Source organism: Mycobacterium venezuelense (assembly GCF_054919535.1).
Window position 1 is genome coordinate 57,672 of the sequence record NZ_JBONDW010000003.1, and the last position, 374,415, is coordinate 432,086.

Consider the following 374,415-nt stretch of genomic DNA (forward strand, 5'->3'; position numbering starts at 1 on the left):
GCAGGGATTTACCCGCGTACACCACCTCACACCCGCGCAACGCCTCGCGGTAGCGCTGGGCGCGGCTGCGGAAGTCGGCCTCGTCGAGCACGTAGGCGGGGGTGCGGAACTCGTCGGCGATGTCGGTCAGCGCCACCCGCCCGACCGTGACCCGGCCCTGCGCGTCGACCCCGGTGGTGAGTGGCCAGATCGACGGATCGAGGCGTGGGGTGGCGGCGTACCGCAGCGACGGCAGGATGTCCAGCAATGTCATGACTTCACGGTGGACCGTGCTGGTGAGACGGGTGCGGGGCTTGACGGTCTCTTAACGTCACCGGGCCGAATCCTGACGAACCGGCGCCGCCTAGGATGGAGAAATCATGACCGCACCGGGGCACACCCATGTCCAGACCCCGATCGCGGGTCTCGTCGAGTTGGCATTGTCCGATCCGTCCCTGCAGGACGTCATTCGTCGTGCCGCCGGCCGGCCCGCCGATCTGGCGTTGGTCGGGCCGGCAAGCGCACGCGTGCTGGTGGCGGCCGCACTGGCCCAGAACGGTCCGCTTCTCGTGGTCGCAGCCACCGGCCGGGAGGCCGACGATCTGACCTCGGAGCTGCGCGGGGTGTTCGGCGACGCGGCCGCGCTGTTCCCGTCGTGGGAGACGCTGCCGCACGAACGGCTGTCGCCGGGCGTGGAGACGGTGGGCGCGCGGTTGTTACTGCTGCGCCGGCTCGCCCATCCCGACGACGCGACGCTCGGCCCGCCACTGCGGGTCGTGGTGACGACGGCGCGCTCGCTGCTTCAGCCGATGTCACCCGACATGGTCAACGTCGAACCGGTGCAGCTGTCCGTTGGGCTGGAAGCCGATTTCGACGACGTCGTCGCGCGGCTCGTCCACCTGGCCTACACGCGTGTCGACATGGTGGGCAAACGCGGCGAGTTTGCGGTCCGCGGCGGCATCCTCGATGTGTTCCCGCCCACCGCCGAGCATCCGGTGCGTGTCGAGTTCTGGGGCGACGAGGTTTCGGAGATGCGGATGTTCTCGATCGCCGACCAGCGGTCGATCCCGGAGATTCCCGTCGAAACCGTGGTCGCGGTGCCGTGCCGTGAGCTGCTGATGACTGCTGACGTGCGGGAGCGGGCCGCCGCGCTGGCCCAAGAGCACCCGACCCACGAGAACAGCGTGCCTGGCAGCGTGCCCGACATGCTGGCCAAGCTCGCCGAAGGCATCCCGGTGGACGGCATGGAAGCGCTGCTGCCGCTTCTGCATCCGGTCGAGCCGACGACGCTGACGCACCATCTGCCCGACGGCGCCCCGGTTTTGGTGTGCGATCCGGAGAAGGTGCGCACGCGCGCGGCCGATCTGATCAAGACGGGCCGGGAATTCCTTGAGGCGTCGTGGTCGACGGCCGCGGTCGGCGGCGATGCCCCGATCGACATCGAGGCGCTCGGCGCGTCGGGATTCGTGCCGTTCAGCGAGGCACGCGACGGCGCCCGCAAGGCCGGTCACCCGTGGTGGACGCTGTCACAGTTGTCGGACGAGTCCGCCACCGAACTCGACCTGCGCCCGGCGCCGTCGGCCCGCAGTCAACAGAGTCTCGAAGAGATCTTCGCGATGCTGCGGGCACACGTCGCGACCGGCGGGTACGCCGCGATCGTCACGCCGGGCACCGGCACCGCGCACCGCGTAGTCGAGCAGCTCGCCGAATCCGACACCGCGGCAACGATGTTGGAGCCCGGCACGGCGCCGAAGGCCGGCGTCGTCGGCGTGCTCAAGGGTCCGCTGCACGACGGCGTGATCCTGCCGGGCGCCAATCTGGTGATCATCACCGAGACCGATCTCACCGGTAACCGCGTGACGGCCTCGGAGGGCAAAAAGCTTGCCGCCAAACGGCGCAACGTTGTCGACCCGCTCGCACTGACCGCCGGTGACCTGGTGGTGCACGATCAGCACGGCATCGGCAAGTTCGTCGAAATGACCGAGCGGGTCGTCGGCGGGGCGCGGCGCGAGTACCTGGTGCTCGAGTACGCCTCATCGAAGCGGGGCGGCGGATCGGACCGACTGTACGTGCCGATGGATTCGCTCGACCAGCTGTCACGCTACGTCGGCGGTGAAGCGCCGTCGTTGTCCAAGCTCGGCGGCAGCGACTGGGCCAACACCAAAACCAAAGCGCGCCGGGCGGTTCGGGAGATCGCCAGCGAGCTCGTCGCGTTGTATGCCAAACGCCAGTCCGCACCCGGGCATGCGTTCGGGCCGGACACGCCGTGGCAGGCCGAGATGGAGGACGCGTTCGGGTTCACCGAGACCATGGACCAGCTGACCGCGATCACCGAGGTCAAGGCCGACATGGAGAAGCCGGTGCCGATGGACCGCGTGATCTGCGGTGACGTGGGCTACGGCAAGACCGAGATCGCGGTGCGTGCCGCGTTCAAGGCCGTGCAGGACGGCAAGCAGGTCGCGGTGCTGGTGCCGACGACGCTGCTGGCCGATCAGCACCTGCAGACGTTCACCGCGCGCATGGCCGGGTTCCCGGTCACCGTCAAGGGTTTGTCCCGGTTCACCGATCCGATGGAATCCCGCGCCGTGCTGGAAGGCATGAAGGACGGCTCGGTCGACGTCGTCATCGGCACCCACCGGCTGCTGCAGACCGGGGTCATGTGGAAAGACTTGGGCCTCATCATCGTTGACGAGGAACAGCGGTTCGGCGTCGAGCACAAAGAGCACATCAAGTCGATGCGGACCCACGTCGACGTGCTGACGATGAGCGCGACCCCGATCCCGCGAACCCTGGAGATGAGCCTGGCCGGCATCCGCGAGATGTCGACGATCCTCACTCCGCCCGAGGAGCGGTACCCGGTGCTGACCTACGTCGGCCCGCACGACGACAAGCAGGTGGCCGCCGCGCTGCGCCGCGAGTTGCTGCGAGACGGGCAGGCGTTCTACATCCACAACCGGGTGCGCTCGATCGACCAGGCCGCGGCGCGCGTGCGTCAGCTCGTTCCGGAGGCCCGCGTTGTCGTCGCACACGGACAGATGAACGAGGAAACCCTCGAGAAGACCGTCGAGGGCTTCTGGAATCGCGAATACGACATTCTCGTGTGCACCACGATCGTCGAGACCGGCCTGGACATTTCCAACGCCAACACACTGATCGTCGAGCGGGCCGACACGTTCGGGCTGTCGCAACTGCACCAGTTGCGGGGCCGCGTCGGCCGTAGCCGCGAGCGCGGTTACGCCTACTTCCTGTATCCGCCCGAGGTCCCGCTGACCGAGACGGCATATGACCGGCTGGCGACGATCGCGCAGAACAACGAGCTGGGTGCAGGCATGGCCGTTGCCATGAAAGACCTGGAGATCCGCGGAGCGGGCAACGTGCTCGGTGTCGAGCAGTCCGGTCACGTCGCCGGTGTCGGCTTCGATCTGTACGTGCGGCTGGTCGGCGAGGCGGTCGAGGCGTACCGGGCCGCCGCCGACGGGAAAACCGTTGCCACGCCACAGGAGCCGAAAGAAGTGCGGGTCGATCTGCCGGTCGACGCGCACCTGCCGCCTGACTACATCGGCAGTGACCGGCTGCGGCTGGAGGGCTACCGGCGGCTCGCCGCGGCTTCCGATGAGGATGCCGTGCGTGCCGTCGTGGAGGAACTCGTCGACCGCTACGGCCCACTGCCCGAGCCGGCGCAGCGCCTCGTCGCGGTCGCGCTGCTGCGCCTGCTGTGCCGCGAGTACGGCATCACCGAGATCGGCGCGGTGTCGGCGTCGACCGTGCGGCTGTCGCCCATGGTGTTACCGGATTCCGCGCAGTTGCGGCTCAAGCGCATGTACCCGGGCGGGCATTACCGCGCCACCACGTCGACGGTGCAGGTGCCGCTGCCCCGCGCGGGTGACGGCGTCGGCGCGCCCCGCATCCGCGATCTTGAGCTTGTGCAGTGGGTGGCCGGGTTGGTGCTCGTCCTCAACGGCCAGACGGAGGGCAGTGTCGACTTGACCGCGAAATTCAATTTCTCGGGCTGATTGCCTGGTAAGCGCGCATTTTTGGCGCGTGACGCGCTCGAATTGCCGAAACGCTGATAACGCATCCGGGGTGGGGATCCGACATACACCACGGGGGGTCAAGGTGTTGCGTTGCCGTTGTGTAGATACGGCAAGATCGTCAGCCATAGGGCGGTCATGCAATTTCCTAAACCGAACATCACGCGATTGCCACCGAATGGTGAGTTATCGCATGACGCAAGGCGAAGGAGCGACCATGAACATCAAGAAGCTCGCAGTTACCACGACGACGGCCGGTGCACTGGGACTCGGCGCGCTCGGCCTGGGCACAGGTCTCGCGCAGGCCGAACCGAATGTGCCTGCGCCACCTCCGATTCCGAGTCCGACCGTGCCGGGTGTGAACGTGCCTGACGTGGACGTCCCCGACGTGAATTTGCCGGACGTGAACGTCCCGGACGTCGATCTGCCCGACGTCGAAGTGCCGACCGTGCAATTTCCTGAGGTGGACAACTTCTTCGGGCTGCCGAACGGGCACATCCCGCCCGGTCAGCTGATGAATTCGCCGTCCATCAACGGTGTTGAGAATCCGTTCTACGGAATTCCTCCCGGCGAACTGCAGAAGCTGCCCACGGTGAACGGAATCGAGAACCCGTTCTTCGATGAGACGCCGGGTCACTGGGTGATCCCGGACGATCCGTTCCCGCCGGAGTCCTGAGTCACGCGTATGTGACATGATGGCCGCCTTGCCTTCGGGCAGGGCGGCCATCCCGTGTGACCAGGCGCATCCAGGTCCGGCAACGTGTTGGTATAACCGAGATCAGCGGTGTCGTCGAAATGCGTGAGGGGGTGTGCCCGATGACCGTCGTATTGGTCGACCCTCGCCGCCCGTCACTCATCCCTGTGAACGCGATCGATCTGCTCACCGGTGATGTGCAGTACACCGAGGAGATGCCGGTCAAGGTGCCGTGGTCGCTGCCTGCGGCGCGCCCCGCCTATGACGGTGACGACGCGCCCGTGCTGCTGTCGTCCGACCCCGAGCATCCAGCGGTGAAGGCCCGCCTCGCCGCGGGCGAGCGGCTCATCGCGGCCCCCGAGGCGCAGCCCGGCGAGCGGATCGTCGATGCGGTGGCGATGATGGACAAGCTGCGCACCTCCGGGCCGTGGGAGAGCGAACAGACCCACGACTCGCTGCGCCGCTACCTCCTCGAGGAAACCTACGAGCTGTTCGACGCCGTTCGCGGCGGCAACGCCGACGAGCTCCGCGAGGAACTCGGCGACGTGCTGCTGCAGGTGCTGTTCCACGCCCGCATCGCCGAGGATGCGCCACATCATCCGTTCAACATCGATGACGTCGCCGACGCGCTCGTGCGCAAGCTCGGCAACCGCGTGCCTGCAGTCCTTGCCGGCGAATCCATTTCGCTCGATGAGCAACTCGCGCAGTGGGAAGAACGCAAGGCCCAGGAGCGGTCGGTGAAGTCCCGGACGTCCTGCATGGACGACGTGCCCACCGGGCAACCGGCACTGGCATTGGCGCAGAAGGTGATTGCCCGCGTCAGGCAGGCCGGCCTGCCCGCCGATCTGATTCCCGCGTCCCTGACATCGGTCACGGTGTCAGGTGATACCGACGCCGAAAACGAGCTCCGCACAGCGGTATTGGAGTTCATGGACACCGTGCGACTGGTGGAATCCGACGTCGCCGCCGGCCGCCGCGGCGTGGACGTCCCCGAGGAACTCGACGTGACCCCATTGGGCACGATCACCGCGGACGAGTGGCGTACCTACTGGCCGGCCGGGGATTTCGCCGCGGTAGAACCGGAACCCGAAGTCGACGAAACCGCCGATGTCGACGAGGAACCCGCGCCCGACGAAGCGCCGGCCGAGGAGCCCACGCCGGACGAGGAATCCGAGCCCGACGAAGCGCAGACCGAATCCGAGGGTCCCGCACAACCGGACCGCGCCGACGACTGAGCCCGACGTTCGCGCCGCTCTGGGTCGGGTGCCGTGCTGCCCGCCTATTAGCGACAATGTCGCGGAATTCGCCACCTGCGCCGCATATGCCTCTGGTGTCTCAGAGGCCGGATCACATGGCTCCCCCCAGCACCATCCACCACGTCGGTCGCACGTTTTCGGCTGCCCGCATTACAGCGACAATGTCGCTGGCGGTCGGATTACCACTCGAAATCGCCTGATATCTCGGAACCCATTCGAGCTTGACGTTCCGCGTTTGTAGCGTCATGGCGGTCCCCGGGCGGCGGTTTCAAGCCTTGAATGCAACAGCTGATGGTTCGGGCGGTCTCGAGAGTAGTTCGTCGAGGGCTTCGGCCGGGGTTTTCCAGCTCAGCGTCTTGCGTGGCCGGGTATTGAGTTGGGCTGCCACATAGTCGAGGTAGTCGGCCGGGAACACTGATAGGTCGGTGCCTTTAGCAAAGTATTGGCGTAACAAGCCGTTGGTGTTTTCGTTGGTTCCGCGCTGCCAAGGTGAATGCGGATCGCAAAAGTAGATGTCCAGCTCGGTCGCCTTGGCGATGGCAACGTGGTTGGCCATCTCCTTGCCCTGATCCCAGGTCAGCGTTTTACGCAGAATCGACGGCAGCGCAGCAATTTTCGCCACGATCGCCTCCTGCACCGCGGCCGCGTCGTGGCCGTGCGGCAGGTACAGCAGCATCGTGAAGCGGGTCATGCGCTCCACGAAGGTGCCGATCGCGGTGTTGTTCAGCTCACCCATGAGCAGGTCGCCCTCCCAGTGCCCGGGCACCGCGCGGTCGTTGATCGTGGGTGGGCGCTCACTGATGTTGACCATGTCGGGAATCCGACCCCGGCGCTCATCGGCACGCCGTTGTGGCTTGCGCAGTGCCCGCCCGGTGCGCAGACAGGTATGTATCTCGCGGCGCAGGTTACCTTTGGATTGCACGTAAATGGCCTGGTAGATGGTTTCGTGCGACACCCGCATCTCCGGCTCGTCGGGGAAATCCAGCCGCAGGCGGTTGGAGATCTGCTGGGGACTGTGCCTGTCGTCCAACCGATTCTGCACCTCATCGTGCAACCGTTCATTGGTCGCCAGCTTGCCCGGCTTGGGCCGGCGAGCCCGCTCAGTGGCGTGCGACTGAGCCAGGTCGGCCCGATACTTCGGTTTGGTTGTCGGCCCGCCGTGCCACGGGGCGCCGAACCGATACCGTGCCCGATAACGACCACGGCACCACGCATTCCGATCGATCTCGCGCATGATCGTTGTCGGATGGCGATCCAACCGTCGCGCCATCTCGCGGATCGACTCTTGCCTGGCTACGCCGTCTTGGATCTCATTGCGCTCTTCAACAGTGAGCCGGGGCCGCGAACGCGCAGCCGACTCGTCGGGGAATTTCGGTCTCACCCCACCAGCATCAGCAAACCAACGCCTACCGCTGGTTTCCGACGCGCCGACGGCCACCCCGGCCTCACTGGGGGTCATTCCCCGCTGGATGTGATCCCAGAACTGACGACCAACACAGGCCAACCCACACGGACGACGTGCACGCATCAACAACTCCTCAGCTAGAAGCTGTTGCATCCACCCCCAGAACTCAAGGGCCGATTCTCCGCCATAGCGCTTCACGCGCGGGCCGGGGCTTCACGCCGTCGCTTGATGCGGCAACTACGGAGCGGCCCAACAGCGACTATGTCGCTCGTAGGTGGGCACGCTGAATTCCGTTGCGCGAGTGGCCTTTGCGACTCAAGTGCCCGAAGGCGTTCGCGGCGAGGTAGCTACGGGACCAGTGGGCCTCGTGAGGCGATTTGCGCGACTTTGTCGCTAATAGGCGGGCACAACCCCACCGTGGGGACAGCGGCGGCTGAGGCAGGCGAACAGCGCTGGCGCATGCGAACAGCGCTCAGGCGAACAGCGTCGAACCCCAGAAGCCCGACGTGTCGCCCTCTTTCAGCCCGGGCGGGCAGGCGAACACCGCGGTGCCGGTGTGCGTGATGTACTCGTTCATGGCGTCCTTGCGGGACATCTCGCCGAGCATCGGGATGAACTGTTTTTCGGGGCTGCGTACGAACGCGATGAAGAACAAGCCCGCGTCGAGATGTCCGAAACCGTCTGTGCCGTCGGTGAAGTTGTAGCCGCGGCGCAGGATCTCGATGCCGCCGAGATTCTGCGGTGAGACGAGCCGTACGTGGGCATCGACATCGATCAACGGCGTGCCCTTGTCGTCGGCCAGGTCGAGATCGAGTTCCTCGAATTCTTCCTGCAGGCCATTGGGTGCGCCGCTGCCCTTCTGGCGGCCGATCACCCGCTCCTGCTCGAGCAATGTGGTGCGGTCCCAGTTCTCGATGCGCATGCGGATACGCCGCGTCATGAGGTACGTGCCGCCGGTCAGCCAGGCCGGGCCGTCACCGTCGGCGACCCAGACGTGCTTGTCGAGCAGGTCGGTTTGGTCGGCCTTGATGTTGTTGGTTCCGTCCTTGAAGCCGAACAGGTTTCGCGGTGTGGCCTGATCGCGTGTGGTGGACGACGTGCGGCCGAACCCGAGTTGCGAATACCGCACCGCGACCGTCCCGAACCCGACGCGGGCCAGATTGCGGATCGCGTGCACGGCAACCTGCGGATCGTTGGCGCACGCCTGCACGCAGATGTCGCCGCCGGATTTGGCCGGATCCATCGTCTCGTTGGGGAACTTCGGCAGCGCGGCCAACTCGGCGGGTCTCTGATCGGCGATGCCGAAGCGGTCTATGCCGTCCTTGACGAAAAACGTTGGCCCGAAGCCGATCGTCAGGGTCAACTGCGACGCGGGCAGACCGAGGGCTTCGCCCGTGTCGGACGGTGGCGCGTAGGGGTTGCCGTCGACTGCTCCGCCCGGCTCGGTCTCCTCGCCGCGCGTCATCCGCTCGGCCATCTCCGTCCACTGCTGCAGCAGCGCGATGACATCCTCGCGGTTGTCGGTCGTGACGTCGAATGCGCAGAAGTGCATCCGGTCCTGCGCTTCGGTGATGATGCCGGCCTGCCGCTCACCGCGGAACGGCACCGGGCCCTGAAGCTGGCCGTGTGGCGAGCTGGCCGCCGCCGAAGCGCGGCCGGCCAGCGCACCCGCGCTGGCCGCACCGACTACCGCTGCGGTTACCCCCGCCGCGCCGAACAGCTTGCGTCGTGAAATGCCCGACGGCGGTTGGGGTTCCTGCTCGTTGACGGGCTCACTGTGGGGCGATGACACCTTGCACCTGGCTAACCTCTTTGCTCAGCGCGTCGATCGCGCGCGAGAGCTCCTGACGTTGTGGTTCGGTCACCTTGTCGTAGGAGACAAAACCATCGCCCTCACGATACTTCTCCAGCAGGGCTTCGACCTCGGCAAAGCGCTGATCGACGCGTTTGCCCAGATCCGGGTTGCGCTCGTCGAGGATCGGGCGCACCGACGCCACGGCGGTCTGCGAGCCCTCGACGTTGGCCTTGAAGTCCCACAGGTCGGTGTGGCTGAAGATATCTTCCTCGCCGCTGATCTTGCTGATCGCGATCTCGTCGAGCAGGCCTTGCGCGCCGCCGGCGATCTGGGTGGAGTCGATGCTCCAGTCCGGCGCCTTCACTCCGGCGTCGAGTTCTTTCACGTCGGCCACGAGCTGGTCGGCGATCGCGTTGGTGTCGGGCTGCAGACCCGAAACCCACAGGTCCTTCTCCAGTCGGTGGAATCCAGTCCACTTCTGGCCGGGCTCGAGGTCGGCCTCGCGGAGGTCGATGCGCGGGTCCAGGTCGTTGGGGAAGGACTCGGCGACCGGCTCGATGCGCTCGTAGTACGTGCGCGACGTCGGGAACAGCGACTTGGCCTTCGGGATGTCCTTGGCCTTGATCGCGGCGACGAACTCCTCGACCGCAGGAACCAGCGCGTCGGTCTGGCTGTTCACGTACCGCTTGTAGCTGTCGGCGGCCTCCTTGAACTTGCCCTCGGTGTCGACCTGCACGGCTTCACCGCTGACCACGAAGTCGCCGCGGATGCCCTCGCCGACCATTCCGGGGCGGCATGAGGTCTGGTAGGTGCCGGGCTGGGTCAACTGCACGATGAGCTGACGCTTGAGTCCGGGGGAGATGTTCTCCACCTCGCCCATGACGCGCTCGCCCTCGCCGTAGACGTAGAACTCGGTGACCTTGGTGCCGTTGTTGGTGACGACGAAGGTGCTCGGCCCGGTCACGGCCTCGGTGCCCGACAGCTTGCATTCGGTGTCGGATGCGTCGACCGTGATCTGTGCGGGTTTGTCACCGCCGCCGTCGCCACTTGGCGCGGATTCCTTGGCCTGGCAGCCGGCCAGGGAGAAACCGGCAAGGACAGCGGCAGTTGCCGCGACTCCAGACTTCACAGCGGGGGCGATCTTCACTTGGGCGACCTTTCGGAGGAGGTGGAGGACTCCGGGTCGACACTCGGCTCGGAGGATGCGGGAACGTCTGCTGCGGAGCGGGCGGGCTTGAGGAACAGCGCGAGCACGATGACGATGTAGGCCAACCACGCGGCGAACTGCAGCACCGTCGGCGTCGGGTCGATGTTGAAGATGCCCTGGATGATCTCGCCGTACCAGGCCGACCAGTCGAATGCGCCGCTCATGTCGAAGGCCACTGCGCCGAGGCCGGGGATCCAGCCGACGGTCTGCAGCGCCTTGATCCCGTAGGCGAGGATCCCGGCCGCCACGACGATCAGGAACACGCCGGTGTATTTGAAGAACTTGGCCAGGTTGATGCGGACGGCGCCGGCGTACATGCCGTAGGCGATCGCAGCGGCGATCAGCACGCCGATGATGAGGCCTGTCAGCGGCCAAAGCGTCTCAGCCTCGGCATAGCCCACCATGAACAGCGCCGTCTCGACGCCTTCGCGGCCGACCGCGAGGAACGCAAGCAGCGCGACGGCGGGCCCGCCGGTCTGCAATGCCCGCGACATCTCACTGCGTAGCTCGCCCGACATCGAGGCGGCGGCCTTCTTCATCCACAGCACCATCGTGGTGACGATGACGACCGCGAGTAGTGACGCGATGCCTGCGATGGCCTCGGCGCCGAGGCCGCTGATCGTGTTCTCACCGAACTGGATCACCAGGAACACCGAGACGGTCACAGCAATCGCACAGCCAACTCCCAGCCAGACCCATTTCAGCGCGTCCCTGCGGTCGGATTTGACGAGAAACGCCACCAGGATCGACACAACGATCGCGGCTTCCAGGCCCTCCCGCAGGCCGATCAAACCGCTGCCGAACAGCTGCGATGTGACGTTGGACGCGGCCAGAGTGCTGGTCGGAACGTCCGCGATGGCAGTCATCAAAGCGTCCTCGCTGACCGGGGTGAAAACACCTAAATAAGACTAGCCTTGGCTTGCCATAGCAAGGCGTGGCTCACCTTAGCAGGGGGCGGTCAACGTTCGGTCGAGTTCGCGCCGGGGCTGTCGGTCACCGAGCCGCGCCCCGCGCATGGGACGATGGGCCACGAGTAGAGCAGGTTGAGGGAGTCCGGTGTCGCCAGTTCGTTGGCTGCGGGCTGTCGCGGTGATTGCAGCGACAGCACTGCTGTTGGCTTCCAGCTGTTCGTGGCAGCTCGGCACCCCCATTCCGGAGGGTGTGCCGCCGCCCGCCGGCGATCCGGTTCCCCAGATCGACACCTACGCCAAGGGCAGGCCCGCCGATGCGCTCCGCGAGTGGGCTGCCGAACGGGCGCCCGCGCTGGGCATGCCCGTCAACGCCCTCGAGGCCTACGCCTACGCCGCCAGGGTCGCCGAGGTGGAGAACCCGAACTGCAACCTCAAATGGACCACGCTGGCCGGCATCGGCATGGTGGAGAGCCATCACGGCACCTACCGCGGCGCGATGGTCGCCCCGAACGGTGACGTCAGCCCGCCCATTCGCGGTGTACAGCTGGACGGGACCGCGGGGAACCTGCGGATCGCCGACACCGACGGCGGCCGGCTCGACGGGGACGACGAACTCGACCGTGCGATGGGGCCCATGCAGTTCATCCCCGAGACTTGGGGTCACTTCGGCGTCGACGCCAACAACGACGGGAAGGTCAGTCCCGACAATTTCGACGACGCCGCACTCTCGGCGGCCGGTCTGCTGTGTTGGAACGGCAAGGACTTGTCCAACCCGAGGGGCTGGATGAGGGCACTCAAGGCCTACAACAATTCCGAGCAGTACGCGCGTGCGGTGCGGGACTGGGCGACCGCATACGCGTCCGGTCACCCCCTCTGACACGACTCCAGCTACGGCAGGCTCTAGGCTCATGCGGTAGCGCCAAGCACGCCATGGACTCGATCAAGGACGCAATAAGGAGAAGCCAGTGCCCATCATCGAGCAGGTTGGAGCCCGCGAGATTCTCGATTCCCGCGGCAACCCGACGGTCGAGGTCGAGGTGGCCCTGACCGACGGAACGTTTGCCAGGGCGGCGGTGCCCTCCGGCGCGTCGACCGGTGAGCACGAGGCAGTCGAGCTGCGCGACGGCGGAGCCCGCTACGGCGGCAAGGGCGTGGAGAAGGCCGTCGAGGCCGTGCTCGACGAGATCGCCCCCGCGGTCATCGGGCTCGGCGCCGACGATCAGCGCCTGGTCGATCAGGCACTGCTCGACCTCGACGGCACGCCGGACAAGTCCCGGCTGGGTGCGAACGCGATCCTCGGTGTTTCGCTTGCGGTTTCGAAGGCCGCCGCGGAATCGGCCGGGCTGCCGCTGTTCCGCTACCTCGGCGGGCCGAACGCACACATCCTGCCGGTGCCGATGATGAACATCCTCAACGGCGGCGCCCACGCCGACACCGGGGTGGACGTGCAGGAGTTCATGGTCGCTCCGATCGGTGCGCCGTCGTTCAAGGAAGCGCTGCGCTGGGGCGCCGAGGTCTATCACTCCCTCAAGGCGGTGCTCAAGAAGCAGGGTCTGGCCACGGGCCTCGGCGACGAGGGCGGTTTCGCACCCGACGTCGCGGGCACCAAGGCCGCGCTCGACCTGATCTCGTCGGCCATCGAGGCCACCGGCTTCAAGCTGGGCTCGGATGTGGCGCTCGCGCTGGACGTGGCGGCCACCGAGTTCTACACCGAGGGTTCGGGTTACGCGTTCGAGAAGGAGACCCGCACCGCCGGGCAGATGGCCGAGTTCTACGCCGGTCTGCTCGAGTCCTACCCGCTGGTGTCGATCGAGGATCCGCTGACGGAGGACGATTGGGACGGCTGGGTCGCGCTGACATCCGCGATCGGTGACCGCATCCAGCTCGTGGGCGACGATCTGTTCGTCACCAACCCCGAACGTCTGGAAGACGGCATCGAGCGCGGCGCGGCCAACGCGCTGCTGGTGAAGGTCAACCAGATCGGCACACTCACCGAAACGCTGGATGCCGTGGCGCTGGCCCACAACAGCGGTTACCGCACCATGATGAGCCACCGCAGCGGTGAGACCGAGGACACCACGATCGCCGATCTCGCGGTTGCGGTCGGCAGCGGTCAGATCAAGACCGGTGCCCCGGCCCGCAGCGAGCGGGTGGCCAAGTACAACCAGCTGCTCCGTATCGAGGAAACCCTCGGTGACGCCGCCCGCTACGCGGGCGATCTGGCGTTCCCGCGGCTCGAAGCCAAGTAGCCGAGCACACCATGATGCGGACCTGACCGGGTTGGCCTGACCACGATGCCCGATCCGAAGCGACGATCCCCGGCCTCCCGACCTGGAGGGCCGGGGAAGTCGGGCAAGTCGAATCGGCCGCGACCCGCGCAGGCCCGGCGCCGGGCGACCGACAACCGGCCTGCGCAGATCGAGCAGGCGCCCGACCCTGCGGTCACCAAAGCGATTGCGGTACAAGCACAACAGCAGGCCGAGCTGCAGTCCGAACAGCGGTTCGGCTCGGCGGCCCGGCGCGCTGCCATCCTGGCGGCCGTGGTGTGTGTGCTGACGCTGACCATCGCGGGTCCGGTCCGCACGTACTTCGCACAACGGACCGAGATGAAACAGCTCAAGGCCAGCGAGGAGCAATTGCGAGCGCAGATCGCCGAACTCGAACAGCAGAAGGTCAAACTGGCCGATCCGGTGTACATCGCCGCCCAGGCGCGCGAGCGGCTCGGCTTCGTCATGCCGGGCGATACCCCCTACCAGGTTCAGCTACCGCCAACCGCCGTCGTGCCCGACGAGCCCGGTGTCCCGGGTGCGCCCGGCTCAACGGTGCCCGCCGGGCAGCCTTGGTACACCTCGTTGTGGCACACGATCGCCGATCAGCCGCACGGGGTGACCGCCGTCCCACCGGCCCCGCCCGCTCCGCCGTCGACCCCTCCCGCTCCCGGTGGTTGATCCCGCCGACATCGACGCTGTCGCACGGCAATTGGGCCGTGAGCCGCGCGGTGTCCTCGAAATCGCCTACCGCTGCCCGAACGGCGAGCCCGGTGTCGTCAAGACCGCGCCAAAACTGCCGGACGGTACGCCGTTTCCCACGCTGTACTACCTCACGCATCCGGTGCTCACCGCCGCCGCCAGCCGGCTCGAATCGTCGGGCATGATGCGCGACATGACCCAACGGCTGCAGGAGGATCCGGAACTGGCCGCGGCCTACCGGGCCGCACACGAGTCGTATCTGGCCGAGCGCGACGCGATCGAGCCGCTCGGCACGACGTTCACCGGCGGCGGCATGCCCGACCGGGTCAAGTGCTTGCATGTGCTGATGGCGCACTCGCTGGCCAAGGGCCCTGGCGTCAACCCGCTGGGCGACGAGGCTTTGGCCGTGCTCGCCGTCGAACCTGCCATGGCCGGGATACTGGATCGGAGTACGTGGGCATGAATCGGGTCGGAGCAATTGATTGTGGCACCAACTCGATTCGCCTGCTGATCGCCGACGCCGCGGAGGGCCGACTGCACGACGTTCATCGCGAGATGCGTATCGTGCGGCTCGGTCAGGGTGTCGATGCGACGGGTGAGTTCGCGCCGGAGGCGTTGGCGCGCACGGAATCCGCGCTGGCCGACTATGCCGCACTGATGACCAAGCATTCGGTGTCGGCGGTGCGGATGGTCGCCACCTCGGCCGCGCGCGACGCCGGCAACCGCGACGAGTTCTTCGCGATGACCGCGCGCCAGTTGGGCACGGTCGTGCCGGGCAGTGTCGCCGAGGTGATCACCGGAACCGAGGAGGCCGAGCTGTCGTTCCGCGGCGCGGTCGGCGAACTCGATCCCGCGGCAGCCCCTTTCGTCGTCGTCGACTTGGGTGGTGGCTCAACCGAGCTGGTGTTGGGACGCGAGTCGGTGCAGGCCAGCTTCTCCGCCGACATCGGTTGTGTGCGGCTGACCGAGCGGTGCCTGCACAGCGATCCGCCCGCTGCTGCCGAGGTGGAGGCCGCCCGCGTCGTGGTGCGTGACGGGCTGGCTGACGCGCTGCGGGCGGTTCCCGTCGACGGTGCCCACACGTGGGTGGGTGTGGCGGGCACGATGACGACGCTGTCCGCGCTGGCGCAGGGCATGACCGAATACGATGCCGAGGCTATTCATCTGTCGCGCATCGGTTTCGATGACCTGCTGCGGGTGTGCGACGAGCTCATCGGTATGACGAAGGCGCAGCGCCTGGCGCTCGGGCCCATGCACGAGGGGCGGGCCGATGTCATCGGGGGCGGTGCGATCATCGTCGAGGAGCTCGCGGCCGTGCTGCGTGACCGGGCCGGCATCGACGAGCTCGTGGTCAGCGAGCACGACATCCTCGACGGCATCGCACTGTCTATCGCACAGCGCTGACGCGTCCGCCCGCCAGCAGGCGCCTCAGCATGGCCGGTTGCAGCATGGCAGTCGGTGGGTCGACCAATTGCAATGTGCGGATGAATGTTTCGGCGAGCTCGATGTCGGTGGCGAGGGCTGCCCACACTCGTTCCATGCCACGGTTGAGTAGCCGCCTGGGTTTCGTCCGCCAGTCATCGGTCGGCGTGAAATTGAAATCGGTGAACCGGTTCGACCACCAGATCGGCGCGAGTTTCTTGGCGGCCGTGCGGAAGTAACGCGTGCCGAGGTCGGTGGTGTCGGCCGTCGACAAGCACTGCCGCAGAGCCACGGCCTGCAACGCGGCTGACGTCATGCCCTGGCCGTACACGGGGTTGAAACTACATACGGCATCACCGATCACGAGAAGCCCGTGCGGCAGTCGGTTTAGATTGTCGTAGCGGCGCCACACACTCACGGGGTAGTGCTGAGCGGTCACGGCGCCGAGCGGTTCGGCGGCCCGCAGCGCCGAACTGAACTGCGGCGGCAGTAGTTCGGTTGCGGCGTCGAGCACACTCGGTAGATCGGTGGGCAGTTTGTGCCCAGCGACCCCGATCAGGGTGAGGATCGCCGTGCCGTCCTCGTACGCCAACACGCCGGCGCCGCGGCGTTTTTCGACGAGATCGTTGACCGCGGCGACCTTCTCGGTGAGCGCGCCGGAAGGCATCCGGAAGAACTGACTCGAGTAGCTGAGACCGACCGGGTACTTCCGCTCGCGTGGACGCTCGTAACCCCGCGCTTCTAGAAAAGCGGGAGTGCGGGCCGCACGGCCGGTCGCGTCGACCACGAGATCGGCCTCCAGCGTCCGTTCCGCACCCGTCTCACGGTCGGCCACCCGGGCGGCGCTGATGCGACCGGACGGATCCAGGACCGGTTCGACCACATCGTGACCGTCCAGGATCGTGACGTTGCCGATCGCCCAAACGCGCCGCCTGACGTGTGTCTCCAACAAGGGCCTGCTCGCCAGCACGATCATGACGTCGTCGGATCGGGTGAAGCGCCCCGATCGGCAGGCCACGTGCTCACCGACCCGCAGGTAGAACTGCGCGGGGTCGTCGATGCCGTCCATGACATGCGCACCGGCGGCGGCGAGTTCGTCGAACAAGCCGGGAAACAGGTCGGCCAGGTGGTGGGACCCGCCACTCAACATCATCTGCAGATGTCGCCCGTGAGCGACTCCGCGACGCTGGATTGCCTTGTCAGACAAGACATCGCGTTCGACCACGGTGACGGATTCGTAGAAATCGGACAACACCCGGGCCGCGAGCAATCCGGCCATGCTGGCGCCGCAGACGACGGCGTTCTTACGGAGTTGGTGCACTTTCAGTCCCTCCCTGGCTGACTGACTGACCACCCCGTTCGGTCAGCCTGACATCGGGTGGGCAGCGGCGTCCACCAACGAAGGGTCACGAAATCATGAGAAGACCTGACCCGACAGAAAAGCGAACGGCCGGAGGCGGTTTCCCACCCCCGGCCGTTGCCGTACTGCTCGGTGCTATGCCGCCGGGCCGTGGTTGCTGGCCGGGGCAGTGGCGGGCGCAGGCGGGACCGGGACAACCGTCGTCGTCGGCTGCACGCCGGCCGGGACGAGCGCCGGGTCGGCCGGGGCCGGCGGAACGGCCTCGACACCGGCCGGAACCGGTGCGACCTCGGCGGGCGGAACGGCGGTGGCGGCGTTGCCCGCACCCGCAGGCACGGCCGCGGGTGCCGGTGTGCCTTCGGCGACGGGTGTGCCGTGCGCGACGGGGGTCGGCTCGGCGCCGGCCGGAGCCGGTGCGGCCTCGGTGCCCGCCGGGGTTGCGGCGGTGGCAGCAGGCAGGTCCGTCGCGCGGGTTCCCGCGCCGGCCGGGACGGCCTCGGTGCCTGCCGGGACCGGGGTGGCCTCAGCGGCGGCAGGTGCCGGGGTGGCTTCGGCGGCATCAGCTTCGGCAGCCTCGGCAGGAGCCGCGGTCGCCGGGGTCGCGGCCGAGGTGGCCGGCCGGCTGCCGCTCTGAGCGGGTGCGGGTGCCGGTGCGGCCGGCTTGTCCCACGCCAGCAGATCGCGGCCGCCCGCGTTGTAGACCACGGAGGTCGGCTGCGCGCCGGTCACGTCGAAGTAGATCTTGCCGCTGGTCTTCTGGCCCTGCGCGATCGTGGCCGGGTTGACGCCCTGCGGCGTGGCGACCTGGAACAGCGCGCGGTAGTTCTCGCCGCCGGCGCCGCGGAGGTTGAAGTTGGAGACGATCGGGGTCACCGAACCCTGGATGGCCTCATCGGTTGCGGTGACCTCCCACAGGGTGCCGCGCACGTCGTAAGGAATGGTGTCGGTGCTGGGCTTGAGGTCGGTGACCGTCCAGCCCTGGATCACGTTTCCGTTGTCCAACTTCGCCTGGCTGCCCAGTGTGGCGGTGGTGACGGCGCTGGCGTCACCGAGCGCGACGGGCGCGCTGGCGAGGATTCCGGCTGCGGCGATTGCGGCCGCGGCCAGGGCGGTTCTGGCATTCGCGATCTTCAAGGCATTCACTCCTGAGTAATCCGATAGACGGCAGGCCCCCGACAGTGGGGTTGCCCACTTCATTAGCGAAGTTAGCAGTATTAGAGGAACCTGTGGAACAGGTGTGGGCAGATTGTGGTGACATCACCCGGGAGAAACGTCACGGAACAGGCTATTGAGGCAGGTAGCTGACGACGATCCCAGCGATGGCGATCACCGCGATCACGCCCAGGTACCCGATCACGAGCCGAGTATCTCGCAACGCGCATTTGCTGTGCAGAAGGCCGGCCCGCCGGGCGCGGACGTAGCCGGCCAGCCCCAGCCCGGCGAAGGCCGCCACCGCCCACGGACCTAACAGCCACGCCAAAAGGGCGACGGTGGCGTACACGCACAGCCGCAGCGGATCGTATGGCTCGCCGGCCTGCTGGCTCATGAAGTCTCGATGAGTGGTAATAGCGGCAATTCGGTGCCGACCCTCAGCGACAGCCGCTGGCGGCCGAGTGCGGGCCACGCCTGTACCGCGCAGAACGGCGCGCACTGGTCTTGAGACGAGCGGGTCCCGACGTGCACACAGCACTGCACCAGACGTTCCTCGATCATCGTCGACATATCCATGAACGGTTTGACGGTCAGCCGCACGACCCGTTCGCCGAGCAGCTTTCGGATCTTGCGACGGCGCCCCGGCAGTGCCGACGACGCCAGCGTCAGCAGCGTGGACATGCCGAGGTCGCAGTTCTCGCAGATGTCACGCCAGACGTCGCCGATCTGCGGATGCGACAGCGACGACTGTTCCGACAACAGGCCCAGTAAGGACTCCTGCACGGCGAGCCGTAGTTGGCGGGGAATCTCGGTGTCGGCAATCCGGTTCGCGACCAATCCCAGCTTGTCCTTCAGACTCTCGGCGCCGATCAAGGAGACCAGGGAGCGCCACTGGTCGCTGTCGTCGCGCACGAGATAGCCCACCGAACAGCAGTGCGGATGTGAGCAGGGCAGTGCGGTGAGGTCACGCCAGGTGACCGCGCCGTTGGTCTGTGGCCCGAGCCGTTTGAGCACACCGGTGTGAGTCAGGCGCTCGAGCGGATCGATGTGCCCGGAACGGCCTGAGCCGAACTGCGGTTGGATCGTCAGCCCGCCGACGTAGGGCGTGTCCAGCGCCAGCTGGATCATCGCGCCTATCTCGTCGTCGTTGACGCCCAACGCCGTGGTCATCACCAGCGTCGTGAAGATCTCGCGCTCGGAAAGACGCTGCAATGCTTGGCTTTTCAATCTGCCCAGATCGCCGCCGCGATGATGGCGATGCGCCTCGGCGGACAGCCCGTCGTACTGCAGGTATACCTCGACGCGTTCGCGGTGCGTCGTCAGCAGGTCGAGCAGTGCGTCGTCGGTCGCGATGCGGAGGCCGTTGGTGTTGACGAGGATTCGGGTGAGCGGGCGCGTCACCAGTTCGGCGAGCAGGTCGGCGAGTGCCGGATGCAGCGTCGGTTCACCGCCGCTGAGCATTAGCACGTCGAGGCGGCCGTTCTCGCGGGCCAGCCGCTGGTCGACGTTGGCCAGGATATCGGCGACCGGCACGACATCGCGCAAGTCGGGCGAGCTGTCGGTGAAACATGTGGGGCAGCGCAGATTACAGGTCTCGGCGATGTCTTCCAACAGGATGCACGTGTGCTGGGTCTGCATCTCGGGCAGCCCCCGCAGATACGCCGACGGGATCGGGTCGAAATTGCCCGCGACATCGGGCGTGTGAGCTTTGGTCGGTGCGGTCCATTCCTCGAGATACGACAGGATTACGGGATCCTCGTCGTAAAGCGTGCGGACCAACCCGTGGGCGGGGCAGCCGCGTTCGAGCCAGATACGACCGTCGCGCTCGATCAGCATGCCGCTCAGCCGCGCGACTTCGGCGAGGGGCCGTTCGGGAGCTTCGTCATGGCAGCGTGGGCAGAACGCGGTGACGTACCGGTGCAGCCGGTCACCGCGCAGCCCCATCCCGGCGGTCATATCGTGTACAGCTCGGGATTGACGCCAGTGCAGAATCCGGCGGTGAACAGTGAGACCAGGGCCCAGCCGACCATCAGGCCGATGCCGAGTCCTTTGGCGTACCGGCTGTTCTGACGAAGCAGGACGATGCCGCCACCGAACGCGATGACCGCCAACAACACCGCTGCGGCTCCCAACACGACGTTCGGGTTGCCGCCTTGGCTGTCATAGGAGCCCGCGGCGAAAAAGGCCATGAAGCCCAGTATCAGGTTGATGGTGGCGTACACGATCGGGCCGATGAACACCATGCCGATCGAGATCCGGGACTGAGGTGGCGGCGGCGCCCCATACGGATAACCCGGTGGTGGCGGCCCGTAGCCCGGGGGAGGGCCGGGTGGCGGGTAGCTCTGCGGCGGCGGTGGGGGCGGAGTGCTGTACTGGTAGGCGGGTGGAATATCCTGCGGCGGAACGCCTTGCGGGTGATCACCCGCGTTCTCGTCGGGTGGGGGCCCGGGCGGGGTCCCCGGCGGTGGTGTCGTCATACCGGCACTTCCTGGTTGCGGGCTGCTGGGCGATAGTAACCGTGCCGGTGGCCGTACCACAGGCGAAAACCGATGATCAGCAAAGACGGCAGTAAAAACCATTGCGGGCGAGTCAGATCCAGCCATACCGTCTCGTTGGCGCGGACGAATTCGACCAGGAAGCGGAACGCGGCATAGCCGGCGATATAGATGACGAAGAGCTCGCCGGGATGGCTGATGCGGTTGCGCAGCCAGAGCAGGATGGCGAATGCGGTGAGCTGGAAGGCGATTTCGTAGAGGAACGAGGGATGCATCGCCTGCCCGGCAAGGCAGCCCGGGCATTCCGGCGTGGTGGCCGGGGCGTGGATGCCCCACGGCAGGGTCGTGGGCCGGCCGGGCGCTTCGGTGAGATGGCAACCGATGCGGCCGACCGCCATGCCGAGTGCGACGGCGGGGGCGAACAGGTCACCGGTCTTTCCGCGGTAGCCGCCGAGCCGCTTGGCGACGAGCACCCCCACGTAGGCGCCGAGTAGCCCACCGAGAATGCTGCGTGAGCCGAATTGCCAGGCCTGCGCCAGGCTCGGGTTCGCACTGAAATCGAGGTGCTGCGCCCATCCGGACAGTCGCATCCCGATCGCCCCGCCGACGAGCGCACCGGCGACGGCCACGACCGATTGCTCGTTGACCGCACCGCGCCTGCGGGCTTCGGCGATGAACACCAGCATCGCCGCCAACACTCCGAGGGCGACGAACAGCCCGTGCACCGGGACGGTCACCGGACCGACCTGCCACACGGGTTCCATTTGCCGAACTTAGCGCCCGGCCGGCTCAATCGGCCAGCGACAGACCGGCGGCCACGGCGAATCCGAGCACCGCCGCCAGTCCCGCGTTCTCGCGGGCTTTCTCCGTCGCCTCGGGGATCATCGATCCGACCAACATGACCAGCAGCGCGCCCGCCGCGAATCCGTTGATACCGCCCTGCAATGCGGCTCCCGCGACCTTCTGCAGCTGATATCCGCCGACGGTGGCCAATGCGCACACGGCCGCGATCGCGGCCCAACCCCCGAGAATTCGCGGAATCGAGTGCCCCGCGGACTTCATGTCACTGGCCGATCCGATCGACTCCGGCAGGTTCGACACGAAGATCGCCACCACCAGGGCGAGGCTAACGCCCGCGCCGCCGGCGATACCGATGCCGAGCACCGCCTGTTCGGGTATGCCGTCGAGCAGCGCGCCGAGGAGCAGTGGGAGACCGGCGGTTTGGGTTCCGTTCGACGCGCCCATGCGGTCGACGGCGGTGTCGGCGACATAGAAGACGATTGCGCCTATCGCGAGGCCGAGTGCCACTGACAGTGCGCCGCTGACCCGAAAACCCTCTTCGGCCAACTCAAAAGAGATACTGGAGATCAGTGCTCCGGCACCGAAGCCGAGAACGAGGCCGACGAATCGCCGGTTCCAATCGCGGATTACGCCGGCGATCGCGCCGATGATCAAGGACGATGCGGCGACCAAGCCCCAGAGCAGCGCGGTGAGCACAGTTCGGAGCATACGGTCCGCAACGCAAACGAGCCCGATCGATCACGGCGATCGATGGGCTCGACTGGTCAGAGCTGAAGTGGGGTGGTGACCTGCCGCGGGTGGCCGGTGCGGCAGGTCACCTACGGCGTCAGCGCCGGACGTTGCAGTTCGGGGGGTTTCCGCAGTGGTGGCCGCCGTCGCAGGCATTGCAGCGACAGGTGCAGTTTCCCTTGGTTGCGATGCGCATCGTTGTTCACTCCTTACTCGCCCGGTCTTACCGGTGGTGACCGGTAGCAAACGCCCGGGCACGGGCGGATATCAACATATAACGACTTCACAATAGTTCGGGTCACCCCGAAAATAAAGGAATTCAGCGATCGTCCGAGCGTCGGCGCGCCCGCGGCGGCAGTGGTATGGCCCGTTGGTGAACAGCGTGTGAAACTCTTTGGCGGCAGCGACTTCTGGCATTACGCCGTGGTGTCGCGGGCCCCCAGTCGCAAGTGTTCGATGTGGTAGATGGCCTCGTCGAGAAGCTGGGCGACGTGGTTGTCGTAAAGCCGGTAGACGATATTGCGGCCCGATCGGTCACCCGAAACCAGCCCCAAAGCCCGCAATAGGCGCAGCTGATTCGATACCGCGGGCTGCTCCATGCCGACGGCTGCCGACAATTCGGTCACCGAGCAGGGTGATTCACGCAGCCGCGTGAGGATCAGCAACCGATTGGGAGAGGCGAGTGCCTGCAGGGTCTCGGCAACCTTCGCGGCCGATGCGGCATCGAGGGATGCGGCGGGCGTAGCACGCCCCTCGACTCCGTGTCCCATGTGCTCCATTCAAGCACGCGACGCAAGTACCCGTTGATACATTTCAATCTCTACATGTATAAAGGTGTGCGTTGTTGCATCTGATGGGAGACGGTTGATGACCACCACACTGGCCAATGCGCCGGCCCCCAGCCGTTCGTCGGCATCGGCTTCGGCTTCGGCGGGCTGGTTGTGGTCGGTGTCCTCGGTGCGATGGGCGGCCGGAGCCCTCGGACTGTTCCTCGCCGGGTTGGTGGCCCAGCTCGCCGGTGCGCCCGAACCGGTGTGGTGGGCCTTGTATCTGGCGTGCTACGCCACCGGTGGCTGGGAACCCGCGTGGGCCGGTATCCAGGCGTTGAAAGACCGGACACTCGACGTCGACCTGCTCATGATCGTCGCGGCCGTCGGTGCGGCCTCGATCGGGCAGGTCTTCGACGGAGCGCTGTTGATCGTGATCTTCGCGACGTCGGGCGCGCTGGAGGACGTGGCGACCACCCGCACCGAACGCTCGGTGCGCGGGCTGCTCGACCTCGCGCCCGACAGCGCGACGACCGTCGACGACGACGGCACCGAGCGCGCGGTCGCGGCCGACGAACTGCGGCCCGGTGACCACATCGTGATCAGGCCGGGCGAGCGGATTTCCGCCGATGGAACCGTCGTCGACGGCTCCTCGGAAGTCGACCAATCCTCGATCACCGGTGAGCCGATGCCTGCCGTCAAACAGCCCGGCGACGAGGTGTTCGCCGGCACGCTCAACGGCTCGGGAGCCCTGCGCGTCGTGGTCACGCGCGACCCGTCACAGACCGTCGTCGCGCGCATCGTGGCCATGGTCGCCGAGGCGTCCGCAACGAAGGCCAAGACGCAGCTGTTCATCGAGAAGATCGAGCAGCGTTATTCGATGCTCGTGGTCGTCGCCACACTCGCACTGTTCGTCGTGCCGCTGACGCTCGGCGAGGATCTGCGCTCAACCCTGTTGCGCGCCATGACGTTCATGATCGTGGCGTCGCCGTGCGCGGTGGTGCTCGCGACCATGCCGCCGCTGTTGTCCGCGATCGCCAACGCCAGCCGCCACGGCGTGCTGGTCAAATCCGCGGTGGCGATGGAGCGGCTGGCCGACACCGGCGTCGTCGCACTCGACAAGACCGGGACGTTGACGGCCGGTACGCCGCAGGTGTCGCGCGCCGTGACGTTCGACGGGTCCGATGTCGTGCAAACAGCAGCCGCAGCAGAACAATTCAGCGAGCACCCGTTGGGCCGGGCCATCGTCGCCGAGGCCAGAACCCGCGGCATCACCATCCCGGTCGCGACAGACTTCACGGCACTGCCGGGTCGCGGCGTCCGCGCCGTGGTGGGCGGACAGACCGTCGAAGTGCTCAGCCCCGCCGCCTATGACGGCGAGTTCGTCGCGGTGCGTGAGATCGAGGACGCGGGCGGCACCGCGGTGGTGGTCACGGTCGGCGGGGTGGCGGTCGGCGTGCTGGGCCTCGCCGACCGGGTGCGGCCCGACGCCGCTGCCGCGGTCTCGCGGCTACGTACGCTGACCGAGCGTGCGCCCGTGCTGCTGACGGGGGACAACGAGCGGGCGGCCCGGCGGCTGGGGCAGCAGGTCGGGATCGACGATGTGCACGCCGAACTGCTACCCGATCACAAAGTCGATGCGGTGCAACGGCTTGAGGCCGACGGTATGCGGGTGCTGGTGGTCGGTGACGGCGTCAACGACGCACCCGCCATGGCCGCCGCGCACACGTCGATGGCAATGGGTGCCTCCGGCGCCGACCTGACCGTGGAGACCGCCGACGTCGTGACCATCCGCGACGAACTCGGCACCGTTCCGACCGTGATCGCCCTGGCCCGCCGGGCACGCCGCATGGTGATCGCCAACCTGGTGATCGCGGCCACGGCCATCACGGTGCTCGTGGCTTGGGACCTGTTCGGGCACTTGCCGTTACCGCTCGGCGTGGCCGGGCACGAAGGATCGACGATCCTGGTCGCGCTCAACGGGCTGCGCCTGCTGGGCAACCGGGCTTGGCGCCGCGCCTCCCGTTGATACCGCGAACAGACACAGAATCCGCACCTGCTGAGCGCGACTCTGCGTCTGATCGCGGGAAACTCAGCCGCGCAGGACGTCCTTGAGCGCCTCGAGCACCGCCGGATCCTCGATCGTGGACGGCACCGGCTCGTCGCGACCGTCGGCGATACCGCGCATGGTCTTTCGCAGAATCTTGCCCGACCGTGTCTTCGGCAGCGCCGCCACCACATCGACGGCCTTGAAAACGGCTACCGCGCCGATGTTCTCGCGCACCGACTCGACGAGTTCGTCGCTCAACCCCTCCGCCGAAGCCCCGGACTTGAGCACCACGAAACCACGCGGCACCTGACCCTTGATCTCGTCGGCGACGCCGATCACCGCGCATTCGGCCACCGCCGGATGCTCGGCGAGCACGGCCTCGATCGAGCCCGTCGAAAGCCGGTGCCCGGCCACGTTGATGACGTCGTCGGTGCGGCCCATCACGAACAGATACCCGTCGGAGTCGAGGTAGCCGCCGTCACCGGTGAGGTAATAGCCGGGGAACGCCGACAGATATGACGAGACATAGCGCTTGTCGTCGCCCCACAGCGTCGGCAGGGTGCCCGGCGGGAGCGGCAGCTTGATGCAGATGGCGCCTTCCTCGTCGGCGTCACACAGCGAACCGTCGGGTCGCAGGATCTGCACGTCGTAGCCGGGCATCGGCACGGTCGCCGACCCCGGCTTGACCGGCATCGGTTCCACGCCCATCGGGTCGGCGGCGATCGCCCAGCCGGTCTCGGTCTGCCACCAGTGGTCGATCACCGGGATGCCCAGCTTGTCGGCGGCCCAGTGGTAGGTGTCGGGATCGAGCCGCTCGCCGGCCTGGAACAGGTACTTGAGCGCCGACAGGTCGTACTTACCGATGTGGGTGCCCTCGGGATCCTCCTTCTTGATGGCGCGGATCGCGGTGGGCGCGGTGAACAGAACCTTGACCTTGTGCTCGGCGGCGACCCGCCAGAACGCCCCGGCATCGGGTGTGCCGATCGGTTTGCCTTCGTAGAGAACGGTTGTCGCGCCAAGCATGAGCGGCGCGTACACGATGTAGGAATGCCCGACGACCCAGCCGACGTCGGAGGCGGCCCAGTACACATCACCGGGCTGCACGTCGTAGATGTGGCGCATGCTCCACAGCAGCGCCACGGCGTGGCCGCCGTTGTCGCGGACGATGCCCTTGGGCTTGCCCGTGGTGCCTGACGTGTACAGCACGTAGAGCGGGTCGGTCGCCGCGACCGGTACCGGGTCGACGGGCTCGGCCCCGGCCACCAGTTCGCGCCAGTCGTGGTCCCGCCCTTCGACGAGGTCGCACGGTCGCTGCTCGCGCTGCAGGATCACGCAGGCCTGCGGCTTGTGCTCAGCGCGGTCGAGTGCGGCGTCGAGCATGGGCTTGTATTCGACGATCCGGGTCGGTTCGACGCCGCAGGACGCGCTCACCACGACCGTCGGCCGCGCGTCGTCGATGCGGGCGGCCAGTTCGTGCGCGGCGAACCCGCCGAACACCACGGAGTGCACCGCGCCGAGCCGGGCACAGGCCAGCATCGCGATGACTGCCTCCGGGATCATCGGCATGTAGATCACGACCAGGTCGCCCTTGCCGACACCGAGCTCGCGCAGTGCGCCGGCGAACTGCGCGGTGGCGTCGCGCAGTTCGCGGTAGGAGTAGGTGCGCTGGGTCCCGGTGACGGGGGAGTCGTAGATGAGCGCGGCCCGGTCGCCGCGCTCTGGCACATGCCGGTCGAGCGCGTTGGCACAGGTGTTGAGCTCGGCGTCGGGGAACCAGCGGTAGAACGGCGGGTTCGTGTCGTCCAGGATTCGTTCTGGGCTCGTGGTCCAGTCGACCGCCTTCGCGGCGTCGGCCCAGAACGTGGTCGGGTCGTTGATGCTTGCGTCGAACAAGGCACGGTAGAGGTCGCGATTGCCGGACATACCGCAAACCGTAATCCGCGTCACATGCAACGTTGGTGCAACCCCGCAAAACGCTGCGCAACGTTTGAGGCGGGCGGGTCCGGGTAGCCAGCGGGCATGGTGCAGACACGACCGCTCGCGATGGTGACCGGGGCATCGAGTGGCATCGGATTCGAACTGGCGAAGCTGCTCGCCGACGACGGCTACGACCTCGTCGTCGCGGCCGACGATGCCGCCATCGAGGCGAGCGCCGACAAGCTCGGAGCAGGCGACAGCAGCGTGCGAGCCGTTCAGGTCGACCTGCGTAATCCCGAAGATGTGCAGCGCCTCTACTTCGCCGCGACCGACGACGGGCGGTCCCTGGACGTGGCAGTGCTCAATGCCGGTATCGGACGGGCCGGCCCGTTCGTCGAGGGAGATCTTGATTCCGACCTGTCGATAGTCGATCTCAATGTCCGTTCGACGGTGCACCTGGCCAAGTTGGTGTTGCGCGACATGGCGGCGCGGGGATCGGGGAAGGTGTTGTTCACATCGTCGATCGCGGCCACGATGCCGGGCTCGCTGCAAACGGTCTACAACGCGTCCAAGTCCTTCGTCCAGTCATTCTCCGAAGCCCTCTACGACGAGATGCGCGACACCGGCATCACGGTCACCTCGCTGATGCCCGGGCCGACGGAGACGAGTTTCTTCCGGCGGGGCAACATGCTCGACACCGTTGTCGGCCGCATGCCGAAAGATGACCCGGCCGAAGTCGCCAAGCAAGGCTACGAGGCGTTGCTGAGCGGGCAGCGCAAGGTAGTCGCGGAATCGGTGATGACCAAGGCCATGGGCCTGGCCAACCGTGTGCTGCCGGACTCGGTCAAGGCAGTCGCGAGTCGCGTGATTTCCCTTCCCGTGGACCGAATCCGGAACTGAAAGGGGCCATCGAGCATGGAGTCAACACCGGCGGCGGTCGACAGTTCGTTGACTGTCAAACGCGACACCACGGCAACCCGGCAGCAGGTGTGGGACGTCATCGCGAACGGGTGGACGTACTCGCAGTGGGTCGTCGGCAACACCCGCATGCGCGCCGTCGACCCCAACTGGCCGGCCCCGGGCAGCAAGATCCACCACACGATCGGCATCTGGCCCGTGGTGCTCAACGACGAGACGGAAGTCGAGTCGTGTGTCCCCGGCGAGGAGTTGGTACTGCGCGCGAAGGGCCGCCCGTTCGGCGGCGCGCGAATCGCGTTGCGGCTCTACGATACCGAAACCGGCTCGCGCGTCGAGATGGCGGAGGTGCCGATCGGCGGACCGCTCGACTGGGTGCCGCGACGGCTCGCGCTGCTTCTGGCCTACCCCCGCAACCGCGAATGCACGGAGCGGTTGGTGGCACTCGCCGAACGCCGGGCTGAGCCTGAATGAGCCGCGACAGCGCAGACGCGGTGGTGATCGGCGCGGGCCACAACGGCCTGGTCGCCGCGGCGATGCTCGCCGACGCGGGCTGGGATGTCCAGGTGCTGGAGGCACAGTCGGAGCCCGGTGGCGCGGTCAAGAGCGCCGAACTCTTTCCCGGTTACGTCAGTGATCTGTACAGCGCGTTCTATCCGTTGTCGGTCGCCTCGCCCGCGTTGAAGGCGTTGCGGCTCGAAGACCATGGCCTGCGGTGGTCGCATGCCCCCGCCGTGGTCGGACACCCGCGCTCGCCGGGCGACGAGGACGCCGCGGTGATCTATCGCGAGATCGACCGCACCGCAGCGGAACTGGATCACCACCACGGTGGCGACGGTGAGCGCTGGATCGCGCTGTTCGAGCAGTGGCAGCGCGTCAAGGGGGCGCTCATCTCGGCGTTGTTCGCCCCGTTCCCGCCGGTGCGGGGCCTGGTGCAGTTGCTGCGCGCGCTCGGCACCGCCGACGCGCTCAAGCTGGCCCACCTCCTGCTGCTGCCGGCGGGTGTGATGGCCGAGCAGTTGTTCGACAGCGATGCGGCCCGATTGTTGTTGCTGGGCAACGCGATGCACGCCGATGTGCCGATCGACGCACCGGGCAGCGGCGTCATGGGATACCTCCTCATCATGATGGCCCAGGACGGTGGCTGGCCGGTCCCGGTCGGTGGCGCCGGACAGTTGACGGCGGCCCTGGTGAACCGGGCCCGCTCGGCCGGCGCCCGCATCGACTGCGGGCGAAACGTGGACGGAATCGAGGTTCGGGGTGGCCGTGCGGTCGCGGTGCGGACGACTGACGGGCAGACCGTGCGCGTGCGCCGGGCCGTGATCGCCGATACGTCGGCGCCGCGCCTGTTTCGCGACCTGCTCCCGGCGGACGCCGTGCCCGACGCGATGGTGCGCGACATGAGCCGGTTCGTCTGGGACACACCGGTGTTGAAGGTCAACTACGCGCTCGACGCACCGATACCGTGGCGATCGAAGAATCTGAACGACGTCGGCACCGTGCACGTCGGTGCCGACCACAACGGCCTGATCCGGTGGATGGCCGACCTCAACACCGCGACGCTGCCCGAGAAACCCTTCATGTTGTTCGGCCAGATGACCACGGCCGATCCGAGCCGTTCGCCGGCCGGCACCGAAAGTGCTTGGGCCTATACGCATCTACCACGCGGGGTTTCCGATGACGCATCCGCGGACCGCGTGGCGGACAGGGTCGACGACGTGCTCGAGGAGTACGCGCCGGGCTTCGGTCAGCACGTCGTCGGCAAGACGATTCAACGGCCGTCGGACTTGGAGGCCGGTGACGCGAACCTGCACAGCGGTGCGGTCAACGGCGGGACATCTCAGCTCTTCCAGCAGTTGATCTTTCGGCCCGCCCCCGGCTTCGGGCGCGCCGAAACGCCAGTCGACAACGTCTATCTCGGCAGCGCGGGCGCCATCCCCGGCGGCGGCGTGCACGGCGTGTGCGGCCGCAATGCCGCAAGGGCCGCGCTGGCCGGCGCAGGCGCACTCGGCTGGCCGCGGCGACGGCTCAATCGAGCCGTGCTGTCGCTGATGACGCGATGAGCGACCGACACTCGCTGGAATCCGTTGCCGCCGAAGTCTTTGGCTGGGAGGCGTTGCGGCCCGAGCAGGTCAAGGCGATGTCGGCCATCCTGGACAACCGCGATGTGCTAGCCGTCATGCCCACCGGAGCCGGTAAGTCGGCGATCTACCAGGTGCCCGCGGTGCTGATGTCCGGGCCGGTGCTCGTGATATCGCCGCTTATCGCACTGCAGCACGATCAGATCGCGCAACTGGAACGCGCCGACGCACCGCGTGCGGTCGCGATCAACTCCCGCCAGAAAGCGACTGCGCTCAAACAAGCGTGGGCCGCAGTCGAGCAAGGCGAAGCCCGTTACGTGTTCCTGGGGCCCGAGCAGCTGGTCAAAGACGACGTACTGGGCAGACTGGCCGCCGCAGGCCCGGCACTGGTCGTCGTCGACGAGGCGCACTGTATCTCGGCGTGGGGCCACGAGTTTCGTCCGACGTATCTCCGCGTCCGCGACGCGATCGAGCGTCTGGGCCGGCCGCCGGTCGCGGCGCTGACGGCGACCGCGTCGGCGGTCGTGCGCCGCGAGATCGTCGAGTTGCTCGGACTGAGTGAGCCGGTCGTCATCGCCGGTGGCTTCGATCGGCCGAACATCGCCTTGGAGGTGCGCCACCACACCGAGGACACGGCCAAGCGCGAGGCCGTCGTCGACGCGGTCGAAGGATTGGAGCGTCCGGGGCTGCTGTATTGCGCCACGCGCAAGGACACCGCGTTCTACGCCGACCAGTTACGGCGACGCGGCGTCGCCGCCGTCGAATACCATGCGGGCCTCGGCTCGGCCGATCGCGATGACGTCCACAATCGCTTCCTCGCCGACGAGGTCGACGTGGTGGTGGCGACCTCGGCGTTCGGCATGGGAATCGACAAGCCGAATGTCCGGTTCGTCGTGCACGCCTCGATTCCGGATTCGGTTGACGCTTATTACCAGCAGGTCGGCCGCGCGGGCCGCGACGACGAGCCGGCGCGTGCGGTGTTGTTCTACCGTGCCGAAGATCTCTCGTTGGGTGCATTCTTCGCCACCCGGCACGTCGACGAGGATCTGCTTCGTCAGGTGTACTCGGCCCTGCGCGGGCGTAAGCCCAAGCGGCTCAAGGATGTTCGAAACGAACTCGAGGTGAGGGGTAAAACGTTGACGGCGTCCATCAACCTTTTGGAGCAGGCCGGCGCCGTCGTATCGGAACGGTCGGGATTCTCGGGCACCGGCCTCGCGGAGGACGAGGCAGTGCGTAAGGCCGTCGAGATGGCCGAGATCGGCGAACGCGTCGACCGCACCCGCGTGGAGATGATGCGGTCATACGCCGAGACCCCGGACTGCCGTCGCCAGTTCCTGTTGGCGTACTTCGGCGATTACCTGCCCGAGCCCTGCGGCAACTGCGATCGTTGCCGGGACGGTGGCACTCCGCCGACGTCGGAGGAACCGGCGATCGCGGTGGGCACGCACGTCGAGCACCGGGACTGGGGACCCGGTGTCGTGCTGCAGGGCGACGCGGACCGGATCACCGCGCTGTTCGACTACTACGGTTACCGCGTGCTGTCGGTCGACGCGGTCGGCGACGTGCTGATCGTCCGCTATCCGTCGAGCGAGTAGACGCCCGGCGCCAAGTTCGCCTGTTCGGCGAACACCTGTATCGCCACGAGCATTTGCCAGTGCAGGCGTTGCAGGCGGGCGGCGAGTTCGGGGCTGGGTTCGAAGACCGCGGGCCCCTCCACGGGTGGTGGCGGCAGGACGTCGAGGACGCGGGCCATGTCGACCTCGATGAACGTGAAGTCGCCGTATGGTCGCTTCGGGTCCGCCGCGGCCGCCGGATATTCGCCGACCGCGAGACGGTCTTCGCAGTCGTACTCCGAAGGCCAGCGGATGTCGATGGCACGCAGCAGCCGTAGATGATCGTCGCCGATCGCGACCTTGCCGTCGGCGTCGAGGCCGAGGTCGGCATCGGTCACGTCGGGGTAGCCGCGCAGCGCGCGGCGCACGTCGCTCGGGTTGACATTGCCGAGCGCGTATCTGCCGGGCGCGAGTTCGCCGTGTTTCAACACGCGGGCCAGCACGTAGAACATCTCGACGTGCCGGCACGCGAGTTCGTGCGCATCGTCAGAGCCGAAAACCTCGCTGAGTTGCGCAAGCAGATCCGTTCGCCCGTACGGCCGTTTCGGGTCGAGCATCGGCGCACCGCGTTCGGCGCCGTCCCAGCCGAACCGCATCTGCCGCAGCACACTGATGTGTTTGCTCGTGATCTCGAACGATCCGTCGCCGAACCAGGCACCGTCGGCCAGTGCACATGTCGATTCCGGGTCCCGCCAGATCCCGGCGACCGGCTCGGGAAGCGGGTCTGCCGTCGGCTCGTCCCGGTCGTCCAGTTTGCGCAACATCATGTCGCGCGCGGCGGTGTCGAGGGCATCGCCGTGGTCGGCGCCTGCACTTCGTGACCGGCGGTAGGCGCCGGCAAAGCCGACCATGAACTTGACGTGTTCGAACATCGTCCGACTCCCTGATCTCCGCGAGCAGTGGCCAACGTACCCGAAGGGCCTGCCGTTTCGGGACATCCACCACTGCTCGTCGCAGAGAATTCACTCTTGGAATCGGTAACCCATACCGGCCTCGGTCAGCAGGTGAACCGGGTGTGACGGGTCGTCTTCGAGTTTGCGGCGCAGCTGCGCGAGATACACCCGCAAATAGTGGGTCTCTTTGGCATAGGCCGGGCCCCACACCTCGCGCAGCAGCTCCTCGCGGCCGACCAGTTTCCCGCGGTTGCGCACGAGCATCTCCAGCATTCCCCACTCCGTCGGGGTGAGGTGTACCTCGGCGTTGTTCTTGGTGACCTTCTTGGCAGCGAGATCGACTGTGAACGACGAGGTTTCGATCACCGGCTGATCGGTTTCGGTCACCGTCGCCCGGCGTACCGCGGCGCGGAGCCTGGCCAGAAACTCGTCCATACCAAAGGGTTTGGTCACGTAGTCGTCGGCACCCGCGTCGAGCGCCTCGACCTTGTCGGAGGAATCCGTACGCGCCGAGAGCACGATCACCGGGGCCGAAAGCCAGCCGCGCAGCCCCGCGAGCACGTCGATACCCGACATGTCGGGCAGCCCGAGGTCGAGCACGATGACGTCGGGGCGGTGGTCGGCCGCACTGCGCAATGCCTCGGCCCCGGTGGCCGCCGTCCTGACCTCATAGCCACGCACCGACAGGTTGATGCGCAGGGCCCGCAGGATCTGCGGCTCGTCGTCGATCACCAGAACTCTGGTCTTGACCGTCATGCCGGTGCCGCCAAGTCGATTTCGACGGTGAGTCCGCCGCCCGGGGTGTCGGTGGCCGAGATCGTGCCACCCATCGCCTCGACGAAACCCTTGGCCACCGAAAGGCCCAGCCCGACACCGCTGCTCGTGTCGTGGTCGCCGAGCCGCTGAAACGGCGCGAACAATGCTTCCTCAGTACCCCGCGGGACACCTGGTCCCTCGTCGATCACCGCGATCAGGATGCGGTTGCCGACGCGTCCCGCAGTCACCCGCACGGGCCCGTCGACGGCGTAGCGCAACGCGTTGTCGATCAGGTTGGCCAGCACCCGCTCCAGCAGGCCACCGTCGGCCATGGCCACCGAGTCACCCACCTCGACCTTGACCCGGTCCAAACCCTCGCGGCCGAAGCCCGTGGCGCCCCTACTGATTCCCAGCAGTGCCCGCTGCACGGTCTCCTCGAGGTACACCGCGCGCAACTCCGGTCGCACGACTCCGGCGGCCAGCCGCGACGAGTCGAGCAGGTTGCCGACCAGTGCGGTCAGCGCGTCGACCGACTCCTCGATCGTGGCAAGGAGTTCGGCGGTGTCCTCGGGGGAGAAGTCGACGTCGTCGCTGCGCAGGCTCGACACCGCGGCCTTGGCCGCGGCGAGCGGCGTGCGTAGATCGTGGCTGACGGCAGAGAGTAGTGAGCGGCGCAGTTCGTCGGCCTTGGCGATCGCGTTGGCCTTGCCGGCTTCTTCGGTGAGTTCCCGTTGCCGGACAAGCCCGGCCGCCTGTTTGGCCACCGCGGTCAACACGCGGCGGTCTCGTGCGGACAACTTGCGCCCGGCCATCAGCAGCCAGAACTCGTTGTCACCGGCCTCGATGGCGGTATCGGCGGTGTCGACCTGTACACACGGATCCTGGCCCACACAGCTGACGATGGCGGGGCGGCCGTCGTTCTCGCGCAGCAGGCTCACCGCCCGCTGGCTGTACGTCTCACGCACCCGTTCGAGCAGGGCCGCCACGTCGGCTCCCCGCAGCACCGACCCGGCGAACAGCGCCAGCAGTTCGGCCTCCTGCGAGGCCCGCCGGGCTTCTCGGGCGCGTTTGGCCGCGCCGTCCACCAGGGCGGCGACGGCCACCGCCACGGCAAGCAGCACGACGATCGTGAGCGCGCTGTCGGGGTCGGAGATCGTAAATGTGTGTCTGGGGTTGATCAGGAAGTAGTTGAGCAGCAGCCCGGACAGCACCGCCGACAGCGCGGCGGGCGCGACACCGCCGAGCAGTGCGACGACGAGCACGCCGACGAAGAACAGCGCGCTTTCACCGCCGACGCCGAGCAGCGGGTCGAGCAGCGCGACCGTCAGAACGCAGATCGCCGACGGAACCACCAGGGCGGCAAGCCAGGACGCGACGTGCCGTTGCCGGGGCGTGGTCGATGACCACCGGAAGCCGCGCTTGGCGGCCTCGTGGGTCACCATGTGGACGTCGATCTTCTCGGACTGCTGCACGACCGTCGAGCCGATGCCCTCGTCGAAGATCCGTGCCCACCGTGAGCGCCGCGAGGTGCCCAGCACCAGCTGCGTCGCGTTCATGTCACGCGCGAAATCCAGCAGCGCGGTGGGCACATCGTCGCCGACGACGGTGTGCAGCGTCGCGCCCAGGCTCGTCGCCAGTTCGCGGACCCGGCCCATCTGCGGTGCCGACACACCCGACAGCCCATCGCCGCGTACGACATGCACCACCATGAGCTCGGCACTGGATTTCGAGGCGATGCGGGATGCCCTGCGCACCAAGGTTTCCGACTCCGGTCCACCGGTGACCGCGACGACCACGCGTTCGCGCGCCTCCCACGTGTCGGTGATCTTGTTGTCGGCGCGGTACTTGGCCAGCGCGGCGTCGACCTGGTCGGCCAGCCACAACAGCGCCAATTCCCGCAGCGCGGTGAGGTTTCCGCGGCGGAAGTAGTTGGACAGCGCGGCGTCGATCCGCTCGGGCGCATACACGTTGCCGTGGGACAACCTGCGCCGCAGAGCTTCCGGCGTGATGTCGACGAGCTCGATCTGGTCGGCGGCCCGCACCACCTCGTCGGGCACCTTCTCCTGTTGCTCGATGCCGGTGATGCCGGTGACGACGTCGTTGAGGCTTTCCAGGTGCTGCACGTTCACCGTGGAAATCACGGTGATACCGGCGTCGAGGAGTTCCTCGATGTCCTGCCAGCGCTTGGCGTTCTTGCTGCCGGGCGTGTTGGTGTGGGCGAGCTCGTCGACCAGCACGACCTGTGGCTTGCGGGCCAGCACGGCGGGCACGTCGAGCTCGGGGAAGCGGCCGCCCCGGTACTCGATGTAGCGCGGCGGGATGACCTCGATGCCGTCGAGCAGTTCGGCGGTTTTCCTGCGTCCGTGTGTCTCGACCACCGCGGCCACCAGATCGGTTCCGCGTTCCAGGCGACGATGGGCCTCCCCGAGCATCGCGTACGTCTTGCCGACGCCGGGAGCTGCGCCCAGATAGATGCGCAGCTCCCCGCGTTTTGTGGCCGGCGCCGACGTACTCACCAGCCCATCATCCACCTGCGGACAAAGCGTCGAGCGCGATGTTCAGTTCCAGCACGTTGACGCGGGGCTCGCCGAGGAACCCGAGCGTGCGGCCGTCGGTGTGCTGCGCGACCAGTTGGCGGACCTGCTCGGGCGCCAGGCCGCGGGCCTCGGCGACCCGGTTGACCTGCAGATCGGCGTAGGCGGGCGAGATGTGCGGATCGAGTCCGCTGCCACTGGCGGTGACGGCGTCGGCAGGCACCTGCGCATCGGCACTGCCGTGGATCGGCACGATCTGGCCGGCGCTGGAATCCTCGCCGGGTTGTGCGCATTCCACCCGCACGCCCTCGTAGGTGTTGAGGAACGGCGTCTTCGTCGTATCGCACGGCTCGTTGACGCTGACCACGCGGGTCGGGTGGATCACGTTTCCGCGGGAGTCCCGCGGGCCGATCACCGAGAGCACCGCGCCGACACCGTCTCCCGTGCAGAACGGGCGGGCTCCGCTGACCCCGTCGAGTTCCCCGACGGCCTGGCTCCGCTGGCACACCAGCGTCAGCAGGCTCGGCTTGTCCGGTTGGTCGACGATGCTCTCGGGGCCCAGGTTGCTTGCGCTCGTCGCCATCGGGTCGTATCCGTCCCCGGCCGCGGACGGGCGGCTCTGGAAGTACTGCGGCAGGGGATTGCCGTCGGCGTCGGTGAACAGCTGGCCGATCAGGTTGCTGCCCATAGGCTTTCCGTCGGCTTCGATGATCGATCCGTCGGCCTTGTGGTTGAGGCCCGGCAGTTGCGCGACCAGCCAGATGAACACCGGATAGGCGATACCGAGGATCACGGTGAGCACGAGCAGTGCGCGTAGCGCGGCTGCATGCTGGCGGACCAAATTGGTGAATTGCATGTCAGGACATCCCGGGAAGAAGTTGGATAACCAGGTCGATCAGTTTGATGCCGATGAACGGCGCGATGATGCCGCCGAGGCCGTAGAGGTAGAGGTTGCGGCTCAACAGCTTTGACGCGCTGCTCGGGGTGTAGCGGACGCCCTTGAGCGCCAGGGGGATCAGCGCCACGATCACGATCGCGTTGAAGATCACCGCCGACAGGATCGCCGACTGCGGGCTGTGCAGCCGCATGATGTTCAGCAGATCCAGGCCCGGGAACAGGCCGACGAACAGCGCCGGGATGATCGCGAAGTACTTCGCGATGTCGTTGGCGATCGAGAATGTCGTCAACGCGCCCCGCGTGATGAGCAACTGCTTTCCGATCTCGACGATCTCGATCAGCTTGGTGGGGTCGGAGTCGAGATCGACCATGTTGCCGGCCTCTTTGGCCGCCGAGGTACCGGTGTTCATCGCGACGCCCACGTCGGCCTGGGCGAGTGCGGGCGCGTCGTTGGTGCCGTCGCCGGTCATCGCGACGAGTCGGCCACCGGCCTGCTCCTCTTTGATGAGTGCCAGCTTGTCCTCCGGCGTGGCCTCGGCCAGGAAGTCGTCGACCCCGGCCTCGTCCGCGATAGCCTTGGCGGTCAACGGATTGTCACCGGTGATCATCACGGTGCGGATGCCCATGCGGCGCATCTCGTCGAACCGCTCCCGCATGCCCTGCTTGACGACGTCTTTGAGATGGATGACGCCGAGCACTTCGGCCTTGTCGGTCACCTGGCCGACGACCAGGGGTGTGCCGCCTGCCGCCGAGATGCCGTCGACGATGTTGCCCAGTTCGGCAGGCACGACCCCGCCCTCGCAGCGCACCCAGTCCGCGACCGCGCTCGCCGCGCCCTTGCGCAGCTTGTGCCCGTCCAGGTCCACACCCGACATGCGGGTGGTGGCGCTGAACTCGATCCACGTGGCCGTGGCGAGCTCACCGGGCGTGCGGGCGCGCAGCCCGTACTCCTGCTTCGCGAACACCACAATCGAACGGCCCTCGGGGGTTTCGTCGGCCAGGCTCGACAGCTGTGCGGCGTCGGCGAGCTGCTCGGCCGACACCCCGGTCAGCGGGACGAACGCCGCGGCCTGCCGGTTTCCGAGCGTGATCGTGCCGGTCTTGTCGAGCAGCAGGGTGTTCACATCGCCTGCCGCCTCGACCGCACGGCCCGACATGGCCAGCACATTGCGCTGCACGAGCCGGTCCATCCCGGCGATGCCGATCGCCGACAGCAGCGCGCCGATCGTCGTCGGGATCAGACAGACCAGCAACGCCACCATCACGATGCCGCTCACGCCATTTGCGGTGAGCGCGAGGCTGTCCGGCACACCCGGGTTGTTGGCCTTGGAGTAGATCGCCAACGGCTGCAGGGTCGCGACGGCGAACACGAAGATGATCGTCAGCGCCGACAACAAGATGTTGAGCGCGATCTCGTTCGGCGTCTTCTGCCGGTTGGCGCCTTCGACGAGGGCGATCATCCGGTCGATGAAACTCTCGCCGGGCTTCTGCGTGATCTTGACGACGATGCGGTCGGACAGCACCGTGGTGCCGCCGGTGACGGCCGAGCGGTCACCACCAGATTCCCGGATGACGGGTGCGGATTCGCCGGTGATGGCCGATTCGTCCACCGAGGCAATGCCTTCCACGACGTCACCGTCACCAGGGATCGTCTGGCCGGCCTCGACCACGACGATGTCGCCCTGCCGGAGTTGCGGCGCCGGGATGGATTCCTCGGCTCCGGAGTCGCTCAGCCGGCGGGCCATGGTGTCGGCCTTGGTCTTTCGCAGCGTCTCGGCCTGCGCCTTGCCGCGGCCCTCGGCAACGGCCTCGGCCAGATTCGCGAAAATCACCGTCAACCAGAGCCATACGACGATCAGCCAGCCGAACCACGTCGGGTCGACGATCGCGAGGATCGTGGACCAGACCGCGCCGATCTCCACGATGAACATCACCGGGTTGCGCCACAGCGTGCGCGGATCGAGCTTGCGCAGCGCGTCGGGCAGTGAGCGCCACAGCATGGTCGGGTCGAGCAGGCCGCCTTGCACGGACTTGGCGGGCTTGGGTTTGCCTGGCGTGTGGGTCACTTGGCCCTTGTTTGTCACGCCAGAGTGGCTCTCGGGCCCGGCAGCCACTCCAGCGTGACGCTCGAGGGGCACGGAGGTGCGGGGGTTGGACATGTCAGTGGATTCCTTCGGCGAGGGGCCCGAGTGCCAGCATCGGCAGGAAGGTCAGGGCCACCAGGATGAGAGTGACGCCCACGACCATCCCGACGAACTGCGGTCGATGGGTGGGCAGGGTGCCGATCGATGCGGGGGTGGTGCCCTGGCTGGCCAGCGATCCGGCCAGTGCCAGCACCAGGATGATGGGCAGGAAGCGGCCGAACACCATCGCCAGACCCAGTGCGGTGTTGTACCACTCGGTGTTGACGCTGATGCCCGCGAACGCCGAGCCGTTGTTGTTGGCCGCGGAGGTGAACGCGTACAGCACTTCCGACAGGCCGTGCGGCCCGGTGTTGAGCATGCCGGCCCGTTGACCGGGCATGGCCATGGCGACCGCGGTCCCGGTCAACACGATCAACGGCGTGACCAGGAAATAGCTTGCCGCAAGCTTGATTTCGCGCGGCGTGATCTTCTTGCCGAGGTATTCCGGGGTGCGCCCGACCATGAGGCCCGCGACGAAGACCGTGATGATCGCGAGGATCAACATGCCGTACAGGCCCGAGCCGACACCGCCCGGTGCGACTTCGCCGAGCTGCATGTTGAACATCGTCATCAGCCCGCCCAGGCTCGTGTACGAGTCGTGGAACGAGTTGACCGCACCCGTCGACGTCAGCGTCGTCGACGCCGCGAACACCGCCGAATCGGCCACCCCGAAGCGCTGCTCGACGCCTTCCATGGCCGCGCCGACGGCGGTCGGAACGGTGCCGTGATGCTGCAACTGGAACAGCATGGTCAGGCTGATGCTCGCGGTCGCGATCACGCCCATGACCGCGGCGATCGCGAACCCCTGCTTCGTGCTGTTGACCATGCGGCCGAACGTGCGGGGCAGCGAGAAGGGGATGAGCAGGATCAGGAAGATCTCGAACCAGTTGGTCCACGTCGTCGGGTTCTCGAACGGATGCGCGGAGTTGACGTTGAAGAAGCCGCCGCCGTTGGTGCCGAGTTCCTTGATTACCTCCTGGCTCGCGACCGGGCCGCCAGGGATGGTCTGCTGGGCGCCGTTGAGCGTGGTGATCACCTGGTCATGCAGCGCGAAGTTCTGGATGACGCCGCCGGCGATCAGCACGAGCGCGCCGACGATCGAGATGGGTAGCAGGATGCGGAGGATGCCGCGCACCAGGTCCACCCAGAAATTGCCGAGCTCACCGGTGTGCCGGCGCGCGAAACCGCGCACCAATGCGATGGCGACGGCCATGCCGACCGCGGCCGAGACGAAGTTCTGCACGGCGAGCCCGGCCATCTGCACCAGATGGCCCTGGGTGGACTCACCGGAGTAGGCCTGCCAGTTGGTGTTGGTGACGAAGCTGACGGCGGTGTTCCACGCGAGCGCCGGGGTCATCGGGGTGCCGGGATCGTTGAGGTGCAGTGGAAGCCGGCCCTGGATCAGCTGGAAGAAGAACAGGAACAGCAGGCTCACGGCGGAGAAGGCGAGCACGCTGCGGGCATACGAGCCCCAGGTCTGCTCGGACTTCGGGTCGGCGCCGATGGCCCGGTAGACGAATCGTTCTGCCCGCGAATCTTTTTGGCCGGTGTAGACGCGGTACATGTAGTCGCCCAGCGGCACGTGGACCAGTGCTATGGCCACGACGAGCGACGCGAGGAACACGATCCCCGCGGTAGTGGTAGTCACTAGAACCTCTCGGGAAACAGCAGTGCGGCGAAGATGAATACGGCGATGAGAATCGCGAGAATCAAGCCGACGACATTTTCGATCACTGGCGCTCGACCAGCCTCTGCACCAGGCCGAGCAGCGCGAAGATCGCCACCGTCAGCGCTGTGTAGATGAGTACAGACATCTTGTCTCCACGTTTACGGGCCTCCGGATTTCGGCGGCCTGAACCAGGATCTGCCCAGTTCAGAAGCGTGAACTGCGTCTTGACGGTTTCCTTACGGCTGCGCAGCAGTCCTTAACGGTCCTCGAGCGGGGAGATGGCGGTGTGTCTGTTTTATGCCTACCTGCTAAGTTCCGGCCATGGCGATCGTTGCGGTCTTGGCCTTCGACAATGCGCTCGGATTCGAGGTCATGCTTCCGGGTTTCGTGTTCGGCGCGGCCAACTCGGTCAGCGGAGCCGATCACTACGACATCCGCGTCGTGACGATCGGCGGTTCCAGCGTCATCGCTCCGATGCACGGTGCGGTGCGACTGGAGACGGATTGGGATCTCGACGCCGTGGCCGGCGCCGACACGGTCGTCGTGCCCGGCCAAGTCGGCTTCTTCAGTGAACCGGCCGACCCCGTCCGCGACGCGCTACAGGCGGCCGCGGCCCGTGGCGCACGGATGGCTTCGATCTGCGTGGGCGCGTTCACCCTCGCCGCGACCGGACTGCTCGACGGGCAGCGGGCGACGACGCACTGGGAATACGCCGCCGAACTGGCGCGCCGGTACCCGTTTGTCGAGGTCGACGCTTCGGTGCTGTTCATCGACAACGGCGCGGTGCTCACGTCGGCCGGGGCGTCGGCCGGGCTCGATCTGTGCCTGCACATGGTTCGCCGGGATCTCGGTGCCACGGTGGCCGCCGATACCGCACGGCGGATCGTGATGCCGCCGCAACGGGACGGCGGGCAGGCGCAGTTCATCGCTCACACCGATCCGCAGAGCCCCGACACGCTGCAACCGGTTCTCGACTGGATGCAAGCCAACCTGCACCGCCCGCTCACCCTCGACGACATTGCCGCGCACGGGGCGATCAGTGTGCGCAGCTTGACTCGCCGCTTTCGCGCGGAGATCGGCACCACGCCCTTACAGTGGCTGCTGCGCGCCCGGGTGCATCGCGCACAGCAGTTGCTCGAGACCACCGACCTGTCAATCGACCGAATCGCCGAGGAGGCCGGCTTCGGCGCCGCGACGACGCTGCGCTACCACTTCGCGCGCCTGACGCATACGTCTCCTCTGGCCTACCGCAACAGTTTTCACCATGCCGGTGCCGCCAGGGCCGGCTGAGTACCGCGCCAGATAGCGCGGCCGACGTCGTGGCCAGATTTTCTCACTTGTTGGCCATCTGGCCGCTGGGGCGGCCGCTACTTCCGGGCACACACTGGGTGCGCACATTCCGGAAGGAGCACTATGACAGTTCAAGAAATCGACCGGACCCAGTTCGGCCTACCCACCACGGAGCTTGCCGTCGCGGCGGACGCGTTGGTCGCCGAGGTGTCGCCAACGCTGGTCTACAACCACTGCGTGCGCGCCTATCTTTATGCGCGGGAGCTGGCCGCTGTCAACGGTTTTCGCGCCGACGCCGACTACGACGACGAACTGCTCTACCTCAGCTGCATGCTGCACGATCTGGGGGCGGTCGACTATGCCAACGGCAACCAGCGTTTTGAGCTTGACGGAGCCGACGCCGCTGCGGAATTCCTCAAGGGCAAAGGTATGGACGAGGCACGAGTGCAGACGGTGTGGAACGCGGTCGCGCTGCACACCAGCGACGGCATCGCACCTCGTTTCGGGATTGTCGAGGGCCTCATGCAAATGGGCACCGGAGCCGACATCGTCGGACTGAAGCGCGAATTGCTGCCGGACGGTTTCGCGGATCGGGTGCATGCGGTGTGGCCGCGCCACAATCTCGGGTACGTGTTCGGGGAAATGCTCGCCAAGCAGGTGAACGACAACCCGGAAAAAGGTAGCTGGTTCACGTTTCCCGGACAGCTCTGCCAGCTGTATTACCCGAAGCATGCACCGACCACGTGGTTCGACGCCGTCGAGAACGCCGGCTGGAACGATCGCCCGGTGACAATCGGCTCCGTTCGCGCCGCGGCCGCGCAACCGGACGAGCTGGCGTCACTGTTCATGCAGTACTTCAATGCGGGTGATCTCGACGCGGTGATGTCGCTGTATGAGCCTGCCGCACTGTTTTTTCCGAGTCGCGGGGCCGCACGCTCCGGCACGGCGGCGATCGAGGATTCGCTCAGCGCGATGATCAATTCCGGAGCGAAGATCGAACTGCGGAGCCGTCGCGTGCATGTGGTGGGAGATCTCGCGCTGATCTCCAACGACGCCACGGTCTCGGGTGTGGGCGGCGCCTCCACTTCCACTTCGACCGAGGTTGCCCGGCGCGGCAGCGGCGGGTCCTGGCGGTACGTGATCGATGACCCCTACTTTTCGCTGTGACGACGGTGGTCTTCGATAAGTGCTCGTGAATCGGCGCGCGGTGCTGCGGGCAGGTGCCGGATTCAGCGCTGCCACCGCCGCGGGATTCTTGGCCGGTCCGAATGCACCTGCGTCGGGCCCGCCCACAGAGGCGCCGTGGCGGGTACAGATTCTGGCCTTCGACGGTGTGGACGACATGGACATCTTCGCGCCGTTGGAGGTCTTCGGCTACGCCACGCATTTCGACCCGCGCGCCGAGGTCGAACTGGTGACAGGTGCCGATCCGGGTGCAGTTGTGCTCATGTCCGGCACCACAATTGAAGTCCGGTCCGGGTGGTCTCCGGAGCGTGCCGATGTGCTGGTGGTCCCCGGTGGTGGCTACGGCCGACCGCCGGGTTCACCCGGCGTCCCGAGCGAGATCGCGCGCGGACACCTACCTCGGCTGTTGGGCGCGGCACGACGCCCAGGCCTCACCGTGACGTCGGTGTGCGTCGGCGCGATGTTGCTCTCGGCGGCCGGGATCACCCGAAACCGGCCATGCACAACACATCACCGGCTGCTCGAGCAGCTCGAGCGGGAGGGCGGCATCATCACCAAGGCGCGGATCGTGGACGACGGCGATCTGGTCACGTCCGGCGGCGTGACCTCTGGGCTGGACCTGGCGTTATGGCTCATACAGCGGCAGCTGAGCGCTGATGTCGCCATCGCGGTCGAGGAGGTTCTGGAGTACGAGCGGCGCGGGACGGTGTGGCGGAGGACGAGCTAAGCAGATCGTCAAGGTCCACACAGGGCGCGTCAAGAGTTCGTCAGGACACTGGCCGGTATGGCCCGTCTCGTGGACGGTCGAGTTGTGACATTCTCGGCGACATTCCTGTCCAAGCGTTCCGTCTCGTCCCGGCCCGCGGATCCCCCGCAGGACCGGGAAACCTTGCGGCGCTGTGCGGTCAGTCGCCGGTCGCTCGGCATGGTGGAGTTGGTGTTGCCCGCCATGGCGCTGCGCAATGCGGTGGTGGCGCGGTGGGCGAGGGATCACAGTGTGGCGGTTGATGTTCGGGATGGCCGAGAACTCGCGGTGGCCGTCGGGGCAGGCATTCATCCGATCCGCATGACCGCACACGGCGCCGGTCTGACCGCCGACGAGCTCGTGATCTGCGCCGCCAACCTCGGGGTCGGTCGCGTCGTCGTCAACGGGCCAGCTCAGGTCGATGTGCTGGCAGCGACCGGCCGGCGTGGGCACCGGGTGCTCGTGAGCATGGGTCGCGGCGGCTTGGCTGCATCGGTGGCGGACTGCCGTCGGTTCGAACTCGTGGGTTTGTACAGCGAGATCGGGCCGGACGAGCACCATTTCGTGAGCTACTCCGCGGCGATCGGGGACATGCTTTTGGAGATGACCCAGATCCGTCGTACTCACGGTGTTGTGCTGACGCGCATCGCGCTCGGCGGGTGTGGCCTGACCTTCGGGGCGGGCCCCGGCGATCTGTCCGAGGTGGCGAACGCGATCGACGAAACGCTCGACGACGCTTGCGCCACACTGCGTTTCCCGCGGCCGGTGGTTGTCGTCTCGGCTCAGCCGACCGCTTCCTGATCCGTCGAACGTGGGCTTGTGTGCGAAGTTCTCGACGAAACTCGCACACAAGCTCACACTCGCGGTAGCGCCAGGTTGGCGACGAGGCGTGCTTTCTGGTTTGGGGAGTCGCCGGGCAGGATGCGGGGCTCGGTGAGGCTATAGTGCTTGCCCCGGTGCACCACGCCGGCCGAGCCCGCCGCCTGCACATTGCGCACCCAGTCCGACTGCGTGCCGTAATTCAGCACCACTGAGACGGTGCCGTCGCCGACGAACGCCATGACCGGCGTGCGGAACGATCTACCCGACTTACGGCCGGTGTGCTCGATGACCGCCATGTACGGCAGACGCGGTGCCCACATTCGCTGCAGCGGGTTCGTCACGTACTTGTTGAACCGTGCGATCAACCGCATCAGGCGTGGGCCGAGGAGCGATGCGATCCGTTCGGCAACGACAGCAATGGAATTCGCGATGGTGCTCGGCATTGTCATTCCCCCCGATTCCTCACCATTCAAACAGGCATTCGCGCGACGCGCACTAGGGTGGTCGTATGTCAGAAGGCGGATTCCCCGGCCCTGAGGCTTCAGCGACGGCCTACGACTATTTGGATCTCAACCGCGCGGTCGCGATGTACCGCTACTTCTATCGTTCGGTGTCGGGAGCCGCGATCTTCGACGGCACCGCCGCGGTGGGCGTCCGGCCCAACCACGCGTTCGGCTACATGGAAACCCTCCCGCACCATGTCGGCTATACGCTGAACTCCGACACTCCGTACGGCGCGTTGCTGCTGGACCTACACGCCGGTCCGATGGTCATCGAGCTACCGCCCGGGCCCTTCATCGGCGCCGCACTCGATCTCCACCAACGCTGGATCTTCGACATGGGCTTGCCGGGGCCCGACGGCGGCCGCGGTGGCAAACACCTGCTGTTGCCCCCGGGCTACCAAGGCGCTGTCCCGGCGGATCATCAAGTGGGGCAGTCTGATTCATTTCGCGTCATCGGAGCGCTGCGCTCACTGCCCGAGCGCGGTGACGTCAAGACGGCCATGGGGCGAATCCGCGAAGTGAAGGTGTACCCGTTGGACGCCGGACCGGACTGGACGCCGCCCGCGTGGTTCGACATGACCGAGATGCCGCAGGACACCACACCGCACGTCTACGAGCAGACGATGAAGTTCTGGGAAGTGCTCCATCGCGTCGTCGACTCCGAGCCGGCGCTGGCCGACAGCCGTCCGCACTACGGCGACCTGGCTGCCCTCGGCATCGCCAAGGGCGTGGCATTCGCGCCCGATGCCCGGATGACGGCGATCTTCGAGCAGGCCGCCCAGATCGGGTTCGCGCAGATGCGGGCGGAGGGGTTTGCCGACCGGCGGCCCGAGCGGATCGTGTGGCCGGATCGGCTGTGGGAATGGGTCAGTCTGCGGTTCGAGAACGGCACGTTCGACACGGACGACTACCGCGACACCTACGCGCTCGACAAGTGGTTCTTCCAGGCCATCGCCACCTCACCGGCGATGTTCCGCCGCGATCCGGGTGCGGGCTCGCTGTACTGGCTGGGCCTGCGCGACGGCTCCGGCGCCTACCTGGACGGTTCGAACAGCTACCGGCTGACAGTGCCGCTCCCGGTCCCGGCCCACCTGTTCTGGTCGGTGACCGTCTACGACGCCGAGACCCGCAGCCAAGTCCAGACCGACCAGGCCAACGCCGCGCTCCGGTCGCTGTTCGAGCTGAAAGACCTGACCGGCGACACCGTCGACCTGTACTTCGGCCCGACCGCCCCCGCCGAACATGCCGACCGGTGGATTCAGACGATTCCGGGGCGGGGCTGGTTCGCCTACTTCCGCATATACGGCCCCGACAAGCCGGCCTTCGACGGGACCTGGAAGCCCGCCGACTTCAGTCTGATCGACTGACTGTGGCTGGGTCGCTCGGCTCAGGCCGAACGCGATTCCATCAGGACCGACGTCATGAAATAAGGTCTCATCCGAGACAGCCCCCATAGCCCAATTGGCAGAGGCAGCGGACTTAAAATCCTCTGAATTGGACGTTTGTCGTGTTTGACGCAGACGGTAGCGGTTGAAGATATTGCCCGGAACTGCGAGTTTGGAGTTGGCAGCGTTGGTGAGTGCCGAGGTGAAACGGAACCACTGCGGTATGTACTGCGGTATCTAGCCTTCGGTCGTCAGGCTTCGTGCCGCGCACAGTGAACCCCTCCGACCCCTGACACTGGGTGCAGCGCCCGGCGAGCGGATCGAAGTGTCTCGATAGAACCTGCTGAGACTGCCGGGCGGCGCGCCGGGAGGTCTGTTGATTTGGAGCGGTCGCCGGCTTCGTGGGCCTTTAGCGGCCGTTGCGTGATTGGTGCAGCCGCAGGCTGTCGCTGACTCCCAGGATTTTGATTGTCTTTCTGGCGCGCGACAACGCCACGTACAGATCGTTGATGCTGGCATGCTCATTGACGTTCGCGATGATGACGTGATCGTATTCCAGCCCCTTCACCAAGAGGGTGCGGGAGATGATGCGCCTTCGTTCGCGTCTCCCAGCGTGCCTGAGCACTTCACGGACCTTCGCAAGCTCTTCGAGCAGCACCCCGGGGTCATCTCCGTGAGCTATGGCTCCACGGATCGATGCCTGAATGTCGTACCACGCTTCGTGTGAATGCAGTCGTAGCACTGGTGATGTGGGAACGACGCTCATTGCAGCCGCCAGAGTCCCTAGCGTTGGGTTCGATACGATCGAATCGAAGGCGCGGATAGCAGGTTCGGCGCCGGCTCTACCGCCAGCACCGCCCTTGAGCAAATCGCCCCCGGACTTCCCGTTCGCGTAGCGTTTGCGCAGGGTCTGTGTGTCGAGGACGCCGTGGTTGCAGTGGCATGATTTGGTCAGATCGAATAGCCAGAGCGGGTAATCGATTGGGCTCATCGTCGCTAGGTTTTCTAGGCGCTGCGCCATGTACTTCCCGGCCATTTCCTCCATCACGGTAAATATCCCTCGAAGGTCTCCTGCGATCGTTCGCGCAGTGTTGGCGCGGGGAGCGATGATGAGCACGGTCTCGTTCTCGGGGCGGGTCGCCAAGGCTGCTTCCGTAACGCCCGTGGGGTCGTCAGAGATGTTCTGAAACGTCACACCCTCCGGTAGAGCAACGTTGGTCCACCTCACAACGTGGCCGGGGACCATGCGTGGACGAATCTCCAACAACCAGTTGCCAAGCGCCTCGTTGTGGCCGGACCATCTGTGGGGCTTGATCGTCGTAGGGTGTGATGGGAATTGTGTCTGTACGGTCGGCCAGTCGGCGAGCCGTTCATTGAAGCCGAAGATGGCCTGCAATGGGTCGCCAAGTACTCCGGCTGCTGGGATAGCTGCACGAAGAGCCAATACGAACGCGTGCTGCGTCTCGCTGCAGTCCTGATACTCGTCTACCAGCAGATGAGTGAACGATGCACGCAGCACTGCATGGATGTGTCTGCTCTGTGCGACTTTGATGGCTGCGCTGACGTAATACTGGGCCTGGGCTGGGACCATCAATTTGGGGACCCGCAGGCCACCCAACTGAGGGTAGGCCCGTGCGAGGCGGAACGCGAAGGAGGCGATGGTCGAGACCTGCACTCCCTTGGTGATGCCGAATCTCTTGAGGCGTGCATTGATGGCATGCACGCCTGCGTTGGTGTGGGTTAACACTAAAGCGCGACCGCCACAATCAATGATGTGCTTGGTTGTCGCAGCCAACAGATGGGTCTTCCCAGCGCCTGCCGGCATTTCGACGGAGGCTGGCAGACTCATCGCGAATGATGCTGCATCCGTCGCCAATTCAGTTGATACCTCTTCAGGCATGGGCAGGTCCGGATACGGCACCTGGGTGGGTACCTGGCTGCCTCTCCCGTGTCTCCGACTGTGCATGGTCGTCATCGAGGGGTTGGGTGAGCGCCTCACCGGCGAGCGACTCTGCGTAGATCGCAGCGCGGAGTTGGTCGATTGTTGCCTTGAACTTGCCCGTCTGCAAAGGAGGGGTTTCAAGGATGAAGGTGCCTAGGCGTTGGCCCTTGTCGACGCGCTTGAACCAGCTTTTGGACTTCGACACTAGAGCGATCGCTGACCGGCAGGCGTCCAGGTCGATGCCTGCGGCTGTCCAGGTGTTTATATCCAGAAGCTCGACACCTTGAGGTGTAACGGAGTTGACAACGGCGTACGTGCGCAGGTTGTCGCTAAACGACTGCTTCGCGGCATCTGCGTCCTCGGCGACCTCGAGTGCCGCAGCGATGTAGCCGTTGAGGCCCGTCTCATCGAGTTGCGCGCAGACGGCTGATTCGATGCACGCGCCGTCGGGCCACTGCACCACCACTCCGCCGAGTGTTTGCACGTCAGACACTAACGCGTTCGCGTTTGAATCGTCGCTATCGATGAACAGCACGACTTCATATCCGACACTGAGGAATTCCTTCGCCCACTTGCATGAACCGGTTCCGCCGTTGCCCTCCAACGCCACGACCCCTAGGGCGGCCGAGGGGACGGCCTGTTCCAGGCGGTCGTCCCACTTCTGCAGGAGTCGGAGTACGACCCCGTACTCGGTCTTGCCTTCATTGATCACGATCCGCCGTGACAGAAACGCTTCAGGGCTGGTCTTGAGCAACGGCCGCAAACTGGGGGGATCGCCAAGTGATCGAACGTAAGTGGTCCCAGCCGCTGTCGCGCGAACCATCGCCAGGTCGTCCGGTTCGAGATGGCGCAACGCGGTCGGCGAGTGGGTGGTGATGAAGACCTGCGAAAACGCGTCTTTGTCTTTTAAATAAGAAAGTAGATGAACCAGGCGGTGTGGTTCTAGGCCGTATTCCACCTCGTCGACCAGCAGAGTGGCGGAGCCTCCGTTGGCGAGTTGTTGGGTCGCAGCACCCGTTAGCCGGCGGGTACCCAGTCCGAAATTGGTGAGTGGTACGTCCCCCTCGAACAGAGCTAGGTTGCCACGCGTATTGGACAGCGATACATCAAGGCCAGGCTTCAAATCATCGAACCTGGCGGTCCCGATGGTGTGCACTGCTTCCTGTACCTCACGTGCAAGAACTTTAAGGTCATCTGTGACGGCAGCCGAGGCTGCGTCCCGCGCAGCCCGGTTTGCAGCAGTCAAGGTCGCCTTGGTGTTGCCGCGCTTAGAAGTGAGCTTCCCCAGCGACGATGACGACGACCAACGAAGGTGCGCGTCGATACGGTCGTCGATGCGGTACGCAGTTATCCGAGCGCGTTGCGCCGAGCGCACCGGATGCGGATCATCCTCTTGGACGTCTGGCCCGCCCAATGGCGGACGGTAGGACTGCCACACTGGCTCAAGATCAGCCTCGACGAGCAGTTCCACGATCACGCACCGTTCGGACTCGCTGGTCGGGTCGTGCGACCACTCACCCGCGTCGTCGATCCCAGAAAGGAAGGTGCCAAAAGTGTCCATCGTGATGAGCTGGTCTGGCAGATCGGCCACCGCCACCCGGATCCGAATGGGCTCATCGACCTTCGCGCCGTAGAAGTCCGTGTCGACGAACGTCATACCCGCCCGGTCGTGAAGTGTTCGCTCGATAGCCGTCAGGAGCGTCGTCTTGGTTGAGTCGCCGGGGCCAATGAGAGCGAGGAAACTACGCTCTTTAGGTAGTCGCCACGACGCAAACTTGATACCGCGGAAATTTTGAATATCGACGCGTCGAATTCTCATGCGCGACCCCTCCACCCCTTGGACCGAGTCCAAACTAATCGCTTCGGCAAACGGGTTGCGCTATACAGAAGCAAGACACGCCGCATGAGACGGGAAACGATACGGCTCGACCGGCGGTTTTGAGACGGGATGGGGCGCCCCGATAATGTCTCGCATCTCTAGAAATGAGACAGCGGGCGTTGCGGATGGTAGGTGAATCCACGTCAAACTAGACGAGTGAGTTTTCAAGACGATCCGGTCGAATACGAGCGCCGACTAAGGGCGAAACTGCAGTCAGACATCCATTCGCAGCACCTTGGGCGTTCGCCGGTTTGTACCAAGTCACTCATGCGATGATCCAGCACTCGGTGCTGGACAAGTTCGAGAGTTCTACTGCCCCGAACTGCGTTCTGGGGTGACGGTCGCGACTCAAGAACAGCAGCGGTACGAGCAGCAAGTGTTGTCGCTGGCGCCAAAGAGGAAGTTTCGAGCGTCACTGCTCTGGCTTGTTCAAAGCGACGCCATCACAAAAATCAGGCCGACCGCCTTGACCACATCTACGCGCACCGACACTCGCTCACCCACGAACTCGTCAAGTACCTGATCGATCCGGACCTCGATCCTGACGTCGAGTTGTTTGTCGACGCGATAGCCACGCTGAAGCGCTGCATCGCTTTTGGATCAACATAGAACTCAGCGTGGGGGCTCTTCCTCGCCGATGGGTCGCACGTCGAAGTCGACGATATCGATGCCGAGGAAGCCATTCCTGCGTCGTTGATGGCGTTGCAGCAGTGCATAGACGCCTACCTCGACGGTCGGCCATCGACCGGCCCAGCCGACTCCACAACGCAAGATCACCACCCCGAATGACACTCGCGATCCTCGCGCGCATACACCGCTGGTTGAGGCTGCGAGCTTCTGTTTGCAGAGGCGCCGTGACGCTCCTCCTGGCAGATCCCGGCGTGGACCCATCCCCCGCGCGAACCGGCGGCCGGGCTGTCCGTAGGCGGTGTAAGTGATCTGTTGTCGAGCAGCTCCCGCGGCTCTCACTTCTTTTCGTCCGTCGAAAAGAGACTTCGAGTACCGGCGCAGGGGTCGTATTCATTCGGGGTGAATACGCCTTCACGCTGGTCGGCATGTAGCGCCGGGTATTGCTCTGTTCGCTTTTCACCTCTCCTGGACCAGCACGTGAGGTGCGTCCTTAATGCCTCCTGGGTTGGTCTGACCGGGTCGCGGGTTTGTTGCTTTGGTGGGCCACCAGCTGGCTTCGCGTAGGAGTGTGGCGATGGCGGGCACGGTGAGGGTGCGCACGAGGAAGGTGTCGAGCAGCAGCCCGAAGCCGATGATGAGGCCGGCTTGGATCATGATGGCGACTGAGCCGACCATGAGGCCGAACATGCTGGCGGCGAATATGAGGCCAGCGGAGGTGATGACGGCTCCGGTGTTTGCCACGGTGCGCAGGACGCCGACGCGGATGTTGGTTCCGGATTCTTCGCGGAGCCGTGAGACGAGCAGCATGTTGTAGTCGGCGCCGACGGCGACGAGGATGATGAACGCCAGCAGCGGTACGGGCCAGGCGATTTCGTGGCCCAGTCCCCATTGGAAGACTACGACGCCGATGCCGAGTGATGCGAGGTAGTTGAGCACGACGGTGCCTAGTAGGTAGAGCGGTGCTAGGAGTGCGCGCAGTAGTAGGACCAGGATGACGCCGACGATGATGATGGTGGCGATGGCTAGTTGTGCGAAGTCGGCCCAGAGGAGTCGTTGGATATCGGAGTTGACGGCGGGGAAGCCGGCTACGGACACGGTGGCGTCGGCGAGTGACGTGTTGGGTCGTGCGGTGTTGGCGGTGTCGGTGATGCGGCTGGCGAGGTCCATGGCTTCAACGCTGTATGGGTCGTGGCTGCTTTCGATCATGAACCGCGCTGTTTTGCCGTCCGGTGAGAGGAATTGTTCGGCGACGTCGGTGAATTGCCGGTTCTCGAATGCGTTGGCGGGCAGGTAGAAACCGCTCGAGGAGTCGGAGTCGGCCGCTGCGCGCGAGGAGTTCTGTAGTTGGGTGGCGATCTGGCTCATGCCGGACAGCATTTCGATGTTGCTGTCGGCGAGGGTGCGGACGCCGGTGGCGAGTGCTTGGGCGCCGGAGGCCAGCTGTCCGATTCCGTCCTGCAATCGGCGGAGATTTGTGGTCAGGTCGGCGGGGTCACCCAGGGCTCCGAATGCCTTGTCCAGTGAGGCGACTGCGTTCTGGACGTTGGCGAGGGTGCCACCAACGGTGGCATTGGTGGCGGGATCGTAGCGGTCCCCGAGGTCGGCGATTTGGTTGAAGAATCCGTTGTCGCGCAGAGTGACCAGGATCTGGACCTGGTTGCGGATTTGGGCGCATTGTGGGGTGGTGGCGCACCAGGGTGAGGTGTTGAGGGCGCCGACGAGTGGGTCGAGTTGAGTGATTGCGTTTTGGGCTTGGTTGGCCAGCGGTCGTAGTCCTGGGCCGGATTGGATGGCTTGGTCGACGGCGGGGGCAGTGGCGGAAAGTTGTTGCAGCAGCGGCCGGAATTGGTTGACCTGAGTTCCTGCGGATTGGGCTTGGGTGAGGATTCCGGCTAGTGGTGTGAAGGCGGTGCGCACGGTGCTGTCGAGTTGGGCGAGGCCGTCGGCGAGCTGGTCGGCGCCGTCGGTGAGTTTGGTGAGGTCGTCCTTGCGGGAGTTGCCCTCGGCGACGGCGCCGGCCATTTTGTCGCCGATCTGGCCGTTCTGCCAGGCCAGTTCTGCTTGGTCGAGGCGCTCTCCGGTGGGGCGGGTGACTCCGGAAACCTTGGTGACGCCGGGGATCTGGGAGACGCGGGAGGCCATCTCGTCAAGATCGGCCAGTCCTTTGCCGGTCCGCATGTCGGTCGGATTTTCCACGACGAGGAATTCGCTGATGACGACGTCTTTGCGGAAGTGGCGGTCCAGCAGGTGGTAGCCCAGGTTGCTGGCCGTGGTGTCTGGTTGGCCCTTGCGGTCGTCGTAGCTGATTTTGATGGTTGCTGCCGCTGCCGACAGGGCGAGCAAGATGACCAGGCTGACGATGAGTAGTGGCACGGGACGGCGGACCACGGCGACGGCGACGCTGTTCCAGTAGCGGCGGGTGCGATCGGGTTTGGGTTCACCGATGCCGCGTTTGGCGGCTAGCGACAGCACCGGTGGCAGCAGGGTTACGGTGGCCAGAAATCCGAACAGTACGGCGATGGCACACGCGGGGCCAAGGGCGGCGAAGACGCTGAGCCGCGCGAAGACCATGGCCAGGAACGCGAGTGCGACGGTGGCGGCGGAGGCGAGGATGACGCGCCCGATGCTGGCGGTGGCGTGGATGACGGCCTGATCGGCGGGTACTTGGGCGCGGCGCTGTTCGTGGTATCGGCTGATCAGAAATACGGTGTAGTCGGTTCCCGCGCCGAGCAGGATCGCAGTCATGAAGGCGACGGTGAACTGGGAGACGGGCATGCCCATCTCGCCGAGGGCGGACAGCACGCCGCGCCCGACTGCCAGGCTCAACCCGATTACTAGCAGCGGTAACAGCGCGGTGAACACCGACCGGTAGACGATCAGCAGGATCAGGGCGATCACGCCCGCGGTAGCGATTGAGATCAGCAGCAGGTCGTGCTCGGCGGATGCGATCATGTCGCTGAAGGTTGCCGGTGGTCCCGTCACTTGCACAGTCGTGGTCGAGCCGGTGAAGACCTCGGCGGCGATGTTGCGCACCGCGTTTACCGATTCGGCGGCCGTGGGGTCTCCGAGGGTGCCGGTGACACCTACGGGCAGGTACCAAGCTTTGCGGTCGGCGCTGACTGCCTGGGCTTCGGTAATCGGATCGGACAGTAGGTCCTGCACCAGCAGGACGTGGTTGCCTTCGCCCTGCAACCGGCGCACGAGTTCGCCGTAGCGCTGCCGTGCAGTCGGAGTCAAGCCATTGGGGTCTTCCATGGCGACGAACACCATGGTTTTTGAGCCTTCTTCGCCGAAAGCGGCGCTCATGCGGTCAACCGTCTGCAAGGACGGCGCATCGCGAGGGATGAGGTCCACCGACTGTTGGCGCACCACGGTTTCTAGCTGGGGGAACAGCAACGCGAGGACGACCGCGGCGCCTAGCCATACCCCGATGACCAGCGCTTTGTGTCGGAGGGTGAATCGGGCTAGCGCTGCCAACCGTTCGCTGTACTCGCGGGTTTCGGCCGGGTTGGGGGATCCGTTGTCCCGCTGGCCACGGCGCGTGGCCTGGCCTGGGGAATCTGCAGTGCCGTCGGTCACTGGGCCTCCACTAGTAGCGAATCGTAGCGATACTATCGGTATCGCTACGCTACCGCATGTAGTGCAAGTGGTGGCGGGGCCGTCGTCGCCAGGCCGCGCAAAGCGCGCGGCTGGCGAAGGGGCCGGCGACCGCTATCGAGTCGGGACCGGGCCGACGGTCGCAGTGGGCAGAGGAATGATCGAACACTCAGTGGGTTTCTGGAAGCCAGGGCTGACGCTGTAAGTCGACGACACTGGCCTTGGATGCCGTTCAGGGTCTTGCTGTTGCTGTTCTCGGACGTTGGTCGTCGGGCGCACGCACGGCCACATCGCGTAGCGGGGCCGCTAGCTCTAGGTTTGCGCTTCGGTTGTGGCCGACTGGCCCGTGTTCTGCAGCAGCACGTAATTGCCTAGGCTGCCCAGGAAACCTGCGCAGTGCTGAACGAGTTCATCTGTGGTGAATTCCAGTTCTCCGTCGAGTCGGCGGCGCAAGACTTCGAATAGCCCTCCCACGCCCAAGGTCGAAGCCAAATGGGCAACCCCCACGGCAGAGTCGGCGATGTCGAGGTGAAGTCTGGCTTCGCGCAAGACAAGGTCGGTGAAACCTGCCATTAGTTCGCTGCGTAGCTCTCGGAGCAGCGGCTCGGTTGCAGATTCCACGAACAGGATCCGACCCAGCCGCGGGTCGTTGTCGATCATGCCGACCAGCCTGCGGATTGGCGCGTACGCCAATACCTCCGGTGGCTCGCCGGCATCGGGGATCGCGTCGACTATCACCTCCTGGAAGGTGGCATAGAGCTGCTGGTAGACAGCCCGCAGGAGTGCGTCTCGGTCGGAGAAGTGCTGGTAGAAGTACCGTGACGTGACACCCGATTCAGCGCAGACGGCAGTCACAGTGGCGGCGGCAACGCCGCGCGTGCCGATCAACTCCGTTGCGGCCTCGATGAGACGGGTGCGCCGGTTCCGGTGACGCTCCTCGGCGGACATTCCGCTATACACCCGCGCCGAAACCACGTGGATAGCTTGCCATCTAATTCTGACAAGGCTTAGAGTCAGATTGACAGCGCGTCCTTGGCGAATGGGAGAACAACATGAGCGACGATTCGTCCACACGGCCCACCGCACGGGTCGTCCCGAAGCCCCGCCGTGTTCGATTCGATATGCCTGCTGGGACCAGTCGGCAGCACTTCGTTGATGGCGACTTGGTGATGAGCCACTTTGTGTCCACCTTGTCGGCCACGTTCCCCGAAGGCGAAGACTTCTTTATCCGGTCAGTCCGCGAGTACCGGGACCACATCAGCGACGCTGACCTCAAGGAGGCGGTCAAGGGGTTTATCGCACAAGAGGCCACCCACCGACACCAGCATCGGCTGCTCAACGATCGGCTTCAAGCAATGGGCTATCCCACCGAGGGGATCGATCGGCATGTCAAGAAGCTGGTTGGCCGACTTGAGAAGCGTTTTTCTCCCAAGATGCGCCTGGCTGTGACGGCCGCCCTCGAGCACTACACGGCGACATTCGCCGAGATCATTCTCACCAGCGACGAAGCTCAAGAACTGATCGGCGACACCGAAGTGCGGCCTATTCTGCTCTGGCACGCACTGGAAGAATGCGAGCATAAGGCCGTTGCTTTCGATGTCTACGAGACGGTCGGTGGAAGCGAACGCACCAGGGTCTGGGGGATGCGGATCGCCAGCCTCCTCTTGTTCAGCGAGTTGGTCATCCAGACCACCCGCTCTCTGGCTGGTGACCGTTCCGCCTACAACCCGGTGCGCTTGCTGCGCAGCCTTCGAGCCTTCCGTCATAACCCGCTATTCAGCCCAGCAGCAATTGCGCGCTTTCGCTCCTACACCCGCGCCGGATTTCATCCCGACGACTGGGACAGCGCAGAAATCCTCGAACGCTGGACCAAGGAACTCTTCGACGCCGATGGTGGCCAGCAAGTGCGTAGTGGCGTCTAGCTCGACCAGAGCCCGGCACAGTTCAAAGTCGGCCTTAACCGAAGAACACTTCATGGGCTCCGCTTCGCGCGCTGTGAAGTCAAGATCGGTTCTGACTACTGGCCGATCGATGGTGCTCGACCAACGTCGCGACCTACAGGAGGTTCCGGCCGAGGAACTCGGTGACGGCGCAGCCGAAGGCGTCGTTGTCGTCGCCGGCGATCATGTGTCCGGTGCCGGATACGTCGACGGTCTCGGCGTGGGGAACCAGTTGCTTGAACTCGTCGACGGTGGCTTGGGAGACCACGTCGGACAAGAGGCCCCTTACGAGAAGTGTTGGGGCATTGACCCGTCGGGCTCCGTCGATCAGCAGGTGGCTGATTGCGTCGAATTGCTCCGTTCCCGTGGTCGATTCGTCGCGGAGAAAGTCGAAGTTGGAGTGAATGAATGCCGGGTCCCACCGCCAGATCCAGCGGCCGTCGTGACGCTGCCGTAGCACCTTGCGCAGGCCGTCGACGTTGGCCGGGCGCGAGCGATGGGGGTTGTACGCGGCGATCACCTCTGCGGCGTCAGAGAGGGTGCTAAAGCCATCGGGATGTGCGGCCATGAACGTCACCACGCGACGGGCGCCCTGGAATTCAAGTCGCGGGGTGACGTCGACCAGGACGACCGCCGCCCACGACGCCCCGGATGTCAACAGATGCGTGCCGAGCACGGTCATGCCCCCAAGGGATGCACCTACGACCGCAGGGGCGGTATAGGCGCTGAAGTGCTCGCGCACGGCGAGAAGATCGGTCGCGAGTCGCTCGATGTCGTACCTGCCGGCTGGGTCCCAGTCGCTGTCGCCGTGACCGCGGGTGTCGTAGGCGACGACTGTGTATCCGCATGCGTGGAGGCGACGCGCTGAAGTGCTCCACGCGTGCCGGTTCTGGCCGCCGCCGTGCAGGAGCAGCACGACGGGACGGGCGTCATCGTGGCCGTAGCAGTCCGCAGCCAGGGCGATCCCGTCCTGGGTTCGGACCCGATGCTGCACGGCGGAGGTCATGACACCTTCCTGGCGAGATCGTCGTCCGCCCGAAGCGTGGGCCCGGCAGCAAGCGCCTTCATAGTGCGTTGCCCGCGGCGTTCACGATCGTGACCGTGCCCTGGGCTACGCAGACGGCTTTGTCGCCGTTGCTAATGTCGATGCGCGCCACTCCACTGCGCTTGCCCAGTGACACGATGTCGGTGACGGCGACACACACCCCGCTGGACACGGGTCGCAGCAGGTTCAGCTTGAATTCGGTGGTGGCGACCCATGATCCGGCCGGAATGACGGGGTAGAACACGACTCCGAGACAGTGGTCGACCATCGCCGATAGACATCCGCCGTGCAGGGTGCCGAAGGGTGTGAGCAGTTCGGCGCGGGTTTCCATCTCTGCCACCAGCCGACCCGCGGCGAGTTCGGTGTGCCGAAAGCTCAGAAACGTCGACAGCCCACCGGCTGTGTTCGCCGATCTGAGCAGCTGGTCGGCGATCTGCTCATCGAAGTGCGCGAATGTCACTGCCACCACCATGCCCCTTTCTCCTGTCCGGTCATGGGTCGATCACCGTTCGAGCCCGCGAATCGTTTGAGCATGTCGCCGAATGCGCCGACGTCGCCGTGCGCGGCGGAGTGCTCGACCTCGACGGCGACGAACCTGGCCGTCGCGGTGAAGCGCGCGACGCGTCGTCGAAGAGTGGCACGAGCTAGATCGGCGTGGTCCAAGTGATGGGCAGCGATGTGTAGCCGCGGATCGGTCCGGACCGCAGCCGCCGCGCCGATTCAAGATCGACCTCCCAGTCAGGCACCTTGTCCAACAACGCATCCAGAGCGATGCGGGCCTCCATCCGCGCCAGCGCCGCACCCAGACAGAAGTGGATGCCGCGACCGAAGGCGACCTGGTGCTCACTGGTGCGCTCGATGTCGAACACGTCCGGATCGGGGAAGGCACGCTCGTCGCGGTTGGCCGACCCGAACAACAGCAGCACCTTCTCACCTTGACGCATCGTCGTGTCGTGCAGTATGACGTCGCGGGTCAGGGTTCGTGAAAGTCCCTGTGCCGGTGAGTCGTAGCGCAGCAACTCCTCAACTGCCGGCCCCAACAGTGTTCGATCGGCGACCAGGCGTCGGCGGGTCTGCCGATGCTGGGCCAGCACGACCGCGGAGTTCCCCAGCAGATTGGTGGTGGTCTCGTAACCCGCGACGAGCAGCAGCGCGCAGAAGCCGAGGACTTCCTCGTCGGTCAGTCCGATCCCGTCGACTGTGGCGTTCGCCAACGCCGACATCATGTCCTCGCGGGGGGTTTGGCGGCGGTCGGCGAGGAAGTCGGTGAAGTAGGCGTAGATCGCGGCGGCGGCGGTCAGTGCGTCGGTGGTTTGTCCGTGGTTGACGTCGACCTGGACCAGTTGGCTCGACCACAATCGGAACTGATCACGATCGGTGGCGGGAACGCCCAGCAGATCGGCGATCACCGCAGCGGGCAGGATCGCGGCGAAGTCGGTCACGAAGTCCGCCGAACCAGAGCCCTCGTCGAGGCGCTCGAACAACTCCGCGGCCATCTGTGTGATGGCGCCCTGCAGCCCGGCCACCCGCCGGGGAGTGAACGCCCGGCTCACCAGGGCACGCAACTGGTCGTGGCGCGGAGGGTCCATCACGATCATCATCGGCAGGAACGAGCCGATGAAGTCCGATCCCGGCGGGGTGGGGAAGATGCCGTCCACCGAGGAGTACGTGCCGTGATCCAGTGCTGCGGCCTGGACGTCGGCGTGCCGGCTCAACACCCAGGTATGGGATTCCTCGGCGCGGTACACCGGAGCCGTGTCACGCAACGACCGATACGTCGGATAGGGGTCGTTGAGAATCGAGGCGTCGAACGGGTCGTAACGAATTTGCACCGAGACCACCAAGACCTCCGACCACCAAAGTAACGACGGTTTAGACTCGCAGTCTAAACCGGCCGAACGGGACAGGGGGGCAATGCGCAAGATTCCACGTCAGATCTCTGACCGGCTTCCCGCCGCGGCGGACTTGTTCGCCGAGAAGGGGCTCAACGACTCCAAGATCGAAGACGTCGCCGCGGTGACCGGTGTGCCGAAAGCGACGCTGTACTACTACTTCGCCGGTAAAGAGGACATCCTTGCTTTCCTGCTCGAAGACCTCCTCAAGGACATCTTCGATGCTGTGACCGCGATCGTGCACACCGGCGGCACCGGTGCCGAACGCCTCGAACTCGTGATCCGCGCACAACTGCGGGCAATGGCGCAGCGGCCAGCGGTATGCCGTGCACTCATCGGCGAATTGGGACGAGCGGCCCGCATGCCGGCTATCGCCGAGATGATCAATACCGCCTACCAACAACCCGTCGAAACCCTGCTCATCGAAGGGGCCCGCGACGGATCCCTCGTCGCTCAGCCCGATGCGCGATCGACGTCGATTGCGCTGTTCGGCGCGGTCACCATCAATGCACTCATGTACCTGGTCACCGATAACCACCTCGACGAGACGGTGGTCGCCAGCACCCTCAGCGCCGTCATGTTCGACGGGCTGCGCCCGCGCACAGGAGACCAGTCATGAGCACCTACGGCCTGTCGGTTCTCGGCGCGGATCTGAAGTCACTGGCCCAGACCGCCCAGGCCGCTGATGCGGCCGGGTTCGACGCCGTATGGGCCTCGGAGTTCTATTCTCGGTCCGGATCGATCTCCATGGCCGCGATGGCCAACAGCACCCAGAACTGTCGGATCGGTTCCTCCATTCTCTACGGCGTCGGCCGAAGCCCCCTGGTGCTGGCCACCGAGGCGCGCGACCTCGACGAACTCTCCAACGGACGACTGGTACTCGGCATCGGCAACGGCACCAAACGGATGATGGGCGACTGGCACGGCGTGCCCGACACCTCCGCACCCGCCCTGCGGATGGAAGAACTCGTGATGCTGCTGCGCCGGATATGGAACCTGCATGAAGGCCCGATCCATCACGAGGGCCGTTTCTACAGAATGAATCTCACCCCGACCGGCGACGTGGGACCCTCCAGCAGGCCGATCCCGATCGTCACTGCCGGTGTCCGGCCCCGGATGTGCGAGGCGGCCGGGCGGGTGGCCGACGGCCTAGCCGGACATCCGCTGTTCACAACCACCTACGTCGAAGAGGTCGTCCGGCCCGCTATCGCCAGGGGCGCCGCGCACACCGGCCGCGACCCCAATGACGTGGAAATCATTTCCATGGTGATGTGCGCCATCCACGACGACGCCGAGGTCGCCAGGCGCGAACTGGCGCAGCAGATTGCGTTCTACTCCTCGGTCAAATCCTACGAGACGGTACTCGATGTGAACGGCTTCGCCAGCGAAGGCCGAGCCATCCGGCAAGCATTCGCCCAGCGCGATTTCCCGGCGATGTTCGCCGCTGTGTCCGAGGAGATGATCGACGCCATGGGTGTCGCCGGGACGGCGCACGAGGTCCGTGAACAATTGAGACGGTACAACGGCGTCCTCGACCACATCATGCTGTATTCACCATCGGTCGGCATCACTGCCGAACGCGTGCAACAAAACCTCGACAGCATCATCCGGGAATGCTCGCCCGCCTCGATGTCGCCAGGGCGGTCCTGTCCACGTTCAACCTGATCCACGTATTGCCGCCCAAGTCGACCCGTCGCAGTGTCCGCGGCCGGATTAGTGGGTCTGCCGCGCCGACCCCGCCGATGATTGCCTGACGCTGTTGACGATGTTGGCGTCGTCGGTGTCGGGGAGGTCATGGCGGACCACGCGTACCCGTCCTTGAGGTAGACAGGCCATGTAGCCGTGGCGCATGCCATAGAGCTCCCACGCTGTCTGTTCAGCGTCGGGATCGACATCGATGCGATGTCCGCGCGAGAAGCTCAGGTGTAGCCCTCCATCGTCGCTGGACCAGGCCTGGGTGCACAGTGCGCCGGCGAGGTTCAGCAGCGGGCGTTCGTGGGTCGCGATCCTGAGGGGGTCAATACGCACCGCCTCGATGGGGTAGGTGCCGACGGCAGGAAGCGTCAATAGTAGGGGGCAGGAGATGACGATTTCGTTGTAATCATCGAAATCCAGAACCAGGCCGCCGTGCAGCGAGAGGCGTTGTACGACAAGGTTTTCGATCCATTGGGTGTACATGGCAGTCTCTTTTCGACGCATCGTTGAGCCGTATCCCCAAAGAGTACGCCAAGTATCGCTGCGATACCAGCAGTATCGTTACCGGTAGACGGCTGGCCTAGCAGCGCTGGTCACGACGCGCCTGGTGGCTCGGTCAATGCGGTCGCGGGTGTCGGCGGCTGTCGCGCGGTGGCCGCTGAAGGCCACGAGGTTGGCCAGCCAGATGTCGGAGATGATCCCAGCCACGTGCAGATCGGTAGGAGTGGGCTCGCCGCCCCTGAGCGTGCGGGCCAGCAGGATCTGGATCTCATCGGCCGCGCGGTCGAGTTCCGCGGCGGCGCGGGTATCTGCGACTGCGAAGGCCCGTGTCATGGCCGTCGTCAGCCATGGGTCGCGCTGCCAGCGGTCATGCAGATGTGCGGTGAGCCGTTCGAGCCGTTCCAGCGGTGTGCCCTCACCACTCGCCCAGTCCCCGGCCGAGTCGAGTCGACGGAACTCGCGCGTCAGCGCTGCCACCAGCAAGTGGGTTTTCGCCGGGAAATAGCGGTAAAGCGTGCCGACGGCGATGCCGACCCGCTCGGCAACTGTCCGCATCTGAACCGCCTCGTAACCACCCGCCGCGGCCACGACCAAAGCTGCATCAAGAATGGTCTCCCGGCGCCGTGCGGACGCGCGTGAACGCGACGCGTTAGCGGCTCGCTTCTCTGCAGCGACCGAGTTCGCTTCCGAAGGCGGGGTTTTCCCGTGGCTGCGCGCCTGAGGGACAGTCATGACGGCTCCGGGTCGAGGCCGCCGCGGCGCGAGAACTGCTCCAGAAGATCGCCGAAAGCGCTGACATCGCCGTGTGCGGCGAAGTGCTCAGGGCTGACGACAATGAACACTGCACTGGCGGTGAAGCGGGCGATCCCACCCTCACCCGTGCCTGTCGCCGTGACATGCAGCGCCCGCCCTTCACGAGAGACGATGTGGGCAGTAATCCGGTGGGTCTGATGCAGCGGCACCGGCCGCAAATATTCGACCGTCAGGGTGCGGGTCACCGCCGGGGTTCCGGCGATCCACAACGTGAAGCCCAGGACGTCATCACATGCCGCGGCCACTGCCCCGCCATGGGCCAGGCCCGGGGCCCCGATATGGCGCTCATCGAACGTCACATCGGTGTACACCGCGTCGCCGCTACGATGCACCACCAACCGCAGTCCGTGGGGGTTGTCCGGGCCGCAACCCATGCATGTCGTGGTGTGCGAGGGCAGCCGCTCGGGCGGCAACAGGCTTTCGGGCACCGTCACCCTCCAATACGATCGGTTTCGCTGCGCTACCGTTAGTACCACACTGCTAGACTGCCGTGACAGCATCGCGTGAAGATCGACCGCCGAGGTGAACGAGTGAGCGACAGTCAGGCAGTGCCCGTCCCTGACGACGACGTGGACCCTCGGCTCATCCGGTCACGCACCCGGCTGCTGGATGCTGCGGCAACGCTACTGAGCACCGGTGGGGTGGAAGCGGTCACTATCGATGCCGTCACCAAAGCATCCAAAGTGGCCCGAACCACGCTGTACCGCCACTTCCACAGTTCGTCGCATTTACTGGCAGCCACGTTCGAACGCCTACTTCCACAAGTGACCACTCCGGCACCGACCAGCGGACCCCTCCGTGAGCAGCTGATCGAATTGCTCAGCCGCCAAGCCGCCCTTTTCAACGACGCACCGCTGCATGTCACGACACTCGCGTGGCTCTCATTGGGGCCCACCGGCTCCAATGCCCAAGCGGAAGACCGCCACACATCCGGGGCGCTACGGACCCGAGTTGTCGATCAATATCGTCAACCATTTGACGCCGTACTCACCAGCCCAAAAGCTCAAGCCGAACTCAACGACTTCGACCAGGAACTGGCGCTTTGCCAACTCGTCGGACCACTCGCCTTCGCCCGAATGACCGGGCTTCGCACTATCACTCACAATGACTGCGCGAACATCGTCGATGACTTTCTCGCCGCCCACCGCAACACCGACAGCGACGCCATAAAATCGAACATCGCCACCAAGAAGACGGGCCGCCCGGCGCGCTCAGCTCGCTAGGCACAACGAAATCACAATGTCGAGCCGGCTGGTCTTCGGGCCCTTTTCGCCTCTCGCAAATCGCGTCGGTGATGGCATCGAAGGACCATTCGTCGCCATCATCGGCGAGGCCGTACGCTGGTTTCCGTTCCACAGCGAGGTGCGGAGACTCGCAGCAGGGTAGTGAGCTACCCGAAGTGCAGGTCACCCGCGGTTCGGCGTCTCAGACGCTTGAGGGCGCGCAACTGCTTGAACCCGTTTCTCGATTGCTTGACTTGTGGCGAGGAGGATTGACAAAGAACAACTTTGACGAGAGCAGGCGAATCGTGGCCTCGGCGGCATGGAGTGGTTACGACATCGCTGTTGCGAGTTAGCTCCGCCTTCGATGCGGCATTGATCTGCCGCGTTCGGTGACGTAATCGGTCCAGTCGCGGGCGGCGAGTTTGGCCCAGGCGGCTGCGTTCTTGGTGGTGATCGCGAGCAGTTCGGCCAGCACGGGTGCGGGCATGTCGCTGGCGAGCTGGAAGAGGGCGGCTTTGCGATGTTCGTAGGGTTTCACCCCGACCGCGACGAGCTGGGTGCGGATGTTCTCGGTGGACAGGTGGGTGCCGGGAAGTCGGCCGGGGAACAGCCAGCCCGTATGGGATGGGGTGTAGCGGCTTTCGCATTGCTGCTCCAGATGCTCGCGGATGAGGTCGTCGAGTAGGGGAGGCATTTGGATGGGGATGGCGGCGAAGACGACATGCACGGCGTGATCGTCGGAGATCGAGATTTGGCTTGATCGCAGGGCGACGATGCGCGAAAGAGGTTGGGCGAACAACAATGTGAGCAGTCCCGCGATGCGGGTTTTGCGGCGGATTGTGTCGTCGTGCAGCAGCCGCCCGACGGCGGCCCACCGCTGGGAATCCGAGACGGTTACCGAGGGAGGTGACCGTGGCGGATCGGTGACCCTCAGTGTGGTGTTGATGCGGGATTGGCGTAGCCAGACGAGGAAGGCGTACTCGGCAGTGAGCGGCCTCCGGTGGAGCGCCTGGTAGCGCTCCAGCATCTCCTGTGTCGCTGTCGCCGGAGTGGCGTCGTGGGTGTGCAGAAACGCCATGAACTGAATCGCCACGCGGACGCGACGACGGCAGGCATCGGTCATCGATCTCGTCAGCCGGTTCTCGTGGGAGGCCTTGCGCATCTGGCGCAGTACATGCCAATGCGCGAATCGGCGAACGATGGCGGCGTCTTCGGCCGGAAGCTCGGCTACAACGTCCTCGATCCAGGGCAGCATCCGTTCGACGCGGATGTCGATCGGGCCCAGAACGCCGACCGCGACCAGGAGGCTGCGCAAGTAATCGTGGGCTCGGTCCGAGGGAAGATCGCTGAAGGTGTCGTGGCTGATTTCACGCGTTCCGCAGGCCATGTCGCGAAGGAGCTGCGGGCCGGTACCGGGCTTCTTTCGCAGCCACCAGAGCACCGTCTGTGGGCGGTCGGCGTTGATCAGTTCGTCGAACACGGGCCGTAGTCGGTGATGAATCGTGCCGCTGATCGGGTCGGTGAGCAGCTCGGTGAGGCGCTCGCGTAGGAAGCAGCGGGCGCATCGGTAGAACCCGTAGGGGTGTTCTTCGCGGCCGCATTCGCTGCAGGTGAAGATCGATGCGACACCGGCGCAGGAGGCGCACACGATGGCATCGTCGAGCTGCCACGCCAGTGGCCGCACGGTCTCACACCGCGGGCATTTCTCGGGGTGATAGTGCCGTCTGCGACGGCATGCGACACAGATGCGACGCCCGTGCGTCAGTGGGGTTAGCCGGATGGTGCTTGCACACTCCCAGCAGGCCCGCTGAGTCACTGGTTGTCGTGGGGGCGGCGGATGGTGGCGCGGATGGGTCGCAGGTCGCCGATGCCGGGTCCGCTGTCGTTGACCGCGGGCGCCTCACGGACTTGTTCGGCGACGAGCTCGAGCAGGTCGTTGGGCGTGCACGACAAGATGTCGCAGAGGGCGGCGAGCAGGTCGAGATTGATGCGCTGCGGGGGCTTGGTCGCGATCCGGTGCACCATCTGTCGGGAGATCTCCACGCCACGCTCGTGCAGCGGTGCGACAAGGTCGGTGGTGGCGAACATTCCGTTCTGGGCCATCAGCTGACGCAGGTTCCACCGCAGCACGGTCCTAGTGCTCATCTCCGCCTTCACCTGTCGTCGTGGATGATCCGTAGACGCGGCGCAGCGCCGCCTGCAGTGTTTTGGTCTTGAAGTCGTCGGACACCGAGGTATAGATCGCGGTGGTCGAGGCATACGAGTGCCCCACCTGTTCGGTGACGAACCGCTCCGGATAACCGAACTCGATCAGATGGGTGACATAGGAGTGCCGCAGGCAGTGCAAGGTGAGCTCGGCAGGCAGTCCCGCTTGCACCCGTGCGACGGCGAATCGCCTATCCATGGTCTTGGTCGCCACGCGCCGTCGACGCTCGGTCAGCCAGAGCTCTTGACGGTTCCCGGGGCTGAGGAGTGGGCGGCCGTGGTCGACCCATTGGCGCAGTCCGTCGATCACCCAGTCGAACTCCGGAACGGCGAGCACGGTGCGACGCCTGGGAGAGCTGCCGCGACGTGATTTGGCGTAGCGAACGTGGACGGCGCCGAACGTGCCCCAGGCCGGCATCCGCGAGTTCGGACGCAGGTCGGCGAGATCGAGATAGCACAGCTCGCGGCGGCGTAAACCGAAGGCGTAGGCCGTCTTGATCATCTGTGCGTCGCGCAGCGCCGCGAACGCGCCTTTGTTCCTGGACCGAGCGAGAACATCGACGCGATCATCGAGGAAATCGAACAATGTTTCCAGTTCGTCGTAGGTGAACGGGCGACGCGCGGGCTTGCCCTCGTAGTCGACCAGATGCGCGGCGGTGTTGTAGTCGTGACAGACCTGCGATGGGATCCGTCCGAACCTGTTCTCGCATTGCGCGATCCAACCGTAGCGGCTATCGAGTAGGTAGTCGCAGAACATCCGCAACGACATGTGATAGCCGCGAATGGTCGACGGTGCTTTGCGTTCCGGGCCCGACATCAAAGCGGCCGTGAAGTCTTCGACATCGCCGGCAGTCCAGTCCCACGGAGGCGCCCCGGCGAACTCTGCGAACCGCCGCACCAACGCCAGCCGCGGCTCGATCGTGGCCTCAGCAGCGAGTAGCCGAGACGCCTGTTGACGACCCCACCCAGACAGCATCGCTTCGAAGACTGCGCTGGCCTCGTCCAGGTGAACCACGCCCGAGGCAAGAACCAAGTGCGCCGACCCCGGAACGCTCACAAGAGAACCTCCATCTATCGTCAACTTAGAGTTGTCAATGACAACCGCAAGTTACCACACCTGCGAGCGAAATCCGTCTACCAGGAGGAACACGAAAGTGGTTCAATGAAGCGCATCCGGCGCTGGTCCCATGCGCCAGATATACGCGTCAACTTCAGGTTGATTCGCGACCTTCTGGACCTGAGTGCAAGAGGTGTGTGGTCTGCGGTGGGGCGACGGAAGGGGGTCATGGGGCAGGGAGCTGAGTGGGCGGTGCTCGGTGGTGAGTGACGCGGGCTGTGGGCGCGGTGGAAGTGAGTGGCGGTAGACGGATGCGGTGAAGGCGAAAAAATTGGTGAGAGGCGAATGTGGCTGCGGTGGTGGTCCGCTGCCGGTGGACCTTCTACTGTCGGCGACTATGACAGCAGCAACGTCCAAGGTGGAAGCCCGGCGCCGGGCACGCGAAGCGACCCGACGCGCCAACGAGGAACGCGCCGCGCGGGATAAGGCGAACATCGATGACGCCGCGGACTTTCTCGTCGCAGTCGGCAAGGTCGCCGAAGTTGAAACGTGGCAGAAGGAGCGCCTGGCCCAGCTGCGCGCGCAGGTCGACGCAGAAGCGGCCAAGCGGGTGGCCGGCCATCGGGCCAAGGCCGGCGCGGCGGTCGCACGTATGCAGGGCCGTGGTGAGACGCTGACGACCATCGCCGCACGGACCGACGTCGGAATCGGGATCGTCCGCACCATGGCACGGCATGCTCCGAAATGCGAGAAGCGGACTGCCGGGAATGGTTCGCATGCACTAGGTCTGGAGGCATTGTCCGGCCCGACCGCTCAGGGGGTTGACCCCCACGCTGACCAGCCTCCGGCGGACGCAGCCTCGGCGTGACGCACTGCGCAACGGTGCAACGAGGCCGGTGGTGCACGACGATGTGCACGGCCGAGGTGCGTGGGTCGGCGGGTGCGTGGGCCATCATGGAGGTGCGCCGTTACGCCGGTCGGCCGCTGACGCACACGCCGGTCGCGCCCCTGGTGCTGCGAACCGGCCTGTGCGTCCGACTACACCAGGTCTGCCCAGCGCGGTGGGGAGCGCTCGACGTGGCAGGGGCTGCGCAGCGATAAAGGGAACACCCGGGAGCAGGGTGACGGCACCGGTGGAGCGGGCCGCGGTGGCCGCGCTGAATGTCAGTGCCGGCGGATAGGTTCAACGGCCATGCGAAGCGCGGGACAGCTTGTTGTTGATCAGCGTGTGCACGCTGCCGAGATCACGCGCTTTCACAGCCATGTCGTCTGCGGCCCAACGGCTTCGGATTGCAACATCTGGACCGGCGCGATCGGCGCCGATGGCTACGGTCAGCTCTACCTGACCCGCGAGCGTTCAGGATTGTGCGTTCGCCCGCACCGCTACGCGTTGGCGATCGTGTCCGGTGTGGTGGCCGCTGGGGTGCTCGGGCTCCACGAATGCGACAACCGGTGTGCGTCAAGATCTCGGCGGCAACAGAACCCCATCAGCACGTCGGTCCGGCCCGCAGGGTGACAACATGGAGCGGATGGCGCGGATGCGTCGCGGCGGCGGCCGATATGCGTTGCGACGCCTCGACGGTCGCGGCAGTCGACGGGAACGGTCGGCGACGCTGCGTGAGGCGATGCGCCATGGTGGGGACGCGGCTGTGGTGCAGGCGGCGCTGCTCGGTGATCAGGCCACGCTGTGGTGACATACGTCAGGTCCCCCTGGAGCCGGTGCGCGTGGGAGCGGGTGCGGCGAGCTGGATGGTCTGGCGCGCGGTGTCGCAGTGCCGAGCTGGAAGGGCTGAAAGGGTGTGCGGCGGTGGTGTTGCGCGCGGGCGCTTAGCCGCGCTGCACGAGTACCGCGTCGCGTGACGTCGCACCGCGTTGGCGTCGAACCACACGAGCAGAGCAGAAACTCGGGCGGTGCGGGCCCAGCAGATGCGGTGCCGCCCGATCGTTTCGCCGTGCCGTGGCCGTTGAGATCGACGCGCGGCGTGTTGCTCAAGCGCGCAAGCTTGAAGATGACTGACCGACGCGGCGAGCAGAAAGCCTGAGGTAAGCAAGAGTGGCCTTGCCGCGCTGCACGGTGCCGGCGAGGAGGTCGGGGTGCGATCGCATTGTTCTGCGCGCTGGTAGCACCTGCCGCCGTGTCCTCCTCATCGCCCTGTATCGGGTGTCACGCCGTGCTATTGGGATGCGGAGCGGTTCGCTTCATGTGGCGTGGACACAGGCCACGGATTTCAGGGCCTGTTCCGGCCACAGTGGATGGACCGGTTGGTTCGCAAGACCCGGCTGGACAGCGGCTGCCTGGCCTCGTAACCTAACCGTGACCTACGTATCTAGTACGTACTTGCTTACTTTGCCGAAGGTTTTCGCTGTTGTGACTTCATCTGTGCTTGCGGTCCTGCCGCGCGCGTTGGGTAGACGGCTCGTCTGCATTTTGGTGGCTTTCGGCGTTTTTGCTGCGCTCTTGGCAACCGATGTGCGCGCTGATCCGGCGGCTGATGCCCTTGCCGAACTGACTGAATTGTCGCGTCTGGCGGAGCAGACCACAGAGCAGATTCACACGGCGCAGATCGACCTTGACGAGAAGCTCGCAGCGCAGCAGGTTGCGGAGACGGGGGCGGGTTCGGATCGCATGGCCGCGGATGCAGCGGCGGCCGAGCTGGTGAGGTATCAGGCTGCTGTCGACAGGTTGGCCGCGGCTGCCTACATGGGTGGGCGCTCGGATACCTTGGCGGCGGCGTTGACGGCGACGTCTCCTCAGCATTTGATCGATCAGCTGGCAGTCCAGAAGACGGTTGCGTCGGAGCTGACTGTGCAGATGGCTGCGTTCCGGTCGGCCAGTGCGCGGGCCGCGGCAACTGCGGAGCGGTCTGCGAAGTCGGCAGCCCAAGCACGGAGTGCGGCCGATGAGGCGGCGGCAGTGCGGACCGACCTGGAGGCCAAACAGCGTCGGATGGCGGAGCAGATTGCTGCTGTGCAGGCCCGCTACGACGCTTTGACGCCTGATCAGCGAGCGATTCTGGCTGACCCTGGCCCCGCGCCGCCTCCTTTGCCATTGACTCCGCCGGTGAGCGATCCGAGCATCGTTGCTATGCCGAGCCCGGCGGGCGGGGCCTCCTCGGGGAACGGTGTTGCGGTGGTCCAGGCGGCGCTGACACGGGTGGGGTCGCCTTATTCGTGGGGAGCCACCGGTCCGGATGCGTTCGACTGCTCTGGGCTGATTAAGTGGGCGTTTCTGCAGAACGGCAAGTCGTTGCCTCGTTCGAGTCAGGCGCTTGCGCAGGGCGGGCAGCCGGTGGCGCTTTCAGACGTTCAGCCCGGCGACATCGTGACCTTCTATGCTGACGTGTCTCACGCGGGGATTTACATCGGCGACGGGTTGATGGTGCACGCGTCGACGTACGGAACGCCGGTGAAAGTGGCGCCGATCTCGTCGGCACCGATTCACAACGTGCGGCGGTACTAGGCCGCCGCCGCGGCGCTGCATCAATCGTTGAAGAAACGGCTGGTGATTTCCGTCCACTCGCGGATCTCGTCGATGGTGTGAGCGACGTGCAGCGTCGAGTCGGGGATCAGCTCAGCGAGGCGCTCGGCGGTGGAGATGGGATGCAAGGGGTCGGTGTCCCAGGCCAGCACCAAAGTGGGCTGGCGAATGGAGGTCAGCCGATTGGGGTCGGGTAGATCGGAGGAGCCGACTCCGCGCAGCGCGGCGGAGACCACATCGTCGTCGACGCCGGGTTCGAATTTGCCGTGCCGGTAGTTGGCGAAGATCGGCAGTGGGGGAGCTTCGGCCCATTGTTGTCGCCAAGCGGTTGTCCCAATGGAGTCGATGAGGTCGGCGGTGTCGAAGTACCACTGGCGCAGTTGATCGGGCCCTGTTTCCCAGGCGACGGGAGGGATCACCAGTGCCAGCCGCCTGAATCGGCGAGGAGCGTTGAGGGCGGCGTGCAGTGCTGCAGCGGCTCCGAGCGAGGATCCGGCGAAATCGATGGGTTCATCGAGGCCGGCCGCGTCCAGGACGCGCAGGAGATCGTTGGCTGCCTGCTCGAAGCGATAGTCCTCGGGTTCTGGTCGGCCCCGTGATGCGCCGTGTCCGCGTTGGTCGTAGGTGATCAGACGGCGGCCCTCGGCGATAGTGTCGATGTCGAAGATGCCCAGGCCGCGCACGATCTGCCGGCTCATGAGCACGCCGTGCCCATAGCCGACTGGCACCGTGTTGGGTGGGCCGCTGAGCTGGTAGGCGATGGTGGCGCCATCGGTGATGAGAAGGTGGTCATCCGGCATTGCGGCTCCTCAGATGCGTTGGTGCGGTATTGCGTGGGGTTTCGGGCCAGCCGTCTATTCGACAGCGGTGAGGACGTTGACGGTCGCGCCGTTGTCGGTGGAGGTGTAGATGGCGGTATCAGTGGCGATGTAGACCTGACCGTTGCCCGCGGCGAGCAGGGCCTGGGGTTTGTTGTTGAGCGAGTGGCCCGGCTGCCAGGTCTGCCCGTCGTCGGCGCTGGTGTACAGCCGTCCTTCGAGGTCGGCGCCGAGCAGGGGACCGCGGTCGGGCCAGCTGATGAACAGCAGTGCCGGCGCACCGGTGACTGCGCTGAACGTCCTCGCCCCGTCGGTGCTTCGGAGCAGCCCTTGGCGTGCTGTCGCGAGAATCTCATCCGGGGCACCCGGTGATACTGCGAGGTCGACGGCGGCGGGCACTTCTGCGCGCTGCTGCCAGGACCGCTGGTCAAAACTAACCATCACGGTGCCGGATTGGCTGTCGTGACCGTAGACCCGTCCGTGGCGGTATTTGAGCGCGTGGAAGTCGGCGCTACCGTGCAACGACAGAGGTTCCCAGGACTGGCCGGCGTCGCTGCTTTTGATCAGGCCGAGGTGCGGGGGCTGTTGACGATCGGCGGGGTCGGGGTGGCCGCTAGCCAGGAATTCGTCGGGGCCGGCGACGGTGAAGCCCATGAAGTCCTGCGAGAGCTCACCAACTCGTTGGGGCGCCTGATCTTGCTCAACGGTGTAGAGGCCGTAATGAGTTGCGACGTAGAGCTTGTCGTCAGATGGGTTGATGCCGAGGCCGTGGATGTGCACCATGCCCGGCGCGACGGCGGGTGGCGGGCTTTCAGGGGCGTTCGACGAACAGGCCGCGGCCAGAGCCCCGGTCAGGGCGATGGCGAAAAGGTTGCGGATCAGCACACGGACACCTTCCGGTCACGAGATCTACGTAGTTCAATAGTAGGTGGGCAGTGCGTGGCTACTGCGTGAGGTGGCTGCGCCTCGGGTGGCGCCGACCGCGGGTGACAGACCGGGGGAGGTGTCTTCATCAAATCTTCATCGGATCACGAACCGACCCATACTCGGATTGCTAAGGCTGGGGTGCGGCGGCGCAAGGCTTGCCGTGTGGACGCATGGTGTCACGAAGATGTTCGAGGAAGGATGTGCGATGCAGCACAAGCGTTTTGGATTCGGGCTTGCGACGCTTGCGGCGTCGGCCCTGTTTGTCAGCGGCTGTTCGAATGCAACGAACGAGTCTCAGTCATCGGCGTCGAGCACCACCTCGGCAGCAGCGTCGGCGTCGGCTTCGCCCAGTGCTGCGAGCAGTGACGCTGCCCATAACGATGCTGATGTGACGTTCGCGCAGGGCATGATCCCTCATCATCAGCAGGCGATCGAGATGAGCGACGTGCTGCTCGGCAAGCAGGGAGTTGATCCTGAAGTAGTGTCACTCGCCAACGAGATCAAGAACGCTCAGGGTCCTGAGATCGAACAGATGCAGGGCTGGCTGCGGGACTGGGGAGTGTCCTCGTCGACAACGGCCCCCAGCACCGCCGCAATGCCCGGTCATGACATGCCTGGCCATCAAATGCCCAGCGGAGACATGGGTGATATGCCGGGTATGAGCGGCGGCGGTATGGGCATGATGTCGGAAGCCGATATGGCTGCACTGCAGAACGCGCAGGGCGCTGAGGCTAGCCGACTCTTCTTGACCCAGATGATCGAGCATCACAAGGGCGCGATCATGATGGCGCAGCAGGAAGTTGACAACGGCCAGTTCCCGGCGGCAGTCGAGATGGCGCGCAACATCGTGTCTTCTCAGCAAGCGGAGATCGACACGATGCAGGGAATGTTGGACAAGTAGCGCGGAGGGGCACTCGTCAGCGACGCGCTGAGTCAGCCGTCGCAGGGTGGTGCTGGCTGCGTATCGGGGTGATGGGCAGGGCGATGGTGAATGTTGCGCCGGCGCCGGGTCCAGCACTGGCTACCGAGATGGATCCGCCGTGGGCTTCGATGAGCGCTTTGGCGATGGCGAGCCCTATACCGGCGCCGCCATGCTCGCGGTCGCGGGCGGTGTCTGCCCGGTAGAACCGTTCGAACACTCGGGTGACGTGCTCGGCGGCGATCCCTTCTCCGGTGTCGGCGACGATGATTCTTATCTGGTCGCCGTCACGAAGACAGTGAAGGTGTACCGACCCGCCGGGCGGTGTGTGCCGTAGCGCATTCTCCAGCAGGTTCCCCAACACTTGAGACAGTCGTTGTTCGTCGGCCCAAAGCGGCGGTAGCGGTTGCGGGAGGTGTACGCGCAGTCCGACCCCCTTGGTGTCATAGCGTTCTTGTGCTGCTGCGACGCACTGGCGGGTTAGGCGGTTCACGTCGAGGGAGGCGTAGGACATAGACATCGCACTTTCCTCGGCCTTCGCCAGCGCGGCGACGTCATCGGAGAATCGCACCAGCCGACGGGTTTGGTCGCGCAGCATGGCTGCTGTCTGGGGTGTCAAGGAGCGCACGCCGTCTTCGAGTGCCTCGATGTAGGCCTCGAGTACTGCCACGGGTGTGCGGATCTCGTGCGCGAGGTCTCCGAACAGTTGCTGGCGTGTCGAATCGACGGCTTGAAGCCGGGAGGCCATTTGGTTGAATGCGGTTGCGAGGGCGTCGAAGTCATCGCCGAGGCGCGGCGGTGACACGCGGATGTCGTAGTTCCCTTCAGCGACATCGGTGGCCGCGGCGGCGACTTCGGTGATGGACCGTTGGAGGCGTCGACTGACGTAGAAGCTGACCACGAGGGCGGCCAGTGCTGACACCGCTAGGGCGCCTCCGATGGAGATCACCGTTGCGTAGCCGTAGGCCTCTTCGGCGTGGACTTCTTCCAGGGAGTCCATCGGGACACCGGCACGGTGGAGGTGTTCGCGGAACAGCGGTGGGCCGACCACGGCAGCGACCACCGCGGTCGTCGCCGCTCCGGCCGCCAGCACGATGGCTTGGGCCGCCAGGAGTCGCAGGCCGATACCGGGACGGCTCGGCCGTCGACGCCGGCGAGGGGTCGACGTAGGTGGGAGAGTCACTGTCCGGTTCCCATCCGGTATCCGACACCTCGAACCGTGGCGATGTAGCGGGGGCGTGCGGCGTCGTCGCCGAGTTTGCGTCGTAAGTGTCCGATGTGGACGTCGACGAGGTGTTCGTTGCCGACCCAGGGTTCGTCGCGGATTATTTCGAGAAGTTGTCGGCGGCTCAGTACGATTCCTGGCCGCGCGGACAGGGCTTCGAGAATGTCGAATTCGGTGCGGGTCAACAGGATTAGTTCATCGTCGATATGTACCTCGCGGGCGGCGACGTTGATGCTCAGTGCGCCGAAGCGGCGCGGCGGGGCTGTCTCTCGCTCGGCGGGTGCGGTGGCTGTTTGCAGGATGCGGGGTCGCCGCAGCATGGCGCGGATGCGCGCGACCAGCTCGCGGGGACTGAAGGGTTTAGTGATGTAGTCGTCGGCGCCGACGGTGAGGCCGAGCACGGTATCCAGTTCGGTGTCACGGGCGGTGAGCATGACGACGTAGGCGTCGGAGAAGGTCCGCAATTGCCGGCAGACCTCGAGTCCGTCGATGCCGGGTAGACCGAGGTCAAGGATGACGACATCGGGATCCAGGTCGCGTGCGACGGCGATTGCGTCGACACCGTTACCGGCGACGACGGCTTCGAACTGCTCGCGTTCGAGATAACTGGCCACTACTTCGGCCAGGGGGAGTTCGTCGTCGACGACCAGCGCGCGGTATCCCTTCGCGCTCTCAGGCGCGCCCAGGTGGTGGTGCTGCATGTCCATATGGTGCCTGCTGGTGCGCCCGTAACCAGGTATGGCTGACCGGGCGGCTCGATCTTCAGCAGATCTTCACACGACTCATACCGTTTTCCTCCTGCGGTGGGGTGAGGCTCACTGCGGAGGAGGGCCTGACATGCGTTGGCTGATGGACGTGTGCCCGAACAGTCTCGGGTGGCAAGCGTGGCTGATCCTGTGTGCCGTGGTCGTGGTGCTGTGGGCGGCTGCGATCGCCGGCGCGACGGCGCTATTTAACGCCTCTCGCTGGCCGCGTCGTTCGGGGCGGTCTGACGTGCCTGAGGAGGCCGATTCGCAGCGGCCGCACCGCGGCGCACTGACCGGTACACCTGCGCGGCATCGCGGCGATGTCAATATTCGATCAAGCGGGTGACGTAGGGCGTCATGCCGGAGGTGCGTACGGGCGAGATCTTGACGACCGACCCGGTGTAGGGGGCTTCGATCATCATGCCGTCGCCCAGATACATCGCTTCGTGCTGGCTGGCGTTGGGGCCGTAAAAGATGAGGTCACCGCGTCGCATCTGTGACGAGGGGATCTTGCGGCCTGCGTTGTATTGCGATCCGGAGTAGTGGTCGAGTTTGATGCCGACGCCGGCGAAGGCATACAGCATCAGGCCCGAACAGTCGAAACCCACGGTGTTGGCGCCCTGGTCGATGCCTCGTGACGGGCCGTTGGCGTTGCCGCCGCCCCAGGAGTAGGGCACGCCCAGTTGTGACATGGCGCGGCGAATCACGAATTCTGAGGCCTGGCGGCCGTAGAGGCGGGGGATGCGTCCGTTGGTGATGCCGGGATCTGCGGCGGCGGTGACTGGAGACAGAATGCCGAGTTTGGTGAGGAACTTGCGGCCCATGTCGGCCGTCAGCTGAGCCGAGGTCGCCATGATCTTGAGGACGGCATTGATGATGGCCACCGGGTCGCCGGCCACGTTAGCGCTGGGCACCATCGGCAGCGTGGTGTCCCACAGGCCCCCCTTGGTGGCGCCCCCCGGCGACGTGGTGCCGCGGTCCCAGGGAGCGCCGGATGCCGGCCCAGTGCCCGGTTGCGCGGCACTGGGCGCGGCAGCCGTCGCCGCCACCGGTCGGGCGGCTTCCAGTCGAGCTTGAGCGGAGTCGCGTTCGGTAGCGAGCCGTTCGACCTCGCGTTGCTGTGCGGTAAACGTCTGCTGGGCGTCCCGGAGTGCGGCTACCGCGTCGTCTTGCCGGCGTTGGGCGTCCGCGGCGGCGCTCTCGGCGCGCGCCCGCGCCGCCGTCGCAGCAGAAAGCTTGTTGGCCTGATCGGTCTGCCGACGCAGGAGGTCGTCGTGGACCCGCTGAAAGCTGATGGTGAGGGTCTGCTGGGTCGAGGCCCCGGCCAGGATCTCCTCGGGACTTCGTGCCAGCGGCAACGCACCCGACGGCCCGTTCATATAGGTCGACGCGGCGAAGCGGTCAAAGCGCTGTTGTGCGGCCTCGATTGCGTGTTGGCTGTCGGTAAGGGCTTGGTCGCTGGCAACAACGTCGCGTCGGGCCTGCGCGAGGGTGTCGCGAGCGGCCGCGACCTCGACCAGGGCACGGTTTACGCCCTCTTGCTTGATCTGGATGTCGCTACCGACGTCGGCCATCCGCTGGTTCGCGTCGGCGACCGCCGCAACCAATGAGGGAACGTCGTCGCGGTCGGGGCTGCCGTCATGCCCGGCAACAGCGGTACCCGGGGCGCTGAGCACCAGTGCCGGCATTAATGCGCAGAGACTCAGAAAAGAAGTGAGGCGCCGCATCGAATCTCCTCAGCTGGGGTGAGCGTGGTCGAGCCGCGCACCTAAGCCGAACGGCACCCGCGGCATTCCTACTACCGAGCTAAGTACGTAGCACAATAGTACGTAGACGGAACGTACATCACTTTGGTATCAGGAGGAACGTCTGTCACAGTCTCAGGTCGGTTACAAGTGTGCGCCACGGGCGCTAGTTTCACGCGCCGCGGCCGGTAGTGCAGATGCTCGCCCTATGCGGTCCAGGTGAGGCGTATCGCGGCTTTTTCCAGCTCGGCGGCTACATTGGGGGCTGAAGAGCTCGTGGCGCGAGGAGGCCAGCTCGTCGCGGAGAGCGGGAGAGGCGCAAATGGAACAGCGAGGATTCGGCGACCTCGAAGCGGTGGTCATGGATTACGTGTGGGATTACGCCGAGCCTGTCACGGTGCGTGAGGTTTTCGACGAGATCTCTCAACGGCGCCAGATCGCCTACACCACCGTGATGTCGACGATGGACAACCTTTACCGCAAGCGCTGGTTGCAACGTCAGCGCGACGGGAAAGCGTACGTGTATCAGGCGTCCATGAGCCGCGAGGAGCGTTCCGCGCGTTTGATGAAGGCCGCGTTCGACGCCGGCGGGGATACCGATGCGGTGCTGGCCTTCTTTGTCGAGCAGATGAACGCCGATCAGTCCGCTCAATTGAAGGCGGCTCTGCGCAAGGGACGTCGGTGATGACCGCCGCGCTGTGGCTGCTCCTCTATGGCAGCGCGCTGGCCTGGTGGGCGCCACCGGTCCTGAGGCGGATGACCGGTCACGGCATCAGCCCCCATATGGGAGTGGCCGCCTGGCTGGCCACCGTCGCCGCGACGTTGGCGGCGTGGCTCGTCGCGCTGATCATGGTCATCGGCGCAACGACGGACAGTATTCGTACGGGCGCGGTCGTGACACTGTGCCTGGAGCTGTTTGGCTTCTCCGAGCACACACCCATGGCCGGACGAATCGGTTCTGTTGTTCTCATCGCGGTAGGAACCCTGACGTCAGGGTTCGTCGTAATGCGGATCGGTCGCTGCTTGTCGCGGCTGCGGGCGCGAAGTCACGAGCACGCGCGGGCCGCGCGGATCATCGGCCGACCCACCGACCATCCCAACGTGGTGGTCGTGGAGGCCGACCGGCCTGCTGCCTACTGCGTGGTCGGACGCCCGAACGCCATCATCGTCACCTCCGCGGCGATGAAGTCGTTGAACCGATCACAGCTCAAAGCGGTTCTGGCGCATGAAAACGCGCACATCTCCGGGCGCCACCACCACATCCTCATGGCGCTCCGCGCTTTGGGGGGCACACTGCCGCGGCTTCCGCTTTTCGCGACGGCCCCTCATCGTGTGGGTGAACTGCTGGAGATGTGCGCTGACGACACCGCCGTGCGCCGCGTCGGCACGCATCCGCTGTTGGCTGGATTATCTGCTCTGGCTGGAGAACACCCGCCTGCACGGGAAGGCCTCGCCGCGGCGGGAACAGCGGTCATCGCGCGAGCGCAGCGCCTGGTCACCCCGACACGCCGGCACGTGCGATGGCGCCACCGCATCTGCCTGACAGCCGCGATCACCGCCATGCTCGCCACACCCGCTCTCATTCAGGTGCTCTGCCACCACTAGCGCCTCAACGCCGGCCGCACGCTCAATAGGTGAAGCCAATGCGCGGAGGCCAGCCAGCAAAGTCACACGGCTCGGCGTATGGGCCGATAAAGCGCAAATTATCTACGTAGTAAAACCGTAGATGATCTGCGGTGCAGGCAGCGTAACGATCTGTTGTATCTCCTTCGCGGAACCTCCAAAAAGGCGTTTTCGCACGGGCATCGGGCGAAGTCGGTCGTGCGACGGAACGGTCGGTTGGCTCGGCGCAACGGCGGTCGCGCTCTGATCACAACCCGGCATCGGCTCAGGGGCCGAGCCGGAATTCGCCGATCCGCTGCTACAGTCGGCAACATCGTGAAGTACTTCGACGCGAACTCTGGGCAACGCCGCCGCGCCATCGTCGCGGCGTTGATCGCGTTCTGGACCGTCATCGTCGGAGCCGAGTGGGCACTGCCCGGCGTGAATGCGGCACCTGCACACGGACCGCACACACTGGCCGCCAGTGCGGTCGGCGCGCCGCTGTCTGTCGAGCTCGACCACCCCCACGTCTCCCAACCCGACGCCGAGTGCACGCCCGACACCCTGGCCGAAGCGATCCTGCCGCGGGGAACGGTCTCCCTGATCGCGCTCGCGTTAGGCCTCGTCGTGGCTGTGCTTCCGCTGCTGTGGTGCCAGGCGGCGAAGGCGCCTGTCCGCGGTCCACCACGGAACGCCCGCGCCCTGCGCACCGGCCGCGACGTGCTCGCCCATCTGTGTATCGCGCGCCGCTGATCGGCTAGCGTCAGGCCCCGTCGTCTTCGACGGTGGCCGGTGACCGCTCCCTGCCGTCAGTCGCCGCGCTTCGTCGCGGCCTCACAGAAGCGACATTCATCGATGAATCCTGCCCTGCCAATCCGCCATGCACGCACTTCCCACACCCGATCGGCGCAGCCACAACGCGGCCGCAACGAGCGGCCGGCCACCATGGTCGGCCAGACCCCTGTCTTGAGAATCGGCGCACCGTTCACGTCAGAAGAGCGGGGCTTTTGGGCCAAACTCGAAGGCTTTAACCCGGGAGGAATGAAAGACCGACCCGCGCTACACATGGTCGAACGCGCCCGCTCCCGCGGGGCACTTACCCCCGGCGCCCGCATCGTCGAGTCCACTAGCGGGACACTGGGATTGGGTCTCGCACTAGCCGGAACGGTCTATGGGCACCCCGTCACCTTGGTCACCGACCCTGGGATGGAGCCGATCATTCAGAATATGCTCGCCGCATTCGGCGCCGACATCGAATTGGTCACTGAACCGCACCCACAGGGAGGGTGGCAGCAGGCTCGCCGTGACCGCGTGCAGAAGATCTTGGCCACCGACCCGCGCGCCTGGCATCCCGATCAATACAGCAACCCCGATAACGTCGAGGCCTACCGCGGGCTCGCGTTGGAACTGAACGAACAACTCGGCGCCGTTGATGTCCTGGTGTGCTCGGTGGGCACCGGAGGCCACTCGGCCGGCGTCGCACGCGTCCTTCGTGAATTTAACCCGCAGCTGCGGCTGATCGGCGTCGACACGGTGGGCTCGACGATCTTCGGCCAGCCCGCGGCTTCTCGGCTCATGCGAGGCCTGGGATCGAGCATCTATCCCGGGAACGTCGACTACCAAGCGTTCAACGAAGTGCATTGGGTTGCCCCCGCGGAGTCGGTGTGGGCATGCCGCACCCTGGCGGCCACCCACTACGCCAGTGGCGGCTGGAGCGTCGGTGCGGTCGCCCTGGTTGCAGGCTGGGTCGCACGCAATAGCCCTGCCGGAGCCACGGTCGCAGCGATCTTCCCGGACGGTCCGCAACGCTACTTCGACACCATCTATAACGACGACTACTGCCGCGCCCACGGCCTGCTCGACGCAGCGCTCCCACGGCATCCCGCCACCATTGGGGACCCGATGACCCAGACAGTCACGGCGTGGACGCGATGCACCACCGTTGTCGACCCCACCGAGGTGCAGCCACGATGACCCTGCTGTCAGCCTTCCGCAGCTTTGGTTGGCCGAGTCGGATGCTGATGATCAACCAATTCGGCATCAACCTGGGCTTTTACATGCTCATGCCTTACCTGGCCGGCTACCTCGCCGGCCCGTTGGGGCTGGCCGCGTGGGCCATCGGCCTGGTGCTGGGTGTACGTAACTTCTCCCAGCAAGGCATGTTTCTCATCGGCGGCACTCTGGCAGACCGGCTGGGCTACAAACCGCTCATCGTCTGCGGATGTGTCCTCCGGACAGCAGGATTCGGCCTGCTCGTCTTCGCTGAATCGCTGCCGGCGGTTCTGATCGCCTCGGCAGCAACCGGCTTCGCCGGCGCCCTGTTCAATCCTGCGGTGCGGGCCTATCTGGCGGCCGACGCGGGCCCACGGCGCGTGGAAGCCTTCGCGGTGTTCAACGTGTTCTATCAGGCGGGCATTCTGGCCGGACCCCTTGTCGGGCTGGCCTTGATGTTCGTCGATTTCCGAATGACAGCTGCCGCCGCAGCGGTCGTGTTCGCAGCGCTGACCGTGGCCCAACTCTTTGCATTGCCCCACCGCGCCGCGGGGACACCTGATGAGAAGACATCGGTGCTGCAGGACTGGCGGACAGTAGCGGCCAACCGCTCCTTTCTGCTCTTCGCGGCGGCCATGATCGGGTCGTATGTTTTGTCATTCCAGGTCTATCTGGCATTGCCGCTTCAGGCGCGAGACCTGTTTCCGCGCAACGATTCCGTTGTCACCGCCATGATCTTCGTGGTCTCGGGTCTGGTTGCCGTCCTCGGCCAGATGCGGATCACACGATGGTTCGCCCACCGCTGGGGCGCCGGCCGCTCCCTGGTGATCGGCATGCTGATCCTCGCGGCGTCGTTTTTGCCGCTGATCGTGCTGCCTGATGACACCAGGGCAGGCAGAGTCGCCGCCGCGACCGCGCTACTCGTCGCCACGGCGGTGCTGGCGGTCGGGTCGGCGGCCGTTTTCCCGTTCGAGATGGACACCGTCGTCTCGTTGGCCAACAACCGTCTCATCGGAACGCACTACGGCTTCTACAACACCATCGTCGGAGTCGGCATTCTTGTCGGCAATCTGGCCACCGGCTCGCTGATGCAGGCCGCCCGAGATCTCGGGCAACCCTGGCTGCTGTGGGTTCTGCTGTCGGCAATCGGGCTGGCCTCCGCCGCGGCCTTGTTCCGGCTGGACCGACGGGGCCGACTTCAACCCGAACAGCTGACATCCTCTGGCGCGCAAACCCCCCGCTGAACACCCGAGACGCGAACATGTCCGACACCCCATATCGCCATCTACGTAGTAGCTACGTAGATGGCGATATGCTGGTTCCAGCATCCGCGCGGACACCTTCACGCCGTGAATGGCCCACGCTGGCAAGGAGACTGCCACGACCATCGAGCCGCACCCCGCTTCGGGCAGCGTTGCCTCTCCGGCGATAGCTGCTGGGCGCATTCGCGTTCTGCTGGTTGAACCTCGGCGCATCTACGCCGACGTGTTGGCCGGCACCCTGCGCGCCGAAGAGTTCGCCGTCGACGTCGCACGCTCAGATGCTGCAGCGTTCACCGCGGTGCGCGACGATGACCCCGACGTGGTGGTGGTGTGCCTGGGATCATCCGCGCACGGCGCCGTCGTCCTTGACCGTGTTCGCCAGGCCGCCCGTTGCGGCGTCGTCGCGCTCGCCGACACAGAGATGGCGCCACTGATATCGAGCGTCGGAGTGGTTCCCATCGGCTCCCGCGACAGACTCAGCACGCGAATACGGCAGACACTGAGGCATTTTCATCAACGCAGCGAGGACGGCGGCGACCAGCGACGCCACGTCGACGATCTGGTGATCGACGTGGGTATCCGGCGGGTCTATCAGCGCGGCAACGTCATATCGCTGACTCGAACGGAATTCGCGATCCTTCGGGTTTTGTCCGATGATCCAGGGGAGCCCGTGACGTGCCGACGACTTCAGGAAGTCCTCTGGGGGGCAACGCAGCCCGGCGGGCGGTCGGCACTGGGCGTGCACATCGGCAATCTTCGTCGCAAGCTCGGTGACGCCCCGTCTTGTCCGCGCTATGTCCGGACGGTCCGCGGCATCGGCTACTGTCTGGCCGGCTGAACCGTTACCCGGTGCGGACCAGGCTTTTGGTGGGAGGAAGCTGTTGGCGGAAGCGTTCGGGGTCAGGTCTCGATAATCCGTATGACGTACGGTGTCATCCCGGCGGTACGCACCGGTGAAATCTTGATGGGAACGCCGGTTTGTTGCGCTTCGATCATTTTTCCGCCGCCCAGGTAGATCGCTTCGTGTTGGCTTCCGCCGGGCCCCCAGAACAGGAGGTCACCGCGTTTAGCTTGCGCGGGAGGTACCTTGCGGCCAGCGTTGTACTGGTCGCCGGACCATCGCGGCAACAGTACTCCGACGCCGGCGAAGGCGAATCGTGTCAGTCCTGAGCAGTCGAAACCGACGGTGCCTGCGCCTTGGTCGACACCGCGACTAGGGCCCGTGAGGCTGCCCCCTCCCCAGGAGTAGGGAACGCCGATCTGCGTTCCTGCCCTGCGGATAACGTATTCGATCGCCTGGGCACCGTAGAGACGGTTGCCGCGGACGCTCGTTTGGGGGCTTGCCGCGGGACTGACGAGTCCGAGACTGCTCAGGAAGCTACGCCCCAAGTCCATCGCAGTCTGGGTGGCAACGGCCGTCGCCTGCAAGGACGCGTTGGCGATGGCAACCGGATCGCCGGGCGCTCCCGCACTCGGGATCTTGGGCAGGAGTGGATCCCACGGACCGCCTGTCGGCTCGGCGGAGGCTGCTGGCGTGCACGCCAAAAGTACCGTCGCGACGACGGCAACGATCACCCCAGTCAGGCGAAAGCCGACCGCAGATACGCGGCCTTCCTCCGGGCGGACGCATCGGGCCATCGGTTCCATATGGCGTTCTTTCTTTCGGCTGTCGGAGCGCCGGTGATTGGTTTCGCCAAGAAAGGCGAAGCCGAGCGTTCCGTACTGTGCAGCAACGATGTACGTAGCGAATACGTAGATCAGCCTAACTCACATATGCCTCATCAGTAACACCAGCAACAGAATTACAATGCTGGAATTTCGGCGGCTGAAATTGCTAATGGTGTTTTGCGAATGGGTGTTTGAAAGTGTCGATCGTCGATGGCGGGACTACGAAATAATCGGTGGTCCGGACAAGTGAAAACGCCTTTACCTGAGGACGGCAAACCAAAGGTGCCGTAGCGGAAAGGGCTGCGCTACCTGTCCTGCGTGGGCCCCGCGGCGCGCGATGCTTGGGTGACGCTCGGCAGTTCGCAACCCGGTTCGGTGATGCGAAACGTCCTGTCGACACGCGTAACTGGTGCCACGAGGTGACTGGGAGGCGGCGGTTGTGAGTCTCCGCTTCTGATCTGAGTTTCAGAGGTTGGCGTTGCCGGCTTTCCACTGATCCCAAGGGATGTTCCAGTCACCTAAACCGTCTGTCCCCGACAGCGTGGGGCCGGTGGTGTTGATGACCTCAACGATGTCGCCGCGTCGGGTGTTGTCGTAGAACCAACGGGCGTTGGCCGGATTGACGTTAAGGCATCCGTGGCTGACATTGGCGATGCCTTGGCTGCCCACCGACCACGGTGCAGAGTGCACGTAGATCCCGCTGTAGGACATCTGGGTCGCCCACTCCACCTCGGTGCGGTATCCGTCAGGAGAGTTGACCGGAACTCCGTAGGTGGACGAATCCATCACCAGAAACGAGTAGCGATCTCCGATGATGTAGGCGCCGTTATCGGTCGGGGTCTTGGCTTTGCCCATGGAGATGGGCATGGTCTTGACGATCTGACCATTGCGCCGCACAGTCATCGTTTTGGTGGCGTCATCGGCGGTGGCGATGACCTCATCACCAATGGTGAACCGGGTAGTGACGTCATCCTGACCGAACAGCCCGTCACCGAAGTTGACGCCGTAGGCGTTGACCGCCACCTCTACTTTTGTTCCCGGTTTCCAGTATTCAGCTGGGCGCCAACGTACTTCGCGATTGTTGAGCCAGTAGAAGGCTCCCTCGACCGGGGGGTTGGTGGTCACGTCGATCGCTTGCTGCGCCGTAATCCGGTCGGTGATGTTTTCATCGAAGCGGATCGCGATGGGTTGGCCCACGCCAACCGTTTCCCCGTCGTTGGGCAGGACGTAGGGCATCGTTAAGTTGTCGGGCGAGTGGGTTTCGAAGGTCGCTGTCGTAGTGGTCGCGCCGCCCAGTCCAAGGGCCTGGGCATGCAGGGTGTACTGCTTGTTGTAGCCCAGCGGCTCGGCAGACGACCAGGACACGCCATCGGGGCTGAGCTGTCCGTCGACGAGTTCGCCGGCTTCGTTGGTCAACGAGACTTGGCCGAGAACGCCGTCACCGGCGGACACGGTAACGGGGGAGTCCACCGCGACACCGATCGCTCCGTCGGTCACCGACGCCTGCAATTTGGGGACTAGCAGGTCGGCGAACGGGGTGCCTTTATCAGTGATGACCTCGGGCTGGGGCGCGGCGGCCGGCGACGAGCTGCAAGCGGCCGCGATCAGCAGCACCGCCATCGCCAGGACGGCCGTCCGCAGCCACTGCGCCGTGGCTCGAAACATGGGTAGGCGGCCTGTCTGCGGCATGTATGAGATTCTCCGAATCGGTTTGTTGTGACCGGCTAACGGGCTGAGCACCGCGGTGTGCGCGCCGCACCGGCCGGACGCGGGCGACGGTGGACCGTTCACGACGTGAAGTCTTCTCGTCAGTCGTTTGGCTTTCCTAGTCCTTCTATGAAGATTCGATAAAGCCCGACTGGGTGAGCTTCACCGGCTTGGTCGATGGCACGTCTTCGCGCTCGTGGGGCGCCAGGGCGCGCAGTCGTCCCAAGCAGTAAGCGTCCGATCGTAGCGACGGAGCGGTCTTTTGGTTCGCCGTGAACACTGCGCGGGCTCTTCGGTCAGCCGTGTCTACGTCTGGATGCTGGCTACGGGCAGGCCACAGCCGATGAGGGCGAGGAGATTGGGGACCATGAGCGCTAGGGGTGAGGCAAGCCACCAGCCGCGCGGAGAAGATGGGTTTGCGCACCCACCCAAGCAGGCGCGCGGTGACCAGTGCAGCGTGTTCCGGGGAGGCAGCACCAGCCAACGATCGATGCCAAACGCTATCATCGCTTGTGGCGAACGATAGTCCTGGCGGCGATGCCGCTGCCGCGTCGCGCTGGGGCGGGGCGGCGCTGCTGCGGCCGGGGGTGTTGGCCTTCACCGGATCGATCGGCCCCACTGATATCCACGCGCATCACGCCGTTCAGATCATCAACGCGACTACGGCCTTGACTGTGCTCGACGAGCACGGCTACCGGCATCGGGGCACGAAGGTCGTCGTGCCCGCCGACGCACCACACCGGATCGAGGTCGGCGCCCAGGAGGGCACGGTGGTGTTCCTGGAGCCGGAATCCGCGCCGGGACACGCCGCACACTCCCGTGCCGTGCGGTCCGGGTGGACCGTCACCCCGGTGCTGAGTTCGACCCGTCGACGGGCGCTGGCCGCGGTGGTGGACGAGCTGATCGCGCACCTGGCGCCCGCCACCGCCGACAATGCGATCGCGGTACAGCATCCCGCCGTCAGCGAGGCGTTGAGGCTGCTGCCTGACCTGGTGGCTGCAGGACCGGTCAGCGGCACGGAACTCGCGGGTTTGGTTCACCTTTCGGCGAGCCGATTGACGCATTTGTTCACCGAGCAGGTCGGCATACCGCTGCGGCGTTATGTGTTGTGGTCGCGTTTGCGGGCAGCGATCGTCCGGGTTCAGGCCGGGGATGATCTGACCGGCGCGGCGCACGGGGCGGGGTTCGCCGATAGCGCTCACCTGACCCGTACCACCCGCGAAATGTTCGGCCTGCCGCCCTCGGTGCTCAGCCGGCACGTGTCCTGGGATCTCGACAGCGGGTAGCCGAATCATTCAAGCCTCATCACGGTGGTGGCCGCGACGATCGAGGGCATGGGTACGACTTCTTCTCCGACATCGACGAGGGTGATCACTGCGGTCCAGGCGGTGGCCCGCTACGGCTACGTCCCGTTCCTGCTGATCGGCCTCAACGGCGCGGGCATCGCCGTGGCCGCCGCCGGCGCCCCGAAGTACTGGCTGCTGATCATTCTGGCGGCCGCGATCGCGACGGCGTTCCTGGTGGAGCGGATCATCCCGTATGACCCGCAGTGGAACCACGACCGCGCCGATACCACCCGCGACCGCATCCACGTCGCGGTCAACGAAACCCTGATCCTGGCCAGCGTCGCCGCCATCCCGCTGCTGGCCGCGATCGTCCCCGCGCCCCAGTTGTGGCCGCACAGCTGGTCATTCGTCGCACAAGTCCTCGCCGCGATCCTGGTCGCCGATTTCGGCATTACCGTGGTGCATTTGGCCAGCCACAAAATCGGGTTGCTGTGGCGCTTCCACGCGGTGCACCACAGCATCACCCGCTTCTACGGCCTCAACGGCCTGATGAAACACCCCCTGCACCAAACCGTCGAGATGGCCGCCGGGGTGGCACCGCTCATCTTGATCGGGCTGCCCGTCGACGTGGCCTCAGCGCTGGCCCTGGCGGTGGCGATACAGCTGCTGCTGCAGCACTCCAACGCCGACTACCGCATCGGCCCCGCCAAATACGTCCTGGCCCTCAACGAAGGACACCGCTTCCACCACCTCAAATGGGCCGGCATCGGTGACGTCAACTTCGGGCTGTTCACCCTGGTGTGGGACCACCTGATGCGTACCTTCTCGTATGACCCCGCCCGCCGCTTCGACTCCACCCAGCTCGGCATGGCCGCCAAACCCGACTATCCCACCGGATACCTTGCCCAACTGCTCTACCCGTTCACCGGTTCCGGCGGCTGCCACCTCGGATCGGCCCAATCTGACCCCCACCGTGGTTCGGCAAGCAGCACTAGAGGATCGGTGACGTAAGTGGACTTGGGAGGTCAGGCGAGTGCCAAGAAGAGTTTCTCGAGTTCGGCTTCGGTCATCGGCTTGGCGCTCTCGCCGCTGTCAGCGGTGATGCATTCGCGCAGGCCGGTCGCGACGATCTTGAATCCGGCCCGGTCGAGGGCCCGCGAGACGGCGGCGAGTTGGGTAACCACGTCTTTGCAGTCGCGTCCCTGTTCGATCATCGAAATCACGCCGGCGAGCTGTCCTTGAGCGCGCCGCAGCCGATTTAGTACTGCGGCGATGCTGTCTTCGTCGCCCACCATTGTGGATTCCTTTCCTGCGGTTTCACCGAGTTCAACAGTACCCGCGGGGGTATGCTTCCCGCGCGCTTACAGCGGTCACCGCGCCGCAGCCGGCTTCATGTGAGCGCGGATGGTCCGACGCAGCGGGCAGTACCTGGTGCAGCTGCAGGTGACATAGACGGCTGCGCCGATGATGGTCAGGCCTAACGACGCGGCACCGACCACAGGGGTTGTCTCCTGCGCGAGGATCACCGCTGCCATCAGCAAGACGAACCAGCCGAACAGCTTGCGCAGCGCTTCGGGGTCGACCCTGCCGGTTAGCCGTCCGCCGATCAGACCGCCCACCACTGCGGCGGCCGTGACCATCGCTGTCAGGCTCCAGTCGATCTGTACGCCGGTCAGGTGTCCGGCTACACCGGCCAACGATTGCATCGCGATCACCACTAACGAGGTACCGACCGCGGCGGGCATCGGAAGTCCGGCCAGCAGGACCAGCGCAGGTCCCAGCAGGAAGCCGCCACCCGCGCCGACGAGTCCGCTCAACGCACCGCCGACGCCACCGAGCACGGCCACCTTGACCACCTGCACCTGCCGGGCCTCGTCGCCGGAAGTTGTCTTGCGATCGCGCAGCATCGCGATCCCGGAGGCGATCATGATCACTGCGAAGGTGACTAGCAGCACCGTTTCGGGGATGACGCCGGCCAGTAGGCCGCCGCAGAAAGCCCCGGCCATGGCCGCTGCGCCGAATGGTAGAGCGACGCGCCACCGCACGCGCCCGGCACGCATATGAGTGACGACGCCGACCATGCTGCTGACGGCGACGACCAGAAGCGAACTTGCGATCGCCTCCTTGACGTCCAGTCCTGCGACGTAGGTCAGCAGCGGGACGCTCAGGATCGAGCCACCCCCGCCCATTAGTCCCAGCGAGACTCCCACGACTACAGCCAGGACGACGGTCAGGGCCGTCATGTCGGCGACCTCGCAGCGAAACCGCACATCGCAGTGTTCGACACCGTCATGTCGTCCTCCCAGTTGACGTCGTAGCCGCCCCCTTGCCGTGCGATACCACCGGGGGTATGTTGGTACTCATATTACACATACCCCTCCGGGTATACGCAACCTCGGAAAAAAATACCCCCCTGGGGTTTCGTTGCTTAATGTGTGAGGGTCCCGAGTTGAGGCAGAAGAGCCCCAACGTAGAGAAGGAAAGACGATGATTCTGGAGCAGTACTACATCGAGTGCCTGTCGCACGCGTCGTACCTGATTGGCGACGAAACCACCGGGCGCGCAGTGGTTGTCGACCCGCGCCGCGACATCACCGAATACCTCGTCGACGCCGCCAAGCACGGATTGACGATCGAAGGCGTCATTAACACCCACTTTCACGCGGACTTCGTCTCGGGCCACCTGGAGCTGGTGGAGGCCACCGGCGGGTGGATCGGCTTCGGCGCGGCCGCCCACACCGACTACCCGATCCGCCGGTTGTCTGACGGGCAGCACCTCTCGCTCGGCGAGGTCGATCTGGAGATCCTCTCGACCCCGGGGCACACCTGGGAATCGATCAGCGTCCTGGTGCGTGAACGTTCCGGCGTCGAGCCCGTCGCGGTGCTGACCGGCGACGCATTGTTCATCGGCGATGTGGGCCGTCCGGACCTGGCCAATCTGGGTGACGGCTCGACTGCCGACCTAGCTCGGGCGATGTATTACAGCATCCACCACAAGCTGCTGGCGCTGCCCGACAACATCACGGTGATGCCCGCCCATGGCGCGGGTTCGTCGTGCGGAAAAAACCTCTCGGCCGAGCTGACCTCGACGATCGGCGAGCAACGCCGCACCAACCCGTCGGTGCAGCCGATGACCGAGGCCGATTTCGTCGAGCTGATCACCCACGGCCAGCCCGCGGCACCCGCGTACTTCTCAATGGACGCGGCGATGAACAAGCGGGTTCACCCACTGCTGGATCAGCACCGCAGGATTCCCCCAGTGACCGCGGCTCAGCTACGGGCCGGTCTGCAGGCCGGCGTTCGGGTGGTGGATGCCCGGTCGGTTGATGACTTCGCGGCCGGCCATCTCCGCGGATCGGTTAACGTCGGCTTCGACGGCCGCTTCGCAGAAACCGGCGGCATGGTCGCTGAGGTGGGCGCAAACATTGCGCTGATCACCTATCCCGGTGACGAGCAGACCGCGGCCATGCGGCTGGCCCGCATCGGCTCGGACAACGTGATCGGCTATCTCACCGTCGGCACTGACGGTGCCTTCCCGGTTGAGCTGACCGATCTCGTTCTACCGGCGCCACGGGTCAGCGTCGCTGAGCTCGACCGGCTGCGAGCCGAGTATGCGGTCACCGTGATCGACATCCGCAATCCCGGCGAACGCGACGTCGGCACGATTCCCGGCGCGGTGCACATCCCATTGGCCCAGCTGCGCACCCAGTGCGCAGAAATCCCTGCGGGCAAGCCGATCGTGGTGCATTGCGCAGGCGGCTGGCGCTCCAGCGTGGCCGCCTCAATGATGCGGGCCGACGGATTCGCCAACGTTAGTGATCTGATCGGCGGTTACACCGCATGGAAGCAGGCTCAGGACGCTGTGTGAAAGCCAGCAGCGCCGATTCGATTTGAGACTCGCCCCGCTGGTGAGCCCGATCTCTCAGTCCTGAGTGATTCCGTGCGGGTGGCGAGTGCTGATTGTTTTAGCCTACGCGTATTGCGTTGGTGCGGCGGCGAATCGTTGAGCACACTGCGGTGAGCAGAACCACCAGTCATGACCGGCGTGACGCAGAGAGCTGGCCGCCGTGGCAGGGTCGACGCGCACCCGGCACACCGGGTCGGTGGGATAGCGGGCCGCCGCCAGGCCCACCGCGTAGACCTCTATCGGTGTCGCAATGTTGCGAAGTTGCTTGACTCCTAATGGCTCCAGCGAGAGGCCGCGCTGCGCGTAGGCCCGGCGAACTTTTTCGGAGACCACAGCCTGCCCGGCTCCGGCCAGCGCTGTGAGACGCGCCGCCACATTCACGCCGTGCCCGAAGTAGTCGGTGTCGCGCTGGACCGCACTGCCGTGGTGAATGCCGGCCCGCAGCGCAAGAAATCCGTCCTCCTCGGCGGCGCGGTCAGCGAGTCGCAGGATGGTCGCCACCATCGGCTCGGTCTCGCTGGCTCGTAGCATGACCGCATCACCCATCGTCTTGACGATGGTGACGCTCGGTCCGAGCGACTCGCGGGCCACGGCAAGCAGACGGCCCGCCAGACTGGCGGCTTGTTCATCCCCGCACATTTCCGTCAGGACACTGAATCCGGACAGGTCAACGAACGCGAACGTCGCTTGAACACTGTCACATTCGGTCATTTTGATCGTCCTCTCATTGGCGGCGACGTTGGTCTGTGGGGCCGCAGGTCCGCGATCCCGGCGCGGCGACTTACGCCGCGGATTCGCCCGTTTTGCCCCATCAGTTAGCTTCAGTGTTGGTGTTCGGGTTGTAGGCGTCCGAGCCCGGGCAGAAAGCGACCCACGCGGGAGGCGTAGTCGGTGTAGGCCACGCCGTGGACCCGGCGCAGGTAGGGCTCTTCGGCCAAGCGCACCTGTGCTTGTATGCCGATCACAGAGGCCATTAGGCCGGCGATCGCCACCGCGTTGGGCACCATGAGCGCCAAGCCGAGGAACGCGACAGTTGCGGCGGCGAAGATCGGATTGCGAACAACTCGGAAGGCGCCGGTGGTGACCAGAGTCGTGCGTTCTGCCTCGCCGATCCCGGTCCGCCAGGACGCGCCCATCGCCAATTGAGCGGCGAAACCCAAGAGCATGCCCAGCACCGCTGCCGCGACACCGACCGCGCGCAGCACCGAATAATCCAGGAATGCCAGCGGCGACATACCGGCTAGGTCGGCGACGGGTGCGGCGACGCCCACTGTCAGCCAGCCGAGGTCGGTTCCGGCCAGCGCCCACCACTCCAGTGATCCATCCGGGCGCAAGGTGCGCCGCGTGCCGATCTCGCCGGTGCGGCGCCGCTGAATGACCGCACGCAAGGCGCCCATCACCAGCATCATGGCGGCGAACAGCGCCAGCCCAGCAACTGCCATCACCGCTCAACCCCCGATGGGAACCGGCTTGGCCGCAACGCCGAGCAGGTAGTCACCCTGGACTCGGGTGAGCGATCCCAGCACCACCAGGCCGTAGTGGGCCAGTTCATCGAGGAACTGTTCGGCGCTGAATCGGTCGCCGGTGGGGTGATCGAACAGCCGCCGGTAGGTGGAGCGCGCCAGCGCGTGGGAGGTGGCTTCCTCGAAGTAGAACCGACCGCCCGGTGTCAGAACCCTGCCGACTTCGGTGATCGCTTCACGCCAGTCCGGGATATGGTGCACGATCCCGAAGTCGAAGACCGCGCCGTAGCTGTCGTCGTCGACATCCAGTGCGGTGCGCAAGTCGGTCGCGCTGCCCTGGGCCAGCCGAACCCGATCCCCGTAGCGGGCCAGGCGCCGGGCGGCGCGGCCGATCATCACCGGGTCCAGATCCACCGCGTCCACGGTGGCCGCCCCGAACCGTTCCAAGATCAGCTGCGAGCCGTACCCGGACCCACACCCGATCTCCAATACTCGTGTGCCGGGCAACAGGCGGCCGCCAATCCGCAACAGCGCCGGCACCTCATAGACGCGTTGCAGCCAGCGCCGCGGCGGCGAATTCACCAGCCAGGTCTCGGCTCGGTTCATCAACACTGCGCATACCACCTTTCTTGGTCGACAACGGCGTTGAGGTATTCCGTCGCTTGGTTCGCTGACTGCATTGTCTGAGCGCTTTGGTGGCCCGAGGTTGTGCCGTCCCGACCCCCCAAGTAAACGCCTGACAGCGCTATCACCATGATTTGACGATTAATGGTGTCGAAACGCTATCATCGCTCTATGGCGATGACAACGGGGAGATCCTCAATGCAGCCGTCCGCGGACCTCACACCGGCGGTAGCGCTGTTTCACAGCCTGTCCGACCCGACACGACTTGCGATTCTGGAGCGACTCGCTGAAGGCGAAGCGCGCGTGGTCGACCTGACCGGCTTGCTGGGGGCGGCGCAGTCCACCGTGTCGGCGCATTTGGCGTGCCTACGCGAGTGCGGCCTGGTGACCGGCCGTCCCGAAGGCCGTCAGGTGTTCTACTCGCTGACTCGACCAGAGCTGATGGATCTGATGACCGCGGCCGAGACGTTGTTGGCTGCCACCGGCAACCAGGTGGCGCTGTGCCCGACCTACGGGACCCGCGGCCGCACCGACGCGACGACGGATGCGCAGGAGACCCGCCGATGAGCGATGCATGCGGCTGCGGCAACGAAGAACCCCGCGGCGCCAACGAGCAGGACCGCGTGCCCGAGCGGCTCTGGCAGATCAAAGAGCTGCAGTTCGCCGCCCTCTCGGGAGTGTTGCTGCTGGCAGCGGTGACCGCCGGGTTCCTCGACGCCGCCGAGCCGGTAGTCCTGGCGCTGGAAGCGGTGGCGCTGCTGGCCGGCGCCTACACCTTTGTGCCGTCCACCCTGAAGCGTCTGGGGAAGGGAAAAATCGGGGTGGGCACGCTGATGACCATCGCCGCGGTGGGTGCGGTGATCCTCGGCGAGGTCGGTGAGGCCGCCATGCTGGCCTTCCTGTTCTCCATCAGCGAGGGACTGGAGGAGTACTCGCTGGCCCGCACGCGCCGCGGACTGCGCGCGCTATTGTCGCTGGTCCCCGACGAGGCGACCGTGCTGCGTGACGGCGCGGAAAAGACCGTCGCGCCGTCGGATTTGCAGATCGGTGACCGGATGCTGGTCAAGCCCGGTGAGCGTGTCGCGACCGACGGCATCATCCGCCACGGCCGCACCGCGCTGGATGTCTCGGCCATCACGGGCGAGTCAGTTCCCGTGGAGGTCGGGCCCGGTGATGAGGTGTTCGCCGGGTCGATCAACGGCACCGGGGCACTCGAGGTGGAGGTCAGCACCACCGCCGAGGACAACTCACTGGCCCGCATCGTGCGCATCGTGGAGGCCGAGCAGTCCCGCAAGGGCGCCTCCCAACGCCTGGCCGATCGCATCGCCAAACCCCTGGTGCCCGGGATCATGATCGTCGCGGCGCTGATCGCGGGGATCGGCAGCCTGCTCGGGGACTCGGGCACCTGGATCGAGCGGGCCCTGGTGGTGCTGGTCGCCGCCTCACCGTGCGCCCTGGCGATCTCGGTACCTGTCACCGTCGTGGCCGCCGTCGGCGCCGCCAGCAAGCTCGGTGCGCTGGTCAAGGGCGGTGCGGCACTGGAAGGGCTGGGCAAGATCCGCGGCGTCGCCCTGGACAAGACCGGCACACTCACCGCGAACCGGCCCGCCGTGATCGATGTGGCCACCACCGGCGGCGCCACCCGCGCCCAGGTGCTGGATGTGGCGGCCGCCTTGGAAGCGCGCAGCGAGCACCCGCTGGCCGCGGCGATCCTCGCCGCCGTCGATGACGTCATCCCGGCCACCGACGTCGAGGCCGTCACCGGTGCCGGGCTCACCGGACGCCGCGACGGGCACACACTTCGCTTGGGTCGCCCCGGCTGGCTGGACCCCGGCGCGCTCGCCGGTGAGGTCGCCCGCATGCAGCGGACCGGGGCCACCGCGGTCCTCGTCGAAGACGACGGCGAAGTGATCGGCGCCATCGCCGTGCGCGACGAGCTGCGGCATGAGGCCGCCGAGGTGGTCGCTCGGTTGCGCCGCGACGGCTATCACGTGGCGATGCTGACCGGCGACAACCAGGCCACCGCCGCGGCGCTGGCCCGTGATGTCGGGATCGAGGACGTGCACGCCGAGCTGCGCCCCGAGGACAAAGCGCGGCTGATCGAACAGCTCCGGGCTCAGCGCCCCACTGCGATGGTCGGTGATGGTGTCAACGACGCTCCCGCGCTGGCCACCGCCGACGTGGGGATTGCGATGGGCGCGATGGGCACCGACGTGGCCATCGAAACCGCCGACGTGGCGTTGATGGGTGAAGACCTGCGCCACCTGCCGCAGACATTCAGCCATGCCCGGCGGGCGCGGCGGATCATGCTGCAAAACGTCGGCCTGTCTCTGGGCCTGATCATCGTGTTGATGCCGCTGGCCTTGTTCGGGGTGCTCGGGCTGGCCGCCGTGGTGCTGGTCCACGAACTTGCCGAGATCGTGGTCATCGCCAACGGTGTGCGGGCCGGACGCAGCACACCGCTGGCCGCCGCGCCGGCCGATCCGGCAGCCAGCCCCACTCGCGCGGCCCCGGTCGGCGCGCCGTCGTGACCGCCGGCCACACCGGCGTGGTGACTTATGGGCGGGTAAACGACACCGCAGACACGGGGGCAGGCGCATGATCGTGTCGTCTGTTCTGTCCGCCATCGGCCTGTTCATCGTCACCAACATCGACGACATCATCGTGCTCTCGCTGTTCTTCGCCCGCGGCGCGGGACAACGCGGCACCACGGCCCGGATCACCGCAGGCCAATACCTCGGATTTGCGGGGATTCTGGGCGCGGCGGTGCTGGTGACACTGGGCGCCGGAGCGTTCCTTCCCCCAGAGGTCATCCCGTACTTCGGGCTCATACCTCTGGCCCTGGGACTGTGGGCGGCCTGGGAAGCCTGGCGTGGCAACGATGACGATGACGACGACGCCAAGTTGGCCGGCAAGAACGTCGGTGTCTTAACCGTCGCAGCAGTCACCTTCGCCAACGGCGGGGACAACATCGGGGTCTACGTTCCGGTCTTCTTGAGCGTGGGACCTGCGGCCGTGGTGGCCTACTGCATCGTCTTCCTCGCCCTCGTCGCGGTACTCGTCCTCGCCGCCCGATTCGTCGCCACCCGCCGCCCGATCGCCGAAGTCCTCGAACGCTGGGAACACGTCCTGTTCCCGATCGTCTTGGTCGGCCTGGGCATCTTCATCCTGGTCAGCGGCCTCGCCTTTGAAAACTAGGCAGCTAGGAACACCGGCGGTGCAATCGGCGACAACGTGGTCATCGAAAGGAATTTTCGTGCCGAGCCTCAGGGGATGTATCGCCGTCGTGGCAGCCGTTGTCGTCGCCGCAGCCTCGGTCACCGGCTGCACCACCGGCGAGGATGCCGTGGCCCAAGGCGGCACCTTCGACTTCGTCTCTCCCGGCGGCCAAACCGCGATTTTCTACGACCCACCCTCGACACGGGGCACGATCGGCGATCTCAGCGGACCTGATCTGTTCACCGACGAGCCGATCCAGCTGTCCGATTTCACCGGCAAGGTCGTCGTAATCAACGTGTGGGGCTCCTGGTGTGCGCCCTGCCGCACCGAAACACCGGAACTGGAAACGGTGTACACCGAGTACCGCGATCGGGGCGTGCAATTCCTCGGCATCGACGTCCGCGACAACCGGGACACCGCGCGCGATTTCGTCACCGACCGCAACGTGCAATATCCCTCCATCTTCGACCCCTCACTGCGCAGCCTGATCACCCTGGGACGTAACTATCCGACCAGCGTGGTGCCCACCACGATGGTCCTGGACCGCCAGCACAGGGTCGCGGCGGTGTACCTGATGGCACTACTGGCCGAAGATTTACGGCCGCTACTCGATCGGCTCACCACCGAACCCTGACACCTCACGAAGACAGCAGCTTTGCCTGCCCGGTCGCCGTGGCGGTGTTCACCTGCTGGTGACGGCTGCGGCAAAAGATCGTCGGGAATGGGCATCGGCGTCATCAGCCCTGCCGTGACGCGGCCGGTGTTGCCGACGGGAAAGCCGGTGGCATCGCCGCCAGCCGGAGTACTCGCCACGAGGCGGTGCTCACGATCGCTAGTGGGCGTGATTGCTGCGTTCCCAGCAAGGACGCCCCGGGGGCACGGTCCGCTACTGGCAACGAACTCCGCGATAGATCGACATCACCGCTCGACTAATACCGATCTGCAGCGACGAGGTTACTTGCGCGCGCTATCGACGCCCTGACTTATTGCGATTACAAGAGAATCGCGATCAACAATGGGACCGACGTTATGTGCTGATACCCCCCAGGGGTAGCTTGGGGTTGTACCCGCGCGGGTAACCCCTCGACTGGAAAGGGCGAACGCATGAAGGCGCAAGAGAGATTCCGGCGGCTTCTAATAAGTTCAACCACGCGGTCGATCGTCAAGTGCATCGCTCGATGCACGTTTATTAAGGTCATCGGCGGGCGCCAACCTATCAAGGCCGATAAGAGAGTGTCCTGCTGCGGCTGATGGGCTCCGGGCCAGTCGCGCCACCTCGGTTCTCCCTTATGGGCTATGCCATTAGTGCCGATCGCTTTCAGCGTCTGGGTCAGACGCGGCGGCAAGAAACCCTCTGATCGTTGGGCCGAAAGCGTGTGCCATGTCCTCAGCGTCGAGGAATTGGCGGGACATCGAAACTTCGGCCAGTACCCCTCGTGGAAGGACGTCGGCGACGCTGTGTGCCAAGCACTCGGGGTGACGGGTGTCGTCGCCGGCGATGACGAGTGTCGGAGTGTCGATGCGCCGGAGGTCATCGAGCGTTGCAAAGGCGCGGTCATGGCCGATTGCCGCTGCGGCCGCCGCACTGTTGGCGTCAGTGCGCGGAATAGCCTCAGCGACCAGGTTGGCGATCAGCGGCTGAAGATCAGGAATGAACAATTCCCAGGCGGCCTGCAGACCGCGGGAACGGGCACGCTCGGCGAAACGATCCATCAGATCGGTGTCTGCGGCTTTGTCCGCATCGTCCTCTATCGCTTCAGCACTGATGACCACCGCCGACCGGGCGATACGGGGGTGCTGGAGGCACGTCCGCAAAACGATAGTGCCGCCCAGTCCGGCGCCGACAAGGTGGGCGCGGGTGTCATCGAGCGCGTGCATGATCGCAATGACGTCGCTGACGTACTGATCCCATCGGTGCAACGTCGGGTCGGGACAACGCGATGCTCCGTACCCTCGAATGTCAGGCAACGCAACGCGATACCGGCCAGCGAGCCGGTCAGCAAGCGGTCGCATGCTGTAGTGATCCGGACCCCCACCATGAAGCATGATGATCAGTTCGCCGCGGCCGACGACCTCCCCCATGAGGGGCCAGCCATCATCTCCGACGTGTAACGCGCGCACCACCAACTGATTCCTCCGTCGTTCCGGGATAGCGCTACGCGCGTCGACACCACACCAGCGACCCCGGAAAGTAGTCCTTGAAGCATACCCCCAAGGGGTATATGCTCTTTACATATACCCGGTAGGGGTATCGACACCCGTCGAGGATAAGGAGATCGGTGATGAGCACGAGCACATACGCCGTCGCAGGGATGACTTGCGGACATTGCGAGCTCTCGGTGCGCGAAGAGGTCAGCGAGGTCGCCGGAGTTGAAGACGTCGAAGTTAGCGCCAAGACCGGCATCCTGATCGTGACGTCGAGCCGTCCCGTCGACGACGCGCAGATCCTCAACGCCGTCGACGAGGCCGGCTACTCGGCGGTGCGTGTCGCATGAACGCCGCGGGGCGATTGACAGCGTTTGGTGCCGGACTGGCAGTGGCGTTCACGGCTGCATACGTCACCGCCGCAGCGGTCGTCCCTGATACCGCGGCGACATCTCCCCAGACCCAAACTTCCGATGCTGCAGCGGATCACAGTGCGCCGCTGACCGAGCAGGCGTCGCCAGTCGTTCCCTTCGCCGATCCGCCGGGGTTGTCGTTGGCCGAACGCGGATATGTCCTGAGCCCGGTGCGGTCCCCCAGCGCACCCGACGATCGTGGAACGTTGAGCTTCACCATCGTCGACCCGGGCGGCACGCCGCTGCTGGACTACGCGACCGTGCACGACAAGCAGCTGCACCTCATCGTGGTCCGTTCCGACGGCCAGCACTTCGCCCATGTACACCCAAGGCTGGACGTGGCCACCGGCACGTGGTCAACGCCGTGGACGTGGAACGCCGCCGGCACCTACCGCGTGTTCGCCGACTTCCAACCCGCAGGGGCGGGCAGCGCCAAACTCACCCTCACCCGAACCGTGCAGGTGGCCGGCGCGTTCGTCCCGGCGGTGGCGAGTGCCACACGCACCGTGGATGAAATCGCCGGATACACCGTGAAACTGGACGGTGCACTCACCGCGGGCGTCTCCCACGAACTCACCGCGACAGTCACGCGCGACGGCCGGCCGGTGATGACCTTGCAGCCCTACCTGGGGGCTTACGGCCATCTCGTCGCCTTGCGTGAGGGAGACCTGGCGTATCTACATGTGCACCCTGAGGGGGCCGAGCCGGTACCGGGCGGCACCGGTGGGCCTGCGGTGTCGTTCGCGGCGACCGCACCCACTGCCGGGCGCTACCTGCTCTACCTCGACTTCAAAGTCCAGGACACCGTGCACACCGCCAGCTTCGTCGTCGACGCCGCACCCGGTGGCACCAACGAGCCCGCGCCAGAGCCGTCGCGTGACGCCGGCCATGCCGGCGGGCACTGAGCTATCCCGTCCGAATCAGAAACTGAAAGGCAGTGGCTTCATGACGACATCGACACCGGTGTCTGGCCCGAGTGTGGAACTCCGCATCGGGGGAATGACCTGCGCCTCCTGCGCCAACCGCATCGAGCGCAAGCTCAACAAGCTCGACGGCGTGGCCGCGACAGTCAATTACGCGACGGAAAAGGCCACCGTCACGGTGCCTGACGGATACGATCCGGCCCTGCTGATCGCCGAGGTGGAGAAGACGGGCTACACCGCCGCGCTCCCGACACCGCGCACGCCGATGCCCTCCGACGCATCCGGTGACACCCCGCACGCCGTGGACACCGCCGACCCCGAACTGGCGTCGCTGCGGCACCGCCTGAGGGCCTCGGCCGTCCTGACCGTGCCGGTCGTCGCGATGGCGATGATCCCGGCGCTGCAGTTCACGTACTGGCAGTGGGCGTCGCTCACGCTGGCTGCCCCCGTCGTCGTGTGGGCAGCATGGCCATTCCATCGGGCCGCCTGGGCCAACCTGCGACACGGCACCGCGACCATGGATACGCTCATTTCACTGGGCACCGTGTCGGCGTTCCTGTGGTCGCTGTATGCGCTGTTTCTGGGCAGTGCCGGCACGCCGGGTATGAAGCATCCCTTCGCGTTCACCCTGGCGCCGTCGCATGGCGCCGCCAACATCTACCTCGAAGTCGCCGCCGGCGTAACCACGTTCATCCTGGCCGGACGCTACTTCGAGAAGCGGTCCAAACGGCAGGCCGGAGCGGCACTACGAGCCCTGCTCGACCTAGGCGCCAAAGACGTATCCGTCCTGCGCGGCGGGACGGAAACCAAGATCGCCATCGAAGAACTCGTGGTTGGCGACGAGTTCGTCGTGCGCCCGGGGGAGAAGATCGCCACCGACGGCGTGGTGGTGTCCGGTTCCTCGGCTGTCGACGCCTCGATGCTGACCGGCGAAGCGGTACCCGTGGAAGTCGCTGCCGGCGACACCGTGGTCGGTGCCACCGTCAACGCCGGCGGTCGGCTGGTGGTGCAGGCCACTCGCGTCGGCTCGGACACCCAGCTCGCGCAGATGGCCCAGCTGGTCGAACGCGCCCAGACCGGCAAGGCCGAAGTGCAACGCCTGGCCGATCGCATTTCCGGCGTCTTCGTACCGATCGTCATCGCTATCGCCGTGATCACCCTCGGCGCCTGGCTGGGCGCGGGATTCTCAGTCGCCGCCGCGTTCACCGCAGCGGTCGCGGTCCTCGTCATCGCCTGCCCCTGCGCCCTCGGGCTGGCCACGCCCACCGCCCTGCTGGTGGGCACCGGTCGCGGCGCACAAATCGGCGTGCTGATCAAAGGTCCCGAGGTGCTCGAATCCACCCGCAAGGTTGACACCGTGGTGCTGGATAAGACCGGAACCGTCACCACCGGCAAAATGACGCTGGTCGATGTCATTACAGCGCCGGAAACCGAACGCGCGGAGCTGCTTCGACTGGCCGGCGCCCTGGAGAACGCCTCCGAGCACCCCATCGCCCAAGCCGTCGCCGCCGCGGCGGCCGAGGAACTCCAGGCCTTGCCCGTTCCGGAGGACTTCGCGAATGTCGAAGGTAAAGGCGTCCACGGCATCGTGGATGGACACGCCGTCATCGTTGGGCGCGAATCACTGCTGTCCGACTGGGCGCAACACCTCAGCCCGGATCTGTCCCACGCCAAGGCCCGCGCGCAAGCCCAGGGAAAGACCGTGGTAGCGGTCGGGTGGGACGGGCAGGCGCGCGGTGTACTCGTCATCGCTGACACCGTGAAATCGACGAGCGCACAGGCAATCTCGCAGATGCGTGACATTGGGCTGACCCCCGTGTTGCTCACCGGCGACAACGAAGCCGTCGCTCGACAGATCGCCGCCGAAGTCGGCATCGACGACGTCATCGCCGAAGTCATGCCCGAAGGCAAGGTTGACGTCATCGCACGCCTCCAAGCCGAAGGCAAGACGGTCGCCATGGTCGGCGACGGAGTCAACGACGCGCCCGCCCTCGCCCAAGCCGACCTCGGTCTGGCGATGGGCACCGGCACCGACGTCGCCATCGAGGCCTCCGACATCACCCTGGTGCGCGGTGATCTGCGCAGCGCCGTTGACGCGATCAGGCTGTCCCGCGAAACACTGTCGACGATCAAAACCAACCTGTTCTGGGCGTTCGCCTACAACGTCGCAGCGATCCCCGTCGCAGCACTGGGCATGCTCAATCCGATGCTGGCCGGAGCCGCAATGGCATTCTCCAGCGTCTTCGTGGTGGGCAACAGCCTGCGCCTGCGCCGCTTCAAAACCACTTCCGCCGACACCACCAGTTAAATCACCGCCACCTGTGAGGAGAACCAATGTCCGAGAATCAGAACCGCACGTCAGCCTGCTGCTGCAGCGGCGCAGCCGACAAAATCGATACCTCAGCCATCGACCCTACGGCGAGGAACCTGCTTGACCTCGGATCGCAGAACGAGACCACCTGCCCCGTGATGCCCGGCACGCCGGTGAACAAGACGATCGCCGAAGCAGCGGGACTATTCCGTGACTATCGCGGTCGGCGTTACTGGTTCTGCTGCAAGGGATGCGGACCACGCTTCGACCGCGACCCCGACAAGTATGCCTCCGCCGCATGACCGCGACCCTCGTCGCGCACTCCTCGCCGGGCACCCAAAGTTAGTCACCACCACGCACAAGGAAAGCGTCATGACCCACGCCGACAACACCAGGCACTGCCCCTCAACAGGCACCACCCACCACGGCTACATCACCGATAAAGACAAATACCTCAAGCGGTTGAAGCGCATCGAAGGCCAAGCCCGCGGCATCAGCAGAATGATCGAAGAGGAGCGGTACTGCATCGACATCCTGACCCAAACAGACGCGCTCACCAAAGCCCTCCAAGGCGTCGCGCTGGCACTGCTTGACGACCATCTTCGCCACTGCGTCCGTGACGCCGCCGCCACCGGCGGACCGGCCGCTGACGCCAAACTCACAGAAGCCTCTGAAGCCATCGCCCGCTTGGTGCGTTCCTAACACCCACATCATCAATGCGCGTCGACTGAAACGCGAAGTCCCCTAAGGAAAGAACATGACAAACCGCGATGACCACGGCGTAGCAACATCCCACCCTGGCGGGCACGCCCACCACCAATTCCCCAGCGCACACCCTGACACCCACCCACACGGCGAACACCACGGCCATGACAATCACACCGGCCACACTGGCCATAGCGGCCACGGCGGTGACCACGTGGCCCAATTCCGCAAGCTCTTCTGGATCAACCTGATCATCGCCATACCGGTCGTCGCGTTCTCAACCATGTTCGCGATGCTGCTCGGTTACGACGTCCCCGACTTCCCCGGCGCACGCTGGATCGCGCCCCTGCTCGGGACAGTGATGTACGTCGTCGGTGGCCGCCCCTTCCTCACCGGTGCGCTGAACGAGATCCGTTCCCGCAAACCAGGAATGATGCTCCTGATCGGACTGGCGATCACCGTCGCCTTTTTCGCGTCCTGGGGCGCGAGCTTGGGCCTGCTCCACCACGAGCTGGAATTCTGGTGGGAACTCGCCCTTCTCATCGTCATCATGCTGCTCGGCCACTGGGTAGAAATGCGCTCGCTGGCCCAGACCACCTCAGCGCTGGACTCACTGGCCGCACTACTTCCCGACGAAGCCGAGAAGATCGACGGCGACCGCACCGTCACCGTCTCGCCGACCGACCTGCACGTCGGCGATGTCGTTGTAGTCCGACCCGGCGGCAGCATCCCTGCCGACGGCAAGATCGTCGACGGACGCGCCGACATGGACGAGTCCATGGTGACCGGCGAATCCCGGCCCGTTACCCGCGGCGTTGGGGATCCCGTCACAGCCGGCACCGTCGCCACCGATTCCGGGCTTCGGGTCCAGATCACCGCCACCGGCGACGACACCGCCCTAGCAGGCATCCAACGCCTAGTCACCGAAGCACAGAATTCGTCCTCGCGTGCCCAGCGCCTTGCCGACAAGGCCGCCGGCTGGCTGTTCTGGTTCGCCCTGATCACCGCCGCGATCACCGCGGCGGCATGGACAATCGTCGGCAACCCCGATGCCTCGGTGGTACGAGCGATCACCGTGCTGGTCATCGCCTGCCCTCATGCGCTGGGCCTGGCGATACCACTGGTCGTGTCCATCGCCACCGAACGCGCCGCCAGAGGCGGCGTCTTGATCAAAGACCGGCTGGCCCTGGAAGGTATGCGCACTGTCGACGCCGTGCTGTTCGACAAGACCGGCACCCTGACGAAAGGCGAACCCACCGTCACCGCCGTCGAGGCGACCGGAGACGACGACGGCGACACCGTGCTCGCGCTCGCCGCCGCCGCCGAGACCGACAGTGAACACCCCCTGGCGCGGGCCATCGTGAAAGCCGCCGAGGATAGGGGATTAACCGTGCCGCGCGCCAGCGGCTTCTCGTCCTCTCCTGCCGTCGGTGTGACTGCGACGGTCGACGGGCACGAAATCCGAGTGGGCGGCCCCCGACTTCTCGAAGAAGTCGGCGCCCAGGAGGTCCCCGCGGCCACCGCGTGGCGCGGCGAAGGCGCCATCATTCTGCACGTCATCCGCGACGGAGAGGTGCTCGGCGGCCTGCGCTTGGCCGACGAGATCCGCCCCGAATCCCGCGAAGCCGTCGATGCGCTGCACAAGCTTGGCGTGCAAGTCGTCATGATCACCGGCGACGCCGAAGCCGTCGCCAATAGTGTCGGCCACGAACTGGGCATCGACCGGGTGTTCGCGGGGGTGCGCCCCGAAGACAAGGCGTCGAAAGTTGCTGCCCTGCAACACGAGGGCAAAAAGGTTGCCATGGTCGGCGATGGAGTCAACGATGCCCCCGCCTTGGCGCAGGCCGACGTCGGCATCGCCATCGGTGCCGGCACTGACGTCGCCATCGCTTCCGCCGGTGTCATCCTGGCCAGTTCCGACCCCCGCTCGGTGCTGTCGGTCATCGAGCTGTCCCGCGCCAGCTACCGCAAGATGAAACAGAATCTCTGGTGGGGCGCCGGGTACAACCTCATCTCTGTGCCCCTGGCTGCTGGTGTGCTGGCACCCATCGGCATCGTGCTGCCCATGTCGGTCGGCGCCATCCTCATGTCACTGTCAACGATCGTCGTAGCGCTCAACGCGCAACTTCTGCGCCGCCTCGATTTGGCGCCCGAGGCGAGCACCCGTGCCGTTCTCAACCGTTAGGGGACGGCCCACCATGTGGAGCATCCGGCGACCATGGGAAGTTCGAATCGCCGCTCCCCACCATGTGGAGCTTCGCACGAAGAAAGCAAATGCAGTCGCCGGTCGAATTCTCAATTATCCGTCGACCGCCGGTACCTTCGGATGCGCCGTAGACGGCGTGTAGCTGAGCGACAAGCCACCCAATCGGAGCCGGGGAAGCGGAGGAAGGAGCACCAGTGACCGACCTCGCCACTGTCGAAAATTCGATTCGACGACGGTCGTTCGGCACCCTGTCGACGCTCGATAGCAGCGGCAACCCCCACGCGACGGCCGTCACGTACGCAGCGGCCGGTGAAGGCACAAACCTGACGTTGTACATCACGACCCGGACTACGAACGTCAAGGTGGGAAACATCCGACGACGCCCACAGGTAGCCTTCGTCATTCCCGTGCCGCACCGCTTTCTCCCCATGATGCCGCCGGCAGCTGTCCAGTTTGCGGGGTCGGCCGAAATACTGAACCACGAAAACGCTGACGCGCGAGGGGCATTCCACGCGGGCTGGTTCCTCCGTCGCATTCTCGCCGCCGAGGAGCGCATCGTCTCTCAGCGTGCTGAGCTGTGCTTCATCGCGGTCCGGCCGAGGCGATGGTTATCCACCTACGGCATCGGAATGTCGGCCCTCGACATCGTGCGTCATCCGGGCGACGCCATCGGGCGGGCAGACCTGACGGGCGGAAACTAGCCGTCAGGCCGTGAATTGGCCACCCAGGCGTAGGTCAATGCACATGGTCGTGGTCTTGGTGGTCGTCTAGCGGCGTCGCCGTTGGAAGCGGCTCGCTGATGGGCACGGGCGTAGACTGCTCAGGCGCGCCGCCAGAGCCAGCGCCGGGCGCAGGAGCTTCGGCTGGGCGCACGGCAGGCGGGGGAGACGTCGGCTCCGGATCGTGGCTGTGATAGTCGTCGACGTGTTCTGCACCGGTTCCGTGATCATCGGAGGCGGGCTCCCCAGCGGGCGCTGCAGGGGATGGTTCAGGATGGCTGTGATGGTCGTCAGTCTGCTCTGCACCAGGTCCGTGGTGATGAGCCCCTGCTTCAGCGCCGGCTGGGGCGTGGTGGCCGTGCCGTAGACCAGAGGCAGCGCCCACTGTGGACGCCAACGTGACGATCCCAATCGCGCCCAGGAGCACCATGGCACTGCCGAAGGCGGGCACCGATTCTCCTTGAAGGCCGCGGTGCCAGACCCAGCCAGCGCCCATGACGACATAGATCTGAAGCAGCAACGCGCATAGATCCGCGGCTTGGATCAGTTCGGCTTGACCGGCGTGGGGCCCAAGCGGCGCTCCCGCGGTTCTCGACACGGACCAAAGCGCAATAACGGCAAGGTTGACCATGATGCCGAGAGCTAGCACCGGGGTGGTGGTACGGGTGAGTACTAGCCGCGCCCACAACAGTTGGAACAGCGCGATGCCAGCGAAAAACAGGCCCGCTGGCATCCATTCCTGCCAGTGCGTGGGAACGACGGCGAAATGGATGACAGAAGCGCCTAGTGAGGCGAGCGCGGCAAGCCGAGCCGCTAACCGGCTGTCGGTCTTCTTCGCTGTCCTAGGCGCCACCGAACCAGGATGACAGCGCCACCCTCGACACTGGCGGCATGAGGCCACATCTCAATACGAACGAGATTCATTCGTCATCAACTACTGCCGTCCTACGTAGATGGCTCGATGCGACCCTTCGTCTGCGCGTCTCAACCACCGCCGTTCGGCGATAACCAACACCGGCTTCTCTTGAGACCTCGCCGATGCGGCAGTAGCGCACGTCGCTGTTCGCGTCCGGAAACGGCTCAGAGTGTCGCCGGGACTACGCGTGTCACCGTGTCCTGGTGCGCAGTCGTATTTGCAGTTGTTGACGAACGTCCTGGTGGATATCAGCACGAATGGTTGGGGCAACTTCAAGTGTCGCCGCCAGTCCGTAGCGAATTGGTGCCGCCAGGCGTCCTACGTCGACGCGACAGTCGACGTTGATCTCCAGCGCATCGCTGGCAGTGAACACGACGGCCCGCTGACCTTCAAGAATCTCGTGTTGAACCGTACCGTTGCGGGACACGCGCGCTTCAGCTTCCAGGCGCTCGACTCCCAGTGGCTGACGCGGCGGCTCGAAAGATAAACGGGCCATACGATGTCGGCGCGTCGCTGTGTTGACCGGGGAAAGCCAGGCCAGGGTTATCGTCAGCCGTCGCCAGTCGGTCGTCGCAGCCAGGCTGGCCGGCAGAGGCAGTGCAAATGTCTGGCGTTGGTCGGCTGTGATGGACCCGGCGCCGAGGAGGAGAACTCTGTTGGTCGCGGCTGTGACGATCCGTTCGGCGTCGATGGCGCCGTAGCCAAGTAGCTGAGAGATGTCACGACGGTTGAGATCGGCGCCGCCGCCTATGGTGCGGGTCAGCCCCTCGCGCATGGCGCCCCAGGATGCGGCGTGAACAAGCAAAGCCTTGGCAAGCACAGGATGGTATTCGGCGGTGGCGAACGGTGGTTCGCCGTCGGCGGACTGTAGGGCTTCAAGCACATCGAAGATGTGGTCGGCGGTGCGCGTCGCGAGGGCGGTGGCATTGCTGGTTCCGTGCAGATAGGCCGTTCCGTTGAGCGCGCCGCCGTGTCCGGGTGCGGCGACGCGCATACCGGGGCCGGTGATCGTTGTTTCCGCCGGATACAAGGTCGTGGTTCCTTCGGCCGAAGTCGGACGCTGGTGCAGACTTCGACCGCCGGGCAGCAGTATTTCCGGTTTTACCGAGTTGCGGTGGCCGAAACCCACGGGACTGTAGAGCGCGGGCATTCCCGCGTCGGCGGTGTCGAGCACCGTGTCGCTGGTTGGGGTGGTCGCGGCGTCTGCATGCAGGGCTCCCACGGAGATGACGTTCACTGCCTCAGCGGGGGAGAGGAGTCGTCGACGGCGCGCCTGCGCGTACATGGCGGTGCCCACCGCGCGCCGTAGTTCGGATACATCGAGCAGCGCTGCTGCGGGGATGTCGGCGTCAATGGGATGGTTGCCCGCGCTGACCAGGATGAGCACGTTGTACGTGTGGGCGAGCCAGTCCAACAATTTCGCTAGGGGGCTGATACGGCGCACGAACATCTGGATGGGGTCGCCGATGGAAAAGTTGACGATTCTCACGCTGGGAGCCGCAGGATCGTGTTGGCCGTGTCGCTCGAACAGGCGTCGAAAGGCTTCGTGGATGAGGTCGACTAATAGCCGGTCCCTCAGCACGGTTTCGCCTTGGCCACTGAATGGGTGTGGCTGCATGATCGGCCGCACGTACACGCGGCGCTGTGTTGGTCTGCCGGGAGCGTTGAGGTCGCCGTGGCAAATCAGCGACGCCATGGCGGTGCCGTGCTGCATCTGTGATGCGGTATAGGACGCAGCGATCTGGTCAGGATCGTCGATGATCAGTCGTTCGGAGAGGGCGATGTGACCGGCCATCGGCAGGCCATCGAGCAGGGCGATCCGTGGACGTCGGTCGGTGGGCTTCACCGAAAACACTTCGGGTTCAACAGGTTCGTCGGAGGGCGCTGCTGACGGAATGGTCATCGGCCGTGCCGGGGACACATACATGATGGTGTCGGTAGTCAACAGTGCGATCGCGTCGGGCCCGCGATCAAGGACCGCTTCGACCTGACTGTAGGGGATATCAGCGAGAATGGCGTGATAGCCGATGCCGGTGAGTGTCGATTGAGTGATGACTTGGCCGCCGGCTGCGGTGATGAGTTCCCGTACAGTCGTTTCGGCAACCGCCCGGCGGGCGGCATCGCGGCGGAACCACAGCTCGACTTCGACGCGGGCCGTGGTGGCTGACTGTCCCACGACGGCGACGTCTTCGCGCCAGCGCTCCAGCAGACCAGTCTCACGGACCCGATCTTGGGGTCCCCAGCGCCTCACCTCGCGCAACAGCGAAAAGACATCGCGTAAGGGAGCTAACCCGAAAGGCATTGCTGCATCGCGGTTCTCCTGCCATCGCGCGAAGAGGGTGAGGAGCTCAACGACGGCCTGGCTGTTCGACATCACAACATAGAGACTGTCGGTCACGGCATCGTCGCTCGGTTCGCCATCGCGTACGGCGTGGAAGTCGTCGTCGGCGGCGAACTCGTCGCCATCAACTTCGAGGAGGAACTCCAGGCCGGGCACACGGCCTGCGGCTCGCGCGAACTCGGCTACGGGCGCGGCGAGGTCGAAGACCACCACAAGCTCGGGATCGGCTTCACTGGTGTCACCGTCCACGTCGACGCGCCCAGCCTGCAAAGCCTCTTGGAGAGCGGCGAACTGTGGTGCTAGCCGCTGCCCTTGCCGGGCCGGTTCCGGTCCGGCGATGCGAGTCCCAGGAAAGCGGGGCGCGCCGGTAGGTATAGGCCCGGTCACCGGGGCGCCGAACGACAGCGGTGGACGCGGAGAGGTCACATCTCCCTCATGGCGTTGCGCTGCTTGAGCCGTTCGCGCACCACATCCTCGACACGGCCATCGGGTAGCGACAACACATAGCGCCGCATGACATCCAGCGCGAACTCCTCAATGTCGGCGTAGCTGGCGCCGGCAAGCTTGTCGGCGAGGGTGCGCGGCGCCATACCGAGGTTCCCGCCGAGCCGCATACGCAGCTGCTCGAGAAAAGCCGTGGCCTGTATGCGCGACGGGGGAGGCAGCGTTAACCGCACCTGAAAGCGGCGCCATGCCGCGCGGTCGAGCAGTTCGCCATGGTTGGTCGCGCAGACGGCGACGACGTGGGAGGGCAAGCGATCGATCTGTAGGAGCAACGTCGAAACGACGCGCTTGATTTCGCCGGTTTCGTGCGCGTCGGAGCGCTCCTTTGCGATGGTGTCGAACTCGTCGAAAAAGAGCACGCAGCGCCGAGTCCTTGCGAACTCGAAAACGTGATCGATTCGACTCGTTGTCTCTCCAAGAAAGCTAGATACAACTCCCTCGTAACGCACGGCGTAGAACGGCACCATCAACTCTGCTGCCAACGCTTCAGCAAGCGAGGTTTTACCGTTACCAGGCGGACCTTCCAAAAGGATGCGGTTACGCGGTTCCAGGCCGTGGCTGCGGAGAAGCTCGCTACGGTGATGCTCCTCGATGGTCTCGGTCACCGCCGCCGTGACGGCCGGCGCCAGATGCACCTCTGACAATCGCCGCTTAGGCACAATTTCGGTGACCAGATCAGCGACCTGGCGGGCGGTGTCATCACGGGCGAGCAGGCTGCGAGCACCGGCAGTGGTGATCAATTCAGACAGACGATCAGCCACAAGATGGTGCTGATTATTGCGCTCCTCGGCGATGATCGCCTCCACCAGCATGCGAAAGCGGGCGACGTCGCCACGCTGCTGCGCCTCGACCAGATCAATCACCAGGTCAGACCTCGCCATGGCCCCCTCCTTGCACAATGCCGCTCGCTCGATCATTGCAGATGCGCTCACCACCGCGGGTGCAGCGCCGCACAATGTCGTGCCCCCTAGCAGCGCCAACAGCCTCCAGATAGCTGTCCGAGGATTCCTTGCCCGCTCGGCCACCGGCCGCGCGCTGGCTGGCCCGCAAGCTGCCCGCAGGTGTCTCTGGAGGCGCAGTGGTGTGCCGCTAGCGATCGTCGGCGCCGGTTGCTAGCTGACTGGTGTGGACGCGACACCCGTTCCAATCGGCGGGATGATCATCGAGTCTTAGAGTGCGGCGACTGGTGCGGGGTCGGTCCGGCGTCGAAGGCGGCGATGTCCAGGGAAGGCCGGTTACTGTCAGCCCAACCGGAAACAAGTCCTTGACCGGAGGTATCGACGTGGCAGTGCGAGGCGAGCGATTCCTGGCAGCAGCGCTGGCAGCAGCGGGAAGGCGGCGATTCCGGAACCGGATCGCCGGGCAAGCCGCCCGCTACTGGTCTGCGCCCACAGGATCGGCCTGGGAAGCGAACTCACACTGGCGCAACGGAATCGGCGATCAAGCCTGGCTAGAGGTTGGTGACGACCACTGGAAGATCTATGAAACCTTCGCCCGAGCCCTTAATTCGCTCAGCCCGAACACGGTGATGGAGTGGGGCGCCGGCGGCGGGGCCAACGCCGTGGCTTTCGCCACCCATGCGCAGCGCTTCATCGCCGCCGACATCTCCCAAGAAAACCTCGACGAATGCGTCCGACAAGTCCGCGCAACGTGCACGACACCCGTCGAGACACGGCGCATCGACCTCGCCTGCCCCGAACAAGCCACCGTCGGATTGGCGGGCAGCTGCGATGTCTTCCTGTGTCTATACGTGATCGAGCTAACGACGGGCGCGAACGCGGTACGGGCCATCCTTAAAATCGCCCGCACCGTGTTGGCCCCCGGAGGCATGGCGCTGGTCCAAATCAAGTACCACACCAGCGATCGTCGGACCCGCGGCTTCGCCGGGATAGCCTACGACCGAAACCTCGCATCGACCACCACCTTCACCATCGAAGGGTTTTGGAACCTGGCGGCAGAGTGCGGCCTCACCCCACGGTTAATCACCTTGGTGCCGGAAAACCGTCTCGACAGCCGCTACGCCTACTACGCCCTCACAAATCCAGCCGCCGTGCAACCCGCGCCGCCTGACGAGCACCTGCTCGACGTCAAGTACACAGAGTTCGCCGCCACGTTCAACGCTGACGTCGCCGACGCAGAGAGGCGCGCGGCGCGCGGCAACTACATAAGCCGCCGTGAGGGCGAAACAACCGTCGACGACTGACGGTTAATCGGCTTGCCGCTGACTGGTGTATTAACCGACTCTCCCTGCGTAGACGGCGCGGTGGCATCGTAGGCAGTTCGGAGATTCCGAGCAGCCAGCCCTAGTTGCTCGCGAATGTGGCTGTGGTGGTGGACGATAGCGCGCGGCCCGTCCTACGTTTGCGTCTATGAGCGGAAGTGAGAAGTTGCGGGCGCGCAAGCGTGCGGTGGAAGCGCAGCGCAGGGCGAACGAGAAACGCGCGAACCTTGAACGTGCCAACGTAGACGATGCCGCCTCGGTTCGTGTGCTGCTCCAGCGGCTGCGCGCCGTTGACGCTTGGGAGAGTGTGCGCCTCGATCAAGTGAATGAAAACGTGCGCATGGACGCAGCCCGCAAGCGTGTGAGTCACTTCGTCAACCTGCAAACGGTTACCGGGCGGATGAGGGACCGCGGTCAGACGATCGCGTCGATCGCTACTCTTGCGGAGGTCGAGGTTCGCGACCTCCAAAATGTCCTTCGCAGAGCGCGTGCTGACGAGGGCGGCGCGCAGCGTGCAACGGAGTCTCGAAACGCCGCGGCTCTAAGCGCAAACGGCGCAAGTTTGGTGAGCCATAGCGCAGTTGGCGTTGACCATCATCAACCGATCGCAGCGGACAACTACCCGACATCCGATCCGAATCGGTGCGTCCGTTGCGATGCGGTCATGCTGGATCCCGAAGTCACTTCCCGGCGAGGGCGTCCGCGTCGCTATTGCTCTGACACGTGCCGCAGAGACGCCTCGGCGGCGCGTACAGCAGCACAGCGGCACGGAGAACCGATTCGCATCGTCGAGGTTCCTCGTGCTGCCGTCCGAAGTGCATCGAGTACACAGCAACACGGCGCCACCGCTCCGGTAATTCGTTCCGCATGCGACGCGGTAGAATTCGCGCTCCAAAACGCGGATGCCATGAAGATACTATTGTCGAGTGTGGCTGAGCGGGCACGGCGTAAAGAGCTGGACCGCAGCACATTTGAGGCCGCCCGAGAACTCGCCAAAGTGGTCTATCCAAATAGGGGTTAACGCCGCATACCCTGGCTCGGCGCTACCCCGTCAGATGCGAAGCATGTCGTGTTCCGCCTTCACTTGATGAGGCATGGCTGGCCATGCAAACAGGCGCCGGCGTCAATCCCAGCGTGACTGATCCTGACATATGAGAGTTCGGTTGGAATCAAACGTTTTGGACATGACGCGGCTGCCAGTGTCCTGTTTGCGTGAAATTGCAGATCAGCCTACTGAACTGGGATTATCCGCTGAACAAATGTGTGCTCAACTGTGGCGAACTGTCTGTGCGAAGCGGTACTTTATGAGTCATGGAGCGTCTAGATCTGCAGCCGGCGCCCGCATGGGGCGGAATTGCGGCAGCTGCCGTGGCCGGTTCAGACGCCGCGTCTGTTGAACCGGCCGGTCCAATCGCTAGCGGCAGACTGTCCATCATCGACGCCGCAGCCGGCCTCGCAGACTTCACTTCTGTCGCTGCCCAGCAGGGTCACGCGGCGGGGCTTCTTCTGCGTGTTGAAGCGTTGAGCACTGCAGCGGCCGCAGCAGTTAATTCCCTTGTTGTCGTTGATGAACTGAACGCGACACAGCTTCAATCCGTGGTGGAGTGACTGTGAGCAAGCTGGCGTTCTACCTCGCGGTCGTTAGCACCGTCGTTGCCATCATGTCACTCGCTGTGAGTCTCAATATCTTCCCACGTGGGCAGACTGAACACGCGATAAGGCCGTCGACCTCGTCCACGTCTGCTGCGGAGCCCTCAGAAAAGCACGACGCAGCAATTGAGGCGTGTGTTGGCCTGAGGAACTTCAAGAGCGGTGTTGGGATTGCGCGTGGCGCCTTCATCGATCGCGTCGACCGGGCCAATGACTGGGAATCATCACAAAGCCTGGGGGTGCAGGGCTACTACTTCGGCGCGGTGGGTGCGGAGTTGAACTATATGGCCACCCGGCTAGGTCCAGGCGTACCACGAGAAATTGTTGATGCGCTCGCTGGTGTCCGGCGGTCGATCGTGGCTGTGGTCGACGCAGATTTGCGCCGTGAACCCGCCTCCGTTTCCAACGACATGGTTGATCAGTACTCGAGTGCCCTGCGGGCCGCTGAAAGTGCCTGCGAAGCAACGGGGGTCGGCTAATGGCCGCTTCACCACCCGCTCGTAGCTATTCACGCTTCATCGTGGCGCCCGATGTATGGCCGGTCACCCGCGAGCAATCTGAAGGGCGGGCTGCTGCTCAACGTCGTCTGGCGATGGCGACTGCGGCTGCAGTAGATGCTCATCGGATCGCCTTGCACGGCTTGCAGGTTGTCGGTGTGGCGCAGTCAAATGGCTTCGAAGCAATGCACGCTGCCTACAGGCGTATTCAGGTTCGGGCCGACGATAAGGCCGACGCGGATATGGCTGCCGCTGATCTGATGCAGAGTGTTGCGGCGATCCAGATGAGTGCTGAGCTGATGATTGACACGATTGATGCTGAGGCACATCAACAACTGGTACACGTGCCGAGCAGAAGTCCCACCGCTATCAACATCATTACCAGTGCTGCCGCGCGGGCGCGAGGAATCGCAGTAGGGGCCGCCGATGAGATCCGCGCTTTAACTGTGCAATTCGTCCAGGGGTTTACGCCTCTGCCGGAGGGACCCCCGAATGGCGATCCGTTTAGTACCGGCGATGACGATCGGTCGACCGATAAGCGATCCGACGAATCGCCTGAGCGTCCACCCGAGGCAGCAGTGGAGACCGGTGATACGCAGCCCCGTCTTTCGGTGCCAGACCCGTCTGATGCCGAATCCAGGTCTGGTAACACTGCGCCGCGAGTCAGCACCGGGCCTACCCCTGGTCCTTCATCGCTGTCACCGCACCCCCCGGCGCAGAGCGCCAGTCCTGCGTCCGTAGCCGCGGTTGGTGACATCGGAAGCAGTGGGGTAGGCCTCGCCGGACCAGGACGTTCCTCATCCATAGGCTCGTTGGCCGCGTTCGGAAGTTCGGCATCGCCGCTACCGGGAGCGGGCACTGGAGGAATGTCGCAGTCGGGTTTGGTACGACCGGCAGTATCTGCATCGCCGTCTCCTGCTGTCGCGCTGCAAGGGGTCATGCCTGCAAGTGGTCCTGCGCCGCTGTCATCGGTCACCGGCGCTCAGACGACTAGCTTTCCTGCTGTCATAGCCACTGCGACGCCGGCGCAGCCGACGGCATCTCCGAGTGGAATCTGGCATTCGTTAATAGGAGCGACCACGGGTGCCGTGCCAGCGTCTATTGCCGGGCCACAGGTAGTGTCGAGTACTAATCCCTATCCAGCGGTTTCAGCACCCTTGCTGCCCCCGGGGCCGCTGGGTCCGCCGCCTTCAGTTCCGGCCGCAATTCCACCGGCCGCCGGTGCTGTCCCATTGATTGGCGGCGCTCACACCTCAATGGCGCCTGCCGCCGCATCGGTCGCGACGGCAGCGTTGACAACTCCCGCCGCGACGCTGCCGTCCCGGGTAGCGGCCGCGGCGGCCCGGGACTTGGAACGGCGGCGCAACGAGTCGAGCGATCTACAGACGGTTAAATGGTTGGCGTGGGAACTGTTGTACGCCACCGAATCCTGCCGAACCTTCGCACTGTGGGCCGTCGGCCTGATGTATTCAGCGGCTGGCGATCGGCATGTTGTGGCGCTGACACATCACGGTGCGGGTTACGTCCCCGCGGGGATTGTGGTCCCTAAGGGCGTGCGGATGCTCTGGTCTGACCAAGCTATTGGAGAGGGCTTTCGTAGCCGATGGATCGGAAATCTCGATCCGGCTGCGACACTGATCGCCTTCGCAGAAGTCAAGGCCGCGGAGCCGGCTGGCTGGCGCTTAGCCGCTGCAGCGACCACCTGGTCTGACGTAACAGCGCTCATGACTGCCGCGCAACGCTGGGGCACTGAGTGGGCCACCTGCTCCGGTATGTCCATGCCCGCCTCAATCGGAAAACGGGACGCTATCGCCAACGCGAATACTCCGCACCGATTGGAGCGGGAGTACCCCGACCTTTTCGAACGAGTATCGCAACTTCGTGCCAGAGGGCTTACCCAGCGAGCCGCCAAACTGGTCACGGAAGCAATCGTTTCCGACGCGCGCCTTGCGATCGTCGCCGACGGTGGCCCCCGAATTCCGCCGAACTTCGACTCGGTATGGCCGGCTGCAGCAGACGGCAGAGTAGATGCTTCGGACCGCGCCCGTTTCGCCGAAGCGGTTCAGCAGCAATGGTTCAGCATTGGAATGGTGCAGCCGGGTTGGGAAGATGAACGCACTGACACCGTCTGTGCAGAGTACAGGGGGCAATGGCTTATTTGCCGGGCGCTTGAGGTGGTCCTGGGGTGGCTAGCTGACGACAACTGCGGGGCAATGCAGGCGGACCTGCCGCTGGAAGACATGATCTACGCCGCAGCACATGCCTACCTCGACAGTCGGGGAACCGGCTGGATCACTGCAATTTTCGACGCTGCAGGCGGTTCATCCTGATAATGGATTCGCTGCCTCATGAGGTAAATGGTGAAGCTTGGCGCGCCGAGCTCGCGCGGCAGCATACGTATCTGGCGAACGTTGTCGATCAAGCATGTGCCTGGACGCGCGAGTTCCACGTTCAAACTGAGGTTGAGCTGTGCGGCAACTACACCTCAATAAAGAGTTATCCCCTGCTGGACTACGCCAACAGGCTGAGACAGCTCAGCTCAGCACTAAAAAGAGTGTGCGCAATTGCTTCGCTACAGCCTCCGCCGCCGACCTGGGACCGCACGACCCTGCATGCGCCCCCGGCTATAGCGGTGCCCGGGCGAGACCCAGATTGGCGACGGGCCGATTACTCGGAAGGCGGTCGGTACCTGCTGATGCTTCAGCCCACTTCGCCACACGGATACCCGGCTACCGCTCGGGAACAGTGGAGCGCTGCCCTTCGCCTTGCGAGCCCAAGCGTCATCGAACGCGAAATCGGTGTGCCGCAACTAGTTGCGTACGGTTGGATGGCTCGATCGGAGTTCGACAAAGCATATCGGGTGGTGCACAGAGCGTTTCTCGACAGTGCGGCCGCCACGTTTGGTCGTGCGTGGGCTGCCGGATCTTCCGAGGATGGAACTCGTTCAATGACCGTGCTGGTGAGTTGGATGAAGGCACTGACCGACCATGGGTGCTCCTTGGGTGATTGTGATTCCGTGCTTCGCGACATCGAGGTCGTAGACCCGCAAGCTGTCGCGGATTGCAGAGCAGTCCAGGAAGTTTGGTGCCCTCCCACGCCCTGACCTGCTCCGCCGGCTGATACTAGGCCGACGCAAATGCGAGAGTGGCGCCTGCGGCAGTCTTTGGCCTCACGGTGCTTCACTGCTCTCGGGCATGTAACCGGTGACCTCATACTCTTGGACCAATCGTGAAGATCATTGCAATGCAGGACCTCCTAGAGAACTTCGACGAAGTGCTCTTGAGCGTCGAAGTAGGGAATTCATTCGAAATCCGGGCGGAGGATGGTCACGCCATCGCCCTGCTGCTGCCGATTCAGGATGAGCTCTAGGACCCAGCCGACCCACCGAGGCGAGCTGCCACTCGTCGACGCTTCGCCGGCGTTGACGCATCATCGAACCGGATGAAACGGTATGCGATCAACTATCTGGGCACCTGATTCCCTGCACCACAGCGCACGGTCACGACGCTGCCGCCGTGCGACCCTCGCCAGCCTTCGCGTCGGCATTCAAAGCTTTCTGCTGACTCCGGTCGAAGTTCGCGTTCTCGCTGGTCTGTGTAAGCGAGAGACGCGAGGGTTGCGAGGCTCGCTGAGCCACAACATCTTTGTACGGCGGATAGATTGTCCACAGCAGTACGTTCCTGCGGTTGCGCGCGCCATCATCTTCGATCACCCATCCGAGGTTGCGTAGAGCGGGTGCGTGCCTACGCAGCAGCCCAGAAACGTCGCGACCGTTCTTCGGCCAGTCCCTCGGTCGTTGCCAGTCGTCGTTGACCGGTGTGAGCAGCATCAGCAAATCACTGCCGGATTGACCAACAGCAGGTTCTAATGTCCGCGAGCGAAGCTGTTCGATAAACGGGTCGACGGACAAACTGTCCTCAGACAACTGATTGGCGCGCGACATGTACCGGCGTACGCCATTAGTCGACAAGATCTCGTCCACGGCCGCCAGCGTGCGACAGAAGTCCGCCATCCTGGGCGAGTCCTCAACTTTGATGGTCTCCAACCGATGGTGAACGGAGGCAGCCAAGTCAAGTAGTCCGCCAAAAATACCTGGTAGAGCTGTTTCCCACCGCTGTCGCATCTCGGCCTCTGACTGTCGCATTCTGGGGTCGATGCGTCGCAGCTCGACTATCGCTAGCCGCTCTGCCAGATCGGGTCGGATGGCGCCGACGTCGATTCCGTTAATAATCACGCATCGACGAAACTTGATGACAGCCAGATCGGCATCGGTGTATAGAGACCGTTTCACCATGGCGTCGCCTGTCGCAGCGCGGCATAACGAGTCCGACAGCCACGGCGGGATGGCCGACAGGTTGTCCAGAGCAACGACCCACGATCCAGACGCGGCAACCGCCCATGAGTCCGCGTCCCGCGGCGCCTGACGAAAGGGGGCGGGCGAAGGATCGATGAGTTCGACCAAGCTCCGTGTCGATGTCGTTTTAGCGCTACCTTGCTCGCCAAACAGGGCTAGTACCGGATGCGGGACGTCGCACTGAACCAAAGCAGCTACTAGGAACGCGAGAAGAACTGGGCGGTCCTCAACGGCGACATTGACGAACTCCCAGAGCTTCGTCACATCCCCGCGGGAGCTTGGTGCCGGCATCGCCCCCGTCAGCTTCGTATTTCGGAGGAACCGCACCGGCGCAGTGGGAGCCATCGACCACCTTCCGTCGCAGACTTTGATTACTTGACCGTTTGGATCTCCGGTGTCGATGTAGATCGTTCCGTGGTGGTCGGCAACGCGTAGGTTCAACTTGTCGGGTGCCTGCGTGGCCGCCAGACCTTCCAAAATCAGTGTGGCGTCGGTAAGTGCTTGGCCCCCGGCGACCGCACCGGTCTCGGTGAAGTAGCGAGCGGCGAGATCTGCCCGTAGGCCAGCCCTCCCACCACGCAGGAGTATCGCGAGGTGGGGTCGACTGCGTTCGGCGCCAAATGGTTCGCCGTCCTTGGAGACTCCGAGAACATAGCGTTCCCGGGCCATATCGACTAAGCGTGCCGCGACTGACTTCTTGTCCCCTTCCCCCCTGCCGCTCAAGGGGTTTCCTGCCCGTGGTGCTGTCGCTTATGGGCATGCTGCGCTAGTCTCATGAGGAACTTCCGTGTGGCGTGATCGGGTGGTTCGAACGAAGGCCTCGGCTAGTCCCCGAGGTCTTTTTCGTGCGCAGGCACTAAGCGGCGTCGCCGCCTCCGCGGCGGGTTGCGCTCTCTCGCTCCGATATCCAGCGCAATACCTCGGCCCTCCGATAAACGACTCGGCGTCCCAAGGTGAAACTCGCCGGCCCAATATTCGAATGCCGCCAGTACCTCAGCGTTCCCATCGGAACTCCAGTAATGTCCGAAACTTCCTTCGCTCCCAGCAAATCCATCAAATTCCTCCTCAGCTATGGTCGGTTCGCCTGAGCCAACAGTGACTGGTTACATGACGGTCTGTCCACGACCACAGCCACATTCGCTTGAAGAAGAGTTTTTCAACGTCTCGGGGGTCGTGACGTCTTCGGCGGGCTCATAGTCCGGCCTCCAGACAACGAAGCGGATGGGGGGAGCGGAGTACTGCGGTACTTTCAGCGTATGACGACTCGAAACGAGCGAGCGGGAATTGACGACCGCTGGCACAAACGAGTCAAGGCGCCGGACGGCGCGATGCGCACTGAGCGGTCTGCGGTATATGGCAAGGTGTCGCGATGGCGTGTCAGGTGGGTTGACGCCAGTGGAGCCGAGCGCACCAAGAGTTTCCAGCGTAAGCCGGATGCGCAGGCCTACCTAAATGGGCTGACCGCCGATGTGCAGCGCGGCGAGTATGTCGATCCGCGGAAGAGTGCGGAGACTTTCGGATCGGTGGCCGAGCAGTGGTTCGCCACCAAACAGCACCGCAAGCCGAAAACCGTTGCCGGATATCGCTCGTTGCTCGACACTGTGGTGCTGCCGAAGTGGGAAAGTGTTCAGCTGAAAAGGATTGACTATGAATCATATTCAACGTGGCTAGGGGCGCTGTCAGTCAACGGCGGGCAACGCGGAACCGGCCTGTCGGCAAGTCGGATCACCCAAGCTCATCAGCTGGTAGGCGCTGTCCTGAAGTACGCCCAACGGACTGGCAAGGTGGCGAAGAACGTCGCGTTCGAGATCAAGCGGGACGAAGATCTTCCCGAGCAAGGCGAGCGTGAGCGGCGCTATCTGACCCATGCCGAGCTCCTAATGCTGGCGAAGGCTGCTGATCGGTTCGAGACGCTGACGCTCGTTCTCGGGTACTGCGGACTGAGGTTCGGCGAAGCCGTTGCGTTGCGCCGCCGGCATGTGGGGGATCGGATGCTGACGGTGCGCTCGTCCGCAACAGCCGTCACCGGTAAGGGCATCGTGGAGTCAACGACTAAGACGAAGCGGGATCGTCACGTGCCTGTGCCCGAACCGGTTTGGAAAAAGCTCAAGGCCGAGCTGCCCGCCGACCCCAACGCGCTGGTCTTTCCCAGCCGAAAGGGCGGGTTCCTTCCACTCGGCGAATACCGCTGGGCGTTCGACAACGCGTGTGCTGATATCGGCATCGACGGGCTGGTACCGCACGGGCTGAGACATACCACGGCGTCACTGGCGATCAGTGCAGGCGCTAACGTCAAGGTCGTGCAGAGACTGCTTGGGCACGCGACCGCCGCGATGACGCTCGACCGCTACGGCCATCTTCTCAATGACGATTTGAGCGGTGTGGCGGACGCCCTGGGGAAGGCTATCGATAGAACTGCGGTATCACTGCGGTATTCAGAGCATCGTGACGGGGCGGAAAGGGCCTAAATTACGCGCTGAGCTGCAAGGCCCCCATAGCCCAATTGGCAGAGGCAGCGGACTTAAAATCCGCAAAGTGTCGGTTCGAGTCCGACTGGGGGCACCTCTGACCAGGCAATATGTTGACATCATGTTCTCTCGTCACCGAATCTTGTCACGGTTTGTCACAACTCGCGCGAAACTCAGCGCAGCCGACTCCAACGCCTCCGGCTGAGAGTGCACGTAGGTGTTCATCGTGAACGCCGTCGAGGCGTGTCCCAACCAGGCGGAGATCACCGCGACCGGCACGCCGTCGAGCAGGTGCATCAAGGTGCCACAGGTGTGCCGGGCATCATGCAGGCGGATGTGCCGCACACTCGCGGCTTTCAGCATCTTGCCCCACCGCCAGGTCAGCAGGTTCGGGGTCAATGGGGCGCCTGACTCGTCGACCATCACATAGCCACTCGCCTGGTATGCCTCGCCAAGCCGCAGTCGGTCCTGCGCCTGGGTGGCCTTGGCCGTTCGGAACGTCGCGGCCAGGTGCTCGGGGAGTGGGAGTGTGCGGCGGCTGGCCTTGCTCTTGGGGGTGCCTTCAGTGATGGTGCCCGCGAAGGCGACCCGATTGCGCGCGACGGAGACGGTGTTGGCCTCCAAATCGACGTCGGCCCACCGGAGCCCAGCGATCTCGCCGCGGCGGAAACCCGCAAGCGCGAGCTGCCAGGCGATCGCGTAGCGGTCGGACTTGATGTGCTCGAGGACCTTTTCGACCTCGGTGGCCGTGAATGTGTCCGGTTGCTTGGGGTCGCTGGCGATTCGGTCGACCAGCTCGGCGACGTTGCGCGCCACCCTGCCTTGTTTGACCTGGTCCTGCAGAACGGCGGTCAGTAGGCCGAGCATGTAGTTCACCGAGCGCGGAGACCACGGCTTGCGATTAGCCGACTCGGTGCGGCCGCGGCCTTTGCCGGACGGGCGGGACACGTGGCCGGCGCGGAGCGCAGTGACGAGATCATCGACTTGGCGTTTGGTGAGTTTCTGCACTTCGATATCGCCAAGTTCCGATATCACTGGGCCGAGGCTCACGCGGTGGCCGTGCAACGTGGACGGTTTCAGTCCATGCTTCGACGCCAGCCAGTCGTCACACGCCTGCGCCACGGTGGTGGATGTTGGGTGGACATAGGTGCCTTGTGCGACCTGGCCGCGGATATCGTCGAGTGCGTCGCGGGCCTCCTTCTCGGTGGCGTACCGCTTGCGGAATTGCTTGCGCTTGCCGTCGACGATTCCCACGTCGACGGTGAGCTGGTAGCGGACGACGGGCCGGCCGCCGCGGCGTGACGCCAGTTCGACGCGCTTGATCTGCGGCGGTAGTTGCCGACGTTCAGCCATCAGCATGTCCTCTCGTTCGCAGTCGCCGTAGCCGATTCACAGTGACTGGGTCGTAGGCCAACGCCGCCTCAGTCTCCACCAAGCGATTGAGCCGCTGGTAATACCGCACCGGGTTGACCGCGATGCGCTCGACTATCGCAGATTCTTTGCCGCCCTGCGTGGCCCACCACTCACGCTCGAGGTCCAGCATCGTGCGGTCCTGCTCGGTCAGGGAATCCATAGCCACTCGTCTCCGAATTCGTGCTCAAGCTCAGCAGTTTCGATCGGATCCAAGGTTGAGAGTCGCACTTGGACGGTGTGCCGATCGACCCAAAGTTCATCCGCGAGCTCAGCGGCGTCGCGCGAAACGCGTAGCGCTCTCGACAGGTCGTGGAGCGGTATGAGCTTGCGGGCTGCGAGCTCATCGACTTGCCGTTCCTCACGTGCTCGAAGGGGTGGTGGTGGGACGCCGCGCGAGACGTGCAGCAGCTCGTGTGTGAGGGTCGATCGCCGTTCGGCCTGGGTAAGGGTCTTGCACAGCCAGATCGTGTCGCCCTTGAGCAAACCGCGTATCCCGCGGGGGAGTTTGTGCTTGCAAACGATGTTGATGTGCGGGTACCGCTCGGCAGCGGTTCTCCACGGATGCCACATGCCGCAGAAGGTAGATGGTTGCACCGACAAATACCGGTGCTGACCTCGAATAACAAGATTGTGATTCGGGCTTCGCGGCGCGTCTACGCGCGTGCGACCGGGTTTGGGATGGGCGTGCTACCTGAAGCGTTGACTGCTCAGCTACTTCTTTCGCCTGGGTAACTATTGCGCCGCGGGAAAGGCGCGAAATGAAAACAAATATTGTGGGGCCATTGCACTGGAATCCGCTCGAATGCTGAGGTGAGCGGCGTGAACCGACTTTACTTCGGCGACAATCTCGAGGTGCTCGATGAGCACGTTGACGACGAATCCGTGGATCTTGTCTACCTCGATCCGCCGTTCAATTCAAACCGGAACTACTCGGTGATCTTCGGTCGTAACCGCACAGATGATGAGTCGGCGGCGCAAATTCAGGCATTTGAAGATACGTGGCGATGGACCCATACCACGGATGTCCTCATCGGCGACTTGTCGACTACTGCTCCGCAGCGAGTCGCTGATGCGCTGTCGGCGTACTACACGCTGCTCGGTGAAAGCGAAGCCCTCGCTTACCTGGTGAATATGACGCCGCGGCTACTGCAGTTGCATCGAGTGCTCAAGCCAACCGGTTCGCTGTTCCTACATTGCGATCCCACAATGAGCCATTATCTGAAGGTACTTCTCGACGCGATATTCGATGCCCACAACTTCCGCAACGAGGTCATCTGGAAGCGTACGAGCGCTCACAGCGATACGAAGCAGGGGAGGCAAGCGTTCGGAAGCATTCATGATGTTCTTCTGTTCTACGGCAAAGGTAGGTCGGTGACCTGGAATGCCTACCACACTGCGTACGCGCCTGAATATCTCAAAGGAGAGTATCGCCACATCGCTGCAGACGGGCGTCTCTACAAAGAGGGAGATGTCACCGCTGCTAAACCGGGCGGAGACACCCAGTACCTGTGGCCGGTTAAGCGGGAGGATGGGGGTCCGTGGGTGGCGGATCTCGACGATGAGTATTTGGATCCGAAGCCCGGCTGGGAGTATCAACAAGTTCCGCCGTATAGCGGGCGCTACTGGGGCTACTCAAAGCAGAATATGCGTGAATTCGCGGCTCAGGGACGGCTCGCGCATCGGTCGACGGGTGCGCCGCGACTCATGCTGTTCGCCGACGAGATGCCGGGTATTGGTCCGCAAGATGTCTGGACGGATATCAGCCCGATCGGTGCGAAAGCGGCTGAGAGGTTGGGCTATCCGACTCAGAAGCCATTGGCTTTGATGGAGCGCATCATCTCGGTTGCGTCGAATGTGGGCGACGTAGTGCTCGATCCGTTCTGTGGGTGCGGTACCACAGTCGATGCGGCACAACGCTTGGGCCGCAAGTGGATTGGCATCGACGTAACCCATCTCGCGATCGATGTCATCACGAAGAGGCTGCTGCACACTTACGGCAGTACGGTGTTCGACTCAATCACCCGTGCTGGCAGTCTTCCGAAGGACATCGGAGGTGCTCGGGCACTGTTCGATCACTCACCGCTTGAGTTCGAGCGGTGGGCAGTGTCGATGGTCAATGCCGAACCGAATCAAAAACAGGTGGGCGACAAAGGCGTTGATGGTGTGGCGCGTTTCCCGCTCGGCGGCAAGGGGCAGATCGGAAAGCTCGTCGTGTCGGTGAAGGGTGGTAAAACGATCAATCCGGCCATGGTTCGGGAGCTCTCGGGGGCGATCGAGGCGCGCAAGGCTCAGATGGGTGTTCTTATCACGCTCGCTCCGGCAACAAAGGGTGTCACTGACGCTGTAAACCACGGAGGCGTCTTTACCCACCCGGCGAATGGGCAAAAATACCCACGGCTGCAACACATCACCGTCGCCGACCTCTTGGCCAAGAAGCGCCCCGAGGTGCCACCGACGTTCCTGCCTTACATCGCCGCGCAGAAGCACACGGTCACGTTGGAGCAGTCCACTCTCTTTGCCACCGCCTGAGTCGTGCGCTTACTGCTCGGCCGGAAGCGCTGCGTTTCCGGACCGCAGCAGGTGGATGATCAGCGACTGTATGCCCTCGTCGACGGCAATTTGGGTCGCATACTCATCGACTCTGTCCGCTGCCCTGGTGAGCAGGCTGAGCAACGCTTTGATGTACGCGACCTTGGCCGGCGGTTCTTTCTTTGACCCCAAAGCTCGGTGGAGTTTGTCGGCTTCTTTGGTGAAGTCCAATACCGGATCAAGATTGGCAAGGTCGGCGAGCACTTGCCGCGCACGGGTTGGGAAGTCCAGCAGCTCGGCGGGCAGTTCGTCGGATTCTTTGTAGCCTTCCGAGGCGGCGTCGACTAGCTCGATCGGCGGCGGTGGTGGGTTGTCATTCCAATTGACGGGGCGATTCGCAGTTGGGTGTGCGCTCAGCTGATGGGGTGCTTTGGATGACAGCGCTCGAACCGGGGCAGGTTCGGATGATCTGCCTGATTCCATCAACACGGCCCTCGCATTGTTCAGGCGGGATGCAAGTTCACCGAGTTGATGTTGGGCGTCGGCCAGTTTGTTGCGCATGTCCTGCTCAGTTGAGCTGAGACCGTCGATGAACAACGCCACTGCTTCGGCGAACTGTGCGGTAGTTCCGAATATGGGGAGCGTCGAATCGATTTGTTCTCTGGTTGCGTGGATATCGACGTCCTGTATCGCCTGTGTCAGGCGAGTGGTCGTGTAGACGAAGTCTCTGACCGCCGCCAGCAACGAATCTACGAAGATCGCGCGCAAGGGCAGGTTCTGCCGAACGACCGCGGCGATGTCGACGCAAGACTTGTTGACGCCGCCCATTGCAGCCGAGTAGGCCGCGAAGAGGTATATGGGAATCTCAGCTGGGATCGAATCTGGGAGGTCGTTCACATCGCGCTGCAGGCCTTCGGACACCCAGGCGACGTCGATTGGCCCGGCTACGTCCTGCGCTTCGTGGCCTTTCGTTGATGCGTCTGATTTCGATGCAGCTTCCACGGTGTTGGCATGGTGAACTCCCTTCATTTCTTCGATGGCGTCCTGCATGTACGGGATCGCGTTGCTTGCGGCGTACAGCGTGTCGATCGCGTTCACGCGGCCAGCGCTGCTGGTGTCGTGGACCAGCGTGTTCCGAGTGATGTTCACCGATGTGGCTACCACGCGTAAGAACTCGGAGGCCCTAATGATTGGCGCGGACTCCCGTGTGCGGCTGACGGTGTCGACGAAGTCGTCCATCACTCCACGGCCGAGGTGAGCTGCCGGTGGTGGTTGAGAGGCGGACTGGTTGGTGGTGTGGAGCTCGGTCGGCTCGCCGCCTGCCAGAACGGTGTTGGCGCTTCCGGGTGCCCAGCCGAGGCCGATTTCGAGCTTTTCGAGTGTCTTCTGAACGCTCCGTGTTGGGCGCCAGCGTCCCTGCTCGATCTTGCTGATGGTCTCGTCGGACGGTCCGCCGTTGGCGGCGATGTCCGCTTGTGCTCGTGGGCCACGAGCTGCGCGGACGAAGCGTCCTAAACGTTCCCAGTCCAGGTGCGTTGTCATGCGGCCAACAATGCCTGAAAACTTTGGCAAACAATAGCCCAGCTTGGCAAACATTCGAGCAGCGCTCCTATCAGGCGAGTTGATGACACGGATGTCATTCCGCATGTAGGCCAATGTTTTCCCGATCAAATCCTTGTTTAGCCCCGATGTTTGCATTAACGTTGGCCACATGCCCAACCGAACTCCAAATCAATCCGGTAGGTATGCCAATCAGAGGCCAAAGATGTCACGGCCGGTTGTGACAACCGCCACCCTGAGGAAGGCCAAGGGACTCACGCTCCAGGCTGTCTGCGACCACATGCGTGCGGAGCACGGCATCCAGACCGACCGCGGGACCATCTCCGCGATCGAGAACGGCCACCGCGGTGCAAGCGCACGGATGCTGGCCGCTTATGCCGATGCCCTGGGGATTCCGACGACCGACATCGACACGCAGTACGAGCCCCGGCGTCGGGGCGAGACCGACAGTGAGGTGGCCTGATGTCCGCCGAGCTTGTCCCCATCGCGGTGCCACGCACCGACCGCCAGATCATGGCGACGTTGGTCAACGGCACACCGATGGTGTCGCTGCGTCACGCCTGCGAGTCGATCAGTGTCGACTACTCGGGCCAGTTGCAGAAGCTCAAGGGAAAGTCCTGGGCAACCGTGGAGATCATCTCCACGGTTGCTGATGACGGCAAAAGCCGCGAGATGGCAATGATTGACCGCCGCACCTTCACGATGTGGCTGGCCACTATCGACACCAACCGCGTATCCGCGGCGGCCCGTCCTGTCATCGAAGCCTTCCAGGCGGAGGCCGCCGACGCGCTCGACGCCTACTTCAACGAGGGCGGCGCGATCAATCCGCGCGCCACCGAGGATCAGCTCGACCGACTTGCTCGCCAGGCGCAGTCGCAGGCGGCGGTGCTGCAGGCGCTCAAGGGCATCGTCGACCCGAAGCACCTTGAGGCTAAGGGCCGGGTGGTCCTGGCGCGAGCGCTCGGTGAGACACCTGAGATCGCAGCCGCCGACGTCCCGTTGTACGTGTCGGACTACCTCAAAGAAAAGGGACTGTCTCGCACGCTGATCGAGGCGAAGCAGAAGGGCTTTGGGGTCCGCCTGAAGGCGCTCTACATCACCAAGTTCGACCGAGAGCCGGAGAAGCATTTTCAACAGTTGGGCAACGGCACCACACGCCCCGTGAACGCCTACACCGAGGCCGACCGTCCGCTGTTCGACTCGGTCTGGGCGCGGCACTACGCCAACGTCGTCGCTGAGTCCGCTCTCTTCGCGATCCCGGGCGGTGCGTCATGACCGTGACCGAGAAGCTGCTGATGACTATCCCGGAGACGGCGGAGGTGCTGCGGGTCCATGTCGCGACGGTGTACCGGCTGTTTGACCGGGGTGAATTGCGTTGGGTGAAGGTCGGTTCGCGCCGACTGGTGACGCGCGCCGAGGTGGATCGGTTCATCGCTGCGCATGAGCAGGGAGCGGCCTGATGGGCGATGTTCTTCTGCTACTGGGCGTTCTGGCGCTGGTGTTGGTTGCTGGTGCGCGGCTGATTGTGGGTGGTCGTGGTGAGTGATGTTGCCGAGATCGCAACGGATGCGAAGGCGTCTGCGCGGGGGCTCGCCCGGTTGATCGACCGCGCCTATCACGCTGTCGCGGAGGATGATCGCGCCGCGATCGAGAATCTTGCGGGCATGCTGCGGCACGTGTCAGCGGCGAATGTCGCGATGGCTACCGAGATTCAGCGTTACGCCGCTGATGCTGAGCGGTTGCGCGACGAGCGCGACGAGCAGGTGGTGTGTGTCCAGGAGTTGAAGGCTGAGATCGCGGAACTGACGGCCGAGCTGCAAGAGCTGCGCGCGGCGGCTGGCCCGACCGAGGTTGTGCTGGCGGATGGTTCGACGGCGGTGCTGTCATGATCAGGCTGGCTGGGTTGCTGCGTGGCGCAGCGGATTTCGTTGACGCGCTCGGCCAGGCGCTCGATGAGCAGCGCAGTGGCTTCTCGGAGCGCGAGGCGGGCGATTTCCTCGACGCCAGCGGCCTGACCGACCCGCAGGTGCCCGAGGACGACGATGACGTGGAGTCCGCGGTCATTACCGGTATGTCGTTGAAGCTGCACCGAATCCGCGAACTGGCCAATAGCTGGCACTCACCGGGCTCCGATCGCCTTGGGCATCAAATCATGGAGACCGCGGCCAACCAACTGCTGAACATCCTCAACGAGGGCATCAACTTCTGGACGCCACCGGAGTCTGAGGCCGATGACGTTGTCGATGCCGAGGTGCATTGCGAGGGCTGCAAGTGCCCGACGATCTGCGGTTGCGGGCGTGAGATATACGGCGAACCTGAGAGTCCCGACGGGCCGACGTACTGGTTTCACCGCGACGACGACTCGCCGATCACCCTGCAGTGTGCCCGAATTCCGCTGGCTGAGCCGACCGCCGAAGAGTTGGCCGAATTGGCTGCCCAAGGTCACATGCACGTCATTCCTGACCCGCGCGAGGTCTCGCATGAGGACCTGGCCGCGCACATCACCGGTATCCAACTCAGCTGCCTGCGTCGCGGCATGACGGTCGACACCACTTACGACGAAATCGCCAGCGACCTGCTGGCCGACTACCGCATCACCAAAAAGTAAGGCCCCGCTGCGTCACCAGCAGGGCCTCTCGACACCGGAACAAACACGAGGAAAGGAAATTCCAGTGCCAGCATTGAACGATACCGCCATACAAGGGTTGGTTGCACACACGAACCGAGAGCCGTTCGGCAACAGCGGCCATCTGGGGGTCACGCTCTACGCACACGACGTCGTCGATGTGTACGCGGCGAGGTCCGACGACGGCAAGATCAGCGTCCACATCGGCGGCGGGGGTGGGTCGTCGTCGATGGTGTTCCCGCCGGAGCAGTGGGATCTGATCTTCGACCACGTCAACGCTGTGCGTGATCAGCAGGTGCAGCCGTGAGGGCCGTGACAGTGCGTCGCATGTTGGGTGCGATGGCCGCAGGTGCGGTCCTGATGGGCACTGGCATCGCGTACGCCGACCACGCGAAGGCCTCACCGGGCCTCGGTTGCGAGACGATCGCCGCGCCCGGGCTGCTGAATTGGGGGCAGAAGCGCACCATCTGCGATACCCCGCGCAACGCTGACGGTAGCTGGTGGCGGTCTCGGAAGTACTGGACTCCAGCTCATTACGTGCCAGTGTCGTGCTACCGCTGGTCCTGCACGGGTGGCTACTACGTGGGTGACACGGTTTCGCGGTACGAGGAGTACCCCGTCAACGACCGCAATGTGCTCGCTGATGAGCCGGGTTGGCTGCCAACCGGATCGGTGGTGATCCGGTGAGTTTCAACGACTCACGCGTGACGCGGGCCATTTCGCTGCTGCTGACGGGCGAGCCTCGCTTGGTCGATGAGGCATGCGAACTGATGGAAGAGCTGTGTGACGAGCTGCCGGCGCCGCCGAGGCCTCGGTTGGTGTGGTGCCCGGCCGACGTCCGCGCGACTGCGCAGGACGCCGCAGCTCACTCGACTGAGCGTGGTGTTGAGGTGGTCGGCTGATGCGGCACAACGAGATTCGCCTGAGTGACTGGGCGTGGGTGCCGGTGTTGATCGCGGCGGCGATCCTGCTGCCCGGCCTGGCCGCGATGGGGGTGATCGGATGATGCGGCGGGGCCGTCACCGTGCGAACCGGTTCTCGCGGCGGGTGGCTGACATTCAGGCTGAGCTGGCGCGCGAGCGGTGGGCACCGGTGCTCGAGTGGGCGGATCGCCGGTATCGAGGTGCCAAGTGAGCTTTGCGCCGCGTGTGTTCCTGTGCCCCGTCTGCTGGCGCGATGTCAGGCCGACGATCCACGCCCGCATCCCACAGCATTTCGATTCCATTCGGGCTGACATCTGCCCGGGGTCCGGTGAGCCGTACCGGATCACGTTGGAGAGACGGCCCGAGTTCGAGGGAGTGGCGTCGTGACGCCGGCCCTTTGGAAACGCCAACACCCCGTCACCCAACCCCGAATTGAGTCCGAGGTATCCCGATGACTAAAAGGGTCAAGTTGCTCGCCGCGCTGATCGTCGTGTGGATCGCATGGTTCGCCTTCTTGGCGGCGCTCATCGTTGTCGACGGATTTCCGTTGTGGCTGACGATCGTTCACTGGTTGTACTGCGCACTAACGGGCATCGCGACCGGGCTCTATATCGCCAGCGTTACGAAGGCGAAGCGGAGGCGGTCCGGCGATGTATGACCACGAGATCACCGAGTGGCGGCGCGCGGTCAACGACATGAGCGAGGCCGAACGCGACCAGGCCGGCGATTCGCACCGCGCCGCGATCGGTTTGGTCGGCGACCGGTCCGACGCGATCGACGAAATGCGGTGGGGCCGATGAGCGTCGCACCGTTCTGGGCTGAGCACGCCGAGCTGGCCGGCGACTACCGCGATCGCGACGAGTGGCTTGAGTTGCGGCGCACCGGCATCGGGTCGTCGGACTGCTCAGCTGTTCTCGGTATGGGCAAGTACGGATCACCGTTCTCGGTGTGGGCCGACAAGACCGGCAGGTCACGCCCCGAGGATGAGACCGAGGCGATGATGTGGGGCACCTTGCTGGAGCCCGTGATCCGCGGCGAGCTGGCCCGCCGCTTGGGTGTCGAGATCGTCGAATGCCCGACGCTGCGGTCGCTGGCCCGGCCGTGGCAGCTCTACAACCCCGACGGGCTGATCCTGTCTCAGAACGCGTTGGTGGAGATCAAGAACGCCTCCGCGTGGCTCGCTTCTGATTGGGCCGATGGGGAAGTGCCCGACCACGCTGAACTGCAGGTGCAGCACGGTATGGCGGTGACCGGCGCTGATGGCGCCTACGTCGCGGGCCTGGTCGGTGGGAATCGGATGCGCTACGAGTACGTGCCGCGTGACGACGAGCTGATCGAGACGATCAACGCCGCCGAGCAGCACCTTTGGGACACCTACATCGTGCCGGACCTGGCGCCGCCGATCGACGGATCGGACGCGACGGCCGAGGCGATCGCCGCGCGCTGGCCACGCCGATACGACGTCGTCGAGGTGGCCACCGACATGCCGGCTGTCGAGACCGCGATGGCCGCGTACCGCGCTGCGCTCGACGCTGAGAAGGCCGCGAAGAACAACAAGGCCACCGCGGTCAACCAACTGACCGACCTGCTGCGGGGCGCGGACGCGATCACCGACGCCGCCGGAAACAAGTTGGTGGCGCTCAAGCGTGGCCAGTTCCGCGAGAAGGCGTTCCGCGACGAGCAGGACGACGCCGGCTGGCTGCACAAGGTCGAGGTGATCGACCGTGACCGGCTCAAGGTCGAGGCGCCCGAGTTGTACCGCCGCTATCAGGCGGCATCCATCTATTTACCGAAGGGGAAGTGATCAGCGTGGGTAGGGATTTGGCGCAGCGCGCTCAGAAGTCTGTGCAGCGGCAAGGCGAGGGTGAGTCGTTCAACTCGCAGTTGGCGAAGATGGAGGCGCAGTTTCAGCGCGCCATGCCGAAGGGCGGCGAGGCGGTGCAGCTGATCCGTGACGTGATGACGTGTGTGTCGCGGACACCGAAGTTGGCTGAGGCTGCGAGGACTCCTGGCGGGTCGTTGTCGATCATCGGGTCGGCGATGACGTGTGCCCAGTTGGGTTTGCGGCCTGGCGTCGGCGCTTTGGGGCATGCGTGGATTCTGCCGTTCTGGGACAACAAGAGTCGTGAGCAGCGTGCGCAGTTGATCATCGGCTACAAGGGTTACATCGATCTCGGTCAGAGATCGGATCGGATCGGCTCGCTGCACTCGCGAACGGTGTATGCCAATGATCAGTTCGACATCAAGTACGGGCTCGGCGAGGACGAGTTCGAGCACACCCCGTATTTCATGCTGGGGCATGACGAGCCCGGTGAGGCGCGACTGTTTTACGCCGTTGGGCGTCTAGCCAATGGCGGTACGGCGCTGGCGGATCCGATGACTCTGAAGCAGATGCAGGATCACCGCGACAAGTTCGCGATGGCGAAGAACCGTGAGGGTGAGGTTGTCGGGCCGTGGCGGGATCACTTCGAGAGCATGGCCAGGAAGACCATGTTGCTGCGGCTGATGGCGTTGATGCCGAAGTCGACGGAGATTCAGCGGGCCATGGAGAACGACGGCAGCGTGCGAATGGACCTTTCGCCGGGCGCGATCGACACTCCCGACCACATCGACGGTGAGGTGATCGGCGAGCCGGTCGACGAGGTCGTGAACGAGCAGGCTGAGCGCGAAACGGTCGTTGTCAATTCTCCCGCTGAGCCGGTGCCTGACGTGCAGATGGCGAGCAGGGATCAGCTCGACCGTCTGGCAGTGATTCAGAAGGCTGAGAAGTACACCGACGCTGACTGGTTCGCGTTCCTGGCGGAGGCGGCTGGTGTGAAGGCGAAGCGCGCCGCGGATCTGACGTTCGAGGAGGCTGCCCGCGCGATCGCAGTGTTTGACGGGCCGGACCAGTGAAGATGACGGCCCGAGTGGCAGGCAAAACCCTGGTGCTCGACGACCTTCGTCGACTGTTTCGTGAAACCGGCGGTTGGGATGGCCAGTGCGCCGTCGAGGTCGACAAGTACGCCGATGGCAGTCGCTACATCGCGGTCATCGAGACCGACGACGAGCGCCTCCCCGTGGATGCGACGGAGCGTGCGCAGTGACCCGCACACCCAGCGAGCACTACGCCGCGGCTGATCAGTTGCTGGCCGATCTGGAGCAGGTGAAGGCCGACCAGTTCACCACGCCCTATGTGCAGGCGAAGGTGGCGCGCGCCCAGATCCACGCCGCCCTCGCTCAATCTCCGTGGTGGCCCGAACTATTCGATGCGCCGGCGCCGCCGACCTGTCAGGGCGACGAGCCCTGGACTAACCCGTGGACCGAGGAACCGGTCAACGGGCGCAAGAAACGCGGGCCGCTGCAACGCATCGCATCGCAGTTCATCGAAACCCGCAGTGCCACAGGCGACCTCCTGTAATCACCCATCCTCGGAAGGAACCAACCACCCATGAAGATTCGCAAGCAGGCGTTGATCGACGCCATCGACAGCGCGATCAGCGACCACCAGGCGGCGACCGAGCGATACGCATCGGCCTTGGAGTACCGCCGCAGGCAGCTCGCTGACGAATGGTCAGCTGAGGCGCTCAGCCAGTGGCGAGCCCTGCGCGATCACCTCACCAAGGCCATCAAGTCCGGCAACACCGACCTGTTCACCGAGACAGCGATCCGCAACGCGTCCGTGGGCAACTCGACCGGCAGCCTGCCGTACTACTACCCGAGCTACGCCAAGCAACTCGAGCACGATTCGTACATCGTCGTAGATGGCACACGCGTCGATAAGCCGCGTGGCGTCGACGTGACCCGCCTGCAAGCGCTGAAGGCGGCACTCAACGCGATCATCGAGGACGAGCTGTCCGATACCCAGCTGTCCCGCATGGGGTTCTCCACGCCGGGCTGGATCTTCACCGCGGCCGTGGCGAACAGCGGAGGTGCCAAATGAGCATCACGGTCGCGACCACGAAGCTGATCGACATCCTGACCGACGCGTTGCAGACCGCCAGCAACAGCTTGGGCGGAGTGCATCTCACCACGACGCGGGCGCCGTGGCGTGACGAGCCCAGCGACGTTGACCTGCTGGCCGCGACGTCGACCAACAAGTGGGTGTTGGGCCACACCTGGATTCCGTGCGATGGACGGATCGACCCGATGGTGTGGCCATGCGAATCGGTGGTGTCCGTCCTGGCGCTGATCAAGCAGTGGAAGAAAATCAAGGGCGACCAGCACACCGTCGACATCAGCCTCACGCTCGCTGATCCGCCGGAGGACGCCAAGGACGACGAGCACCCCGGCTGGACCGTCACGCTCGCCGAGACGCCGGCACTGTTCGACTCGGACAACGAGTTTCAGTTCCACGCGCATCACGAGTCGAAGTTCCCGATCAGCATCGTGCACCGGCTCCGCACCAACACGTTCGTCACGAAGGACGACTATGCCGAGGTGCCGCTGACGCTCTGGTCGGCTGGCGTGTTGGCGCCGCTGGTGGCGGTGGCGAAGCGGCGCAGCATGCAGATACAGATGTTCCGATCGCCGACGCGGCTGCTGCAGATCGTGCAGATCGGTGACACGTGGATCGGGATCGCGATGCCGGGCACGCCGATGCCGGGTGAGTCTACCGACGGCCCGTCCATCGAGCCGGTGCTGGGCGACGAGGACATCAGCACAGCGGTATCGGACCTGCTGCGCAATGGGTCCGGCTTGTTCACGACGCAGGACACCAAGGCGAAGGCCTCGGGTCAGCAGCTCGCGATCGACGACCGGGAGCAGCTGCGTCATGCCGTCGAGTTGGTGGTCTCAACGGGTTTCGCGTCGGGCTCGATGCTCCAACGCAAGCTCAATGTCGGTTTCGCCAAGGCCACCGAGTTGCTCGACACCATGCACGAGTTCGGCATCGTCGGGCCGGCTGAGGGCAGCAGGGCGCGTGACGTGTTCTTCAAGCCGACCGATCTGGCTGGCGCGCTCGCGGCGCTCGACGGCGAGAAAGCAGCGGAGGAGTGACGGCGCGGCTGGGGGAGAGGCCCGAGACCACCGAGGCTGACGCCGAGCGGGTTTCGGAGCTTCTGGCTGCGCTGAGCGTCCGGGGTGGTGAGCGTTCCTACACGCTCACCATCCCGGGTGTGCCGTGGTCGAAGTCGCGTCCCCGGTTCACCCGAAAGGGTAGGGCTTTTCCCGACCCGAAAGACGTAGAGGCGGAGAAGCGCACCGGCACGTTTCTCGGTGCCACGGTTCGGCGGCCGTTCACCGGCAACGTCGGCCTGGCTTGCGTGTTCTACCGGCCGACGCGGCGCCGCATCGATGCCGACAACCTGCTCAAGCATGTGTGCGATTCCGCCAACGGTGTGCTGTGGATTGACGATTCGCAGTGCACCGCCATCGCCGGTGTCATCGACCTCGACCGCGAGGACCCGCGCACGGTGGTGGCGATCGCGCCGCATGAGAGCGGCATGGTGCGGGACCTCTCCCCGTCGAAGCGGCCGGTCGATGAGGGGCTGTTCTCATGCTGAGCTGGTCTGACCACCCGGACATGATCGGGACGCTGTGCGCGGTTGGCGCGAAGGGCGAGTACAGCCTGCAGCGCGTCGGGCCCGAGTGGATTTTGCAGGGCCGCGGTCACGACGGGCTCACGATGCTGGCGATCCCGCCGGCCGGTAAGCCGTTCGCGTCGCTGGATTCGGCGCAGACCTGGGCGGGGGAGCTGGACCGGGTGCGCGCCGTCGAGTCGCAGGCGAGTGGGTGCTGACCCATGGCCCACGTCTCGCTTCGATCGCTGGCCGTCGCGGTGACTGCCGCCTGCCTGGTGGCTGGCTGCGCTGACCCGATGACCACCGGCACCGTCACAGGCGGTGACTACCAGCCGCCCGCCACGATCATGATTCCAGTCACGAATTGTGCTGGTAACCCGCCGGTTTGCACAGTGACCATGATTCCCCAGTTCGTTCCCGAGCACTGGGTTCTCAACCTCGATGACGGCAGCCGGAAGGGCGCGGTCGAGGTGTCCGAACAGATTTACAGCCGCTGCCTGATCGGTGAGCGGTACCCGCTCTGCGGCCAAGACGGAGTAGGAGATACGCGCGCATGAACGCTACTGACGACGGTGTCGAGCCGATCGGCGAGAACCCGGATGTCCCGGCCCGCTACGACGCCGGCATGACCGCCACGCTGGCGGCGATCGATCGCGGCGCGGTGCTCGGCATCCTGTCGGCCGCGGACACGGTGCTGGCCACGAAGCAGCTCGCCGAAAGGCAAGGCCAGGCGCTCAGCGCCATCCGGGCGCGGGCCGTCGAGTGGCGTGACGACGACCGGAACGTGGCGCAGCTCCGCGCTGCCGGCCGGATCATCGTTCAACTGATCGACGAGGCGGGCGCGTAGATGAGCACTACGAGCATTCAGCCGTCGACGTGGCAGTGGTTCCGTCGTCTGCTGTCTGGGCAGCCGCACCAGGTGATCGGAGGCCTCGATGACCCGTATCTGCTGCGGTGGTATGTGATCCCGCGTAATCCGCTGTTCAACGTCTACCTGCACCAGTTCCTGAGGTCCGACGACGACCGGGCGTTGCACGACCATCCGTGGTGGTTTGTCTCGCTGATCCTGCGGGGTCACTACGACGAGGTGACTGAACGGGGCACGAACCGGCGCCGCGCCGGATCGATCGCGTTCCGTCCTGCGGAGTGGCGGCACCGCGTGGCCCTGATCCACGAGTTGGTCCTGCATCAGCGGTCTGGACGCATGCTTCCAGCCGCCGAACCCACGCCGTGCTGGACGTTGATCGTCACCGGCCGCCGCGTCCGCACGTGGGGCTTCTGGTGCAAACAGCAGCCACAGCAACCAATCGACATCGACTTACGGGCTGCCGGCGTCCGCATCGCCGCCCCAGACCGGCTCATCCCGTGGGATGAGTTCGGCGACGCCGGTTGTGGGGAGGCGTGATGGAGGTCGGCGACCTGTTCACTCACACCGCGATTGAGACCCGGCCGTGCGTCCACTGTGGCGTCCCGGCCGTCGAGCTCGACGACCGGACGATGCATTTCGAAGTAGCCGACACCGGGGCCAAGACCGCATGGGCGGAGTGCTTCACGGTTGTGCGTGGACGGCGGAAGTACTCCGGCACGACGGCGGAGATCGCCGCGTGACCGCCCGCATCCTCGCCGTGTTCGGCCCCGACGTGCGCTACCACCTGGTGCTGCTGCACTGCTGGCAGCTCGCGCTGGCCTGCTACTGGCTCGGCGGTGCGTGGTGAGCCTCGTTCGATACCGGTCGAAGAACCACCGCCAGCAGATCGCCGCCCGGGCCGGCGCGGACGAGGCCGTTGATGACCGGGCGACAACTCCGGTCGACTTCGCGCGGTTCGATGCTGCGTTGGGCCCGTTCACGATCGACGTCGCGGCGGCCGCCCACAACACGAAGTGTGCGCGGTACTTCACGTTCGCCGACGACGGCCTGGCCCAGCCGTGGGCGGGGGAGCGGGTGTGGTGCAACCCGCCGTACTCGCGGATCGGCTTGTGGGTCGAGAAAGCCTGGCGCGAGCACGAATCCACCGACGGCATCGCGATGCTGCTGCCCGCCAACCGGACGGAGCAGGGTTGGTGGCAGCACATGGTGGAGCCGTACCGCGATCGCGCCGGATCGCCGCTCGCCGTGGTGTTCCTGCCCGGCCGGATGCGGTTCATCGCCTCCACCGCGGCCCGGGCCGGCGCGACCCGCACCGGCCCAAACGAGCGGCCTCCGTTCGGCTGCTGCCTACTCACCTGGGACCTCGACAACGCACCTTTGCGCACACCCGACCAGCCATCCATGTTCGAGCACCTCGAGGACCAGCCATGAGAGCTCTGACCGTCCGCCAGCCATGGGCTTGGCAGATCATCAACCAGCGCAAGAACATCGAGAACCGGACACGCAACATCGCCGGCAAGTACCGCGGACCCGTCGCGATCCACGCCGCCCTGAAGCCCGACATGGAAGCGCTCGCGCGGTTGCCACGGCGAGCACCCGAGTGGGTCACCACACCGCGGGTTTTCGACTACGGCGTGATCCTCGGCGTCGTCGACCTGGTCGACGTGCACCAGTCGGCACCGTCCTGCTGCGGGAGTGACTGGGGAGAGCTGATCTGGGGCGGGTACCACCTCGTGCTGGCCAACCCGCGGCCCATCTCCGACAACCCCGTCGCCAACCCCGGCATCCCATGCCGCGGCGCACTCGGCCTCTGGACACCACCCGCCGACATCGTCAAGCAGCTCCAGGAGATCGTCCATGCCTGACCTCACCCCGGCTGAACGGCACGCCATCACCGACGCCCGACTACTGCTCGAGTCGTACGGCTACGTCGTGCTGCGCGAGAAGTCCTACCGGCAAGCGCAGGAGCGGCAGCGCGTCGCCGAGGCGCTGCGACGGGCGGCCGAGGATGACGCTCGGAGCGCTCGGCGCTGGGCGCAGGAGACGCTGCACAACGAGATTCGCGACCTCTACGCCCGGTGCACATTCCTCTACGGCGCGGCCATCGCCCGGGGTGCGACTGCTGACGAGCTCAGGGGCGCATGGACGCCGGTCGGGATCTACTGCAAGCACCACGGATTCGACTGCCCGGAGCCGGCCAATGGTTGAGCCGATCAACTACGACGCGACACCGTGCGGCCTGTGCGACTGCCAGGGCGTCCAGCATCGCGAGCCCGAGAAAGGCGGCCCGTGCGAGGCATTCGATGGATGGGGCGACCCGTGCGGTTGCCCAGGTTTCGAACTACCAGCAGACGACGAGGAGACCAACCCCTATGAGTGAGAACACATGGAATCGGCCTGCGGACATCCTCGATGCCCGCAACGCGATGCTCGCGGCCGAAGCGAACCGTGACTACGAGACTGCCGCGCTCGCCGCAATCACGCTGTCGGACCTCACATCTGGGCGGAACGCCGCCGACGCCGAATCGTTCGAGCGGCAGGCCGCTGTGTACGCCAGTCTGCACCAGGCCCAGACGGCACTGTTCATCGCCGAGAACCGGCAACCCATCAACCCGGTGGCCTACTGATGGACATCTACATCGTGCTCGACGGCCAGCGTGTGGTGGGTGCGTCGACGAGATTGCAGGGCGCCGAAGTGATCCGGGCCAGAGCAGCGCGGCAGAAGGCCCTCGACCTGGTGCCCGAACATGCGCCGACACCGGAGCGGCTCCAGGCATACAACCGCACAGAACGCCACGCCTACGACCGCATGACCATCGCCAACACTGAACTCGAGGACGACGATGACTGATCAGCTCGGCCTGTTCGCTGGTACGAGCAGCGCGGTAATCAGCGAATGTGGCCGGTTCCGTTACGAACTCCGGCGCGTATGGGATCCCGTGGGGCCGCTGCTCGAGTTCATCATGCTCAACCCGTCAAAAGCGGACGCCAGCATCAATGATCCGACGATCCGCCGGTGCATCGCATTCGCGAAGGCCTGGGGTTACGGCGGCATCGTGGTCCACAACCTCTACGCCTACCGCGCGACTGATCCAACCGAATTGGTCAACGTCGACGACCCGATCGGGCCGGAGAACCGCGACTACCTGGCATGCACCGACGCCGACTGCACGATCGTCGCGTGGGGCGCACATCCCGCCGCGGTCGGATGGTGGAGCGGATACCCGTTCGCATGGCAGCGCACCGTCATTCAACGCCCAGCCCTGTTCTGCCTCGGCACCAACGCCAACGGCTCACCGAAACACCCGCTGTACGTGCCTGCCGACCGCACACCGATCCGATGGGAACAGCCATGAATGACCTGGCCCGCATCGCCGAAATCGTGCACGAGCACAGAGCAGTCGTCATCCAGGATTACTCCGGAGATCTGGTTATCGAGTGCGGTTGCGGCTGGTTCTACACGCCCGAACATCATGCCGAGCACGTGGCGAACGTTCTCGACGCAGCGTTGCATCCCCGCATCGAGACCGTGGAACAGCTCGATGCTCTGCCGGAGGGCGCTGTGGTTCGCTCCGACGACGACGGCGGGGTGTACGTGAAGGACCACCGCTATACCTTGCCGAACGAACCCTGGTGGCCAGCGGGATACGACGTCGAATGCGGAAGCGCGCAAATCCCGCTCGCTGCCCGCGTGCTCTACACGCCGGAGGCCGACCGGTGACCAACCCCGACGCTCCCGAATCCAAAGCTCAGCAAGCTGCCAGCGCCATCGCCGACCACGTCGGCAAACTGTGGATGGCCGCCCACCAGGACGGCATACGCAACGGCATGGAAGCCGCGGCCATGCTCGCCGGCGAAACGGCCAAGAAGATCGCCGACGACTACGCCCTCGACGCCACCGTGCGCGCCGTCAGCGTCCACTGCCTCAACGAGTTTCGGGACATGCTGCGGTTCGCGGCCCTGCAACTGCCCGAACCGGAGGCGCCCACGCTGGGAGGCTGCGGCGATGAGTCGTAGCCGTCCCCGCCGGTCGAAAGCTCGCCGGTGCGCCGACCGCACGTCGGCGAGGGGTAAGCGCTGCCCCACGCCGACGAAGCTCGCGTTCTCCAGCCGCGAGCACGCCGAATCCACGCTCCGCTACTGGAATTACGACCAGGCACCCTACCGGCCTGAACGCGCATACGTCTGCGACTGCGGATCCTGGCACCTCACATCACGACCGGGGCAGTCATGAGCGACCCGAAGATCCGGTTGCTGTTCACACGGGCCGAGCTGATCGCGATGAAACGCTGCCCCGAATGCGGCTGGCACCCTGCCACGCAAGGGCACCACCCCGAGTGTCCCACGTGGGATGACGGCGACGGCAACACTGCACTCACTACGCGTACACACACGAGACCATGAGCGACAACGAGGAACAATGCGGGCGCCGACCTCGCTGGGCCACCAAAACCGAAGCCGCCCAACACCTCGGTGTCCACCCCAACACGATCGCCCGCTGGGCCGACGAAGGCCGCATCAGACGCCACCGCTTCGGACCCAGGCTGATCCGGTTCGACCTCAACGAGATCGACGCGATGGGAAACGCTACCGCAGTCAGGCGACCGTGAAGTGGGACGACGGAACCCAATTCACGTAATCGGCGAGCCAATACGCCACGGCGTCACCTGGCTCTCCGACGAACTCATCCGGGCAGGCGCACACGACGACGCGCTAGGCTCCGACGGGCTCGTTGTCATGGCGTTCCTGCTCTCCTGGGCCAGTTCCCCTGACACGTCGAAACGCGCCTGGGAGACCTCCGCCGCGCACCTGTCCGAGCAATTCGGGTGGGGCCTCAACCGCGAACGCGCCTCACGAGCCCTCGACCGCGCCGTCAAGGATCACCGGCTCATCATCCGCCGCTACGTCCGCGACGGCGAACTGGTGGCCCGACGCTGCTCGTACCTCGTCTGTTCGGGCGGCCGACGCTTCACCGACGAGGAGCTATTCCACTGGTCCGCGCCGATCCAACTGCCCCCGAAAACCGCGCCTCAAGACCGCGCCAACATGCACGGAAACCGTGCAACATGAGATCGCTTGTCATGCACGGAAACCGTGCAACATGCAGCGCCCAGTGTGACGCCCATCATGCACGTTTTTTTGTGCAACATCAGCCGCCCGGAACTTGCACGACTTCCGTGCAACATCAGGCCCCGCAACATGCACGGATTTGGTGCAACACAGGACAACCCACCTACAGGACAACCAAACCCGTCATGCACATACGTGCAAGACGGACCAATCCACCTACCGCAACTTCACAACGACAACCGATGACCTACCGGACCACCGACGCAACCACAGACCGCGCGCGCGATTGAGAGAACGGAGCAACGCCATGCGAGATCCCGAAGACGTCTGGCAGGACGAACGCCAAGCCGACGGTCCCAGCCCCGCAGAACTCTGGGAAGCCCAACAAACCCGCCAAGCCCGAGCCAACCGCGCCCAGGCAATCCATGACTGCCAGCTCTGCGACCCCGACGGCTACCGCGGAACCCTCGTCTGCGACCACCAAGACCACACCCAAGCCGCCCACCGCGGAATCGCCGCCATACGCACCCAAATGGGCTGGCAGCCACCAACACCCCAACCACACCCCGAAAAACGCCCACAAGCGACACCAGACCCCCAAAACCACACCTGAAACTCACCCCAACACCCCCAGAAACGCCACACCTGAAACAAACCAGCTCAAAACCCACCAGCACCCCACCACCAGAAAATCCCCACCATGCCCCCAGTCATGAACCGCCAAGCCAGCCAAGAACGCTGCCGACGCGGCTGGGAACTGCGCCGCCGAGGCCGCACCTGGCAAGAAGTCGCCGACGAACTCGGCTTCAAATCGCGGCAGAACGCACTCAAGGCCGTCAACAAATGGCTGGAGAAGAACCCGCCCGACGACCTGGAGACCATGCGCCGCGCGACCGGAGACACGCTCATCGCTACGACGCACAAGCTGGCCGACGCCCTCGACGACGCGATCGATGCCGGCAAGCACCGCGACGCCGCCGAGCTCGGCAAGGTCGTCCTCGACGGCCTGGACAAGTACGCGAAGCTCACCGGCCAGCACGTCGCCGTCCCGCAGGTGGTCGACGTGAACGTGACGCAGACCGTGGTGGAGATGATCACCGACACCCGCGCCAAGCTGCAGGCCGCGATCGACGCCGAGATCGTGCCCCTGCCCGACCAACAGGAGATCGAAGCGTGACGACAGCAGAGCAGCTCGCCGCCGCGAAAAAGGCCGCCAAGAAGGCCGGTGTCGACGCGGCGATGACGCTGGCCGAGGACATCGCGACCGGCCGGCTCGACCCGGCCGCGCTCGACGCCGCTGCGGCCGCCGAGGCCCGGGCGCTGTTCGGCCGCGTGGAGGGCCCGGGCGATCCGCTGTGGGAGCTGCACGTCGACGTGGCGCGTCAGGTGCTCGCGGTGGGTGGCGGCATCCCAGCGAACGAGCTGGCTGAGTGGGCGGCCGTGTACCGGCTGGCCGAGGGTGTCGAGACGGAGCGGGAGCCGTCGTGGATTGAGCGTGCCCTGGCCGAGGGGGATGACGAGCCCGAAGTGTAACGGTTGCCAAACGTTTTGTTACACCCCGAATTCGGCGGCATTTGCCCTTGTCGGAGTGTAACGCAACCATGTAAAGTTGAGATATGAGCAGAGAGACCGCCGAGGCTCAGCGGGAAGCCGCCCGCCGCGACTACGCAGCGCGACGCGGCGCCAGTATCCGCAAGGCGCTCGCGGAGCCGGCCGAAGAGTTCCGGGCCCGGTTCGCTGCCCGTGTCGCCGAGCTGAACGAGAACCCCGAGTGGCGGATCCTCACCTGGCTTGCCGTCGAGCAGGACTACCTGCAGGGCCGCGCCGACGCCGAGGTGGAGCGGGCAGCGTGAGCGGACGACTGGTTGGCTACGCGCGTGTCTCCACGTCCAGGCAGACCACCGAGCAACAAGTGGCAGCGCTCCAGTCGGCCGGCTGCGATCCGATCTTCACCGAGAAGATGAGCGGCAAACGCAACGACCGACCACAGCTCGCGGCCGCGTTGGCTGAACTCGATGAAGGCGACACGTTGGTGGTGTGGAAGCTCGACCGGCTCGGCCGCGATGCCCTGCAGATGCTGCACACGATCTGCGAGCTGAACGCCAGAGGTGTCGTGCTGCGCTCACTCACCGACGGGCTGGACTCGTCGACCAGCTCCGGGCGAATGACCATGACGATCCTGTGCGCTATAGCCGAATACGAGGTTGAACTGAAAGCTGAGCGCGCCGAGGCGAAGCGCCGGCTGATCCGCCAGCGAGGCGGCAACCTCGGTGGGGCCAAGCCGAAGTTCGATGCCGAGCAGGCCGAGACTATCCGCCGGGCGCACGCCAACGGTGAGACCGTCGCTGCACTCGCCCGCGTGCACCGCGTGTCCCGACCAACCATCTACCGAATCCTGGACGGTGAGCGATGAACCTCGACTTGGTGCTCTACAGGTTCTTCGACGAAGACGGCGGGTTGCTCTACATCGGCAAGACGGTTCAGGCGTGGGAGAGGTTCTCGCAGCATCGCCGAGGGTCTGCGTTCTTCGCCGAGGCTGCGACGATCACACTCCAGCGCGGCTTCGCTACAGAGCTGCAGCTCGCTGAGGCGGAGGTTGCTGCTATCCGGACTGAGGAACCGAGGTTCAACGCGGTTCGGATGCGTGGTCAGCGGCCGCCCGCGTCGCGGTTGGAATCGCCGGTGAGCGCGAGGGCTGCTGAACTGCGTGAGCAGCTCGGCCTCGTGCAGGACGCCGACGGCCGCTGGTACCAACCCGAGCCGCTACGCAGTTCTGCGACCAGTCGGCGGCCGCGCACGAACCATCCAGCCAGATAGGGTGATTGACATGGGCGTTCCGACACACGTGATGGTGTTTTCCAGCGGCAGCGCATCGGAGAAGGACGGTGGCTCAAGCCGCCTTCAGTTCGTCAGCCCGCTACGCCGTTTGAACGGCGCTGAGCGCTGGTTCCTGCTGTTCTACCCGCTTCCGGCCGGGAAGGGCTACCAGGACGTCCGCAACGAGGCCACCGAGCAGTACATCCAGGCCGCCGGAAGCGCCGAAGCCATGGCTCTAGAGATTCGCAAACCTGGCGGTGAGCAGTGGGGCGCCGACTGGGTCCGCTACGTCATCGGACATCAACACGACGGAACCCCGCCGCTTGACGTGGCGATCGAGTTGCCCAAGGCCACCCAGATGGTCAGCCGCCCCGAGGTATTCGAGGCCGAGGAGGCGGGCGACATTTTCTTCGCGTACTACAAGACCGGCGACATCCCACCGGGCTACGTGCTACGTCCAGTGGAGGGCTACACGGCCGGCGGCGACCTCATCGACTTGCGGGGCGCCGCCGCGCAACGTTAGGCGGTGCTGCTCGGGTCGACCCTGCCTTCCCGCCGCATCTGTTCGAGGATTGCCTGGCCTGCCACTCGCAGCCCGGGATCGTCGCTGTTGATCATTTCTTGAGGGGTCAATTGCGTGCCCCACCCCGGGTAGTTGGGAGCGTTCGTGGGCGCGGGGCTCACGGGCACGGTGCCCTCGGCGTGCACGCCACCGAAATCTCCGGCACCGGAATCGGTGAGTGCGGGCGGCAGGGCCGGGCCGGGAACTTTCGCCTCGGCGCCGCCACCTGTGTCGGCGCCGCCGGATTCGGTGGGTTCGTCTGACTCGGCAGGCGCGTCGTCCCATCCCTCGGGCGGGTGAGCCAAGTCGGTACCCACGATTCTGACTTCGCGTCCGTCGACGACGGCCGTCGCGGGTCTCTCCGGTGAGACGGCCCCGTCGAATCGCTTCTGGTCAGGCGTCCGATCCACGCCCTCGTGGGTCTTGGCCTCGATGCCGATGTACTCGTCGGGGTTGTCGGTGGGCTCGAGGGCGTCGTAGTAGCGGCCTTGGGGCTTGCCGGTCTTGCGGTTATTCACATCTGGATGGGTCGCCTTTACCTGTCTGCGATCGAGTGTGATGCCGGTTTCTTCCTCGCGTTTGTCGAGTGCTGCCTTTTCCGCGGCCTTGCCGTCGACGGAGTTGTCGTCGCGGTAGGTGCCGTCCCTGTTCCGGTTGGGGTAGTCCGGGTGTTGGGATTTCGGTCCATCGTCGGCCGGCGTATCGGGGTCTCCGGTTTCGCTGTCCGCGTCGGGATCGTCTGCGTCTCCGGTCTCGGTGTCCTCGCCAGTGTCGGTCTCGGGCGCCGGATCCTCGGTCTCGTTGTCCACGAACTGGACGGTGCCGTCACGCCCGTCGCCCTCGCCGTCGAAGCGGATCCCTTCGAGCTCGGCGGCTTTCGTCTGCAGCCGCTCCCCGACGAGGGTGTCGGCCTGGACCAGGCGTTCGGCGTACCAGCGAATGTCCTCGGCGTGTTCGGTGGCGGCGGTTTGGCGCGCGGCTATGGAGTCGCGGTCGACTGTGCGGGTGTCGGTCACCGTGAGGTCTTCGCCGACCTTGAACCCGTCGTTTTCGGCCGCGGTGATCGCGTCGAGCGCCTCACGCTTGGCGGCCCGTACGTCGTGGCTGCCATTCTCGGCGATGTTGGCGGCCTCGTCTTGAACGGAGGTCTGACGGCGTACTACCGCGGTGTCGGCCGTCACCCGATTCAGCGCCGCGTCCTTGGCGTCGCCTTCCCACGTCGTGCCGCCTGGGGCGATGATGCTCTGGCGGTGCTCGTCGAATAGCGCGACGGACTGCGTGCCCATGCTCCGCAGCTGCGTGGCTGCGTCGTCGAGGTGTTGGGTTGGCCACTCTTCGATCTCCGACCGGCTGGGCAGCGCGTTGGCCAGGCCGGGAGCGGCAGGGCTCACACGCTCACCGTGGTGATGGCGTCGGCGCCGTCGGAGTCGATGGTGTCGTAGCTGGCACCGCTCACGGTGAGGTCGCTGGCCTGGCCGCTGATCCGGCCGGATTGACGGCCGCGGACGGACTGGGCGGCGGCCATGATTGCGGCGACGCCGGCGTGGCTCGGTGTCGTGCCGGGCACGCCTTCGACGCTGCTGGTGGACAGCTCGGCGGCGGCGGCGTCGCTGCTGGCCGCGGCGGCGCGTAGGCCGCTGGCTTCTACTTCGAGTTCGTTTGCCATGCCAATCCCCCAACTGGCCAACTTCCTGGTGGTGAGCGTACCTCAGCGTTGCTGGGGGCGTCGCCGCTCATTTGTCACCTGTGCCCTGAGCTCATATCTTGCGGGATACGCCGGTCGTGAGTGATTCGCCCCACGGTATGAGGCGTTCCTCGATGAGCTGCGCGCTGTGGACGTTGTTCGACGAATGGACGGACAACCGGTGATGGTTGTTCCGATCAGACGCGGTCGTGTTTCAGCCGTTGGCAGAGCAGGCAGCCCGTGGCGTTGTCAGGACTGCGATGCGCCCCAACTGCTTCTATTCAGGCCAAACAGGTAGGGGGTAGTTGACCCAGCGCAGCGCCGGAGGGTGGCGTCAACTGACGTCCCCTGGTGGTCCGGGGCCTTGTTTGTTGAAGGTGATTCCCAGCAGCGCTGGCCATGCAAGACCGATCTGCCACGCCAGTTGGTGAGACGTGATCAGGGTGTCACCTTGTGACCACGCTAGGACACCGCCGAGGAAGGCGCTGCCAACGACGCCGACCCAGAAAGTGAAGGTCTTGAAGCGTCTCGGCGTCTTGTACTTCCCAGCGAATTGGCGCTGCAGGATCAACGCGACGTTGGCCACGACCTGTGTCGTCAGGCCCCCCACCGCGCCCCATAGGAAAACGGATGCCGTGCCCTCGACCCCGAACACCGCTAGAAGTCGTCGTCCATCGCTGAGAAGCCCAGGATGGCCTTGAGTCGCCCTAGCCGCTCCTGCCTTGTTGGCCCTTTTTTGGTGAGGCGGTACCAGTCTGGGTAACGCTTTTCTTGTCCAAGGGGCCGCCGCACGCGGCTTTCACCTAACTGGTTGAGTTCTTGTTGCACAGCTTCTCTTGTGACGCCAAGCTCGTCAGCGAGGGAGACAACGGTACGAAAATCAGTTGTCGACGCGTCGAGCGCTTTCAAAATGCGCCCTGATAGATCGGGGTCGGCAACATCCAACGGTTCGTTCCGCGGGAAGTGACGACGAAGTAGTTCCGCAACGCGAGAGGAATCAGACTCCGACACTTTCAGTACGTCGAGGCGCGCAGCCATCACTTGTGCGAGCGCCGCCGCTGCGCTTTTCGTCGGCGCGATGGCACGAATGTCAGCCGTAACCTGGCCTCGTCCCCAGCCGAAGATGCCCCGCCGTGAACCGATAACCCAGTAAGCGCCGCTGGGATCATCAAAATGCAGTTTGTCAAAATGCAGTTTGTCGTCGGGCCAAGCCGCAACCGTCACAGGCTCTTCGGGCGCGGGCGGATCTTCCATGACGGCGTCTGCAACACCACGGCGGTCGTCAGCAGGCCAGCACTTCATGCTCATTCGTCGTCCTCCAGTGGCTGCAGGACGACAACGCTAGCTGTTTCGACCAGGCTCTGCGAGGCTTTATCTTTCTTCAAGGCTCTCTCTATCTGCGCTTTGAGTTTCTCGAGGTCATGGACATCGAGAGCAAAGTGGGACTCGTGGCGCTCACCGTCGCCTGCGGTGTAAGTAAAGCGGAGCGTGTGGTTGACAATCGCTGCGCGGATACCTGGGTTTTCCTCGTCGTCATCAAACACTGGCCGAATATCCGAGAGGATGCGAGTGTCAGTTACGATGCGTTCGTATTCATTTCGCAGCGTCAGAGCCTTGGCATATCGCTGGATGGTGGCATTGTTCAGTAAGGCCGTAATCCCCATGCCGGCGTCTTCTACACCGAACGAATTCGTCAGTACTTCCACCAAGGCGTCGCTTGAGATACGGAACCGACGCCCTGCAGCCATGAGCGACATAAGGGAAGTAAAGGCCGTGCGGCCATCAACGTCGTGTTTCCCGAGGAGATCTGCGACGCTATTGAAGGAACCATCAGACGCGTCGATGGCCGTCGACAGCTCTTTGCCATCAGCGGTCCCGAGCTTCAGCAGCCCAACCAGAGCATCACGATCTCCGTCAGGAATCCGAAGGCTTGGCAGAGCGCTCACCACCTCTCAGACGACGCATTATCAATGCCAGAGGCTTCAGGCTACGCACATGGTAGGTGAGGCTGCCACCTGGCTAGCTGGGGTTTTACGGTGATCGTCGGTGATTCGGCCTACGGATGGAGCGTAACTCACAAAAGGCTAGGCCAGGGGATTTCCTCACTATTCACACCAGTCACTTCGGTGTGAGAGATAACTGCTGTTCCTCTGCACCTCCAGCGGCCATCGGTACGCCAGCTCTCTGAGCTGTGCTCAGGTTGTCGGAGTTTTCGTGCGGGTTGTGCGGGTTTGTCGTTACGGTTTCGTCGCCGTCAAATCGGCGGTGACCATTGGAGAGGGGAAAATTATGGCGAGCACAGCTGAGGCGGAGGAAGCGGCCAAGGTTGCACTGTTGGAGTCGATCAAGGCGTCGGCGGAGGGCACGAGAGTCGCGTCGTACTTGAAGGATTTGGCGTTCGCGTACGCGTTGACGGTTGGCGCGAAGTGGGGCCAGTTGCCAGGCGGCGGCATTGACGTGGACGTTTCGAATTAGGTCCAGCCGAGAGGGGGCAGGCCGGTTGTGGCCTGCCCCCTCTCGCGTTGGTGTCAGCCATTCGCGCCGACCGGGTGGCGTTCGAAGTACTCGACGAGCGCTTTACGGACCAGTTCGGACTCGTTGCGTTCGGCTCCGACCTTGACGCGGCGTTTCATTTCGCCGCGGATCGGGTCGGGCAGCCGGACGGGCAGTGCGGGGGTTTTGCCTGTGCTGTCAGCGTCTTTGGCAGGTCGGCCCATGCGGAGTGCGGCGGGTCCGGGTTCGATGCGGATGGCTTCGTCGGCGCGGGGTGGTTCGTCGGTGTAGCTGCGGGCCATTTCTTCGTAGTCGGCTGCCGTGGGCCGGCGCTTGGCGGTCATGGTGTGTCTCCTGTCTGGTGGGCTGGGTGTCGGGGGTTACCGGCGGGGGCCGATGTAGCGGCGCTGGGGCGCGAAGTCGGGGGTGAGGTAGACCTCGAGGTTGTACTCAGCGACGACGACCGGGCGGAGCATCATCGCGTGGAAGACGGTGGCGACAGCAGGGTCGATGAGGTCGGCGATCACCTCCAGATGCGGTTCGTTGTCGGCCGGGCGTCCGATGTGCAGGACGGGCGCGGTGGCGATGTCGGTGCGGCGGGGGGTGAGGATGACGCGGGCGGAGGGGTAGGTGAGGACGGTGCGGATCTCGGTGTCGGTGATGCTGTGCCAGGTGGCCGGGGGGAGGATGTCGATCCGCACGTCTTAAGTGTAATACACATACTGCGAAAAGTGCAATACACATTTTCGACGGTACTCCGCTCAGTCTTGGAGTGCATCCCAGGCTGACAACCTCGCCGCCATGTCGGCCGCGATCCAGACGCTCACCGCCATCAGGCATGTGCGGGCAATGCGCGCCAAGCGTCGGCCGGGCTCACCCGCAGAGCTGGCGCGGCTGCTGGACCCGAAGTTCCGTGTGACGCCGACGATTCGGCTGCTGTCCGATATCGCGGTCCGATCGGTGACTCAGCCAGATGAGCGTGATGCGGTGTCGACGCCGCCGCGGACAGGTAAGTCGCGCCTGCTGGCGATCTGGACGTCGGTGTGGGCGTTGATGGAGAACCCAGACCTCGAGATTGTGATCGTGTCCTACAGCGACGAGCTCGCGCAGGCGCATTCGCGTGAGGTCCGCAAGATCATCAACGAGCACTCCGAGTTCCTCGGCTACCGGCTCGCTCGGGACAAGACGGCGGTGGGTCAGTGGCGCGTGGAGGGCCACGAGGGTGGCCTGCTTGCGACGGGCATCAACTCCGGTGTGACGGGCTTCGGTGCCGATCTGATGGTCATCGATGACCCGGTGAAGGATGCGGCGGAGGCGGATTCGAAGGCGCATCGCAAGCGCGTCCTGAACGAATTCCAGGGCACGCTGTCTACGCGTGTTCATCCGGGCGGTTCGATCCTGCTGGTGATGACGCGTTGGCATGAGGAGGATCTGGCCGGCGCGCTGCTGAAATTGGAGCCGGAACGGTGGCGGCGCACCAACATTCCCGCCGTGTCCGATCCGAAGATCCCGGACGCGTTGAGACGGCCGCCGGGTGTGGCGATGATCTCGGCGTTGGGTTTCACGGCCGAGCATTTCGCTGCATTGCGCCGGACCGTTGGTGAGCGCGTGTGGTTCGCCCTATATTGCGGGGAGCCGAAGTCCCCGGCGGGCGGCCTGGTCAAGCAGAAGTGGTTGGACGATTGGCGATTGCCGGTCGCACCTGCGCGGCCGGTGTTCACGGTGGTCGCGGTCGACCCGTCGGACTCGGGTGAGGGCGACTCGTGTGGTCTGGTGGCGACGTCGCTGACCGCCAACGGGGTGACGGCCATGATCGCGGACCGGTCAGCGCCGATGACGTCGGACGAATGGGCACGCGAGTCGGTGAAGCTGGCGATCGCGGTCGGGGCCAGTCAGATCACCGTGGAGGGGTTCGCGGCGAGGGAAACCTACACGCGGGTGGTCAAGGATGCGATTACTAGGGCGGTCGAGCGCGGCGACCTGAACCGAGATCTCACTGTGACGGCGTGGCCGCCGAAGGGCCGCCCGCGGGTGGGTGATGCGGTCGCGCGGTCGGCCGCGCTGCTGCAGGCGCTCGAGGTCGGCAACTGCCGCCTGGCCGGGCACTTCCCGGATTTCGAGGCCCGGGCGATCGCGTGGCAGGCGGGCCAGCATCAACCGGACTCGTTGGCGGCGTTGGTGATCGGACACGATGAGTGTGCGCACTCGGCCGGGCTGGAGTGGGATTTGGCCTCACCCGTCGACGTGCCGCAACAGCCGCAGGGCGGTTCAGTGACGTCGATGGAGTGGTGGCGGCAGCAGGCCGGCTGACAGTGACCCTACGTGCGGCGCGACGACATCCCGTCCATGGGCCGCGGGTCGCGCGGAGATGGGTGACTGGCCACTGTTATCTCGTGGCCTCGACGTGTTCAGCGATGCGGTTGACAGTTTCGACCTGTTGGTTCGTGACCTTGCCGAGAGTGTCCAGGCCACCGTTCAACAGGTGCGTGCTGTTGGCGATCAACATTTGCGTGTAGGCGATCGAGACGAGCGCCTGTGCTGAGGCATAGGCAATCTGGTCTGCCGGTTTAAGGCCAGTGGCGTCGACACCGGCCAAAATGCCGTTAGCCAGCGCGGCCTTCTCACTTGCTTTGTCATAGAGATGCTCAGTCATAGATTCCAACCTAATTCCGGTTCGGATGCTGTCAGCGCACAAATTTCGTCGAGAAGGCGATCCGCAGCGGCGGTGGACCGCACGGGTGCACGGTCAGCAGCACACGCGACCCGATAGGTGGCCAGGACGCGCAACTCGGCGTCGATGTCCTCGATGTCCCTCACACGATGTTTTGACGCGGCTCGGATCGAATCGGTTCCCTGTATTCAGGATTCTGAGTTCGCAGGTTTCGTGACCAGGATCACCTGCACCGTAACGGTTTAGCTGACTGTTAGCTGGGCTGCTATCAAGATGCGCCGGTTGTGCTTACGGTGTGGCTCGTGAGGTTGCTGCCGGTCGACTGGGTATCAGTTGGCTTCGCTGTGACCATGGCGACCGTGCTCGTGTTCGCGATCGCGACCGGGTGGCACCCGTGACGGCTCCGCAGCGGTGGGAACCCGACGACCAAATGGTGGCCGCCGTGCTGTCAATGCCGAAAGCCTCCCGCAAGATGACCGAGCTGTCTGACCCGGATCGGGCGTGGCTCGTCGCCGGGCTCACGCTGGCCGGCATGACGGCCGAGGATATCGCGGAGCGGACGAGTTGTTCTCGGCGGCTGGTGATGTCGATCCGCGCCGAGGACATGACGCAGGTGTGCAAGGTCGCGCAGAAGCAGACGGGGGAGATCGGCGACGAGCTCCGCGCTGAACGGTGCCAGCACGCGGTGACGCGCCGCGAACTCTCCGACGCGAGAGCCGAAACTGAGCGGCTGCGTGCGCAACTCGATCAGCTCGTCGACGCGCACATGGCCGGCACGCTGACGTTGTTCCGGTGCGGGCATCCGCGAGTTCGGTACAACATCTACGAGCACGGCGGGAAGTCGTATTGCCGTCAGTGCCGCACAGATCGGCAGGCTGTTCGACGCGCGAACCGGTCGCTGACCTGCGCTGCTGTCAACAATTGACTTCAATTGCGGGCGGGATCGGTTTCACCCCTTGGTCATAGCGTCCGCGGTCATGAACCATAGCCTCGGATTGACCGTTCTGATCCTCGTCGTCTACGTGCTCGCCGTCGCGCGATTGACTCGCCTCATCAACTACGACACCGTGCTGGATCCGTTGCGGCTGTGGATCGCTCGGCGCGCCGAGACGGCGCGGACGGCGGCCGAAGAGGCGGAGCTGAACAGTCAGCCGACGCAGTCGGCCATCTACTTGCGGGCGATGGCCCGGTGGAACTCGCTGGCGGAGTTCTTGGAATGCCCATGGTGTGTGGGCTGGTGGGTCGCGCTGGCCGGTGCGGTGCCGGTCGTTTATGTGCTCGGTTGGTCGTGGTGGGCGCTCGTGCCGGTCGCGCTCGCAGCGTCGTATCTCGTCGGGTTGGCCGCCCCGCTGTCGGCGGACGAGATGGAGATTGAGCAGGGGTAAACACCCAGCTTGGCTACCGTCCCCGTCGTGGCAGCTCCCGGATTGCGCGTCGTCAGGCGGCGTAAAGGCTCAGCGTTGGTCGCTTCCGCCGCGCCGCGCGCATTGACTGCGGCCAGCGCGCCCGTCAATGATCCGGCGCAGATCTTTCGTGCCGGTTCGAGCATGACGGGTCGGCGTGACAACTGGCAGGACGAAGCGTGGAAGCATTTCCGCTGCGTCGGGGAGCTGCGTTACTACGTCGGCTGGCGGGCAAGTTCGTGCTCACGTGCCCGGTTGGTGGCGTCGGAGATCGATCCCGATACCGGGGAGCCGACTGGCGGCATCGCCGAAGACAACGCGGAGGGTCTGCGGTTCGCTGAGATCGTCCGCAAGATCGCAGGCGGGCCGCTTGGGCAGGCGGAGCTGATTGGCCGCACCACCGAGGCTCTGACCGTGCCAGGTGAGCTGTGGATCGCGATCCTGATGCGCAAGGAAGGCCGCGGGGTTCGTGAGCGCGTGGTGGAAAAGTGGTATGCCGTCACCCGCAAACAGATCGAGATGGGCACCCGATCCAACAGCGTCGTGATCAAGCTGCCAGACGGGTCCAAGCACACGTTCGACGCGGGCGCCGGGGACAGCATGTTCCGCGTGTGGAACCCGGATGCGGAGGATGCGGCCGAGCCCGATTCGCCTGTGCGGGCGTGCCTGGATCCGTTGCGTGAAATCGTCCGGACGACCAAGAAGATTGCCAACGCGGACAATTCACGTCTGCTGAACAACGGCATCCTGTTCGTTCCGTCGGAGGCTTCGCTGCCTGATTCGCAGGCCCCTACGTCAGCGGACAAGCCCGGGCCGGCCGTGCCGCAGCCGCAACGCAGGGTCGCGACCAAGCTGCAGGACATGATCGTTCAGGTCGGACAGGAGGCCGCTAAGAACGAAAACAGCATGGCGGCATTGGTCCCGATCGTCGCGGCCGCACCGGGTGAGCACCTGGCGAAGATCAGCCACCTGGAGTTCGGTAAGGACGTCACCAAGGTAGCGATCGAGACCCGCAACGACGCGATCGCGCGCCTGGCGATGGGACTGGATATGTCGCCGGAGCGACTGCTCGGGCTCAGCACCGGCAACCACTGGTCGGCAAGGACGATCAGCGATGAGGACGTGCAGCTGCACGTCGTTCCGGTGCTCAAGAAGATCTGCCAGGCGTTCTACGACAGCGCGTTACGCAACGTGCTCGAGGACGAGGGTATTGACCCCGACAAGTACACCCTGTGGTTCGACGTCAGCGATCTGACCGCCGATCCCGATCTGACCGATGAAGCCAAGGATGCACATGAGAAGGGCGGTCTCACGACCGAAGGGTTGGTGCGGATCTATGGGCTGCCTGACGATTCGATGTACGACCTGACGACGTTCGAGGGCTATCAGCAGTTGGCTCGCGACAAACTGGCGAAGGCTGAGCCAGCGGTCGCCGCGCAGTTGCTGCGCGAGTGGATGCCGCTGTTGGATCCGTCGATTCAGGCGCTCGAGTTCCCGGAGCCGACGCAGGCGTTGCCGCCAGGCCAGGACCAAGACGACGACGAGTCGAGTGCTGACGAGGATGAACCTGATACTGAGGATGATGAGCCTTCTGGCCAGCATGCTGGTCGTGGCGGCATCGAACTTGCGGTGGTGGATCTGCTGGTCGGCCGCGCGCTGGAGTTGGCCGGCAAGCGGCGCCGCACCCGGTCCGACGTAGATCGGTTGCGGCATGTTCCGATTCACCAGACACACCGCTATATGGGCCCAGTCGACGAGGGCGAGGTGTCGCGACTCATCAAGGGTTGGGATGAGGTTTTCAACGACGAGTTCGCCGCACAGCACGGCGTCGATCCGGAGCGGGTTCGCGCCGCTGTGAAGCGCCGCGTGCAGCGCGAGTTGACCGCCCAGGTTGTCGATGGGCAGGTGATCTGAGTGTTCTGGCCGGGCCGCGGCGAATCACTCGACCGCACAATCCAAGCCGAAGCGGCGATCAGTGACTTGTACGCCGAGACTCTGCGCCGCTGGGCGCCCGACGCTCAGGCAGCGGTTCTGCCGGCGCTCACCGCGGCGGCGTTGCCGCCAGACCCGGCTGCGATGACGCAGGCGCAGAGAGTGTGGGACCAGCACGCCGAAGAGATCATCGTCGCGGGCCTCGCGATTCTCTGGGCTGCGGCCGTGTACGAGGTCGCGTCGGACCTCGGCGGCGGTGTGATCGACACTGTCACACCCGATCTCGATTCCGTGGTGCTGGGGATCGTGCTGGCGTCGCTGGCGCTGACGCGTGACGAGGTCGCCGCGGCGGTCGGATACGTCGACGCCACACCGGCGTTGGCGGCGGCCCGCGACGATTTCCTGGCCGCGAAGCGCGAAACCATCGCCACAACCCCGACGCTGGTGCGCGCCAAGGTTGAAGCCGCTCTCAACGAGCCGACACTGACCATGTCGGTGACACCGGAGGACCGGCCCGAAGTGTTGCGCGCCCGGGCCGCGGAAGTGATGCAACCAGCATCGCCGGAGATGCGCGACGTCGCCCGCAACGAGGGCTACCAGGCGGCCGAGGTGATGAACCACGCGGTGATCGCGGCCGCGCAACTGTCGGAGGACGCCGACGAACTGGAGAAAACGTGGATCTGCACGATCGACGGGAAGACCCGGCCGACGCATTGGGCGGCTGATGGTCAGCGGGTTCCGCTCAACGGGCACTTCACCGTTGGCGGTGAGCAGTTGTTTGTGCCGGGTGACCGGTCTGCGTCGGCGGCGGAGTGGAAGAACTGCCGGTGCCGCGTTGGCGTGCTGGCGCGCGATGAGGACCTGCCGGACGAGGTGGACCGGCACACCGAACGGCTGAACGGCCGCGACAGCGTGGCGATCAACCGCAACGGGCGCACCCAGGCAGAGGAAATTGAGCGGCGAGAAGAGGCGGGCAATGTGCGGGCCCGTGACACCGACGACGGAATTGGACGTGTGGCGTCCGGCGGCTGGGCCGCACCGAGTGATCAGGAGATGAGCATGGCTGGCGAAGACACCGAGGTTGAGACGTTCCTGACGTTCAGCGGTTACATCGGCAAGTTGGGTGTGTCGACGTCGGACCGGCGAATACTGGCCGCCGACATTGACCTCACGATGCGGGAGTTCCCGCACCCGATGGCGTGGCAGAAGCAGGCGGTGGGTGGGCACTACGACAGCTACACCGTCGGCGTCGTCGAGGAAGCGAAGATCGACGGCGACCGGGTGTGGGCGTCCGGGTATTTCCTGAATTCGCCGGAGGCTGAGGAAGCGGCCGACCAGGTGAAGCATCAGGTTTCGGCGCCGAGCTTGGACCTGGCCGCGGCCGAGTACATCTTCACCGACGAAAACGGCAAGGAAATCGAGGGCGACCTGTTCGACTGGTGGGAGGAAAACGGCGAGCCGTACACCTATTTCACCGCGGCAGAGGTCACGGGGTTCACGCTGGTGCAAACCCCCGCGTTCGATGGCATCGACATCACGCTGGGGGAGCGCGAAACTCGCGATCTCGCAGTGGTCGCGTCCGTCGTCGCCAGTGTCGACGGGCCGCGCGTCAAGACGTACGATCCGGCGCTGTTCGAGGATCCGAAGCTGACTCGGCCCACCGCGCCGACGATGAACAACGACACCGGCCGCATCTACGGACACCTCGCCGAATGGGGGCAACCGTACCGCGGCGGGAACGGTGAGCTGACCCCGCGTAACCGCAACGGCTATGCGAACTTCCACACCAGCCAAGTTCAGCTCGACAACGGCAAGCAACTGTCCGTCGGCCGGCTCACCGTTGAGGGCGGCCACGCCCCGACGACGCGCGGGGTGACGATGGCGACGGCCCGCGCTCACTACGACAACGTGTGCACCGCGTTTGGACTGGTACGCGTCGGCGAGGACCAGTTCGGCATTTGGTTCTCCGGTGTGCCGGCGCCGGGTGTGGATCCCGAGGTGTTTCAGATGGGCATGACGGCGCCACTGTCGGGTGACTGGCGCGACGAGGGCCGCGGCTTGGACATGATCGCTGCGCACGCAGTGAACACGCCGGGCTTCCCGATCTACTCCGCGGTTACCGGGCCGGCCGGTCAGGACATTGCTCTGGTCGCCAGCCTCGGGCCGTCGCGAAAGTCGAAGACGACCGGCGGTGGGTTCACCCTCGATCGGGAGTCACTCAAGACGCTGCTGACCGAGGTCGTCGAGACCGTGGACCGGCGTCGCGCCGACCAGCACGCCGCGCTCGCGCATCAGACGCGCGCCGACGCAGCGTTCGCGCGCGCCCGTGACGCCGTTGGTGATCCGCCGCCGCAGCCGACTCCGGGCGAGCGGATCGAACAACTGCTGGAGCGTGCCTGATGGCGTGCTCGTGCCGAGGCGCTAAGCGTGCGGGGGACACGACGTCGGGCGGGGCGACGATTAAGGGGTTCCGCTACACCGCGCCGGACAAGACGGTGCAGGTGTTCGACAGCCTGTTGAAGGCGAAGGAAGCGCAGCGCCGCAACGGCGGCGGCACCATCAAGCAGCTCATCAACGGCGTATAAGCCGAACCAAGCAGGCCCCCGGTTGCACGCCGGGGGCCGCTTCACGTCTACGGGTGTGCACGCCATGTCTCTACGTTCTGCGGCCAGAGAGTTCCTGCTGGCTGCGGGCCGGGGAGCGATCGGACAACAGGACACACAACGCATCCGAGACAGGAGCAACTGCAGTGAAATTCAAGCTGCCCGATCCGCTGCCCGCCACCGTCGCCGAACTCGACGAGCTCGCAACCAAGGCAACAGCCGAGATCAACGTTTTCCAGGCCCGCCGCGCAGCCGGTGATGAGTTCACCGCCGACGAGGTGGCCGAGCTCGAGTACCTGCTCGATTCGCGCGACACCGTCACCGAGAAGCGCGAAACCCTCGCAGCCGCCGACCAGGCCGACGCGGAAAAGCTGAACGGCCTGTTCGACCGGGTTGCCGCCAAGAAGCCCGAAGCGGAGGCCGACGACGCCGAGACCACCGACGACGGCGACGATTCCGGTGACGCTGACGACGACGGCGGCGCGGCCGCCGAGGTCGTCGCCGAAGCCGAACAGGTCGCCGCTGAGGCTGCCGAGCAGCCCGAAGCCGTAGCCGCCAGCGCAAGCAAGCCCGTCAGCTTCGTCAACGCGACCAAGGGCAAGAACGATCTGCCCGGCCCCGCCCCGACGGGTGAGAAGCCCAAGGGTTGGGAGTTGGTGCAGTCGGCGCCGAAGTACACCGAGTTCGCGCTGGACCGCGAGGGACGCGCCCAGAAGGTCGGTTTCGCTGAGATCGCCCAGTCGATCGCATCGGTCGGCCAGGGGTCGGTGTCGGGTCGTCAGCGGACCGGCACCAGCCCGGACGGCAACTACGCCACTCAGGCAGTCGCCCGACTGTCCCGGCCGCAGCCCGAGGGCCCGGTGCCCGCGAACGAACACGAGATGTACGAGGCGATCCAGAAGATCGGCCGCGAGATCCCCGGCCACGGCGCAGTGTCAGCGAAGGCGCTCGTCGCGGCTGGCGGCTGGTGCGCACCGTCGCAGCAGATCTACACGTTCTGCGCCATTCCCCCGGCCAGTGATCTGCTGTCGCTGCCGGACGCCCCGTTCGACTTCTCTCGCGGTGGTGTCCGTGTTCCGGTGAACCCCGACATGTCGGCGCTGCTGGACGACGTGTGGCACTTCACCGAGACCCAGCTGGAAGCTGTTGACGGCAGCGGTAACCCGACCGCCCTCAAGCCCATCATCGAACTGCCTTGCCCCGACGAGTTCCTCGAGTGGCGGCTGGAAGCGATCGGTTGGGCCGCCAAAGCGGGAATCCTGCAGCGGCAGGCATGGCCGGAGGCGATCGAGAACGCGCTCGAGCAGATCCAGGTCGCTCACCAGCACCGCGTCTCGCAGATCTCCATCGGCAAGATGGTGGCCGGATCGGGCACTCCCATTGTGGTGCCGGCGGATTCGGTGCTTGGCGCCACCAGTTCGGTGCTGAACGGGTTGGCGCTGCAGGCTGCGAACCTGCGGTACAACAAGGGACTCAAGGGCGACGCCACTATCGAAGGTGTTGCGCCGGTGTGGTTCCGCGAGGTGGTGCGTGCTGACCTCGCGTTGATGGAAGGCAAGGAGACCAAGGCTGTCTCCAACGCCGAGATCGACAACTGGCTGGCCGTGCGGGACATCTACCTGCAGTACGTGGTGGACTGGCAGACCCGCGGCGCTGGCCAGCCGGGCAACATGGCCACAGTGGTCTACCCGGCCACGGTCAATGTGCTGCTGTTCCCGGCCGGAACGTGGTTCCGGACGCTGAACAACATCATCACGCTCGGTGTCCAGTACCCGCTGCAGCAGTTGGTCCTCAACCAGTACACCCACATCTTCACCGAGGACTCGCTGCAGGTGGCCAAGCGCTGCGATCAGTCGATCAACGTGCAGTTGCCGATCTGCGTGTCGGGTGCTGTCGGTGCTCGCCAGCTGGTGGCGTGCAACACGCCGGCTGAAACCCCGTAGGGCCGGCGCCGAGCATCGCATTGGACGAGGCAGGCGGGGGTGAATCCCCGAGGCGAAAGGTTCACGCCCGCCTGCCTTCCCAGTAGAGAGGACCACACCCAATGACCGCAGCACTGTCCCCGATAGTGTTTGACGCCCCGCTGGTCAACCCCGCACCGAATGGGCTGGTCGTCGCCACCCAGTGGACTGACGACCCGGGGCCGCTGCGTTGGCTGCCGTCGGGCGTGGACTTTCGTGTCTTCAACTACGGCGGTGGCACCGCGTTCGGTGTGTGGATTGCGCCGTGGTGCGCCGCTGAAAGCGATCTCACCCCGACCGACATCAAAGACGGTGAGCGGCCGGAGTTTCCGAATACCTTCGTTGCGCTCACCACGTGGGCCGTCGACGAATGCGACCTGCTGCGGCGGAGCCGCGACGAGGTCCGCACCCGTGCGCAGCAGGTGCATCGCCTGCAGGAACCGAACCAAATCGAGAAGACGCTGGCGACCCGAATGCTGACAGACGCCGGCACTCTCGACACCGCGAGCGACATCGTCGGCGCTGTCGCGCACATCGAGGGACTCTTCGCGAAGACCAGCACGCTGGGGTTCATTCACGCTTCGGCGGAGTGGGCGGCGTCGGCGGCGCAGGCCAACCTGATCCGCTACAACAGCGGCAAGTTGGTTTCCCCGCTGGGCCACACGTGGGTGTTCGGCGGCGGTTACGTCGACGCGCTGGGCGACACGCTCGTGGCCACGAGCCCGACCTACGGCTGGCGCGGCCCGGTGGAGACCCGCGACGCGCCCAGCATGGACGTCAACGAATTCAAGGCGATCACCGAGCGGTCGCTGGTCGTCGGCTACGAGGCGCTGATCGGCGCTGTGGACATCACAGGATAGGAGACGGGCTGATGCCTGAAGGTGTGGACGTTGTGGTTGAAGATGGTTTCGCCACGATCGATTTCGTTGATAAGAGCAAGCGCGGACCGGGTCTGGCGAAGCTGCTGGAGGTCGGCACGCCGCCGGATGCGATCGAGAAGGTGACGCGGCCGCGGGTTCTCTACACGGTGCCGGAAGGCAACGCCCGCGAGGCCGGCCTGCTCGATGAGGCCGATATTCCGGACGCGATCGCCGGCACCACCGAAATCCCCGACGGCGATCCGGTGCCCGCCCCGACATTCGTTGAGGGTGGTCCTCTGCCAGATGGTTCGGTGCCGGTGCTGAGCACGTCGGGTGAAGACGTTCTGCCGAAGGCGTGGCCGGACGGCGAGCCGAGCGACGAATGGAAGCGCCCCGAACTCGATGCCTACGCCAAGTCGAAAGGCATTGACCCCAGCGCACTGCCGAACAAGGACGCAGTGCTCGACGCTATCCGAAAGGCCGAGCAGCCATGAAGATTGGTAAGTACACGGTCAGCCAGGTCCGTAAGGGCATCGTCGCTGCCACGGCCGCGGTGGGAACGCTCGCGACGTCGGCGGTCGAGACGTTCACCACCTGGATTCCACAGGGGTGGGCCGGGCCGATCGCTTCCGGTATCGCGTTTGTCGGCGCGGTCGGTGTGTATCTGACCAAGAACGCGCCGCTGATTGACGCTGCTGACGAGCTGTGAATGGCGTCTGGAATCCAGCGCTGTGGGATGACTTCGGTGTAGTCGGTCTCGTGGTCGCGATGGCCTTCCTGCTGTTCTTGTCGCTGCAACGCGGCTGGCTGGTCCTCGGGATTCACCATCGCGAGATTGTCGACGCGAAGAACCGTGAACTCGCGGCGCGGGACCGTGAGATCGAAGCGAACCGTTCCCGAGCCGACAAAGACGTCGAGACCATTCGCACGCTCAGCCAGACGGTTCTGGAGAAGAACGCAATGGAGGAGGCAACGACTCGGCTGCTCGGGTCGGTGCGGGAACTGGCGTCAGGGGGCGGTCGATGAAGTGGCCGTGGCAGGTGACGCGACGCGACGTTGAAGAGGCCAATCAAGCAGCGGCCGAAGCTGTCCGGCGGGCAAAGGCCGCTGACCGGCAGGACCAGGCGGCCGAATTCCGACGCAAGGCGTCAGAGCAGCTACGCGCTCAATCCCTCAGTGTGACGGCCCGTTTGCGCCGCGAGACCGAAAAGAACGGCTGGACAGAACTACTCCAGCACGCAATGGGAGGACGTTGATGCGCTGGGCGTACGGGTTGGCTGTCGCGTGTATCGTCGCGTTCCTGCTCGCTGACGTGTGGTTCGAGATCGATTACCAGTTCTGGGCGGACGTATCGCTGTTGGCGGTCGCCGTGCTGGTGCTGATCTTCACGGCGCAGTATCTCGGTCGGTCACGTTGGTGGACGAACCGGATCGGCAAGGTGTACTTGACGAAGTCGGTGGTGTTGTCGCTGGTGCTCGTTCAGATCGCGGTAGCGCTGTGGTGGGATACCGACTATCCGTTCCGGCAACACATTCGCTTCGCGATCTATGCGCTCTGCGCTGTCGCGTACGTGCCGATGATCGCCACTCTGTGGCGCGAGCAGCAACGTGACCGGCGGCGCCGCAGCAGCGTCAACCACGACCGTCCCTGACGGTGCACCCGCGCCTCTTACTGTCCGAACTGCCTCGGGAGAACTGAACCGAATCGGCGCGCCGCGCCACTAGCAGGAGGACAGCCAGCACATGGCGTTTTCATGGGTCAAGGGCTACGCGCTTCGCGTGACCAAGACGGACAAGTGCGGTAAGCCCCTGCAGGGCCCCGCGAACCGAATCGTTACCGACGGATTTATCCGGGTGGGCCTGAACCCGAACATGAAGCAGGCCAACGAGCTGACGCAGGAGAACGCCGCCGGCAAGGAATGCGTCTCCGACCGCACTCCGCCGGAGCGCCGTTGGTGGGACGTCTCGCTCCAGTTGTGCGGCGTCGACCCCGACCTGCTCGCGATCATCGCCAGCTGGACGCGTGTGCTGGACTACGACGGCAACCCGATCGGCGTGCTTGACCGTAAGTCGGTCGACACCACCTTGGGTGCCATGTTCGAGTTGTGGACCGGTGGTGAGGGCGACGACGATTGCCCCATCCCCGAAGACGACTCGATCTTCTCGGCGACCGCGGGCGGCACCCAGTACGGCTATCTGGCGTTCCTCGCAACGGAGTTCGTGTCCGACGCCGTGAACGTGGCGGCCGAGGTGGGCACGTTCACCTACAACGGCCGGACCATCGAGCCCAAGCACTGGGGTCGCGGCCCGTACAACGTGGCCGCCATCGACAGCTCCGGCACCCCCGGCCGTCTGCTCGTCCCGATCTATAACCCGGTCGACGAAAACCACATCGCGCTGTTCCGCACCCCCATCGCACCGCCGGAGCCGACGAACGGTGCTTGCGAACTCGCGATCCAGTCGATCTTCACCGGCCCGGGCAACTCGTACTTCGGTCCGACCGCGGCCGATGTGGCTCCGCCGCAGCCGATCTGCAACGGCAAGGTGTACGACGTCGACGTGACCGGCACGGGCAACTGGACCGCGCTGGTCGGCACCGAGGAAACCGCCAACGTCGCGCACACGGCGCTGCCGACCGCGTTGCAGTCGGCGATCGAGGCGCTGCCCAACGTCGAGGTCGGGCAGGTGCAGGTCGCTGGCACGGCGGGCAACTACACCGTCACGCTGGACCCGTCGCTGCCCGCGCTCACCGCGGACGGCACCGGCCTGACGGGCGGCACCGTCACCGTCACGCCGGCGTAGTCGCAGACGAACGGATCGCCTCGGGTGGACTGACCCCGGGGCGATTCGTCGTTGTGAGCACCCCGAATTCGTACCGTGTGCGGTGTGAGCTGCACATGGCCTGTCGACCGCGGGTGTCTGCCGGACCTGCCGCCGATCGGTGACGATCCGGAGAACCCGACACCGGAGTACCTCGCCGCGCTGGCCCGCCGCAACGCCGCCGAGGACATCGCGATTCATGTGCTGTGGGCGCTGTCCGGCCGCCAGTTCGGTACGTGCGAGACGACCGTGCGGCCTTGCCCGTCGTACTCCCAGGGCTTCGGCTACGGCCCATTCGTGCTGACTCTGGACGCCGGACACTGGGTGAACTGGCCGTGCGGCTGCATCGGCAGTTGCTCGGTGTCGGGCCCGCGGGTGGTGCATCTGCCTGGCCCGGTCGACGCGATCGTGGCGGTGACGATCAACGGCGCGGCGCTCGACGCGTCGAGCTACCAGTTGGAGGGAAACGCGCTGTACCGCAAGGGCGGCGGATCGTGGCCGCGGCAGGACCTCGGCCGGCCGCTCGGCGAGCCCGGCACCTGGGCGGTGACGTACACGCTCGGCTATCCGGTCCCGCCCGGCGTCGACAAGCTCACCGGCCAGTTGGCCCGCGAGTTCATCGCGGCCTGCGACGACGACGGCGAATGCCGGTTGCCGCGAACGTTGGTAGCCACGCAGCGGCGCGGTGTCAGCCACCAGTTCGATCCGTCGAAGATCCTGACGGCCGGCAAGACTGGACTCACCGAAGTCGACCTGTGGTTGTCTGCGGTCAATCCGCATAAGCTCCAGCAGAATGCGGAGGTCCTGTGATTCCACACGACCCGGCCTCCGACATCGTCAACGCGTTCATCACCGCGATGAAAGCGGCGTTCAACCCGAACGACAAGGTGCAGGCGCCGCTCGGCGGCGGCTCTACCGATGTTCGGTTCTTCGCCAGCGACGGCGCCCTGCCGATGTCCGTTTGGGATCCGGAGAGTGGTGGCTTGACGATCGGGTGCAAGGGGCCGCTGCTGTGGGTTCGAGTTGACCGCCGCTACCGCAGCCGCCCGCGGGATTTTCCGTCTGCGTTCGTCGGCGACGGCGATTGCAAGGCAGCCGATGTGAAGCGCGCTGTGGCCGTCGAGGTCGGTGTGGCGCGGTGCTCGGACATGTCAGCGACACCGAAGTGGCCGGTGCTGGAGCGTGAGGCCGAGATAAGCCTGGATGATTCGTGGCGCATCGAGCTGGCGCTGTGCATGGCTGCCACGGCATTGGCGAAGAACGACCATGCAGTGGCCACCGATACCATCGCGCCGCTGGGCCCCGAAGGTGGGCTGATCGCGTGGACCGGCATGGCCTACGTGTCGTTCTAAGAATGGGAGAGGCGTTGTGGCACATCATGTAACGATCGAGGGAACTTCGATGCCGAGCGATCGGCTCGCTCGGGGGAAGCGCGCGACGGTCGAGGTGACCGACGAGATCCGCAAGCTCGTGCAGATCGGCGCCGTGGCGGTGGTGGCTGGCAATCTCGATGATCCGGATGCCGCCGCCTACGACGGTTCGGAGGCCGAGCCTGCCGATCACACCGGTGTGACGGAGAACGATCCCAGCGGCGTGTCACCGCTGCCGACTGGTGATTTCGCGCCGGCCGACGAGCCGCAGACCGTCGAGGCGCAGGACGGCGAGCCCGCAGGCGACGAACCGAAGGCACGCCGCAGCCGGGCGCGGTCCAGTGGCGACAGTTAGAGCGCACGTCACGCTCGATGAGCGTGAACTCAACGACCAGTCCCGGGTGTTCCTGCGACGTCGTATGGCGTCGCTGCAGCGTCGGACCGCGAACCAGGCACGCGCTGATGTGCCCGTGCGCACGGGCAACCTGGGTCGCACGATCGGTGAAGGCCCGATCGCGTTCACCGGGCCGCGCACAGTATCGGGCAGCGTGCACGCCACGGCGGACTACGCGCTGTACGTCCACGAGGGCAGCCGCCCGCATCTGATCCGGCCGCGGCGGGCGAAGGCGCTGCGTTTCCAGATCGGTGGCCGCACGGTGTTCGCCCGCCTCGTGCGGCACCCAGGAGTGCGGGCCAGGCCGTTCCTGCGGAACGCCGCCGAGCGAGTCGCGGCCCGCGAACGCTGACCGGACGGGTTTGCACCACCGCTGCGCACGATGCTCCGCATGACTGTTTTCGCCTCGGACGGAACCGAAGTAACCGAACCCGCTGAACCCGCGACCACCGCTGATCCCGCCCCGCCGGCCGCCGAACCGGACGACGTGGTCGAGCCTGAAGTGGTCGCGGTAGCCGACGCACTGCCCGCGGTGCGCGACGACCACGTTCACGACGCAGAAGTCGTCAACGAAGACGAGCCCGCCGACGACGCGGGCGAGTGGGTGCACGAATCGTCGTGGAATCACGACTGGCTGGAGTACAAGGGCGACAAGCTCGCCATCCGCGTGCCGCACCAGAACGCGCTCACGGCGCTGTTCCAAGCCGGCCAGGCGTGCACACCGGAATTCCAGTTGAAGCTGACGCAGAAGTTCGTCAAGAGCCATCTCTCCCAGGAGAGCATCGAGCGGGTGTTAGAGCGCATGTCCGACCCTGACGACGAGCAGTATGCGGGCGTCGACGGCGTGTGGAATGACCTGCTGAAGACCATCGTCGATATCGGTGGTAAGCGCGCGATCAAGGATGCTGAGGCGCTGGCTGCGGTGCAGAACGGCAAAGCCAAGTCGTAGCACCCTGTCTCGCTAGCTTGGCCCGGTGACCACGCCCGTCGGCTCGATCAAGTTTGACCTGTCGATTGACGGGTCGGGGTTGCCGACCGAGCTGCTGCGTGAAATTCAGGGCGCGATCGCGCCGGTGCTGGCCGATCTGCAGCGTCGCCTCAACGAGATTGAGCGGGATTACACGCACCTGTCGCGGGAGTCGGAGAAGTCGGCGGCCAAGCAGACCGCGGCGGCCAGGACGGTCACCGAGGCTGTTGAGGACATCGGCGACGAGCACACGAAGACGGCGCAGAAAGCTGTGGCCGCTGGGCGGGTGACGACGCGCCAGATCAACGCGCAGACACGAGCGTATGAGCGGCAGACGGCGGCGATTCTGGCGAATACCGCGGCCCGTGCTGCGAATGCAGCATCGCCAACAGCGTCTGGCCCACCGCCCGGCCGCGGTGGAGGCGGCGGTTCTGGGGGCGGGCGCGGTGGGAGCGGCGCGTTCGGCGACCTGTTTACCGGACAGGGTGGCGGCGGCCGGTTCATCACCAGCCCAGTCGGACTCAACGCGATCGCGCTCGGTGTCGGCAGCCTGCCCGCGGTGGCGACCGCCGTGGCCAACGTGGCTGGCGCGGTGCAGCAGCTCGTCCAAGTCGGCGCCGTTGTGCCGGGCGTGATCGGCGGCATTGTGTCGTCGGTCGGCACGCTGAAGCTCGGCATGATGGGCGTGTCCGACGCGATCAGCGACGTGTGGGAGGCGGCCAAGTCCGGCGACCCCGCCGAGCTGGCCAGCGCGCTCGAGGAGATCGACAAGGCGAAGTACCTTGCCCCCGAGGTCAAGAAGCTCGCGCGCACCGTCGGTCAGGATCTCTACCCGCAGTTCGAACGATTTCAACGCGACATCATCGCGCAGCCAATGTTCGAGGGCATCACCGACGACATCACCGGCCTTGTCGGCAAGGCGTTGCCGACCGCCGAGCGGGGCTTGGGTGGCATCGCGCGGGCATGGAACGGCACGTTCCGGGAGCTGCTGCGCGTCGGGGGTAGCGACTCGACGTTGAGCTTCATGGACCGCGTGTTCGGCAACACCGCGGAGGCGCAGACACGCGCCAACGCCGCGATCGAGCCGCTCGCCCACGCGATCGGCACACTCACGGCAGAGTCGAGCGATTTCCTGCCCCGCCTCGCAGACGGAGCGACCGCGGCGTTGACGCGCCTCGACAACTGGGTCACAAAGTCGGCTGAGAACGGCAACCTCGACAAGTGGATCGACCAAGGCATCACCGCCGCAGGGAATCTCGGCGAGACGCTGCTCAACGTCGGCAAGATCATCACCAGCATCACTCAGGCGGCCGGCGGGGACGGTGGACTGCTGCAGGCGCTGGAGGATGGGTCCACGGCGCTCGCGAATTTCTTGGCGTCCGAAGAGGGCCAGGCCAAGCTCACGGCGTTCTTCACTGAAGGCCGTGCGCAACTGGAGAAATGGTGGCCGATCCTGCAGAACGTCGGCTCCATCTTGGTCGACGTCTACGAGGGCATGAAGCAGTGGACCGACGTGCTGCTGCCCGTGCTCGGTTCGATCACCGGGGTCATTTCGTCGATGCCGGGCGGCATCCAGGCAGTCGTGACGGCGTTCCTCGCGTGGAAGACCATCAGCGGCATCACCAGCGTCATCGGCCAGTTGACGAGCATGGGCGGCCTGCTCGACGGCATCCCAGGCAAAGCGAAGGGATCGGCGAGCGGATTCGCCCTGGCGTTCAACCCGGCCACTCTCGGCATCACCGCGCTCATGTTCACGATCAGCGAGCTGGTGCAGAAGATCAAAGACGACAACGAATACGTCGCCCGCCAGGCTGACCCGAACATTCCGCAGGAGGTCAAAGACCAAGAGCGGCAGCAGAAGTTCTACCCGAACCTCGGACGACTGCCCACCACGGCCGAGTCGATCCCCGAACCCGGCACCCTGATGTACGAGACCCTGCTCGACGACCTCAAGACCGGCCGCATCGAGATGCCCGGTATCGACGCGTCCAACGCAGAGCAGGCGTTGGCGCAGGTTGCCGAGCAGGCCGCGAACGCGCGCGCCAACACCGAACTGCTGGCCAACGACATTCAGACGCTGCCCAGCGGCCAGGTGGTGCTCAAGGAGAACACCCCCGAGATCATCGAGCGGGTCAAGGCGCTCGGCTACGAGGTGCAGAAACTGCCGGACGGAAACGTCAACATCGTGTTCCGGTTCACCGATCCGAACGGCAACCCGATCGACCCGTCGCAGTTCCGGACACCGGGCTACATACCTGCATTCCCCGGAGAGTCTGGGCGGCCCCGCGGCGGCGGCCGCGCAGACGGTGGTGTCATCCCCGGGTACTCGCCAGGCGTCGACAACGTGCTGTGGCCACTATCGGGCGGCGAGGGCATCGTCATCCCCGAGGCGATGCGGGCGCTCGGCTCCGGCTGGCTGTACAACCTGAACTCGTCATTCCGGGCTGGCATTTCACGAAAGGGCTACGCCGACGGCGGCGTGGTCGGCGCGACCGGCACGCTGGCAAATGGCGGTGACCCGGTCCTGGCGCTGCTCAGCGAGATCCGTGATTTGTTGGCCGGCAAGGGCGGCGGCGGGCCGCTGGCTGACACAGCGTCGGCGACGTCGCAGATCGCGGAATCAACGAAGACCGCCGGACAGACGATGGGCCCGTTCGGAACGCCAATCAAGGCGCGCAACCCTGGCTACGAGATGGCGGCGGCCGCGATTCAGGCTCTCGGCGGCGACCCAGAGAAGTTCTTGGGCGCCAACCCGGCCGACTACGTACCGAAGGCACTCTCTGGCGGCATTGGCGGCGTCGGCGGTGCTGGTGACTACACGCGGTATGCGTCGGCGCTGGCGGCGTTCGCGCGATCCGGGGATCTGGCCGATGTCACCGCACTGGGCCTGAACGCCAACGACCCGGTGATCACCGCGCTCGCCAGCGCGCGGAACAAGAGCAAGAACGGCTTGTCCGACGATCAGATCGCCGCGCTGGTCGAGCAGATCGTGGGCGGCCCCGGTTACACCGGCACGCTCGACGCGCAGAACACACCGCTGATCAAGTCGCTGACGCGCTACCGAGAGCAGCTCGCCAAGCAACAGGGCGTGCCCACCACGGCAGCTCTCGCGGCGACGGGGCTGCCGGCGGTGGTCGGCGGGCCGAAGGGAAGCAAGGAGGGACTGCTGCCAGCAGCCGCGCAGCTGTGGGATCTGATCGCCACGCAGTTCCCGCAGGTCCGCGAGATCGGCGGTGTGCGGCAGGATCCGCACCCCGACCACCCCAGCGGGCGCGCGATCGACATCATGATTCCCGGCGGCACCACGCGCGGCGGCGCCAATCCAGCGGGCAAGGCGCTCGGCGATCAGATGTGGCAGTTCCTGATCGACAACGGTCTGATCGACCCGACCGGGTCACTGTGGCAGACCGACACGGGCGGCGATCATTTCGACCACATCCACGCCCGCATCCGCGAAGGTATGGAGAACGCGCTGCCGGGATTGACGTCGTTGCCAGGTTCGCTGGGGGAGTCCGGCACAAACGCCCTGGGCAGTGCTGGCGGTGTTGTGCCGGTGTACGTGACGAACTTCGACGGGCAGATGCGCGGCGGGTTCGGCCAGGACATTCTCGGCGCGGCGATTGGCGCCGGTGGTGAGGCGGCGACCGGGGTCGCGGGCGACGTGATGAGCGGCGTCACCGGCCTGGGGCAGGAGCCGTGGGCCACCAAGAACGCCAGCTACGCCACGCTCAATCAGCTGGTGCGCGAACGCAATCCGTTGGCCCTGGCCAAGGCACTTGGGTTGAACGTGCAGGACTTCACTCGCCAGGGCGGTGACCCGGGCGAGATCATGGGCAACGACGGCCAGGCGTTCGACGCATCCGGCCGCATGTTCTCGGATACGTCGTCGATCCTTGACCGCACGTTCACCAACCTCAACGCTCAGATGCAGGCCATGCGGGAGCAGCTCGTCGACGTCATCGAGCAGACCAACCAGAAGCTCAACGAAGAGGCGTTGGAGCCGGTCGTGAAGGCGGGTGTGCAGTCCGCGCTCGAAGGCCTCAAGGACAGCGTGACCAGCTCCATCGGCACCGCGATGGGTAACGCGGCGGGCCCGCCGATCGCGGACGCTGTGCGGTCAGCGATTCCGACGCAGGCCGGAGCCCAGACATCACAGGTGGTGCAGACGGCGGCGGCGGCCGTTCCTGGCATGGCGGCCGGCGGCGCAGTCTCTGGCGGCACACCCGGCAAGGATTCGGTGCCGGCGTTGCTCATGCCCGGCGAGTTCGTGCTCAGCACCAACGATGTGCAGCGACTCGGCGGCATAGGCGCAGTCGAGGCGATGCGGCAGCGGGGATTCCGGCGCTACGCCACAGGCGGTGGCGTCGTGGTCAACGACGTGGTGGGCGCCGAGTTCTTCGGGGTCTCGCAGATCCCGATCATCGGCATGATCGTCAACATCCTCGTCAGGGTGCTGCTGTCGGTGCTCGGCGTCGAGATCGAGGCCCGCGACACCCTCAACGAGATGACCGACGAGTTCCGCCAATTCCGCGGCGAATTCCAGGGATTCGACGCCACCGGTCGCCTACTCAACGACACCTCAGCGTTGATGGACCGCTCCCAGTCGAGCGAGGAAATCGCCGCCCAGGAACGCATCCGGATCCTCAAGATCGTCATCCAGGAGCTGATCAAGTACATCATCGAGAAGGTCATTGTGCCGATCGCGAAAGCGGTGGCCAACGCCGCGATCTCGGCTGGTGCGAGCGCGGCCGGCGCGGCGATCAACACACAGGCACCGGGCGCCGGTGGGATTGTGTCGTCACTGATTTCGTCGGCGGGCAGCGCGGGCGTGGACATCATCGCCGAGATCGGTACCGACCTGGCTCTGGCGATCACCGATGTGGCGGTCGACGCCGTCGCTGAGGGGTTGCAGACGCTGTTCCCCGGCCTGATGAACAACATTTTCGGCGGCGGTTTGATCGAGCAGTTCATTGCGGGACCGACCAACGCGGCGCTGCAGATCCCGTTGGCGATGATCGGCGCGCTCACTGGCGGGTTGGGGGCGTTGTTCGCGCCGCTGGCTGGGCTGGTGGGCGGCTTGTCGTTCGACTCCGGTGGTGTGGCGCGCGGTATGGGGATGATGCCGAAGGCGACGATCGCGCCCGAGCGGGTGCTGTCACCGCAGCAGACCGTGCTGTTTGAGCGGATGGTGGCGGCACTGGAGCGGCGCGGTTCGACGGAGCCGGGCAGCCACACCGTCATCCAGGTTGGGGAGGGCGCGATACAGGTGGCGGGCGGACCCGAGGCTGCCGAGAACGTTTACGCCGGGCTGAGGGAGCTGATGCGGTCGTGAGCTACCGAGGATGGTTCAAGCTCAACGGGGCTGAGATCGCCAACACCGCCCGTGTGACGGCACACCTTGGGCGTGAAGTGCCGACGTCCGACGCCGGCATGTGGGGTCCCGAACCGATTCCCGGGCCCGCGTTCCCCGAGGACCCAGGTGTTGACGGTCTCTACGATCCCGAGGATCTGCCGCCCGACGGTGAGGGACTGCTGCCGGTCGGCGAGCTCGAAGGCGATGGTGGCCTGTATCCGGTGGTGCCACTCGGGCCGTGCGAGCTGATCGAGGTGTCGGCTGGCCTGTACGAGATCCCCGCCAGCTCGGAGGAAATCAGCACGGGCTTGTGGTCCCCGCCGGAAGGGTCGCGCCGCTTCGGGCCCGGGCTGATGGAGATCGACGGCACCTGTTGGGGCCCGGCGGCGATCTGCTCGTCGTGCTCGGACATCGTGTCCTACGACGATTCGTGGCCCGGGTTGCGGGAGTTCCTGGGCGACATGGTGTATCGGCCGGAGTTGGCCCCGTGGTACTCGACCGAGCTGCCGGAGTCGGGCGAGTTCGGCGGCGTGTGGGTGATGAGCGTCGATGGCTTGGGCGCGACGCCTGTGGAGCGGCCGATCACCCAGATGGCTGGGGCCGGCGCGGCTGCGGGACCGCACCGCGACGCCTCACGCACCGTGACGTTCGAAGCGTTGCTGATCGCCTGCACCCACGCGGGTGTCGAGTACGGCATGGACTGGTTGTCATGCCGGCTGCGCGACACCACCGACAACACCACCAGCACACTGCGATACCTGGCGGCCTCACCGTCCTACTCGGCGGTGGACCCCGCGACGCTGGTGCGGGAGGTCCACGGCGTCGTGCTGACGAAAGAGCCGCGGATCGTGCAGGAGTACAACGCCGAGGCTCGCCAGCACCAGCAAGCCACCATGTATCGGATCAGTTGGGAAATGGCCGTTCTGTCGCCGTACGCATATCTGCCGGCCGTGAGGGTGCCGGTTGACTGGGACGAGGTCACCCGGCAGCCGATCAACTGGATTCACGCGGCGGATTGCGCGAAACCTGAGACGTGCGAGGACATGCCGGTCATGTTCTCCACCGAGTGTGTGCCGGAAGAGATCGCGGTGGTGACGACACCGCCGCCAGTGTGCGGTGGCTGTCTGCCGGTCGGGGAGATCGACAAGTACAGCTTCCGGGTGCCCACAATGGACTACGCGTTCAGGTGCCGCGAGACCGCGGTGACGACCATCATCCGCAACACCGGCGAGCGGTCATTGACCCTGCAGGCGTTCTGGCGCGAGTGCGGCTCCGACATTCGTTGTGAGGACAACCTGTGGCCGCTGCAGGTGTCAGGTCTGCCCGCGGGTGCCGAACTCGTCCTGGACGGCATCACCAGCCGATTCTGGGCGAACTACGACGAACGCGTACGCCGCGTCGTCGGTGTCGTCGGCACCCCCAACGGAGCGCCGTGGCGGCCGCCGATCATCGACCGACAGACCTGCTGGGACTTCATCATTCAGACGTCCAGCTCGTCGGAGTTCGAGGTCGAGATGGTTCTGCATGATCGGGAGCCGTGAGCCGTGATCATCGCCGATGAGCAGATCGTGTCTATCCGCACGCTTCAGGGTGTGCAGCTGTATCAGTTCTTGGCCAATGGCTACACGAGTTTGAAGTGGACCCGCGCCGCGCGTGAGACGTCGATTTGCGACCTGCAGGTACCGCCGCAGGCCGGATATGTCGGAATCCCGGATATCGCGCCGTGGCTGCATTGGGTTGACGTGTGGGACGGAAACCAGCGAGACCTGTACTGGTCGGGCCCGATTCAACACGCAGAGCAGGGACGCAACTGGCTGGTGTTGTCGGCTGGCGATGTCAGCTCGCTGGGGAGCCGGACCCGTACCAAGGTGACGAACCGGTGGGATTCTGCCGACCCGGCCGAGATCGCGACCGAGCTGTGGGAGGCGATGATCGAACATCACGGCCTGAACCTGCGGCCCATTTCCCGCAACGATCCGCGGGGGGACCGATTCGAATTCTCCTGCGTGGCTGACGAGAAGATGACCGAAGAGGTGATCGGTGAACTGGTGGACCTCGGTCTGTATTGGTCTGTGGTGTCGGGCATTCCGCTGCTGGGCCCGGTCAAGACCGATGTGATCACCGCGTTGAGTGAAATGGATTTCGTCGACGGTCAGGTGTCGGTGATCCGTGACGGCACCAGCACCTACAACGACGTGCTGTTGCTGGCCGGTGACAGCAAGTCACGTGCTCGTGTGCCGATGGGAGGCCTCAGCTTGGAGACGATTATCAAGCGGGACTCCATGTTTGGTGTGTCGAATGCGGATCGCGCTGCGCAGCAGGCGGTGCGGTACTCGGGCGCGATTCGTGATGCGCTCAAGGTTCCTCCCGGTGCGTCGCTGCATCCCGACGCACCGATCACGATCGACCGGTTGGTGCCGTCGGCCCGGATCAACGTGGAGGCATTTGGGCTGTTGTCCACGATGGAACTGGAGGGCGTCACGGTGACGTGCGCGAAGGGTTCCTCAACCGTTGGTATCGATCTGGAGTCGGTGAATGATGATCTGCCGGAACTGATCGAGACCCAACAGCGCGGGTTCGGCGGTGGCCGCGGATGAGTGACACACGCACCGGCCGGACGACACGCACCGACCCCGAGCTGATCCGCGAGTTCGACCGGCGCTTGAAGGCTTTGGAGCGGTCCCAGACAACACGAATTGGGCCGTGGGTGCTGTCCTCTCAGAACGGCAGCTTGATGGCGTCCAAGCCGGGGGAGACGTTGGAGGTCGGCCAGGCGCCGGCCGAGCCGACGACCGTGGATCTGTCGGCGCGGGGCACTGTCGTGTCGAACGTCGGCGATATCGCGACTGCGGTCGGCTACCCCGACGTCGACGAGGACAACCCGCCGAGCCTCGACGACATCAGGCAGTGGGTGTTGTCGCAGTTCTTCGGTCAGATATCGCCGACGCGCATTCCGGCGTTGCCGTGGGCGCACCTGTTCGACGGCGCTGCTGAGCTGCTCACCGACCCTGGTTTCGACAATCCGGCGACGTTCGCCAGTAACCCGTCGATCACGTATGACGGCGAGTTCGGCAGGCTGAAGCCTGGTTCGGCGCGCGTTGAGTGCGACGGCACGACGCATGTCGCGGTGTCGAACGCGATCGAGGTCAGCGCTGACGAAACGTTGCCGGTGTCGATTCATGTGTTCTACGAGAGCGTGACGGCGGCCGCGAATTCGGTGCGGCTGTCGGTGCGGGGCTACCACCGAGAGGGTGACGTCCGAACGCTGGTGACGACCAGCACGGTTGCGTCGCTGTCTCCTGCCGGTGAGAGCGACGACGATCCCGGCGCGGTGGACGGCTGGCTGAAGCTCGAAGGCACCTACATCGTTCCCGACTTGCCGAACTCGGTAGATGAGGTCGTGCTCGAGTTCGACGTAACCCCCGGTGCCACGGCCGGCTCGTTGTGGTGGGATGACGCGTCGGCCAAGAAGACCAGTAGTGGTATGCCGCAGGCGTGGGTGAAGGATCTGACGGCTGATCTGGTGTCGGTGTGGAACGGCATCACCGGCACGGTGCAGTCGATCATGACCCAACTCGGGCTGACCCCAAGCGGCGATTTCTGGGACGACCTGTTCGACCTGTCCGACGAGATTGCGTGGATACAGGACGCCGCGAATCAGGCCGGGCAGGACATCGCGACGTTGCTCACGAATCTCTGGACGAACCCAGCCGCCGTGATCCAGCAGATTCCACAGAACTTGGTCAACGGATTGACAACAGCGTTGGCGAACTTCAACACAGCGGTCAACCAGATCGGCGACGTGTTGATCGGCGCGGTGGTCACGCCAATAAGCTCAGCGATCGCCAATGTCGTTGATTTCTTCCACAGCCTGACCAATTTCCAGGACACGACGGCCGCGAACCAAATCAACCAGCAGAACTTCCAGATCGCTGCGCTGGCACAGGGTGGATACCGGAACCCAACGTGGGTGTGCCGCGAGCCGATCGCCGACGTTACCTATCCTGAGTCGTTCCTGCTCGGGTACTTTGTCACAGGCGTGACGGGTGCTGCATCGTCCGGGACAGCGCACACACACACCATTCCGTTGTCGACAAACACCTACGCCACTGCGGGGCTTATTGGATTGTCGTCGGGCGTCAGCTTCGGCGCGTACATCACGGTAACTGCCACAACAGTTGCCGACACAGTCGGCATTTACATGAGTAAAGACGCCGGGACCGTTGACAACGTTTACCTGGAAGTTTTTCGCGAGGCTAGCGACCGGTCGCTCACCAGGATCTCCTCTGTCGATATTTCCAGCCAATTAACAACTGCCAACCAATACGTCACCGCTGCAACGAATGCGGGGATCATCGCGCAAGCAGGCGAACGGTACTTGATTCGTGTCAGGAACAGTTCGACAACGGCTGTTGAAGTGAATATCGCCTGCTTGAGGATTGGCACGCACTCGCCGGAATACGCATTCAACACCCTAAGCGCTGGGCTGACCAATCAAACGTCCTACACCACAGCGGAAGCAGATGCTGCCAGAAGTTCGGCCACGCTATTGCCGTGGTTGATGTTGGCGTCCGTCAACACTGGCGGGGACGATCAGACGCATACTGATGATTTCAATAACCGGTCGAAGCTGGGTTCGTTGTGGTTCCTGAAGTCGGACACCGGATCGAACCAGCTTGGTATCTCGAACAATCGAGCGTCTTTCTCAGGTCTTACCGATGGTGTGCAGAACGCGCTCTACATCCGACCCACCGGCGGCGACAAGATGTGGGTCGAGGGCACACTGTACGGGACGGCGATCGCAGTTCCCGGACCACGCTGCGGCCTGCTGCTGAATTGCAACCGCGACCTCTCCCAAGTCGTGTACCTCGCATGCAACATCAACACCGCGAAAATCTACACAGGACCATGGAATTCGCTGACTGAGCGAGCCTCCGTTTCGTCGGGACTCAACGATGTGCCGTGGCAGTTCTACTACGACCCCGGCGCCGGCACCTACTACGCGCTCAAGGACGGCAACGACATCGGACTCAACTGGCCTGACAGCGGCGGCCTGATGCAGCACGGGCCCGACTTCCGGTACGGCGGACTGCGGATCGCGCGGGCATCGCTGTTCAACGCAGGGCAGATCGACAACTGGACGCTTCGGGACTGGGTCTGATGACCGGGTGGTTTCCGGACCTTCCGCAGCTTCGGACTGTGCGGCCACGCGGCTGGTTCCCAGACTTCACCGCTCCGCCAGCGCAGACACCCGAGGTGGGCTGGTGGGCCGTGCTCACCCTCGACATGGCCCACACCGTGGTCTTCGCCAACGAGATTGAGCTGCAGGCACTCAAGGACATCGGCATCGTGCACAGCGTCCACGTGAGCCAATCGCTGGCGCTGCAGGCGCTCTACAAGCTCAACATGGCCCACCCGGTCAACGTCACCACCACGCTCGGCCTGCAGGGCATCTACATGCTCGACACCGCGCTGAATCTGCAGGTATCCCATGCGCTCTCGATGGCAAAGCTCGTCGACGGACTGGCCATCAGCCAGACGGTCAACCTGAACCGGGCGCTCACGTTGGAGCGCGTGCTCGACATGGGCCTGGAGCACGAACTCGCCGTCGGCCAGACGATGACGCTGCAGAAGTACCGCACACTGGCCATCACCCAGTCGCTCGCAGTCGGACACAGCCTCGCGATCGCGAAGATCCGCACGCTCGCAATGGCGAACACGCTGACCGCCGGCCACAGCATGGCGTTCGGATTCCCCGCCACCGGGCTGCCAGCGCGCACCGACTTCATCAACAACGGCGCCCCCGGCTCGGCCGCGGCCCCGTACAACTACGTCTTTCCCCGCAACTGCGACTTCATCGACGGGGCGTTCATCGGCGGCGGAGGCGGTGGTTCTGGCGGCGGCTTCGGCCTGTTCGGCGCTGGCGGAGAAGGTGCCACGTGGCAATGGGCGACCCGACAGCGGGGCATCGACATTCCATGGTCACAGCTGGCATTCGCCGGTGCCGTAGCCAGTGGAGGTGCCCGAGGCACCGGCGGGTTCTCGCCCACCAACGGCAGCCCAGGCGGCACGACGACCGGCATGGGTTTGACCTGTCCCGGTGGCGCAGGTGGCGGCGGCTGGGGCGCCGGTGGACAGGCCGGCGGCGCAGCCCAAGGTGGCAACGCCAACGGCGGCAAGGACGTCCTGCTCAATGGCCAGAGCTTCATCGGTGGCGCAGCCGTTACGTCTGGTGACGCCACCCCCGGAAACCCACCCGGCGGCGGCGCACGCGGCGGCAACGGCACCGGCAGCAACGGCGGTGGCGGTGGTCGTGGTTTGGCCGCGTTCAATGCACGCCAGTAGACCACCATCAGCGCCATGCCCTCAGGGATCACCGCGTACCTGGCGAACAAGCTGCTGGACCACACGTTTCGCAACGTGCCCTACACACCGCCCGCGATCGTCTACTTCCGGCCGCACACTGGCGACCCGGGCCCGAACGGGACCGCGAACGGCTCGGCGAACACCACCCGCTACCCGCTGACCTTCAGCGCCGCCGCCAGCGGCCAGATCGCGATCACCGCGTTCCCCGAGCACACCCTCAACGCCACCGAAACCATCACCCACGGATCGATCTGGGACCACCCCACCGCCGGGAACTGCCTACTCACCGGAGCTGCCACCGTCTCCAAAGGCGGTGTGTCCGGCGACATCATCCGCCTGGCGTCCGACGTCATCACCCTCAGCCCGCTCGCCGCATAGGAGACCAGCATGTCCGAACTCGAATGGGGCGTCGAATGGGAAGTCGCGACGCCACCGCAGGAACTGCTGCCCGCTCAGCCGGTCCCGCCGACACCACCGGCCGACCCCGAGGACCAGGCCGCCGCCGAGGCGTACGCGCAGGCACAGCAGGAGTACCGCATCGCCGTCGACATGGCCTATCACGAGCTTGAGACGCTGCTCGCCAACGAGGAGTACTGGCAGGTGACGGTGGCGACCGTGCCCGATGAGGCAGCCGCCAGGGCGATGCTGCCGCAACTGATCTCGGCCAACGCGACCAGCCCGTTCACCCGCAACTTCCGCGTCGTCAGCTCCCCGCCGCGGGTCTGGACCCCGGCGTAAAAGGACCACGCGTGCCGATCACCGAGTTCACCGAACCGAACGTCTGCATCGGGGAGAACCTCACCACCGACGACGCCGGCCAGTTGCGGCTGCAACCATGGTCGGTGCCCCGCCTCGTGGCTGATGTGCGGGCGATGGCCGCCGATGGTGACGGCAAGGTGTTTCCGCAGATCACGTTGCCGGGCAAGCTGCTGATCGACCAAAAGCTGTACTGGCGTAACGATTCTCCACTGGAGCAGCGTCTGCTGATTCGGGTGACGCGCGGGCCGCGTTACTGGTTGACGTCGAATCCGAACGCTATTCAGTTCCGGGACCGCTGGACTTTCGCGCGTGATGCTGAGCCCGCGGAGCCGTTGACTACCAGCATCTTCAACGGGCAGACCGGTTCGGCGATCGACCTGGGCACCAACAGCGTCGCTGAGCCGCAGCCGGGGCTTCAGTGGATGTGGACCGAAGTCAACACTGCTGATGAGTGGGTGCCGTACGAGATCGCGCCGAATCAGCAGTTCGCGCTCTGGTACCGCTGCTATATGTGGACGCCGCCGCCGTGGTCGGACAACGCGAACAAGAACAGCCCCAAGCATGAGGCGCGGGCGAACTGGGCGCGGCTGTCGCTGATCGCCTTCCCGCAGCAGGGAACGGTGGTGACCGGCTGATGGGTATCAAGCCCTGCACGCTCGAGTACATGTTGGCGACCGTCGACGGTCTCGATATGCGGCGCAACTGGTTTCCCCGCGTCGTTGCTGAACGGTTCCTCGAGTCCACCAAGGACGGCACGATCACCCGGGCACCGGATCCGGTGGTGATGATCGACGGCGACGTGACCTGGTTTAACAACAGCCCTGACCCGCAGGTGCTTGCGGTGCAGGTGATTCGGGCGCCGCGCACCATCGTGGCTCAGAACCCGTCCACGGTGGTGATCCACGATGCCTGGTCGTCGGCGAAAGGCGTGAGCCCCGTCGCGGACTATCCAAGCATCGTTCAGGACGCGTTCGGCGGCCGCGCGCAGATCGATCGGCCAGAGGCATCGGCCGAGGCGCTCAAGTTCGGACGGCTGTTCGTCGACGGCGACACCACCCAGGCGTTGGTCCCGATCGGCGAGCTCGAACCGCAGCACAGCGTGCACTTCCGCTACGTGTGCTCGGTTCAGACACCCGGCACGTGGACCAGCCCGAGCGAGTTCGAACCGCGCTGGGAAGCGCACGCACGCTGGGCACGTCTGCTGCTGCTCGCCTGGCCGGTGGGGTCAGCATGAGCAACGATCACTTCTCGATCATCGACGAAACTATTGCGCCGCAACCGTGGACGCAGTACCGCATCCTCGCGTCCAAGACCGCCACGTCGGTGTCGCGCAGCTACGACACCAGCGGCGGCGGCAACAAGAACGACCTGGTGCACACCGTCGACATTCGGTGGACGAACAACACCCCGATGCTGCAACACGTGTACGGCATGGTCACCCGCGGCGGCGCCCAGGTCGCGTTACAGGCACGCTCGCGTGGGTACATCGCGATGTCACACGGTGTGACCATCCAGCGTGAACTGCTCGTCACCGATTTCGAAACCGACGCAGGCGGCTTCATCCTGCCTGCCGCATTCGTGCTCACATCCGACCAGAAGGCCTCCGGTCAACGATCACTGAGGATGAACGCGAATCCCGCAGTGCAGCAGGCCCACATGGGAACAGCGGTGCTCGACGTCACGCCCGGCGACGCCGTCCGGATGTCGTTCAAAGCTCGCCGCACTCTCGACTACAACGGCACCAACCCGAACGCGAAACTTCGCATCGGTGACGCCACCAACGCACTCATCGCAACCTTGCCCTTCGGCGCCGCGGCCTTGCCGATCCCGCTCGTGTGGGCAGACCAATCCCAGACGTTCACCGTGCCAGCGGGTGTCACGCAACTGCGGGTCCGGATCGACAACGACGCCACCAACGGCACCGTCTGGCTCGACGAACTGGAGATCGTCATCGACCGCACGGGCCCGCTGGACATGCGAGAAGTGTCCCGGTTCGGATGCGGACTCGACGTCGGCAAAGGCGGAATCCTCGCACTGGGTTCTGGTTTCGCCGTGCATGAGATCCGGCAGAACTCCAGCACCGCCCCGCTGATGCCTCACGACACCGGATGGGATGTCGTCGAGCCGGGCTTCACGTTCGTTGCGCGGGTCGAGCTGCGTTTCAAAAGCGAGTTCTGGGAAAACACCGCGATCGACGGCGGCGACCAGAACACCGAATCCGGGTTCATCTCCGGCGACACACGCGTCGATCTGTACGGCATCCCGACCGTCGCGACCCCAGAGCCCCGCCCTGTGCCAATCGTGGTGGGTGTCGAGCACTCCACCAACAACACGTTCCCGACCGATGTCGACGTGCCGACCGGCACCGCCGAGGGCGACGTCATGCTGGCCATCGTCGCGAACAACATCGGCCTGGCCTCCGACATCAACCCACAGGAGGACGGCTGGACTCTCTGGCATGTCCGCAATGACGGCCTCGCGGGTATCGGCGACGTTCACATGAAGGTGTACTGGCGCATCGCATCTAGTGACGAGCCCGACTCGTATCACTTCACCACCGGCATCCTGGCCGAGGAGATCGTGCACCTCGTCGTCGTGCGCAACGCCGCACTGGATCTCGACGACGGCTGGCAGATCGCGTCGACGCTGCGCCGGTTCTTCTGGGAACGCGACGACGGGCACATCGCGCCGAGCATCGACCGCGCCGGCCAACTGCTCATCTGTGCCTCGTATTTCGCGCATTCGCCGTTGCAGGCTCCGATCAACCAGGCTCCGCCGGATGACATGGTCGAGTTGTCCGACGTGGACGCTGAGGGCAGTTCGATGGCTGTTGCGGTGTTGGCGTCGCCGCCGCGGCCGACGCGGGAGCGGATGTTCGTGCCGACGAAGACGCCGCAGTGGTCGGGCCGGTCGATCGCGGTGTCGATTCTGGTGCCGGGCGTCCAGACGTTCTGACATGTGGGAGCCGCCACCGGGTTTCGATGACATGCTGGGCGATGCGGAACTGGCGCCGTTCAGTGACACGTTCGGGCCGCTCCAGGTGCCCGATGTCGGGGTTGTGCGGGCGCGCCGGCCCAGGCCGGGCGCGGTGGCGTGGCTGGCGATGTCGGTCAACCCCGATATCGTCGTCACCGACGAGGAGATCCGCGCAGCTGGGGACGACGTCGACACCGCGAAGGCGTCCGCTCGGTCCAACTATCTGATGTTGTTCGTGTGCAGCCACCTCGATGCTGGTGAGCATGAACGCATCCTCGAGCAGATGATGCTCGGCGAGATGTCGGACAGCGTGTTCGGTCATGTGGCGCGTGCGCTCGCGACGTGGGGCACGGCCCGTCCGTATTTCGCCGTGCAGATGTTGTCGTTTTTCGCGGCGACGCATTGGCGCACGATCCGTGCGCGGCTGATCAACAACGGCATCGGTGACCCGATGGGCGTGCTGCCGTCGATGCATTCGCTGCTCGACGAGGCGGAAGCCGTGTGGCTGGAAGCCGTGCACACTGGTGACCGCGATAAAGACAAGCTGGCGCGTGATCAGTTGTTTGATCAGCTGTATGCGCCGGAAGCTGCGGCTACCCCGCCGCCGGTCGCAGGGAAGCGGCAGCGCAAGGCAATACCGGTGCCGGCCGGGTTCGATCCGGCAACGGTGGAGTCGGATTTCAACGCAGTACGTCGTCTGTTGGGTGCACGCTGAGTTCCTAGCCTGCGTAGCTATGGCCCGAGTGGTGTTCATCGCGATCGACCTCGACGCGGAAGACGGGGAGAAGTTCGCGCCGGAGGTGCGGGCCGAAATCGCCGCAGTAGCACCATCGTTGCTGGTGAACGGTGCGGTCACAACGGTGAAGCTGCGCGACCTCGCCGTGACGTTGGAGAAGCTGGCCGATGGGGCGGTGACATCACCCAAGATCGCGGCTGGCGGTGTGAAGGCCGTCAACATCGACACTGGTGCGGTCACGAGCGACAAGATCGACGCTGGGGCTGTGACCGCGCCCAAGGCTGGAGTTGGTGTCGTCACCGCGCACGACAGTTCTGGTACGGCGATCACCGTCGACATCGTGCCCATCACTGCCGCTGACTACGCCGCGCTTAGCAGCCCGAATCCCAACGTGCTCTATGCGGAGCTGCCCTGATGGCTCTGCACTTCGGCGGTACACCGATCCGGGCTCTGCACCTGGGCGGCGTCGATATTCAGAAGCTGTATCTCGGGTCGACGGTTATCTGGTCACGGACGTCGCTGCGTGACGGATTCGACCGCGACGACGCCGACAACCTCGGTCCTGACTGGACAAACCACACGCCGAGCAACGGCTACACCGCTGGCGTCGTTAACGGAATGTGCCGCTTAGCCATCCCTGATGGCCTGATCGGGCTGCCGCTGATCGTCGACCGGCAGCGTTACAACGCCGCGGTCGCGCCCAATGATGACTACGAGCTGGAGTTCCGAATCGGTTCGCAGGGCAGCGGTCCATCCATCACCGGCGACCTGTCCAAAACACAGGTGTTCGCCAGGCTGTCGAACGGGGCGTTCACCCACGGTGTTGGGGTGCAATTGGATTCGTCGACGCTGCGGATCGTGCGCCGCGTCGCCAATACCGACACCATCATCAACAGCTTCGGGTCGTTCGCGGCCGGTGACACGATCTTGCTGCGTGGTATCGGCAACCTGCACAGTTTGCGCCGCAACGGCAGCTTCGTGGGCGAATGGAACGACAGCGGCGGCACCGCTGCGAGCGGCCCAGGCAACCGGTCGCTGGGTCTGGTGGTGATGGGCAGCAAGGACGCGCTGGGGCCTCGTCGGTTCTCCCCGGCGATCGACTGGGTGGAACTGCGCTGACCGTTGCGCTGCATGGCCGCTGGCTACGGTGCGCCGTGTGGCCCACATTGGACGACCTCACGCTGCAGTGCCGTACGCCAACACCAACGGCGGCGGCGAGGCGAACACCGGCCCGCTGATACAAGATCCGCCGAACTCCGGCCTGTATGTGCCTGACACCAGCCAGATTGACGACGAGGACTGATTCATGGCCGACCGTCTGATCGCGATCGACACGACTAAGCCCGCGGGTTCGCAGCTACCGGCCCCGGTGGCGGACGAAATCAAGGTGCTCGCGCCGACGCAGCAGCTCGCCGAAGCGATCGCCACCCGAACGGTATTCGGACCCCGGTGGGTGTTCGACGGCGACTCCATCACGATCAACGGCATCGGCGCCGGCCTCGGCCAGGAGAACCGCGCGGGCAGTTGGACCACCGAGTTCGCTGACCTCGCCATGGGGCGGGTCAACTACGTACGCAATGCCGCGGTCGCCGGCCAACGGTCCGATCAACGGCTGGCCGCGTTCGACACCGACGTCGCACCGCACAATCCCGACGTCGTATTCCTCACCGTCGGAACGAACAACGTGCGGCAGGGCACCAGCATGGCGGCGTGGCTGGCTGACCTCACCGCCTACCTGGCCAAGGTCCGCGGTATCGGCGCACAGCTCGTCGTCGGCGCGATCTGGCCGATCTCCGACACCGCGCCGAACACCGCGACGGCGATCACGTGGAACGCCGCACTGTATGCGTGGGCGGCCGAGAATCAGGTGACGTTGGTGCCGTTCGACCGCATGGCGGATCCAGCCACCGGTGGCTGGCCCGCGGGCTGGTCGTCGGACAGCATCCACCCGACGCTGCTCGATTCCTACAGCCGGATCGGCCGGTTCGCGTACGGCTTTCTGGCCGACAAGTTGGGGCCGCCGGTGGGTGTGCGTCGAGCGGTCACCAACGCCGAATCGATGCTGCCGAACGGGTTTTTCACCACGCTGAACGCGCCGCTCGGGCTGCCGCACACGTTGTCGGCGACACCGTCGACGGCGGCCGGGGCGCTGCCCGCAGGCACCTACAGCTACAAGGTGACGAGCCGAGGGATCTACGGCGAGGGTTTGCCCGCGACGATCGCCGATGCGGTGCTGTCGGGCACCGGGCAGATCACCGTGGCGGCAACGGCGGCGTCGGGCGGCTCGCGAGGCGTGAACATCTACCGCAAGGGCCCGGGCGACGCGGACTGGAAGTTCGTCTACTACAAGCCGACTGCCGAGGCATCTTGGGTCGACACCGGCGCCGTCGCGCCGGGCGCGGTGATGACCGGTATCGACACGTCGGCAGCCCCGACCGGATGGGCCAGCGGCAGCTCCACAGCGGTGCACCCGATCAACGGGCCCGCGGTGTTCCCTCGTGAAGGTGTGCGGGGCAACGTGCTTCGGCTTCGGGGGATCGGCGCGGCCCACGCCGACTACTGCTGGGTCAACGTAACCCCCGGGCAGGTGCTTGACCTCTCGTGCCTCTACTGGGCCACACCGGACGGTGTCGGTGGTGTGGCGTTGCGGTGGCGGTCCGCCGTCAGCGGCGGCGGCAGCCTCGTCGGCCAGGTGTACGCCTATCAGCAGCGCACCGTCAGCGTCGACGACCAGCACCTGGTCCACACGCGCGTGACGGTGCCGGCGGGTGTTGCCTCGGTGCGAGTGTCGGGGGAGACGTTCGACGGGTCGGTCTCCTACATCGAGCTGGCCGAAATGCGTCTGGCGTTAGTCGCCTAGGGCTTTCGCTGCACCCTGCGGTCCTACCGTCAGCGCCGAGCTGACCAAAGGGAGCCTCGCCCATGCCTATCCTCCGCGCAAACGTCGACTACGCATTCCAGATCGCCCGAGCCCGAAACCGCAAACCATATGGCTACGGCGGGGTTTGGTCGAAGAACGATGTCAACCGCACGACCGACTGCTCGGGCATCGTCACGCACATGCTCGACGCGCTCGTGAACGGGCCCAACATGGCCTGGTCGCGACACGCACTCTCCACCGAGTCGTACCGCTACGTCGGCGGGCCCGGCAGCCGCGGCCCGTTCGGCACCATCCGCGTGGCCAGCCCCGCCGCTATCCCCGCCGACGCGGCGCTGCGCATCGGCCTGCAGCACGGACCAAATGGCGGCGCGAACAGTCACATGGCCTGCACGTTGGAGGGCACCGCGATCGAGTCCCGTGGTGGCGCTGTCGCGTCGGGCGGCGGTCAGTGGGTCGGCGGCTCGGGCCGCCACTACAACAACCCGCTGTTTCACGACTGGTTCTACTTGCCGGGTCCGATTGTCGGCACCGGAACCACCACGCCTACTACGCCAACAGCGCCAGGCGCGGTGTACCTCGGCGAGGACTGCTCGCGCTACGAGTGCACGGGCGACCGGGTGCTCGCACTGCAGAAGAAGCTGAACGACGACTACGAGGCCTACTCAAGTCTCGACGAGGACGGCGAGTTCGGGCCGCTGACCGTGGCTGTGGTGCGCGAATTCCAGCGCCGATCCGGCCTGGTCGTCGACGGCATCGCCGGGCCCGCGACGCTGGCGGCGCTGGGCCTGAACTTCCAGACGCCGCAGACGCCCGGCGGTCCGGTGCTCCCGGCGCCGAAGAAGTTCCCCCAGGACTACAGCGAACGCGAATTGCTCGAGTACATGGCCGCGCAGATGGGGCCGAAAGACCCGGCATGGAGCGATGACTCATCGCTCGGCAAGAACGCGAAGGGTGAAGAACTGACGCTTCGCGACGGCATCGCCAAGGGTCTGCGCAAGCTGGAGACCCTCTGATGACCGAGTTGCGGTACGGCGGTAGCCAGCCCGCCGAAGCGATGGCCTGGCAGCGCGCGATCGTCGCGTTCGCGAAGTCCTACGCGCTTGCCGCGAGCGGTGGCCCGCTCAAGGCTGACGGCTGGATCGGTGACGACGACGCCCGGGTGGCCGCTGAGTACCGCAAGCGCCGCGGCCTGCCCGCACCACCGCCGGGTGTCGTTGTGACGCACGAGGAATACGGCGCTCTGGTCAAGACCACGCCGCCGAAGCCGAAGCCCCGCCACCTCGGCATCGTGTTCCGCGGCACCGGCGGCATCATCGGCCAGGACTACGTATCCCGCGTCTGCCAAGGCGCGGCCGACCTCATCGAGGAACGCAACCCCGAGTGGCCGGCCAGCATGGGCGGACTGCCGCCCGGCGCGCCCGGCACGCCGTCGATGAACAAGGCCGTCCAGATCGGCATCGCGGCCGGGGCGCGCGAGATCCAGTCCGGCCGCACGTACGTCCTCGGCGGATACAGCGCAGGCGCGATCGTCGCGGCGAAGCTGCGCGCCATGCTCGAACCAGGCCAGCCGCTCGCCGAGTTCCGCCGCAACTACGTGTGCGGCTTCGCGATCGGCAACCCGTCGCGCGCATTCGGACACACCTACTACCTCGGCGCCATCCCGAACGGGCGCGGCATCTCCGACTTCAACATGCCCGCATCGACGCTGGCGTGGGACTGGTGCGACCTCGCACACCCCGACGACATGTACGCGAACGTGCCGCTCGGCGACGCAGGCGACATCATGACCGCGATCTACCAGGCTGTCACCGACACGCAATTGTCGGATCCTGCCGGCACGCTGCGGGCCATCATCGCCGCCATTCCGAAGGTGCTGGCCGAGGCTGGGGTGTCGATTCCGCTGCTGACTCAGGTTGGGACAGGGGCACTTTCAGGCAATCCCGCGGCGCTGGCCGGCGTACTGCTGCCTGTGCTGGTGTCGACCCTTCCAGCGTTGATCGGTGGCGCCGGAGCTGGTCCGTTGACCGGGCCGGCGGCCGCGGTGCAGGCGGCGATCGTCGCGCTCAAGTTCGCTCTATCTGGGACGGCGCCGCACATCAACTACCACGCCTGGGAAGTGTGGCCCGGCCAAACGTATCTTGGTCTCGCGATCCAGCATGTGCGGGACTGGGCCAGCCGGATACCAGTACGCGTCTGACGCGCTACGGTTTCTGTTGGGGGATGGGCCAGATCCACGAAGTCGGCCCCGAAACGAGCCGCAACTCGGTAGCCGATGCCGGAGCCAACACCACCACAGCGCCCCGCATTCGTGTGCCCGGGACGAACGTCTCAAAGAACGCGTCAGCGTTGTCGGTGCACGGTGACGCAATGTCGAGGTCTCGGTGTAGGACGCCGTCTGCGTCTTCGACAGCCCAGTTGTTGATTCGCAGAGCATCTGCCGATGCTGGCCATTCGAGCTTGGCGTCCGCTTGGGCATCAACCGACAAGCGTAGGTATTGCTGGCCGGGTCCTAGCGGCGCAATGTTGTAGGCGTCGTTGCATGGATAGTTCGGCTCGATCGCCGTGACGGTGAACTCAATGTCGCAAGGCTCAGTCGGCGATGCGCACGAGACGCCGGCACCCTCACCGACTTCCTTCAGTAGTGCGCCGGTGGCGTCCGTGCGGGCTGCAGCCGTCGGCGCGGCGGGAGGTTCATTCGGGGCTCGCTCGGTGGTGATGGTGACTGTGGACGCGGTTGGGGTTTGGCCACTGCCGCCGCAGCCGGTGAGAGCCCCTGTTATCACGAGTGAAACGGCGATCCCCCTGTACATGCGCAGGATCGTACGACACCGCATTGACGCGCGTGATGGTTATACGTTCGTCCAGGTTTTGCGGGTGACGACGAACCCGATCGTTGGGATCGAGACGCCGAACATGCGCGCCAACTCGCGGTAGGTGTAGCCGAGTTCGTCGCGGAGCTGCCGAATCCTGCGGACGTCGTCGGCAGTGAGTCGATGGTTGGTCGGCTCGGTGCGGTCGGACGGCGTGTAGGTCGCCCGCTGGTAGCACCGCTTGCAGAGGCCTTTCGCGAAGTGCAGTGCGCCGCAGAGGCGGCAGTCGGTGCGCTGAGTTGTCACGGAGTTGTCACAACCCGTGCGCGAAAACCCGCGAATTGGTGCGACGCCATGCGTCGGAAATCGCTGGTGGCAGCGGGTTTCAGCGATGCTCCGCGATGCGGTGCGACCCTATCCGGCCGACTTAAAATCCGCCAAGTGTCGGTTCGAGTCCGACTGGGGGCACAGGCCTACTGGCAGGTAGATGCAGTATTCACGCCGAACACGCAATCACTGGTTGGGCTTTGAAAGTTCGTGTCCGCACCGCGTCAGCGAGGAACTTCGGACCAATACCTAGACTCCGAGAATGCGCGTGCCTCGCCGAATCGCAGAGTTCAACAAGCGAGTCACCAATCCGGCGGCTCGCACGATTTCACCGTGGCTTCCGAACCTCGGGACACTCGAGCACGTCGGGCGGAAGTCGGGTAAGCGATATCGAACGCCCCTGTTGGTATTCGAGACCCATGATGGCTACGCCATCCTCGTCGGCTACGGCCTACAGACGGACTGGTTGAAGAACGTGCTGGCCGGCGGACCGACGGTGCTGCACAAGCGTGGACGGGCTGTCGCGCTCGTCGACCCAAGGGTGGTGAGCAAGGACGAGGCCGCGGCGCTCGTCGTGCCACGTTCTCGGCTGCTCTACCGAGCGTTTCCCTACAACGAAGCAGCTGTTCTGCTGACGACTGCGGGCTCTGCGGGCTGACCTCTGTACCGCACCGGACTTGGAGCCGGGAAGCGGCTCAGTTCCGCCAAGTGTCGGTTCGAGTCCGACTGGAGGCACCGATAGCAGTACAGGTTCAGGGCGGCGTACGGCTGCCGTGTCAGTTGATGTTGGCGACGAGCACGGCCATGCGACGGCTTCCGAGTCGGGCGATCCATGGCAAGCCTTCAGCGTGAGTGCCCATCGGGACCACGCGTGGTTCGGTGATATGTAGGTCGTGGTTTGAGCGGCGTACATGGGCCTCGCCTGCGGCCAAAACGTTTCTGACCCAATCTGTTTGACCGTGGCCGAGCAGGATCGCCAGGACGTTGCCTTTTCGGTAAGCCTGAACAACTGTCTCGTAAGTGCGGCCAGATTTGCGGCCCCGGTGGTAGATCACCGCGAACGTTGGTAGGAATCGCGCGAACCGTCGTGCCACCGGATTCATGTATTTCATCTGCAGCCGGTCGATCCACGCTGGAAAGAGCATCGGCATGCCAGGAGCGTTGTTGGGGTGATCCTTGACCGGCATCGTGACTCCGTTCGGAAGGCGCGAGTACGCAGTACCGCTGGTACCGCCTTGGTACCTCACCGTACCGAAGCTGGAGCGTTGCTACAAGAGCGGTCGCCAGCTTGCCGGGAGCGATCGCGCCATTGGGGCACCGTATGGGCGACCCAGGGCCCGGGTCAGTTAGACGGAGTCAAGCCAGCAGGATCACTCGTCGTCGGAATCACCAGCGTCGGCGTTGGCCTTCGTCGACTTCTTGCCGGTGACCTTGCTGACCGCGTCGCTCACCTTTTTCTTGGTCTCGTTGATCCGGCTCTTGAGTGACTTGGGTGCTGACGATCCCTGGTCGGCGGCCTTCGCCGTGCTGTCACTCCGATCAGCATCCGCCTTGGCGCCTCCGCTGAAGTCAAGGCTGGACCGGACGAGGCTCCGTTGCTTGGTGCCTTTGATCCCATCGCCGAGCGATTTCGGCGCTGACGCCTTGGGGGTCGTCGCCGTCGATGTGCTGTCAGCGGCAAGCACGTTCGTGACGGTCGGCGGCGGATTGAATGGGGTGTTGATCCGGATCCCCGGTCCGATTTGCTCGACGACTCGATTGACCAATCCCACCGCTCCCGCGATCGACAGGTAGCCGTCGCTGACTGTCACGGTGTTGCCGCATTGCCCCGTGCCGCATTCTTCAGTGATAAACGGGGGCTGAATATTGAATGCCAGGCTGAGGCTGCCGCCAGATATCCCCTCAACGAAATCGCCGACCCGAACAATGCTGTCACTGCCATTCGGGAACCCGAAGGGGTTGCCCACGGCGATGGCCGCAACGCCGGAGCCGAATGCCTGGACGTCGTTACGGTTGCCGAAGAGATTGAGCGCCGCGGAACCGAAATTCTCCTCGCCTTCCAAGCCGCCGGCCCACACGCGCAAATCTTTCGTGGTTCCCTCGACCGCATTGGCATTCCCGCCGAGGTTGGCCGCTAGGTTGAAGCTGCCGAAACTCGCGTCAACGTTGCTTGTCCCCAACTCTTCGTTTTCTCCGCCGAGCCATGGCTCCACGGCGTTGCCGAAGTTGAAGGCGAAGTTCGCAAAGTCAGTATTCTGCCTGCCTGCGACTGCGGATGCGTTGGTGCCTTGCGCCACAGCCCAATTGAAGAGGCCGTTTGTGTACGACTCCGAACCGGTGCCGCCCGCCCAGGAAGCAGTGAGAATGCCGGCGGACGATGCAAAGGCGTCTCCGAGGGCAATCGCGCCCGTGATGAACCCACTGGAACTCGCCACCGCGTTCGGCCCTAGGCCGAGTGCGAAGTTACCCAAGGTGCTCGAGCAGCCCCCACCAAAATTCAGGCCGCTGATACCCACGCACCATGCGTGTGCAGGCGCGGTCGCGCCGAATGCTCCGACTGCCATAGCCGAGGCCACCGCACCCACAATTCCCGCCTTCGTCACCTTCTCCATTGAGATACTCATGGCTACCTTTCTCCCCGGAATTGACGCGAACGTGGTTTAGGCTATGCCGGGGGATGGTTCATCGAGCGCGATTGCTGAATCCAGCGCTGGGAGTACCTTGACGATATTTTCGAAGGGCAATATCTGCCGCTGTCGGGGCGAACGGAATGACGTTTGCCGTGCGCAGCCATCGTTCACCGAGTGCGATTCAGATGCACACGTGCGTTGCCCTAAGTAGCACCGCGTGGTTCGCCAGACTGTTTGAACGGCAGGGCGGAGTTCAGAGCGTTTCCATAACGAACGCTTCACACCTTCTCAGTCAGCAACGGGACAGTGGATCTCATGACCACGCCGATCAAATCTTCGCGCCGGGCGGGCGCCCACTCCGCTGTTGGCATGCGGCGCAGGGAGTGGTGGCGAAGCGCGTTGACCGCAGGATGGGTCATCACGGGCGCGTTGGTCGCCATCCTGCTCGGCGTCGGCACCAGCGGGGAGTGGGCGGAATTGCTGGCCTCACTCCTCGGCTTCGCGACCGCCATCACGGTGATCGCTGCCGCGGTGGTCAACTGGGAACACATCGTCGGCGACGCGCAGAATGCCGGGCTGATCGACATGGTTGACCGCGCTGAGCGGTGAGACTGCGTCCACGGTCGTGATTGCGCAGCGACCACAGCCCTGAGCGCATTCTCGACACAACGCCCATACGCAGCGGCAGACGTTGCCCGAGTGGGCACTCTTGGTCGTCGAGGCTTCTGCGCGGTCGCCGGAGGGTGAAAGAATTCGGCGACCAGCGCCCGCCTTCGCGGCGTGCACACCAGCGGCGAGAGGATCGGGTGTGCGGTCGTTTGATGAAACGAAACGCCGGCTCAAACCGGTGCGTCGAACGCCGGAGCCGCCACAACCAGCGCCGCTCAACTCAGCACCGAACCTGCAGAAACTGCAGCAGGCCGCAGGCAATGGCGCAGTCACGGAAATGCTCGCCGCATCGGGGAACGCGCTCACCGTGCAGCGCGGAATCCTGCCGGGCGCCTTGAGGTTCGACAAGGGCACACCGGAGGAGATCGCTGCGGCCATCAAGTCGAACGACCCGGCCGACGTCAAGGCCATCGACAACTTCGAGAAGGCGACGGCCCCGCAGCGCGTGCAGTTGATCGATGTATTGTTGTCGCAGACCAGCATTGGCGTGTTCGACAGGAATGCGATGGATCGCATCTGGGCACATGTCGACGTCGACGCCATGGACGACACCGCGCTGGCCCGGTTCAGAACATGTGTAGAGCGCGGTTGGAAGCCGCAAACATACCGCTACCTCACGCTTGTCTCGGACTTCAAAGAGTCGATGAAGTCAGCGGCGATCTCCAATCTCACCGGCAACGTGGAACTGCTGAAGAAGGAGGCTGACCGGCTCGGCGCGTCCGACCCGGAACACGTCGCAGCGGATCCAGCCAAGGATGCCGCGATTGCCGAGCAGCAGAACCTGGCGCAGTTGGTGGTCGATGCCAAAAAGCTGATGGCAAAGGCACGCAACATCGTCGTCGGGCAGAGCCGGCAGTTCCCGGGCAGCGATCGCGCCGACTACTTCAACCTGCAGGGTCCGCCGGTGAAATTCGACCCCGACCACGAACCCACTCTGCCGCAAGTAGATCCGGTCACTTCCCCTGACCCGTACACCAAGCGCTACCCGTGGAAGTTCGTCTACGAGCGCTATTCGGCGTTGGCGCAGACCGTTGCCGACGTGATGGCGAACAATCCGGCGATCTACATCCTCTCCACGAGTGTGGAGCCTGCTCCCGACGATCCTGGGCGCGGCGGTGAGCCAGGACGGCTGAATTTCGGTCAGACGCGCATCACGGGATTCGAGAATCTATCGCCTGTCGAAGCCCGGAAGAAGGCGGCGAAGGCAATGGTCGAGACGTACAACAATGCTCGCCAATCGATGGCGCTGGTCATGGCGAACAAGGTCGACCCGCTCAGCTTTGACACGTTGGCTGCCCGCCACCGGAAAGGCGAGTTCGGGCCCAAGTACACGACTCCGTTCGCCAAATTCACGATGGACAATGCCATCGCCCACAAAGGCTCCAGTCTCGACGAGACGATGGCGAACATCGGTCTCGTGCTGTTACTGGCGTCGGTCGCGATCGGCACTGCGGGCGCAGCGACGCCGTTGATCGGCGGCGTCATGGCAGCCGCGAACATCGGCTCGGCCGCAGCGCTGGCAGCCCAGAAGACGTTCGAGGCGCAGAACCTCAACACAATCGCGTCGTCGAGCGCGACATCCAGCGGTGAGGTCGTCAGCCAGCAGGCGGCCGCCCGTGCCCAACTCGATGCCACGATGTACCAATTCGCCGTGCTCGCGGCGGCGGCAGGCGAAGCGGTGGGCCCGCTACTGGCCGCAGGACGCGGAGCAACGGGCGAGCTCACCAACTTCGCCGCACTCAGCAAGGCTGAACAGGCGACGTCGGTCGCCGCTGCCCTAGAGCGGATGGAGGTCGGGCAGGTCGCGTTGCGCACCGGCCTCGCCCCCGAGGATCTTCAGGTCTTGCTCGCGAAGGCACCCGAAACCCCGAGCATTGTCGCTGCGCGGTCACGCATTTCGGACTTCTTGTTTGGTGGTCCGTTGAACGCCGCGACCGGCGGCAAGGGCAAGACACTGGCGGCGATTCTTCGCCAGACGAAGCAGACCTTCCGTGAGTTGATGCAGCGGGCGTACGGGATCGCGATTGCGGCCGAAGACCAAGTATTCCTCGTGCCCGGTGCCACCGACGCAGAGCTCAGGTATGTCTCGTTGATAGAGGGAACTCCCGGTCGTGAGGCGGCGATTTACCGGAACACGGCGACGGGCGAGCACGCAGTTGTCCAAGGGACCGGCAACTGGTCCGGAGGAGGCGTCAGCCATGCCGAAACGGTGCTCGGACCGAGCGCCGGACGATGGACGTTGGTTGAGCACTACCACCCGGAACGCAACTTCGCCGTGCAATTCCCATCCGGAGCGCAGGGCGATTTCGGTGTGCTGCTTTACGATTACGGCGAGACGAATGCGGCTGCTGTTCTCGCCGGCACGCCGAGCACCAACATCACCAGCAGTGTGTCGGCACGAATCCGCTACCGGGATCCCGTAACCGGGAACTATCACTTCACCACATACGGATACGACCCGGCGGCGGGCCCGATCGGGCGCTTCTTCGTGAGCGTCGAAACCCGTGGCGGTGGAATCGTCGACTACAACTTTCACTCAATGGCCGAACTGCAGGGCACGATCAACCGCATCAAGAAGGACATCGCGGTCGTTCAGTAAAAGCCGCCAGGCGCAAGCGAATTCGTCCACTCAACCGTGCCTACTCCGGTACTCGGCCGCCGCCCCGGGATGCAGTGCGATGGGGCCGGTTTGGATCAGTGATTGGGCGTCGAGGAATTGGCTCCCGATGGCCTGTGTCGGGACGAGTGATGATGGGTCGTCGAGAAGGAGATCGACGATGGCGGCGACGATGTGGTCGGGGACATCCCGGCGGGCCAACAGCAGGTTGGCGACTCCCACGGTGATCACCGCGGGGTGGCGACCGTACACATCGGCTGGCACCGACACCGGTTCATAGGTGGTCCCATGCGTCTGCCGCAGCGTGGGCACCACCGATGCCAGGTCGAGCAGGCGGATGCCGACGCGCAGGTCGCCAAAGGCGGGGGTGGGCAGGCCCCCGGCCCACATGGCCGCGTCGATGTCGCCCGCGACGAGAGCCGCGGCGGCGTCGCTCATCGTCTGCTGCACTTGCCGAACAGCGCCCGGCTCGGACAGCCCGGCGGCGTCGAGCACTCGCTGCGACAGCGACGTCGCACCCGAACCCGGCGCACCGACGCTGACGACACGTCCCCGCAGATCTGACAGCGACGTGATGGGGGAGTCGTCGCGTACCGCGACCTGGAAGTAGTTCTCGTAGACGCGGCCGACCGCCGTGAGCGCATCGGCGTCGGGACTGTCCTGCGCGGTGTCGAGCAGGCTCATCGCGAACTCGGCGCGCCCCGACTGCAATGCCTCGATGTTGTCGGCTGAACCGTTGGTCTGCAGCGGTTCGATGCGCACGGTCGCCGATCGGGCGCCTGCCGCGGCGAGCAGACCGGAGAACTCCCAGAAGAAGCCGCCCGGCTCGCCCGCCGCGAGACGCACAGGACCGTCGTCGCCGGTGCGGCAGGACGCGATCGACAAGCCGGCCGACAGCATCGCGATGCCCCGGAGAACAGACCTTCGGGACATCGACGACACAGTCGGCAAGCCTAGAACGTCACACGAACGCGCGGCCCTGTTCGCGGTCGAGCGCCGTCTCGGACTTGTTCTTCAACACGAACAGGTAGACGAACAGCGAAACCGCGATGACAACGGTCACGTAACCGATGAACCACGGAACGTGACCGCCGTTCTTGGCCGCCTGGTAGATCAGCGGCGCGGTGCCACCGAAGGCCGAATTCGCCAGCGCGTAGCCCAGGCCCACTCCGAGCGCCCGCACGTGCGACGGGAACAGCTCTGCCTTGACGATGGCATTGATCGACGTGTACCCGGTCAGGATCACGTAGCCGACGCACACCAGCGTCAAAGACATTGCCACCGAGGTGGTTTGGGGCAGGAAGGTGATGAGTACATAGGTGTAGACCAACGCCCCGAACCCGAAGAACAGCAGCACGGGTTTGCGGCCCACCTTGTCGCTGATCAATCCGCCGATTGGCTGGATCACCATCAGGAAGGTCAACCCGATGAGGTTGATCCACGTCGCTGTCATGCCGTGGTCTTCGTAGGTGGATTTGACGATCGCCGGGGCGTTGACGCTGTAGGTGTAGAACGCGATGGTGCCGCCGATGGTGACGGCGAAGCACGTGAGCAGCGCCCGCCAGTGGTGGACCACCAACTCCCGGATCGAGCCCGAGCCGTCGTCCTCGCCGCGCCGTACCGCATCGAGCTGTTCGCGGGTCAGCGATTCGTCCATGCTGCGCCGCAGCCAGAACACCACCACCGCAGCCACACCGCCGATGAAAAACGCGATGCGCCAACCGAACTCTTGTATTTGTTCCCGATCGAGGAACACCTGCATCACGAGCAGGGTCAGCTGCGCCAAGACGTGGCCGCCGACGAGCGTGACGTATTGGAAGGAGGAGAAGAATCCGCGCCGCTCGCGGGTGGCTGCCTCGGACATGTACGTCGCCGACGCTCCGTACTCCCCGCCGGTGGCGAACCCCTGAACCAGGCGGCACAGCACGAGGATGACCGCGGCCCACACGCCGATGCTCTCCCGGCCCGGAGTCAAAGCGATCAGCAGTGAACATGCAGCCATCAGCGACACGCTGAAAGTCAACGCCGCACGACGGCCCCGGCGGTCGGCGAAACGGCCGAAGAACCACGAACCGACCGGGCGCATCAGGAACGTGACCGCGAAGATCGCGTAGACGTAGATGGTCGAGTTCTTGTCCGCGGAATCGAAGAACTGGCTCTCGAAGTAGGTGGCGAACACCGTGTAGACGTACACGTCGTACCACTCGACGAGGTTGCCCGAGGACCCGCGCAACGTGTTGAAGATCGCGCGGCGGGTGGCTGCCGGCGACGACACGGGTGTCGTCGACCCGGCGCCGCCTTCGAGCGGTTCGCGGATGGCCGAACTGGTCATGACTGCTTTCTCCTTGTCCGTGACGGGCTGTGGCGGAACCGGAGTCGCCGACATCGCCGTCGCAAGCCCCCACTGTGGTAGCAGTCACACGGTCTTAGGAAGGTCCGGGCGCGATTCCTAACACTCCCTTAGGACGAAAGCGGTTCGTCGCGATCGGAAGCAGGTAGCCGCAGGTCGATGCGCAGACCGCCGCTGCTGCCTGGGCCGACGCCGAACACCCCGCCCGCGCGTTCGGTGAGTGCGCGCGCGATGGACAAGCCGAGTCCGGTGCCCTGGCCGACGGTGTTGGCGGCGCGGTAGAAGCGGGTCGAGATCAACGGCAGATCCTGCTCGGACACTCCGCGACCGTTGTCCTCGACCCACACCTCGATGTCGTCGCCGACGCGTCGGGCGCCGAGATCGACGCGGGTGCCTGCGCCGGCGTACTTCACCGCGTTGCTCAGGGTGATGTCGAGGATCTGGGTGAGGTCGCGGTCGGGGATGAGCGCGTACAGCGGCTCATCCGAGTCGTCGGTCACGCCGGCCTCGATGCCGGCTTCGGCCAAGGCGGCCGACCAGAACTCGTGGCGATCGGCGATCGCAGCCCTCACATCGGCGCTGCGGACTTCGCCGTCGGGATCGGGACGAGTCTCGGCGGTGGCCAACGCGAGCAGGTCGGCGACGATGCCCTCGAGCCGGTCGACTTCCGCCGCCGCCTTGCGGTGCGCGGCGGCTGACGATTCCGGTAGTGCCATACCCAGGGTGTCGAGTCGAATCCGCAGCGCCGCCAGCGGATTTCGGAGTGCATGTGCCGAATCGGCGACCAGTCGACGCTGGGCGGTGGCGGCCGCTTCGACATCATGGGCCATCGCGTCGAACACGGCCGAAAGCCTGCGCACCTCCTGCGGGCCGGCATATCTGCCCACGGGGTCGGGGCGGCCGTCGTCATGGGCGCCGCCCCCGGGAGCGCGATCGAGAACGCGGTGGCCGAGGGAGGATACGCGGGCGGCGAGCTCGGTGAGCGGTCGAATCGTCCACCGCGACAGGGCCAGAGCGATCATCGATGCGATGGCGAGCAATGTGACCGCGCCGGCCACGATCAGCAGCCACGCCCGGGTCACGTCGACTTTGGCGGCGGCTGTGGATGCGGCGAGCACGACGGCGCCGTCGACCTGCGTGCCGGTTCCGACAGGTACGGCGATCAGTACCTGTGCGGGAGACCATGGAGTGAGCGTGCCCGGAACGCGGCTGCGCTGATTGCGCAGGGCCTCCGAGACGGCGGCGGCGACGTCCGGCGAGGTGGTGGCCGACCCCGCCGACGCCCGTGGATTGCCACTCCGGTCGACGATGACGACGGGCTCGCCGTAAAGCGTGTAGTAGCGGTCGACAGCCTGCTGAAGATCGATGTCCTGGTAGCCATCTCGTCGCGAAGCCAGGTCCGCGAAGTGTGCGGCCGCGGCAAATCTGTTCTCGCCGAACCGTTGCAGCCGTTCTCGGCTGAGGGTCGCCGCCAGTGGAATCGCCAGGCCGATGACGGCGATCGCGGAGTAGATGACGAGGACGAGCAGAACACGCCGCCACATGTCACATGCTCCACCGGTAGCCGTATCCGCGGATGGTCGTGATGGCTTCTGGCCGGCCCAGCTTGGCGCGCAGCGACGTCATATGCACGTCGAGACTGCGGGAGATCGCCACGTAGGCGTCACCCCAGATCGCATCCATCATTTCCTGCCTGCTGACCGCTTCGCCTCGGCGGGACACGAGGTAGGCCAGCACGTCGAACTCTTTGGGCGCCAGCGAGACTTCCTCGCCTCCGACTTCGACCCGCCGGGCATTGAGGTCGACGACGATGTCGCCGGACTCCACGGTGTCCGGCTCCTCGTCGTGGACTGCGATACGCCTGCGGGCGACGACCTCGATGCGGGCACGCAGCTCGCCCAGACGTGCGGGTTTCACCACGTAGTCGTCGGCGCCACCACGCAGGGCCCGTACCACCGAACGCTCGTCGTCGCGCGCGGTCAGCACGACCACGGGTACCTGGCTGACCACTCGCAGCTGCCGAAGGACAGTCAGCCCGTCGGCGTCGGGCAGGCCGAGGTCGAGCAGAACGAGATCGATGTCGCGGTGGCCGAGCAGAAGGTCGGCGCCGCGGCGCATCCGGACGGGCGAGTGGCCCACCTCGGCGAGCGCATCGACCAGCGCCTCGCCGACGCCGTCGTCGTCCTCCACCACTGCGATCCGCATCGGGTCAAAGGTACGACAGCTGTGCTGGCTATCGGCGCGCCAGCGCAAGCATCCGACCTAAGTGAGTGATGATACGCATGTGTCTGATGAGGCAAATGTGACTAGCGAGGAACCGACCGTCGAAACGTCGGCTGAGCAACCGGCGGGGCCCGCCCCGTCGAAGCAGCGGCGCACGTGGTCGGTGCCGAAGCCGCCGATCAGCCGCAAGCAGTTCGACGACGTCGGCCGCGTCGTATTCAAGGTCATGGCCGGCGTCGCGGGGTTCGTCGCGGCCGCTGCTCGATACGGCGCGGTCGGTGTCGCGAAGATGTGGCGTCGGTTCGAAGCGGTGCCCGCAGCGGGCAAGCTGTCCTCGCTCACGCTCCTCGCGTTACTCCTCGGAATCTCCGGCGCCATCGCGCTCGACAACGCTCTGGGTGTGCTGTGCACGGTCGCGGTGGTGCCGGTATGCGCAGGCGTTCTCGGCGCGCTCGGGCACCGCTGGTACACCGGGCTCGGCGAGGAAATGGTCCAGCGCACCGATGCTCCGGCTGAACCGGCCGATTCGGACCTGCAGAAGTCGGTGCAGTACGTCGACCGGAAGCTCACGCAGGCTCTCACCTCCTTTGGCACCGAACATCATCAGCAGGCCGTGATCGCGCTCTTCCAGGCCAAGACCGCGGTCGAACTCACCCTCGGCACCGAACAAGACCTCGCGAGCTACGGCGACATCGCGCTTCGACCGGACGACTACGGCCTGCGGCCGCGGATCCGGGGTGGGTCGACCTCGACGCCGCGAGAGGGCAACTCGCTGGCCTCGTGACCCGGCTGAAACCGGTCCCGTCAACGTCGCGGTCCTACGATCGGTCGGTATGACAATGAAGCCCGCATGGATCTTGGCGTTCGCGGCATTGGCTGCAGTTGCTCCGACCGTTACACCTGCGCCGGCCTCAGCTGCGCCATGCGCCGATGTCGAGGTGGTGTTCGCGCGCGGCACCAACGAGCCGCCTGGCTTGGGAAGTGTCGGCGGTCCATTCGTCGAGGATCTGCGTGCGCGGGTCGCACCGCGCACGGTCGACGCGGCCGCGGTCGAGTACCCGGCGAGCAATGACTTCAACGTCAGCACGCCGGCCGGTGTCGACGCTGCGCGATCCCTCATCGAGTCCATCGCCGCCGACTGTCCGAACACGAAGATGGTGCTCGGCGGTTACTCGCAGGGGGCGGCGGTCATCGAACTGGCCACCAACGAGGCGTCTCCCCAGGTCGCCGATCGGGTGGCGGCGACAGCGCTGTTCGGTACCCCGCGCACCGGATTCGCCAACATGCTCGCGGGAAGGGCGCTACCGACGCTGGCGCCGCAATTCGCCGGCAACGCCATCGACCAGTGCAACCAGGGCGACCCGATCTGTTGGGAAGGCGGCTGGGACATGGGTGCCCACGTGTCCTATGTGCAGTCCGGAAAGGTCGCGCAGGCAGCCGATTTCGCGGCCGGCCGGCTCTAGCGATTCCAGGGACGCTACTTGCCGCAGATGGTCTGAATCGACGTGCCATCCTCCGCAGCGATCTCCGCGGGGCTGAGCCAACCGTGACCCTCGAAGTAATATGTGTCAGCGGGATGTTGTGCGGACTCGGCGATCGGAGTGGCCAATTCGGTGGTCTTGCTCCACACAAGTTGGTTGGCGCGATTGGTTGCCGCGTCGGTTTTTATAAGCCGGAAGAGGACCGATTTGGCCGTGCGCCAGTCGAAGTCGTTCGGCAGTGGGCGAGTGACTGTGAACTGCGGAGCCGGCTCGCCGAGATTGAGGTGTTCGAAGTCGGGGTCCAGCTTAGTGTTTTTCAGGGTCGTCTCGACTTGCCCAGGTTGGAAGGTAAGGACCACACCGGAGTCGAACGGACATGGTGTGCCCGTCCAGAATCGGAGCGTCCCGTCGGTGACGCGGACCCCGACGGTCGCCGCAACGGCCTCGTCCCTGGCAGGGTCGGGTGTGCAGACGGTCATGAACTCTTTGCCATCTTTCGCGGCGACCTCTGCGGGGCTGAGCCAGCCGATGTCCGGGAAGTAGTAGGTGTCCTCAGGGTGCTCGGCGGAATGCTCGCTGATCTCGGCGGCGATCGGGGCGAAATCGATTCCACTGCCCTGTGAGTGCGGGGGCCCGTAGACGAGCAGATCAAGACGCTGTGCAGTGTGCCAATCGAATCCCGGTGGCAGGGGCTGCTTGACGCTGAAGCCGGGATAGGGCCCGTCGAGGTTTAGGTGCTCGAACTCGACTCCGGGCATGAGCCCTTCGTCGTAGGACGGCGTGGACAGCTCGAGGGTGGCATCGTCGGTCTGTGGATTCGAGAACCCGAGGGTGACCCCAGTGGTGCCGGGACATGGCGCCCCCGTCCAGAAACGCAGTTCACCGTCGGTGACGCGCAGACCAAATTTGGCGGACGGCAGTGAGGTTTCCATCGGGTTCTCTTGCCGGAATGGTCCACAACCGGTCGATGAGACGATCGCTGCGGTGATCGCCAGGAGCGCGCCAACACGACGGAGCATCAGTGGTACCCGCCGTCGCTTGCGCCGGCGTTGGTCTCGAACGGATTGTGTTCGGCGGCGGTCGGTGTGAAGTACTCCTGCACAAATTTCAGAAAGCCCTTCTGGGCCCATTGCTGAGAGTGCCGCTCCTCGTGGTGCAGGACTCGGTCGAGGTCGAGATCCACGTTCCGATGGACCTTTCCATCGTCGGACTGCCATGCGGGCGTTCCCGTTTGGATGATTTTGCGCAGCTCATCAGCGGCGCCACCGGGTGGATGGTCCATGTTGACTGCGAAGACGTCGCCGACACAGGTACCGGCCTGCTGACTGACGGTCTGCTGAATCAGTTCGCCGCCGACGCCCATCACCATGCCGTTCGGTGTGGCGGCAAAGCTTCCGGTCGCATGTTCGAGCAAGTCGTAGCTCCAGCTGTTGGCTTCCTGACGGTCCTTAATTCGGTGCACCTCTGCCGCTGAGCAGGGCGTCTCCGCGAAGTCGTTGTTGGCGTTGCCGCGCGAGGACCCGTACCCGGTACCTGCGTTGAAGATGTAGGTCATCAGTGCCGCCTCGCGGGCCTGCTCCGCAGTGACATTCTCGGGAAACATGAAGTAGTCGGCGTCGTCCTTGGGATCGTCATTCTGGTTGTCGTTGGTGACGCGCTCCAAACCTTTGAGCACGTCGAAGCTCGCCGGCGAGATGTTCTGCTGGCGGGCAATCTCGACGATCGTCTCCGGGGGCACGTCGTTGTCGGCGGCGTTCTGCAGCCATTCGCGGTACATGCCCGAACTCGGGCCGTCGAGGAGACCCGCATTCTGCAGTGCCTGTTCGTACTCGTTGACCGGGTCGTATCCGGGTTCGCCGGGATCGTCTCCGACTTCGAGTTCGCGTTCCTCGGGCGGATCGAAGTCGATCGATTCGGCGGCCGCGGCGTCGCCTCGTTCGTAGTGGCCGGCGGCGGCGCTCAGCTTGCCGGCGTGCTCGGACACGCCGTCGCCGAGGGTCTGCGCATAGGCCAGGAGGATGTCGCCGACCTCGCCGCAGGCCTTCGTGCTGTCGAGTTCGGTATCCGCGCTCGTGACACTCTTGAGGATCGGCCCGCCACCGTCGTTGTAGAACCCGCTCGCGATGTTGTTCATCACCCCGGAGGTGGCGCGCAGGTCGTCAATCACCACCGTCATGGTGGTCGGCTGTGTCATGCCAGCTGCCTGCCGATCTGGCGGATCGCGTTGCCCGTGGCGAGGTCTTCGGCCTCGAACTGAGCCAGCAGCAATTTGATGTTGCACTCGATCTCGATCCGCATAGCCTCGATCCTCAACGCCTCCGCGGGGTTGGTGAACACATACCACGCCAACCAGAAGCCGGGCGACACCGAGCCGTCGTCGGCGACATCCCATCTACCCTCCGCGTCGTTGACTGCGGTGTCCAACTGGGACCGCAATTCGACGAGCTTCGGGCCTCGCTCTGCGAGCACCTTTTTGAGCGCCCGCAACTGGTCGCCGTAGGTCTGCTGATAGCCGATGAGCTCGCCGTACTGCTTGCCGGCGGCGTCCGGCGCGGAGCCGATCCAGCCCTCACGCAGAGTGTCCATCTGCTCGCGCCCGTGAGTGATCTGGGCGTCGACCCGCAACGCCGACTGCTCGGCATCCCCGGAGGCAGCGTTCAGCAAGTCTGGTTTCGAATTGCGAACCTTCGACACCGTGTACGCCACACCGCCCCCCAACCTGGTGGCTCCATTCTCTCCCGAATCGACGACGCTGGTGCACACCAACTGATCTCACCGAATCCCGCCCGCAACCCCGGTCGCATCCGTTAGCGTCCCTAAAGGTCGACGCGCAAGGGGGCGGGGGAAATGACGCGAGTAGCAGCATGGGTTGGCGCCGGAGTATTCACGGCCGGATTATCGGCGGCGGTGCTCGCCGGGGCGGGAACCGCGAACGCCGATGACGACGGCGCGCCGAAGCAAGACACCAAGGCTTCGGCCACGCAGAACGACACTCAGCGGCCCAGTCACCGCAACACCCGCTCGGCGAAACAGCGGGCGAAATCCGAAGCCGCCGACACCACGACCGCAGACACCGCGGGCGACACCGAACAACAGAAAACCCGGACCGCGAAGTCCGATCGGCCGGCACGTCAGGTGGGCGAAGCGGTTCGGACGAAGGTACGCAATGCGATTCAAGATTCCACCCGCGATGTTCGCAACGCGGTACGCGACATCGGCGACGCTGCTCGAGACGCCGTCGAGGATGCGACGCACAACGTCACGGTGAAGGCACCGCGTGCCGCCGAAGTCCGGGTCCGGCCGCCGATCAGTCTGCGGTCGGCGCTCGTCGGGCGATCTGAGGACGTCAGTTCGGCGACGCCACCGGAACAGTTTGCCGGCCAACGCGATATCCCGGTCGACAACACACTGCGCAACGCGCTGGAGTCGGCGACCCCGACGCCGAACGATCCCGTCGAGACCATTCACGACGTGCTCCGCAGTCTCGGGGCATTGGTGCTCAATCCCGAGCCGCAGAACTATCCGAAGCCCTTGTCGGCAATCGGCGACGTCGTGTTCGACACCCTCGCCACTCTGGAACGGACCGTCGGCGGCGACCCCGTGGTACCGCCCGCATTGCGCGACTCCGTCGAGGTCAGCACATCCACACTGGTGATCTCCGAAGGCCACGAAGTCGAATCCAATTGGTACTTCCCGAATACCGCGGAGGGTGAACCCGTGCCGACCCGGCTGATCTACCTGCAGCACGGCTTCCTGGCGAACGGGCCGCTCTACAGCTACACCGCGTCGTATCTCGCCCATCAAACCAACAGCATCGTCGTCACCACGACGTTCACATCGAACCCATTCGAAGCCGACGGTATGTGGCTGGGCGGCGACAATCTGCACGAGGCGGTCGCCCAACTGTTCCTCGATCCGGACCGCACGGCACTCAACGCCAGCATGGACACCGCGGAGTTGAAGGCCGGCCGCACCGGCGACGTCGACGTGCCGACGCAGTTCGTGCTCGTCGGGCACTCGTTGGGTGGCGGCTTCGCCCCGGGTGTCGCCGGGTACTACGCGGAGGGCTTGGTCGCGCGGCGTCAGGCCGGCGAGGACGCGCCGAATGACCTTGCGGGCGCGGTGATTTACGACGCGGTGCCGATGGGTTCGATCGTCCCCGACGCCATGGAGCGGCTGGACGAGCTGGAGATGAACGGCACCCTCGACCCCAGTGACGACGACCCCAACGACTACATCCCGATCTACGAGATCGGCGCGCCGCTGAATTACCTCAACGTGTTCAGCGACGTCAACGATCAGCTGTCGGAGGCCAGGCCGGGGCAGTTCACCGGCGTGGTGCTCGAAGACGGCGTGCACATGGATCCGATGCAAGGCGGCAACCCGCTCATCCAGGTCGCCGCCTACGTCATCGCCGGATTCCCGCAGCCGCAGAACCCGCTGGCCGTCCGCGAGCTGTCCGCCGGGTGGATCAACGACATGTTCGACGAGAAGATCGATCCCGACACCGGAGCCTGCACTAGCGACTGCGCAGGGCAATACGGCGACGGCGACGACTCGTTCACGATCACCACGCCCGAGGGCGACGCCGTGGCGGTGGTGATCGGCACCCAGCGGGCCAAAGACCTCACATCGTTGCGCGCCATCAGCGTGACCGACTTCGTCGCCGCCATCCCGGCGGGTGTACTCAACGGCCTGCAGACCACCTGTGATCTGTTCACCGGAGGCAACTGCCCGGTCTAGCCGGCGGATTGGAATTGTTCGTCGAGCCAGTCGAACATGACCTGGTTCGTACGGGACGCCGCACCCATATGGCAGTGCTCGCCGGCGCCGTCGGCCTCATGAAGCGTTACCAGGGTGGCCTTCGCGTTGACCATCGCGGCGGCGGCCCGCGCCGGTTCACCCTTGAAGAACTGGTCATTCTCGGCGTCGAGCACCAATGTCGGGGCGGTGATCCGGTCGGCCACGCCGGCGATCGTATAGGCCTTGAAGGCGCGTGCCAGATCGCAAGCTGAGTCGAATCCCATAGCCCACAATCCGTTTCGTACTGCCCAGCGCGTCTGCGTGTTCACCGCCATCAACAGTCCGATGACCGCCTCGGCGGCTTCGTCGTTCCCTTGGTCGATCCAGTTGACCAAGAACGGCGGCATCATGTTCGTCAGGGCCGCGAAGAAGTCGTAGACGCCGTCATTGAGGATCACCGCGGCCAGCCTGCCCTCGAAGGCGGCCGCGCGGGCAGCCAAATACCCGCCAAGGCTATAGCCGAACAGAGCGATGGCGTCGGGTGCGATCTCGCGGCGCGTGAGCGCGAAGTCGACCACCGGGGTCAGCACGGCCTCCCAGTCCGGCCGGAAGGTCAGACTCTGCTCGCGCAACGCGGCGCCCTGGCCGGGCCCGTCGAACGCCAGCACGTTGTACCCGCGGGCCAGTGCTCCGGCGGCGAGCGCGACGTAGGACTCCTCGAGTGTTGAGTCGTACCCACCGTTGAATATGACGGTCGGCCGAGGGGGTCCGGAATCATCGGCCAGGTAGAGATATCCCGGCAGCGTCGTGTCCTGATAGGGGATGGCGACGCGTTCAAAAACGAAGTCGAACAATGGCATTGCGTCCAGGAAGGTCTCGCGTGAACGTGTGAACAGCGCTTTGGCCTCAGCGTCGTTGGCGGGATCGTCCCGGAGATAGAACTCGGCCGTGCGGTAGTAATTCGACGCGCGCAATAGCGCCTCGCGGGCACTGACCGCGTGACCGGCGGCCAGTGATTGACGGCCCAACGCCTCGACCCGCTGCGCGGTTGCCTTCCATTCGCGATGCCACGCCGCCTCGTCGCCCTCAGGGATGGCGCGGGCGGTCACCAGAATGTCGCCGAGATCGGCACCGCCGGCGTTGGCATAACCGGCGGCGCGGAGTGTCTCGAACGAGAACGACTCGTCGTCGAACAGGAACTTCATGGCTTCTCCTTAACGAAACGGAACTGCATCGTCTCGATTAGGCTAGGCCGCGTTTAAACGGAACGCAACCGTTCCGTCTCGTACAATCGGGCCGTGGCCACAGCAGCGCGACGGACGTCGGGCGGTCCCGTCCTCCTCGATGACGTGACCGCAGCGATCGAGTCAGCGTTCTTCGAGGAACTGGCCGCCGTCGGCTACGGCAGGCTCTCCGTCGACGCCGTGGCCAAACGTGCAGGCGTTGGCAAGGCCGCGATCTACCGCCGCTGGAAGTCGAAGCAGGACTTGGCCGCCGACCTCGTGACCAAGGTCGCGGTCGCGGCAATCGACGTCCCCGACACCGGAACTCTGCGCGGGGATATCCGGGCGTATCTGGCGAACGGTCGCGCGGCGCTCACGCATCGGCTGGCCCGCACGATCATCCCGGACCTGCTCGCCGAGGCCGCGCGCGATCCCGAATACGCCGCCACGATCGCCGGCCAGATCCGAGAACCCAGACGGCTCAAGGCGGCTCAGCTGTTCGAGCGGGCGAGGGAGCGCCGCGAGATCGCGGACGACGTCGACCTCGAGGTCGCGCTCGACATGGTCGGGGGAGCGCTCTATTGGCGCCAGTCGGTCATGCAGGTCGACGCCGACGATGACTACCTTGATCGGCTCACCGAGGCTATTCTCACGCTCGTTGCTGCCGATCCACCGCCCGCGCGGCGTTGAGATTGCGCACAGGGTCGTGATCGGTCCCGCATCGCAGCCCTGGCTGCAATCTCATCGCAGGCCTGGCCGCCACCGCTCACTGGTTGTCGATGATATCGGCGTACTCAGGGTTTTTGTCGATGTACTCGGCCACCATCCAGCAGGTCGGGACGATTCGCAGGCCGGCGGCACGCGTGGAGCGCAGCGCTTCCGCGATGAGAATCGTGGCCAGGCCGCGGCCTCGGTACTGCGGCAGAACCTCGGTGTGCGGAAAGATCCGACGGCCGTCGCGGTCGTGGTAGTCGGCGAGTCCTACCGAGCGTCCGTCGACCTCGATCGTGAACCGGTCAGGGTGTTCGGTGACGGTCGTGGCGGCACCGGTGCGGTCGAGCTGAGTCATATGGCCTCCATTCGCCAATACCCCACCATAGCGCCGAATGCGACAGCGTCGCCGCAGCGGTAAGAAGTTGTTCTCCCACAAGCTATTCCGTAGCGTGGTGCCCGCCGACCTACACTCATAGGCATGGCTGACGGGCGCCTCGCATTCGCCGGCCTCGCGTTCGGCATCCTGGCATTGATCGCCGGAGGTCTGCAATTGTGGGCCTTCATCGACACCGATCGCACTCGGCACGTGGTGGTCGCGGTGTTCGCGTTGAGCGTCGGGGTATCGGTGGCGGTGGCCGCCACGCAATCGTTACGGCGAAAGCGATGAGGCGATCGTGACCAGTCCACCGGGCCGCCGCGGCCTGTTTACTGGAACCGCTTGGCATTACGCGCAGTATCGGCCCGGCTACCCGAAGCGGTTCATCGACGGCATCGTCGCAGAATTCGCCTTGGACGGCACCGGCAGACTCCTCGACCTCGGGTGCGGCACCGGCCAGCTGACACTGCCACTCGCCGAGCATGTCGCCGAAGCGGTCGGCATGGATCCCGAGCCCGAAATGCTCGCCGAGGCGGCCCGGCAAGCCCAGGCAGCCGGTATCACCAATGTGTCCTGGACGCAAGGCAGTTCAAATGATCTTCCTGGCGACCTCGGGCGATTCAAGACAGTGACCATGGGCCGCGCGTTCCACTGGATGAACCGCGAACAGGTCCTGACTGTGCTCGACAGAATGGTCGACGACGACGGTGGGCTGGTGATCGCCAACGACGGTTGCCTCGTCCGCCCCACCACCAATTGGCAACGAGCAATTGAGAACCTACAAACCCGATTCGTGCCACCCGGAACCTTGACCACGACCCCGGCCAGCACGCCGGAACCGCACGAAGCGATTCTGACCCGCTCACCGTTCCGGAATGTGCACCGCACCACCTACGAATTCGATCGTCCGTGGACGGTCGAACAAGCCATCGGATACCTATACTCGACGTCCCTGCCCCTTCGCCAACTGCTCGGCGAACGCCAAGCTGCCTTCGAACAGGCCATCACCGACGCACTGCTGGCGATCGACCCGTCCGGACTTTTCACAGAGCCGGTCACCTTGGAAGTTCTGACAGCCACCAGGGGATAAGCCGTGGTCGCATGCGATGCTCATGCCGCGCATCTGTGGGGATGTGGGTCGACGCCAACTCAGGAGGGCGAAGTTGAGGTTTGTTCTGGGCATTCTCCCGGCAACGGTTCTGGCCGGAGCAGCAGTAGGTTTCGCGAGCCCGGCCGTCGCTGCCGACGATTTCTCCGGCTCGTACCGCTATGACGTCGGTGGGCCATCGACGTGGAGCACCTGGACCGTGACGTCGTGTGGGTCGGGATGCGTCGACGTGGCGGCCACCGGCGGCACGGCTTGGGAACCGTACGGCGGCGAGGCCCGGCTGGATGGCGGGCGATGGACGATGGTGAGCCCCTGGCCGGACGCGGGGACGTGCGACGGCGTTCCAATGACTGGCACCCGCACGCTTTCGTGGGATGCCGCGACACTGGCCGGCAGAGGATTCGCTGACACGGACGCCAGCGCGTGCGGCCCCGCCGAGCGAAGCGATCCGTGGTCGTTCACCTTGACGAAGCTCTCGTAGCGACGTCAGCGCGGAGACGTTACTCCGTTTGCCCTGGCCGTGACGGCGCACCCAGAAACGAGTAGTCCACTACCCAATACAGGCCGGCTTCCCAGGCAGACGATGTCCTAAGAGCAAACCGCTCGGGACGGGAGACCGATATGAATCAGATATCGCGCTTCGCATTGACTGTGGTGATGTCCGGCGGTCTCGGGATGGCCGTCCTCGGACTGGGCGCGGGTGCCGGGCAAGCGGCGCCACCCGCCGGCCCCTATACCTGGTGTCCGGGAGACGACCCCGGCGGCGGTCCGGGTGGACCGTTCAACTCACCCGGTCCACCGAATTGGGACTGGAACGTCTGTCACACCTGGTACAGCGTCAACTTCGGCCAGGGCAACGTTTCGCCGACGATCTGGGATGGGCCGAATCCGCCGGCGGACAACCGTGGTCCGGTCGGGCCGTGCTCGCTCCTCGACACCAGGGGATGCGGCCGGTAAAGCTGCGCGATGGACGCCGGCGGCTCCATTACCGTGGCGTCGGTGAAACTCGGCCTGGACAGACTCATCGACCCCCGTCTACTGCCTCACGCCGACGAAGTCCGGTCTCGGCGCGAATCGTCTGCCGAGATGCGCGGCCCGGCCGGGTGGGATGAGCTACAGCAGGTGCGCGCCCGATATGGTGCCGCGACGCCATGTGATCAGTCTGCGGTCGATACGATCGTCGAGTGGGGTGAGCGTCGCGTGCCGGTCCGGATCATCGCGCCCGCCGGCGAAACACCGAACGGCGTTCTCTTCGACATCCACGGTGGCGGCTTCTACCTCGGCACTGCCGCACGCAACGACGTCCGCAACCGGCAGATAGCCGACCGCCTCGGCGTCGCGGTCGTCAGCGTCGACTACCGGCTCGCGCCGGAACATCCGTGGCCGGCCGCACCCGACGACTGCGAGGCCGTGGCGCTGTGGCTCATCGATTCGGCGGAGCGCGTGTTCGGGACGAAGCGACTTGCCGTGGGAGGGTTTTCGGCCGGTGCGACTCTCGCGATGACCACATTGCTGCGCCTGCGGGATCGTGGCCTGATGGCCTTCGACGGGGCGGTGCTGCAGTTCGGCACCTACGACCTCAGCGAACAGACGCCCGCAGGCCGGCTCATCACCGGTGAGTACTTCCTCGAGGCCTATGTCGGTCATGTGCCGGACCGCACCGTCCCGGACGTGTCGCCGATCTACGCCGACCTCAGCGGATTACGGCCGATCTTGATGATCGTCGGCAGAGCCGACATCCTCCTCGAAGACAACCTGGCCATGGCCGGCCGACTCTGCGCCGCGGGCGTTGACGTCGATCTGCGCATCTACCCAGAAGCGCCGCACGGCTTCACATCTCATCCGACCACCATGGCCGCCGTCGCGCTCGATGACATCGATGCCTGGCTGTCCGCCGCATTTTCACCTGGATCCCGGCCCCAACGCAGTGATGCCCCGGGCTGAAGGCGTTTCACGGAATATAGCGAGCACCAATGCATCATCGCCGGGTCCGCGGCATCCATCGTGATGGCATATCCGATGTATGGACCGTTCCCCTGGATCCTGTGATCAGAATTCACGACGCCGCAACCACGCGAGCACGACGTCGTCGCGTAGGTCGACGTTGGTCTTCTCTTTCACCTGTGCTTTCACCGAGCGCAGACGCGCGGTTTCGTTGCTGGTGGCGGGCACTTTGATGGCCGGTCCGACCCGGTCGGCCAGAGCTCGTTGACGTTGGGTGTCGAATTCCACGTCATTCGCATAACCAGCCATCGGCCGCGGGAAAAGTGAATGCGATCACAGGTGCGACGGGCGGGTCCGTTTGAGCGTCCGCGGTCAGGGCAATCAATCTCCATGGCATCCGTCACGGACACCTCAGTAGATCTCGATGAATTGTGCCGCGACATCGACGCATTGCTCGGCCGGCTCGACGACGCCGAGCAGCAGTGGGCGTCGTGGATCGAACGGACGGTGCCCGAGCATCGGCGCAGCGCCGTCAACCTGGCGCATTACTGGGCGATCAGGCAATCCGACCTACGGGACTTGCAGGGCCACCTCGCGGAGTTGGGGCTGTCGTCGCTCGGCCGCAGTGAGGCCCATGTGCAGGCAACGCTGAAACTCGTTTCGGCAGCGCTCAAGTCCATCGCGGGCTCGTCCTACGTGCCGCCCGACGATGTCGTAGTCGGCGTCGGGGAAGGCGCTGAACTCCTCGCACACAACGCTGCCGAACTGTTGGGACCACCGCCCGCCGAGCGCGGTGTGCGCATCATGGTGACGTTGCCGTCGGAGGCGGCCGACGATCCGCATCTCATCGCCGATCTGGTCGGCAACGGCATGAACGTCGCCCGCATCAACTGTGCACATGACGATGCGGCAGCGTGGCGAGCCATGGCTGGGCACGTGCGCACGGCCAGTGACTCCTGCGTCATCGCGATGGATCTCGCCGGGCCGAAATTGCGCACCGGTCCGCTCGAACCCGAGGACGGCGCGCTGCGCCTGCAGAGCGGCGATGTCCTGCGCCTGACGCGTGATTGTTCGCCGGCCCCCGTTGACACCGACGAACCGTGGATCGGCTGCACGCTGCCCGAGATTTTCGAGCACGCCGACAAGGGGCAGCGGGTGCTTTTCGACGACGGCAAACTGGGCGGCACCATCGTCGACGCCAAACCCGATGTCCTAGAGGTACGGATCGACCATCCGACGTTGAACTCGGCGAAACTCAAGGCTGGCAAGGGAATCAATGTCCCCGACACCGAACTGGCGATTTCGGCGTTGACCGACAAGGACATCGAAGATCTGCGCACCGTCGCCGAAGTGGCTGATGTGGTGGAGTTTTCGTTCGTACGTAGCGCCGACGACATCGACAAGCTGTTCGCCGAACTGGAGCGGGTCGGTGCGGGGCATCTGGGCGTCGTACTGAAGATCGAGACGCGCCCGGCCTTCGAAAACCTGCCGCAGCTGGTGATGGCAGCGATGGCCCGGCGCAAGGTGGGTGTGATGATCGCCCGCGGTGACCTCGCCGTCGAGGTCGGCTACGAACGGATGGCCGAACTGCAGGAGGAGATGCTGTGGCTGTGTGAGGCCGCGCATCTGCCGGTGATCTGGGCGACACAGGTGCTCGAGCAACTGGCGAAGAAGGGCCAACCGGCGCGCTCGGAGGTGAGCGATGCGTCGATGGGCGTCCGAGCCGAGTGCGTGATGCTCAACAAGGGGCCTTACATCGTCGACGCCGTGCAGACGCTGGCCAGCATCCTCGATCGCATGGAAGAGCACTTGTACAAGAAGAACACGCTACTGCGAACCCTGCGGTCCTGGCGGCCAAGTTGAGCTGGATGAGTGCCTACTTGCATGGCACGATCACCTGGTTGAACCACGGCGGCGGCGCGTTCGCCAGACCAGCACACGAGAGGCGGGCAAGGTGGCTCAATCGGTCACGACGACAGACGGCCGCACACTCATGTATGCCGAAGTGGGTGACCCGCAAGGTCCGCTCGTCATCCACAACCACGGCGGCCCCGGTAGCCGGTACGAGGCGCAGTTCTTTGCCGACGCGGCAACCACGAACCGTCTCCGGCTGATCTGCGTTGACCGGCCTGGAATGGGTGGGTCCACACCGCAGCAGACGCGCACATACTCAGGTTGGGCCGAAGACTTGACCGCCATCGCCGACTCGTTGGGCTATCGGGAGTTCGGTGTGACAGGTTGGTCGGAGGGCGGTCCGTGGGCCCTTGCGGCGGCGGCCTACATCGACCCGGCGCGCCTGCGGCATGTCACGAGCATCGCTCCAGGAAGCTACGGGGCATTCGGTGACAACTCCGCGGCGCAGTACCTCTCGAAGATCGATGCCCTCGGTGGAACTCTCGCGCTGCGCTTCAGACCCGGCTTCCGACTGATGTACGCCGGTCTCGGCCTAACTGCCAAGCACTTTGGCGGCAGCTTCGTCAAGCAGACGCGTGCCGCCGTCAACGACTACGACCGGCAGATCCTGCTTCAACCGGAGAACGAATCCGTGTTGGTCGAGGAACTGGCCGAATGCTTCGCGCAGGGCAGTGCGGGGCTGGTACGCGATGCCGAACTGCTCTACCGACGCTGGGCTTTCGACGTCGCGCAGATCGACCGGCCGGTCCACATCTGGCAGGGCCTCGACGATCGAATGGTGCCCGACCCCATCAATAGGGCCGTGGCCGACCGTATGCCCGGGGCGATCTGGCATCCCGTCGAAGGTGCCGGTCACTTCGTGGCGATCGGCTGCGCGAACGAGATCTTCGGCATCACGGCGCGAGAACTCGGGTCAGTCTGACGCCGAACGTTGGCTTGTGTGCGAGATTGTGGTGAGAACTCGCACACAAGCCAACGTTGGAGGCGCGAAAGATGGTTCGAGTCCTGGCGCTGTTGTCGGTCATTCTCCTGGTCGCCGGCTGCGGCGGATCCTCCGAGGACGCGTCCGACACAGCGCAAGGTGAGCCCGGCGCGGGCACCGTCGTCGCAGAAGCCCCGCTGGAGAATCTTGACCAGGCACTGCGTGATGCTGCCGCTTCGGCGAGGGGCATGACATACCGGTCGCGCTCGGGAATCGACGATGACAACACCCATGTCACGGGCTCGGTGTTCGTGCCGAAGGGCAACCCACCCGAAGGCGGATTTCCCGTCGTGGCGCTGGCGCCTGAGGTCAACGGCACGGCCGCCGATTGTGCTGCATCGCTCTCACCGAACCTGCTCGGCAACTCCGGGGCCGTACAGGAGCTGCTGAAGGCCGGGTACGTCGTGTTCGTGCCCGACTATCAAGGGCTGGGCAAGCCGTCGGATGGCAAGGACATCTATCACCCGTATCTGGATTCCACGACAGCCGGTTACGTCATCATCGATGGTGTGCGGGCGGCTCGGACGATGGTCCCAGAAGCCTCGACGTCTTGGGCCGCACTGGGCAATTACGAAGGGGGACAGGCGGCGTGGGCGGCCAATGAACTCGTTGCCAACTACGGAAGCGGTCTGGAACTGGTTGCCACAGCGAGCCTGTCGCCGATCGCCGACTTCGAAGGTCTCGCCGACGCGGCCATGGCCGGCACCTTGACCGCGGAGCAGAAACTCATCTACGTCGCGTTCCTGGCCGCGGTCAAGAACGAATACCCGTACGACTTCGAACTCGACGACTACCGGCGCGGTGCAGCCGAGCAGCACTGGGATGCGCTTATGTCCTGCAACGGAACTGAACGGATGGAGCTTGCCCGGCAGCTCAGTCCGGATGACCTCAGGCCCGCCTCTGCTGAGGCGCTCGCCGCACTTCGGGGCTATCTGCAGAAAACGACGCTGCCGCAAGGCCCAACGGACGCGCCGATGTATGTCATCTACGGCGGCCGCGATGCCGCGATTCCCGCCGCGTGGACCGATAGTGCGCTGGCCCGCGCGTGCCAGATGAACGACACCGTTCAGATCGCGTTCTGGCCCGATCAGGGCCATCAAGGAACCAATCCCGTCGCGGCACTGGGCTGGCTCGGCGAACGATTCAAGTCGATTCCGTCCGCCAACGACTGCGAAGCGTTCCTCGCGAGCCACAAACCCTGACGATCGCGCCCGCCGAGAGATTTTCCGCTTAGCGCGCGAGCGGTCGCGCCGCCAGCTACAGTTCGCGTGACCTTCAGGAAATTCTCAGGATTGGGGCTCGAGACATGGACGTTTCGCTGCGGCCGCTGCTCACCACCGGAGTTGCATTCGTCGGTGCGAGCGCGGTGGCGATGGCCCCGATCACGCCCTCCTGGCCGGCCGAGACGACACAGGTTGCGACGCCCAGAATTTCAACGGAAATTCAGCTCACCGACATCGACATTCCCTACATCCTCACGTTCCCGATCGTGCGGCAGGCCCTTTACAACTGGGCCCAGAACTGGGTCGTGTACCTGCGCGGGCTGGGGCAGGCCGGTATCGGGCTGGCCCAATCCGTTGTGGCCATTCCCGGTATCGCCATCGAGATCATTCAGGAGCTGTTCAACCTCGACTTCGTCGCTGCTTTCGACACTTTCACGACTGCGGTGCGTGACACGGTCGTCGCAGTAGGTCAACCGCTGCTGGATTCGGCGATCTGGCGCAACCAGAAGTATCTCGTTGTGCAGGCAGCGCTGTCGGCCGCGTGGCCACAGGCGGTCATCGATGTGGCCAACGGATTCCTCGATGCCGGCGGCGGAGTCGCGAACGCCTTCATCCAGGGCACCCAGGACCTTGTTGCCGCTGTTCTCACGTTCGACCTCAGCACCATCGTCGATGCCGCTGTCGACGGCACACGGAACTTCCTGATCTCCCTCGGCGATGGTGCCAGATCGATCGTCGACGGCATCGAAGCAGCACAACTGGGAATCTCCACCGCGCTCGCAACCGAACCGCCGCCTCCGCCGACGTTCGGCACATCGGAACTGAGTACGCCTCCGGTCGACACGACGCTCGGCCTCGGTGCGCCGGTCAAGACCATCGCACTCGACGCGACCGTCGCGAGCGAGCAAAAGGGCGAGACCGTTACCGAGGCCGAACCGGAGACTGCTGTCAAAGCGACTGAAGAGTCGGATATTTCACCGGTGGTCGACGTTGCGGAGCCCGAACCGTCCGTCGAGGCGCCGAAGAAGCCGGTACGTGCCACCCCGGTCAAGGACGCGGTGAAGCGCATCGAAGCGTCCGTCAAGAGCCTGAGCGACCGAGTGACTGCCGGTGTCAAGAAGCAGGCCGAGGACAAGAAGTCCCCGGAGGCGACGCAGGACGCGGGAGATGACGCAAAGGCGGCCTCCTCTGCGCCATGATTCAGAGATGAGAACCGCCTCAAACCGCAGCTCACATGTAAAACCTGGATAAAAACTACATCGAAGTTCAGGAAAACCGAGCGGGCGGGCGGCGGGCTTGGCACCATGGGCGCGTGCCCGTCAGCAGAGCCGAACGTCGTGACCGGCTACTACGTGCCGCGCAGACGGCGGTGATGAAGCACGGTGTCGACGTCCAGCTCAAGCAGGTCGCCGCGGAGGCGGGCCTGACCCCGGGGGCGGTGCTCTATCACTTCCCCGACATCCAGACCCTGCTCGTCGAAGCCAACCGCGCCGGCATCGAGCGGTTCTACGACGCGCGGCTGCGGGCGATCGACGGCGTCGCCACGCCTGACCAGAAGCTCGTGACCACCATCGAATCCGGACTGCCCGTCGATTCTGATGATCCCGACGTCAAACTCATGTGCGCGCTCGGCGGCGCCGCGGCGCGTTACCCCGCATACGCAGTCATGCTGACCGCGCTCTACGACCGCCAGGTGGCGATGTATCAGATCATCCTGGAATCCGGTTGCGCTCAGGATGTTTTCACGTTGACATCGTCCTCGTTGACCGTTGCGCGCAACATCGTGGCGCTGGAAGACGCCTACGGCTATCGCATGGTGGCTCGGCACCCGAGCCTTGATGCCGACGCCGCCACCGAACTGATCTGTGACTACGCGCGGGTTGCGACAGGCCACCCGCTTCCCCGACCCGTCCGAGCATGAAGGGCTGCCCATGACGTCATCGAGTACTCGGCCATTGACCATCATGTTCTGGCCCGAATCCGCTTACGGGCCAACGAATCAGTGTATTGGGCTGGCAGCCGTCCTACGTGACCGCGGGCACACCATCGTGTTCGCGGCGGAGAGTTCCTGGGCGGGCAAGCTCGCCCCGTTCGGCTTCATCGAAGAACTCGTCGATCTGGCGGAGCCTGCGGCCGGGGGCGAGGACGACGACGCGGGGAAGTTCTGGACCGACTTCATCGCCGAGACCGCACCGGAATTCCGCAAGCCCACCATCGAGCAACTCGAGACTTTCATCCAGCCCACGTATCAGGCGCTCATCGACGGCGCCAAATACTGTGAGCCGCGGCTGCGCGAGATCATCGCGACCCACCGGCCGGACGTCATCGTCGAGGACAACGTCGTACTGTTCCCCGCCCTCGCCACCGCGGGTGTGCCGTTCGTGCGCATCGTCTCCTGCAGCCCACTGGAGGTTTCCAGCCCCCGGGTGCCGCCGCCCTTTTCGGGGCTGCCGAGCGCCGACTCGTCGCAGTGGGAGGCCTACCGCGCCGAGCTGAATCGCACACACCGGGAGATGTGGACAGACTTCAACGCGTGGGTGCAGGCGCAGGGGGCTGACCCGCTTCCCGATCTGGAATTCATGCCTCGCGCAAACGCCGCCAACCTCTACGTCTACCCAGCCGAGGCCGACTATCTGCAGGTCCGGCCGCTCGACGACAGCTGGATCCGGATGGATTCGAGTGTCCGCGAGACCGACGACGAGTACGTCGTACCCGAGCAGATCGCCGATCGGCCCGACGACAGCGCGCTCGTCTATCTATCGCTGGGATCGCTTGGCGGAGCCGACGTGGAACTCATGCAGCGACTTGTCGACGTTCTCGGCAAGACCCGGCACCGGTTCATCGTCAGCAAGGGTCCGCAGGCCGACCGAATCACCCTGGCCGACAACATGGTCGGCCAGCAGATGCTGCCGCAGACCAAGGTGATTCCTCAGGTCGATCTGGTGATCTCCCACGGCGGCAACAACACCGTCACCGAGACGCTGCACTTCGGCAAGCCGCTCATCGTGCTGCCCCTGTTCTGGGACCAGTACGAGAACGCCCAGCGCATCGACGAACTCGGGTTCGGGATACGGCTCGACACGTATGCCTTCGTGGACGCCGAACTCACCGACGCGGTGGACCGCCTACTCGAGGACACCGAGTTACGCGCCAAGCTGGCCGGGATCGGCGCCGCGATCCGGGCGCGCGACGGGTTGCGCGTAGGGGCCGACGCCATCGAGCGTGCCGGCCTGGACACTCAGACGTGAACGAACGCGATCACCTCGAACTCGGGCCTGACCGAAGGTTGGTCATCACCGCCGGGCCCGAAGGACTTGCCGCCATTCCAGCGGTGCGCGATCCAGACGGCGACTGGCGCCGTGCGCGGCCTGGCGACGGCACCGCCGAAGCCATGTTGGACACCCTGTGCAGTGTGGACGGCTCAGCGAAAAGCGGTGCCTTCACGATGCTTTCATGGACCGAGCGCAGCGCGACGGGGGAGCGCCCGATCGCGGTCGACCAGACCAACGAGTCGGTGATCGTCGGCGATGCCGCCGTCGTCAAGTGGGCCACCCATCTGCAGCACGGCCCGCACCCGGCACCTCACCGGATCAGTGCGTTGCGCGCCGCCGGATTTCGGGGCATGCCCGCCCCATGGGGCCTGGTGACCTGGCAGCCAGAAGGCGAAGCCGAAACCCTCGTCGCGACTGTCGACGAATATCTGCCCGGCGCCGTCGACGGCTGGACCTGGGCCGTGGACCGGGTGACGGACGCAGCGCGGGCGGGCCGCCCAGAGCGGGTCCGGGACGCCGCGGCTGACGTGGGCGCCCTGGTCGCCGAACTCCATGCGGCTCTGGCCGGTACCGCGTCCGTGGCCGATCGGACCGACGTGACGCGTTGGCGTGATGCGGCCATCGAAACACTCGAAACCGCTGCGGCACTGAGTACTTCGGTATGTGGCACGGTGCTGCGCGAGCGGCGCGCAGAAGTCGAGGAAATCCTGCACGGCCTCGGCGGCCTCACGGGAACACCGGTGATCGAAGGGCACGGCGACCTTCATGTCGGCCAGGTGTTACTCGCGGACGGCCGGTTCGTCATCACCGACTTCGACGGTAATCCGGTGCTGGCGCCCGAAGAGCGGATGAAACCGATACCCGCGGCGCTCGACGTCGCAGGCATGGTGCAGTCATTCGCACATGTCGCGATCGTCGCCCGCAAGTACACCGAGCTCGATGCGGCGGCCCTGACCGAGGTAAACACGCTGACACGGGCGACCTTCCTGGACAGTTACCTCACCCGGCTCACCGAACTGGGATACGCCGACATCTACGATCGGGCTCCGCTGCGGGCGCTCAGGCTGCAGCAGGTGCTACGTGAAATCATCTACGCGGCAAAGCATCTACCACGTTGGATGTACGTGCCCGACGCGGCGTTACCCGCACTGCTCGACGAAGGGAGCGCCCCGTGAATCCCGATGCCTTCTACACCGACCTGCGGCGCAAACCGGAAACCCTCACCCGGCTCGCCGGCACGCTGGCACAGGGCAACCCGTGGGCACCGGTTGTGCCTTCGGGCATCGAACGCGTCGTGCTACTCGGCATGGGATCCTCTGCGTACGCCGGTGGGGTGGCAGCGGCCCGGATGCGGGCGCGTGGATTGGTAGCCGTGTCGGAGCTCGCGTCCTCTCACCTAATACCCGCCTGGGGCGCGGGCACGCTCGTGGTCGCGATCTCGGCGACCGGGGGGTCGGCGGAAACCCTTGACGCGCTTGAGCGAATGCAGAACGCGAATGGTGACGCGATCTTCGTCGCCCTGACGAACACGCCCGGTTCGGCCCTGGCCGAGCGTTGCGGGGCCGTCGTCGACGTCGTAGCGGACAGGGAAGAAGGTGGCGTCGCCTGCCGCAGCTATCAGCACACCCTCGCGCTGCTGGTGGCACTCGAATGCCAGCTGACCGGTGAGGACAACCACGCGCTCGTGGCCACCATCAATGCGGCGGCTACCGCGAGTGCGCATCTGCTCGACACCGAATCGGACTGGCGGCCAGCGGTTGCCGATCTCCTCCTGGGCCCTGCCGGCACGCACCTCGCGGCGCCGGCGCACCGGTTCTCATCCGCCCAGCAGGGTGCCCTCATGCTTCGTGAGGGCCCCCGGCTGGGCGCGGTGGGCTGTGAGACCGGCGACTGGAGCCACGTCGACGTGTACCTGACGAAGACGACCGATTACCGGCTGCTGGTGTTTGCCGGATCTCCCTGGGAACCACAGCTTTCCGAATGGACGTCGATGCGCGGCAGCACCGTCGTCGGTGTCGGGGGTGACGTGCCGGGTGCGCAGTCGACCCTGCGCTATCCCGGCGACGAAGTCGACGACGTCCGATTGCTGACCGAGACGTTGGTACCCGAACTCATCGCGGCCCGGGCGTGGCAGGCGCAGAACCACTGACCGCCGGGTCGACCTCACCCCGGATCACGGCCTCGACCTCGGCGCGCTGCCGCGGACCCCACGTCTCAGGTGTGGCCAACACGCCGGCCAGGCCCACCAACCCGACCCCGACGTAGAACAGCGCAGGCCCCATCCAACCGAACGAGTCGGCCAACAGCACCGCGAGGAACGGCGCGAAACCGGCAATGGAAGCGGCCACTTGGTATCCGATCGACGCACCCGAGGTGCGGGTCTTGGTGTTGAACAATTCTGCGAACCACGCGGCCTGCGTTCCGGTCAGACCCGCGTGGATGATGCCGATACCGATGATGAACAGCACCGCGATCAGGAACGGCTGACCGGTATTGGCCAACAGGTACATCGGGATGCCGAACGCGATCGCCAGGATGCAACCCGCCAGGTAGACGGTACGCCGGCCGACGCGGTCGGTGAGCGCCCCGGCTCCCAGCGTCGTACCGACGGCGATGAGGCTCGCGATCACCACGCCTGCCAGTGCTGCCGTGCGATCGGCTGGATCGCGCTTGGTGATGTAGCTCAGCAGATACGTGGCGGTGAGGTAGTAGGCACAGGACTCGACGACTCGAAGGGCGATGATACGCAGGATGTTTCGCCAGTCTTCGCGCAGCACCGTCAGGAACGGGTTGCGCACGACCTGGCCCTCGGCCTTCACTGCCTCGAACTCCGGTGACTCGGTAAGGCGCATCCGGACATAGAGCCCGACGATGATCAGAATCGCGCTTGCCAGGAACGGGATTCGCCATGCCCAGTCGTTGTCGAGCATCGCGCTGCCGAGGAAAGCGATGTTGGCCAGGGCGATCCCGAGTGGATTGCCGGCCTGCGGGATGGCGGCGAACCGACCGCGGTGACGCCAGGGAGCGTGCTCGTAGGCCATGAGCACTGCGCCACCCCACTCGGCACCGAAGGCCAGGCCCTGGATCATGCGGATGATCACCAGCAGTGTCGGCGCGAGAACGCCAACCTGGGCATAGGTGGGCAGCAGGCCGATTGTGACCGTCGCGATGCCCATCATGAGCAGCGCGCCGACGAGGACGGGTTTGCGGCCGAACCGATCACCCAGGTAGCCGCCGACCGATCCGCCGATGGGGCGCATGAGAAACCCGACACCGAGAGTGGCGAAGGACAGCAGCGTGCCGACGGTCGGGTCGGACTCCGGAAAGAACACGTCGCCGAAATAGAGAGCCGACGCCGTCCCGTATGCGACGAAATCGTAGTTCTCGACGCATGTTCCGGCCGCCGCGCCGAAAGCTGTCCTGAGCTTTCCCGGTGAGCCGAACTCGGCTTGTTTCTGTCGGTCTTCGATGCCGATGCTCATTGCGTATCTCCTTTGATAGCGTTCGCGGCGGTCAGGGTCAGAGTTCGGCGGCCAGCTCGCGGGCCGACATACGTTCCAGTTCGCGAAGCTTGCGAACCCGGCGCACGGTGTCCTCGTCGTTGTCGAAACGCGCCGCGAGGAAGGCTTCGAGCACTTCGCCTGCTGTCGCGCGGCCAATAACCCAGGCACCCATCGCGATTGCGTTGGCATCGTCGTGCTCGACGCTCTGATGCGCGGAGTACACGTCATGGGCGAGGGCGCATCGAATGCCTGCGATCTTGTTGGCCGCCATCACCGCACCCGCGCCGGTGCCACACACCAGCACAGCCCGGTCGGCTTCGCCGCGGAGAACCGCTTCGCACGTGTCTCGCGTGACGTCGGGAAAGTCCACCGGCTCCTCGCTCTGCGCGCCGCGATCGATGACCTCGTGGCCGAGGCCTTCCAGCACGGTGCGCACGTGTGCCTTCAGTGGATAGCCGGCGTGGTCGTTGCCCAGTGCGATCTTCATATGATGTCTCCTCGTTGAGTCAGGTTGTTGTAATGGTGATTTCGCTGAAATGCGGGATGGAGTCCATGGCTCCGGGTCTGGTGACGGCAAGCCCCGCGGCGTGGACCGCGTATCTGAGTGCGCCGGTGACATCACCGGGGTCGGCAGCAAGGCGGGCGGCGAGATAGCCGATGAAGGTGTCGCCGGCCGCCGTGGTGTCGACGGCCTTCACCCGGCGGGCTTCGACATGTGCGACGCCGTCGCTTCGCTTGACATACGCGCCGTCGCTTCCGGCGGTGCACACCACAGTCGCGCCCGAGGCGCAGGCGAGCACGGCCATGTCGTCTGTCAGGCCGGTGCGAGCGGGCCGACCGTCCAGAAGCGTTGCGATACCGGAGAGTTCGTGTCCATTGACGACCAGCAGATCGACGTGTGACAGCAGATCGTCGAGCGATGGGGGTACGGGTGCGGCGTTGATCACCACGGTGCCCCCCGCTTCGGCGGCCCGCCGTGCCGAGTGCGTCGCGAGCGCCATGGGCGTCTCCAACTGCAGGAGCAGGAGATCGCCGGCGGTCATGGTGCGTAGCCCGGTATCGACGTCGCCGATGGTCAACCGAGAATTGGCGCCGGGTGACACCACGATCGAGTTCTCGCCGTCGTCATCGACGGTGACCATGGCGCGTCCGGTCGAAGCGTGCGGGACAACGCGGATGTGGCTGGTGTCGACGTCGTCTGCGGCCAGCCTGGCCAACAGCAGTTCGCCGTCGCGGTCAGCACCCACTGCACCGACAAGGGTGACACTCGCACCCGCCCTGGCCGCAGCCACCGCCTGATTGGCGCCCTTGCCACCCGGCGACACCGCGACGTCGCCGCCGATCACCGTTTCCCCGGCCGACGGAATCCTGGCCACTCGTACCCGGTGGTCGGCATTGAGGCTGCCGACGACGAACACTCGCCGGTCCCTCATCGCGATGTACCACTCGTCGAGCGGTTGACGAAACGAGTTGGCAGCACGACCGATTCGGGCTTGTCCCCATTGATCACCTGCAGCAACAGACCCACGGCGTGCCGGCCGATGGCTCCGGGATCGTGGGCGATTACCGACAGCGGCGGATCGACGTGCGCGAACCATTCGATGTCGTCGAACGCTATGAGTTCGATATCGCTCCCGGAGTGCAGGTTGTGCCGGCGGATCGCGGTGAGTGCACCCACCGCCATGAGGTTGTCGGCGGCGAGGATCGCCGTTGGCCGGTCGGCGCCCGCGAGAAGAGTGTCGGCAGCCTCGGCGCCGCTCTCCGCACGGAAGTCGCCGAACGTGATGAGTTCAGGGTGAACCGTCAGGCCGTGGTGGGGCAGCGCGTCGAGAAACGCGGCATGACGATCGCGACCCGTCGAAATCGCTTCGGGGCCACCGATGAAGCCGATCCGGCGATGTCCTGCCGCGGCCAGATACGCAACGGCTTCGTCGAGCCCACCCCGGCAATCGGTCGTGACACTGGGCACGTCGATGCCGTCCACCGTGCGGTCGGCGAAAACCACGGGCATGCCCGACGCGATCAAGGTCTCGAGCATGCCCGCACCGCGGCCCTGCGGTGTCAGGACGACGCCGTCGACGCGCTGGGTCAGGAACGTCTCGAGGTAGCGATCCTGTTGCGCCACATTCTCATTGGCATTGCCGAGCAGCGTGATGTAGTCGGCATCGAGGGCCGATTGTTCCGCGGCGTGCGCCACATCGGCGAAGAACGGGTTGCGGACGTCGGACACCAGAAGGCCGATGGTGTGCGTACGGGTCAGTCGCAGCGATCGTGCCTGCGCGTTGGGGCGGTAGCCGAGCGCGGCCGCCGCTTCGGTGACCCGCGTTCGGGCATCCGGCGACGTGGCCGGGTGGCCGGACAGCACGCGCGATGCCGTTCCGAGTGAAACGCCTGCCGCCGCAGCGACATCGCGAATGGTGACGCCATTGGCCAAGGTGCCCACCCTCCGTGGAAACGTTTCCATGTAATCGTTTCCACGTAAGCTATGTCACATGCTTGGTGTGGTCAAGATTTGGATCTCTCCGCGGATGCGGGCCGCATTCCATGGCAAAGTCAGCAGCAGGCTGTTACCAGTCGGAAGGTGAGATGTGGGAAACCGAGAAAGCCACTATTGGCGGCGTTCGTTCTGGGCGCTCGTCGGGGTGGCCGTCTTGGGGCTCGGGTCTGCGGTGTTGCGCGTCGCGCAGGTCGGTGTCGACCCCTACACCGCGGCCAACATCGGCATCAGCAACACGGTCGGGCTCGACCTCGGCACGTATCAACTCATCAGCAACGCGGTGCTGTTGATCCCGATTCTGTTCTTGGGCCGGATGTACATCGGGATCGGCTCGGTCATCAACATGGTCATGACCGGCTACTTCATCCAGTGGTTCTCAGCGATGTTGAGCCCGCTGGTACCCGGCGAACCGACTCGGCTGGAGCAGGCCGTGATGTTCCTCATCGGGATCACGCTGTTCGCCGCGGGCGCGTCGATGTACATGACCGCCGCGCTCGGTAACTCACCGTATGACGCGGTTGCCCCGATCATCGTCGACCACACGCGACTGCCCTACCGAGTGGTGCGCGTTGCCCAGGATCTCGTGTTCGTGGCGCTGGCCCTGGCATTCCACGGACAGGTCGGCATCGGGACCGTGATGACCGCGTTCTTCGCCGGTCCGTTGATCGACTTCTTCACCGAGAAGGTCAACAAACCCTTGATGAAGAAGGACCTCGAGGCGCTGAGCGCGTTCCAGGAGCGCATCGCGACAACCCGCTGGCATTTCTGACAGCGGGCCGCCGGTCCCTCACACGCAGTCGACGCAGACTTGCTCGTTGCCGCGCTGCAGGGCGAGGCGGTTGCGGTGCTGCACGAGGAAGCAGCTCGAGCAGGTGAACTCGTCGGCCTGCTTGGGGATCACCCGGACGGTGAGTTCCTCACCGGTCAGGTCCGCGTCCGGCAGATCGAACGAATCGACGGTCTCGTCCTCGTCGATCACAGCCGTGTCGACGGAAGCCCGTCGCTGGGTGGCCAGTTCCTCGAGTGACTCGTCGCCGACCTCATCAGCTTCTTTGGTGCGAGGCGCGTCGTAGTCGGTAGCCATTGGTGATCCTCCCTCTATAGGCCGGTGCTTGGGCAACGTCGCTGAGGCGTCGGTTGTTCCCCGTGCGCGCCGGTTGTAAACGTCGATAGCTGTCAGACGATGAATCAGGGCGTCAAGTTCACGACCGCCTTACCGAATTCGAGGTCCGCGGGCACCGACACGTGGTCGTGTGCAACGAGCCAAACTCCGTCGACGCGTCTGAAACACGCCGTCCACCGCACCCACATGTCCGTTATGCGGCCGTTCGCAAGAGTCCCGCTGACGTGGTTGAGGCTGTGAACGAACGCGAGATCTTCCTGTGCTGTGACGTACAACTCATGGATGTCATAGGCGATGGGCCCGGTGTAGGCGGCGAAGAACTCCTCCCAGGCGCGTCGCTTGTTGTCTCGGCCGGCATACCGCAGAGGTGCGCCGAGATCGAACGACACGACATCCGGCGCATACAGCGATACGAGCCCGTCGATGTCGCGCGTGCGGATCGCACTCACCGCGTCTGCGATGCACTGCCGAATGGCGGCTTCAGCCATCAGACTCTCCTTTCGCCCGGTATGCGGCAGAGACACGGTAGGCGACGCCCGCACAGCCGTTGCAAGCAGGGCATTGACGGCTTCGTCAGTTCGGAACGCGCGAAGAACGTTGCCGGGCCTTTCGGCGGTGGCCGATTGGGCGGTGATAGTCAACCGCGGCAAAGTCATGTCTGGCAATGTCTTTGCCGATTCAGCTGGCATGAATACGGTGTCTCGGCAACGATGACACCGTACTTCTCTATTTCGCTGGACACGCCCCATAGAGAGATGAGGCATCCCTCGTGCCGTACCAGGATTTCCGGGAGTTCCTCGATGCGCTGCGTGCGCGGGGGGAACTCATCGACGTCGAACGTCCCGTAGCGCTCGACCTCGAGATTGCGAAGGCCATGCGCAAGAGCGCATCGGTGGCCGGTCCGGCGATCGTGTTCACGAACAACGGCACCGAGTTTCCCTTGGTCGGAGGGGTGTACAACTCACGAGCCAAGGCCCTGATCGCATACGGCTGCGACGAGGACACCGTCGTACCGCACATCCTGCGCGGACTCGCGCACCGCATCCCGCCCGTGGTCATCGAGCACGCGCCGGTACACGAAAACGTCATCATCGACGACGACATCGACCTGTCGACGCTGCCCGTGCCGAGGTACAGCCCCGACGACGGTGGCCCCTACATCACACCGGGCATCGTCGTCAGCCGTGACCCGGACACCGGCGTACCCGACATCGGCCACTACCGCTTCGAGATCATCGACAAGCACACGATGTCGTTTATGGCCATGCCCAATCACCGATTCGGAAAAAACCTGGCCAAGGCTGCTGCGCTGGGACAGAAGAGTTTTCGGGCGGCGCTTGTAATCGGCGTCGACCCGATGTTGGCCTACACCGGTCCCATCCAGGTCCCTGAGGACACCGACGATTTCGAAGTGGCAGGCGGTTTGCGTGGAGCGCCGGTCGAGTTGGTGAAGTGCCGCGCCATCGATCTGGAAGTGCCCGCGCACGCCGAGTTCGTCATCGAGTTCGAGGTGGATTTCGAACACACCGTATTCGAGGGGCCACTCGGCGAGTACACGGGCTACTACACGCCCGGCTCGATGAAACCGATTGCCCGTCCGCTTGCGCTGACGCACCGAAACAAACCGTATTTCCAGGCATTGCTCACCGGAAAGCCGACAACGGAGAACCACGTTCTCAAGCAACTGGCGTTCGAAGCCTCGTTCCTCGACTCAATGCGAAAGACGTTCCCGACGATCGAGCGAGTGGCCATCCCGCCGTCCGGCGGGGTGAACTTCAGAGTGGTGATGGCCATGCGGCCCCGATTCGCCGGTGAGGCCCGCAACGCGATCCTGACCGCGATGGGGTCGAACGTGCGGCCCAAGACGGTGATCGTGGTCGACGCCGATATCGACGTCCAGAACTCCGCGGAAGTCGAGTGGGCGTTGGCCTTTCGGACGCAGCCCGCGCGCGACGTCATCGTCGTCGATGACCTGCCTGGTGGGCCGCTCGATCCGACGCTTGACGAAACACTGCCACCGGACCGCCGCACGGGATCGGCACTCGGCATCGATGCGACCTACCCCTATGGAACCGCGGTCAAGGTGGCCGGTGAAGCATGCGGCCCCGCGCAGGCCGAGCACGGCCGGGAGTTCGTCGAGGTGGCCGACGTGCCTGGATGGCGCGACTACGCATTCCCAGAACTCGACGCGAGGTAGGAGAACAGTGCCCGAAATCGACCATGAGATCAAGGTTTCCGCCCCTCCGGAGCGGGTGTTCGCCGCTCTGACGACTCTCGAGGGCCTCAAGGGTTGGCACACGCCCAACGCCTCGGGCGCCGGATCGGTCGGCAGCGAATGGGTGTTCGCCTTCGGCGATCATCCGGAGTTCCGATGGGAGGTCACGCAATCGGAGGCGCCGAGTCGGGTGGCCTGGCGGTGCACCCGAGGGCCGGGTGATTCCGTCGGCACCACCGCGACGTTCGTCATCACGCCCGTTGATGACCGCACGCTGCTGGAACTTCAACACGCCGGCTGGCCCGGTACTCACGGAAACTTCCGTAAGTGCAACACGACGTGGGGCGTGTTGCTGCACCATTTGCGCGACTACGCCGAGACCGGCTACGCCGCACCGGCGTTCGACTAGGGGGACGAGCGTGCCACAACAGAATCTGAGCGACTTCGTCGACGACATGGAAAAGGCGGGCATGCTTGTCCGCATCACCGAGGAGAAGCGGGTGGACGAGCTGCCCGCGGTCATGGAGGCCAATCCGCTGACGGCCGTCCTGGTGGAGAACGTCAAAGACTGCGAGTTCCAGTTTCTGGCCAACGCGTACTCCAACCAGGATCAGACCGCATGGGCGCTCGGGTGCGACAAGAGCCGCAGCGGGCGCATGATGAGCGAGCTCGCCAAGGGCCGCGTGCGGCCCGAGATCGTCGACACCGCACCGTGTAAGGAGGTCGTGCTCATCGGCGATGAGGTCGACCTGACCCGGCTGCCGCTGTTTCTGCACCACGACCGTGACGGCCACGCGTTCACCAACGACAACCTGGTGATCAGCAAACATCCCGACACCGGTGTCTACGACTGGGGCATCTACCGCAGCATGTTCCGGTCGAAGAACGAGAAGATGTTCGACATGACGTGCACGTCGCATCGTCAGCGCTTGAACGCCATTGCCGCGCAGGACAAAGGCGAGAATCTCGAAGTCGCCGTCGTCATCGGCGGCCCGATCGTCGACAAGATCGCGTCACTGACGGGCGTGCCGCCGGACACTGACGATTTCGAGGTGCTCGGCAGCTTCTACGGACACCCCGCGAAGCTGGTGAAGTGCGAGACCATCGACGTCCTCGTCCCCGCCAACGCCGAGATCGTCCTGGAATGCGAACTGATGGCCAGCGAGGGGCTGACGCACGACGAGGGGCCCTACGGTGAGTTCACCGGAATGTACGGCGGCGGCATCAAGAAGAACTATCGCGCGGTCGTCAAGGCCATGACGTACCGCAAAGGCGGTATCTACCAGCACGCCACCATCGGTGGAACCCATCCCTGGTACACCGACAACATGCTGCAGCTGCCTGCGCTGGAGGCCGACATTTTCGGCGCAATGAAGTTCGCCGGAATCGACGTCAAGGAGGTGCGTTGCGACCTCGGTGGGTTGTCGAACATCGCCTACGCCAAGATCAAGCCGAACGGGGCGGGCGACGGGAAGCAGGCGCTGGGCATCATGCTGACCTGCTCAAAACTCGCACTGCCGAAGATCGCGATGGTATTTGACGAAGACATCGACATCTGGGACGACAACGCGGTGAAGTTCGCGATGGCGTTTCGATTCATGCCACATCTGGACACCATCATCATCCCCGGCTGCAACACCATGACCGTCGACCCGATGATCGGCTCGGACGTGGCACCGGGTACGGCGTCGAAGATGGGGATGGATTGCACGATTCCGATGGGGCCGCAGTTCTCGCGCGAGCATTTCGATCGCAGCACCGTCTTCGTTCTCGGTGATCCGCCGCCCGACGTCGTGGCGATGACCGAGGCCGAACTGACGTCGGACATGGAGACCTTGATCGGTGAGGCGCCCCGCACCTGGAAGGAGATACTGCAGCACTACAACGGTCAGCCGTACCAGGTCGTGTATCGCGCATTCAGCAATCTGCGCCCGCGACTCGGGCGCTGCGATGATGCTCCGTGGTACCGCTACACGTTCTCCGACAGCGACTTCGCCGCTGAGGTTCCCGATCCCAAGCTCTCGAATTTCGATCCGCGACATCACATCTGAACAGCGGCCGCCTGTATTCGGCCCACACTGGCCAGATCGATGCCCCACGGCTCCTCCACACCTACGCGCTCGTCGAGATCCCAGAGGACACAGGCCTCCCCGGGTTCGGCGACCAACGACCACGCGAGCACGGTTCGGCGCAACTGCTCGTGCATGGGATCGCCTGCGCCCGGCACTGCGGACGGCGGGGCTCCATCAGGTTGGTGATGTAGATATCTGCCGTACGCGCGTCGGCAGAACTCCGAATAGTAGGCCGTGCAGAGGATCAGGCCGTGCCACGCCTCGTCGACAGCACGCGACGGCATGCCGATGACCTGCCGCTTGCCCAATGCCGGTGCGCAGCAGCGCAACCACTGCCGTAGGCCCGTTTCGACGAGCGCGCGCGGCTCCCACGGACACGTCTTGAACACGGCAGGGGGAAGTTCGAGCGCGGCGACAGCGTTCTCTGCGCGATGCAGTCGCCGCCGTGCGCTAGCCACCACAACCTCCGCAGCCGCCCCCGCATCCGCTGCCGCAGCTGCCGCCGCCACCGCAACTGCCCCGCCCACGTGTCTCGGCGTGCACCGACTCGACTGCCGCGTGTAGCGCCGAGATCGGGGCGATCGCCGCAGCGGTCATATCGAGCAGTTCCAAGCGGTACCGCACACGCTCCTCGACGGTGAATATCGTCGGTATCTCGCTGAGGATTCCGAGGAGTCCCAACGCCAGCGGCCGCGGATCAGCCTCTCGGTCGCAGATGATGTTGCGGACGGCCTGGGCGGCTCGGTCCGCCAGATCGCTGACCTTGTCCGCGTCGTACGGCCCGACATGACGCTTGGGGATGAATCCGAGGGCGCGGTGTCGCTGTGTGCACAGCCAGCCATGATCGGTCAGCTGTTCGCGCACCTGGCGGGGAACCTGGTCCTGGTTAGCAGCGACCAACCACGCCCAGGTCTTCGGCTCATCGGCACGGACGGCGTTCAACATGGACCGCAACAGCGGATCTCCGGGCCGGGCGCCATTCGTGCGGCAGGCCTTGCCATCCGAGTCCTGGATGTAGCCACTGAGATGCAGGTCGGTGAGCATGGCAGCGCGCAACGCGAACCCGAGCAGCCAGAGGCTGTGGGCATCGAATCGGTGACGCTTATGGTCGTATGCCAGCAGATAGAGCTGGCCGTGCAATGTCTGCGGTAGCTCCATCGGACTGCTCCCTTCTCCGCTGATGAAGCCATGGTGCGCGCCAGGGCAGTGCGTAGAAAGGGAGCTGCCTCCAAAACCCTTTATTCCTCGCACGATTCACAGACTCAGAACCGATCCATCTCTCGCGACATCAGCGAGTGTTCGAGATAGGTGAGCTTCGACGGGTGATCCTGGCGCACCGCCTTGCGTTCGGCGCGGGTCCGCCACCGCGCCCGGACGGAGGACAGCATGCGCGGCAGGATGTCGATGCGCCGAGGTCTCGGCAGCGGCACGGCGGCCGCGGTGCCGAACAGGACTTCCTGTTCGGTGATGAGAACGTGTGTCCCACTGGCGCGGGTGGTGTGCGCTCGGGTCTCGCGTTTGGTGACGGAGGCCCCAGATGACACGGAAGACGTTGTCAACTTGGCCATTTCGAACTTCCTCTGATCGCGGCGCCGGCGACTCGACGCCTGATATGAGGAAACCTACGGAGATCGTTGCTCAAACTCATGAGTAGTGCACTACTTCTTTATATGGCTATCCATCGGGTCGTTATCGATGCTGTTGGAGGGCCGGGGGGCGGTTCGTGGCAAATGTGCGTGGGTGTGCTGCTCCTGCGGGGGAGCGATCGGTTGTGTGTTGGTGTTGCCGTGGCGGCAGGTAGCGGTGGGTACAGTCGTCGGCGTGCATGAGGACGCCAACGGGCTGGATACCGAGATCGCAGACGAAATCGAGTTGGAAGACTATGAGGCGGAGCTGGACGACCAGGACCTCAACGGTCAGGTGATCTCCATCCGGCGTGCGAACGGCGACGAGATCCTGACCATCGTCGCCGAGGACGACGAGTGGAACGTCGACCTGCAGCCGGGTGGCGCCGTCCAGGCCGCGTTCCTCGGGTCCCGCCGCGATACGCCGGTGTGGGTCAACGCGCTCGACCAGCAGATCGAACGTGACGACGACGGCACCTACGTCATTCGAATCGACTGAGCACGCGGCCGAATCCGCATACCGCACGCGTGTGATTCAGTTCGACGCCGGCGGGTCAAATCGATTCGGATTCTTGCCTTTTCATGGGTAATTGCCCGAAAGGGAAGAAGCTTCGTGTTCAGGTGGTCGCTGTTTACAGGTAGGCCCTAGAGTCTCCTCAGGATCCTCACGTCTCTCTGCCAGAGAGGCCGGCATCGCGCCGTTGGAAGAGGGATCCGGTCGGGGAAATTCATGAGCATTCAGCCCGTTCTCGCTGCCGGAATCGCCCTCGCGAGCGTTGGCGCCATAGCGGCCGCCACCCCGCCAGTGCTGCCCGCCGAGCAGATCACCGTCAATGCGAGCGCGCCCGCGCCGAAGACAGTCACCGTCGATCAACTGAAACTCTTGGCGCTCAGCGACGTAACGCTCGCGAACCTCATCGACGTATTCAACAACGGCTATGGCGGTGGCGTTCTGGTCGATAACCCCTATTACAACCTCACCGATGAAGACTATCCGCTGGAAGCGCGCGGACTGCCTGCCGTCGCGTACTACGTGGCCGACCAGACCTTGCTTTCCCTCATCGATACCGGGCTTCCCATCGTGGAGCCCGTGGCGCAGTTCACGTACGACTACGTCACGTCTTACTTCTTCGAGCTTGGCGCCAAGGCAGCGTTGCATGTGTCGCTGGCCGAGGCCACCGGCGGCCGCTATACGCCGCTCGGCACGCTCCTCCAATTGATCTTCAACCCGTTGTATCTGGATGGGCCGCAAAACCTTCAGGCAATGGCGGCGACACTGGCCACGCCTGCGCCCGATCCACTGAGCTATATCCCGCAGGGCATCGTCGATGCATTTGTCGACGGGTGGGGTGGCGGCATCCAGCCCGATGATCCCTACTATCCGAGCCCGGAGGAAGTTTTCGTCACCGGATTCACCGGAGTGGGGTACTACCTGAGCGACCAGGTCTTGCTCGCGGCGGCGGCCACCGGACTACCGATCGTCGCACCCCTCGCCGAGTTCGCGTACTACAACGTCACCACGTATCTGTTCGAGGTCGGCGCTGCCGCCGCATTGCACGTGTCGCTGGCCGAGGCGACCGGCGGTCCCGACACGCCCTTCGCGCAGATACTCCAACGCATCTTCAACCCCAGCGCCATCGAGTCCTCCGCCTCCGATTCCGGCCCTCGCGTAGAACAGCTTTCGGTACCGGCCGACGACAACCTCGATACGACCGTGGCCGCCGGCGTCCAGACCGGTAACGGGCCTGAGGTACTGCCGAAGAAGGCCGCTGCGGTAGTCGAAGTCCCGGTCCCGGATCTCGCCTCGGAAGAGGAGAGTGACGAGACGGGCAGCACCGACGGGGAAGTCGTCGAGGAGCCGGAGGGTACCGAAGAATTGGAAGCCGAGCCCGTCAAGAAGGGGCCGAAGCTCAACGTGACGAAGCAGAATCCACTCTCGGATCTCGCCGATAAGGTCGACGACTTCAAGAAGGACGTCGACGGTGCCGCGAAGAAGATCACCGATGGATTGAAGAAGCTCGGTGGCGGCGCCCAGAAGAAAGACACGACTGAGCAACCCGACGCGGAACCCAGCGCCGGCGACCCCAGCGACGACGCGTGAGGCGTGAGCCTGCTGTCCGCCGATCGGGGGACACCAGGCTCATCCGGCCCACCCTCCGATCGGCCGATATCTGCGAGCTCAGCTGTGCGTCACAGTGATTCAACGCTGTTGACCAAGGAGCACGCACATGACCATCCCCACCGCCCTGCTGAGCGCGCCTGCCGCATCCACGACGCCGCGCTACAGCGTGCAGCTTACGACCGACCCTGACCTCGTCGACGGCGCGCAGCGGTTGCGTCACGCGGTGCTTGCCGATGAAGGCAGCCGCAACATCTCGGGGTTCGGTCTCGATGCCGATCGCTTCGACGAGCACTGTGTGCATGTGCTCATCCGAGACAACCGGTCCGGTGAACTCGTCGCCTGCTGCCGGATGCTGCCCGCCGGCGGTGCGATCGCGGCGGGTGAACTGTGCGCCGCGGGGTCGTTCGAACTCTCCGCGCTTGATCCGCTACGGCTGTCGATGCTCGAGTTCGGTCGTGCCGTGGTGCGCGCCGATCACCGCAATGGTGCGGTCGTGCTGATGATGTGGTCATCGGTACTCGAGTACGCGTACCGCTACGGCTATGACCATGTCTTCGGGTGCGTGTCGATGCCGGTCGCCGAGACGGACGGTCGGAGCAGGTTGCGTACCGCACGGAACTACCTCCGGCGCAACCACCGCGCGCCGGATTGCTACACCGTTCGCCCGTATCGGCCTGTCGTCGTCGACGGGCGGTGCCTGAGTGATTTGGCTCCGCACCGTGAGCCCGAGTTGCCCGCGCTCATGCGCGGATATCTCCGGTCGGGCGCGCGAATCTGCGGAAACCCCGCCTACGATCCGGAGTTCGACGTCGCCCACTTCCCGACGTTGCTCAACACAACCGGGCAGACCTACCGGCCAGCGACGGAATCCGCGCTTTACACCTGACGTAAAGACGCCAGCGAACTAGACATGTTCGGCGATTTGTACACGCCGCATTGCTGGCCGTTTCGTGTCTGAGGGTGCCAGTCTGTAGCTGTCACATTGAGGCGTGATACCAAACACGTTCAGCTAGCAAAGTGAGCCACGACATACTCCCTGGTTGTTACCGACCGGTAAGTAGGGCGTGGCCTTCGGTTATTCCACTTGGTCAGTTAATTCGCTACGGCACGCGCGCTTGGCTTCGGCGCGTCGACCGAATGTTTGCGCGATTGCCAGCTACTTGCCAACAGAACTAGTTAGCTAGAAAGGGAAGCCTGAACGCTGATCAGCAAACTTCGAATTGGATACAAGGCAACAGAGCGTTTTGCCTGCATCGATGGAAAGCCATCTTGATCTGCAATTTTTGCTTGCTTTTAACTTACTTCGAGGTAAGTTCTCCGGCTGGGAAACGTAAACCAGCAAAAGGAGTACCCATGCAGCTAGCTGTTCGCTCGTACTTGGCTACGGGCGTGGCGGTCGCGGGTGTCGGCGTCATGGCCGCCAGTCCCGTAGCGCCGCCGATGCCTGATCTCAAGATGCAGGCAGCGCACTCATCGGCCGCGGTCGAGTTGTCCGCGTTGGCCAACCCCATCGAGGGATACGCGGCTGCCTTCGCGGCTGCGTTCGAGAACGTACAGGCGCTCGGCGAACGGATCGCCGCGAATCCTGCGCCGATCCTTTCGCAGATTGTGCGCAACCAGCTCACAAGCGCGGCTGCCATCAGCACCTTCGTCCAGGTGTTCGGCGAGAGCTTCCTCAGTGCGGTAGCCGAAACGCCTGAACACTTGCAGGACGCGGTGGCGCAGTTCACCGCGGGCAATGTGAGCGGCGCGCTCAACACGCTCGTCAACGTGGTTCTCGGCCCGGTCGTGAACGGGGTGGTCAATACCCTGCTGTTCAACCCTGAGGTCTGGACCGGTCTGCAGAACGCGCTGCGGCAGCCGATCGCGAACACGCTGGCCATAGTCGATCTCCTGGCTGTGCCCAACGTGTACAACCTGTTGGCTCCGCTGCTCGCACCGGTTCAGGTCATCACCGATGTGACGGGCGCAGTTGGCGCTGCCGGCGACGGCATCTTCGCGGGAATCAAGAACGGCGACCTTGAACAGGTGGCCAATGCGGTGCTCAACCTCGGCCCCGATGTGACCAACGCCTTGCTGAACGGGAATCCCCTATCGGGTGATTTCGCGGCAGGTCTGCTCGGGCCCAACGGCATCGTTGCCGGCCTGCTCACGATCGGCGAGCTCGTGGCCGACGCGATCACTCCGGCTGCGGCCAAGTCCGCCGTGACCCAGGTCAGCCTGTTGAAGACCGAAGCTCCGTCCGCGACCGTCACCCTCGACGTGGCGCCTCAGGCGATCGAAGCGCCAAAGGCGCAGGAAGGTGCTGCAGCAGAAGAGGTTTCGTCGGCGGATGCCGCAGGCGAAGCGGCCACAAAGGACGCGCCTACCGAGGCATCCGCGCCGCAAGCCCCGGCGCAAGAGGCCACCCCGGAGGCGGCCGCGCCTGAGGCGGCTCCGGCCGACGCTCCCGCCGAGGACGTCGTGAAGGAGAGCCCGAAGGCTGTTCCGGGGAAGACCGGCACCGACACCACGACCAAGAAGGCCAACCCGCTCAAGGATGTGGGCGACGGCATTCGGGGTGCGTTGAAGAACGTCGGCAAGGGCTTCAAGGACGCCGTCTCCGGTGCCAGCGGCAAGACCGCCAAGCCCGCGAAGGCGGAGAGCACCAAGTCCGGCGGAGCCTCCGGCAGCGCCGGTGGCTCGGGCTCGGCCGGCGGCTCGGAGTCCGGCGGCGCGGAGTAGTTGCTCGACCCAGTGGGCCCCTTTCCTCCGGGAAGGGGCCCATTGTGGTTGACAGGTCAGCGCAAGAAGTCCTCGAGCAGAGCCGCCACCTCATCCGGCCGATCCTCGGCCAGGAAATGTGTTGCGTCGACCGGTGATCCGGACACGTGCTCGGCCCAGGTGCGCCACAGCGCCAGCGGGTCATACCACTTGCCGATCACGCCGCGCGTGCCCCACAAGGCGAGCAGCGGCGCGGAGATCTTTCGTCCCGACGCGCGGTCTGCGCGGTCGAGCTCGGAATCGATGCCGAATCCGGCGCGGTAGTCCTCGCACATCGCCTGGATCGTTGCGGGGCGTCGCCATGACGCCCGATACGCGTCCAGTGCCTCGGGGTGAAACGTCGTCACCTTCATCAGCGACCCCTCGAAGAAGGCGTCGGGGTCGCGGCCGATCAACGTCTCGGGGTACGGGGCGGGCTGGGGCAGGAAAAACCAGTGCCAATAACCGAAACCGAACTCGCGGTCGGCCCGGTCATACATCTCGACGGTCGGCACGATGTCGAGTACCGCGACCCGGGACACGCTGGCGGCATGATCGAGCGCCATCCGGTACGCGACTCGTCCGCCGCGGTCGTGTCCGCAGACCGCGAACCGGTCGAAGCCCAGCCCCGCCATGGCGGAGATGAGTCGTGTCGCCCACGCGCGCTTGGAATGTGGGGCATGATCCGCCGTCACGGGCGGTGGCTCCGAGTCGCCGTAGCCAGGCAGATCGGCCGTCACGACGGTGAAATTGCGTGCCAGGCGCGGTGCGACCGCATGCCACATGACGTGGGTCTGCGGATACCCGTGGAGTAGCAGCAGCGGCGGGCCGCTGCCAGCGATGCGCATCGCGATGCCGCTGTCGGACCGATGGATCTCGAAACCCTCGAACATCCGGGCATTCTCTCAGTGAAAGTGTCTAGCCGGCCGCGTATCCCACCCAGCCTCGAAACGTGAACGCCGCGTAGAACTGGCTGACATTGGTGAATCCCGCGGCTCGCAGCACCTGCTCGTCCTCGTCCGGTGTGAGGATGTGCAGCTTTGTGTCGATCGCGGTGCGTGCGGAGGCCACGGTGGCGGCGTCGATGCCCGATTCCGTTGCGAATGCGGCATACCGCGACAGCCACAACTCGCGCTCGCCATCGCTGGAGTACGGAAAGCCGAAATGCGCAACGACGAACGGGGCGCCCGGCCGCAGCCGCAGGCGTACCTGCTCGGCGGTCCGCCTGCGCTCGTCCGGGTCGAGAAACTGCAGCGTCAACAAGCTCGTGGCGCCGTCGAACGGGCCGGTCGGCGCATCGTCGATGTAACCCTCGTGCAGGCGGACCCGAGACAACAGCGGTCCCAGTGTGTCCTCGGCCAGGCGCAGCATTTCGCCGGCGGGATCCACGCCGTCGAATGTCCATCCCGGGCGCGCCTGTGCGAACGTTCTCAACTCCAGGCCGCCTCCGGCGCCGAGTACCAGGACGCGACCGTCGTCAGGCACACGCTCGGCCAGCAGCACGGCCGCCATGCGCTGCATGGCGGTATAGCCCGGCACCAGGCGCGGTGGGCGGTCGGCATACGTCGCAACGGAATTCGAGTCTGTGAACGGGTTCATCTTTTCGATGCTCGTTTCGGAACGCGCTTGTGGCAAGCAGACTTGCCGAACTGGCAAGTCGGTGTTGGCGGGCGGCACCCACCTGCACGACACCCGACGCGTTCAACGGCTCGTCGCCGTTGCGCGCCGTGAACCTATTCGGTTTGACTTTTCGCCGGCCCTTGCCGGACTTGGGTGGTCGCCGCACGTGCCCTCCCGGACCTCACCCCTTGTGCCCGCAAGGGCACATTCGGTGTGGTGTGAATGCCAAACGCCGTCCGGATCCGGCGCGCGTCCTCATACTGCAGACATGCGTGCGGTCACGGTAGGAGCTGCGGTGCTGCTCGTCGTGGCGCTTCCGGCCTGCGATTCCGGTCCGCGTTCCGATGTCACCGTTGTCGTCGACGGCCGCACATACACGGTGAGCGCAATGGTGAACTGCACCAGGTTTCCCGACGGCAAGCTGCTGATCTACGCTGCACCGTCGAAACTCGACGCCACCAAGCGAATTCGGGTGCTGCTCGGCACTCAGCACCGGCTGGTGGTTCATGCCGCGGGTTTCCGGCTGCCCGAGGCTCGTGGTTTCGGTGACGATCCGGCCGAGATGTTCGCAACCAAGGTTGACGACTCCTACACCATCAGCGGACGAATTCCGCCAGAAGAAGGCCAACTCGAATGGCGGCAGTTCGAGATCGATGTCACCTGTCCGGGCTATTCGCAACCATTGCGCGAGCAGCAGCCGCACCTTGGACGTCCCTAGCGGTCAGCCCGCCGATGTGCCAGGCATGGGGGTGACGGGCACGTTCGGGGTGCCGAGCCTGCCGGCCAACCAGGGCAGCGCCGCCGCGAAACCTTTTCCTGCCGAAGGAAAGTCGTGCGAGCCCGAATAACTCGACACCGAACATTCCACACCGTGCCCGCTGAGCAGCGCGCACAACTTGTTGGCATTCTCGGCATGCTCCTCGGAGTACGGATCCCAATCCGCGATCTCCTCGGGCCGCGGTGGAGTGTCGCCTGCCGCTCGGTAGACGGTGGGCGTGTCGTCGGAAACTCCGATCCACGCCGCCATGCCCGGGAATTGGCCATGTTCGAGGATGACGGTCTGGGGGTCGAACGCCGCCCACGCTTGCGCATCGCCGCCGTAGAGGCGCGCGATTGTCTGCTGCTTGGTGCCGGTGTTGGGCCCCAGCTGACCGTCGAGATCGACGAACGCGCTGAACAATTCCGGATGGGTGACGGCGAGCGTCAACGCGCAGGTACCGCCCGACGACCACCCGACGAGGCCCCAGTTCGAAGGGTCGCTACTGACACCGAACGTCGAGACCACGTAGGGCACAACCTCTTTGGTGAGGTGGTCGGCGGCGTTTCCGCGGGGCCCGTTGACGCATTCCGTGTCGTTGCTGAACGATCCGGTGGAATCTGGAAACACCATCACGGGTGCGTTGCCGCGGTGGCGCGCCGTGAACTCGTCGAGCGTTTCCAGTGCACCGCCCGACTCCGGCCAGTCTTCGGGATGGCTGAATTCGCCGCCCAGCGCCATGACCACCGGCAGCTGTGGCGGGGGATTCGACGCGAACCAAGCGGGTGGCAGGTACACCAATTCCTGCCGGTGCTTGAAACCTGACACGTTGTCGGGAGTCGTGATCTTCACGATCGTGCCACGAGTCGGGCGCTCGCCGTCGCGTTGCATCGCGGCCAGCGTCTCTTCGTCGATCCACTGGGGCGACTCGGTCCCGGTCAGGCGCTGCCACGCGGATTGGACCGTCGGGAAGTACCCGGTGGCGGTGTTGAGCGCCGCTGCCGCGCACACCACGCTCAGCGGCACCGCGAGTATCGACAGCGACCGCCGCCACCACGCCGCGTCGCGCCATCCCAGGATGGCGATCGCGATCGCGACCCCCGTGATCGCGACCCAGACGACCGTGGCAGCCGAGGCCGCCCGGTCCGACCAGCCCTGGAACTTCACGAACAACCGGACGATCACGGCGAACACCACGCCTGCACCGATCGCGATCGGGACCCAGCGCGTACGCCACCGCGGCGTGCGCCAGCCGATAGCGGCCACGAGCACCACCAACGTCAAGATCTGCAGAGTGATCGGCAACCAGCCGCTGGTCAGGTTCACGTCGGACACCCCCAGCCCCGCACCATGAGGCGATGGTATCGGGGCCGGGGATCATCTGGCGGTAAGTCAGCGCGAGCAGTCCAGCGACACCGTGATGGTGCGTCGGACGACCACAGGAACGAGACGATCGCGGCCACCGGGCCCGTCGAAGCGCACGATTCTCGTTTGTTCCTGTGGGTTTCGGACACCCGTGACGATGCATTGGTCCAGGGGTGCGCTGCCGATCCGGTCGAGCCGCACGTCGAAACCCTGAGCTTCGAGTTGACCGATGGTCAGCGCGGCGGATTCGGCCTGTGCCGGCGCGGCGAACGCGAGCAACGCGCCCAACGCTGCCGCGCTGCTGCCCACTGCCGCGACGAGAATGTTCTTCATCTCAAACTCCTGATGGATGAGCCGTTGCGATGCCGGCGTTTCTTGTTATGTCCCTGATGGTGTCGCGGTGGGACACGCGGTGCTTGAAGGTTGTGTGGAGATCAGATGGAGATCACCGGTAGTTGTCGGCAGGAGTGCACATGTCCATTCGCCCAGCCCTGAACACCGCGTTGCCCGAGGCCTACAAGGCGGTGCTCGCGCTCAACGACCAGTGCGATAAAGCGGCCGCTGACGCCGGCCTCAATCCGCTGACGATCGAGTTGGTCCGGATCCGTGCATCGCAGCTCAACGGGTGCGCGTTCTGCCTGCGTATGCATGTGCGGGACGCACTGGAAAAGGGCGAGAGCACCGACCGGATCGCGGTCATCCCGGCGTGGCGCGAAACGTCGTACTTCACGCCGGAGGAATGCGCCGGCCTGGCCATCGCCGAAGAGATCACCCACATCTCCGACCACGCCACCGCCCAATTGGATGCCGAGCGGCTGTCGGAGCTCACGGCTCAGCAGATCGCGGCGTTGCGCTGGGTTGCCATCGTGATCAACGCCTTCAACCGAATCGCGATCAGCAGCCACTACAAGGTCGCGCCCTGACCGCATAGCTTCTTGCCGCGTTTGCGGAGCCAACCAAAACTGGCCCGAATTCTCCCGTTCGGCTGCGAGGTGGCGATACGGTGGGCTGTCCTGCACTGCCGTAACGATGGGAGTCGCGCCATGCGAACCGATTGTCCACAGCGCGTTCACAGTCGACGATCAGGTTCGCGATTATCGGCCCGTGTTCTCGCGATCTGCGCTGCCCTTTTCGTCGGCCTCTTCGGGACGGCGATGCTCGCCCCGGCGAGCGCGTCGGCAGAGGGAGAGACTTACGTCATCGCGACCGACATCACCTTCGCGCCATTCGAATTCCAAGACGCCAGCGGCAAATTCGTCGGTATCGACATCGACCTGATCAACGAGATCGCGGCCAACCAGAACTTCAACGTCACGATCAAACCGCTCGGCTTCGACGCTGCCCTGCAAGCCGTGCAGGCCAACCAGGCCGACGGCGTCATCGCCGGAATGTCGATCACCGACGAGCGCAAGAAGGTGTTCGACTTCTCCGATCCGTATTTCGAGTCCGGCGTGCAGATGGCGGTGCTGGCCACCAACGAGGACATCAAGTCCTATGAGGACCTGCGCGGCAAGCGCGTCGCTGTCAAGAACGGCACCGAGGGCGCCGAGTTCGCCGAGTCGATCAAGGACAAGTACGGATTCACGACCGTGTATTTCGCGGACTCGGCCTCGATGTTCGACGAAGTCCGGACCGGCAACTCGCAGGCGGTTTTCGAGGACTACCCGGTGCTTCAGTACGGCATCGCACAGGGCAACGGATTCAAGACCGTCACGCCGAAGGAGAAAGGCGCAAGCTACGGGTTCGCGGTCAACAAGGGCCGCAACGGCGAACTGCTGCAGAAGTTCAACGCCGGCCTGGCGAGCCTCAAGGAATCCGGCCGCTACGACGAGATTCTCGAAACGTACCTGGGGGAGAACGCGGTCGACACCGACAATTCGTTCTTCGGCCTGCTCAAGAGCACATTCTCGATCCTGATGGTCGGTCTCAAGATGACCATGATCCTGACGGTCGTCTCGATCGCCATCGCTTTGGTGCTCGGCATCATATTCGGCTTGTTCCGGGTGTCCCGAAATATCCTGCTCCGGGCCATCGGCACCACCTACGTCGACATCTTCCGTGGCACACCGCTTCTGGTGCAGGCCTTCTTCATCTATTTCGGTATCCCGTCGGCGCTCGGCTTCCAGATGTCGGCACTCACCGCGGGCATCATCACGTTGTCGCTCAACGCCGGCGCCTACATGACCGAGATCGTGCGCGGCGGAATCCAATCGGTGGACAAGGGCCAGATGGAGGCATCCCGCAGCCTCGGCATCGGCTACCTGCCCACCATGCGTAAAGTGATTCTGCCGCAGGCAATCCGGACGATGATCCCGTCCTACATCAACCAGTTCGTGATCACCCTCAAGGACACGTCCATCCTGTCGGTCATCGGCATCGCCGAGCTGACGCAGACCGGGCGCATCATCATCGCCCGCAACTTCCAATCCTTCGAGATGTGGCTGATCATCGGAATCATCTATTTCGTCGTCATCATGGCGCTCACCAAGCTGTCGGATCGTGTTGAGAAGAGGCTCGTGAAATGACCCAGCTAGTACCCGAAGCCGCCGCATCCGAGCCGGAAGGCACGGTCAAGATTCGTATCGAGGGTCTCAAGAAGTCCTTCGGCGACCTGGTGGTGCTCGACGGCATCACCACCACGATCAGCAAGGGTGAGGTCGTCTGCGTCATCGGGCCCTCAGGCTCCGGCAAGTCGACGTTTCTGCGCTGCCTCAACAAGCTGGAGGACATCACCGGCGGCAAGGTGACCGTCGACGAATTCGACCTCACCGACCGCAAGGTCGATCTCGACAAGGTCCGCCAGCACATCGGCATGGTGTTCCAGCACTTCAACCTGTTCCCGCACATGACCGTGATCGACAACGTCACCCTGGCGCCGCTTCTCACCAAGAAGATGGACAAGGCCGCCGCGGAGAAGCGCGCCATGGAACTGCTGGATCAGGTCGGCTTGGCCGAGAAGGCACACGTCAAGCCCGCGACACTGTCCGGTGGGCAGAAGCAGCGCGTCGCGATCGCCCGGGCGCTGGCGATGAACCCGTCGATCATGCTGTTCGACGAGGCCACCAGCGCGCTGGATCCCGAGATGGTCGGCGACGTGCTCGAAGTGCTGCGCGAACTGGCCGAGGGCGGTATGACGATGGTCGTGGTGACCCATGAGATGGGCTTCGCGCGAGAGGTGGCCTCGCGAGTCATCTTCATGGACGGCGGCAACATCGTCGAGGACGACACCCCCGCCGAAGTGTTCGACAATCCGAAACACCCTCGGCTGCAGGAGTTTCTGTCGAAGGTGCTCTAACCCTGCTCGACGCTGTTGTCCTGACCGGACTTCGAGATCTCGGGCTGCCCCGTGTGGAACGTGACCCGATTCTCGAACCCGGACACGCCGATGCTGTCGGCAGAGTCGACCGTGATGGTGTTCTGAATCCCGGAGACGGCGACATTGGCGCAATGGCCGGTGATCGTCAGGGTGTTCTCGATGCCGCTGACAATCACCGCATTCCCGTTGCACGCGACCGTGCGGTTCTCGTTGATGCCCGACACGATCACGGTCTCGCCGGGCGCGGTCACGGTGGTGCTCTCCGTGGTGACCCGCGGTGGCGCGATGACGGGCGCTTGCACGGTCGGGTTGGGCGGTGCCGCCGTCTCATCGGAGCCGGTGCCACCGCCGCTGAACATGACGTAGGCCGCGATGCCCGCAGCGAACAGCGACACCATGATGAGGCCGAGCACCACCAGGATGCGCGCACCAGACCCGTTGTGCGGTGGGGGAGGCGCCGGGAACTGATCGGCATACCCGGGCCACGGCGCAGGCGGTCCGGGCGGCGGTGGGGGAAAGGGAGTGCCGTGTGTCCAGGGCTGCGTCGGGCTGACGTTACCGGCGTCAGGGCCGGTGCCGAGCTCCGATGCGCGCGCCACATCGGCGAGCGGGCGCTCCAGCTCGCGGATGCGGGCCTCGGGGTCCTCCTGCGGATCCATGCGCAGATGCTCGCACATCCGGCGGGCGGTAGGGGACAGCTACGACAAGCAATGTATCGCCGAAATTGATGCGCCTTTGCGGACGGATGCGATGGCTAACCCGTATCGGGCCGTGACAGGCGGGTCTGTCCCAGCAGTAGAAATATTGACGCATCACCAGTTTGGCGTCTGAGGCGGTGTCGTACACGCTGCGTAGCATCACAGTTCCGAAGCGTTTGCTATCACTGAAAGGACTCACGGTGCCGCAGACGGGACCATGGACCGGAGATCCGGTTTGGCTCGCCGATGTACTTCGTGCCGAGGGCGTCGATCTCGTGGAGTATCCCGGCTGGCGTACCCGCGGGCACGGTGATTTCAAGGACATTCGCGGTGTCATGGTGCACCACACCGGATCTGACAATGCGAGTGCGGCGTCGATCGCCAACGGTCGCCCCGATCTCGCCGGCCCACTGTCGCAATTGCACATCGCACGCGACGGAGCGGTCACGCTCGTGGCGGTCGGTGTCGCCTGGCATGCCGGGGCTGGGATGTACCCGTGGCTGCCGACCAACATGGGCAACTGGCATCTCATCGGCATCGAATGCGCCAACAGCGGAACGAGCCCGACTGCGCCGCATCGTCAGAATTGGCCAGACGCACAGTATTCCGCGATGGTGCGGTGCTGTGCGGCCATCAACCGGCGCTTGGCGCAGAGTTCGGCGCGCACGATCGGACACAAGGAATACGCGGGCCGCGCCCAGGGCAAGTGGGATCCGGGCGCCATCGACATGGACACTCTGCGGGCCGACATACAGGCGCAGATCGGCACGATCACCAACCCCGCTCCGACGCCGCGGCCCCCGGTTCCGGTCGGCGAGTACGCCGACGTTCTGCTGTTCCGTCCGATGCAGGGGCCTGAGATCGTCGAGCTGCAACGTCGGCTCAATGCGGTCAATGGCGACTCCGTTCCGGAACTCGCGGTCGACGGCATCTTCGGGCCGCTGACCGAGGCCGAGGTCCGCAGTTTCCAGCGCCGCACGGGTGGCTTGAAAGTGGACGGCATCGTCGGCCCGGCCACCGCCGCTGCGCTCAAGCTCAAGATCATGCCCGCCGCGGCATAGCGGGACGGCGGCGTGCGGAGCTATCCGGACGCGCGGCTGCCGATGGTTGACGCTGTGACGCGGGTGGCCCTCAAAACGCCGTGTGAGGGTTATCAAGCGGTGAACAGCGAACAAATGGCCAACCGCGACTCATCTTTCACAGCTGTAACATGAGGATGAACCGCTTACAGGTGCCCGCCGCTCTGACGCCGGAGAAAGTTTGCTGGCGTGTCGGGGTGTGATTTACCGCTCATTTTGAGTGGGAATGGTAAGAATCCATTCTGACAACCCCGTCGCGTGTTTCCTGAAAAACGGTTGCCAGGTGCGCCGTCGGCGCAGGTAACCAGTATTTAACGTATTGCGACAAAAACATAACAAATGCATAACGAAGAATTTCTTAAGCGCAGTCTGAGAGAAGGCCGTCACATGCGGCTCATTCGCTGTCGAGTCGTCCAGGACTGCGTGTTTCCGTCGCTAGACTCGATGCAATCGCGCCACCCCGGCGCAGACAGACCTGGAATCTAGTGCCGGTGAACGCCATGCCGGCGGAGGTGCCGATTGATCATGGCAAAGAACTTTCTGCGCGCGTTGAGCCGCATCGGACGACATCAGACTGCTGCCGACGAGCCGTCGGCCGGCAGTGTCACGTTCGACGGTGCGCTTGACGACGTGGATGTGGCCGGGCTGGTGGAAGTGGGTCGCGGTCCGATCGGCGACATCGCCGTTGACGCCGAACGCGACACCATCGTGGTCACCAACTCCGCCGCCGACTCCCTCACGGTGATCAATCCCTACACCCTCGGTGTGGTCGGTTCGGTCCGCCTGGGCGGGGAGCCGTTCGCCGTGACCGCGGCCGATGACCGTGCCTATGTCAGCGTGACCTCCGCCGGGCACGACGCGATCGTCGTCGTCGACACCATCACAGGCGCGGTGCTCGCCGAGTACCCGCTGGCCCTCACGGTGACCGCCCTCGCGATGAGCCCGGACGGCAAGCGGGTGTTCGCCGGTCGCAGCGGTGACGACCGTATCGACATCGCCGTCATCGACACCACCGCGCAACGCGTCGGAACCATCGACATCGCGTCGGGGGTCGGGGTCAGCCTCGACGCACTGCATGTCGATCCCAGCGGCAAGCGGCTGTATGCGGCCACCTCGGATTCGCGCGGCAGCCGCGTCGTGACCATCAACGCCGAGACCGCCCAGATCGAGTCGACGGTGTGGATCGGCGCACCGATCCGCGACCTGGCGCTCGGGGCGGACGGCATCGCATATGTGTTGACGTCGGATCGGCAGTATCGCGGCGTCGTGCAGCTCGTCGACCTTTCGGCCGCCACGGTCGTGGGTGCCGTCCAAATCGGTGGGGCGCCCACGCAATTGGTGCTGAGCCCCGATGCGACCCGGGCTTACGTCGTCGACTACGACCGCATCATCGTCCTGTGCACGTTGACCAACGAGATTCTCGGCAGCGTTGTCCTCCACGCGCAGCCCGCGGCGGTCACGGTGCGTGACGACGGTGCTCGGGTCTACGTCGCCGACTACAGCGGCCACGTCAACGCTTTCGACGTCGCCGCCCCGTTGCCCGCACTGTACTCGCAGCTCGTTGCGACCGAACCGGCCGCGATGCCGGAACTGCCCGCGCTGGAGCCGGCCGGCGCCTGACCCGCCGACGCTCTTCGCGAGCGAGCGCAAAATGCACGCCAAGTACGGCGTGTCGAGGGACAAACACGGTCGCTCGCGGTGTGAGGTGCGGGGAGATCAGCGCCACTGATATCGGGTGCGGGGGCGCCCGGTCTTGCCGTATTCGGTATTGCGGGTGACGGTTCCATCGTCGGCGAGCCGCTCCAGGTAGCGCCACGCCGTCACGCGGGAGACGCCCACCAGCTTGGCGACCTCTTCGGCGGTGAGCCCACCGGGTTCGTCGCGAACCGTGCGCGCGATCTCGTCGGTGGTCTGCGGCGCCGCACCTTTCGGCGCCACCGATTTGTCTGCGGCAATACGTAATTCGGCCAGGGCGCGGTCCACCTCCGCCTGGCTCGCGGCATCGGTACCGGCAGGCAACGCCGAACGGTAGCGGCGGTAGCGCTCCAGCCGATCGCGGAACGCCGCGAAGGTGAACGGTTTAAGCAGATACGCGAGTGCGCCGTGGGCGACGGCCGCACGCACCATCTCCAGATCGCGCTCAGAGGTGATCGCGATGATGTCGGGAGCCGGATGCAGCCCGGACAAACCTGACGCCAACGATATTCCGTTGGCGTCTGGCAGCCCGATGTCGAGCAGTACCAGGTCGATCGGCTGGTCGGAGGCCGCCGCCTCGGCGGCGGCCCGCATCGCGTCGCGTGCCGTGTGAACGACGGCTGCCGCGGAAAACCCTTCCAGCCGCCCGAGATAGGTGTGGTGCGCCTCGGCGATCAGCGGATCGTCTTCGACGATGAGCACTTTGATGGTCATGAGGTCGGTACCGTCACGGTCACCACCGACCCGTACGTCACATCGGCACGCAGGGTGCCGCCGTGCTTGTTGACCACCTGCGCCACCAGAGCCAGGCCGAGCCCGTGGTCCGCACCGTCGCCGCCCTTGGTGGAATAGCCACGCTGCATGGCCCTTTCGAACGTCGCAGAATCCATCCCGGCGCCACTGTCGGCGACCCGGATCAGCAATTCGGCCTCATCCTGGCTGACCGTGACCTCGATCCACGGATCGTCGCGGTCGCAGGCGTCCATCGCATTGTCGATGAGGTTACCCAGCACGGTGACCATTTCCGGCCCGGTCAACGCGGTCTCGGCCGGCAACTGGGTGTCCTCGGTGACCGTCAGCGCGATTCCGCGCTCATCGGCTTGTGCGGTCTTACCGAGCAGCAGCGCCACCAGCGCAGGCTCGCTGACCGCGTCCGACAGTCGGTCGACCAGTCGCTGGGACAATTCGAGCTCGCTCGTGGCGAAGCGCACGGCGTCCTCGGGCCGGCCCATCTCCACCATGGTGATCACCGTGTGCAGCTTATTGGCCGATTCATGGGCCTGTGCCCGTAGCGAATCGGTGAGCACCTGCAGTGAGCTGAGTTCGCCCAACGCTCCCTGCAATTCGGTTCGGTCGCGGATCGTGACGACTTCGGAGCGTGAGTCGGCGACGCGGGCCCGGTTGACCACGAGCACCCGCTCGTCGGTCACGTGCACCTCGTCGCGCGCGCCTGGATCGTGACTGCGCAGGAACTCCGGGAGATCGCCGGGCGCAACGGGCCCGGGCGGCAAGCCGAGCAGGCGTCGCGCCTCGTCGTTCACCAGCGCCACGCCGTTGCGGTCCAGCACGATGAGCCCCTCGGACACCGAATGCAGGATCGCGTCGTGATGGTCGTACATCACACGCAGCTCGTCGGGCCGAAGACCATGCGTCTGGCGCAGCAGCCTGCGCCGGATCGCCCACACTCCGACCAGCGAAACCGCGAGGGCGGCAGCGGTTATCGCCGCGATCATCGGTATTTGTGCGCGCCAACGCTGTGCCAGGGTCTGCTGCGTGATACCCGCCGAAACCAGCCCGACGATCCGTCCGTCGCTGTTGCGCACGGGAGCGACGGCACGCACCGAAGGACCCAGCGTGCCGGTGTACACCTCACTGAAAGTCTCACCGCGCAAGGCCGGTTGGACCGTGCCCAGATACTTGCCGCCGATCTGGCTGGGGTCGGTGTGGGTGAACCGGGTGCCGTCGGGCGCCATGATCGTGATGAATGCGATGTCCGTGCTCATCCGGACCGCCTCGGTGACCGGTTGCAGCACCTGCGTCGCCCGCCCGGACCGGATCGCCTCGGCCGTCGACGGCGAGTCGGCCAGCGCGGTCGCGATTCCGATCACCTGCTGACGCGCGGCCGCGTCACCGTCCCGGCGCGCGTCGAGCAGCGCCAGCGCAGTCCCGGCCAACACGACGACGGCGACCACGATGACCTGCAGGGCGATCGCCTGGCCTGCGAGCGATCGGGGCCGCGAGCGGCCCAACAGCCGAAGCCACCAACGCGCCACAACACCTCCGGACGTGAACGTAATGAACTAAAACGTGACCTGGCTCACGTCATCGCCGAACCTACTTCCAGACCGCATTCGATGTCGAACTGGAGGTAGTCCCCGATGAGCGTCACCCTGGACCGTCAACCGGATCCGGCGCCGCCGCGGCGCCGGGACCGCACGCACTGGCTGTATATCGCGGTGATCATCGCGGTCGTGGCCGGTGTCGCCGTCGGGATTCTGGCACCCGAGGTCGGCAAGAGCGTCGGAGTGCTGGGCACGATGTTCGTCGACCTGATCAAGATGATGATCGCGCCGGTGATCTTCTGCACGATCGTGCTCGGCATCGGATCGGTGCGAAAAGCCGCGACCGTCGGCAAGGTCGGAGGCCTGGCGTTCGTCTACTTCCTGTTGATGTCCACCTTCGCGCTGGCGATCGGCCTGGTGGTCGGCAACGTTCTGCATCCGGGCACCGGCATGCATCTGTCGGAAAGTGCGGCGGGCAAGGGCGCCGAGTTGGCTGAAACCGCCCATGAGGCAGGCGGTTTGATGGACTTCGTCCGGGGCATCATCCCCGACACGCTGCTCTCGTCGCTGACCGCTGGCAGTGTGCTGCAGGCGTTGTTCGTCGCGCTGCTCGTCGGATTCGCCCTGCAAGCCATGGGTGATGCCGGTCAGCCGATTCTCCGTGGCATCGAGCACCTGCAGAAGCTGGTGTTCAAGATCCTGGTGATGATCCTGTGGCTCGCGCCGATCGGTGCGTTCGGGGCGATCGCCAACGTCGTGGGACAGACCGGTTGGGCCGCGGTGACCCAGCTCCTGACGTTGATGCTCGGGTTCTACCTGACCTGTGTGGTGTTCGTGTTCGGCGTGCTCGGGCTGCTGATGCGGACCGTCGCAGGCGTCTCGATCTTCAAGCTGGTCCGATACCTGGCGCGGGAGTACCTGCTCATCGTCTCCACGTCGTCCTCGGAGTCGGCGCTGCCGCGGCTCATCGCCAAGATGGAGCACCTCGGTGTCGATCGCAGCACGGTCGGCGTCGTGGTCCCGACGGGCTATTCGTTCAACCTTGACGGCACGGCGATCTACCTGACGATGGCATCGCTGTTCATCGCCGGTGCGCTGGGCGATCCGCTGTCGGTGACCGAGCAGATCGGCCTGCTGGTGTTCATGATCGTCGCCTCCAAAGGCGCCGCCGGGGTGACCGGTGCGGGCCTGGCCACGCTGGCGGCCGGTCTGCAGAGCCATCGGCCCGACCTGCTCGACGGCGTCGGCCTGATCGTCGGCATCGACCGGTTCATGTCCGAAGCCCGTGCGCTGACCAACTTCTCGGGCAATGCCGTGGCCACCATCCTGGTCGGTTCGTGGACCAAGACGATCGACAAGGAACGCGTCGACTCGGTGCTGCGCGGCGATGATCCCTTCGACGAGCTCACGATGGTCGACGAACGCCCGTCGGCTGTCGAAGAACCCGCTCGCGTCTAGCAGAGGACGACGGGCCCGGCCGGTGCATCCGGCCGGGCCTTTCGCCGTTGAACCCTTGCCGCGTCCCGCTCGTAACACAGGTGAGCGAGTCACCGAAAAGGTAGACGAGAAGGTAAGGAAGACACGGCCATGCGAGCATCAATCGTCATGCTGGCCGCGTCGGGGGCGGCAGTGGGAACCATCTTGGCACCCGCCGGGCACGCACGCGCAGATTCACCGATCGTGACGATCGGCCAACTCGAGGCGCAAGGGTTCTACGTCAACATCGACCGAGTGGGCAGTGCGCCGTTGGATCAGTGCATCGTCACGAGCGTGCGCAATCCGCAAACGCAGACGAAGCTGATCCGCGTCGAACGAATCGGCAAGAACGGCAAGCGCGATTTCGACCTGATCCCGGTCGTCGTGCGCCGCACGATCACGGTGTCACTGGACTGTTCGGGTTAGAGCCCGACGGTCAGCGGTGCCCGCCGCCACCGAAGCCGTGGCCTGCGCCATAGCCGTGCGCGTAGTTCCCGCCGTACCCGAACAGCGAGAAGGCCGGGTACTGCGGCTCGAAATCAGGTGGTGTTGAGTCGTTGATCTGGACGTTGCCGGGTGTCTGGCACTCGGTACCCGGTCCGATACTGCCGCACGTCGGCGTGGTGGCGGCAGCGGCGATGGGAGCGACGGCGATCGCGATCGCGCCGACTCCCGCGGCCAGGAGCGGGGTCAGATGGCGGGGTGAGATTCGCACGGTAGTACTCCTTCGGGTGCGGCGTTGTTGCCTACCTCCAGCGTCGTCCGTCGTGCGGTGCGGTGTCCTCGGCGCTGTCCCCCATCTTCTTTTCCCGTCAACTGGAATCGGCTTGTACCCCCAGCATCCATCGGCACCGGCGTGCGGTGTGCAAGCCTGGCGGGCAGGGATTACGAAAGGCTGAACATCATGGGTTCCACGAAACGGCACGACGGGTTTCATCCGGACCTCACCGACGCCGGGCATGGCCACCCGCCGCAGCGCACCCGAGTGCATCATGTGAAGGCCGTGGAACTCAGCTCGTCCACCGCCCAGACAGAAGGTATGCAACGGTTCGCCGCGATCAGTGGTGGGTCCGTCGGATCGGAGAAGATCTGGATGGGTGAGACCCACGTTTCGCCCGCCACCGCTTCGGACAACCATCACCACGGCGAGTCCGAGACCGCCATATTCGTCCGAAGCGGCAATCCGGTATTCGTCTTCCATGACGGCGTGCAGGAGGTACGCGTCGCTACCGCACCCGGCGATTACGTGTTCGTTCCGCCTTATGTGCCACATCGGGAGGAGAACCCTGATCCCGACAATCCGGCTGTGGTCGTGATCGCACGCAGCACTCAAGAGGCCATCGTCATTAATCTCCCAGCGCTCTACGCACTCTCAGACGACCCCGACGTGGGTTAGCGGCTCGCCACGTGAGATGGCAGCTAGCAGGGTGTGATGTTTGGGGGTCAGCGGTGACGACGCCGTGTCTGTGTCGCGCAAACCTGGAAAGGTAAGCACAAGAACGCTTTCGAAGGAGCGTGACCATGCGGACAGCATCGAAGCACATCATTCCCGCGGTTGCGGCGGGCGCCGCCGCGATCGCCATCGCCGTCGCCCCCGCGGCGACGGCCGAGCCCCTGCCAGCACAGCAGAACACGGTGGCGGCCGTGTCAAGTACAGCCGTCCACGCCGTGCAGACCGGCTGGCACGGCGGACGCGGGGGATGGGGCGGTGGCCGCGGCTGGCACGGCGGCTACGGCTGGGGCCACTACGGGCACTGGTGGCCGTGGGGTTGGTGACCCGATATGTGGCGCGCTCAGCGCTGGCAGTTGAGCGACACCGACACGGTCTGGCTGGTGACCACCTCGACCAGGGCGCGGTCATTGTTGAAGCCGGGGCCGATGTAGGGCACCCACTGCTTGACCTGCTGAGGATTGCGGACGCTCGTGACGACGCACTGGTCGAGCGGCGCGGTTCCGACGCGGTCGATGTTGACCGTGTAGCCCTCGGACTGCAGGCGGCTGATCACCTGCTGAGCCGTTTCCTCGGCGGAGGCGAGACCGGCAGGCGCGCCCATCACCCCGATCGCAGCTGCAGCGACTGCAACCAGGGACCACTTCACGCGCATTGACCGCACCTCTCCTCAGTTACTTCTCATCTTCCTCTCCGTACATCGTTTCGGAAACTCCATTCGTTCCCGGTTTCGCGCGTGAATTTTGTGTGGCCTTCGCCCGGATGGGCAGCAAAGTGCTCCGGATGTGCGTCCGGCCGCCGCGAGGCCGCTGGCAATCCGGCGGTACGCGGTGGCAGTGTGCGGATTTCGGGTCCGCTCGATCGGCCGCATCGTTGTTTGCTGCCAGGGCGGTCGGTTTAGGTCTTATGTCACTCGCGTCGCCCAGAATGAGGCCGCCGACCGGAGACGGAGCCCCCACCGCCCTGGGTGTTTCGTTCTAAATTGCTTGTGATTCGGCGCCATGACGGCGGGGAGGGCGATCAGCTGCCGAGTTCCGTTCTGCGCTGAATTCTGTCGACGCATGCTCCCTGTGAGCGTGCTGAATGTTTGCTGAATGACCAAGGAGGGGTGACCGATGTCGGCGCCAGTGCTGCAGATCGACCGGATCGACAGTTCCGACGAGCGGTTCGGACGCGCGAAACGCTGGGAATATCAGGTCTTCGGAAAGGAGTGCGGTTATGCCGGCGGTGACGACGACGCGGCCGGGGAGATGTGTCACTTCCGGCGCTGGGAACAGTCATCGGAGTTTTTCGTGGGCCTCGGCGGGCATGAGCAGCCCGTCGGGATCGCGCGGGCGTTGCGGGCGAATCCTGATCTCGGCATCGACAGTTTCAGCACGGCCTACGTCGCCGCGCAGGCGAATCTGATCTACCGCGACTGGCAGGCGTTCTTCGCCACCGTGTCGTCGAGCCGCGTCGCCGAACTCGCCACTCACGCCGTGGTCGCCTCGCACCGTAAAACGGGCGTCTCCGAACAACTTTGGGGCTATCTCGCACAGACGCTTTCGTCCGGCGGCGTCCGCTATGTCACGACCGCGCTGGCAGCGCCGCTGTTCGAGCGGTACCAGGCCAGAATGGGTGACGCCATCGAGCAGTTCGGCGACATCCTGCCCGGTTATCTCGGGGTGGACAGCGTTCCCGCGGTCATCGACCTGGAGGTGCTCAAGCCTGGCGCATAGCCGCCGAATCGCCCCGAAGCGCGTACCGCCGCGGATAGCATCGCGCCCGTGGACAGCACGATGCAGAAGTGGCCATTGACGATTACGGCGATCCTGCGGCATGCCTGTGGCGTCAACGGTGACCGCACGGTCACCACCGCTACCGGCCAGGGCGGCTACCGAACCACGAGCTATCGCGAGGTCGGTGAGCAGGCCGCCAGGCTGGCGCATGCACTGCGCGGGCTTGGCATCACCGGCGACCAGCGCGTCGGCACGTTCATGTGGAACAACACCGAGCACCTGGCCGCCTACCTGGCGCTGCCGGCGATGGGTGCGGTCCTGCACACGCTGAACATCCGGCTGTCGCCGGAGCAGATCGCCTTCATCGCCAACGAGGCCGAGGACCGCGTGATCATCGCCGACTCGTCGCTGATCCCGCTTCTGGCCCCGGTTCTCGAGCTCGCGAACACGGTGCACACCGTGCTCGTGGTGGGTGGCGGCGACCTGGCTCCGCTGACGGCATCCGGGAAAACCGTGCTGCGCTACGACGAGGCGCTGGCCGGGCAGTCGCCCCAGTTCGACTGGCCGGATATCGACGAAAACTCCGCTGCCGCAATGTGTTATACGAGCGGCACCACGGGCAATCCCAAAGGTGTCGTCTACAGTCACCGGTCGAGCTATCTTCATTCGCTCAACACCTGTACCGCCAATGCGCTCGACGTGAGCACCACCGACGTGGTGTTGCCCATCGTGCCGATGTTCCACGCCAACGCGTGGGGCCTGCCCTATGCGGCGCTGATGGCGGGCGCCAACCTCGTCATGCCCGACCGGTTCCTCGACGGGACGTCGCTGATCCAGTTGATCGAATCCCAGCGTCCCACCGTGGCGGGTGCGGTACCCACGATCTGGAACGACGTGCTGAATTGCCTGGAAAAGGCTGCGGTACACGATATTTCGTCGCTGCGGCTGGTCGCCTGTGGTGGCTCGGCGGTGCCGGTATCGCTCATGCAGAGCTTCCAGGAACGCCATGACGTGTACATCCAGCAGGCGTGGGGGATGACCGAGACGTCACCGCTCGCGACGGTCGCCAAGCCGTTGTTCGATGTCTCCGACGAGCGGCACTGGTCGATGCGAGCGACGCAGGGCAGGCCCATGTGCGGTGTCGAGGTACGCATCGTCGACGACGAAGGCAATCCGCTGCCTGCCGACGGGAAGACCGTCGGCGAACTGGAAGTGCGAGGGCCGTGGATCACCGGCAGTTACTACCTCGGGCGGGACGCCGGAAAGTTCGACTCCGGGTGGCTGCGCACCGGCGATGTCGGCGCGATCGACGAGCTCGGCTACGTCACCCTCACGGATCGAGCCAAAGACGTCATCAAGTCCGGCGGCGAGTGGATCTCCTCGGTGGAACTCGAAAACCACTTGATCGCCCACCCCGCGGTGCTGGAGGCCGCCGTCGTCGCAGTGCCCGACGACCGTTGGCAGGAACGTCCCCTCGCAGTCATCGTGTTACACGAGGGCGCTGCCGCGAGCCCGGAGGAACTTCGGGAGTTCCTGGCCGACAAGGTGGTTCGCTGGTGGCTGCCCGAGCGCTGGACATTCATCGACCAGGTTCCGCGTACAAGTGTGGGCAAGTACGACAAGAAAACCATTCGGGCCCGCCACGCCGAGGGCGGTTACGAGGTGATCACCCTCTAGTGCCTGGGCGGTGTCTGGTGGGCACCGTCGCCGCATCGATTGTCACGCCAGAGTGACGCTCGGGCTCGACGGCCACTCTGGCGTGACAAACGCTGGCGTGACAAACGCTGGCGTGACAAACGCCAGCCCAGGACCAGACTTAGCGTTCGGCGCGCTGATAGGCCGTCACGACGGCGGCCCCGCCGAGCCCGATGTTGTGCTGCAGCGCAGCGGTGACACCGTCGACCTGGCGTTTGTCGGCTGTGCCACGCAATTGCCAGGTGAGCTCGGCGCACTGGGCCAGGCCGGTCGCGCCCAGCGGGTGGCCCTTGGAGATCAGCCCACCCGATGGGTTGACGACCCAGCGGCCGCCGTAGGTGGTGTCGTCCTTGTCGATCAGCGCGGGCGCCTCACCCTCGCCGCACAGGCCGAGTGCCTCGTACAGCAGCAGTTCGTTGGCCGAGAAGCAGTCGTGCAGCTCGATGACCTGGAAGTCCTCGGGCCCCAGGCCGGACTGGTCGTAAACCTGCTGTGCCGCTTTCACATTCATGTCGTAGCCGATGAGGTTCTTGGCGCTGCCGTCGAACGTCGAGGCGAAGTCGGTGGTCATCGACTGGCCGACGATCTCGACGGCCTGGCCGGCCAGGCCGTGCTTGTCGACGAACGCCTCGCTGGCCAGGATCGTCGCACCCGAACCATCTGAGGTGGGGGAGCACTGCAGCTTGGTCAAGGGGTCCGAGATCATGCGGGCGCCCAGAATGTCGTCGAGCGTGTACTCGTCCTGGAATTGGGCGTACGGGTTGTTGACCGAATGCTTGTGGTTCTTGAATCCGATCTTCGCGAAATGCTCGGCCGTCGAACCGTACTGCTTCATGTGCTCACGGCCCGCGGCGCCGAACATCCACGGTGCCACGGGGAATCCGAACTCATCGATCTCGGCCATCGCCTTGACGTGACGGGCCATCGGCGACTCCCGGTCCTCGGCACCGCCGCCAAGTGATCCCGGCTGCATCTTCTCGAAGCCCAGCGCGATCGCGCAGTCGGCCAAGCCGCCCCGAATCGACTGGGCGGCAAGGTAAAGCGCGGTCGAACCGGTCGAACAGTTGTTGTTGACGTTGACGATCGGGATGCCGGTCATGCCGAGCTCGTAGAGCGCGCGCTGGCCCGACGTGGAGTCCCCGGCGACATAGCCGACGTAGCCGGCCTGCACCTCGGAGTAGTCGATGCCGGCGTCGGCCAATGCCTTGGTGCCCGACTCGTTGGCCATCTGCGGGTAATCCCAGCCCTCGCGGCGCCCGGGCTTCTCGAACTTCGTCATCCCCACACCGACAACGAACACTTTGTTAACCATGTCGAGGAACATACGACGCTAACGATTCGCGGACAAGGACACGTTCTTGAGCCCCAGCTGACGCATGCGGACCACCAGCCCGGCGACGGCAAGCAGGGAGAAGATGCCCAGCTGCCACCAGTCGGCGGTGTTGCCGCCGTCGCGGTCGACGAAGTGGTTGATCGCGTGCAGGGTGTTGGCCACCACGAACCCAGCCAGCACCACCGCGATCACGTCATGCCACCACAGCGCGAACAGCATCGTCGCCCCGATCCCGATCTGAAACGCCCCCGCGTCGTGCAGAAAGTGTTCGTGGTTGGGCCAGTTCGCCCACTGGGCGAAGGATGCCGGATCGATCCGCATCCACACCCCCGTCACCAACATGCTCAGCGCGGCCACGACAACGACGATCTGGATGAATCTCATTTGCATACTGACCAGACGAGGAAGCCGGCCGGGATGTGACAGTCACAGTTGAGCGGGCAATCTCGTCCAACCGGTATGGCCTATTTCGCCGACCATTCGTTGCTGCTCACCGTGCCGGCATTTCTGCCGGCCGTCCTCGTGGCCGTCGTCGTGTCGTACGTGGCGCGACGCGATCGCTCTTCTCCTGACGACGACCGTGGTGTAGACCTAAAGTAGAACGCGTTCTAGTTTCACCGAGGAGGTCGCGTGGCGCTCAAGGTCGTGCAGTGGGCAACCGGGGGCGTGGGCGTGGCCGCCATCAAGGGCGTGCTCGAACACCCCGATCTGGAACTCGTCGGCTGCTGGGTGCATTCGGAGGCCAAACACGGTCGCGATGTCGGTGACCTCATCGGAACCGAACGACTCGGCGTCATCGCGACCAACAACGTCGACGACATCCTGGCCCTCGATGCCGACGCGGTGATCTATGCCCCGCTCATGCCCAACGCCGACGAGGTCTCCGCATTGCTGCGCACCGGCAAGAACGTGGTCACACCCGTCGGGTGGATCTACCCAGGCGAGAAGCAGGCCGCGCCGTTGCTGGAGGCGGCGCTGGCCGGAAACGCGACCCTGCACGGCACCGGAATCGCGCCCGGCGGCATCAGTGAGAAGTTCCCGCTGCTGTTCTCGGCCATGTCGACGGGGGTGACTTTCGTTCGGGCCGAGGAATTCTCGGATCTGCGCACCTACGACGCGCCCGACGTGGTGCGCCATGTCATGGGTTTCGGCGACACCCCGGACAAGGCGCTCAGCGGGCCGATGCAGAAGCTGCTCGACGGTGGTTTCATCCAGGCCGTCAAGCTCGTGGTCGATCAAGCCGGGTTCAACGCCGATCCGCGAATACGGGCCTCACAGGAGATCGCGGTGGCAACGGCCCCGATCGAGTCGCCGATCGGCGTCATCGAGCCCGGACAGGTCGCGGCACGGAAGTTCCACTGGGAGGCGCTCGTCGACGGCGAGCCCGTCGTCCGGGTGACCGTCAACTGGCTCATGGGCGAGGAAAACCTCGACCCGGCATGGACTTTCGGGCCCGAGGGGCAGCGCTACGAGATGGAGGTCCGTGGCAATCCCGACTTCACCGTTTCGATCAGAGGATTCCAGGGAGAAGTCGGCGATGAGGGCCCAGAGCCCGGGGTGGTGGCCACCGCCGCACACTGCGTCAACTCGATCCCGGCGGTCTGTGCGGCCGAGCCGGGCATCGCCACCTACCCTGATCTGCCGCTGTTGTCGGGCAGGGCCGCGCCTGGTTTGCGGTGAGTGGATTCAGGGCTGCACCAAAATGCGGATCGGATTGCCTTCCTGGCGTTCGAGTTTGTCGATTCCGGCCGCGATGTCTTCGAGCGACACGATCTCGCTGATCGACCGCGACAGATCAAGCCGGCCAAGGGAGACAAGCGTCGCCAGCGTCGAGATGTCGACGTTCTGATAGCCCAGGTGACCGAGCACCTGCTTCTGAGTCAGACCGAACATCGAGGTCGGGCCCACGGTGGGTGACTCGGCGCTCATCCCGACCGCGACAAGCCGCCCGCCCACGGTCAACTGGCTCAACGCCTGTTCGAACGTCGATCGCAAACCGACCGCGTCGAACGCCACGTCCAACCCCCGGCCGCCCGTCACCTCGGCGATCTCCGCGCCGAGATTCTCGTCGCGCGCGTCGAACGCGTAGTCCGCCCCCAGCTCAAGCGCACGTTCGAGCACCTCGAGTTTGATGTCGACGGCGACCACGGGCACCGCTCCCACCAACCGCGACAGCTGCACGATGTGGGTGCCGACCCCACCGACACCCCAGACACCGACCGACTCGCCGATGCCGACCTTTCCGGTGCGCACGACGGCCCCGTACGGCGTCGACACCGCGTCGGCCAGGATGGCCGCCTGCTCGAGCGGCACGTTGTCGGGCACCCGCGTGAGCCCAACCGCCTGTGCGACGGTGTATTCGGCCCACGCCCCGTCGTACGCGAAGGCCATCAGCTGGATCCGCATGCAGTTCGCGATGTCGCCGCGGCGACAGTTCGGGCAACTCATGCAGGGCCGGCCGGCGGCCACGATCACCCGGTCGCCCTCCGCCCAGCCGGTGACGTCGGGGCCGAGCTTCGCGATGACGCCCGACGCCTCATGCCCCTGCGTGACCACCGGTGCCTGCGCCGGGAAGGTGCCGTTGATCAGGCTCAGGTCGGAATGGCAAATGCCGCAGAACGCCACTTTGACGAGAACTTCACCCGGCCCTGGTTCCGGGACCGGAACGTCTTCGACGACAACTGTTTTGGTATCGGTATAGAAGCGCTCTGCCCGCATGGTCGATGCCATATCGCTCTCCTCGCTCGAGCTACTAACATCAGCGCTCATGTGCCGATTGTTCGGCTTGCATGCCGGGCGCCGTGTGGTGACCGCGACCTTCTGGCTGCTGGATGCACCGGACAACCTCGCCGAGCAAAGCAAGCACAATCCCGACGGTACCGGTCTCGGCGTGTTCGGTGCCGACGGCGCTCCGGTGGTGCGCAAAGAGCCCGTCGCGGCGTGGCAGGACTCCGAGTTCGCCACCGAGGCGCACGATGTCTCGGCGACGACGTTCGTCGCACATGTCCGCTACGCGTCGACGGGTGCGCTGGATGTGGTGAACACCCATCCGTTTCTCCAGGACGGCCGGATCTTCGCGCACAACGGAGTTGTCGAGGGGATGGATGCGCTCGACGACCGCCTGCGTGAGTTGGGTGTCGACGGACTCGTCGCGGGCCAGACCGACTCCGAACGCGTCTTCGCACTGATCACCGCGGCCATCCGGGCGCGTCACGGCGACATCGGTGCCGGCATCGTCGACGCGATCGGCTGGTTGGCCGACAACGTCCCCGTCTACGCCGTCAACATCCTGCTCAGCACGGCCACCGACATCTGGGCGCTGCGCTACCCCGACACCCACGAGCTGTACGTGCTCGACCGGCGGCGTGCCGCCGAGAAGCGCCTGCGGTTACACAGTCGCCGCATCCACGCCGAATCCGAGCACCTGACCGCATTGCCGTCGGTCGTGTTCGCCAGTGAGCCGATGGACAAAGGTCATTGGCAAATCCTTGCGCCCGGCGAGCTCGTCCACGTCGACGCCGATCTGGAGATCCACCGGCGCGTGGCGTTTCCCGGGCCGCCGCGCCATCAACTGCGCCGCGATGAGCTCAGCGCCAAGGCGGCTGCGTCGCAGCACACCTAGTCCTGGCACAATCCGGGCATGTCGAAACGTGCACTGGTACTCGCCGGTGGCGGTATCGCCGGAATTGCCTGGGAGACCGGGATTCTGCGCGGCATCGCCGACGAATCGCCGGACACGGCAGGGGCGCTGCTGGCCAGTGACGTACTGGTTGGCACGTCGGCCGGCTCGACGGTGGCGGCTCAGCTGAGCAGCGGGCTGAGCCTCGATGAGCTCTATGACCGCCAGGTCGGCGGGGTATCGGCGGAGCTGGACCCGGGCGTGGGTATCGACGGCATCACCGAGCTGTTCGTCACGGCGATGCTCACGCCGAACACCACCAAACAGCAGAAGCTGCAGCGCATCGGGGAGATCGCGCTCGATGCCCCGACGGTTGACGAGGGGGTTCGCCGCGACGTGATTGCCGCGCGGCTTCCTTCGCACCGCTGGCCCGACCGGATACTGCGAATCTCGGCGATCGACATCGCGACCGGCGAACTGGTCGGTTTCGACCGCGACTCCGGGGTCGAACTGGTCGACGCAGTCGCCGCCAGCTGCGCGGTGCCGGGCGCCTGGCCGCCCGTGACGATCGACGGCAGGCGCTACATGGACGGCGGGGTCGGCAGCAGCGTCAACATGGAGCTGGCGGCCGACTGCGACAACGCGGTGGTGCTGGTGCCGTCGGGCCGCTCGGTGCCGTCGCCGTTCGGCGCGGGCGGCACCGCCGAGGAGATCGCCGGATTCGGCGGGACGGCACTCGGCGTCTTCGCCGACGACGACGCAGTCGAAGCGTTCGGAGCCAACCCGCTCGATCCGGCCTGCCGCGTGCCGTCGGCGCGGGCCGGCCGGGCGCAGGGACGGCGGGTCGCCGCCGAGATCGCGGCGTTCCTGGCCTGATCAGCCGTCGAGTGCCCGGGCGGCCAAGTCCTGGCCGACGGCGATCACCTCGGCTGCGCGGTTGAACTCGAGGCTGCGGCACACCGTGCGGGGGACCTCGATCAGCAGGTCGGGCGGATAGGCGGCCAGTGTGTGGCGCGCGAGCGCGGCCTGCGCGATGTCGATGGTCCGGTACATGACCTCGAAACTCCCCAACCGCGGAACGCCCGCGGCGTCGGGGATGTCGGGCAGCTCGGCATCCTGCTCGACGTCGTCGTCGGGCTCGGGCACCGACGCCCCGAACCGGCTGAGCACCGCACGGGCCGTCGGCCGGTCGAGCACACTGCGCACCGACGCGGTGTCGAGGACGGCCGAGGTGCTGCGCATCATCCGGTTGAGCCATTCGGTGGTCGGCCGCGGGCCGGGCTCGGTCGCGGGTGTCTCTGGCTCGCTGCCCGAAACGCTGACGGCGATCGTCAGATCGGCGTTGACCGCGGCGATCGGTGCCATGGGCAGCGGATCGAGGATGCCGCCGTCGCCGAGCAGCCGGCCGTCGAGCACGTGCGGCGCGATCACCCCGGGGATCGCGATCGATGCGCGAATCGCGGCGTCGACCGGCCCGCGTTGCAGCCATACCGACTTTCCGGAGATCAGATCCGTCGCGACCGCGGTGTAGGGGATCGGCAGTCCCTCGATGGTCGCCTCGCCCAGGATGTCGCGGACCTTGTCGAGAATCTTCTCGGCCCGAAGGATTCCCGCGGCGGTGATCGACGGGTCGAGCAGGCGCAGCACCGCGCGTTGCGTCAGAGTGCGGGCCCAGTCGGCGAAGTCGTCGAGCTTTCCCGCCGCGTACAGGCCACCCACGAGTGCGCCCATCGACGAACCGGAGATTCCGACGATGTCGTAACCGCGATCGCGGAGTTCGTTGATGACGCCGATGTGCGCATAGCCCCGCGCCCCACCGCTCCCGAGGGCCAGCGCAACTCGCATGTCTTCATTGTGCGCTGCGGAACGCGTTACGGGATCACGGGCACGAGAAGCCGAGCGTGCCGTCCGGGGCCCCAGTGCAGGGTGCAGACCCCTCGCGAACGGCGCTCATACCAGGCCGGGAAGTTGCCGGTGAGCGGATTGCGGGGCCACAGCCAGCGCCCGGCGACCACCAGGCGAAGCTGCTCACCGGCCCGGAACATCGTGGCTGACGGACCCAGCGGAATGTCCACGCGCGCAACCTCATCGGGCTGCAGCGGCTCACTGTGCGTGAACGCGCGGACCGGTTGGAACGGCCGGGACGTCGATTCGTCGAGCGCGCGCATCGACAGCCGCGACCAGCCCGACGTCACCCGGTCGCGACCGAAGCCGTAGGACCCTTCGAACGGCACATATTCCGGACCGCGCCATTTCTCCACACCGACGAACAGGTCCGCGTCGCCGCCTTCGGTCGAGACGAACAGCCGTAGCGCCATCGGCCCGGTGATCTCCGTGTCGGCAGTCAATGTCCAGCCGAAACGGATTGCGCCTGAGCGTAAATCGAATTCCTTGGATCCGTTCGCGCCAGCCGGTTCGGCGGCGAGGCCGGTTTCGGTGAGATACCGCGGCGTCCACTGCGTGGATTCGAGGGGCCAGGCCGTCTCCGCGCGTACAGCCGCGACGTGCTCACGGCTTTCTCGCACCTCGAGCCGCACGCGGGGAAGCGCCGGCCGGTTACTGCCGCGCAGGTGCCGGTCGAGGAAGTCCAGCTGTGCCTGCAGGGCCTCATCGGAATAGAAGGTCGCCCATTTGCCGCCGCGGTGAGTGAACAGGTGGCGTTCTGTCGACCCGATGCGTTCGAAGCCCCGGATCGATCCGCGGCTGTGCAGATTGTTGTCGGAGAAACTGCCGCAGATGAGCGCAGGTACTTCGATGCGATCCAGGGCGGGTACGAGCGAGCGCCACCAGTCGTCGTAACGTGGCCGGTTCTTGTTCTCTTCCCCGAGTTCGTATTTCAGGCGCGCCGCTTTGAGCCCGCGGCCCCACATCTTGACGAAGCCGACCTCCTGAATACCGCCCGGACGCAGCAGATCGCGATAGGGATCGGTCATGCCTTCCCACGGCACGACTGCCTTGAGGTGCGGTGGCCGAAGCGCTGCCGCCTTCCACTGTGAGATCGCGAGATACGACACGCCGATCATGCCGACCGCCCCCGTACTCCATGGTTGGGCGGCTGCCCATTCGATGAGGTCGTAGACGTCCTCGCCCTCCTGGTCGGACAGCAGCGAACCCACGCCGTCGGACGTGCCCGTGCCCCGCAGATCGCAGTTCACGACGGCGTATCCACGGGCCGCCCACCATGCGGGATCCGGTGCCTCCCAACTGGTCAGCGTCGAGAACCGGACCGTCCCGGGCTGGCGCAGGACGCGGTACTGGAACGGCAGCGAGTATCCCCTGCCTCGCTTTCTCTTGGTGGGCAGCTTGTCCTTGCCGTACGGATGTGCGCACAACAGCACCGGAAACCGGTCGTCAGCGGGCGGGAGGTGGACGTTGGCCCGCAGCACGGTGCCGTCTCGTGTCGCCACCTCGACATCGTGGTGCACCCGGACGACGCCGGGCGCCGGCTCATAGACCTCGACGGGTGAGTGCACCAATCCACGTAGGCGCGTCAGCGCGTAATACGCGGCACCCGGGCGCTTCCAAGGACGATCCAGTGCGACGGCATCGGGCTGCATAGTGCGTCCACGCTACGACCGAAGGAAATTCAACGCAAGGCGAAATCAGTCTTGTGGTGCGGTCGTAGCTTCTGTCACGGTGGCGAAATAGCGTCCCCGCGACTCGACTTCCTGCCACCAGGGCCAGCGCTCCGCGACGGTGTGCAGGGATTCCCTCAGCTGCGCGTAACGTACCGCGACGCCGTCGTCGGCGAGATCGGATTCCAGATCGCGCAGGCCGTCGAGGATCGTCGAGGTCAACCACGGCAGATGGGAGAGGTCCAAAACCACCGTGTGCGGTCTCGGCCGCATCTCGGCGACGATTTCGCGCACGGTCGAGGTGTTGGCACGCAGGTTGGCCGTGTACAGGCCGATCTGGAACCGGAGCACGAGCGGATCGGTAACTGCCGCAGCCACATTCGCCGCACCTTCGGTGCCCGGCAGTACCTGCACCACATGGGCCCGGTTGGCCTCGCGCAGCACGAAATACAGTGTCAACAACACGCCCGCAGCGACCGCCGGCAGCAATCCGACGGTGAGTCCGAACACCGCCACGATGGCCGCCAGGCTGAACTCGAGCTTGTCGAATCGGTACAGCCGGGCGAGTGCGCCGATATCGATGAGGCCCAATACGGCGACGACAACCATGGCGCCCAACGTCGCCTGTGGCAGCTCGCTCAGTACCGGCGCCAGGAACAGCGCCACCAACACCGCGAGCGCTGCGGTGACCAATCCGGCGACCTGTGATCGGGCGCCGCAACGCAGGTTCATGCCGGTCTGGGAGAACCCGCCGGCCGGCGGCAAGGTGTGGAAGAAGCCACCGGCCAGTGCGGCAACGCCGTTGGCGGTCAACTCACGGTCGGCATCGATGCGCGGTTCACCCGGGCGGCGCACACTCCGCGCCACCGCCACCGTCTCGAGAAACGCCATCATCGCGATGGCCAGCGCGCCGGGTATCAAATGGCCGACCTCGGTCAACGCGGGCAGACCCGGCACGGGAAAGCCCTGCGGTACTTCAGGAATCAGTGCCACGCCCATACTCGGCAGACCACCGAACGCGGCGAGCGCGATACCGAGCACCACCACGATGAGCGGCCCGGGAAGGTACGGCGTGAACTTCCCGATCAGCAGCAACAGCGTCACGCTCACGACGGACAGCCCGACGGTCGCAAGGTTGGCCTGATCGAATTGGCGCACCGCCGACCACAACATGTGGAAGAACCCGGTGGCGTTCGGATTCTCGTCGACTCCAAGCAATTTCGGCAGCTGTGCCACCGCGACCGTAAGACCTACGCCTGCCTTGATTCCCGTCAGCGTCGCCTGGTTGATGTTCTCGATGATCGAGCCGAGCCGAAGTGCCCGCGCCACCAACAGGAATACGCCGACGAGCAACGTCAGCGTGATCAGGTGTGCCGCCGCATCCTCGGATTCCGCCGCGATGCCCGCACCCACCATCGTCGATGCCGTCAGGGTCGCGATCGTCGACGTGGTGGTGACGCTTGCCGTCCGTGACCCGCCGATGAACGCGTAGACGACGAGCGGCACCATGCACGTGTACAAACCGAACTGCACCGGCATTTTGGCGACCGTTGCGTACGCCATCGCCTGCGGAATGATGACCGCACCGGCAGCCAGTCCGGCCAACACATCACCGCGCAACCATTGCCGCTGGTAGGGCCCAAGGCCTGGAGCGTCGACGGTGAACCGCATGGCGCAAGTATCGCCCGCTGAGCGCGTAAGCGTGGCAAGGTGGTTCAGCATGAGCGTGCCAGCAAGGGCAACCGCGGCAGTACGCAGGCTCGGTAAACCAAAACCCCGTGATGCCATCGCAGGCCTTGTGACCGGCTTGTTCTCCATCCCCGAAGGCATGGCGTACGCGAGCATTGGCGGCTTCAACCCGGTCGCCGGCCTGTACGCCGGCGTGGTGCCGGGGATCATCGGCTCGCTGTTCGCCCGCACCGTGCTGATGGTGACGACGCTGACCAGTGCGATCGCGCTGACCTCACGCAGTGTGTTGCACGACGCCGGACTGGATCCCGCCGACCCGGCCAATATCGCCGCGCTGGCGATCGTCGTCGGCATTGTGATGTTGGTATTCGGGCTGCTGAAGTTCGGCTCGATCATGAGTTTCGTCTCGAACGCGGTGATGACCGGGTTCTCGACCGGCATCGCGCTACAGATCATCGCAGGCGTGCTGGGTGACGCCACCGGTTACAAACCTCAGAGCGGCAACACAATCGGTAAGTTCATCGATTCGCTCGCCCACATCGGGTTGTGGTCGGGCGCCGCGGTCGCGGTCGCGCTCGGAACGGTCGCGGTGTGGGCGGTCTTCCACTTCATCAAACCGCTGGAGTCGTTCGCGACGCTGCTCGCGCTGGTGGTTGTCACCGCCGTCGTGGCGATGGCAAAGGTCGATGTGGAAACCGTCGGCGATATCGCCTCCATCATGAATTCGCTTCCACCGGTGACCGTTCCCAACTTCGCGGCCATGCCGGAGTTGCTCGTCGGCGGGGTCGCGGTCGCGCTCGTCGCCCTCGCCCAGGCGGCGGGCATATCGGCGGCGGTACCCAATCCCGACGGTAGCCGCACCAACATGAACGGCGACTTTCTCGCGCAGGGCGCGGCCAACGCGGTCGGCGGGTTCTTCGGGGCACTGCCGACGGGCGGGTCGCTGTCCCGCACCGGAGTGGCCACGTCGGCGGGTGCCCAGACCCGGTGGGCCGGCATCTTCGCCGGCATCTGGCTGGCATTGCTGGTGCTCATCGCCGGATCGGCCGCAGAGATCATCCCGATGCCGGTGATCGGCGGACTCATCCTGGTCATCGGCGCCGAACTCGTCGTCGGCCGTTGGAAGGACATCAAGCTCGTGCTGCGGGTCGCCCCGCTCTCGGCCCTCGCCATGTTGATCACCTTCGCCGCCACGACGCAGCTGCCGCTGCACACCGCGATCCTCATCGGCGTCATCACGTCTCTGGTGCTCTACTGCGCCAAGGCCGCGAAGTCCGCGCAGTTGATGGCGCTGGAGCCCGACAACGGGGGTTGGCGCAGTGTCCCGGTGCCCGACCAGTGCGCAAGCAATGACGTCACGATCCTGCACTACGCCGGTGTCGGGCTGTTCGCCGAAGTAGCCCGCATCGACGAGGACTGGCCGCGCGCCGAGGGAAGCTCGAACGCCGTCGTCGTGCTGAGCATGCGCGCGCTGCCGGATGTGCCGTCGTCGGTCGCGATCAAGGCGTTGCGCCGCTGGGGCGGCGAGCTGAAGGCCAACAACGGGCGACTGATCGTCAGCGGCGTCGATCCCGCGACCGCGGAAGTGCTGCGACGCGGTGACCTGGACGACCTACTGGGTCCCGACGGCATCGTGCCCGCGACCGATCGCGTGTTCGGGGCGCTGGACACGGCCGTGGCGCAAGGGCGCGCGTGGATCGCCGCCCAGCGCGATGAGCCCGGCGATTTAACGCAACGTGATTCGAACTAGCTGCACAGCTGGTCAGCCGCGGCCTGGACCGCCACGATGACGGCGGCCTGCCGCGCCGGCTCGAGCTCCGCCCAGGGCTTGTTGTACGTGCCAGGGCCGGGGGCCGCGCCCGGCGCCTGCAGGCTCGCCAGGTACGGCTCGATCTGGGCTTTGGGGTCGCCGCCCTTCTCGTCCATCCACACCTTGGCGGCATGACAGGCCTGGAAATACTCCTCTTCCGTGGACTGAGCGTCCGCGCCGACCGCCGTCGTGACCCCGCCTGGGGACACCGCCACCTCACCGGGTGCGGCCGTCGGAGTCGGCGACTCGGCCGTGGTGGTCGCTGTCGTCGCCGGCGCCGAGGACTCCTGCGATTGGTCTTTGCCATCCCCAGACGAGCATCCGACGAGCAGGCTGAGACCGGCCACCGCGACGGCTCCGGCGGTCGCCCGCGACACCCACGTGTAACTGCGCATGCAGCCAATCTATGCAACACTGGCGGCCGTGACGGAAAGGACCGGATATCAGGAGTGTTGTCGGGCTCGGTAGAGCACCGACCGACCTCCCTTTCCACCCGTCATTCCTGGAGTCCTTCCATGCTTTCCACCGTTCCTACGGTCGCGCCCAGTTTTGTCCCCGCCGTGTCCGCGCCCACCCGGCTGCGGTTGCCCGATCTGTTGAACACCACCGACCACGCGGCCGACGACGTGCTGTCCGGTCGTTACGACCGGATGCTGCGCGGGCTGCCCGAGGACGAACGCTGGTACACCCGGCTCGTCGGTAACGACGAGCTCGATGTCTGGCTGATCAGCTGGGTGCCCGACCGCTCCACCGAATTGCACGACCACGGCGGCTCACTCGGTGCGCTGACCGTGATCTCCGGCGCCCTCACCGAAACCCGCTGGGACGGTGAGGTGTTGAAGCGCAGGAGGCTGTCCGCCGGAAGTCAGGCGGCCTTTCCGCTGGGCTGGGTGCACGACGTCGTACGGGCACCGGGGCCGGTGAGTGGGCCGACGCTGAGCGTGCACGCGTACTCGCCACCGCTCACCGCGATGTCCTACTACGAAGTGACGTCGCGAAACACCCTGCGGCGCAGCCGCACCGAACTGACTGACGCCCCGGAGGGACGACCATGAGCCGTATCGACGCAGTGTTGGAGGCGGCGCGGGCCCGGCTGGACCGGCTACCCGCGGCCGACGTGCCCGCCGCTCTCGCGGACGGAGCCGTGCTGGTCGACATTCGTCCCGCCGCGCAGCGGGCGCGCGAAGGTGAGGTCGACGGCGCGCTGGTGATAGAACGCAACGTCCTCGAGTGGCGGTGCGATCCGACATCTGACGCACGGATCCCACAGGCCGTCGATGACGACGTGTACTGGGTGATCCTGTGCTCGGAGGGCTACACGTCGAGCCTGGCTGCGGCGTCGCTGCGGGACCTGGGTCTGCACCGGGCCACCGACGTGATCGGCGGCTATCACGCGCTGGTCGCCAAGGGCCAGGTCTAGCAGGTGTTTTCGCGGCGGCGTGCCGCGCTCGGGGGCACGTGCGCTCCCGCCCGCCTATACGCGACTTTGTCGCTGGAATCGCCTCACCGGTCCCATGTGTAGCTGAAGCAACAGCCCCGGAATCGCAGCGGTCGCATACTGCGCAATGGCAACTCCCGTAACGCTTTTCGGCTTGTCCACCTATCAGCGACAATGTCGCTCGTAGGCGGACACCCGAGAATCTGTGACGCCCGTGGCCAAACATCGTCAGCGTGGCCACTGTGACTACCGGCCTGGGACTCACGTGCCAGATGGGGCCGAAGGGGTGCTTTCCGCGACTTTGTCGCTAATAGGCGGGCGCAGCTTCAGTGCCGCCGCGGCGCCGAGAATCTCCCGCGCTCAGGCGTTTTCGTTGCTGGTCAGCAACGGCCGCAATTTACCGGTCTTCTCGGCGGTCCAGCCCGGGGGCTGCATGATCGCCGCCCAGGCGTTGGCGACATCCTTGACGAAGACGTGGCCGTGGCCGTCGGGCACGTCGACCGCAACCGCCATGTCGGCCGACACCTGCAGGAACGTCACGACGGGAATCCACTCCATGCGCGGTGACACGTCATAACCGCGCGGTTCGCGCAGCCAATCCGGTTTGGAGAACAGCAGATCCGGCGTCCACCACGAGATCGGGTCGGACGCGTGCTGCAGGTACACCACACGCGGGTTGTCCCAAGACTTGTCGGGCCGGTCCAAGTTTTTGGCCTCCGCGCTGAACCGGACGTTTTCGCCGTTGTCGTAGATCGGCAACCACTCCGGTGATCCGGCATCGCGTTCGCGGGTCAGGGTGGTCCAGATGGTGTTCTTGAACGTCGGGCCCGAGAACAACGCGCCGTCGGTGCGGGCGATGAGGTTGTTGAGCGCGAGGAACGGCGCCTCACCACCGAATGAGCCAAGGCTTTCGCCGAACACCACAAGCTTGGGGCGGCGATCTTCGGGGAGCTCGCGCACGAGCGCGTCGACCGCCTCGAACAACGCCTGGCCGGCCTGACGGGCGTTCTCCTGGTCGACGAGGAACGAGAGCCAGCTCGGCAAGAACGAGTACTGCATCGACACGATCGCGGTGTCCCCGTTGTACATGTACTCGAGCGCCGACGCCTCGGCTTCGTTGATCCAGCCGGTTCCGGTCGTCGTCGCGACCGCGATCACTTGACGGTCCAGGCCACCCATGCGCTGCAATTCGCGCGCCGCGAGCGCTGCGGTCGCCTGAATGCCGTCAGCGGAATGCAGGCCCGCGTACGCCCGGATCGGCTCGACCGCGGGAGTTCCGTTGAAACGCGACATCTGCTCGACGCTTGGGCCGCCGGAAACGAACACGCGGCCCTGATGGCCCAGCGATTCCCAGCTGGTGAGCGATTGCGGGCCACCGGACCGCAGCACCGACGTCGGTGCGGCGAAATCCGGGTCGGTCTCGTCATTGATGGCCGCGAACGTCTTGTTGATGGTGTCCATCGCGACCCGTACGACCACACCGTTGAGCAGGGCGATGGACAACGCCAGCAGCAGCGCCACCACGACCACTGCCGAAATCCGCGGCGGCAGAAAGCGATCCAGCTTGCGGTCCAGGAAACGCACCAGATTGCCGACCAACTGGCCGATCTCCACCAGCACGAACAACACCACGATCGACAGCACGGCCGTGAGCGGGTGGTCCCAGAACCCGAGGCGGGGCACTCCCATGAGGTCGCGTACGTCGTCCTGCCAGACGTGGAACCAGATGATCATCAGGATCTGCCCGATGATCCCGACCACCACGAGAGCCACCCAGGCCCACTTCGGCGCTTTCGGACTGGTCTCGGCCGAGCGCATGTACCGCACCAACCACACGCCGAACACGCCGAGCCCGTAGCCGATTGCGCCGGCGCCGCCGCTGACGAGTCCCTGGAACAGCGGACCACGCGGCAGCAGCGACGGAGTCAGCGAAAGCCAGATGAACACCAGGCCCACCGCGGTACCGAAGAACGTGTAGTGGCGCACCCACCACATCGGTTTCTCGGGAGGTGCGGGCGGCGCGTCGTCCTCGGAGACTTCGGCGGCGTCTGCGGTGCTTTCCCCGGCGGTCACCCGTCGACTCTAGCGATGGGTGAAGTTGGCGGCGCGCTTCTCGGTGAACGCGGCCATGCCTTCTTTCTGATCAGCGGTGGCAAACGCCGAGTGGAACAACCTGCGCTCGTAGAGCAGGCCCTCGGTGAGGCTCGATTCGAAGGCACGGTTGACCGCCTCCTTGGCCATCCGCGAGGCCGAAAGCGACATCCCGGCGATGGTTTCGGCGACGGCGAGAGCCTCGTCGATCAGCGAATCTGCGGGGACCAGCCGCGACACCAATCCGGCGCGCTCGGCCTCGGTGGCGTCGATCGTGCGACCGGTCAGAATCAAATCCATGGCCTTGGCCTTGCCGATCGCGCGCGTGAGCCGCTGCGAGCCACCCATACCGGGCAGAACACCCAGCTTGATCTCGGGCTGACCGAACTTCGCGGTGTCGGCGGCGATCAGGATGTCGCACATCATCGCGAGCTCGCAGCCACCGCCCAGCGCGTACCCGGCCACAGCGGCGATCGTGGGGGTGCGGGTGGCGGCGAACTTGGACCACAGCTCGAAGAAGTCGGCCGAATAGACGTCGGCGAACGACAGCTCGGCCATCTCCTTGATGTCCGCGCCCGCAGCGAAGGCCTTCTCGTTGCCGGTGACGATGATCGCACCGACGTCCGGGTCCTTGTCGAGTTCGGCTGCGGCCGTGGTGACTTCCGTCATCACCTGGCTGTTGAGGGCGTTGAGGGCCTTCGGCCGGTTCAACGTGATGGTGGCGACCCGGCCGGTGCGGGTGACCAGGATGGTCTCGAAGTCGCTCATTTCTTCTCCTCCTCGAACGTCAGGTCGGGTTCTGCCGGAACGAAGTATGCGTCGACGTCGGCCTGCGTCACCGCACCGATCGACGACGGAGACCACTTCGGATTCCGGTCCTTGTCGATCAGCTGGGCGCGAATACCCTCAACCAGGTCGTGCGAGCGCAGCGACGCGCACGACGTCCGGTACTCCTGGCGAAGCACATCCTCGAGCGTGTCGAGTTTCGCGGCTCGGCGCACGGCTTCGAGCGTCACCGCGAGTGAGACGGGGGAGCGGGTCGCGATCAGGCCTGCCGCGTCATTGGCTGGGCTCGCAGCGTGGTTCCGCAACGCCGCAACGATGTCGGCGACAGTGTCGCCGGCATAGCAGTCATCGATCCAGTCCCGTTGCGCGAGTAGCGGGCTGGGCGGCGGTTCGACGGCATAGGTCACGAGTGCCTTCTCGACACCGTCGGTTATGACGGCTTCGGTGAAGTCGGCCAATTTGTCGTGGGGCACAAAGTGATCGGCGAAACCCATTGCGATCGCGTCGGCGCCCGAGAAGGGGGCGCCCGTCAGCGCGGCGTGCAGGCCGAGCGCTCCTGGTGCGCGCGACAAGAGGTAGGTGCCGCCGACGTCGGGGATGAACCCGATGCCGACCTCGGGCATCGCCATCTTGGTGGTGTCGGTCGCGACGCGGACGCTGCCGTGCGCTGCCACACCGACGCCGCCGCCCATCACGATGCCGTCCATGAGTGCGACGTACGGCTTGGGGTAGCTCCCGATGCGCGCGTTGAGGAGATATTCGTCGTACCAGAACCGGCGGGCGTCGGCACCGCCCGCTTTCGCGCTGTGATAAATGGCCACGACGTCGCCGCCGGCGCACAGGCCGCGCTCGCCCGCGCCGGTCAGCAGCACGGTGTGCACCGAGGCGTCGTTCTCCCAGGCGTCGAGCGCCTCGGCGATGCCCGCGACCATGACCTCGTTGAGGGAGTTGATCGCCTTGGGCCGATTCAACGTGAGAATGCCGACGCCGTTGCGGACATTTACTAGGATGTCCTCGTTTTGTGTCACGGTTTGCAATCTAGTTCGATGCCCACCGGTCGCGCGCGCCGGGTAGGGTTTGCCTCAAGATCAAACCTGGAAGTTTCCTGAGAGATATCTGGCGTCGACGGGAACCGCTCGGGATCATTGATCGTTGAACCCGTAGTTCTTAACCGAACACGTCTCATAAGAGAGGAACCCGACGGTGCGCGAGACCAGCAACCCGGTATTCCGCAGCCTGCCGAAGACGCAGGGCGGATACGCACAATTCGGTACCGGAGCCGCCGGCTTCGGTGCGCAGCAGGTGCACGCACAGCAGTATGCACCTGAGTACCTCGACCAGCAGCAGACCGGCGTTTCGCGGCCGCTGACCATCGATGACGTCGTCACCAAGACCGGCGTCACGCTGGGCGTGCTGTCGATCGTCGCCGCCGTCTCCTACTTCCTGGTGTCCGGCAACATGGCACTGGCCGGGCCGTTCACCCTCATCGGTGGCATCGGCGGCCTCGTGCTCGTCCTGATCGCGACCTTCGGCCGCAAGCAGGACAACCCGGCGATCGTGCTGAGCTACGCCGCTCTTGAGGGTCTGTTCCTCGGCGCGGTGTCGTTCCTGCTGACCTTCAACATCCAGGGCGCCAGCGCGGGCGGGCTGATCAGCCAGGCCGTCCTCGGCACCTTCGGCGTGTTCTTCGGCATGCTCGTCGTCTACAAGACCGGCGCCATCCGCGTCACGCCGAAGTTCACCCGCATGCTGATCGCCGGCATGATCGGCGTCGTCGTCCTCGCCCTCGGCAACTTCGTGTTCGCACTGTTCACCGACGGCGCGGGCCCGCTGCGCGACGGTGGCCCGATCGCGATCATTTTCTCGCTCGTGTGCATCGGCCTGGCAGCGTTCAGCTTCCTGCTCGACTTCGATGCCGCTGACCAGATGATCCGTGCCGGTGCGCCGGAGAAGGCCGCATGGGGTGTCGCCCTCGGCCTGACCGTCACCCTGGTGTGGCTGTACATCGAGATCCTCCGGCTGCTGTCTTACTTCAACAACGACTAGCAGCCCTACCCCGAGAAAGGCGTCCGCGATTGCGGGCGCCTTTTTCATATGGGTTGAGTGCCGACGGTGCACACAGATCGCGAATCTTCGGGGAAACTCGCGCTGAGTGCAAGCTCGTCGAGGCAGAGTTATCCACACTCGGCGTTCCATCCCCAGATCGCGAAAACCCATGAGCTCCGACCACCTTCGGTGCAGCACGATGGTGCGGTGCGCATCCCATTCGTCGGCAGCGAGGCCGTCGCAGCCGGCCTGGTGGGAAAGCACCAATTACGCAGTTCCCGTGGACCGTTCGTCAGGGTGTTCCCCGACGTGTACACAAGCCGTGACGCCGAGATGACGACTCGCCACCGCGCGATCGCCGCTTGGTTGTGGTCTCGTCGTGAGGGAGTGATAGCGGGACTATCAGCCTCGGCACTGCACGGCGCCGATTACGTCGATGACTCTCTCCCGATCGAGCTGATTTGGCCGAACCGCAGGCCTCCACACGGCATCATCACGCACAAGTTGGGCGATCTGGCAGCCGATGAAGTCACCGAGTGCCGTGCACTCCCGCTGACCACGCCCGAGCGAACCGCTTTCGACCTCGGCCGCCGGGGCCGTCTTGACGACGCGGTCGCGAATCTCGACGCCCTAGGACATGCGACGCGATTCCGTGTCGACGATGTGTTGGCATTAGCGACTGAACGGCATCGCGGCGCGCGAGGAGTGCGGCAATTGGTTAGGGCACTGGGCTTTTACGACCCCGGCGCCCAGTCGCCGAAGGAGACCTGGCTGCGCTTGTTGTTGATTCGCGATGGTTATCCGCGACCGACGACGCAGATACCGGTGCTGAGCGTCGACGGCTGCAGGCGGTACTACCTGGACATGGGATGGGAAGAACACAAGTTGGCCGTCGAGTACGACGGTGATCACCATCGTCGTGACCCGGTACAGTTCGCGCACGACATCATCCGCTCAGAGGATCTCGATGAACTCGGGTGGACGATAGTCAGGGTTGCCAAGCGGCACAGGGAAGTTGACGTGCTTCGGCGTGTGGCGCGAGCGTGGACCGCGACGGTGCACTCAGATCGCAAAATTGCGTGACTGAGCGATCTGAGTGCACGCTCGCCGAAGACGAACTACGAAAGGCGCTCCACAACCATCGCCATACCCTGGCCGCCACCGACACACATCGTTTCGATGCCGAAGGTCTTGTCGTGGGTCTGCAGGTTGTTGAGCAGCGTGGCGGTGATGCGGGCGCCGGTCATGCCGAATGGGTGGCCGAGGGCGATCGCACCACCGGAGACGTTGAGCTTGTCCTCGTCCATGCCGAGTGCGCGAGCTGAGCCGAGCACCTGCACCGCGAACGCCTCATTGATCTCGTAGAGGTCGATGTCGCCAATTGTCATGCCCGCGTTGGCAAGCGCCTTCTTGACGGCTTCGATGGGGCCCAGGCCCATGATTTCGGGGGACAGGCCAGAGACGCCGGTCGAGACGATGCGCGCAAGCGGAGTCAGGCCGAGGTCGCGGGCCCGCTCGTCGCTCATCACCACGAGCGCGGCAGCACCGTCGTTGAGCGGGCAGGCGTTGCCCGCGGTGATGGTGCCGTTGGGGCGGAACACCGGCTTGAGCTGGCTGATCTTCTCGTAGGTGGTGCCGGCACGCGGGCCGTCGTCCTTCGACACGACTGTGCCGTCGGGCAGGGTCACCGGAACGATCTCGCGCTCGAAAAAGCCGTTGTTGATGGCCTCTTCGGCACGGTTCTGCGAGCGCACGCCCCAGTGATCCTGGTCCTCGCGGCTGATGCCGGTGTGCAGTGCGACGTTCTCGGCGGTCTGGCCCATGGCGATGTAGACGTCGGGGACCAGGCCGTCTTCGCGGGGATCGTGCCATTCCTCGGCGCCCGCGGCGGCCTGGTCACTGCGGGCCATGGCGTCGGCGTACACCGGGTTCTTGGTGTCGGGCCAGCCGTCGGCGTTGCCCTTGGCGAACCGCGACACGGTCTCGACGCCTGCCGAGATGAACGCGTGGCCCTCACCGGCCTTGATCGCGTGGAACGCCATGCGGGTGGTCTGCAGCGACGACGAACAGTAGCGGTTGACGGTGGTGCCGGGCAGGAAGTCGTAACCCAGCTGCACCGCGACGGCGCGGCCGATGTTGAATCCGGACTCGCCGCCGGGCTGACCGCAGCCCATGATGAGGTCGTCGATGCCGCGTGGATCGAGCGCGGGCACCTTGTCCAGGACGGCTTTGACCATCTGGGCGGCGAGGTCGTCGGGTCGCATATCGACCAGCGATCCCTTGTTGGCCCGGCCGATCGGCGAGCGGGCAGTGGCGACGATGACGGCTTCAGGCATGACGGGCTCCTATATCGAGTAGCTAGCTAGAACCTAGCCCGCAGACACCACGACCGGCGCGGGCACCCCGGTCGAGCGCCGCCACAGCCTGCTCATGCTGCCGAGCCGCGTCAGCAACGTGCTGGTATCGGCGGCGCCGGTTTCGAGCGCCGCGTCACCGTCCCACTCGCCCAACGCATTACACAGCGCAGGCAGCAGCTGTTTTGCGGCGAGTGCGTATCCGGCCGCCGACGGGTGGAACATGTCGTCGGAGAAGAGCAGCTCAGGTGCTTTGTAGAACTCGGGTGCCAGCAGGTCGGAGAACGGGACGGGCACGCCACCGGCGGCGCGTACGACATTGGCCTGGGCCCGCGCGAGGCGCAACCCGCGACCACGGGTGTACCAGCGCAGCGGCTGGGGGATCGCGGTGATCACGCCGAAATCCGGGCAGGTGCCGACCACGACGACCGCACCCGCCGACCGCAGTCGGCGTACCGCGGCGCCCAGCCTGCGCGCCGACGCCCCGATGCCGTTAGGCCTGGTGATGTCGTTGGCCCCGATCATGATGACCGCGGCGTCCGGCGGCGGCCCCGCCACGAACATCGCATCGATCTGGCCCGACAGCCCCATCGACGTGGCGCCGACAATCGCCTTGGTGCTCAGACGGATTCGCTTGCCGAGCTGTTCGGCGACACCACGCGCCAAGAGCACGCCGGGCACCTCGTCGGCCACGTGGCAGCCGTAGCCGGTGGCGGTCGAGTCACCGAAGATCATCAGGTGCACGTCGAACGGGACGCCGCGTTCCCAGCGTTCTACGGGACCGCCACCAGGCGAATACACGCCGTCGGCGCGGGGTGGGATGTCCCAGGACTTCGGAATGACCTGGCGGGCCTTGTCAGCCTGGCCGGATAGCAGGTTGCGCGCCCCGATATATGCGGAGCCGGTAGACGCGAGCGTGGCCGCGGCCACCAGAGCGACAGTTGACCGACGCGGAGTGCGTATGCCCACGCGGCCCATTTTAGGGGCGAAGTAGAGGGTTCTCCGCGTGGCGAGCCGGATCTGCGATCACGGTGCGGTATCAACTGCGGTATCAAAACAATCTATTTGATTGTTGAACAGCTTATGGATGTCAAGCTAAGTTACCCGGGTTGTCTGAGTGACTTTGCACACCGAGCACTACAAAGGCGTAGGAAGTGGTGGCGATGACCGCACCGAGTAAGGTATCCAGGTCTCATCATGCTGGCATAAGCCCAGCTGGAGCGTATCGCGGGCGCAGGTATCCGGTCAGCGACTCGACCCCCGTCGAGGTCGTGGAGGACGGCACGAGCATCGGCGGCCGACTCGCTTCGCTGGCGGCCATGCTGACAATCCGTCCGACCCTGGCAATCGGTAGCCATGTGCCGCATCTGCCGTGGCCGTTCGGAGTCGTGAACTTCGCGGCGCGTCTCCTCCGTCCGGTTCCCGGGACCATCAAGGCGACCATCTCGCTGCCGAACTGCACGGCGCAGCTCGTGCGGGCCGCGGGTGTGCTGCCCGCGGACGGCAAGCGCAGCGTGATCCTGTACCTGCACGGCGGCGCGTTCCTGGTCTGCGGCGCCAACACGCACTCGGGAATCGTGACGGCGCTCTCGGAGTACGCCGACAGCCCGGTCCTTGTCGTGGACTACCGCATGGTCCCGAAGCACTCCGTCGGCACAGCTGTCGACGACTGCTACGACGCCTACCGCTGGCTGCGGCTCACCGGCTATGAGCCGGATCAGATCGTGATCGCCGGCGACTCCGCGGGCGGCTATCTGGGTCTTGCGCTGGCCGAACGGCTGCTCGACGAAGGCGAATCACCTGCCGCTCTGGTCACCATGTCGCCGTTGTTCGAGGTCGACAACCGGACCCGCGCGAACCACCCGAACATCCGCCGTGACGCGATGTTCCCGGCCAAGGCGTTCGACGCGCTGGTCGAACTGGTGGGGGCCGCGGCCGCGCGCAAGGGCGAGGAGATCTACGAGCCGCTCGACCACGTCGAGCCGGGATTGCCCCGAACTCTGATCCACGTGTCCGGTTCCGAGGTTCTGATCAGCGATGCGCGTAAAGCGGCCCACCTGCTGGCTGCTGCCGGCGTGGCGGTCGAGGTTCGCGTTTGGCCCGGTCAGATGCATGTCTTCCAGATCGCCGGCCCGATGGTGCCCGAAGCCAAGCGCTCATTGCGCCAGATCGGTGAGTACATTCGAGAGGCCACCTGGTAGGCCGAACGCGGGCCTGAGACGATGGACATATGCGCATAGCCCGCCACGTCAGTGAGCTCATCGGCAACACCCCTTTGGTAGAGCTGAACTCCGTTGTCCCAGAAGGCGCAGGCCGGGTTGTCGCCAAGATCGAATACCTCAACCCGGGTGGCAGCGCCAAAGACCGCATCGCGGTCAAGATGATCGACGCCGCCGAGGCCAGCGGCGAACTCAAACCGGGCGGCACGATCGTCGAGCCGACCTCGGGCAACACCGGCGTGGGCCTGGCCCTGGTGGCCCAGCAGCGTGGCTACAAATGCGTCTTCGTCTGCCCTGACAAGGTCAGCGAGGACAAGCGGAATGTGTTGCGCGCGTACGGCGCCGAGGTCGTGGTGTGCCCGACGGCGGTGCCGCCCGACCATCCCGACAGCTACTACAGCGTCTCCAACCGCCTCGTAACCGAGATCGAGGGCGCCTGGAAACCCGACCAGTACTCCAACCCGATGGGGCCGGAGTCGCACTACGAGACGACGGGCCCGGAGATCTGGGCAGATACCGACGGCCAGGCGACGCACTTCGTCGCAGGTGTCGGCACCGGCGGCACGATCACGGGCGCGGGGCGCTACCTCAAAGAGGTCTCCGACGGGAAGGTGCGAATCATCGGCGCCGACCCGGAGGGTTCGGTGTACTCGGGTGGAACGGGCCGTCCCTACCTCGTCGAGGGGGTGGGGGAGGACTTCTGGCCGTCGGCCTACGACCCCGCGGTTCCCGACGAGATCATCGCGGTCTCCGACGCCGACTCCTTCGACATGACGCGTCGGCTGGCCCGCGAAGAGGCCCTCCTGGTGGGCGGCTCGTGCGGCATGGCGGTCGTGGCCGCCGTCGAGGTGGCGAAGAAGGCGGGGCCCGACGCCCTTGTGGTCGTACTGCTGCCGGACGGCGGACGTGGTTATCTCTCAAAGATTTTCAACGACGCATGGATGTCGTCGTACGGATTCCTGCGCAACCGGCTGGACGGTTCGATCCAGCAGCCGACGGTCGGTGACGTGTTGCGCGGCAAGTCGGGCGCCCTGCCCGACCTCGTGCACACCCATCCTTCGGAAACCGTGCGCGACGCGATCGGCATCCTTCGCGAGTACGGCGTGTCCCAGATGCCGGTGGTCGGTGCCGAACCGCCGGTGATGGCCGGCGAAGTCGCGGGCAGCGTGTCCGAGCGCGAATTACTCTCCGCGGTGTTCGAGGGCCGGGCGAAACTCGCCGACGCGGTGGCCGAGCACATGAGCCCGCCGTTGCCGCTGATCGGCGCAGGCGAGCTCGTGAGCACCGCAGCCAAGACGCTGCGGGAGTGCGACGCGGTCATGGTGGTCGAGGACGGCAAACCCGTTGGCGTGCTGACCCGACACGACCTGCTGGGATTCCTCTCGGAGGGCAGCGCCCGTCGGTAACGAACACCGCGGAAAAATGCTAAGGATGTACTTCCGCGCTGTGAACATCGCGTGGAATCCGCTGCTATCAGCGACTTCTCAGGTAAGGTGAGCTGGCTCAGGGCCAGCAAACTCAATACCGGAAGGCATCCATGACCGGCCGACGACCACCATCCCCGGATACGACGCACCTTCTGAGCAAGCATGTGGTCGTGTCAAAAGGGGTCGGCGGTGCGTAATCTGCCTGTTGAGCCGTTCCGCTCGCGCAACATCTAGGTGCTGGCAGCAAGTCGCGGCCGTGTTGCGGTCGCAATCCGAGATGAGGAGAGCTTTCAACGTGACTGATCAACCGCCGCCTCCCGGTAATTACCCACCGCCCCCTGAGGGTGGGTATCCGCCGCCTCCGCCGCCCGGCGGCTATCCGCCGCCCCCGCAGCAGGGTGGTTACCCGCCACCGCCGCCCGGCGGGGGTTATCCGCCGCCTCCGCCGCCGCAGCACGGCAGCTACCCGCCGCCGCCTCCGCCCGGGGCACCAGGTGGCTATCCGCCTCCGCCCGGCGGTTACGGACAGCCTGGCGGCTACCCGCAGGCCGGCGGCCCGGGATTCGGTCCCGGTGCGGCTTACAGTGTGGGCGAGGCGTTCTCGTGGGCCTGGAACAAGTTCACCAAGCACCCGGCCGAGCTGCTCGTGCCGACGCTCGTGTTCGGGCTGATCTACGGTGCCCTGCAAGGCATCATCCAGCTGATCTCGAGTTCGTTCGCCACGACCGAGAGCTCGTCGTACGGCGATTACGGCTACTCGGCGAGCTATTCGATGGGAGCCGGCGGCATCGTCGTCTCGATCATCGGCGGTCTGGTGATGCTGGTGGTCATGGCGGTGATTCAGTCCGCGTATGTCGGCGGCATGCTCGACATCGCCAACGGGGCGCCGGTGACGATCGGGTCGTTCTTCAAGCCGCGCAACGTCGGCAACGTCATCATCGCGTCGGTCGTGTCGGGCATCATCGTCGGCATCGGCCTTTTCCTGTGTGTCATCCCTGGCATCATCGCGCTGATCATGTTGATGTTCACCACCGTTGCCGTGCTCGATCGCAACGTGTCGGGCATCGAGGCCATCACCACGAGCTTCAACATCGCCAAGGCCAACTTCGGACCCGTCGCACTGACCTGGCTCGTCACGATCGCGATCGCCATCGTCGGTGTCCTGGCGTGCCTTGTCGGCCTGCTCGTCGCCTACCCGGTGATCTCGCTCATCACGGTGTACGCCTTCCGCAAGCTCACCGGTGGTCCGGTAGCTCCGCTCACCCCGTAATACGCACTCACGTCACGGCGCCCACGGCGCAGGGCCGAAAGCTCTGCACCGTGGGCGCTGTGCTGCGTGACATGATCAGACCATGACGCAACCGCCGCCGGGCACTGGCTACGGTCCTGAGCCCGGGTACAGCCAGCCGTACTACGGTGCGCCGCAGCAGACTTACCAACCGCAGGCCGGGTATTACCCGCCGGGGCCCAACCCCGAGACGTACACCCCGTGGGCCGACCGAGTCCTGGCATTCCTCATCGACCAGTTGCCGGTCGCCCTGATCTTCGGCGTCGGTTACGCGGCAATGCTCGGCAGTTCGTTGGTGGTGCTCGCCTTCCCGGAACAAAACTGTGTCGGCGATGTCTGCCGAGACGAGCCTTCGATGTTCGGGGTCGTCCTCATGATCGCGGTGATGGTTGTCGTCGCGGCGCTGCCGCTCGCCTACATGATCTGGAACTACGGCTATCGGCAGGGCCGCACCGGTCAGAGCATCGGCAAGCAGGTGATGAAGTTCAAGGTGGTCAGCGAAAAGACCGGCCAACCCATCGGTTTCGGCATGTCGTTGGTGCGCCAGCTCGCCCACGGTATCGACAGCTTGATCTGCTACATCGGCTACTTGTTCCCACTGTGGGATCCCAAGCGCCAGACCATCGCCGACAAGATGGTGTCCACGGTGTGTGTGCGGGTGCCGCCGCAGTATCCGCAATTCCCGCCCTATCCACCGGCCAGCGGGATGCGCTGAAACGTTCCCGATAGGCTCGAAGCGTTATGAGTGAACAGCGCAAGTGGCACGGCCTCGCCACGAAAGCCATCCACGCCGGCTACCGGCCCGACCCGGGCACCGGGGCCGTCAACACCCCCATCTACGCCAGCTCGACGTTCGCGCAGGACGGCGTCGGCGGGCTGCGCGGTGGGTTCGAGTACGCCCGCACCGGCAATCCGACCCGCCAGGCGCTGGAAGCCGCCCTCGCCGCGGTCGAGGAGGCCGCCTATGGGCGTGCGTTCGCGTCGGGTATGGCCGCCACGGACTGTGCGCTGCGTGCGGTGTTGCGCCCCGGCGACCATGTGGTGATACCCAACGACGCCTACGGCGGCACGTTCCGGCTCATCGACAAGGTGTTCTCGCAGTGGGGCATCACCCACACGCCGGTACCGCTGTCGGATCTCGATGCGGTGCGCTCGGCGCTGACCTCGCGGACCCGCATGATCTGGGTGGAGACCCCGACCAATCCGCTGCTGACCGTCGCCGACATCTCGGGGATCGTGCAGATCGCCTCGACATCGGGCGTGAAAGTGTTGGTGGACAACACATTCGCGTCGCCCGCGTTGCAGCAGCCGCTTTTGCACGGTGCCGACATCGTGCTGCATTCCACCACCAAGTACATCGGCGGGCATTCCGATGTGGTGGGCGGTGCCCTGCTGACCAATGACGAGGAACTCGATGCGGCGTTCGCGTTCCTGCAGAACGGCGCCGGTGCCGTGCCCGGCCCCTTCGACGCCTACCTGACCATGCGGGGGCTCAAGACGCTCGTGCTGCGGATGCGTCAGCACAGCGAAAACGCCGCTCTGATAGCCGAATTCCTCGAGGGGCATCCGGCGGTCGAGACTGTGCTGTACCCGGGTCTGGCCAGCCACCCCAACCACAACGTGGCGGCCAGGCAGATGACCGGGTTCGGTGGCATGGTGTCGGTGCGGCTGCGGGGCGGACAGCGTGCCGCGCGTGAGTTGTGCTCGCGTACCGAGCTTTTCATCCTCGCTGAATCGCTCGGCGGGGTGGAGTCGTTGATCGAGTACCCGGGCGCGATGACCCATGCGTCGACCGCGGGTTCTCAACTCGAGGTGCCTGACGACCTGGTGCGCCTGTCGGTCGGTATCGAGCATGCCGCCGATCTGCTCGCCGACATCGAGCAGGCGCTGTCGACGGGCTGACCGCCTACATCAGCGCCGGGCGCAGCGTCGACGTCGTCACGGCAAGGTTCATCTCGGGCAGTGCGGTCGCGCTGTCGTCGACCCAACTGCCGGTCGAGATCTCGGTGGCCCGCGCGTGGACCCAGCGCCAGCCGCGCTCGTTGAGGCTCAGCACCGCCCCGAGACCGTCGACCGCGTGCAGCAGGCAGATGATCGCCGCGACGGGCGGGCCCGGGGTCGTCCCGTCGAACAGCGCGGCCAGCAGTGCCGCGCGCGCCTGACTGACCCGCTCACGGTTCGTGAGCGGCCAGCAATAGACGCTGCGGCCCGGAAAGCCTTTGCCCGGTATGCGGACCCGGCGAATCTGCCCGGCCGTTTCGAGAAACGACTCGAGGCTGGGCTGGACGTGCTTGCTCAGTTTGCCCAGGGCGGCGTGCGCCGACAGCGGCCGCCGCTGCAACAACTGAAAAGCCGGGTCGGCGACCGGGTCGGGCGGCCAGTTGCCGGCAAGCGCGATCAACTGGCCGGCCTCCACGGGCTCACCGGCCATCGCGGGGCGGATCCGGCACGAGTAGGCCAGATCCAGCAGCACTGCGGCGCTCAGGACCCGTTCCCGGCGACGCCGATCCAGCCCGGGCTGAGCGGACGCGTTGTCCAGCAACAGCAAAAACAGATCTTCGGCGATTTGCGCCATTGCCCCGACTGTAGTGCTTGCGCCCGCGCGCCCGGCGTCAGGCGTGGTACGGCTCGGCGCTCACCAACGTGACCTTGACGGTGTTGCCATTGGGCACCGTGTAGGTGCGGGATTCCCCGACCTTCGCGTCGATGAGCGCGCCGCCCAGCGGCGAGTTGGGGGAGTAGACCTCGAGTTTGCCGTCGCTGATGCCCTCCTGGCGCGTGGCGATCAGGAAGGTCTCGGTGTCGTTCTTGTCGTCGTCGTAGAACACCTTGACGACCGAGCCGGGCAGGGCCACCCCGGACTGCTTCGGAGCCTCGCCGACCTTGGCGTTGTTGAGCAATTCCTGCAGCTGGCGGATGCGGGCCTCCTGCTGGCCCTGCTCCTCGCGGGCGGCGTGATAGCCGCCGTTCTCGCGGAGGTCGCCCTCTTCGCGGCGGTCGTTGATCTCGGCGGCGATGACCGGCCGGTTGGCGATCAGCTGATCGAGCTCAGCCTTCAACCGGTCGAATGCCTCCTGGGTGAGCCAGGTGACCTGAGTGTCGGTCATGTCTTCGCGCTCCTGTCATCTATGTCTCGCGGTGCACTCGCGCCTTCGTGCGAAAAGTGCTCAGTTTCGGGCCGGGAGCATTCGCGTGTATTGCTGCGGGCGCAAGCGCTTTTCTGAGCGCTAATGCAGCAATACACGGCCCCAGCGAGGAACCGTGTATCGCACAATCGTACCACCGCGTGGACAGCGGATCTTCACGTATTCGCTGTTCGGCGTTTGTTGCGCCGCGCAGAATCAGGGTGCCACCAGGTACGACGGCACGTCGGTGCCGCACCCGTAGATGTCGCCGACGACGGGTTTACGCGTCGATTTCACCTGGGTGGTCACCTGCACGACCCGCTGATCGGAAGGCGCGACCAGAACCTCGCGCCTGCCGGTCTCGCCGCCGTCGATCGAGCGGGCCCGCACGATGCACACCACGGGCCGCGACGGATCGGGCCGCGTGACCCCGATCGTCACCTGCACGGTTTCGTCGTCGATCAGTTCGTAGGCCGTGAGCTCGCCTTTTACGTCACCACTGCCGAACCGCTGGAACGCGATGACCGCGACGACGACGCCTGCCACCACCACGAGCGCAGCGACCGCGATGAGGATCCAGCGGCGGGTTCGCCGGGGCAGTTGCTGCGATCCGTAGCGGGCGGCGGGACGTTCGATCATCAGAACTGGAACTATAGGGTCCGACAGCACAGCCACCGGCTTGGGTACAGGAATTAGGTAAGAGGTCACCGTAGTTAGATGGAACGAAATGAGTGAACTGCGGTTGATGGCGGTGCATGCGCACCCGGACGACGAGTCCAGCAAGGGTGCGGCGACCACCGCGCGCTACGCGGCCGAGGGTGCACGCGTCATGGTCGTGACGCTGACCGGCGGCGAGCGCGGAGACATTCTGAATCCGGCGATGGACCTGCCCGAGGTGCACGGCCGGATCCACGAGGTCCGTCGCGACGAGATGGCGAAGGCCGCCGAGATCCTCGGCGTCGAGCATCACTGGCTTGGCTTCGTCGACTCGGGTCTGCCCGAGGGCGATCCGCTGCCGCCGTTGCCGGATGGCTGCTTCGCACTGGTGCCGCTGGCCGAGCCGGTCGAGCGCCTGGTGCGCGTGATCCGGGAGTTCCGCCCCCATGTGATGACCACGTACGACGAGAACGGCGGCTACCCCCACCCCGACCACATCCGCTGCCACGAGGTTTCGGTTGCCGCCTACGAGGCCGCCGCCGATCACGTGCGCTTCCCAGACGCCGGCGACCCGTGGAGCGTCTCCAAGCTCTACTACAACCACGGCTTCCTGCGGCAGCGCATGCAGCTGTTGCAGGACGAGTTCGCCAAGAACGGCCAGACCGGACCGTTCGCGAAGTGGCTCGAGCACTGGGACCCCGAACACGACGTGTTCGCCAATCGGGTGACCACCCGGGTGGAATGCTCGCAGTACTTCAGCCTGCGTGACGATGCGTTGCGGGCACACGCGACACAAATCGACCCGAAAGGCGACTTCTTCCACGCGCCGATCGAATGGCAGCAGCGGTTGTGGCCGACCGAGGAGTTCGAGCTGGCCCGCTCGCGTGTGCCGGTTACTCTGCCGGAAGACGACTTGTTCACCGGGATTGAGAGATGATCGAGACACTGACGGCCGTGGTCACCCTGATGGCCGAGGAGCCCCGCAACACCGGACCGGAGTTCGGCAAGGCCGCACCCTTCGGGCTGCTGATCACGGTGCTGCTGCTGGCCGGGACGTTCGCGCTGGTGTGGTCGATGAACCGGCATCTGCGCAAACTCCCGGAATCCTTCGATCGCGAACACCCCGAACCCGATCAGGCCGCCGACGAGGGCACCGTGGACGGTACGGCCGAAACCGAACCGGAGAACGGAACCGCGAAGGGTTCGGGCTGACGCCTACTGTGGACGTGTGGCCAACCGACTGAGCAGGTCCACGAGCCCGTATCTGCGTCAGCACGCCGACAACCCGGTTCATTGGCGCGAATGGACCGCCGACGCGCTGGCTGAGGCCGCGCAGCGCGATGTGCCGATTCTGCTGTCGATCGGCTACGCCGCATGCCACTGGTGCCACGTGATGGCGCACGAGTCGTTCGAGGACGCCGATGTGGCCGCGGCGATGAACGCCGGGTTCGTCTGCATCAAGGTCGACCGCGAAGAACGCCCCGACCTCGATGCGGTGTACATGAATGCCACGGTCGCGCTGACCGGTCAGGGCGGCTGGCCCATGACGTGCTTTCTGACGCCGGACGGCCGCCCGTTCTTCTGCGGCACGTATTACCCGAAGCAGAACTTTCTCCAACTGCTCGCCGCGGTCGGCGAAACCTGGCGCGACCGCCGAGACGAGGTCGAGCAGGCGTCGGACCAGATCACGACCGAGCTCCGCTCGATGGCAGCCTCGCTGCCCGGCGGCGGCGCACCGGTGGGGCCGGAGTTGTGCGACCACGCGGTGGCGGATGTGCTGCGCGATGAGGACACCGTGCACGGCGGCTTCGGCCGGGCGCCGAAGTTCCCGCCTTCTGCGTTGTTGGAGGCGCTGCTGCGCCACTACGAGCGCACGGGATCGCCCGATGCGCTCGGGGCGGTCGAGCGCACCTGCTCGGCGATGGCCCGCGGCGGCATCTACGACCAGCTGGCCGGTGGATTCGCCCGCTACAGTGTCGATGCCTATTGGGCGGTACCGCATTTCGAGAAGATGCTGTACGACAATGCGCTGCTGTTGCGGGCCTACGCGCATCTGGCCCGCCGCACCGGAGATCCGTTGGCGCGCCGAATATCTTCGGAGACAGCGGATTTCGTGACTCGTGAACTCGGTGTCGGCGGGATGTTCACGTCGTCGCTCGATGCCGACGCCGCAGGCCGCGAAGGGCTGACCTACGTGTGGACTCCCGGCGAGCTGCGGGAGATCCTCGGTGGGGACGACGGTGATTGGGCCGCTTCACTTTTCGGTGTGACCGCGGACGGCACATTCGAACATGGTTCGTCGGTTCTGCAGCTTCCCGCCGATCCCGGCGATGAGTCCCGGTTCGCATCCGTGCGCGCGCGGCTGTTGACCGCGCGCGGCACACGTCCCCAGCCCGGCCGCGACGACAAGGTGGTGACCGCGTGGAACGGGTTGGCCATCACCGCGTTGGCCGAGGCTTCGGTCGCGCTCGATCGGCCCGAATTGCTCGACGCCGCAGCGGAATGCGCGCGCCGGGTGTGGGAGCTGCACGTCGTCGACGGCCGGTTGCGGCGGGCCAGCTTGGGCGGTCAGGTCGGTGAAAGCGCGGCGATCCTGGAGGATCACGCGGCGTTGGCCACCGCACTCTTGACGCTGTATCAACTGACCGGGTCCTGGCTGGCCGAGGCGGTGCAGCTGTTGGATGTCGCGCTCGAACATTTCGCCGACCCCGAGCAGCCAGGACGCTGGTTCGACACCGCCGACGACGCCGAGAAACTCATGGTGCGGCCCGCCGACCCGATCGACGGGGCGACCCCGGCCGGCGCGTCGTTGATCGCGGAGGCGCTGCAGCTGGCGGCGCACCTGACCTCGGAGCGGTATGCCGATGCGGCACAGAGGACTTTGGCCTCCGCGACCCCGATTCTGGCGCGGGCCGCGCGCTCGGCCGGGCATTGGCTCGCGGTGGCCGAGGCCGCGGTGCGCGGACCCATCCAGATCGCCGTGGCCTGCGAACCGCCCTCGGACCTTCTGGCCGCGGCGCGATCGCTGGCGCCCGGCGGGGCGGTGGTGGTCGGCGGGCCGGTCGACTCGTCGGAATTGTTGATGGGCCGCGACCGCGTCGACGGCGCGGACGCCGCTTACGTCTGCCGGGGCCGAGTGTGCGATCTGCCCGTCACGGGCGTCGGGGAACTTGCTGCCGCACTTGGTGTGGCCGTGTAGCCTCGCGGCCATGAGCCACGACGCGGCAGCCTTGGAAACCTTCGTCAAGCGTTACCTCGACACCTGCGCGAAAGGTGTCGCGGCCGACATCGCGGCGCTCTACGCCGAAGACGCGACACTCGAAGATCCCGTCGGCAGCGGCGAAGTCCACATCGGCAGGCAGGCCATTGAAGGCTTCTACAAGAACATCGAGGCGGCAGGCGGCATCTCCACCGAGCTGTTGACCTTCCGCCCGGGCGGCACCGAGGCTGCGTTCCTGTTCGCCATCACCATCGGCGGCGCCATGCGCATCGAGCCCATCGAGGTCATGACCTTCGACGCCGACGGTCAGATCACCTCGATGAAGGCCTACTGGTCACCGGCCGACATCAAGCAGCTGTAATTCAGAAGACCGCGAACCACATCGCGATGTAGTGGCATATCGCCGCGACCGCGGTGCAGGCGTGGAAGAACTCGTGATGGCCGAAGGTCGTCGGCCACGGGTTCGGCCATTTGAGTGCATAGAGCACGCCGCCGATGCTGTAGAGCGCACCGCCCACGATCAGCAACACGACGGCGGCCACTCCGGCGCCGTGCATGATCGGTCCGATGAACCAGGCCGCGACCCAGCCCAGCAGGATGTAGAGCGGCACGCCGAGCCAGCGTGGTGCTGACGGCCAGAACATCTTGAGCAGCACACCCGCGATCGCACCGCCCCACACGATCCAGAACAGCACCATGCCTTTGGATTCGGGGAGTGCCAGCAGCGCGAAAGGTGTGTAACTGCCTGCGATGAAGATGAAGATCATCGAATGGTCGAGCCGCTTCATCCACTTGCGCGCGCTCGCCGATGTCCAGTTCACCCGGTGATAGGTCCCACTGACCGCGAACATCGCCACGATCGTGAACGTGTAGAGCAGCGTCGCCAGCCCGGCGCGCGTCGACTCCACCGACCAGGACACCGACACCAACGCAGCACCTGCGATGAACGCGATGACCGCCGAGTACACGTGAATCCAGCCGCGCGCTCGCGGCTTACCGAGAAACTGTGCGACACCCTCGGCCACTGCCTCCGGCAGATCTTCGGCGGGCCGGTTCAGCACCGCCGCGGACCGGTAGGGCTTGGTGGCATCGATCGGCGCGGACATGTCACCTCCATTAACAGCCATGGGGCACCCCGACGATCACAGTAGTCTGGATTCTCGTGGACATCATTCCCCCGCGTCTCAAGGAACCGGCCTACCGGCTCTATGAGATGCGGTTGCGCCAGGAGCTGGCGCGGTCCAAATCCGAGCTGCCACGCCATATCGCGGTGCTGTGCGACGGCAACCGGAGATGGGCGCGTGATGCCGGTCACGACGACGTCAGCATCGGCTACCGGATGGGCGCGGCGAAGATCGCCGAGATGCTGCGCTGGTGCCAGGCCGCAGGCATCGAGATGACGACGGTGTATCTGCTGTCGACGGAGAACCTGCAGCGTGATCCCGAGGAACTGTCCGCGCTGATCGAGATCATCACCGATGTCGTCGAGGAGATCTGCGCGCCCGCCAACAAATGGAGCGTGCGCACGGTCGGCGATCTTGAGTTGTTGGGGGATGAGCCGGCCCGGCGCCTGAGGGAGGCCACCGAACGAACGGCGTCGACGGCGTCCGGATCGTTCCACGTCAACGTCGCGGTGGCCTACGGCGGCCGCCAGGAGATCGTCGACGCGGTCCGGTCGCTGCTGTCCAAGGAGCTCGCGAACGGCGCCACGGCTGAGCAACTCATCGAATCCGTCACCGCCGACGGCATCTCGGAGAACCTCTACACCTCCGGGCAGCCCGATCCCGACTTGGTGATCCGCACGTCCGGCGAGCAGCGGCTGTCTGGTTTCCTGTTGTGGCAGAGCGCCTATTCGGAGATGTGGTTCACCGAGGCGTATTGGCCGGCATTCCGCCGCGTCGACTTCCTGCGCGCGCTGCGTGACTACACCGCGAGGCACCGCCGCTTCGGCAAGTGACAAACTGAACAGATGGCTGCGCTGTCGGCGGTGGTCTTCACACTCAGCTGGTGGTTGGGTCTGTACCTGCTGGCCCGCGACCCACGCAAACCCGTGCTGGTGTTCGCCGCTATCGGGCTCACGAGTTTCGCCGCCGTCGTCGCACTCGATGCCGTCCGCGTCACCGCGGGTTCGGAACTGCTCAGCCGCATCGAGATCTACCTGGTCGCGTTGCCGGGCATCGCCTGGTTCGCGGTGATGGTCGAGCTGGCACGTCCCCGCGACACCTGGCGCGCACGGGCCGGTGAGATCGCGGCGATCTTCGCCGTCGCCGTGCTCGCGCTGGCCGGAGCCGCCATGGCGGGCAGCGTCGACGGTCCGCTCCGCACCGGGCACTGGGTGATGTTCGCCGTCATATCCCTGTCCGCGCTCGGGGCCATGGTCAAGGCCGTCCTCGGCGGAGCCAAGCCCGGTTCGGTCGTGGGCTTCATCATCGTCGCGACGCTGTTCTTCGCGCTGGGCAACGCCATCCTGGTCATCCCGCTCGGTTTGGTGCCGAGCTGGCTGGCGTTGGCGTCCACCGGTTTCGACGTCGCCTTGCTTGGCATCGCGGTCGCGATCTGGGACGCCTTCGACGAAGGCCAGGCCCTGCGCGCCGATATGCGCCGGTCCGTCATCGGCACGCTTGTGATCGCCGTGCCGTTCGGCGCCCAGGCCTTGATCGGACTCGCGGTGCTGGCGTCCGGCGACGGGCGCGTCGCGATGACGGTACTGCTGTTCACCAGCCTGGCGGTCGCCGTGGCCGTCGAAGTGCTTGCCGGCCCGCTGGCGGGCGTGTTCGACCGCCTGGCCTTCTCACGTTCGCCGGACCTGCGTGCCGATCGCGAGGCACTGCGACAGACCGAGGCCGCACTGCCGTTGCGTTCGGGCAGCCCGCTCGATGACATCGACGACGAGGCCTTCGCGCGGCTCACGCGTCGCGCCCTCGGCCATTACGCCGACCTGTCCAAACTCGTCGCGAGCCCGTTGACCGCACTGCCCGCCATCGATGCGCGCCTTGCCGAGCGCGGCGCACCCGATCAGCCACTGGAGCGCGCCAACGAACTCAAGGCGTTGCTCGCCGACCGCATCGCAGCGCTCAAACCCCGCGACGGCGGCGACTTCGGCACCACCGAGGAATGGCGCCACTACAACTCGCTGTACTTCCCGTATGTCGTCGGCGTGCGGGCCTACGCCCAGAACGCCACCGCCGCCGGGCTCGATCCGGTCGCCCGGCAGGCCTGGCAGTGGTTCGTGACCGAGGTGCCGCAGCGCTCACTGCACAACTGGCAGAACGCCGCGGCCAAAGTGATCGCCGCGGACCTGCGCGGCAACCTGGCCCCAGCGGTGGGCCCCGCAGGTCGATAGCCGTCGGAATACGCCTGACCTGCGGCTGGCAGTGCTTGGCAGTGTCTGGCGTGGATCTGGCAGTGCCTCGTGAGCAGTGTTTGAGGTGTTCGGAAGCGTTCGAACATCGCCTCATCGCCGAGGAGCTGACATGACCGCCGTCGTCACCCCGCCACTGTCCGATTCCACCGACTCACTGCTGCGGTTCGCGCTGCGCGCCGACGCCACGCTGTGCGCGGGCGTCGGTCTGCTCGTCGCGATGGCGGCCGATCCGCTCGCCGGGATCTCCGGCCTGTCCGCGACCGCGGGCTGGATCGGCGGCGCCGCGCTCGTCGGCTATGGAGCGTTGCTCTATGTGCTGGCCGCGCTGCCCGACATCCGCAAGGTGGGCGTCGCCGTCGTCGTCGGCAATGTCGTCTTCGCGGTCACGACGGTGACCGCGATCCTCGCCGACTGGTTGCCGCTGACCGAGGTCGGCGCCGACCTGGTGCTGAGTTTCGTCGCCGCCACGGCCGCACTGGCCTGGCTTCAGTACCGCGGAGTGCGCCGTCTGGCGTGACTCCCTACCGAGCCGGTGCGGGGTGTCGCCGCAAGAGGTTACGGCGCCCCCCGCACCGTGCTCATCCGTCAGGAAAACACCACCACCAGAAGGAGAATCATGACCGCCATCACCGCCGCCACCACCGGCACCGATTCACTGCTGCGCCTGGCCATGCGGGTCGACGCCGTCCTCGTCGGCATCAGCGGCATCGCACTGCTGGCCGCGGCCGGATGGTTCTCGGAGCTCACCGGTCTGCCGAAGTCCGTCGAGTACGGGGTCGGGATCTTCTCGGTCGTCTACGGAGTCGTCGTATTCGCGCTCGCCGCGATCGAGCAGGTACGCCCGGCCGGTATCGGCACCGTGATCGCCAACGCGCTGTGCACGGTGATCGCGATCGTCGCCGCCGTCACCATGTCGTTGACCGCCGCAGGCGTCGTGGTGGTGATCGCCACCGGTATCTACACCGCGGTGATGGCGGAGTGGCAGTACGTCGGCGTACGACGCATCAAGGCCTGATCCGCGCCGTCCGCGATGCGGCGTCACCCATGGCACGGGTGACGCCGCTCGCGTAATTGGGGTAGTCGACTACCTACTGTTTTCCCGGCCCGCGCGACGACACTTGGCAGCAGCCGTTCCGAGGAGGTTGCCGTGACCCCGCAAGCAACATCAGACCCGACCCAGGTCGACACCTGCGACGTGTGCATCGTCGGGGCCGGTATCGCCGGGCTCAACGCACTGTTCGCCGCGAGCCGGTACCTGGGCCGCGATCAGAAAGTGATCCTGATCGACCGCCGGGCTCGCGTCGGGGGGATGTGGAACGACACGTATTCCTATGTCCGGCTGCATCAACCACATCCGATGTTCACGGCGGGCAACATCAAGTGGACGCTGGGCCGCGAACCGTCCTACCTCGCCACGAAGGACGAGGTGCTCGGCCACTTCCAGCACTGTCTTCACGAGATCAAGAAGCGGGTGACCGTCGACGAACGGTACGGGTGGGATCTGCAGTCGGAGGTGGAGACGGGCGGCAACGTGCGCATAACTTGCCGCGCACCCGACGGCGGAATCCGGGTCATCGAGGCCGCACGGTTGATCAAGGCGTACGGCATCCGGGTGATGCCGAACGAGCCGCTTGAGGTGTCGAGCGAGCGCGTCCATTCGGTGTCACCCGACTACTGCGACGTGCGGAGCGGTCCGATGCGCGACAGCGATACCCCCGTGTGGCTGATCGGTGGCGGCAAGACGGCGATGGACACCGCCCACGCGCTCATCACGGCCTACCCCGGTCGCGAGGTGAATCTGGTGGCCGGCTCGGGCACGTTCTTCGCGAGCAGGGAGAAATTCTTTCCCACGGGCGCCCGGCGGTGGATGGGCAGCACGTTGCTCAGCAGTATGGCCATCGACATGTGCCGGGAGTTCGACGGGACCAACGAGCTGGAACTCGCCGACTGGTTCCGCACGAGATACGGCACGTGGTTGACGCCGCACACCGGCAACTTCCTGCTGGGTGTGCTCTCCGAGACCGAGAACAAGGCGATCTCGGCCGGCCTCAACGACGTGATCATGGACCACCTCGATGACGTCGTGGACCGCAACGGATCCACCGAGGCGGTATTCCGCAGCGGCGCAACGAAAACGCTCCAGGAGGGGAGCTGGATCGTGAACTGCACCGGCTACCTGACGAAGGGTGACCACCCCTACGAGCCGTATGTCTCAGCAGGTGGTTCGGTGCTGTCGATCCAGCCTCGTTCGGCCACAATGCATTTGACGTCGTACATGGGATATTTCCTCACGCACGCGATGTTTCTGGACATGCTCGCCGAACTGCCGCTCTACGAGGTCGACATGCAAGAACTGTGGGACAAGCACAAGTCGGTGCTGCCCTACACGCTGTTCGCCCTCGCCCAGTACAACCTCGGGCTCATGGCCGATGCCATGCCGGCCAAGGTGTTCGGCGAATGCGGCCTTGACTACGACCGCTGGTATCCGTGGGCGCGTCGCACCGCAGGCGCATTGAGGTTCATGCGCATACACGGTCGCGAACGCGAACACCTGCGCCGCAGCCTCGACACCGTGCGGGATCGATTCGATGTGCGATGCGGGCCGCTGAATTCCGGTGAGACTACAACTTCCGCAGCCGCAGCCGGTTGATCGCGTGATCGGCATCCTTGCGCAGCACCAGGGTTGCGCGCGGCCGGGTCGGCAGGATGTTCTCGATCAGGTTGGGCCGGTTGATCGAATGCCAGATGTCGCGTGCGGCGAACACGGCCTGCTCGTCGGTCAGCGTCGCATAGTGATGGAAGTGTGACGCCGGGTCGGCGAACGCCGTCGACCGCATCGTCAGGAACCGGGAGATGTACCAATTCTCGATGTCTTCGATGCGGGCGTCGACGTACACCGAGAAATCGAACAGATCCGACACCATCAGCGCCGGACCCGTCTGCAAGACGTTGAGGCCCTCCAGGATGAGGATGTCGGGGTGGCGCACCACCTGGTGCTCGTCCGGCACGATGTCGTAGAGCAGGTGTGAATACACCGGCGCGCTGACCTCGTCGGAACCCGACTTCACCGCGGTCACGAACCGCATCAGCCCGCGCCGGTCATAGCTTTCCGGGAAGCCCTTGCGGTGCATCAGGTTCCGGCGGTTCAGCTCGCGATTCGGATAGAGAAACCCGTCGGTGGTCACGAGGTCGACGCGCGGATGGTGCTCCCAACGAGCCAGCAGCGCCTGCAGCACACGCGCGGTCGTGGACTTGCCGACGGCCACACTGCCCGCGACGCCGATGACGAACGGCACCGGACGGTCCGGATTCTGCTGCGGCTCACCGAGAAACTCCGCGGTGGCGGCGAACAGCCGCTGCCGGGCGGCCACCTGCAAGTGGATCAATCGGGCCAGCGGCAGGTAGACCTCTTCGACCTCGAGAAGGTCGAGCTTCTCACCCATACCGCGCAGTCGCACCAGCTCGTCTTCGGTGAGTTTGAGCGGGGTCGACATGCGCAACGAACGCCATTGACTTCGGTCGAACTCCACATAGGGGCTCGGCTCGCTTGGCCGCGGCATTCGGCCAGTCTTGCATTTACGGTTGAGGGCATGCCTAACGGGATGGACATTCGGGTGAACAGCACAACCGGTGCCGACAGCTTCGTCCGTGAATATCTGCTGCTCGGTTTGCGCTTCGACCGGGTCGAGGAAGGCTACGTCGACTCCTTCACCGGCGATCCCGCGATGCGTCGCGCCGTCGAGAACGAACCCGCGCCCGACCCGGCTGACCTCGCCCGCCAGGCCGATCGGCTGCTCGGCCAGATCCCCGACGACCTCGACCGCGACCGGGCCGCCTACATCGCCGCGCACCTGCGCGCACTGAACTGTGCGGGCCGCAAGTTCGCCGGCGAAGACGTCGGATTCGTCGACGAGGTCGACGCGTACTTCGACGTGCGGATCGCCAAGGGTGACCCCGAGCGCTACCGGCAGGCACACGCCAAACTGGACGAGGCGCTGGGCGGTAGCGGTCCGCTGGCCGACCGCATCCAGGCCCACCGCACGGGCGACGAGATCCCGCCCGAGCGACTCGAGGAGTGCATCCACGCGTTCTCCTCGGCGCTGCGGGACCGCGTGCGGGCCGAGTATCCGCTCCCCGACACCGAGACCATCACCTACGAGGTCGTCACCGACAAACCGTGGTCGGGGTTCAACTACTACCTCGGCGACTACAAGTCGACCGTCGCGGTCAACGCCGACCTCAAACAACAGATGGCCAACCTGCCCAGGCTCGTCGCGCACGAGTCCTACCCGGGCCACCACACCGAACACTGCCGCAAAGAAGCCGGTCTGGTGGCCCGTGACGGCCAGCTCGAACAGACGATCTTCCTCGTCAACACCCCGCAATGCCTGATGGCCGAAGGGCTGGCCGATCTCGCGCTGTACGCCGCGATCGGGCCCGGCTGGGGTGCCTGGGCGTCCGAGATCTACGCCGACCTCGGGTTGCGATTCGACGGCGAACGCGCCGAAGCGGTGTCGGAGGCCGTAGCCGGGCTCGCCGACGTGCGTCAGGACGCCGCGCTGATGCTGCACGACGAGCATCGCGACGTCGACGACGTCGTTGCATTTCTCAAGCGATGGCTGCTGGTCAACGACGAGCGCGCCCGGCAGATGCTGCGGTTTCTGTCCTCGCCGCTGTGGCGCGCCTACACGAGCACCTACATCGAGGGCTACCGGCTGCTGCGGGCATGGCTCGATGCGCGCCCGGCCGACGAATCGCTGACGCAGCGGTTCGGCCGGCTGCTCGACGAGCCGCTGATTCCGTCGACGTTGCGCGGCTGACGGCCCAGGGAAGCCCCCACAATCGCCCCGTCTACGCTAAAAGGCATGGCAGCAGACCCGACATCCACCTTTCCGGCCGCCTCGGGCGCCGATTACGCCGACACCGCGAGCGCCGCGTATCAGGCCGCGCTGCAGGTCATCGAATCCGTCGAACCCCGGGTCGCCGCTGCCACGCGCAAAGAGCTTGCCGACCAACGTGATTCGCTCAAGCTGATCGCGAGTGAGAACTACGCGTCGCCGGCCGTGCTGCTCACGATGGGCACGTGGTTCTCCGACAAGTACGCCGAGGGCACCGTCGGGCACCGGTTCTACGCGGGCTGCCAGAACGTCGACACCGTCGAGGCCCTGGCCGCCGAGCATGCCCGCGAACTGTTCGGCGCGCCCTACGCCTACGTCCAGCCGCACTCCGGCATCGACGCCAATCTCGTTGCCTTCTGGGCGATCCTGGCGACCAAGGTCGAGGCGCGCGAGTTGGCGAACCTCGGTGCCAAGCACGTCAACGACCTGTCCGAGGCGGACTGGGAAACCCTGCGCAACAAGCTGGGCAACCAGCGCCTGCTCGGCATGTCGCTGGATGCCGGCGGCCACCTGACGCACGGCTTCCGGCCCAACATCTCGGGCAAGATGTTCCATCAGCGCAGCTACGGCACCAATCCGGAGACCGGGTTCCTCGACTATGACGCGGTCGCCGCCGCTGCCCGCGAGTTCAAGCCGCTGATCCTGGTCGCCGGTTACTCGGCCTACCCGCGGCGGGTGAACTTCGCCAAGATGCGCGAGATCGCCGACGAGGTGGGCGCCACGCTCATGGTCGACATGGCCCACTTCGCGGGTCTGGTGGCGGGCAAGGTGTTCACCGGCGACGAGGATCCGGTGCCGCACGCCCACGTCACCACGACGACCACGCACAAGTCGCTGCGCGGACCGCGCGGCGGCATGGTGCTGGCCACCGAGGAATTCGCACCCGCGGTCGACAAGGGCTGCCCGATGGTGTTGGGCGGGCCGCTGAGCCACGTGATGGCCGCCAAGGCCGTCGCGCTGGCCGAGGCGCGCCAGCCCGCGTTCCAGACCTACGCGCAGCAGGTCGCCGACAATGCCCAGGCGCTGGCCGACGGATTCGTCAAGCGCGACGCGGGCCTGGTCACCGGCGGCACCGACAACCACATCGTGCTGCTCGACGTGCGCTCGTTCGGGCTGACCGGACGGCAGGCCGAGTCGGCCCTGCTCGACGCGGGCGTCGTCACCAACCGCAACGCCGTCCCGGCCGATCCCAATGGAGCCTGGTACACCAGCGGCATCCGGCTCGGCACGCCTGCGCTGACGAGCCGCGGATTCGGTGCCGACGACTTCGACCGGGTCGCCGAGCTGATCGTCGACGTGCTATCCAACACGGCTGCCGAAGGGACATCGAAAGCCAAGTACAAATTGGCCGACGGCACCGCGGAGCGCATCCACGCAGCATCGGCCGAGCTGCTCGAGGCCAACCCGCTCTACCCGGGTCTCACGCTCTGAGCTCCGCTGTCAGCGAACTCACAGCTACCTGACAGGGTAGGCCCCAATACCCCGTCCAGGTATGCCAGACTCGGGCCTCGTGACAGCCTCAACGAGCCTCGCCACGTCCGTGATGTCCGCATCGCTCGCCGAAGTCGACCCCGACATCGCCGAGCTGCTCGACAAGGAACTGGGCCGCCAGCGCGACACGCTGGAAATGATCGCGTCGGAGAACTTCGCGCCGCGCTCGGTGCTGCAAGCCCAGGGCAGCATCCTGACCAACAAGTACGCCGAGGGTCTGCCCGGCCGGCGGTACTACGGCGGCTGTGAGTACGTCGACGTCATCGAGAACATCGCGCGCGACCGCGCCAAGGCATTGTTCGAGGCCGAATTCGCCAATGTGCAGCCGCATTCCGGCGCGCAGGCCAACGCCGCGGTACTCGCGGCGCTCATGGCGCCGGGGGAGCGGCTGCTGGGTCTCGACCTGGCCAACGGCGGGCACCTGACCCACGGCATGAAGCTCAACTTCTCGGGCAAGGTCTACGAATCCGGTTTCTACGGCGTCGACGCCGCGACCGGGTTGATCGACATGGACGCCGTGCGGGAACGCGCGCTGGAGTTCCGCCCCAAGGTCCTCATCGCCGGCTGGTCGGCCTATCCGCGCACGCTCGACTTCGCCGCGTTCCGCTCGATCGCCGATGAGGTCGGCGCGCACCTGTGGGTCGACATGGCGCATTTCGCCGGCCTGGTGGCCGCGCGGCTGCATCCGAACCCGGTGCCGCACGCCGACCTGGTGTCGACGACGGTGCACAAGACACTCGGCGGCGCGCGTTCGGGACTGATCCTGGGCCGCAAGGAGTTCGCCAAGCAGCTGAACTCGGCGATGTTCCCCGGCACGCAGGGCGGGCCGGCCATGCAGGTCGTTGCGGGAAAGGCCATCACGTTCAAGATCGCGGGCACGCCGGAGTTCGCCGACCGCCAGGAGCGCACGTTGTCGGGCGCGCGCATCCTGGCCGACCGGTTGCTGGCCGACGACGTCGCGAAGTCCGGTGTCGCGGTCGTGACGGGCGGCACCGACGTGCACCTGGTGCTCGTGGATCTGCGGAACTCGCCGCTGGACGGCAAGGCCGCCGAAGACCTGCTGCACGAGATCGGCATCACGGTCAACCGCAACGCCGTCCCCAACGACCCGCGCCCGCCGATGGTGACATCCGGCGTGCGGATCGGCACGTCCGCATTGGCGACGCGTGGATTCGGCGACATCGAGTTCACCGAGGTCGCCGACATCATCGGTGCCGCGCTGGCGCAGGGCGCCTCGGCCGACGTCGCTGCGTTGCGGGGCCGGGTCACGCGCCTGGCGCGGCAGTTCCCGCTGTACGACGGCTTGGAGGACTGGCAGCTGCACAACAGGTGACACGCCCGACCCGATTTCGAGAAATGTGTGAACTCGGGTTACAGTTACTTTCATGGCACAGAAACCTGTCCCTAACGCGCTGACCCTCGAGCTCGAGCCGGTTGTCAACGCCGAACTGCGTCGCCACCTGGACACCGAGGACCTCTGGTACGCACACGATTACGTGCCGTTCGACCAGGGAGAGAACTTCGCATTCCTCGGTGGCAAGGACTGGGATCCGTCGCAGGTGACGTTGCCGAAGAACATCACCGACGCCTTGGAGATCCTGCTGATCACCAAGGACAACCTGGCCGGCTACCACCGCGAGCTCGTCGAGCACTTCATTCTCGAAGAGAAGTGGGGCCGCTTCCTCGGCCGGTGGACCGCCGAGGAGCACCTGCATGCCGTCGCGCTGCGCAACTACCTCGTCGTCACGCGCGAGATCGACCCGACCGCCAACGAGGACGTGCGCGTCGAGCACGTGATGAAGGGCTACCGCGCCGACACCTACAGCCAGATCGAGACGCTGGTCTTCATGGCGTTCTTCGAGCGGTCGCACGCGGTCTACTGCCGCAACCTCCAGGCGCAGGTCGCCGAACCCGTGCTGAACGCGCTGATGGGCCGTATCGCCGCGGACGAGGAGCGCCACGAGGAGTTCTTCGCCAACCTGGTGACCCATCTGCTGGGCACCCACCGCGACGAGACCGTCGCGGCGATCGCCGCGCGCGCGGCCGAGCTCGACGTGATCGGCGCGGACATCGACGCCTACCAGGACAAGGTCGCACTCGTGGCTGAGACGGGCATCTTCGACAAAGCCGCGCTGCGCACCGTCATCGCCGACCGCATCGCGGCATGGGGCCTGGCGGGCGAACCCCAGCTCCAGGAGTTCACGAACACGTAACGCGCCGGGCGCCAAACATCCGGCGCGCCAGCCAGCAACCCCGCCGTGGCGGGAGTAGCGTCGAATCCGATGGCTAGCGACATGCTCTGCTGTCCGGGCGGTACCGATCGTTTCGATCACGAGAGGACCGGCCCCGGTCCTGGTGCCGCAGTGTCCACCGAGAAGCTCGGGTGGGGCCGCGCGAGTTCTAGGAGCGCCACGTGACTGATAACGCTGTCCGTACCTATGTGCTCGACACGTCGGTGTTGCTGTCCGATCCCTGGGCATGCACCCGCTTCGCCGAGCATGAAGTGGTGGTCCCGCTGGTCGTCATCAGCGAGCTCGAGGCCAAACGGCATCACCACGAGCTGGGTTGGTTCGCCCGGCAGGCGCTGCGGATGTTCGACGATCTGCGGCTCGAACACGGACGGCTGGATCAGCCGATTCCGGTTGGGACACAAGGCGGTACGCTGCATGTCGAGCTCAATCACAGCGATCCGTCGGTGCTGCCCGCGGGTTTTCGCACCGAGAGCAACGATTCCCGAATCCTGACCTGCGCGGCCAATCTCGCCGCCGAGGGCAAGCACGTCACGCTGGTGAGCAAGGACATCCCGCTGCGCGTCAAGGCGGGTGCGGTTGGCCTCGCCGCCGACGAGTACCACGCACAGGACGTCATCGTCTCCGGCTGGACCGGGATGGACGAGATGGACGTCGCCGCCGAGGACATCGACACGCTGTTCGCCGAGGGTGAAATCGATCTGGCGGACGCGCGGGACCTGCCGTGCCACACCGGTATTCGGCTGCTCGGCGGTAACTCGCATGCGCTCGGCCGGGTCAATGCGGCCAAGCGTGTGCAGCTGGTCCGCGGTGATCGCGAAGTGTTCGGCCTCCGGGGAAGGTCAGCCGAACAACGCGTCGCCCTCGACCTGCTGCTCGACGAATCGGTCGGCATCGTGTCACTGGGCGGCAAGGCCGGCACCGGTAAATCGGCGCTCGCGCTGTGCGCAGGCCTGGAAGCGGTTCTGGAGCGGCGCACCCACCGCAAGGTCGTGGTGTTCCGGCCGCTCTACGCCGTCGGCGGTCAAGACCTCGGCTACCTGCCGGGCAGCGAGAGCGAGAAGATGGGCCCGTGGGCGCAGGCCGTCTTCGACACCCTCGAAGGCCTCGCCAGCCCCGCCGTTCTCGAAGAGGTGCTGTCACGCGGCATGCTCGAAGTCCTGCCGCTGACCCACATCCGGGGCCGCTCGTTGCACGACTCGTTCGTGATCGTCGACGAGGCTCAGTCCCTGGAGCGCAACGTGCTGCTCACCGTGCTGTCGCGGCTCGGCGCGGGGTCGCGGGTGGTGCTCACTCACGACGTCGCGCAGCGCGACAACCTGCGGGTCGGCCGCCATGACGGCGTGGCCGCGGTCATCGAAAAGCTCAAGGGCCACCCGCTGTTCGCGCACATCACGCTGCAGCGCAGCGAGCGCTCGCCGATCGCCGCGTTGGTGACCGAGATGCTGGAGGAGATCAGCCCCGGCGCTCTGCCGTGAGTGATTTGTGCACCGTGACCGGCGCCGGCCGCCGGTCACGGTGCACAAAACGCACGGCCGGTAGGCTGCCGGAGTGGCAGGCACCGTTAACCGGCAGGCGTGGCGATGGACCGTCATCGGTGTCGTCGTCGCCGTGGCGGTGCTGGTCATCGGCGCACTCACCGGACACGTCAGGAAAGCCGGCGCCGACGACGTCGATTGCGCGGTCGAGAAGTGCGTCGCGTTCACGTTCGACGACGGCCCCGGTCCCTACACCGACCGTCTGCTGCAGATCCTCAAGGACAACGACGCCAAGGCGACGTTCTTCCTGATCGGCAACAAGGTCGCGGCCAACCCCGACGGCGCCAAGCGGATCGCCGACGCCGGCATGGAGATCGGCAGCCACACTTGGGAACACCCGAACATGACCACGATCCCGCCCGAGGACATCGCGGCACAGTTCAGCAAGGCCAACGACGCGATCGTGGCCGCGACGGGCAGTCGGCCGAAGCTGGTCCGCACGGCGGGCGGTCTGATCAACGATCAGGTACTCGCCGAAGCCGGCAAGCAGGGTTTGGCCGACATCAACTGGGACGTCATCCCCTTCGACTGGGCCAACGATTCCAACACGGCCGCCACGCGCTACATGCTGATGACCCAGATCAAGCCCGGCTCGGTGGTGTTGTTCCACGACACCTACTCGTCCACGGTCGATCTGGTGTACCAGTTCATACCGGTGCTGCGGGCCAACGACTACCACCTCGTGACGGTCAGCCATCTGCTCGGCGAGCGGGAACCCGGCAGCGCCTACGGCAGCCGCGAGAACGGCCCGCCCGTCAACGGTCTCTCCGACATCCCACCGGCTGACATCCCGTCGCTGCCCAGCACCCCGTCACCGGCGCCCATGCCGAACTTCCCGATCACCGACATACCAGGGGCCAACTCCGGCGGCCCGAACAACGGTGCCTGAGACGCACGTCGCACGAGGTTGAGGACCAAAGACCCTAACCTGCGCGGGCGTGCGCGACGAGGCTGGTGGCATGCCCGACACCATGATCGACACCGCAACCATCACCGCCGCCGTGCAATTGGCGTCGCGTGCGCCGTCGTTGCACAACACCCAGCCGTGGCGCTGGGTGGCAGACGGTGAGGGTTTGAAACTGTTCCTCGACCCCAACCGGGTGGTGCGATCGACGGACCGCTCGTCGCGGGAGGCGATCATCAGCTGCGGGGTGATGCTCGATCATCTGCGCGTGGCGTTGGCGGCCGCCGGCTGGGCGACCTCCGTCGAGCGGTTCCCCAACCCGAACAACACCGATCACTTGGCGACGGTGCAGTTCAGCCCGATGCAGTTCGTGACGGACGCGCATCGCCGGCGGGCCGACGCGATCCTCGCCCGCCGCACCGACCGGCTGCCGATGGCCGCGTACGCCGACTGGGATTCGTTCGAGCCGCTGCTGCGTGCCCGGCTTGCCGACGGGCCCGTGCACCTCGATGTACTCGGTGACGACGACCGGCCGGAGCTGGCCGAGGCGGCCGCGCTGACGGAGTCGTTGCGCCTCTACGACTCTGCCTATCACGCCGAACTCGCTTGGTGGACAACGCCATTCGCGACCGAAGACGGTATCCCGCAGAGTTCGTTGGTGTCCGCCGAGGAAAGCGAGCGGGTCGGGTTGTCGCGAGCCTTCCCGGTCACCGCGCACAGCCAGCGCCGCGCCGGCGTCAGCGACGACTCCGCGACGATCGTGGTGCTATCCACCGACGGCTACAGCCGCGAAGATGCGCTGGACGCAGGCGAGGCGTTGTCGACGGCGCTGTTGGAATGCACGCTCGCCGGACTGGGTAGCTGCCCGGTGACGCATGTGACCGAGCTGCACGCGAGCCGCGACATCATCGGCAGATTGATCAACCGGGATGCCTGCCCGCAGGTGCTCATCCGGATCGGGCTCGCTCCCGCGCTGGAAGACGTGCCGCCACCCACACCGCGCCGGCCCGTCGAAGCCTTCCTCACCTTCGCCTAGGAGATCAACATGTCGACTGCACATGTGGTGGTTGTCGGGATCGACGGATCGCCAAGCGCATTGGATGCCGCTATCTGGGCGGTCAAAGAGGCTGTCAGCCGCGACATTCCGTTGCGCCTGGTCTGCGCCATAGACCCGGCCGACAACGGCACCGACCACGAGTCCGCGGCCCGCGCGCTGGCGACGGCCGAGCTCGCCATCCGGCAGGCCTTCACGGCGGTGGAGGCCACCGAGCAGCCCGTCAAGATCGAGCTGGAAGTGGTGCAGGACAAGCCGATTGACGTACTGGTCGAGGCGTCGCGGTCCGCCGCGATGCTGTGTGTCGGCGCAACCGGCCGCGACGATGCCGGGCACGGCCGCATCGGCTCGACGGCGTCGGCGCTCACCAGCGCGGCGCACTGTCCCGTGGCCGTGGTTCGGACACCCAGCTGCGGAAACGGCGGAATCCTGGTCGAGTTCGACGGCAGGCCGTCGAGCACCACCGCGCTGCAGGCCGGTGTTGACGAGGCGCGGCTGCGCGGCGCACCGCTGTGCGTCATGACGACATGGCAGCACCGCTTCAGCGACATGTACGACGCGACTGCGCGCGACGATCGAAATCGGCTGGCCCAGGCCCAACTCGACCGCAGGCTCACGCGCTGGCGTCGGCGCTACCCGGACCTGACCGTCCAGACTGTTGCCGGCGACGGCAGCACACTCGAGTATCTGGAGGCACACCGCGACTTGGTGCAGCTCGTGGTCGTCGGCGCCGAACATGGCCGCGTCAAAGAGTTGGCCGACACCGACTGCTCGCTGCTCACTTGCGATCGACCGCCGCGGTTGTGAGACTCGGGAGATGATCCGGGTATTTCTCGTCGACGACCACGAGGTGGTGCGCCGGGGGCTGATCGACCTCCTCGGCGCCGACCCGGAACTCGACGTGATCGGGGAAGCGGATTCGGTGTCCCAGGCGCTGGCCCGGGTGCCTGCGTTGAAGCCGGACGTCGCGGTGCTCGACGTCCGGCTCCCCGACGGCAACGGGATCGAGCTGTGCCGAGATCTGTTGTCCCGGATGCCCGATCTGCGGTGCCTGATGCTGACATCGTTCACCTCCGACGAGGCAATGCTCGACGCGATCCTGGCCGGCGCAAGCGGATACGTCGTCAAGGACATCAAAGGCATGGAGCTCGCGCAGGCGATCAAGGACGTCGGTGCGGGCCGCTCGTTGCTGGACAACCGGGCGGCGGCGGCGCTGATGGCCAAGCTGCGCGGCGACGCCGAACGGTCCGATCCGCTGTCGGGGCTGACACAACAGGAGCGGGTGCTGCTGGACCTGCTCGGGGAAGGGCTGACCAACAAGCAGATCGCGGCCAGGATGTTCCTTGCCGAGAAGACCGTCAAGAACTACGTGTCGCGTCTGCTGGCGAAGCTCGGCATGGAGCGCCGCACACAGGCCGCGGTGTTCGCGTCGAAGCTGGATCGCCACGACCACTAGGGCAGCGCGCGGACATGCCGCAGGATGCGGCCGCGATCGCCAGGACCGTAGGGTCTTTGGTCCCTAACGGTCAGGGTGTTTCGCCCATGTTGGCGGGCTCTGCCACGACATAGTGTCGCGGATATGAGCTACACCATCGAAACCGTTTCGGGAGCCGGAATGTCAACGCGCGCTGAGCCGATCACGATCCTGTCCGAATCGGCGAGTTGGGGCCTGCTGGGAAGTGCGGCGCTGGGGCGAATCGTCACGACCGTCGACAACGAGGCGCACATCTTCCCGGTCAACTTCGCGGTGCACAACCGCGCGATCCTGTTCCGCACCGCGGAGGGCACGAAGCTGATCAGCGCAGCCATCAACAACCATGTGCTGTTCGAGGCCGACGACCACAACGCGGTGGAAGGCTGGAGTGTGATCGTTCGGGGCATCGCACGGACGCTGCACACCGACGAGGAGATGGAAGACGCCGCGAAAGCCCAGCTGCTGCCCTGGACGGCAACGGCCAAGACCCATGTCGTGCGGATCTCGCCGATTCGCGTCACCGGCCGCCGATTCCGCTTCGGCCCAGAGCCGGCGGCCGAGTGAGACTACGGCCATGGAGCGGCTGTCAGCCCTGGACGCGGGTTTCCTCGAGGTCGAGGACTCCGACCCGCATGTGAGTCTCGCGATCGGTGCCCTTGCGGTGATGGCAGGTCCGATGCCCGAGTTCGAATCGCTCGTGGCCGGCCTTGCGGAACGGCTGATCGCGGTGCCTCGACTGCGCCAGGTGCTGAAGACCCGTCCGCTGGATCTCGGTGCGCCGCAATGGGTCGACGACCCGAACCTCGATATGACCCGACACGTTCGCCGCGCGGCACTGCCCCGGCCCGGGGATGACAGCGCCCTGTATCGATGGGTGGCCGAGGTCATGGAGCGGCGGCTGGACCGCGACCATCCGCTCTGGCAGTGCTGGGTGGTCGACGGGTTGCCGTGCAACCGGTGGGCGATCCTGATGAAGATCCATCACTGCATCGCCGACGGCGTGGCGGCCTCGCACCTGCTTGCCCGGCTCTGCGACGACCCGGACAGCAACGTGACTGCGCCAGGCACTCGTGCCGGCGCGCGTCGCGGCGGGTTCCGGCTGCCGCTGCCGTCGATCAACCCCGTCGACTGGGTTGCCGGGGCCTGGCACACCTCTCAGGAACTGACCGCAGCGGCGACCCACATCCTCCAGGGGGCGGGTGAGATCGTCGGCAGTCTGTTGAGGCCGGCTGAATCGGCGCTGACGGGGCCGGTCACGGACCGGCGCCGGTTCGCGGGCGTCGAGGTGTCTTTGGCCGACGTGGCGCGGATATGCGAGCGATTCGACGTCACGGTCAACGACGTTGCTCTTGCTGCCATCACCGACAGTTTCCGGTCGCTGCTGATCGGCCGCGGTGCCAAGCCCGCGGCCAACGCGCTGCCCACCCTCGTGCCGGTGTCGGTGCGATCCCAGTCGGCGGCCGAGGTGACCGACAACCGGGTCTCGGTCATGCTGCCCTACCTGCCCGTCGACAAGGCCGACCCGGTCACGCAGCTGCACGCCGTACACGACCGGATGACGAGGGCCAAGGCAAGCGGGCAGCGGCAGGCGGGCAGCGCATTCGTCGTGGCGGCCAATGCCATACCGTTCGCCCTGACGGCCTGGGCAGTGCGTGCCCTGACGCGGCTTCCGCAGCGCGGTGTGGCGATGTTGGCGACCAATGTGCCGGGGCCGCGCCACCGGCTGCGGGTCATGGGCAGCGAGGTCGTCCGCTTGCTCCCGGTGCCTCCGCTTGCCCTCCGCTTGCGCACCGCGGTGGCCATCGTCAGCTACGCCGACCATCTCGCGTTCGGAATCACCGCTGACTATGACGCGGCGCCCGATGTGGACAGACTTGCCGCGGGCATCGACCGGGCGGTGACGCGGCTGGCTCAGATCAGCGTGGTGCCGACGCGGGCCACCCCGCTGGGCACCCTTGCACTGGTGCCTGGGGCGATGGCGTAGCCCGACATTCGAAGACCGGAGAAGGTTGGTGCGCCACCGCTCGCAATGCCAGCATGGGGGACGTGACTGGGCAGGGGTCGGTTCCCGACGAGGAGCAACGGATGGCGCCGTTGCGTGACACGCTCTCGCAGCTGCGGCTACGCGAACTGCTCAGCGAGGTCCAGGATCGTGTCGAGCAGATCGTCGAGGGCCGGGATCGGCTCGATGGCCTGGTCGAGGCGATGCTCGTGGTGACATCGGGTCTCGAGCTCGACGTCACGCTGAAGACCATCGTGCACACCGCGATCGAACTCGTCGACGCCCGCTACGGTGCGCTGGGTGTGCGCGGCGATGGCCACGAACTCACCGAGTTCATATACGAGGGCATCGACGAGGAGACCCGGCACAAGATCGGGCCGCTGCCGGAAGGCCGCGGTGTCCTGGGCGTCTTGATCGATGACCCCAAACCCATTCGGCTGGAAGACATTCGGCTACACCCCGCATCGGTGGGCTTTCCGTCCAACCATCCGCCGATGCGGACGTTCCTCGGTGTCCCGGTACGTACCAGGGACAAGGTCTTCGGCAATCTGTACCTGACTGACAAGACCAACGGCCAGCCGTTCAGTGAAGACGACGAAGTCCTCGTGCAGGCGCTGGCCGCCGCCGCGGGTATCGCCGTCGACAACGCCCGGCTCTATGAGCAGTCGCAGGCACGTCAGTCGTGGATCGCCGCGACGCGCGACATCGCCACCGAGTTGCTGTCCGGGACGGATCCGGTCACGGTGTTCCGCCTGGTCGCGGCCGAGGCGCTCAAGCTCACCGATGCTCAGGGCACTCTCGTGGCCGTCCCCGCGGATCCGGAGGCCGCCGACGTCGACGAACTCGTGGTCGCCGAGACCGCCGGAGCGGTACCGGAGGGCGCCGCGCTGGCGACGATCACGGTCGGTGGGACGGCGGTCGGCCGGGCATATCTGGATCGCACGCCACGCCGGGTCGACGGCCATGAAGTCGGCGTTCAGGGCCTGGCCGGACCGGCCCTGGTGTTGCCGTTGCGGGCTACCGATACCGTCGCGGGCGTTCTCGTCGCACTCCGGGATGAACACACCCGTCCGTTCACCGCCGAGCAGCTGGAGATGATGGCCGCGTTCGCCGATCAGGCCGCGCTCGCCTGGCAGCTGGCCAGCTCACAGCGGCGGATGCGGGAACTCGACGTCCTCACCGACCGCGACCGCATCGCGCGAGATCTGCACGACCACGTGATCCAGCGGCTGTTCGCGGTTGGCTTGTCCCTGCAGGGCACGATCCCGCGGGCCCGGTCCGGCGAAGTGCAGGAGCGGCTCGCCGCGAGCGTCGACGACTTGCAGGCGGTCATCCAGGACATCCGCACGGCCATCTTCGATTTGCACGGCTCACAGGTCGGGACGACACGGCTGAGGCAGCGACTCGACGAGGTCATATCCCAGTTCGCCGGTGCGGGTTTGCACACCACCACGCAGTTCGTCGGCCCACTGTCAGTCGTGGATTCCGGGCTGGCCGACCATGCCGAGGCCGTGCTGCGCGAGGCTGTCAGCAATGCGGTAAGGCATTCGGGCGCAACTGAACTCATGGTTCGGGTCAAGGTCGACGACGATCTGAGCATCGAAGTCGCGGACAACGGCCGCGGTATCACCGGGCCGGTCACCGAGAGCGGACTGATCAATCTGCGTGAACGAGCCGCTCAGTCGGGCGGGCAATTGATCGTCGAAAACCGTTCAGGCGGGGGAACTTCACTGCTTTGGACGGTGCCGTTACCGGGATGACGGCCATGTCGTTCGGCGGCGCGGGGTGTCGGGCAGCGGGTCGGCGTCGTCGACGGACCAGCCCACCCGGATGAGCATCTGCGGATGCTCGCGGCAATCGAAGATCTCGTCGCGCAACGCCGCCCGCGTCTGTGCCACCTCGAGCGGCTCGGTGATCGGGCAGGTCGACAGCCCCAGGGCGGTCGCGGTGAGCAACACGAGGCTCGTCGCCTCCCCGGCCCGTAGCCGCGCCAGATCGTCGTCGTCGCGGGTACCGAGCGCCACGACCACACCTTGGTCGGAGATGGTGGCCGGCCTCGCGGGCTGCGCGAGCGCGGATCCGGTGGACCCGCGGCTCGCGAAACGCCCACTCCACCTGGCCAATTCGTTGAGGTACTCGCGGTCGGAGATGTGGTGCGAGACCGCCTCGTCCATGATGCGGCTGAGTTCGGTGAACGATTCGACGCGTCGCAGCGTCACGCCGGTTCGCGCGGCTCTTGCGCCCATCAACGCGATATCGGCGGGGGAGACCTCACGGTCGCTGTAGTGGCGGCGGTCGGTGTGGCGCCGGCCGATGGCGGCAGCGAGCGTCAGGTCGGCGTCGATGGGGACACTCGGCCCGACGGTGAGCATCGCAAGAAGATCGGGATCGGTCGGGTCGGGAAACCGGTGCACGGTGGCCCGGTAGCCCAGCGCGGCCAGTGCGACGACACAGTGGTGCAGGGTTGCGCCGCAGCTGAGCATCAGGTCGCGGCCGTCGGGGTCGGTGGCAGGCAGATGTTGCGTGCGGTCGGCATACAGATACAGACGGTCGGCGCCCACCCGCCAGCGCCACGGCTGCGAGTTGTGCACCGATGGCGCGCGAACCGCCAGCGACAGTGCCGTTTGCACTGTCTCGGCGTCGGGAAGCCTGGTGGTCACTCCTCCACGATGCCGGTGCGCGATGTGCGGTGGTAGAGCAGAAAGTCCCTTCCGGGACAACTGCGCGAGCAGTCCCCGCAAGCGGGGGACTGCTCGCGCAGTAAGAAAGAGCGTCAGTCGCCGTCTTTGACCTTGGCCATGGCGAGCACGTCGAGGCGCTTGTCGAGCTCGGCCTCAGAAAGCTTGTCGCCGATCAACCCACGGTCGATCACCGTCTGGCGGATGGTCTTCTTTTCCTTGAGCGCCTGCTTGGCGACCTTTGCGGCCTCTTCGTAGCCGATCGCCGAGTTAAGCGGCGTCACGATCGACGGCGAGGACTCGGCCAGCTCACGCAGGTGTGCCTCGTTGGCGACCAGGCCGTCGATGCAGCGCGCGGCGAACAACTTCGACACGTTCGACAGCAACGTGAACGATTCGAGCAGGTTGCGCGCCATCATCGGGATGTACACGTTGAGCTCGAAAGCCCCCGAGGCGCCACCCATCGCGATCGCGGCGTCGTTACCCACCACCTGGCAGGCCACCTGGGTAACGGCTTCCGGCAGAACGGGATTGACCTTGCCCGGCATGATCGAGCTGCCCGGTTGCAGGTCGGGCAGCTGAATCTCGGCCAGACCGGTCAGCGGGCCCGAGCCCATCCAGCGCACGTCGTTGGCGATCTTGGTCAGCGACACCGCGATAGTCCGCAGTGCGCCCGAGGCCTCCACCAGCCCGTCGCGGGCGGCCTGGGCTTCGAAAGAGTCGACGGCCGTGCGCAATTCGGCCAGGCCGGTCTGGTCGACCAGCACCTCGACGACCTTGGCGCCGAAGCCGTCGGGCGCGTTGAGGCCCGTGCCGACGGCGGTGCCGCCGATGGCCAGCTCACCCAAGCGCGGCAGCGTGGCCTTGACGCGCTCGATGCCTGCCTCGATCTGGCGGGCGTAGCCGCCGAACTCCTGGCCCAGCGTCACCGGGACGGCGTCCATGAGGTGCGTGCGGCCCGACTTCACGACGGTCCGCCACTGCCGCGCCTTGGCGGCCAGCGACTCGTGCAGCACCTCGAGCGCCGGAATGAGGTGGCGCACAGCAGCTTCCGTTGCGGCAATGTGGGTCGCGGTGGGGAACGTGTCGTTGGAGCTCTGCGACATGTTCACGTCGTCGTTGGGATGCACCGTCACGCCGTTGCGGGCCGCGATCGAGGCGATCACCTCGTTGGTGTTCATGTTCGAGCTCGTGCCCGAGCCGGTCTGGAACACGTCGATCGGGAACTGATCGTCATGCTGCCCGTCGGCGATCTCACCGGCCGCGGCGATGATCGCGTCGGCTTTCTCGGGCGCGAGCAGGCCGAGGTCCTTGTTGACCTGAGCGCAGGCCGCTTTCAGCAGGCCGAGTGCCCGGATCTGGGTGCGCTCAAGACCGCGGAACGAGATCGGGAAGTTCTCCACTGCCCGCTGGGTTTGCGCGCGCCACAGGGCGTTGACCGGAACCCGGACCTCGCCCATGGTGTCGTGCTCGATGCGGTACTCGCCTTCACCTGATGCGTCGACGGCTTTGTCGGACATGTGCTCCCTTTGGATGTGTGGGTTGTCAGGGCAGGGGTTGGATTGCGGACGAGTCACCGGTGAAGTCGATCGCGGAGTACTCGTTGAGCTTGGACAGCCGGTGGTAGGCCTCGATCATCCGGACCGTTCCCGACTTCGACCGCATGACGATCGACTGCGTGGTGCAGCCGCCGCTCGCGTAGCGCACACCCTTGAGCAGGTCGCCGTCGGTGACGCCGGTGGCGCAGAAGAAGACGTTCTCACCGGATACCAGGTGCTCGGTCACCAGGACCTCGTCCAGGTCGTAGCCGCGGTCGACGGCCTTCTGGCGTTCCTCGTCGTCCTTGGGTGCCAGCTGGGCCTGGATCGCTCCGCCCATGCAGCGGATCGCCGCTGCGGCGATGATGCCTTCGGGCGTGCCGCCGATGCCGGCAAGCATGTCGGTGCCGGAGTGCGGGCGGCACGCGGAGATCGCGCCCGCGACGTCGCCGTCGGAGATCAGCCGGATCCGGGCGCCGGTGTCACGGACGTCGGCGATCAGCTTCTCGTGCCGCGGGCGGTCCAGGATGCAGACGGTCATGTCCGAAACCGACAGGCCCTTGGCCTTGGCGACCTGACGGACGTTCTCACCGATCGGGGCGGTGATGTCGATGGCGTCGACGGCTTCGGGCCCGACGGCGATCTTGTTCATGTAGAACACCGCGGACGGGTCGAACATGGCGCCGCGTTCGGCGACCGCGAGCACCGAGATGGCGTTGGGCATGCCCTTGCTCATCAACGTGGTGCCGTCGATCGGGTCGACCGCGAAGTCGCACTCCGGGCCGTCGCCGTTGCCGACCTCTTCGCCGTTGTAGAGCATCGGGGCGTTGTCCTTCTCGCCCTCGCCGATGACCACGACACCGCGCATCGAGACGGAGTTGACCAGCTCGCGCATGGCGTCGACGGCGGCACCGTCACCACCTTCTTTGTCGCCGCGGCCGACCCAACGGCCCGCGGCCATGGCTCCCGCCTCGGTTACCCGGACGAGTTCAAGGGCAAGGTTTCGATCCGGGGCTTCGCCGCGCGTGGGACTCATGGCGGTGATTCTCCCAGAACAGGCTCGTCAATTGGGAGGCGGGATGCGGGCGACTGCATCGGATTGATCGGTATCGATCCAGTAGCAGTTTGCGTTTGCAAGATCCTGCGAACCATGTATTCCCGCAGATCACGCACTGTCACGCATGCGGATCGTGTAACCCACGTCGAGCTGGCGAGCCTGGGGCTCTTCGCCGCGCATACGGTCGAGCAGTATCTCGGCCGCGCGGGCTCCGATTTCCTCGGCATCGATCGCGACGGTGGTGAGGGCCGGCTCGAGCATGGCCGAGATCTCGAAATCGCCGAAGCCGGTGATCGCGAGGTCTGCCGGCACGTCTATGCCCAGCTGCTTCGCCGAGAGGATCGCGCCTGCGGCGAAGATGTCGCTGGAGAACACCGCGGCGGTCACGTCCGGATGTTCGCTGACGACGCGCTCGAGCAACTTGCGGCCGGTGCGCATCGCGACCGGCTCCTCGGCCAGGTTCACGATGCGCAGCGGCTGCTCCGGGAAGAGTTCCTCGACGACTTCGGTGAACCCCGCCCGGCGTTCGGCGGCGCGTTCGTCGCCGGGCGCGAGCACCCCGGCGAAAGCCAGCTTCTCGTGTCCCTTTGCTGCCAGGGCGCGAACGAGGTCGGCGACTGCTCGGCGGTTGGAGAAACCGACGAGCAGATCGAGCGGCTGGTCGCTCCAGCCCCAGGTTTCCACGATCGGGACATCGGCCGAGCGCAGCATCGCAGCCGCCTCAGGCGTGTGCAGCGCACCCACGATGAAAAACCCGTCCGGGCGCCAGCCGAGGAAGTTCCGGATCAGATCCTCTTCGGTTGAGGTTCGGTAGTCGGTGTAGCCCAGCTGCATCTGATAACCCGCGGGGCTGAGCACGGCCGAGGCGGCCTGCATGGTGTCGGCGAACACCGACGCCGACAGCACCGGAAGGATGGCCGCCACGGTGTGGCTCTGGTTGGAAGCGAGGTGGCTGGCGGCGCGATTCGGCACGTACCCGGACGCCCGAATGGCTTCATGTACTTTGCGCCGTGTCGTCTCCGATACCGAATGCGGCTGGCGCAGAACGCGACTGACTGTCTGTGCGGATACTCCGGCGAGCTCGGCGACGTCGGCCATCGTCGCCGTGCTGGTTGCTGCGGCAGCGCGCCTTCGCCGTTCCTCACCGCCTGTCATCGCCGGCCTCCGTATGCCCCACTTACCGGAGCTTAGTTGCGGCGCCGGGAAGGCAGTCACATGACGGCCGTGACGCCGCCGTCGACGTAGAGGATCTGGCCGTTGACGAAGTCCGAAGCCGGCGAGGAGAGGAACACCGCCGCCCCCGTCACGTCGTCGGCGGTGCCCCACCGCCCAGCGGGGGTACGTGTGCGCAGCCAGGCGTCGTAGTCAGGGTCGGTGGCGAGTTCGGCGGTCATGTCGGTGGCGAGCACACCCGGACCGATCGCGTTGGCCTGCAGGCCGTGCGGCCCCCACTCGGCGGCCATGGCGCGCGTCAGCATGAGCAACCCGCCCTTGGAGGCCGCATAGACGCCGACGCCCGGGCGGGTGATCGAACTGGTCAACGACGCGATGTTGATGACCTTGCCGGGCCTGCGCTGCGCGATCAGTCGACGGGCGACCTGGGTGGCCATCCGGAACGCGCCGGTGAGGTTGGCGTCGAGCACGCTGTTCCAGTTCTCCTCGGTGACCTCGAGCAGCGGTTTGCGCAGTTGCACTCCGGCGTTGTTCACCAGGATGTCGATGCGACGGTGCTCGCGGTCGAGTGTGTCGAACAACGCCGACACACTCGCGGCCGACCGGACGTCGAGCACATGCCCTGACGCGGATCCACCCGCTGAGCGGATCTGCTCGACGGTCTCCGCCACGTGCGTGTCGCGGCGGCCCGTGACGACCACCTCGGCGCCCGCGCCGGCGAGTGCGCTGGCGATGGCCCGGCCGATACCGGCGGATGACCCGGTGACCAGCGCCGTCGAACCGGTGAGGTCGAACGAGCCATGCTGTGTCACAGCAGCTTCCGCGCGGCGAGGTTGCGGAAGAGGTCAGCGGTCCCGAACGTCCACGGCGCGACCTGATCGCTGGTCCGGACCCGGTTGACCAGGGTGCCCAACGAAGGCGTGCCGATACTCACCAGATCGTCGACGTGATGGGTGAAGCCCTGGCCGGGCACGTCGCGATCGTCCGTCGGCGCGAACATGGTGCCGAGGAACAACACCGCTCCGTCGGGGTACTGATGCGTCGCGGTGAGCTGCGCCACGAGTTCTTCGGGGTCGCGGCTGATCTGCTTCATCGACGACCGCCCGTCGAGCACGAATCCGTCACTGCCGTGCACCCGCAGCTCGACGTCGCAGTTTCGCACGGTGTCGAGGTCGAACCCGTCGTCGAACAGGCGCACGAACGGTCCGATGGCGCACGATGCGTTGTTGTCCTTGGCCTTCGTCAGCAGTAGCGCCGACCGGCCCTCGAAATCGCGCAGGTTGACGTCGTTTCCCAACGTGGCGCCGACGATGCGACATGTCGACGAGATCAGCAGCACCACTTCGGGTTCCGGGTTGTTCCAGGTCGACCGCGGATGCACCCCGATGTCGACGGCCGTGCCGACCGAGGACATCGGCGCCGTCTTGGTGAAGATCTCGGCGTCCGGGCCGATGCCGACCTCAAGATACTGGCTCCAGGCGTCCTCGGCGACGAGCAGTTCTTTGATTTGCGCCGCCGCCGCGGAACCCGGCGCGATGTCGGCGAGATGGGCGCCGGTGAGTTCCACGATGTGTCTGCGGAAGTGCTCGGCTTTCTCGGCGTCTCCGCGGGAGCGCTCCTCGATCATGCGCTCGAGCATCGACGCGACGAATGTGACCCCGGCCGCCTTCACGCTCTGCAGATCGATCGGGCTGAGAAGATGATTACGTTGAGCGGCAGCGTATTCCGGAGGAGTGCTCGCCAACGTGTCGGCGAGGGAGCCGATGTGTTCACCCACGGCGCCGCCCACCGCGTCGGCCGGATCGGGATGTTCGGCCACGTCACGCATCGTCGGGAACGTCGCGGTGATATCCAGCAGATCACCGTCGCGGACCGTGACGACCGACGGGCCTCCGACATCGGCGCGGAACACCCGGCCCACCACGGTGGCGCGCTGGTGATCGACCGGCAGTGTGGTGGCCACCGTGGGCGGCCAGGTCGGTGTGGGGGGCATGCGTATCACCGCCTCCGGAATTCAGGTGTGCGTTTCTCGGCGAACGCGCGACGGCCCTCGGCGGCGTCGTCGGTGGCGAAACAGATTGTCTGCAGGTCGCGTTCGTATTCCAGGGCCTGATCTTCTGGCATGCTCGCGGCGGCGCGCAGGTTGATCTTCGCGGTCTCGGCCGCGATCGGGGCGCGGGCCGCGATGGTGCCCGCAATGGCGACGGCGCGTTCGACGAGCGCGTCGGGTTCGACGAGCTCGCTGACCAGATGCCAGTCGAGTGCGCGCTGCGCGTCGATCGGGTCTCCGGTCATCAACATGAGCGCGGCGTTGCTCGGTCCCGCGGCCCGAGCCAGGAACGCCGACATGCCGCCACCGCCGATCCAGCCGAGCTTCACCTCGGGTGCGCCGAATTTTGCTGTGGTGGAGGCGATCCGGATGTCGCATGATAGTGCGGTCTCCAAACCGCCGCCAAGGGCGTAACCGTTGACCGCGGCGATGGTCGGCTTGCGCAGGCGTCGGATCGCGTCACAGTAGTCCGTTCGATTGCGGAAATCCCACGGCGTCGCATACGAATGGAGCGCCGTGATGTCGGAGCCGACGCTGAACGATTTGGTTCCCGCGCCGGTTAGTACGACGACACGGACAACGTCGGAGTCGTTGCAATAGCGGACGGCGGTGACCAGATCCGCGGCCATCGCCGGGGTCATCGCGTTGAGCTTCGCCGGGCGGTCGATCGTGATCACCGCGACATACCCGTCGACGTTCAACGAGATCTCGGCAGAGAGTACGGGAGATGTCATGCGGGCACCTTCCGGGATGCGTTGTGGTGCAGGGCCGTCAACCTCTCGGACAGCTCACCTGGTGTCATGTCACCACGTACGGCCTGGCGAACATGCTCGGCGCCATGCGATTGCACGGCGATGAAGCCGTGGTAGCGGGGACGGACCCAGGCGGCGTCGACCGTGGCGCGGGTGTTGCGGTAGAACTCACCGAATTCAGCGTTGAGATCGGGGCTTTCCCACGCCGCGCGATGGCTCGGTTGGCCGTGATGGTGTGCAACGAACGATGACTGCGTCTCCGGTGTCATCAACCACCGAAGATGCGCGGCGAGCTCCGGCGCCGGAGCGCACCGCGCACTGACCGCGATGCCCGTGCCGCCCAGCACCGAACCGATACCGGCTGAGCCGCGGGGTGCATCGGCGAAGGTGAGCGGCCGGTCCAGGGCGGTTTCGGCGTAGTTGACGTAGCCGTACACCAGCGGGCAGTACTGCGGACCGGCCGAGGTGCTCATGCGCTCCAGCAACCCGATCGGGTTGACGTTGCCGTCGGCGCTGCCGACGACCTGCCGCATGGTCATCAGGGCCACGGCCACCACGTCCTCGGGCAGAAAGCAGTCCGGCGTGGCGGCGGGCGCCGCGCCTTCGGCGAGCGCGATCGCGCACAGCGTCAAGAACGGATGCGGTCCACCCAACGGCAGCGACGTCGGCACGTCGCGCGCGAACTCGACGGCCTCGGCCCAGGTGCGCGGCATGTCGCCGGCGATCTCCGGGGTCCCGACCGACACTTGGGTGGCGGCGTCCAGCGGCACCGCCCACTGCCGGTCGTCGACGAAATAGGAATCGAACGACGCACCGACGGTGCCCGCGCCCCACTCGGCGAGTGTTGCCGCATCGACCAGTTCATCGATCGGCCGCAACGCCGCGGTGTCGATCGCCTCACCGATATGCGGATGGTCGAGCACGATCAGGTCGTAGTGACTCGCGGTCTCGGCGATCGGTGCGGATTCAAACCCTTCCAGCGGCTGACGCGACCACACGATTTCGCAGGCGGGCGCAGCCTGCTCGCGCTGTGCCGCATCCAAGGCCGCATATCCGCGGGGGTGGTCCCACGTGAGGCCGGCGAGTGCGGTCAACGGACGTGTTCCTTGATCGAGATCAGGTCGGCGACCGCGCCTGCGTGGATCAGCGCCTCGATCCGCTCGGCATCGATGCCCATCTCGGCCAGTACTTCCCGGCTGTGCTCACCGACCATCGGAGCGCCGAAACGGATCTCAGCCGGTGTCTTCGAGAAGCCGTACGGGAAACCGGGTGTCACCACCGAGCCCTCGGTGGGGTGCTGGTAGCGAACGAAGGTCTCGTTGTGGATGATCTGCGGGTCGGCGAGCACGTCGGCGTACCCGTACACCGGCGCGCACCAGATGCCTGCGGGCTCGAAAAGCGCCAGCCACTCTTCGGTCGAGCGGGTGCGCAGCCGGTTCGCGGTCAGTTCGAACACGCGGTCCCGTTCGGCCGCTGACTGCGGCCAGGCCGGGTCCTCGGCGATCAGCGGCTCGTCGAGCAATTCGGCCAGGGTGGGTAGATCTGGCATCGACAGTGCGAGGAAGCCGTCGGTCGTCGCGAAAGTTCCGTAGGGAGACCGGATGTAGACGTGGCCGTGCGGCTGATCGCTGCGTTCCTGAGGTACGCCGCCTTGGGCGAACACCGACAGTTCCTGCATCTGCAGGGTCACGATCGCGTCCAGCATGTTGACCGTGACCTTTTGTCCCTCACCGGTTCGTTCGCGGTGCAGCAAGGCGGCCAGCACACCTTCGAACGCCGTCGACGCGGTGACTGCGTCAACCAGGTACTGCCCGGCGGCCTGCGGCGGATCGCCGGCTCGGCCGGAGGACAGCATCGCGCCACTCATCGCCTGCAGGAGTAGGTCCTGCCCGGGCCGCTGCGCGTACGGACCGTCCTCGCCGTAGCCCGAAATCGACACGTAGACAAGGGCGGGATTGATCTCATGCAGACTTTCGTAATCCACGCCCAGGCGGCCGGCCACGCCTGGCCGATAGTTCTGCAGGAATACGTCGGCCGATGCCACCAGTTCTCGCAGGAGGTGTTTTCCCTCAGGATGTTTGAGGTCGACGGCCAGCGATCGCTTGTTGCGGTTGAGCGACAGGAACGAGACGTTGATCTCGTTTCCGACCGCGCCGCCCGCCGGGGCGTGCCGTTGCCATTCGCCGGCGGTGGGTTCAACTTTGATCACGTCGGCGCCGAGATCGCCGAGCCGCTGGGCGGCGAACGGTCCCGCCATGGCGATCGAGCAGTCGAGCACCCGGTAGCCCGAGAGGATGCCGGATGGTGCAGACATTGCGTGTCCTTTGCTTGTCGTGTCCGTCAGAGTCGAGCGTCGGCGGCGGGTTGCGCCGATGCTGCGGATGCGTCGTCTCGATCGGCGTCATACCCGCTGATGGCGGCGTTGGTCTCCGGCGCCTTCCACGTCGAGAACGCCGACACCCCGGCGAGAACGGCCACCAAAGAGGCCACCGCCCATGGGCTTCCGCCGCTCGCGGCCACCATCGCGGTGGCGATCAGCGGCAGCGGGCCGCCGACGAAAGCCGACGTGAGCTCACGTGCGGCGGCGATCCCGGAGAACCGCACCGAGGTGGGGAAGTACTCGGCGTAGAAGGACGCCTGGACGCCGAAGATCGCACGGTCGGCGATGTGGGCGACGATCACCGCGAGGTAGAGCAACCAGATCGAGCCGAGTTGTAGCAGCAGGAAGAACGGCACGACGAACACGATCAGGAACAGTGCGCCGCCGATGATGACGGGGCGGCGGCCGACTCGATCGGAGAGATAGCCCCAGAACACCGTGGCGGCGGCGCCGATGAGGCCGCTGAGCATGATTCCGACAAGTGAGGCGACCTTCGGGTAGCCCAGGTTGTTGATCGCGTACGCGAGCGCGAAGGTCTGGAATATGTAGGTCAGTGACCCGCCGAAGTTCACGCCTGCCGCGATGAAGAACTTGCCGCGGTGGTGTTTCATCAGGCGGTGCATCGGTGAGAGCTCGGAATTCCGAGCCGTGCCCTCGATCTGCTTGAAATCCTCGGTCTCCTCCATGCGGAGCCGGATGAACACTGCCACCACCAGGCCAACGGCGCTGAGCAGGAACGGGATTCGCCAGCCCCAAGCGTCGAAATCCTGTTCGGGCAGCAGTGCGAACAAGGCGAACATGCCGGTCGCGAGCATCATCGCGATGTCAACACCCGCGGCGGGGATGGACGTGAAGAAGCCGCGCCGAACGGTGCCCGACTCACCGGCGACGACGACAGCGCCGCCGTATTCGGCGCCCGCACCGAAGCCCTGAACGACCCGCAGGAGGATCAGCAGCGCGGGAGCCCAGTAGCCGATCGCGTCGAACGTGGGCAGCAGGCCGATGAGAATCGTGCTGATGCCCATCATGGTCACGGTGGCCAGCAGGATGGGCTTGCGGCCGACGCGGTCACCGAGGTTGCCCAACACCAGGCCACCGAGCGGCCGGACCACGAAACCGATCGCGTAGGTCGCGAACGCGATGATGGTCCCGACCGTCGGGCTCACATCGCCGAAGAACTGCTTGTTGAACACCAGCACGGCTGCCGAGGAGTACAGGAAGAAGTCGTACCACTCGATCACCGTGCCCATGGCGCTGGCCGATACCGGTACCCACCGGTTGGGGGTCTTGGTGCTTTGCATAAGGGAACCTCGGGGGTTTCGTTCGGATGTTATGTTAGCGCTAACATCAGTGCATCGAGGAGGTTAGTGGCCCCGATCACAGTTTGTCAACGGGGTCGACAACCGTGAAGCAGCAAACCGGTAAACGCGATGAGAGGTTGATGTATGACATCCGTGATGAGTGTCGATCCCCGTACCGGCCGCACAACCGGCGTGGTAGCGGAGGAAACCTCGCCAGACGAAGTGGCGGCTCTCGCGGGCGCTGCCGTGCGCGCCGTCGCCGGACTCGATGCGATGGGCAGGCGGAGTCGTGCCGAGCTTCTCGCATCCATCGCCGCCGGGCTGGAAATCGCACGTCACGACATCGTGCAGATTGCTGACCGGGAGACGGCAATCGGAAGTGACCGCCTCGGCATGGAGCTGACACGAACGGTTCTGCAGATGCGGATGTTCGCAGACGTCGTCTCCGAAGGCGGCTATCTCGAGGCGGCGGTCGATCACGCCGCGGACACCCCACTCGGCCCCGCTCCCGATGTTCGACGGATGCTCGTGCCGTTGGGCCCGGTGGCCGTCTTCGGCTCCAGCAACTTCCCCCTCGCGTTTTCGGTACCCGGTGGCGACACCGCCTCGGCGCTGGCGGCCGGTAACCCGGTGATCGTCAAGGCCCACGGTTCGCATGCGGCGACCTCGCAGCGAATCTTCGACATCATGGGTGAGGCCGCGCGTGCGGCGGGCGCACCTGCCGGAAGCCTCGGCATCGTGCACGGGCAGGCCGCGGGTGCGACGCTGGTCGGCCGCCCGGAAATTCAGGCCGTCGGCTTCACCGGTTCCTTGTCCGGGGCGCGGGCGCTCATGGACGTCATCGGCCGCCGGCCCGATCCGATCCCGTTCTACGGCGAGCTCAGCAGTATCAATCCGGTGATCGTCACCGCGGCGGCAGCCGAGGCGCGGGGAGCCGAGATCGGAGCCGCGGCCGCGGCGTCGTTCACGACCTCGGCAGGCCAGCTGTGCACCAAGCCGGGTCTGATATTCGTCCCGCGCGGCGATGCGGGCGACGCGCTCGTCGCGGCGCTGTGCTCCGCCGCTGAAACAACATCACCCGCAACGCTTCTCAACAGACGTATCCACGAGTCATTCGTCGACTACCTGAACGCGGTCGGAGCTCCGTTCACCACATTGGTCCGCGGGCGCGCCGCGCAGGACGGTTACGCCGTATCTCCCGCGGTGCTCGGCATTCACGCCGCCGCGATCCGGGAAGGGTTGATCGACGAGTGCTTCGGACCGCTCACGGTGATCGCGCGCTACGACACCGAAGCTCACGTGATCGCGGCAATTCACGCGTTGCCGTCCTCACTGACCTTGACCGTGCACCACGAACCCGGGGATGTCGAGCGGCTGAAGGAGACGCTGCACGAACTGCGTGACTGCAGTGGACGCATCGTGTTGAACGGATTCCCGACCGGGGTGCGGGTGTCGTGGGCCCAACACCACGGCGGCCGGTGGCCGGCGACCAACACGCTGCACACGTCAGTCGGGGCCACCGCCATCCGCAGATTTCTGCGGCCGATGGTCTGGCAAAACGCTCCGGCCGAGCTGTTGCCTGCGGAATTGCGCGACGGTGACCCCGTTGTCCCGATCCGGATCGACGGCCGCCTGCACTTACCGCGCTGACGGCGCCGGTCGGCGGGCTGGGATACTGGCAAGCATGACCACCCAGCCCACCCCGGCCCCCAAGCCGGCGAAGTCACGGCTCCTGCAAGACGGCCGTGACATGTTCTGGTCGATGGCTCCGCTGGTGGTGGCTTGTGTCGTGCTCGCAGGACTTCTGGGCATGTGCTCGTTCCAGGGCAGTGGCCCCGGGCCCGGACCGGCTCCCGAATTCGACGCCCCGGCCGCGCTGCAGGCCGATGCCGATGCACTCAAGATCCCGATCCGGCTGCCCGCGCTTCCCGAGGGCTGGCAGGCGAACTCCGGCAGCCGCGGTGGCATCGACGGCGGTCTGACGTTGCCGAACGGTCAACATGGCCGTGCGGTGCTGTCGCGGGTCGGATACCTCGCGCCGAGCGGCATGTACCTCAGCCTCACGCAGAGCAACGCCGACGAGGCCGCGCTGGTCTCCTCGATGAAGCCGGATTCGTACGCGTCGGGCACCCAGGACGTCGACGGGGTGACGTGGGTCGTGTACGAGAGCTCCGATCCCGAGTCGGTGTGGACGGCACGGTTGAGCGGTCCCACCGGGCCAGCGCAGATCGCGATCACGGGAGCCGGCGGTACGGATGAGTACCGTACGCTTGCGGAAGCGACGCAGAAGCAGTCGCCCTTGCCCGTCAAGCGCTAGGTGCCCAACGTGAAGAAGATCGCGAGAATCGTCGAAAATCTCGCGATCTTCTTCACGTTGGCCCAGAAGGATGAGTGATGACCGCTCGCAAGCCCGACGTCGCCGCCGGGGCGGCTCCGGAAGCAGATCTCACCGGTTGGACCGCCGCGCCGTTCACCGCGGCCGGCCAGACCCATGACGTGTACCGCAAGGGCGAGGGCCCGGGTGTGGTGCTCATCCCCGAGATGCCCGGCCTGCACCCGGGCGTGCTGGCACTCGGCAACCACCTCGTCGACAACGGGTTCACCGTCGCCGCGCCGTCGCTGTTCGGCACACCCGGCGCCCCCGCGTTGCGGCCCGGGATGATGCCGGTGTTGCTCAAAGGTTGCGTGTCAAAAGAATTCGCGGCGTTCGCGACCAACGCAGACCGGCCCGTCGCGCACTACCTGCGGGCGCTCGCACGTGATCTCAACGCGAGCACACCCGGCAAGGGCGTCGGCGTGATCGGTCAGTGCTTCACCGGTGGGTTCGCGCTCGCCGCTGCCGTCGACGACAGCGTGCTTGCCCCGGTGCTCAGCCAGCCGTCACTGCCGCTTCCGTTGACGCTCAAGCACAAACGCGACCCGGGTTTGTCGGAAGCGGAGCTCAAGATCGTCGAGCAGCGGGCCGCCAACGACGGCCTGTGCGCGCTCGGCCTGCGGTTCAGCCAGGACTGGATGGCGCCCGGAGAGCGGTTCACGACACTCAAGGCCCGGCTCGGCGACGCGTTCGAGGTCATCGAGATCAATTCCGTGAAGGGCAACGAGCACGGCATCCTGCCGTCGGCTCATTCGGTGCTGACCGATCAGGTTCGCGAGGTCGACGGCCACCCCGCCTACGAGGCACGCAAACGCGTCGTCGAATTCCTCACGGAACGACTGGCGGGGTAGTCGGTTCGGGCTTCTCCTCGTCGGGTTCAGGCTCGCTCTCGGCAGCAGGCTCGGTCTTGCGTTTGAAGAACCACCGCAACCGCTTGCGGGGTTTGTCCGGCTCGGGTGCCTCGAGTTCGACACCTTTGAACACCGCCAGATAGACGCTGACAGTGGTCACGATGATGATCATCAGCACTGGGCCGATCACCAGACCGAAGAATCCGAACATCGCGATACCGGCGAACACCGACAGCAACATCAGTGCGGAATCCAGCCGCGCGGCCTTCGGTACCAGGATGGGCCGCAGCACGTTGTCGATGTTGGTGACCACCAGCAGGTGCCAGGCCACCACGAAGATGCCGCCGATGATGTTGCCGAAGAACATCATTCCGATGCCGAACGGGATCGAGAGGATGCCGCCGCCGAGCGGGATGACCGACAGTGCGGTCAGCAGGATCGCGAAGATGAAGAACCCGTCATGGAAGCCGCCGATGTAGATCGAGACCGCGCCCGCGACACCCTGACACAGCGCGATCACGAACTGGCCCTTGACCGTGCCCTTGACCATCGCGCCGGTTTTCGCGAGGTACAGGTCGGTGATCTCCTCGCCGAGCGGGTTGAGCCGGCGGATCAGGGTCGCGACCCCGTCCTTGTTGACCAGCAACGAGATGAAGACGTACAGGAAGATGACCGCCGCGGTCAGCGCGCCGACGATGCCGCCCACCGCGCCCTGCAGGACACCGAGCAGCCATTCGCCGACGCGCTGCGACACCGTGACGATGGTGCCGCGCAACGATTCCGGCGTGACGTGGATGTCGAGGAACGGCACGCGGGCGGCGAGCGAATTGACCAGTTCGAGGGTGCGGTCCCCGAGCGTGCTGAGGTCGGTTTCGGCGACCCAGGCGCTCACGGCGTTGACCATCTGCGAAATCTGCACGATCGCGAGGAAGACGATCAGCGACACCGGGATGATGACCATGAGCAGCGCCGCGAGCACGGTCAGCGTGGCCGAGATGCCGGTGCCGAACCTGCGCCGAAACCGTTGGTACAGCGGCGAGAACAGGTACGCGCCGACCGCGGCCATCACGATGAGGATGAAGAAGGTGCGCAGGAAGTATGCGCCGAGCAGCAGCGCGAGCACGGTGACGACCGCCAGCGCGCGCTTCTGGCTGACGGTGAACTGGCTGTCCATAGGCCCCTTCCCTTGCTGCGCTGACCTTAGCGTCACTCTGGCGTGACGCTCGGCATTCAGCGCCACTCTGGCGTGACAGTGGGGACGGGGCGGAGCCGAGGTCGGGTCAGACGCGTGCCTGGCCGGCCCGTTGGGTGGCGACGAACCGCATCGACAACCGCTGCATGAGGCCCGGAGCCAGCCGTGCGAACACCCATGAAGCGTGTGCGCGACGGGGTTTGACGAGGATCGCCTTGTTGCGCTCGATCGCGCGGAGGGTGTCGGCGGCGAGCCGGTCGGCGTCGTAAGCGGTTTTGACGCCCTGGCCCTGCAGGAAGTAATCGCGGCCGACGAAGCCACCGATCGCGCCCTTGTCGAGAATCGGTGTCTCGACGGCGGCCGGGCACACCGCCAGCACGCCGACGCCGTGGGCGGCGGCCTCCGAGCGCAACGCCAGCGACAGCCCAACGACGGCGTGTTTGGTCATCACGTAGCTCGTGAGCTGGCCCGCCGCTGCCAGCCCGGCCATCGATGCGGTGTTGACGATGTGGCCGTGGCCCTGGCGGATCATGGCTGGATACGCCGCCGCGACACCGTGCACGACGCCGCGCACGTTGACGTCGATGATGGCGTTCCACTGATCGAGCGTCAGCAACTCGGTGTCGCCGCCCCACACGATGCCGGCGTTGTTGAACATCAGATCGAGCCGGCCGGTGCGCTCGACCACATCGTCGACGGCGGCCTGCACGGCTGCGGCGTCGGTGACATCGAGGCGTGCGGATCGGGCCCCGATCGCGTCGGCGGTGCGGGCGGCGGCCTCCCCGTCGATATCGGTGCACAGCACCTGCGCACCGGCGCCGTCGAGCGCTCGGCACAGGGCAGCACCGATCCCCGACCCGGCACCGGTCACGATCGCCTGTTTGCCGGCGAAGTGGTTCACTGGGCCAGCTTCATGACGTGGCCGAGCACGTCCGGGTAGCGCTTGAGGTGGGCGCCGCCGTTGAGGTCGAGCACCTCGCCGGTCATCCACGACGCCTGCGGCGAGCACACGAACACCACCGCGGCAGCGATGTCCTCCGGAGTTCCGGCGCGGCCCAGCGCGGTGTTCTCGACGTACTCCTCGACGACACCGGGAACCATCGCGGCGGGCTCGGTCAGCGGCGTGTGCACGAAACCCGGGGCGATCGCGTTGACGCGGATGCCCCGCGGCCCCATCTCGAGGGCAGCCACCTGGGTCAGCATCGACAGCCCGGCCTTCGCGGCGCAGTAGGCGCTCATGCCCGCCGCGGGCTGTCGCCCGTTGAGCGACGAGATGGAGACCAGCACACCGCCTTCGGACAGATGCGCGCCTGCGTGCTTGGCAACGATGAAGCCACCGGTCAGGCATACGTCGATGACCGCGCGGAACTGGTCGACCGGCATGTCGGTGATGAGGCCGACGTTGCTGAACCCGGCGCAGTTGACCACGACATCGACGGCACCTACCTTGCCGAACAGCTGTTGCACCGAGTTCTCGTCGGTGACGTCGACGTAGCTGCTGGAGTGGGATGGGCCGAGCCCGGCGGCACGCTCGGCCGCGCCCTCGGTGTTGCGGTCGGCCACGACGACGCGGCAGCCCTCGGCCGCGAGCGCCTGCGCGCTGGCCCACCCGATGCCCGACGCCGCGCCGATGACCACCGCGACGCGCTGTGTGCTCATGCCTGGCTCCCGTCCGTCATTCCTGCTCCTCGCGCGAGCGCTCGTCGTCGCGGTGGTCGCCCCACTTCTTGTCGATGGCGTTCCACACGTCTGCGTAGTGCCCCGGGTAGTCCTTGTAGGCGGACTTGGACCGCAGGAATCCGCGGATCAGCGGTGCGGCCAGCCCGATCGGGTAGCGCTTCCAACCCGCGTTCGCCCTGGTGTCGGCAAGCAGTTGAGGCCAGGAGTGGTGCTGGAACCCGAGCACTTCCTGTGAGCGGGTGGTGTCCATCCAATCGGTGGCGAACCATGCGGCGTCGTCGTCCGGATTGCCGGGCCGGCCGATCGGCAGCCCGCCGCTGATCCCCATGGCGGCAGCCGCCTGCGACCCGACAACCGACTGAGTGTGGCGGTGCGTTGCGGCGTCACCGCCGATCAACAGCACCTCGCGGGTGGTTTCGACCGTGGTGGCCGCCATGAACGCCGCCGCGACGTCACGCACGTCGACCGTCTGCAGCCGTCCGTCGGCGGGCAGCACGCTTTCGAACGAGATGAGGTCGACATCCATGTCGACGCTGAACTGCGAGCTCATCACCCCGCCGAGCCGCAGGATCAGCCAGTCGAGCTCAGATGCCCGGACCAGCCCCTCGGCTTCGACCTTGTGTGCGCCGTAGATGTCCGACGGATTGACCGGGGTCTCGGGTGTGAGGACGTCGCTGATGCGATGCGGGTTGCGGGCGCCGTAGACCGCGACGCTGGAGGCCTGCACGAAGCGGGGCGGTTGCGGCTGGGCCTGCGCGGCGCGCAGCAGCGAGGCGGTCGCGTCGACGTTGACCTTGCGGGCCAGGCCGCGGCGCATGTAGCAGAACGGCGGGATGATCGCCGCGAGGTGAATGATCGCGGCGGGGGAGACCGCGGCGACCAACGCGTCGACCGCGGCGGCGTCGGTCAGGTCAGCCCACCGCACCTCGACACCGGCCGGCAGGTCGGCGGCAGCCTTGCGGTTGGCGGGCACGTCGAGGTCGGTCGCGACGACGCGCCGGCCGGCGGCTGCGAGCGTCTTGACGACCATCGAACCGACCAGCCCGAAAGCTCCAGTGACCAGTACGGCGTCCGGCTTCGGCTTACTCACTGCCCTCCTCGCTTAGAACGTGTTGCAACACTAGCCAACGACACTGTGGTGTGTGTCACCGTCCGGGCGGCCGATTTCTGTGCCGAATCGGCCAGCGGTTCGCTTCAGAGTTCTCAGCAATCAACCCGATTCGCTTGTACTGCTACAGCACGTAGTGGGCGAATCGTCTTGGCGTTGCCTCAAAAGCATTCGCCGATGGCGGAATGCATGAGGTGAGTGTGACTGGAATCTCACGCCCACGTTCGGTGTGACGACTTTGCCTGACGCACGTTCATATTCCGATTTGGAAATTTGCCTGACGCTTATGCATTGTGTGGCTGTTGGAATCAACGAAAACGAGCCGATTGCAGGCGCGTGTGGTGTACTCGGTTGCACGCGTCAGCAATTGGGGAGGTGCGAAATGTCAGAAGACGTAGCCGTGGGGGTTAACGGTGACGAGTCTGGTGAAGTTGCCGGTGACATAGCTGTGGATACTCGGGTGGTCGTCTACCCGGGCAGCGATGAGGAATTGCACGGCACTGTTGTCGAGGATTTTGCCGACCTCGCGGGGACCGCGGTCGAGATCGCCGGGGAACGCATCGTCGGACCGGCGCGACGGTGGGCCGTGAACCTCGACGACGGTGGCCTGGTATTCGTCGACGACGACAGCCTCGTCCTCGAGGCGCAGCCGGCCTGAGTTCACCGCACACTCAGCGGTAGCTGACGCAAACGCCGCACCAGCAGGCTGGGCAGCCATTCGGCGCGCCCGGCCGGTTGGATGTCGCTGCTGAGCGCCAGCAATTGTGAGATGACGACGCGGGCTTCGAGTCGGGCCAGTGCGGCGCCGACGCAGAAGTGCGCGCCTTTGCCAAATGCCAAGTGACTCTTGGCATTCACGCGGTCCAGCCGAAACTCGTGCGGATCGTCGAACGCGGCGGGGTCTCGATTGGCCGCACCCCACAGCAGCAGTAGATGTGAATCTGCCTGCAGTGCAACACCTCCCAGCTCGGTGTCGACCGAGACATGCCGATAGTGGCCGCGAAACGGCGACTCGAGCCGCAGCACCTCTTCCAGAAACGCCGGTATCAGCCCGGGCACGTCGCGCAGCCGTTGCGCCAGAGTGGGCCGGTGCGCGAGTTCGCGCGCAGCACTGCCGATCAGCGACGCGGTCGATTCCGCACCCGCACTCACCAGTTGGATCAGCATGAACAACGCCTTGTCGGCTGGGACCCTCTCCGCGGCGCAGTATGAGGCGAAGTCCCCGAGTAGGTTGTCGCACGGGTCTGTCTGAGCGCGGTCGAACTGCTCGACGAGGTACCCGCCGAGTTCGGTGGCGGCGACACCGGCCGCGGTGAGTTGGTCGGCGTCGACGAGTCCGTCGAGTAGCTGCGTTGCCCCATACGCCCAGCCCACCAAGCGGTCGACGTCAGCCGTCGGCAACCCCATCAAATGCGCGACCACGAGCATCGGCAGGCGGTCGGCCACCGTCGCCATCCAGTCAAGGTCACCGCTCGCTTCCGTCAGCAGGCTCTCGGTGGTCGCGGCGATGAACGGCTCCAGGGCGCGGATGCGCTTGGCCGCCAGGCGGGGCAACACGAGTTTGCGGTGCGCGGCATGTGCCGGATCGTCGGCGGTGGCCAGCACGTGGGTGGGGCCGCCCGGGCCGTCCATCGGGAACGTGGTCACAGCGCCGTCCGGGCTGTCGGGTTGATGCCACATCGTGGCGGTGAGATTGGACGAGAAATGCTGCACCCGCGCAGTCGCCTGGGTCACCGCGTCGAATGACGTCACCAGGTAGAACGGCGAAATGCCCACCTGCTGCACCGGCGCCTCGGCCCGCAGCCGGTCGTAGAGGGGGTAGGGGTCTTGGAGGCAGTTCGGGCTGAAGATGTCCTGCGCTAACAGCATCAGCCCAGGTTGACGGCCTGCACAGGGCAAGGTCAACGGGGTGCTGGCAAGTCGAGACGACCTGGTCGGCGCGGCCGCCGATGGTCGTCTCAGCCGGCGCTGTTGACCAGCGGAACTCGTGAGATTGGTGGCTGATCCGTCTCAATCCTGAGATAACGTGATGATATGTCTCCACAGCGGGAGGACTGGCTGATCGGTGATCGTCGTGCGCAGGCGGCCGAACGCATCTACTCCGCCGCGGCCGAGCTGGCGGCGCGAGAAGGTCTAGATGCCCTCGACATCGACGCCATCGCGGCGCGGGTGCACTGCTCGCGCGCGACGATCTACCGCCACGCCGGCGGCAAGGCACAGATCCGGGATGCCGTACTTTCCCGGCTGGCGGCACAGATTGTCGATGAGGTACGGCGCGGGGTCGACGGCCTGTCCGGGGCGCGACGTGTCGTCACAGCGGTCACCGTCGCGCTCCGCCGCATCCGCAGCGATCCGATGTTCGATCTGCTGCTCGGCTCACTGCGCAGTGGAGGTGGCATTGCCGGTCTCGGCCAGTCGCGGGTGCCCGCGGGATTCGCGACGGAGCTGACCGGGCTGGCCGAGGACGATCCGGTCGCCGCCGCATGGATCGTGCGACTGGTGCTGTCGTTACTGGTCTGGCCCGGCGCCGATGAGGCGACCGAGCAGGAGATGCTGCGGCGGTTCGTGGCCCCGGCGTTCAGCTAGGCCGCTTGACGCAGCGAAAACCGATGTGGCTCATGCCGGTATCGACCATCTGCGGTCGCCGGGCGGCTGGGCGGTAGCGCATGCAGTAGCTGTCGGCGCACAGGAAGGATCCACCCTTGATCACCCGGCGGGGTATCTTGAACTGCGGCTGGTTCGGATCGTAACTGTCTGCCGCGCAGCAGGATCCGGCGGAATGGTCTCCGGTGTAGAAGTCGGTGGTCCACTCCCACACGTTGCCTGCCATGTCGAACAGGCCATAGCCGTTGGCCTCAAAACTACCGACGGGCTTCGTTGTCCCGTAACCGGTTTCAGGCAGATACGGAAACTCGCCGTGCCAGTAGTTGGCCAACTGCTGCCCGGGTTGCTCGGGCTCGTCGCCCCACGTGTATGCCGCAGCGGATATCCCACCGCGGGCGGCGGTTTCCCACTCCGCCTCAGTCGGCAGGTCCAACCCCGCCCAGCGTGCGTAAGCCTCGGCGTCCTCGTAAGCGAGGTGCACCACCGGGTGATCGTCGCGGCCCTTCAGTGAGGACCGCGGCCCGCGCGGATGATTCCAGCACGCACCGGGCGTCCAGGCCCACCACAGGTTGATATGGCGCAGATCTACCGGGCCCGCCGTGCGCCGGAACACCATGGAGCCCGGCACCAGATTTTCCGGGGGGGCACCGGGGAAATCAGCGGGGTCCACGGGACGCTCGGCGACCGTGACATAGCCCGTCGCCGCAACGAACTCGGCATAGTCGGCGTTGGTCACCTGATGACGCTGGATCCAGAAGCCGTCTGTGACGACCTCACGGGCCGGTGCCTCTTCGGGGTAGTGCCCGTCGGATCCCAATATCGCGGCCTGCGGTGGGATCCAGACCAAATCGTCAGCCGTCATGCGCTGAGTCGGTGCGAAAAGCTCAGGCAAAGACCGTCGTCCAATCGTCTCGGATACTGGCCACCGTCCATCCGCTGGCTTTCGCCACCTCCAGCGACTTCTCCGCCCCTGCGACGTAATCGAATTCGCGTTCGGCGTCGTCGTGCAGCACCAGCATGCCAAGCGCGGGGCCGCCGCCCGATGTGGCGTACTGCAGCATCTCGATGTCTCCGTTGGAATTGCCCGCCGCGAAGATCGGGCGACGCCCTGTCCGTCCCCAGATGCGCACGGGTTTGACCGGCCCGTCATCGAGGAATTCCGGCTTGTTGGTCGTCAGGAGATGTCCGTCGACGAAATCCAGCCCCACCGAGGTGCCGATGACGCGCTCGGGTGGGATGCCGTACATCTGTGTGGTCACCGGGCGCATGAAATCTCGGCCACCGCCCGAGGCGATGTAGTTGGTGAACCCGTTGGCCTCGAAGTAGCGGAGCAATTCGACCATTGGCGCGTAACCGCATTCGGTGTACGGGCGACCCAGCGTCGGGTGCTGTGCGTCGGCGAAGAACGCCCGCACCCGCTCGGCGTGCTCTTCGACAGGTAGGCCGGCGTAGGCCGAAAGGATGCCGCCGGCAAGGACTTTCAGTCCGGAATCGTCGCCGTTGTAGTGCTTGGTGACAGCATCGCCGAACCACGCGAGATCTCCGGCGGCAGCGGCTTGATACGGCTGCCGGGCTGCGAGTTCCGGATCGCCCGCGGCCTGCTCGGCGAGCCGGCGCACCAGGAAGTCGAGCTGGATGTATGCCGGTTTCTCGACCCACAGTGTGCCGTCGTTGTCGAACACCGCGACCCGGCCTTCCGGCGCGACATAATCGGGACCTTCGGTGGTGACGCGCCGCACGAAGTCGGTGATCGCCGACTTCGCGGGCCCGTCATTCCATGACTGCAGCATCTAGTCGGCCGCCAGAAACGCATGCAGCTTTTCGACCGCGTGGTTGATCGTGAACGATGCCGCGGTCTGGCGCGGCGGGAACTCCTTGAACGTCTCCAGGAACTGCGTCACGATAGCGCTGCCGTAGAACGCGATGTAGTCGTGATCGAGCCACCAGTCGAAGTAGGTGTTCGACGTGATGTCGGCCTGCTCGAACGGGTCGGTGCGCAGGTTGAAGATCTTGGGTGCGCGCAGGGGTGTGAACGGTTCCATCCAGATCTGCAACCGGCCCTCGCAGCGCTGCTCCTGAAACACCACTTTCCAGTTGTGGAACCGGAATCCGAGGACGTCACAATCATCGGAGAAGTAGATGAAGCCTCTCCGTGGGCTCTCGTCGACCTCGCCGGTGAGATAGGGGAGCAGGTTGAACGCGTCCAGGTGGACCTTGTATGTCTTGTCGCCCACCGTGTGACCTGCCTTGAGCTTTTCGACGATGTCCGGTTCACCTGCGGCGGCTAGGAAGGTCGGGAACCAGTCATGATGCTGGATGATGTCGTTGGAAATGGTGCCCGGCTTGATCTTTCCGGGCCAGCGGATCAGTTCCGGGATCCGGAAGGCACCCTCCCAGTTGGTGTTCTTCTCACTGCGGAACGGTGTCGTCGCACCGTCGGGCCAGGTGTTGGCGTGCGGGCCGTTGTCGGTCGAGTAGATGACGATGGTGTCCTCGGCGATGCCCAACTCGTCGACCAAGTCCAGCAACTTACCGACATGACGGTCGTGGTCGATCATCGTGTCGTGGTATGGAGATTGCCAAACACCTGCCTGGCCAACCGATTCGGGTTTCGTATGGGTCCGCAGATGCATGTGCGTGGTGTTCATCCACACGAAGAACGGCGTGTCCGCATCCACCTGGCGCCTGATGAAATCGACGCAGGCGTCGGTGGTCTCATCGTCGATAGTCTCCATGCGCTTCTTGGTCAGCGGACCCGTGTCCTCGATCCGTTGCTTGCCGACCGGCCCGTACTTTGGGTCATCCGGTTCGGTGGACACCTCGTCGGTGGCCCAGGACCGGATCACGCCTCGCGGGCGTTGCATTTCCGCCAGCACCGGGAACTGTTCTTTCGTCGGATAGTCTGGGAGCTCCGGCTCCTCTTCCACGTTGAGGTGGTAGAGATTGCCGAAGAACTCGTCGAAGCCATGCACAGTGGGCAGGTACTTGTTGAGGTCGCCGAGGTGGTTCTTGCCGAATTGGCCGGTCGCGTAACCGAGGGGTTTGAGGCACTCGGCGATCGTCGGATCCTCTGCTTGCAGACCGACATCGGCGCCGGGAAACCCGACTTTGCTCAAGCCGGTGCGATAGACGCTTTGCCCGGTGATGAACGATGCGCGTCCGGCGGTGCAGCTCTGTTCACCGTAGGCATCGGTGAACAGCATGCCTTCTTTGGCGAGCCGGTCGATGTTTGGCGTCTGATAACCCATCAGTCCCATGCTGTAGCAGCTGAGGTTGCTGATCCCGATGTCGTCACCCCAGATGACCAGGATGTTGGGCTTTCCGTTCGGCATGTGCTCGCGGCCTCGCTTTCATGTTCAACAAACAGGTCCAGTGCGAACGCTATGCGCTCGCACTGGACCGGTGCCGGATAAAACAGGTTTCTCAGGAGATATTCACGGTATGGCCAAACACCTGGCTCAGTCCTTGGCCAGGAACTCGTGCAGTTTCTCGACCGCGTGGTCGATGCTGAAGCTCGCCGGAGCGTGCCGCGGCTTGAACTCTTCGAACGTTTCGAGGAACTTCGTCGCCATCGCGGTGGCGTAGAAGACGAAATAGTCGTGCCGCAACAACCACTCGTAGTACGTGTTGGACGTGATGTCGGCGTACTCGAATGGGTCGGTGCGCAGGTTGAACAGCTTCGGAACTCGCAACGGCGTGAACGGTTCGGCCCAGATCCGCAGCGTCCCTTGGCAACGCTGTTCGGCGAAGACGATTTTCCAGTTCTCGAACCGCATGGCGACGAGATCCCCGTCATCGGAGAAATAGAAGAAGCCGCGGCGCGGGCTCTCGTCGACCTCGCCGGTCAAGTAGGGCAGCAGGTTGTAGCCGTCGATGTGCACCTTGTATTCGGTGTCGCCTATCTTGTGCCCCTTCTTCAGCTTCTCGCTGATATCGGGGTCGCCCGCGGCGGCCAACAGCGTCGGCAACCAGTCGTGGTGCTGAATGATTTCGTTCGAAACCGCGCCGGCCGGGATCTTCCCGGGCCAGCGGATCAACTCGGGCACGCGGAAGGCGCCTTCCCAGTTGGTGTCTTTCTCGCTGCGGAAGGGCGTCGTACCGGCATCGGGCCAGGTGTTGCGGTGCGGGCCGTTGTCGGTCGAGTAGACGACGATCGTGTCCTCGGCGATGCCGAGTTCGTCGAGCACGTTGAGCACGGTGCCCACGTTGCGGTCGTGGTCGATCATCGTGTCGTGGTACGGCGACTGCCACAACCCCGCTTGGCCGCGGCTCTCCGGTTTGGTGTGGGTGTAGAGGTGCATGTGGGTGAAGTTGCACCACACGAAGAACGGATTGCCTTCGGCGTGCTGACGTTTGATGTAGTCGACCGTGGCGTCGGCGATGTCGTCGTCGATGGTCTCCATACGCTTCGCGGTCAGCGGCCCGGTGTCCTCGATGGTCTGTTTGCCGACCGGACCGTATCTCGGGTCGTCGGGTTCGGTTGACACCTCATCGGTGGCCTTGCATTTGAGCACGCCACGGGGTTTGGCCAGCTTGTAGAGTCGCGGATAGCGATCTTCGTGCGGGTAGTCGTAACTTTCCGGCTCCTCTTCCGCGTTGAGGTGGTAGAGGTTGCCGAAGAACTCGTCGAAGCCATGGACGGTCGGCAGGTACTTGTTGAGATCGCCGAAGTGATTCTTGCCGAACTGGCCCGTCGCATAGCCCAGTGGTTTGAGAAGCTCGGCGATCGTGGGATCCTCGGCGGCCCAACCGATATCGGCACCTGGTATCCCGACTTTGCTCATGCCGGTGCGGTACACGCTTTGTCCACTGATGAATGCGGCGCGCCCCGCGGTGCAGCTTTGCTCACCGTAGGAATCGGTGAACCGCATGCCCTCGTCGGCGATGCGGTCGATGTTCGGAGTGCGATAGCCCATGAGGCCGTCGCTGTAGCAACTGAGATTGCTGATCCCGATGTCGTCGCCCCAGATCACCAGGATGTTGGGTTTGCCGTTCGGCATATCGAAGCCCCTCGCTCGATCGGAAAAACCTGTGCCCCTACGACCCTATGCCGGTTCGGAATGGGCGCGCGGAGGTTCGACAGCGCGCCGCGCGATAGTTACGCCGGAGTTCAGCCGCGGCCCGGCAGTGTTGCGTAGGCGAACTCGAACAGGTAGTCGCTCAACGCCATCGACGCGGCGTGAGCCGTGTCGGCATCGCCGTCGGCGATCGCGGCGAGGATGTCGTGGTGTAACTGTGCGGCCCGGCCGAGGTCGTCGGCCGGGTTGCCGAGATGACCGAACCAGAACCGTCGCGATAGCCCCTGTAGGGGAGCCATCGCCGCGTCGATGAACTCGTTGTGCGTCGCAGCCACGACGAGCGCGTGCGCGCTTCGCAGGAAGATCGAGAAGTCGCCGACGGATTTACTGCCGCTGATGACGTCATCGGCGAGTTCGCGGGCCGTGCGGCGTTGGTCATCGGTCGCGCGCGACGCGGCCAGGCGGACGGCGAACGGCTCGAGGATGCGCCGCAGCTCGAGCAGTTTCAGTTGTGCTTCGATTGAGGTCGCGGGAACAAGCACGCCGCGATTGGGGTGGATCTCGACGAGGCGTTCGCGCGACAGTCGCTGCAGTGCCTCTCGCACGGGTGTCCGGCCGAGCCCGGTGAGCTCCATCAGCTGTTTCTCCGAGACCAGGCTGCCCGGCGCGATGTCGCCGAGCACGATCATCCGCTCGATGGCGACGAACGCCTGATCGCTCTTGTTCTGCGGTTCCCCGCTCATGTCCCCCCTTTCAGTGGGCTAGACAGTATCGCGATGGTGGATGTACGGTCCACATATGACCAATATATCGGTTGCATGGCGGTTGGCGACGGGGATCGACGAGCATCGGCTTCCGGTCGTGGCCGATGTGGACATCGCGGTCGTCGGCGCGGGTGCGGCCGGCGTCGCCGCGGCAACGGTCGCCGCGGAGGCGGGCGCATCGGTCGTCGTCGTGGAGAAGTACGGGTTCGCCGGAGGCGCCGCCGTCGCCGGTATGTCGGGCACCATCTGCGGCATGTATCTGGCCGCGGATGACAATGCGCGGCCTGAGCAGATAGTTCACGGTTTCACCGAGCGATTCGCCGGCGAGTTGAGTGTGCGCGGCGGCCTCACCGCGCCGCAGCCCTACGGCAAGACGTTCACCGCCGCCCACGATCCGCTGGTTTGGTGCGAGGTTGCCGACGACCTGCTCACCGCCGCACGCGTCCGGATTCTGTTCCACACCTATGTCATCGACGTGCTGACCGAGGGGGAGACGTACCGGGGACTGGTCGTCGCGTCCAACGCCGGGGTCGGGTTGATCCGCGCGGCGCGCGTGATCGACGCCTCCGGTGACGGTGCCGTCGTGGCGCGCGGCGGGGGCGCATACCGGTTCGGCGCCGACGGACGTATCCAGAACCCGACGATGTTCTTCCGGCTCGGCAATGTCGACTGCGCGGCTTTCCGGGCGGCGTGGGGTCCCAACACCATTTCGCCGCAATGGGTTTCCGACGCCATCGCCCGTGCCCGGGAAACCGGTATGGACTTGCCGCGCAACAAGATCTGGATCTTCGACACCACCCGGCCCAGCGAGCTTCTGGTGAACGCGACGCGGCTCACCGCGCCGGACGGCCGCATGCTCAACGTGATCGACCCGGAGGATTTCACGATCGCCGAGATCGGGGGACGCAGCCAGGTCCGCGAGTATGCCCGGTTCCTCGCTGAGACGGTGCCCGGCTGCGCGCAGGCCTTCGTCGTCGACACCGGTGTGGAAGCCGGCATCCGCCAGACGCGCACAATCGATGGGATCGACACACTGAGCGACGACGACGTGGTCAACGGCGTCAAACGCAACGACAGCATCTGCCGGTCGCCATGGCCCATCGAGCTGCATGACGGTGAAAAGCCCAAGCTGCACTGGCTTCTCGACGACTACTACGACGTTCCGTACGGCACGCTGGTGCCCGAGCGTGGTGAGAACATCATCGTCGCGGGTCGCTGCCTGAGCGCCGAGCACCAGGCGTTGGCGTCCGCGCGCGTGACCGCCCAGTGCTTCGAGTACGGCCACGCCGCCGCGGTGGCCAGTTTGTTGTCACTCGACCGCGGTACGGCCTACCGCGACCTTGCACCCCGCGACATTCAAGCCCGGATGATCGCCAACGGCAGCGCTCTGCATACCCCCGAAAGGCAGGAAGCCCAGTGACCGACAACTTCGAACGCGCCTCGGCGCCAGGAGTATTGCGCAGCAACTTCACGCCGGGCAGCACGCGCTGGGCCGTGCGGCGCGCGCAGTGGAGTGCCATGGGCATCGACTGGCCGGATCAGCAGAAGCCCAAGATCGCAATCGTCAACACGTCGTCGAAGCTGTCGGTGTGCTTCGCTCATCTCGACGATGTCGCCGTGCGGGTGGCAGACGCGGTGCGGGCGGCCGGCGGGTTGCCCTTCGAGATACGCACCACGGCGCCAAGCGATTTCGTGACGAGCGCCGGACGCAAGGCGCGCTACCTGATGCCAACGCGCGACCTGATCGTCAACGACGTGGAGGCCGCCGTCGAAGGTGCGGTGCTCGACGGCATCGTGTTCCTGTCCTCATGCGACAAGACCACCCCCGCGCACCTCATGGCCGCGGCGCGCCTCGACCTGCCCGCCATCGTCGTGATCGGTGGGTACCAGCGCGGCGGCACCTGGAGCGGCTGTTCGGTCGACATCGACACGGTCTACGAATCCGTCGGCGCACTTGCCGCGGGCACCATGACCGTTGACGAACTCGGCGACCTCGCCGACAGTGCGATCCAAGGACCGGGCGTGTGCGCCGGTCTTGCCACCGCCAACACCATGCACTGCCTGGCCGAGGCGCTCGGCATGACGGTGGCGGGTTCGGCCCCCGTACGGGCCAACTCGGAGCGGATGTTGGCGAACGCGACGGCGGCCGGCCACCGCATCGTGCGCATGGTCGAACAGAATCTGACTGCGCGGCAGGTCATCACGGCGAAGTCGGTCGAGAATGCGATCGAGGTGGCGCTCGCGCTCGGCGGGTCGGTCAACTGCATCCGCCACCTGGCCGCGATCTGCGCCGAGGCCGATCTCGACCTCGACGTCGTCGGGCTCTTCGAAAAGCACGGTGGCGATGCCGTGCAACTCGCCGCGATCCGGCCCAACGGTAGCCACCAGGTCTGGGACCTCGACGGGATCGGCGGCATCCAGACCGTCATGCGCACGTTGCTGCCCCGGCTGCACGGCGACGCGCTCACGGTCGACGGCAGCACCGTCGCGCAGCGGGCCGAACGCGCACGCCAGGCCGACGGCGAAGTGCTGCGCACGCTGGACAACCCCGTCAACGACGAGCCCGGCCTGATCATCCTGCGCGGATCCCTCGCCCCGGACGGGTCGATCGTCAAGGTGGCCGGTGTCGGTAAGGCCACCCGGCGCCAATTCTCGGGTCCGGCAAAGGTTTTCGTCGGCGAGGACGACGCGATCGCGGCACTGGGCGACGGCCGTATCGAGAAGGGTGACGTCATTGTCCTGCGCGGGATGGGCCCGCGGGGCGGACCGGGCACGGTGTTCGCGGCGAGCTTCGTCGCCGCGCTGAACGGGGCAGGCCTCGGCGGTCACGTAGCCGTGGTCACCGACGGTGAACTCTCGGGGCTCAACCACGGCCTGGTGGTCGGTCAGGTCATGCCCGAGGCCGCCGACGGCGGACCGCTGGCCGGACTCGAAGACGGCGACACCGTCGCGATCGACCTGGACAGCCGCCGCATCGACAGCAGCCCGGTGCGCATCGGTGAACCGGTGCGCGCAGCAGGCGAATACCCAGAACGCGGCTGGCTCGGCCAATACGCCGCGCTCGTCGGCCCGGTCCAATGCGGTGCGGTACTGCGCCGCCCGATCAACTGAATTCCCCGGCGAAGGAGCCACCCATGACCCAAGCCCCCAACCAGGCGCGCAAGGCCGGTATCGCCGCGCTCGTCGGAACCACGCTCGAGTGGTACGACTTCCTCATCTACGGCACGGCTGCGGCGCTCGTGCTCAACTCGCAGTTCTTTCCTAACGTCAATCCGACAGTCGGCACGCTGGCCGCGTTCGCGTCCTACGCCGTCGGATTCCTCGCCCGCCCGCTCGGCGGCATCGTCCTGGGCAACATGGGAGACCGGGTGGGGCGCAAGCGAATGCTGGTCTTCACCATCGTGCTGATGGGCGTGGCGACCACGCTGATCGGGGTGCTGCCGAACTACGACACGATCGGTGTGCTCGCCCCCATACTGCTGATCGTGCTGAGGTTGCTGCAGGGCTTCGGTGCGGGCGGCGAGTACGCGGGAGCTGTCGTGTTGTCGGTCGAACACGGCGACCAGCAGCGCCGGGGCATGGCCGGAGCCTGGGCGCCAACGGGTTTCGCGATCGCCACGCTGCTGTCCACCGGGGTGTTCCAACTCGCGACGCTGCTTCCGGAAGGGGCATTCCACAGTTGGGGCTGGCGCGTACCGTTCCTGCTCGGCGCCGTTCTGCTGGTGGTCGGCTACTTCATCCGCCGCAACATCGACGAGACCCAGGCGTACGAGAACGCAGTGCGGGCCGAAGCCCGCGGCGCGGCCGAGGAGACGAAGATCCCGGTGCTGGAAGCCATTCGGCGCAATCCGCGCAACTTCCTGGTGGTGGTCGGCTCCCGGTTGGCCGAGAACGGCTTCGCCTATCTGTTCCCGGTGTTCGCGGTCGGCTTCGCGGTCAACACCCTCGGCGTGCCGAGCAGCACGACGCTGCTGGCAGTGGTGATCGCGTCGGCTGTGCAGATCTGTGCCATCCCGGTGTGGGCACACGTCAGCGATCGGATCGGCCGCAGGCCGGTCTACGCGGCGGGTGCCCTGGCATCCGTGCTCTGGCTGGTGCCGTTCTTCCTGATGCTCGAAACCCTCAGCCCGGCGCTGCTGATCCTCGGCTTCGTCGTCGGCCTCGGCATCCTCTACCCGGCAATGCTGGCGCCCCAGGCCGCGTACTACGCCGAACTGTTCGACACCCGCACGCGGCTGTCGGGATTCGCATTCGCCCGCGAGATCGGTTCTGTCCTCGCCGGCGGATTCCTGCCGCTCATCGCGACGGCGCTGATCGCCGCGTTCGGGCACTGGTGGGTCATCATCGTCTATCTCGGGGTGCTGACGGCCATCACGCTGGTGGCCCTGGCCTACGGCCCCGAGACCAATCGCAAGGACATCGAGGAAGTTGGCCCGCCCGCGGAGGTTGTCTCCGACGAGCCTGCGGTGCACCCTTGAAGATGGAGGGTGATCGGCATGTATGACAAAGATCTATCCAACAAGTGGCACGTCGAAATCGAGTTCTCCGAGGACGACATCCACACCCACGCATCGGCCCGCGCTCACATGAGCGGCGACGAATCCTTCGCCACGACAGGGGATGCCTACCGCAACCCGAGAGACCCGAGCCTGCCGATGATCGGTGAGGAGATCGCCGCGGCGCGTGCGCTCATCGCACTCGGCACCGAACTGCTCCACGCCGCCTCGGCGCGCATCGAGCAGGGTACGCACCACCCGGTGCACCTGTACCGCTGACACGTGGCGCTGGCGGTCTGTCTGCTGTTCGACCGGCGCTCGGAGCGCGCGATCCGTGCGCTCTGGGGCCGAGTCGAGCAGCAGGGTGTGGGAAGCCTGTGCTCGCACACCCACGGCAGGCACGTGCCGCATGTCTCATACGCGGTGCTGCGCCGCTGGGATCAGACCGCGGTGGCGGACGCGCTCGCGGCGATCGACGGCGGCGTGCCGGTGCGGTTGAGCTTCGACGGCGTCGGTTTGTTCCGTCGCGGTCGGGTCTGGCTGGTGGCCGGCGTCAGCGCGGATTTCGTTGCGCGACAGGAACGAGTGGTCGACGCGGTCACGGCAACCGGCGCCGAACTGCACAAGCATTACCGGCCCGGAGTGTGGCTGCCCCATTGTTCGCTCGCGCCGCGGGCCACCTTGGCTCAGGTGCCCCAGGTGGTGGCGACGGTGATGGACGTGCTGCCGCTGCGCGTGACGCTCGACCATGCCGCCCTGATCAACAGTGCGACAGGCGAACTCAGTCCGTTGCCGGCGCTGCCGTGAACTAGGCGGGCACCGGCTGGTTCTGGGACTGCATCTTGTCGAACAACTCGATGTAGTACGGCAGGCAGTGGTCGATCGCCTGCTGCGTGGTGTAGAGCGGGCGGTATCCGAGGTCGCGCTTGGCCTTCGCGATCGAGAAATAGTTGTTGAGGTAAAGCCGTTCCACCGCAAGGGGTTCCAGCAGTGGCTCAGGGATTCCGAAGCGGAAGTGCAGCCGCTGCCACCCGGTCATGGCCGCATGGACGAGCCGCCCCGGCACCCGAACGCGGGGCAGTTTGTGGCCGCATGCCTCGATGACCGGACGGGCGAACTCGAACATGTTCACCGGTTCGCCGTCGTTGATGAAGTACGCCTGGCCCGGTGCGGTGCCACCCGGCACCAGATGTTGTGCGGCCAGGATGAAACCGTGAATCAGGTTGTGTACGTATGAGTTGTCCAGCAGTGTGCTCTTGCGGCCGACGAGGACCTTGACGTGCCCGGCGAGCACACTCTCGAACACCTTGCGGAACATCGTCTGGTCGCCGCGGCCCCAGATGCCGCTCGGCCGGATCGAGCACGTGAGCATGTCGCTCACGCCGTTCTGGCCCAGCACGAACTTCTCGGCCACCACCTTGGTTTCGGTGTAGAGATCGTTGAACCGGTCGGTGTAGGGCAGGGTTTCGTCACCGCCGACGATGTGTTGACCGCCCATCACGACGCTGTTGGACGCGGTGTAGACGAACCGCTTGACTCCGGCCTTCTGTGCGGCGTGCACGAGGTTCTCGGTGCCGCCGACGTTGACCGCGAAGCTGCGCTGCCGGTACTCGTCGGTGACCGATGCGCCGCCCATGAGATCGATGATCGCCGCGGTGTGGAACACGGTGTCGATTCCCTCGACCGCGGCGGCGACCGTCTCCGGATCGCAGATGTCGCCCGTGATGACCTCGAGGCCGGCGTGGTCGGGCAGGGGTGAGGGTGCCCTGTCGAACGAGCGCACCGCATGGCCGCGATCCAGCAGTTCGGTCACCAGGTTGGCGCCGACGAAGCCGGAACCGCCCGTGACCAGCACCCGGCCCAGCTCAGTGGTCAACGATGAGTCACCCATGCCGGGCAGCTTAACTGAAACACGTTCCAGTTTCGACCGCCGATACCGGTTGGTGCGGTCGGATCAGTCGTCTTCCGACTCTCTGGCGGCCAGTGCCTGCTCCACCCGCTCGCGGGCTCCGGCTAAATGCTCTTCGCAACGTTTAGCCAGTTCTTCGCCTCTTTCCCACAACTTCAGCGAAGAATCCAGATCGAGCCCGCCCTGCTCCAGTTGCTGCACGACGGCAATCAGTTCGTCGCGGGCATCTTCATAGCCCAATTCACTAATAGGCTTCATGCTGAACTCCCTGGGGTGCTTTCCTCTTGGCCTTCGCTGACCGCCGTGACCACACCGTCCGACACCCGAACCCGCAATCGCGTGCCGCTCGGCGCGTCCGTCACCGAACGCAGCACGGTCGGGGCGCCGTCCTGGGGCAGCGACTGCACCACCGCGTAGCCGCGAGCAAGCGTCGCCGCCGGGCCGAGTGTGGTCAGCCGTGCCGACAGGTGGCCGATGGTCTCGCGCTCGGCATTGATCAACCGGGTGATGTCGCGCTGCGCGGTGGCGCGGGCGCGATGGATCTCGTCGCTGCGCGCGGTCAGCGTGGCCAGCGGCTGGGCCAGCACGGGGCGGCTGCGCAACTGATCGAGGTGATGCTGCTCGCGATGCACCCAGTTGCGCAGGGCCCGGGCGCTGCGCCGGTGCAGATCGGCGATCAGCGCCTGCTCGGCTGCCGCATCGGGAACGATGCGTTTGGCGGCGTCGGTCGGTGTCGCCGCCCGCAGGTCGGCGACCAGATCGCACACCGGGTTGTCGGGTTCGTGGCCGATCGCGCTGACCACCGGCGTGCGGCAGGCGGATATGGCTCGGCACAGCGTCTCATCGGAGAACGGCAGCAGGTCTTCGACACTGCCGCCACCACGGGCGATGACGATGACGTCGACGTCGGGATCAGAGTCCAGGACCGCCAACGCCTCAACGAGCTGCGGGACCGCATTGGGTCCCTGCACGACCGTGTTGCGGATCGCGAACCGCACGGCGGGCCAGCGGGTCGCCGCAACCGTCGTCACGTCGCGTTCGGCGGCCGAGGCCCGGCCGGTGATCAGCCCGATGGTCCTGGGAAGGAACGGGATCGGGCGTTTGAGTCGCTGGTCGAACAACCCTTCGGCGTCGAGCAGCCGGCGCAGCCGGTCTATACGGGCGAGCAGCTCTCCGATACCGACCGCGCGAATCTCGTTGACCCGCAACGAGAATGTGCCACGGCCGGTGTAGAACATCGGCTTGCCGCAGATGATCACCTGGGTGCCCTCGGTCAGCTTTACCGGGGCGTTGCGTACCAGATCGCGCGGGCACGTCAAGGTCAGCGACATGTCGGCGGCCGGATCCCGCAAAACCATGAACACGGTTTTGGACTCCGGGCGGATTTTCAGTTCGGTCAGCTGACCTTCGACCCAGACCACGCCGAGCCGGTCGATCCATTTGGCGACGCGCGTCGCGACGGCCCGGACCGGCCAGGGATTCTCCGGCGACTGACCCGGCTCGGTCACTTCGCGGTCGCGCGCGTGATCCTGTTGGCGAGCAACGTCACGAACGGGGCGCGAGCCCGGCCGGCTTCCTCGAATGCCAGCAGTGCCTCAAGGTCGGCGACGCGCAGGGAGCTCAGCCTGGCCCGGAGCTGCGCCAGCGTGAGCGACTCGTATCCGAGCTCGTCGACGATCGCCGGTGCCTCGCCCGGTTCCGTCGCGGTCTTCGGCTCAGTGTCGGCGGATTCGGGTTCCCCCGAGCTGTACAACGCGAACCGGCCCTCGGTGCGTCGCTCGCCGTCCGGCCCGTCGCCAGGCGTGGACTCGTCGTCCTCGATGTCCTCGTCGAACGTCGCCCACGCCGCCTGCTCGTCTTTGGGCGGAAACAGCTGCTCCAGGGTCTCGTCGCCCTTGATCACCAACTCGGCGAGGTTCTGCTGAACATGCATCACGATGTTGGCCGCCTGGCTGGCCACGGTCATCGGGTAGGTCAGGATGGTTTGGGGCAACTTGCGAGTTTCCTCCAAGGCGGTCACCGCTGCACCCACGAGCAGCCGGACCCCATACGGTGCAGTTCCCATGGCCAACAGACTACGGCTGGCTGCATTGCACCGTGGCCCCGTACCCTGGTGACATGCCGTCGACGATCAACATGGGTATTCCGGGTGCCGCCAGCTCGGTTGTGTCCGGCGGCCGGTCGGAAACCGTGGGCAAGCGCGTCCTGCTCGCCGAGCCGCGCGGATACTGCGCCGGCGTCGACCGTGCGGTTGAGACAGTGGAGCGAGCGCTGGAAAAGCACGGCGCACCCGTTTACGTCCGGCACGAAATCGTGCACAACCGCCACGTCGTGGAAACCCTCGCCAAGGCGGGCGCGATCTTCGTCGACGAGACCGACGAGGTGCCCGTGGGCGCGATCGTGGTGTTCTCGGCACACGGTGTGGCGCCGACGGTGCACCAGACGGCCGCCGAGCGTGACCTCAAAGTCATCGACGCGACATGCCCGCTCGTGACCAAGGTGCACAACGAGGCCAAGCGGTTCGCGCGTGACGACTACGACATCCTGTTGATCGGCCACGAGGGGCACGAGGAAGTCGTCGGCACGGCAGGCGAGGCGCCTGACCACGTCCAGCTCGTCGACGGTCCCGATGCGGTCGACCAGGTGCGGATCCGCGACGAGAACAAGGTGATCTGGCTGTCCCAGACCACGCTGAGCGTCGACGAGACGATGGAGACCGTCCGGCGTCTACGGGAGAAGTTCCCGACGCTGCAGGACCCGCCGAGCGACGACATCTGCTACGCGACCCAGAACCGTCAGGTGGCCGTCAAGGCCATGGCGCCCGAGTGCGAGCTCGTCATCGTCGTGGGTTCACGCAACTCGTCGAACTCGGTGCGGCTTGTCGAGGTGGCGCTGAACGCCGGTTCGGATGCCGCCTATCTGGTGGACTACGCCGAGGACATCGACCCGGCTTGGCTCGACGGCGTCACGACCATCGGCGTCACCTCCGGTGCCTCGGTGCCCGAGATCCTGGTCCGCGGTGTACTGGAGCGGTTGGCCGACTACGGCTACGACACCGTGCAGCCCGTGACCACTGCCAACGAGACGCTGGTGTTCGCGCTGCCGCGCGAGATCCGGCCGCCGCGCTCCTGACGCGTTTCTCGCTGCTTTAGCTGTCGTACTCCCACGAGTGGCGGCCTCGCGACGACTGCCGCGGCCGCGTCCGGAATTCCGCGCGGTGGTCTTCGTCATCTGAGCCCCGGTATCGCACGCGCGACACCGGATGGTGCGTCGAACGCCCGGGATGGCCGTTCGTGGGCTCGAAGCTCGACTCGAACGGATCCTCGAACGGCTCGTAGTCGTCGAAACGGCGGCGGCGCTGCGGCCGGTCATGCGACCCCGCACCGCGGCGCTCACCAGGCGGCTGCTTACGTGGCTCGCGCGGCTGGGTCCGCACCCGGCGGCGCGGCTCCGCAGGTGGCACGAGGGGAGGCTCTGTCGCGCGTGGCGTCCGGGGGCGCCGCGGGCGGTCGGCAGCCACGTCGTCGAGGTCGCCCTCGAGCGGGCGGCTGGGACGTGAACGCGGCGGTGTTGACCGCTTCGTCGGCCTGCGCCCTGTCCGCGCGCCTGCGCCTGCATCGGCCGCGCCGGGCTTGCGACGCCGGTCGCTCGGACGCCGGCGTGGTGGCGCATCGGCGGTCGGATCATCGTCCTCGGATGCCCGCGCCGCGGGTTTGCGGAGAACGAACCCGGAGAATTTCGATGTGATGGATGACACAAACCCGGCGGGTGCCGCCGGGTTTGTGTCCCTGCGGCTCGTCGCAGCCTCCGCCGGGCGTCGGGTCGCGAGGCCGAAATACCACCGGGCCAACCCGATCAGCAACACCGCGGCAGAGGTGAACAACATGAGCGGGAAACGTTCAATGAGCGGATACCCGCAGTTAATCGCCAGGTCTTTCATGCCGCCGAGCTGCCCGCCGTGGAACAAGAAATACGACCCCGGCACAGCAACGAACAAGATCAGCGGCGGCTGGATAACTGCGGTAAACACGCCTGCCTGCCGGACCGCGAGGACGGCCAACAGGCAACCCAAGGCGTAGCAGACCGCGAACACAGAACTGAGTTCTCGATTACCTGACCCCGCGTCGAAAGCAAACCCGATCGCGGTAGCCGTGACGGCCACCAGCACAGCGCCCCACCACGGAACGCCTGCAAAACGGGGGTGTACAGAGCGAAGGTCAGCCGGCACTTCCGACTCTGCGCGCTCTCCTGACACAGGTAGACCGTACCGGCTCTCGCGGGTGGCGTGCTGCCAGCGCGCGCTGGCGTGCCTGTCACACTCTGGCAGACTGTGTTCCCTGTGAGCCTGAACCTGGGAATCGTCGGTTTGCCGAATGTCGGTAAGTCGACCTTGTTCAACGCCTTGACGCGTAACAACGTGCTGGCTGCCAACTACCCGTTCGCGACGATCGAGCCGAACGAGGGTGTCGTGCCGCTGCCGGATCCACGGCTCGATGAGCTCGCCAAGATTTTCGGCTCCGAGAAGATCGTGCCGGCGCCGGTGACGTTCGTCGACATCGCCGGAATCGTCAAAGGCGCCTCGGAAGGCGCGGGCCTCGGGAACAAGTTCCTGGCCAACATCCGCGAATGCGACGCGATTTGCCAGGTGGTCCGGGTGTTCGCCGACGACGACGTCGTTCACGTCGACGGCAAGGTGGACCCGCGCTCCGATATCGAGGTCATCGAGACCGAGCTGATCCTCGCCGACATGCAGACGTTGGAGAAGGCCGTGCCGCGGCTGGAGAAGGAAGCGCGCAACAACAAAGAGCGCAAGCCGGTGCACGAGGCCGCGCTGGCGGCGTCGGACGTGCTGGATTCCGGTAAGACGCTCTTCTCCACCGGCAAGGACTGGTCGATACTGCGCGAACTGAACCTGCTGACCACCAAACCGTTCCTGTACGTGTTCAACGCCGACGAGTCGGTGCTCACCGATGAGGCGCGCGTGGCCGCGTTGCGCGAACTGGTGGCCCCGGCCGATGCGGTGTTCCTCGACGCCAAAATCGAGGCCGAGCTTCTGGAGCTCGACGACGAGTCGGCGGCCGAGCTGCTGGAATCGATCGGGCAGACCGAGCGCGGGCTCGACGCCCTCGCGCGGGCGGGCTTCCACACCCTGAAGCTGCAGACCTATCTGACCGCCGGCCCCAAAGAGGCACGCGCCTGGACCATCCACAAGGGCGACACCGCACCCAAGGCGGCCGGCGTTATCCACACCGACTTCGAGAAGGGCTTCATCAAAGCCGAGGTGGTTTCCTACGACGATCTCGTCGAAGCCGGGTCGATGGCGGCGGCGAAGGCCGCGGGCAAGGTCCGAATGGAAGGCAAGGACTACGTCATGGCCGACGGCGACGTCGTGGAGTTCCGATTCAACGTTTAGGCCGCGCAGGCAAGCGCTTTGAGCGTGGGGGATATGTACGCGATCGGCGCCGTTCTTGTGCCTAGCGCCCACGGTCGGGAGTGTGGGCGCTTCGAGGCCCGCCGTGTGAAACACGTTCATTTTGGGCAAGATGGCAATCTTCGTGAGTTTGCTGTAAGCCGTCACTGGGCGGCATCTCTTGTATGCATAACGGCTCCGTAAATAACACGCGCGCCCCATGGGTCACGCGGGGGTGCCGGGCCGGATGCTCTCGTCAAGTCGGGGACTGGATACTCAGGATGCGTCCGGCGTTCATGGTCACATAGAGTCTTCTGCTCCTATCATCGCACTTCAGTACGTGTTTTTCAGTTGTATGACCGCTCTGCGGCGCGTTTCGACCCGGCCTGAAGTATTTGCGCTCGCGCACATCCATGGCCCTGTCTATGTGGTGCGATGGCGCCATTCGCGGGCGGGTTGCTCAATTCAATGTCGGTGACGATGTCTGGGCTTTGCCGGTCAACAAGTTTGCGGATCTGGCACTACTCAGCTTCTTCTCAGGCTAGAGTCCGACGTGTCCAAGATCACAATGGCTGGAGGTCTCGTCCGATGCATCAATCCTTGCGACCATTCGCCACGGCAGGCGTCGCGCTAACCGCGGCTAGCGCGATCGCGGTGGCTCCAGCCATCGCGCCATTGCCCCCCGACATTCAGGTGCCCCGAATCGCCGCAGCCCAAGTCGGGCTCACCGCCGAAACCGATCTCCTCACCCGATGGATCGAAACGTTCAACACCGCTTCCGAAAACGCCACCACGCTGTCGCAGTTCTACTTCGAAGCCCCCGGCGCGGCGCTGCAGCAGACCATCGTCAACCAGGTCGGCTACCTCGGGGATCTGCTCAATGACCCGGGCAGCATCGGCACCGTCTTCCAGGCCATCGGCGACAACCTGGAGAACGCATTCAACACCGCAACGATGCAGGGTCTGCCCGAGGACATCAACGAATTGATCCCGATCGTTGCTCTGAGCAACGACCCACTTCACACGGTCATCGTGGCGTTCGTGCCGACCTTCCTGCCGGAGGGCACACCCGAGTTCGTCACACCGTTGGTCCATTTCCTGGCGTCACCGGTCAGCGGTGTCCTGATCGGTTTCGCGGGCCCGCTGGTCAGCCCGGTGGTGGCCGCCCTCAACAGCATTCAGGATGGGGATCTGCTCAATCTGCCCGCCAACGTCGTCGACGGCTTCCTGAACGGGGCCACCCTCGACCTCAATGCGCTGGTGCCGTTGATCAACGGAGCTGGGGTACTGCCGGAAGGCACCACCATCAACAGATTGGGCATCGCGTTCGGCGGGCTGCTCAGCCCCGGGGGAACGGGAAATACCATCGGCGGGGAGGTCGGGGAAGGCCCGGTCGGCGGCTCCATCTTCAATTCCATTGACCTGTCGATCACAAGCGATGCGCTCGGCATCCCCTTGACCCTGGACGCACCGGGTGTGGCGGTCGGGCCCATCGGGGCCCTGGCGAACCTGTCGCAGATGATTGCGGGCGCGATCGGCTGGGATGGTGACGGCAACCCGCTTGCCAACCTGACCTTCCCGAAAATCGAGACCGAGCCGGAGAGCGAGGCGCTGGCCGCCGACGCTGCGCCGCCGGCAGCGGCCGCCGAAACCGCGCCTGCCACAGAGGAATCGGCCGCCACGGAAACCGAGGACAAACAAACCGCACCCGAGGAGGCCGGTCAAGACGAAAGCGACACCGTCGTCAAGACCTCCGTCGGTGCCACCGACCTGTCCAACGGCAACAAGGCCGAGCCGGGCAAAACCGGAACCACATCGAGCCGCCCGGGTGAGAAGCTGCGCTCCGCAGTCAAGGAGTTCCGCAGCGACGTCCGCAGCACCGTCAACGAAGTCCGCACCGGTATCCGCGACGCGGTAAAGGCCCTCAACAGCCGGGGCGACAAGGCCGATGCCGGTAGCGCAGCCGGTGCGGGAGATGCTGACGGGGAGGGCAGCGACAGCGGCAGCTGACATCGGCTCAAGGTCCATGCCCGGCCCCTGATAATCGGCTCCCCAACGTGGAGAAGATGGTGAGATTAGGGCGAAGTCGCCATCTTCTCCACGTTCGGGCTTGAGGAGGCCAGCACACGATGGGAACCCTGACTTACGCCGCGACAGTGTCCCTCGACGGCTACGCTGCCGACGCCGACGGTGACTTCCAATGGTCAGCGCCCAGCGATGCCGTGTTCGCCGTCCATCTGGAACGGATGGCGGAGGTGTCGACCGAAGTCTTGGGGCGCAAGACCTATGCACTGATGGATTACTGGGAGACGTATCCGGACGACGACGACCGTCCCCTGGCCGAACGGCAGTTCGCCAAGCGGTGGCAGGCCATCGACAAGGTCGTAGTGTCGTCGACACTGACGCACGATGAGCTCGGGTCGGACCGGGCCCGCCTCGTGCCCGACCTGAGCCTGGACGAGTTGCAGCGGATCGTGGACGGCGCGCAGGGTCTGGTCGAGATATTCGGGCCCACCACCGCGGCCCCGGCGATCCGGGCGGGGCTGGTCGACGATTTCCACTTCTTTGTCGTCCCGAAGATCGTCGGGGGTGGCCTGCGGGCGATTCCCGACGACGTCTCCCTCGACCTGCGCCTCACCGAGCACCGAGTCTTCGACGGGACCGTCCATTTGCGCTACTCGCGCCGCTGAAACGTCGCCTTCGCCGACGTAGCATTCTCTCGTGGGCTTCATCGTCCCGCCCGACGCCTACACGCGTTTCATGGGCCGGTACGCCGCGCCTCTTGCCGAGGTCTTCGTGGCGTTCACCGGCGTCCGCGCCGGTGACGAGGTGCTCGACGTGGGCTGTGGGCCTGGTGCTCTGACGGCTCATCTGCTCGCGGTCGGTGCTGACGTCGCGGCGATCGATCCTTCACCGCCGTTCATCGACGGCATCCGGGAGCGGTTCCCGGCCATCGACGCACGTCTTGGCACGGCGGAGGAATTGCCATACGAGACTGCCTCTTTCGACGCTGCTCTCGCGCAGTTGGTGGTGCACTTCATGAGCGATCCGGTGGTCGGCGTCCGGCAGATGGCACGCGTGACCCGGCGTGGCGGCACGGTCGCGGCATGTGTGTGGGACGGACCGACCGGCGCCCTCGCGCCGTTCTGGGATGCGGTCCACCAGATGGACCCCGAAGCCGAGGATGAGGCACTGCTCTCCGGGGCGCGCGCGGGGCACCTCACCGAGATATTCGAAGCGGCCGGCCTGCATGACGTGAAGGAAGGTCCCGTTGCGGTCGACGTCGCGCATCCCACCTTTGATGAGTGGTGGGAGCCGTACACCTATGGCGTCGGTCCCGCTGGTGATTACGTGCGGCGGCTCGACGGCGACAGTCGGGCTCGGCTCGAATCGGTCGCTCGCGATCGTCTGGGAGACGGACCCTTCAACGTCACCGCCACCGCGTGGGCCGCGCGCGGGACGGTGTGACAGTTGCGGGTGTTCAACCACCACAACATGGGAACCCTTGGAGAAGTCTCGCGCTTCGGATCAACGGCAAAGGGGTCACAGTGGGGCAGGAGTCGGGTGTCTCGGGCATCGAATGGGTCAACCAACAACTCAGTCAGCACTTCGTGGGTCGCTCGCTGGCGCAGATGCGCGTGGGGTCCGGCATTCATCTCGAACTAGGGGATGCCTACGAAATAAGTATCGAGGCGCCGCTGTCAGTCGATCGCAGCGATGAACAATGGGAGGGCGAGCCGCTCAACGTCGACGCCGCCGGTGCGGTGACCCCATTGCTGCACAGCCGGCTCACGTCGGCGAACGTCAGCGCGGACGGCGGTCTGCGTCTCGAGTTCGGCGATGCGGCAATCGAAGTGCCACCTGACGACTCGGGTGCGTCTTGGCGATTGCACGGGCCCGACAACCTGCAGATTGTATGCGCGCCTGGCGGTGGCGTCGCAATGCTGCCTGCCGCCGACGGTTCGTGACCTGCGTCAGGAGAAGTACTGCACGAGACAGAACTCGTGCCCTTCCGGGTCGGACATGACCACGACGACGCCTTCGTCGTAGTCGTGACGGATGCCTGACCAACTTCCGCCCAGCGCCTCTACCTGACGGCGCGCGGCGGCGATGTCGTCGACCTGCACATCGAGATGTAGCCGCACCTTTGTTGTTTTGGGCTCGCGAACGCGTTGAAAGGTGAGCCGCGGCACGGTACCGCTGCGAGATCCGAGCGTCGCCCAATTCGGGTCGTCGCCATGCTCGTTCGTGGGCGGGATGTCGAGAAGTTCGCTCCAGAACAACGACAGCCGCGACGGATCGGCGCAGTCGATGGTCACTCCGGACCAGCGGTTGGGCATGGCATCTCCTTCTCGCTGCCGACCCTGGGCGTCAAGCTTCAGGCCGTGAGCGACAACCCATTTCGGACAGGATCAGTCGGAGTCTCTTGAGGGCATAGTGCAGACGGGACTTGACTGTACCTTCGGCGATGTCGAGGTCATCGGCGATCTGGCCGGTGGTCCAGCCGAGATAGAACGACCGGCTCAGAACGGCCCGGTGTGCTTCGGGCAGTTGTGCCATGGCGTCGGCGATCAGCATCCGATCCAAGGCGGAGTTCACCTCGTCGGGGCCCATACGATCCGGCACCTCCGATGTGTCGGGAGAACAAACCTCGTAGCGAAATCGAGCTGATCGGCTTCCGTCGATCACGATGTTGCGGGCAACGGTGAAAAGCCAAGACCGTAACGGCAGGTCTCCGTCGTTTTGTTGCAGGTGACGCCAGGCGCGCAGCAGGGTTTCCTGTACGACATCCTCGGCTTTGGTGTGATTGCTCGTCAGCCGGAATGCATAGCGTCGCAACGGTTCGACGTGGTTGGCGTAGAGCTCGAGCATCTGATCGGTTGGTTGTTCGACAGTAAGCATCCGACACCTCCGGGACCGGTTGGGTTGCTCAGCTCAGCCTTGCCGGTGTAGGCGGTGAATTCCTCACTGCTGGCCACAATCCGCTATACCGGCCAGCAGGTATAGGCCGTCACTCAGTCTTCGATGACAGCAATCTCGTCGCCGAGCTGGTAACCGGCCGTGAGTGGTAGCTGATCGCCGCTCCAGAAAGAGCCGGGATCAAACCAGTTGTAGTGCTTTTCCGTCGTCAACAGGCCCATTTCCTCGTAGGTGATGGCTACCGTCTCCGCGCAGTACGCGGTCTCCAGGCCCGCCTGGCGTTTGCGGGTTCTCTTGCGCTCGGCCGATTCGCGAACTTTGCTGTGTACAAGCGGAATTCCCCGGGTGAAGTCGCTGATGACGGGTAGCCGCCCGCGCAGCCAGCGGCCGGTGAGCCGCGCCGTGGTGGGAAACGCCGTGCCGTTCATTCGGGCGATGACCTTGAGGAGGGCGTCTTCCTGTTCCCGGGTGGCATATGGCGTGAGTTGACGGAGCCAGCAGCGCTGCCCGTAGTTGTGCATCCAGCGTTCGACGGCTTGACGGGCATCGTTGAGCTGCACACCGCGGTGGTTGGTACCCGTCCACATGTCGAGCAGCTTGTCGCCGAGCTCGGCATGCCAGATCAGTGGCGGCAGGTCGTCGATCGCGACGGTCATCCCGACATGGTTGACCGGGCTGTTCGTCAGCGTCTGGATCGCCCGATCCGGCCCTGACCCGCCGCGAAACAGCCAGATGTCACCGGTCCGGGTTTCCTCCAGCGCTTTCGTCAGCGGCACCGTGTTCGCGTTCACGTGCGCAGCTTAGGCACACTTTGTGCATGCGCAGCATCTGGAAGTGGATCGGGCTTGCCGGTGTCGCCGGTGTCGTGGCGGGCGGCGTGATGGTTGCCCGCGATCAGCGCCGCCGCAACGCCTACACGCCGCAGGACATCCGCGAGCGGCTCCATCAGCGGCTGGCCGAGGCGGAAAGTTCGCAGGGCACCACAAGCCCATAGCGCTTCCCTTGCGCGAGCGTGCGTGTCTGTCCGTCGACACGCCGTGAATTAGCGGCATTTTGCGCACGTTCGTCAACGTAAAGCCTTGCGCAACAGGGCTTGTCGGTGGTTCGAACTAGTGTTCGATACATGGACTCGTCCGTGGCTGACCGGCTCGCTGCGTTACGCGCGGCGGTCGCCGCGGTGCGTGCTCTGCCGTGGGGAGCGCTATCCGAAGCCGACCTGCTGGGGGTGTGTGCCGGGATCCAAGAGGTTCGCAATCTGGTGCCGGTGGTGGAGCATGCCGCGATCAGTGCGCTGTCGGAGTGCACGACGCCGGCGGCGGTCGGGGCGAAGTCGTGGCCGGAGGCGTTGCGGATCCGGTTGCGGATATCGGGGACCGAGGCGCGGCGCCGCTGTCGGGATGCGATGAACTTCGGGCCACGCCGGTCGGTGACCGGCGAGACGTTGCCACCACGGCGCGCGGCGACCGCGGCGGCGCAGGCCGGTGGCTGGGTGACTCCCGACCATATTGATGAGTTGGAGACGTTTTTCACCAAATGCCCCGATTGGATCGATGCGGCGCGGCGTGCGGTGTTCGAAGAACGACTGGTGGCGGTGGCGGCCACGGAGACCCCGGAGACGTTGCGCCAGACCGTCGCCGAAGCCCTGTACCTGCTCAACCAGGATGGCGAGGAACCCGTCGACGCTGCTGAGCGTAAGCGAGGCATCGTCGTTCATCCGCAGCAACCCGACGGCACCTCGAAGGTATCAGGATGGCTGAACGCCGAAGGCCGCGCCGTGGTCGAACCCCTGCTGGCGAAGTACGCTGCCCCCGGGATGTGCAACCCCGACGACGAATCACCCTGCGTGGCGGGATCACCCTCTGAGGAAGCGATCGAGGCCGATACCCGCACCGCCGCGCAACGCAATCACGACGCCCTGGTGGCGATCGGTCGTAATGCGTTGATGTCCGGGGATTTGGGTCAGCATAACGGGTTGCCGGTGTCGTTGATCGTCACCACCACCCTGGCCGAACTCGAAGCCGGCGCGGGGATCGCGGTCACCGGCGGCGGCTCGAAACTCCCCATCCCCGACGTGATCCGCCTCGCCGCGCATGCCTGGCACTATCTGGCGGTGTTCGACGACGCCACCCTGGTGCCGTTGTATTTCGGGCGCACCAAACGCATCGCCACCCCCGCCCAACGCCTGGTGTTGTTCGCCCGTGACCGTGGCTGCACCCGCCCCGGCTGCACCGCCGGCGGTTATCGCTGCCAAGCCCACCACGCCCAACAAGACTGGACCGTGGGCGGGCAAACCAACATCGACGAACTCGCCCTGTCCTGCGGGCCCGACAACCGCCTGGTCGCCAAGGGCAAGTGGACCACGACCATGCGCAACGGCCGCTGCGAATGGACCCCACCACCCCTACTCGACACGGGCCAAGCGCGCGTCAACAACTACCACCACCCCCAGACCTACCTCACCGACAACGACGAAGACGACGAGGCCGGATAGACGCGATTACCAGCCTTCGGTGAGCACCCGGTCGAGTGCGTCGACGTAGAAGTCGGCGGACTCGGTGTCGATGCACAGTGGCGGCTTGGTCTTGAGGATGTTCTGGTGATCGCCCGTGGGCTGGATGATCACGCCCAGCTCCAGCATGCGGTCGCAGATCAATGCCGTCTCCTCGGTCGCCGGCTCCAAAGTGTCTGGGTCGCGGACCATCTCGACACCCAGGTACAGGCCGACCCCGTGCACGGTTCCGATGATGGGGTGCTTGGTGACAAGCGCCTGCAGCCGTGACTTCAGATGCGCGCCGACGCGAGAAGCGTTCTCCTGCAGTCGCTCGTCGTGCAGTACGTCGAGCACCGTCATGCCGATCGCGCACGACAGCGGGCTGCCGCCGGTGGAGGAGAAGAAGTACCCCTGGCTGCGGAACGCCTCGGCGATCTCGCGGCTCGTGACGACCGCGCCCAGTGGGTAGCCATTGCCCGTCGACTTGGCCATCGACACGATGTCGGGCACGACGCCCTGCTGTTGAAATCCCCAGAACCATTCGCCAAGGCGGCCATAGCCCACCTGGACCTCGTCGGCGACGGCATATCCGCCGTTGGCGCGCACCGCCCCGTAGACCTGCTCCAGATAGCCATCGGGCAGGGCCATGCCACCGGCGTTGCCGTACACGGTCTCGCAGATGAACGCCGCGGGGGCACGCCCATCGGCCGCCAGTTGTTCGATCTGGGCCACTGCCTCGACGGCGTAGCGGCCGACCTCGGCGCCGCGGTACTTGCCACGGAAGCTGTTGGGAGACTCCACGGTGTGGACCCAATCCGGCCGGGTGGCAAGGGCATTCGGATTGTCGGCAGTCGACGTGGACACGGCGTCGGTGCCGTACGTCCAGCCGTGGTAGGCCTCGCGCATCGCCACCACGTCGGGGCGTCCCGCGGCCGCGATGGCCAACCGCAGTGCGAGGTCGCTGGCCTCTGAACCGGAATTGACCAGGAACACCGTGTCCAGCGGATCGGGCAGCAGCCCGGCGAGCCGTTCGCTGAACTCGACCACCGCGGCGTAGTTGAACCGCGAGTTCGTGTTCAGCTTGCGCAGCTGGCGTGCGGCGGTGTCGGCCACGCGGGGATGGGCGTGCCCCAGCACGGTCACGTTGTTGACCATGTCGAGATAGCAGCGCCCGCTCGTCGACATCAGGAAATGCCGCCAGCCGCGTTCGATGCGCGGTGGCTGCCGGTAGTAGTGCTCCTGGACGGGCGCGAAAGCCCGGTCGCGGCGAGCCACCAGATCGCTGTCGACCGAATCGCTTGCCAGCGTTGGTAATCCGAGAAGCGGGCGGGGATCCAGGCTCAGCGCCAACCATCCCGGGGCCAAGCTCGGTGTGCTCAGCGTGGGGGCCACCGGTGACCCGGCCGCGCGAACGGCAAGCTCGATGCGCCGGCCCGGCTCGATGACGCCTAACGCGGCGCCTTCGGTCGCGGCAACACCCGTCACCGTCAGCTCGTAGTCACGGCCGCGGTATGTCACCGCGTCCGCCGACCGGTCGACGACCTCGCCGTCGAACGGAGCCACCAACTCGACGGGTTCGGCGGCCCACACGCTGATGCCGGTCGGCACCACGGCGGGCTCCTCCTGGCTCAGGGCAGGCGCGCACGCCGGTCGCGGCTGACCGAACTGCGTCACCACCACACGAGCCCCGTCCGAGAGTGCGGCCCTTGCCATTTCGTTCTCGACACCGGGCCGCACCCAACCGCCCCGCTGGAATGCCGAATCCAAGGTGTCCGAGGTCGCGGACAGATCGAGCGTCACCACCGATTCGGCGGTGAGTCCGGTGATCATGGGCGTGGTGGCTTCGGCCCGCGCGGGCTCGGTGTTCATGCCGAGCTCGGCTTTGATCAGGGCCGTCATGACGTCGAACGGCACGGAGGTGGCCTGCTCGAACATGCGCCACTCGCCGTCGGACTGTTCGGTGACGTAGTCGTTGTCCGGGTCGAGGTTCGCCTGCTGCGCTCCGCTGACGATCAGCACCGCGGTTCGCAGAACCAGCAACGGCCAAAATGCCTCCACCTCAGCAACACTGAGTGGCCGGATATCGTGGAACGCCCGGATGCCGGGAAGCACCGAGGTGGGATCGCTGCCGGGATGCTGCAGTACCGACGACAGCGTGATCGCCAATTCGGCGACGGCCCAACTGTCGGTCAGATCGCCGAAGTCGATGATTCCGTCGGGATGTACGACGCCGCCGGTCGCCGGTGTCACGACGACGTTCGCGTCGGTGAGATCCATGTGGATCGCTTGCCGGGGCAACGCGTCGGCGAGCGGCTCGATGCGTGCCCACGCCTCGCGGGCCGCGGTCGCAAGCAGCTCGCGGTGCGTCGCGTCGGCGACGTGTGATACCAGCGTGGTGACCACATCGGCCCCATACCGCAGATCCCACTGCAGGATTCGGTCGAGACCAGGGTGGCTGAACTCGGCCAGCGCGCGCGTGACGCGGCCGGCGAGCGCACCCAGTTCGGCGACGACGGCCGGCCGCAGGTAACCGGATTCCAGCAGCGCGCCGCCGGGCAGGTAGCGCAGCAGGCGCACGTACGCCGTTCCATCGACCAAACCCGTTACGGCCGTGCGGTTGTCGCCATCGCTGTTCGGCAGGGCTACGGCGATCCGCAAGTTCGGCTCGGTCTGCGCGATGAGCTCCGCTGCGAGGTCCTGGGCCTCCAGCTCAGTTTCGTTGAACGCCGGGTTGGCGATCTTGAGCACGCCGAGGATTTCGTCGTCCTGGCTGACCAGGAAGTTCTTATCCTGTTGACTGCCGAGCGATTTCACCTGTGCGCGCAGGCCGTAATGCGTGGCGAGGATGCCCTCGGCCTGCGATTCGGTGACGTGCGGTGCCGGTAGTTCCGGTTCGGCAAGAAAGTTGAAGCCGACAGTACGGCGATCGGTCGTCATCGGCCCACGAACTCGACGACGACTGCGGAGAACGCGTCGTTGTCGTCGCCGGCGGCGGTGTGCCCGGCGTCGGACAACTCGACGAATTCTGCTGCGGGAACCTTCTCCAGGAAGTCCTGAACACCTTCTGTGCTGACCACATCGGATAGTTTGCCTCGGATCAACAGGATCGGGATAGTCAGGTTGATCGCCGCTTGCTCCAGCTTCTCCACCCGGATGAACGGGTCATCTTCTGGCTTCGTCAGGAACGCCGGATCCCAATGCCAATACCAGCGGCCGTCGCGCTGCCGCAGATTCTTCTTCAGCCCCTCGGGGCTGCGCGGCTTGGTGCGGTGGGGCAGATACGCGGCGACGGCTTCGGCGGCCTGCTCCAACGAATCGAACCCGTGCACGTGGTTGAACATGAAATCGCGGATGCGCGCACTCCCGGACTTCTCGAACCTCGGCACAACGTCGACGAGCACCAACTTCGTCACCAACTCCGGCCCGGCTTCATGAGCCGCGAGAATCCCGGTCAACCCGCCCATGCTCGCGCCGATCAGCACCACCGGGCGGCCGACCTGGTAGAGCACCTGCAGGATGTCCCCGCACAACGCCTCCACCGAATAGTTGGCGCTGGGGGAGCGGTCGCTGTCCCCGTGCCCGCGCGAGTCGAGCGCAATCACGTGGAGCCCGCGGTCGGCCAGGATCTGCCCGGTGTTCTTCCACGAGTGCCGGTTCTGCCCGCCACCGTGCAGCAGCAGCACGGTCGGGCGGTCGGCGGCCGACTCGGCGCCCTTGTTCCACTCGTCGCCGACCAAGTTCAGGTCATCGACACCGCGGAACGTGACGGTCTGCGATTGGCTGTTAGCAGTGCTCACGAACTTCCTCTCGGCGCGCCCCCGCAGTCACGTTACTAAGGCCGGGCGTTGCCGAGAATGCGGGCAGGGGGAGTTCGGGAAGCAGCCCGGGTGCCGCCGATGACGGTGTGACGGGCGCCACGTACTTTGGATCGCACGCGTGTTTACAGCAGGCGTGCGATTCGTAGTGCACCGAGGAGTGGATCTATGGCAGACGACAGCCCCGACGACGAGTCGGTCGAGTCGCCGGAAGCCGGGGATGCGAAACGGCCGGCCGGGGAAACGGCTGTTGGCGAGGCTGACGCCGCGCCTGAGCCCGAGGCCCGGTCGATGTCGCGGATCAGGCTGGGCGCGCTGGTCGGTCTTGCCCTGGTCGTGGTGCTCGCCGGGCTGACGGGCTGGCTCGGGTACGTCGCCTACCAGTCGCACACCGACGAGCGGCACCGCGACATGATGGTGGAGGCCGGCAGGCAGGCGGCGCTGAGCCTGACCAACGTCGGCTGGGAGACGGCCGACGCCGATGTTCAGCGGGTGCTCGACTCGGCCAGTGGCAAGTTCTACGACGACTTCCAGAAGCGTGCCGAGTCCTACCGCGAGGTCGTCAAGCAGGTGAAGTCGAAGTCGGAGGGCATCATCACCGGTTCGTCCCTCGAATCGCTATCCGACGGCCAAGCCAAGGTGCTCGTGTCGGTGACTGTGAAGTCGAGCAACGCGGGCGTGCCGGAACAGGCGCCGCAGTACTGGCGAATGGTGTTGACGGTGCAGGAGAACCAGGGCACGGCGAAGGTTTCCGAAGTGGAGTTCGTGGAGTGAGCGGAAGGCACAGCCTCCGGGCGTTCGAGAAGGCGGATGCGAAGGCCGCAGAGGAGAAGCCGGTCGAGGACCCGGCCGAGGAGAAGCCGATCGAGGATCCGGTCGAGGATCCCGCCGAAGAAACAGCGGACGAGTCGCCCGAAGCAGACGACGTCGACGCCGAGCCCGAACGGCCGGCCGAACCCGCGCGGCAGACCCCATGGTCGGGGATCGTCGTCTTCGCGATGCTGCCCGCGCTGGCCCTGTTGCTGGCGGCCGGATCGGCGTTTCTGAAGTGGCAGATCGTCTCGGAGCGGGAAAGTGCCACCGCCCGAACAGAATCGGTCGAGGCTGCCAAGGACATCACAATCCAGATGTTGTCGTATGAACCGAACACGGTCGAGCAGCACCTCAATTCGGTGCTCGACCGGTTGACCGGCGATTTCCTCAGCACATACACCACGATGATCCGCACGACCATCATTCCCGGCGCGACGGCGCAACGTGTCACCGCGCAAGCCGAGGTGCCCGCGATAGGCTCGGTGACGGCGAGCGCTGATCGCGCCGAAGTGATGCTCTACCTCAACCAGTTCGTCACCGTGGGCGACCAGCCGCCGCAGAAGACCCCGTCGACCGTACGGGCCACGATGGTGCGTGAGGATGGACGTTGGCTGATGTCTCAGTTCGAGCCGGTGAAGCCGTGACGGAGCCGCGTTGGCTCGACGTCACCGCGCCCGCGGTGCAGTTGCGAGCGCTGGTCTGGGGACCCGATGACGGACCGGTCGCGTTGTGCCTGCACGGTTTTCCCGACACTGCCTACGGGTGGCGAGAAGTCGCACCGGTGCTCGCCGACGCCGGCTGGAAGGTCGTCGCGCCGTTTCTGCGGGGCTATGTGCCGTCATCGATCCCGACGGACGGCAGCTACCACGTCGGCGCGCTCATGGACGACGCGCTGCGTGTCCTGGAAGCATCGGGGCGCACCGGACGCGATGTTCTCATCGGTCATGACTGGGGAGCCATCGCCGCGTCGGGGCTGGCCGCCATGCCCGACAGCCCGTTCGACAAGAGCGTGATCATGTCCGTGCCGCCTGCCGCGTCATTTCGGCCGCTGGGCCGCGTCGCCGACAGCGGCAAACTCGCAAAGCAGTTGCCCCGCCAGCTGCTGCGCAGCTGGTACATGCTGTATTTCCAATTGCCCTGGCTGCCAGAGCGTTCGGCGTCCTGGGTGGTGCCCCGGTTGTGGCGGCAGTGGTCGCCGGGCTTCAACGCCGCCGAGGACGTCCGCCATGTCGACGCCGCGATCGGCGCACCGGAACGGTGGCGGGCCGCGATCGGCTACTACCGGGCCATGCTGCGCTGGACGACCCCGCCGGCCGCCTACGCCAAACTGCACGAGCACTGGTTGTCGGCGCCGGTATTGCCGACGCTCTATCTGCACGGCACCGACGATGGCTGCGCCGCACCCGATTACGCGCGCTGGGTGCGAGACATCCTGCCCGACGGCAGCGCGGTGGGCATCGTCGAACGAGCAGGACATTTCATGCAGCTCGACCAGCCGGATGTGGTCGCGGGCCGAATCCTCGACTTCATCGACAGCGCCAAGGAGCAGTGACGCGTGCGCCGACTGGCGGCAGTCGACGCTCAGACCTGGTGGATGTCGGCCAAGCTTCCCAGCGACCAGTTCCTGCTCTACGGGTTCGACGGCTCGCCGACCGATCTCGGCCGCGCGCTCGCCGAGGTGCGCAGGCGTGCGGAGGAGGGTCCGGAATTGGCATTGCGGGTCCGCGACGGGTTCCGGCTGACCTATCCCGCCTGGGTGCAACGCCGGGCCGGTGACGACCAGTTCGTGGTGCACGACCTCGGTGGCCCCAGCTGGAACGACTGCCTGGACGCGGTCGCCGGGCTCGCCGATCACCAGCTCGACGCGACGAGTGCAACGTGGCGGCTGCATGTATTCCCCGGTGTGCGTGGGGTTCCCGGCGTGGCCGCATCGGGTGCCGTGGCCGTGCTGCAGGTCGCGCATGTCCTCGGCGACGGCATCCGCTCGTCGGCGCTTGCCGCCTGGTTGTTCGGGCGGCAAGAAGCCGTCCCTGCTGTGCCGGCGGAGCGCTTCGTCGGCGCCACGCTGCCGTGGCGGGCGGCTTCAGCCGCGCGCACGCATCGACAATTGGTCGCCGACGAGAAGTCCGGCGCTGTGCCCGCGCAGGCCCCGTCGCGGCCCGCACGGCGCAGCAATTCCCGGCCCGCGGGGGCGCGGTGGGTCCGCACGATCGTGCGGCCGCGGGCTCGCATCCCGGGCCCGACGGTGACGGTCGCGGTGCTGGCGGCGGTGTCGGCTGCGCTCAGTGATCATCTGCGCACATTCGGAGAGGATCCGGCCGGCCTCGGCGCGGAGGTGCCCATGGCCAAAGCCGGAGTTCGTCACGCCCACAATCACTTCGGCAACGTCGGCATCGGGTTGTACCCCGAACTCGACCATGCCGAGCGCATCGCGCACATCGCCCACGACCTCGCGCAACGTCGCAGTCGTGCCCGGCATCCGGCGATGGCGGCAGCGAGCCGCGCGTTCGCGGCCACGCCTGCGCCGCTATTGCGATGGGGCGTGGCGCAATTCGATCCGACGCTGCGATCCCCGGTGGTCACCGGCAACACGGTGGTCTCGAGCGTCAACCGAGGTGCGGCGGATCTGCGCTTCGGGGACGCGCCGGTGGTGGTGACGGCGGGCTACCCGGCGCTGTCGCCGATGATGGGCCTGACCCATGGCGTGCACGGCATCGGCGACACCCTCGCCGTCAGCGTGCACGCGGCCGAGTCGGCGGTCGGCGATGTCGACGCCTACGTCGAGCGGTTGGCGCAGGCGCTCGGCTAACTCGGGCGCAGCGCGGCGATACCGGTGTCGAGTGCGGCCTCCAAGTAGCTCAGATCACCGGTGGCCAGCATGATGCCGACGCCGCCTTGGATACCGGCCAGCAGTGCGGCGCCCACCCGGTCCGCGTCGAGATCGTCGGCGGCCTTGCCTTGTGCCTGCATCGAGCGGATGCCCGCGGTGATCTCGTCGTGCCACTGCCGCAGCAGGGCCTTCGTGACGGCTTGCGCGCCTGGCGTGCTGCGGCCGATCTCCGACATCAGCATGCTCAGCGGACAACTCTGGCCTTGACGCCGGTAGCGGTCCACCACCGCGTCGCGCCAGCGCTGCCAGGCCGCCCACGACGTCAGCTCACCCAAATAGGGCTGCTGGTCTTCGAGCACCATCCTGGCCTCGTGCTCGGCCACCGCGAGCAGGAGCTCGTCCTTGCCCTCGGGAAAGTAGTGGAACAGCTGGCTTTTGGAGGTGTGCGTGCGGGCCCGGATATCGTCGAGCGTGGTCTCGGCCACGCCGCGGCCGCGGATCTCGGCTGCCGCGCCTTCGATGATGCGCCGCCGGGTGGCCTCGCCCTTGGCGGTGAATTTCTGGACTTGCAGGTCCATTTTCATGGCAGTACACCTGGACTCATGAGTCCAAAGAATACGCGGCTCGCGGGCCGCACAGCATTGGTAACCGGGTCGACCGGAGGCTTGGGCGTCGCTGTCGCGGCGGCATTGGCGGCCGAGGGCGCGTTCGTCATCGTCAGTGGCCGTAACAAGGAGCGCGGCGACGCCGTCGTCGCAGATATCCGCGCCGCGGGCGGCCGGGCCGAATTCGTCGCCGCCGACCTCGGCGCGGGGGAGGCCGAAGTGCGCCGGCTGGCCGAGCAAGCCGCCGCAGCGGCAGGCGGGCATCTCGACATCCTGGTCAACAACGCCGCGTTGTGGGCGATGCCGGAACCGTCCGAGGAAATCTCCGGGCAGACCCTGCTGGAGTCCTACCAGACCAACGTCATCGCACCCTTCTTGCTGACCGGTGCACTGGCGCCGGCGATGGCCGAGCGTGGCCACGGTGTCGTCGTCAACATCGGCTCGATCACGGGCCTGATCGGCGGTGACAAGTCGGCGCTCTACAACTCGACGAAGGCGGCCGTGCATTCGCTGACGAAGTCGTGGGCGGCCGAGTACGGCCCACGAGGTGTGCGGGTCAACGCGGTGGCCCCCGGACCGATCGCGACCGAACGCGCCGCCGACGTGGCCGACGAGGTCGCCCCGGTGCTGGCCCGCATCCCGTCGCGCCGGATGAGCACGCCCGAGGAGGTCGCCGCTGCCGTGGTCTTTCTGGCCGGCGACGACGCCGCGAACATCCACGGCGTGATCCTCAGTGTGGATGGGGGCTGGGCAGCGACTTAACAGATGGCCTAAATTCTGTTACATGGCTGCTGATGCTGCGATCCTGATTCTGCGTGTGGTTCTTGGGCTGACCATGGCCGCACACGGCTACAACAAGTTCTTCGGCGGTGGGCGGATCCCGGGCACCGCAGGCTGGTTCGAGAGCATCGGCATGAAGCCGGGCATGTTCCACGCCCGGGTGGCCGCGACCACCGAGATCGCTGCGGGTCTCGGTCTGGCGCTCGGGCTGCTCACGCCGGTGCCCGCGGCGGGGTTCGTCGCGCTCATGCTGGTGGCGGCCTGGACCGTGCACCGCGCCAACGGCTTCTTCATCGTCAAGGAGGGTTGGGAGTACAACCTGATCCTGGCGGTGACCGCGGTAGCGATCGCGGGCATCGGCGCGGGTCGCTACAGCCTGGACCACCTGCTGTTCTCGGGCACCGGCTTCTACGACTACCTGCACGGCTGGTGGGGTCTGGCGATCGCGGTGGTGCTGGGCCTGGCCGGCGGCATCGGCCAGTTGGCGATCTTCTTCCGCCCGCCGGTCAAGTCCTGACCCGAGCCGCCGACACTACGGTTCCTGACGAATTACTGGCGATTTCCGTCAGAAACCGTAGTCTCGCCGCCTAGCGGAGTGCGGTGGCCGCCAACAGCACGTGAGTGACCGGCCAGTCCAGCGGGGCGCCGTTGTCGTCACACAGCGCGGCGGCCGGATCGAAGACGTTGTGCACGAGCCAGTCGTTGCGCCATGCACCCGAGCGCGGATCCACCTGCAGACCCACCTCGCCCGCCAGCTCCACCCAGTCCGCCCATGACAGCGCGCAGAACTGCTCGTGGGTTTCCGACAGCCAGTTGTCGACGTAGGAGAACCGCGTCAGGAACTCCATCGCGTCGGCCAGGCGCAGCGCCACGGTCCTGTCGTCGACGACGTCGTAGCCGAACGGCACACCGGAATTGCGCCGGAAGTCGACCGCGAATTGCTCGAACCGGGCCGCCGGTGACAGCGGCGTCAGATAAGCGGGCACATCGTCGAGCGTCGTCAGGTCGACCGCGGCGTGATCGAGGCCCGGCTGGTGAAAGACCAAGCGCACCGGCCGATCCGGATCGTCGGGGCCGCACACGTCGGAGTTGATCCACACCCCGCCGGGTGCGGTGTGCTTGGCGATGGTGTCGGCGAACGTGCGCAGTGACGTCATCCCGTCGCCGTAGCTGTAGATTTCGTGGGTCAGCGCGAAGGTCAGCGTGGTGTCGATGCTGGCATCGCCGAACACCGGGCCGGCCAAGATATTGCGTTGATAGAAAAACGTATTCGGGTTGGCGAAGACACCCTGGGACTTGCGGTGCCGGCACTCTTCGAACAGGTGGCGGGCCACCTCGATGCCGTAGAGATCGGACTCGCGTAGCTCGGCATCGGCCGCGATGAGCTCGAGCATGCCGCCTGCCGCGCAGCCGATGTCGACGATTCGACCGGCGCGCACATAGGGCCGGGCCTGCGCCCATTTGCGTTCGGCCGCGGCGTCGAATGCCGCGCTGTACGAGCGATAGTCGCGGGTCTCGGTCAACGACCCTTCGCTGCTGACGATCGGATCCGCGCTGATCGCGGCGATGTGGTCGGCCAGGCCGTACCGGTCGAACACGTCGACCGTGGCGGGGTGGGCGTCGTCTCGCCATGCGCCTCCGGTCGCGACCCGCTCCAGGAGCTGCCACGGATAGGGCGGGTTGTCGGGATGGTCGCGTTCCACCGGTGCGATCGGAAAGCCCAGCCGCGCATACAGATCGGCGACCGCGGGCGTCGAGCAGGCGACCACCGTGTCGGCCGGGTCCGGTTCGATCCCGGTCGCGTGGGCGATGGCCTTGAGCGTGATCTCGGCGAACCGGCCGTCGGGTGCGACATCCACGATCGGCACGACGAGCGAGCGGATGCCCTCGATATGGGAGAACAGTTCGATGGCCGCTTCCCGCCGGTTCGCCGGTATCGGATTGCGGCGCGTGTTCTGGTGATTGGCACTCGTCACCGCCCAGATGACGGTGGCGTCGGGCGCGAGCCCGGCCAGGTACCGCGCTTGGAAACGGGTCAAGACGTGGTGACGGCCGGGGAAGACGACATAGCGCACCGACCCATCGTGCCCTGTGGCAATCAGGAGTGCACGAGCCGCAGCCGCTGCTCGGCCACCCGCACCGAAACCCGTTGCCCCCAGGACAGCGCGAGCGTGTCGGATTCGATTCCGTCTCCGAATGCCACCAACCGGTCCGACTCCACGTCGACCGTGAGCTCGGCTGCGCTCAGTTCACCTTCGACCAGGCCCGCGCCCGTCGCCGGTGACGGCCAGGCCTCGCGCACGAACCACGCGAGCCGCGCCTCGGCGGGGTTGGGCAGAATGACCTCGCTCCGCCTGGCCTGCCAGACCGAGCGGCACCAGCCGGTTGCGCCGGTACCCGTGGAGACAATGAGCCCCGACGACGCCTGTCGCTCGGCCCGGCCGTCGGGCAATCCGAGTGTGTAGCGCGCCGTCTGATGGCTCGCGTGGCCGACGAAGATCTCGTTGACCGCCAGCAGTCGCTGGCCGTCGTCGGTGGCGGCTTGCACCATGGTGCGCAGCTCGACGCTCGCGCCTTCGTGCACCGCCGCCCGCATCAGCGCGCCGGCGGCGTCAGGGAAGTGCGGTACCAGAACTCCGGCATTGCGGTCCGGCTCGGGGTCGACGCCGATGACCGGCTGACCGTCGAGGTACTTAGCGACATTGGCCACCAGGCCGTCCTGCCCGACGACGACCACGATGTCGCCGGGCTCGAACAGGAACCGCGACAGGTCCGCCCGCTCGACGCGGCCACGTCGCCAATCCGCCGGGATGGCGGCCGCGACCGTGGCCAGAGCCGATTGGTTCCGGGTGTGCCGCGCTTCGAGTTCGTCGATGCTGCGACCGCGGGTGGACAGGAAGAACGCGGCCTGGCCGTGCGTGCCGTGCCGGGCGAGGGCGTCGTCGAGCTCGGTGCGGCGGTGGACGAGCACGACCCGGGGCGGAAGCGTCATGACGCACTGAGCCGGGTCAGGACCGGTGCCAGCAGATCCGGCGTCAGCACCAGGTGCTCGATCTTGGGCAGATTGGCGGCCAGTTCTTTGACCGCCAGGCCCAGCATCGTGGCATCGCTGAGATCCCGGTACGCCGCGAGGCGGGCCGTCTCCGCCGCCGCTTCCGCCTCGCCCACCAGCCGGGCGGCTTGTGCCTTGGCTTCGGCCAGGGCCACCTCGCGCTTTGCTTTCGCCTCGGTGGCGATCGCGTCGGAAGCCCACGCCTCCTGCGTCTTGAGCCGGTCGTTGGCGCCGTTCTGCGCGACGAGTTCCTCCTCGCGACGGGCCAGCTCGATCTTGGTCTGCAGCTCGTTCTCGCCGATGGCGCGTTCCCGTTCCACCGCCAGCGCGCGCCGCTCGAACGTGGCCTTGTCTGCCTCCTGCTGCACCTGCTCACGCGTCGGGGTCTGGAGCGCGCGTTCGACCTCGGGCTCCGGGCGGATCGCCACGACCCGAACCCCGATCACGGTGATACCGGTCTCGGCGAGCCGGGTGTCGGCGGCCAACCCGTCGACCATGCGGTTTCGCACCGCGCTGATGCCGTCGACCAGCGCCGAAGTCAGCGTCGTCCGGGCCAGCAGATCCAGGCCGTGCTGCTGTGCGGATTCCGTCAGCAACCCGGCCACCTGTTCGAGCGGAGCCGCCCGCCAGGCGCCCGTCTCGGTGTCGATGGAGAAGTCGATGCGCTGGGCGGCCAGCGTGGGATCGACGATGCGGTACGTGACGGTCGCCTGCACGGCGACATCCTGGAAGTCAGCGGTCCTGGCGTGGAACAGCACGGGCAATTCCCGGTCGTCCAACGGGATTTCGGACATCGCCGCGGTGAGCGGGCGGAACCAGAACGCCAGGCCCGGCCCGTCCTGCACGAGCTTGCCGCGGCGCAGCGCCCGGATGTGAGCAGTCGGTTCCACGCGCAGGTGACGTACCAGTGGATAGCGGGTGATGACGGCCATGTCGGCCACCTCCTTTGTTTATCGTCAGATTGACGATAAGCCCGAGCCTCGCTTTTCGTCAACATGACGATTAGCGTGGCCGTGTGCCGTACGATCCGGGGAGCTATCCATCCGTCGCCGTCACCGTCGACCTGGTGGCGCTGACCATCCGCGACGACGAGTTGTGCGCGCTCGTGATCCGGCGGGGCGAGGCGCCCTACGCGGGCCGCTGGGCATTGCCCGGCGGATTCGTCCGGCCCGACGAAGACCTGGACCAAGCCGCCACGCGCGAACTCGTCGAGGAGACCGGCCTGCGTGCCGATCGTCTGCATCTCGAACAGCTGGCGAGCTATGGTGCGCCGAAACGCGATCCGCGCATGCGGGTGATCACGGTCGCCTATCTGGGGCTCGCGCCCGACCTGCCGCTACCGACCGCGGGCGGTGACGCCGCCGGTGCGCGGTGGGCTCCGGTGGCCGACCTGCCGGCCGGACGACTGGCGTTCGACCATGATCGAATCTTGGCCGACGGCGTCGAGCGGGTCCGCGCCAAGATCGAATACACGCCGCTGGCGACAACATTCTGCCCCGAGGAGTTCACCGTCGCCGAACTGCGGCGCGTCTACGAGATCGTCTGGGGCACAACGCTCGACAGCCGTAACTTCCACCGCAAGGTCACCGGGGCCGACGGATTCCTCGTGCCGACCGGTCACACCACCGCCCGCGACGGGGGCCGACCCGCCCAGCTCTACCGGCGTGGCGAGCTGCGGCTGCTGCATCCGCCGATGATGCGCACGGCCGACATGCCAGAACGACTTCCCCGAGACTAGAACACGTTCTAATCTGACCGGCATGGGGTTTCTCAAGCAGGACGCGCCCGTCGTCGATTTCGAGGAGTGGAACAAAGGCACGCGCGCCGAGAAGATCCGCCCGATGGCACGGCACTGGGCCGAGGTGGGCTTCGGCACGCCCGTGGTGCTGCACCTGTTCTACGTGGTCAAGATCCTCGCCTACATCCTCGCAGCGTGGCTGGTGGTCCTGACGACCGAAGGCATCGACGGATTCACCGACGTCGCGCACTGGTACACCGAGCCGATCGTCTTCCAGAAGGTCGTGCTGTTCACCATGCTGTTCGAGGTCGTCGGCCTGGGCTGCGGCTTCGGGCCGCTCAACAACCGGTTCTTCCCGCCGATGGGCTCGATCCTCTACTGGTTGCGACCGGGGACCATCCGCCTGCCGCCGTGGCCGGACCGGATTCCGCTGACGAAAGGGGATACGCGCACGCCCGTCGATGCCGCGCTGTACGGGGCGCTTCTGGTGGTCCTGGCGATCGCCATATTCTCCGACGGCACCGGCCCGATCCCCGAACTCGGTTCGGAAGTCGGGGTGCTGCCGATGTGGCAGATCTGGACGGTGCTCGGTCTGCTCGCGGTGCTCGGTCTGCGCGACAAGGTGATCTTCCTCGCCGCCCGCGGTGAGGTGTACGGGTCGTTCACCGTGGCGTTCCTGTTCGCGGGGGCGGACATGATCATCGCCGCCAAGCTCGTCTGCCTGGTGATCTGGATCGGCGCGGCCACCTCCAAGCTCAACAAGCACTTCCCGTTCGTCATCTCCACGATGATGAGCAACAACCCGGTGTTCCGGCCGCGCTGGATCAAGCGGAAGTTCTTCGAGCACTTCCCCGATGACCTGCGACCCGGACGGGCATCGCGGTTCCTCGCGCACTTCTCGACCGTGATCGAAGGGCTCGTGCCGCTCGTCCTGTTCTTCTCGCACGGCGGCTGGGCGACCGCGGTCGCCGCGTTCGTCATGCTCTGCTTCCACTTCGGCATCCTGTCGTCGATCCCGATGGGTGTCCCGCTGGAGTGGAACGTCTTCATGATGTTCTCGGTGCTGACGTTGTTCGTCGGCCACGCCGGCATCGGGCTCGGTGACCTGCAGAGCCCGTGGCCCATCGTCTTGTTCGTGGTCGTCGCGGGCACCGTGGCGATCGGAAACCTGTTCCCGCGCAAGGTTTCCTTCCTGCCCGGCATGCGGTACTACGCCGGGAACTGGGACACGTCGCTGTGGTGCGTCAAACCCTCGGCCGCGGAGAAGATCGAGAAGGGGATCGTCGCAATCGCCAGCATGCCCGCCGCCCAGATGGAGCGCTACTACGGCAGCCCGGAGACCGCGCAGATGTACCTGTACATGGGATATGCGTTCCGCTCCTTCAACACTCACGGCCGCGCGCTGTTCACACTGGCCCACCGGGCCATGGCCGGCCAGAACGAAGACGACTACACGCTGACCGACGGCGAACGCATCGTGTCCACCGCGATCGGCTGGAATTTCGGCGACGGCCACATGAGCAACGAACAACTCGTGGCGGCGCTGCAGAGGCGGTGCGGATTCGAGCCGGGGGAGGTGCGGATCGTGATGCTCGACGCCCAGCCGATCCATCGCCAGACCCAGCAGTACCGGCTCGTCGACGCCGCGACCGGCGAATTCGAGCGCGGCTATGTCAACGTCGCCGACATGGTGACGCGCCAGCCGTGGGACGACACCGTGCCGGTGCACGTCGAACGAGATGACCACGCCACCACCTGATCCGGTCGCGGTGTGGGTCGACGAGTCCGGGCGGCTGATGAGCGATCTGGGCAGCGTCGACACGCGATGCACGGCCATCGTTCGTGCGGGCCACTGCCCGCACCGTCGGCAATGCGTGCTGCTCTATCGTGCGCCCGGGCCTCGGCTGCTGTTCGGTGAGCTGATGTCCGAGGTCGACGACGAGGCAGACATCTACCTCGAGACGCACGCCAAACACCTTGCGGCCGATCTCATCTCGATCACCGTGGATCACGTCGGCCCGGACGGCCCGCCGGGCAGCTGGCGCTACCGGCTCCTGCCCATGCGCTGGAAGACCGCCGAAGGATGGCGCGACACCGACGCGCGGCTCGCCGTGTGGCCGGATTAGCCCATCCTGTCGGGGCTGATCCGCAAGCTACTCAGCCCATCCTGTCGGGGCTGATCCGCAAGCTACTCAGCCCATCCTGTCGGGGCCGATCCGCAAGCTACTCAGCCCATCACATCCCGCACCTTCACCGTCTCAATCCCCTGCAACAGGAGATCACGAGCGGTGTCGAGGTGCTTGCGCCAATGTGCTTCGGCCGCATCGCCGTCGCCGGACCGCATGATCTGCATGAGCTTGCGGTATGACCGCATCAGCTTCTCGTAATCGGCCTTCGACACCGGGCGTCGTTCCTTGAACAGGAACGCGGTGTGGCGCACGGTGATCTCATGCAGCATGCCGGCAATGATGCCGAGGGTCGCGTTGCCGGACAGTTCGACGACGCGGCGGTGAAAATCGCCGGTGGTCTCGGCCAGCCGATCGGACTGCCAGTCGGTCGGAAGGTGTTCCTCCAACATCCGGTCGAGCTCGGCGAATGCCTCCTCGGTGCCGTTCTCGGCCAGCAGGCGGGCGGCCATCGGCTCGATGGCCGAGCGGGCGACCATGAGGTCGGCGATGTCGGCGCCGGACAACTCGAGCAACAAGCCGGCAGGGCGTGCGACGATCTCGGGCCCGGGTACCCGAACGCGGGCCCCCGTGCGTGAGCCGCGACGGACCTCGACCAGACGCTCGGACTCGAGCACGCGCACGGCCTCGCGCAGCGTCGGGCGGCTCACGCCGAAGTGGCTCATCAGCTCGGCTTCGTTGGGCAGGAAGTCCCCGTCCTTCAGCTGTCCTTCGACGACCATGCGACGTAAGGTGCCTGCGACAAGTTCGGCGGTCTTGGGTGACCGGACGGCGGCCCGGGACGCGACAGCGTCCGGCCCGATCATCGGGGCCAAGGGCGTACTGCGAGCCACTGCACCTCCTTGTTCGGTCGACTATCTGCAGCTCAGCTGTGCAACTCAGTAAACCATGTGCGGTAACCGTGGCTCGATCGAACGGTGTCTGAGGCCGCAAGCCGGCCGGCGTCGACGCGTATCCGACGCGCCCGTCGGCGCCCCTCACGGCGACGTTGCTGTGCTGCTCGGGCGGGGTGCGTAACAGCGGCGCCGACGGCGAAGAAACTACTCCGCAAATTCGCTCACGTCGCCAACCTGCATGGCAGGGTGTCGGCCATGCCACTGGAGTTGACCCCCGAAGAGGCCGCAATGCGGCTGGAGTCCGCCGACACGCTGGGCATCCCGCTCGGCCCCGGCCAACCGCCCGCATTCCTGCGCGCCCTCGGCACGCGCACCGATTGGACGGACCTGCGGGTCTATGGCGCGCTACTGACTGTGGGCACAGAGCTGTTCTCCCGCAAGGGAGTTCACTATCTGTCCGGGTTCTACGGGCCGCTGGAGCGCGCCCTGTCCGAAGGCGGCGCCGACATCGAGTGCACGCCGGCCGATTTCCGGCGCTTCGGTCCGCTGATGAGACGGCGGTCGCCGCGGGTCATGACGACGGTGGCCACGACACCCGATGCCGACGGGTGGTGCTCGCTGTCACTGCACGCGGGCGGCACGATCGACGAGTTGCGCCGCGCCGGGGCCGATCCTCAGCGCATGCTTGTCGTCGAGGCGTCCGATGGCTACCCGAGGACTTTCGGATTCGGTGAGCGGCACCGTCATGCGCTACATGTCGACGAGATCGACGTGATGGTGCACTCGACCGACGCTCCGGTGGCACTGCCCGGGCCGCCGCCGACCGACGCCGACAAGGCCATCGCGCGCCACGCCGTCGAGTTCATCCACTCCGGTGCCACTCTGCAGACGGGCATCGGCTCCATTCCGAGCCAGATCGCCACGCTCTTGGCCGAGGGCGACGGCGGCGACTACGGGCTGCACAGCGAGATGTTCACCGACGGATGCATGCAGCTGCACCGTGCGGGCAAGGTCAGCAACGCCGTGAAGGGGCAGTACGACGGCGTGAGCGTGACGACGTTCGCGCTGGGTTCGCCCGACCTTTACGAGTGGCTGGACGGCAACGAGTCCGTCGCGTTCCTGCCCGTCGAAATCGTGAACGCGCCGGAGGTGATCGGCGCCAACCACAACATGATGTCGATCAACGGTGCGCTCGCGGTGGACATCCAGGGCCAGGTCGTGGCGGACACGATCGACGGCAAGCAGTTCAGCGGAATCGGAGGAGCCGAGGACTTTGTCGCGGGCACCGGACTCGAGCTCTCGGACCGGTCGCTGATCTGCCTGCCGTCGACGTACACCAAGGACGGCGTCCTACGGTCGCGCATCGTGGCGCGGTTCTGGCCGGGGGCGGTCGTCACGACGCCGCGCCACCACGTCGATGTGATAGTCACCGAGTACGGTGCGGCCGAACTCGAAGGCCTGTCGGTGCGGGAGCGCGGGCATGCGATGGCGGCGATCGCGCACCCCGATTTCCGGGACGACCTCGTCGCCGCGGCCGACGGCGCGGAATAGGGCCTGCCGCCGGGTCGATGCTCTACCAACCAGTAGGTTGACCTAGTAAACCATGTTCGTTTACGTTGGGCGTGAAGCCGATCCAATGAAGGAGAAGTCATGGCTGAAGCCGTCATCGTCGAGGCCGTCCGATCACCCGTTGGCAAGCGCAATGGCGGCTTGTCGGGCGTTCACCCTGCCGAGCTGTCCGCGCAGGTGCTCAACGGTCTAGTGAATCGAGCCGGGGTCGATCCGGCGCTCGTCGACGACGTCATCTGGGGGTGCGTGATGCAGGCCGGCGAGCAGGCGCTCGACATCGGCCGCACCGCCGTGCTGACCGCCGGGTGGCCCGAGTCCGTCCCCGGCGTGACCATCGACCGCCAGTGCGGATCGAGCCAGCAGTCGGTGCACTTCGCCGCGGCGGGTGTGGTCGCAGGCCACTACGACGTCGTGGTCGCCGGTGGCGTCGAGTCGATGTCGCGTACCCCGATGGGCTCGTCGCTCGCCAACGGCGGACATCCATACCCGGAGGCGTTCCAGGGCCGCTACAGCCAGACCCCGAACCAGGGCATCGGAGCTGAGATGATCGCCGAACAATGGGGCTTCGACCGCGCCACGCTCGACCAGTTCTCGCTCGACTCGCACGAGAAGGCAGCCGCGGCACAGGATTCCGGCGCATTCGACGACCAGATCGTGGCGATCAAGGATCAGGACGGCAATCCCGTGCTGAAGGACGAGGGCATTCGCCGCGGCACGACGCTGGAGAAGATGGGCCAGCTCAAGCCGGCCTTCAAGGAGGACGGCGTGATCCACGCCGGCAACTCGAGCCAGATCTCCGACGGCTCGGCCGCGCTGCTGTTCATGTCCGCCGAGAAGGCCAAAGAACTCGGCCTCAAGCCGCTGGCGCGCGTGCACACCGCCGTCCTGGCGGGCGCAGACCCGGTGATCATGCTGACCGCGCCCATCCCGGCGACACAGAAGGCGCTCAAGAAATCGGGTTTGAGCATCGATCAGATCGGCGCCTTCGAGGTCAACGAGGCCTTCGCGCCCGTGCCCATGGCCTGGCTCAAGGACATCGGTGCCGACGAGAAGAAGCTCAACCCCAACGGCGGTGCGATCGCCCTGGGCCACCCGCTCGGCGGGTCCGGTGCGCGCATCATGACCACGCTGCTGTACCACATGCGGGACAACGGAATTCAGTACGGCCTGCAGACCATGTGCGAGGGCGGCGGCCAGGCCAACGCGACCATCCTGGAGCTGTTGTGACCGAATCTCAGCCGGGCGCGATCGTCGAGCGCAACGGCAACGTACTGATCATCACGATCAACCGTCCCGAGGCACGTAACGCCATCAACTCGTCGGTGAGCATCGCCGTGGGCGACGCGCTGGCGGCCGCCCAGGACGACCCCGAGGTGCGGGCAGTGATCCTCACCGGTGCGGGCGACAAGTCGTTCTGCGCCGGGGCCGATCTCAAGGCCATCTCCCGTGGCGAGAACCTGTTCCATCCCGACCACCCGGAGTACGGATTCGCCGGCTACGTCAGCCATTTCATCGACAAGCCGACGATTGCCGCGGTCAACGGCACCGCACTGGGCGGTGGCACCGAGCTGGCCTTGGCCAGCGACCTGGTGGTGGCCGAGGAACGCGCGAAATTCGGCCTGCCCGAGGTCAAACGGGGTCTGATCGCGGGTGCGGGCGGGGTGTTCCGCATCGCCGAACAGCTGCCTCGCAAGGTCGCGATGGAATTGCTGTTCACCGGTGAGCCGATCACCGCGGCCGACGCGCTGCGGTGGGGCCTCATCAACCAGGTGGTGCCCGACGGAACCGTGTTGGACGCGGCACTCAAACTGGCCGAACGGATCACGGGCAACGCACCGCTGGCCGTCCAGGCCAGCAAGCGCGTCGCATATGGCGCCGAAGACGGCGGCGTACCGGGCGATCAGCCGGGCTGGAAGCGCACCAACCGCGAGTTCGCGACCCTGCTGCAGACGGAGGATGCCAAAGAAGGACCGTTGGCGTTCGCCGAGAAGCGTCAGCCCGTATGGAAGGCGAAGTGACACTGTGAAGCGACAGATCTACACCGCAGAACATGAAGCGTTCCGCGAGACCGTCAAGGAGTACATCGAGCGCGAGCTCGTCCCGAACTCCGAGAAGTGGGAATCCGAGCGCATCGTCGACCGGTCGGCCTACACCGCCGCGGGCAAGTACGGCGTCATCGGTTTCAACATGCCCGAGGAGTTCGGCGGCGGCGGCTCGGATGACTTCCGCTTCAACGCGATCATCGACGAGGAGATGGCGAAATCGGGCGTGCACGGCCCGGCGCTGAGCCTGCACAACGACGTCGTCGGCCCGTACTTCAAGGAACTGGCCAACGACGAGCAGCGCAAGCGCTGGCTGCCCGGCATCGCCAGCGGCGAGCTCATCATCGCGATCGCGATGACCGAGCCGGGTGCGGGCAGTGACCTCGCGGGCATCCGGACGTCGGCGGTGCGCGATGGGGATGACTGGATTGTCAACGGCTCCAAGACATTCATCTCCTCGGGCATCAACTGCGACCTCTGCGTCGTCGTCGCCCGCACCGATCCGGAAGCTGGGCACAAGGGCTTCACACTGCTGGTCGTGGAGCGCGGCATGGAGGGCTTCAGCCGGGGCCGCAAGCTCGACAAGATGGGCCTGCACTCCCAGGACACCTCCGAGCTGCACTTCGAGAACGTGCGCGTGCCGAACGCCAACGTGCTCGGCAAGGAGGGCCGCGGCTTCTACCACCTGATGACCAACCTGCCCTCGGAGCGGCTCTCGATCGCCATCTCGGCCATCGCGGGCGCGCGCGCGGTATGGCAGGAGACCTTGCAGTATGCCAAGGACCGCAAGGCATTTGGTCAGCCGATCGGCAGCTTCCAGCACAACCGGTTCCTGCTCGCCGAGATGGAGACCGAGCTCGAGGTCACCGAGACCTACATCGACCGCTGCCTGCAGGCCGTCGTCGACGGTGAGCTGACCGCGGTCGAGGCGGCCAAGGCCAAGTGGTGGGCCACCGAGGTGGCCAAGAAGGTCGTCGACAACTGCGTGCAGCTGCACGGCGGATACGGCTACATGATGGAGTACCGTGTCGCGCGCGCCTACGTCGACGGGCGCATCCAGACGATCTTCGGTGGCACCACCGAGATCATGAAGGAGATCATCGGCCGCGACCTGGGCCTATAGCCGGCTCAGCCGGCGTGGCCTATAGCCGGCTCGCCGGCGTGGCCTATAGCCGCCCCAAATACCCGAAAGCCCCCGAAACAGCGAAG

General features: G+C 65.6%; 387 protein-coding genes and 1 tRNA gene (1 of these 388 cut by a window edge). 239 read left to right on the plus strand and 149 right to left on the minus strand.

Going from position 1 to position 374,415, the window contains the following annotated elements; translation table 11 throughout:
* Positions 1-253: the 5' portion of a diaminopimelate decarboxylase gene (gene lysA, locus ACRCUN_RS05395; protein ID WP_462140644.1), read on the minus strand. 1,088 nt of this gene lie to the left of the window's left edge; the window shows 253 of its 1,341 coding nt (coding positions 1-253); the start codon lies at positions 251-253; its stop codon lies beyond the left edge, outside the window.
* Positions 254-359: 106 nt separating this feature from the next.
* On the opposite strand from lysA, the gene mfd reads away from it, so the two are divergent.
* The 3 genes from mfd to ACRCUN_RS05410 all read left to right on the plus strand — a co-directional run bounded on the left by mfd (position 360) and on the right by ACRCUN_RS05410 (position 5,939).
* The gene (gene mfd / locus ACRCUN_RS05400; RefSeq protein WP_462140645.1) at positions 360-3,992 is read left to right on the plus strand and encodes a transcription-repair coupling factor; all 3,633 of its coding nucleotides are present in this window, start codon (positions 360-362) and stop codon (positions 3,990-3,992) included.
* A 235-nt stretch (positions 3,993-4,227) separates the two neighbouring features.
* A complete protein-coding gene (locus ACRCUN_RS05405) occupies positions 4,228-4,686 on the plus strand; it encodes a hypothetical protein (protein WP_462140646.1) in 459 nt (152 codons plus the stop codon).
* 140 nt (positions 4,687-4,826) lie between these two features.
* On the plus strand, positions 4,827-5,939 hold the full coding sequence (locus ACRCUN_RS05410) for a nucleoside triphosphate pyrophosphohydrolase (RefSeq protein ID WP_462140647.1): 1,113 nt from the start codon (positions 4,827-4,829) through the stop codon (positions 5,937-5,939).
* Positions 5,940-6,228: 289 nt separating this feature from the next.
* Here ACRCUN_RS05410 and ACRCUN_RS05415 read toward each other — a convergent pair whose 3' ends face one another.
* The 4 genes from ACRCUN_RS05415 to efeU form a co-directional block, all read right to left on the minus strand.
* Positions 6,229-7,488 carry an IS30 family transposase gene (locus ACRCUN_RS05415; RefSeq protein WP_462140648.1) on the minus strand — a complete coding sequence of 420 codons (1,260 nt, stop codon included), beginning with the start codon at positions 7,486-7,488 and terminating at the stop codon, positions 6,229-6,231.
* Between the two features lie 349 nt (positions 7,489-7,837).
* A complete protein-coding gene (efeB, locus tag ACRCUN_RS05420) occupies positions 7,838-9,157 on the minus strand; it encodes an iron uptake transporter deferrochelatase/peroxidase subunit (protein ID WP_462140649.1) in 1,320 nt (439 codons plus the stop codon).
* Positions 9,138-10,307, minus strand: coding sequence for an iron uptake system protein EfeO (gene efeO, locus ACRCUN_RS05425; RefSeq protein ID WP_462140650.1), 1,170 nt, complete (start codon positions 10,305-10,307; stop codon positions 9,138-9,140). Before efeO ends, efeB begins: the two co-directional genes overlap by 20 nt.
* Complete coding sequence (efeU, locus tag ACRCUN_RS05430) at positions 10,304-11,233, minus strand: iron uptake transporter permease EfeU (protein ID WP_462140651.1); 930 nt, start codon at positions 11,231-11,233, stop codon at positions 10,304-10,306. Before efeU ends, efeO begins: the two co-directional genes overlap by 4 nt.
* A gap of 190 nt (positions 11,234-11,423) precedes the next feature.
* Here efeU and ACRCUN_RS05435 point away from each other — a divergent pair, with 190 nt between their 5' ends.
* The 5 genes from ACRCUN_RS05435 (at position 11,424) to ACRCUN_RS05455 (ending at position 15,651) form a co-directional block, all read left to right on the plus strand.
* Complete coding sequence (locus ACRCUN_RS05435) at positions 11,424-12,155, plus strand: lytic transglycosylase domain-containing protein (protein WP_462140652.1); 732 nt, start codon at positions 11,424-11,426, stop codon at positions 12,153-12,155.
* 88 nt (positions 12,156-12,243) lie between these two features.
* On the plus strand, positions 12,244-13,527 hold the full coding sequence (eno, locus tag ACRCUN_RS05440; RefSeq protein ID WP_462140653.1) for a phosphopyruvate hydratase: 1,284 nt from the start codon (positions 12,244-12,246) through the stop codon (positions 13,525-13,527).
* Between the two features lie 45 nt (positions 13,528-13,572).
* Positions 13,573-14,226 (plus strand): FtsB family cell division protein, encoded by a 654-nt coding sequence (locus ACRCUN_RS05445; protein WP_462140654.1) that lies wholly within the window; start codon positions 13,573-13,575, stop codon positions 14,224-14,226.
* Positions 14,219-14,710, plus strand: coding sequence for a DUF501 domain-containing protein (locus ACRCUN_RS05450; protein ID WP_462140655.1), 492 nt, complete (start codon positions 14,219-14,221; stop codon positions 14,708-14,710). The genes ACRCUN_RS05445 and ACRCUN_RS05450 overlap by 8 nt, the downstream gene beginning before the upstream one ends.
* Positions 14,707-15,651: a Ppx/GppA phosphatase family protein gene (locus ACRCUN_RS05455; RefSeq protein ID WP_462140656.1), complete on the plus strand. Its 945-nt coding sequence runs from the start codon at positions 14,707-14,709 to the stop codon at positions 15,649-15,651. The genes ACRCUN_RS05450 and ACRCUN_RS05455 overlap by 4 nt, the downstream gene beginning before the upstream one ends.
* Here the strand turns inward: ACRCUN_RS05455 and ACRCUN_RS05460 are convergent.
* The 8 genes from ACRCUN_RS05460 to ACRCUN_RS05495 all read right to left on the minus strand — a co-directional run bounded on the left by ACRCUN_RS05460 (position 15,635) and on the right by ACRCUN_RS05495 (position 22,976).
* Entirely contained in the window at positions 15,635-16,990 is a 1,356-nt protein-coding gene (locus tag ACRCUN_RS05460) for an FAD-dependent oxidoreductase (protein ID WP_462140657.1), read from the minus strand. The two genes, ACRCUN_RS05455 and ACRCUN_RS05460, sit on opposite strands and share 17 nt — an antisense overlap.
* A 174-nt stretch (positions 16,991-17,164) precedes the next feature.
* Complete coding sequence (locus tag ACRCUN_RS05465; RefSeq protein WP_462140658.1) at positions 17,165-18,163, minus strand: MPT63 family protein; 999 nt, start codon at positions 18,161-18,163, stop codon at positions 17,165-17,167.
* A 151-nt stretch (positions 18,164-18,314) separates the two neighbouring features.
* Positions 18,315-18,575 (minus strand): hypothetical protein, encoded by a 261-nt coding sequence (locus ACRCUN_RS05470; RefSeq protein ID WP_462140659.1) that lies wholly within the window; start codon positions 18,573-18,575, stop codon positions 18,315-18,317.
* Positions 18,572-20,137, minus strand: coding sequence for a radical SAM protein (locus ACRCUN_RS05475; RefSeq protein ID WP_462140660.1), 1,566 nt, complete (start codon positions 20,135-20,137; stop codon positions 18,572-18,574). The genes ACRCUN_RS05470 and ACRCUN_RS05475 overlap by 4 nt, the downstream gene beginning before the upstream one ends.
* Positions 20,134-20,658, minus strand: coding sequence for a hypothetical protein (locus ACRCUN_RS05480; RefSeq protein ID WP_462140661.1), 525 nt, complete (start codon positions 20,656-20,658; stop codon positions 20,134-20,136). The genes ACRCUN_RS05475 and ACRCUN_RS05480 overlap by 4 nt, the downstream gene beginning before the upstream one ends.
* Positions 20,655-21,440 (minus strand): prolipoprotein diacylglyceryl transferase, encoded by a 786-nt coding sequence (locus tag ACRCUN_RS05485; RefSeq protein ID WP_462140662.1) that lies wholly within the window; start codon positions 21,438-21,440, stop codon positions 20,655-20,657. Before ACRCUN_RS05485 ends, ACRCUN_RS05480 begins: the two co-directional genes overlap by 4 nt.
* 25 nt (positions 21,441-21,465) lie before the next feature.
* On the minus strand, positions 21,466-22,173 hold the full coding sequence (locus ACRCUN_RS05490) for a ZIP family metal transporter (protein WP_462140663.1): 708 nt from the start codon (positions 22,171-22,173) through the stop codon (positions 21,466-21,468).
* A 449-nt stretch (positions 22,174-22,622) separates the two neighbouring features.
* On the minus strand, positions 22,623-22,976 hold the full coding sequence (locus ACRCUN_RS05495) for an ArsR/SmtB family transcription factor (RefSeq protein ID WP_462140664.1): 354 nt from the start codon (positions 22,974-22,976) through the stop codon (positions 22,623-22,625).
* A 97-nt stretch (positions 22,977-23,073) separates the two neighbouring features.
* On the opposite strand from ACRCUN_RS05495, the gene ACRCUN_RS05500 reads away from it, so the two are divergent.
* A complete protein-coding gene (locus ACRCUN_RS05500) occupies positions 23,074-25,002 on the plus strand; it encodes a heavy metal translocating P-type ATPase (RefSeq protein ID WP_462140665.1) in 1,929 nt (642 codons plus the stop codon).
* Between the two features lie 63 nt (positions 25,003-25,065).
* Here ACRCUN_RS05500 and ACRCUN_RS05505 read toward each other — a convergent pair whose 3' ends face one another.
* Entirely contained in the window at positions 25,066-26,946 is a 1,881-nt protein-coding gene (locus ACRCUN_RS05505; RefSeq protein WP_462140666.1) for a propionyl-CoA synthetase, read from the minus strand.
* 96 nt (positions 26,947-27,042) lie between these two features.
* Between ACRCUN_RS05505 and ACRCUN_RS05510 the strand changes: the two genes are divergently transcribed.
* Genes ACRCUN_RS05510 through ACRCUN_RS05525 form a run of 4 tightly spaced genes read left to right on the plus strand, consistent with a single transcriptional unit; the run spans position 27,043 to position 31,531 of the window.
* Positions 27,043-27,840: an SDR family NAD(P)-dependent oxidoreductase gene (locus ACRCUN_RS05510; protein ID WP_462140667.1), complete on the plus strand. Its 798-nt coding sequence runs from the start codon at positions 27,043-27,045 to the stop codon at positions 27,838-27,840.
* 15 nt (positions 27,841-27,855) lie between these two features.
* Positions 27,856-28,329, plus strand: coding sequence for an SRPBCC family protein (locus ACRCUN_RS05515; RefSeq protein ID WP_462140668.1), 474 nt, complete (start codon positions 27,856-27,858; stop codon positions 28,327-28,329).
* Entirely contained in the window at positions 28,326-29,918 is a 1,593-nt protein-coding gene (locus ACRCUN_RS05520; RefSeq protein WP_462140669.1) for a phytoene desaturase family protein, read from the plus strand. Before ACRCUN_RS05515 ends, ACRCUN_RS05520 begins: the two co-directional genes overlap by 4 nt.
* A complete protein-coding gene (locus tag ACRCUN_RS05525; protein WP_462140670.1) occupies positions 29,915-31,531 on the plus strand; it encodes a RecQ family ATP-dependent DNA helicase in 1,617 nt (538 codons plus the stop codon). Before ACRCUN_RS05520 ends, ACRCUN_RS05525 begins: the two co-directional genes overlap by 4 nt.
* Here the strand turns inward: ACRCUN_RS05525 and ACRCUN_RS05530 are convergent.
* The 6 genes from ACRCUN_RS05530 to kdpA form a co-directional block, all read right to left on the minus strand.
* The gene (locus tag ACRCUN_RS05530) at positions 31,513-32,421 is read right to left on the minus strand and encodes a hypothetical protein (RefSeq protein ID WP_462140671.1); all 909 of its coding nucleotides are present in this window, start codon (positions 32,419-32,421) and stop codon (positions 31,513-31,515) included. The two genes, ACRCUN_RS05525 and ACRCUN_RS05530, sit on opposite strands and share 19 nt — an antisense overlap.
* Positions 32,422-32,511: 90 nt before the next feature.
* A complete protein-coding gene (locus ACRCUN_RS05535) occupies positions 32,512-33,198 on the minus strand; it encodes a response regulator (protein WP_462140672.1) in 687 nt (228 codons plus the stop codon).
* Entirely contained in the window at positions 33,195-35,729 is a 2,535-nt protein-coding gene (locus ACRCUN_RS05540) for a DUF4118 domain-containing protein (protein WP_462140673.1), read from the minus strand. The genes ACRCUN_RS05535 and ACRCUN_RS05540 overlap by 4 nt, the downstream gene beginning before the upstream one ends.
* Positions 35,722-36,588: a potassium-transporting ATPase subunit C gene (locus tag ACRCUN_RS05545; protein WP_462140674.1), complete on the minus strand. Its 867-nt coding sequence runs from the start codon at positions 36,586-36,588 to the stop codon at positions 35,722-35,724. The genes ACRCUN_RS05540 and ACRCUN_RS05545 overlap by 8 nt, the downstream gene beginning before the upstream one ends.
* 1 nt (position 36,589) lies before the next feature.
* On the minus strand, positions 36,590-38,629 hold the full coding sequence (gene kdpB / locus ACRCUN_RS05550; protein WP_462140969.1) for a potassium-transporting ATPase subunit KdpB: 2,040 nt from the start codon (positions 38,627-38,629) through the stop codon (positions 36,590-36,592).
* A gap of 160 nt (positions 38,630-38,789) precedes the next feature.
* Positions 38,790-40,460, minus strand: a complete 1,671-nt coding sequence (kdpA, locus tag ACRCUN_RS05555; RefSeq protein ID WP_462140675.1) for a potassium-transporting ATPase subunit KdpA — start codon at positions 40,458-40,460, stop codon at positions 38,790-38,792.
* Between the two features lie 342 nt (positions 40,461-40,802).
* On the opposite strand from kdpA, the gene ACRCUN_RS05560 reads away from it, so the two are divergent.
* From ACRCUN_RS05560 to ACRCUN_RS05575, 4 genes are all read left to right on the plus strand, one after another.
* Positions 40,803-41,771: a GlxA family transcriptional regulator gene (locus ACRCUN_RS05560; RefSeq protein WP_462140676.1), complete on the plus strand. Its 969-nt coding sequence runs from the start codon at positions 40,803-40,805 to the stop codon at positions 41,769-41,771.
* A gap of 195 nt (positions 41,772-41,966) precedes the next feature.
* Positions 41,967-42,938 (plus strand): DUF4440 domain-containing protein, encoded by a 972-nt coding sequence (locus ACRCUN_RS05565; protein ID WP_462140677.1) that lies wholly within the window; start codon positions 41,967-41,969, stop codon positions 42,936-42,938.
* 19 nt (positions 42,939-42,957) lie between these two features.
* On the plus strand, positions 42,958-43,683 hold the full coding sequence (locus tag ACRCUN_RS05570) for a DJ-1/PfpI family protein (protein ID WP_462140678.1): 726 nt from the start codon (positions 42,958-42,960) through the stop codon (positions 43,681-43,683).
* A 57-nt stretch (positions 43,684-43,740) separates the two neighbouring features.
* On the plus strand, positions 43,741-44,502 hold the full coding sequence (locus ACRCUN_RS05575; protein WP_462140679.1) for a type III PLP-dependent enzyme domain-containing protein: 762 nt from the start codon (positions 43,741-43,743) through the stop codon (positions 44,500-44,502).
* A 53-nt stretch (positions 44,503-44,555) separates the two neighbouring features.
* Here ACRCUN_RS05575 and ACRCUN_RS05580 read toward each other — a convergent pair whose 3' ends face one another.
* A complete protein-coding gene (locus ACRCUN_RS05580) occupies positions 44,556-44,966 on the minus strand; it encodes a nitroreductase family deazaflavin-dependent oxidoreductase (RefSeq protein ID WP_462140680.1) in 411 nt (136 codons plus the stop codon).
* Between the two features lie 65 nt (positions 44,967-45,031).
* Between ACRCUN_RS05580 and ACRCUN_RS05585 the strand changes: the two genes are divergently transcribed.
* Positions 45,032-46,393: a DUF1254 domain-containing protein gene (locus tag ACRCUN_RS05585; protein WP_462140681.1), complete on the plus strand. Its 1,362-nt coding sequence runs from the start codon at positions 45,032-45,034 to the stop codon at positions 46,391-46,393.
* 427 nt (positions 46,394-46,820) lie between these two features.
* On the opposite strand, the gene ACRCUN_RS05590 is transcribed toward ACRCUN_RS05585, so the two are convergent.
* The 5 genes from ACRCUN_RS05590 to ACRCUN_RS05610 form a co-directional block, all read right to left on the minus strand.
* Positions 46,821-48,311, minus strand: coding sequence for a UvrD-helicase domain-containing protein (locus ACRCUN_RS05590; protein ID WP_462140682.1), 1,491 nt, complete (start codon positions 48,309-48,311; stop codon positions 46,821-46,823).
* On the minus strand, positions 48,304-50,172 hold the full coding sequence (locus tag ACRCUN_RS05595) for an ATP-dependent nuclease (protein WP_462140683.1): 1,869 nt from the start codon (positions 50,170-50,172) through the stop codon (positions 48,304-48,306). Before ACRCUN_RS05595 ends, ACRCUN_RS05590 begins: the two co-directional genes overlap by 8 nt.
* A gap of 672 nt (positions 50,173-50,844) precedes the next feature.
* Positions 50,845-51,024, minus strand: a complete 180-nt coding sequence (locus ACRCUN_RS05600; protein ID WP_462140684.1) for a hypothetical protein — start codon at positions 51,022-51,024, stop codon at positions 50,845-50,847.
* Positions 51,025-51,318: 294 nt separating this feature from the next.
* Positions 51,319-54,441 carry an MMPL/RND family transporter gene (locus tag ACRCUN_RS05605; RefSeq protein WP_011856887.1) on the minus strand — a complete coding sequence of 1,041 codons (3,123 nt, stop codon included), beginning with the start codon at positions 54,439-54,441 and terminating at the stop codon, positions 51,319-51,321.
* Positions 54,442-54,771: 330 nt separating this feature from the next.
* On the minus strand, positions 54,772-55,407 hold the full coding sequence (locus ACRCUN_RS05610; RefSeq protein ID WP_011856886.1) for a TetR/AcrR family transcriptional regulator: 636 nt from the start codon (positions 55,405-55,407) through the stop codon (positions 54,772-54,774).
* Positions 55,408-55,511: 104 nt separating this feature from the next.
* On the opposite strand from ACRCUN_RS05610, the gene ACRCUN_RS05615 reads away from it, so the two are divergent.
* Positions 55,512-56,381 carry a metal-dependent hydrolase gene (locus tag ACRCUN_RS05615; protein WP_011856885.1) on the plus strand — a complete coding sequence of 290 codons (870 nt, stop codon included), beginning with the start codon at positions 55,512-55,514 and terminating at the stop codon, positions 56,379-56,381.
* 133 nt (positions 56,382-56,514) lie between these two features.
* Here ACRCUN_RS05615 and ACRCUN_RS05620 read toward each other — a convergent pair whose 3' ends face one another.
* Positions 56,515-57,405 carry an alpha/beta fold hydrolase gene (locus ACRCUN_RS05620; RefSeq protein ID WP_011856884.1) on the minus strand — a complete coding sequence of 297 codons (891 nt, stop codon included), beginning with the start codon at positions 57,403-57,405 and terminating at the stop codon, positions 56,515-56,517.
* A 58-nt stretch (positions 57,406-57,463) separates the two neighbouring features.
* Positions 57,464-57,916 carry a PaaI family thioesterase gene (locus tag ACRCUN_RS05625; protein ID WP_462140685.1) on the minus strand — a complete coding sequence of 151 codons (453 nt, stop codon included), beginning with the start codon at positions 57,914-57,916 and terminating at the stop codon, positions 57,464-57,466.
* On the opposite strand from ACRCUN_RS05625, the gene ACRCUN_RS05630 reads away from it, so the two are divergent.
* Complete coding sequence (locus ACRCUN_RS05630) at positions 57,898-58,092, plus strand: hypothetical protein (RefSeq protein WP_462140979.1); 195 nt, start codon at positions 57,898-57,900, stop codon at positions 58,090-58,092. The genes ACRCUN_RS05625 and ACRCUN_RS05630 overlap by 19 nt on opposite strands.
* Here ACRCUN_RS05630 and ACRCUN_RS05635 read toward each other — a convergent pair.
* On the minus strand, positions 58,089-59,285 hold the full coding sequence (locus ACRCUN_RS05635; protein ID WP_462140686.1) for a cytochrome P450: 1,197 nt from the start codon (positions 59,283-59,285) through the stop codon (positions 58,089-58,091). The two genes, ACRCUN_RS05630 and ACRCUN_RS05635, sit on opposite strands and share 4 nt — an antisense overlap.
* Before the next feature lie 73 nt (positions 59,286-59,358).
* Between ACRCUN_RS05635 and ACRCUN_RS05640 the strand changes: the two genes are divergently transcribed.
* The gene (locus ACRCUN_RS05640) at positions 59,359-59,955 is read left to right on the plus strand and encodes a TetR/AcrR family transcriptional regulator (RefSeq protein WP_011856881.1); all 597 of its coding nucleotides are present in this window, start codon (positions 59,359-59,361) and stop codon (positions 59,953-59,955) included.
* A complete protein-coding gene (locus ACRCUN_RS05645) occupies positions 59,952-61,001 on the plus strand; it encodes an LLM class flavin-dependent oxidoreductase (protein ID WP_011856880.1) in 1,050 nt (349 codons plus the stop codon). The genes ACRCUN_RS05640 and ACRCUN_RS05645 overlap by 4 nt, the downstream gene beginning before the upstream one ends.
* A 48-nt stretch (positions 61,002-61,049) precedes the next feature.
* Here the strand turns inward: ACRCUN_RS05645 and ACRCUN_RS05650 are convergent, their stop codons facing one another.
* The 3 genes from ACRCUN_RS05650 to ACRCUN_RS05660 all read right to left on the minus strand — a co-directional run bounded on the left by ACRCUN_RS05650 (position 61,050) and on the right by ACRCUN_RS05660 (position 62,773).
* Positions 61,050-61,514, minus strand: a complete 465-nt coding sequence (locus tag ACRCUN_RS05650; protein ID WP_024449209.1) for a DUF6188 family protein — start codon at positions 61,512-61,514, stop codon at positions 61,050-61,052.
* A gap of 78 nt (positions 61,515-61,592) precedes the next feature.
* Positions 61,593-62,264 carry a TetR family transcriptional regulator gene (locus ACRCUN_RS05655; protein WP_011856878.1) on the minus strand — a complete coding sequence of 224 codons (672 nt, stop codon included), beginning with the start codon at positions 62,262-62,264 and terminating at the stop codon, positions 61,593-61,595.
* Complete coding sequence (locus tag ACRCUN_RS05660) at positions 62,261-62,773, minus strand: PaaI family thioesterase (protein ID WP_011856877.1); 513 nt, start codon at positions 62,771-62,773, stop codon at positions 62,261-62,263. The genes ACRCUN_RS05655 and ACRCUN_RS05660 overlap by 4 nt, the downstream gene beginning before the upstream one ends.
* 102 nt (positions 62,774-62,875) lie before the next feature.
* Here ACRCUN_RS05660 and ACRCUN_RS05665 point away from each other — a divergent pair, with 102 nt between their 5' ends.
* A complete protein-coding gene (locus ACRCUN_RS05665) occupies positions 62,876-63,568 on the plus strand; it encodes a TetR/AcrR family transcriptional regulator (RefSeq protein ID WP_011856876.1) in 693 nt (230 codons plus the stop codon).
* 349 nt (positions 63,569-63,917) lie between these two features.
* On the opposite strand, the gene ACRCUN_RS05670 is transcribed toward ACRCUN_RS05665, so the two are convergent.
* The 3 genes from ACRCUN_RS05670 to ACRCUN_RS05680 all read right to left on the minus strand — a co-directional run bounded on the left by ACRCUN_RS05670 (position 63,918) and on the right by ACRCUN_RS05680 (position 66,830).
* A complete protein-coding gene (locus ACRCUN_RS05670; protein WP_011856875.1) occupies positions 63,918-65,252 on the minus strand; it encodes a hypothetical protein in 1,335 nt (444 codons plus the stop codon).
* A gap of 128 nt (positions 65,253-65,380) precedes the next feature.
* Entirely contained in the window at positions 65,381-65,713 is a 333-nt protein-coding gene (locus tag ACRCUN_RS05675; protein WP_024449211.1) for a helix-turn-helix domain-containing protein, read from the minus strand.
* Entirely contained in the window at positions 65,703-66,830 is a 1,128-nt protein-coding gene (locus tag ACRCUN_RS05680) for a tyrosine-type recombinase/integrase (RefSeq protein ID WP_046363131.1), read from the minus strand. Before ACRCUN_RS05680 ends, ACRCUN_RS05675 begins: the two co-directional genes overlap by 11 nt.
* A 397-nt stretch (positions 66,831-67,227) precedes the next feature.
* Between ACRCUN_RS05680 and ACRCUN_RS05685 the strand changes: the two genes are divergently transcribed.
* The 4 genes from ACRCUN_RS05685 to ripC all read left to right on the plus strand — a co-directional run bounded on the left by ACRCUN_RS05685 (position 67,228) and on the right by ripC (position 70,290).
* Positions 67,228-67,698, plus strand: coding sequence for a hypothetical protein (locus ACRCUN_RS05685; protein ID WP_152518422.1), 471 nt, complete (start codon positions 67,228-67,230; stop codon positions 67,696-67,698).
* 324 nt (positions 67,699-68,022) lie between these two features.
* Complete coding sequence (locus tag ACRCUN_RS05690) at positions 68,023-68,346, plus strand: hypothetical protein (protein WP_462140687.1); 324 nt, start codon at positions 68,023-68,025, stop codon at positions 68,344-68,346.
* A gap of 4 nt (positions 68,347-68,350) precedes the next feature.
* The gene (locus ACRCUN_RS05695; protein ID WP_283617054.1) at positions 68,351-68,524 is read left to right on the plus strand and encodes a hypothetical protein; all 174 of its coding nucleotides are present in this window, start codon (positions 68,351-68,353) and stop codon (positions 68,522-68,524) included.
* 674 nt (positions 68,525-69,198) lie between these two features.
* Complete coding sequence (gene ripC, locus ACRCUN_RS05700; protein ID WP_462140970.1) at positions 69,199-70,290, plus strand: peptidoglycan hydrolase RipC; 1,092 nt, start codon at positions 69,199-69,201, stop codon at positions 70,288-70,290.
* 20 nt (positions 70,291-70,310) lie between these two features.
* Here ripC and ACRCUN_RS05705 read toward each other — a convergent pair whose 3' ends face one another.
* Entirely contained in the window at positions 70,311-71,108 is a 798-nt protein-coding gene (locus ACRCUN_RS05705) for an alpha/beta fold hydrolase (RefSeq protein ID WP_370490972.1), read from the minus strand.
* 54 nt (positions 71,109-71,162) lie between these two features.
* A complete protein-coding gene (locus ACRCUN_RS05710; protein ID WP_094295069.1) occupies positions 71,163-72,011 on the minus strand; it encodes a F510_1955 family glycosylhydrolase in 849 nt (282 codons plus the stop codon).
* A gap of 247 nt (positions 72,012-72,258) precedes the next feature.
* Between ACRCUN_RS05710 and ACRCUN_RS05715 the strand changes: the two genes are divergently transcribed.
* Complete coding sequence (locus ACRCUN_RS05715; RefSeq protein ID WP_283616885.1) at positions 72,259-72,954, plus strand: DUF305 domain-containing protein; 696 nt, start codon at positions 72,259-72,261, stop codon at positions 72,952-72,954.
* A gap of 16 nt (positions 72,955-72,970) precedes the next feature.
* On the opposite strand, the gene ACRCUN_RS05720 is transcribed toward ACRCUN_RS05715, so the two are convergent.
* From ACRCUN_RS05720 to ripA, 3 genes are all read right to left on the minus strand, one after another.
* A complete protein-coding gene (locus ACRCUN_RS05720; RefSeq protein ID WP_283616883.1) occupies positions 72,971-74,155 on the minus strand; it encodes a sensor histidine kinase in 1,185 nt (394 codons plus the stop codon).
* Positions 74,152-74,898 (minus strand): response regulator, encoded by a 747-nt coding sequence (locus tag ACRCUN_RS05725; protein ID WP_462140688.1) that lies wholly within the window; start codon positions 74,896-74,898, stop codon positions 74,152-74,154. The genes ACRCUN_RS05720 and ACRCUN_RS05725 overlap by 4 nt, the downstream gene beginning before the upstream one ends.
* A 368-nt stretch (positions 74,899-75,266) precedes the next feature.
* Entirely contained in the window at positions 75,267-76,670 is a 1,404-nt protein-coding gene (gene ripA / locus ACRCUN_RS05730) for an NlpC/P60 family peptidoglycan endopeptidase RipA (protein WP_462140689.1), read from the minus strand.
* Positions 76,671-77,010: 340 nt separating this feature from the next.
* Between ripA and ACRCUN_RS05735 the strand changes: the two genes are divergently transcribed.
* The 6 genes from ACRCUN_RS05735 to ACRCUN_RS05760 all read left to right on the plus strand — a co-directional run bounded on the left by ACRCUN_RS05735 (position 77,011) and on the right by ACRCUN_RS05760 (position 82,382).
* Positions 77,011-77,373: a BlaI/MecI/CopY family transcriptional regulator gene (locus ACRCUN_RS05735; RefSeq protein WP_283617008.1), complete on the plus strand. Its 363-nt coding sequence runs from the start codon at positions 77,011-77,013 to the stop codon at positions 77,371-77,373.
* A complete protein-coding gene (locus ACRCUN_RS05740) occupies positions 77,373-78,293 on the plus strand; it encodes a M56 family metallopeptidase (RefSeq protein WP_283617007.1) in 921 nt (306 codons plus the stop codon). The genes ACRCUN_RS05735 and ACRCUN_RS05740 overlap by 1 nt, the downstream gene beginning before the upstream one ends.
* 333 nt (positions 78,294-78,626) lie before the next feature.
* A complete protein-coding gene (gene lpqS / locus ACRCUN_RS05745; protein ID WP_462140690.1) occupies positions 78,627-79,043 on the plus strand; it encodes a putative copper homeostasis (lipo)protein LpqS in 417 nt (138 codons plus the stop codon).
* A 102-nt stretch (positions 79,044-79,145) separates the two neighbouring features.
* Positions 79,146-80,264 (plus strand): PLP-dependent cysteine synthase family protein, encoded by a 1,119-nt coding sequence (locus ACRCUN_RS05750; protein WP_462140691.1) that lies wholly within the window; start codon positions 79,146-79,148, stop codon positions 80,262-80,264.
* Entirely contained in the window at positions 80,261-81,526 is a 1,266-nt protein-coding gene (locus ACRCUN_RS05755; protein WP_462140692.1) for an MDR family MFS transporter, read from the plus strand. Before ACRCUN_RS05750 ends, ACRCUN_RS05755 begins: the two co-directional genes overlap by 4 nt.
* A gap of 109 nt (positions 81,527-81,635) precedes the next feature.
* Positions 81,636-82,382 carry a winged helix-turn-helix transcriptional regulator gene (locus ACRCUN_RS05760; RefSeq protein WP_283616795.1) on the plus strand — a complete coding sequence of 249 codons (747 nt, stop codon included), beginning with the start codon at positions 81,636-81,638 and terminating at the stop codon, positions 82,380-82,382.
* Positions 82,383-82,444: 62 nt separating this feature from the next.
* On the opposite strand, the gene ripB is transcribed toward ACRCUN_RS05760, so the two are convergent.
* Positions 82,445-83,191: an NlpC/P60 family peptidoglycan endopeptidase RipB gene (ripB, locus tag ACRCUN_RS05765; RefSeq protein WP_046361656.1), complete on the minus strand. Its 747-nt coding sequence runs from the start codon at positions 83,189-83,191 to the stop codon at positions 82,445-82,447.
* Between the two features lie 486 nt (positions 83,192-83,677).
* Entirely contained in the window at positions 83,678-84,901 is a 1,224-nt protein-coding gene (locus ACRCUN_RS05770) for a L,D-transpeptidase (RefSeq protein WP_462140693.1), read from the minus strand.
* A 530-nt stretch (positions 84,902-85,431) separates the two neighbouring features.
* On the opposite strand from ACRCUN_RS05770, the gene ACRCUN_RS05775 reads away from it, so the two are divergent.
* Positions 85,432-86,205, plus strand: coding sequence for a helix-turn-helix domain-containing protein (locus tag ACRCUN_RS05775; protein ID WP_283615677.1), 774 nt, complete (start codon positions 85,432-85,434; stop codon positions 86,203-86,205).
* Between the two features lie 48 nt (positions 86,206-86,253).
* Entirely contained in the window at positions 86,254-87,216 is a 963-nt protein-coding gene (locus tag ACRCUN_RS05780) for a sterol desaturase family protein (RefSeq protein WP_083410511.1), read from the plus strand.
* A 14-nt stretch (positions 87,217-87,230) separates the two neighbouring features.
* Here the strand turns inward: ACRCUN_RS05780 and ACRCUN_RS05785 are convergent, their stop codons facing one another.
* Both ACRCUN_RS05785 and ACRCUN_RS05790 read right to left on the minus strand, forming a co-directional pair.
* The gene (locus tag ACRCUN_RS05785) at positions 87,231-87,500 is read right to left on the minus strand and encodes a metal-sensitive transcriptional regulator (protein ID WP_283612026.1); all 270 of its coding nucleotides are present in this window, start codon (positions 87,498-87,500) and stop codon (positions 87,231-87,233) included.
* Positions 87,501-87,575: 75 nt separating this feature from the next.
* On the minus strand, positions 87,576-88,448 hold the full coding sequence (locus tag ACRCUN_RS05790) for a sulfite exporter TauE/SafE family protein (protein WP_462140694.1): 873 nt from the start codon (positions 88,446-88,448) through the stop codon (positions 87,576-87,578).
* A gap of 244 nt (positions 88,449-88,692) precedes the next feature.
* Between ACRCUN_RS05790 and ACRCUN_RS05795 the strand changes: the two genes are divergently transcribed.
* The gene (locus ACRCUN_RS05795) at positions 88,693-90,072 is read left to right on the plus strand and encodes an MBL fold metallo-hydrolase (RefSeq protein WP_283615675.1); all 1,380 of its coding nucleotides are present in this window, start codon (positions 88,693-88,695) and stop codon (positions 90,070-90,072) included.
* Positions 90,073-90,174: 102 nt separating this feature from the next.
* On the opposite strand, the gene ACRCUN_RS05800 is transcribed toward ACRCUN_RS05795, so the two are convergent.
* The 3 genes from ACRCUN_RS05800 to ACRCUN_RS05810 all read right to left on the minus strand — a co-directional run bounded on the left by ACRCUN_RS05800 (position 90,175) and on the right by ACRCUN_RS05810 (position 92,180).
* The gene (locus ACRCUN_RS05800) at positions 90,175-90,822 is read right to left on the minus strand and encodes a YHS domain-containing protein (protein WP_283615674.1); all 648 of its coding nucleotides are present in this window, start codon (positions 90,820-90,822) and stop codon (positions 90,175-90,177) included.
* 110 nt (positions 90,823-90,932) lie between these two features.
* Positions 90,933-91,553, minus strand: a complete 621-nt coding sequence (locus tag ACRCUN_RS05805) for a methyltransferase family protein (RefSeq protein ID WP_283615673.1) — start codon at positions 91,551-91,553, stop codon at positions 90,933-90,935.
* Between the two features lie 6 nt (positions 91,554-91,559).
* Positions 91,560-92,180, minus strand: coding sequence for a class I SAM-dependent methyltransferase (locus ACRCUN_RS05810; RefSeq protein WP_462140971.1), 621 nt, complete (start codon positions 92,178-92,180; stop codon positions 91,560-91,562).
* A 189-nt stretch (positions 92,181-92,369) separates the two neighbouring features.
* Between ACRCUN_RS05810 and ACRCUN_RS05815 the strand changes: the two genes are divergently transcribed.
* The 4 genes from ACRCUN_RS05815 (at position 92,370) to ACRCUN_RS05830 (ending at position 96,051) form a co-directional block, all read left to right on the plus strand.
* Positions 92,370-92,765, plus strand: coding sequence for an ArsR/SmtB family transcription factor (locus ACRCUN_RS05815; RefSeq protein WP_283615672.1), 396 nt, complete (start codon positions 92,370-92,372; stop codon positions 92,763-92,765).
* A complete protein-coding gene (locus ACRCUN_RS05820; RefSeq protein ID WP_283615671.1) occupies positions 92,762-94,729 on the plus strand; it encodes a heavy metal translocating P-type ATPase in 1,968 nt (655 codons plus the stop codon). Before ACRCUN_RS05815 ends, ACRCUN_RS05820 begins: the two co-directional genes overlap by 4 nt.
* A gap of 67 nt (positions 94,730-94,796) precedes the next feature.
* Positions 94,797-95,396 carry a cadmium resistance transporter gene (locus tag ACRCUN_RS05825; protein ID WP_462140695.1) on the plus strand — a complete coding sequence of 200 codons (600 nt, stop codon included), beginning with the start codon at positions 94,797-94,799 and terminating at the stop codon, positions 95,394-95,396.
* A gap of 58 nt (positions 95,397-95,454) precedes the next feature.
* Entirely contained in the window at positions 95,455-96,051 is a 597-nt protein-coding gene (locus ACRCUN_RS05830) for a TlpA family protein disulfide reductase (RefSeq protein ID WP_462140696.1), read from the plus strand.
* 668 nt (positions 96,052-96,719) lie between these two features.
* Here the strand turns inward: ACRCUN_RS05830 and ACRCUN_RS05835 are convergent.
* On the minus strand, positions 96,720-97,499 hold the full coding sequence (locus tag ACRCUN_RS05835) for an alpha/beta fold hydrolase (protein ID WP_462140697.1): 780 nt from the start codon (positions 97,497-97,499) through the stop codon (positions 96,720-96,722).
* A gap of 200 nt (positions 97,500-97,699) precedes the next feature.
* On the opposite strand from ACRCUN_RS05835, the gene ACRCUN_RS05840 reads away from it, so the two are divergent.
* From ACRCUN_RS05840 to ACRCUN_RS05870, 7 genes are all read left to right on the plus strand, one after another.
* A complete protein-coding gene (locus tag ACRCUN_RS05840) occupies positions 97,700-97,912 on the plus strand; it encodes a heavy-metal-associated domain-containing protein (RefSeq protein WP_083407568.1) in 213 nt (70 codons plus the stop codon).
* Positions 97,909-98,880, plus strand: coding sequence for a DUF8832 domain-containing protein (locus ACRCUN_RS05845; protein WP_462140698.1), 972 nt, complete (start codon positions 97,909-97,911; stop codon positions 98,878-98,880). Before ACRCUN_RS05840 ends, ACRCUN_RS05845 begins: the two co-directional genes overlap by 4 nt.
* A 40-nt stretch (positions 98,881-98,920) precedes the next feature.
* Complete coding sequence (locus ACRCUN_RS05850) at positions 98,921-101,206, plus strand: heavy metal translocating P-type ATPase (RefSeq protein WP_283615972.1); 2,286 nt, start codon at positions 98,921-98,923, stop codon at positions 101,204-101,206.
* A 26-nt stretch (positions 101,207-101,232) separates the two neighbouring features.
* Entirely contained in the window at positions 101,233-101,511 is a 279-nt protein-coding gene (locus ACRCUN_RS05855) for a YHS domain-containing protein (protein ID WP_283615971.1), read from the plus strand.
* Positions 101,512-101,581: 70 nt separating this feature from the next.
* On the plus strand, positions 101,582-101,911 hold the full coding sequence (locus ACRCUN_RS05860) for a metal-sensitive transcriptional regulator (protein WP_011856766.1): 330 nt from the start codon (positions 101,582-101,584) through the stop codon (positions 101,909-101,911).
* 55 nt (positions 101,912-101,966) lie between these two features.
* Positions 101,967-104,099, plus strand: coding sequence for a heavy metal translocating P-type ATPase (locus tag ACRCUN_RS05865; RefSeq protein ID WP_348729167.1), 2,133 nt, complete (start codon positions 101,967-101,969; stop codon positions 104,097-104,099).
* 215 nt (positions 104,100-104,314) lie between these two features.
* Positions 104,315-104,821: a pyridoxamine 5'-phosphate oxidase family protein gene (locus ACRCUN_RS05870; protein WP_283615968.1), complete on the plus strand. Its 507-nt coding sequence runs from the start codon at positions 104,315-104,317 to the stop codon at positions 104,819-104,821.
* A 34-nt stretch (positions 104,822-104,855) separates the two neighbouring features.
* Here the strand turns inward: ACRCUN_RS05870 and ACRCUN_RS05875 are convergent, their stop codons facing one another.
* From ACRCUN_RS05875 to ACRCUN_RS05885, 3 genes are all read right to left on the minus strand, one after another.
* Complete coding sequence (locus ACRCUN_RS05875; protein ID WP_283615967.1) at positions 104,856-105,740, minus strand: hypothetical protein; 885 nt, start codon at positions 105,738-105,740, stop codon at positions 104,856-104,858.
* A 205-nt stretch (positions 105,741-105,945) separates the two neighbouring features.
* The gene (locus ACRCUN_RS05880; RefSeq protein WP_409503385.1) at positions 105,946-108,345 is read right to left on the minus strand and encodes a S8 family peptidase; all 2,400 of its coding nucleotides are present in this window, start codon (positions 108,343-108,345) and stop codon (positions 105,946-105,948) included.
* A 173-nt stretch (positions 108,346-108,518) separates the two neighbouring features.
* Positions 108,519-109,481: an AAA family ATPase gene (locus tag ACRCUN_RS05885; RefSeq protein WP_409503384.1), complete on the minus strand. Its 963-nt coding sequence runs from the start codon at positions 109,479-109,481 to the stop codon at positions 108,519-108,521.
* A 401-nt stretch (positions 109,482-109,882) separates the two neighbouring features.
* Here ACRCUN_RS05885 and ACRCUN_RS05890 point away from each other — a divergent pair, with 401 nt between their 5' ends.
* The 4 genes from ACRCUN_RS05890 to ACRCUN_RS05905 all read left to right on the plus strand — a co-directional run bounded on the left by ACRCUN_RS05890 (position 109,883) and on the right by ACRCUN_RS05905 (position 112,950).
* Positions 109,883-110,803: a class I SAM-dependent methyltransferase gene (locus ACRCUN_RS05890; protein ID WP_409503383.1), complete on the plus strand. Its 921-nt coding sequence runs from the start codon at positions 109,883-109,885 to the stop codon at positions 110,801-110,803.
* A 166-nt stretch (positions 110,804-110,969) separates the two neighbouring features.
* A complete protein-coding gene (locus ACRCUN_RS05895) occupies positions 110,970-111,842 on the plus strand; it encodes a hypothetical protein (protein ID WP_409503382.1) in 873 nt (290 codons plus the stop codon).
* Positions 111,843-112,132: 290 nt separating this feature from the next.
* The gene (locus tag ACRCUN_RS05900) at positions 112,133-112,429 is read left to right on the plus strand and encodes a hypothetical protein (protein WP_082753906.1); all 297 of its coding nucleotides are present in this window, start codon (positions 112,133-112,135) and stop codon (positions 112,427-112,429) included.
* Positions 112,430-112,431: 2 nt separating this feature from the next.
* On the plus strand, positions 112,432-112,950 hold the full coding sequence (locus tag ACRCUN_RS05905) for a hypothetical protein (protein ID WP_409503381.1): 519 nt from the start codon (positions 112,432-112,434) through the stop codon (positions 112,948-112,950).
* 185 nt (positions 112,951-113,135) lie between these two features.
* Here the strand turns inward: ACRCUN_RS05905 and ACRCUN_RS05910 are convergent, their stop codons facing one another.
* Positions 113,136-113,312, minus strand: a complete 177-nt coding sequence (locus ACRCUN_RS05910; protein ID WP_409503380.1) for a hypothetical protein — start codon at positions 113,310-113,312, stop codon at positions 113,136-113,138.
* A 1,053-nt stretch (positions 113,313-114,365) separates the two neighbouring features.
* On the opposite strand from ACRCUN_RS05910, the gene ACRCUN_RS05915 reads away from it, so the two are divergent.
* Positions 114,366-115,298, plus strand: a complete 933-nt coding sequence (locus ACRCUN_RS05915; RefSeq protein ID WP_421876228.1) for an EspK C-terminal domain-containing protein — start codon at positions 114,366-114,368, stop codon at positions 115,296-115,298.
* A gap of 898 nt (positions 115,299-116,196) precedes the next feature.
* A complete protein-coding gene (locus ACRCUN_RS05920) occupies positions 116,197-116,337 on the plus strand; it encodes a hypothetical protein (protein WP_268787754.1) in 141 nt (46 codons plus the stop codon).
* Positions 116,338-116,467: 130 nt separating this feature from the next.
* On the opposite strand, the gene ACRCUN_RS05925 is transcribed toward ACRCUN_RS05920, so the two are convergent.
* Positions 116,468-117,991 carry an AICE element replication initiation protein gene (locus tag ACRCUN_RS05925; protein WP_268787753.1) on the minus strand — a complete coding sequence of 508 codons (1,524 nt, stop codon included), beginning with the start codon at positions 117,989-117,991 and terminating at the stop codon, positions 116,468-116,470.
* Between the two features lie 187 nt (positions 117,992-118,178).
* The gene (locus ACRCUN_RS05930; protein ID WP_011856752.1) at positions 118,179-118,376 is read right to left on the minus strand and encodes a helix-turn-helix transcriptional regulator; all 198 of its coding nucleotides are present in this window, start codon (positions 118,374-118,376) and stop codon (positions 118,179-118,181) included.
* 202 nt (positions 118,377-118,578) lie between these two features.
* Between ACRCUN_RS05930 and ACRCUN_RS05935 the strand changes: the two genes are divergently transcribed.
* Together ACRCUN_RS05935 and ACRCUN_RS05940 are read left to right on the plus strand one after the other, a co-directional pair.
* Complete coding sequence (locus ACRCUN_RS05935; RefSeq protein ID WP_268787752.1) at positions 118,579-119,790, plus strand: tyrosine-type recombinase/integrase; 1,212 nt, start codon at positions 118,579-118,581, stop codon at positions 119,788-119,790.
* 20 nt (positions 119,791-119,810) lie between these two features.
* Positions 119,811-119,884: transfer RNA gene (locus ACRCUN_RS05940), tRNA-Leu, on the plus strand.
* A gap of 38 nt (positions 119,885-119,922) precedes the next feature.
* Here the strand turns inward: ACRCUN_RS05940 and ACRCUN_RS05945 are convergent.
* From ACRCUN_RS05945 to ACRCUN_RS05955, 3 genes are read right to left on the minus strand one after another with little or no spacing between them, the layout of a single operon-like run.
* Positions 119,923-121,143 (minus strand): tyrosine-type recombinase/integrase, encoded by a 1,221-nt coding sequence (locus tag ACRCUN_RS05945; protein WP_462140699.1) that lies wholly within the window; start codon positions 121,141-121,143, stop codon positions 119,923-119,925.
* Complete coding sequence (locus tag ACRCUN_RS05950; RefSeq protein ID WP_462140700.1) at positions 121,136-121,363, minus strand: DUF3263 domain-containing protein; 228 nt, start codon at positions 121,361-121,363, stop codon at positions 121,136-121,138. The genes ACRCUN_RS05945 and ACRCUN_RS05950 overlap by 8 nt, the downstream gene beginning before the upstream one ends.
* Positions 121,351-121,773 (minus strand): ImmA/IrrE family metallo-endopeptidase, encoded by a 423-nt coding sequence (locus ACRCUN_RS05955; protein WP_462140701.1) that lies wholly within the window; start codon positions 121,771-121,773, stop codon positions 121,351-121,353. Before ACRCUN_RS05955 ends, ACRCUN_RS05950 begins: the two co-directional genes overlap by 13 nt.
* A 240-nt stretch (positions 121,774-122,013) precedes the next feature.
* Here ACRCUN_RS05955 and ACRCUN_RS05960 point away from each other — a divergent pair, with 240 nt between their 5' ends.
* Positions 122,014-123,732 carry a DNA methyltransferase gene (locus tag ACRCUN_RS05960; RefSeq protein ID WP_462140702.1) on the plus strand — a complete coding sequence of 573 codons (1,719 nt, stop codon included), beginning with the start codon at positions 122,014-122,016 and terminating at the stop codon, positions 123,730-123,732.
* 9 nt (positions 123,733-123,741) lie between these two features.
* Here ACRCUN_RS05960 and ACRCUN_RS05965 read toward each other — a convergent pair whose 3' ends face one another.
* On the minus strand, positions 123,742-125,328 hold the full coding sequence (locus tag ACRCUN_RS05965) for a helix-turn-helix domain-containing protein (RefSeq protein ID WP_462140703.1): 1,587 nt from the start codon (positions 125,326-125,328) through the stop codon (positions 123,742-123,744).
* A gap of 184 nt (positions 125,329-125,512) precedes the next feature.
* Here ACRCUN_RS05965 and ACRCUN_RS05970 point away from each other — a divergent pair, with 184 nt between their 5' ends.
* The 40 genes from ACRCUN_RS05970 to ACRCUN_RS06165 all read left to right on the plus strand — a co-directional run bounded on the left by ACRCUN_RS05970 (position 125,513) and on the right by ACRCUN_RS06165 (position 143,620).
* Positions 125,513-125,755 carry a helix-turn-helix domain-containing protein gene (locus tag ACRCUN_RS05970; RefSeq protein ID WP_462140704.1) on the plus strand — a complete coding sequence of 81 codons (243 nt, stop codon included), beginning with the start codon at positions 125,513-125,515 and terminating at the stop codon, positions 125,753-125,755.
* On the plus strand, positions 125,755-126,567 hold the full coding sequence (locus tag ACRCUN_RS05975; protein ID WP_462140705.1) for a phage antirepressor N-terminal domain-containing protein: 813 nt from the start codon (positions 125,755-125,757) through the stop codon (positions 126,565-126,567). Before ACRCUN_RS05970 ends, ACRCUN_RS05975 begins: the two co-directional genes overlap by 1 nt.
* The gene (locus ACRCUN_RS05980) at positions 126,564-126,752 is read left to right on the plus strand and encodes a helix-turn-helix domain-containing protein (RefSeq protein ID WP_462140706.1); all 189 of its coding nucleotides are present in this window, start codon (positions 126,564-126,566) and stop codon (positions 126,750-126,752) included. Before ACRCUN_RS05975 ends, ACRCUN_RS05980 begins: the two co-directional genes overlap by 4 nt.
* A gap of 78 nt (positions 126,753-126,830) precedes the next feature.
* On the plus strand, positions 126,831-127,181 hold the full coding sequence (locus tag ACRCUN_RS05985; RefSeq protein WP_462140707.1) for a hypothetical protein: 351 nt from the start codon (positions 126,831-126,833) through the stop codon (positions 127,179-127,181).
* Positions 127,178-127,900 carry a hypothetical protein gene (locus ACRCUN_RS05990; protein ID WP_462140708.1) on the plus strand — a complete coding sequence of 241 codons (723 nt, stop codon included), beginning with the start codon at positions 127,178-127,180 and terminating at the stop codon, positions 127,898-127,900. Before ACRCUN_RS05985 ends, ACRCUN_RS05990 begins: the two co-directional genes overlap by 4 nt.
* 64 nt (positions 127,901-127,964) lie before the next feature.
* Positions 127,965-128,225: a hypothetical protein gene (locus ACRCUN_RS05995; protein ID WP_462140709.1), complete on the plus strand. Its 261-nt coding sequence runs from the start codon at positions 127,965-127,967 to the stop codon at positions 128,223-128,225.
* Positions 128,222-128,605 (plus strand): CDGP domain-containing protein, encoded by a 384-nt coding sequence (locus tag ACRCUN_RS06000; protein WP_462140710.1) that lies wholly within the window; start codon positions 128,222-128,224, stop codon positions 128,603-128,605. The genes ACRCUN_RS05995 and ACRCUN_RS06000 overlap by 4 nt, the downstream gene beginning before the upstream one ends.
* Positions 128,602-128,820: a hypothetical protein gene (locus ACRCUN_RS06005; RefSeq protein ID WP_462140711.1), complete on the plus strand. Its 219-nt coding sequence runs from the start codon at positions 128,602-128,604 to the stop codon at positions 128,818-128,820. The genes ACRCUN_RS06000 and ACRCUN_RS06005 overlap by 4 nt, the downstream gene beginning before the upstream one ends.
* A 472-nt stretch (positions 128,821-129,292) precedes the next feature.
* Positions 129,293-129,499 (plus strand): hypothetical protein, encoded by a 207-nt coding sequence (locus ACRCUN_RS06010; protein ID WP_462140712.1) that lies wholly within the window; start codon positions 129,293-129,295, stop codon positions 129,497-129,499.
* Positions 129,492-129,641 (plus strand): microaggregate invasion protein 1, encoded by a 150-nt coding sequence (gene mip1, locus ACRCUN_RS06015; RefSeq protein ID WP_462140713.1) that lies wholly within the window; start codon positions 129,492-129,494, stop codon positions 129,639-129,641. The genes ACRCUN_RS06010 and mip1 overlap by 8 nt, the downstream gene beginning before the upstream one ends.
* The gene (locus ACRCUN_RS06020) at positions 129,638-130,645 is read left to right on the plus strand and encodes a YqaJ viral recombinase family nuclease (protein WP_462140714.1); all 1,008 of its coding nucleotides are present in this window, start codon (positions 129,638-129,640) and stop codon (positions 130,643-130,645) included. Before mip1 ends, ACRCUN_RS06020 begins: the two co-directional genes overlap by 4 nt.
* A gap of 5 nt (positions 130,646-130,650) precedes the next feature.
* Positions 130,651-131,736 (plus strand): phage-derived integrase/recombinase RecT, encoded by a 1,086-nt coding sequence (locus tag ACRCUN_RS06025; RefSeq protein WP_462140715.1) that lies wholly within the window; start codon positions 130,651-130,653, stop codon positions 131,734-131,736.
* 2 nt (positions 131,737-131,738) lie between these two features.
* A complete protein-coding gene (locus ACRCUN_RS06030) occupies positions 131,739-131,927 on the plus strand; it encodes a hypothetical protein (RefSeq protein WP_462140716.1) in 189 nt (62 codons plus the stop codon).
* Positions 131,924-132,241: a hypothetical protein gene (locus ACRCUN_RS06035; RefSeq protein ID WP_462140717.1), complete on the plus strand. Its 318-nt coding sequence runs from the start codon at positions 131,924-131,926 to the stop codon at positions 132,239-132,241. The genes ACRCUN_RS06030 and ACRCUN_RS06035 overlap by 4 nt, the downstream gene beginning before the upstream one ends.
* A gap of 30 nt (positions 132,242-132,271) precedes the next feature.
* On the plus strand, positions 132,272-132,763 hold the full coding sequence (locus ACRCUN_RS06040; RefSeq protein WP_462140718.1) for a hypothetical protein: 492 nt from the start codon (positions 132,272-132,274) through the stop codon (positions 132,761-132,763).
* On the plus strand, positions 132,760-133,818 hold the full coding sequence (locus ACRCUN_RS06045; protein WP_462140719.1) for a DNA translocase FtsK: 1,059 nt from the start codon (positions 132,760-132,762) through the stop codon (positions 133,816-133,818). Before ACRCUN_RS06040 ends, ACRCUN_RS06045 begins: the two co-directional genes overlap by 4 nt.
* The gene (locus ACRCUN_RS06050) at positions 133,815-134,324 is read left to right on the plus strand and encodes a RusA family crossover junction endodeoxyribonuclease (RefSeq protein ID WP_462140720.1); all 510 of its coding nucleotides are present in this window, start codon (positions 133,815-133,817) and stop codon (positions 134,322-134,324) included. The genes ACRCUN_RS06045 and ACRCUN_RS06050 overlap by 4 nt, the downstream gene beginning before the upstream one ends.
* Positions 134,318-134,560, plus strand: coding sequence for a hypothetical protein (locus tag ACRCUN_RS06055; protein ID WP_462140721.1), 243 nt, complete (start codon positions 134,318-134,320; stop codon positions 134,558-134,560). Before ACRCUN_RS06050 ends, ACRCUN_RS06055 begins: the two co-directional genes overlap by 7 nt.
* 174 nt (positions 134,561-134,734) lie before the next feature.
* Positions 134,735-134,899: a hypothetical protein gene (locus tag ACRCUN_RS06060; RefSeq protein ID WP_462140722.1), complete on the plus strand. Its 165-nt coding sequence runs from the start codon at positions 134,735-134,737 to the stop codon at positions 134,897-134,899.
* Complete coding sequence (locus tag ACRCUN_RS06065) at positions 134,896-135,189, plus strand: hypothetical protein (RefSeq protein ID WP_462140723.1); 294 nt, start codon at positions 134,896-134,898, stop codon at positions 135,187-135,189. Before ACRCUN_RS06060 ends, ACRCUN_RS06065 begins: the two co-directional genes overlap by 4 nt.
* Positions 135,190-135,747 carry a hypothetical protein gene (locus ACRCUN_RS06070; protein ID WP_462140724.1) on the plus strand — a complete coding sequence of 186 codons (558 nt, stop codon included), beginning with the start codon at positions 135,190-135,192 and terminating at the stop codon, positions 135,745-135,747.
* Positions 135,747-135,950, plus strand: a complete 204-nt coding sequence (locus tag ACRCUN_RS06075; RefSeq protein ID WP_462140725.1) for a hypothetical protein — start codon at positions 135,747-135,749, stop codon at positions 135,948-135,950. The genes ACRCUN_RS06070 and ACRCUN_RS06075 overlap by 1 nt, the downstream gene beginning before the upstream one ends.
* A gap of 103 nt (positions 135,951-136,053) precedes the next feature.
* Positions 136,054-136,641: a DNA N-6-adenine-methyltransferase gene (locus tag ACRCUN_RS06080; RefSeq protein WP_462140726.1), complete on the plus strand. Its 588-nt coding sequence runs from the start codon at positions 136,054-136,056 to the stop codon at positions 136,639-136,641.
* Positions 136,638-137,075, plus strand: coding sequence for an ASCH domain-containing protein (locus tag ACRCUN_RS06085; protein WP_462140727.1), 438 nt, complete (start codon positions 136,638-136,640; stop codon positions 137,073-137,075). The genes ACRCUN_RS06080 and ACRCUN_RS06085 overlap by 4 nt, the downstream gene beginning before the upstream one ends.
* Positions 137,068-137,418: a hypothetical protein gene (locus ACRCUN_RS06090; RefSeq protein WP_462140728.1), complete on the plus strand. Its 351-nt coding sequence runs from the start codon at positions 137,068-137,070 to the stop codon at positions 137,416-137,418. The genes ACRCUN_RS06085 and ACRCUN_RS06090 overlap by 8 nt, the downstream gene beginning before the upstream one ends.
* Complete coding sequence (locus tag ACRCUN_RS06095) at positions 137,411-137,590, plus strand: hypothetical protein (protein ID WP_462140729.1); 180 nt, start codon at positions 137,411-137,413, stop codon at positions 137,588-137,590. Before ACRCUN_RS06090 ends, ACRCUN_RS06095 begins: the two co-directional genes overlap by 8 nt.
* The gene (locus ACRCUN_RS06100; protein WP_462140730.1) at positions 137,583-137,837 is read left to right on the plus strand and encodes a hypothetical protein; all 255 of its coding nucleotides are present in this window, start codon (positions 137,583-137,585) and stop codon (positions 137,835-137,837) included. The genes ACRCUN_RS06095 and ACRCUN_RS06100 overlap by 8 nt, the downstream gene beginning before the upstream one ends.
* A complete protein-coding gene (locus tag ACRCUN_RS06105) occupies positions 137,837-138,061 on the plus strand; it encodes a hypothetical protein (RefSeq protein ID WP_462140731.1) in 225 nt (74 codons plus the stop codon). Before ACRCUN_RS06100 ends, ACRCUN_RS06105 begins: the two co-directional genes overlap by 1 nt.
* On the plus strand, positions 138,054-138,566 hold the full coding sequence (locus tag ACRCUN_RS06110; RefSeq protein ID WP_462140732.1) for a DUF1643 domain-containing protein: 513 nt from the start codon (positions 138,054-138,056) through the stop codon (positions 138,564-138,566). Before ACRCUN_RS06105 ends, ACRCUN_RS06110 begins: the two co-directional genes overlap by 8 nt.
* Positions 138,563-138,931, plus strand: coding sequence for a hypothetical protein (locus ACRCUN_RS06115; RefSeq protein ID WP_462140733.1), 369 nt, complete (start codon positions 138,563-138,565; stop codon positions 138,929-138,931). The genes ACRCUN_RS06110 and ACRCUN_RS06115 overlap by 4 nt, the downstream gene beginning before the upstream one ends.
* On the plus strand, positions 138,928-139,227 hold the full coding sequence (locus tag ACRCUN_RS06120; RefSeq protein ID WP_462140734.1) for a hypothetical protein: 300 nt from the start codon (positions 138,928-138,930) through the stop codon (positions 139,225-139,227). The genes ACRCUN_RS06115 and ACRCUN_RS06120 overlap by 4 nt, the downstream gene beginning before the upstream one ends.
* Before the next feature lie 383 nt (positions 139,228-139,610).
* Entirely contained in the window at positions 139,611-139,820 is a 210-nt protein-coding gene (locus ACRCUN_RS06125; protein WP_462140735.1) for a helix-turn-helix domain-containing protein, read from the plus strand.
* Between the two features lies 1 nt (position 139,821).
* A complete protein-coding gene (locus ACRCUN_RS06130; protein WP_462140736.1) occupies positions 139,822-140,280 on the plus strand; it encodes a hypothetical protein in 459 nt (152 codons plus the stop codon).
* A 307-nt stretch (positions 140,281-140,587) separates the two neighbouring features.
* Positions 140,588-140,893 carry a hypothetical protein gene (locus tag ACRCUN_RS06135; protein WP_462140737.1) on the plus strand — a complete coding sequence of 102 codons (306 nt, stop codon included), beginning with the start codon at positions 140,588-140,590 and terminating at the stop codon, positions 140,891-140,893.
* An 87-nt stretch (positions 140,894-140,980) separates the two neighbouring features.
* Positions 140,981-141,457 (plus strand): hypothetical protein, encoded by a 477-nt coding sequence (locus tag ACRCUN_RS06140; protein WP_462140738.1) that lies wholly within the window; start codon positions 140,981-140,983, stop codon positions 141,455-141,457.
* Positions 141,454-141,813, plus strand: a complete 360-nt coding sequence (locus tag ACRCUN_RS06145) for a flagellar hook-length control protein (protein WP_462140739.1) — start codon at positions 141,454-141,456, stop codon at positions 141,811-141,813. Before ACRCUN_RS06140 ends, ACRCUN_RS06145 begins: the two co-directional genes overlap by 4 nt.
* Before the next feature lie 83 nt (positions 141,814-141,896).
* A complete protein-coding gene (locus ACRCUN_RS06150; RefSeq protein WP_462140740.1) occupies positions 141,897-142,133 on the plus strand; it encodes a hypothetical protein in 237 nt (78 codons plus the stop codon).
* A complete protein-coding gene (locus tag ACRCUN_RS06155) occupies positions 142,130-142,693 on the plus strand; it encodes a recombinase family protein (RefSeq protein ID WP_462140741.1) in 564 nt (187 codons plus the stop codon). Before ACRCUN_RS06150 ends, ACRCUN_RS06155 begins: the two co-directional genes overlap by 4 nt.
* Positions 142,690-143,097 (plus strand): GIY-YIG nuclease family protein, encoded by a 408-nt coding sequence (locus ACRCUN_RS06160; protein ID WP_462140742.1) that lies wholly within the window; start codon positions 142,690-142,692, stop codon positions 143,095-143,097. Before ACRCUN_RS06155 ends, ACRCUN_RS06160 begins: the two co-directional genes overlap by 4 nt.
* A 10-nt stretch (positions 143,098-143,107) precedes the next feature.
* Positions 143,108-143,620, plus strand: coding sequence for a hypothetical protein (locus tag ACRCUN_RS06165; RefSeq protein WP_462140743.1), 513 nt, complete (start codon positions 143,108-143,110; stop codon positions 143,618-143,620).
* Here ACRCUN_RS06165 and ACRCUN_RS06170 read toward each other — a convergent pair.
* The 5 genes from ACRCUN_RS06170 to ACRCUN_RS06190 form a co-directional block, all read right to left on the minus strand.
* Positions 143,617-145,050, minus strand: a complete 1,434-nt coding sequence (locus tag ACRCUN_RS06170; protein ID WP_462140744.1) for a hypothetical protein — start codon at positions 145,048-145,050, stop codon at positions 143,617-143,619. The two genes, ACRCUN_RS06165 and ACRCUN_RS06170, sit on opposite strands and share 4 nt — an antisense overlap.
* Positions 145,047-145,325 carry a hypothetical protein gene (locus tag ACRCUN_RS06175; RefSeq protein WP_462140745.1) on the minus strand — a complete coding sequence of 93 codons (279 nt, stop codon included), beginning with the start codon at positions 145,323-145,325 and terminating at the stop codon, positions 145,047-145,049. The genes ACRCUN_RS06170 and ACRCUN_RS06175 overlap by 4 nt, the downstream gene beginning before the upstream one ends.
* A 352-nt stretch (positions 145,326-145,677) precedes the next feature.
* Positions 145,678-145,929: a hypothetical protein gene (locus ACRCUN_RS06180; protein WP_462140746.1), complete on the minus strand. Its 252-nt coding sequence runs from the start codon at positions 145,927-145,929 to the stop codon at positions 145,678-145,680.
* A 71-nt stretch (positions 145,930-146,000) separates the two neighbouring features.
* Positions 146,001-146,651: a hypothetical protein gene (locus ACRCUN_RS06185; RefSeq protein ID WP_462140747.1), complete on the minus strand. Its 651-nt coding sequence runs from the start codon at positions 146,649-146,651 to the stop codon at positions 146,001-146,003.
* Positions 146,648-147,289, minus strand: a complete 642-nt coding sequence (locus ACRCUN_RS06190) for a hypothetical protein (protein ID WP_462140748.1) — start codon at positions 147,287-147,289, stop codon at positions 146,648-146,650. Before ACRCUN_RS06190 ends, ACRCUN_RS06185 begins: the two co-directional genes overlap by 4 nt.
* A 343-nt stretch (positions 147,290-147,632) precedes the next feature.
* On the opposite strand from ACRCUN_RS06190, the gene ACRCUN_RS06195 reads away from it, so the two are divergent.
* Positions 147,633-147,818 (plus strand): hypothetical protein, encoded by a 186-nt coding sequence (locus ACRCUN_RS06195; RefSeq protein WP_462140749.1) that lies wholly within the window; start codon positions 147,633-147,635, stop codon positions 147,816-147,818.
* 53 nt (positions 147,819-147,871) lie between these two features.
* On the opposite strand, the gene ACRCUN_RS06200 is transcribed toward ACRCUN_RS06195, so the two are convergent.
* Positions 147,872-148,180 carry a hypothetical protein gene (locus tag ACRCUN_RS06200; RefSeq protein WP_462140750.1) on the minus strand — a complete coding sequence of 103 codons (309 nt, stop codon included), beginning with the start codon at positions 148,178-148,180 and terminating at the stop codon, positions 147,872-147,874.
* Between the two features lie 36 nt (positions 148,181-148,216).
* Positions 148,217-148,537 (minus strand): hypothetical protein, encoded by a 321-nt coding sequence (locus ACRCUN_RS06205; RefSeq protein ID WP_462140751.1) that lies wholly within the window; start codon positions 148,535-148,537, stop codon positions 148,217-148,219.
* 100 nt (positions 148,538-148,637) lie between these two features.
* On the opposite strand from ACRCUN_RS06205, the gene ACRCUN_RS06210 reads away from it, so the two are divergent.
* Positions 148,638-150,146: a terminase large subunit domain-containing protein gene (locus ACRCUN_RS06210; protein WP_462140752.1), complete on the plus strand. Its 1,509-nt coding sequence runs from the start codon at positions 148,638-148,640 to the stop codon at positions 150,144-150,146.
* A gap of 76 nt (positions 150,147-150,222) precedes the next feature.
* On the opposite strand, the gene ACRCUN_RS06215 is transcribed toward ACRCUN_RS06210, so the two are convergent.
* Entirely contained in the window at positions 150,223-150,489 is a 267-nt protein-coding gene (locus ACRCUN_RS06215) for a hypothetical protein (RefSeq protein WP_462140753.1), read from the minus strand.
* A gap of 412 nt (positions 150,490-150,901) precedes the next feature.
* Here ACRCUN_RS06215 and ACRCUN_RS06220 point away from each other — a divergent pair, with 412 nt between their 5' ends.
* The 35 genes from ACRCUN_RS06220 to ACRCUN_RS06390 all read left to right on the plus strand — a co-directional run bounded on the left by ACRCUN_RS06220 (position 150,902) and on the right by ACRCUN_RS06390 (position 186,084).
* On the plus strand, positions 150,902-151,432 hold the full coding sequence (locus ACRCUN_RS06220; RefSeq protein ID WP_462140754.1) for a hypothetical protein: 531 nt from the start codon (positions 150,902-150,904) through the stop codon (positions 151,430-151,432).
* A gap of 52 nt (positions 151,433-151,484) precedes the next feature.
* On the plus strand, positions 151,485-151,892 hold the full coding sequence (locus tag ACRCUN_RS06225; protein WP_462140755.1) for a DUF1360 domain-containing protein: 408 nt from the start codon (positions 151,485-151,487) through the stop codon (positions 151,890-151,892).
* A gap of 27 nt (positions 151,893-151,919) precedes the next feature.
* On the plus strand, positions 151,920-153,824 hold the full coding sequence (locus ACRCUN_RS06230) for a hypothetical protein (protein WP_462140756.1): 1,905 nt from the start codon (positions 151,920-151,922) through the stop codon (positions 153,822-153,824).
* Entirely contained in the window at positions 153,825-156,242 is a 2,418-nt protein-coding gene (locus ACRCUN_RS06235; RefSeq protein WP_462140757.1) for a putative phage head morphogenesis protein, read from the plus strand.
* Positions 156,242-156,427 carry a DUF7196 family protein gene (locus ACRCUN_RS06240; protein WP_462140758.1) on the plus strand — a complete coding sequence of 62 codons (186 nt, stop codon included), beginning with the start codon at positions 156,242-156,244 and terminating at the stop codon, positions 156,425-156,427. Before ACRCUN_RS06235 ends, ACRCUN_RS06240 begins: the two co-directional genes overlap by 1 nt.
* 164 nt (positions 156,428-156,591) lie before the next feature.
* Positions 156,592-158,388 (plus strand): major capsid protein, encoded by a 1,797-nt coding sequence (locus ACRCUN_RS06245; protein ID WP_462140759.1) that lies wholly within the window; start codon positions 156,592-156,594, stop codon positions 158,386-158,388.
* A gap of 101 nt (positions 158,389-158,489) precedes the next feature.
* On the plus strand, positions 158,490-159,266 hold the full coding sequence (locus ACRCUN_RS06250; protein WP_462140760.1) for a hypothetical protein: 777 nt from the start codon (positions 158,490-158,492) through the stop codon (positions 159,264-159,266).
* A gap of 11 nt (positions 159,267-159,277) precedes the next feature.
* On the plus strand, positions 159,278-159,760 hold the full coding sequence (locus ACRCUN_RS06255; RefSeq protein WP_462140761.1) for a hypothetical protein: 483 nt from the start codon (positions 159,278-159,280) through the stop codon (positions 159,758-159,760).
* A complete protein-coding gene (locus tag ACRCUN_RS06260) occupies positions 159,757-159,975 on the plus strand; it encodes a hypothetical protein (protein WP_462140762.1) in 219 nt (72 codons plus the stop codon). Before ACRCUN_RS06255 ends, ACRCUN_RS06260 begins: the two co-directional genes overlap by 4 nt.
* Positions 159,972-160,292: a hypothetical protein gene (locus tag ACRCUN_RS06265; protein ID WP_462140763.1), complete on the plus strand. Its 321-nt coding sequence runs from the start codon at positions 159,972-159,974 to the stop codon at positions 160,290-160,292. Before ACRCUN_RS06260 ends, ACRCUN_RS06265 begins: the two co-directional genes overlap by 4 nt.
* A complete protein-coding gene (locus tag ACRCUN_RS06270) occupies positions 160,289-160,522 on the plus strand; it encodes a DUF7620 family protein (protein WP_462140764.1) in 234 nt (77 codons plus the stop codon). Before ACRCUN_RS06265 ends, ACRCUN_RS06270 begins: the two co-directional genes overlap by 4 nt.
* Complete coding sequence (locus ACRCUN_RS06275; protein WP_462140765.1) at positions 160,522-160,917, plus strand: putative phage holin; 396 nt, start codon at positions 160,522-160,524, stop codon at positions 160,915-160,917. Before ACRCUN_RS06270 ends, ACRCUN_RS06275 begins: the two co-directional genes overlap by 1 nt.
* Positions 160,918-161,008: 91 nt before the next feature.
* Positions 161,009-162,067 (plus strand): hypothetical protein, encoded by a 1,059-nt coding sequence (locus ACRCUN_RS06280; protein WP_462140766.1) that lies wholly within the window; start codon positions 161,009-161,011, stop codon positions 162,065-162,067.
* An 84-nt stretch (positions 162,068-162,151) separates the two neighbouring features.
* The gene (locus ACRCUN_RS06285) at positions 162,152-162,895 is read left to right on the plus strand and encodes a hypothetical protein (protein WP_462140767.1); all 744 of its coding nucleotides are present in this window, start codon (positions 162,152-162,154) and stop codon (positions 162,893-162,895) included.
* Positions 162,892-163,437, plus strand: a complete 546-nt coding sequence (locus tag ACRCUN_RS06290) for a hypothetical protein (protein WP_462140768.1) — start codon at positions 162,892-162,894, stop codon at positions 163,435-163,437. The genes ACRCUN_RS06285 and ACRCUN_RS06290 overlap by 4 nt, the downstream gene beginning before the upstream one ends.
* 49 nt (positions 163,438-163,486) lie before the next feature.
* Complete coding sequence (locus tag ACRCUN_RS06295) at positions 163,487-163,810, plus strand: hypothetical protein (protein WP_462140769.1); 324 nt, start codon at positions 163,487-163,489, stop codon at positions 163,808-163,810.
* Complete coding sequence (locus tag ACRCUN_RS06300) at positions 163,797-164,201, plus strand: hypothetical protein (protein WP_462140770.1); 405 nt, start codon at positions 163,797-163,799, stop codon at positions 164,199-164,201. The genes ACRCUN_RS06295 and ACRCUN_RS06300 overlap by 14 nt, the downstream gene beginning before the upstream one ends.
* Before the next feature lie 39 nt (positions 164,202-164,240).
* A complete protein-coding gene (locus ACRCUN_RS06305; RefSeq protein ID WP_462140771.1) occupies positions 164,241-164,798 on the plus strand; it encodes a hypothetical protein in 558 nt (185 codons plus the stop codon).
* 25 nt (positions 164,799-164,823) lie between these two features.
* Complete coding sequence (locus ACRCUN_RS06310) at positions 164,824-170,148, plus strand: VldE C-terminal domain-containing protein (RefSeq protein WP_462140772.1); 5,325 nt, start codon at positions 164,824-164,826, stop codon at positions 170,146-170,148.
* Entirely contained in the window at positions 170,145-171,710 is a 1,566-nt protein-coding gene (locus ACRCUN_RS06315) for a hypothetical protein (protein WP_462140773.1), read from the plus strand. The genes ACRCUN_RS06310 and ACRCUN_RS06315 overlap by 4 nt, the downstream gene beginning before the upstream one ends.
* Before the next feature lie 3 nt (positions 171,711-171,713).
* Positions 171,714-172,766, plus strand: coding sequence for a hypothetical protein (locus ACRCUN_RS06320; protein WP_462140774.1), 1,053 nt, complete (start codon positions 171,714-171,716; stop codon positions 172,764-172,766).
* A 161-nt stretch (positions 172,767-172,927) separates the two neighbouring features.
* On the plus strand, positions 172,928-175,330 hold the full coding sequence (locus ACRCUN_RS06325) for a phage tail family protein (RefSeq protein ID WP_462140775.1): 2,403 nt from the start codon (positions 172,928-172,930) through the stop codon (positions 175,328-175,330).
* The gene (locus ACRCUN_RS06330) at positions 175,330-176,514 is read left to right on the plus strand and encodes a glycine-rich domain-containing protein (RefSeq protein WP_462140776.1); all 1,185 of its coding nucleotides are present in this window, start codon (positions 175,330-175,332) and stop codon (positions 176,512-176,514) included. Before ACRCUN_RS06325 ends, ACRCUN_RS06330 begins: the two co-directional genes overlap by 1 nt.
* A 15-nt stretch (positions 176,515-176,529) precedes the next feature.
* A complete protein-coding gene (locus ACRCUN_RS06335) occupies positions 176,530-176,913 on the plus strand; it encodes a phage tail fiber protein (protein ID WP_462140777.1) in 384 nt (127 codons plus the stop codon).
* A gap of 9 nt (positions 176,914-176,922) precedes the next feature.
* Positions 176,923-177,273 carry a hypothetical protein gene (locus tag ACRCUN_RS06340; protein WP_462140778.1) on the plus strand — a complete coding sequence of 117 codons (351 nt, stop codon included), beginning with the start codon at positions 176,923-176,925 and terminating at the stop codon, positions 177,271-177,273.
* A gap of 11 nt (positions 177,274-177,284) precedes the next feature.
* Positions 177,285-177,929, plus strand: a complete 645-nt coding sequence (locus ACRCUN_RS06345) for a DUF7172 family protein (RefSeq protein ID WP_462140779.1) — start codon at positions 177,285-177,287, stop codon at positions 177,927-177,929.
* The gene (locus ACRCUN_RS06350) at positions 177,929-178,528 is read left to right on the plus strand and encodes a DUF7172 family protein (RefSeq protein WP_462140780.1); all 600 of its coding nucleotides are present in this window, start codon (positions 177,929-177,931) and stop codon (positions 178,526-178,528) included. Before ACRCUN_RS06345 ends, ACRCUN_RS06350 begins: the two co-directional genes overlap by 1 nt.
* A complete protein-coding gene (locus tag ACRCUN_RS06355; protein WP_462140781.1) occupies positions 178,525-180,249 on the plus strand; it encodes a hypothetical protein in 1,725 nt (574 codons plus the stop codon). The genes ACRCUN_RS06350 and ACRCUN_RS06355 overlap by 4 nt, the downstream gene beginning before the upstream one ends.
* A gap of 1 nt (position 180,250) precedes the next feature.
* Positions 180,251-180,985: a DUF7240 domain-containing protein gene (locus tag ACRCUN_RS06360; protein WP_462140782.1), complete on the plus strand. Its 735-nt coding sequence runs from the start codon at positions 180,251-180,253 to the stop codon at positions 180,983-180,985.
* Positions 180,986-181,004: 19 nt separating this feature from the next.
* Positions 181,005-181,421 carry a phage upper tail fiber protein gene (locus tag ACRCUN_RS06365; protein ID WP_462140783.1) on the plus strand — a complete coding sequence of 139 codons (417 nt, stop codon included), beginning with the start codon at positions 181,005-181,007 and terminating at the stop codon, positions 181,419-181,421.
* Positions 181,421-182,125, plus strand: a complete 705-nt coding sequence (locus tag ACRCUN_RS06370; RefSeq protein ID WP_462140784.1) for a DUF7257 domain-containing protein — start codon at positions 181,421-181,423, stop codon at positions 182,123-182,125. The genes ACRCUN_RS06365 and ACRCUN_RS06370 overlap by 1 nt, the downstream gene beginning before the upstream one ends.
* A gap of 37 nt (positions 182,126-182,162) precedes the next feature.
* Positions 182,163-182,309 (plus strand): hypothetical protein, encoded by a 147-nt coding sequence (locus ACRCUN_RS06375; protein WP_462140785.1) that lies wholly within the window; start codon positions 182,163-182,165, stop codon positions 182,307-182,309.
* A 3-nt stretch (positions 182,310-182,312) separates the two neighbouring features.
* Positions 182,313-183,866, plus strand: coding sequence for an SGNH/GDSL hydrolase family protein (locus ACRCUN_RS06380; protein WP_462140786.1), 1,554 nt, complete (start codon positions 182,313-182,315; stop codon positions 183,864-183,866).
* A gap of 62 nt (positions 183,867-183,928) precedes the next feature.
* Positions 183,929-184,900, plus strand: coding sequence for a peptidoglycan-binding domain-containing protein (locus ACRCUN_RS06385; protein ID WP_462140787.1), 972 nt, complete (start codon positions 183,929-183,931; stop codon positions 184,898-184,900).
* On the plus strand, positions 184,900-186,084 hold the full coding sequence (locus ACRCUN_RS06390; RefSeq protein ID WP_462140788.1) for a hypothetical protein: 1,185 nt from the start codon (positions 184,900-184,902) through the stop codon (positions 186,082-186,084). Before ACRCUN_RS06385 ends, ACRCUN_RS06390 begins: the two co-directional genes overlap by 1 nt.
* 652 nt (positions 186,085-186,736) lie before the next feature.
* Here ACRCUN_RS06390 and ACRCUN_RS06395 read toward each other — a convergent pair.
* Positions 186,737-187,003 (minus strand): helix-turn-helix domain-containing protein, encoded by a 267-nt coding sequence (locus tag ACRCUN_RS06395; protein WP_462140789.1) that lies wholly within the window; start codon positions 187,001-187,003, stop codon positions 186,737-186,739.
* Positions 187,004-187,286: 283 nt separating this feature from the next.
* Between ACRCUN_RS06395 and ACRCUN_RS06400 the strand changes: the two genes are divergently transcribed.
* Positions 187,287-187,682 (plus strand): nitroreductase family deazaflavin-dependent oxidoreductase, encoded by a 396-nt coding sequence (locus tag ACRCUN_RS06400; RefSeq protein ID WP_462140790.1) that lies wholly within the window; start codon positions 187,287-187,289, stop codon positions 187,680-187,682.
* Between the two features lie 118 nt (positions 187,683-187,800).
* Here ACRCUN_RS06400 and ACRCUN_RS06405 read toward each other — a convergent pair whose 3' ends face one another.
* Positions 187,801-188,211, minus strand: a complete 411-nt coding sequence (locus ACRCUN_RS06405; protein ID WP_067844916.1) for a nitroreductase family deazaflavin-dependent oxidoreductase — start codon at positions 188,209-188,211, stop codon at positions 187,801-187,803.
* Between the two features lie 183 nt (positions 188,212-188,394).
* The gene (locus ACRCUN_RS06410) at positions 188,395-189,648 is read right to left on the minus strand and encodes a hypothetical protein (protein WP_462140791.1); all 1,254 of its coding nucleotides are present in this window, start codon (positions 189,646-189,648) and stop codon (positions 188,395-188,397) included.
* Between the two features lie 321 nt (positions 189,649-189,969).
* Between ACRCUN_RS06410 and ACRCUN_RS06415 the strand changes: the two genes are divergently transcribed.
* A complete protein-coding gene (locus ACRCUN_RS06415; RefSeq protein ID WP_462140792.1) occupies positions 189,970-190,263 on the plus strand; it encodes a hypothetical protein in 294 nt (97 codons plus the stop codon).
* A 199-nt stretch (positions 190,264-190,462) separates the two neighbouring features.
* The gene (locus ACRCUN_RS06420) at positions 190,463-192,922 is read left to right on the plus strand and encodes a hypothetical protein (protein WP_462140793.1); all 2,460 of its coding nucleotides are present in this window, start codon (positions 190,463-190,465) and stop codon (positions 192,920-192,922) included.
* A gap of 30 nt (positions 192,923-192,952) precedes the next feature.
* Here ACRCUN_RS06420 and ACRCUN_RS06425 read toward each other — a convergent pair whose 3' ends face one another.
* The 4 genes from ACRCUN_RS06425 to ACRCUN_RS06440 all read right to left on the minus strand — a co-directional run bounded on the left by ACRCUN_RS06425 (position 192,953) and on the right by ACRCUN_RS06440 (position 197,495).
* Entirely contained in the window at positions 192,953-193,873 is a 921-nt protein-coding gene (locus ACRCUN_RS06425; RefSeq protein WP_462140794.1) for a TAXI family TRAP transporter solute-binding subunit, read from the minus strand.
* A gap of 28 nt (positions 193,874-193,901) precedes the next feature.
* Positions 193,902-195,272 (minus strand): MFS transporter, encoded by a 1,371-nt coding sequence (locus ACRCUN_RS06430; protein ID WP_462140795.1) that lies wholly within the window; start codon positions 195,270-195,272, stop codon positions 193,902-193,904.
* A gap of 128 nt (positions 195,273-195,400) precedes the next feature.
* Positions 195,401-196,834 (minus strand): sensor histidine kinase, encoded by a 1,434-nt coding sequence (locus ACRCUN_RS06435; protein ID WP_462140796.1) that lies wholly within the window; start codon positions 196,832-196,834, stop codon positions 195,401-195,403.
* A 1-nt stretch (position 196,835) separates the two neighbouring features.
* Positions 196,836-197,495 carry a response regulator transcription factor gene (locus tag ACRCUN_RS06440; RefSeq protein ID WP_462140797.1) on the minus strand — a complete coding sequence of 220 codons (660 nt, stop codon included), beginning with the start codon at positions 197,493-197,495 and terminating at the stop codon, positions 196,836-196,838.
* Between the two features lie 97 nt (positions 197,496-197,592).
* Between ACRCUN_RS06440 and ACRCUN_RS06445 the strand changes: the two genes are divergently transcribed.
* Together ACRCUN_RS06445 and ACRCUN_RS06450 are read left to right on the plus strand one after the other, a co-directional pair.
* On the plus strand, positions 197,593-198,297 hold the full coding sequence (locus ACRCUN_RS06445) for a hypothetical protein (protein ID WP_462140798.1): 705 nt from the start codon (positions 197,593-197,595) through the stop codon (positions 198,295-198,297).
* Positions 198,298-198,346: 49 nt separating this feature from the next.
* The gene (locus ACRCUN_RS06450; RefSeq protein ID WP_462140799.1) at positions 198,347-198,976 is read left to right on the plus strand and encodes a cutinase family protein; all 630 of its coding nucleotides are present in this window, start codon (positions 198,347-198,349) and stop codon (positions 198,974-198,976) included.
* Between the two features lie 14 nt (positions 198,977-198,990).
* Here ACRCUN_RS06450 and ACRCUN_RS06455 read toward each other — a convergent pair whose 3' ends face one another.
* From ACRCUN_RS06455 to ACRCUN_RS06465, 3 genes are all read right to left on the minus strand, one after another.
* Positions 198,991-199,926: a hypothetical protein gene (locus tag ACRCUN_RS06455; RefSeq protein WP_462140800.1), complete on the minus strand. Its 936-nt coding sequence runs from the start codon at positions 199,924-199,926 to the stop codon at positions 198,991-198,993.
* 86 nt (positions 199,927-200,012) lie between these two features.
* Complete coding sequence (locus tag ACRCUN_RS06460; protein ID WP_462140801.1) at positions 200,013-201,188, minus strand: ESX-1 secretion-associated protein; 1,176 nt, start codon at positions 201,186-201,188, stop codon at positions 200,013-200,015.
* Positions 201,185-201,658 (minus strand): WXG100 family type VII secretion target, encoded by a 474-nt coding sequence (locus tag ACRCUN_RS06465; protein ID WP_462140802.1) that lies wholly within the window; start codon positions 201,656-201,658, stop codon positions 201,185-201,187. The genes ACRCUN_RS06460 and ACRCUN_RS06465 overlap by 4 nt, the downstream gene beginning before the upstream one ends.
* Before the next feature lie 183 nt (positions 201,659-201,841).
* On the opposite strand from ACRCUN_RS06465, the gene ACRCUN_RS06470 reads away from it, so the two are divergent.
* Positions 201,842-203,737, plus strand: coding sequence for a hypothetical protein (locus ACRCUN_RS06470; protein WP_462140803.1), 1,896 nt, complete (start codon positions 201,842-201,844; stop codon positions 203,735-203,737).
* On the opposite strand, the gene ACRCUN_RS06475 is transcribed toward ACRCUN_RS06470, so the two are convergent.
* Positions 203,734-204,942: an alpha/beta hydrolase family protein gene (locus tag ACRCUN_RS06475; protein WP_462140804.1), complete on the minus strand. Its 1,209-nt coding sequence runs from the start codon at positions 204,940-204,942 to the stop codon at positions 203,734-203,736. The genes ACRCUN_RS06470 and ACRCUN_RS06475 overlap by 4 nt on opposite strands.
* Positions 204,943-205,035: 93 nt before the next feature.
* Between ACRCUN_RS06475 and ACRCUN_RS06480 the strand changes: the two genes are divergently transcribed.
* The gene (locus ACRCUN_RS06480; protein WP_462140805.1) at positions 205,036-205,650 is read left to right on the plus strand and encodes a TetR/AcrR family transcriptional regulator; all 615 of its coding nucleotides are present in this window, start codon (positions 205,036-205,038) and stop codon (positions 205,648-205,650) included.
* Between the two features lie 76 nt (positions 205,651-205,726).
* Here the strand turns inward: ACRCUN_RS06480 and ACRCUN_RS06485 are convergent, their stop codons facing one another.
* Positions 205,727-206,029, minus strand: a complete 303-nt coding sequence (locus ACRCUN_RS06485; RefSeq protein ID WP_462140806.1) for a GNAT family N-acetyltransferase — start codon at positions 206,027-206,029, stop codon at positions 205,727-205,729.
* 123 nt (positions 206,030-206,152) lie between these two features.
* On the opposite strand from ACRCUN_RS06485, the gene ACRCUN_RS06490 reads away from it, so the two are divergent.
* The 5 genes from ACRCUN_RS06490 to ACRCUN_RS06510 all read left to right on the plus strand — a co-directional run bounded on the left by ACRCUN_RS06490 (position 206,153) and on the right by ACRCUN_RS06510 (position 209,102).
* The gene (locus ACRCUN_RS06490; protein WP_462140807.1) at positions 206,153-206,341 is read left to right on the plus strand and encodes a hypothetical protein; all 189 of its coding nucleotides are present in this window, start codon (positions 206,153-206,155) and stop codon (positions 206,339-206,341) included.
* A 7-nt stretch (positions 206,342-206,348) separates the two neighbouring features.
* Positions 206,349-207,140 carry a class I SAM-dependent methyltransferase gene (locus tag ACRCUN_RS06495; RefSeq protein WP_462140808.1) on the plus strand — a complete coding sequence of 264 codons (792 nt, stop codon included), beginning with the start codon at positions 206,349-206,351 and terminating at the stop codon, positions 207,138-207,140.
* A 73-nt stretch (positions 207,141-207,213) separates the two neighbouring features.
* Positions 207,214-207,639: a hypothetical protein gene (locus ACRCUN_RS06500; protein ID WP_462140809.1), complete on the plus strand. Its 426-nt coding sequence runs from the start codon at positions 207,214-207,216 to the stop codon at positions 207,637-207,639.
* Positions 207,640-207,779: 140 nt separating this feature from the next.
* Positions 207,780-208,115 carry a hypothetical protein gene (locus ACRCUN_RS06505; protein ID WP_462140810.1) on the plus strand — a complete coding sequence of 112 codons (336 nt, stop codon included), beginning with the start codon at positions 207,780-207,782 and terminating at the stop codon, positions 208,113-208,115.
* 42 nt (positions 208,116-208,157) lie between these two features.
* Positions 208,158-209,102 carry an alpha/beta hydrolase gene (locus tag ACRCUN_RS06510; RefSeq protein ID WP_462140811.1) on the plus strand — a complete coding sequence of 315 codons (945 nt, stop codon included), beginning with the start codon at positions 208,158-208,160 and terminating at the stop codon, positions 209,100-209,102.
* Positions 209,103-209,207: 105 nt separating this feature from the next.
* Here ACRCUN_RS06510 and ACRCUN_RS06515 read toward each other — a convergent pair whose 3' ends face one another.
* The gene (locus ACRCUN_RS06515; protein ID WP_462140812.1) at positions 209,208-209,390 is read right to left on the minus strand and encodes a hypothetical protein; all 183 of its coding nucleotides are present in this window, start codon (positions 209,388-209,390) and stop codon (positions 209,208-209,210) included.
* A 102-nt stretch (positions 209,391-209,492) separates the two neighbouring features.
* Between ACRCUN_RS06515 and ACRCUN_RS06520 the strand changes: the two genes are divergently transcribed.
* The 8 genes from ACRCUN_RS06520 (at position 209,493) to ACRCUN_RS06555 (ending at position 218,642) form a co-directional block, all read left to right on the plus strand.
* Positions 209,493-210,965, plus strand: a complete 1,473-nt coding sequence (locus ACRCUN_RS06520) for a pyruvate kinase (protein WP_462140813.1) — start codon at positions 209,493-209,495, stop codon at positions 210,963-210,965.
* A 91-nt stretch (positions 210,966-211,056) separates the two neighbouring features.
* Positions 211,057-211,938: an alpha/beta fold hydrolase gene (locus ACRCUN_RS06525; RefSeq protein ID WP_462140814.1), complete on the plus strand. Its 882-nt coding sequence runs from the start codon at positions 211,057-211,059 to the stop codon at positions 211,936-211,938.
* 71 nt (positions 211,939-212,009) lie between these two features.
* Positions 212,010-213,200, plus strand: coding sequence for a lipase family protein (locus ACRCUN_RS06530; protein WP_462140815.1), 1,191 nt, complete (start codon positions 212,010-212,012; stop codon positions 213,198-213,200).
* Between the two features lie 104 nt (positions 213,201-213,304).
* The gene (locus tag ACRCUN_RS06535; protein WP_462140816.1) at positions 213,305-214,420 is read left to right on the plus strand and encodes a prolipoprotein diacylglyceryl transferase; all 1,116 of its coding nucleotides are present in this window, start codon (positions 213,305-213,307) and stop codon (positions 214,418-214,420) included.
* Positions 214,421-214,533: 113 nt separating this feature from the next.
* Complete coding sequence (locus ACRCUN_RS06540; protein WP_462140817.1) at positions 214,534-215,142, plus strand: TetR/AcrR family transcriptional regulator; 609 nt, start codon at positions 214,534-214,536, stop codon at positions 215,140-215,142.
* Between the two features lie 10 nt (positions 215,143-215,152).
* Positions 215,153-216,469, plus strand: a complete 1,317-nt coding sequence (locus ACRCUN_RS06545; protein WP_462140818.1) for a glycosyltransferase — start codon at positions 215,153-215,155, stop codon at positions 216,467-216,469.
* Complete coding sequence (locus ACRCUN_RS06550) at positions 216,466-217,668, plus strand: glucosamine kinase (RefSeq protein ID WP_462140819.1); 1,203 nt, start codon at positions 216,466-216,468, stop codon at positions 217,666-217,668. The genes ACRCUN_RS06545 and ACRCUN_RS06550 overlap by 4 nt, the downstream gene beginning before the upstream one ends.
* Entirely contained in the window at positions 217,665-218,642 is a 978-nt protein-coding gene (locus ACRCUN_RS06555; protein WP_462140820.1) for an SIS domain-containing protein, read from the plus strand. The genes ACRCUN_RS06550 and ACRCUN_RS06555 overlap by 4 nt, the downstream gene beginning before the upstream one ends.
* Here ACRCUN_RS06555 and ACRCUN_RS06560 read toward each other — a convergent pair.
* The 4 genes from ACRCUN_RS06560 to ACRCUN_RS06575 are packed head-to-tail and all read right to left on the minus strand — an operon-like array spanning position 218,605 to position 222,430.
* Positions 218,605-219,975 carry an MFS transporter gene (locus ACRCUN_RS06560; protein WP_462140821.1) on the minus strand — a complete coding sequence of 457 codons (1,371 nt, stop codon included), beginning with the start codon at positions 219,973-219,975 and terminating at the stop codon, positions 218,605-218,607. The two genes, ACRCUN_RS06555 and ACRCUN_RS06560, sit on opposite strands and share 38 nt — an antisense overlap.
* Before the next feature lie 37 nt (positions 219,976-220,012).
* Positions 220,013-220,483, minus strand: coding sequence for an RpiB/LacA/LacB family sugar-phosphate isomerase (locus ACRCUN_RS06565; protein ID WP_462140822.1), 471 nt, complete (start codon positions 220,481-220,483; stop codon positions 220,013-220,015).
* Between the two features lie 19 nt (positions 220,484-220,502).
* Positions 220,503-221,429, minus strand: a complete 927-nt coding sequence (locus ACRCUN_RS06570) for a ribokinase (RefSeq protein ID WP_462140823.1) — start codon at positions 221,427-221,429, stop codon at positions 220,503-220,505.
* Positions 221,426-222,430, minus strand: coding sequence for a LacI family DNA-binding transcriptional regulator (locus ACRCUN_RS06575; protein WP_462140824.1), 1,005 nt, complete (start codon positions 222,428-222,430; stop codon positions 221,426-221,428). The genes ACRCUN_RS06570 and ACRCUN_RS06575 overlap by 4 nt, the downstream gene beginning before the upstream one ends.
* 154 nt (positions 222,431-222,584) lie before the next feature.
* Between ACRCUN_RS06575 and ACRCUN_RS06580 the strand changes: the two genes are divergently transcribed.
* Complete coding sequence (locus ACRCUN_RS06580) at positions 222,585-223,262, plus strand: YczE/YyaS/YitT family protein (protein ID WP_462140825.1); 678 nt, start codon at positions 222,585-222,587, stop codon at positions 223,260-223,262.
* Positions 223,263-223,280: 18 nt separating this feature from the next.
* On the opposite strand, the gene ACRCUN_RS06585 is transcribed toward ACRCUN_RS06580, so the two are convergent.
* Together ACRCUN_RS06585 and ACRCUN_RS06590 are read right to left on the minus strand one after the other, a co-directional pair.
* The gene (locus ACRCUN_RS06585; RefSeq protein WP_067844532.1) at positions 223,281-223,577 is read right to left on the minus strand and encodes a DUF4193 domain-containing protein; all 297 of its coding nucleotides are present in this window, start codon (positions 223,575-223,577) and stop codon (positions 223,281-223,283) included.
* Positions 223,578-223,681: 104 nt separating this feature from the next.
* The gene (locus ACRCUN_RS06590) at positions 223,682-224,104 is read right to left on the minus strand and encodes a YybH family protein (protein WP_462140826.1); all 423 of its coding nucleotides are present in this window, start codon (positions 224,102-224,104) and stop codon (positions 223,682-223,684) included.
* Between the two features lie 281 nt (positions 224,105-224,385).
* On the opposite strand from ACRCUN_RS06590, the gene ACRCUN_RS06595 reads away from it, so the two are divergent.
* The 3 genes from ACRCUN_RS06595 to ACRCUN_RS06605 are packed head-to-tail and all read left to right on the plus strand — an operon-like array spanning position 224,386 to position 227,882.
* Positions 224,386-225,813 (plus strand): UbiD family decarboxylase, encoded by a 1,428-nt coding sequence (locus tag ACRCUN_RS06595; protein WP_462140827.1) that lies wholly within the window; start codon positions 224,386-224,388, stop codon positions 225,811-225,813.
* Positions 225,814-225,820: 7 nt separating this feature from the next.
* Entirely contained in the window at positions 225,821-226,240 is a 420-nt protein-coding gene (locus tag ACRCUN_RS06600) for an SRPBCC family protein (protein WP_462140828.1), read from the plus strand.
* A 10-nt stretch (positions 226,241-226,250) separates the two neighbouring features.
* A complete protein-coding gene (locus ACRCUN_RS06605; protein WP_462140829.1) occupies positions 226,251-227,882 on the plus strand; it encodes a UbiD family decarboxylase domain-containing protein in 1,632 nt (543 codons plus the stop codon).
* On the opposite strand, the gene ACRCUN_RS06610 is transcribed toward ACRCUN_RS06605, so the two are convergent.
* From ACRCUN_RS06610 to ACRCUN_RS06620, 3 genes are all read right to left on the minus strand, one after another.
* Positions 227,873-228,364, minus strand: a complete 492-nt coding sequence (locus ACRCUN_RS06610) for a UCP032817 domain-containing protein (protein ID WP_462140830.1) — start codon at positions 228,362-228,364, stop codon at positions 227,873-227,875. The genes ACRCUN_RS06605 and ACRCUN_RS06610 overlap by 10 nt on opposite strands.
* Complete coding sequence (locus ACRCUN_RS06615) at positions 228,354-229,061, minus strand: GOLPH3/VPS74 family protein (RefSeq protein WP_462140831.1); 708 nt, start codon at positions 229,059-229,061, stop codon at positions 228,354-228,356. Before ACRCUN_RS06615 ends, ACRCUN_RS06610 begins: the two co-directional genes overlap by 11 nt.
* Before the next feature lie 104 nt (positions 229,062-229,165).
* Positions 229,166-229,471 (minus strand): hypothetical protein, encoded by a 306-nt coding sequence (locus ACRCUN_RS06620; RefSeq protein WP_462140832.1) that lies wholly within the window; start codon positions 229,469-229,471, stop codon positions 229,166-229,168.
* A 253-nt stretch (positions 229,472-229,724) separates the two neighbouring features.
* Here ACRCUN_RS06620 and ACRCUN_RS06625 point away from each other — a divergent pair, with 253 nt between their 5' ends.
* From ACRCUN_RS06625 to ACRCUN_RS06640, 4 genes are all read left to right on the plus strand, one after another.
* Positions 229,725-230,027 carry a hypothetical protein gene (locus ACRCUN_RS06625; protein WP_462140833.1) on the plus strand — a complete coding sequence of 101 codons (303 nt, stop codon included), beginning with the start codon at positions 229,725-229,727 and terminating at the stop codon, positions 230,025-230,027.
* A 231-nt stretch (positions 230,028-230,258) separates the two neighbouring features.
* Positions 230,259-231,629, plus strand: coding sequence for a hypothetical protein (locus tag ACRCUN_RS06630; RefSeq protein WP_462140834.1), 1,371 nt, complete (start codon positions 230,259-230,261; stop codon positions 231,627-231,629).
* Between the two features lie 127 nt (positions 231,630-231,756).
* The gene (locus ACRCUN_RS06635) at positions 231,757-232,536 is read left to right on the plus strand and encodes a GNAT family N-acetyltransferase (protein WP_462140835.1); all 780 of its coding nucleotides are present in this window, start codon (positions 231,757-231,759) and stop codon (positions 232,534-232,536) included.
* 467 nt (positions 232,537-233,003) lie between these two features.
* A complete protein-coding gene (locus ACRCUN_RS06640) occupies positions 233,004-234,374 on the plus strand; it encodes a hypothetical protein (RefSeq protein ID WP_462140836.1) in 1,371 nt (456 codons plus the stop codon).
* A 56-nt stretch (positions 234,375-234,430) separates the two neighbouring features.
* Here the strand turns inward: ACRCUN_RS06640 and ACRCUN_RS06645 are convergent, their stop codons facing one another.
* Entirely contained in the window at positions 234,431-235,285 is an 855-nt protein-coding gene (locus ACRCUN_RS06645; RefSeq protein ID WP_462140837.1) for an alpha/beta fold hydrolase, read from the minus strand.
* Between the two features lie 25 nt (positions 235,286-235,310).
* Positions 235,311-235,991: a class I SAM-dependent methyltransferase gene (locus ACRCUN_RS06650; protein ID WP_462140838.1), complete on the minus strand. Its 681-nt coding sequence runs from the start codon at positions 235,989-235,991 to the stop codon at positions 235,311-235,313.
* A gap of 289 nt (positions 235,992-236,280) precedes the next feature.
* Between ACRCUN_RS06650 and ACRCUN_RS06655 the strand changes: the two genes are divergently transcribed.
* A complete protein-coding gene (locus tag ACRCUN_RS06655) occupies positions 236,281-236,730 on the plus strand; it encodes a lipoprotein LpqH (RefSeq protein WP_462140839.1) in 450 nt (149 codons plus the stop codon).
* A gap of 3 nt (positions 236,731-236,733) precedes the next feature.
* On the opposite strand, the gene ACRCUN_RS06660 is transcribed toward ACRCUN_RS06655, so the two are convergent.
* The gene (locus ACRCUN_RS06660; RefSeq protein ID WP_462140840.1) at positions 236,734-238,095 is read right to left on the minus strand and encodes an alpha/beta hydrolase; all 1,362 of its coding nucleotides are present in this window, start codon (positions 238,093-238,095) and stop codon (positions 236,734-236,736) included.
* Between the two features lie 66 nt (positions 238,096-238,161).
* Positions 238,162-238,467: a hypothetical protein gene (locus ACRCUN_RS06665; protein ID WP_462140841.1), complete on the minus strand. Its 306-nt coding sequence runs from the start codon at positions 238,465-238,467 to the stop codon at positions 238,162-238,164.
* Positions 238,468-238,607: 140 nt separating this feature from the next.
* On the opposite strand from ACRCUN_RS06665, the gene ACRCUN_RS06670 reads away from it, so the two are divergent.
* The 3 genes from ACRCUN_RS06670 to ACRCUN_RS06680 all read left to right on the plus strand — a co-directional run bounded on the left by ACRCUN_RS06670 (position 238,608) and on the right by ACRCUN_RS06680 (position 241,429).
* Positions 238,608-239,057: a carboxymuconolactone decarboxylase family protein gene (locus ACRCUN_RS06670; protein WP_462140842.1), complete on the plus strand. Its 450-nt coding sequence runs from the start codon at positions 238,608-238,610 to the stop codon at positions 239,055-239,057.
* A gap of 231 nt (positions 239,058-239,288) precedes the next feature.
* On the plus strand, positions 239,289-240,659 hold the full coding sequence (locus ACRCUN_RS06675; protein WP_462140843.1) for an amino acid ABC transporter substrate-binding protein/permease: 1,371 nt from the start codon (positions 239,289-239,291) through the stop codon (positions 240,657-240,659).
* Positions 240,656-241,429, plus strand: coding sequence for an amino acid ABC transporter ATP-binding protein (locus ACRCUN_RS06680; RefSeq protein WP_462140844.1), 774 nt, complete (start codon positions 240,656-240,658; stop codon positions 241,427-241,429). Before ACRCUN_RS06675 ends, ACRCUN_RS06680 begins: the two co-directional genes overlap by 4 nt.
* On the opposite strand, the gene ACRCUN_RS06685 is transcribed toward ACRCUN_RS06680, so the two are convergent.
* Positions 241,426-242,109 carry a DUF3060 domain-containing protein gene (locus ACRCUN_RS06685; RefSeq protein ID WP_462140845.1) on the minus strand — a complete coding sequence of 228 codons (684 nt, stop codon included), beginning with the start codon at positions 242,107-242,109 and terminating at the stop codon, positions 241,426-241,428. The genes ACRCUN_RS06680 and ACRCUN_RS06685 overlap by 4 nt on opposite strands.
* A gap of 239 nt (positions 242,110-242,348) precedes the next feature.
* Here ACRCUN_RS06685 and ACRCUN_RS06690 point away from each other — a divergent pair, with 239 nt between their 5' ends.
* Both ACRCUN_RS06690 and ACRCUN_RS06695 read left to right on the plus strand, forming a co-directional pair.
* The gene (locus tag ACRCUN_RS06690; RefSeq protein ID WP_462140846.1) at positions 242,349-243,209 is read left to right on the plus strand and encodes a peptidoglycan recognition protein family protein; all 861 of its coding nucleotides are present in this window, start codon (positions 242,349-242,351) and stop codon (positions 243,207-243,209) included.
* A gap of 543 nt (positions 243,210-243,752) precedes the next feature.
* Entirely contained in the window at positions 243,753-244,847 is a 1,095-nt protein-coding gene (locus ACRCUN_RS06695; RefSeq protein WP_462140847.1) for an MmpL3/TtfA transport complex stabilizer, read from the plus strand.
* A 96-nt stretch (positions 244,848-244,943) separates the two neighbouring features.
* On the opposite strand, the gene ACRCUN_RS06700 is transcribed toward ACRCUN_RS06695, so the two are convergent.
* Both ACRCUN_RS06700 and ACRCUN_RS06705 read right to left on the minus strand, forming a co-directional pair.
* On the minus strand, positions 244,944-245,636 hold the full coding sequence (locus ACRCUN_RS06700) for a response regulator (RefSeq protein ID WP_462140848.1): 693 nt from the start codon (positions 245,634-245,636) through the stop codon (positions 244,944-244,946).
* Positions 245,633-247,171: a sensor histidine kinase gene (locus tag ACRCUN_RS06705; RefSeq protein ID WP_462140972.1), complete on the minus strand. Its 1,539-nt coding sequence runs from the start codon at positions 247,169-247,171 to the stop codon at positions 245,633-245,635. The genes ACRCUN_RS06700 and ACRCUN_RS06705 overlap by 4 nt, the downstream gene beginning before the upstream one ends.
* A 129-nt stretch (positions 247,172-247,300) precedes the next feature.
* Here ACRCUN_RS06705 and ACRCUN_RS06710 point away from each other — a divergent pair, with 129 nt between their 5' ends.
* Together ACRCUN_RS06710 and ACRCUN_RS06715 are read left to right on the plus strand one after the other, a co-directional pair.
* A complete protein-coding gene (locus ACRCUN_RS06710) occupies positions 247,301-248,662 on the plus strand; it encodes a cation:dicarboxylate symporter family transporter (RefSeq protein WP_462140849.1) in 1,362 nt (453 codons plus the stop codon).
* A gap of 129 nt (positions 248,663-248,791) precedes the next feature.
* Positions 248,792-249,106 (plus strand): hypothetical protein, encoded by a 315-nt coding sequence (locus tag ACRCUN_RS06715; protein WP_462140850.1) that lies wholly within the window; start codon positions 248,792-248,794, stop codon positions 249,104-249,106.
* Positions 249,107-249,116: 10 nt separating this feature from the next.
* Here ACRCUN_RS06715 and ACRCUN_RS06720 read toward each other — a convergent pair whose 3' ends face one another.
* Positions 249,117-249,395 (minus strand): hypothetical protein, encoded by a 279-nt coding sequence (locus tag ACRCUN_RS06720; protein WP_462140851.1) that lies wholly within the window; start codon positions 249,393-249,395, stop codon positions 249,117-249,119.
* 189 nt (positions 249,396-249,584) lie between these two features.
* Between ACRCUN_RS06720 and ACRCUN_RS06725 the strand changes: the two genes are divergently transcribed.
* Both ACRCUN_RS06725 and ACRCUN_RS06730 read left to right on the plus strand, forming a co-directional pair.
* Entirely contained in the window at positions 249,585-250,076 is a 492-nt protein-coding gene (locus ACRCUN_RS06725; RefSeq protein WP_462140852.1) for a cupin domain-containing protein, read from the plus strand.
* Positions 250,077-250,201: 125 nt separating this feature from the next.
* Positions 250,202-250,456 (plus strand): hypothetical protein, encoded by a 255-nt coding sequence (locus ACRCUN_RS06730; RefSeq protein WP_462140853.1) that lies wholly within the window; start codon positions 250,202-250,204, stop codon positions 250,454-250,456.
* A 17-nt stretch (positions 250,457-250,473) separates the two neighbouring features.
* Here the strand turns inward: ACRCUN_RS06730 and ACRCUN_RS06735 are convergent, their stop codons facing one another.
* Positions 250,474-250,785, minus strand: a complete 312-nt coding sequence (locus tag ACRCUN_RS06735; RefSeq protein WP_067844588.1) for a hypothetical protein — start codon at positions 250,783-250,785, stop codon at positions 250,474-250,476.
* A 460-nt stretch (positions 250,786-251,245) separates the two neighbouring features.
* Here ACRCUN_RS06735 and ACRCUN_RS06740 point away from each other — a divergent pair, with 460 nt between their 5' ends.
* Both ACRCUN_RS06740 and ACRCUN_RS06745 read left to right on the plus strand, forming a co-directional pair.
* Positions 251,246-251,848 (plus strand): hypothetical protein, encoded by a 603-nt coding sequence (locus tag ACRCUN_RS06740; RefSeq protein ID WP_462140854.1) that lies wholly within the window; start codon positions 251,246-251,248, stop codon positions 251,846-251,848.
* 48 nt (positions 251,849-251,896) lie between these two features.
* Positions 251,897-253,525, plus strand: a complete 1,629-nt coding sequence (locus ACRCUN_RS06745) for a fatty acid--CoA ligase (RefSeq protein WP_462140855.1) — start codon at positions 251,897-251,899, stop codon at positions 253,523-253,525.
* A 139-nt stretch (positions 253,526-253,664) separates the two neighbouring features.
* On the opposite strand, the gene ACRCUN_RS06750 is transcribed toward ACRCUN_RS06745, so the two are convergent.
* Both ACRCUN_RS06750 and ACRCUN_RS06755 read right to left on the minus strand, forming a co-directional pair.
* A complete protein-coding gene (locus ACRCUN_RS06750) occupies positions 253,665-254,855 on the minus strand; it encodes a lipid-transfer protein (RefSeq protein ID WP_462140856.1) in 1,191 nt (396 codons plus the stop codon).
* A gap of 18 nt (positions 254,856-254,873) precedes the next feature.
* Complete coding sequence (locus tag ACRCUN_RS06755) at positions 254,874-255,260, minus strand: hypothetical protein (RefSeq protein ID WP_462140857.1); 387 nt, start codon at positions 255,258-255,260, stop codon at positions 254,874-254,876.
* A 246-nt stretch (positions 255,261-255,506) separates the two neighbouring features.
* Here ACRCUN_RS06755 and ACRCUN_RS06760 point away from each other — a divergent pair, with 246 nt between their 5' ends.
* A complete protein-coding gene (locus ACRCUN_RS06760; protein WP_462140858.1) occupies positions 255,507-256,556 on the plus strand; it encodes an NAD(P)H-dependent amine dehydrogenase family protein in 1,050 nt (349 codons plus the stop codon).
* A gap of 6 nt (positions 256,557-256,562) precedes the next feature.
* Here the strand turns inward: ACRCUN_RS06760 and ACRCUN_RS06765 are convergent, their stop codons facing one another.
* Positions 256,563-257,606 carry a zinc-binding dehydrogenase gene (locus tag ACRCUN_RS06765; RefSeq protein ID WP_462140973.1) on the minus strand — a complete coding sequence of 348 codons (1,044 nt, stop codon included), beginning with the start codon at positions 257,604-257,606 and terminating at the stop codon, positions 256,563-256,565.
* 37 nt (positions 257,607-257,643) lie between these two features.
* Between ACRCUN_RS06765 and ACRCUN_RS06770 the strand changes: the two genes are divergently transcribed.
* The gene (locus ACRCUN_RS06770) at positions 257,644-258,498 is read left to right on the plus strand and encodes a class II glutamine amidotransferase (protein WP_462140859.1); all 855 of its coding nucleotides are present in this window, start codon (positions 257,644-257,646) and stop codon (positions 258,496-258,498) included.
* 18 nt (positions 258,499-258,516) lie between these two features.
* On the plus strand, positions 258,517-259,371 hold the full coding sequence (locus ACRCUN_RS06775) for a patatin-like phospholipase family protein (RefSeq protein WP_462140860.1): 855 nt from the start codon (positions 258,517-258,519) through the stop codon (positions 259,369-259,371).
* On the opposite strand, the gene ACRCUN_RS06780 is transcribed toward ACRCUN_RS06775, so the two are convergent.
* The 3 genes from ACRCUN_RS06780 to ACRCUN_RS06790 are packed head-to-tail and all read right to left on the minus strand — an operon-like array spanning position 259,372 to position 263,741.
* Positions 259,372-260,340: a patatin-like phospholipase family protein gene (locus ACRCUN_RS06780; RefSeq protein WP_462140861.1), complete on the minus strand. Its 969-nt coding sequence runs from the start codon at positions 260,338-260,340 to the stop codon at positions 259,372-259,374.
* A 26-nt stretch (positions 260,341-260,366) separates the two neighbouring features.
* Positions 260,367-262,052, minus strand: coding sequence for a CocE/NonD family hydrolase (locus ACRCUN_RS06785; protein ID WP_462140862.1), 1,686 nt, complete (start codon positions 262,050-262,052; stop codon positions 260,367-260,369).
* A 45-nt stretch (positions 262,053-262,097) separates the two neighbouring features.
* Positions 262,098-263,741, minus strand: a complete 1,644-nt coding sequence (locus ACRCUN_RS06790; protein ID WP_462140863.1) for a SulP family inorganic anion transporter — start codon at positions 263,739-263,741, stop codon at positions 262,098-262,100.
* A 49-nt stretch (positions 263,742-263,790) separates the two neighbouring features.
* Between ACRCUN_RS06790 and ACRCUN_RS06795 the strand changes: the two genes are divergently transcribed.
* Positions 263,791-265,509 carry a SulP family inorganic anion transporter gene (locus ACRCUN_RS06795; protein WP_462140864.1) on the plus strand — a complete coding sequence of 573 codons (1,719 nt, stop codon included), beginning with the start codon at positions 263,791-263,793 and terminating at the stop codon, positions 265,507-265,509.
* Here the strand turns inward: ACRCUN_RS06795 and lpqV are convergent.
* Positions 265,506-265,964, minus strand: a complete 459-nt coding sequence (gene lpqV / locus ACRCUN_RS06800; protein WP_462140865.1) for a lipoprotein LpqV — start codon at positions 265,962-265,964, stop codon at positions 265,506-265,508. The two genes, ACRCUN_RS06795 and lpqV, sit on opposite strands and share 4 nt — an antisense overlap.
* A gap of 120 nt (positions 265,965-266,084) precedes the next feature.
* Here lpqV and ACRCUN_RS06805 point away from each other — a divergent pair, with 120 nt between their 5' ends.
* Together ACRCUN_RS06805 and ACRCUN_RS06810 are read left to right on the plus strand one after the other, a co-directional pair.
* Positions 266,085-266,624: a cysteine dioxygenase gene (locus tag ACRCUN_RS06805; RefSeq protein WP_462140866.1), complete on the plus strand. Its 540-nt coding sequence runs from the start codon at positions 266,085-266,087 to the stop codon at positions 266,622-266,624.
* A complete protein-coding gene (locus ACRCUN_RS06810; protein WP_462140867.1) occupies positions 266,621-266,989 on the plus strand; it encodes a rhodanese-like domain-containing protein in 369 nt (122 codons plus the stop codon). Before ACRCUN_RS06805 ends, ACRCUN_RS06810 begins: the two co-directional genes overlap by 4 nt.
* 378 nt (positions 266,990-267,367) lie before the next feature.
* Here ACRCUN_RS06810 and ACRCUN_RS06815 read toward each other — a convergent pair whose 3' ends face one another.
* The 3 genes from ACRCUN_RS06815 to ACRCUN_RS06825 form a co-directional block, all read right to left on the minus strand.
* Positions 267,368-269,002: an alpha/beta hydrolase gene (locus ACRCUN_RS06815; protein ID WP_462140974.1), complete on the minus strand. Its 1,635-nt coding sequence runs from the start codon at positions 269,000-269,002 to the stop codon at positions 267,368-267,370.
* 87 nt (positions 269,003-269,089) lie between these two features.
* On the minus strand, positions 269,090-269,866 hold the full coding sequence (locus ACRCUN_RS06820; RefSeq protein WP_462140868.1) for an enoyl-CoA hydratase: 777 nt from the start codon (positions 269,864-269,866) through the stop codon (positions 269,090-269,092).
* Complete coding sequence (locus tag ACRCUN_RS06825; protein WP_462140869.1) at positions 269,863-270,912, minus strand: enoyl-CoA hydratase/isomerase family protein; 1,050 nt, start codon at positions 270,910-270,912, stop codon at positions 269,863-269,865. The genes ACRCUN_RS06820 and ACRCUN_RS06825 overlap by 4 nt, the downstream gene beginning before the upstream one ends.
* Positions 270,913-271,087: 175 nt before the next feature.
* Here ACRCUN_RS06825 and ACRCUN_RS06830 point away from each other — a divergent pair, with 175 nt between their 5' ends.
* Together ACRCUN_RS06830 and ACRCUN_RS06835 are read left to right on the plus strand one after the other, a co-directional pair.
* A complete protein-coding gene (locus ACRCUN_RS06830; RefSeq protein WP_462140870.1) occupies positions 271,088-271,930 on the plus strand; it encodes a Bax inhibitor-1/YccA family protein in 843 nt (280 codons plus the stop codon).
* 207 nt (positions 271,931-272,137) lie between these two features.
* Positions 272,138-273,013, plus strand: a complete 876-nt coding sequence (locus ACRCUN_RS06835) for a DUF559 domain-containing protein (RefSeq protein ID WP_462140871.1) — start codon at positions 272,138-272,140, stop codon at positions 273,011-273,013.
* 35 nt (positions 273,014-273,048) lie between these two features.
* Here ACRCUN_RS06835 and ACRCUN_RS06840 read toward each other — a convergent pair whose 3' ends face one another.
* The gene (locus ACRCUN_RS06840) at positions 273,049-274,266 is read right to left on the minus strand and encodes an acetyl-CoA C-acetyltransferase (protein WP_462140872.1); all 1,218 of its coding nucleotides are present in this window, start codon (positions 274,264-274,266) and stop codon (positions 273,049-273,051) included.
* Between the two features lie 33 nt (positions 274,267-274,299).
* Positions 274,300-275,262 carry an SGNH/GDSL hydrolase family protein gene (locus tag ACRCUN_RS06845; protein WP_462140873.1) on the minus strand — a complete coding sequence of 321 codons (963 nt, stop codon included), beginning with the start codon at positions 275,260-275,262 and terminating at the stop codon, positions 274,300-274,302.
* A gap of 185 nt (positions 275,263-275,447) precedes the next feature.
* Between ACRCUN_RS06845 and ACRCUN_RS06850 the strand changes: the two genes are divergently transcribed.
* The 5 genes from ACRCUN_RS06850 to ACRCUN_RS06870 all read left to right on the plus strand — a co-directional run bounded on the left by ACRCUN_RS06850 (position 275,448) and on the right by ACRCUN_RS06870 (position 281,120).
* The gene (locus ACRCUN_RS06850) at positions 275,448-276,485 is read left to right on the plus strand and encodes an alpha/beta hydrolase (RefSeq protein WP_462140874.1); all 1,038 of its coding nucleotides are present in this window, start codon (positions 275,448-275,450) and stop codon (positions 276,483-276,485) included.
* A gap of 29 nt (positions 276,486-276,514) precedes the next feature.
* Positions 276,515-277,909: a cystathionine beta-synthase gene (locus ACRCUN_RS06855; protein WP_462140875.1), complete on the plus strand. Its 1,395-nt coding sequence runs from the start codon at positions 276,515-276,517 to the stop codon at positions 277,907-277,909.
* Between the two features lie 316 nt (positions 277,910-278,225).
* Entirely contained in the window at positions 278,226-279,200 is a 975-nt protein-coding gene (locus tag ACRCUN_RS06860) for a DUF2189 domain-containing protein (protein ID WP_462140876.1), read from the plus strand.
* Between the two features lie 82 nt (positions 279,201-279,282).
* Positions 279,283-279,933 (plus strand): Rv1078 family RDD domain-containing protein, encoded by a 651-nt coding sequence (locus ACRCUN_RS06865; RefSeq protein WP_462140877.1) that lies wholly within the window; start codon positions 279,283-279,285, stop codon positions 279,931-279,933.
* A gap of 26 nt (positions 279,934-279,959) precedes the next feature.
* Positions 279,960-281,120 carry a cystathionine gamma-synthase gene (locus ACRCUN_RS06870; RefSeq protein WP_462140878.1) on the plus strand — a complete coding sequence of 387 codons (1,161 nt, stop codon included), beginning with the start codon at positions 279,960-279,962 and terminating at the stop codon, positions 281,118-281,120.
* A gap of 4 nt (positions 281,121-281,124) precedes the next feature.
* Here ACRCUN_RS06870 and ACRCUN_RS06875 read toward each other — a convergent pair whose 3' ends face one another.
* The 3 genes from ACRCUN_RS06875 to ACRCUN_RS06885 form a co-directional block, all read right to left on the minus strand.
* On the minus strand, positions 281,125-281,793 hold the full coding sequence (locus tag ACRCUN_RS06875) for a GOLPH3/VPS74 family protein (RefSeq protein WP_462140879.1): 669 nt from the start codon (positions 281,791-281,793) through the stop codon (positions 281,125-281,127).
* A 37-nt stretch (positions 281,794-281,830) separates the two neighbouring features.
* A complete protein-coding gene (gene greA / locus ACRCUN_RS06880; protein WP_462140880.1) occupies positions 281,831-282,325 on the minus strand; it encodes a transcription elongation factor GreA in 495 nt (164 codons plus the stop codon).
* Positions 282,326-282,559: 234 nt separating this feature from the next.
* Entirely contained in the window at positions 282,560-282,982 is a 423-nt protein-coding gene (locus ACRCUN_RS06885; protein WP_462140881.1) for a DUF4307 domain-containing protein, read from the minus strand.
* Between the two features lie 88 nt (positions 282,983-283,070).
* On the opposite strand from ACRCUN_RS06885, the gene mca reads away from it, so the two are divergent.
* The 4 genes from mca to ACRCUN_RS06905 are packed head-to-tail and all read left to right on the plus strand — an operon-like array spanning position 283,071 to position 286,581.
* Positions 283,071-283,937, plus strand: a complete 867-nt coding sequence (mca, locus tag ACRCUN_RS06890; RefSeq protein WP_462140882.1) for a mycothiol conjugate amidase Mca — start codon at positions 283,071-283,073, stop codon at positions 283,935-283,937.
* Positions 283,934-284,212, plus strand: coding sequence for a hypothetical protein (locus tag ACRCUN_RS06895; RefSeq protein WP_462140883.1), 279 nt, complete (start codon positions 283,934-283,936; stop codon positions 284,210-284,212). The genes mca and ACRCUN_RS06895 overlap by 4 nt, the downstream gene beginning before the upstream one ends.
* 16 nt (positions 284,213-284,228) lie before the next feature.
* On the plus strand, positions 284,229-286,199 hold the full coding sequence (locus ACRCUN_RS06900; protein ID WP_462140884.1) for a thioredoxin domain-containing protein: 1,971 nt from the start codon (positions 284,229-284,231) through the stop codon (positions 286,197-286,199).
* 10 nt (positions 286,200-286,209) lie between these two features.
* Positions 286,210-286,581, plus strand: coding sequence for a nuclear transport factor 2 family protein (locus tag ACRCUN_RS06905; protein WP_462140885.1), 372 nt, complete (start codon positions 286,210-286,212; stop codon positions 286,579-286,581).
* Position 286,582: 1 nt separating this feature from the next.
* On the opposite strand, the gene trhA is transcribed toward ACRCUN_RS06905, so the two are convergent.
* Complete coding sequence (gene trhA, locus ACRCUN_RS06910; protein ID WP_462140886.1) at positions 286,583-287,326, minus strand: PAQR family membrane homeostasis protein TrhA; 744 nt, start codon at positions 287,324-287,326, stop codon at positions 286,583-286,585.
* A 56-nt stretch (positions 287,327-287,382) separates the two neighbouring features.
* Between trhA and ACRCUN_RS06915 the strand changes: the two genes are divergently transcribed.
* From ACRCUN_RS06915 to ACRCUN_RS06935, 5 genes are all read left to right on the plus strand, one after another.
* A complete protein-coding gene (locus ACRCUN_RS06915) occupies positions 287,383-288,177 on the plus strand; it encodes a (2Z,6E)-farnesyl diphosphate synthase (protein WP_462140887.1) in 795 nt (264 codons plus the stop codon).
* Between the two features lie 12 nt (positions 288,178-288,189).
* A complete protein-coding gene (locus ACRCUN_RS06920) occupies positions 288,190-289,563 on the plus strand; it encodes a hypothetical protein (protein ID WP_462140888.1) in 1,374 nt (457 codons plus the stop codon).
* A gap of 130 nt (positions 289,564-289,693) precedes the next feature.
* Positions 289,694-290,101, plus strand: coding sequence for a hypothetical protein (locus tag ACRCUN_RS06925; RefSeq protein ID WP_462140889.1), 408 nt, complete (start codon positions 289,694-289,696; stop codon positions 290,099-290,101).
* A 99-nt stretch (positions 290,102-290,200) separates the two neighbouring features.
* On the plus strand, positions 290,201-290,599 hold the full coding sequence (locus ACRCUN_RS06930; RefSeq protein WP_462140890.1) for a hypothetical protein: 399 nt from the start codon (positions 290,201-290,203) through the stop codon (positions 290,597-290,599).
* A gap of 132 nt (positions 290,600-290,731) precedes the next feature.
* On the plus strand, positions 290,732-292,234 hold the full coding sequence (locus ACRCUN_RS06935) for an FAD-dependent oxidoreductase (RefSeq protein WP_462140891.1): 1,503 nt from the start codon (positions 290,732-290,734) through the stop codon (positions 292,232-292,234).
* On the opposite strand, the gene coaA is transcribed toward ACRCUN_RS06935, so the two are convergent.
* Complete coding sequence (coaA, locus tag ACRCUN_RS06940) at positions 292,206-293,144, minus strand: type I pantothenate kinase (RefSeq protein WP_067844656.1); 939 nt, start codon at positions 293,142-293,144, stop codon at positions 292,206-292,208. The two genes, ACRCUN_RS06935 and coaA, sit on opposite strands and share 29 nt — an antisense overlap.
* 30 nt (positions 293,145-293,174) lie before the next feature.
* Here coaA and ACRCUN_RS06945 point away from each other — a divergent pair, with 30 nt between their 5' ends.
* From ACRCUN_RS06945 to ACRCUN_RS07000, 12 genes are all read left to right on the plus strand, one after another.
* On the plus strand, positions 293,175-294,404 hold the full coding sequence (locus tag ACRCUN_RS06945; RefSeq protein WP_462140892.1) for a DUF885 domain-containing protein: 1,230 nt from the start codon (positions 293,175-293,177) through the stop codon (positions 294,402-294,404).
* Positions 294,405-294,449: 45 nt separating this feature from the next.
* Positions 294,450-295,913: a glycine hydroxymethyltransferase gene (locus ACRCUN_RS06950; protein ID WP_462140893.1), complete on the plus strand. Its 1,464-nt coding sequence runs from the start codon at positions 294,450-294,452 to the stop codon at positions 295,911-295,913.
* Between the two features lie 112 nt (positions 295,914-296,025).
* Complete coding sequence (gene glyA, locus ACRCUN_RS06955; RefSeq protein ID WP_462140975.1) at positions 296,026-297,306, plus strand: serine hydroxymethyltransferase; 1,281 nt, start codon at positions 296,026-296,028, stop codon at positions 297,304-297,306.
* 52 nt (positions 297,307-297,358) lie between these two features.
* Positions 297,359-298,186 carry an acyl-ACP desaturase gene (locus ACRCUN_RS06960; RefSeq protein ID WP_462140894.1) on the plus strand — a complete coding sequence of 276 codons (828 nt, stop codon included), beginning with the start codon at positions 297,359-297,361 and terminating at the stop codon, positions 298,184-298,186.
* Positions 298,187-298,386: 200 nt separating this feature from the next.
* A complete protein-coding gene (locus ACRCUN_RS06965) occupies positions 298,387-299,700 on the plus strand; it encodes an RNA 5'-3' helicase PhoH2 (RefSeq protein WP_462140895.1) in 1,314 nt (437 codons plus the stop codon).
* Between the two features lie 73 nt (positions 299,701-299,773).
* Positions 299,774-300,649: a polysaccharide deacetylase family protein gene (locus tag ACRCUN_RS06970; protein ID WP_462140896.1), complete on the plus strand. Its 876-nt coding sequence runs from the start codon at positions 299,774-299,776 to the stop codon at positions 300,647-300,649.
* 70 nt (positions 300,650-300,719) lie between these two features.
* Positions 300,720-301,700: an Acg family FMN-binding oxidoreductase gene (locus ACRCUN_RS06975; RefSeq protein WP_462140976.1), complete on the plus strand. Its 981-nt coding sequence runs from the start codon at positions 300,720-300,722 to the stop codon at positions 301,698-301,700.
* Between the two features lie 9 nt (positions 301,701-301,709).
* Complete coding sequence (locus tag ACRCUN_RS06980; RefSeq protein WP_462140897.1) at positions 301,710-302,525, plus strand: universal stress protein; 816 nt, start codon at positions 301,710-301,712, stop codon at positions 302,523-302,525.
* 10 nt (positions 302,526-302,535) lie between these two features.
* On the plus strand, positions 302,536-303,174 hold the full coding sequence (gene dosR, locus ACRCUN_RS06985) for a hypoxia response regulator transcription factor DosR/DevR (RefSeq protein WP_462140898.1): 639 nt from the start codon (positions 302,536-302,538) through the stop codon (positions 303,172-303,174).
* 159 nt (positions 303,175-303,333) lie between these two features.
* On the plus strand, positions 303,334-303,756 hold the full coding sequence (locus ACRCUN_RS06990; protein ID WP_462140977.1) for a pyridoxamine 5'-phosphate oxidase family protein: 423 nt from the start codon (positions 303,334-303,336) through the stop codon (positions 303,754-303,756).
* Positions 303,757-303,766: 10 nt separating this feature from the next.
* Positions 303,767-305,176, plus strand: a complete 1,410-nt coding sequence (locus ACRCUN_RS06995; protein WP_462140899.1) for a WS/DGAT/MGAT family O-acyltransferase — start codon at positions 303,767-303,769, stop codon at positions 305,174-305,176.
* A 53-nt stretch (positions 305,177-305,229) separates the two neighbouring features.
* On the plus strand, positions 305,230-306,954 hold the full coding sequence (locus ACRCUN_RS07000; protein WP_462140900.1) for a GAF domain-containing sensor histidine kinase: 1,725 nt from the start codon (positions 305,230-305,232) through the stop codon (positions 306,952-306,954).
* Here ACRCUN_RS07000 and ACRCUN_RS07005 read toward each other — a convergent pair.
* The 10 genes from ACRCUN_RS07005 to ACRCUN_RS07050 all read right to left on the minus strand — a co-directional run bounded on the left by ACRCUN_RS07005 (position 306,943) and on the right by ACRCUN_RS07050 (position 318,123).
* On the minus strand, positions 306,943-307,854 hold the full coding sequence (locus tag ACRCUN_RS07005; protein WP_462140901.1) for an Acg family FMN-binding oxidoreductase: 912 nt from the start codon (positions 307,852-307,854) through the stop codon (positions 306,943-306,945). The genes ACRCUN_RS07000 and ACRCUN_RS07005 overlap by 12 nt on opposite strands.
* Before the next feature lie 113 nt (positions 307,855-307,967).
* Positions 307,968-309,392: a class II fumarate hydratase gene (locus ACRCUN_RS07010; RefSeq protein WP_462140902.1), complete on the minus strand. Its 1,425-nt coding sequence runs from the start codon at positions 309,390-309,392 to the stop codon at positions 307,968-307,970.
* A 25-nt stretch (positions 309,393-309,417) separates the two neighbouring features.
* Positions 309,418-310,446 carry a class II fructose-bisphosphatase gene (glpX, locus tag ACRCUN_RS07015; RefSeq protein WP_462140903.1) on the minus strand — a complete coding sequence of 343 codons (1,029 nt, stop codon included), beginning with the start codon at positions 310,444-310,446 and terminating at the stop codon, positions 309,418-309,420.
* Between the two features lie 129 nt (positions 310,447-310,575).
* Positions 310,576-311,622: a LacI family DNA-binding transcriptional regulator gene (locus ACRCUN_RS07020; RefSeq protein WP_462140904.1), complete on the minus strand. Its 1,047-nt coding sequence runs from the start codon at positions 311,620-311,622 to the stop codon at positions 310,576-310,578.
* A gap of 56 nt (positions 311,623-311,678) precedes the next feature.
* Positions 311,679-312,452 carry an SDR family oxidoreductase gene (locus tag ACRCUN_RS07025; RefSeq protein ID WP_462140905.1) on the minus strand — a complete coding sequence of 258 codons (774 nt, stop codon included), beginning with the start codon at positions 312,450-312,452 and terminating at the stop codon, positions 311,679-311,681.
* Positions 312,449-313,633 carry a fumarylacetoacetate hydrolase family protein gene (locus ACRCUN_RS07030; RefSeq protein ID WP_462140906.1) on the minus strand — a complete coding sequence of 395 codons (1,185 nt, stop codon included), beginning with the start codon at positions 313,631-313,633 and terminating at the stop codon, positions 312,449-312,451. Before ACRCUN_RS07030 ends, ACRCUN_RS07025 begins: the two co-directional genes overlap by 4 nt.
* Before the next feature lie 5 nt (positions 313,634-313,638).
* Positions 313,639-314,424 carry an enoyl-CoA hydratase/isomerase family protein gene (locus tag ACRCUN_RS07035; protein ID WP_462140907.1) on the minus strand — a complete coding sequence of 262 codons (786 nt, stop codon included), beginning with the start codon at positions 314,422-314,424 and terminating at the stop codon, positions 313,639-313,641.
* The gene (locus ACRCUN_RS07040; protein ID WP_462140908.1) at positions 314,421-315,536 is read right to left on the minus strand and encodes a hypothetical protein; all 1,116 of its coding nucleotides are present in this window, start codon (positions 315,534-315,536) and stop codon (positions 314,421-314,423) included. The genes ACRCUN_RS07035 and ACRCUN_RS07040 overlap by 4 nt, the downstream gene beginning before the upstream one ends.
* Positions 315,533-316,756: a CaiB/BaiF CoA transferase family protein gene (locus ACRCUN_RS07045; RefSeq protein ID WP_462140909.1), complete on the minus strand. Its 1,224-nt coding sequence runs from the start codon at positions 316,754-316,756 to the stop codon at positions 315,533-315,535. Before ACRCUN_RS07045 ends, ACRCUN_RS07040 begins: the two co-directional genes overlap by 4 nt.
* 26 nt (positions 316,757-316,782) lie before the next feature.
* Positions 316,783-318,123: an MFS transporter gene (locus ACRCUN_RS07050; protein WP_462140910.1), complete on the minus strand. Its 1,341-nt coding sequence runs from the start codon at positions 318,121-318,123 to the stop codon at positions 316,783-316,785.
* Positions 318,124-318,267: 144 nt separating this feature from the next.
* Between ACRCUN_RS07050 and ACRCUN_RS07055 the strand changes: the two genes are divergently transcribed.
* From ACRCUN_RS07055 to ACRCUN_RS07065, 3 genes are all read left to right on the plus strand, one after another.
* Entirely contained in the window at positions 318,268-319,773 is a 1,506-nt protein-coding gene (locus ACRCUN_RS07055) for an aldehyde dehydrogenase family protein (protein WP_462140911.1), read from the plus strand.
* 34 nt (positions 319,774-319,807) lie between these two features.
* On the plus strand, positions 319,808-320,440 hold the full coding sequence (locus tag ACRCUN_RS07060; RefSeq protein ID WP_462140912.1) for a DUF4245 domain-containing protein: 633 nt from the start codon (positions 319,808-319,810) through the stop codon (positions 320,438-320,440).
* A 77-nt stretch (positions 320,441-320,517) separates the two neighbouring features.
* Positions 320,518-321,348: a dienelactone hydrolase family protein gene (locus ACRCUN_RS07065; protein ID WP_462140913.1), complete on the plus strand. Its 831-nt coding sequence runs from the start codon at positions 320,518-320,520 to the stop codon at positions 321,346-321,348.
* On the opposite strand, the gene ACRCUN_RS07070 is transcribed toward ACRCUN_RS07065, so the two are convergent.
* The 4 genes from ACRCUN_RS07070 to ACRCUN_RS07085 all read right to left on the minus strand — a co-directional run bounded on the left by ACRCUN_RS07070 (position 321,326) and on the right by ACRCUN_RS07085 (position 325,310).
* Positions 321,326-322,522 (minus strand): AI-2E family transporter, encoded by a 1,197-nt coding sequence (locus ACRCUN_RS07070; protein ID WP_462140914.1) that lies wholly within the window; start codon positions 322,520-322,522, stop codon positions 321,326-321,328. The two genes, ACRCUN_RS07065 and ACRCUN_RS07070, sit on opposite strands and share 23 nt — an antisense overlap.
* Before the next feature lie 106 nt (positions 322,523-322,628).
* Positions 322,629-323,441: an SDR family NAD(P)-dependent oxidoreductase gene (locus tag ACRCUN_RS07075; protein WP_462140915.1), complete on the minus strand. Its 813-nt coding sequence runs from the start codon at positions 323,439-323,441 to the stop codon at positions 322,629-322,631.
* Complete coding sequence (locus ACRCUN_RS07080) at positions 323,438-324,199, minus strand: SDR family NAD(P)-dependent oxidoreductase (RefSeq protein WP_462140916.1); 762 nt, start codon at positions 324,197-324,199, stop codon at positions 323,438-323,440. Before ACRCUN_RS07080 ends, ACRCUN_RS07075 begins: the two co-directional genes overlap by 4 nt.
* Positions 324,200-324,215: 16 nt before the next feature.
* Positions 324,216-325,310, minus strand: a complete 1,095-nt coding sequence (locus ACRCUN_RS07085; protein ID WP_462140917.1) for a cholesterol dehydrogenase/isomerase — start codon at positions 325,308-325,310, stop codon at positions 324,216-324,218.
* A 400-nt stretch (positions 325,311-325,710) separates the two neighbouring features.
* On the opposite strand from ACRCUN_RS07085, the gene ACRCUN_RS07090 reads away from it, so the two are divergent.
* Entirely contained in the window at positions 325,711-325,986 is a 276-nt protein-coding gene (locus tag ACRCUN_RS07090; protein WP_462140918.1) for a hypothetical protein, read from the plus strand.
* Between the two features lie 2 nt (positions 325,987-325,988).
* Here the strand turns inward: ACRCUN_RS07090 and ACRCUN_RS07095 are convergent, their stop codons facing one another.
* Positions 325,989-327,197: a cytochrome P450 gene (locus ACRCUN_RS07095; RefSeq protein WP_462140919.1), complete on the minus strand. Its 1,209-nt coding sequence runs from the start codon at positions 327,195-327,197 to the stop codon at positions 325,989-325,991.
* Positions 327,198-327,362: 165 nt separating this feature from the next.
* Here ACRCUN_RS07095 and ACRCUN_RS07100 point away from each other — a divergent pair, with 165 nt between their 5' ends.
* Positions 327,363-327,914 carry a TetR/AcrR family transcriptional regulator gene (locus ACRCUN_RS07100; protein ID WP_462140920.1) on the plus strand — a complete coding sequence of 184 codons (552 nt, stop codon included), beginning with the start codon at positions 327,363-327,365 and terminating at the stop codon, positions 327,912-327,914.
* On the opposite strand, the gene ACRCUN_RS07105 is transcribed toward ACRCUN_RS07100, so the two are convergent.
* The 5 genes from ACRCUN_RS07105 to ACRCUN_RS07125 form a co-directional block, all read right to left on the minus strand.
* Positions 327,907-328,794, minus strand: a complete 888-nt coding sequence (locus tag ACRCUN_RS07105) for a formylglycine-generating enzyme family protein (protein WP_462140921.1) — start codon at positions 328,792-328,794, stop codon at positions 327,907-327,909. The genes ACRCUN_RS07100 and ACRCUN_RS07105 overlap by 8 nt on opposite strands.
* Positions 328,795-328,816: 22 nt before the next feature.
* On the minus strand, positions 328,817-329,722 hold the full coding sequence (locus ACRCUN_RS07110) for an HAD family hydrolase (protein ID WP_462140922.1): 906 nt from the start codon (positions 329,720-329,722) through the stop codon (positions 328,817-328,819).
* On the minus strand, positions 329,723-331,264 hold the full coding sequence (locus tag ACRCUN_RS07115) for an arylsulfatase (RefSeq protein ID WP_462140923.1): 1,542 nt from the start codon (positions 331,262-331,264) through the stop codon (positions 329,723-329,725).
* Between the two features lie 126 nt (positions 331,265-331,390).
* On the minus strand, positions 331,391-332,932 hold the full coding sequence (locus ACRCUN_RS07120) for an arylsulfatase (protein ID WP_462140924.1): 1,542 nt from the start codon (positions 332,930-332,932) through the stop codon (positions 331,391-331,393).
* A gap of 110 nt (positions 332,933-333,042) precedes the next feature.
* On the minus strand, positions 333,043-333,693 hold the full coding sequence (locus ACRCUN_RS07125; protein ID WP_462140925.1) for a GntR family transcriptional regulator: 651 nt from the start codon (positions 333,691-333,693) through the stop codon (positions 333,043-333,045).
* Between the two features lie 55 nt (positions 333,694-333,748).
* Here ACRCUN_RS07125 and ACRCUN_RS07130 point away from each other — a divergent pair, with 55 nt between their 5' ends.
* The 5 genes from ACRCUN_RS07130 to ACRCUN_RS07150 are packed head-to-tail and all read left to right on the plus strand — an operon-like array spanning position 333,749 to position 339,017.
* Positions 333,749-335,134 carry an FAD-dependent oxidoreductase gene (locus tag ACRCUN_RS07130; RefSeq protein ID WP_462140926.1) on the plus strand — a complete coding sequence of 462 codons (1,386 nt, stop codon included), beginning with the start codon at positions 333,749-333,751 and terminating at the stop codon, positions 335,132-335,134.
* A complete protein-coding gene (gene ilvD, locus ACRCUN_RS07135) occupies positions 335,131-336,825 on the plus strand; it encodes a dihydroxy-acid dehydratase (protein WP_462140927.1) in 1,695 nt (564 codons plus the stop codon). The genes ACRCUN_RS07130 and ilvD overlap by 4 nt, the downstream gene beginning before the upstream one ends.
* Positions 336,826-336,848: 23 nt before the next feature.
* Positions 336,849-338,192 (plus strand): MFS transporter, encoded by a 1,344-nt coding sequence (locus ACRCUN_RS07140; protein ID WP_462140928.1) that lies wholly within the window; start codon positions 336,849-336,851, stop codon positions 338,190-338,192.
* Between the two features lie 18 nt (positions 338,193-338,210).
* Positions 338,211-338,489, plus strand: coding sequence for a dsRBD fold-containing protein (locus tag ACRCUN_RS07145; RefSeq protein WP_462140929.1), 279 nt, complete (start codon positions 338,211-338,213; stop codon positions 338,487-338,489).
* Between the two features lie 3 nt (positions 338,490-338,492).
* Positions 338,493-339,017 (plus strand): 2'-5' RNA ligase family protein, encoded by a 525-nt coding sequence (locus ACRCUN_RS07150; protein WP_462140930.1) that lies wholly within the window; start codon positions 338,493-338,495, stop codon positions 339,015-339,017.
* 1 nt (position 339,018) lies between these two features.
* Here the strand turns inward: ACRCUN_RS07150 and ACRCUN_RS07155 are convergent, their stop codons facing one another.
* The 4 genes from ACRCUN_RS07155 to ACRCUN_RS07170 all read right to left on the minus strand — a co-directional run bounded on the left by ACRCUN_RS07155 (position 339,019) and on the right by ACRCUN_RS07170 (position 342,184).
* Positions 339,019-340,101, minus strand: coding sequence for a 3-beta-hydroxysteroid dehydrogenase (locus ACRCUN_RS07155; RefSeq protein WP_462140931.1), 1,083 nt, complete (start codon positions 340,099-340,101; stop codon positions 339,019-339,021).
* Positions 340,102-340,164: 63 nt separating this feature from the next.
* Positions 340,165-340,377, minus strand: coding sequence for an exodeoxyribonuclease VII small subunit (locus ACRCUN_RS07160; RefSeq protein ID WP_462140932.1), 213 nt, complete (start codon positions 340,375-340,377; stop codon positions 340,165-340,167).
* Positions 340,374-341,627 carry an exodeoxyribonuclease VII large subunit gene (gene xseA, locus ACRCUN_RS07165; protein WP_462140933.1) on the minus strand — a complete coding sequence of 418 codons (1,254 nt, stop codon included), beginning with the start codon at positions 341,625-341,627 and terminating at the stop codon, positions 340,374-340,376. The genes ACRCUN_RS07160 and xseA overlap by 4 nt, the downstream gene beginning before the upstream one ends.
* Positions 341,624-342,184 (minus strand): lipid droplet-associated protein, encoded by a 561-nt coding sequence (locus ACRCUN_RS07170; protein ID WP_462140934.1) that lies wholly within the window; start codon positions 342,182-342,184, stop codon positions 341,624-341,626. Before ACRCUN_RS07170 ends, xseA begins: the two co-directional genes overlap by 4 nt.
* Positions 342,185-342,237: 53 nt before the next feature.
* On the opposite strand from ACRCUN_RS07170, the gene ACRCUN_RS07175 reads away from it, so the two are divergent.
* Positions 342,238-343,251 (plus strand): 4-hydroxy-3-methylbut-2-enyl diphosphate reductase, encoded by a 1,014-nt coding sequence (locus ACRCUN_RS07175; protein ID WP_462140935.1) that lies wholly within the window; start codon positions 342,238-342,240, stop codon positions 343,249-343,251.
* Between the two features lie 16 nt (positions 343,252-343,267).
* On the opposite strand, the gene ACRCUN_RS07180 is transcribed toward ACRCUN_RS07175, so the two are convergent.
* The gene (locus ACRCUN_RS07180; protein WP_462140936.1) at positions 343,268-344,374 is read right to left on the minus strand and encodes a DUF6542 domain-containing protein; all 1,107 of its coding nucleotides are present in this window, start codon (positions 344,372-344,374) and stop codon (positions 343,268-343,270) included.
* An 84-nt stretch (positions 344,375-344,458) separates the two neighbouring features.
* On the opposite strand from ACRCUN_RS07180, the gene ychF reads away from it, so the two are divergent.
* The 5 genes from ychF to ACRCUN_RS07205 all read left to right on the plus strand — a co-directional run bounded on the left by ychF (position 344,459) and on the right by ACRCUN_RS07205 (position 349,497).
* Positions 344,459-345,532, plus strand: coding sequence for a redox-regulated ATPase YchF (ychF, locus tag ACRCUN_RS07185; protein WP_462140937.1), 1,074 nt, complete (start codon positions 344,459-344,461; stop codon positions 345,530-345,532).
* A 585-nt stretch (positions 345,533-346,117) separates the two neighbouring features.
* A complete protein-coding gene (gene gjpA, locus ACRCUN_RS07190; protein WP_462140938.1) occupies positions 346,118-347,539 on the plus strand; it encodes an outer membrane porin GjpA in 1,422 nt (473 codons plus the stop codon).
* A 119-nt stretch (positions 347,540-347,658) separates the two neighbouring features.
* Positions 347,659-348,219 (plus strand): dihydrofolate reductase family protein, encoded by a 561-nt coding sequence (locus tag ACRCUN_RS07195; RefSeq protein ID WP_462140939.1) that lies wholly within the window; start codon positions 347,659-347,661, stop codon positions 348,217-348,219.
* 31 nt (positions 348,220-348,250) lie between these two features.
* Positions 348,251-348,997, plus strand: coding sequence for a class I SAM-dependent methyltransferase (locus ACRCUN_RS07200; RefSeq protein WP_462140940.1), 747 nt, complete (start codon positions 348,251-348,253; stop codon positions 348,995-348,997).
* An 80-nt stretch (positions 348,998-349,077) separates the two neighbouring features.
* On the plus strand, positions 349,078-349,497 hold the full coding sequence (locus ACRCUN_RS07205; protein ID WP_462140941.1) for a DUF6188 family protein: 420 nt from the start codon (positions 349,078-349,080) through the stop codon (positions 349,495-349,497).
* 6 nt (positions 349,498-349,503) lie between these two features.
* On the opposite strand, the gene ACRCUN_RS07210 is transcribed toward ACRCUN_RS07205, so the two are convergent.
* The 3 genes from ACRCUN_RS07210 to ACRCUN_RS07220 all read right to left on the minus strand — a co-directional run bounded on the left by ACRCUN_RS07210 (position 349,504) and on the right by ACRCUN_RS07220 (position 351,240).
* On the minus strand, positions 349,504-349,869 hold the full coding sequence (locus ACRCUN_RS07210; protein WP_462140942.1) for a VOC family protein: 366 nt from the start codon (positions 349,867-349,869) through the stop codon (positions 349,504-349,506).
* A gap of 31 nt (positions 349,870-349,900) precedes the next feature.
* Complete coding sequence (locus tag ACRCUN_RS07215) at positions 349,901-350,431, minus strand: sigma-70 family RNA polymerase sigma factor (RefSeq protein ID WP_462140943.1); 531 nt, start codon at positions 350,429-350,431, stop codon at positions 349,901-349,903.
* A 113-nt stretch (positions 350,432-350,544) separates the two neighbouring features.
* The gene (locus ACRCUN_RS07220; protein WP_462140944.1) at positions 350,545-351,240 is read right to left on the minus strand and encodes a guanylate cyclase; all 696 of its coding nucleotides are present in this window, start codon (positions 351,238-351,240) and stop codon (positions 350,545-350,547) included.
* Positions 351,241-351,266: 26 nt separating this feature from the next.
* On the opposite strand from ACRCUN_RS07220, the gene ACRCUN_RS07225 reads away from it, so the two are divergent.
* Both ACRCUN_RS07225 and ACRCUN_RS07230 read left to right on the plus strand, forming a co-directional pair.
* The gene (locus ACRCUN_RS07225; protein WP_462140945.1) at positions 351,267-351,443 is read left to right on the plus strand and encodes a hypothetical protein; all 177 of its coding nucleotides are present in this window, start codon (positions 351,267-351,269) and stop codon (positions 351,441-351,443) included.
* Between the two features lie 129 nt (positions 351,444-351,572).
* Positions 351,573-352,940 (plus strand): HNH endonuclease signature motif containing protein, encoded by a 1,368-nt coding sequence (locus ACRCUN_RS07230; protein ID WP_462140946.1) that lies wholly within the window; start codon positions 351,573-351,575, stop codon positions 352,938-352,940.
* A 6-nt stretch (positions 352,941-352,946) separates the two neighbouring features.
* Here the strand turns inward: ACRCUN_RS07230 and ACRCUN_RS07235 are convergent, their stop codons facing one another.
* Positions 352,947-355,877, minus strand: a complete 2,931-nt coding sequence (locus ACRCUN_RS07235) for an aminotransferase (protein ID WP_462140947.1) — start codon at positions 355,875-355,877, stop codon at positions 352,947-352,949.
* The gene (locus ACRCUN_RS07240) at positions 355,874-356,737 is read right to left on the minus strand and encodes an alpha/beta fold hydrolase (protein ID WP_462140948.1); all 864 of its coding nucleotides are present in this window, start codon (positions 356,735-356,737) and stop codon (positions 355,874-355,876) included. The genes ACRCUN_RS07235 and ACRCUN_RS07240 overlap by 4 nt, the downstream gene beginning before the upstream one ends.
* Positions 356,738-356,923: 186 nt before the next feature.
* Here ACRCUN_RS07240 and ACRCUN_RS07245 point away from each other — a divergent pair, with 186 nt between their 5' ends.
* From ACRCUN_RS07245 to ACRCUN_RS07260, 4 genes are read left to right on the plus strand one after another with little or no spacing between them, the layout of a single operon-like run.
* The gene (locus tag ACRCUN_RS07245) at positions 356,924-357,529 is read left to right on the plus strand and encodes an Rv1363c family protein (protein ID WP_462140949.1); all 606 of its coding nucleotides are present in this window, start codon (positions 356,924-356,926) and stop codon (positions 357,527-357,529) included.
* Entirely contained in the window at positions 357,526-358,212 is a 687-nt protein-coding gene (locus ACRCUN_RS07250; protein ID WP_462140950.1) for a hypothetical protein, read from the plus strand. Before ACRCUN_RS07245 ends, ACRCUN_RS07250 begins: the two co-directional genes overlap by 4 nt.
* Positions 358,209-359,120: an alpha/beta fold hydrolase gene (locus ACRCUN_RS07255; RefSeq protein ID WP_462140951.1), complete on the plus strand. Its 912-nt coding sequence runs from the start codon at positions 358,209-358,211 to the stop codon at positions 359,118-359,120. The genes ACRCUN_RS07250 and ACRCUN_RS07255 overlap by 4 nt, the downstream gene beginning before the upstream one ends.
* 3 nt (positions 359,121-359,123) lie before the next feature.
* A complete protein-coding gene (locus ACRCUN_RS07260) occupies positions 359,124-360,377 on the plus strand; it encodes a WS/DGAT domain-containing protein (RefSeq protein ID WP_462140952.1) in 1,254 nt (417 codons plus the stop codon).
* Here the strand turns inward: ACRCUN_RS07260 and ACRCUN_RS07265 are convergent.
* Positions 360,374-360,976, minus strand: coding sequence for a TetR/AcrR family transcriptional regulator (locus ACRCUN_RS07265; protein ID WP_462140978.1), 603 nt, complete (start codon positions 360,974-360,976; stop codon positions 360,374-360,376). The genes ACRCUN_RS07260 and ACRCUN_RS07265 overlap by 4 nt on opposite strands.
* A gap of 24 nt (positions 360,977-361,000) precedes the next feature.
* Here ACRCUN_RS07265 and ACRCUN_RS07270 point away from each other — a divergent pair, with 24 nt between their 5' ends.
* Both ACRCUN_RS07270 and ACRCUN_RS07275 read left to right on the plus strand, forming a co-directional pair.
* On the plus strand, positions 361,001-361,765 hold the full coding sequence (locus ACRCUN_RS07270) for an SDR family NAD(P)-dependent oxidoreductase (protein ID WP_462140953.1): 765 nt from the start codon (positions 361,001-361,003) through the stop codon (positions 361,763-361,765).
* Positions 361,766-361,787: 22 nt separating this feature from the next.
* Positions 361,788-362,300 (plus strand): DoxX family protein, encoded by a 513-nt coding sequence (locus tag ACRCUN_RS07275; protein ID WP_462140954.1) that lies wholly within the window; start codon positions 361,788-361,790, stop codon positions 362,298-362,300.
* A gap of 70 nt (positions 362,301-362,370) precedes the next feature.
* On the opposite strand, the gene ACRCUN_RS07280 is transcribed toward ACRCUN_RS07275, so the two are convergent.
* The 3 genes from ACRCUN_RS07280 to ACRCUN_RS07290 are packed head-to-tail and all read right to left on the minus strand — an operon-like array spanning position 362,371 to position 365,767.
* Entirely contained in the window at positions 362,371-363,858 is a 1,488-nt protein-coding gene (locus tag ACRCUN_RS07280) for a class I SAM-dependent methyltransferase (protein ID WP_462140955.1), read from the minus strand.
* Positions 363,859-363,881: 23 nt separating this feature from the next.
* A complete protein-coding gene (locus ACRCUN_RS07285) occupies positions 363,882-364,775 on the minus strand; it encodes an NAD(+)/NADH kinase (RefSeq protein WP_462140956.1) in 894 nt (297 codons plus the stop codon).
* Positions 364,772-365,767, minus strand: a complete 996-nt coding sequence (locus ACRCUN_RS07290; RefSeq protein WP_462140957.1) for an SPFH domain-containing protein — start codon at positions 365,765-365,767, stop codon at positions 364,772-364,774. Before ACRCUN_RS07290 ends, ACRCUN_RS07285 begins: the two co-directional genes overlap by 4 nt.
* Before the next feature lie 83 nt (positions 365,768-365,850).
* On the opposite strand from ACRCUN_RS07290, the gene ACRCUN_RS07295 reads away from it, so the two are divergent.
* From ACRCUN_RS07295 to ACRCUN_RS07305, 3 genes are read left to right on the plus strand one after another with little or no spacing between them, the layout of a single operon-like run.
* Entirely contained in the window at positions 365,851-366,573 is a 723-nt protein-coding gene (locus ACRCUN_RS07295) for an NUDIX hydrolase (protein ID WP_462140958.1), read from the plus strand.
* Positions 366,574-366,595: 22 nt separating this feature from the next.
* Positions 366,596-368,332 (plus strand): DUF3556 domain-containing protein, encoded by a 1,737-nt coding sequence (locus ACRCUN_RS07300; protein ID WP_462140959.1) that lies wholly within the window; start codon positions 366,596-366,598, stop codon positions 368,330-368,332.
* Positions 368,313-368,699 (plus strand): hypothetical protein, encoded by a 387-nt coding sequence (locus ACRCUN_RS07305; protein ID WP_462140960.1) that lies wholly within the window; start codon positions 368,313-368,315, stop codon positions 368,697-368,699. Before ACRCUN_RS07300 ends, ACRCUN_RS07305 begins: the two co-directional genes overlap by 20 nt.
* A 101-nt stretch (positions 368,700-368,800) precedes the next feature.
* Here ACRCUN_RS07305 and ACRCUN_RS07310 read toward each other — a convergent pair whose 3' ends face one another.
* A complete protein-coding gene (locus ACRCUN_RS07310) occupies positions 368,801-369,592 on the minus strand; it encodes a FadR/GntR family transcriptional regulator (RefSeq protein ID WP_462140961.1) in 792 nt (263 codons plus the stop codon).
* A 258-nt stretch (positions 369,593-369,850) separates the two neighbouring features.
* On the opposite strand from ACRCUN_RS07310, the gene ACRCUN_RS07315 reads away from it, so the two are divergent.
* The 4 genes from ACRCUN_RS07315 to ACRCUN_RS07330 all read left to right on the plus strand — a co-directional run bounded on the left by ACRCUN_RS07315 (position 369,851) and on the right by ACRCUN_RS07330 (position 374,329).
* The gene (locus tag ACRCUN_RS07315) at positions 369,851-371,146 is read left to right on the plus strand and encodes an acetyl-CoA hydrolase/transferase family protein (RefSeq protein WP_462140962.1); all 1,296 of its coding nucleotides are present in this window, start codon (positions 369,851-369,853) and stop codon (positions 371,144-371,146) included.
* 99 nt (positions 371,147-371,245) lie between these two features.
* Positions 371,246-372,391: a thiolase family protein gene (locus tag ACRCUN_RS07320; RefSeq protein WP_462140963.1), complete on the plus strand. Its 1,146-nt coding sequence runs from the start codon at positions 371,246-371,248 to the stop codon at positions 372,389-372,391.
* Positions 372,388-373,182 (plus strand): crotonase/enoyl-CoA hydratase family protein, encoded by a 795-nt coding sequence (locus ACRCUN_RS07325; protein WP_462140964.1) that lies wholly within the window; start codon positions 372,388-372,390, stop codon positions 373,180-373,182. The genes ACRCUN_RS07320 and ACRCUN_RS07325 overlap by 4 nt, the downstream gene beginning before the upstream one ends.
* Before the next feature lie 4 nt (positions 373,183-373,186).
* Complete coding sequence (locus ACRCUN_RS07330) at positions 373,187-374,329, plus strand: acyl-CoA dehydrogenase family protein (protein WP_462140965.1); 1,143 nt, start codon at positions 373,187-373,189, stop codon at positions 374,327-374,329.
* The last annotated feature ends 86 nt before the right edge of the window (positions 374,330-374,415 follow it).

Bases quoted from the DNA above. Each gene is read 5' to 3' on its own strand.
- ACRCUN_RS06885 (WP_462140881.1), bottom strand. From the start codon at position 282,982: ATGATCGAACGTCCCGCCGCCCGCTACGGATCGCAGCAACTGCCCCGG.
- ACRCUN_RS06765 (WP_462140973.1), bottom strand. From the start codon at position 257,606: ATGGCATCGACCATGCGGGCAGAGCGCTTCTATACCGATACCAAAACA.
- ACRCUN_RS06470 (WP_462140803.1), top strand. From the start codon at position 201,842: ATGACGCGAGTAGCAGCATGGGTTGGCGCCGGAGTATTCACGGCCGGA.
- ACRCUN_RS06730 (WP_462140853.1), top strand. From the start codon at position 250,202: ATGCGGACAGCATCGAAGCACATCATTCCCGCGGTTGCGGCGGGCGCC.
- ACRCUN_RS05685 (WP_152518422.1), top strand. From the start codon at position 67,228: ATGACAGCAGCAACGTCCAAGGTGGAAGCCCGGCGCCGGGCACGCGAA.
- ACRCUN_RS05705 (WP_370490972.1), bottom strand. From the start codon at position 71,108: ATGCCGGATGACCACCTTCTCATCACCGATGGCGCCACCATCGCCTAC.
- ACRCUN_RS07115 (WP_462140923.1), bottom strand. From the start codon at position 331,264: ATGCCGAACGGAAAGCCCAACATCCTGGTCATCTGGGGTGACGACATC.
- ACRCUN_RS06065 (WP_462140723.1), top strand. From the start codon at position 134,896: ATGAACGCTACTGACGACGGTGTCGAGCCGATCGGCGAGAACCCGGAT.
- ACRCUN_RS05650 (WP_024449209.1), bottom strand. From the start codon at position 61,514: ATGTACACCCAATGGATCGAAAACCTTGTCGTACAACGCCTCTCGCTG.
- ACRCUN_RS05845 (WP_462140698.1), top strand. From the start codon at position 97,909: ATGAACGCCGCGGGGCGATTGACAGCGTTTGGTGCCGGACTGGCAGTG.
- ACRCUN_RS07160 (WP_462140932.1), bottom strand. From the start codon at position 340,377: ATGAAGCCTATTAGTGAATTGGGCTATGAAGATGCCCGCGACGAACTG.
- ACRCUN_RS07070 (WP_462140914.1), bottom strand. From the start codon at position 322,522: ATGGACAGCCAGTTCACCGTCAGCCAGAAGCGCGCGCTGGCGGTCGTC.
- ACRCUN_RS07155 (WP_462140931.1), bottom strand. From the start codon at position 340,101: ATGGGTGACTCATCGTTGACCACTGAGCTGGGCCGGGTGCTGGTCACG.
- ACRCUN_RS06545 (WP_462140818.1), top strand. From the start codon at position 215,153: ATGACGTCATCGAGTACTCGGCCATTGACCATCATGTTCTGGCCCGAA.
- lpqV (WP_462140865.1), bottom strand. From the start codon at position 265,964: ATGCGCAGTTACACGTGGGTGTCGCGGGCGACCGCCGGAGCCGTCGCG.
- ACRCUN_RS06045 (WP_462140719.1), top strand. From the start codon at position 132,760: ATGAGCATCACGGTCGCGACCACGAAGCTGATCGACATCCTGACCGAC.
- ACRCUN_RS05810 (WP_462140971.1), bottom strand. From the start codon at position 92,180: ATGAACCGAGCCGAGACCTGGCTGGTGAATTCGCCGCCGCGGCGCTGG.
- ACRCUN_RS06475 (WP_462140804.1), bottom strand. From the start codon at position 204,942: ATGAAGTTCCTGTTCGACGACGAGTCGTTCTCGTTCGAGACACTCCGC.
- ACRCUN_RS06845 (WP_462140873.1), bottom strand. From the start codon at position 275,262: ATGGGCCGCGTGGGCATACGCACTCCGCGTCGGTCAACTGTCGCTCTG.
- ACRCUN_RS06370 (WP_462140784.1), top strand. From the start codon at position 181,421: ATGGCTCTGCACTTCGGCGGTACACCGATCCGGGCTCTGCACCTGGGC.
- greA (WP_462140880.1), bottom strand. From the start codon at position 282,325: ATGACCGACACTCAGGTCACCTGGCTCACCCAGGAGGCATTCGACCGG.
- ACRCUN_RS05780 (WP_083410511.1), top strand. From the start codon at position 86,254: ATGGGTACGACTTCTTCTCCGACATCGACGAGGGTGATCACTGCGGTC.
- ACRCUN_RS07010 (WP_462140902.1), bottom strand. From the start codon at position 309,392: ATGTCCGACAAAGCCGTCGACGCATCAGGTGAAGGCGAGTACCGCATC.
- ACRCUN_RS05405 (WP_462140646.1), top strand. From the start codon at position 4,228: ATGAACATCAAGAAGCTCGCAGTTACCACGACGACGGCCGGTGCACTG.
- ACRCUN_RS07315 (WP_462140962.1), top strand. From the start codon at position 369,851: ATGCCACTGGAGTTGACCCCCGAAGAGGCCGCAATGCGGCTGGAGTCC.
- ACRCUN_RS06570 (WP_462140823.1), bottom strand. From the start codon at position 221,429: ATGAGGGACCGGCGAGTGTTCGTCGTCGGCAGCCTCAATGCCGACCAC.
- ACRCUN_RS06950 (WP_462140893.1), top strand. From the start codon at position 294,450: ATGGCAGCAGACCCGACATCCACCTTTCCGGCCGCCTCGGGCGCCGAT.
- ACRCUN_RS06710 (WP_462140849.1), top strand. From the start codon at position 247,301: ATGAGCGTCACCCTGGACCGTCAACCGGATCCGGCGCCGCCGCGGCGC.
- ACRCUN_RS06930 (WP_462140890.1), top strand. From the start codon at position 290,201: ATGACCGCCATCACCGCCGCCACCACCGGCACCGATTCACTGCTGCGC.
- ACRCUN_RS07080 (WP_462140916.1), bottom strand. From the start codon at position 324,199: ATGAGCACACAGCGCGTCGCGGTGGTCATCGGCGCGGCGTCGGGCATC.
- ACRCUN_RS05510 (WP_462140667.1), top strand. From the start codon at position 27,043: ATGGTGCAGACACGACCGCTCGCGATGGTGACCGGGGCATCGAGTGGC.
- ACRCUN_RS06665 (WP_462140841.1), bottom strand. From the start codon at position 238,467: ATGAAGAACATTCTCGTCGCGGCAGTGGGCAGCAGCGCGGCAGCGTTG.
- dosR (WP_462140898.1), top strand. From the start codon at position 302,536: ATGATCCGGGTATTTCTCGTCGACGACCACGAGGTGGTGCGCCGGGGG.
- ACRCUN_RS06330 (WP_462140776.1), top strand. From the start codon at position 175,330: ATGACCGGGTGGTTTCCGGACCTTCCGCAGCTTCGGACTGTGCGGCCA.
- ACRCUN_RS05840 (WP_083407568.1), top strand. From the start codon at position 97,700: ATGAGCACGAGCACATACGCCGTCGCAGGGATGACTTGCGGACATTGC.
- ACRCUN_RS06850 (WP_462140874.1), top strand. From the start codon at position 275,448: ATGACCGCACCGAGTAAGGTATCCAGGTCTCATCATGCTGGCATAAGC.
- ACRCUN_RS05575 (WP_462140679.1), top strand. From the start codon at position 43,741: ATGGCCCGTCTCGTGGACGGTCGAGTTGTGACATTCTCGGCGACATTC.
- ACRCUN_RS05580 (WP_462140680.1), bottom strand. From the start codon at position 44,966: ATGCCGAGCACCATCGCGAATTCCATTGCTGTCGTTGCCGAACGGATC.
- ACRCUN_RS07170 (WP_462140934.1), bottom strand. From the start codon at position 342,184: ATGGGAACTGCACCGTATGGGGTCCGGCTGCTCGTGGGTGCAGCGGTG.
- ACRCUN_RS05820 (WP_283615671.1), top strand. From the start codon at position 92,762: ATGAGCGATGCATGCGGCTGCGGCAACGAAGAACCCCGCGGCGCCAAC.
- ACRCUN_RS06875 (WP_462140879.1), bottom strand. From the start codon at position 281,793: ATGGCGCAAATCGCCGAAGATCTGTTTTTGCTGTTGCTGGACAACGCG.
- ACRCUN_RS05735 (WP_283617008.1), top strand. From the start codon at position 77,011: ATGGAACAGCGAGGATTCGGCGACCTCGAAGCGGTGGTCATGGATTAC.
- ACRCUN_RS06795 (WP_462140864.1), top strand. From the start codon at position 263,791: ATGAGCGTGCCAGCAAGGGCAACCGCGGCAGTACGCAGGCTCGGTAAA.
- ACRCUN_RS06820 (WP_462140868.1), bottom strand. From the start codon at position 269,866: ATGAGCGACTTCGAGACCATCCTGGTCACCCGCACCGGCCGGGTCGCC.
- ACRCUN_RS06520 (WP_462140813.1), top strand. From the start codon at position 209,493: ATGGCATCCGTCACGGACACCTCAGTAGATCTCGATGAATTGTGCCGC.
- ACRCUN_RS06270 (WP_462140764.1), top strand. From the start codon at position 160,289: ATGAAGTGGCCGTGGCAGGTGACGCGACGCGACGTTGAAGAGGCCAAT.
- ACRCUN_RS07110 (WP_462140922.1), bottom strand. From the start codon at position 329,722: ATGCTGCAGTCATGGAATGACGGGCCCGCGAAGTCGGCGATCACCGAC.
- ACRCUN_RS06735 (WP_067844588.1), bottom strand. From the start codon at position 250,785: ATGCGCGTGAAGTGGTCCCTGGTTGCAGTCGCTGCAGCTGCGATCGGG.
- ACRCUN_RS06590 (WP_462140826.1), bottom strand. From the start codon at position 224,104: ATGGCTGAAGCCGCCATTCGGCAGTGCATCGCAGACGCGGTGAGTGCG.
- ACRCUN_RS06110 (WP_462140732.1), top strand. From the start codon at position 138,054: ATGACTGATCAGCTCGGCCTGTTCGCTGGTACGAGCAGCGCGGTAATC.
- ACRCUN_RS06565 (WP_462140822.1), bottom strand. From the start codon at position 220,483: ATGAAGATCGCACTGGGCAACGACCACGCCGGCTATCCACTGAAGGCA.
- ACRCUN_RS06785 (WP_462140862.1), bottom strand. From the start codon at position 262,052: ATGCAGCCCGATGCCGTCGCACTGGATCGTCCTTGGAAGCGCCCGGGT.
- ACRCUN_RS06585 (WP_067844532.1), bottom strand. From the start codon at position 223,577: ATGGCTACCGACTACGACGCGCCTCGCACCAAAGAAGCTGATGAGGTC.
- ACRCUN_RS06870 (WP_462140878.1), top strand. From the start codon at position 279,960: ATGAGTGAACAGCGCAAGTGGCACGGCCTCGCCACGAAAGCCATCCAC.
- ACRCUN_RS06485 (WP_462140806.1), bottom strand. From the start codon at position 206,029: ATGACTCAGCTCGACCGCACCGGTGCCGCCACGACCGTCACCGAACAC.
- ACRCUN_RS07105 (WP_462140921.1), bottom strand. From the start codon at position 328,794: ATGACGGCTGACGATTTGGTCTGGATCCCACCGCAGGCCGCGATATTG.
- ACRCUN_RS07095 (WP_462140919.1), bottom strand. From the start codon at position 327,197: ATGCTGTTAGCGCAGGACATCTTCAGCCCGAACTGCCTCCAAGACCCC.
- ACRCUN_RS07270 (WP_462140953.1), top strand. From the start codon at position 361,001: ATGAGTCCAAAGAATACGCGGCTCGCGGGCCGCACAGCATTGGTAACC.
- ACRCUN_RS05885 (WP_409503384.1), bottom strand. From the start codon at position 109,481: ATGGCGAGGTCTGACCTGGTGATTGATCTGGTCGAGGCGCAGCAGCGT.
- ACRCUN_RS05500 (WP_462140665.1), top strand. From the start codon at position 23,074: ATGACCACCACACTGGCCAATGCGCCGGCCCCCAGCCGTTCGTCGGCA.
- ACRCUN_RS06920 (WP_462140888.1), top strand. From the start codon at position 288,190: ATGGCTGCGCTGTCGGCGGTGGTCTTCACACTCAGCTGGTGGTTGGGT.
- ACRCUN_RS06535 (WP_462140816.1), top strand. From the start codon at position 213,305: ATGGACGTTTCGCTGCGGCCGCTGCTCACCACCGGAGTTGCATTCGTC.
- ACRCUN_RS05625 (WP_462140685.1), bottom strand. From the start codon at position 57,916: ATGGTGGTGGCAGTGACATTCGCGCACTTCGATGAGCAGATCGCCGAC.
- ACRCUN_RS05525 (WP_462140670.1), top strand. From the start codon at position 29,915: ATGAGCGACCGACACTCGCTGGAATCCGTTGCCGCCGAAGTCTTTGGC.
- ACRCUN_RS05760 (WP_283616795.1), top strand. From the start codon at position 81,636: ATGGCCCACGCTGGCAAGGAGACTGCCACGACCATCGAGCCGCACCCC.
- ACRCUN_RS06175 (WP_462140745.1), bottom strand. From the start codon at position 145,325: ATGGCAAACGAACTCGAAGTAGAAGCCAGCGGCCTACGCGCCGCCGCG.
- ACRCUN_RS06620 (WP_462140832.1), bottom strand. From the start codon at position 229,471: ATGGCCAAGTTGACAACGTCTTCCGTGTCATCTGGGGCCTCCGTCACC.
- ACRCUN_RS06040 (WP_462140718.1), top strand. From the start codon at position 132,272: ATGAAGATTCGCAAGCAGGCGTTGATCGACGCCATCGACAGCGCGATC.
- ACRCUN_RS06105 (WP_462140731.1), top strand. From the start codon at position 137,837: ATGGACATCTACATCGTGCTCGACGGCCAGCGTGTGGTGGGTGCGTCG.
- ACRCUN_RS07305 (WP_462140960.1), top strand. From the start codon at position 368,313: ATGACCACGCCACCACCTGATCCGGTCGCGGTGTGGGTCGACGAGTCC.
- ACRCUN_RS05785 (WP_283612026.1), bottom strand. From the start codon at position 87,500: ATGGTGGGCGACGAAGACAGCATCGCCGCAGTACTAAATCGGCTGCGG.
- ACRCUN_RS07290 (WP_462140957.1), bottom strand. From the start codon at position 365,767: ATGGCCGTCATCACCCGCTATCCACTGGTACGTCACCTGCGCGTGGAA.
- ACRCUN_RS07215 (WP_462140943.1), bottom strand. From the start codon at position 350,431: ATGCTTACTGTCGAACAACCAACCGATCAGATGCTCGAGCTCTACGCC.
- ACRCUN_RS06280 (WP_462140766.1), top strand. From the start codon at position 161,009: ATGGCGTTTTCATGGGTCAAGGGCTACGCGCTTCGCGTGACCAAGACG.
- ACRCUN_RS06350 (WP_462140780.1), top strand. From the start codon at position 177,929: ATGGGTATCAAGCCCTGCACGCTCGAGTACATGTTGGCGACCGTCGAC.
- ACRCUN_RS06305 (WP_462140771.1), top strand. From the start codon at position 164,241: ATGACTGTTTTCGCCTCGGACGGAACCGAAGTAACCGAACCCGCTGAA.
- ACRCUN_RS07100 (WP_462140920.1), top strand. From the start codon at position 327,363: ATGTCTCCACAGCGGGAGGACTGGCTGATCGGTGATCGTCGTGCGCAG.
- ACRCUN_RS07055 (WP_462140911.1), top strand. From the start codon at position 318,268: ATGACATCCGTGATGAGTGTCGATCCCCGTACCGGCCGCACAACCGGC.
- ACRCUN_RS06225 (WP_462140755.1), top strand. From the start codon at position 151,485: ATGAACCATAGCCTCGGATTGACCGTTCTGATCCTCGTCGTCTACGTG.
- ACRCUN_RS06415 (WP_462140792.1), top strand. From the start codon at position 189,970: ATGACCACGCCGATCAAATCTTCGCGCCGGGCGGGCGCCCACTCCGCT.
- ACRCUN_RS06115 (WP_462140733.1), top strand. From the start codon at position 138,563: ATGAATGACCTGGCCCGCATCGCCGAAATCGTGCACGAGCACAGAGCA.
- ACRCUN_RS07030 (WP_462140906.1), bottom strand. From the start codon at position 313,633: ATGCCCCCCACACCGACCTGGCCGCCCACGGTGGCCACCACACTGCCG.
- ACRCUN_RS06630 (WP_462140834.1), top strand. From the start codon at position 230,259: ATGAGCATTCAGCCCGTTCTCGCTGCCGGAATCGCCCTCGCGAGCGTT.
- ACRCUN_RS06030 (WP_462140716.1), top strand. From the start codon at position 131,739: ATGACGGCCCGAGTGGCAGGCAAAACCCTGGTGCTCGACGACCTTCGT.
- ACRCUN_RS05410 (WP_462140647.1), top strand. From the start codon at position 4,827: ATGACCGTCGTATTGGTCGACCCTCGCCGCCCGTCACTCATCCCTGTG.
- ACRCUN_RS06615 (WP_462140831.1), bottom strand. From the start codon at position 229,061: ATGGAGCTACCGCAGACATTGCACGGCCAGCTCTATCTGCTGGCATAC.
- ACRCUN_RS05800 (WP_283615674.1), bottom strand. From the start codon at position 90,822: ATGACCGAATGTGACAGTGTTCAAGCGACGTTCGCGTTCGTTGACCTG.
- ACRCUN_RS06440 (WP_462140797.1), bottom strand. From the start codon at position 197,495: ATGCGGATCGCAGTGGTGGAGGACGACGACGGCGTCGGCGAGGCGCTG.
- ACRCUN_RS05695 (WP_283617054.1), top strand. From the start codon at position 68,351: ATGGAGCGGATGGCGCGGATGCGTCGCGGCGGCGGCCGATATGCGTTG.
- ACRCUN_RS05725 (WP_462140688.1), bottom strand. From the start codon at position 74,898: ATGCAGCACCACCACCTGGGCGCGCCTGAGAGCGCGAAGGGATACCGC.
- ACRCUN_RS05655 (WP_011856878.1), bottom strand. From the start codon at position 62,264: ATGACTGTCCCTCAGGCGCGCAGCCACGGGAAAACCCCGCCTTCGGAA.
- ACRCUN_RS06095 (WP_462140729.1), top strand. From the start codon at position 137,411: ATGGTTGAGCCGATCAACTACGACGCGACACCGTGCGGCCTGTGCGAC.
- ACRCUN_RS06165 (WP_462140743.1), top strand. From the start codon at position 143,108: ATGGGCGTTCCGACACACGTGATGGTGTTTTCCAGCGGCAGCGCATCG.
- ACRCUN_RS05560 (WP_462140676.1), top strand. From the start codon at position 40,803: ATGGCGATCGTTGCGGTCTTGGCCTTCGACAATGCGCTCGGATTCGAG.
- ACRCUN_RS06755 (WP_462140857.1), bottom strand. From the start codon at position 255,260: ATGAGATTCATCCAGATCGTCGTTGTCGTGGCCGCGCTGAGCATGTTG.
- ACRCUN_RS07285 (WP_462140956.1), bottom strand. From the start codon at position 364,775: ATGACGCTTCCGCCCCGGGTCGTGCTCGTCCACCGCCGCACCGAGCTC.
- ACRCUN_RS07235 (WP_462140947.1), bottom strand. From the start codon at position 355,877: ATGACGACCGATCGCCGTACTGTCGGCTTCAACTTTCTTGCCGAACCG.
- ACRCUN_RS05835 (WP_462140697.1), bottom strand. From the start codon at position 97,499: ATGGGGGAGGTCGTCGGCCGCGGCGAACTGATCATCATGCTTCATGGT.
- ACRCUN_RS06905 (WP_462140885.1), top strand. From the start codon at position 286,210: ATGAGCCACGACGCGGCAGCCTTGGAAACCTTCGTCAAGCGTTACCTC.
- ACRCUN_RS07120 (WP_462140924.1), bottom strand. From the start codon at position 332,932: ATGCCGAACGGCAAACCCAACATCCTGGTGATCTGGGGCGACGACATC.
- ACRCUN_RS05990 (WP_462140708.1), top strand. From the start codon at position 127,178: ATGATCAGGCTGGCTGGGTTGCTGCGTGGCGCAGCGGATTTCGTTGAC.
- ACRCUN_RS05925 (WP_268787753.1), bottom strand. From the start codon at position 117,991: ATGGCCCGGGAACGCTATGTTCTCGGAGTCTCCAAGGACGGCGAACCA.
- glpX (WP_462140903.1), bottom strand. From the start codon at position 310,446: ATGAGTCCCACGCGCGGCGAAGCCCCGGATCGAAACCTTGCCCTTGAA.
- ACRCUN_RS05470 (WP_462140659.1), bottom strand. From the start codon at position 18,575: ATGAGCCAGCAGGCCGGCGAGCCATACGATCCGCTGCGGCTGTGCGTG.
- ACRCUN_RS06275 (WP_462140765.1), top strand. From the start codon at position 160,522: ATGCGCTGGGCGTACGGGTTGGCTGTCGCGTGTATCGTCGCGTTCCTG.
- ACRCUN_RS05505 (WP_462140666.1), bottom strand. From the start codon at position 26,946: ATGTCCGGCAATCGCGACCTCTACCGTGCCTTGTTCGACGCAAGCATC.
- ACRCUN_RS06945 (WP_462140892.1), top strand. From the start codon at position 293,175: ATGCCTAACGGGATGGACATTCGGGTGAACAGCACAACCGGTGCCGAC.
- mca (WP_462140882.1), top strand. From the start codon at position 283,071: ATGAGTGAACTGCGGTTGATGGCGGTGCATGCGCACCCGGACGACGAG.
- ACRCUN_RS06530 (WP_462140815.1), top strand. From the start codon at position 212,010: ATGGTTCGAGTCCTGGCGCTGTTGTCGGTCATTCTCCTGGTCGCCGGC.
- ACRCUN_RS07050 (WP_462140910.1), bottom strand. From the start codon at position 318,123: ATGCAAAGCACCAAGACCCCCAACCGGTGGGTACCGGTATCGGCCAGC.
- ACRCUN_RS06990 (WP_462140977.1), top strand. From the start codon at position 303,334: ATGTCAACGCGCGCTGAGCCGATCACGATCCTGTCCGAATCGGCGAGT.
- ACRCUN_RS06700 (WP_462140848.1), bottom strand. From the start codon at position 245,636: ATGACCATCAAAGTGCTCATCGTCGAAGACGATCCGCTGATCGCCGAG.
- ACRCUN_RS06135 (WP_462140737.1), top strand. From the start codon at position 140,588: ATGCGAGATCCCGAAGACGTCTGGCAGGACGAACGCCAAGCCGACGGT.
- ACRCUN_RS05795 (WP_283615675.1), top strand. From the start codon at position 88,693: ATGATTCTGGAGCAGTACTACATCGAGTGCCTGTCGCACGCGTCGTAC.
- ACRCUN_RS06675 (WP_462140843.1), top strand. From the start codon at position 239,289: ATGCTCGCCCCGGCGAGCGCGTCGGCAGAGGGAGAGACTTACGTCATC.
- ACRCUN_RS06020 (WP_462140714.1), top strand. From the start codon at position 129,638: ATGAGCGTCGCACCGTTCTGGGCTGAGCACGCCGAGCTGGCCGGCGAC.
- ACRCUN_RS05485 (WP_462140662.1), bottom strand. From the start codon at position 21,440: ATGGAACCCGTGTGGCAGGTCGGTCCGGTGACCGTCCCGGTGCACGGG.
- ACRCUN_RS05740 (WP_283617007.1), top strand. From the start codon at position 77,373: ATGACCGCCGCGCTGTGGCTGCTCCTCTATGGCAGCGCGCTGGCCTGG.
- ACRCUN_RS05945 (WP_462140699.1), bottom strand. From the start codon at position 121,143: ATGGCTGAACGTCGGCAACTACCGCCGCAGATCAAGCGCGTCGAACTG.
- ACRCUN_RS07065 (WP_462140913.1), top strand. From the start codon at position 320,518: ATGACCGCTCGCAAGCCCGACGTCGCCGCCGGGGCGGCTCCGGAAGCA.
- ACRCUN_RS06460 (WP_462140801.1), bottom strand. From the start codon at position 201,188: ATGACACAGCCGACCACCATGACGGTGGTGATTGACGACCTGCGCGCC.
- ACRCUN_RS06790 (WP_462140863.1), bottom strand. From the start codon at position 263,741: ATGCGGTTCACCGTCGACGCTCCAGGCCTTGGGCCCTACCAGCGGCAA.
- ACRCUN_RS06295 (WP_462140769.1), top strand. From the start codon at position 163,487: ATGCCGAGCGATCGGCTCGCTCGGGGGAAGCGCGCGACGGTCGAGGTG.
- ACRCUN_RS07245 (WP_462140949.1), top strand. From the start codon at position 356,924: ATGGCAGACGACAGCCCCGACGACGAGTCGGTCGAGTCGCCGGAAGCC.
- ACRCUN_RS06090 (WP_462140728.1), top strand. From the start codon at position 137,068: ATGCCTGACCTCACCCCGGCTGAACGGCACGCCATCACCGACGCCCGA.
- ACRCUN_RS06185 (WP_462140747.1), bottom strand. From the start codon at position 146,651: ATGAGCATGAAGTGCTGGCCTGCTGACGACCGCCGTGGTGTTGCAGAC.
- ACRCUN_RS06980 (WP_462140897.1), top strand. From the start codon at position 301,710: ATGTCGACTGCACATGTGGTGGTTGTCGGGATCGACGGATCGCCAAGC.
- ACRCUN_RS06365 (WP_462140783.1), top strand. From the start codon at position 181,005: ATGGCCCGAGTGGTGTTCATCGCGATCGACCTCGACGCGGAAGACGGG.
- ACRCUN_RS06895 (WP_462140883.1), top strand. From the start codon at position 283,934: ATGATCGAGACACTGACGGCCGTGGTCACCCTGATGGCCGAGGAGCCC.
- ACRCUN_RS06260 (WP_462140762.1), top strand. From the start codon at position 159,757: ATGAAGATTGGTAAGTACACGGTCAGCCAGGTCCGTAAGGGCATCGTC.
- ACRCUN_RS05515 (WP_462140668.1), top strand. From the start codon at position 27,856: ATGGAGTCAACACCGGCGGCGGTCGACAGTTCGTTGACTGTCAAACGC.
- ACRCUN_RS05715 (WP_283616885.1), top strand. From the start codon at position 72,259: ATGCAGCACAAGCGTTTTGGATTCGGGCTTGCGACGCTTGCGGCGTCG.
- ACRCUN_RS05495 (WP_462140664.1), bottom strand. From the start codon at position 22,976: ATGGGACACGGAGTCGAGGGGCGTGCTACGCCCGCCGCATCCCTCGAT.
- ACRCUN_RS06200 (WP_462140750.1), bottom strand. From the start codon at position 148,180: ATGACCGCCAAGCGCCGGCCCACGGCAGCCGACTACGAAGAAATGGCC.
- ACRCUN_RS05965 (WP_462140703.1), bottom strand. From the start codon at position 125,328: ATGTTTGCCAAGCTGGGCTATTGTTTGCCAAAGTTTTCAGGCATTGTT.
- ACRCUN_RS05595 (WP_462140683.1), bottom strand. From the start codon at position 50,172: ATGAGAATTCGACGCGTCGATATTCAAAATTTCCGCGGTATCAAGTTT.
- ACRCUN_RS07125 (WP_462140925.1), bottom strand. From the start codon at position 333,693: ATGAGCGGGGAACCGCAGAACAAGAGCGATCAGGCGTTCGTCGCCATC.
- ACRCUN_RS05530 (WP_462140671.1), bottom strand. From the start codon at position 32,421: ATGTTCGAACACGTCAAGTTCATGGTCGGCTTTGCCGGCGCCTACCGC.
- ACRCUN_RS06385 (WP_462140787.1), top strand. From the start codon at position 183,929: ATGCCTATCCTCCGCGCAAACGTCGACTACGCATTCCAGATCGCCCGA.
- ACRCUN_RS06670 (WP_462140842.1), top strand. From the start codon at position 238,608: ATGTCCATTCGCCCAGCCCTGAACACCGCGTTGCCCGAGGCCTACAAG.
- ACRCUN_RS05825 (WP_462140695.1), top strand. From the start codon at position 94,797: ATGATCGTGTCGTCTGTTCTGTCCGCCATCGGCCTGTTCATCGTCACC.
- ACRCUN_RS06125 (WP_462140735.1), top strand. From the start codon at position 139,611: ATGAGCGACAACGAGGAACAATGCGGGCGCCGACCTCGCTGGGCCACC.
- ACRCUN_RS06560 (WP_462140821.1), bottom strand. From the start codon at position 219,975: ATGAGCATCGGCATCGAAGACCGACAGAAACAAGCCGAGTTCGGCTCA.
- ACRCUN_RS05590 (WP_462140682.1), bottom strand. From the start codon at position 48,311: ATGCCTGAAGAGGTATCAACTGAATTGGCGACGGATGCAGCATCATTC.
- ACRCUN_RS05455 (WP_462140656.1), top strand. From the start codon at position 14,707: ATGAATCGGGTCGGAGCAATTGATTGTGGCACCAACTCGATTCGCCTG.
- ripA (WP_462140689.1), bottom strand. From the start codon at position 76,670: ATGCGGCGCCTCACTTCTTTTCTGAGTCTCTGCGCATTAATGCCGGCA.
- ACRCUN_RS05935 (WP_268787752.1), top strand. From the start codon at position 118,579: ATGACGACTCGAAACGAGCGAGCGGGAATTGACGACCGCTGGCACAAA.
- ACRCUN_RS06840 (WP_462140872.1), bottom strand. From the start codon at position 274,266: ATGCCTGAAGCCGTCATCGTCGCCACTGCCCGCTCGCCGATCGGCCGG.
- ACRCUN_RS05950 (WP_462140700.1), bottom strand. From the start codon at position 121,363: ATGGATTCCCTGACCGAGCAGGACCGCACGATGCTGGACCTCGAGCGT.
- ACRCUN_RS06855 (WP_462140875.1), top strand. From the start codon at position 276,515: ATGCGCATAGCCCGCCACGTCAGTGAGCTCATCGGCAACACCCCTTTG.
- ACRCUN_RS05930 (WP_011856752.1), bottom strand. From the start codon at position 118,376: ATGGATTTGCTGGGAGCGAAGGAAGTTTCGGACATTACTGGAGTTCCG.
- ACRCUN_RS07035 (WP_462140907.1), bottom strand. From the start codon at position 314,424: ATGACATCTCCCGTACTCTCTGCCGAGATCTCGTTGAACGTCGACGGG.
- ACRCUN_RS06430 (WP_462140795.1), bottom strand. From the start codon at position 195,272: ATGACCAGTTCGGCCATCCGCGAACCGCTCGAAGGCGGCGCCGGGTCG.
- ACRCUN_RS05895 (WP_409503382.1), top strand. From the start codon at position 110,970: ATGAGCGGAAGTGAGAAGTTGCGGGCGCGCAAGCGTGCGGTGGAAGCG.
- ACRCUN_RS05980 (WP_462140706.1), top strand. From the start codon at position 126,564: ATGACCGTGACCGAGAAGCTGCTGATGACTATCCCGGAGACGGCGGAG.
- ACRCUN_RS06685 (WP_462140845.1), bottom strand. From the start codon at position 242,109: ATGGATCCGCAGGAGGACCCCGAGGCCCGCATCCGCGAGCTGGAGCGC.
- ACRCUN_RS07000 (WP_462140900.1), top strand. From the start codon at position 305,230: ATGGGGGACGTGACTGGGCAGGGGTCGGTTCCCGACGAGGAGCAACGG.
- ACRCUN_RS06070 (WP_462140724.1), top strand. From the start codon at position 135,190: ATGAGCACTACGAGCATTCAGCCGTCGACGTGGCAGTGGTTCCGTCGT.
- ACRCUN_RS05855 (WP_283615971.1), top strand. From the start codon at position 101,233: ATGTCCGAGAATCAGAACCGCACGTCAGCCTGCTGCTGCAGCGGCGCA.
- ACRCUN_RS05545 (WP_462140674.1), bottom strand. From the start codon at position 36,588: ATGCAATTCACCAATTTGGTCCGCCAGCATGCAGCCGCGCTACGCGCA.
- ACRCUN_RS06055 (WP_462140721.1), top strand. From the start codon at position 134,318: ATGCTGAGCTGGTCTGACCACCCGGACATGATCGGGACGCTGTGCGCG.
- ACRCUN_RS06725 (WP_462140852.1), top strand. From the start codon at position 249,585: ATGGGTTCCACGAAACGGCACGACGGGTTTCATCCGGACCTCACCGAC.
- ACRCUN_RS07060 (WP_462140912.1), top strand. From the start codon at position 319,808: ATGACCACCCAGCCCACCCCGGCCCCCAAGCCGGCGAAGTCACGGCTC.
- ACRCUN_RS05535 (WP_462140672.1), bottom strand. From the start codon at position 33,198: ATGACGGTCAAGACCAGAGTTCTGGTGATCGACGACGAGCCGCAGATC.
- ACRCUN_RS05860 (WP_011856766.1), top strand. From the start codon at position 101,582: ATGACCCACGCCGACAACACCAGGCACTGCCCCTCAACAGGCACCACC.
- ACRCUN_RS06150 (WP_462140740.1), top strand. From the start codon at position 141,897: ATGAGCAGAGAGACCGCCGAGGCTCAGCGGGAAGCCGCCCGCCGCGAC.
- ACRCUN_RS06815 (WP_462140974.1), bottom strand. From the start codon at position 269,002: ATGTGGTGGGTGCGCCACTACACGTTCTTCGGTACCGCGGTGGGCCTG.
- ACRCUN_RS07210 (WP_462140942.1), bottom strand. From the start codon at position 349,869: ATGCCCAACCGCTGGTCCGGAGTGACCATCGACTGCGCCGATCCGTCG.
- ACRCUN_RS06240 (WP_462140758.1), top strand. From the start codon at position 156,242: ATGGCGTGCTCGTGCCGAGGCGCTAAGCGTGCGGGGGACACGACGTCG.
- ACRCUN_RS05480 (WP_462140661.1), bottom strand. From the start codon at position 20,658: ATGACGACACCACCGCCGGGGACCCCGCCCGGGCCCCCACCCGACGAG.
- ACRCUN_RS07300 (WP_462140959.1), top strand. From the start codon at position 366,596: ATGGGGTTTCTCAAGCAGGACGCGCCCGTCGTCGATTTCGAGGAGTGG.
- ACRCUN_RS07175 (WP_462140935.1), top strand. From the start codon at position 342,238: ATGCCGTCGACGATCAACATGGGTATTCCGGGTGCCGCCAGCTCGGTT.
- ACRCUN_RS06085 (WP_462140727.1), top strand. From the start codon at position 136,638: ATGAGAGCTCTGACCGTCCGCCAGCCATGGGCTTGGCAGATCATCAAC.
- ACRCUN_RS05955 (WP_462140701.1), bottom strand. From the start codon at position 121,773: ATGTGGCATCCGTGGAGAACCGCTGCCGAGCGGTACCCGCACATCAAC.
- ACRCUN_RS06805 (WP_462140866.1), top strand. From the start codon at position 266,085: ATGCTTTCCACCGTTCCTACGGTCGCGCCCAGTTTTGTCCCCGCCGTG.
- gjpA (WP_462140938.1), top strand. From the start codon at position 346,118: ATGCATCAATCCTTGCGACCATTCGCCACGGCAGGCGTCGCGCTAACC.
- mip1 (WP_462140713.1), top strand. From the start codon at position 129,492: ATGTATGACCACGAGATCACCGAGTGGCGGCGCGCGGTCAACGACATG.
- ACRCUN_RS06810 (WP_462140867.1), top strand. From the start codon at position 266,621: ATGAGCCGTATCGACGCAGTGTTGGAGGCGGCGCGGGCCCGGCTGGAC.
- ACRCUN_RS05585 (WP_462140681.1), top strand. From the start codon at position 45,032: ATGTCAGAAGGCGGATTCCCCGGCCCTGAGGCTTCAGCGACGGCCTAC.
- ACRCUN_RS05790 (WP_462140694.1), bottom strand. From the start codon at position 88,448: ATGACGGCCCTGACCGTCGTCCTGGCTGTAGTCGTGGGAGTCTCGCTG.
- ACRCUN_RS05815 (WP_283615672.1), top strand. From the start codon at position 92,370: ATGGCGATGACAACGGGGAGATCCTCAATGCAGCCGTCCGCGGACCTC.
- ACRCUN_RS06715 (WP_462140850.1), top strand. From the start codon at position 248,792: ATGCGAGCATCAATCGTCATGCTGGCCGCGTCGGGGGCGGCAGTGGGA.
- ACRCUN_RS06195 (WP_462140749.1), top strand. From the start codon at position 147,633: ATGGCGAGCACAGCTGAGGCGGAGGAAGCGGCCAAGGTTGCACTGTTG.
- ACRCUN_RS06405 (WP_067844916.1), bottom strand. From the start codon at position 188,211: ATGCCGGTCAAGGATCACCCCAACAACGCTCCTGGCATGCCGATGCTC.
- ACRCUN_RS06640 (WP_462140836.1), top strand. From the start codon at position 233,004: ATGCAGCTAGCTGTTCGCTCGTACTTGGCTACGGGCGTGGCGGTCGCG.
- ACRCUN_RS06160 (WP_462140742.1), top strand. From the start codon at position 142,690: ATGAACCTCGACTTGGTGCTCTACAGGTTCTTCGACGAAGACGGCGGG.
- efeU (WP_462140651.1), bottom strand. From the start codon at position 11,233: ATGACTGCCATCGCGGACGTTCCGACCAGCACTCTGGCCGCGTCCAAC.
- ACRCUN_RS07320 (WP_462140963.1), top strand. From the start codon at position 371,246: ATGGCTGAAGCCGTCATCGTCGAGGCCGTCCGATCACCCGTTGGCAAG.
- ACRCUN_RS07045 (WP_462140909.1), bottom strand. From the start codon at position 316,756: ATGTCTGCACCATCCGGCATCCTCTCGGGCTACCGGGTGCTCGACTGC.
- ACRCUN_RS06250 (WP_462140760.1), top strand. From the start codon at position 158,490: ATGACCGCAGCACTGTCCCCGATAGTGTTTGACGCCCCGCTGGTCAAC.
- ACRCUN_RS06360 (WP_462140782.1), top strand. From the start codon at position 180,251: ATGTGGGAGCCGCCACCGGGTTTCGATGACATGCTGGGCGATGCGGAA.
- glyA (WP_462140975.1), top strand. From the start codon at position 296,026: ATGTCCGCATCGCTCGCCGAAGTCGACCCCGACATCGCCGAGCTGCTC.
- ACRCUN_RS06410 (WP_462140791.1), bottom strand. From the start codon at position 189,648: ATGAGTATCTCAATGGAGAAGGTGACGAAGGCGGGAATTGTGGGTGCG.
- ACRCUN_RS05615 (WP_011856885.1), top strand. From the start codon at position 55,512: ATGAGCGACGATTCGTCCACACGGCCCACCGCACGGGTCGTCCCGAAG.
- ACRCUN_RS06455 (WP_462140800.1), bottom strand. From the start codon at position 199,926: ATGGAAACCTCACTGCCGTCCGCCAAATTTGGTCTGCGCGTCACCGAC.
- trhA (WP_462140886.1), bottom strand. From the start codon at position 287,326: ATGTCCGCGCCGATCGATGCCACCAAGCCCTACCGGTCCGCGGCGGTG.
- ACRCUN_RS06695 (WP_462140847.1), top strand. From the start codon at position 243,753: ATGGCAAAGAACTTTCTGCGCGCGTTGAGCCGCATCGGACGACATCAG.
- ACRCUN_RS05520 (WP_462140669.1), top strand. From the start codon at position 28,326: ATGAGCCGCGACAGCGCAGACGCGGTGGTGATCGGCGCGGGCCACAAC.
- ACRCUN_RS06635 (WP_462140835.1), top strand. From the start codon at position 231,757: ATGACCATCCCCACCGCCCTGCTGAGCGCGCCTGCCGCATCCACGACG.
- ACRCUN_RS06490 (WP_462140807.1), top strand. From the start codon at position 206,153: ATGGCTGACGGGCGCCTCGCATTCGCCGGCCTCGCGTTCGGCATCCTG.
- ACRCUN_RS06210 (WP_462140752.1), top strand. From the start codon at position 148,638: ATGTCGGCCGCGATCCAGACGCTCACCGCCATCAGGCATGTGCGGGCA.
- ACRCUN_RS05770 (WP_462140693.1), bottom strand. From the start codon at position 84,901: ATGCCGCAGACAGGCCGCCTACCCATGTTTCGAGCCACGGCGCAGTGG.
- ACRCUN_RS07230 (WP_462140946.1), top strand. From the start codon at position 351,573: ATGGACTCGTCCGTGGCTGACCGGCTCGCTGCGTTACGCGCGGCGGTC.
- ACRCUN_RS07140 (WP_462140928.1), top strand. From the start codon at position 336,849: ATGACCCAAGCCCCCAACCAGGCGCGCAAGGCCGGTATCGCCGCGCTC.
- ACRCUN_RS07145 (WP_462140929.1), top strand. From the start codon at position 338,211: ATGTATGACAAAGATCTATCCAACAAGTGGCACGTCGAAATCGAGTTC.
- ACRCUN_RS06335 (WP_462140777.1), top strand. From the start codon at position 176,530: ATGCCCTCAGGGATCACCGCGTACCTGGCGAACAAGCTGCTGGACCAC.
- ACRCUN_RS06425 (WP_462140794.1), bottom strand. From the start codon at position 193,873: ATGTCCCGAAGGTCTGTTCTCCGGGGCATCGCGATGCTGTCGGCCGGC.
- ACRCUN_RS06960 (WP_462140894.1), top strand. From the start codon at position 297,359: ATGGCACAGAAACCTGTCCCTAACGCGCTGACCCTCGAGCTCGAGCCG.
- ACRCUN_RS06075 (WP_462140725.1), top strand. From the start codon at position 135,747: ATGGAGGTCGGCGACCTGTTCACTCACACCGCGATTGAGACCCGGCCG.
- ACRCUN_RS06380 (WP_462140786.1), top strand. From the start codon at position 182,313: ATGGCCGACCGTCTGATCGCGATCGACACGACTAAGCCCGCGGGTTCG.
- ACRCUN_RS07195 (WP_462140939.1), top strand. From the start codon at position 347,659: ATGGGAACCCTGACTTACGCCGCGACAGTGTCCCTCGACGGCTACGCT.
- mfd (WP_462140645.1), top strand. From the start codon at position 360: ATGACCGCACCGGGGCACACCCATGTCCAGACCCCGATCGCGGGTCTC.
- ACRCUN_RS06770 (WP_462140859.1), top strand. From the start codon at position 257,644: ATGTGCCGATTGTTCGGCTTGCATGCCGGGCGCCGTGTGGTGACCGCG.
- ACRCUN_RS06390 (WP_462140788.1), top strand. From the start codon at position 184,900: ATGACCGAGTTGCGGTACGGCGGTAGCCAGCCCGCCGAAGCGATGGCC.
- ACRCUN_RS06655 (WP_462140839.1), top strand. From the start codon at position 236,281: ATGCGTGCGGTCACGGTAGGAGCTGCGGTGCTGCTCGTCGTGGCGCTT.
- ACRCUN_RS06645 (WP_462140837.1), bottom strand. From the start codon at position 235,285: ATGTTCGAGGGTTTCGAGATCCATCGGTCCGACAGCGGCATCGCGATG.
- ACRCUN_RS06780 (WP_462140861.1), bottom strand. From the start codon at position 260,340: ATGCGAGTTGCGCTGGCCCTCGGGAGCGGTGGGGCGCGGGGCTATGCG.
- ACRCUN_RS07090 (WP_462140918.1), top strand. From the start codon at position 325,711: ATGTCAGAAGACGTAGCCGTGGGGGTTAACGGTGACGAGTCTGGTGAA.
- ACRCUN_RS05415 (WP_462140648.1), bottom strand. From the start codon at position 7,488: ATGCGTGCACGTCGTCCGTGTGGGTTGGCCTGTGTTGGTCGTCAGTTC.
- ACRCUN_RS06740 (WP_462140854.1), top strand. From the start codon at position 251,246: ATGTCGGCGCCAGTGCTGCAGATCGACCGGATCGACAGTTCCGACGAG.
- ACRCUN_RS06435 (WP_462140796.1), bottom strand. From the start codon at position 196,834: ATGTGGCGGCGTGTTCTGCTCGTCCTCGTCATCTACTCCGCGATCGCC.
- coaA (WP_067844656.1), bottom strand. From the start codon at position 293,144: ATGCCGCGGCCAAGCGAGCCGAGCCCCTATGTGGAGTTCGACCGAAGT.
- ACRCUN_RS06010 (WP_462140712.1), top strand. From the start codon at position 129,293: ATGACTAAAAGGGTCAAGTTGCTCGCCGCGCTGATCGTCGTGTGGATC.
- ACRCUN_RS06650 (WP_462140838.1), bottom strand. From the start codon at position 235,991: ATGAACCCGTTCACAGACTCGAATTCCGTTGCGACGTATGCCGACCGC.
- ACRCUN_RS05675 (WP_024449211.1), bottom strand. From the start codon at position 65,713: ATGAGCACTAGGACCGTGCTGCGGTGGAACCTGCGTCAGCTGATGGCC.
- ACRCUN_RS05900 (WP_082753906.1), top strand. From the start codon at position 112,133: ATGGAGCGTCTAGATCTGCAGCCGGCGCCCGCATGGGGCGGAATTGCG.
- ACRCUN_RS07130 (WP_462140926.1), top strand. From the start codon at position 333,749: ATGACCAATATATCGGTTGCATGGCGGTTGGCGACGGGGATCGACGAG.
- ACRCUN_RS06100 (WP_462140730.1), top strand. From the start codon at position 137,583: ATGAGTGAGAACACATGGAATCGGCCTGCGGACATCCTCGATGCCCGC.
- kdpB (WP_462140969.1), bottom strand. From the start codon at position 38,629: ATGCTGTGGCGCTCACTGCCCGACGCGCTGCGCAAGCTCGATCCGCGC.
- ACRCUN_RS06925 (WP_462140889.1), top strand. From the start codon at position 289,694: ATGACCGCCGTCGTCACCCCGCCACTGTCCGATTCCACCGACTCACTG.
- ACRCUN_RS06355 (WP_462140781.1), top strand. From the start codon at position 178,525: ATGAGCAACGATCACTTCTCGATCATCGACGAAACTATTGCGCCGCAA.
- ACRCUN_RS05475 (WP_462140660.1), bottom strand. From the start codon at position 20,137: ATGACCGCCGGGATGGGGCTGCGCGGTGACCGGCTGCACCGGTACGTC.
- ACRCUN_RS05630 (WP_462140979.1), top strand. From the start codon at position 57,898: ATGTCACTGCCACCACCATGCCCCTTTCTCCTGTCCGGTCATGGGTCG.
- ACRCUN_RS06255 (WP_462140761.1), top strand. From the start codon at position 159,278: ATGCCTGAAGGTGTGGACGTTGTGGTTGAAGATGGTTTCGCCACGATC.
- ACRCUN_RS07275 (WP_462140954.1), top strand. From the start codon at position 361,788: ATGGCTGCTGATGCTGCGATCCTGATTCTGCGTGTGGTTCTTGGGCTG.
- ACRCUN_RS05805 (WP_283615673.1), bottom strand. From the start codon at position 91,553: ATGGCAGTTGCTGGGCTGGCGCTGTTCGCCGCCATGATGCTGGTGATG.
- ACRCUN_RS05610 (WP_011856886.1), bottom strand. From the start codon at position 55,407: ATGTCCGCCGAGGAGCGTCACCGGAACCGGCGCACCCGTCTCATCGAG.
- ACRCUN_RS07225 (WP_462140945.1), top strand. From the start codon at position 351,267: ATGCGCAGCATCTGGAAGTGGATCGGGCTTGCCGGTGTCGCCGGTGTC.
- ACRCUN_RS05445 (WP_462140654.1), top strand. From the start codon at position 13,573: ATGCCCGATCCGAAGCGACGATCCCCGGCCTCCCGACCTGGAGGGCCG.
- ACRCUN_RS06140 (WP_462140738.1), top strand. From the start codon at position 140,981: ATGCCCCCAGTCATGAACCGCCAAGCCAGCCAAGAACGCTGCCGACGC.
- ACRCUN_RS06995 (WP_462140899.1), top strand. From the start codon at position 303,767: ATGGAGCGGCTGTCAGCCCTGGACGCGGGTTTCCTCGAGGTCGAGGAC.
- ACRCUN_RS06450 (WP_462140799.1), top strand. From the start codon at position 198,347: ATGACAATGAAGCCCGCATGGATCTTGGCGTTCGCGGCATTGGCTGCA.
- ACRCUN_RS05645 (WP_011856880.1), top strand. From the start codon at position 59,952: ATGAGCACCTACGGCCTGTCGGTTCTCGGCGCGGATCTGAAGTCACTG.
- ACRCUN_RS05975 (WP_462140705.1), top strand. From the start codon at position 125,755: ATGTCCGCCGAGCTTGTCCCCATCGCGGTGCCACGCACCGACCGCCAG.
- ripB (WP_046361656.1), bottom strand. From the start codon at position 83,191: ATGGAACCGATGGCCCGATGCGTCCGCCCGGAGGAAGGCCGCGTATCT.
- ACRCUN_RS07265 (WP_462140978.1), bottom strand. From the start codon at position 360,976: ATGGACCTGCAAGTCCAGAAATTCACCGCCAAGGGCGAGGCCACCCGG.
- ACRCUN_RS05750 (WP_462140691.1), top strand. From the start codon at position 79,146: ATGAATCCTGCCCTGCCAATCCGCCATGCACGCACTTCCCACACCCGA.
- ACRCUN_RS06400 (WP_462140790.1), top strand. From the start codon at position 187,287: ATGCGCGTGCCTCGCCGAATCGCAGAGTTCAACAAGCGAGTCACCAAT.
- ACRCUN_RS05620 (WP_011856884.1), bottom strand. From the start codon at position 57,405: ATGACCTCCGCCGTGCAGCATCGGGTCCGAACCCAGGACGGGATCGCC.
- ACRCUN_RS06775 (WP_462140860.1), top strand. From the start codon at position 258,517: ATGTCGAAACGTGCACTGGTACTCGCCGGTGGCGGTATCGCCGGAATT.
- ACRCUN_RS07020 (WP_462140904.1), bottom strand. From the start codon at position 311,622: ATGACAGGCGGTGAGGAACGGCGAAGGCGCGCTGCCGCAGCAACCAGC.
- ACRCUN_RS06975 (WP_462140976.1), top strand. From the start codon at position 300,720: ATGCCCGACACCATGATCGACACCGCAACCATCACCGCCGCCGTGCAA.
- ACRCUN_RS05755 (WP_462140692.1), top strand. From the start codon at position 80,261: ATGACCCTGCTGTCAGCCTTCCGCAGCTTTGGTTGGCCGAGTCGGATG.
- ACRCUN_RS06750 (WP_462140856.1), bottom strand. From the start codon at position 254,855: ATGGTTAACAAAGTGTTCGTTGTCGGTGTGGGGATGACGAAGTTCGAG.
- ACRCUN_RS06865 (WP_462140877.1), top strand. From the start codon at position 279,283: ATGACGCAACCGCCGCCGGGCACTGGCTACGGTCCTGAGCCCGGGTAC.
- ACRCUN_RS05865 (WP_348729167.1), top strand. From the start codon at position 101,967: ATGACAAACCGCGATGACCACGGCGTAGCAACATCCCACCCTGGCGGG.
- ACRCUN_RS06505 (WP_462140810.1), top strand. From the start codon at position 207,780: ATGAATCAGATATCGCGCTTCGCATTGACTGTGGTGATGTCCGGCGGT.
- ACRCUN_RS06340 (WP_462140778.1), top strand. From the start codon at position 176,923: ATGTCCGAACTCGAATGGGGCGTCGAATGGGAAGTCGCGACGCCACCG.
- ACRCUN_RS05640 (WP_011856881.1), top strand. From the start codon at position 59,359: ATGCGCAAGATTCCACGTCAGATCTCTGACCGGCTTCCCGCCGCGGCG.
- ACRCUN_RS06215 (WP_462140753.1), bottom strand. From the start codon at position 150,489: ATGACTGAGCATCTCTATGACAAAGCAAGTGAGAAGGCCGCGCTGGCT.
- ACRCUN_RS06680 (WP_462140844.1), top strand. From the start codon at position 240,656: ATGACCCAGCTAGTACCCGAAGCCGCCGCATCCGAGCCGGAAGGCACG.
- ACRCUN_RS05690 (WP_462140687.1), top strand. From the start codon at position 68,023: ATGCGAAGCGCGGGACAGCTTGTTGTTGATCAGCGTGTGCACGCTGCC.
- ACRCUN_RS05850 (WP_283615972.1), top strand. From the start codon at position 98,921: ATGACGACATCGACACCGGTGTCTGGCCCGAGTGTGGAACTCCGCATC.